The organism is Kaistella jeonii, assembly GCF_000812865.1.
GTDB classification, from domain to species: domain Bacteria; phylum Bacteroidota; class Bacteroidia; order Flavobacteriales; family Weeksellaceae; genus Kaistella; species Kaistella jeonii.
This window is the reverse complement of record NZ_JSYL01000002.1, coordinates 461,371-808,081: the sequence shown is the minus strand read 5'-3', so window position 1 is coordinate 808,081 and position 346,711 is coordinate 461,371. Positions and strand designations below refer to the sequence as shown.

The following is a 346,711-nucleotide window of genomic DNA, read 5'->3' as shown; positions in this document are numbered from 1 at the left end:
CGTTGTAGGATATGCTATGACAACTTTTCCCCGAAAGAAACATTAAAATAAAACCTGTCAAATTGTAACTTTTAAATTACCTTTGTGAAATGAAAGTAAGAAAAGTTATTGCTTTTAAAAATTATTTCCAGGATTTTATTTCGAGCCAAGAAATTAAGGTTCAAAATAAGATTTATAAAATTATTGAGGCAATTGAAACTTTAGAACGTGTTCCATCAAATTACTTAAAACACATTGTTGGAACTGATGGACTTTATGAAGCAAGAATACAACTCGGCTCAAATATTTGGCGGGTTTTTTGTTTTTTTGACGGCGAAAAATTAGTTGTTTTAATGAATGCATTTCAAAAGAAAACTCAAAAAACGCCAAAAAATGAAATTTTAAAAGCCTTAAAAATTATGGCTCAATATTATGAAGATAAATCTAAAAAAAATGGAAACTAAAAGTTGGACAAAAATAAAAGATGAAGTTTACGGAAAAACTGGAACAGAAAGACGTGATGAATTGGACAGAGATTTCGCATCCTTTAAAATCGGTCTGCAATTAAGAAAAGCACGCGAAGAAAAACGACTTACTCAAACTGAATTAGGAAATTTGGTTGACAAAAAGCGTGAATATATTTCAAAAATTGAAAACAATGGAAGTAATTTGACGCTTAAAACTTTGTTTGATATCGTTGAAAAAGGACTTGGTGGAAAGGTTAATATTTCAATCGAGATTTAAAAAAGCACATCCTACAACATGGTATTTGCAAAAAAAGCCCCGAATTTACTTGATGAACAGGGGCTTTCTTCGCAAATACCCAACCGTTATCGGCTATAACTAAAAAACGGTGCCAAAAATTAAATGATGGAATATTATACGTATTGGTCAATATTAGACACACCAAGTAATTCAACTTCTCCGACTTCAATTTGTCTTATACTTTTAATTTTATCTCTAATTACTCTAATTGCCATAATTAAATTTAAAGAGTCAGGTTTTGAAAAAAAACTCTATATAGTTTTAACAACACTGTTTTTGACCCTTTCAGTTCCTGCATACTTTTATTTAAAATTTTTTGTCAAAGACGATACTGAAAAAAGAATAAACAAAATTTTATCTTCTACAAAAGTTGGAAAAGTTGAAGGTGTAATTAAAAAATTCAATAGAAGAATTGAATATAAAAGACAGGCAACTGTAACATTTGAAAGTTTTGAAGTCGATTCTATGAAATTTGCATATGCTGATTATTTACTTGGTAAATTCAATCGATTTAGTGAAACCAATAATGGTGTTTTACAAAATGGAATAAATGTCAGAATAACTTACAGAAAAGGAGATTATGCTATTCAGAAAATTGAAATCGAAAAATAAATAATCGTTACAGCCGATAACAAGATATTTATACAAGCGGGTAGGAAGTTTTCATTGAAGATTTTAGCGATTAATTTAGTTTTTAGCAAGTAGAAAGTTTTCGTATTTTTATCCCGCCTGCATAAATACCCAACCGTTAGCGGTAATGCTATAAAAACAATTATTCAAAATATGAAAAAACAAATTTTATTTTTATTATTATTAATTAATTCAGTAATAATATCTGGACAAACTGAAGTAAGAAAGGAATCTATCGATTATTACTTCACATACAATGATTTTGTTAACAACAAACCAAATATTCCTGAGAAGGCTTATATAACAATTAAAGAAGAAAATCCAAATTCGATTATTTATAAAGAAATTCTTGCAGAATCAACAAATAAAAAAATAAAAAAAGGTTACACAATTTGGGGAATAAAATACAAAGATCAGTTATTTCATAATTTACTATTAACAAATTATGAAATAGCCCAAGATCACGCTTTTGGAAAATTTACTGTTACTGGAAAGAAATTCAATGTAATCATTCTTGATACAAAAAAAGATAAAAAAGCAATTGGACGTAATGGAAATCCATATGGTGGTGGATTGGTTGCCTCTGCTCTATATAAACCTAATAATACTGAATGGAAAGATAGGGATGGAAATAATTATAAAATACTTGTTTATAATGCTGAATTTCCAACTATGAGTCCTAGTTATAAAGAAAACGCTTTAGTTATGTTATTAACTGCAAAAGATGTTGCGAATTTCAATAATAATGATCCTGCTATTATTAAAAAACTAAGTAAAGGTGAATATTATTTAGAAGAATTTTTGGAGTTTGCAAGAAAAGAAAATGAATAATCACTACCGCTAACAGCGGTTTTGCAATAGTGCGGAATTTTCGCAAGTTTAAAGATTTTAGATATTCCGAAATTTAGTGTATAATAGAAAGATCTGGCATTTTTAGCCGCACCATCGCAAAGCCGCAAAACGTTGTCTGCGATTGCTCCTGCGAACGAATTCAAAAGCTCAATTCAAAGAGATTTATCGGAAAATCAGAATTTTATTCGGACAATATTTTGCGGAAAAGTGACAGTTTTTAAACTTAAGGAAAAGCAAACTTTAATCACTTTATGAAAAACCAAACTAAATGTGCTTATCGACCTTTTTTAAAAACGTTTTAGAATCGGAAAAAACTAAAAGTAAAAAAAGAAATTTTAATTAAAGAGGAAAATTTTTGGTCTATAAACTTGGGGAAAAGCAAACTTAATTCACTTTATGAAAAGCCAAACTAACTGTGCTTATCGACCTTTTAAAAAACGTTTTAGAATCGGAAAAACTAAACGGAAAAGCAGAAATTTGAATCAATACGGAAAATAGAAAACGGAAAAGTTTTTCGCAATAGCAGTAGAAAATTATTGTAGATAAACATTCGTTCTTAACTTACGTGTCGCAACCTCATACAACAGCGGTTTGCATAAATGGCGAAATATGTAGTAAATTCACGTTTATCTTTCGCAAGAAATTTTATCTTAGCCGAAAATAATCGGTCACGAAGTTCGCCACTTCTGCAAGCCGCGAAACGTTGTATGCGATTGCTCCTGCGAACTAATTCAAAACCTCAATTCAAAGAGATTTATCACAAAAACCAGAATTTTATCTAAACATATTTGCGGAAAAATTGCTGTTTATAAACTTGTGGAAAAGCAAACTTGAATCACTTTATGAAAAGCCAAACTAACTGTGCTTATCGACTTTTTTTAAAACATTTTAGAATCGGAAAAAACTAAACGGAAAAGAAGAAATTTTAATTAAAGAGTAAAAATTTTGGTCTATAAACTTGCGGAAAAGCAAACTTGATTCACTTTATGAAAAGCCAAACTAACTGTGCTTATCGACTTTTTAAAAAACGTTTTAGAATCAGAAAAACTAAACGGAAAAGCAGAAATTTGAATCAAACCGGAAAAGGAAAAACGGAAAAGTTTTTCGCAATAGCAGTAGAAAATTATTGTAGATAAACATTCGTTCTTAACTTACGTGTCGCAACCTCATACAACAGCGGTTTGCATAAATGGCCAAATATGTGGTAAATTCACTTTCATTTTCCGCAAGATATTTTATCTTAGCCGAAAAAACTCGGTCACGAAGTTCGCCACTTCTGCAAGCCGCGAAACGTTAGCAGAAACACTTTACCAACTATGCGCATAATAAGAATTTTATCAATTTTGCTCGCAATATTTAGTTGCTCAAAAGTGGAAAATTCTAAATTTGAAATAAAGAACACTTTCATAAAAGATTGGAAAGTTGTCAGATATCCATATTCAAATGCAACATTAACTTTATTAAATAATAACGAATTTAAATATCAAGAAGCCGGGCATATTAGTAAATTATACTCTGAAGGAATTTGGAGTCAAAAAAATGATACCATAACTTTAAATTCTTTGAGACCAAATAAGTGTTTATACATTGACGACTTTTCTTTAAATACAAAAGAAACATTTGAATCAATGGTAACAACAATTACAAATTGCCTGCCTGAATCAAGTTCAATAACTTTTACAGAATTTAGTAATTCACAATTTATAATTAAAAAAGATTCATTAATTTATCTGAATTTAAACAAAGATTACAAGAAAAAATATGGCAACTATAAAATTTACTGAAAAAAAGTGCATCTGCTAACATGGTATTTCTACAAGCGGGGTTGAATTTATAAGTTGAAGATTTCAGATATTTTCACTATTTTGGCAAGTAGAAAGAGTTTGCATTTTAAGCCCCGCCTGCAGAAATACCCAACCGTTAGCGGTAATACGACCCACCGACAACGCCATTCGATAGTTAAGATACAATGATGAAAAATATTTTATTTTACACAATACTATTTTTAAGCATATCCCTAATTCTAACGATTGGCTTAAAATATAATTTTGATTTTATATATTGGATTTGTTGCATTGGCGCACTAATGTTTTACACTTGGAACAAAGATGTTATGACAGGAACTGATTTATTTGGAAATACTGAAAAAAATGAAGTTTTGAATTATGACGATGATGAAGAAGCAGATAACTTATATAATGGATATTTTCACGAAGATTATCCCGCAATTTCAGAAGAAGAAAAGGATGGTTTTATAACACTAACAAAACTCTGTGTAGCAACACGATTACAACCAAAACTTATCGATTTTTTTAATCAATTAAGAGATTATTCGGAAGAGGAATTCTCTGTAACACTTTATCGGGTTGCAGAATATTTGTATGCAAATGAAATCAGCTTCATCATTTCTTCTGATATGCAAATGAAATCAGGCTTTGAAAATTCTGAAGTGAAATTGAAAAATTCTTCAAAAGAAAATTTTAATCTATCGATAGAGTTTCAAAAACACGAAAAATGTGATGGAACAACAGCAAATTCTGATGATGAGATTTTTGAATATTTTGACAAGCCATTAAGAGAAAACGGGTTACAAATAGGATTTATAGATACTAAATACATTGAAGAACCTGTAGAATATACATTTTTTATTCACAAAATATCTGACAAAGAAACTGTTAAAAATGCTCTAAATAAAATAGGTTACAACTATTACGAGAAAACGTACTACCGCTAACATCGGTTTGGCAATATGGCGGGTTTAGTGCTAAATCAAAGATTTTTGCATCCTTTGAAGTTCAGTGCTAATAGAAGGTTTCGGCTTCTTTATCCGCCACATCGCCAAGCCGAGAAACGTTAGCTGTCATTGTAAAAACAAAACTAAAAATGAAAACCGACCCAAATATTAGAATTGAAACATTTTTTGAGAAAGACTTTAATACATTGATTTCTTGGGTTAAAGATGAAAAGGAACTTATTCAATTTGCAGGTCCAATTTTCAGCTTCCCATTGACAAAGGAACAATTGAGTAAATATCTTTCTGACAGCAAACGACACGCTTTTAAAATTATTCACAGTGACACAAATACAACAATTGGACATTGTGAAGCGTATAAGACGGATGAACTAAACAGCAGACTTTGCAGAATACTTATTGGCGACAAAAATTTTCGTGGTAAAGGTTATGGAACTATTTTAACAAAAATACTGACCGAGTGGAGTTTTGACAATTTGAATACAAAATCTGTTGACTTGAATGTTTATGACTTTAATACTTCAGCAATTAAATCATATGAAAACGTCGGTTTCAAAATAACATCTATCAACGAAACGACAACACAAGTGAATAACGAAAACTGGAAATCATATAAAATGACTGTTACAAGAGAAAAGTTTAACGAAAAAACAAGACAGAAAACAACGAACAGCTAACATCGTATTGGCAATAGGCGGGGTTTCGTCTTCTAAAGAAGATTTTCGCGAGTCTGAATTTTATTTCTTCGTTTGAAGTTTATCGCCAAAAAGCCCGCCCATCGCCAATACGCAAAACGTTGTGCAACATTTTAAAAAGACCGTCCCCAAAAAAAATTAATTTTTAAATTCAATAATTTTGATTAGTTTTGTATCCAAATGAATACACTTTAATATGTACTTTATTGAAAAAACAGAAGAGTTTGACAAATGGTTTAGAAAATTGAATGATTTAAGAGCAAAAGCAAAAATTTTGTTTCGAATTCAGAAATTAGAAACTGACGAACATTTCGGCGATTTTAAACCAGTTGGAAATGGAATTAATGAGTTGAAGATTAATTACGCAAAAGGTTATAGAATTTACTTTAAGGAGACTGAGGGAAAAATCATTATTCTTCTAATTGGCGGAGATAAATCAACTCAACAAAAGGACATTGAAAAAGCGTTTCAAATCTGGAATAAATTAAAGAAATAATGAAAATGAATACAACAAAATTTGACATTGCAGATTACTTGGACAATAACGAAATGATTGCAGAATATCTTAATACTGTTCTGGAAGAAGGAAATGACTCAGATATAATTGTCGCAATTGGAACTGTTGCTAAAGCGATTGGAATGACTAAAATTGCAGAAGAAACAGGACTTAGTAGACCGAGTTTATACAAAGCGTTATCAGACGGTGCTAAACCACAATTCGCAACAATAATGAAAGTTCTTAAAGCCGTTGGTGGACAATTACATGTGAATCCTACTACAGCGTAAAAAAAACGATTGCACAACACGGCATTTCTATTAGCGGGTCGGAAGTTCCTAACATAAAGATTTTTGCTAGTTGTTCAATTTATTATATTTACAAAGACCTTTTATAAAAAATCCCCGTCAACAGAAATACCCAACCGTTAGCGGTAATTTAAAAACGTCCGTAACCAAACCAAATTTAAGACTAAATGAAATATATTTTTTATTTAACAGTTTTGATGCAAATATCTTGCATTCAAACAAACAACTTTTATCAAGGTCGAGTTATAGATGAAAATAATAATCCGCTTGAAAATGTTTTGGTTTTGGAACTTTATCGCGAAAATCAAACTAAAACGGATAAAACCGGATATTTCAGCTTTGATAGACATAGTTCGAATTTTTTAGAAGATTTAGTTTTTGTTAAGAAAGGATACAAAACGGACACTATTCCTACTGTTTGGCACCAAGCAGGAGAAACAACTTAATATAATTTTATTAAAAAAGATAATACATTCATAAGATTAACACCTGTTGAAACAAAAGAAAATTTAGATCTAACAATTATTCAACCCAAGTCTGAAGATAGAGAAATTCCGACGAAGTTCAGTAATTATTGAAAGTTCCGGGCCTTTTTTAAGCCTAAAAATCGCCAAGTTGAGAACCTTTAGCGGTAATTTTACTGACCAACAAACATTGACAAAATTTTGAAAAATCCAAAAACATTTATATTTTTTTTATGTCTACTTTCTCTATTATCTTGCAATTCAGACCTTTCAACAGAAAAAGTGGAAAAAATTGAATTGATAGGTGCAACTATTGATATCACACAAAGCCCGACGGACAAAAAGGACAATGGAATTTCTGTCGATTTATTCGATAAAAAAGGTAGAATCATTAGAAATGATTCCATAACAATAATTGTAAATGGTGTTGAGGGAGAATTGTATCATAAACAAGGTTTATATTACACGGATGAATCAAAATATCACTTATCAGATATTCCGGTAAATGATACCTATACCGTCGAAATTAAATTGACAGATGGGCAAAAATATATATTGGGCACTATTAAGGCTTTAAGCGAAGAAAAAATTGAAAACATAGAATGCGATGAACGAGGCGACTTAACTAAAAATACAGTGATCAAATGGAAAGATTTAAAAAGTATTGATGAACTGTCGATATACACATCCATTTTACTGAAAACACCACCTAAAAGGGAGGATGGAAGCGATAATAGTAAAGATAAATACTATGAGTACAAAGATGAGATCGTGAAAAAAATTCGCAGTAGTGGAGAATTGACCTTCCTAAAATCTAAATATGTTGACGCAACATCAATTACAACGGGTTTTGAACTGGAATTTAGAACCACAAAATCTGGTAAAATGAACCCTAAACTTTTGAAAAATAGCGGCATTACTATTTCAACATCAATTAAAAAAAATATTAACCTTGAAAAAGAAGAATAAAAATTATCGCTAACATCGGTTTGGCAATATGGCGCGGTTAGCGCTAAATTCAAGTTCAGTTTTTTCAAGAAAGCTTTAGTGCAAAATTGAAGATTCGTGCTTAGATTTCCGCCGCATCTTGAAGCCGAGAACCGTAGTGGAAATTTTCCGAAAGACACAAAACCAAATGAAGAACACAATCGGCAAAAAAATATCTTTAGCAATTATTTTAACCAATCTGACTATCGGAAATGGAATTTTATTTTTTGGTGGAAAAAGTTCATTTGGAGAAAGTGTAAATTATCCATTAATGGCAGGAATGTCAATTGCTTGCATTGTTTTTTATATCGTGTTTTTTAAATATTCAAATTTTGAAATTTACGGAAGGCTAAAATTAATTTTGTTATCTGTTTTAAGTTGTATGATAATTATATTTATTGGAAATTTTTTTGCGCTCTTAATTAAAGAACCAATAAATGAAGTGTTATCAAATATTCCTGCTACAATATTTATGGGAATAATGGGGAATATTTTGATGTTTCCAATTTCATTAATTTTAGGATTAACAAACTTTGGAATCATAACTTATTTTACTCAACAATGAAAAAACTTTTATTATTAATTGTTTTGACTTTAATGGTTGCTACTTGCTGAATAGAAGACAAAACCAAAAATTCCCACATTGCTGCGGGAATTTCTCTTTCTTCTTACTTTTCTAATTTCTTACTCAACTAACTTTTTAGCCTCTTTTTTCTCCATTCTTGCCTTTTGTTTCGTGTCAGCAGGCATTTCCTTTTTCACTTCAGCTTCCTCCATTTTCATGGTTTCTACTTTCGTTGCTTCTGCGGCAGGATTTACAACAGTGGTGTCTGCTTTCACTTCAGCAACTACTGCTGCTTCCGTCTTGACTTTACTTTTTGTATCAGTAGTTTGTGCCTTTGCAAATGAAACACTTAAACCTACTAATACGATTGCGATTGATAACTTTTTCATAATAATACTTTTTATTTTTAATACTACTCTAACGCCGAAAAAGCAAGACCTGTATTTTTTAAACAAAAGTTTAACGTTAATTATAAGACTTTGTGAGGTTTTTGGAAAATTACTTCTTCTCAATTTTTTTTTGAATTCTTTCTACAAACTCAAAGGCAGCGGGACAAATTAAGGTATTCTTGATGGTCAAATGATTGATCTGATAGATTTTCTTCCGATCGGTATGCGGAAATTCGCGACAGGCTTTCGGACGAACTTCGTAGATAGAACATGTATTTTCTTCATTTAGAAACCAGCAAGGTAAGTTCTGAAGCACTTTATCCTCATCTTCATCGGTCTGCAAATATTTTTTTTCAAAATCTGCGGGTTTCATTCGCAAATGTTTAGAAATCCTTTCGATGTCCTTTTCTGTAAAAAGCGGACCAGTTGTTTTGCAGCAATTTGCACAGGAAAGACAGTCGATCTTCGCGAAAACTTCGTCATGTGTTTCCTGCACGACAAAATCTAAATTTTTAGGCGGCTTTTTCTTGAGGTTTGCCAGAAATTTCTGGTGTTCCTTTTGTTTTTTTAAAGCCTGAACTTTATAATTTTCCACATCCATTACGAAAGATTTACTTTTTCAATATCATCAATTTTATCCAGTTCTAATATTGTAGTTTGTCGGTTTGCAGATGGCCGAAACATCGGCAGAAACCTGGCGCCGATCACGAGCTCCTCAGATGTATAAGACGTTCTCTGTACCACCGTATTTGCAAATCCTTCATCAAATGCACGGATCTGAGCAAAAATTTCTATCTCCGACGATTTTATGAAGTCGTGTATGTCACCAAAAAATGGGGAGTTTTCATCTATTTTGTGCACAACGGTCCAGTTTAATGTTAAAGAGTTTATTCTTGCGAGTTCCGTCGACAATGTGAAAAATTCAGTTGCAGAATCAGGAGTCGTTATTCCCGCTATTAAAGTAACCTGAGCTTCGGTGAGCGAATTATTTTTGTAAGATGCTAATCTGAACATTAAAGCAGAGCCCTCTTTATAAGGCGATATTAAAGCATTTTTACTAAATTTAAGAAATGCCCGTGGTCGGGAAAATCTTCCGTAAAATAAACCGGTCGCAATCGCAAAACCCAGTAATCCTAAAAAAGCTTCAAAAGTGGCGACCAAACTGGCCAAAAATCCGACAGGAGCAATCCGACCATATCCTACGGTGGTGAAAGTTTGGGAACTGAAAAAGAAAACGTCGGTGAATTCATTTAGTGGCGTGCTTTTATCGATTCCTGTGAGATGCTCAATGCCTATCATATAATAAACCAATGCAAAAAATATATTGGCTAAAATATAGGCTAAAACTAAAAGAAGGATAAATTTCCAGGAGGGTAAATCGAGCAAAGTATGATACCAACTGTATTTTTCGAGCGGATTTGATAATCCCGTCCGTTTGATATTGGGACTGCCATTTTTGTTTACAAATCTTCCTGTAGCAGTAGAACTGAAGCCACTGTCTTCGCGAGGTTTTAAACGAGAAAATTTGTTTGGTATTTTCGCCATTGTGCAAAATTAATTTAATTTCGGGGAACATGGTTTTGTTTTTCACAGAATCTGCGGCCGCGATAGGAACGGTTACCCCCGAAAGAATCGGCGGAACGAAGTGGAGCCGATGATTGAGGTGTAGGAGTGGATAGCGCGAATTGTCCGCCCAAAAAAAATAACGCTGTCTGCGATCATAAACGAATGCTTTAAAATTTCTTAATTTTGGGGTATGAAAAAATTGGAAACTCGAGAGGATATCGAAACTTTGGTCAATAAATTTTATGATAAAGTGCAGACCGATGAAACCATAGGATTTTTCTTCAATGACGTCGCAAAAGTAGATTGGGATCATCACCTGCCGAAAATGTATTCTTTTTGGGAAACGCTTTTGTTTGGGCAAATTTCTTATAAAGGAAATCCAATGGCGGTTCATTTCCCGATCAATTCACAAGTGCCGATGGAAAAATTTCATTTTGCACACTGGGTACAATTATGGACGCAAACTATTGAACAAAATTTCACGGGAGAAATGGCGGAAATGGCGATTTATAAAGCCACCAACATTGCAAATCTAATGGGTCATAAAATGGAGGTAGCGAGAAGATAATTAAGTTTAGATGATAATCGGCTGTCTTAATGCAATTTATTTCTTTAAATTCTGCCTTTTAGAAAATCCTGTCTTATGTCTTCATCAAGTCTTTCAATCGCATAACGCAAAGTTGTTCGTGGCATTTTTCGGTAATGAAGATTTAGAAAGTCAAGAAGCTCTTTTTGATCTTTTTTACCCATTTCTCGCAAAAGCCAACCATTTGCTTTGTGCATTAAATCGTGTTCGTGATGAAGATTTTTTAAAGCCAATTCTTTCAGCAAATCAAAAGATCCTTTTTTGACATGAAACATTGTTGCAACAACGGCGATTCTTTTGCTCCATAAATTATCTTCCTCGGAAAGGTCTTCTAAAATAGTATCATCTTGATTTTCAAAACAATATCTTCCTAAAATCTTATAGCACGAAGTATCGACCAAATCCCAATTATTGATGAATTCCCGGTTCTTTAAATAGAACTCGACGATTTCTTTTTTCTCTTTTAAATCTTTTGATTTCTCGAATTTTGAAACCAAAATAAATAATGCACAATGTCGATGTTCGTGAATTGGTGAGGATAAAAGTTTCTCTAATTCTTGTAAAGAGATCTTGTTTTCAAAATTTTTGGCGATCTTCCTTTGATCGGGAACAGTAACGCCGATGAATTGGTCACCATCTGCATACTCCCCTTTTCCAGTCTTGAAAAAACGGCCCAAAATTTCTTTCTTTTCCAGGATAGAAAGCTCTTGAAGCGCAGATTTTATTTGATCAACCATTTTAAAAAATATTTTCGCCGGTTTGCGTTGTAAATTCTTCCAGAAATTTCATTCCGCGGTAGGAATTTCCTTTTTCGTTGAGTTTCGGACTCCAAACGGTGATGCAGTAATGTTGAGGATAAATGGCGACAATTCCGCCACCAACGCCACTTTTTCCAGGTAAACCGACGAGGAAAGAGAACTCGCCTGATTCATCGTAAAATCCGCAAGTCAATAAAATCGCATTGATCCTTTTGGCTTTGCTGAAAGACAAAATCTGATCATTTTTTGAAGGTATTTTTCCTTCATTTGCCAGATATAAAAAACTCCTGCTCAATTGTTTACAAGTCATTTCGATAGCACAAAGGTGACAATACAATTCAATGACGGCATCGGGTTTATTTTTAATATTCCCAAAAGATTTCATGTAATTGCACATCGCAGCATTTCTGAAACTGTTCTGCATCTCACTCGCCGCAACTATTTCATTGAAAAAGATCTGATGATCGGCTGTCAAATCGCGAATAAACTGGAGTAATTCCTGTTTTGGATCATTACAGATTTCTAATAAAATATCGCAAATAACCAAAGCTCCTGCGTTGATAAAGGGATTTCTGGGAATGCCATGATCGGCTTCTAATTGCACTAAAGAATTAAACGCATTGCCAGAAGGTTCTACATCAACTCTACTCCACAATTTTTCACCCAATTTCTCGTAGACATAAGAAAGTGCGAAAACTTTAGAAATACTCTGAATTGAAAATTTCTCCTCAAAATCACCAATTCCAAAACTGTTGTGTTTCAAATCTGTGAAGTTGATGCCAAATTTATTTTCATGAATACAGGCGAGTTCAGGAATATAGTTAGGAACTTTCCCAAAATTTTCTTTGGCAATAATATCGGTGTAAACCTTTGAAATAATTTTTTGATAATCTACTTTCATTCGATAAAAATGGTGTGTTTACAAATTAGCTTTAAAAAAAATGCTTAAAATTAATCAAGCATTTTTTTAAGTGCGCTATCGCATTGTATTTTAATCTTCTGATTCTAACTCTTCCGCTTCATCGTCATGATATTCAAACAAGAAATCATTGTATGGGAATCTTGCGATATGAATTTTCAGAACTTCATCGTAAATCATTTTCTTCATCTCCGGGAAATTTTCCTTCGTTAAAGCAGAGATAAATACGGTAGGATATTTTGAATTAGACATCCAGGTTTTTTTCCATTCGTCTAGAGAAATATTTTTACGCGTTTCCGGAGTCAAATCGTCTTCGTCTTTCTGCTCATAGGCAAAAGCATCAATTTTGTTGAAAATTATGATCATCGGTTTTTGATGCGCATTGATTTCCATTAAAGTTTGATTGACAGAATTGATCTGATCTTCGAAACTTTCATGCGCAATATCGACAACATGAATCAGCAGATCTGCTTCCCGAACTTCGTCTAAAGTTGATTTAAAACTTTCAACCAATTGCGTCGGTAGTTTTCTGATAAACCCAACAGTATCGGTTAAAAGGAAAGGTAAATTTCCGATCACAACTTTTCGAACCGTCGTATCTAAAGTGGCAAATAATTTATTTTCAGCGAAAACATCTGACTTCGAAATGGCGTTCATTAAAGTTGATTTCCCAACATTGGTATAACCAACCAAAGCGACACGAACCATTTTTCCACGGTTTTGTCTCTGCGTTGCCATTTGCCTGTCGATGGTTTTCAATTTATCTTTCAGCAAAGCAATTCGGTCGCGAATAATCCTTCTATCGGTTTCAATTTCGGTTTCTCCAGGTCCACGCATTCCGATCCCTCCTTTTTGCTTATCAAGGTGAGACCACATTTTGCTTAACCTCGGTAATAAATACTGATACTGAGCCAATTCCACCTGCGTTCTTGCATAAGAGGTTTGAGCTCTTTGGGCAAAAATATCAAGAATTAAATTGGTCCTGTCCAGGATTTTAACATCCTCCATTTCTTTCCCAAGATTCTTCAGTTGTGAAGGCGAAAGTTCGTCATCGAAAATTACGGTTCCGATTCCGTTTGATTTTACGTAATCTCTTATTTCTTGGGCTTTCCCACTTCCAATAAAAGTTTTGGGGTCGGGTTGCGTCAGTTTCTGAATAAATCTTTTGTCTACTGTTGCACCGGCTGTTAAAACCAGAAACTCAAGCTCATCCATATATTCGATGAGTTTCGTTTCGTCTTGATTTTGAGTAACTAAGCCGACTAAAACAGCTTTTTCGTATTGATGGTCTTTTTTTTCTAACATAAATTTCCTCTCGGCATTTGTACAAAGATAATAATTTGATTTTCACCATTAAAAAATCTCAGATAAATTTATCTGAGATCTTCTATTTATTCTTAAAATTTTTAATCCCAATCTGAAGCTACAAACTTCAATGATTTTCCAGAATTATTTGAAAGCGTTAAATAATGTCCTTCAATTTTATAATTCGTCATTGTGGGCAAAGCTTTACCAAGTGCAGATTCCAGATCCATTGCTTTATCACAAAACATCATCGTGCTTCCGATTTGAGAAAATTTCACCATTCCTTTTCCACTAAAAGTCGCTGTTCCAAACATATTGTTGCAACCCATGTAGGCTGAAAATTTTCCGGCATCTTTAATATTGGTAAAATTAATGTTGGCTTTATTGGCGACCATAACGTCTTTGCTGAAATCTTGGAATTCAACCAACATCCATTCTTTTTTTACATTGTCAGAATTGGTCATTTGCGAAGAACAGTTTACTAAAAAAAGCAATGCGAATACGGCTAGAAAGCTTGTTAAAATATGTTTCATTTTTAAATTTCCCTTGCCTATCCTATTTCCGTGCCATGATTTATTTATATTTGAGCAGAAAAAATTTTTTTAATAATCTTATCCATGAAGGAAATCAAAAATTTAGAAACCGAAAGACTATTTCTGAAACCCATTTCAAAACCTGATGCGTCTTTTATTTTGGAACTGTATAATTCTGCAACGTTCATCAAATTTATTGGAGACAAAAAGATTCGATCTCTTGAAGATGCTGAAAATTATATTACAGAAAAATTTCTGCCTCAATTGGAAAGATTAGGTTACGGAAATTATTTAGTCGTGCGGAAATCTGATGAAAAGAAGATCGGAGCAGTCGGCATTTTCGAGCGCAAAGGTTTAGACGTTCAGGATATCGGCTTTTCTTTTTTGGACGAATTTCAAGGGAAAGGTTATGGTTTCGAATCGGCTTCCAAACTTTTGGAAATAGCTTTTTCCGAATTTAATTTAAATGGAATTTCAGCGATTACTTCAAAAGAAAATATTGCCTCTCAAAATCTGATCAAAAAGTTAGGTTTAAAATATTTAAAAACAGTTCAACTTCCCAATGAGGATGTAGAATTGCTGTATTTTGAACTCTCAAAAACAAACACATAAAAAAAGAACGCCTCCAAGGAAACGTTCTTTATTATTTTTAAAACTATACTTTTAGTTTGGCTTCCAGTCTACAACCGCTCTAATAAATGCTTCAGCATTTTCCAGCGGAATATTTGGTAAAATCCCGTGTCCAAGATTGGCGATGTAGCGGTCTTTCCCAAAACGGTTGATCATTTCTGTTACCATTTTTGTGATGGTTTCCGGTGAAGAATTTAATCTGTTCGGATCAAAATTACCCTGTAAAGTCATGGTATGATTCGTCAATTTTCTCGCTGATTCCGGTGTGATCGTCCAGTCAACACCAAGTGCAGAAACTTTAGACATAGTCATTTCTTCTAAGGCGAACCAACATCCTTTACCAAAAACCACAACGTGTGTTAATGGGCTTAATGCTTCTACAATTTGGTTGATATACTGGTAAGAAAAAATCTGGTAATCTTCCGGCGACAAACAACCTCCCCAAGAATCAAATACCTGTACCGCAGAAACGCCTTTTTCTACTTTTCTTTTCAAATAAGCGATGGTTGTATCTGTGATTTTCTGCAATAATATATGAGCCGCTTCCGGATTTCTGAAACAAAAACTTTTCGCAACATCCCAGGCTTTCGAACCTTTTCCTTCTACGCAGTAACATAAAATAGTCCAGGGCGAACCGGCAAAACCGATGAGTGGAATATCATTATCTAATTTATGCAAAGTCATTTCTATAGCGTCAAAAACATATCCTAAAGTTTCATCAACATCAGGAACTTCGATATTTTGCACATCTTCTAAAGTACGAATTGGCTTTTCTAACCAAGGTCCAATTCCATCGCGCATCTCGAAATCCATTCCCATTGCTTGAGGAACAACTAAGATATCTGAGAATAAAATCGCAGCATCTAAAGGAAATCTGCGAATCGGCATCATGGTAATTTCCGACGCCAATTCCGGGGTACTACATCTTGTGAAGAAATCATATTCATCACGCATCGCACGGAATTCAGGTAAAAATCTTCCAGCTTGTCTCATCATCCAAACCGGTGGTCTTTCAACGGTTTCTCCTCTTAATGCTTTTAAATATAAATCGTTTTTAATCATATTCTTTGATTTTCCCTGCGCAGATCTATTTGTTCTGGGCAGAAATTAATTTCAGCAAATCGTCAAGATTGCTTTCTTTACTTGTTATAATTGGATTATTTGTAAATTTTTTGATCTCATTCGCGGTCGTGTCACCGATAGAAAATATTTTCATGTGATCGAGAGAATTAAACTGGGCAAAACTACGAACTCCGCTTGGACTAAAAAAACACACTGCATCGTAATTTCCCGAAACTTTTGGGTAGAGTAATTTGGTTTCATAAACAACGATTTTCTTGTAAGAGATATTTTGCAGGGGCAAAGCTTTATCCAGAACATCTAAGGCAAGATCTCCGCAAAAATGCAGGAATTTTTCTTTTGTACTGTTGTCGATAATGAATTCTGAAAGTTCTTTAGCATTTTTAGCTACTTTAAAAGTACCAAAACCGTTTTTTCGCAGCGCTATTTTTGTCGTAAAACCAACGGCATAAATTTTATTGAAATTCTTATCGATGAAATTTTCGTTGGGGAAAAAATTGTTGGTGAAAAAAGCATCTACCGCATTGACACTGGTAAAAATAAGCGATCTATTTTTCAGTTCGAACGGTTGTATTTTTAATGGATTAATGTCAATAACTTTCACAAAATCCCAGGAAAACTGATCTCCTAATTTATTGGAAATCACTACTTCATTCAATTTTTTTGTGAAAAGAATCTTCATTTATTTTTTACTATAAATGCTTAAAGCAAAGTTTTACAATCTGTTTTTAATTTCCGTCATCAAAGCTTTTCCGCCATTGTTGAGGATTTTCTCCGCGAGTATCTTTCCGAAATTTTCCTTGTCATTCCATTGAAAAATTTCATCGGTTTCGATACAATTTTTTCCATCTAAAGAACATAATCTGCCGATGAAACGGACTTCATTTTGCTCGTTGATTTCGGCAAAAGCACCGATTGGAGCGGTACAACCACCTTCTAAAGTATGCAAGAAATTTCTTTCAATTTCTATACAGATCTGGGTTTGTATGTGATTGATGTCAGCAAACATTTCGCGAATTTCAGCATCATCAGTTCTTGCACAAACCGCGACAACACCTTGCGCCGGAGCTGAAATCATGATCGGAAGAAACTCATAATCAATATTTAAACCCATTCTTTCGATCGCTGCCAAAGAAAACATGGTCGCATCGAAATCATTTTCTTCGAGTTTTTTTAATCTCGTTTGAACATTGCCACGAATGTCTGAAAACTGGGTATCAGGAAACTCACTCAACCAGAACGCACGACGTCTCAAACTGCTCGTCGCAATTTTCAAGTCTTTCATTTCTATTGTTGCTGAATCAGTTTTTCGAACCAAAACATCTTCAGGATAATCGCGTTTTAGTACAGCAATAATTGAAATATTTTCGGGTAATTCGGTTGGAATATCTTTTAAGGAGTGAACTGCAATGTCAACTTCTTTATTAAGGAGCGCAATGTCTAAGTCTTTGGTAAAAATTCCTGTAATCCCTAAAGTGTAAAGAGGTTGCGTCAGGTTTTTATCTCCCGAAGAAAGAATCGGTGTGATATCGGTTTTATAATTTTTATTTTGAAGATTTCGGGCAACTTCTCTTGCCTGCCAAAGTGCAAGCGGAGAATTTCTGGTGCCTATCTTAATGCTTCTCATTGAATTCGTTGTTTGGCTGTTCGACTAAAATTTCGTGCATTAACTTGCTGATCTCCTCGGCTTTCCAAGGATTATCGATAATATATTTTGCAAAACGGTTTGTAATTTTCTGAATCATTTTATCAGAAAGCTTCATATCATCAACCTCCACATAACTGTGTTTTTTGTGTATGTTGTGCATTTCATTGCGTTCCATATTTTTCAAAACTGCTTTGAAATGGTGAATGTTGGGAGCCATTTTTCGTTTCTTTTCCCACTCCAGAAAATCCTTTGTCATTTCTTTGATGATCTCTTCAGCTTTCGGAATTTCTTTCTGACGCTGAATCATCGTTTCACTGATGTGAAGAGAGAGCTGATCAACATCGACCAAACTTACATTGGTGTTTTCGGTGATATTTTTCTCCACATTATTCGGGATCGAAAGATCGATGACCAAAGTTTCTTTTCCGTTCGGGAAGTGAGACTTGTTGATAATGGGATGTTGAGCTCCTGTTGCGACAATTAAAATATCGGTTTTGCTCAATTCTTCCTGAAAGTTATCAAACTCGATGTGTGGAATTTTATATTTTTCGGCTATTTTTTCGGCTTTAGCAAGACTCCGGTTCGCAATTTTTACTCTCGGTTTGTAAACATGTTTTACCAAATTTTCCACCGTATTTTGACCGATTTCCCCTACTCCCAGCAACAAAATATTTTTGTCAGAAATCTGAGTTTGATTTTTTAAAATATAGTGAACCGCAGCATAAGAAACGGAAGCTGCTCCATTAGAGATCCCGGTTTCATTCTTGATTCTTTTGGAAATTTGAATGGCAGAATTAATGGCTCTTTCTAAAAAAGGATTGGAGTTTTGTTTTTCTTTTTTGAAACGGTAATAGGCATTTTTGATCTGACCGATAATTTCAAAATCACCGATGATCTGACTTTCTAATCCTGCTGCTACACGGAAAAGATGATTTAATGCTTCTTCTCTTTTCAGAACATTCACGTATTTCATGAAATCGGTAAGACTTACGCCGATGATCTTGCAATACAGTTCTGCGATAAGCAGATAATTTTGGGTGGTCGTATAAATTTCGGTTCGGTTGCAGGTAGAAACTACGAATGCATCACCTAAACTTTGCCCGTGGATCTCGTTGACAAAGTTTTTAATATTTTCATCAAAAAAAGAAAATTTCCCACGAGTTTCCGCATCAGCTTTTTCGAAACTGATACTGAGAACGGCAAAATTAGCAGTTTTGTGAATGTTAAAATCCTGATTCATAAACACCCGCAAATTTAAGATTTTAAATTCAATATAAGATTACAATACAATATGAAGATTATCACGAAAGTCTATCGAAAATTCTCTTTCCATTCTATTTTCTGCTGATTATGAAATATTTCCAACATAAAAAAGTTATAAGATCAGGTAATAGAACTTTAATAAAACTTTAACCTAAATTAGTTGAAATGCAGTTTTTAGAACGGTTCTAAATTTATATCTTTGTACACTTAAAAAAATCACGAAAAATGGGCTTATTTGATATGTTCACGCAAGATATTGCGATTGATCTAGGAACAGCGAACACACTTATTATACATAACAATAAAATTGTAATTGATCAACCTTCTATTGTAGCGATTGAGCGTTCTACCGGAAAGCCCATTGCGGTTGGGGAAAAAGCCAAACACATGCAGGGGAAAACCCACGAAGACATCAAAACGATCCGACCTTTGAAAGATGGCGTAATTGCTGATTTTCACGCATCTGAACACATGATCAAGGAGTTCATCAAACAAATTCCGGGCATTAAAGGAAAACTTTTTCAGCCTTCATTAAAAATCGTGATCTGTATTCCTTCCGGAATTACAGAAGTTGAAAAAAGAGCGGTAAGAGATTCTGCACAAAAAGTAAACGCAAAAGAAGTACGTCTTATTTATGAACCAATGGCTGCAGCAATCGGTGTAGGAATTGATGTTCAAAAACCTGAAGGTAATATGATCATCGACATAGGCGGTGGTACGACTGAAATTGCAGTTGTTGCTTTGGGTGGAATTGTTTGTGATAAGTCTGTGAAAATTGCAGGTGATGTTTTCACCAATGACATTGCTTACTATTTAAGAACACACCATAATTTATACATCGGGGAAAGAACTGCGGAGAGAGTAAAGATCGAAGTAGGTTCCGCCGTGGAAGAACTTGATGTAGATATTGAAGATGTTCCGGTTCAAGGACGTGATTTGATTACCGGTAAACCAAAAGAAATTATGGTGAACTACAAAGAAATTGCACGTGCTTTAGATAAATCCATCATCAGAATTGAAGATGCGGTAATGGAAACGCTTTCTCTTACTCCGCCAGAATTGGCAGCAGATATCTACAAAACAGGAATTTATCTTGCAGGCGGTGGTGCTTTGTTAAGAGGACTTGCTGATCGACTTCACAAGAAAACGGGATTACCTGTTTTTGTAGCTGAAGATCCATTAAGAGCAGTAGTTCGTGGTACAGGGATCGCTTTGAAAAATATGGATAAATTCAATTTCCTTATTAAATAAATTTTTAACTTTTACGACATTAACCGATGGGATTTTTGCTGAGATTATTTTCGAAGAACGGCCTATTCGTCTTCTTTATATTTCTGCAACTCATAGCCTTGGTTTTGGTTTTCAGCAGAAATTCAATGCAACAGTCGTGGGTTGCAGGACAAACTGCGGCTTTTAATTCCTGGGTTTCTGGATATATTGACGAAGGTGCTTCTTACCTGAAACTGAAACAGATCAACGAACAGTTGGTTGCTCAGAACAAAAATTTGATGGAGCAGGTTTACGGTAATAACTCTACGGGAAAACCACAATTCAGAAAAGTTCACGACACCATTGGAGGTGGCCAGATTTATACGTTTGTTGACGGCGAAATCGTTTTCAACAGCATCAACCGAAAAGACAATTATTTCACCATCAACCGTGGAAAAAGAGATGGCGTCTTACCTAAAATGGGCGTTATGGCACCAAACGGAATCGCAGGAATTGTAATTAATGCAACAGATTCTTACGCGCTAGTTCAATCGATTTTAAGTTTAAATAAAATTAAAATTAATGCTGCGCTGAAGAAATCAGGTTATTTCGGAACTTTAACCTGGAGAGGTGAAGATTCCCGAACCATGCATTTATCTGATGTTCCAAAATATGTTCCCCTACAAATTGGAGATACGATCATAACCGATGGTAAGTCTGCTATTTTCCCGCAAGGAATTATGATCGGTAAAGTTGCTGGTTACGAGGTCGACAGCAAAACCGGTTTCTGGGATATTTCTGTAGAATTGAGCGAAAAGATGGGAAATCTGAGTAAGGTCTATGTGGTAAAAAATCTAAAAAAAGCAGAAGTTAAAAAAATTGCAGATACTTTGCAGGCGACGATAAATAAAGAAAAATGATAAGCAGAACACTATTTACAGATCTTCTGATGATTGTTTTGCTCATTGCATTACAAATTTTTGTGCTGAACCGCATTATGCTTTTCGGTAAATATACGCCGGTTTTGTATCCGGTTTTTGTGATGTTTTATCCGTTCTTTAGAAATAAATTTCAATTTTTAGCTTTGAGTTTTATTTTGGGATTAGGAATTGACGCTTTTATGTACACTTGGGGAATCAACACCTTTGCGACGGTTATGATCGCGTATTTCAGAACATTGATCTTTCGTACTTCTACAGATACTTCTACCGATTTCTTTTCTTTTCAAACATTACAGTGGTCGCAATACTTCTTTTTTATATTCTCCAGTATTTTTCTGCATCAATTTCTCGTGCAATCTATTGAGTTTTTTAAATTGAGCAGGTTATTCGAAATATTCATTAACATTTTAGCAACGAGCGCGATCTCATTTGTATTCATCGTTCTCTACGCTTTAGCATTTAAAATCAAACAAAAAGTTTGAAGTCACAATATCTTAAAATCACCGTCATCTTAGGGATAATTGCTTTAATATTCATAGCAAGACTTTCTTATTTACAGCTTTTCACAGACCGATATGCTTTAAATGCAGCGAATACGTCTATTAAAACTGAATACATCATTCCGCAAAGAGGCGTTATTTTCGACCGCAACGGGAAGATTATGGTGGGAAATCAACCTTCTTACGAAATTTCTTTTACGCAAGCATTGATGAAACCTGATTTTGATACTTTAGATTTTTGTAATCTGATGAAAATCAATAAGCCTAATTTTATCAAAATCATCAACTCCATTAAAAACGAAAGATATTACTCGAAATTGACGCCGATGACTTTTATGAAAAACTTAAGTCGGGAAGAAATTGCAAGAATTCAGGAAATCATTTTTAAATATCCGGCTTTTAATATTGTTTCTAGACCTCAGCGCCAATATGAAGTTTCTACTTCTGGAAATCTTTTGGGGTATACGAATGAAGTAAATGAGCGCGAACTTAAAAAAGATTCGGCGTATTATTTACCCGGAGATTTTATCGGCAAAACCGGTATTGAAAAGTCCTACGAAAATGATTTGCGCGGAACAAAAGGAGTGCAGTATATTCAGAAAGACATTCGCTTAAGAAGCATTGGTTCTTATAAAAATGGCACTTTAGATAAAGATGTTGTTACCGGCAAAGACATTACTTTAACCATCGATTACGATTTGCAGAAAATGGCAGAAGAAATGATGGTCAACAAACAAGGCGCCATCGTCGCACTTGATCCGAAGACGGGAGAAATTTTAGTAATGGCAACAGGTCCTGATATTGATCCAAATCTTTTCATCGGTCCGGAAAAAACTAAAAATCTCTACCGTTTGCAAATGGATACGGTTTATAACAGCCGACCTACTTTTGACCGGTCTGTTCAGGCGGCGTATCCACCAGGTTCTACCTTTAAATTGCTTACTGCAGCTGCAGGAATGCAGATGGGTGTGATGGATGAAAATACGATTTTCCCCTGTGGTGGTGGATTTAATTATCGGGGATTGCGCGTGAAAGGTCACGGTGGTGCAGTTCCATTAATTCCCTCTATCCAGGTTTCCAGCAACTGTTATTTTACCTACGCTTTTATCGCCATCATGAATAAATATCCCGGAGATCCTACGAAAGGAGTTGATGAATGGAAAAAAATCATGAGCAGTTTTGGGGTCGGAGAATTTTTAAACAATGATCTGGCGGTGGGTTCAAAGGGAAGAATTCCGAGTGGTGAATTTTACGAAAAAAGAAGTGGTGGCAAAAAAGACTGGAGCTCAGCATACACCATGAACGGTTCCATCTTTAATGGAATGGGACAAGGAGATGTGTTACTTACCCCAATGCAAATGGCAAATGCAACAGCTGCGATCGTAAATAAAGGATGGTATTATACGCCTCATATCGTAAAATCAATCGATGGAAAACCAAATCCAGATCCAAGGTTCAAAGTAAAGCATAAAACTTTGGTCGACCCTAAGTATTTTGTTCCGATTATGAAAGGGATGGAAGCTGTTGTTTTGGCAGGAACAGCCAGAAGTTTGAAATCCAATGATTTTACCATGCTTGCAAAAACGGGAACAGCACAGGTACCACAAGGAAAAGATAACTCGATTTTTGTCTTGGCAGCTCCCGCAGAAAATCCTAAAATTGTAATTGCAGCCGTAATGGAGCACGCCGGATTTGGTGCAACCTGGGCTGGACCCGCAGCAACTGCCATTGCAGAAAAATATTTAACGGGTGATCTGAAGCGGGAACAATTGTACAAAAAATTAGTGAACGCCAGTTTTATGCCTGAATATAAAAGACAATGGGTTGTTGAACTAAAAAGAAAAGGCTTGTACAAAGAACCTAACAAAGATTCTGCAATAATCCAAAATCTTAAAGACAGTTTGAAAGTTGTTAAAAATGAAGCCATAAAAACTAAACTTATTTACAAAATGGATTCTTTGCGGTCTAAATCAAAAATTAATACACCGACCAAATGAAGTGGACAGAAGGTTTAGATAAGCTCAGTATTTTTCTCTATCTCGCCATATCCCTTTTTGCCGTGGCAAATATCTATAGTGTTGACGAAACTTTAGGAAAAAAACAACTGATTTTTTTCTGTATATCTCTTGTGGTGGGACTCATGATCTTTATGATGAGAACGAAATTTTTCGAAAATTTCTCCAGTATCATCTATGTTGGCGGTGTTCTTTTGTTGATCGGATTATTCCCTTTTGGGACAGAAATTTTAGGACAACGAAACTGGTATAAATTTGGTGGAATTACGATGCAACCTGTAGAATTTGCAAAAATTGGGGTTTCATTGATGCTCGCCAATTATGTTTCCGGACCAGATTTTAATCTGAAAGTTAAAAAATCTTTATGGACTTCTCTAGCCATTATCGGAATTCCGGCAGTAGTGGTTTTAGCAATCCCCGATGTGGGTTCTTTGCTTGTATTTACCGCTTATTTTATCGCACTTTTCCGGGAAGGTTTAAGCGGCTGGTTTTTCGGAGTTGGTGGAATTTTAGCGGCTGTATTTTTGACAGCCTTGGCAATCGATCCTGTTTACATCATAATAGGTATCGCAGTTATCTACGGGATCATTATTTTATTTAATTACTACAAAATTCACTGGGATATTTATTCCGTTGTCTATTTTATAGGTTCATTTGTACTCCTTTGCGGATTGGCTTACGGTTCCCCAAAAATTCTGGAAAAGATGCCTAAACACCAACGGGAAAGAATTGAAGTTCTTTACAAAGGTGAAAAAGCATTTCGCGACACTTCGGGATATAATTTATTATACTCGAAAACGGCAATCGGATCAGGTGGTTTTTTTGGAAAAGGATATAAGGAAGGTTCAGTAACGCAAGGAAAATTTGTTCCGGAGCAGGAAACGGATTATATTTTCTGTACTGTCGGCGAAGAATGGGGCTTTTTCGGAGCTTCTGTCCTGGTCATTTTTTACACTCTTTTTATTGGGCGAATTTATTATCTATCTGAAAAGCAGAAATCAACTTTCAATCGTGTATTCGGTTATTGCTTTGCCTCCATTTTGTTAATGCACTTTGCCATCAATCTAGGAATGGTCATGGGACTTTTCCCTACTGTTGGAATCCCGTTGCCTTTTTTCAGTTATGGTGGATCTTCTTTTTTAGCATTTTCGATCATGACTTTTATTTTCTTCAAACTTAATTATACCGATCGAAATAGTTTGGTTTAATCTGGAAGCAACTTAAAATTTCTACTTCATTTTTAATGTAAATTCAGGACTTGAGTTTTAAAAATTTAAGCGATAGTTTCTCTAGTTGATTTAAGTCTGTAATAAAGGACTCAAACAAATTACACTTAACTCCACATCAAAATTGATTCCCTTCATCTTGAAGGATGAAACTTGTTGGAATATGTTTAAGGTCTTTTAAAAAGGAAAAATAAATGAGCTACCTGGAATTTAGAGTCTTGTTCCATTCCCTATTTATTTCTTATTAAATTATCCTTTAAACAGACCGATCTTTAGTAAGGATTAATGATGATAAACGACAAAAAAAGCTACCGTTTCTGGTAGCTTTAAATCAATTATCTAGAATATAACTTTTAATTGTTATTTGCAAAATTACTGTTAAAGGTATTTTGAGACATTACTCTTTTTGCAAATCTGAATTTCGGTCCCCAATACGAATCATCGAGCGAGGAAATCATTACTCCTTTCGAAGTTGCTGAGTGAATAAATGTGACTTCACCTTCTGCTGTAACGTTTTCTACGATCCCTACGTGAGATATTTTACCTCTACCGTGTGAAAAGAAAACTAAGTCTCCTTTTTGAAGGTCTTCCTTATTAATTTTTTCTCCTTCCTGAGCTTGTGATGCTGCTACTCTTGGTAAACTCATCCCGGTTACTGCGCCGAAAACTGACAGTACAAATGCAGAACAGTCGATCCCACTTCTTGTCATCCCGCCGTAACGATAAGGAGTTCCTAAATAAGTTTCTGCTTCTTTTAAAATATCGTCTAATTTCTGAGTAAATCTTACTGTTCTAGAAATCTCTTCATTTTTTAAAGATGCTTCTAAAGTCTTTGCTGCTGCGAACTTCTCATCTTTGAAACTGTTTAACAATTGCGCTTTTGCAGTTTCTAATCTTTTATTATCAAGTGATGCAAGTTTGGCATCTGATTTGTATTCGTTAACGTAAGTCTGTGGTGCTGATACCACATAGTTGGTTACACAAGATTGCAAAGATATAGTAGCAATCACTCCAACTAAATAAAACAGAACTCTTCTCTTCATATATATATTTATTTTCTGTGTTAAAAAGTAATATTTGTTTTTAAATGCAAAGCAAAAGTAAGTATTCAAGTTTTAGAATGGGTGAAAACACCTTTTTCACAAACTGTATTTAACACAATTTAACATTTTAAAGTGTAATGTTAATGGAAAAATAACCGCAATCCCTTTATTTAAGTGATTGCGGTTTTATTTTTTTTGTGATTTGTTAACATTTATTTAGTACATCTATAACATGCATATGAATTCTCTATGAGTCAAAAACAAAAATCCCGCTGTTAAGCGGGATTTTACAGTATTATTTAACTATCAGTTATCTTGTAAACAAGAGCTCCCTGTATTTTGTCATTGGCCAAAGTTCATCATCAACCATCATTTCCAACGCATCTGAAGAGTCTCTGATCTTCTCAAATAGAGGTTTCACATCATTACAGAAAATTTCTGCCATCTCTTGAGAATTATCAGCAGCTTTACCAGTGATAATTGCAGCTAGCAAACGATCAACCTCAACTTTTATAATAGACACATGTTCTGAAATTTCAGTGATCATATTCATTTGCTCACAAGCTAATTTCTTAAACTCTTTTTCTCCAAAGATTTCTTTCAGTCCTTTTACATTTTCGATCAGCCGGTTTTGATAATTCAAGGCACAAGGAATAATATGATTTCGTGCAATGTCTCCCAAAACAGTCGCCTCAATAGAAACTACAGTAGAATATTTTTCTAATTTAATTTCGTTTCTCGCTTCAATTTCTCGGTGTGTGTAAATTCCTAGATCTTCGTAGAGTGCAACAAACTTATCATCCATCTCTCTTTTTAAAGCTTCTGGCGTCGTTTTCAAATTGCTCAACCCGCGTTTCTCAGCTTCTACTGCCCAATCGTCTGAGTAACCATCTCCCTCAAACATAATATTTTTGGAGACCTTAATATATTCTCGTAAAATATTGAAGATCGCTTCGTCTTTTTTCAAGCCTTTGTCGATCAACGCATCCACTTCAATTTTAAACTCCTGCAACTGTTTCGCTACGATAGAATTCATTACCGTCATTACTTCCGCACAGTTTGCAGACGATCCAACGGCTCTAATTTCAAACTTATTTCCGGTAAAGGCAAACGGCGAAGTTCTGTTTCTATCGGTATTGTCTAATAAAATCATCGGTATTTTACCAACAACATTTAATTTAAGTTCTGTTTTTTCTTCTGGCGAAAGTTTTCCATCGGTTACTTTTTCCAACTCTTCTAAAACGCTGAACAACTGCGTTCCGATGAAAACAGAAATAATCGCAGGCGGCGCTTCATTGGCTCCTAATCGGTGATCATTACTTGCAGAGGCGATACTTGCGCGCAAAAGATCTGCGTAATCATGTACTGCTTTGATGGTGTTCACGAAAAACGTCAAAAACTGTAAATTCTTTTTTGGATTTTTTCCTGGACTCAATAAATTTTCTCCTGTATCTGTTGCCATACTCCAGTTATTGTGTTTCCCACTTCCATTTACTCCTGCAAAAGGTTTTTCGTGGAAAAGGATATGGAAATGATGCTTGTGAGCAACTCTCGCCATAATATCCATTAATAAGGAGTTATGATCAACCGCCACATTTACTTCTTCAAACATTGGCGCCAACTCAAACTGGTTGGGTGCAACTTCATTATGACGTGTCGTTACCGGAATTCCCAACTTCATACACTCGATCTCGAGTTCTTTCATAAAGTTCATTACTCTCGTTGGAATCGAGCCGAAATAATGATCATCTAACTGTTGCCCTTTTGCCGGAGAATGTCCCAGCAAAGTTTTCCCCGTAATGACTAAATCCGGTCTTGACTGATACAATGCTGAATCCACCAAAAAATATTCCTGTTCCCAACCTAAAGTCGGACTTACTTTGGTGACATTTTTATCAAAATAAGATTTACAAATATCAGTGGCCGCCATATCGACCGCATTTAATGCTCTTAATAATGGGGCTTTATAATCTAATGTTTCACCTGTGTATGAAATAAAAATCGACGGAATACAAAGCGTCGTTCCCACAATAAACGCAGGAGAAGTCGGATCCCATGCGGTGTAACCTCTCGCTTCAAATGTATTTCTGATTCCACCGTTCGGGAAAGAAGAAGCATCTGGTTCCTGTTGAATCAACATTCCACCAGAAAATCTTTCAATTGCACGGTCTGTTTCGAAAGGAGTAAAAAATGAATCATGCTTTTCCGCAGTTGACCCTGTTAAAGGTTGAAACCAGTGCGTATAATGAGTTGCTCCTTTGCTTAATGCCCAGTCTTTCATGGCAACCGCAATTTGATCCGCGACATCGCGCTGTATTTTGGTTCCTCTTTTAATTGCGTCCTGTATTGATTTAAAAGCTTCCTGAGTCAAATACGACCTCATCGTTTCTTCAGAAAATACATTCTGACAGAAAAGTTCAGATAATTTTGCAGGAACGACTACTGCATTATCTTTTCTGTAATCTTTAAAGGAAAGCATTTCTAATGCTTTAAATCTTAAGTATGCCATTTGAATTTGATTTTAATAACGCAAAATTACAACAAAAAGTAATTAAAAATTATTTTACCCCATGTTTTTTTGCTATAATTCTGCAAATTTATTAAAATTTTAACACTAACCCCCCAATTTTATACAGGTGTTTTTTTAAAGTTAAACTACTCTTCATTAAATCGATACTTCTTTTTATTCCGTTTGAATTGTTTATTTTTGAATTAAAGTTATTAGTATGATCCATAAATTTATTTTTCTCCTCACCTTCTTCCTTTTTCAACTCTCATTTGCCCAAAATTCAGAATCCATCTATTATGATAAAGAATGGAAAGTGACAAACAAAACGAACGCTTCATTTTATAGGGAAATGCCAATGAAAACTTTGGGTGAACTTAATTTACTCCGAGATTTTTATATGAATGGCACTCCGCAATTTGAAGGTTACATTTTAAAAAATGATGAGAATGCTTATGTTGGAGATATTACCTGGTATGATGAAAATGGAAATGACACCACTTTTCGGCAGTATGTAAACAAGTCTAAGAATCCTACGCTTACTTACTACCATGAAAATGGTAAAATTCGGAAAACAGTTCAGTACAAAAATGGGATTAAAGACGGCGAAACAATTATTTACGATAAAGACGGGGCTATTTTGATGAAAGGAATTTATTCCAAAGGAACACCAAAAAGTGGAGATTTTGAAATCATCACTGAGGATTACGAAAACAATAATTCCGATGAACCACAATTACAGAAAACAGTTGGAGTCGAACCACCAATGCCTTACTCTGCTGTTCCTGAAAAAACCAGGAAAGTCTATGAAAAAACTGTTTCTCAAAAAATATTCTGGAACAATTCAAATAAACTGGCTCAGGAGAAAGTTTATGCCATGCTTGCTGATGATTCGAAATTGATCAGTCAAAAAAATTATGATGTAACGGGAAAGCTAATTCAAACCCTGAATGAAAATAATTTAAAAAAGTACAGCAGCAAAATTAACGATGGAATCGAATATCAATATTTTCTCCAGAACAATTTTGCAACCGGTTTACAATCATCCACCAATTATGCAAAAGGCGAAAAATCCGGGAAATCGATTTCTTACACTCCACAAGGAAAAGTTTATTCTGAAAGCAATTACCGGGAAGGTTCAAAAGAAGGCGAGGAAATTACTTTTAACGAAAATGGAAGCCCAAAAAGTAAAAAAACGTACAAAGGAAATGACCCTTTCAATGGAAATTTCGATGAAAAAATAGCGGAATTTGAAATCAACTCTAATTATTTGAATGGACAGAAAGAGGGAGAATCAATCGCTAAAAATGAGCAAAACGAAATCGCAGCTAAAGGAATTTATAAAAATGGAAAACCCTTCAAAGGAACCTTTATTACTGATAAATCATCTGATCAACAAAATGAATTGATCAATGTCGAAAACTACAAACAAACTGGATTGCAAAAAGTTTTTAATTACAGACTCGATAATCCTGAAAAAACATACACCATTCAAAATGAAAAGCTCAACGGCTTGACGACCTTCTATAATGACGATGGAAAAGTAATTGCGACGCTGGAATATAAAAATGATGAACCTTACAACGGAACATTAATCGGAAAAAAAGAAACAACATTTTATAAAAATGGAAAAATAGAGGCTGAAACCGTTTATAAAGATGAATATTCAAAAGAAGAGAATAATATTTCAAAGAAAAAGTTTTACGAAAATGGAGTTCTCGTAAAAATATTGGATCAGTCTTTTGCAATTCAGGATCACCCACAACAAGTTTATGAAGGGATTTTTAAAAACGGCAAACCTTACTCCGGTTATTTTGTAACCGATGAAGACAGTGAATTTAAGGAAATTGACTATTTCGAAAATGGAAGTCCGAAATTTCAATACTCCAATAATTATTTGGAAAACATGGATAATTACCGCTACCAATCATACAATATTAAATCAACTTACAAAGACGGAAAAATTTTTGATGGTGTAGAATATGTGCTTAACAATCGGCAATTCATTTCAAGACACTTAAAAAACGGCATACTTCAAAGTTTCGACTGGGACTTATTTGCAGTTAACTATTTCAATAGGATCCATTTCGAATTAAAGGGAAACAGTATAGAAATCAGCGATCTGCAGGAGAAGAAAAAAGCCACCATCAAAATCGAAAATACAGACAAAGGATTTACCAAAAAATTGCTGATCGACGGCAAACTTCTCGAATCCAGAAACTATTCTTCCCCCGAAAATGCATCTAACAAATTTTATGAAAGAGTTACGCTCTACTTTATTAAAAATGACAAAATAAGTTCTGCTACGATCGACCTTCATGAAAAACCAAACGAAAATTACGGAGAATCGAAATTTATATACACCGTTTACAATTCGATCGATGACCAACTAAAAACCGCGACCGAAATTTTCAATCATTTATCCGAAAACGTAAGCGGCGGTCAATTTCTGGATCAATCAGAAGATGAGAGTACAATTACTGCGATAATTATGGACTCTACTGGAAAACCGAAAGAAGGAATTTTGATTACAGATCTTAAAAATGACATTTACAATCTGCAGTTATTCGACAAAGGAAAGATGATAAAAAGTGTTCAAAATATCCCTTTTAAAGACGTAGAAAAAGAAATCAGCAAACTAGGAAAGGATCATTAAGGTCCTTAGAATTTTTTTTATCGGATTAAATACATTTTTTAAAAACCTAAAATAATGCATATTAACGATTAATAATCTTTATAAAAAGCCAGATATTTTTTAAAACTGCTAATATGTATTATCTTTGCCAAAAGATACTCCTATGGTAAATTCACGTGCAAGAGAAACGACTGAAGCAATTGAGCGACTTTATGTTTCTATGCGACACTTATTCTATCGCGGTTTTTTCAAACCATCCGGGATCTCCGGAGAAAGCCTAAGATCACTACTAACAACCATTAATCCTGAAATTTACGGAACGATGGGCGTTCCAAATAAAATTGAATTAGACGGACTTCATTACGTTTTAGACCGACTTCCGGAAGGAATTGAGGAATGTTCATTCATTCACTTAACGTCTGACGAAGGTTTTGAAAAAGGAAGTTTTGAAGTAATTGTTCCGAAGAAAAGACGGAGAAACTGTTATAGAATCGACGAACACCAGATGAATATTGAAGTTCTTTTGGGTCGTTCTGAAATTTATGATATTCTTACTCACCTTACCTTCTTATATATAGAAGCTGACAAAATTCGCAACCTCGCATTTATTTCTGATGAAAATGACAAGCCAACACGCGCCTGGAAAATTATTGAAGAAGTTGCAAAAGGCGAGAAAAAATTCAGCAGAAAAGAAAAAGAAGTGGCTTTGATCCATCTTTCCTCTCTTCTGGGGAGAACGTTTGATGAAACACTCAATGCTTACAACAGTTTCGGTGATGATAAAAATCCAGATCGTCTTTTCAAAATTATTTATCATCTTGGCGACGAAAGTTTTAACGATTATAAAAAAATCAGAGAGCGCGAAATTCATTTCTCTGCAATTCTACGCGAAAGAGTAGGCCATCATTTCTTTGGAGAAAAATGGGCCAATAACGTAAAACGCGTTTTGGCAGAAAATGATTTGCACATGAGACCATTGCACATTATTTCCGCCAATATGCATTCTGTGAAAAATATGCTTTATGCCAATGATGCCGTTGGAAAAAAAGCCACAAAAGATGTAGATTATAAACTGTACGAAGAAATTTCTAACAAGAAATCTTTACAGGAAAAAGTGCTTCACCATTCTCAGAATGCTGGTTTAATTTATATTAATGATCATAGCGGAAGCAATATCGACGTGCAAATCATTGATCTAGCAAAAACTGATCTGAAAAACACGCCTTTCGCAGGACTAAAATTCTCTGGCGACGATGTTATTTTGGTTTTCGATTATGCTTTTGGTGAACAAGCCTATGAAATCATGGACGAATTGCTTCGACCTTACGATTACAACGGTGAGATTTATACCATGAAAGTGAAATCTATTTCCATAATGGGTAAAGCAGGAATTCTGATGGGTGGAAAAGGCGATATTATGATACCGACTTCTCACGTTTTCGAAGGAACTGCCGATAATTATGCTTTCGAAAATGCTTTACAGTTAGCAGATTTCGAAGATGAAGAATTGCAGGCATTCGAAGGTGGAATGGTTACCGTTTTGGGAACTTCACTTCAGAATAAAGACATTCTAAGATATTTTATGGATACTTCCTGGAAAGCGATCGGTCTGGAAATGGAAGGAGCGCACTACCAAAAAGCAATTCAGGTAGCCTCGAAAATCCGTCATCATATTTCCGAAGATCTATTTGTAATGTATGCTTATTACGCTTCAGATAATCCTTTGGAAACCGGTTCTACGCTATCTTCAGGTGGTTTAGGATTAACCGGTGTGAAACCAACTTATCTCATTACCCTTAGAATTCTGGAGAAAATTTTAGCATCTTCCGAAAGTAAAAAATAATTTTATTTGGGCGCCTTAATCCGCCCTCCGTTCCCGCTATTTTTTGCCAAAGCTTTGGCCGACGCAAAAAATATGAGCTCCACTCAGGTCGGGGCGCAGGTGGGATCCAATAATAAAAATATAATTTAATAGAAAGCTTTTCCCTTTGTGGAAGAGCTTTTCTTTTTTCAAAAATTCCTATCTTTCCATTTCAAAAAATTTTTAAGAAATGAATAAAGGACTTCTCGTAATTTTCGCTTTCGTTTTCGGAATGGTTTCAGCACAGCAAAAAGCTTATTACCAACAATACGCCAAATATAAAATGGATATCGATGTTGACGCCGAAAACTTCTCTTACCAGGGAAAACAAACTTTAACCTACACCAATAATTCACCCGACGAACTGAAGGTTGTTTACTTTCATCTCTATTGGAACGCGTTCAAAGCAGGATCGATGATGGATCAAAGAGTTGGCGGACAAGGAAAAAACGGTGATTCGAGATTGCAGAAAGACGGAATTTCCCGCTTAGCTTCTATTCCTAAAGACGAAGAAGGTGCACAAAACATTCATTGGATCAAACAAAATGGCAAAGACCTGAAATTTGAAATTCAGGAAACCATTATGAAAGTTCAGTTGGCAACACCCATAAAACCAAACACTTCAACCACTTTTACAATGGATTGGGACGCTGTAATTCCAATGCAGATTCGTCGCGCTGGAAGAAATAACCGCGAAGGAATCGATATGACCGTAACACAATGGTATCCGAAAATTGCTGAATACGATTACGATGGTTGGGCAACTTTCGATTATATCGGTAGAGAATTTCACGCCCCATTTGCCGATTTCGATGTCAACATTAAAATCGATAAAAATTACGTTGTCGGAGCCGGTGGAACTTTAGAAAATCCACTGGAAGTAAAAGGCTACGACGACAAAGCAAACATTAAAACAGACGATAAAAACAAAGCAACTTGGCACTGGACGGCAAAAAATATGCTCGATTTTGCCTGGGCTGCAGATCGCGATTATACGGTAGAAAATTTCACCGTTCTCGATGGACCAAAAGTGTATTACGTTTATCAAAAATCTGAGAAAACGAAACTTTGGGAAACATCTAAACCTTACGTTACCCAGTTCTTCCAATTGATGAATGCTACTTTCGGACGATATGTTTATCCATCTTATAGCTTTATTCAAGGCGGCGATGGCGGAATGGAATACGGAATGTGTACGATGATTCTGGGAGAAGGAACGAGCCTGGAAGGACTTCTTGGATTAATGGTTCACGAAGGTGGTCACTCCTGGAATCAGCAGATCATGGCGTATAACGAAAGTGTGCGACCCTGGATGGATGAAGGTTTCACGAGTTATTATGAAAGTTTGGTCATGCACCAACTTTTCCCGCCCAAAGAAGCAACCGCAAATCCATTTGTGGGTACTTTGAACGGTTATAGAAATTTTGTGAAAAGAGGAATTGAAGAACCTGCAGTTTGGTTGGGAGATCATCACGATAATGGAACAGCTTACACCTATTCGACTTACGTGAAAGGCGAACTTTTCCTTGTACAACTCGGTTACATTATGGGCGAGCAAAATTTATCTGCAACCATGAAAGAGTTTTACCAAACCTGGAAGCTAAAACATCCAACCGACAGAGATTTGATGCATATCGCGCAAAAAGTTTCCGGAATGGATCTGAAGTGGTTTCAAAATTATTGGATTAACACTACGAAAACAATCGATTACGGAATTAAAGACGTGAAATACGACGCCAATTCTACGACGATCACTTTGGTAAATAATGGTACTGTTCCCATGCCGATTGATTTTTCGATTATGACGAAAGATAAAAAAGTAGTGAATTACCAGATTCCTTTAAATATGACTCATGTGTGGAAAAGCAAAGATATTTATGGCGACTTCACTACTTTGAATTACTGGCCGTGGACGCAGAAAGAATACACTTTTACAATTCCTTATAACAAATCTCAAATCTCAGTTCTTGGAATCGATTTTTCTCAAAGATTGGCGGATGTGAATTTGGCAGATAACATGTTGGAAGTGAAATAAGAGATTCTTACCAATGAAGATTTTCAATTACTTTTTAATTTTTCTGCTCTTTTTTTCGTGTTCAAAATCTGAAGTTAGAACGAATGAAAATTTCTCCGCTCTGAATAATAAATCCATTGCTTTATTGATCGAAAATGTTGAAAAGGAAAATGACGTAAATATCTATTCCGGAAAAATTGTAGAAAAAAATTCAGATTACTTTTTCATAAGTGCAGATAAGAAAATAAATCTTACCCTGGATATTGACAAACTTAATCGCATAAAAAAAATTGATCCTGAAATGGAAATCAAAGTCCCTTCCTTAAAAGGCTACCAATATTTTTTATGGTTAACATTGGGAAATGTTCCAAAGGATAATAAAGAAAGTCTAAAAGACACAGGAATTAATTGGGAGAAGTGAAACTTTTTTCTAATAATACATTATATAAACGCAGTTAAAACCTTTACAATCTACTAGGTTTTGCAGGTATTAAGTTTTTGGTATTTTTATCTTAAAAAATATCCAATCTAAGATCATTCAATTATAATATCTGTGACCGAAAACACCACGGAAAATTTCAAAATCAATGAATTCAATCGTCATCAACATCGGAAATACCAATATCAGATTCGGCCTGTTCGATAATGACAACTGCGATATTTCGTGGATCATTAATACCAAACCGTACCGAACAAGTGATGAAATGCAGGCTCAGTTTATGATGATGTATCAAAATCACAAAATTGAAGCCTTGAACATTGACAAAGTAATTGTCGGCTCCGTAGTTCCACAACTCACGTATGATATTACGCGTGCTTTGAAAAAAATTCATGGTAAAAACCCCATTGTTGTTGATCGAAATACACCTTCTGATGTAGAGCCGAAATCGAAACAGATGGGAACTGATATTTACGCGAATTTAGTCGCTGCACATCATCTTTACCCTGCAGATAAAAAGAAAATTATTTTCGATTTCGGTACCGCCTTGACCGCAAGTTGTATTGATGAAAAGGGAGAAACTCTGGGTGTAATCATCGCTCCGGGAATCATCACTGCTCTTAATTCTCTAATTCATGACACCGCGCAACTCCCCGAAATAGAATTGATAAAACCCAAAACAGTCCTTGGTTTAGATACGGTTTCCTGCATGCAAAGCGGAATGGTTTATGGCTATTTGGGAATGGTTGAAGGGTTCGTTGACCGAATTAATGAAGAAGTTAACGCAGACTGTTTCGTAATCGCAACAGGTGGAGTTTCCCATGTTTACAAGCCACTAACGCAGAAAATTCATATTGCAGATCGATTGCATACCTTGAAAGGGTTGTATTATTTGGGGAAAGATCTCTAAACAAAACGTGATGGTTGAGTGAATGGTGAATTACTTTGCTGTGAATTTGGTGAATATTGAAATCATTTTAAGAAATACCAAAAGAATTCACTCATAGAAAATTGACCTGAAAGAATTCACCAGCAGGAATTGACCCTAAATCCTATCTTTTACTTTTAAAAAATTCTTTTACGATCACCGAACATTTATTTTCCATAACTCCTAAAACAATTTCGGTTTTGGGGTGAAGTTGTAAATTTTTATTGATGAAACCTCTTTGCTCATCTCTTGCACCGATCACAACTTTTGAAATCTGAGACCAGTTCAAAGCTCCGCAACACATTACACACGGTTCAAGGGTGACATAAAGGGTACAATTCTGCAAATATTTGCCGCCCAGAAAGTTCGCAGCTGACGTGATCGCCTGCATTTCTGCATGGGCTGTAACGTCATTTAAAGTTTCGGTAAGATTATGCGCTTTGGCTAAAATTCTGTTGTTAGAGACGATGATGCAACCGATGGGAACCTCATCTTTCTCCAGAGCAATTTGAGCTTCTTGTAAAGCCATTTTCATGAAATATTCGTCGGTAAACATAGATGGGATGTTTGGTGTTGGATGCGGGATGATGGAAGTTGGAAGTTGGAAGTTATTAAGTAAAAATTTTATTCAAAAGATAAACTTAAGGGAAGCCTCATTCTATATCTCACAGGAACTCCTTTAAATTTTGCTACTGAAAATTTATTTTCAACTAAATAAACAGCGAGTTCTGCCTGGGTATTGAAATCGTTGTTACTTCCGGCAGCTTTTACTTCGGTTATAGATCCGTCGCGTTCGATGACAAATGTAATCTCACATCTGAATATTCCATCTCCTGTGATTGCCTCAGTATCAAAATTATTACCGACTTCACTTCTGAACTGATTAAATCCACCCGGATATTCAGGAATTTCTTCTGTTTGTTTACTAAATTCTGAATCTTCGGTAGAACCAGCGATATTGTTTCCCGTACCTTCAGATTTTATACGTGCTAATTCCTGAAGATTTTCTTGGTTTCTTTTAGAATTGATGAGGGAAATCTCATTTCTGCATTGATCGGAAATCTTTCTTTTTTCCTCTGACAAATTGGTCTTCTTTAGATCTGCCTCACAGATCTTACTGTAATTTTCGACCTGTATATCGTACTTCTGTTTTATTATCTTCAACTGTTTAGTTTGCTGACTGAAGGCGAAACTTGTTGTTGCAAAAAAAGCAACTGCTATTATTTTATTAACCATTATTCAAAATTCATTGCTAAAGGAAGTCGGAATCTGTAGCGAACTGCGGTTCCGTTGATGATTGCGGGTGAAAACTTCTCTGGCAAAAGATACATGGCGATTTCTGCTTGACGGTTGAATGCGAAATGATCTCCCTCTGCGTGTACAGAACTGATCGTTCCATCTTTTTCGACTACGAATACGACATTGGTTTTGATGACTTTCTGATCGGGTAAAATGGCTTCTGTATAAAACAAATCCGCAACTTGCTTTCTTAAAGTATTAAATCCGCCCGGATATTGTGCCTGATCTTCCAAGATTGTCTTTTCAGGATTTTCGGAGGCGAATTGTGATGAACTTTTATGGGTTCGGCTTGCTAAGTCTTCGCGGTTTTTCACTTTGATCAAAGTTCCAATGAAAGCCGTGTTTTGTATGCTGTCAAGTTTCATCATGAATTCTGAAAAATCTTTTTTAATGCCAATCTTTTTTGGAACCTCTTTTTCTAAATCGAATTTCTTTTTAAATTCGTTATTGAGCATAAACCTCTGATAGTCAAAAAATTTCTTGGCGGAGACAAATTCTTCGTTTTGCTGGGCATGCAAAAAGTAACTGCTGCAAAGAAGGATGATATATAATAATTTTTTAGGCACAATCTGGTTTTCGAGTCTTGTAAAAATAAGGAAAAAATATGAATGCGATCTAAATTGATGAACGGAGTAGAATTCTTTCGGGAGAGAACCGGATCTTCTTTTTAGCCCCGATTGAAAGGTCTGTTTGAGCTCTCCCGATGCATTTGATCGGGAAGCGAGTAGTGAAAGCGGGAACACCTGAGGAAAATAGCGAAACCTTTGTTGCTCCTTAAAAAAAATTCCCGCCCAAATGAATGAGCGGGAATCTGTAAATTTTGAGAAAATTTTATGCTTCGAAAGATTTTTCTTCCGTTGTTGGAACAAGCGGAGATTGATCTTTAACTTCTTCAGCTTCTTCTTCGTCATGTTCTTCGCCCGCAGCACCTTTAAGTGCAGTTCTAGACATCTTAACAGCAACAACTACTGCGTTGTCTGGATGCATGAAACTGAAATTATTGGTTTTGATGTCGCCTACGTAAAGTTTACCTCCGATTTTCAAAGAAGTAACGTCAACAACGATTTCATCTGGTAAGTTACCAGGAAGTGCTTTCACTTTCAATTTTCTGAAAGATTGTCTTAGAGATCCCCCTGCAACAACACCTTTTGAACGACCTGTAAGTGCTACAGGAACTTCCATAACGACAGGTTTGTCATCTGACATCTGATAGAAATCAGCGTGTAAGATTTTGTCGGTTAATGGGTGAAACTGGATGTCTTGAAGGATTGCTGGAATTGTTTTTCCGTCAACCTCAATAGATACCGTGTGTGCTTCGGGAGTATAAACCAAACCTTTGAAAGATCTTTCTTCTGCAGAAAAATTTAGGGTTTCAGTACCTCCGTAAACAACACAAGGAACTAATTCAGCATCGCGCAAAGCTTTTGTAGATTTCTTACCTACGCTTTCTCTTTTTGTACCTTGAATTGTGATAGATTTCATAATATGTTTAAAAAAATTTTAAGGGTGCAAATGTACCAATTTTTTTTTAAATAATAAATTTCTCGCTGATGGATTTGTGTTCGTGAACCATTCGCATCACATCGGCAAAAAGTTCGGCACAGGAAAGTACTTTTATTTTGGAAGAAAGTTCGGTTTTAATTGGAATACTGTCGGTTACAATGACTTCCAAAAGGGCAGACTTTTCTATGTTTTCGTACGCTTTACCGGAGAGTACGCCATGAGATGCCATTGCACGAACGCTTTTTGCTCCATTTGCCATTAAAATATCTGCAGCTTTGCATAATGTTCCGGCGGTATCGATCATATCGTCGATGAGAATTACATTTCGATCTTTTACATCTCCAATCAGGAACATTTCATCAACTACATTGGCTTTTTTTCTTTCTTTATAACAAATTACAACTTCAGCTCCTAAATGACTTGCGTAATTTTTTGCTCTTTTTGCACCACCCATATCTGGAGAAGCGATGGTCAAATTTTCTAGATTTAAAGATAAGATGTGGTCAATGAATAAAGTAGAAGCATACAAATGATCCACTGGAATTTCGAAAAATCCTTGAATCTGATCGGCGTGCAGATCCATCGTCATCACTCTGGTTGCTCCGGCCGCAGTCAAAAGATTGGCCACTAATTTGGCTCCGATCGGTGCTCTTGGCTGATCTTTTCGGTCTTGTCTCGCCAAACCGTAATAAGGAAGAACTACAGTAATACTTTTTGCTGAAGCACGTTTTGCTGCATCAATCATCAGTAATAACTCCAGAAGATTGTCTGCTGGTGGAAAAGTGGACGCGATCAAGAAAACTCTCCCGCCTCGTACAGATTCATCGAGAACAGGTTCAAATTCGCCGTCACTGAATTCCTGTACTTTAATTTTTCCTAATTCCTGCCCATAGAAGTGGGCGATTTTTTCCGCTAAGACCTTGCTGGTCCTCGTGGAAAACAAATAACTTGCTTGCTCAGCCATTTTTACTTTTTTAGATTCACAAATTTAAAAAAATAAAACCACTCGAGGAATCTCAAGTGGTTTTAAAATATGATTATTTTCAATCTTAATTATGGAAACTTAACTCCACTATAAGAATTAATATCTACCATCGGTAATGTTGATTTATACTTTTGATTAATCACTCTTAGAAATTCGTTAGCTATTAAAGCATAACCTCTTCCCGTAAGATGAACTCCATCAAGAGAGAAAGTTCCTCCTGTTACAAATGTAGCAGTATACTTTACGCCGTCATATTGAATTCCTGACATGGAAGAAAGTTGTACCATTTTAGCATTTGCATCAACAAAAGCTAACCCTTTTGCATCAGCAATCGCTTTAATAGCCGTATTATACGCTGCAGTTGCTGTTAATACTTTTGCAGTTTCTGTTTTTGTTAATACATACTGATCCGCCAAAGGAATGGTTACTCCAGTAATTGTTTGAGAATTTGGCTGCGGTGGTAATCCTGTAAGAGGATCTTTACCGATAACAGAAGATGCAGTTAATAATACTAAATCTCCTGCTGTTGCATGCCTTGCTTGACCATACATTGCAAAAGCTGCAGGAAGATATGCAGCGATATTAACTAAACTTTTATCGATAATTAACACAGGATTGTTAGATGCTGCTGTCAATGTAGCAAATCTTGCTGGTTGACCCAGACCTACCAATGCAGAATTTAACATAGCGAAATTTGTATTGAGGTCTGCTGCTGCAGTCGAATTAAGAGGAATTGGGTTATAGGGAACTCTTGTAAAGTAAGGGATTGAAGTTACATTAGGAATATTTGCAATTACCCCTTTTGCCCCACCTGCAGTTAAAGCAGTTACGTAACCATTAATCACTGTTGCAACCAAACCTGGATCTGAAATATCGTTTCCGCCATAAGATGCTGGATTCGTGTTGCCTGTTTGATCCACTCCTAATCCACCACTTGTCGCATAAGAAAGAACATCGTTATTTCCAATCCAAAGAGAGAAGAATGTTGGCGCCTGAGCTACAGCATCCCCGATTACTGAAGCTGTTGTGCTAGAAGCAAATCTGATAAAGTAAGGATTAGCATTTGGTAAATAAGCAGCATTACCATAACCTGCAACACCTAAATGGAAAGATTTCGCACCTGGAACTCCCATATTTTGGTAAGGACCAGAACTAAATATATTTGCCAGCGTCGTAGTTCCCATTATTTTTGTTGGGTCCTCGTTTCTAACTGGTGCTAAAGATCCGTTAACAACTTTCAATTCAAGTTTGTCAAGAAATCCTACCGCTTTTATTCCGCCTAAATTATCACCCATTAAAGGTTGTTTGAAAGCTCCTCCTCCAGCTAATGCCATTTGTTTAGCCATCATTGATGGGAAAGATTCATTTTGCCCGTCAATATATAAAGCTCCATCTCTATAACCAGATGTTAACGAGTTACCAAGCGACACAAATTTTGTAAAATCAGCATCTCCTTTTGTAACTACGATGCTACTTACATCGGTATCAAAGTCTGTTTTACAGCTTACTGTAAATAACAATGCTGAAACAGCGATTGTTGAAATTAATATTTTTTTCATAATTAAATTTAAATCTTAAAATGCGTTGTAAGATAAGCCTAAACCAAAGTAATATGCTTTCGCTTTCGCCTGGCCATAGAAGTTGTTATAAGCGTTTTTCACGTCTCTGCTTTTTGGAAGCGCAAGTGCACCTGCAACATCAACTCCGAATCCTTTAGCAAATTTAAATCCTAAACCTGCTGTAATGACGTTGGAATCAAAAGATGGCGTTTCAGCCTGGAAGTTTTCGTCAGAATAAGGCGACTCATCATAATAATATCCGGCACGGGCAGCAATCATATCGCTCACCTGGTATTGAGTTCCAACTCTCCATGTTTGTGTACTTTGGAAATTCTTTGGACTTACTAAAACCGTAGGATCAGTGGGCTGATTTCCAATTGGTGCATTAGCAAAATCTAAAGTTAGACTGTTATAACGATCCCATCCACTGTAGTTGAAATCTCCGGAAACTAACCACTTCGGCGTTACTTTATAAGTTACCCCAATCGTATACTCATCAACCAAAGGTAATGTTGCTTTGAAAGAATCTTTACCGGCAGCATCAAGACCTAAAGCAGGATATAATGCAGGAGAGATATTAAAACTTACTACTCCATTTTTTGCTTCCATATCAATTGGAGAACGGTATGCGATACTTACGTCCAATTTTTCACTTGGTCGGAAATAAAATCCTAATCCGAAACCGCTTCCGGATGCTTTTTCATCTTTTAGATTAAGCGTTCCACCTAATTGAGTCGCTGCTTTGTCCCAGTTTACACTTCCTCTTGCATAGATGTAACTACCACCAAGAGATACCCACGGCGCCAGTTTGAAAGAAACCATTGGTTGGAAATAATAAGCTTTCAGCTCCAGTCTTTGTACGATTTCTCTTCCAGCCCAGTCATTTGGCCATTCGATCGTACTTCCAAATGGAGTCGAGAAATTAAAACCTACAGAAATATTATCCATAATTTTATATGCTACAGCAGCATAAACCGGAGTTCCAATCGGATTATTAGTTTCGTAAGATTGCAGTGTTGATAAATTCTGATAAGTGACGATCGATTTTGCGCCAAAACCACCGGCTGCTACACTTAACTTAGCGGGAATGAAAGACATTCCTGCCGGATTGAAGAAAGTAACACTTGCATCTTCTGCATGTGCGCTCGTGTGAGCCATTGCCAATTGTTTTACTCCTTGCAAAGAAACCCGAAAGCCACCTGCGTAAGATAAAACCCCTGCCAATAGTGCTGTTGTTACAACAATTTTTTTCATATAATCATTATTAATGTGCCAAATATAAAATTATTTTTTCAACAATTGTTAACAAATCATAATTCTTTTTAAACAAATTTCAATTCGTGTGCTCCGTTTAATATTGAGCAATAGCAAAATCATCAATTACACCAGTGTTTAAAGGCATTTTAAATATTATAAAATAAAGTGAAAAGTTTTAGTTTAATTTAAATAATCTCAGTAAAAACAAAAAAATTACCCTATTTTAAATTGTATGATTTGCATAATAATATCAAATTGTTTAATAATTTCGTAAGAAAACATATTTTATATTGAAATTTGAAAAACTATTGCTTAAAATATTTCTACATTGAATTAAACAAAATAAATTTATACTAAATTTGCAACAATTAGATATATAAAAATATGAGTTGTGGATGCAAAATATCCGGCGATTCTGGCCATTCCTGCGGAACAAAATCGGGGAGTGGATGTGAAAGTGTAAATACCTGCGGGAATAGCTATAAATTAAGCGTTTTCGATTGGCTCTCCAATATCAATAATCCTGCAATGTCTCAAACAGATTTTGTAGAAGTAAGATTCAAGAACGATCGTAAATTTTTTTATAAGAACGTAAACAATTTACCGCTCCACATGGGGAGCGTCATCACAGTAGAATCAAGTCCGGGTCACGATATAGGTGTAGTAAGCCTTACAGGAGAATTAGTTAAAATTCAGATGAAGAAGAAATTCGTCACTGAAGATAACCCTCTGAAAATTTACCGACTAGCCAATCAAAAAGATATTGAAGTTTGGCAGGAATCTCGAACAAAAGAAGAACCTGTAAAAATTCAGGCCCGTAAAATTGCGTACGGTTTAAACATCGATATGAAAATTACCGATGTTGAATATCAAGGTGATGGCGGAAAAGTAACCTTTTACTACACGTCTGATACCCGTGTGGATTTCAGACAGTTAATCAAAGAATTCGCTGGAACCTTCCGAACAAAGATCGATATGAAACAGATCGGTTACCGACAGGAAGCCGCAAAAATTGGTGGAATTGGTTCTTGTGGAAGAGAATTGTGCTGTTCAACTTGGTTGACTGATTTCCGTTCTGTGAATACGAATGCAGCGCGTTATCAGCAATTAAGCATTAATCCTCAGAAACTAGCAGGACAGTGTGGAAAGTTGAAATGTTGTTTAAACTACGAACTCGACAGTTATTTGGATGCTTTGAGTGATTTCCCACCTTCTTCTTCAACCATTGATACCGTAAATGGTAAAGCGTTCTGTATTAAAATCGACGTTTTCAAAAAGAAAATGTGGTTTGCTTACGTGGAACGTTCTATGGCTTGGTACGATTTAGACGTTGTGGATGTTAAAAAAATGATCGCCCAAAACAAAAATGGAGAGAAAAGTTCGCCATTAGAGGATATTAAGGTTCATGACATTCCGGTAAGATCTGTAGATTTAATTCAGGAGAACACGATTGACCGTTTCGAAAGAAAAAATAAAAATTCGGGGAAAAATTCAAACAGAAAAAAACCGAACAATAACAGTCAAAGACCGAATCAAAATCCTGATAATAAAGCGGCTGCGAATCAGCCTGAGAAAAAGCCTAATAATTCTGAGAGAAATCAGGAAAATCAGAATAAACCGTCTCAGAATCAGCAGAACCAAAATAAACCTGCGCAGAATCAGAAGCCACAGACTGACCAACCTCAGAATCAACAGCCGAAAAAATTTAAAAAGAAATTTCCGCCAAAACGTGATGACAATGCATAAGATATGGAGTGTATTTTTCGTTTTGCTATTTCTAATGAGTTGCAATAACTCCTCGGAAAAAGTGGATATGAAGAACCTCAACGGCAAATGGGATAAGAAAGTAGAGCAAAAATTTAACTTTAAAGTAAACGATGCCCAAAATCCAAAAAATATTATATTTGTTGTAAGAAACAATAATGATTATCCGTACAGCAACATCCGTTTTATCGTGAATTTCTCGGACGCAAAGACAAAATTGAAAAGTGTTGATACTTTAAATTATGTTTTGGCAAAACCAAATGGCGAGTGGATTGGTAAAGGATTTGGCGATACCAAGGAAACATTGTTTCAATATAAATTGAATTATAAATTCCCTCAAAATGGTAATTATTCCATCGGAATTATTCAGGCGATGAGAGCCGATCAATTGAAAGGAATTGAAGATATTGGTCTAAAAATAGAAACGGCAAAACCGTAATTTCATTTATGGAAAACAAACAAAATCCGGGAAGCAAACCGAAGCAAACGTTTCCGCTTCCTCCCAAGAAAGTAAAAAACACGGGTTGGAAAAAGTGGGTCAGATTAGTCTGGATCGGTCTAATCATTTTGATTTTAGGAATTTCGTCCATATTCTTCGGTGTTTCTCAAGGTTTTTTCGGAAGCATGCCCGATGTGAAGGAACTTGAAAATCCTGATATTTATGTAGCCTCCGAAATTTATTCTTCCGATGGAAAGCTGCTTGGGAAATTTGAAAAAGAAAAAACACAACCTGTCACTTACAAGCAGTTACCTCCTTATTTAATCTACGCTTTACAGGCCAAAGAAGATGAGCGTTTCAAAGAACACTCAGGAATCGATCTGCAATCTGTAGCAAGAGCAGTAGCATTTGGTGGAAAACGTGGTGGTGGTTCTACTATTACTCAACAGCTTGCCAAATTATTATTTACGGGATCAAGATCTCAGAATAAAGCAACGGCAGTTTTCCAAAAACTGAAAGAATGGGTTGTTGCAGTAAGTTTAGAAAAGAGATATACCAAAGAAGAAATCATTACGCTTTATTTCAACAAATTCGATTTCCTTTATAATGCGAACGGAATTGAAATGGCTTCCAGAGTTTATTTCAACAAAAGCACTTCGCAGTTAACACTTCCTGAAGCAGCAATGTTTGTCGCAATGCTGGAAAATCCGGTGAAAAATAATCCGATGCGGAACGAACAGAGAGCAAAAACACGAAGAGATGTCGTTTTGGAGCAGATGTTGAAAACAGGTTATTTAGATCAGCAAAATTATGATAAAGCTGTAGCAACTCCGATTGCGCTAGATTATCATCCCATAAAATCTATTGATGATGGTTATTCTGCTTATTACAAATTCTATTTAAGAAAAGAAATTGATGGTTATTTAAAGGATTATGAAAAGAAAACAGGTAAAACTTTAAACCTTTTCAAAGACGGTCTCAAAATTTATGTCACCCTTGATTCAAAGATGCAGGGTTACGCCGAAGAAGCCATGAAAGAGCATTTAACTGATCTTCAAAAAAGATTTGATGGTGAACAGAGAAGTAGAAAACAAAGACCTTTCTATTATTTAAATGATAAGGAAATCAACTCGGTGATGATGAGTGCGGTGAAAAGAACAGGAAGATACAAACAGCTGAAAAACGCAGGTGTTTCAGAGGATTCTATCATGCTTGATTTTAAAACGCCTATTAAAACTTCCCGATTTACTTGGGGCGGCGAAGAAGAAGTTGAGATGTCTCCTTGGGATTCTATCCGTTATCACAAGCAAATTGCACAGGCTGGATTAATGTCGATGGTTCCTGGAACTGGCGAAATAAAAGCTTGGGTCGGGGGAATTAACTGGCAACATTTCCAGTACGATCATATCAAACAGGGAAAAAGACAGGTAGGATCTACCTTTAAACCTTTCGTATATGCAACGGCAATTATGAAATTAGGAATGACGCCTTGTTCAACAGTTTCAAATGCGACTTATACCAAAGGAAGCTGGTCTGTACAAGGTTCAGGAGGAATGTTAACCTTAAGAGACGCACTTGCCCAGTCAAAAAACCCTGTAGCCGTTCGTCTTATTGAAATGGTAACGCCAAAAAGTGTTATACAAACAGCGAGGGATTTGGGAGTAACAGAGGAAATGCCGAACGAATACGCGATTGCTCTTGGTTCTTCCGATATTACAATTTTTGAAATGCTCGGAGCGTACAGTACTTTTGCGAACTACGGAAATTATATAAAACCGGAAATGATCTGGCGTATTGAAGACGCCAACGGACGAGTCATCAAAGAGGTAAAACCCGTCATGAAAGAAGTCATGAACGAATTGTATGCTTACACGATGATCGACTTGATGAAAGGCGTTGCTCAGTTCGGAACAGCTTCCGGAGAGCTAAGCAGAAGAGGAGTTCCGAAAACAACAGAAATCGCCGCTAAAACAGGAACCACTCAAAATAATTCCGACGGTTGGTTTATGGGAATGACCCCGAATCTCGCCACTGGAGTTTGGGTCGGCTGGGAAGATCGTGCAACCCATTTCTTTGGAACGGGTGAAGGTCAAGGTGCGAAAATGGCACTCCCAATCTGGGCGATCTATATGAAAAAAGTTTGGGCAGATAAGGAACTCGGTGTTTCACCAGATGATAAATTTGTAAAACCGTCCAACTGGACAGGAAATTGCTCTGATTTGCAAGGATTAGGGGGATATGGAGATGAAGGTGGATTACAAACCCTCGACCAATTAAAAAACCCTAAAGTTGCAGAACCTTCTGGTCCGAAAAAATCGTCTGGAACCAAAGAAGACAACGTAAATGAAAACATTAATACCGGAGACGATATCGATTTTAACAAGTAACTCCGATATAAAATATTAATCGAAAACATCCTTCCATTCTTTTGGAAGGATGTTTTTTTTCACGAACTTTGAAATATGAATTTGGACAAAATTACCCAGCCTTTTTTAGACCAGTTTCCCGGTGATTTCTCTGGAAATGCGAGACAGCGTCAAACGCCGAAAGTTCTTTTTTCTACTATTGAAATCATGGGTTTTGAAAAGCCGGAACTGATCACCTTTAATGAAAAGTTATCGCAAGAAATCGGTTTGGGAAAAATTGAAAATGAAAAAGATCTTGCCTTTCTTAACGCAGCTTCTCTTCCAGAATATATAAAAACTTACGCAACCGCTTATGCGGGACATCAGTTCGGAAACTGGGCAGGACAATTAGGAGACGGTAGAGCGATATATGCGGGAGAAATTCAAAATAAAGACGGCAAAAAAAACGAAATTCAATGGAAAGGAGCAGGTGCAACTCCATATTCTCGGCACGCAGATGGAAGAGCCGTTTTGCGTTCTTCCGTTCGAGAATATCTGATGAGTGAAGCAATGCATTATTTAGGAATTCCAACAACCAGAGCACTTTCTCTTTCGCTTACGGGCGAAAATGTGATGCGGGATATGATGTATGACGGAAATCCCGAATACGAAAAAGGCGCAGTAATGCTTCGAACAGCCGAAAGCTTTTTACGTTTCGGACATTTCGAACTGATTTCAGCCCAAAAAGAAATCGACACTTTACAAAAACTCACCGACTTTACCATCGAGAATTATTTCCCAGAAATTGATTCTCAAAGTCCAACTAAATACGCCGATTTATTTCAAACCATTTCTGAAAAAACCGCTGATTTAATGGTGGAATGGTATCGCGTCGGTTTTGTTCATGGCGTCATGAATACTGATAATATGTCCATTTTAGGTTTGACCATTGATTATGGCCCATTTTCTTTTCTCGATGAATACGACTTAAATTTTACCCCAAATACAACCGATTTACCAGGTCGAAGATATGCTTTCGGAAATCAGGGCAAAATTGCGCAATGGAATCTTTGGCAACTCGCAAATGCTTTATTTCCTTTAATTAAAGACGAAAAAGTCTTAGAAAAAATTCTAAATGATTTCACAGAATTGTTCTGGACGAAACATGACGTCATGATGGCGAAAAAATTTGGTTTCGATAGTGTTTTAGAAAGTGACGGTCCATTTTTTACCGATGCTCAAAAAGTCATGGAAGACTTAAATGCAGATTACACGCTTTTCTTTAATCAACTCGAAACCTTAGAGGAAAACTCAGATTTAAAAGCACATTTTGAAACAGTTTTTTATCATCGAATCACAGATGACCAATTTAAAATCCTGGAAAATTTTATAAAAACGTATCGCGAAAGATTAGAACAAAATATGATTTCTCGAGAAGAATCTTTAGCCTTAATGCAGAAAAATAATCCAAAATTTATTCTGCGGAATTATATTCTGTTTGAATGCATCAACGAATTAAATGAAGGCAAAAAAGATCTTTTCAATAAAATTCTCATCGCGTTAGAAAATCCTTATGAAGAAATTTATCCGGAATTTTCAAAAAAAAGACCGCCAATTTATAATGATCAAACCGGTTGCTCAACGCTGTCCTGCAGTTCCTAAATTTTCTTAATTTTGTCGAAATTTTCTACCTTGGTTTTCAAACAAAAATTCACCGATTTTATAAAGACTGTATTTCCCTCCACGAAATTCGAATTCTTGCTCTTTGCAATTTTTCTAACCGCTTACGGTATTTTGGGAACGACGATCGCACTCAACTATCGAATTATTTTTGATGACAGAATTCCGTGGGATGCGTATTTTAGTTTTGATAACCGCGCAATCGTCATGACCGGCGGCGGTTTTGAAAGACATCCGCTTTCCAACTATTTCTTTAACTGGATCCGGGAGTTTGCCTATTTATTTTCGGGTGGAAAAAAAGACGATACTTTTCGTTTGGTTTTGGCTTGGTGCAGCAATTTCGCCGTGAGTTTGAGTCTCATTCAGATCTATAAATATTTAAAAAATATCATTGATTTACCAACGAAGATCTCGTTGGTAATTCTTCTCTTTTTTGCTTTATTTACGACGAATATTTTGTTGTCTTTCACACCGGAAACTTATACTTATACTTTATTTTTCCTCGTACTTTTCAATTATTATGCAGCTTTAAAATTACGTAAGGAAGAAAAAATTCCCGCTGTAGCAGTGGCTTTAGCAGGAATTTCTGTGGGTGGTTTAACGATTACGAATATTGTTAAAATTTATATTCCCCTACTTTTTGAAAAAAATATTTTTAAGAACTGGAAAAAATTTGGGAATGCAGTCATTCGTGTTTTAATTTCAGTTTGTGTTTTTGTTCTCCTTTTTTTGTACCGGATCGATTTCAAATACCTCAACTTTCTAAATAAATCTGAACAGCAGTACGAAAAGTTTTCCACGGCGAAGAAAACGCCACTTTGGGATATGATCGCCTCCTGGTTTTTCGGTGGAAATGTACTGTTTTCAAGTTTCGAGATCAGAGATTATCACAACACAAAAGGCTTCTATTACAAAGCCCTTTTTATGGAAGTTTACCATTCCTGGATTCCTTATATTTTTGTGAGTGTTTTAATTCTTCTCGTATTCTGGAGTTATTTTAAAAATTTTAAAAATAAATTGGTGCAGGTTCTCATGATTTCCCTTTTCGTAGATATCATCATTCACTGCATCTTAAAATTTGGACTACACACCTCCTACATTTACGGCGGTCACTTTGTTTTCGTCTTCCCGCTCATGATCGGGTGGTTGTTTTATTCTTATAAAAATAATCCGAAAATACTTTCCCTGCTATTTTCTACAGTAGTAATTTTACTCTTTTATTTAGCACTCAATAATATTTTCAGAATGCAGGAATTTTTCCTTTTTTTAGAAAAATATTACATTTAAGCAGAATTATTTGATTTCTACACAGCCTACTCTTCCACCTGCGTTTCCTGTTGGCTGCGTATGAAAGTCGTCTTGACCTGCATGAATAATGATCGTTTTTCCAATAATATTTTTGCTTTCATCTTTACATCCGATGCACCATTTGTCAGTATTGAAGATCAATCTTGCAGTACCGTCTTTGCCTGCAACTAAATTTCCGATGTCGCCCATGTGAAAATGTTCAGAACCCCATTTCCCATGATCATTTTTCGAAGGATTCCAGTGTCCACCTGCCGAACTTCCGTCTGTCGCAGAACAATCTCCTTTTTCATGAATATGTACGGCATGAATTCCGGGAGTCAATTTATAGACATTCAGATCCATTTTCACGTTCTTGCCTTTCTGTATGAAATCAGCAGTTCCCTGGGTATTTGTGCCACTTTTGGAATTAATTTTATAGTTTTTTGTAGTGGTGCAGGAAACGGTAAAAATCGCGCCGCCAATAAGCATTGATAAAGTTGTAATTTTCATAATAAATTTTTTGATGTTACTAATTGATAAAGGTACGCCAATTCTGTTCTTTTTGAATTAAAAACAATTCAGCAGGATTTTCTGACGATTCAGTAGAAATTAATTTCAGCGAATCCCATTCCGTAATATATTTGCAGTATAAAAATTACAACCATGCAAACGTTCATCATTTCTAAACTGCTTCTTCTATTCTCTTTTTTAATGGGTCTTTTTCTGAACGCTCAAATTACCGTTTCCGGAAAAGTAAATTATAAAAACAAAGGAGTCAAAGATATTTCTGTGACATTGAAAGATACTTATGACGGTTCTACAACCGATGCCAATGGAAATTATTCTTTTCAAACTTCAGAAAAAGGAAATCACATCCTCGTTTTTTCTAATACAAAATTTGTGGAAATTGAAAAACCAGTCACCCTTGCGAATGAATCCATCGTTGTGAATTCTGATCTAAAAGAGCAGATCTCTGAAATTGATGCAGTTGTAATTACGGCGGGTTCTATTGAGGCGAGTGATCGAAAAAGAGCGACGGCGCTTTTAACTCCAATTGATATTTACACCACTGCAGGAGCCAACGGACAGGTTACGGCTGCCTTGGAAACACTTCCGGGCGTTCAGAAAATCGGGGAAACGGAAGGATTATTTGTTCGTGGCGGAACTGGCACAGAAACGAAATTTTTTATGGATGGAAATCTGGTCAATAATTTTTTCGGAAACTCTGTACCGGGAATTAAATCCATGGACCGTTTAAATACTTCTTTATTTAAAGGAAATGTATTTTCAAGTGGTGGTTATTCTGCAGTTTACGGACAAGCATTATCTTCAGTTTTAGCGCTGGAAAGTATCGATTTTCCGGAGCGGAATTCTATCGATTTAGGGATTTCACCAATTTTCGTCAATGCCGGATTTCAAAATGTAAACTCAGAGAAAACCCGATCTTTCGGGATTTCCGGGAGTTATTCAAATATTGCTTTGATGACGAAATTGATCAAATTTAATAATGATTTCACCAAAGCACCGGAGAGTTTTGGCACCAATTTTAACTTCAGAATAAAAAATAAAGGCGGCGGAATTCTAAAATATTACGGTAGTTTTGACACGAATAAAATAGGTTTACAGGCAGAAAGTTTAGAACCCAACATCGATTTTGACAACACCAGATTGAAGGGACAAAATACTTTTCACAACTTATCATTTAAACAGAAGTTTGGAGAATATCTTTTGAATTTAGGCGGATCTTACACGTATAATTCCAACCTGATCGATTTAAGCAACACCTACCAAAATGTAGAAATCAATCCAAACACGATTGATGTCAAAGGCAATTACTTCAATGCGAAAGCAATACTCGAAAGAAAGATCAATAAAATTTCTGCGTTAAGAGGCGGAATAGAATTCAACCAGACCCGCGAGACAACAGACGTTTCGCTTGCGCCAAATCCTTATCAGTTTAAGGATGGAATAATTTCAGTGTTTGCAGAGACAGATCTGGGATTCAGCAATAACTTTTCAGCGAAACTCGGTTTACGATCCGAATATTCTTCTGCTCTTGAAAAATGGAATCTCGCACCAAGGTTTGCAATGGCTTACCGAATTGCAAAAGGCTGGACAAGCTCTTTAGCCTATGGAATTTTTTATCAAAACCCTGAAAACAGATATTTTGGCGCTACTTCTTTAAATTATCAAAAAGCAGAACATTATATTCTTCAACTTCAAAGATCTTCTGAAGGAAGAAGTTTTCGCTTAGAAGCTTTCTATAAAAATTACAATGATCTCATTAAAACTAAAGTTTTAGGTTACCGCCCGGTTGCGATCAATAATAATGGCGATGGTTATGCAAAAGGCCTCGAAGTTTTCTGGCGCGATAAAAAATCAATAAAAGACATCGACTACTGGGTTTCCTACTCTTTCCTGGATTCCAAAAGAAATTTCGAGAATTATGATCAAAGTTTATTTCCGAGTTTTGCAGCGAAACATACGCTATCAATCGTTGCGAAAAAATTTGTCACCGCATGGAAAACGGGATTTAATGTTTCCTATACCTACACTTCCGGAAGACCTTATTACAATTTTCAAACAGACAGTAACGGCGACTACCACCTCAACAATTACGGAACATTAAAAGATTACAACGCTTTAAATTTCAGTTTGAATTACTTACCGTTTTTGGGTAAAAAAGATGCGAAAGCATTTACCGTTCTTGTTTTAGGAATCAATAATGTACTGGGACAAAAAAATATTTACGGCTATCAATTTTCAAATGATGGATTAAGAAACCGACCTGTTTTACCTTCTACCAATACCTTTATTTTCATCGGTGCCTTCATCAATTTCGGTATTGACAGAACGGAAGACGCCATCAATAATAATTTGTAATACGGGTCAGAAAACAAAATCAACCTTTCAGAAAAAAAATATTTCAACGGGGAAATTTTTAAAATACCTTTGATTCATCAAAACAGAACAAACACTCAAAAATTTAAAACAATGAAAAAATTATTTTTAACTACGCTTCTCGCAATTTCAGTAAGCACTTTCGCGCAAACAGCCTTTGATAAAGTAATGACTGAAAAGATCACCAAAATGGAGCAAGCTCAAACTCCCGAAGAATTAACTGCACTTTCCAACGATTTTGCCAGAATTGGGGACAAAGAAAAAACACAGTGGCTTCCTTATTATTACGCGGCACATTCTTCTATCGAGAAAGGCAGAAAATTAATGAGAACGGGTAAACTTACTGAGTTAGACGCCATCGCAGCAGAGGCACAAACTAATTTAGACAAAGCTTCCGCATTAAGCAAAGACAACGCAGAGAACATGATCTTACAGAAAATGATCCACAGTATGAAAATGATGGTCGATCCACAGGCAAGATTTATGAGCGAAGGAATGTTGGCGGCAGATGCGCTCTCCAAAGCGGCGAAATTAGACCCTGAAAATCCACGAATTTCTTTATTGCAAGCGGAAGACACTTATTTTACGCCGGAACAGTTTGGTGGAAGCAAAACAAAAGGACTCGAATTATTTCAAAAATCTTTGGATCAGTTCAAAGTTTACAAACCGAAAACTACTTTAGATCCTACTTGGGGAAAAGGGGAAGCTGAGTATTTTTTGGCGAGCAAACCGTAATCTAAACCTCAACAATTCATAAAAAATCTCCTGATATTCGGGAGATCTTTTTGTTTGTAAACAGTTTAGAAGTGGGAAGACTTCATCAGGCTCAGTATGAAATTGTATTATTTAAACATCATTGCTTTGTCAGGTTGAGCTTGTCGAAACCTTTTCGAATACATGATATTTGTAAATTTTTAATAGTAAGAATCTAAAGTCCAAATACGACTCCAACACTTGGAATAAATCCGCTGCCAAAAACCGACTGGTCTTTTTTGTACAACACATTATACATTCCGCCAATCTGCATGTAAGTGTGATCGCCAATTCTCTGCATATAACCGCCACCTAAATAAAGCGCGGCTTCGTTCCCGGAATATTTTGAGTTATCGTACTTGTTTTTCTGGTTAAAGAAATATTCCTGAAACATACCGCTTAGAAAGAAGCTTCTGGAAATGTAGTAGTTAACGAAAGGTCCAACGCCGATCGTTGTTGCCGAATAATAATCAGAATTTGACCAGGTGAAATTTGCCGCTAAACCGGTTTCCAAATCTTCCGTCAGTTTATAGCCAACTCTGGGAGAAAGATAAATGGAAGTTCCACCGCCGCCACTTCCAAACGATCCGCCTAAACCGGCAGAACCACCGAAAGTCCATTTTGATTCGGTATTTCCAAGGGGTGTCGAAGTTGCGATCTGCGCATTGAAGTGCAGTCCGAATCCTATAAGGGAAAGTAAAAGAATTTTTTTCATGATTGCTTGATTGTACTTTCAAAAATAGTTCTTTTTTTGAAATCGAAAATTTCTATTATTCTAAAACGAACTGGTTTTCTGCGATGAAAATATTTTGGAAGAGAAAAAAATCTATCTTCTAGCCCCGATTGGAGTGGAAATCCTTTTGTTTTTTGAATAAAAAACAAAAGATTGGAACGGAAAGCGGGTTGGGTTTTCGAAAGAAGCGAAACTCTTGTTGCTCCTTAAAAAAGTGCTTTTAATATCGTAAATTTGCGCCTCACAAAAGAGCATCCTTGAAATGCTTTATAAAATGAACATATGAAAATTGTAGTAGGACTTTCTGGAGGTGTAGATTCCAGTGTTGCAGCGTATTTACTGCAGAAACAAGGTCATGAAGTGGTAGCGCTTTTTATGCGAAACTGGAATGATGCGTCGGTCACTTTGGAGGATGAATGTCCCTGGATCGAGGACAGTAATGACGCTTTGATGGTGGCGCAAAAACTCGGAATTCCTTATCAGGTCATCGATATGAGCGAATTGTATAAGGAGAAAATCGTGGATTATATGTTCGAGGAATATAAAAAAGGCCGAACGCCAAATCCTGATGTTCTGTGTAACCGTGAAGTGAAGTTTGACGTGTTCATGAAAACAGCCTTATCGCTTGGTGCTGAGAAAGTTGCAACGGGACATTACGCACAGGTAAACTCCACTTTTGATGAGAATGGAAAAGAGATTTTTCATCTTTTGGCGGGAGCAGATAACAATAAAGATCAGTCGTATTTTTTGTGTCAGTTGAATCAGGATCAATTATCAAAATCTTTGTTTCCGATTGGGGAACTGACGAAACCTGAAGTTCGGGAAATCGCGAGAGAAATGGGTTTGGTGACTGCAGATAAAAAAGATTCGCAAGGCTTATGTTTCATCGGAAAAGTGAGTTTACCCACTTTTCTGCAACAACAGTTGGAACCAAAAGAAGGTGAAATTGTAGAAATATTTAAAGATTTCAGCGGTTTTCATCAAGAAAAACCTGAGTTTTCATCAAAATTAGAAGAATTGCAATTTCTTTCTCTGAAACTCAACTACGAAAAATCGGACGGAAAAGTAATTGGCAAACATCAGGGTGCGCATTATTTTACGGTCGGTCAAAGTAAAGGTTTGGGAATTGGCGGACATAAAGAATCTTGCTTTTTGATTTCCAGAGATATCGAAAAAAATATCGTTTTTGTTGGGGAAGGAAGAAGTTTCCCGGGACTTTTCAGAAGCGCTTTGAAAATTGAAAACTCAGAAGTTCATTGGGTTCGTGAAGATCTGCGTTTGCAAAATGGCGAATCGATGAAAGTAAAAGCCAGAATCCGGTACCGACAAACGTTGGAAGAAGCGACACTTTATCAATTTGAAGAAGGTTTCTATATCGAGTTTGAAAACCCACAATCTGCGATTGCAGAAGGACAGTTTGCTGCGTGGTATTTGGAAGATGAATTGGTGGGAAGTGGGGTGATTTCGTAAAATTGCTGGCTACTCAGGCTAGTTTTTTATCATTTCGCAACCAAGATCGATATATAAAAGAAAAAATTTTAGATGTTATTTTCTTGTGAAAAGTACAAAAAAGAAAATTTTATAGAACGCATTCGTAGTATTTGTAAAAGATTAAAATTGTTTTAAACAAATCATTTACATAAAAAAAGACTTTACGTGAATTACGTAAAGTCTTTAATTTTTAAGATAAGTGAAATTAGTTCTTTATAAATTTAGATGTATAAACTTCACTTTCAGAGTAAATTTTAATTACAAAGGTACCTCTCAGCAATTTATCGACCTTAAGACTTCTAATATCTAGAGCTGCTTTAGCAACTACTAATTTACCAGATAAGTCATAAATTTCAATTTTAGCAATTTTCTCACTACCCTCGAAATACAATTCATCATTTACCGGATTTGGGAACAACTGAAATTTAATTCTGTTCGGGTTTGAAACAGCTAATTGAGAAGTATTAAACTGAAAAAGGTCTGAATAATATTTTACTCCATCTTGCATCGCTGAAAACCTACAATAATATTGCGTTTGACTTTCTAATTGATTTAGGTTCGCGCTAACAGAGAATGTTGACGTTCCGTTTTTATAGGAAGGAGTACATAATTTTGAGGTTCCCAAATCAACTGTTTTGCCATATTCTATCGAAATATCTGATAGTGGACTATAGTTGTAAGACTTTATCAGACCCGTAATTTTAACCTCGCTATCGGTTACATATTCACTTTTATTTTTTGCAAAGACCAAAGATTTATCAATTCTAAACAGAACTGTATTACTGTATGCCGTTTTTCCATTCGTAAATCCTTTTAAACGAACTTTGTAATTTTTGACTGGGTTTAAAGATGATTTTAATACCTCAGCAGAAACGAAATCAGCTTGCTCACTAAGAACCTGGGAAGGATTTGCTGCTATAAAGTTATCATATTCTGAAGTGCCATACTCAAAAACTAAGTTGGTAATCTCTTTGTTATTTGCATAGACTGAGGCAGAGAAAGGGATCGAACTGTAATTAAGGTTAACCTCATCTAATATTAAAGAATATTCTTTGGCTGTAGTAAAAGTGACTACATTACTATAAACTTTTTCATTTTCATAATCTGCACAGATACGGGCGAAGTAAGTAGTTGCTGGTTCTAGATTTTGCAAAGATGAATTTAAATTTATATTGCTGCTGCCTTGCGCAATACTTGCGGGAACAGAATCTGAAGATTGATCAAAAGAGACATTATCTGTAGAATATTGAAATTTAATATTTGATAATTGACTTCCATTTGCACTTCCTTGTCCGGATAAATTTTTCTTAGTTGCTAAAGGAGTATAAGTATCATAAATCACCAAATTATAGGAAGATTTGGTCGTAAAATTAATAGTGTTTCCTGTGACTGTGTTTCCATTTACTTTACCAGTAACGCGCACATAATATTTCGTGTTTGGTTCTAAATTGTTGATGTCTGCAAAAAGACCATTTGAATCATTTGCATTAACAACTGGATTATTTACATCAACTATAACTGAATTAGTAAAACTGGCCGCTTTACTATACATAAATTTTAAGTCGGTGATCACCGAGAAATTGCTTGCAGCGCTTCCTGAAAATTTCGCAGTTTTTGATCCAAACTCTGTTACTTCATCTGTTTTGATAACATAATTTGGAATATTTTGAAATGATCCTTTAAAAATATTACCATATTGACCGGAAAGATAAATTTCTTCACCGGAATACAGGAGATCATATGCAGCATAACTTTGTGAGTCTGTTTCCCAACTTCTTCCTGCATTAAAAGTTCTGTAAATTACACCATATTCATTTGCAATCAGCCCAATGTTTTTAGTTTTAAATCTAACCAGATTGTACGATTGATTAGGAATTTCAACGGTAGTCCAATTACTTCCTCCATCTGTAGTTTTTTCTAATTTAAAAGACCCATTACCAATTACATAACCATTAGATTCATCAGTAAAATTAAAATCACTAATCTGTTGATTATCGTCATTTAAAATTAAATTCCAGGTTAGTCCACCATCTGTGGATTTGTATAAACTACTGTATGTAGAGGCAAAAACAAGGTTCTCATTAATCGCTGTGATCTTCCCAAATAATTGATCAGAAATTAACTGCGTCCAAGTCGTTCCTCCGTCAATAGTTTTAAAAATACCCTTAGTCATCGTACCCTGTCCACCGCAGACAAAACCAACATTTTCGTTGACGAAAGTTAAATCATTGAGACCAGCAACGTTGAATTGCTTTTTCACAGTCCATGTAGTTCCGCCATCTATTGTTTTAAATAGTCGAGAATCTGTATTATAAGTTCCTCCAATGATATATCCAATATCTTTTGTAATAAATTTGATTTTTCTGGAATACTGTAAAATTGTAAAGGGATTCGGTGTCAGAAATTCATTCGGTCTGTTCAGGATTGTCCAGTCGCCCCCATCATTAACCGACTTGTAAATATCGAGACCAACCTTTGCAAATAAAACTCCATCAACTTTATTTATTGTACTAACATCGTTGTAAAAAGGAGCATACTGGTTCCAGTCATCACCTGAATTTTGCGTTTTAATAATTCTACCTCTTTGGCCAACTGAAAACCCTACATTTTCCGAAATAAAATGAATACCAAACATTGAAGTTTGGTAGATTCTGCCATATTGAAAGAACTTGTCCGTCCACGTGTTGCCTCCATCTACTGTTTTAAAAATCACCCCATTGTCGCCTGCCGCAAAACCAATATTTTCTGACACAAAAGAAAAAGCATAAATTTTGTCGCCAAGAGTCGACGTTTTAATCCATGTGTCTCCAGCATCAGTAGTCTTCAGTAATTCCCCATGGCCGCGTTCTGCAAATCCTATACTAGCATTGAAGAAATACAATGTAAAAATATCTGAAGGAATAACATTGACACTGCTTTTAAGAACCCAGTTTACGCCGCCATCTATTGTTTTGTAAATTTTCCCATCATTTGTTCCTACAAATCCTGCGAGATCATCTAAAAATAAGACCGTCTTAACATTAACAAAAGGAATCGCTCTCTGACTCCAGGTACCTCCACCGTCTGCAGAAAAATAAAGTTTTTTAGAACTCGCTGCCAACAAATTATTATCCGAATTTATTTTGCAATAAATAAAATCTTCCTGACTATTAACGGTTAGTTTGTTCCAAATTTCACCAGTATCTGTAGATAAAAATATATTTCCGAAACTACCCACGACCAGTCCGATATTATTTTTTACATCTAGATCTTTAGCAGATGAAATTTGCTTTTTTATGGACCAAATTTCCCCACCATCTGTCGTTTTGATAATTTCTTTATCAGTGATATAAATGATTTGAGTTGGAGAAGACATTACGATATCGATACCGTTAGATTTGCTTGGTTTGGGATTCAAAAGTTGCCAATTGACGCTACCTTGTGCCGATAACCAACTAGTACAAAAAAATAATAATAATAAATAGAAGTGTTTCATATTCTTTTTTGACAAATATAGTGTTTTGGAAAATCATACATCATCTTTCAAAATTCAGTAAATGATTTATTTTTAGTAACTTAATTTTGTGATTATACCGACCATGGATTTAGAAATTAAACGCAAAGGCTTTAGACTCGGTGGACAAGTAGATGGTGTTTTTTGATTTCCACAGTATCAATAAGAAATATCGTTTTTGTTGGGGAAGGAAGAAATTTCCCGGGCCTTTTCAGAAGCGCTTTAAAAGTAGAAAATTCAGAAGTTCATTGGGTTCGTGAAGATCTGCGATTGCAAAATGGCGAATGGATGAAAGTAAAAGCCAGAATCAGGTACCGACAAACTTTGGAAGAATCGACGATTTACCAATTTGAAGAAGGTTTCTATATCGAGTTTGAAAACCCACAATCTGCGATTGCAGAAGGACAGTTTGCTGCTTGGTATCTGGAGGATGAGTTGGTGGGAAGTGGCGTGATTTCGTAGAATTCTCATTTTTAATTAATAATATAAATTCCTTTTGATTTTTCAAGAGGAATTTTTGGTATTTTTGATTATTGTTGCACTTTTCAGTTTTTTTTAAAATATTGTAAAAATATAATATATGATTGATATACTTTTAAATTTATTTAGTAAAATAACTTTTGGTGATTTGCTCCAGTTTATTAAATATATCCTTCCCATACTTTTATCTATTTGGGCTGTTTTTTACATAAGGCGCTCTTCTTTTTATTATATCGAAAGAAGTAACATTAAACTTTATGATGATGTAATAAAGAAGATTAACGGAATATCAATTAAATATAAGAATTCCAACATAAATGAAAACTTAATTCTTTTTAATGGGACAATAATTTTCAAAGGTCATAATGATGTTAAATCTGATGATATAGATAAGCAATTAACAATTTATTCAAAAGACATAAAAGCTGTTTGGAAACATTTTGAAATTACTAAAACTAGTGTGGATTTCCAACCGAAATTTATTATTGATAAGAATAAAATAATCATCGAAAAAAGTTTATTAAAATCTAACGACTTTATTTCATTTGCTGGCTTATTAGATTCAAAAAACACTAAATTAACTGTTGGTCATAGAATTTATAATATTATTCCCAGCAGTATCAATTTTAAAGAAAATGATTTATCTCTCTATAAATTAGCAGCCAGTTTTCTAACATTATTCTTCATTTTTATCGCTGCAGTTTCAGCGTATTCAAAATATAAATTTGCAAAAGAAATTGAAGAAACTAAATTTGAAATTAAACCAGTCGCAAATAAAATTAAGATTTCAAAAAAAGATTCAATTTTATACCGCAGTTTTGATTTTAAAACAGAATTTTATATAGAAAATAATAGAGTTCAAATCGATACCTTGGCAAAGCAATTTGGGCTAAAATTGAAAAATAAAACAGATAAAATTGAAAAAGCAAATGAACGTGAGTTTAATAGCTTAACCGAAATATATCGTAAGGATCGCTCTGATAAAAATGAAATAATTTTATTGAAAAAATTTATTGATAATTTTAGTTTTACATTTAAAAAAATTGATAATCCATACACCAAGGTCAAAGAGGAAGCCGATAAAAAATTAATTAAATTAATTTCAGATAATAAATTAGAAAATAAAAAATTTTATAAGCTTAATGATTCGTTAGGAATTAAATATTTTGATAAAAATCTACCAGCATCTGAAATTATTAAAACAAAAGAAAATTCTGCGGATCAACAAGGCTATTTAGACATTGCTTTTTCTATAATTGAATACGTATTTACCCTCTTTCTTCTAATTATTTCAAGTATACTATGGTATAAATATATTAGACTTTTAAAATTAAAGAAAAGGTATTCAAATATTTAGCATAATAATGAGCTCGTTATCAAAATTTCAAATTTCTCGAGATTTTCTATTTGAATTAAAAGTAGTTAAAACTTCAAATTAAATTTTCATTTAAGATTTTTTCCTATTTTTCCTTCACAAGAACTACCAATTTCACAAACAATCCGTAAATTACCTGATATGATAGCGTCACTTTATTTCTCCACTTATTTTTAATCTAATTTTATAACAGTCCATTTGTAATTTTACCGTATATAAAATTTACAAAAACAGGCTTGCTCTTTAACAAAAACCCAATGCCCAACAAAACAATAATCATCGCCAGCGAAACCGGAAATCGTGGTGGCAGAATCATCAAGGAATTACTGAAAAAAGATGTTGAAGTTCGCGTTCTCGTCCGTTCAAGCAGCAACAAAGAGAAAATTGCTGAATTGGAACAAAAATTCGCGACCTGCTTTCCAATTAATTAAAAAGTCATCAATAAAAATATAAGTGACCAACTCACGCGTTCGGCAGAAATGAAAATTAACCTATCAAAATGAAACAAAAAGAACCCGCCGAAATGACCGCCAAAGAATTGTTGATCGAATTACAAAAGATCAAATCCACCAACATCATCAATGCCGTATTGGTGGGCGTAATGATTGGAGTTGCCATATACAGCACGGTGGAAAATGGCTTCGGAATTCTTACCGCGTTTCCCTTGTTTTTCATCCCAATGTTTGCTAAAAAATGGTCTTATAAAAAAGCCCTTGAAAAAGAATTAAAGGAAAGGGATCTCGGTCGCAATTAATCAATATCAGCCATCGTGCAATCATATACTCGAGATATAGAAAATTCAATGAAAAAAGCAGTATTCAACTGGAGTGGCGGAAAAGATTCTGCTTTAGCACTTCAGAAAGTTTTGGAAGAAAAAGAATTTGAAGTCATTGCATTATTGACCACGATGAATGAAGAAAGTCAAAATCTTCCATGCATGCTGTTCCTTTGGCGATTTTAGAAAGACAGGCGGAAAGCATTGGTATTCCTCTTTACAAGGTCGGATCATCTACCGCATTAAAAAATTACGAGGAGAAAATGTCTGAAGCTGTTCAGCATTTTAAAGAACAAGGGGTAAAGCATTTCATTTTTGGCGATATCTTTTTATCCGACGTAAAAGCGTATCGGGAAAGCAAATTGAATCCGGTGGGAATTGAAGTTGTAGAACCACTTTGGGAAAAAACATCTCAGGAAGTTATCGACGATTTTTTAAGTTCAGGAATCAAGTCAAAAATCATTGTTACTCAAGCTGATTTATTAGATGAAACCTATATCGGAAAAGATTTAGATGCTAATGTGATCAAGTTATTTCCTAAGGGAATTGATTTATGCGGAGAAAACGGTGAGTATCATACTTTATCCTATGCCGGAGGTTTGTTTAATAAAGAAGTTGCGTTTTCAATTCCTGAAACCCTTAAAACCTCATTTGATTTTACTTTAGATACTGGTGAGAAAAAGACTTTTGAGTATTGGCAGGCCGAATTAGTTTCATAAAAAACAAAGAGACTGGCTAAAAAACAGCCTCATTTATTATCTCGTTTTTAAAATAAATTTTCCCACTCTTTCTTAAATTTATCCGTGTAGAAATAGTGAGAATTTTCTAATGTTTTCAGCAGTTTTTTCTCAGCTTTGTATTCTGTTTTCGCTGCAATTTCTTTTTTCATTTCTTCAGATCTCTTCTCATTTCCGTTCAGTTTGTATAAAACGGCCATTCCAACCAAAGTATCTATTTCGTTATTTTCCAGAGCATAGGCTTTTTCAAAATTCTCCAGAGATTTTTTATAATCTTTCATGTCAAACAGCGCATAAGCATAATTGCTGTACGCGGAAGGACTTTCTTTATTCTTAGTGAGGAAAATTTCAAAATTTTGTCTCGCTTTAGTATAATCATTCAACTGGAGATAAACATTTGCCAGATCTGCATAAATACCATTGTCACCACTTCCTAATGCCAAAGCTTTTAAATAATCCTTTCTTGAGTTCTCGAATTCCTTTTTCTCCTGATAAAGATTGGCGCGGTGAATATAACTTTGGGCGACCTTGGGATTCAGTTCAATCGATCTGTTCATATCGGCAAGCGCTTTTTCAGACTGCCCCAATTCTTGCAGAAACAGCGCACGGTTATTCAAATAAGGTTCTGCATCCGGGCTTAATTTTAAAGCTTGATCCAATAATTCAACGGCTTTTTTCGTGTTTTTTTGACGCTGATAAGCCAAAGAACTATAAAAATAAATCTCCGGAATTATTTCCTTTTCCTTAAAATCGTTTGCCTTTGTATCTTCCTTTAAAAAAGCGGAGAAAACGGAAATCATCTCGGTGTCTTTTCGCATCTCATTGAGGAGCTTCAGATAATTATTGTAGTAGCGTCCGTTTTTCTTATCATATTTAAACATTTCACGAAAATCGGAAAGCGCTTTTTCCGGCTGGAAATCGAAATAATACGTATTTCCCCGCATCTCATATAAAGAAGCATTTTGAGGAGAAATCGCAAGACCTTTTGTGGTCGTTTCGATGATTTCTTTTTTACGGTCCAGTTTGATAAGAATGTAGGCTTTCATCTCGTAATAAGCACTTTGCTGATCACAGGATTTTAAAACTTTATCAATTAAAGTCAAAGATTTTTTGTAATCCTCACTTTGATAAAGATCCCAAACTTCCGCATAATTTTCTTCGCACGATCTTTTACCTTCTCTCCGAACAGAACTATGCCTTGAATCTGGCGGCGGAGGCGGCATTTCGCTCGCGTGTGGTATTTTTTCCAGGTAAACGGTAGAATCTTTCTGAGCGTGCACCTGAAAAAGAAGGGAACATAAAGTGAGAACGAAAGCGGTAAAATATTTTTGCATCAAATAGAATTTTAAAGGTTGAATTAAAAGTACTCATTTTTGTTGAATGATGAAAGTCGGAGTTATTGACTTGAACTCAAAAAAGCTTTAAGTGTAAGAAACTTAAAGCACACGCCAAATCAACGTTATCATCTTCTCAATAAACTGAACATTTTTCTGGCGGTAAAGTCAGGATTCGATTTCAATATTAATTCTGCGATTATTTTTAAAAATTGAAAGATGATTTGTTTGAAAAGTAGTTATCAATTTAAAAAATTAAAATGCAATTCGTACCTGATTTTTTTTAATTACTCAACCAATCTTTAAAATCCTTAACACGATCACGACTTACCGTAATTTCTTCTTCTGGCTGAAATTCCATTTCTACTTTATAATAAGGCGAAGTATGAATATTTTTAATGAAGTTAGAATTGATCATAAACTGTCGGTTCACGCGGAAGAATTTCTTCTCGTCGAGAACTTCCTGAAGTTCATCTAAAGTAAAATCGGTCGGGTAATTTCTTTCTTTGGTTTGAAGATAAACGATCTTATTTTCACTGTAAAAACATGAAACCTCATTGGTCTGCACAATCTTTAAATTGTAGCCGATCTTCACTAAAATTCGGGATAATTTTTGTTTCTCTTCTTTAATTAAAGATTTGATTTCCAATGAATTATTAGACGATTCTGAAGGTAAGAAACTCTTGAACTTATTGATTGCTTTCTCCAGATCTTCTTCCATTATTGGCTTCAAAAGATAGTCGATAGAATTTAGTTTAAATGCTTTTAAAGTATATTGATCGAACGCCGTTGTATAGATCATAAAACTCTTCGTAGGAACCTTTTCGAAAATATCAAAAGACAATCCATCGCCTAAAACAATATCTGAAAATATCAAATCTGGATGTGAATTATTCTGAAACCACTCTAAACCATCTTCTACAGAATTTAGGGTTGCAACTAATTCTAAATCAGGAAACAAACCAATTAATCTTTCAAGTTTTCGTGCAGCAGGTTTTTCATCTTCGATGATGACGGTTTTTATCATGTTCTAAAATTAATAAATAAAAGGGATAAGTCTTTTGGTTTTTTTCATATAATCGGTATAATCTTTTCCAAACTGCTCTGTCAATACTTTTTCTTCAATGTTGATGCGGTAAAAAAACATTAGAAATACTGGAATAAATAGTAAAACTGCAGAAATGTAATTGTTTAAAACGAAAGTGAGCAAAGAAAAAAGGTAAGAAGGATGTCTTACATATTTGTAAAACCCATCGGTTTTTAATTGATGGTCTTTTTTAAAAGTCACATCAACGGTGAAGTATTTCCCTAAATTATAAACGACGATCATTCGCAAAACGACACTTAAAAAAAGAATAGCTAATCCTAAGATCTGTATTTTACTGCTGGCGTAAAAAGGAAACTGAGTCGCTTTGGAAATAAAAATTCCGAAGAGAATACTGAAGCCAATCACCATCCACAAATACGAAAGCGATTTTTTATCTTTTCCTTTCGCATCTGCATTTCCAGAGCGCATTTTTAAGAGGAGAAAAATTTCTGAAAATCCCCACAAGATCATAATGATATTGGTTGCAGCATTCATCTTATTTATTTTTATCCATTAACTCCCGAATTTTTCTCTCTTCCCAGTCTTTTCCCATCAACATATTCGGCAGGAAAACGCTGGTTGCATGACCGAGTAAACCAACTCCCCAGAAAATGGCAGTCCAGTAATTTTCCATATTGGAAAGGGAGGCACCGGATTCTACATTTTGTGCAATGATAAAAAGATTTACCAGAACATAAACTACGGCATGAATGTAAAATCCTTTCAACCTTTTTACTCTTTTTTGTGCTTCTAAATACTTGATATTGTTTCCGTTAAAATTTTCCATCATGTTCTTTATTAAGTTCTCTGTCGATCATTTTTCTTTCCCAACTGTGGTTAAAAAAGAATATTTTGAAAGCTTTTGTCGCTAAAACAATTCCCCAAATCCAGAAAATAACGGAGAAACCATTGTAGTCTAAAAATGTAATTTCACCCGTTTTATAATATCTGTGAAAACTATAGATTGCAAATAGCAGAATATAAATGAATACGCTTGCGTAAAACTTTTTCATTTGATTTACTCTTTCCTTTGCGATAGAATAATCAGTTTCATTGTCGGTTAAATTTTCCATATTATTTATTTTTTTGAATTTTCTCTATCTAAAATTTTCTGAATTTGTTTTTCTTCCCAGTTTTTACCGATGCCAAATGTTTTCAAGGCGTGTATCGATAATCCAAAACCCCATCCTAACATCGGCCAGTAAAACCATAAGTGTTTTGGCGATGTGTATAGATTAATAAACAGTAAAAATGGAATGACGAGACAGTAAGAAATCAAATTGCTGTAGAATCCTTTCAGTTCATCAACTCTTTTGGCTGCTCTTTGGTAGGATATTGATTCTTTAGTAGGTTGTGTGGTCATGGCGGTAATTTTTTTGGTTAACATTGGTATTTTCACTTTGAAAAAATCATCTGATTTTTCGATGAAAACATTTTGTTTCGTCAGTAATGAATAACGTTGAACGATATTTGAAAGGCCAATTCCTGCGCTTTCTTTGACCTGTTCTCTTTGCTGTAAATTATTTTCTATAAAAAGAAATCCGTTTTCTGAGTATATTTTAATGTGTAAAGGTTTGCTTGAAGTTGCAAAATTATGTTTGATACAGTTCTCTAAAAGCAGTTGTAAAGAAAGTGGAACTACGTAAGATTTCAAAGCCGTTTCGTTAACATTAAAATCAAAGCTCACACTATCTTCAAAACGCGTTTTCAAAAGATTGCAATAGGTTTTAGCAAATTCAATTTCCTCTTCCACGGTAACGAGTTCTTTGTCTTTCTGCTCCAAAACATAGCGGTAAATTTTAGACATCGAAGCCGTAAACCTTTGCGCCTGATTCGGGTTTTCATCAATTAAAGCACTTAAAACATTCAAAGAATTAAAAAGAAAATGTGGATCGAGTTGGTTCTTTAAACTTTCAAATTGTGCGTTGGCCGATTTCGCGATTAATTTCTGTTCTACAACTTCTTTTCTGGAGGATTTTTTCCATTCTTCCATAAAGCCTTTCGCATGTATGATCGCAGAAACCAAAAGTGCAATATTAATGATGACCCAATTGACAAATCCCATTTGACCGGTGAAAAAATGATCTGGACTGTTTTTCTGAAGAACAATGAAATTCAAGTAGTTGCAAAATAGGACTAAAATGATATTAACAAAAATGGTTGCCACAATTCCGAGGATGATTCGCGTTCTGGTATCATCGATCCAGGAATATTTTGAATTGAGATAGCAGTTGGTATAAAAATTCCCGAAAACAAAAACGAAGGAATAAATAGAAGAAACTAAAAAGCTGATCAACAAATTATTAACACTTTTTTCATCTGTAAAAAAAGTAAAAAAGAAAAGGCCTGTTCCGAAAGAGATCCAGAGAGAAATTGTTGCCTGCTTTCTAACGTCTTTAAAATCCATTCTGTAAATTTAATAATAAAAGAAAATTCTAAATTATTTATTTAATATTTTCTGAATTTCTTTTTCCTCCCAGTTTTTTCCCAGAATAAAGTCCTGTCCAAAAACTGACATTCCGTGTGCAGCCAAACCGATTCCCCAGAATAATGCGGTCATGTACGGATCAGAAGTTAATAAACTGCTTACGTTATCAACCGCACATCCTGCAATGATAATTACGTTTACGGCGAGATAAATCGTGGCGTGAACATAAAATCCTTTGATGCATTTCACTCTTCTTTGAGCTTGTGAAAATTTTGCTTCCTGATTAAAATTGTAAGTTTCCATTTTATAAAATTTTTGTAGTTGTTGTTATTTGATGGTGTAAAGGTATTTGCTCCAACATCACTTTTCAACTAATTATAACCGAAGGGTCAATTTTATACACCGAGTTGTAAAAAACAAAAAACCACCGGAATTCCGATGGTTTTAGTAGGTCTATTTTTGGAGGCTATTTCATTTCACCCACAACAGTTACTGCTTCCTGAAGATACAGATCGCGCTGTAGATTTTTCGTCCAGTTTTCTGTTTTCTTAGTGAAAGGTTCATCTGTTTTTTCGCGAATCGCTTCATCAGGATTCAGCGTAAATTTAAGTCCATTGTTAAATTTATCCAGACCTTTAAATTTTTTGATCTGGGCTTTTCTTGCCTGCATCACTTCATTAAATTTGCTTTGCTCTAAAGAAATGGTTTCTTCTTTGTCTAATTTTTCCTTCCATTGAGCAGATTCCTGAATCAACTGGTAGTTTTTATTATTAGCAAGACGCGCTTCAATCCCTTTTTGTAAAGCCTGAACTGAGAATGTATTTAGTGCTTGAAAGGGCACTGCCGGAATTTTATCCCAGGCTAAAGCGTAATCATCATACCGTTCCCCAATTTCAGCGTAAGTGAAGAAATCTTTCATTTTAATGTCGGATTCAATTCCTTTTCTTTGTGTCGATTCCCCTGTAATTCTATAGAATTTCTGAATGGTTAATTTCAAAGAACCAAAGTCATCGGTTGTGTTCAAAAATCTATTCAAATCAACAAAAGTTTGTACCGTTCCTTTCCCAAAAGACTGTGGCGAACCAAGAATTACAGCTCTACCATAATCCTGCATTGCTCCGGCTAAAATCTCTGAAGCCGATGCTGAAAGTTCGTTTTGCATGATCAACAAAGGACCAGTCCAGATTGGTGCGTTGGTTTTATTTTTCAAAGTCTGCACTTTTCCGTTGCCATCTTTCACCTGAACATAAGGACCGGCGTTTATAAATAAGCCCATAATATCGCCAACTTCCGTTAAACTTCCACCACCGTTATTTCGAAGATCAAGGATGATCCCGTCTACATTTTGAGGTTTTAACTTGAGTATCTCATTTTTAATATCATCAGAAGCATTTCTTCCTTTAGCATCTGCAAAGTCAGCATTAAAACTTGGCAAATTGATCAGTCCGTATTTTTTACCATCCGGAGCGTTTACGATAATACTTCTTGCAAAAGTATCTTCAATCGCAACTTCCTCCCGAGTCATGGTAACTTCCTTGATTGATTTGTCTTTTTTCTCAACGGTCAAAGTTACTTTAGTTCCCTTTTCGCCCCGGATCAATCGAACTGCTTCATCAGAAAGCATTCCAACCACATTCACAGCATCTAAACCAGGTTTTGATCTAACTTTTAATATTTTATCACCTTCCGACAGTTGTTTAGATTTCCAGGCGGGAGCACCGATCGTGAGTGCACCTAAATAAAGATATCCTCTTTTTTCCTGAATAATGGCTCCAATTCCGATTACCTTTCCAGTGAACTGAGTATCGAAATCTTCCTTATTTTTCGGCGAATAATAATTCGTGTGCGGATCGAAAACTTCGGTGTAAGCATTCATATAAACTGTAAACCAGTCCATTTTATTTCTTTTCTTAAATCTTCTGAATGTATCGGTAACCAGATCTTTCACCTCCGAAGTTGCTTTAATTCTCTTCGCTTCCGGCGTTAGAATTTCAAGTTTAATGGTATCTTTTAAATTAAATTTTTGTACAGAATCTTTTTTCTCTTTCTGCATTTCTTCTTTTGCTGTCAAAGATTCCATTTCCTGCAAAATATTATACTTGATGTATTTTTTCCATTCCTGAGAAAGTTCAGCTTGATTTTTCGCATTCTTTTTAATCTTCGGTTCTAAGATCAAAGTTTCATCTTCATTCAAATTGATAGGTTTACTCAAAATATCCTGAGTGATCTTATCGATTTCATCAACTCTTTGATACAAACGATCTACCGTCAGCTTATAGAAAGTAAGATCTCCCTGATTCAGATAGTCATCGAGTTTGGTTTCATGTTTTGCAAATTCATCCATATCAGACTGCAGAAAATATCTTTTTGAAGAATCTACCATTTCAAAATAATGCTTGTAAACATCCTTCGAATACGCATCATTTATGGTTTTGGGAGAATAATGTAAATAACTGAGTGTATTTTTTACACTCACCATTATTGTCGACATTTTTTCATCATCATTTTTCGGAGTATTAAAACAGAACACCAAACTTGTGAGTGGTATGAAAAGCAATAATGTATTGAGTTTTAGGTTTTTGAACATATAATTAATTAATATCTAATTTGTTAAGAATTTTCCCCATTTGTTACAGGATTTTACAAAGTATCAAAATTAATACCTTATTTATATTTGCACACTATTATTTTAAGTAAATTTGTGGAAACCCTAGAAATTATATGCAAAAACCTTTGATTTTAGTAACGAATGATGACGGAATTACAGCGCCTGGAATTAGACATCTTGTAGAATTTATGAATGAAATTGGGGAAGTTATCGTAGTAGCGCCGAACTCACCACAATCTGGAAAAGGTCACGCAATTACCATCAATCAAACTTTAACTTTCGAAGAAATTAGTTTAGAAGGACCGCAGAAAGATTATTCATTGAGCGGAACTCCGGTAGATTGTGTAAAATTTGCTTTAGATAAGATTTTGCCTAGAAAACCAGATCTCGTTGTTTCTGGAATTAATCACGGTGCGAATTCATCCATTAATGTTATTTATTCAGGCACGATGAGTGCTGCTGTAGAAGCAGGTGTTGAAGGTTTGCAGGCAATTGGATTTTCATTACTCGATTTTTCTTGGGATGCCGATTTTTCTCAGGCGAAAGAATACATTCAGAATATCGTAAAAAAAGTTTTAGAAAATCCTTTACCAAAGGGAATTGTTCTCAACGTGAATATCCCAAAATTGCTGAAAGATGAAATTAAAGGCGTAAAAGTTTGCCGACAAGCAAAAGCAAAATGGGAAGAAAATTTCGATGAAAGAATCAATCCACACGGTAAAAAATATTATTGGTTAACGGGTTATTTCAACAATATGGATTCGGGTGAAGATGCTGATGAAACTGCTTTGGCAAATGGTTATATTTCTATTGTTCCCGTTAAATTTGATCTTACTGCTCATGAAGAACTGGAAAACCTTCGGAAGATGATGGAATAATTTTCAGCTTCCTATTTTATTTTAATAAATTTTACTCTCAAAAGATGCGCATAGAAAACGAACTCAAATTAGGTTTCAAAGACGTTATGATCCGTCCAAAACGATCCACTTTAAAATCTCGTTCCCAAGTAAGTTTAGAACGAAATTTCACTTTTGTCAATTCTCAGAAAAAATGGAGCGGTGTTCCAATTATCGCCGCAAATATGGATACGGTGGGAACTTTTGAAATGGCTGAAGCGCTGTCAAAATATAAAATTATTACGGCGGTTCATAAACATTACACTTTAGAAGAGTGGAGTTCATTTTTAAATCAGCAACCTGATTCTATCTATGATTATATCGCGTTAAGCACTGGAATAGGAAAAAGTGATGAAGAAAAAATTCAGAAAATAGTTGAAGCACATCCAAAAATTAATTTTTTGTGTATTGATGTTGCCAATGGGTATTCTGAACATTTCGTGGGATTCGTAAAAAAAATGCGAACTATTTTTCCTGACAAAACGATCATCGCAGGGAACGTAGTATCAGGCGAGATGGTTGAAGAACTTATTTTAGCCGGAGCAGATGTTATCAAAGTAGGAATTGGTCCCGGATCAGTTTGTACAACAAGAATTAAAACAGGTGTTGGTTATCCACAGCTTTCTGCAATTATAGAATGTGCAGATGCTGCTCACGGACTTGGCGGACATATTATTTCTGATGGTGGTTGCAAAATTCCCGGTGATGTGGCAAAAGCTTTCGGAGGAGGCGCAGACTTCGTTATGTTAGGCGGAATGTTCGCGGGACATGACGAAAGCGGTGGTGAAATCGTAGAAGAAAATGGAAAAAAATACCGTCTTTTTTATGGCATGAGTTCTCAAACTGCTATGGATAAACATTCGGGAGGAATCGCAGAATATCGTGCTTCTGAAGGGAAAACGGTGAAAGTTTCGTATAAAGGTGCAGTTGCTGAAACGGTGAAAGATATTTTGGGCGGCGTTCGGTCTACCTGTACTTACGTCGGTGCTTCACAATTGCGGGAACTGTCAAAAAGAACCACTTTTATTCGAGTTTCTGAGCAGGAAAATCAGATTTTTGGCGGCTAAAGAACTATGGAAATCTCATTAATCTATTTATCTTAAAAACTCTTCAATTTGTAAATTAGCCATATCGATGCAGGAAGAATCGTTTTTTAAAGCAAAAAGCGAAAGTTCTGTACAAGCAATGATAACATTACTTTCGACGATATATTTCTTGATCAAATCTTGAAAAACTAATATTTCTGAGGGAGATTCTTCTTCGTTGTAGATTTTCTTTCTAAAATTATCAATCCATTTTTGGTCGGATGCTGCGGGTTTTAATAGAGAAATTCCTTCTTTCTGAAATTTAGCTTTTAAATATTCGGAGTTCATGGTATATAAAGTCCCCAAAAGCGTTGCTTCTGAAATTTCATTTTTCTTTAAATAATCTAAGGTGAGGTTTACGGGATGAAAAATATCAAACGGTAATTTCATCTGATCCAAAGTTTCATGAATGGTAATATTTGGAACTAATAGTTTTGAAATACCTAACTCTAAAATCTTCGAAAAGTAATTTTCCAGCTTAGGAATTAAGACTGAAAATTGATCGGGTAAATAAAGGTTTATTTCCTGAAAATCAATTTGGTACAAAAGCAATGGGCAGGTTGAAAATTCTTTGTTTTTTAACTTATATTTTTCGTGGATTCTCTTCAAGTAGTATTCGGTTGAAGCATTACCTAAACCTAAAACTCCCTTTAAAGTGGAGTCATTAATCATTTTTTAGTCAGAATGTAATCTGCAAAATATTTTTTTGAATCCAGAAATTTATGGGTGATTTCAAGCATTGAATCATCAATAAGATTTTGCAAAATTGTATCATTGTACTTCCTGGAAATCTCTGTATGAATCAGTTCATTTTCAGCAAACTCAAAAGATTTACCGAGTTCTTTAATATAAACTGATTGCTTTTTAGTGCTTTTCAAAAAACTTTTTGCAATACCTTCTTCTTCAGTATATTCTGGATCATGTTCGAAATTCTCTAAGTCAAAATCTGCACCTAATTCCCGATTGATCCTTTTCAATAAATTAAGGTTAAAATCTCGTGTTATTCCAGCTGCATCATTGTATGCAGGAAGAACAATATCTTTAGATTTAATTTGATCTACTCCTAAAAGCAACTTTTCATTGGGTTTTAAATGATCCGCAATTTTATGAAGAAAACTTCTTGCAACTTCGTCCTGCATATTACCAAGATTGGAGCCGATGAACAAAATTACTTTTGGTCTATCTGAAGTAAAGAGTTCATCTAAAACCTGAAAATAATCTCCTTGTTGAGGATCAATTTCTAGATCCGGAAATAAATCTTCCATGCGTTCCGTAATCACTGCAAGGCTGTTGTGAGAAATATCAACAGGAATAAATTTAAAGCGGTAACTTTTTTCGAGCAAAGTTTTTAACAGATGCAGTGTTTTCTTTCCATCGCCTGCTCCTAACTCTATCAATTCAAATTCCTCATCCGGATTTATCTGGAAAGATTCTATAATGGCTTCACTTTGCTGACTAAAAATCTCCAGTTCAGAATTGGTCAGATAATATTCTGGCATTTCCATGATCTGCTGGAAAAGTTCATCCCCAGCTTTGTCGTAAAAATAATGCGAAGAAATATATTTTGGATTTTGACTCAATCCTGCTTCAATATCTTTTAAAAAAGTGTCGTTTTTCGTCATTTTGCTAATCTTATTCCGGTGATTTGCCACCTGTATTTGGGTTGAAAAAAATTTCGATATGTTTTTCTTTCGTGACCTTTTGGAGTTGCAGTAGAACTTCCGCGCAATACCATTTGACCGATCATGAATTTACCGTTGTATTCGCCAACGGCTCCTTCAGCAATGTGGAAATTTGGATAAGGTAAATAAGCCGAATAGGTCCATTCCCAGCGTTTTCCCCAATCCAATTGGTCGGAGGCAATTTCCCATTCGAATTCGCTCGGTAATCTCATGCCTTTCCAATTAGCAAAAGCTTGGGCCTCGTAAAAAGAAATATGTGTTAAAATATGCTTGGGTTGAACTGGTTTTAGGCCTTCTAAAGTATAGGAATGCCAAGTCCCGTCAACTTTCTTCCAATAGAGAGGTGATTTTATCTGATTATCATTCACCCAACTCCAACCTTCATCGAGCCAGAGTTTGAAATTGTCGTAACCTCCAGCTTCCATAAATTCTATATATTCGCCGTTGGTTACTAAAGATTTTGAAATTTGAAAATCGTGTAGAAATACTTTGTGTCTGCCTTTTTCATTGTCAAAATGAAAGTCAGTTCCTTCATAACCGATTTCGTAAACTCCTTCTTTTATTTCTAACCAACCTTCGTCTGCGTTTTCTTGAGCAGTTAAATTAAAACCTTCTTTATAAACAGGGAAAATTGGATTGTAGGAGAAAGTATGTTTAAGATCGGTAATTAAAAGCTCCTGATGTTGCTGCTCGTGATTAATTCCTAGAATGATCAATTCTTCTAATTCCGGCGTCGAGTTTGTTTTTAATAAGTTTTCGATGTGTTCATCAACGTAATTGCGGTATTCATAGACTTCAGCAATCGTTGGACGGGTAATCGTTCCACGTTCTGTTCGGATGGCTCTTTCGCCTAAAGTCTGGTAATAACTGTTGAATAAAAACGCAAAATGAGGATTGAAAACTTGGTAATCAGGAACGAAGTTTTTAAGAATCATCTCCTCGAAAAACCAGGTTGAGTGACTTAGATGCCACTTCGGTGGACTTGCAAAATCCACAGGTTGTGGAATGTAGTCCTCGATTTCGAGAGGTTTACAGAGCGCAAATGAGTGCGATCTTGTGTTTTTAAATAGTTGAAATAGTTCGCTCATAATAATTAAAAATAATTATAGTAGAACTAAACTACAAAAAATATTCCGAATTGTCAGTTAACCAACTAATTTAAAAATATTAGTACAAAAACTTACTAACAATCCGGTTTCTCAAATTGTTAGTAAGAAGAAATATTTTTTATTTTAGCCCAGATTGTAGCGGCATCCTTTTTTGAGGAGGTACGACGAGGAAAAGATAGAGCGGAAAGCTGGTCTGATCTTCGAAATATGCTAAAATCTTGGGGCTTCTAAAAAGAAAATTTGAATTAGGTCAACATTCCGCCATCAACATTCAAAACCTGACCTGTGATATAAGTTGACATATCGCTTGCTAAGAAAACACACGCATTTGCGACATCTTCCGGTTGACCGCCACGTTTTAAAGGAATCGAATCTCTCCAACCCTGCACAGTTTTTTCGTCTAAAGCTGCCGTCATTTCAGTTTCGATAAATCCGGGAGCAATCGCGTTGCAACGGATATTTCTGGAACCTAGCTCCAACGCAATCGATTTTGAAAAACCAATCACGCCCGCTTTTGACGCAGCATAATTTGCTTGTCCCGCATTTCCTTTCACACCAACAACTGAAGTCATATTGATGATTGAACCTGCTCTCGCTTTCATCATCGGCTTGATCACCGCTTTTGTGAGATTAAAAACAGAATCTAAATTCACTTTGATGATCGTGTCCCAATCGTCTTTGGACATTCTGAGCATTAAATTATCACGCGTAATTCCGGCATTATTGATCAAAATATCGATTTTACCGAAATCAGCGATCACATCTGCCGCCAATTGTTGAGCAGCATCGTAATCTGAAGCATCCGATTGGTAAGATTTTACTTTTGTTATTTTTCCTAATTCTTCCTCCAAAGCTTTCGCCTTATCGACAGAACCGGCGTAGGTGAAAGCAACATGAGCGCCTTCTTTTGCAAAAACTTCTGCAATTCCTTTTCCGATTCCGCGTGTCGCTCCGGTAATGAGGGCAACTTTTCCTTCTAATAATCCCATATCGTTGTCGTTTATTTTTCTAAGTTTTTGTATTTGTTTTTGGACAAAGGTTTTTCTTCTTCGTCTTCTTTACTCACCACATTATTGATGATTAATACGATTTCTCCTTTTAAAGTTTTGCTTCTGGAGAAGTCAATTAACTCATTGATTGTTCCGCGTTTAGTTTCTTCAAATTTTTTGGATATTTCGCGGCTCAAACTCACTTTGGTTTCCTCGCCGAAAAATTCTTTGATCTGTTCTAATGTCGTGTTGATCTTGTGCGGACTTTCGTAAATGATGATTGTTTTTTTCTCTTCCGCCAACTGTTTCAGTTTGGTTTGGCGGCCTTTTTTCTGCGGTAAAAATCCGGCAAATAAAAATTCATTATTTGGCAATCCTGAAACAACCAAAGCCGGAACAAAAGCTGTTGCTCCAGGTAAACACTGCATTTCTAATTTTTCATCTGAAACTGCTTTTGATAAAAGATATCCGGGATCTGAAATTCCGGGAGTTCCCGCATCGGTTATAATTGCGATGGTTTGTCCGTTTTTCAAATCATCGATTACTTTCTGCGTAGTCTGATGTTCGTTGTGTAAATGATACGATTTCAACGGTTTAGATATCTCATAATGTTTCAAAAGAAAACCCGAAGTCCGGGTATCTTCACATAAAATATAATCGACTTCTTTCAGAATTTTTACAGCTCTGAAAGTCATGTCTTCTAAGTTTCCAACGGGTGTCGGAACAAAATATAGGATTCCGCTCATTTATAGATTTTCATATAAGTTTTTGCAAAAGGTTTCCAAACTCGGATCTCTTGCGCCCATTAAAAGCAAAACCGTTCCTTCCTTTAATTCCGGTTTTAAAACTTCTACCAAATTATTTCGATCTTCAACGAAATGGGCATTTTTCCCTTTTGCTTTAATGCCTTCAATTAAATCGTTGGCTGAAATATCTTTTACGGCAGTGCCGCCTGCATAGAAAATTTCGCTCATCCAGATTTCATCTTGAGGTCTTAATGAATCGGCAATTTCTTGAATAAAATCATCTTTCAGAAATCTCGTCGGTTTGTAACCATGTGGTTGAAACCAGGCAATTACTTTTTCTGCTAAAGGTTGACATGCTTTTATTGAAGCTGCGCATTTCGCTGGATTATGAGCATAATCGTCAATCACCCAAACGCCGTTTTTCTGTCCGAGGATCTGGTGCCGGCGATAAATTCCTTCGTAAGTTGCTAAACTTTCTGCGCAGGTTTTTAGATCAATTCCAATTTGATGTGCGACTGCAATTGCTGCTGTTGCATTTTCGACCGAATGTTTTCCTAAAGAGTTCATTTGAAATTTCTGATTCAAAACTTCAAATGTCAAGGAAAGTCCATCTTGATCAAAATTTTCGGCAGAATATCCAGCATTTCTATCTTCAAATCCGAAATCATTTTTAGAGTTTGCCGACAAAGATTTCGCCAATGTATTTGATTGATTTACAACAAATAAGCTTTTAGTATTATTTTTAAAAATGGTAAATAAATCGATCAAATCATCAATTTCCTGATGGTCTTTATCAATGTTTAAAAGCAAACCGATTTCCGGTTCATATTGAACAACGGAACCGTCGCTTTCATCAGCTTCAATGATTAGCCAATCTCCTTTTAAGACTGCTGCATTTCCGATTTTTCCCTGCTTAATAATGCTGGTTAAACCAGCTCCGGAAATAATACTCGGCTCCAGTTTCGCATCCAATAAGATTTGATAAAGCATTGCTGAAGTTGTGGACTTTCCGGAAGTTCCCGCAACAGCAATTGTCTTTTTGCTTTTAGCAATGATCGATAAAAGTTCGCTCCTTCTAATGATTGGAATTCCGAGCTCTTTGGCTTTCTGAACTTCAAAAACGGTGTCTTCAATTGCTGTAGAAACTACTATCAGATCCGTTTTGTCATTAATTCCGCTCCCGTCCTGCAGAAAACAGTGAATCCCTTCTGCTTCTAACTGCTCTTTGGTTTTATTATATTCATTAGGATGAAAATACCGGTCGCTGCCTGAAACTTCTTTACCAATTCCTTTTAAATATTGGGCGATCGCGCTCATTCCAACTCCTGCGACTCCAATGAAAAAGACATTTTGAAAATCTGAAATACTTTTTGTCATTTTAAATTTGTTGATTCTGACCTTTAATGAAAAACAAGTTTCATCAATATCACGAAAAAAAGGTACTATAAAAATTTACTTTCAACCAAATCCCACAGTCTTTGAGCGTATTCATCGGCTTTACTCCAGTCTTTTTGGTAATAAACTTCACTCAAATATTGTCGGGCATCTTCTAACTTTTGGTAAGAATTTAATCTGTCGATCGTATTCTTTAAATCAGTTTCATCTCCGTTGAAAAGCAATTTCGTAAATGCGATCTTATCGTTAAAATCTAATTTAAATTCGTGTTGCTTTTTCGGAGCTTCCATAAAATCTGTCGGAATGTTCGATTTTAATAGACTTCCGGGATCTACTGTTTTAGTGGTAATTTCGGGAGAATTTTCTTCGATATTTTCCAACGGGTCATCATCAAATAAATTTTGAACTGCTTTCAAACCTTTGATGTTGGCAAGTTTAAATTTCTTTTCAGGATTGCTATCTGTTATTTTTTCTTCTGAAAAGGCTTCCGTACTCACAGGATGAGGAGTTTCCACTTTGCCAAATTCTACAATTTTTCTCCGTCTTTCTTCAGAATCTAAAAAATCTTTTTCTTTCTGAGAAATACGTTCTGCATAGTCTGCTTCTTCCTGTTCGACTACTAAGGGAATTTCTTTATCAGAGGCAAAATTACCGTTGACCACAAAATCTTCTAAGTCATGACTGACCTCTTCAAAATCTGAATCTTCTTCCGTAGATAATTCAGGATTGTTATACTCAATAAATGGGTCTTCAATTTCGGGTCTTAGTTCATGAACGGGATGGTCGGGAGAATTGTCGATCTCGTTAATTTCGTTCGTGAAAATAACTTCCTCTTCAATCACATCTTCGGAAAGAGGTGAGTCGGATAAATAATCTTCATTACCGGATTCAATAATATTGTTGTTAATTTCTTGATTGTCAGATTCTTCAACAGTTTGTTGAAAACTCTCTTTATTTTTCTCTAAAATTCTTAGAAAGGCAATCCTGTCGGCTACTTCCGCAAATAGATCTTGCTTAGAGAGTAGTTCTTCTTTAGAATTAATTTTTGAAAGGGTATCGAGAATATTCTTTGATTCAAAAAAAATTTTTTCTTGTAGATCTTGAAGGTTTTGCATAATAAAGTCTTATTAAATTTCCTTATTTTTGAGCTTTAAATATTACGGCTAATTTAACAAATGTTTTTAGAAAATACAATTAATCACGCAAAACAAAGCGGCTGGATGGAAGTGATCTGCGGCTCAATGTTTTCCGGTAAAACGGAAGAATTGATACGGAGACTTCGGCGTGCAGAAATGGCAGGACAAAATGTGGAAATTTTTAAGCCAAAATTAGATGTGCGTTATGCTGCTGAAGAAGTGGTGTCTCACAATCAGAACAAAATTCGGAGCACTCCCGTTGACAGTCCGAACGAAATTTTACTATTAGGATCTAATTGTGATGTCGTAGGAATTGATGAAGCACAATTTTTCGATGAGAGCATTGTAGAAGTTGCTAATAAATTGGCGAACAGTGGAATACGTGTTGTAATTGCAGGGTTAGATATGGATTTTATGGGTCGCCCTTTTGGGCCTATTCCTAATTTAATGGCGACTGCAGAATATGTGACCAAGGTTCATGCAATTTGTAAAAGAACCGGAAATCTTGCTAATTATTCGATGAGAATTTCAACGAGTAAAGACTTAGTAGAGCTTGGAGAAACCGAAAGTTATGAAGCAGTAAGCAGAAGAGTTTTCAACGACGAATTTCTGAATAAATAAGAAATGAATTACACTACGCAGCAAATTGCAGAAATCACCGGTTCAAAACTCATTGGTAAAAAAGATCTTCTTGTCAAAACAATCGAATTTGACAGTCGGAATATTTTTTCCAGCTCAAACACTGCTTTTCTTGCAATTAATACTTCAAAAAATTCCGGGGAAAAATATATTCAGTCTGCAGTTGAGAAAGGCGTGAATATCATCATAAGCGAACACCAATTTCCTCAAAATCAAGATATTACCTGGATCATTGTTGAAAATTCAATTCAATTTATTCAGAAACTGGCAAAATTTCATCTTCATCAATTTTCTCTGAAAACCATAGGAATTACAGGCAGCAACGGAAAAACCATTGTTAAAGAATGGCTTTATCAGAGTATTTTTGATGAGTTCATTACCGTGAAGAGTCCTAAAAGTTTCAATTCACAAATTGGACTTCCGATCTCAATACTGGAAATTAACAAAACTCATGAACTCGGGATTTTCGAAGTAGGGATTTCCAGACCTGGAGAAATGAAAATTTTAGAAAGTATTTTCTCTCCAGAAATCGGTGTTCTTACTCATATTGGTGCTGCTCATTCTTCGAATTTTGAAACTGAAGAACAGCTCATTAAAGAAAAATTGATACTTTTTAAAGATTCCAAAACTATTATTTTTAATGGTGATAATGAATTGATTTACAATTTAATAAATGACATTTATTCAAGTAAAAATCTAATATCTTACGGTTTTAAAAATCATAATAATCTTCACCTAAAAAATGATTGGCAAGGAAATTCCGAAGAGCTTGTTCTTGAATATTTCAACGAGGAAATTAAAATACCAATTTCTCAAAGAGATGAAGCAACGCTAAGTAATGCGATGTGTGTTATTGCTGTATTAAAGGAATTCAAAATAGATAATGCAAAAATTATTGAAAAGATAAATGCATTAAAAGCGGTTGAAATGCGTCTGGAAAGCGTAAACGGACTGCGTAATAATTTGGTGATCAACGATTCCTATAATTTAGACATGGATTCTTTGAAAATCGCCTTTCAATTTATTCATCAATATAATAAGCCTAAAAAGACTTTGATTATAACTGATTTTGTGGAAGGGAAAGATTCCGAAAAATTATATCATGCCGTCGCCGAATTAACAAATCAACAAGATTTCAGTAAAATATTCCTCATCGGTGACGAAATTTCAAATTTTGAAATTCTTTTTAATAGTCAAACTTATACCTTTAGTAATACAAAAGAACTCATTGAAAGCACTCAACTTAACCAAATAGAAGATGAGTTGATTCTTTTAAAAGGAGCTCGTAAATTCGAAATTGACCGTTTAAAAACTTTTTTAGAATTACAGAAACATGACACTGTGTTAGAGGTTAATTTAAACGCAATTATTCATAACATCAACATCCATAAGTCTTTATTAAAACCTGAGACAAAAATGATGGCGATGGTTAAAGCTTATTCTTACGGTTTGGGAGGCTATGAAATCGCAGAATTTTTACAACATCATCATATTGATTATCTTGGAGTTGCGTATGCAGATGAAGGTATTGATCTGCGAAAAAACGGAATTACAACGCCAATAATGGTGATGAATCCGGAGCAGCATAGCTATAACAGTATCATCGATTACAATTTGGAACCCGAAATTTACAGTTTCAGGGTGCTTCAACTTTTTAATGAGCAGCTTTTACACAAAGGGATTCAGCGAAAATATCCGATCCATATCAAATTGGAAACTGGAATGCATCGTCTTGGTTTTAAAGGAGATGAGTTAGATGATCTGATTCAAAAGTTGAACAAAATGAATGTGAAAGTGGAATCGATTTTTAGTCATCTTTCTTCTGCTGATGATCCTGTGGGGAAGGAATATACCTTAGATCAAATTAAAATTTTTACAGTTAATTCTGAAAAATTAATTAAAGGTTTACAATATCATCCTATCCGCCATATTTTAAATTCTTCCGGAATCGTTAGTTATGCTGATTTTCAGTTTGATATGGTTAGAATTGGTATTGGAATGGTTGGCATTTCGTCAGATCCAAAAATCAAGAAGCAACTTCGAAATGCAGTAAGTTTTAAGACCGTGATTTCACAGATTTCAGAAGTTGAAAATGGTGATTCAGTTGGTTACAACAGAAAATTTCTAGTTCAAAATCGCACAAAAATCGCCACCATTCCCGTTGGTTATGCAGATGGAATTCCACGTATGATAGGAAATGAAGTCGGCAAAGTAGGAATACACCAAAAACTTTTCCCCATCATCGGAAACATTTGTATGGATATGATGATGATTAATATTGAAAACGAACCCGTAAACGAAGGTGAAGAAGTTATCATTTTTAACGACAAACCTTCACTGGAAGAATTTTCAATTTATTGTAATACAATACCTTATGAGGTTTTAACCTCTATTTCTCGTCGCGTAAAAAGAATTTATATTAAAGATTAAATGAAAATAAAACTTATTCTCATCATTACTGTTTTGTGTAGTTTTTTCCTGAAAGCTCAGGTGAAAGAAGGATTCAGAGTGCCTAAAAATGCCAAAATTGGACTATCACTTTCTGGTGGTGGTGCAAAAGGCTTCGCTCACATTGGTGTTTTAAAAGTTCTTGATTCCTTGGGAGTGAAGATCGATTATATTTCCGGGACAAGTATGGGTGCAATTGTAGGTGGACTTTACGCTTCAGGTTACACTGGTAAAGAAATTGAAAAAATAGTTATGGATACTGATTTCTATACCATTATCGCTAACGAAAAAACAAGGCAGGAAACCTCTTTTTTTAGTAAATCTGTTGATAAATATATTATTACAGTTCCAATGAAAGATGGTAAAATTAATGTTCTACCAAAAGCGATTTCTACTGGTCAAAAAAACATTTACCTGTTAAAGGAACTCTTCAAAAATGTTGCTACAATAAGTGATTTTTCCAAACTTCCGATTCCTTTTCTTTGCATTGGTACAAATTTAGAAAGCGGAAAAATAGAAGTTTTTGAAAAGGGAGATCTGGTTAGTTCAATCATGGCGAGTTCCGCATTTCCTTCTCTAATGGATCCTGTTAAAATTGGTGATTCATTATATATTGATGGAGCTATGACCATCAATTACCCATCTAAACCTCTGAAAGACAAAGGAATGGATATTGTAATCGGCGTAGATTTAAGTCAGGGTCTAGTCAGTGCAAAAAATCTAATAAGTGCAATTGACATTCTGAACCAAGTTATTGATTTCGGGATTCAGAACGAGACAAAAAATCAGTATCAATATACTGACATCAATATTCGTCCTAATTTAAAAGGAATGGGTGCAACCAGTTATGATTTTAAAAGAGCAATTTTAGATTCGGGTTACGTCGAAGCACAGAAATACATTGAGCCTCTCTCACTCCTTCCGAAAAAAGACCTTACTGCTCTTCATGCACCAATCAGTTCCATTTACTCCAACGTTTACAAAATCGACAGTTTGATTCTTGAAAACAATCACATTTTTGGCAAAAATTATGTGAAAGGTAAAATGAATCTCAGAATTCCGTCGCTACAAACCTACGGCGGAATCAATAAAATGATTGATGCTCTCTATGCAACGAACAATTACACCTTAATAAATTACGATATTATTCAGAAGAATAATGAAAATTACTTAAAACTAAATGTCACCGAGGATGACACCCGTTTTTTCCTAAAATTTGGTTTGCATTACGACGAAATCTTTAAAACAGGTTTACTTCTTAATATGACTGCCAAAAGATTATTGTTTAGAAATTCCATTGTTTCGTTAGATGTTGTGGTGGGAGATCAAACTAGATATTACTTAAATTATTTCATAGACAATGGTTATATTCCGGGATTTGGACTCTACGCATCGGGAATGTCTCTCAACTTGAATGACCGCGATTCCAATATTTATGAAAAATGGACCTGGTTCAGAAATGAAGCCTTCATACAATCTGTTTGGCGAGATAAATACGCAATTGGTGGTGGGATAAGTCACGACTACTTTGAAACTAAATTTACCGGCACACCAAATTATACAAACGCTACTAATTTTATCAATCCTTACCTTTTCATTAAAAGTGATACGCAGGATGAAAAAAGTTTTCCCACAAAAGGAATACTTCTAAATGTTGAAGGAAAAATTTTAGACCTCCTAAATAAAGACCAGGAAGGACGAACTTTGCAGGCAAAAATAACGGCTCAACTCAACTTTCCTATTACAAGTTGGTTCACTTATCGATTGGGGTTATTTGGAGGTTTTACTGTAGGAAAAACCCTTCCGAGCTATTATCAATATAGAATCGGCGGAATTTTCGCCCAGAATTTAGGTAACTTTACTAGTTTCCAAGGTTACGAATTTGGACAATTAAGTGCGAAAAATCTATTAACTAATATAAACAGCTTCCAGTTCAATGTTTACAAAAATTATTACGTAGAAGGAAGTTTGAGTATTGCTAATTTATTCACTGATATAAAAGTTGACGATGTGTTCCATATCAACGCGTCTTCTGCGGGAATTACTTTAGGTTACAAATCACCACTCGGTCAGATCAAAATTAATTATAGCCGTTCACTATCGATCAATAACAATATTTTCAGTGTTGTAATGGGACACTATTTTTAATATATGATACAATTTTTCTTCGAAAATTTAAATGAAATTCCTCTCCCAACAAATACAGAAATTTGGTTGGAGCAACTTATTATATCAGAACATAAGAAACCAGGTGAAATTAATTACATATTTTGTGATGACGAGCACCTTCTAAAGGTAAATCGTGATTTTCTCCAGCACGATTATTATACAGATGTGATTACATTTGATTATGTGAAGGGCAAAACCATTTCAGCAGATATTTTTGTATCTTTGCCCCGCATTTTAGAGAACGCTTCTTCGTTATCCAAAGCGTTTGATTCTGAATTACTTCGCGTTTTAGCTCATGGTATTTTACATCTCTGCGGTTATAAGGATAAAACGGAAGAAGAAATTTCCGAAATGCGCAGTAAAGAAGATTATTATTTGTCTATTTTTTAGGAGCTTTTTCCCGCTGTCCACTATATCTATTGTTCCGCTCCGCTGCACAATAGGATACCGTTCCCATCGGGGCTAAAAACACAACTAATTATGAACAAAAATTAATGTTTCACGTGAAACATTTCAAAAATTAACTCATTTATCAATAAACAAATGATAAGCGAAATATACGACGTTATCGTAGTAGGAGCAGGACACGCAGGATCTGAAGCAGCAGCAGCAGCCGCAAATTTGGGTTCCAAAACCTTACTAATTACAATGAACATGCAAACAATCGGACAAATGTCTTGCAACCCTGCGATGGGCGGAATTGCAAAAGGACAAATCGTTCGGGAAATTGATGCAATGGGAGGTTATTCCGGAATAATTGCAGACAAATCAGCGATCCAGTTCAAGATGTTAAATCTATCAAAAGGTCCTGCAATGTGGTCTCCAAGAACACAAAATGATAGAATGTTATTTGCTGAAGAATGGAGATACGCTTTGGAAAATACGAATAATCTCGACTTTTTTCAGGATATGGTTAAAAGCCTTATCATAGAAAATCACAAAGTAGTTGGAGTAATTACGAGTTTAGGAATAAAAATCAAAGCAAAATCCGTCGTTCTAACCAATGGAACCTTCTTAAACGGTTTAATTCACGTAGGTGATAAACAGCTAGGCGGGGGAAGAATGGGAGAACCAAAAGCTTCTGGGATCACAGAACAGCTCGTATCACTAGGTTTTGAATCTGGTCGAATGAAAACTGGAACTCCACCAAGAGTTGACGGCAGAAGTTTAGATTATTCAAAAATGGAAGAACAAAAAGGCGACGAAAAACCTCATAAATTCTCCTATTCAGATACCCCAAAACTCACAAAACAACTAAGTTGTCATATTGTATATACCAATGAAACGGTACACGATATTTTACGGGAAGGATTCGATAGAAGCCCCATGTTTAATGGAACAATACAAAGTACTGGTCCACGATATTGTCCTAGTATTGAGGATAAAATCAATCGTTTTGCAGAGAGGAATCGCCATCAATTATTTGTAGAACCAGAAGGTTGGAGAACCGTTGAGATCTACGTTAATGGATTTAGTTCTTCTCTTCCTGAAGATATTCAAATCAAAGCGATGAAATATATTCCGGGTTTCCAAAATGTGAAGGTGTTCAGACCAGGATATGCAATAGAATATGACTACTTCCCTCCTACTCAATTATATCATACTTTAGAGACGAAATTAATTCAAAATCTATACTTTGCCGGACAGATAAATGGTACAACTGGTTATGAAGAAGCGGCAGGACAAGGTTTAATGGCAGGAATTAATGCGCACAATAAGGTGCATGATAAAGGTGAATTTATATTAAACCGCGATGAAGCTTATATTGGAGTTTTAATTGACGATTTAATTACAAAAGGAACCGAAGAACCTTACAGAATGTTTACTTCCCGAGCAGAATATCGATTGCTTTTAAGACAGGATAATGCAGATATTCGCTTAACCGAAAAAGCATATCAATTAGGTTTAGCTGATGAAACGAGACTTAGAAATGTAGAAGAGAAAATTGCTAAAAGCAATCAGTTAGAAGATTATTTAAAAGAAACCTCTTTAAAACCTGGCATTATAAATCCTATCTTAGCAAGTATAGAATCCTCTCCTGTTGATCAGGCTTATCGTGCTTCACAGATTTTAACGAGACCAAATATGACCTTAGATAAATTAGAGGAAATTGATTTTATCAATGAAAAGATAGGTGATTTTTCGCAAGAAGTAAAAGAGCAGGCAGAAATAAATATTAAATACAGAGGTTACATCGAAAAAGAAAGGGAAAACGTTGCAAAACTAAACCGTTTAGAAACGATTAAGATTCCAGAGGGTTTTGATTACACCAACATCAATTCCTTATCATCTGAAGCCAAACAAAAACTAAATAAAGTGAAACCACAATCCATTGCACAGGCAGGAAGAATCAGTGGAGTTTCGCCGGCAGATATTAATGTTCTTCTTATCTTTTTAGGAAGATAAATTTAGAATGTTTCACGTGAAACATTCTAAATGCAATCACCGATTAAGATCAAACTTAAAGAAATCAATTCCAAAAACAGACGACTATTAAATGAAAATTAAAGATCATTTTTTAACCCAGGAAATATTCGAAATAAAGGAAACGGAAGCAAAAGGTGTTTACAAAACATTTCCAATTCCTACCAACCTGGATAAATATTATGATAGTGTAGATTACATTTCGCACCATCAGGATTCGGGAAGTCTAAAAGAAAAACTCTATAAGTTCTTACAAGGTTTTAATTTAAAATATAAAAAAGATATCTTAAAAAATGAGTTACCTTCAAACGCAAAAGTTCTGGACTATGGATGTGGTGCTGGTGAATTTCTAAAGTTCATTGAAAACGATTTTAAAACCTTAGGCTTAGAACCTAATAATTCAGCAAGAAATTTTGCCTCTGAGAAATTATCAAAAACAAAAATTTTAAGTGATTTAAATTCTATCGAAAACGGAAGTTTAGATGCAATCACTTTATGGCATGTATTTGAACATATTGATAATCAAGAAGATATCTTAAAAATATTTCATAATAAACTGAAAATCAACGGTTTATTAATTATTGCAATTCCTAATCCTACTTCATTCGATGCGCAACATTATAAAGAATTTTGGGCTGCTTATGATGTACCGCGACATATTTATCATTTCACAAAATTAGGAATGGAAAAATTAATGAATAATGAAAATTGGAAAATAAAAAAAATCAAACCTCTCCTACTCGATTCCTTTTATATTTCCATGCTCAGTGAAAAATACAAGAAGTCAAGCTTATTTTGGATTAAAGGAATGATTTTCGGAAGCATTTCTAATTTTAAAGCTTTAAAAACTGGCGAATATTCAAGTTTGATATACGTAATCGAAAAAAAATAGTTTTTTGATTTTAAAGCTATTTCTGAAGGCCAATTTCTCTTACTTTTCCGAAAATCGTAACTTTTCAAAAAAATATATCGAAAGTAACATTTAGTAAATATTAGATATACATTTTCTCAGAATATATTATTCTCAAACATTAAAAAATATAATACTAATTGTAAAAATATATTTTAGAAAAAATACTTCACAAAAAAATTAAATAAAAAAGGTTCCCGAAACTTGGAAACCTTTTTATCTACTAAACTAAAATTTTAGTTATTTAATGATTAATTGCTTTTACTCCCGGAAGTTCTTTTCCTTCTAAACTCTCAAGCATTGCTCCTCCACCGGTTGAAACATAACTTACTTTATCTTCATAACCGAATTGTTTTACAAACGCTACACTGTCTCCTCCCCCAACTAATGAGAAAGCTCCTTGTTCGGTTGCTTCGGCAATACTGTCACCCAACGCGATTGTACCAGAAGAAAAATTAGGCATTTCAAAAACGCCAATCGGTCCATTCCACAATATTGTTCTCGAATTCATAATCACGTCATGATTCAATAATCTTGTTTTCCTACCAGCATCTAATCCCATCCAACCATCAGGAATATCGTAAACATCAACTTCTTTAGTTTCTGCATCATTGCCAAATTCATCGGCAATAATAATATCTACAGGCAAATGAACTTTTACGTTCTGCACTTTTGCTTTTTCCAAAATTTCTAGCGCTAACTGTAATTTATCTGTTTCAACCAATGAGTTTCCAATTTGTCCACCCAGAGCTTTGACAAAGGTGAAAGCCATACCACCACCAATAATTAAATGATCAATTGCAGGCAAAATATTTTCAATAATAGTAATTTTTGTTGAAACTTTTGATCCTCCCAAAATCGCAAGAACAGGTTTCTCTCCACTTTTCAGTACTTTATCAATCGCATTTAATTCTTTTTCCATCAATAAACCGAAAAATTTAGTTGAAGGAAAAAATTGTGCAATTACAGCAGTAGAAGCATGTTCCCTGTGCGCAGTTCCAAAGGCATCATTCACATAGGCGTTTCCATATTTTGATAATTTTTCTGCAAACTGCACATCACCATTTTCCTCCTCATTATAAAAACGTAGGTTTTCTAACAAAAGAATTTCTCCTGGTTTTAAATTTCTCGTCATATTTTCAGCGTCTGCTCCAATGCAATCTGGACAAAACTGAACTTGTTTACCTAAAACTTTTTCAATTTCGGGGACAATATTTTTCAAAGAAAATTCTTCAGAAACTTTACCTTTTGGCCTACCCAAATGGGTCATCAAAATAACAGAACCTCCATCGTTCAAAATCTTATCAATAGTTGGTTTTACAGCCTGAATCCGGCTATTATCCGTAACTTTCAAGTCTGCACTTTGCGGAACGTTAAAATCGACCCTCACCAATGCTTTTTTATCTTTAAAATTAAAATCGTTAATTGTTTTCATAGTTTTTTCCTGCTTTTAAGTTTCACAAATTTAGGATTAATTTGCTCGAATAAAAATTTAATTTCCCTTAAAATTCCACAATCCCCATTAACTCATTTTATCTACATTATCTTCTTTTATTAAAAAAAGAAAATGAATAGTGTTGTTGTAGTTTGTGTATTTGGGGAGAAATAAATTGCAAATATTTTACCACAAGTAGTAGCAGTGTATTTCATATTTTACTAACAAGTTAATAAATTGGTTTATAAGTATTTACTTAGCTTTTACACTATTGTCAATAACACATGATTTTTTACTCTATTAATAATTTAAGTATTGAAAAGACCTTCATTTTAGTTCTTAAACTTTATCTAACTATTTTGGTCGTAATCTAAAAAGTAATTGCAGTATGAATTAAAAATGAATGCGAAAAGGATTTGTTTTATTTACTTATCCACATCAATTCGAGATTATGCTAACATTTTATAATGATTTTTTTTTGGCGTGAAGTTTCACTCTATTTACGGTCCTACGTCTAGATTTTTTAGTGAACTTTCCGAATATTTCTATTTTTAGCAACAAAAGTTTTAATTAAATTTCATTCAATAGCGAAATTTTTAAGATTCAATCAAACCCTATTTATATTAATAGTATTAAATTTGTAAGAATTGTAAATTGATAAAATTACATTTAAAAATGAAAAAAATTGCTATTGCTTGCGATCATGCAGGATTCGAATACAAGGAAATCATCAAAAAACATCTGAAAGGTCAATATGAAGTGCAGGATTTCGGGACTTTTTCTAAAGACTCTGTAGATTATCCAGATTTCGTCCATCCAACTGCAACCTCTGTAGAAAATAAAGAGAATGAACTGGGAATTCTTATCTGTGGAAGTGGCGAAGGAGTTGCGATTACAGCGAACAAGCACCAGGGAATTCGATGTGCTTTATGCTGGGAAACAGAACTGGCAGAATTAGCAAGACAACATAATAATGCAAATATGATCGCACTTCCTGCACGTTTTATATCAAGCGAGTTGGCAATTGATATCGTTGAAAAATTTCTTACGACCGATTTCGAAGGTGGAAGACATCAAAATAGAGTAGATAAAATTGCTTTTTGCTAACTCACTATTCAAAACACAACTTAATATATGGCTAAAAAAAGCAAATTCATATCATCAAAAAACAACAACAAACTCCAGGAAATTGGTAGTTTGATTTTTAATTTTATGAACAAAAATTCGGAGAAGATCTACAACTACAAGCAAATTGCAGATGGCATCGATTATAAAAATCCGAGACAAAGAGAACAGGTAATTCAGTCTTTGCACAAACTGCTCTCTGAGAAAAAAATCATTGAAACTGAAAAAGGAAAATATATCCTGAATCTTAATATAGAAGGAACTTTAACCGGAACAATCGATTTCAACCAAGCCGGAAATGCTTATGTAAGAATCGATGGAATTGAAGATGATGTATTCATTCATTCCAAAAATGTGAAGGATGCAATACAAGGTGATAAAGTATTGATTGTTACCTATAATTTCAAAGGTAAAAAAATGGAAGGTTCCGTTTTGGAAGTTTTGGAAAGAAAACGCGATCAATTTGTCGGAACTTTTCAGCTCATCAAACATAAGGAATTCGGTTTTGTAGTTTGTGATAAAAAGCACATCAATACTGATATTTTTGTACCACTTGGAAAAATAGGCGGTGCAAAAGACGGGGATAAAGTCGTTGTAAAAATGACAGAGTGGAGAGCGGGAGAAAAAAATCCGACAGGAGAAATCATCAAAGTTCTTGGAATTCCCGGAGATCACGAAACAGAAATTCACTCTATTTTAGCCGAATACGGTTTGCCTTATGCATTCCCCGAAGAGGTAGAAAATGAAGCTCAAAATATTGATAAATCAATTGGCGGAAAAGAAGTAGAAAAAAGGCGCGACATGCGAAATGTCTGCACTTTTACCATTGATCCAAAAGATGCCAAAGATTTTGATGATGCACTTTCCATACAAAAACTAGACAACGGAAACTGGGAAATCGGTGTTCATATTGCCGATGTTTCGCATTATGTTGTTCCCGGAACTTTGCTCGATGATGAAGCTTATGATCGCGCAACTTCCGTTTATTTGGTCGATCGCGTTGTTCCGATGCTTCCCGAAGTTCTGAGTAACGAGGTGTGTTCGCTTCGTCCTAATGAAGATAAATATACGTTCTCCGCAGTTTTTGAACTGAATGAAAATTCTGAAGTTCAAAACGAATGGTTTGGTAGAACAGTTACACACTCCGATCGCAGATTTTCTTACGAAGATGCACAGGAAAGGATTGAAACTCAAACCGGAGATCTGACGGAAGAAATTTTAGTTTTAGATCGTTTGGCAAAAATTCTCCGTAAAAGAAGAATTGATGAAGGCGCTATTACTTTTGACAGAAGCGAAGTTCGTTTTAATTTAGATGAAAACAGCCAACCAATCGGTGTTTACTTTAAAGTAAGCAAAGATTCCAATCATTTAATTGAGGAATTTATGTTGTTGGCAAACCGTAAAGTTTCCGAATTTGTTTCTCTTAAAAAAGGTGGTGCTCCAACAGATCTTACTTTTATTTATAGAATTCACGATGATCCAGATCCAACTAAATTAGAAGCTTTGCGCGATTTTGTAGGAACATTTGGTTATAAAATGGATCTCGCAAACACTAAGAAAGTAGCACAATCTTTAAATAAATTATTGAGCGAAGTAAAAGGAAAAGGGGAAGAAAACATGATCGAAACTTTAGCGATGAGATCTATGAGTAAAGCAATTTATTCTACAAATCCGATCGGACATTACGGTTTAGGATTCGATTATTATTCACACTTTACCTCACCAATTCGACGATATCCTGATTTAATTGCACACCGACTTTTACAACATTATTTAGATGGAGGAAAATCACCGAGCAAACAGGAATACGAAGAAAAATGCAAACATTGCAGTTCTATGGAACGTTTGGCTGCAGATGCAGAGCGAGATTCTATAAAGTTTATGCAGGTGAAATTTATGGAGAAACATTTGGGCGAAGATTTTACTGGCGTTATTTCGGGTGTTGCTGATTTTGGTTTCTGGGTGCAAATTCCAGAAAATGGAGCAGAAGGTTTGATTAAACTTCGTGATTTAATGGATGATTCTTATACTTATGATCAAAAAAATCATTTAGTTCAAGGAAGTCGAACAGGAAATCAATACCAATTAGGTGACAAAGTAACCATCAAAGTAATGAAAGCTAATTTAATTCAAAAACAATTAGATTTCAAAATTATCAATTCATAAATCCTTCTTCTATAAATAGTTAAAGGAATAACAAAAAAACGTTAAGATAATTTCTTTATGTTAGAACTCATTTTCTCCGCGATCGGTTTAGGAATTATGTTAAGTCTGGTTTTTATTGGACCCATATTTTTCCTGTTGATTGAAACAAGTTTTTCCAGAGGTCCTAAACATGCTTTAGCCTTAGATTTGGGTGTGATTTGTGCAGATATTTTATGTATCACTGCAGCATTTTTTGCGAGCGGTGATTTGGTTGAAATCATCGATAAACACCCCGGTTTTTATCGGATCACCGCTTTTATTATTCTGATTTATGCGGTTTATATGATTGTTTCCAAAACCAAAATGCACTTAGTAAGTGAAGAAAAAATGATCAACCAAAACTATATGAAAACTTTTTTCAATGGTTTTTTCTTTAATATTCTCAATATTGGAGTCGTTTTATTTTGGTTGGTTACTGTCATTTCGGTGCGAAATGCGTATCCGGGACTCGATGATTTTCTCTTGTATATGGCATTGGTAGTGGGAACTTATCTGGTCATTGATTTTTTCAAAATTTATCTGGCGAAACAATTCCATGATCGTCTTACCCAAAGATTGACCAATCAAATTCGGAAACTGGTGGGGTTTATTTTAATTGCATTCAGTATTTTTATATTCTTGCAGAGTTTCAAAAAATTCAACCAGTTCGACAGAAGGCTTGAAGATGCAGAAAAAACGGAGCAAAAAATGATGCACAAATGAAAAAAGTAATTTTCCCTACATCTTTAAAAAAAGGAGATAAAATTGCGATCATTTCTCCTGCAGGTGCAGTTGAAGAATCCCAATTGGAAAAAGGATTAAAACTGATTGAATCAAAAGGGTATGAACCCGTACTCGGAAAACATCTTTATACCAAATTTTCCAACGGTTACAATTATGCGGGAACTGAAAAGGAACGAATTCAGGAGGTGAACTGGGCGTTTAATAATGAAAAAATTGGAGCAATTTGGGCTTCAAGAGGTGGTTATGGTTGTCAACATTTATTGCGACATTTAAAACTTTCCAAATTCAAACAAAATCCGAAATGGTATATTGGATATTCTGATAACACCGTTGTTCAGAGTTTTTTATTAAAAAATAATTTCGTGTCAATTCATGGTCAAACCATCAAAACATCCAGTTTTGGAGTAACTGATGAAAGTTATAATTTAATCTTTGATGTTTTAGAAGGTAAAAGACCCAAATATGTAATTGATAAAACGCAATTTAATAGAGATGGATTTGCAGAAGGCACTTTGGTAGGCGGAAATCTAGCGTTAGTTTATGCACTTTTGGGCACGAATTATTCTTTTAATTTTAAAGATAAAATCCTTTTTATTGAAGATATCGGCGAGAATTTTTATGCTTTAGACCGAATGTTGATCAGTTTAGATCTGGCAGGAGTTTTTCGAAATATTAAAGGTTTAATTATAGGAGGAATGACCAATATGGGCGATGAAGAAGACAATAAAAGCTACGAAGAAAGTTTCGATAATTTTGCTTACAAAATCGTATCCGAGCGAATTTCAAAATATGATTTCCCCACTGCATTTGGTTTTCCGAACGGACATATTCGTGATAACCGCCCTTTAATTATCGGTGCAAGTATTAAAATGAAAGTCGCTGAAAAAACAACAATCGAATTCTAATGGAAATGCTGGAAATTTCAAAATATATCTTTGCGATATTGCTTATAATCGCAGGAATTTTGCATTTCCTAAAGCCAAATTTCTACATAAAAATAATGCCGGCTTATCTTCCGGCGCATCGTACTTTAATAATTTTAAGTGGCATTGCAGAAATAATTTGTGGTATTTTATTGCTTTTTCCAGCAACAACTAATCTCGGCGCTTATTTAACTATAGTTTTATTAATAGCGGTTTTTCCAGCCAATATTGAAATGTCCCGTAAATATTATGTTAAGAAAAAGAAAGGATTTTGGTTCACTTTATTGCGTTTACCACTTCAGTTTTTGATGATTTGGTGGGCTTATCAATTTATTAAATAATGGCAGAACACAATGATTTCGGAAACCTTGCAGAAGATTTAGCTGCTGATTATTTGACCAAAAAAAATTATAAAATTTTGGTCAGAAACTTTCGTTATCAGAGAGCAGAAATAGACATTGTAACAGAATTTGAAAATCTGATCGTGGTTGTAGAAGTAAAAGCAAGAAGTTATGATACGCTTATTGAACCTCAAGAAGCGGTGACTAAAAAGAAAATAAAAGCCATTTTACTTTGCTCAGACTTTTTCATGAACGAAAATTCTATTGACAAAGAAGTCCGTTTTGACATTATTACGGTTCTTCCGGATGCATCAGGAAAATTACAAATCAATCACATCGAAGACGCCTTTCAGAGTTTCGATGCGAATTAAAAATATCAATCAAAATGAAAACAGCATTAATAACTGGAGCAACTTCCGGAATAGGGAAAGCTACCGCAGAATTACTCGCAAAACAAAATTATAGACTCATTATATGTGGTCGAAATGTAGAAGTTTTGAATCAAATGAAAACTGACCTTTCTGCAAATACTGAAATATTCACATTAAATTTCGATATTCGGGAATTTTCACAAGTTGAAAAAGCCATTCATTCTCTCCCGGAAAACTGGAAAAAAATTGATGTTTTAGTCAATAATGCCGGAAACGCTCATGGAATGGATTCATTAGAAAACGGAAACATTGATGATTGGGATGCGATGTTAGATGGAAACGTAAAAGGAATTCTCTACATTTCTAAACTTTTTATTCCTAGAATGAAAAGCGAGAAATCCGGTCATATTGTAAATATTTCGTCAACCGCAGCAAGACAAACTTACGCAAATGGAGTAGTATACTGCGCCTCTAAAAAAGCCGTTGACGTAATTTCAGAAGGAATGCGCTTGGAACTTACAGAATTTGGTATCAAAGTCACTAATCTTCAACCGGGATTAACAGAAACCGATTTCTCAAAGGTTCGATTCAAAGGAGATGAAGAACGTGCAAAAATGGTTTATCAAGGTTTTCAAGCTTTAAAACCCACCGATATTGCCGATGCAATTTCCTATTGTGTCAATGCTCCGAAACACGTTTGTATTTCAGATTTAACCATTTATCCGAGCGCGCAAGCTGAATCACGCACCGTTTATAAAAACGCTGGCTTGTAATTAATTTATACCTTTAATTTGTTTTCAAAAATGAAAATACTTCATATCGAAACTTCCTCCAAAAACTGTTCTGTTGCTATTTCTGATGGCGATGAATTGTTATGTTTGTGCGAAGAAGTTTCCGAAAATTATAAGCAGTCTGAAAGTTTGCACACTTTTGTACAATGGGCTTTAGAAGGCGCAAAAATCACGTTGCAGGATTTAGATGCAATAAGTTTAGGAAAAGGACCGGGATCGTACACAGGATTGCGAATCGGCGCTTCTTCTGCGAAAGGTTTCTGCTTCGGTTTACAAATTCCGCTTCTTGCTGTAAATTCCTTAGAAACGATGATCGAACCTTTTTTAAATAAAGGGTACGATTTGATTATCCCGTTAATTGATGCCAGAAGAATGGAGGTTTACTGTGCTAATTTTGATGGAAAATCCGGCGAAATGGTCACAGTGACAGAAGCTAAAATTTTAGATGGATCTTCTTTTCAAAAATTTGAAGGGAAAAAAATAATCTTTGTTGGTGACGGAGCCAAAAAGGCAAAGGAAATTCTTGAAATTTCTACCGCCGAGTACGATGATACGATATTTCCCTCCGCGAAATATTTAATAAAAAAAACCTGCGATAAATTAAATAAAAAAGAATTTGAGGATGTTGCTTACTTTGAACCGTTTTACTTAAAGGATTTTCAAGGCGTTAAGAAAAAGAAATCAGAATAATTTAAACTGTGAAAGCATTTTGAAATGCTGTTCTCCATAAATTGAACGAATAAAAAAAGCGAAGATCATTCTTCGCTTTTTAAGTATTAGAGTTTCGTGTCAACTGTTTTTTCTATGGGTCTTCCCATGTCTAGCTGATTTGTTTTTGGAGATTGTATTTCATTTTTCCCATCATTCTGCGGGCGGCGTCGCGGAATTGGTTCTGCAACAGGTTCTCTTGGAACTGGTGCGCCGTTTTCCTGATCAGCTTTATTCTCCGGCGTTCCTGGACCACCATTATTCAATTTATTACCAGTTTCATCAGTGGTTTCAATAGCCAGGTCACTTTTCAAATATTTCAGCATTTCGATGGCTTTTTCACCTTCCCGAGTTCTGGCGTAATTGAGCGCGATCTGCTCCAGCTGAAGAATCATAATTTCTTTTCCGGCAATTTTTCCTGCATTAAAGGCATTTAACAAAGCAAATTTCGGAACAAGTGCATCTTTCGGATATTTTTCTAAAGATGATTCTATCAAAACTTTACTCTCCGCATATTTTTCTTTAGCATACAGATCAAAAGCTTCTGCATATACTTTCTCAACTTCTTCAGAGGACTTGGCGAAAGAATTATTTTTAGGGTTTTTCACAAATTCCGCATAAGAAGTGTACGGATATTCAGTAAGGATCATTTGTTTTGCGCGATCAGCAGCACTCGGACTTTTTTCATAATTAATGGCAAAAATCTGATAAAGCGCCTGAAGTTTTAAATCGTCTTCGGGTTTCGAATCTACTAGATTATAAAGTGTTTTGGTCGCAAGAGGCGCATCAGAAAAATACGATTCATACATTCTTCCTAAACCTAAGCTTGCGGTATCTCGTGCTTTTTTCAAGGCAAAAATATCTTTTTGATCTGTCGGAATTTTTTCAATGTAAAAAGAAGGTTCTAATCTTCTTGGGTCAGGTGCATTTGTAATTCCCATCGCCTGACTTTTCATATCTTCAATGGTGTTGCTTCTTGCAGAGGTGCGCCAGTTATCATTTAGGGAACGATTTCCCCACAACTGTTTAAAGCTGGATTCTCCCTTTGCAACGGTGCTCAGATTCGCAAAATAAAAGCCACCCTTACTTTCCCCAAAATCCTGAAATCCTCCGGTATTTCCCGCGAAAGGTGAATTAGCAGAATAATCTCCTGTATCAAATCCTTTACTGCGTTCGGCTCTTTTTTTCTCCAGTTCTTCTTTTGCTTCCTTTGATTTAATTCCCTCAATATATTTGGTGAAATAAGCGATTTTTTCAGTTTCCGGCATACTTGCTAACGCCAAAATGCTGTCATTTTTCTTGATTAAATAATAATTTTTAGAAACTTGTTTGATGTTTTTTGACTGTTCTGTCAACAATATTTTTGAAGGTTCATAATTCATTACGGCCAAAGCAGAATCGTAATAAGCACCGGCAGAAAGATAATCGCTGTCTTCAAAATAGGCTTTTCCAATTTCAAAATAATTCAGTCCACGAATTTGTGGATCGGAAATCTTTTCTTTTAACGATTGTGCAAAATAAGCTTTAGCTTCCTCTTTTTTTCCCGCTTTATTGGCCATTAAACCCAAAGCATAATAAAACTCATTTTTTCTGGAAGCATAAGTTCCTTTTTTACTGATTTTTGCCAAGTAATCTTTGGCTCCTTCATAATCATCACCTTTTCCATTAAAGGTTTTGGCGATTTCAATTTGCGATTTTACTTCGAACTCGAAATTGTTCGCATTTTTGTAAGCGGAAACAAAACTTTCTCTCGCTTCTTCGTTCTTTCCTAAATTGGCTAAAATCTGTCCGCGAAGGAAAGCAATTCTACTGCGAAGTTTTCTGTTTTTATTGATGGCATAAGCGTCGCTCAGTTCATCAACCGCATCTTCTTTTTTCCCAGCGTGAAGCAACATTTCTGAGTAATATATACTAAGTAATTTGCGTTGATCTTTTTTGAGTTTTTCTTTTTTCAGATCTGCAAAAACCTCTTCGGCTCTTGTGTAGTCTTCCATTTTTGAATAAGCGAGACCTTGGTAAATTTTCGCTAAACGAATTCTTTTATCTTTCGGCATATTCGAAAAAATATAATTCAATCCATCTAAAGCTTCTAGAGGTTTATTTTGATAAATTCTCGCTTGAGCCAATAATATATTTGCATTAAAAATTTCCTTGTTCTTTTCTACACCGCCTTTCATTACAGAATATTTCGCGATGGCTTGAAGTGCTTTTGCTTCGGAAATTTCTAAAATGGTGGCTCCCGTTTTTACTCCGGGATTATTAGAATTTTGTGATCTACCTGGAGTTCCAAAGTTGTTTGCACCCGGAGTTCCTGGTCCGCTATTGCCCATTTTTCCAGTCGGAGCGGGGTCATCGCTGAACATTTTTGCAGATCCAAGTTCCGTTCCAAGAGGTTGCTCATCGTAAGTCAATAATTGAATATATGGAGCGTAAAAATTATCTCTGTGTGCTTTATCACGATTTTTTAGTTCAGTTTCCAGAGCATCTTTACTGTTAAAAAGAGTATTGTAGTACGCGAAAAATCCCTTCATAAAGGTAGAACTATTCGTCTTTTTACGAGAAGAACAGGAACTGAGAACCGTGATTGCTAAAAGAAAGAGTATCGTTTTTTTCATTATTTCATAATAACTTTGAAATCGGCACTTTAGTATAGAAAATGCCAATTAATTTGTTGTAAAAATAATGATTTTTTATTTTTGAAAGCTACTTATTCAAAATCTTTTAAAACGGAGTAGACCAAATGCGTCGGAAAGCCCATTATCGTATAATAACTTCCCTCAATTTTTTTGATTTTTGCCATTCCAAGCCACTCCTGAACACCATAACTTCCTGCTTTGTCAAAAGGTTTGTAATTTTTGATATAGAAATCAATTTCGAAATCTGTTAATTCATCAATCTCTACAGAAGCTACATCTGTTTTTGAAATATTTTTTTCTAAACTTCTGATCGTAAAACCCGTGTAAACCTGATGCGTTTTCCCAGAAAGTTTTCGTAACATTTTTCTTGCTTCTGCCTCATCTTTAGGTTTTCCCAGGATTTCGTTTTCTAAAGCTACAATCGTATCTGCAGTTATTAAAATCTCGTCTTTTTCTAGACCGCGGAAAGCATTTGCTTTCAATTCCGAAAGATATTCCGCAATTTCTTCAACCTCTAGATTTTCTGGATAAATTTCTTCACAGTCGATGGAAACAACCTCAAAAGTAAATCCTAAATTTTGCAGTAATTCTTTTCGACGAGGGGAATTAGAGGCTAATAATAATTTCATGAATGATTTTTAGAATTGTAAAAGATTGTTACTTTAAACATTAAACACTTTGAGTATTATCTTCAATCCAGTTTCCCTGAATTTTCATAACCTGTTCGATAACGTCACGAACTGCGCCTTTTCCACCTTCAATCGGAGAAATATATTCTGAAATCTCTTTTACTTCTTGAACTGCATTTTTGGGACATGCTGAAATTCCCGACACTTTCATAATTCTCATATCCGAAAGATCATCACCCATTGTTAAGATCTCCTCGTTTTTTAAATTATATTTCGACTTAAAATCCTCAAAATCTATTTGTTTGTTGGACGATTTGGCGTAGTAATCTTTAATTCCTAAATAGTTGATTCTGTGTCGAACTTCTTCATCATTTCCGCCTGTAATTACCCCAATGATATAATTATTTTTAATTGCTTTTACCACTGCATAGCCGTCTAAAACATTCATGACTCTGCACATATTTCCACCAGGTAAAAGGTAAATGCTGCCATCGGTAAAAACGCCGTCAACATCGAATACAAAGGCTTTTATATTTTTAAGTTTCGTTTTATAACTCATACATTTTTTTTATTGATTCGTTCATTACTTTGTAGATTTTGAGATGTTCCTCGTCGTTAATTAAAGCTTCATGAAGTTGTAAGATTTTTTCATCATTTCTTATTGCTGGTCCAGTTTGCGCTAATTTAGGATCTATTGTATTGATCTTCGAAGTAGTTTCTTTGATTAAAGGCAAAAAGTATTGAAATGGAATTTGCTGAGAATCTGAAATTTCTTTCGCACGGGCAAAAAGATGATTCACAAAGTTGCAGGCAAAAACTGCAGTAAGATGAATATATTTTCTTTTTTCATAATCGCTTTTCATTACATTTTCAGAAATTTTCGAAGCCAGATTTTCGAGCGTTTTTAAATCATTTTCATTTTCAGCTTCTACAAAAAAAGGAATTTCTGAATATTTCAATTCTTTCGATTTGGAAAAAGTTTGTAAAGGATAAAAACTTGCTTTTCTAAATTTACCTTCCAAAATTTCTTTTGGTAAAGAACCGGAAGTATGGGCGACCACGCAATTTTCTTTCGTAATTTGTTTTGAAATTGTTGCGACTGCATCATCATTTACCGCAATCAGATAGAAATCTGCATCTAACAATTCAGTAGTAGAAAAAGGAATATTGAATTTTTCTGAAATTTCCTTCAAGTCATTTTCGTTCCTGCCGAAAATTTGGGAAACAGCAATATTTTTTTCCTTGAAAGCTTTAGCGAGATGATAAGCTACATTTCCGGAACCTAGAATAACGATCTTCATTAAATTAAATATAAACAAAGATAATTATTTTGGTTTGGACTCAATATTGAAATACTTATTTAACTTTTAATTAAATTTACCATCAAAACAACGAAAGCATCGCAATGAAGATTAATGAAACCGAAATTATCGAGTTGATGTCGAGCGAGAAAACCCGTGAAAAAGGAGTTCGTTCGATGATGGATGCTTATCAGAGTAGGTTATATTGGCATATCAGGAGATTAATTGTTGATCACGATCTGGCGCAAGACGTTTTACAAGACACGTTTATCAAAGCGTATCAGAATTTTCATCAGTTTAAGCAAGACAGTCAACTTTATACGTGGTTATATAGAATTGCTACCAATGAAGCTTTGCAACAGCTCAATAAGATGAAAAAAATGCAAAAAAGTGATGAAGGTTCAGAATATCACCTTCAGAATTTAGTTGCAGAAAATGTTACCGCAGATGCCGATGAAATTCAGATCTTGTTACAGAAAGCCATTCAATCATTACCGGAAAAGCAGAAACTGGTTTTTACTTTGAGATATTACGAAGATCTGCCGTATGAAGAAATTTCTAAAATTGTGGACATGTCCGTTGGAACTTTGAAAACCAATTACCATTACGCCAAACAGAAAGTGGAAGATTATATAAAATTAAATTACACCGAATAAAATATTTTTTCTCTAATAAAATTGCATGATTGCAGATGACCATTAAAGGAAATAAAAATTGACAGATGAAAAATTTAGATATAGAAAAATTAGAACGTCAAAACGTTTACAGAGTTCCTGATCGTTTTTTCGAGGAAATGCAGATGAAAGTTCTCGCAGAAACCGCTCCTAAAAAAGAGGCGAAAATTATTAAGATGAACTGGGCTTATTCTGCAGCTGCATCAATTGCTTTACTTTTTGGAGTGACCTTTTTCGTCAATCAGAAAAATACAGATACTGAAGTTATAGCTGCAACAAAACAAATTGTGAACGATGGAACCACTGTTGCAAATGTGTCATTACCAAGTGATAGCCCTCAAAAAGAAGCTGTTATTTCCGATCAAAATGTAGACCAAGATTTAACTAATGTTGTCGCAACGAATCAAAAAGAAAGTAAAGCTCCAAATGTAATTGTAGAGCAGAATAAAAATAAAATGGGAGATCAGGAAAAAATGGCAGTAGTTCAGAATCCTGATGTTCAGGTAGATCAGATTCTTGCTAATTTTTCCTCCGCAGATTTGGCAGATTTAGGAAAAAATGTTGAACAGGATGTTTATCTGGATTTGTACAATTAAAAATAAAACAAACATGAAAAAGATTTTATTTTTGCTGGTCACACTGTTTTTAACCTCACAAAACAGTTTTGCTCAAGCACAGAAATACGATTGGAAAAAGATGAAACCAGACCAAAGGAAGCAGATCATTCAGAAGATGAGTCCGCAGGAAAGAAAATCGGTTTTGCAGGAATTTCGCGAAAACATGATGGTTTCAACACTGGCTGTTCCGCAAAACACACAGGGTGATTTTAAAACTTTGTATTCTGAATATCAGGAAAAGCAAAATTTGATTAAAAGTAAATTCAAATCTGGTAGCGATTACGAAAATATGAGTGATGATGAGGCAAAGAAACAGCTCAACGAGAGTTTTGAAGTTGGTCAGCAACTTTTGGACAACCGGAAAATGTATTCTGAAAAGTTTTTGAAAGTAATAAAACCGCAGCAAGTTCTTCAAATGTATCACACAGAAGGAAAGATGCGAAACAAAATAATAGAAAAAAAAGAAGACGGACAAGGAAATCCGAGTTCGCAGCGTAGAAGACCATAATAGTTTATTTTTAATGTTTGAGCGACCTCTGCAAGTTTTTGTAGAGGTCGCTCTTTTAAAAAATTATAGTATATTCCTATCCAAAATTATAAAAATGAAAAACCTTTTATTATTTATATTTCTTTCAAATTTCATTGCAGCTCAGAATTCGAAAGTTATTGAACTAACCTCAAATATTAAAGACCGAAAAAACCAAGTAAAATCGCTTACTCTGATTGATATCAGGACTGATCGGAATATAGGAACTGTTATTTATCATAGCAAACCTGTGGAGATGATTTTCGAATCAGACAATGCTAAATCTGCTTTTGAAAATTGGTTTTCAAGCCATAACAAGAAAACGACTGGAAAAAAAGACATCAATATCATACTCGAAAATTTAAAAATTCAAAATTCTGATAAGGGTATTCCGATATTTACAATGAAAATTAGCAGTTTCATGAAGGCAAATGGTAAATTTTACTTCATCGATCGATACCAGAATTCCCAATCATTTATTCAAAGTTCTACGCCGAAGACTATTTCCGATCAGATCAGCCGAACTCTCGCAGATTTTATTAAAGAAACTTATGGCAAACTACCCATAAGTATAGGTATACCAGAAACGGAACTTTCTAATTACGATTTATACTTGTCTAAAACGCTACCAATCCTCAACACGAATCCACTAAGAGAAGGTGTTTATGACGATTATGAAAGCTTCCGGTCACAAAAACCTGTCGTTAATTATCATGTAGTGAAAAATAAAAAACAGGAAATTGTGAGAATAAAAAATAATGAAAACTTACAAGTACTAAATAATGACTTGTATGCTTTTGTCGATAATGGGATCCCTTACAAAGTAACTCCGGTGGGATATTTAGAGATTTTTAAAGATGAAAAAGGACTGTATTTAATTACCAATAAAGAAGAATTAATTCCAAAAAATAATGGTACGATGATTATAGGAGCAGGGCTTGTTGGTGGATTGGCAGGTGTTGCTATCAGTTTGATGATTGATTCGCAAAGCAGAAAAAATCGCAGTGACAGTGGTTTTTATAATGTATACGTAGATGCTCTGACAGGTGATTACGTCTTTGAAAAATAAAACGGAACACTTTATAAAGCATTCAAAATTAAATTTCTTCATTAATAAAATTAGGAGAAGGAATTGTTTCTCTTTTCATTATCTTTGCAAACTATCAAAATTTGAATGAAGAACATAAGAAATTTCTGCATTATTGCACATATAGACCACGGTAAATCTACTTTGGCCGACCGACTTTTAGAATATACGAATACGGTTACAGCCAGAGAACTTCAGTCTCAGACTTTAGATGATATGGATATTGAGAAAGAACGTGGCATCACCATTAAATCTCACGCCATTCAAATGGATTATGAATTGAATGGAGAAAAATATATTCTTAATTTAATTGATACTCCAGGACACGTAGATTTCTCTTATGAAGTTTCTCGTTCAATCGCGGCTTGCGAAGGTGCGCTTCTTATTGTAGATGCCGCACAAAGTATTCAGGCTCAAACGATAAGCAATTTATACTTGGCTTTAGAAAATGATCTGACCATCATTCCAATTCTTAATAAAATTGATCTTCCCTCTGCAAATCCGGAAGAAGTTACCGATGAAATTATGAATTTGATCGGCTGCGATTATGAAGACGTTTTGCGCGTTTCCGGAAAAACCGGAGAAGGTGTTCACGAATTGTTAGAACATATCGTGAACAGAATTCCAGCTCCTGTTGGAAATGAAGATGGTCCCCTTCAAGCCTTGATTTTTGACTCCGTTTACAATCCTTTTCGTGGAATTGAAGCTTATTTTAAAGTAGTCAACGGAAGCATTAAAAAAGGACAACGTATCAAATTCATGGCGACCAACAAAATGTACGAAGCCGATGAGGTTGGAACTTTAAAACTAAAACAAGTTGCTAAAAAAGAAATTAAAACCGGCGATGTTGGTTATATAATTTCGGGAATTAAAGATGCGCGCGAAGTAAAAGTAGGCGATACGATCACCACCTTTGAAAATGGCGCAACAGAAGCGATCGACGGTTTTGAAGAAGTAAAACCAATGGTTTTTGCCGGAATTTATCCGATCGAATCAGAGGATTTCGAAGAATTAAGATTCTCTTTAGAAAAACTTCGCTTAAATGACGCTTCTTTGGTTTTCGAACCGGAGAGTTCTGCAGCACTTGGTTTCGGATTTCGTTGTGGATTCCTCGGAATGCTACACATGGAGATTGTTCAGGAAAGACTCGACCGCGAATTCAATATGGACGTGATCACCACCGTTCCCAACGTTTCCTACCACGGTTACACCAAAAAAGATCCGGACACGATGATCTTAATCAACAACCCGTCCGAAATGACCGACCCAATGACCATGGATCGTGTTGAAGAACCTTTTATCAAAGCATCCATCATTACCAAATCCGATTATGTTGGTCCCGTAATGACTTTGTGTATCGAAAAACGCGGCGAAATTGTTAACCAAAGTTATCTGACTTCCGATAGAGTAGAGCTCGTTTTCAATATGCCTTTAGCAGAAGTTGTTTTCGATTTTTATGACCGTTTGAAATCCGTTTCCAAAGGTTATGCTTCTTTTGATTATCATCCGATCGGTTTCCGCGCTTCTAAATTAGTGAAGATGGATATTCTCATCAATGGCGACATGGTCGATGCACTTTCTTCCCTAATTCACGACAGCAATGCATTTTATATTGGAAAAAGAATGTGTGAGAAATTGCGCGAACTCATCCCGAGACAACAGTTTGATATTGCAATTCAGGCCGCTTTAGGAGCGAAAGTTATTGCTCGTGAAACCATCAAAGCTTTAAGAAAAGACGTTACCGCAAAATGTTACGGTGGAGATATTTCCCGTAAACGTAAATTGCTGGAAAAGCAGAAAGAAGGTAAGAAAAAGATGAAACAAATCGGTAGAGTAGAGGTTCCACAATCCGCATTTATGGCGGTGTTGAAGTTGAATGATTAGAATGATTTGGGCGCCTTTTTCCGCCTTCCACTCCCGCTTTTTTGTTCCGCTTTGCTGCACAAAAAGAGCTCCGTTCAAGTCGGGGCGTAGATTTTCGCTTCTTCCACGAGCATTTATATATTACAAATTCCTGAATTCGTTCAGGAATTTTTTATTTTTTACAGTTTAATCATACCAGCATTCATCAACCACTCTCCCTGCGATTTTGCAGAAATATTTACGGCAGATTTTGCGGCGATTTTTTCCTGCGCTTTCAGAATCGAATTACTGATCATCTCGTGTTCAATCATCTCATCTTCTTTCATTCCCATGCTTTTCAACAGATCGATAATTCGTGCGCTGCCAAATAACTCGAAAATAGGTTCTGCCAACGAGGATAAAACGGTAATTTCTTTTTTTCCAAAACGCGTCGCCAGCCGCTCTTCTTCTGCTTGCAAAGGATGATGTTCCACAAAAATAAAGTTTTTATCCTCTTGCATCAAGCCTAAGCGATCTGCTAAATAAATCTCTTTTTCGAGATTATTTTCTTGGAAATACAGTTGAAGACTATTTCTGGTTTCCTCAAACCAAGCCACGAATAAGATATTTGGATCAGATTTACCCCATTCCAGACAAGCCTCGAATTTGGCTTTATCTGTTGTCCAAATTTTATCATGAACAATTAATTGCTTCTTTTTTTTACTAAATAAACCAAACATAATGAGATGTTATTAAATTTAAAAAAAATAAATACTTTAAAAATTATTTAATTGAATTTCCTTTTAGAAAGTTTAAAACTTAATTTACTTAATTTTTTTAAAGATAATGTTTTTTGTACTTTCGAATAAATTTAAGAAATGAAATTCATAACCAGCCTCTTCCTTTTATCATCAATATTTATTTTCTCCCAAACCAAACCGCAAACCCCTTTCGAAAAAGGCAACGGAAACCAAACCACCACTTACGCAGAAATGGTGAAATTTTACGACGATCTCGCCAAAGATTATCCCAGTATTACCAATGTGACTTTTGGTTTCGATGATAATGGTGAACCTATAAAAGTGGTTATTTATAATGCCACGGTCAACAAAAGTAATCCAACGATCCTCATTAATAACGGGATTCATCCTGGCGAACCAGACGGAATTGATGCAACCATGATGTTGATGCGAGATTTAGCAACGGGGAAAGTGGTGGTCAATAATTTGAGAATTGTGGCAATTCAGGCTTACAATATTTCCGGAATGTTGCGAAGAGGAAAATACAGCCGCGCTAATCAAAATGGTCCGGAAGAATATGGTTTCCGTGGCAACATTCGCAATTATGACCTTAACCGCGACTTTATAAAAAATGATACAGAAAATTCGGTTGCTTTTCAAAAGATTTTTCAGCAGTTCAAACCCATCTATTTTATTGATAACCATGTAAGCAATGGCGCAGATTATCAATATTTATTCACCTATATTTCCACAAACAAAGAACGATTGGGAAAAAATTTAGGACAATATTTCAATGAAAAAATGCAACCTGAGATTGTACAGAATTTAGAAAAGAAAGGCATTCTAACCACACCTTATGTAAATATTCACGGCGATTCTCCCGAGGAAGGTTTTCCAACTTTTATGGATTCTCCGCGGTATGCAACCGGTTACACCACATTGTTTAACACCATGGGAACGGTGGCGGAAACACACATGCTGAAACCCTACAAAGACCGCGTTCGGACGACTTACGAAAACATGTTGATCTCTATTAATTATACTGCAAAAAATGCCACAGAGATCAAAGATAAAATGGCAGCAACACTTGCGGATTATCAACCAAAAATGAAATATCCGGTCCAGTGGAAAGTGGATAGTACTCAATTTAAAATGATCGATTTTAAAGGATACGAAGCCGAGAAAAAAACAAGTGAAGTTTCCGGAAAGCCGAGACTTTTCTATGACAAAACGAAGCCATTCACCCGAAAAATAAAATATTACAACACTTACATTCCCACCAAAGAAATTGTAATTCCGTCCTATTACATTATTCCAAAATCGGAACATAAAGTTCTGGAGTATTTAAAACGGAACAATATTGCAGGTAAAATTATTCGGAAGGATTCTACAATTTTGGTACAGCAGTATAAAATTTCAGATTATAAAACGGTTAAAAATCCGTACGAAGGTCATTACCTGCATTACGACACAAAAACAGTTTCAGAATCGAAAAATATCAAATTCAGCGCAGGAGATCTTTTGGTTCCCACCAAACAATACGGCGTAAAATATTTACTCGAAACTTTAGAACCCGAAGCGGTCGACTCCTTCTTTAACTGGAATTTCTTTGACGGAATTTTGGGACAAAAAGAATATTACTCCGATTACGTTTTCGAAGATACTGCCGCAAATTTATTGAAAAAAAATCAGGTTTTAAGAACCGCTTTTGAAATGGAAAAAGTTATAAATCCCGATTTTGCAAAAGATGGAAAAGCACAATTGGACTGGGTTTATAAACATTCAGAATATTCGGAAGGCAGTGTCGGAACGTATCCGATTTTCAGGATTTTGTAAATTAAAATGTTCTTCTAAATAAAAAATATCTAACGATGATCAAAACTCTTTTAAGAATAGCTTTGGGTGCATTCATGCTTTTGGCAGGAATCGGTCACCTTACTTACGCACGTGAAACTTTTCAGGCACAGGTTCCCGACTGGATTCCACTTTCGAAAGATTTCGTGGTTTTAGCTTCTGGAGCTGTAGAAATTGCACTTGGATTGGCCATGATTTTTCTGACAAAACAAAAGAAAATGGTAGGATTAATTCTTGCCTTATTTTTCGTTTTGGTTTTCCCGGGAAACATTGCTCAATACATCGATCACCGCGACGGATTTGGTTTAGATACCGATACCAAAAGATTGATTCGCTTATTGTTTCAACCCGTGCTGATTTTTGTTGCGCTTTATTCTACCGACGCTTTAAAGAAGTTAAAGAAATAGGCAAGAAAAACGCTTTTAGAATAAATATCTAAAAGCGTTTTTTTTATTTTGGTAAACCTTTTTTCAAAGCATAATTGGCGCGTTCGACTGCTTTCCTCTCCTTCCAGTCCATATATTTACTTTTGAATTTCCCTTTCATGAAATTGTCGAAATTTCTTTGAACGACGAGATTCCAGAGAGAGTGTGCTTTTACAGCCAAAGATTCATCCCAAGCTCTTTGCGATATCGAAAAACTACCGTCTAAATATCTCATATAATGCCACCAACCGGTCGGCATAAATAAAGTGTCACCGTGTTCCAAAATACATTCAATTCCTTCAACACCATCTAAAGCCGGAAACTTTTCGAAATCAGGATTCGAAATATCATAATCTTCCAAAGCATACGTCGCAAAAGGAAGTTTATAAAGACGCTCTTTCCATTTATAATCAAATAAAAGCACGTGTTTGTGACCACTAAAATGAGTGTGGAAAATATGCGGCATATCAATATCAAAATGGATGAAGGTTTGAGAACCTTTTCCACCGAAAAACATTGCAGGATATTTATCTAAAAAACCGCCCATCAATTCTTTCGGAGAAATATAATCTTCTAAAAGCTTTGGTGCAGATTTAATGGGATCGAAAAGAAATATACGCAAATCTGTAGGCGTACTTTTAATTAAATCGATATAATCGCTGAATTTCATTTTTGCAGCAGAAGAGTTGATCGGTGCGGAAGGATCAGCTTTCGAAGAATCATAAAGCGGAACTTCGACGTCTCCCACGACTTCCTTCATGTAATCCATGGTCCATTTCTGGTAAGCAGGCCAATTTTTTGCCATATTTCGAAGGATGACAGGTTTGCGAGGCAGCAAATATTTTTCCCGAAAATCTTCTTTCGAAATGTCTTCTATAACCTCGATCGGTGATAAGTGAAGTCCCATGTTACGTAAATGTTAAGTCGCAAAATTAAGTAAAAGTATTTTTAACGGCTAAAAAAATAATAGTTTTTATCAATTCCTTTCTGTGTTTTAACGTAAAAGCTTTTAGACCATCTTAAGTAAACCTGTAACAATAATTCTAAATAGAATACTAATTTTAAAAAGACTTCATGAAACATCTTTCTACTTTGATCGTCACCTTCTTGTTTGCATTTATTTCTCATGCCCAAACGGTGGTCACCGGAAAAATCACCGATGCCGATGGACACGGAATTCCCAGTGCAAGTGTAACGATTGAAGAACAGGGAAAAGATGCGATTATGGCATTTTCTATTTCGAATTCGAAAGGAGAATATAAAGTCACTTTTACGTCAGCTGATTCAAACGTTGATCTGAAGATAAAAGCCTTTAATCAAAAACCACTTTTCCAATCGATTAAAAATCAGACCCAAACATTGAATTTTAATATGGAATCTGACGCGACTGAAATTAAAGAAGTTAAGCTGAAAACCAAAATGATCACCAAAAAAGGCGATACCATTTCTTATGATTTAAAAGCTTTTGAAAGTAAAGCCGACCGAACTTTAGCTGATGTTTTAAAGAAAATTCCGGGTATCGATGTTAACGCAGATGGAAGTATTCTTTATCAGGGAGAACCCATCAATAAATTTTATGTCAACGGAAAAGATTTGATGGAAGGTGGTTATGGAACCATCAATAATTCGTTGCCGAAAGATGCGGTACAAAAAGTGGAAGTGATGGAAAATCATCAACCCGTAAAAATTCTTCAGGATAAAGTTCCATCGGAAAATGCCGCCATTAATGTAAAATTGAAAAATAGCGTAACCATGACCGGTCGTGGCGAAGTAGGAACTGGTTTTGGAGAACCGTGGCTTTGGAATGTCAAATTGACTCCGATGTTTTTCGGACAGAAAAATCAGTGGGTCATTAATTATAAAACCAATAATAACGGCGACACCGTAGAAAAAGAAGGAAATATTCTCTCCTTTGGAAATAGATTTGAAGGACGACGAGGGAATGTTTCCCAAAACGACTGGCTCAATGTTGAAAATGCGACCACGCCAAATCTTCCCGAAAAAAGATATCTGATGAACAATGTGCATTATTTTTCTGCAAATCTTTTAACCAATCCTTTTAAAAGTAAAGAGTGGGAACTGAAAGCCAATGCGAGTTTCACGAACAATGCGGTTTCGCGGGAATCTTACTCCCAAACGACGAGTTTCCTGAATAACGGCGCACAATATTTAACCAATATCGCCAATAAATTCTACACCGATAAAGCAAAAGGTGAAGTCATTTTTACCAAAAATGCGAAGAAAGGATTTTTCAAAAACGTAACAACTTTCTCCCAATTCTGGAATGCTGATCGCGCAGACGTAATCAGAAATGATATTTATGGAAACAGAAACGGAGCAGAAGCGATAGAATCTCCGACTTCATCGTTTCAGAATTCCCTGAGTACCATTATTCCCTGGAAAGAAAAACTGGTGAATTTAATGTCTTACGTGAGTTATCAAAACGACAAACAAACTTTGCAGATTTCCCCTTCTTCTTATTTGAAGTTTAATGATTTGACGAATTCCGGACATTTCCTTTTTGAAAATACCGATGCGGTGACTCAGAATCTCAGAATTAAATCTTTAGAAATTAATCATTCAGCAAGCGTAGGATTTTCTGCAAAAAAATGGACTTTCACGCCGGAAGTGGGATTTAATTTTTCAACCGATCAGTTAAACAGCCAGTTTTCAACCATTACAAATAATGTTATTTCTGCTTATGGAAAGGATTATGAAAATGATTTGAAATTTACGAATGCCGTTCCTTACGCTTCATTGGGGATCAATTACAAAGGAGATGCCTGGTTATTGTATTCTCAGTTGCCTTTTAATTTCAATAACATTAAAGCAGATGATCCGGAAAGAAATGTTTCCAAAAAAATAAATAAGCTTACCTTCGAACCTACACTTTATACGCAGTATTCTTTTGCTTCTTTCTGGAAAGCGAGTGCAAGTGCAAATCTGAATTATAATTTTGGTGATACGAAAGACACTTACGCAGGTTACATATTTTCCTCACCAACTTCTCCTTCTGCAATGTCAGCGAATAATCCAATTCCGGAAACGCTGTCTAAATCGGTAGGCTCAAAATTAGAATATAGAAATCCGCTGAATAATTTATTTTTCAATGTGACTTACCGCTACAGTAAAACGAATAGAAATATCATCGGAAATTCCATCAATAATGGAGCAGGTTTTATTCTGACAAATTTTATCGAGAAGGATAATCAAAGTAATTCGAATTCAATGGGCGCAGAAATTGGTAAATATTTCCCATCCTTTAAAACAAATGCTTCACTGAGTTTTAATAATACGATTTCAAAAGCAGATGCTTTGACGACTGATCAGAATAATGTGCAGTATTTCTTTTTGAACAAAGTAAATTCTCAAACCGCCGGATTTAAGTTTAACAATACTTTTTTCTCCTGGATGAGCATTGATTATAATTTATCCTTTAACTGGAGTCACCAAACGAGTAAACTGAATGATTCTAAAAACTCAGGCTTCAATCATAATTTAAGTACTTATTTTTATCCTTTGGCGAATCATACGATCGGTTTTAACTGGGATCAAATTAACTCCGGAAGTAATTTAACGAGTTACCGCAACGCTTTCTACGATTTGTCTTACCAATACACCTGGTCAAAAAAGAAAATCGATTTCGAACTGAAATGGCTGAATATTGCAAACCGAAAAGTGTTTGAAAGATTTGCAACCAGCGCAACTTCGACGGATTTTACGAGAATGCAATTGCGTCCGAGCCAAGTGATGTTCACGGTTAAATTTAATTTCAAATAATTTCAAAATAATCCAAAAAATCCCGTGGTATAAATGCAGGTAAATTTTGCGCTAAAAATTTACAGCGTCTGCACTTGGGCCGTAACTTCCAGGAAGTGGAATGTCATTTAAACGATAATAAACTCCCAGTTGAACTCTGTGATGGGTAATTTGATTCAGCGCATGACGAAGTGCTTCATATTTATTAAAATCCATCAAGACAGTTTCGCCCATGTTCATGGTCCATCTTCCATAAAGATCTTTCTCTGTAGTTTTTTCCAGCGTTTCTTTATTTTTTTGGTAGTCATCTTCCAGCTTCCGTTGAAGTTCAGCTTTGGTGTTAAGAATTGTGGGCATATAATCTCCTGCTGCAAAATCGAGTTTTTCAGTTTCTAACATAATTGCTGCCCAACCGAAAATCTCTGCAATGTGAGTGGCGAGAAGCATCATTTTCATGCTTTTTTCGTGCGGTGCATATTCATTTTTCCTTCAGGATAAACTTCGAAAAACTTCTTGGTTGCTCTGTATTCGTCACTAAATTCTTTTTTTAGATTTTGTAAACTTTCCATACTATTTGTTTTTATAAAGATAAGAACACAAATGTATTTAATCTGAAAAAAAATGTAAAATATTGTAACAAACATTTTAATTCGATTACTAATAAGAAAATATTAAACAATGAAAAAGATTTTCACCCTCTTTTTATTCACGGCTTTTTTTGCTTTAAATGCACAGGAAACCGCTAATAGATTCTTTTATGAATTAACCTTTAAACCGAAAAAAGATTCGGTAAAAGTGGACAAAGTGATGATGATTTTAGACATCACCAAAGACAAATCTCTTTACCGCGATTATACCTTGGTTGCACAGGATTCTACCTTAAAAATTCAGGTTGAGCAAATGCAGAAAGCCGGAGTTTTCAAAGATCTTTCGAAAAGCATTACGATGCCGAAATTTTCGGAGAAAATATATAAATCGTACCCAGACATGAAAGTTCAGTATGTAGAAAGAATTTCTAGCGGATTCACTCCCTTGAATATTGGCTACAACGATGACACTAAATTTGACTGGAAAATTACGAACGAAAAAGCAAAAATCGGAACCTACAATACCCAGAAAGCAACTACCGAATTTGGTGGTAGAAAATGGAATGCATGGTTTACTTCAGATATTCCTTTTCAGGATGGACCGTACAAATTTCACGGACTTCCTGGTTTAATCGTTAAAATCGAGGACGAAGGTAAAAATTACTCCTGGGAGCTGAAAGGAAATAAAAAAGTGCCTAATTACAGCGAAACAACTTATATCGAAACAGTTTCTCCAGGTGGAAGTGGCGGAAAAGTTCAGGAGGTAAGTCGGGAGAAATTCAATAAAACCTTTACTGAATATAAAAAAGATCCATTTGCTTCAGTGAGACCTATGTTAAAACCCGAAATGATGACCCAAAAAATGCCGGGAAGCGAAACTACGATTGGTGACATGGTGAAACAACAGGAAAAAATGCTCAAAGATTTTTACGGTTCGAATAATAATCCTATCGAATTAACACCGGTTGTTACAAAAACTGGGAAATAGACTTTCAATACCCTATTTTATATTGTTTAAAACCTTGATTCAGCATTTGTTTCAGGGTTTTTTATGAATTAAATCATTTTGCGTGGCATTCCTTATTTAGATTAGATTTAAATAACTTATATTTGCATCACAAATTTTAAAGAATTGAAGAGCGATATATCTAATAAATTATGCTGTTTCCCGAAAGACAAACCGGGAATAATTGTGGGTTATGAAAACGATGACCTCAGAATGCCTAATAAAATTATCGAAATGGGACTTTTACCAGAAACAGCATTTAGAATTCTTTATCAGGCTCCCTTCAAAGGACCTCTTTATATCGAATTTGGCGATGAAAAAAGTAGAATTGCACTTCGTGAAGAAGAAGCTCGCTTCATCATTGTGGAAAAATTAATTTAAATAATCCCAAAAAAGTTGCTCTCTGTTGGAGAGGGATTTAGGGAGAGGACAAAATGCCAGAAACTTCTATCAATAAACAAATTCTTCTTGTCGGAAATCCCAATGTGGGAAAATCTACGGTTTTTAATTTGTTGTGTAACAAGAAACAAAAAACCGGAAATTACGCCGGAGTTACTGTCGCGAGTTATTCTGGGACCTACGATTATAAAGGCGAATCTGTTGAAGTAGTCGATTTGCCCGGTTCTTACAGTGTTTATCCAACTTCCGAGGATGAAGCTATTTTCTCTAAATTTTTGATCGACGAACAAAAAAATTATTCTGGAGTTGTTTATATTTTAGAAGCATTGAGTATTAAAAGAGGATTGCTTCTTTTTCAACAGATTCAAGATCTAGGAATACCGATTTTATTGGTGGTCAACCAAATTGACCAGGCTGAAAGACGTGGGATAAACATTAATTTGGAAGAGCTTTCAAAAGAATTGAAGGTTACCGTTTTGAAATCAAACGCCAAACAAAATCAGGGAATCGAGGAACTTCGGGAAGAGATCTTTAAAAATACTTTCACAAAATCCGAGACGGTTTCTTTTGAAATTCCTTTAGAACAGAAAGGGTTGGTTTTCAAAATTTTGGCAGAAACTAAAGAAGAAAATCAGTACAAAGTCTGGACTTTACTTTCCTCAGAAACGTACATCGGAAAATTAGAAACTGTAAAAGATCAGATGAATGCTGATCAGGTTAAATGCCTTGTTCCCAAAAGATTACAGACGCAGGAAACTATTCGGCGATATCAAAATATCGATAAAATAATTTCTAAAGTTTTATCAAAAAAACCACAGTTTAAAGAATTGGTGACTGAGAAATTAGACAGAGTTCTCGTACATCAGTTTTGGGGATATATTATTTTTGGAGCGATTTTACTGTTTATTTTCCAGAGTGTTTTCTTTCTGGCAGAATATCCGATGAACTGGATCTCTGATTTTTTCTTGTGGTTATCAACTTCAGCAAATAGTTATCTTCCGGAAGGTCCAATAAACTCTTTGATCTCAAATGGAATTATTCCTGGTTTGGGTGGAATAATGGTTTTCGCGCCTCAAATTGGAATTTTGCTTTACTTTCTTTATTTACTGGAAGATTCCGGATACATGTCGAGAGTAATCTTTTTGATGGACCGTTTCTTAAAACCTTTTGGACTCAACGGAAAAAGTATCGTTCCTTTGGTTTCGGGAACAGCCTGTGCAATTCCGGCAATTATGTCCACCAGAAATATTGAGAATGTAAAAGAGAGATTAATTACAATTCTTGTAACGCCTTTTATGACGTGTTCTGCGCGACTCCCGGTTTACAGTATTATTATTGGTTTAGTTATTCCTGATAAATATTTCGTTGGCATCAGTTATAAAGCACTGGCTTTAATGGCGATGTATTTTCTGGGATTTTTCACTGCTTTAATGGCCTCACTGATCCTCAAAAAAGTGATCAAAAGCAAAGGAACTTCTTTCCTGGTGATGGATTTGCCTTCTTATAAAATGCCTCTTTTTGGATATGATTTCAAAATTATGCTGGGTAAAGTTTGGGAATTTGTGACGGGTGCAGGAAAAATTATTTTCTTTTTCAGTATCGTGATCTGGTTCTTCAGTTATATTGGTCCGAAACAAAAAAAAGACGAATTTGTGGCAACAGATGTGAAATTAGACCATTCATATCTCGCAAAAATGGGAAGATCCATCGAACCTGCAATTGCTCCTTTAGGTTACGACTGGAAAATGGGTGTCGGGATTTTAACAAGTTTTGTCGCGAGAGAAGTATTCGTGGGAACCATGTCAACATTGTACAGCTTAGATGATAAAGCTCCTGAGGGAAAGATTATCGATAAAATGCGGAACGATGTTAAACCAAATGGAGAGAAAGTGTACAGTTTTGCGACGGGAATTTCAATCTTATTCTTTTACGCTTTTGCAATGCAATGTGTTTCCACTTTAGCCGTTGTATATAAAGAAACCAAATCCTGGAAATGGACGATGGCGCAGCTTTTCGGCATGTCGGGACTGGCTTATATTGCGTCTTTAATTGTTTATCAAATTTTAAAATAATGGATAACGCTCTTATTTTTCAATACCTCATTATCGCTGTGATCGTTCTGTTTGCAGGCTATTCCTTATTTAAAATTGTCGCTAAAAATTTCTCTTCCAAAAAATTCAAAAAGAAAGGAAAACCTGGTTGTGACAGAGATTGTTGTGGATAAACAAAATCCTCAAAAAATAAGTTAAAAGAGTAATAATCAGTACTATGAATTGTTTTTAACTTGTTCTTTTTAAAGTTCCATTTTTTAATCTTCTCTTTAATTTATTCGTATTTTTGCAGATTGAAACACCAGATGTTTCGGGAACGAATTTGTTCTTGAAAATCATTTAAAAAATATCAGTTTATGCCTTTAATAAAATCCATTTCAGGAATTCGCGGAACCATCGGTGGTAAAGTTGATGAGAATCTAACGCCACTTGATATTGTAAAATTTACCTCCGCTTTTGGAACCTGGCTTCAGAATAATAAAAATAAAAAAGATTTAACCCTAGTTGTTGGTCGTGACGCAAGAATTTCCGGTTTGATGGTGAATTCTTTGGTAACTGCAACTTTGCAGGGATTAGGAATTCATGTCGTTGATTTGGGACTTTCTACAACTCCAACGGTAGAAATAATGGTTCCGGAATTGAATGCTGATGGTGGAATTATCTTAACGGCTTCTCACAATCCGAAACAGTGGAATGCCTTGAAATTATTGAATGATAAAGGGGAATTTATTACCGGTGAAAATGGTGCCGAAGTTTTGGCTTTAGCAGAAAGCGAAGATTTCGATTATGCTCAAGTTGACGATTTGGGGAAATATGAAACGCGGGACGATGCTTTTGATATTCATATTCAACAGATTCTGGATTTGCCAATGGTCGATGCAGAAGCGATTAAAGCTAAGAAATTTAAAGTCGTTGTTGATGCCGTAAATTCTACAGGAGGCATTGCGATTCCTCAGTTATTAGAAGAATTAGGTTGTGAAGTTGTGAAATTATATTGCGAACCGAATGGTCAGTTTCCACACAATCCAGAACCATTGAAGGAACATCTTGGAGATATTTGCGAACTCATGAAAACTGAGAAAGCAGACGTCGGAATCGTGGTAGATCCAGATGTTGACCGTTTGGCTTTGGTCGATGAAAATGGAGATCTTTTTGGGGAAGAATATACTTTGGTTGCAGTTGCAGATTATTTATTGAAAAATAAAAAAGGTGTTGCAGTTTCTAATCTTTCTTCTAGTCGTGCTTTAAGGGATGTTGCGAAAAATCACGGGTCTGAATATTTTGCAAGTGCAGTTGGAGAAGTGAACGTGGTAACTTTAATGAAGGAAAAAAATGCCGTTATCGGTGGTGAAGGAAATGGTGGGATTATCTATCCGGATCTTCATTATGGAAGAGATTCCTTAGTTGGTGTGGCGCTATTTTTGACGCATTTAGCAAAAGAAAATAAAACGGTTTCTGAACTTCGCGCAACTTACCCGAGTTATTTTATGGGGAAAAAGAAAATTGAACTCACTCCGGATATTAATGTTGATTCTCTTTTAACTAAAATGCAAATAGAGTATCAAAATGAAGAGGTTTCGACCGTTGATGGTGTAAAAATTGATTTTGAAAACAATTGGGTTCACTTACGAAAATCGAACACAGAACCGATCATCAGAATTTACACCGAAGCTTTTTCACAGGAAGAAGCCGACCAGTTGGGAGATCAAATGATCGCGAAAATAAAAAGTTTGATTTAATATCTTCCAGCAAATATGAAAAACTGGAAAGCAATAATTTTAAAGAATATAAATATGATAAAAAATTACTTTTTCCTGTTGGCGATCTTATTAATGTCTTCATGTACTGCTATTAAAGGCATTGATATGTCGAACATCAATTTGGGAATGACGAAATCTGAAGTTCAGATGAAAACAAAATCATTTCAAACGAAGACAATTGGTGCCAAACAATTTAAAACAGGTTCAATGGAAGTGTTTCAGATTTCTGAAATCTATCGTAAGGACAATGCTATTAATGATTATTGGCTCTATTTTTTCAATGATAAACTAGTGTCCTCAGAACCTATTAATTCTGTTCATTGGCAAGCGCAAGACTGGGATTATAAAATTGATAAAGTTTATTTTGATTTAGAAAAGTAAATGTTTATTTTAGTAAAGTTTAATTAAAATAGTTTTTTACGAAGTTTGCAAGATAATTTCATACTTTGTAAAGAACAGTGAGAAAATATATTGGAAGAATTTTTTGAAAATGAACTTGTAACAAAGTTCGAAGAAATGATAGAAAATAATGAAGAACTCTACTTCGATACCGAAGAATATGAGGACATCATTATATATTATCTAGAAATGGGAGACATCTCTTTTGCAGAGACGGCAGTAAAATATGCGCTAAAACTACATCCCACCTCTTTAGAAATAAAAATAAAGAAATTCGAGGTTCTTTTGGAGCTCGAAAATTATACGTTTGCAAAAGAACTCATGGATGATTTGAAAGAATCTTCCATGGAAAATACCGATTTTTTGGTATGTTGTGCAAAATATTATTCAAATCTTGGCAATCCGAGAAGAGCAATTGAGTATTGCGAAACCGCTTTAGAATTGGAAGAAGAAGAAAATTTTCTGCACAATTTTATGGCAGATGAATATGTAAATTTAGAAGATCCATTTAAAGCTTTGAAACATTATAAGCTTGCTTTAACTTTTGATCAGAATGATGATTACGCTTTAGAGAACACCATGTTTTGTTACAACTTGCTGAACAGAGGTGAAGATGGCATTGATTTTTTAAATAATTACCTCGATAAATTTGCCTTCTCAGAAACGGGCTGGTTTGAATATGGTCAATTTTATTTCAACCGCAAAAATTACGAGGAAGCCATCAAAGGATTTGATTATCTTTTAGCAATCAATTCGCAGTCTGTTGGAGTTTATGCCAATAAAGCAGCGTGTTTTGAAGCGATGGGAGAATGGTTGAAAGCAGTTGATGTTTACGAAGAAATGCTCGCGTTAGAATATACAAAGTCTTATACTTTCTATAAAATCGGTTTGTGTTACAAAGAAAATAAGCAACCCGTTTTGGCTCTCAATGCCTTTCAAAAATCGTTGCGAGATGATCCTCAATTTTATCTTTCAATGATGGAGCAATCCTACATCTACGAAGAAATGGGTGGAATGAAAGAGGCACTTCATTTTGCAAAAGAAGCGGTTTCGCTGAACGATAGTAATTTGGATTACCAAAAAAGATTGGCTTTTCTATATATAGATTCGGGTAAATTGGAAGAAAGTTTGGCCTGCATGAAAACGCTGATTGATTTTGAACCTACAAGATTTTACAATTGGTATGCTTATTCTGAAGTGTTAATGTTGATAGGTGATTATGAAGATGCGGTTGCGATTTTAAAGAAGGCGACGAAAATGCATAATCGGGCAGAATTATTCTATCAGTTAAGCAATTGTTACTTTCATCTTAACAATCAAAAAGACGGAAGAAAATCACTTTCCGTAGCACTAGAACTCGATCAAGATCTATTGGAAGGGATGAAACAAAAATATCCTTTCATCAGAGAAGAAGCAGAAAAAGTAAAAACGAAAAAAAAATAAAATTCTTTGAATATAGTAAAGGACGCATCTTTTTAGGTGCGTTTTTTAGTGAAGTTTTATTCAGTAAAGGATGATTTCCCTGATTCTTTAAAACAAAAAACCTTGCCATATTATTGACAAGGTTTGCTATTATTAATTCGCAATTTTATTTTGCTTTCAATTTCTCTTTTGAAGTTGTACCTTCTAATCCGTCTTTCGCTTCGTTCAATTTTAAGACTACAGTTTCGCCTTCTACCAATTGTTTATTGACAAGCATTTCTGCCAATAAATCCTCAATATACTTCTGGATGGCCCGTTTCAGAGGTCTCGCACCGAAGTCTTTGTCCCAACCTTTTTCAGCAATGAATTCTTTGGCGTCATCTGTCATTTCAACTTTAAAGTTCAGTTTCTCTAATCGGCTGTATAATTTCGCTAATTCCAAATCGATAATTTTTGCAATAGAATCTTTTTCTAAATTATTAAAGATAACGATATCATCAATTCTATTTAGAAATTCTGGTGCGAAAGCTTTTTTCAAAGCATTTTCAATCGTACTTCTCGCTCTTGCATCGGTATTTGTTTTCTTCGCTGTTGTTCCAAAACCAACTCCATCTCCGAAATCTTTTAAATCTCGCGTACCTATATTAGAAGTTAGAATAATGATGGTATTTCGAAAATCAATTTTTCTTCCTAAAGAATCGGTAACAAAGCCTTCATCCAAAATCTGTAATAAAATATTGAAAACATCAGGATGTGCTTTTTCAATTTCATCTAAAAGCACAACAGCATAAGGTTTTCTACGAACGGCTTCTGTCAATTGACCACCTTCTTCATATCCAACATATCCTGGAGGAGCACCGACTAATCGCGAAATCGCAAATTTTTCCATGTACTCACTCATATCAATTCTGATCAGTGCGTCGTCGGAATCGAACAATTCTCTCGCCATCACTTTTGCCAGTTCTGTTTTCCCAACACCAGTTGTACCTAAGAAAATAAAGGTTCCAATTGGTCGGTTAGGATCTTTCAGACCAGCGCGATTTCTTTGAATGGCTTTTACTACTTTTTTTACTGCTTCTTCCTGTCCGATCACTTTTCCGTTCAGCATTGCGTCCATCTTCGCTAGTTTATCAAGCTCATTTTTACCAACTTTGGTAACTGGAATTCCGCTCATCATAGAAACGACTTCTGCGACACTTTCTTCAGAAACTTCTTCTTTCTTTTCCTTTATATCTTTATCCCAGATTTCTTGAGCCAAATTTAATTCGATCTGCAATCTTTCTTCTTCGTCTTTCAGCTTTCGCGCTTCCAAATAATCCTGCGCTTTAACAGCTTTCTGTTTTGCCTCCTTAACTTCTTCTATGTTTTTTTCGTACTCGATGATTTCACTAGGAACCTTCATGGTTTTGATATACACTCTTGAACCAGCTTCATCCATCGCATCAATTGCCTTATCCGGTAAAAATCGGTCTGTAATATATCTCGCCGTCAAATTTACACAAGCCAAAATGGCTTCGTCGGTATAAGTTACGTTGTGATGATCTTCGTATTTGTCTTTGATCTGATTTAAAATCTGCACCGTTTCCTCCACAGAAGTCGGTTCAACCATTACCTTTTGAAAACGTCTTTCTAAAGCACCATCTTTCTCAATATACTGTCTGTATTCATCTAAAGTTGTAGCACCAATACATTGTATTTCGCCTCTTGCTAATGCAGGTTTAAACATATTGGAAGCATCTAAACTTCCGGTTGAACTTCCTGCTCCTACAATCGTATGCAACTCATCAATAAATAAAATCACATCCCGACTTTTTTCAAGTTCCGTCATTATTGCTTTCATTCTTTCTTCGAATTGACCGCGATATTTTGTTCCGGCAACCAAACTCGCTAAATCTAAAGTGATTACTCGTTTTCCGAAAAGAACTCGTGACACTTTTTTCTGTTGAATTCTTAGAGCCAAACCTTCTGCAATAGCTGATTTACCAACTCCCGGTTCACCGATTAGCAAAGGGTTATTCTTTTTCCTTCTTGATAAAATCTGAGAAACCCTTTCAATTTCTTTTTCACGACCAATTACAGGGTCGAGTTTGCCGTCTCTTGCGAGAGAAGTTAAATCTCTACCAAAATTATCCAAAGTTGGAGTTTTACTTTTTCCAGTTCCGAGATTTCCGGTTGGTTTTCGCATCTGTCCGAATTCTTCCCTTTCCTCATCGTCATCGTACGCACTCATTTTAGGATTTTGTCCTGAATTTTTTAGCATCGTTTGATAAGATTTTGTAACACTTTCGTAATCAATGTCATATGAACTTAAAATGTTAGTAGTAGGATCTTCAGATTTATATAAAATGCCTAATAAAAGATGCACCGTATTAATTTCAGAACTTTGATACTGTCTGCATTCAAGTTCAGAACGTTTTATGGCTTGATCTGCCATTTTAGTAAATGAAATCTTTTCGCTTTCTACTGCGAAAGGATTTAAACTCGTTACCGCTAAGGTTTCGATTTTTCTTTTTATTTGCGTTAAATCTACTCCCAGATTATTCAAGATCTCCTTTGCAGAACTTTCTGATTTTATGATACCCAAAAGAAAATGTTCGGTATTCAGAAATTCACTCTGCAAACGTCTTGCTTCGTTTTTGCTGTGTTTGAAAACTTGGTCCAAACCGTTTGAAAATTTATGATCCATATATTTTGTCTCAATCTTAAATTAAAAATCTTTAATGATATTATCAAAGTTACAAATACTTTACCAAAATCAATTAATGACTTTATGGCAGATAATAATTTGAGTATCTCGTTCAAAATGATTAGGTTTGTCTCCCAAAAAAAATACTATGAGTCCTGCAATTACAGACTTTATCGGCTACGGCGCTTCCTTCTTCGTCGTGTTGAGTTTTATAATGAAAGACATTAAAAGATTGAGAATTGTAAACTTAATTGGATGTATTCTATTTGTACTTTACGGTATATTCAGTAACTATCTTTGGCCAATTATTATTCCAAATGGTATTTTATGCTTTATTCAAATTTACAATTTGGCAAAAAAGAAGTAAATTTCGGGAATGAAAGTTTTAGTTAGTGTTTTCAATAATTTAGTAACAGACCAACGCGTAGAAAAGGTTTGTCAAACATTATCGGAAAACGGTTACGAAATAGAACTCATCGGAAATAATTGGGGCGGTTTACCCGAAATGAAAAGGAATTATCCTTTCTCCCGCATTATTTTAAAATCCAAAATTCTTCGTTACGCTTATGTAGAATTTCAAAGGAAGCTTTACAAAGAATTGCTGAAAAAAGCTGATAAGAATACTATTCTGCTTTCAAATGATCTCGATACCCTTTTGCCCAACTATTTAATCTCCAGAAAATTAAATATTCCACTCGTTTTCGATAGCCACGAAATTTTTACTGAAATGCCTTCAGTGAATGGAAGATTTACACAAAAAATTTGGCGAAGTCTGGAACGAAAAATTGTTCCTAAACTTAAATATATGATGACGGCAAGTGAAAGCTACGCCGATTGGTTTCATAAAACATACAAAATTGAAAGACCTGTAGTTGTACAGAATTTTCCGAAGAAAACTGAAAACCCACAAAACTACACGGAAACGAATTCAAAAAAAATTATTCTATATCAAGGGGTGATCAATCCTTCCCGAGGATTAGATAAAATGATTCCCGCCATGAAAAATATTGAAAATGCAGAATTTTGGATTGCTGGCGACGGACCAAGAAAAGAAGAATATTTAGAATTAACTAGAACTTTAGGTTTAGAAAATAATGTTAAATTTTTAGGAAAATTATTTCCCGATGTATTGAGAACCATTACGCAGAAAGCCGATATTGGTTTAAGTATCGAAGAAAATAACGGACTCAGCTACTATTTTTCAATGCCTAATAAAATTTCAGATTATATTCAATGTCGTGTTCCTGTAGTAGTTTCAGATTTCCCAGAAATGCGGAAAGTGGTTGATTTTTTTGGAGCCGGAGAAAAAATTGCTGATTATTCTGAACTTGCCGAAAAAGTAAGTACAGTCCTGCAAAATGGAAAACATTTTTACGAAGATTCTTTAAATAAAGCTGCGAAAGAACTTTGCTGGGAAAAGGAAGAGCCGAAAATAGTTTCACTCTTTCAAAAAGTTCAGGAATCTAAATCCTAAGATCGAATTTCTTATCTTTGTACAAAGATTTTTTACAATGACCCTCAAAGAAAAACAGCAGGAAATCGTGGAAGAGTTCGCCTTTCTTGAAGATTGGGAACAGAAATACGAATACATTATCGATTTAGGAAAGGAATTAAAAGGTCTTTCCGAAGAAAAAAAAATTGATGCGAACTTGATCAAAGGTTGCCAATCAAAAGTTTGGATCGATGCTGGATTTAAAGACGGTAAATTATTTTTCCAAGCAGATTCCGATGGGATTTTGCCGAAAGGGATTGTCTCGCTTTTGGTTTCTATTTACAGTGGTCATTCAACCCAAGAAATTCTTGATTCCGATTTCGAATTTATTTCTCAGATCGGTTTACAGGAATTTTTATCACCTTCCAGAGCAAATGGATTAATGGCGATGACCAAACAAATTAAGTTTTACGCCGTAGCATTTCAGCTAAAAAAATGAGTCGTATTCTAGCATATCGTTTTTCTGCTTTTGGTGATGTTGCCATGACTGCGCCGGTTTTTCGGGAGGTTCTGGAACAAAATCCTGACCTCGAAATTATTTTGGTTTCCCGAAATAACTTTCGTGATCTATTTGAAGGAATTCCCAATCTTATTTTCAAAGGAATTGATATCGACGACTATAAGGGCTTTTTTGGCATGCGAAAATTGACCAATGAACTCATCAAAGAATTTAGTCCAGATTTAATTGCAGATCTGCATAATGTGATTCGCACCAAAATATTAGATACCATTTTTAAAAAAAGAGGATTTAAAGTTTCTGTGCTCGATAAAGGAAAAGAAGGAAAAGAACACCTAACCGACATCTGGAATCTGGAAAAAAAACCACTTCGACACACGACAGAAAGATATGCAGATGTTTTTCGGGAACTGGGATTTCCGGTTACTCTTTCGCATCAATACCGAGCGAAAAGTACTTTGAAATCAGGGATTGGTTTTGCTCCCTTTGCACAACACCGCGGAAAAATGTTGCCGCTGGAAAAATCTTTTGAGGTCGCAAAACTTCTTTCAAAAAATCATAAGATCTATTTCTTCGGCGGTGGGATTTCTGAAGTGGAAACTTTAGACAATTGGGTCAGTCAAATCCCAAATTCTGAAAATTATGCGGGAAAACTTACTTTGAAAGAAGAGCTACAAAAAATTTCAGAGCTCGAAACCATGATATCTATGGACTCTGCCAATATGCATTTGGCGAGTTTAGTCGGAACCCGATGCGTTTCTGTTTGGGGATCAACGCATCATTTTGCAGGATTTTTAGGATATGGTCAAAGTCAAAAAGACATCGTTCAAGTGAAAGATCTTACCTGTAGACCTTGCTCCGTTTTTGGCGACAAAGAATGTTATCGTGGCGATTGGGCATGTCTGGAAGAAATTGATATTCAAAGAATTATCGATATTATTTAAAAACAACAAATCCTTTCATTTTTTCATGAAAGGATTTGTTGTTATCTTCTTTTATGTTGATTACATAAATTTATCTCCATTTTTAAGTGCTTTCAAATCATGCACATATTCTTTGAGCAGTTGATCATTTTCTCTTGGACAAATTAAAAGTGCTTTGTCCGTATCTACGATGATATAATTTTCCAAACCATCGATTACTACTGCTTTATTTTGATTTTTAAGTTTGATTAAATTTCCTTTTGCGTTGTAAGTTACGGTGTGTTTAGATTTACCAGCATTGTCATTTTTATCTTTCTCTGCATTTTCATAAATAGAATTCCAGGTTCCTAAATCGCTCCAGCCTAAATCTGCCGGAATCACGTGAACGTTTTTAGCCCTCTCTAAAATTCCGTTATCGATAGAAATTTTATTTACTTTTGGATAAATAAGATCAATACATCGCTCTTCATCTTCTGAATTGTATTCGCAGCCTTCAAAATTTTGGGACATTTCTGGTAAATAATTCTCAAAAGCAGACAGAATCGATTTTACATTCCAGATAAAAATCCCAGCGTTCCAAAGGAAATCACCGCTTTCAAGAAAAGTTTTTGCGATTTCTAAATCTGGCTTTTCGGTAAAAGTTTTTACTTTAAAATATTCAGAATTCTTTTTTTCTACGAACTGAATATAACCATAACCTGTATCGGGACGGGTTGGCTTAATTCCCAAAGTAATCAGATAATCATTTTTTTCAGCTAAATTAAAAGCTAATTCTGCTTTCTTTAAAAAAATATTTTCCTTTAAAATCAAATGATCTGCGGGAAGCACGATCATATTTGCGTCACTGTTTTTTGCACCGATCTTCTTTGCCATGTAAATATTGCAGGCCGCAGTATTTTTCATCATCGGCTCTCCAACAATGTTTTCTGTATTTATATCGGGTAATTGCTCTGCAGTAAGCGAAATATATTCTTTGTTGGTGATGACGTAGATATTTTCTGCAGGTACGATTTTTCGAATTCGATCATAGGTTTGCTGAATCATGGTTCTTCCAGTTCCTAAAATATCTTGAAATTGCTTCGGATATTTCTGAGTGCTCATTGGCCAGAATCTACTTCCGATTCCTCCTGCCATGATAACGCAGTAATTATTTGATTTTGACATTATTAACTTAATTTTTCGACTCTTGCCAAAGGTTTAAATAGATATTTTTTGGCCGTGTCTAGATTTAAACAAAGATAGTTTTTTTTTCGCTTTTCCTCAATGATATAAGTCTGTTTCCGATAAACAAACTTTTCTCCCAAATCTAAATCTTCGATGTAAGAACTTTCGTCTTCATAATTTTCGATGTGGAAATATCGCACCAGATCCGGACTTGCCATAAAGTTGGCTTTCGGTGATCTTGAAAATTTCAGAATGATCGGTTTTAAATCGTCCGGGTAAATGGCGATGCTTTCTAAAAGCATTATTTTAAAAGTATTTTTCCATTCAGCTCCATGCGGAGAAATTCGACCACCAAAATTTTCGAAAGCCAAGAGATGCGCTAGTTCATGCGTTAAAACGAAAAAGAAAAGGGGTGGTTGAAGCGTAGAATTAATAGTGATTTGATGTGATTTATCCGGCATTTTCCGGTAATCGCCTAGTTTGGAATTTCTGCCTTTTGTAATTTTAATATGAATGGAATGATCGCCGAACCAGACTTTAAGATAAGGAAGCGTATTTTCCGGTAAATATTTTTCTAATAGCGAAATCGACATTTTTTACATCTATCCTTTAAAATGATTGTTGAAAAGAATTTTTTATAAAGATAAAGGAATTCCCGCATAGAAATTCAGCAATTTCATACTAAACAGATAGTTATATTTTGCCTGTGCAACCGAACCTTGAGCATTCGCTAAATTGTTTCTCGCAGCATTTAAATCATAAATTGTTGCTCTTCCTGCAGCAAAGCTTTTCTCGGCAAAATCGTTTGCTAACTTTGAACTTTTCTCTGCTTCAGTTGCGGCAATGTATGCTTGATAGTTACTTTCTGCATCAAACTGTGCTTTCTGAACATTCTGCAGAACATCCTGTTTAGATTGTTCCAAGGCGTTTTTAGCCAGATCTTCATTTATTTTTGACTGTTGAACCTGTAATCTCGTGATGCCTTTATTAAAAATCGGAATATTTGCAGTGACTCCAACTTGCTGCCCAAAATTATCTCCAAACTGATTGAAAAAATTTCTTTGTTGTATTACATTTCCGCCAATATTGATTGGTTGAAGTCGATAAAAATAGGAAGTTCCAATTCCCGCATTTGCAGAAATTGTGGGCCAGAAAGCCGTTCGAGTGATTTCCGTTTGTGCCTCGTTAGATTTTATTCTACTTTCCGCAGCTTTCAGTTGAGGCTGATTTTCGTAAGCTTTGTTGATAATCTGATCAGCAGAATAAAGGGGCGCATCTAACATATTTTCGAGAGGAACATTTTGAATATCGAAGTTTTTGTATTCCTTAAGTTGCAGCAACATGGCAAGAGAAAACAGACTTCGGTCCGTATTGATCTCTGCTGTTTTTACATTTTGTTTTTCCCGGGCAAAAGCAGCTTCAGCTTCCGCTAAAATAGTTCGTGCAGTTGTACCAACTTCTGTTGTGATTTTTGCTCTTTTATAAAGGTTTTCTGCGTTCTGTAAAGCACTTTCAGAAATTTTGGTAATCTCTCTGTTCAGTAAAATTGATAAATATTGCTGTGCAATTTGTAAGGAAATATCATCTTTAACTTTTTGTAAATCAAAACTTCCCGCTTCCACATCGTATTGGGATTTACGAATGTTTTTTTCCAAACGACCGTAGTTGAAGAGCAAAATATCAGCACCTACATTTGCACCATTATTAAAATTATCATTCCTATTTGTCGTTCCGAAAGTGTCTCGTCCCTGTCCAAAATTGGCGCCTATATTTGCGGTGGCAGAAACTCCAGGTAGATATTGTCTTTTTGCGATTTGTAGAATATTATCCTGTATTTTTTTGTTGAAATTTCCCTGGATTACCTGCAGATTATTTTCTACAGCATAACTCACGCATTCCTGAAGAGTCCATTTCTTCTGAGAAAAAGCAAAAACTGAAAAGAGACTCAGCAAAAAAAGGGCAGATTTCTTCATGATTTATTTTAAAGAATAAGACGATAAATTTGTCGAATTGTTACAAATGGCACTGTGATTTAATGATTAAGCATCAATGATCCCAAACTTTCTCATCAGATAAATGGCATTCATACTTTTTGTGACGCCATTTTGAAGTTTATAATCAGTCTCCAGTTCACCATCAATGTTTTGAAGTTCGAAGCAATAATTCCTTATTTTCATCGGGAATTTATCTTCTATTTTGGTTAAATCTAAATCATGTGTTGCAATCAGACAGGAGAACAATGCTTTGCTCTTCATTAATTTTTCCAGGAATAATTCAGAACCTGTAAGTTTATCCTGAGAATTGGTTCCTTTTAAAATCTCATCTAAAATAATAAATTGAGGTTCGCCTTTTTCTAAATTCTCGACTAATTTTCGTAGGCGAAGGATTTCAGCATTAAAATAAGAAGTTCCGTCGCTAAGAGAATCGCTCGTTCGCATCGAGGTAAAAAGTTTCATCGGAATAAAACTAAATTTTTTCGCGGCAATTGGACAACCCGCCATTGCCAGAACCAAATTTATTCCTACAGTGCGGAGAAATGTACTTTTTCCAGTCATATTCGCACCGGTAATAATTGAAATCTCCGTACTCTGATCGATTGTAAAATTATTTGAAACCACTTCCGTTTGAAATAATAAAGGATGGATCAAATCTTCTGTTTTAAATTTCACACCATTTTCATTGATTTCGGGCAAAATATAATCTGGATTTTTAAATTTAAAAATTCCCAACGAAATTAAAGCTTCAAATTCTGCAAAAGCTTCGAACCATCTTGGTAGATCCTCATCGATATTATTAAATTGATTTTCAATTTTAATAGTGAAATTAAGATTCCATAGGAAAAAATTATTTAGAATGACGCCAATATTACTTTGTCCACTTTCATAATTTCTGAGTAAACGAGCTAGCTTTTCTATTTCCTTTCGGGAAGATTTGGTCTTTCCGGATCTGAGTTTATCCTGAAGCGATTGGTTGAGTTCTTCCTTAAAATCTTCTTTTTCAATATGGGAGAACACATTTAGAAATTGCTCATACTGATTCGAATCAAAGGAAATCATTTCTCCTAAAGCCTGCATTTTTTCTCGATAAAGATACAGGACAATTCTCGAAATAATCAAAATGCCAACGAACAATCCACCGATCAACGCTCCGGATATTGAGGTAAATATTGCTAAGAGTAAAGTAATTAAAGTCAAGATAGGAACTCCAATTGTAGCGACTTTCGCCAAACCTGCATCATTAAAAACTGAATTTGATTTTTGTGGGTGTTTGATTTCTCCTTTAATTTCCATCGACTTTGCCAAAGTCAGAAAATGAATATTCCATTCCGTCTTTTCAGACAATTCTGCTACCGATTTTTGACGCAGAATTATTTGCTCTTTTTCAACACTTAGATTTAAAAGAAAATCTTTCAGTTTGTCTTTGCCTAAAGCTGTTTCCCCGTAATTGAGAAAACTGAAGAGAGAGTTTTTACCCAGAATATCCAGGTCTTTTGCAAAAGGATGCTGATCGATATCTTCCTCAAAATCTAAACCTGTTTCAAATTCTGTTTTGTTGATAATTTCATCTCCAATATGAAGGTAATTTTTATAAAACTGTAATTCCTGTTTTATATTTAAAAGGAAATATCCTAAAATGAAAAAGATAATGGTGAAGAAAAGGGCTAAATACAAATGACTTTTCAAACCACTTTCAAAAATAAAATATTTTAACAAGAAGTACGCAATAGAAAGGAATACGACAACGCGGATCCAACCTAAAATGGTTAGTTTTTTTTGTAATTTTTGAAGAGTCTCTTTTTTTTGAGACAGTAACAGATGTAATTCGTCCATTCAATTTAAACCTTATTCAATTCACCAATTCTTGAAACGATCGGCAAGGAGAAAATTCCACTTTTTTGAAGATATTGTTCGTAGAATGTTTTGGCTTTTTCCGCAAGATCAGCGTTGGGATTTTCCTTATTTTTAAAGTAAAATAAATGTCCCAACAACTCGAAATACGGAATTTGGTGACCGCTCTCTTTGTCATTGATCAGCTGAACAATTTCTTCCGTAGGTTTTGCAGCTAAAGTTTCAAAATCCATTTTGAAGGTATCGTTCATATTGGTATCAAAAACCCTTTGAAGTTCAATAAGGTCGTCCTCATTTTTTCCGCCTAAGATCATTTTAGAAAGAAATTCTGAAAATTGTTTTACTATTCTGATGATGTAGTCTTTATCGTGTATCATTTTTAGTTATTTGGTGCAAGTATCAAGTTGCATGGTTACAAGGTTATGCTCGGCAATTATTTTTGACATATTCTATATAATTATGAAGTTTTCCTCCTAAAAGTTTATATTTTTGAAGTATATCATTAAATTCTGTAATATCAGGATGCAGAAGAATAATTTTTAATATATGATTGGAGGTTTCATCGCAACTGCTATGTGAAAAAACTAAAAACCTGATATAATCTGCTTTATACATTCTTCTGCCGTAACCTTCAACAATATTAGAATTAACGGAATCTGATGAACGTCGTAACTGACTTCCCAATTCATATAATTCATATTTAGGAAGGCGAAAGGAAAGTCGGTGAGTTTCGATGAACAAATCAAAGGAGATGTTATAAATGTCAAGTTTAGTATAACTCATAATTTAAATTTTAAAAATCATATTTGTTTCCTGCATCTTGAACCTCGCATCTTGCAACTATTTACGCAAAGAAAATATACGCCAAAATAACCGAAGTAATTATTCCAACCAAATCGGCTAAAAGCATTGCGGTGACTGTATATCTGGTATTTTTAATTCCAACTGCGCCGAAATAAATCGCAATTACGTAGAAAGTCGTATCCGAACTTCCCTGTAAAACTGCAGCTAATCTTCCCTGGAAACTGTCTGCTCCGAATGTTTGCATCGTATCAACCATCATTCCTCTTGCTCCTGAACCGGAAAGTGGTTTGATGAGAGCAGTTGGTAAACCATCAACAAATCGGGTGTCAAAACCGACAACGGTTGCAACCCATTTCATTCCATCGATCAAAACATCGAAAACACCCGAAGTTCTTAATAATGAAATTGCGATTAACATTCCAACCAAATATGGAATAATTTTCACACACGTCCAGAAACCTTCTTTAGCACCATCAATAAAAGCATCGAAGACATTTATTTTTTTGTAAAGTGCTCCCAAAACGATGGCGAAGAAAATCAGTAGGATAATTCCGTTGCTCAATAACATGCTGAAATTATCAAGACCTTCTTTGCTCAGACTCACTAAATAAACCACCAGTAAAGCAATAATCGCAGAAATCCCGCCTACATAAGCAATGACAACAGGTTGTAATAAATTAATTTTCTGATAAAGCGAAACTACGATCATTGCGGATAATGTTGCAGCAAAAGTCGCGATCATACATGGAAGAAAAATATCCGTGGGAGTTGTAGATCCCATTGAAGCACGAATAGCAATAATTGAAACCGGAATCAAAGTTAAACCTCCTGCATGCAGACACAGAAACATAATTTGAGAATTACTCGCTCGTTCTTTATCCGGATTTAGGGTTTGTAAACTTTCCATCGCCTTTAATCCAAATGGAGTTGCAGCGTTATCTAAACCCAATAAATTTGCAGAAAAATTGAGTAACATATGTCCGAAAGAAGGATGGTTTTTCGGAATTTCCGGAAAGAGTTTAGAGAAAAAAGGCTGAATCATTCTTGATAACAAATTGATTCCGCCCGCTTTTTCTGCAATGCTCATAAAACCCATAAATAAAGTCATAATTCCGATCAAGCCCAAACATATTTTTACAGCAGTTTCAGAGGTTCCAATAACGCCATCGGTTTGTTGAACGCGATAAACGGCAACTTTCGACTGTGCAGAATCGCTTTTGTAATGAATTCTATTCTCGATAAAATCTTTTTTACCAGCCAGATTCCCAAGGATAACAGGCGAGATTTGAGAAGTGCTCTTAGAAGCGATTTGCACCGTATCGCCACTTTTTCCTACAACCATATCATTGTAGATCGCTTTGTAATTATCGGACACCAAATATTTAATACTCGCTACCAAAATCGCTACGATAATAAAGCCACTCCAAATTCTACTGAGAACCATTTTTGAAAATTTTGTTAAAAATAACTAAAAAGTTTATTTAATAGCCTTTACAACAGAAATTTTATTGCTTTCCTTATTTACTGATAGGTAAAATTTAAGATTTTAGTTAAGGTTTTATGTCTCATTCAAATTACAAAACAAAAAAAATCCTGCTCTTCGAAGAGACAGGATTGTTAATTTAAATTTAAAAAAATATTTATTGCATCGCAAGGAACTCAACACCATCGGGATTCTCCTCCTGATGTTTTTTGTCAAAATGGCGGTGAAAATCGGAGTAGTAATCATTGTACTCTTTACTTTTCTTTAGTAAAAATTTTCGCACTCCAAAAATCCCTAAACCTATAAGTAAGCCTAAACTTCCTGCTAACAATATTCCGGTCTCTTTTCTCATATTAAAGATTTTGAATGGTAAACTTAGCAAATTGTATTCCCTTAACCAACAAATCAATTTTAAAGTTTGTTAAAGTTGAGGTTGTAAATATTAATTTTTATTAAAATTGAAGGTTGCATTGTGAATTTTTTAAGCAATTTTCTGCTTTCACTAAATAATGCTATTTTTGAACAAACCCTTACATATGAATTTTAAAACCTTTGCAGTTGGTGCAACCGGATTATTGTTTGCAACTTGTACCGCACAGAAAATGACTACGAATTTGAAATATCCTGAAACAAAAAAAATCGATCATTTCGATGACTATTTTGGAACAAAAGTTAATGATACTTACCGATGGTTAGAAGATGACCGCGCAGAAGATACAAAAGATTGGGTGCAGCGGGAAGTTGCTTTTACCATAGATTATCTTTCTAAAGTTCCTTTCCGGGAAGAAATTCGATCTCAGTTAAAAGAGATCTGGAATTACGAAAAAATCAGCGCACCTTTTAAAGAAGGAGATTTTACTTATTTCTATAAAAATGACGGACTTCAGGCGCAATCGGTTTTGTATCGAACAGATAAAAGTGGGAAGACTGAAGTTTTTCTGGATCCCAATAAGTTTTCAGAGAAGGGCACGACTTCTTTAGCCGGAGTTTCTTTCAATAAAAAAGGAAATTTAGTCGCTTATTCTATTTCAGAAGGTGGAAGCGACTGGAATAAAATAATCATCATCGATGCAATTACGAAGAAAGTGATTGATGAAACCATCATTGATGTTAAATTTTCTGGCGCTTCCTGGTTAGGAGATGAAGGTTTTTTCTATTCTAGTTATGACAAACCAAAAGGATCTGAACTCTCCGCAAAAACCGATACGCACAAGGTGTATTTTCACCAGTTAAGAACGAAACAAAGTGCTGATAAAATGATTATTGGTGGCGAAAATTTCAAAAGAAGATACATGGGAATCGGTGTTTCTGAAGATCAGCGTTACGAAATTTTGAGTGCCTCAGAAGCGACCAATGGTAATGAACTTTATATTAAAGATCTACAAAACAAAACAGATTTTATTCCTATTCAAAAAGGATATGATTTCAATACCAGTGTTGTGGATTCTAAAGGAGATTTTATTTATGCAATGACCGACAAAAACGCACCGAATATGCGTTTGATCAAATTCAATATCAACAAACCTGATGTTTGGATCGATGTTATTCCTGAAACCGAAAATGTGCTCGATGTTTCTACAGGAGGAGGTTTTATCTTCGCGAAATATATGAAAGATGCCGTAACTTCTGTAAAACAATTTGATTATGACGGTAAATTAATCCGCACCATCGATTTACCTGGAATTGGTACTGCAGGTGGTTTTAGTGGAAAGGAAAAAGAAAAAGATCTTTATTTCTCGTTTACCAATTACATCACGCCCGGAACCATTTATAAATTCAATGCAGATTCTGGAAAGTCTGAAGTTTATCAAAAACCAAAAGTGAAATTCAATCCCGAAAATTATGTTTCCGAGCAGGTTTTCTACACTTCAAAAGACGGAACGAAAATTCCGATGATGATCAATTACAAAAAAGGTTTGAAACTCGATGGTAAAAATCCAACGATCCTTTATTCTTACGGCGGTTTTAACATCAGTTTGCAACCGGCCTTTTCTGTCGTCAATGCGATCTGGATGGAAAACGGTGGAATTTATGCCGTTCCAAATATTCGTGGTGGCGGTGAATACGGAAAGAAATGGCATGATGCCGGAACGAAAATGAAAAAGAAAAATGTCTTCGATGATTTCATCGCAGCCGGAGAATATTTGCAAAATAAAGGATATACTTCCAAAGATTATATGGCACTTTCCGGCCGTTCAAATGGCGGACTTTTAGTTGGAGCAACCATGACCATGCGTCCAGATTTGGCAAAAGTTGCTTTCCCTGGAGTTGGAGTTTTGGATATGTTGCGTTACAATAAATTCACCGCAGGAGCAGGTTGGAGTTACGATTACGGAACTGCAGAAGACAGCAAAGAAATGTTTGATTATCTGAAATCTTATTCCCCGGTTCACAATGTGAAAAAAGGTGTTTGTTATCCTTCAACCATGATCATTACAAGTGATCACGATGATAGAGTAGTTCCAGCGCACTCTTTCAAATTTGGTGCAGAATTGCAGGAAAAACAATCTTGCAGCAATCCGGTTTTGGTAAGAATTGAAACCAATGCAGGTCATGGAGCGGGAAGAAGTACGGATCAGGTGATTGGTGAAAATGCAGATATTTTGAGTTTCGCACTTTTTGAAATGGGTTTTAAAACTTTGAAGAAATAATTTACTTCTCAATAGCTAAAAAAACTTTCTGAATTTTCTCAGAAAGTTTTTTTGTTTTGGGCAGCTTTTTGACTTTGTCGAATGTCAATTTATTAAGGTTTTTTGGCAGACATTTCCGCCCTCCGTTCCCTCCCGATTTTATATCGGGATCCACTCAGGTCGGGCTGCAAAGTGTCGCTATTTTCCAAAGTTACTTTATAGTTTAAAAAAAATATCTTCAAAATATCAGAAAAAAAAACGGAAATCTAAAAACACTGCAATAACCCACTACGACTGGTCAAATTTCACTTCAAAGAGTCCACTAAGTAAATCAAAGAGCTCACTAAGTGAATCAAAGAGCTCACTAAGTTCTTCAACAAACCCACTAAGTTCTTCAATGATGCTTCGAAGTTCTTCAATGACTTCTTATAGTTCTTCAAACTGAAAATAAAGATCTTCACCAATCCAACGAAGATCTTCTAATAGAAAACGTCTTATTTCTATGGGGAATTGAAAAAAAAGTTTCAAATATTTACGAGCTCAAAGTCGGGAGACTTTGCGCAGCGGCGCATATTCTAGTTTCGTTTTACAATTTTTATTAAGGAAAGTGTATCACTTAAAATTGAACTAACTATTCGAATATTCGTTTCGAAGTTTATTCAACAGTTCACTCTTTACGTAATCTTTAATTTTTGTCCCATTTATAAAATAAAAAAAGCTGCCATTAGATTTCCTATTAATAATTAAAATATCATCTTTAATATTAACGATATTAAATAATTCTGTAATATTATTTTCATCGGTAATTAACAAACTATTATTGTCAGTTATAAATTCAAACTTATTTTTATGTACCAAACCATTTTTTGAAATCACCAAATCATCGTTGCTACGAAAAATATATAAAGTTTCGTTGCTTTCGTCGTCATTTAGCAATAACCAATTTGCTCCAAAAAGATTTGTCCTGGCTATTCTAATATCAGTATTTTTCTTAATGTTAGAATAATTAGTTGAAATTAAACTTTCTGTTTTATCAAAAATTTCTTTTCCGCGATTTTTGATAACATCTATATTATCAGGAGATATTGGTTGATCTTTAAAATCTTCCATGGTACGACCTTTCGGATCTTTGCCATATTTATTATCTCCGATACTACCATCGACAAAGCCGATAAGTATGAATAGAAAATTTAAGTAAGGAATTAGTAATAAAATAGATAACCATCCAGAGACATTTATGTCATGAAGTCTCTTAGCTACAAGAATAAATAGTAGAGGACTTGTAGCAATAAGTATGAATCTACAAAAATCGCCGTAATTTTCATCATCTGCATAGTGGCTATCGAATGATAACATAATAGAAATTATTATAGTATACCATGTCAATAAAATACCAAGATGTATAAAAAAATTTGTCCTTCTGATTCTGCTAAATACTTCCATGTTTAATTTTAAATTTTTTCAGATGATATTGTCAAATATACAAATATATGATAGAGTTTGTAGTTGGTTATTTCCTTCTTCCCAAATTTTTTGATTGTGAGTTTGAAAACTTTGAAAGTGGTAAAGTTTACATAATTTACCATAACTTAAAAGCTTATTTCTATCAATATTAAGATCATAATTACTAGTGTTTTCACTGAGATTAGTTATTTTACTCATAAGTTTTCTTAATAGAAAATCCTTATTTTTACCGCATGAAACAAAAGGAAATCTCGGACTTTTATGACGAATTCGTACAGCGACAATTAAAAATCGGGGCGAACGAAAGACTCGTTTCTTTGTATAAAAGACTTCTCAATTTAGGATTAAAAGAAGATTCCAACGTTTTGGAGCTAGGTTGTGGTGTGGGAATTTTTACCAAGCTATTAAGCAAAAAAATTTCAACCGGGATTTTAGAAGCTGTTGATTTAAGTGAAAAAAGTGTCGCTGTGGCAAAGGAAGAACTGAAAGGGAAGAAGAATATTTTTTTAGAGGTCGCCGATGTTGTAAAATACCACCCACAAAATTCAGATTATGATTTCATCACCTTAATGGATGTTATCGAGCATATTCCATTGGATCAGCATGAAGAACTATTCGGAAATTTATCCAAAATCTGTACAGATAAAGCCCAAATCGCCATCAATATTCCCAGTCCGCAATATATTGGTTACGTGAAAATTCATAATCCCGAAACGTTGCAGGTCATCGATCAGGAAGTTCATCTGTTTCCGTTGATGCAGCATCTCGAAAAGCACAGTTTAGAAATGACTTATTTTGAAAAATACGGGATCTGGGAAGAAGAAGATTATCATTTTATGGTGATCAGAAAAAAGAGAGATTTTGTCCTCAAACATCTTTCTGACCATAGAAATATTTCAGAAAAAATATCCAAAAAAGTATCGGATAAAATCGACGAAATCAAATACAAGTAATGGGCGCAACTACATTAATTCAATTTTTAACCGCAAAAGTCAAAAAAGTTTTATTTCTGCGAAAGGGAAAATTATGCTGTTGTCAAGTTCAAAAAAGTGATATGAACAACGACCGCTCACCTTTTTTAAGCTATTGAATAACTGAATTTTCCAAAGCATTTCTTTTCTAACTTTTGTGGTCAAATTAAAAATTTGTACAGTTACGAAATCACGGAGAAAACTATTTCGAAAAATTACTCAATAAACCCCTTTTGAATCACTATTTTTGTGGCGATTATAAATAGATGTCAGATATTATCAAACTTTTACCCGATCATGTTGCCAACCAAATCGCTGCCGGTGAAGTGGTTCAAAGACCTGCCTCGATTGTAAAAGAATTGATGGAAAATGCCGTAGATGCAGGTGCTACCAAAATAGAACTCATCATTCGCGACGCCGGCAAAAACCTTATTCAGGTTGTAGATAACGGCAGCGGAATGAGCGATACGGATGCGCGACTCGCTTTCGAAAGACATGCCACTTCTAAAATAAGTACGACCGAAGATATTTTCAGAATTGCTACGAAAGGTTTTCGTGGTGAAGCTTTGGCTTCTATTGCTGCGGTTTCTCAGGTAGAATTGAAAACGAAAACGAAAGATGCAAAAGCCGGAACCAATATTTATATTGAAGGTGGCGGATTTCAATTTCAGGAACCGATCCAAACAACGGAAGGTTCAAACTTTTTGGTCAAAAATCTTTTCTACAATGTTCCTGCAAGACGAAAATTTCTGAAAAATAATAATGTAGAATTTCGTCATATTATTGATGAATTTCAAAGAGTTGCTTTGGCGCATGAAAACGTTGATTTTGAACTTTTTCATAATGACGATATTATTTTCAGACTCAGAAAATCGAGTATTCTTCAAAGAATTATCGAAATTTTTGGGCGGAAATTACAGCCACTTTTAGTTCCCATCAATGAAAATCTGGGATGGGTTAAACTTGGTGGATTTGCGGCGAAACCGGAAGGTGCTAAGAAAGTTCGAGGCGAACAGTTTTTGTTTGTGAATGGACGATATTTTAGAAGCGCTTATTTTAATAAAGCTGTTCAGGAAGCTTTTGATGGTTTGCTTTTACCAGGATATATTCCGACTTTTTTTCTATTTTTAGAATTAGATCCTGAGAAGGTTGATGTCAATATTCATCCGCAAAAAATAGAAGTCAAATTTGAAGATGAAAATCTAATTTTCGCTTTGATCCGTTCTACCATTAAAAGATCACTGGGAATTTATAATGTTGCACCGAGTTTAGATTTTGACAGAGACACTTCGATTGATGCTTTTACCCATCAAACCAATAAAATTGGCAGTTATAAAAGTCCAGAAATTACAGTTGACCGAAATTATAATCCTTTCCTGGAAGAAAAAGTCTCGGCCACCGAAAGTGTTGCAATGGGCGAAATGTATCAGCAGACTAATTCCGCTGAACCTTCGAAAATTAATCTTTTTGAAGACGAGGATTTCGATGAAGATCTGATGCGCCTTCCAAACGGGTACTGGCTTTTTAATAAGAGCGGAAAAACACTTATGCTCGATTTAGGCAGAATGCACCGATTGGTTGTTAGCGAGAGAAATGGCAAGAAAAAACGCGGTAACGAAAAGCAAACTTTGCTTTTTTCTCTGGAATATCACATGAATGAAACGGAGAAAAATAAGTTTCGTTCCATCAAGAAATTTTTACCCGATCTGGGTTTCGATATGGTGATCGCCAATGATAATGTTTTAAGGATTGATGCAGTTCCGGAAGGATTAAAAGAAATGCAGGTCATGAAATTCATGGAGCAGCTTTTCGAAATTTTAGAGTATAGAACAGAGGAGGAATTTCTCCATTTCTACCAAAATCAATGGAATAAGATTCAAAGTAAATCCAGATTTGATTTCCTTTATAAAATAGATGCTGAACAGGTGATTCGTGACTTTACGGCTTTAGGTTTTCCCGATTACTTACCTTCAGGAAAGCGTTGTTTTATAGAAGTTCCGCTGGATGAATTAAAAAATAAATTTTAAAAAATATGTTTCCAAGACTTACCCCAATTACCAAAAATATAATCATTATTAATGTTCTGGTTTACCTGATTTCCAACTTTTGGAATCCGCTGTTCATGTACACCGAATTTTCTGTTTACTATATTGGATCGCCTTATTTCAGAGTTTGGCAAATTATTACCCACATGTTTATGCATGCGCCATTAGGACAAGGAATTGGCTTAACTCACATTTTATTTAACATGTTAACTTTGATGAGTTTTGGACCAATTTTAGAACAGGTGTTAAGTCAGAAAAAATACCTCATTCTATATTTCGCAAGTGGAATTGGAGCTTATGCTTTAAATTGTGTCTGGAACTATTTTCAAATTGCACAATTGGGAGCGAATCCAGAGGAGATTTTTCGTTCGCCAATGTTAGGAGCTTCAGGGGCGATTTTCGGTGTGGTTGCTGCTTTTTCTACACTTTTTCCAGATTCTAAAATGTCGATTATGTTTATTCCTTATGGTATTAAAGCGAAATATTTATTGCCAGGAATCATCATCATTTCGCTTTATTTAGGATTCAGCGGTTCGATGGGTGGTATTGCGCATTTTGCACATATTGGTGGAGCGATCGTAGGTTTTGTATTGGCGAGATACTGGAAAAACAACCAATTTAGAATTAATTAAAAAGGTGTTGTGAAGATTCTTAGATTCTTTTTAGTTTTGATGCATCTTTTGATCATTGTTCTTCTTTTGGGAACTTTGCTCAATGATTATGTTTCACCGAAAACATTTCCCTGGTTTAATTTGCTTTCTCTCACTTTCCCGGTTTTGATGATTTTCAATGTGCTATTTTGCATTATCTGGGTCGTATTGTGGAAAAAAAGAGCGATTTTCTTTCTTTTGGTTTCACTACTATTTATAAATCCCGTTAGAAGATGGGTGAATTTTACGGAGAAAGTTTCGGAAAAACCCAATTTGAAGATCGTTACCATGAATATGAAAAGTGGTTCGATGGGCAGAGAAGAAATTTATAATTACTTAAAGAATACGAACGCAGATATTATTATCAATCAGGAGAAAGGCACAGAAATAGATATTCCCGGATATCCGCATAACGTGAATGATTACGAAATCGTAGCAATAAATTCTAAAACTGAAATTCTAAAGCACGAAAAATTGGCCACTTTTGGAAACGGAAATGCTTTTTATGCAGATATTAAATTTAATGGAAAGATCATTCGGGTCGTAGATGTTTACCTAAATCCTTTTTCATTCGACAAAGCAAAAGTAAAACCGACTGAAGATTTAGAAACCAATAAAGTTAAAGTTCTCTATATATTAAAAAGATTAATTCCTACTTTCAAAATTCATCAGGATGAAGTTCTAGATATTCGAAAAGCAATCGATGATTCGCCTTATCCCGTGATTTTGGCGGGAGATTTTAATTCGGTACCCAATTCTTATGAGTATTATACTATGGGAAAAGGCTTAACCGACGCTTTTGTAGCGGTCGGAAGAGGAAGCTCAACCAGTTTCCATGATTATAAATTCCCCATCAGAATTGATTATATTTTTACGTCAAAAGAAATTAAGCCTGTAAGTTACAGGGTTGATCGCAGTGTGAAGTTGTCGGATCATTTTCCAGTTATCGCTGAATTTAAAATAGATTAAAAATGAAAAATTTTATAGCATTTTCTTTTTTTTTACTAATGATGTCGTGCGGTAAAAAAGAGGTGAAAAAAGAAGCAGTCGTTCAAGAAAACGCTACCGTTCCGCCGTATGATACGATTGCTGTCGATTCTTTTTCAACTGGCGCGGTCTCTGTCGATATTGCACGTAAAATTAAGATGTCTTCTCTTGCTTACCAGGATTCTTTAAAGGAAGTTCGTAAGAAAATGGAGGCTGAAAAACTGATTCAAAAAGAAAAAGAGGAACAAGGTAAGGCAACAAAGAAAGTGGAAGAGGACGTGAAAAAAGCAGAAGCTTTAAAATTGAAAAAAGAGAAAGAAAAATCTAATCCTGAAATTTCAACTCCTGATAATGCGACGAAGCCTTAAAAGCCCTATATTTGAAAGTAACAAAACAATTAGCTATGAAAAAATATTTTTTAACTGCGACGGTGATCTCTCTATTTCTTTTTAGTTGCAAACAATCAGAAACGAAAGTAGAAACTGCAGAAAATCCGGATGGGACAGTAACCACAACAACGGTTGAATCGAATAAAACGACAGGTTTTGATTCTACGAAAGTTAATGCGACCATTGATAAAACAAAAGAGAATCTTGATGCTGCCGGAAAAAAAATTGATGATGCTGCAGATAAAGCGGGAGAACAATTAAAAAAAGCCGGTGAGGATGTGAAAGCTGCGGCTGCAAAAGGCGCAGAGAAAGTGGAGCAAGGTGCTGCAAAAGCCAAAGAAGATCTGCAAAAAAAATAAGAAACTAATCCGTTGAAATTCAGCGGATTTTTTATTGATTCATGATCAACAAAGGATCGATATATTCCCGGTCATTGCTTAATCTCGGCACTTTATTCTGACCACCCAGTTTTCCGCGGAGTGACATCCATTCGTAAAAAAGATGAGGTTTTGCTGCGTGAACGATTGGTTTTTTCAAAGTGATGTTATTGTATCTTTTCGCTTCGTAATCGGAGTTGACAGATTTTAAATGACCATCGAAAATTTCTGTAAAATGGGCCAGATCTTTTGGAGCTTTTGTAAATTCAAAGATCCATTCGTGAGCGCCACTTTCTCCATCTTTCATAAAAACAGGAGCTCCCGTAAAATCTGAAATACAGGAATCGGTGATCTCACAAGCTTTAGAAAGTGCGGTTTCTACATTGTCGATCATCAATTCTTCGCCGAATGCATTAATGAAATGTTTCGTTCTACCAGAAATTTTTATCCGGAAAGGTTTCAAAGAAGTAAATCGCACCGTGTCCCCAATCAAATAGCGCCAAAGTCCGCTGTTCGTCGTAATGACCATGGCATAATTTTTTCCGATCTCTACTTTTTCTAATGGAATAGCTTCTAAATTTTTGGGATCAAAAGTTTCCATAGGAATAAATTCATAGAAAATTCCGTAGTCCAGCATGAGGAGCATTTCGTCGCTTCCGGCTTGATCTTGAATTCCGAAAAAACCTTCTGAAGCATTGTAAATCTCGTAATAATTAATGTCTTTTCCTATTATTTTTCGGTATTGCTCTTTGTAAGGTTTAAAGCTTATCCCGCCATGGAAAAATACTTCCAAATTTGGCCACAGTTCAGAGATGTTTTTATTTCCTGTTTCGGCTAAGACTCTTTGCAGCAAAACCATCATCCAACTCGGAACACCTGTAAGACTTCCGACATCTTCATTCTTAACTTCCGAAATAATTGCTTTTAATTTGCTTTCCCATTCCGACATGAGGGAAACTTTTTTGCTTGGCGTTGTTGTAATTTCTACCCAAAAAGGGAGATTTTCAATCATAATTGCAGACAGATCTCCAAATTTTGTGTTGTAATCTTTATATAATTCTGAACTTCCACCTAAACGCAAATTTTTATTAAGAAATAGACAATTATCAGGATGATTATTCGCGTAAATAGAAACCAGATCTTTTCCTGCTTTAAAATGACAATCTGCCAAGCTCTCTTCTGAAATGGGTATAAATTTACTTTTAGCATTGGTCGTTCCAGAGGATTTTGCAAATTTTCGAATGTAACCAGGCCAAATAACATCGGGTTTTCCCTGTCTTGCCTGCTCGATAAAAGGTTCGAAATCCTCGTAGGTAACAATGGGAATATTCCTGCTAAAATCTTCATACGAAGAAATCGAATTAAAACCGTGAATTTTGCCGTAATCGGTATTTTCTGCGAGAAAAAGCTGAGAAAGCAAAACGCCATTCTGTGTTTCAAGCGGTCGACTCATAAAATTCTGGATCTGATCAATCCGTTGTCGAATAAAATAATTAACTACCGTATTGAAAAGCGCTTTCGTTGCCATATAGACAAATATAATATTTTTCGGGGTAAGAGTTGTTAAGTTTTAGGTACAAAAAAATTCCGCTCTTTTCAGAACGGAATTTCTATTTTAACTAAAGCTTTAGTTTTAGCAATATTCGTCGTAAGCAGCTTGCAGATTTGCAGCGATTGCTCCGGCTGGATTTCCTTCGATATGGTGTCTTTCTAACATGTGAACCAATTCTCCGTCTTTGAAAAGAGCGATACAAGGTGAACTTGGAGGAAATGGAGCTAAAAATTTACGCGCTTCATCAACAGCATCTTTATCATAACCTGCAAAAACAGTTACTAAATTTGCTGGTTTTTTGTCTCCTGTTAAGGAGAAAACAGCGCCTGGTCTTGCTGCTCCTGCTGCACAACCACATACGGAGTTGATCATTAAAAGGGTTGTTCCTTCTTTTTTAATAGCATTATCTACAGCTTCAGGTGTTGTTAAATCCTGGAAACCTTTATCGGTAAGTTCTGCCTTCATCGGCATTACTAAATCTTCTGGATACATATTTATATAATTTAGGGTTTAAAAAAATATTCGTTTGCAAATTTAAAGCTTTTTCAATTATTAAATTCATCTAAATAAATGATGAAAATCATTCCAAATTTCAATAATGGTCTTTTTGGCAGAAAAAACCCGAAGACAACAAATGCTTCGGATTTCAATCAGATCGATATGCAAAGGTTGAATATCCTTAATAACAGACTAAGAAAGTAATTTTTTCGCCATGTCGGAAATGCTTTTTCCGTCACTTTTACCGGCAAGTGCTTTGCCTGCCATTCCCATTACTTTTCCTATATCTTTGGCACTTTCGGCACCGGTTTGGGAAATAATTTTCTTCATTTCCGCTTCTAATTCTTCCGCTGAAAGTTGCTGCGGAAGATACTTCTCAATAACTTTTGACTGGGCGTCTTCAACTTCAGCTAAGTCGCTTCTGTTTTGGGCCGTAAACTGGTCAAAAGAATCTTTACGCTGCTTGATCATTCGTTGCAAGATTGCAATTTCCTGCTCAGCAGAAACATCGGCACCTTTTGCTTCTGTTTTTAGTAGTAAGATCTGTGATTTCACTGCACGCAATGCGTCCAATGCCACTTTATCTTTTGCGCGCATTGCATCTTTTATTGCGTCGCTGATGATTATTTCTAAGCTCATAATTTTTAATTTGAAAATTTGAAAATTCGTTAATTTGATGATGCAACTTTATTCGCACATTTTCAACTTAACAAATTATCAGAATAATTTTAATCTACATCTTTGTTCAAAAATCTGTTTTCGCGAACCTGCATTTTTCCATCGGTTTCAGTAAGGAAATTACTGATGGTTTGTGATGATGCATTGTGTCCTTCCAACATGATGTTTTTTCTTTTGAATGCGGGAATTGTATCGAAATCATTTTCAGAATCAGTCACCTGATATCTGGAGTTGAATTCTTTCAGTTTATTTCTTCTCTCCAAAACTTTTTCATTAGGAGTTGTTTTGGTGATAAATGTAAAATCATTTTCGGTTTCGAATTTCGCCAATTCATCATTGGTTTCAATTTCCATTTCCATCTTGATCTCTTCCACCTTTGGTGCTAACTTTTGAACCGGTTCAGGTTTGATTTCTGCTTTTGGTTGCGATGTTTCAACTTTCGGCTCCTCAATCGGTTCGTTTACGAAAAAACTGAATTCCATGGCACTTTCTTCCGAAAAAGTATTTGTGATTTGCGATGGTTTCTTTTCAATTGTTTCTTCAGTCTCAAAGGTAAAAGACTCTCTCTCGAGCGATTCTGAAGAATCATTGTCAAAAGAAAATAAATTCATTCCGTTATCTTCGGAGGAGATATTAAAAGTCTGATCCGGTTCTTCTTCATCTTCCAGATCAAAGTATTTCACTTCTGCAGGTTGCTCTTTCTGTAATGTAGAAGGTCTTTCAACGGAAGTCGTTTTGAATTCCGGTGTGTTGAAATCATCTTCATCATCTAAGATAAAAAGACTTTTTCTATTGAAATTTTCTCTTTTAATTTCTTCCTTCTCCATCTTTTGTTTGAAAGGAGAGTTTCTCGTTGGTTCCATTGAATCTTCCAGAGCAAATTTGATTTTCTCTGTAGATCCAGCGTGTTTTCTGTCTTCATTAGAAAAACCTGTAGCAATCACTAAAACGCTTACAGAATCTCCTAATTCTTCGTCAGTTCCAACTCCAAAAATAATATCTGCAGTGTTACCAGCTTCTTTTTGAATATGATCCATAATTACTCCGATCTCATCCATGGTAACTTCTTCGGAACCACTTCTGATCAATAGCAAAACGTTTTTCGCACCTGTAATTTTGTTGTCATTTAACAACGGAGAATCAAGCGCTTTTTTTACTGCATCTTCTGCTTTGTTTTCCCCTGAAGCAACACCATTTGACATTAATGCTGTTCCAGAATTTGCTAAAACAGATTTTGCATCACGGAAGTCGATGTTTACATCAAAATATCCCGTAATAACTTCTGCCATTCCTTTTGCAGCGTTGGTTAAAACTTCATCGGCTTTAGAGAAACCAGATTTAAATCCAAGATTTCCAAATTGCTGACGTAATTTATCATTGTTAATGACGATCAAAGAATCGACATTATTTCTTAATTTTTCAAGACCAATATCTGCCTGTTCCAATCTTCTTTTCCCTTCAAAACTGAAAGGAATTGTTACGATACCGATCGTTAAGATGCCCATATCTTTTGCCACTTTTGCAATAATTGGAGCGGCACCAGTTCCGGTTCCACCACCCATCCCTGCAGTGATAAAAACCATTTTGGTATTTTGTCCAAGAGCAGCTTTAATTTCTTCGATGCTTTCTATTGCAGCTTTTTCGCCAACTTCAGGATCAGCTCCAGCGCCAAGTCCTTCAGTAATTGACATTCCGAGTTGTACTTTATTGGAGACCGGATTATTGTCAAGAGTTTGTGCATCGGTGTTACAGATCACGAAATCTACACCGTGAATTCCACGTTCGTACATGTGCTTCAATGCGTTGTTTCCGCCACCTCCAACTCCGATAACCTTTATAATTGAGGAATTTCCTTTTGGTAAATCAAATGAAAATCCTGGGGTATTAATATTTTCCATAGTATTTGTTTTTTTAATTATTCAACTTCTTCGAAGAATTTTTTTACGCTTTCCATAATTTTTTGACCGATGGTGAGTTTGTCTCTTCTGCGATTTGCAGCTCCAGAAACCACTTTTTCTTCGGTTCGAAATTCAGGAGATTCTGCGGCAACATTTTGATTTTGTACAACTTCCTCTACTTTTTCTACGATTTCTTCTGGTTGCTCAACGCCGTTTTTCTTATCACGAATTTTTAAACTTTCCATCAATAATCCGATTGAAGTAGCATATTCCGGACCTTTTAACTGCTGGTTTTTATCATTCGCAACATATTCGTTCGCAAAACCAATTCTGCTGTCGAAACCAGTGGTATAATTAGCCAACTGACGAAGATGACGAAGGTTTGAACCACCACCGGTTAAAACAATTCCTGCGATTAGTTTTTTCTTCTGTTCAAAAGCGCCATAAGCTTTTAATTCAGTATTCACCATTTCCAGAATTTCTTCAACTCTTGCATTTACAACTTGAGCTAAAGTTTTTAAGGAGATTTCTTTATCCGGTCTTCCGTGTAAACCTGGAATGGTAACGAAAGTAGAATCTTTCTCCAATTCCGGAACAGCTGAACCGAATTTTACTTTTAATTGTTCTGCATGTTTTTCAATGATAGAACAACCTTCTTTGATATCATCTGTAATAATTCCGCCACCATAAGGAATGACGCAGGTATGACGAATAATATTATCTTTGAAAATAGCAATATCTGTTGTACCACCACCAATATCTACGATGGCAACTCCAGCTTCTTTTTCTTCTTTGGTCAAAACCGATTCAGAAGAAGCAAGCGGTTCTAATGTTAAAGCTTCCATCTCTAAACCAGCTTCACGAACGCATCTTGCAATGTTTCTAATGCTTCCCATTTGTCCAACTACAACGTGGAAGTTTGCTTCCAAACGTTTTCCGTGCATACCAATTGGTTCCTGAATTTCACCTTCAGAATCCACTTTATATTCCTGTGGAAGAACATGAATAATTTCTTCACCTGGAAGCATCACGAGTTTTTTGACCTGATCTTTTAATCTTTCAATATCGTCTTCAGTAATATACTGGTCGGGATTGTCCCTCATAATATAATCTGAATGTTGCAGAGATCGAATGTGTTTGCCAGCAATTCCTACTGTAACTTTGTGAATAGGAACGCCGGAACTACTTTGCGCTTCTGCTACTGCGGCTTTGATGGATTGAATGGTTTGGGAGATATTGTTAACAATACCTTTGTGAACGCCCAGACTTTTTGCTTTTCCAACGCCGAGAATCTCAATTTTTCCGTGGGCATTTCTTCTCCCGACGATCGTCACAATCTTTGTTGTGCCAATGTCGAGGCCTACTGAATACTCGTGTTTTTCCATTTGTATGTTCGATTTGATTTTTAATAATTCTTAATGCTTAGGATTTTCTCCGCCGCTTTACTAATTCGCCACTAGGTGACTTTTTATATTATTCAACTTTAACCTTTCCTTTCAGTTTTGAAGGGGAAGATGAGGTTTTCTTGTGATCTGAAGTTTTTGGCTTCACTGTTTCTTTTTTTACGGTTTTCGTTTCTTTCTTTACCGTAGTTTTCACTTTTTCAGGTGTTGGTTTTGCTTTTACAGATGTTGCCTTTACCTTTTCTGCCTTTTTGATTGCTGGTTTTTTCACAACAGGTTTTAGTGTTTCTGCCGTGGTAGATTTTGAAGAACTATGTTTGATGGCTTCTTCTTTTTTCTGAGCAAGCAAGGGTAATTTTGCCAATTCCTTATTTCCTACATTGATGATACTGTCGTTTTCTTTGAAATTTGGATTGAGTGTCGTAACAATTTGATTATCATATTTTACAGAAATTTTACTGTATTTTTCGCCTTGCTGAAACACCAGGTATTTTTCAACAAATGTTTTAAAACCTTTCACTTTCAAGTGAATGCGGTCTAAATCACCAATCTCTACTTTATAATTTCCCTGACTCGTCAATAAATTGTAGCCGCCTTTTTCTTTTGAAACGCCAATGAAATATTTTTTACTGAATTCATCTCCGTCTATTTTATCTATTAATTCTGCTAACTTCTGATATTCAGATTTTTGAACATCACCTGTAACCAACATACAAGGGAAAGAATAGTTTTTTGAAATCGGGAACTCATTGCCTTTTTCATCTACATAAAAATCTTTTCCATCTTTATTTAATCTAAAAGCCGGAACGCGTTGTTTGATGTCTAAATTCAAATTTCCATTTAAATTGAGATATACGTTTGCGCTGTCGACTCCTGGAAGTTGATTTAATTTTTTCTCTAATGCCGGAATATCAATATCGCCAACTCTTTTTGTCGGATTTGAGGTTTTTACCAAATCTTTTACATCTTTCTCATCAATAAAATAAACCGGATTTTTAGTTTTGGTCATGTTTACCGAAACTTTTTCCATGGGTTTATTATTGAATCTTTTCAACGAAAAACTCAGCAGAAATCCAAAGATGATCACTGTAATTAAAATTTTTAATATTCTGAATTTGTTTTTCATTTACTTTTTTTGACTTAATTTCTTATCAAAGTTTTTTACTGTTTTTAACATATAACTGAAGTTTTCTTTGAGCTCCAGTTCATAATCCCAATCGTCACGTTCTGTTTTTCCGTGACCCAGAGAAGTCATATTTATTACGCGATCATCTTTGATCCAAAATTTGCAGTTCCATCCGCCAATATCTGTAGCGTCTGATTTATTTTTATAAGTGATGCTTTGCAATGCTAAAACTTTCGCTTCATTTTTTAACAAAAAATAATCGGAATAAGTATCTGTGTATTTTTCATTATTTTCGTCCCATTTTCTGGTCATTTTTACGATGTCATTCCCTTCCTTTTCATATTCGTACCTGATCACTTTGCCTTTTGCAGGAATTTCAAAAGTATATTTCGCTCTGCTCGAATCCTTGTCGATTCGGTCAGCGTACTGATTGATTTTATCTGCTGCTGCCAAATCTACTTTAGATTGAGAAAATGAAATTCCAAAAATTAACAGCAGTAGTAACAATGAAAATTTTAGTTTCATAGCTTCAACCATTCTACAATCCCATCAGACAAAGTATCGATATTTCCGGCACCTACTGTTAACAGAACATCGAAGTCTTTTTCTTTTATTTTATTAAAGGCTTCGTCTAAATTTGAAACCTCTTTTTTCTCTAATTTAATTTTCTCTAAAAGCCATTTTGAAGTTATTCCTTCAAAATTTTCCTGTAATTCACGAGCTGGATAAATATCAAGCAAGATCAATTCATCTGCTTTATCTAAACTTTCTGCAAAACCATCGGCAAAATCTCGTGTTCTGCTAAATAGATGCGGCTGAAAAACCACCAGTAATTTTTGATGGGGGTAAAATGTTTTTATCGATCCAATTACTGCATTCAATTCTGTTGGATGATGCGCATAATCGTCGATATAAATTTTTCCGCTGTCGAAATTATGTTTTGTATATCTTCTTTTAATCCCTTTAAAGTTGGAGATTCCATTTTTCAAAGTTTCAAAATGAACACCTAAATTATTTAGGATTGCAATTGCAACGGTCGCATTTTCAACATTATGAATTCCCGGAATTTCCCAAACGAAATTATCAACTTCTTCATTTGGTGTATGGAAATCAAAATAAATTTTGTCGCCTATTTCCCGAATGTTATCAGAGTAAAAATCGGCTTCCTCATTAACTGCGTAGGTTTTCGCTTCTCTTCCAATTTGAATTCCTTTTCGTACAAAAAGTTGAACACTTTCCGGAACCAGATCTGCAAAATCACGGAAGCCTTGTTCAATCGTTTCTTTATCGCCGTAAATATCTAAATGATCTGCATCAATCGAAGTTATTGCCGCCCAATTTGGAGAAAGGTTTAGGAAACTTCTGTCGTATTCATCTGCTTCAACCACCGAAATTTCATTTCCATTAAATAGAAAATTGGATTTAAAATTCTCAGCAATTCCACCTAAAAAGCAAGAGAAAGGAAGATTGGCTTCTTTACACAAATGCGCTACCAAAGAAGAAGTTGTCGTTTTTCCGTGCGTTCCTGCAATCGCAATACAATTGGTGTTTTCGGTGATCATACCAAGAACTTTTGCTCTTTTTAAAACCGTGAAACCGTTATCATTAAAATAATTAAGAATGTCTAAATTTTTAATAGCCGGCGTATAAATGACAAGTGTATTTTCTTTGTCTAAATTTTGAATTTTATCATTAATAACATCTTCAAAAACAATATCAATTCCTTCTGAAACCAAAATATTGGTCAGCTTGGTTACGGTTTTATCGTACCCCAAAACATTGTTGTTCGAAGCCTCGAAATAACGCGCCAAAGCACTCATTCCGATGCCGCCGATTCCTACGAAGTAGAAGTTTTGATAGCTTGTTAAAGGTTTCATTTTCGTGTTATTGATTGCGCCCTTTCATGGCTTTCTATTGCTGTTTTTGTTTTGTTTTTTCAAATTCAAAGGGCTTCACCCTTTGCTCTTGATTGCGCCACTTCGTGGCTTGTTTATAAAGTGCTTCATCTTTTTTGATGATTTTGTCACTTTTTGGCTGGTTTTCGTTTTAAGAACTTATTTTTAATGTTTTTAAAATCTCAGTTACAATTTCCTCTGTCGCTTTTGGTTTTGCAAAAAATTCGAGATTTGCGGACATTTCTTTTCTCAAATTTTCATTCTCGCATATTTCTAATAAAGTCGGCAGAAATTTTTCTTTCATTTCTATGTCTTTTACCATTTTTGCTGCATTTTTTTCTACTAAAGTCATCGCGTTTTTAGTTTGATGATCTTCTGAGGCAAAAGGAAACGGAACTAAAAGCACTGGTTTTTTTGCCATCGCCAATTCTGAAATCGCAATCGCTCCAGCTCTGGAAACAATTATATCTGCTGCAGAATACGCTAAAGCCATATCGGAAATAAATTCCTTAATTTGGATTGACTCTGAATGTTGGATGCTTGATGATAAATCTTTAAAATCCGTTTTTCCAGTTTGCCAGATTAATTGATAACCTTTATGGTTTATTTCCTCTAAATTTTCTTTCCAACCGTTATTTAAGGTTCTTGATCCTAATGAACCGCCAACAGAAAGAATGGTTAGTTTGTCAGGATTTAAGCCTAATTTTTCTTTCGCCTGTTTTGAATCTGTTAGATCTGTAATAATATTCTTACGAATAGGATTTCCCAGGAAAAAGGTTTTCGTGCCGTGGAAAAATTTTTCCATATTCGGATAAGCTGTGAAGACTGCTTTTGCTTTTTTCGATAAAAAGATATTCGTTTTTCCGGCTAAAGAATTCTGTTCCTGTACAAAAATTGGAACTCCTAATCTCGAAGCGGTGAATAAAGCCGGTCCGCTCGCGAATCCTCCTGTTCCGACTGCGAAGTCTGGCTTGAATTCTTTAATGGCTTTTTTAGCTTTCATCAAACTTGACATTACTTTAAAAGGAAGATTTATATTTTTCAATAAATTTCCTCTGTCAAATCCAGCGATATTTAATCCCACAATCTTGTAACCTGATTGTGGAACTTTTTCCATCTCCATTTTTCCGTTCGCACCAATGAATAAAAATTCGGCCGTCGGAAATCTTTTTTTGATCTCGTCGGCAATAGCGATTGCAGGAAAGATGTGTCCACCTGTTCCGCCGCCGCTCATTACTATTTTTAAATTTTTGTTCATATTTTTTTTTGTGACTCGGGATCAATCGCGTCTCTACGGTTTATGCGATATCATTTATTTCTTCAATATTCTGCGTTTTACCCATTCCTTCTTCATCATAAACCTGAATTCTGGAACTTACATTTAAAATAATTCCTAACTGAATATAGGTTACCAACATCGAGGTTCCACCGTAACTTATTAATGGCAAAGGCTGTCCTGTAACAGGAATAAGATTAATGGCGACCGCAATATTCACGGAAAGTTGCACGAAAATCATTATTCCCAAACTCAGCACGAGTAAACTCCCAAAAAATGCGGGCATTTTACTGGCAATCATTACAATTCTGATGATCATGATGAGGTAAAGGACTATTAAAAATACTGCACCAAAAAATCCGTATTCTTCAACGATAATGGCAAAAATAAAATCAGAAGCAGATTGGGGAAGCATTTGTTTTAAAGCGCTTTTTCCGGGACCCATTCCGGTGATTCCGCCGTGAACGATCGCAGCTTTTGCCTGCATAACCTGGTAATTTTTTGCTTTTAGAGTTTCATCTTCAACATCGGTTGTTTTTTTGGTATTGCTAAAAGTTTCAACACGACTCATCCAGGTATGAACACGGTTACTTCCTATTAAATCGGTCTTTAAGGCCAAAAACATAAATAATCCGATTGCTAAAGTTGAGATTCCCATGAAACCCAAAATGTATTTTTTGTTCAGCTGTCCAATAATCATTACGGCTAAAGAAACTAATAAAATCATCAGAGCTGTAGAACCATTATCTTTAGCAACGAGTCCAAAAACCAACATTACAGGTCCAAAAATATAGAGCACGTTTTCAATTGGAAGACGATCTCTTTTAATCCTTTTGGTTAAATATCTGCAGAGGTAAATCACGAGCAATAAATAGGCGAAAGACGATGGTTGAAAGGAAATTGGTGTTCCTGGGATTTTTAACCAACGAGAAGCTGAAGCACCATCGATTTTCTGCCCTGTAAACATTGTTAGACATAATAAAAGAACCATAACTCCCAATAAAATACTGCTGAGTTTCCCAATATGTTCGTATTTGAAAAAACCAACTCCACGCATAATCGCCAAACCAAGAACCACGAAAAACATGTGCTTCATTAAGTGAGTTGTCGTTGTGCCATTATTGACGATATATTCCAAATTTGAACTGGCGGAATACACGGGAAATACGGAGAAGAACGAAATCAGCAAGATAACGCTCCAAAGTACTTTGTCGCCTTTTAATAGTTCGAATTTGTTTTCTGTTTCCTGCATTTTGTTTGAATCGTTTCCGATTTTATTTTAAAACTTCGTTTTTAAACTGATTTCCACGGTCTTCGTAATTATTGAATAAATCGAAACTTGCACAACATGGTGAAAGTAAAACCGTATTGCCTTTTTCAGCTAAAGATTTAGAAACTTTTACGGCTTCTTCCATACTTGATGTGCTGTAAATCAATTCTGTCTTGTCCTGAAAGAAATCAATAATTTTTTGGTTATCAAGTCCTAAGCAAACAATTGCTTTTACTTTTTTCTTTACTAATTCTTCGATTTCTGTATAGTCATTTCCTTTATCTACACCACCAACAATCCAGACTGCGGGTTGTTTCATGCTTTCTAAAGCGTAGTAAGTTGCATTTACGTTGGTCGCTTTGCTATCATTGATAAATTTCACGCCATCTATTTCTGCCACCTGTTCTAAACGATGTTCAACTGCCTGGAAAGTCATCAAAGAATTGCGAATACTTTCATTATTGATCTGTAGTATTTTCCCCGCAATCGAAGCTGCTAAACTATTGGCAATGTTGTGATTACCGACCAAAGAAAGTTCCTCGATCTTCATCGAAAACTCATCTGCTAATTTTACAACCATTTTATTATCATTAAGATAACCGCCTTCTTTCAGTTTTTCTTTCGTAGAAAAAGGGATCATTTTCGCCTTGATTTCTAATTTTTCTAAAAGGTTCTGACTCATCACATCATCTTTATTATAGATAAAAAAGTTGTCGTTTTCCTGATTTTCTGTAATTCTAAATTTCGCTAATGCGTATTCTTCGTAGTTGTAATTGTATTGATCTAAATGATCCTGACTCAAATTCAATAACAAAGAAATATAAGGTCTAAAGTTTTGAATATCATCCAATTGAAAAGAACTTACCTCTAAAACATAGTAGTCGAAATCTTCATCTGCAACCTGTTTCGCAAAGCTTTTCCCAATGTTTCCACCGAGACCAACTTTCAAATCATCATTTTTTAAAATGTGATAGATGAGCGAAGTCGTTGTCGTTTTACCGTTGCTTCCTGTGATGGCAATTATTTTAGCATCTGTAAACTGTGAAGCGAACTCGATCTCAGAAGATAATCTGATTCCTTTCTGATTGATTTTGAAAATTATATCAGCTTTCTTCGGAATTCCAGGTGATTTTATGATCCAGTCTGCAGCAAGAATTCTTTCTTCTGAATGTTGTCCTTCTTCAAACTCGATATCAGCGTCGATCAAAAGCTTTTTGAAGTCCTCTTTGATCAAGCCTTTATCAGACAAGAATACTTCCATGCCTTTTTTCTTCGCCAAATAAGCTGCGCCAAATCCGCTTTCTCCGCCTCCTAAAACAACTATTTTCATATAATTTTTATCTGACTTTTAAAGTAATTAAACAAATAATCGCAAACAGAACGCCCATGATCACCATTCGGTTTACGATTTTACTTTCGTGATAACCTTCTTTCTGGTAATGATGATGAAGAGGAGACATTTTAAAAAGTCTATTATTTTGAGCGTATTCTAACCCAAATTTTCTCTTTCTGTATTTAAAAACTCCGACCTGCAGCATGACGGAAATGTTTTCTATCAAGAAAATTCCGCACAAAACAGGAATCAGTAATTCTTTTCTTAAAATAATCGCTAAAACTGCGATCACACCTCCCAACATCAAACTTCCCGTATCGCCCATAAAAACCTGCGCTGGATAAGTATTGTACCAGAAAAATCCGATAACTGCACCAACCAACGCGAGCGCAAAAATGGTTGTTTCCCCCATATTGGGCAGAAACATTATATTGAGATAATCCGCAAAAATGATATTCCCAGAAACGTACGCGAAAAAGGAGAGCGTCAACAATATGACGACACTGGTTCCTGCGGCGAGACCATCGATCCCATCTGAAATGTTAGCGCCATTGGAAACTGCAGTTACAATAAAAATAACGAAAGGGATAAAAACGATCCATGCCCATTCGTGAGCTTTTTCAGGTGTCATCCAAAATAAAATTCCGCTGTAGTCAAACTCATTATTTTTTACGAAAGGAACGGTTGAAACCGTTGCTTTTTCCGTCGGCATAAAGTTCGTTTCAACATTGTTTCTATTGATTTCTTTAGCATCTGCATATTTTCTTTTTACCGTAATATCGGGATGAAAATACATGGTAATTCCCACAATTAAGCCTAAACCAACCTGACCGATTACTTTGAATTTTCCGCTAAGACCGTCCTTGTTTTTCTTTACTTTCTTTAAATAATCGTCTATAAATCCGATTGCTCCCATCCAAACGACAGAAGTGATCAGCAAAACGATGTAAACATTAAATATTCTGGTGAATAATAAAACTGGAATTAAGGTTGCCAAAATAATGATCAAACCTCCCATTGTCGGAGTTCCTTCTTTTTGTTTTTGACCATCTAAACCTAAATCACGAACCAATTCGCCCATTTGTTTTTTGCGCAAATAATTGATGATCTTCTTCCCAAAAACCAAAGCGATTATTAATGACAATAAAACCGCCATTCCTGCTCGGAAAGAGATGAATTTAAACATACCAATTCCCGGAAGATGAATTCCGTGGGCGATACAATATTCGTAGAGGTAGTATAACATAATTGATCGTTTATTTGCTCATTAATTTTGCTAATTCTATAACTGTTTCTTTATCATCAAAATGGTGTTTTATTCCATCGATTTCCTGATAATTTTCGTGTCCTTTTCCGGCAATGAGGATAATATCTTTAGGTTCTGAAAATTTAATGGCCATTTTAATTGCTTCTCTTCGGTCAGGAATTGAAGTGTATTTGCTGAAATATTGAGGTTCAACACCGGATTCGATTTCCTGAATGATTGTTGCAGGATTTTCTGTTCGTGGATTATCAGAAGTGATGATGGCTAAAGTCGATTTTCTTGATGCGATTTTTCCCATTTCAGGACGTTTCGCGTGATCTCTGTCGCCGCCGCAACCAAATACAGTGATTAATCTTTCGTTTTTTGTACGGATCTCGTTGATGGAATCTAAAATGTTTTCCAAAGCATCCGGAGTATGTGCATAATCGATGATGAAGAAAATTCCGCCTTCAGATTTTAAAGTTTCAAATCTGCCTTTTACTGTTTTTAATTGTGACATTGCTTTTAATATATCTTCTTCATGAAATCCCGATTCTACAGTAATTGCATAAGCTAAAAGCAAATTATAAACATTGAATTTTCCGGATAAAGTCGTCCAGAATTCTTTTCCATTAAAGTTGAGAAGCATTCCGTTGAAATCGGTTTCCAACATTTTACCGTGGAAATCTGCCATCGTTTTCAAAGCGTAGGTTTTCTTCTTCGCTTTGGTGTTTTGAAGCATTACGTTTCCATTTTTGTCGTCAATGTTGGTGATGGCAATTGCTTCTGAATTCAGTTCGTCAAAAAATCTCTTTTTGGTTTTTAAATATTCCTCAAAAGTTTTGTGATAATCTAAATGATCGTGCGTAATATTTGTGAATCCGGCGATTTTGAAATGTAAACCTTCCGTTCTGTTTTGATGAATTCCGTGGGAAGAAACTTCCATAAAAGCATATTCGCAATCCAATTTAACTGCTTTTGCTAACATTTGATTGATTCGAATAACATCGGGAGTCGTATGAGTTGACGGAATAATTTCGTCCCTAATTCTATATTCTACGGTCGAAATTAATAATGATTGAAATCCTAAGATTTTAAAAATATCAAATAAAAGAGTTGCAACAGAAGTTTTTCCGTTAGTCCCTGTAACTCCGATTAAGTTTAACTTTTCTGAAGGATTCCCATAAAAATTGGAAGCTAGTTGACCTAAAGTTTTTGATGCATCTTTTACTTGAATGTAAGTCACATTATCCTTTAAGTCTTCAGGTAAAACTTCACAAAGAATAACTTTCGCACCTTTTTCAATAGAAGAATCGATGAAAGAATGACCATCGGAAACAGTTCCTTTGATGGCTACATACAGAGAATCCGCAACAGCTTTTCGGCTGTCGAAAACAATTTCTGAAACGTCGGTATTTTGATTTCCGATCATTTCTAAAACTGGGATTCTTTTTAATAATTCTTCTAACTTCATTTTGTTATTTTATAGTTGACAAGTTGATACTTATCCCTACATTTTTTTTAATTCTGCAATTGCAGATATATTCTTTGGGTTTTATTGATAATAGTTCCTTCTAATGGAAACTGTTCTTTAATTCGACCAACGCCTTTGTAATCAACTCTGTATCCTTGATTTTCCAATTGTGGAATGATGTTTTTTCCAATAAGTCCTGTAACGTTTGGCATTTGATTACCGGTTACCGCAATTTTTACGGTAGGCTCGATCATTTTGCTCAGATCTACTTTTCGGTCAACCAATAATTCCTGTTCGATATTCTGTGGAGTTTTTAGGAAAGTTTTTCCTGCAATCTCTTTAAATACAGGCGCCGAAACTGTCGCACCATAAAATCCTTTCGAATTATCCGGTTGATTTACCATCACAATGCACGTATATTTCGGATTATCTGCCGGATAAAATCCTGCGAAACTCGCCTGATATTTTGCCGGTCCGGGTTTCCAGTATTCAAATCTTGCAGTTCCTGTCTTTCCGGCCATTTTTAAATTGGGCGTAAAAATACTTTTCGCGGTTCCTTTTTCTACGGCTTTAGTTAATGCACTGGTCATCATTTTGATCGCTTTTTCCGAAGCCATCTTTTTGACCATTATTTCTGGTTTAGCAGTGAAAAGAACTTGACCGTCTTTCATGATCTTATCGATAAAAAGAGGTTTGAGCATCACTCCTTTATTGGCAACCCCATTATAAAATGTGGTGAGTTGTAACAGATTAAAACGGGACGAATATCCATAAGCCAAAGAAGCTAAAGTTGCGGCATTCCATCTTTTACTTTCTGGCGTAACAATATAGGGTCTCGTAACTCCAGGAAGTTCAATATCCATTTTATCAAACATTTTCCACCTTCTTAAATGATCTAAAAACACCTGAGGTTTGTCTGCATAAAATTTAGTGATCAATTTCGCGGAACCTACGTTGCTCGATTTCGCTAAAACATCTGAAATATCATAAGTTCCACCACCGTGACCATCTGAAATTTTCTGTTTTGCATAAACCCAAACTCCGTTTCCAACATTTACTGTTGTGTTTTCATCAATAAAACCGTCATCCATTGCGGCTAAAAGGGAAACTGTTTTGAAAGTTGATCCTGGTTCAGAGGCATCTTTCATGGCATAATTGTAGGCATCTACATAAATTCCAGGTTCAGTTCTTCGCAGATTAACCATTGCTTTTACTTTTCCAGTTGCCACTTCCATCACCAAAACGCAACCGTGATCAGCATCGAATTTGATCAATTGTTTTTCTAAAGCTGAACTTGCAATGTCCTGAATTCTTAAATCAATTGTAGTGTAAACATCCTGTCCATCAACAGGTTCGTTCACTTTCCAGTAATCGATGGGTTTCCATTGGCTGGAATTGACTCTTTGTTCGAGACGTGTTCCATCTTTTCCGGTCAAATATTTTGAAAAGGCACCTTCTAAACCTGATTGTGCAGCACCATTATCCATTCCGATTGTTCCTGCGCCGATCTGAGTCGTTGCCAATTCTCTTTTAAAATTTCTGTCGATGATAAAACCGCCTTTGTTTTTCCCTTTAATAAAAATTGGAAACTTTCTGATCCGGTCATAACCATCGAAATCTAGTCCTTTTGCCAGAGCATAATACTGATTTTTTGCTTTTTTCTGTTGATCAAGCCGATCTCTGAAATAGCTTCTCGGTTTGCCAAACATTTGTGACAATGAATCAGATAATGCGGCGATATTATTAGAGTAAACAGAATCTTTTATGGTTTTGAAATCAAGATATACATCATAACGCATCACAGTCGTTGCTAGAATAGAACCATCTGCAGCATATAAATTTCCGCGTGCAGCTTTTAAGGTTGCTTCCCGATAATTTTTGTTGATGTAATCATCTTTAATCTCCTGAACATTAGTGTTTTGTAAGACAATAATTCTAGCAAGAAAAACCATAAATAAGACAAAAGCGGAGCCTGCGAAGAAGTAACCCCATCGTAATGTTTGTTTGCGCTTATTTTCGAATTCATTTTGAACCGCCATCTGTACTGTCTAATTTTATCAATAATTTGTGAGGATGATTTTCTAATGATAGTAGTGAATCCTGCACCATTTCTTTTCCTAATTCTGATTCTAATTTTACTTTGATCAATCTGCTTTGAGCATACGCATTTCGGGATTTATATTCCTCTGTTTGCTCTTTCAGATCATTTACCAATTCTATTTTTTTGCTGACTAAATGATTGCTGTAGATGATAATCATCATTAAGACAAAAACCAAAAGAAAATACTTGTAATGAATTTTCACTTCATCGCGATTGAGGAAATTCCCTTTTACAATATCTATAAAAGTGAGTTTTTTCTGGGGGCGATTTGTAGGTCTTTTTGCCATCTTTTTTATCTGTAACTAGTAATGATGTTGCTAATTACTTATATCTTTATTCCGACACGCATTTTTGCGCTTCTTGCCCGGGAGTTTTCTGCTATTTCTGCTTCATCTGGAATGATTGCTTTGGTCTGAAGAAGGTCAAATGTTTTTGAGAAATTTCCGTAAATATCTCTCGCTGGTTCGCCTTCGAACATTCCATTTTTTAAAAATCTTTTGACCAAACGATCTTCCAGGGAATGATAAGAAATTACCACTAATCTTCCCTGAGGTTTTAAAATTTTATAGGACTGAACGAGCATTTCTTTCAAAGCTTCTAATTCCTGGTTCACTTCAATTCTTACGGCTTGAAAAACCTGTGCAAAAAATTTATTTTGCTTGAACTGCGGAATGTAACTGAAGAGTTTTTTTAAATCCTCTGTCGTTTCAATCTTTTTTGTTTGGCGATGTTTGACAATTTCTCTTGCTAATCTTCGTGACTCCCGCAATTCACCGTAATAATAAAAGATAGAAGCTAACTGCTCTTCTTCATATTCATTAATAATTTTTTTCGCATCTAAAACCTGCATCACATTCATTCTCATATCTAAAGGAGCGTTCATTCTTGTAGAAAATCCGCGCTCAGCTTCATCGAACTGATGAGAAGAAACTCCTAGATCGGCCAAGATTCCATCAACCTTTGAAATTCCGAAAGCCATCAACATATTTTCTAAAAACCTGAAATTTTGATTGATGAGCGTAAATCTTTCATCATCGATTGTATTTTTCAAGGCATCTAAATCTTGGTCGAAGCTGTATAATTTACCTTTAGGCGAAAGTTTTTTTAAAATTTCTCGGGAATGACCACCGCCACCGAAAGTTACGTCCACATAAATTCCGTCGGGATTTGTCACCAAATCATCTACACTTTTCTTTAGCAAAACGGGATTATGATACATATTTTAATTATTATCCGGATTAATTTTCGTCGTCATCAAAACTGATTTCGCCCATCACTTCTTCTGCAAGTTGTGCAAAATCCTCCGCAGAAGTTGCAATAACTTCTTCGTAAACATCTTTGTCCCAAATCTCAAAAAGTTCACCTGCACTTGTGATCACGATTTCTTTTTTTAGATCTGCAAAAAGCGTTAGATCTTTAGAAATCTGAAGTCTTCCAGCATTATCAGGCTCTACTATTTTTAAACCAGCCGTAAACTGACGAATGAAATCGGCGTTTTTCTTTTGGAAGCGATTGAGCTTATTTATTTTCTCCATCAGCTTTTCCCACCCGTTCATTGGATAAACTTCCAGACAGGATTGAAACACAGAACGCTTTACCACAAAGGAATCACCACCAAAATTCTCCATCTGTTTTACCAGAGATGAAGGAAGTTTGATGCGACCTTTGTCGTCCATTTTGCATTCGTATGTACCGATGAAATTCTTCATTTGGGACAAATTTATATAAAAATTTCTAAAACCTCCCACTTTTTCCCACTTTTTGACTTAATGTTAATAAGTTTTGGATTTAAGTACTAAATAATTGATTAAAAACGAGTTATGGTCCTGAATTCTTTTTTTTAATTTTTAGAAAAAAAACATTTAGGGTATTGTGAAAAATATTACTTTTATTAAAAATATAAGGACCTAAATTAAAGTTGGTGTTAAATTTGTATTTTTGCAGCGCTGATAAAGCATTTTTTATGAGATTTATTACGAAAAAAGAAAAGAAATTCTCTTTCATTGAAGCTGGAGAAGGACATCCGTTGATTTTATTACACGGATTGATGGGTGGTTTAAGCAATTTTGAGAAAACAGTAAACTTTTTTTCTGAAAGAGGTTACAAAGTTTTCGTACCTGTATTACCAATTTACGATCTGCCTGTTTTAAATACAAACCTTACGACTATTGCAAAATATGTTGCAAAATTTATAGAAGCAAAAGCAACGGAACCTGTGACTATTGTTGGAAATTCCATGGGTGGTCATGTTGGTTTGATTTTAACTTTGGCAAGACCTGAGTTGGTTAAAAATTTGGTGCTTACAGGAAGTTCCGGGCTTTATGAAAGAACATTTGGCGATAGTTTTCCGAGAAAATCTGATAAAGAATATATTAAAAAGAAAACACAGGAAGTTTTCTTTAATCCCAGTATTGCAACGGATGAACTGGTAGATGAGGTTTTTTCTGTAGTGAACGATCGCATGAAAGGACTGAAGACCGTGATGCTTGCAAGAAGTGCCATCAAGCATAATATGTTGAATGATTTACCGAAAATTACAGCACCAGTTTGCCTGATCTGGGGAAAACAAGATAATGTTACTCCACCTGAAGTCGCAATAGATATGAATAAATTTCTGCCGAATTCTTCCCTGCACTGGATCGAGAATTGTGGTCATGCTGCAATGATGGAAAAACCAGATGAATTCAATCAGATATTATACGATTGGTTGCAATCATTAAAAAAATAATAGGGTGGAAGTTTAAGCTTCCATTTTTTATTTAATTAAATTTGAAAAAAAATAACAAATGGTTATCAAAACAACTGAATTTGTAAAAAGCAGTGGCAAATGGCAGGAATGTCCGGAACCCAACTTGCCGGAATATGCATTTATTGGTAGGTCTAATGTTGGTAAATCTTCATTGATCAACGCGATGATGAATCATAAGGATCTGGCGAAAACTTCCCAGACTCCTGGAAAAACACAGCTAATTAATCATTTTTTAATCAATGAAAACTGGTATCTAACCGATCTTCCTGGTTATGGTTATGCGCGAGTTTCAAAAAGTATGAGGAAAGATTTTGAGAAAATAAATACCAATTATATATTGAACCGACAAAATTTGGTTAATCTTTTCGTTTTGGTAGATTCCCGACATACGCCGCAGCAAATTGATATCGAATTTATAGAATGGTGTGGTGAAAGTGGTATTCCTTTTTCCATTGTTTTTACGAAAGCTGATAAATTAAAACCTAATACTGTAAATGCTAACGTTGAAGTTTATAGAAATGAACTTTTGAAAACCTGGGATGAATTGCCCGACATGTACGTAACATCTGCAGAAAAGAAAATTGGAGGTGATGAAATCCTGAAATTTATTACGAAAACCAATGAGTTTCTAATCAAAAACAAAGTTAAGTTTGAAGGGTGATCAATATTGTTTGGAAAATAAAATCTTTTGAAGAGCTTTCTACAAAAGAACTATATGAAATTCTAAAAATCCGGCAAGAAGTTTTTGTTGTAGAACAAACATGCTATTATCTCGATGCAGATGGATACGACACAAAAGCAGCACACATTTGGGCAGAAAAAGGCGATCAGATTTTAGCGTATTGCAGAATCTTCAAACCTGGAATAAAATATACCGAAGCGTCTATTGGAAGAGTCCTTACAAATCCATCTTACAGAAATTTAAAATTAGGAAAGATTTTAATAAAAATCGCAATTAATACGATTGAAGGAAAATTCCGAACCCATAATATAAGAATATCTGCGCAGGATTATCTGCTAAAATTTTATTCAGATTTTGGTTTCAGAGTTACAGAAAATAATTATTTTGAGGATGATATTCCTCATACGGAAATGGTCAAATATTCTGAGTAACCACCGAACGATATTTGGTGAAAAATTTAGTTATTTGAAAATTCTCTCCGAATATGATTTATATTCAAATGATTAGGTGTTATATTTGTACGTAATTTCGCAATTATTTAAAAAAGCAACAATATAATTTGTTTAATAATTAGGAATTATATACTTTTACCAAAATCATTTAATTTCAAGATTATGAAAAAAATTTTACTTACTGGCTTTGCGCTAGTTTCAATGGCGACTCAAGCTCAAACTTGGATCCCACAAGCGACTAAACTTCCTACTTCATTTGCTCCTAGAGAAATTGCTATAGTTGATGCGAATGTTGTTTGGGCATCTGTTTCAGATGGTTCAGGTGGAGGAACTTATCCTAAAACCTTCATTAAAACAATTAACGGTGGAACAACATGGACTCCTGGTAATATTACAGGTCCTCCAACTGCCGCACTTGTTGGTGATATTGCAGCTTTAGATGCAAATACTGCATGGGTAGTAACTGCTCCTTCAACTGGTACTGCTGGAAATGGAGTTTACAAAACAATTAATGGTGGTACGTCTTGGGTTAAACAAAACGTTTATACGACTGCTTCTTTTGGTAATGTCGTTTATTTCTGGGATGCCAACGTTGGGATCACTGCTGGAGATCCAGTTGGTGGAAAATTCGAAATTTTTAGAACTGTAAATGGTGGTACTACATGGACTGCGGTATCTACAGCTCCAGCTCCAAATCCAGGTACAGAATACGGTTTAACAGGAGTAAGATATACAATTGGAGATAATTTCTGGTTTGGAACCACAAATGGTAGAGTTGTACGTACACAAGATAAAGGTCTTACATGGGGTATTTATTATACACCAGCTTTAGATTTCGGTGGTGGTGTTGCAGGCGGTGGTGTTGATGGTTCATCTGCATCTATGGCTTTCAGAGATTCCAACAACGGTCTTTTAATTGCTGTTGATGGCGCTGTTACAGGCGGAACTGCTGTTGCGTCACTTTATTCTACAACGAATGGTGGAACAACTTGGAGCACAAGTCCAATTATTCCTAATGGTCCTTGGTACTACGGAGATATTACTTATGTTCCTGGAACCGCTAATACTTATGTTTCTACAGGAATTACAAACGCTGATGCTACTATGACAGGTAGTTCATATTCTACAGATGGTGGATTAAACTGGACAGCTATCGATAATGGGCAACAAAGAGGAACAGTTAAATTCCTTAATTCTACTACAGGATGGTGTGGTTATTTCGCTGATGCTGCTCAAACAGCAGGAATCTTTAAATTCAGTGGTGATTTAGCTTTAGCGACTAACGAAAGTGCAGTAAAATCTAGTTTAAAAGTATATCCTAACCCAGCAAGTGATGTTGTGACTGTTTCTTCAAAACAAGAAATTAAAGCAGTAAGCATCATTGATCTTTCTGGAAAAAGAGTTAAAGCTGTAGAAACTAAAGGAGAAGTGAATGTATCTTCTTTAACAAAAGGAACTTACATTTTACAAGTATCTTATACTAATGGTTCTGTAGAAAATACGAAACTGATCAAAAAATAATTTTTAATATCATTTAAATAGAATGGATGAGTTTTTCTCATCCATTTTTTTTTGTACTAAAGTCTTATATGAAATGATTTTCTTAAATTAGCCCTATTAAAAATTTTATAAATGAAAAGAATATTATTGTTGCTCACATTCATGTTGAGCTTTGTACAATTTAAAGCCGACGAAGGAATGTGGCTTTTGATGATGATTAAGAGACTGAATGGCGTTGATATGCAGAAAGACGGTCTTAGACTCACACCAGAGGAAATCTACTCTGTAAACAAATCCAGCTTAAAAGATGCGATTGTTCAGTTTGGTGGTGGTTGTACGGCAGAAATGGTTTCAAAAGAAGGCTTGCTTTTAACGAACCATCATTGTGGTTACGGTTCTATTGCTGCACTTTCTACTCCAGAAAAAGATCATTTGACCAACGGATTCTGGGCAATGAAAAAAAGTGAGGAACTTCCATCAAAAGGTCTTTCAGTAAGATTTTTGGTGAGAATGGATGATGTTTCCAAACGAATCAATGCGAAGTTAAATAACAACATGACTGCTGACGAAAGAAAAGCGATCATCGATGCAGAATATAAAGCGATTCAAACGGAAAATTCTGAGAACGGAAAATATGTGGTAACGGTAAGAGATTTCTTTAATGGAAATGAATTTTACTATTTCGTTTATCAAGATTTCAAAGATGTAAGATTGGTGGGAACTCCTCCTGCATCCCTTGGGAAATTTGGTGGTGATACCGATAACTGGGAATGGCCAAGACATACTGTAGATTTTTCTGTATTCCGAGTGTATGCAGACTCGAACGGAAATCCGGCAGAATATTCTCCGAACAATGTTCCAATGACGCCAAAACATTCTCTTCCGATTTCTTTGAAAGGATACAAACCTGGTGATTTCGCAATGATCGTTGGTTTCCCAGGAAGAACAAATAGATTTTTGACTTCTTACGGAATTGAGCAAATGGTTAATAAAGATTACCCGGCATGGGTTGAAGCTTCTAAAGTTGCAATGGATGTGATGAAAAAATTCATGGACAAAGATCAGGCGACAAAACTTGATTATGCTTCCCAATACGCTTCAGTGGCAAATTACTGGAAAAACAGACAGGGAACAATCGATGCTGTGGAGAAAAACGGAACGATCTCCGAGAAAAAATCTTTGGAGGAAAAATATATGAAATGGGCATTGTTGCCAGAAAATCAAGCGATGTATAGCGGTGTTTTAGATGATATTAAAGCAAATTATGCGCAGATCTCAGACAGAAATGTGGAGAGAAATTATTCTGGTCAACTTCAGCGGAATGCTAAATATATTCCTATTTCCTATCAGTTAGGAACTTTATTAAAAACTTATGCAGACCAAGATGTAGCAGGTAAAGCTGCCATGAAGCAGAAAGTTACCGATGCAATTGATAAAGCGTACGATAAGCTTAATACAAAGTTAGAAGGTGAAATGCTGAATTCTATGGTAAACCTTTATCAGCAGAGAGTAAATAAAGATGTTGCTTCCCCAACTTTGATGAGTGCAGATGCGAAAAATCTCTCACTACAAGCATTTTCTTCTATATTTGCGAACAAAGAGTCAGCGATGAATTTTGTAAACAATCCGGACCGATTGAAAATTGATGCAGATCCAATGTTTAAATTTGCAAACGGATACGTTACCGATCAAAAATTAGAAAACGAGAAATATGCTAAAGTTGACGAAGCTTTTGCTAAAAACAGCAGAATATTCTTAGATGGATTAAGAAAATCTCAGCCTGAGAAAGAATTCTATCCAGACGCAAATTCTACAATGAGACTTACTTATGGTACCGTTACAACTTTACCAGAGAGAACAGATCGAAAATATTTTGGCATCAGTGAAAAAGATAATTATTACACCGATGTTACTGGAATGGTTGCCAAATATAAAAAAGGCGATGAAGAATTTGATTTACCTCAAAGATTCCTTGATTTGGTGAAGAAAAAAGACTTCGGTCGTTATAAAGACAAAAAAGGATTTATGCCTGTAAATTTCCTGACAAATAATGATATCACAGGAGGAAATTCTGGTTCACCAGTTATGGATGGATACGGAAGATTACTAGGTTTAGCTTTCGATGGTAACAGCGAAGCGCTAAGTGGAGATATTATTTTCGATCAGAAATGGCAGAAAACAATTAACGTAGATATCAGAATGGTTCTTTGGACTATCGAAAAATACGGTAATGCGGGTCACTTGATCAGCGAAATGGTTTTGGTAAAATAAACCAGAAGATAATTTTAAAAAAAGACTGTCGAATTTTCGGCAGTCTTTTTTTTGTAATAAGTTGAGAAGAAATCTTTTCTTGCAATCGTTCAAATTTAATGAGGAAAAGCTTTTCAACTTTTCGTTAAAATGAATTATAGTTTACATTAAATCAAAGAGAGATCAATATCAATTTTAAAATGCAAAAGAATTAGAAGCCTTTTCTTCTTTGGTCATCTTTCGCCAAATCCACGGTGCAATCGGATTTTTTTCTTTCCATAATCCTACTTTTCTATTTCTAGCTTCGATTTCTAATTGCGCATAAGAATTATCTTTGGAATATTTTTTAAAATGCCAAGCTAAACCATTTTTTACCAAAGTTTTATTAATGTTAACTCCATTTGGAAGAATGAGTTCTGCGATCATTCTCCCATTCCTGTCCGATTTTTCATCGCCTTGCAAACTCACCATTTTTCCAAAACAAAGATCAGAAACCATCTCCTTCGCCTTCGTACCATAATCTTGCTTCTTCTCCGGACAATCAATATTTGCCAAACGAACGATTTGTTCTTTTCCGTCCATTAATAAAGAAACCGTGTCGCCATCTTTTACGCCGATGACTTTGTATGTTTGACAAAAAGCTAACGAGCAAAAAATTAAAAGGAAGAGGAGAAAGAATTTTTTCATCGTTAAATAATATTTGATTTTTAATTTTAAAGGCGGAAGATAGAATTAAAATTTGGGCAAAAAAAAGCGAAGATTTTTTCTTCGCTTTCATTTTAATAACGTGCATCTTCGCGAAGCATTCCTAATTCGCCGAAATGCTTTTTAAATTTCACAATCTTTGGTCCAACTACAGCACTGCAGTAGGGTTGATTGGGATTTATCTCATAATAACCTTGATGATACTGTTCCGCCGGATAGAATTCTTCCAGTTTAGTAATTTCAGTTACGTATTTTCCGCTGTATTTTCCTGTGGCTTCTGACGTTTTGATTGCTGATTCAGCGTTTGCTTTTTCGGTATCATCTTTATAGAAAATCACTGATCGGTATTGTGTTCCGATATCATTTCCCTGTCTGTTTAGTTGCGTAGGATCGTGTAGGAAAAAGAAAACATCCATTAACTGTTCGTAAGAGATAATTTTGGGATCGTAAGTAAGTTTTACTACTTCTGCATGACCGGTTTCTCCCGTACAAACTTCCTCGTAAGTAGGATTTGCTTTGTGTCCTCCTGCATATCCTGATGTTGTAGATTCTACACCTTTTAATAAATCGAGTACGCTGTCAACGCACCAAAAACAACCGCCACCAAAAGTGATCGTTTCTAAATTCTGTTTGTCCATTTTTATAAATATATTTATTGATGATCTTCGACTCGCCCGTAAATTTTCAGGAAATCAAAAGATAATGATGAAAAAAAGGATGATTTTTTCGATGTAACTCATCGAGTGAGATCGGATATGTCCTTAATTTTTAAGAAAACCAAGACAGTCACTTTTCCCATACAAGTGCACTTGCTCCTAGAATTGCGGCATCAGCTTCATCGAGTTCACTGAAAACCAGTTTTACTTTATTTCGGAAGATGGGTAGCAAATTTCGCTCCATGTGAAGTTTGGTAGGTTTCAAAATAAAATCACCTGCGTGAATGACGCCACCAAAAAGCAAGATCGCTTCGGGGGAAGAGAACATGACAAAATTCGCCAAAGCTTCTCCTAATTTCTGTCCCGTATATCGGAAAACTTCAATCGCAGTAGCGTCACCTTTTTTGGCACATTCATAGACAACTTTTGAATTGATTTCTGCTTCAGGATATTGATTCAACATAGAATCGGGAAATTCTGCGCGCATCTTTTTTGCTGTGATCGTAATGCCGGTTGCAGAAGCGTACGCTTCTAATGAACCTTCAGATCCTGTGCTCCAGTGTTTTCTGCCGCCTGGTTTTACGATGGTATGTCCGAGTTCTCCTGCAAATCCATCGTGTCCATAAATTAATTGTCCGTTTGCTACAATTCCGCTGCCAACTCCAGTTCCGAGAGTAATCATGATAAAATCTTTCATTCCACGCGCTGCACCAAACATCATTTCTCCCAAAGCCGCTGCATTTGCATCGTTCGTCATTTTGCAGGGTACTTCAAATCTTTTTGTCATTAATTCTGCAAAAGGAACTACGCCTTTCCAGCGAAGATTTGGAGCCTGCTCGATTGTTCCGCGATAATAATTGGCATTTGGCGCGCCAACTCCAATTCCATCGAAATGTTTCTGGCCGCAATGTTTCATAATTAAGGGGGAAACTTTTTCATATAAAGCATCAATGAAATCTTCTACTTTTGGATAATCTTCTGTCTTGAGACTTCCCTTTTCCAGAATGTCTCCACGATGGTTGACTAATCCGTACTTGGTGTTTGTTCCGCCTACATCAACTCCCAGTGCAACTTGTTTGGATAAATCTATTAACGACATTTAATATTATTTAGTCATTAAAAGTACAAAAATTAATATATCGCCACAAAAAAACTTCCTCAATAAAATTGAAGAAGCTTTAAATATAAATGGTGAATTCTTACGCTGGAATCTCTCCTTTGTATAAGAATGAAATAATTTCTTTGTTGACTCTCTCAACCATTTCGCTGAAAAGATAAAAAGATTCCTGTTTGTAAATGACCAAAGGATCTTTTTGCTCGTAAACCGCACCTTGAGATGAACGTCTTAAATCATCCATTTCCCGTAAGTGTAATTTCCAGTTTTCATCGATGATAGACAATGAAATATTTTTCTCGAAATCAGTGATCAATGAATCACATTTTGTATCGTGAGCTTCTTTCAGATCGGTAACAATGGTCATTGTTTTAATACCATCTGTGAACGGAACCTGAATCATTTTGAACATCGAACCTTGGTTTTTGAACACGTTTTCGATGATCGGGAATGATTTTTCTTTCAACAAATTCAGCTTCATTTGATAATCTTCTGAGGCTGCTTTGAAAAGTAAATTCGTTAATTCCGGAACTTGCTTGGTTTTAAATTCGTCTGAAGTCACAGGCGATTCCATGGTAAAGTTTTTGATAATTTCGTATTCAAATTCTTTAAAGTCACCTTGTAATTTTCCCTGCGTAACGATTGATTGCGATACATCGAAAATCATGTTTGAAATATCATATTTCAAGTGATCACCGAACAGTGCATTCTTTCTTCTTTTGTAGATTACGTCACGCTGTTTGTTCATCACGTCATCATACTCCAGCAATCTTTTTCGGATACCGAAGTTATTTTCCTCCACTTTTTTCTGCGCTCTTTCGATCGATTTGGAAATCATGCCGTGTTGAATTACTTCGCCTTCTTTATGACCCATTTTATCCATCATTTTCGCGATTCGTTCAGAACCGAAAAGACGCATCAAATTATCTTCCAAAGAAACGTAGAACTGGGAACTTCCTGGATCTCCCTGTCTTCCGGCACGACCACGCAACTGTCTGTCAACACGTCTTGAATCATGTCTTTCCGTACCAATAATTGCCAAACCTCCGTTTTTCTTGACGTCACCCTGCAATTTAATATCGGTTCCACGTCCTGCCATGTTCGTTGCAATCGTTACAACTCCAGGTCCACCTGCCATTGCTACAATCTCTGCTTCTCTTGCGTGAAGTTTTGCATTCAAAACATTATGTTGAATTTTTCTTAATGAAAGTGCTCTTGATAATAATTGAGAGATTTCAACTGAAGTTGTACCAACCAATACTGGTCTTCCGTCTGCAGTTAATCTTTCGATCTCTTCGATTACCGCATTATATTTTTCACGATTGGTTTTGTACACCAAATCTTGTCTGTCATCTCTAACAATTGGTCGGTTAGTAGGAATTACTACTACATCCAATTTGTAAATTTCCCAAAGTTCGCCAGCTTCAGTTTCCGCAGTACCTGTCATTCCTGCGAGTTTGTTGTACATCCGGAAATAATTTTGAAGCGTTATCGTTGCAAAAGTCTGAGTTGCCGCTTCAATTTTTACATTTTCCTTTGCTTCAATCGCTTGGTGAAGTCCGTCTGAATAACGTCTTCCTTCCATGATACGGCCGGTTTGCTCATCTACGATTTTTACTTCGCCATCGATAACAACATATTCATCATCTTTCTCAAATAAAGTATATGCTTTTAACAATTGACTTAAAGTATGAACTCTTTCAGATTTCACTGCAAAATCTCCAAATACTTTCTCTTTCGCTTCAAATTCTTCTTCTTTAGTTAAATTTTTAGCTTCAATTTCTGCGATTTCGGTACCGATATCATTCAAAACGAAGAAATCTTTATCTTCATTTCCAGCAGACATATATTCAACACCTTTATCGGTTAAATCAATCTGATTATTTTTCTCGTCAATTACAAAATACAGGTCTTTGTCAACAATCGGCATGTCGCGGTTGTTATCTGCCATGTACTGACCTTCTACTTTTTGAAGAAGCGCTTTGTGGCCACTTTCAGAAAGATATTTAATTAAAGGTCGGGATTTAGGTAAACCTCTATAAGCTTGTAAAAGTTTGAATCCTCCTTCTTTATTATTTCCGTTGGCGATTAATTTTTTAGCTTCATTGAAAAGACCTGAAACAGTTTTTTTCTGAATTTCAACAATTCGGTCAATTGAAGGTTTTAATACATCAAATTCCTGACGGTCACCTTGAGGAACTGGTCCTGAAATAATTAATGGCGTTCTTGCATCATCAACTAAAACTGAATCTACCTCATCGACGATCGCAAAATTTAATTCGCCCTGAACAAGTTCAGTTGGAGAAGTCACCATGTTGTCTCTTAAATAATCGAAACCAAATTCGTTGTTTGTTCCGTAAGTAATACTGGAGTTGTAAGCTTTTCTTCTTGCGTCAGAATTCGGTTGGTGCAAATCTATACAGTCGATCGTTAAACCATGGAATTGGTATAAAGGTCCCATCCAAGCCGAGTCACGTTTTGCCAGGTAATCATTTACAGTAACAACGTGAACTCCTCTTCCTGGAAGTGCATTTAAATAAATAGGTAAAGTTCCTACTAAAGTTTTTCCTTCACCAGTCGCCATTTCGGCAATTTTACCATTGTGAAGTTCTACACCACCAATAAACTGAACATCGTAGTGAATCATATCCCATTTGATCGCAGTTCCTGCAGCATCCCAATGATTAACCCAAACTGCGGTATCTCCCTCGATTTTAACGAAATCTTTAGTTGAAGCAAGTTCGCAATCAAGTTCAGTCGCTGTAACCCGAATTTCTCCGTTTTCAGCAAGTCTTCTGGAAGTTTCTTTGATCAATGCAAAAGCTTCCGGAAGAATTTCCAAAAGAACTTTTTCTTCAACAATGTAGGAGTCTTTTTTTAATTCTTCAATTTTGGTAAAGAGGTTTTCCTTCTCATCAACATCGGTAGAATTTTTGATCTGTTCTTTAGTTTCTTCAATCTGAGCAGTGATATTTGCGGTTGCAGCTTTTAATTTTTCTTTAAATTCTGCGGTCTTATCTCTCAAGCCATCATCAGAAAGTTCTTTAATAGCTGGTTCAACAACTTTTATTTTACTTACTACTTTTTTTACTTCCTTCAGGTCGGTCACACTTTTATCACCCAAGAACCCTTTAAGAACTTTGTCTATAAAACCCATATTATTTACTTTCGGCTCTTTGCGCAAGCATTAAGCCATTAAAATTTTAAAATTTTTCTAAAATATAAAAGCCAATCGTCTTTTGAGACAACCGGCAGTTTTTTCTAATATTCATCCTCATTCCAGAGGAAATCATCGTCGGTTGGATAATCGCTCCAAACTTCTTCGATAGACTCATAAATCTCTCCTTCATCTTCGATTGCCTGAAGATTTTCAACAACTTCCATTGGTGCACCTGTTCTAATTGCATAATCAATAAGTTCTGCCTTCGTCATCGGCCAAGGTGCGTCACTTAAATAAGAAGCTAATTCTAATGTCCAATACATATAATATAATTTTTTGCAAAAGTATAAAATTAGGCGACATAAAAAAGGTTTTTATCGCTGATTTTCAATAAACTTTGATTTTTGTCACTAATTTTTTCAAGAACCATTTTTCAAAAACCATTCCACAAACTTTTTTATGCCATTTTTGAAGTGAGTCGTTGGATGATAGCCGATTAATGACCTTGCTTTTGTGATGTCAGCATTGGTTTTTTGAACATCTCCCGGTTGTAATGGCAGTGATTTTTTGTCAGATTTTTTATCTAAATTTTCTTCGATGGTTGAAACCATTTGCTCTAAACTAATGACTTCGCCACCTCCAAGATTAATGATTTCGTAAACGTTTTGATGGGTTTCTAAATAATTGATAGATTTTAAGATTCCATCGATAATATCATCAATATAAGTATAATCTCTCGCCGTAGAACCGTCGCCATAAAAAGGAATTTCTTTGGTGGAATTAATCAATTTGGTGAACTTGTAAATCGCCAGATCGGGTCTTTGTCTAGGTCCGTAAACCGTGAAAAACCGCAGATGAATCATATCAATCCTATATAAGTGATGGTAAACGTGACCTAAAACCTCCGTACATTTTTTTGTTGCCGCATAGGGTGAAATTGGTTCATCAACTGAATCTTCTTCAGAGAAAGGACTTTTCTTATTATTCCCGTAAACACTTGAACTTGATGCATTTACAAATTTATTTATGCTAAATTCTCTGCACAATTCCCAAAGATTCATGGTTCCTTTAATATTGACTTCCTGATAATCCATCGGTCGTTCGATGGAAGGACGAACTCCGGCCAAAGCTGCCAAGTGAATAATAACGTCAACTTTATGTTTGGTGAATATTTTTTCTAAACCTTCTTTATCCCGAATATCCTGATAATAAAGCTGATAATTTTTAGAAGAAGTTTCGAAAATTAGTTTCTGAATGTCTAGCTCTTTGTCATGGAAAGAAAATTCCAGCGTTTTGCTGATGGACTCTAAAGTATTTTTAATCTTAATCTTGTAATCATAGAAATCATCAAAACTGTCAATGTTAATGACAGAATGTCCATTTTTTAATAAATGTTCTACCAAATGAGACCCGATAAATCCGCTTCCTCCCGTAATTAAATAGTTCATCATTGTTTTTTCTAAAGACAAATTTATTAATAATAGTTGAATGGTGTTTTCTTACTTTTGTTTAAAATAAAATTAATGATAGATTTCCGTAAACTTTTTGTTTTACCAAAAGAGGAAGACGAAGAAACTACTTTTACAGAAATACAGGAAGGGATTTTTTTCCGGGGTCATAATTTGTGGCTTCTGGTAATTTCAATGGGTATTGCCTGCGTTGGTCTAAATACGAATAGTTCAGCAGCGGTGATTGGTGCAATGCTCATTTCGCCTTTGATGGGACCAATTGTAGGCGCTGCTTTTGGTTTATCTATCGGAAACCGACATTTGATACGATTAGGAATTGTTAATTGGATTTTAATGATTGTTGTAGCAATATTCTCTTCTACGATGTACTTTCTTATTTCTCCTTTTCACTCAGAAACTGCGCAACTGGAAAGTTTTAAAACAGCAACGATTTTTGATTGCTTTCTCGCTATTTTAGGAGGATTTGCTTGGTTTCTTGGGATTGTGAGAAAAGAAGCGATTAAAGTAATTGCAGGTGTTGCAGTTTCCACAGCATGTATTCCGCCACTTTGTACCGCTGGTTTTGGGATTGCAAATGGCAATTGGGAGTATTTTTGGGGAGGTTTCTATTACTATCTTATTAATTGTTTTTTTATTGGAGTAGGAACTTTTATTCTCAGTATTATTCTTGGATATCAGAAATATTATCTTAAAAAAAATAAAGTCAGAAACCTAAAAACCTATCTGTTGATCAGTTTAATTTCTGCAGTTATCCTGTTCCCAAGTATCTTGCTTACAAAGAAGAAATGGGATCTGGAAAAACTTAAAGAAAGATCAGATAATTATATTAAAAGTATTAAAACAAACCATCCTGAACTTGCAATTATCAAATACGAAACATTTGAAGATAAAGGACAAAATTTTTTAAAAGTAACAGTGCTAAATGACAGCATTACGTTAAGCAAAAAAACATTAAATGATCATGATAATATGGTGAAAGATATTCATTTGATATGGCAATATGCACCACGACAAGAAAATAATCAAAATCCGGAGGTGAAAAATCTTCAGACACAGATTTCGGCGTTGCAAGAAGCGATAGAACAATTAAAATCTCAAAATAATATAAACTGATCTTAAAATTTTATATTTACGAAAAAGTACCATTATGCAGTTTCAAGGACAAATTTTAAAAATGATCACGCAAAACGCGAAACCTATTCAATATTATCTCAATTTATCCCATGATTTGATCAATATGAATCAATTAATTGAAAAAAAGATTAGATTAAAACATATTGGTTATGAATGTGTTAGCTGTGGTAATGACGAGAAAATTTACCGTATGGGCTTTTGTAAAAAATGTTTTTTCGAAAGTCCGTACGCGAGCGAAACCATTATTCGTCCGGAACTTTCTACTGCGCATCTGGGAATCGGCGAGCGAAATTTAGAGGTTGAAGAATCAATTCAACTTGCGCCACATATTGTATATCTTGCTTATACAGGAGATGTGAAAGTGGGCGTTACGCGCGAATCTCAAATTCCGACACGTTGGATTGATCAGGGAGCAACTTTCGCACTTCCGATCGCAAAAACACAGAATAGATATGAAGCGGGAATGATAGAAGTTGCCATGAAAGAGCATCTCGCCGATAAAACCAACTGGCGAAAAATGTTGGAAGACGATTACGAGGACGATTTAGATCTGGCTGATTTTCGGGAGAAAGTGAAAGATTATTTCCCAGAAGATTTTAAAAACTTTTATTCCATGGAGGAAGAAATGTGCAGATTAGATTATCCTTACGAAGCGCCGGAAAAAATCAATTCTTTTACGTTAGATAAAAAACCAGAATTTGAAGGAGTTTTGAGAGGAATAAAGGGACAGTATCTTTCTTTCGAAGGTGGTGATTTTATCAATGTTCGCGGACATGAGGGTTATGTGATTGAGATGGAAATAGATTAAAATTTCTTTTTCTTTAATTTGATTTAATATTATAAGTAGTTCATTATCTATGATTTAAAGCATAAAATTTTGAGAAATTATTTTGTAATATTGTAACAATAAATAAAAAAATTATGAAAACAAAGTTAATTCAGTATTCGTTAGTGATTGCAGCTGCTTTTTTTGTTGCGAATTCATGTAATAAAAAAGAGACCGAAACTACAAAAAATGATAATGCCGAACTTGTTATTGCACCCTCAGATTCATTAATTGTAAATGATTCTACCATTCTGAGCGATGATTCTGCAACAGTGAAAACTGCAGTTGGTGTTCAGGATGAAGAACAGAATGCCATAAAGAAAGAAAAATCTGAAGCTGAGAAATTAAAAGAAGACAAAGAAGCGAAGAAGTAATTTTTTTTTCTTTACCAATTGATAAACATCCTTTAGTGGGATGTTTTTTTTATATTTGATCTTATTGAAAAAAGAATTAAGATTTAAAAGCGCCACCATTTTTATGGCACAAAATTTTTATAGTTTCTAAAATGAAAAAAAAATACTTTAAAATTTTTTCGATTATCGCAGGAATTATATTCCTTCTTTTCCTTCTTGCAAATTTTGGTTTAAATTTTTGGGTCAAAAATAACCTTCCAAATTACATCAAGAACAATTCTGAATATTTGGTTACTTATAAAACGCTCGACGTCGATTTAGCAACCGGAAATATTTTTTCTACCGGAATCACCATCAATAATAAAAACCCAGACCGTACTGATAAGCTTGGTTTGCAGGGAACTGTTGATACGCTTTCGATTGCCCGATTAGGGATTTTTGATATTATTTTCAATAAAAGAATTAATACTTCTGATTTAAAACTTTCAAATCCACATCTCAATATTATTCTTCCAAAACCAATGGATAAAAAAGTTGGAAAGAAAAAAAATGATATTACTGTCGAAAATATCACTATCAATAAAGGAAATTTTCAGGTGTTTAAATCGACGAAACAAAAAGTTTTTTCGGTGAATGATTTAAATTTAAAGGTTGAGAATCTGCAGATGAATGAAGAGTCTCTGGAGAATAAACTTCCTTTTGCTTTTGATCATTACAAGATCAACGGTAAAAATTTATATTTCCGTTCCGATAATGTGTATGCTTTTACCGCAAAATATATTACGACGAAAGAAGGGCAGATCAGCGTTAAAGATCTGGCGGTGATTCCTTTGCTTTCTTATCAAAATTTCAGAAGATTTTATCCTAAAAAAAGAAATTTGTTCGACTTTAAATCTTCCGAACTGGAATTTAAGGATATTCAACTTAAAAATAATAAAATCACGCTGACCAAAGTTCGTTTCGAAAATCCGGAGTTGAAAATGTTCACAACCAATGTAAAGCCTGCAGAAAAGGAAAAAAGTTTTACTTACGATGTGAATTTAGATGATGTTACTTTTAATAATGCCAAAATTAATATTGTAAACCCCAATGGATCGCCTTTATTTTCAGCTGGAAATCTTACCATGAATCTCAATAAATTTAAGATGAATGAAGAAACTGCAAAAGGAAATATTCCTTTTCAGTACAATGATTTTAAAATTGACGGACAAAATATTAATTATATTTCTAATACTGAAAAAGTAAATGTTGCAGCGCTTTCAATCTCTCCGAAATTGGCAGATTTGAAGAATATTTCCGTAAAGCCAACCGTTTCTGCTTCTGATAAAACGTTGCTCGATCTTACTGCTCAAAATATTAATTTAAAAATAAATGATTGGACATTTTTAAATAATAAACTGAAATTAAATATTCAAAATATTTTAGTCAGCGAACTGAATGGAAAAATTGTAGGTGGCGAAAATCCAAAGAAAAGGAAACTGGCTTTTGAGGGAATTGCATTTCCTTTAATTGTTAAAAATGTGAGTTTAAAAAATTCTAATCTGGTTTATGAAAAAGGAAAGCAACCTTTAATTTTAAAAGATCTGAATGCAAATATTCAGAATATCGAAATGAATGAAACTACCATAAAGGAGGCAATTCCTTTTAAAATTGGTTTTTATAGTTTAACAACACGCAATTTTACGTATGAAACAAAATTCTACAATTTATCTGCTTCTTTATTAAAATTTAATAAAAACACGATACAGATTTCAAAATTTGCAATGATCCCAAAATTTTCCAGAACTCAATTTATTCGGATGATTCCGACTGAAAAAGATCTCTATGATATTAAGGTCAATCAAATAGCAGTAAATGGAAACTGGGATTTTATTTCTGCAAATAAGTTTGTAGAAGCTTCACAAGTGACTTTATCTGGTGCAAATGCAAATATCTTTCGAAGTAAAATACCAAAAGATGATCTCACCGAAAAACTCTTGTATTCAAAATTACTAAGAACTATAAAATTTCCAATGTTCATCCGTAATTTAGATTTAAAAAATTCAGTTCTAGTTTATGAAGAAGACACCAAAAAAAGTGATGGTCCCGGAAAACTCACTTTCAATAATTTTGATATGAATGTGAAAAACCTGAATTCCGGGAAGATGAAAGGAAAGCCAACGTTAGTTCCTATTACTATAAAATGTCTTTTCATGAATGCTTCTCCGATGAATGTGAAATGGAGTTTTGATACCGCTAATTTGAATGATGCATTTTCTATTTCGGGAAATGTTGCTGATTTGCCAGCTGCGAGGATTAATCCGTTTATTGAACCTTATCTGAAAATTACTGCAACAGGTTTGATTTCTGATCTGATTTTCAATTTCAAAGGAACGCAACAGGGAATTAATGGAACTTTAAAAATAGCGCACCAAAATTTAAAAATTTCCATACTGAAACAAACTGGTGAAAAAAATAAATTTCTGTCTGCGGTCGCGAATGTTTTTGTGAAAACTAACTCTGGGAATTATCCGGAATCTGTACAGGTGGAAAATGTAGAGCGCGATAAAACCAGATCTTTCTTCAATATGTTCTGGCGTGGAATTGAGCAAGGATTAAAGAAAACTTTGATCGGAATTAATGCTCCTAAAGTTGGAGAAACAATTAAGAAAACGATTGATAATACAAAATCTGCATTAAAAGAGAATAGTAAAGATTTGAAACAAACAGAAGTTGAAGTAAAAGAAAAAGTTCAAGAAACCAAAGAGAAAGTTAAGGAAAAAGGAATTTTCAAAAATATATTTAAAAAGAAATCCGACTCGTAATTAAACGAGCCGGATTACATGTTTAGTCAAAGTCATATTCTGGATTGTCTTCAACCGGGATTTCCCGAAGGAAATTATCGAATTCTTCGCCACTGTGATTACTTTCGGCACCGTAAGAATCTAAAATTGTTGAAAGTTCGCCGTCTTTATCTTCTAATAAATAAAGCACAGCATTATCATCAGGATTGCTGTCACCCTCAAATCGGTACGATTTTACAATACAAAGATCTTCGGGTTGATAAATTTTTTCGTCTTTATCCAAAACCATTTGATTTTGATCGTTCATGCAGATCTCTTTGGTAATTCCCCGTTTCACTAAAATATTGAGGACTTGGGAAAGCGTTTTTAAATTGTGGTTTGCCATGATATTTTATTTAATGATCTAAAGCATCAAATAAAGTACCACTAACAGAAGTGAAAATGTAAAGTAGCGCATTTCGAGGTCTTATTAGACTCCTTAAACATCTATTTATCATCACTATTAAATTGAATTGATCGAGACTAATAAATAAAAAAAACGCTGCTAATCAAATGATTAACAGCGTTTAAAGTACCTCGGACGGGACTTGAACCCGTACATCCTTACGGACACAGGATTTTAAGTCCTGCGTGTCTACCAATTCCACCACCAAGGCAAAGTGGAGAGCGAAAAACGGGATTCGAACCCGCGACCCCGACCTTGGCAAGGTCGTGCTCTACCAGCTGAGCTATTTTCGCATAGCTAATTTTCTAAAAATTTAATAAAAAATTCTAAAAAATATTTCAAAAAATCGTGCGGATGAAGGGACTCGAACCCCCACGCCGTGAAGCACCAGATCCTAAGTCTGGCATGGCTACCAATTACATCACATCCGCAAATGAACTCCTTTCTTTTTTTTGTGAGTGCAAATATAAATACTTTTTCCTTTTTAACCCAATAAATTTCAACATTTTTTATTTTTTTCAAAATTTTAAATCTCTGGCTTCTTTATCTCTTCTTAATTTCTTACTTTTACAACTTTATATAATCAATTATGGAATTACAAGGAATAGTAAAAAAATTAGGTGAAGTTCAGACTTTTCCGAGCGGTTTTCAGAAAAGAGAAATGGTTGTAGTGACCGAAGAACAATATCCACAACCGATTAGTATTGAGTTTCTTAAAGAGAAAGGAGATCTACTAAATCAATTGAAGGAAGGTGATAAAGTAAAAGTTTCCATCAATATTGGAGGTAGAGAATGGACTTCTCCTCAAGGTGATGTGAAATATTTTAATTCGATCACAGGTTGGAAAGTAGAGAAAGTAGATTCAAATAATTTCAACGAGCCTACTTCTGCAAAACCGGTAGAATCACAAACTTCTGCTTCTAAAACAGATGTTTTTGCTGAGGAAGATGACGATTTACCGTTCTAGTCTTTTAAATTAAAAATAAATAAGAATCCTGCTTTCCAAAGAGCAGGATTTCATTTTAAAAATGGTTTTACTCGACCCTCAGATCATTTCTTTTCCAGACCCGGAGTCAACTGATTCGGAAAATGGTTTATTGGCGATTGGAGGCGATTTATCGTCAGAGAGAATTCATTTCGCCTATCAATTAGGACTTTTTCCCTGGTTTAATCCCGGTGAAGAAATTTTATGGTGGTGTCCGGATCCTCGGTTTGTTCTTTTTCCTGATGATTTGAAAGTTTCTAAATCAATGAAAAAGATTTTGCGAGATGAGGTTTTTACTTTTACTGAAAATAAATGTTTTCGGGAAGTGATGCAGGAATGTCAAAACACCTTCAGAAAAGACCAGGACGGAACCTGGATTTCCGAGGAACTCATCAATTCTTATGTTGAGCTTCATGAATTAGGTATCGCAAAAAGTATTGAAGTTTGGCAAAATGAAGAATTAGTTGGTGGATTTTACGGCATTCAGATCGGGAAAGTTTTTTGTGGCGAAAGTATGTTTGCAAAAGTAAGCAATGCTTCCAAAGCCGGATTTATCAATTTTATTCAAAAAAATAGAGGAAATTTAGAGTTAATTGACTGTCAAATTCATTCCGAACATTTGGAAAGTCTGGGCGCGATCATGATTTCTAAAAAAGACTACTTAACAATATTAAAAAGAAATAATGAATCCTGAAAAAGAAAGATGGATTTTGCTGGTGGTGCTGTCCATCATTTGGGGTTCGTCATTTATACTGATTAAAAAATCTCTTGAACATTTCAATCCTTATGAAGTCGGTGCGTTGCGCGTCTTAATTGCTGGAATTCTTCTGCTTCCAATCGCAATTTTAAATATTAAAAAATTCCCTCGCAAACATTTGAAATGGTTAATTATAGCTGCTTTAACCGGAAATTTCATTCCAATGTTTCTTTTTCCGATTGCTGAAACTCAGATCAGCAGTAGTATTGCGGGTATTGTAAATTCAATGATGCCTATTTTCGTAATTATCGTCGGTTCGCTTTTCTGGAAATTTTCAACCACCAAGAGACAATTGGTGGGAGTTGCAATTAGTTTTTCGGGTGCCTGTATTTTAGCGCTTTCTGGAGCTGAAAGTGGCAAACTGAAAATGATTCCTATCGTTTTATTATTGGTAGCGACTTTGTGTTATGCGATTTCTACCACCACGGTAAAATCAAAACTTCATGAGATTCCTGCAAAAATTCTTTCAGCCTTTGTTTTTTCCTTTGTACTTATTTTGCCATCCTTAATTTCTTTGGTCTTTTCTGGATTTTTTGCGAAGCTCGAACCTAGCAAAGATTTATTTATCGGTTTAGGTTTCGTGAGTTTGCTTTCGATTTTTGGTACTGGCTTGGCGATGATGCTTAATTATCGTCTTCTAAATATTTCCACGCCATTATTTGCTTCTACAGTAACCTTATTAATGCCTGTTGTTGCAGTGATCTGGGGAATTTTAGATGGTGAGAAATTAACGATGATGCAAGGTTTTGGAGGTTTAGTTATTTTGGCTGGATTGATATTCCTTCGCGCGAAACCATTATTTACAAAATAAAAAACTGCAACGCCCGAAAGCATCGCAGTTTGAAATAAATCTAATAAAAAGTAAAAATGAAAGGCGACAAAGATATATTTTGTTTCATTACGATGCAAATTATCTTTTAATAATTTTAAAATATTTTAAAAAATGCTCAACCTTTTTAATATTTCCCTAAATTAGCGTCATGTTTATCAAAGATTATATCTCAAAAGACTATCCAGCTTTTAATTCCAGTGACCGAATTGAGGATGCTAATGAAATAGCGAAAGAGTTTGGTTATTCCCATGTTTTTGTAAAAAAGAAGGGGATTTTTCAGGGTGCGATCAGCCAGTCTTTTTTAGAAGAAAGTCCGGAAGGTAATCTAGGAAGTTTGGCAGTTCATTTTGACAAATTTGCGATCTTAGATGATGGTAATTTATTGGATTCCATCAATCTTTTCCATTCTTTTAATGCGAACGTAATCCCGGTGATTTCCCGACGCGAAAAATATATGGGTTATCTTTCCTGCGATGATATTTTTAATGAGTTTTCGAAATACCCTCTTTTTTCCGAAAATGGGGCGGTAATGATTATTCAGACCAATGATATGCGGTACTCCTTTACCGAAGTCTGTAAAATTGTTGAGTCTAATAATGGTAAGATTTACGGATGTTTTGTAAATCAGATCGGCGAAGATTTCATTCAGATCACGCTGAAAATCAGCAGTGAGAATCTCAGTTCTATTGATGAAACTTTTGAAAGATATGGTTACAACGTCGTTCATAAATATTACGATGACGAAAAAGAAGAATTGATGAAAGACCGTTTCGGATTTTTTCAAAAATATCTGGAGTTTTAAATAATGAAACACGATAACACTTTGTTGAAAATACTTAAAAAATTGTTGGTGTCACATCTGACCAATCAAAAAATACGAATAGCCGGATGAAAGCAGCGATATATTCTCAAAAAAATGATTTAGATACTTTTCTGTATCTAAGCAAATTTGTATCTGAACTTGAAAAACGCGGTGTTCAGGCTATTCTGTACGGAGAAATGGCAAGTTCGATGCAGTTTTCAAAAGATTTCAAGACTTTTTCAGGCAAAGAAGATCTGAAAGAAATGAAGGTAGATTTCTTTTTTACGTTTGGTGGCGATGGAACGATCGTTAATTCACTTCTTTTTGTACAGGACCTGGAAATACCAGTTGTAGGGGTAAATACGGGTCGTCTTGGGTTTTTGGCAAGTTTTACAAAAGATGGAATTTTTCTGGAACTCAATGATATCATTAAAGGAGAAGTTAAAATCAGCAGAAGATCGGTGATTGAAATTGTATCGCCGAAAAATCCAGATTTTTTTCCTTATGCGTTGAATGATATTACGATTTCCCGCAAGGAAACTACGGCAATGATTACCGTAGAATCTTATATCAACGACGAATTTCTAAATATTTTCTGGGGAGATGGTGTAATTATTTCTACGCCAACTGGTTCTACTGCTTATTCTTTAAGTTGTGGTGGACCAATTATCACGCCCGCTAATCATAATTTTGTGATCACACCAATCGCACCACACAACTTGAATGTTCGACCGCTTATCGTAAATGATGATGTTGAGATTCGTTTAAAAGTCGAAAGTCGTGTTCCCCAATATTCTTTATCGCTTGATTCAAGACTCATTAATATGGAAACCGATGTGGAAATTGTTTTGCGAAAAGCGAGCTTTCAAATCTTGCTTATTCATCCTAATAATCTGAGTTTTTACGAAACAATCCGTCAAAAACTACTGTGGGGAAAAGACAAAAGAAACTAATGTTTATTGCATAAAATTCTTAACTTTACATTTCTAAAATTCTTGTTAAAAATCTATTAAAAAATAAATTATGAGCAGACTTTTTCCGGCAGGTGTTGCCACTGGTAAATTGGTTACCGACATTTTTAATCATGCGAAAGAAAACAATTTTGCACTTCCTGCAGTTAATGTAATTGGATCAAGCAATGTAAATGCAGTGCTGGAAACGGCAGCAAAATTAAATTCTCCGGTGATCATTCAATTTTCTAACGGAGGCGCAGCTTTCAACGCAGGAAAAGGTTTGAGTAATGACGACCAAAAAGCCGCAATCTTAGGCGCAGTTGCAGGAGCTAAGCATATTCACACTTTGGCAGAAGCTTATGGCGCGACGGTAATTTTACATACCGATCACTGTGCTAAAAAATTATTGCCATGGATCGATGGTTTGATAGATGCTAATGAAGAATTTTTTGCACAAACCGGCAAATCTCTTTATTCCTCTCACATGCTCGATTTATCCGAAGAACCGATCGAAGAAAATCTGGATATTTCTTGCAAATATTTCGAAAGAATGGCGAAAATGGGCATGACTTTAGAAATCGAATTGGGTGTTACAGGTGGTGAAGAAGATGGTGTTGATAATTCAGATGTTGATTCTTCCAAATTATATACTCAACCAGACGAAGTTGCTTACGCTTATGAAAGATTAAACGCTATTTCTCCGAACTTCACTATTGCTGCAGCTTTCGGAAATGTACATGGTGTTTACAAACCTGGAAACGTAAAATTGACACCGAAAATTTTAGATAACTCTCAGAAATATGTTCAGGAAAAATTCGGAACTGGCGACAAACCTGTAAATTTTGTATTCCACGGTGGATCTGGTTCTTCTGTTGAAGAAATTAGAGAAGCGGTAAGTTACGGAGCGATCAAAATGAATATTGATACTGATCTTCAATTTGCTTATACAGAAGGAATTAGAGATTATATGGTCAGTAAATTAGACTATCTAAAAACTCAGGTTGGAAATCCTGATGGTGACGATAAGCCAAATAAAAAATTCTATGATCCAAGAGTTTGGGTTAGAAAAGGCGAAGAGACATTCTCTGCAAGATTAGAGGAAGCTTTCAAAAACCTTAATAATATCAATACTCTTTAATTATAAATTTTAGATTATAAATTCTAAATTAATAGAACGTTTTTAATCTAAAATCTAAAATCTAAAATTTAGAAAAACATGGCATTCGACTGGTTTAAAAGAAAAACACAGAATATAACTACTTCTACGGAGAATAAAAAAGATGTACCAAAAGGACTTTGGCATCAAACTCCGACGGGAAAAGTTATTGAGCATGAAGAACTGAAAGCCAATAATTACGTTTCTCCGGAAGACGGTTTTCATGTGAGAATCGGTAGTCGTGAATTCTTTTCGATTCTTTTCGATGAAAATAAATATACCGAACTTGACGCTGATGTAGAAAGTGTGGATATGTTGAATTTCAAAGATACCAAGTCTTATACAGACCGTTTGAAAGAAGTGAAAGCTAAAACAAAATTGACCGATTCGATCAGAAATGCAGTAGGAACCGTTAACGGAACCGAAATGGTAATTTCTTGTATGGATTTTAGTTTTATCGGTGGATCTTTAGGATCTGTGATGGGCGAAAAAATTCGTAGAGCAGTTGATTATTGTATCAAACATAAACTTCCTTACATGATTATTTGTCAATCGGGTGGAGCGAGAATGCAGGAAGCAACTTATTCATTGATGCAGTTGGCAAAAGTTCAGTCAAAATTAGCGCAACTTTCAGAAGCTGGACTTCTCTATATCGCTTATTTGTGTGATCCAACTTTTGGTGGAATTACCGCCTCATTTGCAATGACTGCAGATATTATCGTGGCTGAACCGGGAGCTTTGATCGGTTTTGCTGGTCCAAGAGTTATTCGTGAGACGATCGGTAAAGATTTACCGGAAGGTTTTCAAACGTCAGAGTTCTTGCAGGAGAAAGGTTTTGTAGATTTTATTGTAAAACGAACTGAAATTAAAGACAAGATTTCTAAAACAGTGAATCTTTTGGTTCATTCTTAGAAAAATATAACTAACTGAAAAATCTCACCTCAATTGAGGTGGGATTTCTTTTTTATGAGGAATATTCAAATAATATTTAATGCTTTACAATCCTTAAGTTTCGAGAAAATACTAAAACTTTTGCGATTAGTATTTTCGCATCCCTTATTTTCGATAATGGGATTTTATGCGACTCTCAAAAGTTTTTCCCTGGCTCAAAAGCACTTTTCAAAAACCCATTCTAACAATGGAATTGGCAATGCTTTTCGTCATTCGCTTTGGACCTGTTTGATTACCATGTATTGCAGCAAAATTTCTTCACCCCAAAAAGCTTTGGATTATTCCAAGAAAATGACTGATCTTCACGAGCAACTTTTCCCTAATCAACCGCTTGAAACCAAGATGGATCTGCACAATAATCAAGTAGGAATGAATCTTTTTAAAGAACTTCTTCCCGGGATTCACCGGCAATTTTTTGAGACGAGCTTCTTCGTAGAAAAGTTGAAGCAGAAAACCAAAACCGCGAAAATTTTAGAAAAGGTAGATGATGATTTTGGCGATGAATTGGTCTACTTAAAGGATTAATTTTCTACTAATCGATTTCCACTGTTCAAATTTCTTATTTTTTGGAAATTTTATAAAGTTTTCCAGTATCTGTAATTCCGTATAAATTTCCATCCTGTCCATTTAAAACATCGCGGAATCTTTCTTTCTGATCTTCCAAAAGCCATTCTTCACCAACCACTTTATCGTTTTCAATCACCAAACGGATGATTTTCTCTCCGCTTAAACAACCTAGAAATAAATTGTTTTTCCATTCATTGATGTTTCCTGTATAGAATGTAATTCCGCTCATAGATATTGAGGGATCCCAATAATAAACAGGTTGCTCCGTTCCTTCTTTTTGCTGAATTCCTGCTCCGACTTTTTTACCGCTGTATTCGATTCCGTAGGTTACTTCGGCCCATCCGTAATTTTTTCCGGGATTGATGAGGTTAACTTCATCGCCACCTTTCGGACCCATTTCTGCTTCCCAAAGCTGCCCTTTTTCATCCATCGCCAAACCTTGTGGATTTCGGTGACCGAACGAATAAATTTCGGGTTTATATTTAGAATTCCCGATGAACGGATTTCCTGGCGCAGGTTTTCCGTCCTTCGTTATTTTTAAAACTTTACCCAAATAAGCCATTGTATTTTGTGCTAAAGGTCTCGTTTCCAAATCTGAACGTTCTCCTGTACTTACAAAAAGATTTCCGTCTTTGTCAAAAATCAAGCGACTTCCATAATGCAGCTTACCATCATAACTTGGTGTTGCGTGAAATATGGTCACAGGATCTTCAATTTTTTTCTCGTCATTTGAAAGTCTGCCTTTTCCAACCGCTGTATTATTTCCGTTGGCAACAGGTTCAGAAAAACTAAAATAGATCATTCTGTTATTTTTAAAATCCGGATCAAGAGCAACATCCAGTAAACCGCCTTGTCCTTTGTCATCCACTTTAGGGGAACCTTCTACTTTTGAGATTGTTTTACCGTCCGCTGAAACAATATTCATATAACCTGATTTCGACGTAATTAAAAATCGACCATCCGGAAGATTTACAATTCCCCAGGGTTTTTCTAAATCTTTATTAATGATCTTAACTATATACGCGGTTTTAGTTTTAACTCCCTGAATTCTGGTTTGACCAGCAAACGCAGATTTATATTCCGGGGAATTTTTATCAGCCGTCTCGGGATTTGGAAGTTTTCCATTTTCAAGAATGATATTATTTTGAGCTTCAGCTTTTGCAGAATTTCCGGTGCAGGAAATAATGCTTATTAAACTGATCAATAAAAAAGAAGTTTTGATTATATTTTTCATAGTAATATTCATTTTTCGCAATAGTATTAATATCAAAAAACATTCCTTCATGTCAAATAAAAATAAAATTAGAAAAACGTTTGTCATTTTAAATTTTAATTCTACATTTGTAGAATAAACTTTTAATTTGTAGATATGAAAACTAAATTAACGGAAGCAGAAAAAGAAATAATGGAAATTTTATGGGAGCATAAATCTGCTTTTATGAAAGATATTCTGGAGGTTTTCCCAGATCCAAAACCGGCTTCAACTACGGTTGCAACATTGCTTAAGAGAATGCAAAACAAAAATTCAGTAGGATATAAAACTTTCGGGAATTCCCGGCAGTATTTTCCAAAAGTGGAAAAAGAAGACTATTTCAATCACGAAATGACTTCTATGATTGATCGTTTTTTCAACAGTTCTGTCTCACAGTTTGCTTCCTTTTTTACGGCAAATTCTAAGTTGAGTCAGAAAGAACTTAAGGAACTTCGGGATATTATTGATAATCAAATAAAAGACTAAAAAATGATACTTCTAATTTTCAAAATCGTCATTTGCTCCGGTTTACTCCTTGGATTTTACTATTTGTTTTTGGAGAAACAGCGCACCTTTAAATTCAACAGAGTTTTCCTCTTATCGTCTTTGATTTTTGCATACTGTATTCCATTCATTAAATTGAATGTTGCTACCAATCAAACAAAAGCCGGAAATTTAATTTTTGGCAATTCGACACAGGAATTTCAAAATCAAACAATCTTATCCGCCCAAACTTTAGATTTGACTCAAATCGTAGTCTGGACTTATATTTTAATAACACTCTTTTTTCTGCTCAAATTTTTATTTAGCCTTCTCAAACTTAGTTTATTAAAAGGAAATAAAATAGAATATAAAGGGCATCAAATATTTTTAGTAGATCATAGGATTTCACCTTTCAGTTTTTTAGGAACTATTTATTTGAGTAAAAATCATGTGGCTGAAAACGGAATTGATGAAAGAATATTCTTGCACGAAAAATTCCATGTCGACGAAAAACATAGTTTTGATATTTTGTTTGTTGAAATCCTTAAAATATTTTCCTGGTTTAATCCTGCTTTATTTCCCATAAAAAAAGCTATGATCACCAATCATGAATTTCAGGCAGATGAATATGTTCTGGAAAATGATTTCGATGTAAAAAATTATCAAAACTTGATCTTAAATGAGATCGCTTTTACTCAAAAATTTCAATTTACTCACCAATTTAATTTTAATAACACCAAAAAAAGATTTATTATGATGACCACTAAAAATTCGAGATTTTCTTTAGCAAAGAAATTAAGCGTACTTCCTTTGATCGCGATTTTATTTCTATTATTCTCCAGAAAAGTGGAGGCGCAAAATTCTAAAGAAAAAACTTTAAAAGTAAAACAAGATGTTGCCATTCCATTAAGTATCGAGAATGCAACTATAGAAGAAAAGGAGATTTTAAAAGCTTTTAAAAATTCCGGCAAAGCAATCCACATAAAATTAGATACCATTAAACCAAAATTTGTAGGCAAAAATGAAAATGACGGGCCGCCGCCGCCACCGCCACCGCCAAGTAAAGTTGGACAAACCATTGCTGAATTTCCAGGAGGGATCAATAAATTGAGAAGTAGTTTAAACAATAATTTTGACACTTCCGTTTTAACAGGCAATGAAGGATTACTAAAATCGTCGCTCAATTTAACGATCAATGCGGAAGGAAAAGTAATTAATATTGTAGCAAAAGGAGATAATGAGGTATTTAATAAAGAAGCTGAACGCGCGATGAAAATTGCAAATGAAGATAAAGTTTGGATTCCCGCCACAGAAAAAGGAATTCCGAAGGAAACTGTTTTTTATATTCCACTGACCATGCAATTTGCAGCGCCCGAAATTAAAAAGTAATTTTTTAAGCTATTCATACGCTCGTAGATGCTGCTGTAGAAGTGCAACGAAAAAATACAATAAAGCCAATCTTAATCGAATAGAGATTGGCTTTATTGTATTTTTATATTTCTTGGTTTAATCATTTTTTTAAATTTAATAGAACGTTTCTATTAAAGCGTACTATAAACAAATAGAATTCAGTGTTTTAATTTCCTTATTTTTGCACCATGCAATTTGAACTTCAATCAGAATATAAACCAACCGGTGATCAACCTCAAGCGATCGAAAAATTAACAGCAGGCTTGAACATTGGTGAAAAATATCAGACTTTACTCGGTGTCACAGGTTCCGGGAAGACTTTTACTGTGGCAAATGTGGTTCAGAATTCTCAGAAACCAACGATTGTTTTGGCGCACAATAAAACTTTGGCGGCTCAACTTTTTGTAGAATTCAAAGAATTTTTCCCTAATAATGCTGTAGAATATTTCGTTTCCTATTACGATTATTATCAACCGGAAGCTTTCATCGCTTCCACGAATACTTATATAGAAAAAGATTTATCCATTAATGAAGAAGTAGAGAAGCTGCGTTTGTCAGCGACGGCGAGTTTACTTTCAGGACGTAGAGATGTAATTATTGTCGCGTCAGTCTCCTGTATTTATGGGGTTGGAAATCCCGCAGAATTTCAGAAGTCTCTTATTTCCGTTGAAAAAAATCAGAAGATAACACGAACCACTTTGCTTCATTCTTTAGTTAATGCTCTTTACGCTAGAACTTTAAATGAATTTACTCGCGGCACATTCCGGGTGAAAGGCGATGTTGTTGATGTTTTTCCAGCGTATGCTGATAACGCGATCCGTTTTCAATTTTTTGGCGATGAGATTGAAACCATTCAAAGTTTTAATCCACTTTCGGGAAATGTAATGGATAATTTTGACGAGATTCAAATTTATCCGGCGAACCTTTTTGTAACCTCCAAAGAAACGCAGGTCAGTGCGATTCGAGAGATTCAGGATGACATGGTAAAACAGGTTGATTTTTTTACGGAAATCGAAAAACCTTTTGAAGCAAAACGACTGCAGGAAAGAACAGAACTCGATCTGGAAATGATGAAGGAACTCGGTTATTGCAGCGGAATTGAAAATTATTCCCGATACTTTGATGGAAGATTACCTGGTTCCCGACCTTTCTGTTTGCTGGATTATTTTCCGAAAGATTTTTTGATGGTGATTGATGAAAGTCACGTTACCATTCCGCAGGTTCACGCGATGTATGGAGGCGACCGAAGCCGAAAAGAAGTTTTGGTGGAACATGGTTTCCGACTTCCAGCTGCGATGGATAACCGACCGCTCAAATTTGAGGAATTCGAAGCCATTCAAAATCAGGTGATTTATGTTTCTGCAACTCCCGCGGATTATGAACTCGAAAAAAGTGGTGGCGAATATATCGAACAGCTTATTCGTCCGACGGGATTATTGGATCCGGTTATCGAAGTTCGTCCTTCTATCAACCAGATTGATGATTTAATAGAAGAAATTCATAAAAGAACAGAAGTTGATGAAAGGGTTTTGGTGACGACTTTGACCAAAAAAATGGCAGAAGAACTCACTAAATATTTTACAAAATTTGGGATTAGAACACGATATATTCACTCCGATGTAGAAACTTTGGACCGGATTCAGATCATGCAGGATCTGCGTCTTGGGATTTTTGATGTTCTCGTTGGTGTCAATTTATTGCGGGAAGGACTTGATTTACCGGAAGTTTCTTTGGTGGCAATTTTAGATGCTGATAAAGAAGGAATGTTGCGCTCAAGAAGATCGATGACTCAAACTGTTGGTCGAGCTGCAAGAAATCTGAATGGAAAAGCAATCATGTATGCCGATAAAATGACAAAATCAATGCAGGCAACGATTGATGAAACGATTTACCGTAGACAAAAACAGATAGAATATAACGAGAAGCATGGTCAGGTTCCAATGGCTTTAAATAAAAAAATATCAGAAGTTTTAGTGGGTAGAAGCAAAGATTTCCCAGACGAAAAATATACCCAAAAAGAAATTTTGAAACAGGTTGCTGAACAAAAAAGCACTTATGCAACGGAAGATATTGTAAAACTGATTGCCGAAAAGCAAAAATCGATGGAATCTGCGGCAAAAAATTTAGATTTCATTAAAGCGGCAAAATTGCGGGATGAAATAGCTGTTCTTAAAGCATAACACAATTTTCATTATTATTAAATTTATAAAAAATTATCTTTATGATTCGTATTAAAAAAATAACAGGATTAGTATTATTTTTAATTTTCACTTCTTTCTTATCCGCTCAGACGGTTTCAAAATCTTTTGATTTAACACAGGAAGGTGCCATGCAATTGGTAAAACAAGCTAATTTGGAAGCACAGAAATTAAATAAAAATGTTTCGATAGCAGTTTTAAATTCTTCTGGAGTTACCTTGTTATTACTGAAAGGTGATAATGTTGGTCCCCATAATACAGAAGCTTCGCGCAGAAAAGCATACACTTCATTATCTACAAAAACGCCAAGTTATATTTTGATGCAAAATGCTGAGAAAAGCACAGACGCAAAAAATTTAAATACGTTACCTGAACTTCTTTTGTTAGGAGGAGGAACGCCTATTTTTAAAGATGGAATTCTTGTTGGTGGAATCGGTATTTCCGGTGGTGGCGGCGGAGAAAATGACCACAATATTGCTGTAAAAGCCGCTGAAAACTCAGGATTTAAAATTACTCCTTAAAAAAGCTATATTTATTTTTAAAATATGTTAGAATTTTGGTGCAACTCATTAAAGATAAAAATGCGATAAAGAAGGAGTTACAAATAATTAAGAAAATAGAAATATTTAAATTAATCCAAATATATTTTTCTAACAAATCAACATTTGCTCTAATTTCTTTTATATAACTGAATCCACGGAACAGTTCAAAAATATACCAAAAATTAAAAATCAATATTAATCCTGATAAAATAGGAATAAAATATTTTTTTAACTTTTGCACTTTTAAAATTTGTAAATTTTATTTTTAGGTTTTTCTTGTTGAACTTTCCCACGAATTGGAGTTAAAAGATCCATTAAACCATTCATTTTTATTTCATAAATAGTAGAAAGCTGCATTCCCAATTTTCCTGGCGGCATTCCCTGTCGTTGAAACCATTCGAGGTAACTGATGGGTAAATTCGCTAAAACAGTTCCCTTATGTTTTCCAAAAGGCATTTCAACTTTACAGATTTCCTGTAATATTTCTGGATTTAAACCTTCTGTCATTTTAAAATTTTTCTCTTAAATTGATAAATCTATTCTCTCTTCGATTTCATTTGACTCTGGTAAAATCAGTTCGTGGTCATCATCAGCAAATTCGTCTCGGTAAACCTGGATCAACATTGCGGTAATCGAAATTAGGATTGGCCCGAAAATCAGACCCATAAACCCAAAAATATTTAGACCTAAAATAATTCCGAAAACAGTATTTAAAGGATGAATATTTTCTAATTTTTTCAAAAGAGTAAAGCGCATTAAATTATCGGTAAGACCAACTATAATTAGACAATAAGCTGCTAAACCTAAACCGGCACCGACGTTTCCTTCTGCAATCATGAAAATACAAACTGGAATATAAATAATTCCTGCCCCTACAATAGGAATCATAGCGGTTATAGCAGTTAATGCAAATAATAAAATGGCACTTGGTGCGCCAAAAATAAAATAGCCGATCAGTGCGACAATTCCTTGTCCTAAAGCAACTACTGGAATTCCGATCGCATTTGCAATGACCATTCTATGAATTTTTTGACCTAGTAAAGTTACGTTTGCTCTTTTTAAAGGTGCTGAACTTTTAAGAAGTCTTTCAAAAAGACGAGGTCTTTCCAACATAAAATAAAGAATAAAATACATAGAAGCGACTACGGTCAAAGTATTAAATGTAGAACTCAAGGCGGTCGTAGAATATTTCCCCGCAGTAGATTTCAATTTGTCAATATTTTCTTTACTTAAAATATCAATTTTGACTTTTTGGTAAATGAAATCATGAATTTTATCCACAAAAACATTAAACTTTGTCATATAAGCATTTGCATTTCCTAGTTTTTCTACGAGTAAATCAGCTATGAAATAAATAGGTAAAATCAAGACGATCAGCGTTCCCAAAATAATAACTAAAGAAGCGATCCAAGGTTTCCAGTTCCTAACTTCCTGCAAATAAAGATTGTATTTTCTCGTAATAATATATAGGGTAATCGCTCCTAAAACTGCAGGAATAAACATGGATAGATTAAAGAAAATTAATCCTCCAAGAACGATAATGAGCAGCAAAAGAAAAATCTGCTTTATTTTTACTTCACTAATCTGATCTTTTAAATTGGACATACTCTAGGTTTTAAAAAAAACAACAGAAATTCCTATTGTTTTCAAAAGTACAATAAAATTGCTTTATTTTTTATATAAATTTAATCTGGAATATGAAGGGGTCTCGGTCTTCCGCAAAACGCACAATAAATAGAATACATAACAATTAATATGAACGGCATCGTTGCAATAAGGCCAATTATACACAAAAATACTCCCGCGAAACTGATAAGAAATCCTAGGAAAGCAGCACCAAGAAATACTCCATAATTTTCTTTAGCAATTGTAAAAGATTTGCTCAATGCTTCCGAAAAACTTGCGTTTTCAAATAAAAGAATAGGATAACCCAATAAAAAAAAAGGCAAAACAAAGAATCCTGGGATAACGCACATTGCAAATGAAATCCCAACAATAATATTTGATATCAAAGTGTAAATCAAAATGTTAACAAAGTTCTGTCTGTAGCCAATAAATAAATCGGAGATCTGCAACTGTTGTTTGAAATTATATTTATTCGCCATGTAAATAATTCCTACAAAAAGAGGAGTTACAAGAATTCCTAACAATCCTGAAAGTCCAGAATAAATTCCTAGTCTTGGGATCGCCCAGAAATTCATTGCTGAAAAATTGCCACGAGAAGATCGCATTTCCTCCGAGAAACTCATTGAATCAAAACCGGTAACAGCACGTATCACAATGGAAGCAAGGATATAAATGACCATTGCCAAAAGAGCGTAGAGAAAAACGCCTTTATACATTTCGAAAGCGTGGGAAATAATATCTCCGGAGGATTTCTGAGGTCCGATCGGTTGCTCAAATTCTTGAAAGTTATCCATAGTTCTAGTTTTTAAAGTTTCTCAAATTTAAAATTTAAATCTGAAATTATTGCAAATTAGAATAAAAATTTAGCCTATTTCTTTGTAAATGTGTTGATAAAGAGCATAGATCATGGCATTCCAAAAAGGAAATGTAAGTAGGAAACCGACACCGAAAAGTAAAAATCCACTTAAACTGAATAATAATGCGATCAACATCCCGATCAATATCATTCCGAAATTTTTTCGCAAACCTTTTACGGTCAAGATAATTCCTTCAAAAGTCTTAACATCCATAAAAAACATCAACGGAATTGAAAATAAAGTAATAAAAACCCACACTAATCCGAGAACTAAAAGGGCGTTTGCATACGTGAAAATAATGATCCAGAAGAGGTAAAACCCAAAAAATTTGAAGAAGTCGAAACCGAGATAACCTGCAAAAAGATCCTTCATAGAAACGGGTTCTTTTAGATCGATCTTTCTAAATATTTTGTAAAGTCCTACATTCAAAGGATTGATGAGAGCCAGAAGAAAAAAGAAAGCAAGACCAAAATTCCTCGCTTGTGGTAACCTGGCAATTTCCTCCATTTTTTTGTTAAAGGCAGGAATGTCGGTTTTTACCAGATCACTGTATTTTGCAAATTCGTCCCAAAGTCCAAAATATCTGAAGAGATAAAAATAACCCAGAAAAAACATAGAAAAATAAAGCAAGCTGTACAACAGTTGATAAATTAAAGTTTTATTCCAATACCAAAATGCGGTTTTCAGAATCTGTTGAATGCCAGATTTTCTTGGATCGTTGTTTTCCATGGCGCAAAAATAATCTTTTAAGTTTAAAAGCCCTTCTTTTTCTATTTTACTTAGCGCTTTTCCTTATTTTTGTCCTCATGTTTCCGCCTTACCACCAAAATTTCGATCTCATGGATGAACTTTCGCAGCAGAAAGTTCCCTTCTTTTTTATGGTCGATTTTTTAATGGAAAATGTAGAAGTTTTTCAGGAAAATGAAATTAATAAAAATAGTTTATTAATTGATTTTCAAAACTTTAAAAACATAAAAGAGGTAGAAGCAGGAAATCAGGAGATCGACTTAAAAGTATTTTCAGAAAGTGAAGGAAACTATCGGAAGGGATTTGATTTCGTGAAGGAAAATTTAAGATTAGGAAATTCGTATCTTACCAATTATACCGTAAAGAGCGAAATAGAAATTAATCTGACTTTAAAAGAAATTTTCTACCGATCGAGAGCGAAATATAAAGTGTGGTACAAAGATCAGTTTGTTTTCTTCTCGCCGGAAACTTTTGTAGAAATCATCGGTGATCAAATTTATACGCATCCGATGAAAGGTACAATTGATGCCTCCATAGAAAATGCGGCCGAAATTCTGAAAAATGATGTGAAAGAAAAAGCCGAACATTACACGGTCGTCGATTTGCTGAGGAATGATCTGAGCATGGTTGCAGATGACGTTCAACTGGATGAATTTCAGAGAATTGACTTTATTAAGACGCAACAAAAGAATCTCTATGCAATGAGTTCGAAAATTTCAGGGAAACTGAAACCTGCATTTCAAAATAAAATAGGAAGTATCATGAAAACTTTACTTCCCGCAGGATCAATTCTCGGTGCGCCAAAACCGAAAACTTTGGAAATAATTTTGGAAGCTGAAAATTATGAAAGAGGTTTCTACACAGGTGTTTGCGGTTGGTTCGATGGTGAGAATCTGGATTCCTGTGTGATGATAAGATTTATAGAAAAAGAAAACGGAAAATTATTTTTCAAAAGTGGTGGTGGAATCACGCATTTGAGTAAATTTGCCGACGAATACAAAGAAATGAAAAACAAAATTTATGTCCCAATTCATTGAAAGCATTAAGATAGAAGACCAGAAAATATTCCTTCTGGACCTTCATCAAAGCAGGGTCAACAAGACTTTCGAGCATTTTGGAGAAGAGGGCTCTATCAATATAGATGAGATTTACAAAAATCTACAGCATGACGAAGATGGTCTCTATAAACTAAGAATTATTTACGATCTGGATAAAAAATTCCGCACACAGATGATTCCTTATGCCATCTCTGAGATCGATAATTTTAAGCTGGTGGAGAATAATAGCTACGACTATTCCTTCAAATTCGAAGACCGAAAAGAGCTGGAAAAAATGAAGATCTTGTCGAAAGCTGATGAAATTATTATTGTAAAAAATAATCATATCACCTGTACTTCTTTTTCTAATCTTTTATTCAAAAAAGGAAAGGATTGGTTTACGCCGACAACTTATTTGTTAAATGGTGTGCAGCGCCAACATTTGCTTAAAAATAAGAAAATTAAAGAAGCGGAGATCACGCCACAAAACTTAAAAGAGTATTCTCATTTTCAAATCATTAACTCGATGAATAATTTTGATGATATGTTCATTTATCCAATTTCTAAAATTAAAAACTTACCTGAAGATTCAGAATATTTAAAAGTTTAAATTAGATATTTCCTCGATAATCACTTGATCTGCTTTCTCTGTTGAAATCCCCGGATCTTGTAATTACTCACAAGCCTGTAATGAAAAAAAATATATTCTCCTTTCCGATCATACGCCATTTGAAAATTCTATTTTTTCTGTTATTTGGAACCCTGATATTTTCTCAAAATAAAATTTCGGGAACGATTATCGATGCCAAAACGCTGAAACCTCTGAATGGTGTGGAGATTTTCATTAATAACCATCAGAAATCTGAAGTGATCGCGAAAGACAATCATTTTTTAATTCAATTTGATTCGGGAATTACGACAGCCAGTTTTTTCAAAAGAAATTATAAAACCGAAGTTCTCAATTTTAGCGATCTCAATTTTCAAAATTTAGTGGTTAAAATGCAATCTGAAAGAACCGAGCATATTCAGGAAGTTATGCTTACGGGAAAGTCTAAGAAGAAGTATAAAAACAGAAAGGAAAATCCGGCGTATGCGATAATGCAGGAGGTCTGGAAAAGAAAAAGAACAAACGGTCTTGCTAACTACGACGATTATCAGTACAAAGAATACGAGAAAATTGAGATCGGTCTAAATAATATCGACAGTACTTTCAAGCAAAGAAAAATATTCAATAAGCTGGAATTCATATTTGATTATGCCGATTCTGCAAATTTTGATAAAAAACTCAGTCTGCCTGTTTTCTTTAATGAAACGATCTTCAAAACCTATGGTAGAAATAAACCGGACAAGCAGGAAAATAAAATTATTGTTGCCAATAAGTTTTCGGGCTTTAACAATAATGAGCGAATGGCTGCCTCCGCAAAAAATCAGTTCAAAGACGTAAATCTTTACGATAATACATTAAACTTTTTCAATATTGGTTTTCCGAGTCCTGTTGGTACAGATGGTTTTGCCAGTTATGACTACGAACTCACCGATTCGCTTTCGGTAAACGGAAACGATTGCTTTAAGATTAAATATTTTCCGCGAAGAAAAGAATTGATCGCTTTTCAGGGAGATCTTTTTATATCGAGAGACACTTATAATATTGTAAGAGCCACGCTGAAATCTCCGAATAAAATCAACGTTAATTTTGTCAATGGAATTTATATGGAAATCGAATACGATTCTCCAAACGAGACCATTTTCCTTCCGAAAAAAACCTACACAGAACTCGAGATGTCCATTTTTACAAAGAAAAAAGATTCGAAAAGTATTCTTTTTAAAAGAACAGACCAGTACAGCGACTATCTTTTTAATCAGAATTTCGCAGAAAATTTATTGAAAGACAAGCGCCAGACATTAAGCGATGAAGATCTAACCAAATCCGATGAATACTGGGAAAAGAACAGAGATGAGCCGCTGCAGGAATCTGAAAAAAATGTGTACAAAATGGTTGATGAACTTCACAAAGTACCCAAATTTGAAAGGATCATTAACTTGGTAGAAATTGTGCAGTCTGGCTATTTTAATGCCTGGAACGCCATCGATTTTGGAAGTATTTATTCCGCTTACGGCTATAATGAAGTGGAAGGTGATCGGGTAAGAGTTGGAGCCAGAACTTATTTTTCTGCGAACGACATGTGGCGAATTGCAGGTTACACTGCTTACGGATTCAAAGACCGAAAATTCAAATATGGTTTAGAAGGAAAGTACATGTTCAATCGTGACAACCGTGCCACTCTGGGTTTTGGGAGCAAAAATGATGTAATGCAACTCGGAGCAAGTTTAATGTATGATGAGGGAATTATGACGCCATCTTATGGTTCTTCGGGTATTTTAACTTCGGGGACCAACGCATCTTTGAGTTTTGTAAAGCAAAATAACCTCTTCTTTTCTTTGGAGCCGGTGAGAAATTTTGTCCTGCGAATGGATGCTTCTTTACAGAATATAAGTACCGCTAATCCAGAGAAATTTAATCTCGATTTTTATAAGAATGGTGCATTGAAATCGGGACTGACTGATTTTCATACCACCTTCAGTTTTGTGTTGCAACCTGGCGCAAAATATGTGCAGTATGGTGTTGACAGAACAACGCTTAGAACGCTTGCACCTACTTTTATTCTGAAATATACGCACGGTTTTGCGAATGTTTTAGATGGTGATTTTGATTATAATAAATTGCAGTTTCTCTATGCACAGAAGATTTTACTAGGTAATTTAGGGAAAACAAATGTGAATTTCGAGGCGGGAAAAAATTTCGATGCTGTTCCGCTTGCGATTCAAAATATCATTCCGGGAAACCAGTCGTACTTTCTATCCTTTAATACTTTTTCTTTATTAAAGTACTATGAATTCGTTGCAGACACTTATTCTACGGTAAATGTTGAGCATCATTTTAATGGGAAACTGATTTCTTATCTTCCTTTGATTAAAAAACTAAAACTTCGCGAACTCATTTTTTTCCGGGGTGCATATGGAACTTTAAGCGATGCCTCAAAAAATATAAATTTTGATAACAAAAGGTATTCGGCGCCCGATCAGCATGTTTATTACGAATATGGTTTCGGACTGGAAAATATTGGGTTGGGTAATTTCAAAATTCTACGCGTCGATTTCAACTGGCGTGGAAATTATCTGGACCGACCGGAAGTTAAAAGATTCGCCGTGAAATTTGGTATTCAGGTCGTTTTCTAGATTACTTTATAAATTCAAAATAACCTTTTAAAACATCCGCATTTTCGATTGCTGAAGTATCGATCTCTAAGATTTTTGCTTTCGCATCTGGTTTAAAGAAATTATCCAGAACTCTGGAAAGCGTGTCTTCATCCTCAACTTTCGTATAAGCAAAGCCAAAATGTTTCGCAAGATATTCAGCGTTTTTATGATGTTTGGTCAGGATAAATTCATCTAGAGCATTCGTAGAGCTTGGTCCCGGAATAATTTTAAAAATATCGCCGCCGCCGTTATTAAATACAATAATTCTGGTGTATGGCGGAATATAATTATTCCACAAACCATTGATGTCATAGAAAAAGCTCAGATCTCCCGTAACCAAGACGGTTTGCTTTACGTCTTTCATCGCAAAACCCATCGCGGTAGAAGTTGAACCATCAATTCCGCTCGTTCCGCGGTTACAGTAAATATTATTTTTTTGAAAATCAAAAAGTTGAGCGTAACGAATTGCAGATGAATTACTAAAATGCAAATTAATGTTTTCAGGCAATTTATAAGAAAGTATTTCGAAAAATTTAAAATCTGAAAAATTCGTTCCCAGACAATATTCTTCATGTTTCAGATCTCTTTTGTCCCGCAAAACATCCCACAAATTATAATAAGGACTTGGCTCTAACGAAACGAAATTTAATAATTTAGAGAAGAACTTTTCCGGCGCAGTTTTAATTTTTTCGGTGAGGCTGAAGAACGTGTCAGGATACCAAAATTCATCAACATGCCAGTGATTTTTAGGCTTTGCTTTGCGCAGAAATTGTTTTACTTTTTTTGAAACTATATTTTGTCCGATCGTGATCAATAAATCCGGTGCATAAGTTTTGAAATCCTCTTCATTAAAATTAAAAATATACCGATCGATGTGGGCGAAAAACTTATCGTGCCTTAAATTTGAATTTGCTTCTTTCAAAACAACCACACTATGGTTTTTAACGAGCTGTGACAACTGCATTTCCAGCTCTTCACTATAATCACGTGTTCCGACTAAGATCATAATTCTTTTGGAAGTATTCCATTCTGCAGCAAGATTGGGAGAGAATTCCTCGGACTTTTTCTGAATGGTTTTCTCTACAGGCGGGAAATTTGGAATTTCCGAAACCAATTGATATAAAGGTTCTTCGAGAGGAATATTGATATGAACCGGGCCTTGTTTTTCAAAGCAAAGTTCGATTGCTTTTTTTATCAACGCAAAATTTTCGTCCTCCGCATTTTCTTCGTGATCTTCCAACAGTTGAAAATCTCCGTAAGAATGTTGCTTATACAGATCTTTCTGACGAATGGTTTGTCCATCGAAAATATCTACAAAATCGACAGGACGATCGGCTGTTAAAATCAAAAGCGGTGTGTTTGAATAAAAAGCTTCGGTAACTGCAGGATAATAATTGGCAGATGCAGAACCGCTTGTACAAGTTATTGCGACAGGTTTCTGTATGCTTTTTGCCATTCCCATTGCAACAAACGCAGCGCTTCTTTCATCCACAATACTGTAACAATTCAACTCATCCATTTCTGAAAAGTGAATCGCTAACGGCGCATTTCTGGATCCAGGAGAAATCACGATGTCGAAAATTCCGTATTCTTTTAAAAGGTGTGCTAAAATTTGAATGCTTCGTTTTGAAGAGAATTGTTTCATGTAGTAAATTGATTGGGGCAAATTTACAGATAATTAAAATTTAAAAAAAAATTCTCTTGCACATGATTTCTTTCTTTAAGAGCAATAAGATTTTCGGACTTTAGAAATTTCGAACGCGCTTTCCACTATACCTGTCTGCCGACAAGCAGGTCTTTTCCTCGTCGTTCCTCCTCAAAAAAGGATGTTGTTTTAATTGGGGCTAAATAATAAGATTATTTCTTCTCATCAAAGTTTTTTAGTTCACAAAATGATTGCGGCTATTTCTGTGAAGATTTGTTCAAATTTACCCCAAATTTGACGTTCCGAACCCCATGAATGACGTTCCGAACCCCATAAATAAGGTTCCGAACCGCAAAAATGACGTTCGGAATCTCAAAAATGACGTTCCGGAACCCCAAATTTGAGGTTGTGAACGTCATCGATGCTTCAAACAACGTCATCGATGGATCTTTTAACCCCATTTGCTGCTTTCTGAATTGATGTTGTATCGTAAAACTAAGTAATTGAAAGCGTTTCTTCGCAATACTTTATACATGGTTAAAATTAAAAATGTCAAAAATCATCTTTTGAAATACTTATTTATTTTAGTCTTGATTTAAATCTTTCGTAACTTTAAACTTCTAAAAATCAAATGACTGTCATTTCCTTTTTAGCATTTCCATTCAATTAATTAAAACTAAATACGATGAGTGCTAATACCAAAGATTTACGAAATGTAGTTTTATTAGGTCATTCCGACAGCGGAAAAACTACATTGATTGAGACCATGTTGTACGAAGGCGGGGCGATCAAGCGCCGTGGAAGTGTTCAAGGACAAAACACGGTGAGCGACAATACCGATCTGGAACATGAAAAAGGCAAAACGATTTTCTCCCACCAAATGTTCGTCAACTGGCGAAATAACAAACTTAATATTATTGATACTCCCGGATTCGATGATTTCGTGGGCGAAGTCATTTCTTCTTTGAAAGTTGCGGATACTGCGATCATCGTTTTGAATGCTGCAAATGGAGTAGAAGTCGGTACAGAATTGGTTTGGGAATATGTCGAAGAATATGAAACTCCGGCGATTTTTGTCATCAATCAAATGGATCATCCAAAAGCTGATTTTGAGAAAACTTTAGAACAGGCAAAAGAGAGGTTCGGTTCAAAAGTAGTTCCGGTACAATATCCTTATAATTCCGGTACAAATTTCAATGCGATCATCGATGCTTTGAGAATGGTGATGTATGAATTTCCTCCTAATGGTGGGAAACCTGAAAAGAAAGCGATTCCTGAAAGTGAAATGGCAAAAGCCAATAAAATGCACAATGCTTTGGTGGAAATCGCAGCGGAAAATGAAGAAGGATTGATGGAGAAATATTTTGCAGAAGGCAATCTTTCTGAAGACGATCTTGCAAAAGGAATTACGATCGCTTTAGCGAAACAGCAGTTTTTTCCGGTATTTGTAACGAGTGGTTTAAAAGATATGGGAAGCGGAAGATTAATGGGATTCATTGATGATATCGCGCCTTCACCAGAAGAAAGACCTGCAAGAAAACTCGAAAATGGCGGTGAAATTTCTTACGATCCAAATGATAAAACAACGATTTTTATTTATAAAACCACTTCTGAACCGCAAGTCGGAATGGTCTCTTATTTTAAAGTGTTAAGTGGAAAACTGAAACCTGGAGACGAACTCATTAATGCAAATAATGGCGAAACAGAAAGAATTTCTCAAATATTTATCGCAGAAGGAAAAGAAAGAATTCCAGTGACCGAATTGGTTGCAGGAGATTTAGGCGTTACCGTTAAATTAAAATATGGTCACTCTAACGATACTTTAAATACGAAAGGTCTGGATCGAAAAGTTCGTCCCATGAAATTTCCCGAAAGTAGAATTCGAAAAGCAATTTCGACTGATTCTATTTCCGACATGGAAAAATTGGTGACTGCTCTGCATAAAATTGAAAAAGAAGATCCAACTTTAAAAGTGGAACAATCTGCCGAATTGAGACAAACCATTCTTCACGGTCAAGGTCAGCTTCATTTAGATTTAGTCAAACAAAGATTGCTGAAAGAATTTAATGTCAATATGAATTTCGATAATCCGAGGATTTCTTACAGAGAAACGATTACCGGAAAAGCCGATGCTGATTACCGACATAAAAAACAATCTGGTGGTAGCGGACAGTTTGGGGAAATTCACATGCGCGTAGAAAATTTCTATGAAGGAATGGAAGATCCGACCGGCGTGAATATTCGCCAAGAAGATATTGAAGATTTACCGTGGGGCGGAAAACTGGCTTTTTATTGGTGCATCGTCGGTGGAGCGATTGATAACCGTTATATTGGCGCCATCAAAAAAGGAATTATGCAACAGATGAAAGAAGGACCTTTAACTGGATCTCACTGTCAAAATATTCGCGTTACCGTTTATGATGGAAAAATGCACAGCGTAGATTCCAATGATATTTCTTTCCAATTGGCAGCTTCCGGCGCTTTTAAAGAAGCTTTTCATGATGCAAAACCACAACTTTTAGAACCGATTTATTCTGTGGAGATTTTATGTCCTGATGAAGATACAGGAGACGTCATGGGGGATTTACAAACCCGACGAGCAATTATTTCCGGAATGGATTCTGAAGGTCATTATCAGAAAATTCTGGCGGAAGTTCCATTAGGAGAATTACATGATTACGGATCGACTTTGCGTTCCATTACAGGAGGAAGAGCTAAGTTTAGCATGAAGTTTTCGGAATATCAATTGGTTCCAGGAAATGTTCAGCAAGAATTGGTGAAAAATCATTCTCAGTTGGAAGAGGCTTAGGAAATAGTCAAGGGAAAAGTGAAAAGAGCCAAGTATAGTTGTGAATAGTCAATTGTGAATGGTGAATTTTTGAGTAATAAAAGCAAAAACCTCGACGAAAGCCGAGGTTTCTTTATATTTTAAAATAGGTGAAATTATTTTAAGCTTCTTCTAATTGTACGGTAAAATGACGTAAAATTTCAGATTCCCACGTAATATTGTAACCTTTTTGAATTTCTTCTTTACGGTCAAAAACATTTTTAATCGCAACTGCAATATAATCCATGTGATTGTTCGTATAAGTTCTACGTGGAATCGCCAAACGAACCAGTTCTAATTTTGGATAGCGGTTTTCCCGGCTTTCTGGATCTCTGTCGGCCAATAAAGTCCCGATTTCAACGGTTCTGATTCCGGCTTCTTTATAAATTTCGTTGGCTAAAGTTTGTGCAGGATATTGATCTCTCGGAATATTCGGTAAAAATTTTAAAGAGTCGATAAATACAGCATGACCGCCAATCGGTTTCTGTACGGGAATTCCAAACTCGATCAATCGGTTTCCTAAATATTCAACCTGAGAAATTCGGCTTTCTAAATAGGCAAATTCTGTCGCTTCGTTCAAGCCAACTGCTAAAGCTGCCATATCTCTTCCTGCCATTCCACCATAAGTGATGAAACCTTCGTAAATAATTGTAAAGTTTGATGCTGCTCTGAAAATCTTTTCATCATTCAAAGCAATAAATCCACCGATATTCACCAAGCCATCTTTTTTAGAACTCATCGTCATTCCGACGCCGTAAGAAAAAACCTCTTTAGCAATTTCTTTGATGGTTCTGTTTTCCTGACCTTTTTCCCTCATTTTGATGAAGTAAGCATTTTCAGCAAACCGTGCAGAATCAAAATAAATCGGAATTCCATATCGGTCTGAAAGTTCTTTCACTGCTTTTATATTTTCCAGAGAAACGGGTTGTCCACCGGAAGAATTACAGGTAATCGTAATTAAACAAAACGGGATTTTTTCTTTCGGATGACTTTTATAAACTTCTTCTAATTTATCTAAATTAATGTTTCCTTTAAAAGGGAAAAGATCATCAACATCAAACGCTGCATCAATCGTACAATCAACTGCATGCGCTTTTCGAATTTCAATATGTCCTTTTGTCGTATCGAAATGGGAGTTTCCGGGAATAATATCGCCGTCTTTTACCAAAACAGAAAATAACACATTTTCTGCAGCGCGACCTTGATGCGTAGGAAGTAAATATTGATAACCCGTCAATTTTTTTACGGTTTCGTGTAAGGCATCAAAACTTCGTGATCCCGCGTAACTTTCGTCTCCTGTCATCAAAGCGCCCCATTGTTGATCGCTCATTGCGCCAGTTCCGGAATCGGTTAACAAATCTATAAAAACTTGGGAGGACTTTAAATTAAATAAATTGTAGTGGGCATTTTTCAGCCATTCTTCTCTATTTTCTCTTGTTGATTGGTGAATTTCTTCCACCATTTTTATTCTGAAAGGTTCAGCGTAAGGTAACTTCATAAAATGAGTAATAAGTGATAGGTAATAAGTAATTAAAAACATAAAAAATGCGAGCGATAAGTATAAATTACTTACCGCTCATTACTGATTACTCCTCATTCCGGTGCTTTGAAAACGTTGTCATCCGAGTGAAAACCTGCAACACCGCCACTTACTGCAAATTTCATTGCTTGTGCCGCACTTACATTTTCTAAAACGGTAATATTAGTCGCTAAAACAAATACGACCCAGCCTGAAACTGCGTAAGAATGCGGCAGATAAACGGAAACATGATCCGGAAAACCTACGGACGAAAGGTCACTTTGCGTCAGAAAACCGATGCGCCAAATAGCAGGATTTTCCGTAGTTCTAATGAGTACGGGCTTATTGAATTTTTTTTTGTCACCTACGAAAGAAGTCATGACATCTTTTAAAGAAGTATAGATAAATTTTATTCCGGGTGTATGTTCCAACAAATAATCGAAACTGTCGACAACAACTCGTCCGATAATAAATTTGCTACCTACAAATCCTATTAAAGTCGTTGAGAAAATAACAATAAAGAAGGTAATTCCGGGATACAATCTTTCTGAAACGGTAGGAATAATATTGTCAATACTGGAAACGATGTACCAAATGATCCAAATCGTAATCGCAAAAGGTCCAATAATCAGCAAACCCTGGAAAAAGGATTTTGCCAAGGTGTTCAGTATGCGGTCATGTTGCTTTTTATTCATCTATTGAACTTCCAGAATGGATAAATTTGGATTTGGTAAAAATAGGAAAATTCCAAAAGAAATTGCAGAAAAATTATCCGTGGATCGATTCTTTTTTTCCGTAGGATTTTATGATCTCTGCCTCGTAATCGAGCCACTCTTCCCAGCGTTGATTTACCTTTTCCGGATCGCCCAACTGTCGTGCAAATTTGATGAAAGTAGCGTAATGACCAGCTTCAGAGATCATGAGTTCTTTATAAAAAACCTTTAGTTCTTCATCTTTTATATTTTCGGTCAAAACTTTGAAACGCTCGCAACTTCTTGCTTCGATCATGGCGGCGAAAAGCATTCTGTCGATAATATAATTTTCACGGGTACCCTGAACGATAAATTTGAAAAGCTGACCAACATAATCATCTTTTCTTTCTCTGCCAAAGGTATAGCCACGTTTTTTAATGATCTCATGAACCATTTGAAAATGCTCTAATTCTTCTTTCGCAATAAATAAAAGTTCGGTGATAATTTCCGGATGTTCGGGAATCATCGTGATAATGGTGATCGCATTTGTTGTTGCTTTCTGTTCGCACCATGCATGGTCAGTGAGGATTTCTTCTAAATTACCTTCTGCAATATTCGCCCATCTAGGATCCGTTAAAAGTCTGAGTTTAAACATAGTTTTCTATTTTTCCGCAGTAAATTTAAGGATTATAAACGTTGTGGTAAAAGTTTAATGAAAATTCAGGAAAATTGAATTAGGATAATTGTGGCACAAAACTTGAATAAAAGCCAATACATTAAAAATTAAATTATGAATACGACATTACTATCCAAAAAAATCGAGAGTTTCGGTATTTTATTACTAACTTTCTTTTTCAGCGCTTTAGCTTTTGCACAGGAAAAAACTGCTCCAACAGTTAACGTTACAACTACATCTACAAAAACAACTACGACTGAAGAATGGTACACCAATCCTATTTACTGGGTAATTGGTGCATTGCTTCTAATCATTATTATTGCAGTTGTTGCAAGAGGTAACGGAAAAAGAGACTAATTTTATTGTACTTCGGTATAATTAATAAAACTGCTTCAAGAAATTGAGGCAGTTTTTTTGCGTGAAATTTCTAAAATTCTCCAGCCGAAAGCGTCTACTTTCATTAAAAATTTTGCAATTGCAATCGCAAGAAGAATGTTGATGAGGTAAATAAAAATCATTAAGATCCACCACTCAAAACGATCTTTTAATCCGACAACTAAGAAATAAACGAGAGAAGAACTCATTCCCTGCGCAAAATAAAAGAAGATCGCATTTTGTCCGATATAGGTGATAAAATTGGGCTTGCTTATTTTCAACCGATTATATAAAACAAAAAGAGTCAGTAAGGAAAATGAGGACCAGAAAATGTATAATAATTTAGGTGGGAACTTCGCTTTATTCATCTTTAAAAATAAATCTTTACCTAAATCCCAATAGAGAAAAATAAGCAGTACTCCCAAAATCCCAAACAATATCGGAACCCACTTTGTCGGAATTTTCCTACCTTTTAATTGATGAGCTACCAAAAATAATCCTAGATAAAAAGCAACGTAACCAACTTGTCCGTTCGGATAGAATTGCGGTAAAATGTTAAAAATCAAAGATAACCCAAAGCATAAACCAATAAACCAATTGATGTGTTTTGGAAAAAATTTTAAAATCAAAACTCCAAAAACAGTTAATATAAAATAAACTTTCAAATACCAAAAGCTTCCCATCACGACAGGGAAAGTATCAGCGTTCGTATATTGATGAAGATACCAGTTTCCCAGATTTTGCCATTGCGGAACATCAGAAATATTTACGGGAACATATTTGCTTCCAAAAGTAGAGTAGAAGCTTTTCATCCATTCCATACCGAAAAAATTCAGACCAAAAACTTTGAAAAAATAATCCAGGAAGAAAAGAAAAGTCACGAAGATCATAAACGTGATTTGCAGTTTCAGTAATCGATACAAAGTCTTCTCAATATTATTCCCGGAAGTCAAACCACTCAAAGCAAAAAAGAGTGGAACATCGACGAGTAAAGATAAAACCCGCAGTTCTGTCGGAACATAATATTGTCCGGACCAAAAAACGGTGTGGATGAAAATAATGGCAAGGGTCGCAAAACCTTTCGCAAAATCAATGTATAGATCTCTTTTCATAAAGTAGGTTAACTGCTTCAAAATTAGATAAATTACTCATTATAAAAAATCCATCATTTATAATTCAGAATTTAAAATTAAATCATATCTTTGCACCTCGAATTAACTAACAAAATTTATAAACAATGTTTGCAATTGTAGAAATAGCAGGGCTTCAATATAAAGTTGAGCAAGACCAGAAGTTGTTTGTAAACCGTTTGAAAGGAGATGTTGGAGCGAAAGTTTCCTTCGATAAAATTCTTCTTACTGTAAACGGTTCTACAACAATCGGCGCCCCAGCTGTAAGCGGTATCACTGTTGATGCTGAAATCATCAATCACCTGAAAGCTGATAAAGTAATCATCTTCAAAAAGAAAAGAAGAAAAGGATACGAAAAGAAAAACGGTCACAGACAGTCTCTAACTCAAATTCAAATCACCGGTATCACTGGTTTTGATAAGAAAGAAGCTAAAAAAGCTGAGCCGAAAGCAAAAAAAGAAGCAGCAGTTTCAGAAGAAGCTCCAGTTGCTAAAAAAACAACAAAAAAATCAGACAGCGAAACCGCTGAATAATTTTAACCAAAAAACCTTAAAATAAAATGGCACATAAGAAAGGAGTTGGTAGTTCCAAAAATGGTAGAGAATCGCATTCCAAGAGATTGGGAGTTAAGATTTTCGGTGGACAAGAAGCTATCGCAGGTAACATCATCGTGAGACAAAGAGGTACAACTCATCACCCGGGATTAAACGTGGGAATGGGGAAAGACCATACTTTACACGCTTTAGTTGACGGAAAAGTAGTTTTCAGAAAAAAAGCAAACGACAGATCTTTCGTATCTATCGAACCGAACGCATAATTCAAAAAGCGTTTTATACATATAAAATCCCAGTCTTCTGATTGGGATTTTTTTTTGGGCGGACAATTCGCGCTATACGCTCATACTCCTCGCGCCAAAGCTTTTCCCAACGCTTGCTGTGGGGTAACCGCTCCTATCGCAGCCGCAGATTCCGCTTCTAAAAAAAGGTTCGTTTCATATCGGTTTTTGCAGACAAACATAATTTATTATCTTTAGCATAAATCTAATTTAAACATGAAGAGAAATACCATCTTATCAATTTCTGCTTTGCTTCTAACCGCACAGCTTTCTTTCACCAACGCTCAAACCAAACAAACAGAGCAACTCAATCCCATCGTTCAGAATTTCGTCAACGAAGCCCACAATAATTCTCAACTGGAATCGATGGCACACGATCTTTTAGACGGTATCGGTCCAAGATTGATCGGAACACCGGAAATGTTAGCAGCCAATAACTGGACTGCCGATAAAATGAAATCCTGGGGAATCGAAGCAGAGTTGCAACAATTCGGCACCTGGAAAGGTTGGCAACGTGGAATTACGCACGTCGATATGGTTTATCCAAGAGTTAAAAGTCTGGTTGCAACCCAATTAGCCTGGAGTCCTGCAACAAAAAAAGCAGTCGAAGCAGAAGTGGTCATCATGCCGAAAGTTTCTTCGAAAGCAGAATTTGATAAATGGCTTCCATCCGCAAAAGGGAAAGTAATTTTGATGGCGCAGTATCAAAAAATTGGTCGTTCCGAGGAACAGATCAAGGAATTTGCAACTCCGGAATTATATGAAAAATTAAAAGCTGAAAAGGATCAAGCCACCAAGGATTTTAGAGAATATGTAAAGAAAATCGGTTACGATAATAATTCCCTTCCCGAAGCTTTAGAAAATGCCGGTGTTGCCGGAATTGCGATCTCCAACTGGACCGGAATTATGGGCGCCAACAGAATTTTCGGCGCAAAAACAAAGAAAATTCCAATGTTCGATATTGAGCTTGAAGATTATGGAATGCTGTACAGAATGGCAGAAAGCGGAATGAAACCACGCATCAAACTGGAAACTCAATCCAAAATTTTACCAGATGCGCCGTCTTTTAATACAGTAGGAATTATTAAAGGAAAAGAAAAACCGAACGAATACGTTATTCTTTCTGCGCATTTAGATTCCTGGGATGGTGCTCAAGGTGCAACAGATAACGGAACCGGAGTTTTAACCATGTTAGAAACCATCCGCATTCTGAAAAAATATTATCCAAATAACAAACGTACGATCATTGTCGGACTTTGGGGAAGTGAAGAACAGGGACTAAACGGTTCCCGTGCATTTGTCGCAGATCATCCGGAAATTATGAAAGGAACTCAAGCCGTTTTTAATCAGGATAATGGAACGGGTAGAGTCATTGATATCAGCGGACAGGGATTTGTGAATTCCTACGATTATATTGGAAAATGGCTCAATGCAGCTCCAAAAAATATTAAAGACCAAATTAAATCTACATTCCCGGGAATGCCTGGAGGAGGCGGATCTGATCATGCATCATTCGTCGCAGCAGGAGTTCCGGGATTTTCTTTGAGTTCTCTGAACTGGGGATATTTCGGTTATACATGGCATACGACAAAAGACACGTACGATAAAATTATTTTTGATGAGGTTAAAAATAACGTCATTCTTACCGCAACTTTAGCCTACATGGCGTCAGAAGATCCAGAATTTACAAACCGGGAAAAACGGGAAATGCCTGTAAATGAAAAAGGAGAAGTTGCAAAATGGCCTGAATTCAAAGAGCCACTGAGAAGCAGTAAAGACTATAAATAAATTAATTTTTTCAGAGAACAAGTTTGAAATCAAAATAAAAAGCGACTCCAATTGGAGTCGCTTTTATGATATAATTCTGCAAATGTTATGAACTTTTAACAGCGAGATTGTCACTTTAAAAGTAAAAAACTTTTGTGCCTTTTGTGGTTAAAAAATTATTTATTCAGAAAAGCATCCCAACCTTGCGCATTCAAAGGAATCAATTCATTGCTTCCTCTTGCTACCAAGAAATTTCCCTGCTCTAAATCAACCGCATGACCGACAATCGTAAAATCGGGGTGGTTTTTAATTTTATCAAAATCTTCAGGAGCTATCGTAAATAATAGTTCGTAATCTTCACCACCGCTCAAAGCACACATTACTGGATTCAAATTCAATTCTTCCGCTGTTGCAATCGTCAAGGAATCCATAGGAATTTTTTCTTCATACAAATGGAAACCTACTTTACTTTGATCACTCAAATGTAAAATTTCAGAAGATAAACCATCAGAAACATCAATCATAGAAGTTGGTTTAATGTCCAACTCTTTTAAAGTTTTCTTGATGTCGGTTCTAGCTTCAGGTTTTAATTGTCGTTCCAGAATATAATCATAACCTTCCATTTCAGGCTGCATATTGGGATCTGCAAGAAATACAGAATGTTCTCTTTCCAGAATTTGCAAACCCATATAAGCACCGCCTAAATCTCCTGTCACGACTAACAGATCATTCGCTTTTGCACCACTTCTTTTCACTATGTTTTCAGCGTTTTCCAAACCAACCGCAGTAATACTCATGACCAAACCAGATGTTGAACTCGTGGTATCACCTCCAACCAAATCAACTTTGTAATGTTTACAAGCTAAAGCAATTCCAGCATAAATCTCCTCTAAAGCTTCAACCGGGAAACGATTAGAGATCGCCAAAGAAACTAAAATTTGAGTCGGTGTTGCATTCATCGCAGCGATATCACTCAAATTCACAACAACTGCTTTATATCCCAAATGTTTTAAAGGAACATAGCCTAAATTAAAATGAACGCCTTCCGCTAAAACATCAGTTGTTAAAACCACCTGTTGACCATTCGGATCAATCACCGCAGCGTCGTCACCAATTGAAATTTCCGTAGAAGGATTTTCAAAACTAAAGTTTTCGGTTAAATGTTTGATCAAACCAAATTCGCCATAAGCAGAAATCGGGGTCATTTGTGGACTTTTATCTTCGAGCATATTTTTTCTATAAAATAAATTAATAATTAAGCATCAAAACGATTTGAAAATTTAAATTAATCTTCCGTTTTTTCGTCCTTATCTTTTTTCCAGGTGAAGGTATTTCGCTTATGGAAAGCTTCTACATTTTCAGGTTTAAAAGGCAAATCTTTCAAATCCTGTCGGGTCAAAACTTTTACATGTTCGCCTTTAAATTCATTCATCACCTCCAAAACATCATCGGGTGGAGTTGTCGATTTACGTAGCATGGTATCGATCCAAACTCCAGTCGCTTCAGCCGTTGCACAATGCGTTCCGTCGGGTAAATAAAATTTATGAACAAACTGATAAATACTCGCATCTTCCGATACTCCAGCAATTTCCAGTGAAACAAAAACCGTTTGATCAGCATATATTTCTTTGAAAAACGAATATCTTTCGTGCAAAATCACGGGACCAATTCCCCAATAACTTAATTCTTTAAGTCCCATTTTATGGGTATTCATAAACGCCATTCTGGTTTGCGCGCAATACATCACGTAAGACGAATTCGCCAGGTGTTTGTTTGCATCAATATCGCTCCATCGAACATCGAATTTATAATGATAATCTGACATATTTTTTATTTCTTTTTTGCGCCTTTATCCATCTTCCACTCCCACTTTTTTGCTCCTCATTCCTCGTCACAAAAAGAGCTTCGTTCAAGCTGGGGCGTAATTTACGCTTCGATAAAAGCGTTATTTATAATTTACAAAATTAAGCATTAATCATGGGTTAGAAAAATCGTATTTTTGCAATTCATCAAGTGTAAAAATCGCTAAAATTTTGTCTAATACTTTGCGTGTTCTTTGCGTAAAACGTTGCGACTTTGCGTGAAAAAATATCAATTTGAAAAAGAAAAAAATAATCATTATCGGCGGTGGTGCAGCAGGATTTTTCTGTGCAGCGAACCTCGACGAAAATAAATTCTACGTCACTATTCTGGAACAAAATACCGATGTGTTACAAAAAGTAAAAATTTCTGGTGGTGGAAGATGTAATGTTTCCCACGCTTGTTTCGATCCAAAAGAATTGGTGCAGTTTTATCCGCGCGGAAATAAGGAATTATTAAGTGTTTTTCATCAGTTTCAATCCGGCGATACAATGGGTTGGTTCGAAGAACGTGGCGTTTCTTTAAAAATCGAAAATGATAACCGAATTTTTCCCGAAAGCAATTCTTCCAAAACAATCATTGATACAATGGTTAATGAAGTTCGAAGAAAAAAATTCGACGTAAAAACGCAAGCTGTTGTTTTAGAAATTGAGAAAATTAATGAATCTTATATTGTAAAAACTTCCACAGGAGAATATTCTGCAGATTATATTGTTTATGCGACCGGAAGTTCACCGAAATCTTTAAAACTAGTTAAAAATTTAGGACATCAAATCGTTGAAGCAGTTCCTTCTCTTTTTACTTTTAATATTAAAAATGAAACGCTGAAAGATTTAATGGGAACGAGTTTTCCGTACGCGAAAGTTTCAATTCCAAAGTTAAAAATGGATGAATCTGGACCAATGTTAATTACGCATTGGGGACTTTCCGGACCAGCAATTTTAAAAATTTCTGCCTGGAAAGCCCGCGAATTGGCAGATTTAAAATATCAATTCGATATTAACGTTAATTTTCTGGGAATCGATTTCGAAGATGCCGAAGAAATATTTAAAAAATTCCGTCAGGAAAATCCAAAGAAATCTATTGGAACTTCGAAAATCTTTGATATTACTACTAGATTCTGGCATCGTATTCTGTGGCTTTCAAAAGTTGATTTAGAAAAAAACATCTCATCAATTTCTTCAAAAGAACTGCAAAGTATTTTACAGCATTTATGTAATAACGTAATGAAGGTTTCTGGTAAATCTACCTTCAAAGACGAATTTGTAACTGCTGGTGGCGTTGAATTAAAGGAAATCAATTTTAAAAATATGTCGTCTAAGATTTTAGAAAATTTTTATTTGGCAGGAGAAGTTTTAAATATTGATGCGGTTACTGGGGGTTTCAACTTTCAGGCTTGTTGGAGTGAAGCTTGGATTATTGCTCAGAATCTCAATTTGAAATTACCATAGATCTCATTGGAGATTATTCTATCAATATTTATTTTATTACATTTGGCAAAATATATTTTAAAAATGAAAAAGCTCTTTTCGATATTCGTCTTACTATTAATTCTCAGCGCAACCTCTTGCCAAACGAGGGTAGTAAGCCAGCATAAACCTTTGCAGCCAAACTCTTTGGAACTTTATCAAAAATATACCATTCTGACCAATGACGCGAAAGAGTACAAAGGTGAGATTTTGAAGCAGGATGAGACTCAAATTTATATGAAGAATAAAAAAGGAGAAGAGGTAATAATTGATAAAAGTAACATTCGCGAAGTTAAAAAAGTAGATTTATTTTCTACCATTGCGATTGGTCTTGCAGCAATTGCAGCGGTTATTTTTGTACCTATTTAATTTTACTCATTAAACATTTATGGAGGGATTGACAAAATTGTTGATTCCTTTTTTATTGAAATTAACCGAACTATTTTTGAATAGAAAAAGCCAGGATTATTTGATCCTAGCTTTATATTTTGTATCAAATGTGCGAATTAATCTCTCATTTTTGCGATAACATCGATTCCACCTTTTGTTTTGTCCCCAATCTTGCAGATGATTTCGGTGTCTAAAGGCAAGAAAACATCCATTCTGGAGCCGAATTTTATAAAACCGAATTCATGTCCGGCTTTTGCGGCATCACCTTCATTACAATTAAATACGATCCTGCGTGCAACGTAACCTGCGATCTGGCGGAACAAAACTTTGTGATTTGTTAAACTTTCTACGGCAACCGTTGTTCTTTCATTTTCGGTGGATGATTTTTCGTGCCAAGCAACCAAATATTTCCCCGGATGATATTTTTTATAAATTACTTGTCCTGATACCGGAAAACGGCAGATATGAACATTCAAAGGTGACATGAAAATTGAAACCTGAATGACTTTTGTCTGCAGCAATTCATCTTCGAATACTTCTTTGATCATCACCACTTTACCATCAACAGGAGCAATCACATTTTCGGTATGATCCTGAATGTTTCTTTTTGGAACACGAAAAAACCAAAACACCAATCCGTAAATTACGAGTAAAGGAATAATGATCAAAAGCGACAAGTTCTTCAGAAAATAAATGGAAAGGACTGCAACTAAGGCGAAAGCAATACTTGCGACGATGATGGTTCCTTTTGATTCTTTATGTAATTTCATGAGTTTTTCTAAATGAATTTTTCTAAGATAAAGTACAAATATACGACAGGAGCACAGATAATAAAACTATCGAGACGATCTAATATCCCACCGTGACCCGGAATGATGTTTCCCGAATCTTTCACACCAAAGGTTCTCTTCAGCTGGCTTTCTACCAAATCACCAAGTGGCCCAAATACAGCAACCAAAACTCCTACAACCATCCAGTTGCCACGAAGTTCAGGGAAGTATTTTTCAACAAAAAAACCGAGGATTAAAGTTAAGACAACACCACCTGCAAATCCTTCCCAAGTTTTTTTAGGAGAAATTTTAGGTGCCATTTTATGTTTCCCGAAAAATTTCCCGGTGAAGTAAGCAAAAGTATCACTGCTCCAGATCAAAATAAACAGGAAGAAAACTTCCAAAGTGAATGTATTGTCAACTGTAGAAAATTTAGGTAATCCTAAAGCAAATCCAAATGGAAGTGCGGTGTATATTACGGTAAAGATCAATTTGCCATTATCGTAATAGAGTTCTTTTGAAAATTTGAAAAGTGTGATCACCGCAATGACGATGAGTGAAAGTGCTAATATTTCAGACAGGTTAAAATCGAAAAAGAAACCGTGTTGAAAAAATCTTTTAGAAAAACGGTAAAACACCAGAATAATCAAAGGAAAAATGGCCCACTTCTCCCAGCTTTTAGGATCAAACTTCATCATCTTCATGCATTCCCATGCTCCTACGAAAAGAAAGAAAGTGATCAATCCATAAAAAAGATCCTGTTGCGTGACAAGCTTGGGCGAAATTTTATCGAGGAGTTGTGAGCCAAGCGGTGTGGTGCAAAAAATCACAAGAAAACCATATAGAAATCCTCCGAAAATTCGCTGTACTAAATTTTTATCCAAGATGGTGTGATTGTAAGTTAAATAGTTTTTTCTTTTCCATAAGTCGAAGAACTAATCTTCGAGCAAAAGTAAGAAAAGTTTTGTATTATCCTTATTTGGCGTATCCAATTTGGAGTTGCTTCCACTGATTGAGGTGAGATTTCGAATGTTCCCGTTGCGTTTAATTTTACTCATCGCATCGTTCAGATTGGTTACGATCTGAGAAACATTGGCCATCAAAATAATTTTCTGCGGAAGTCTTGAAGAATGGTAATGTTGAATATTATTGTAGGAAAGCATAATTCTGCCGTCATAAGCGATTAAATATTCGCAGGTGATAAAGGCACAATCGTTGAAAAGTTCGAGTTCTTTGGTATAAGGAACTTTTACAACATCTAAAAAGTTCTTCAAATCGGCATCCCAACAAAAAACAGATTTTATATCTTCTATTTTCAGAATATGATTAAGTGTTTGAAGCGCTTCTGCTTCATCTGCACAATAGTTGAAAAATCCACCGGAATGCGTAAAAAGCTGCGCAAACTTGTAATCAAGGTCAGCATTTTTCAGCTGATCCCCAAGTTTTATCAAATCCTGATTATCATCTTCTTCAGGTTGGTTTAATATTTTTCCGACAATTTTTTTGAAAAGACTCAATTTCTATTGATTATGCGATTGTTATTGCAAAAATAGAAAATATTTACGTAAACAATCAATTAAATACAAAAATCCTGATTATTTACGATAATTTAAATAATCAGGACTATTTTTATTAAAGCTGAGTTCCAGAATCTGGTGCTACAATTACCGCTTCTTCTTCCGGAGTTTCACCTTTATGAGTATTAGACACAGGATGTTCTGTTAATTCAGGATCCCAAGCTCTTTCTCCAAAAACTTCTTCTAAATCTTCCCGGAAGATAACTTCTTTTTCTAAAAGTTTTGCCGCAAGCGCATCCAATTTGTCTTTATTTTCAGCTAAAATTTGTAACGCTCTTGCATATTGAGTCTCAATAATCTTAGAAATTTCTTCATCAATCATTTTAGCGGTGTTCTCAGAATATGGTTTCCCGAAGCTATATTCAGATTGTCCGGTGCTGTCGTAATAAGAAATATTTCCTACTTTGTCATTTAAACCGTAAATCGTCACCATTGCTTGAGCCTGCTTTGTCACTCTTTCTAAATCTGAAAGTGCACCTGTTGAGATATTTCCGAAAATAGTTTGTTCTGCAGCTCTTCCTCCTAAAGTCGCGCAAAGTTCATCATACATCTGTTCAGTTGTTGTCAACTGTCTTTCTTCCGGAAGATACCAAGCTGCTCCTAAAGAACGTCCTCTTGGTACAATCGTAACCTTTAATAGAGGTGCTGCATGTTCTACCAACCAGGAGATTGTAGCGTGACCTGCTTCATGATAGGCAACTCTTCTTTTTTCCGAAGGTTTGATCGCTTTATTTTTCTTTTCAAGTCCGCCGATAATTCTATCAACAGCATCTAAAAAATCTTGAGTCGATACTGCTTCGTGGGAGTTTCTTGCTGCAATTAATGCTGCTTCATTACAAAGATTCGCAATATCTGCTCCACTAAACCCTGGAGTTTGTTTGGCCAAAAATTCTCGGTCAATATTAGGCTCCATTTTAATTTTCGCCAAATGCACATCGAAAATTTCTCTTCTTTCGTGCAATTCTGGTAAGTCAACATAAATCGAACGGTCAAATCGACCAGCTCTCATTAAAGCTTTATCTAAAATATCGGCTCTGTTGGTTGCCGCCATAATGATTACATTCGTGTCGGTTCCGAAACCGTCCATTTCTGTAAGCAATTGATTCAGTGTATTTTCTCTTTCGTCATTCCCACCGGTCATATTTCCTTTTCCTCTGGCTCTACCAATGGCATCAATTTCATCAATAAAAATAATTGCTGGAGATTTAAGTTTTGCCTGTGCAAACAAATCACGTACTCGTGAAGCACCAACTCCTACAAACATTTCAACGAAATCTGATCCAGAAAGAGAGAAGAAAGGTACTTTTGCTTCACCTGCAACGGCTTTTGCTAAAAGGGTTTTCCCAGTTCCGGGAGGACCAACCAATAATACTCCTTTCGGGATTTTTCCACCGAGTTTAGTGTATTTTTCTGAATTCTTCAAGAAATCTACAACTTCCTGTACTTCTTCTTTTGCACCTTCTAAACCGGCAACATCTTTAAATGAAACCTGAACTTTATCTTTTTCGTCAAAAAGTTTCGCTTTGGATTTACCAATGGAAAATATTTGTCCACCGGCTCCACCGCCACCGCCGCCCATCATTTTGCGGAAGATCACAAAATAAAATAAAGCCATAATTGCAATCCAGAAGATCGCAGTAAAGAGCAATTCTGTCATCGGGTTTTTGCCCACACCGTAATCTTTCTTCGTTACAATGGTTGGGTTTTCCTGTTTGATCTTGTCGAATTTCTCCAGAAACAACTGCAAATCACCGAAACTCAAATTATAATCTGCTTTTGGTGCAAAATCGAAAGCATCAAAAGGGCTTTTTTCTTTAGCCTTTTGTTTGCTTGCCAATTCTGTTTTTGCTGCTTTTGTGAGGAAAACGTCCGCCTTTTCGGTGTCTTTATAAACTAAAACATCCTGTACTTTTCCCTGTTGCATTAAGGCGTAGAATGCATCTTCATCGATATTATTTGAGTCAGCATTGCTGTTCATATTCGAAAAGAAAAAGAGTAGAATGGCTCCAATTGCTATTGGAAAAAACCAGTTAAATCCTTTATTATTATTCATATTTTTTCTATAAAAATTTTGACGAAAATATAATTCCGTCAAATATCATTAATTTTAATTTTCTATTTTGGTGATTTTCGCATCTCCCCAGAGTTCCTCAATATCGTAATATTCACGGGTTTCTCTTTGGAAAACATGCACAACGACCGAGACGTAATCAAGAAGAACCCACAAAGCATTTTCATTCCCCTCCACATGCCAAGGACGATCCTGTAAGTCATTTCTTACCTTTTTCTCGATATTTCCTGCGATTGCAGAAACCTGGGTGTTAGAGTTTCCGCTACAGATGATAAATGTTTCTGCTACTGAGTTTTCAATCTTCGTTAAATCAAAAATTAGGATGTCTTCTCCCTTTGTATCTTGCATTGCTTCTACTATTTTGTCGATAAGTAGTTGCTTTTCTGTAATCTTATTCATTAAAAATTTTGTATAATCTGCAAATTTATTGTTTTTTTATTTAATTAGTCTCAAATTTACCCATTCTAACTCTTAAAGTTTTCTTAATGGCTTCAATTATTTATTTGAATGAATGTGGATCAACTAATGATGAAATCCTCCATTTCCTCCCTGCGGAACCTAATGAGTTACTCTCTGTTTATACTTTCAAGCAAACAAAAGGAAAAGGACAGTATGGAAATTCCTGGCAATCATCAGAAAATTTGAATCTAGCTTTCACAATTGCTGTTCCTTCTTCTCTTATTAAATTACAGGATCATTTATTCAATTTCTATACCGCTCTAATATTGGCGGACTTTCTAGCCATTATGACAAAATCAGTTGTTGAAATAAAGTGGCCAAATGATTTGATCATTAAGAATAAAAAAATTGCCGGACTGTTGATCGAGAAAAAAAACGTTGGTGGAATACCTTATTTCATCATTGGCATTGGTATAAATATTCTGCAGGAAAAATTTGAGAATCTTACAAGAGCAGGATCATTGCTTACTCAGACTGGTTTAAAATTTAATTTGAATGAGTTCACAGAAGCGCTCAATGAATATTTTTTAAGTCATTTAATGAAAGAAGTTTCTGAACTTGAGATTTTAACAAGATTAAATAGCCAATTATTTCGAAAAAATCAGATTTCAGTTTTCGATATTGAAGGTTTAAGACAAAATGGCATTATAAAAGAAGTCGATAAAAACGGTATCCTTTGGGTAGAATTAGAAAATAAAGGTCTTCAAAAGTTTTACCACAAAGAAATCGAACTGCTTTATTGATTAGCTCTTTTGAAATATAAATAGACGGCAACTGGTCCGAAAACCAGGTTTGGTAACCACATTGCTAAAAGTGGCGTTAATGTTTTATTGGCAGACACCACCTTCAAGGCTTCAAAGGAGAATACAAAAACAAAAGCCAGGGCAATTCCGATCGCAAGATTTACTCCTAAACCACCGCGTTTTTTCTGTGATGACAAAGATAATCCGAGGAAAGTTAAGATGATCACCGAAACTGGCATCGAAGTTCTTTGGTACAATTCATTGAGATAATTGTTGAGATTTCCGTTTCCTTTTTCTTTTTCTCTGTCGATGAATTTGATCAGGTCGGGCGTTGTTTTATTTTGACCGAGCAAGACATCGGGAAATAATTCTTCCGGCGGATGAATGAAACTTTTCTCCATTACCGTTCCGTTTCCTAATTTTTCGGTTTCATCTTTATTGATGGTCTTTGTAAAAAAATTATTGAGAATAAAAAGCTTTTTACTATTGTCCCAATTGAAATCGGTCGCATTAAGCTGGTAAATTAACTTTCTGTTTTTGTCGAATTTTTGATAAATGAATCCAGATCCGCGTTTTTCTTTCTTATTATAACTTTTAACGAAAATATATTCGGTCTTGGAAAGTTGCGTTGAAACCTCAGAGCTTCCTGTAAATTCTTCCCGAGCCATTGTGGTGTAGGTGTAAGGTTCCAATTCATTCTTCTTGATATTTGCAAGGGGCAAAACATAGTGATTGAGCAAAAGCGCAAAAATAGCGATCAAGCCAGAAGTCATTAAATAAGGTCTTGCAAAACGATGAAAACTTGCGCCAGAACTTATTATCGCTACGATCTCAGTGTCATTTGCAATTCTTGAAGTAAAGAAAATAACGGAGATAAAAACCAAAATCGACATGAAGGTGATGATCAGATTTACTATCCAGTATGGATAAAAGTTGATAAGGAATTCGGTTACCGTAAATCCATTAGATTCAATTCGGGGTGCTTTTGCCTGAACATCGATTACCAATACGATAATAGTTAATAATCCCAACATAAACCCGAAAGTTCCAAGATATTTTTTGATGATATATAAATCTATTATTTTCATGTGATCTTAAAAATTTTACAATCTTTGTCTCAAAACTGGAATAATCGAATCTTTCCATTCGTAGAAATCTCCTGCAACGATATGTTCGCGCGCAACCTTTACCAAATCCAAATAAAATGCAAGATTATGAATGGAAGCGATCTGTTTTGCTAAATATTCTTTCGCCACAAATAAATGGCGAACATACGCTTTGGAATATTCTGTATCTACATAACTGGTTCCGAATTCATCTAAAGGAGAAAAATCACTTTCCCACTTTTTATTTTTCATATTCATAACACCTTGCCATGTAAAAAGCATTGCATTTCTGGCATTTCTTGTCGGCATCACACAATCCATCATATCAATTCCGAGTCCAATGGTTTCGATGATATTCCACGGCGTTCCAACTCCCATTAAATATCGGGGTTTATCTTTTGGTAAAATATCGGTTACTTCGTCAGTAATTCTGTACATTTCTTCTTCAGGTTCTCCGACAGAAAGTCCGCCAATTGCATTTCCAACCGCGTTTTGTTCTGAAATAAATTCTGCAGATTTTTTTCTTAAATCCGAATAACAAGAACCTTGAACGATCGGAAAAAAAGCTTGTTTATGTCCGTATAATTCAGGGTTTTCTGCGTTCCATTTTATACATCTTTTTAACCATCGATGCGTAAGATCCATTGATTTTTTTACTTGATTGTATTCAGCGGGATAAGCAACACATTCGTCAAACGCCATAAAAATATCGGCGCCGATCTGTCTCTGGATTTCCATGGAAATTTCAGGGGAAATAAAATGCGTACTTCCATCGATGTGAGATTTAAATTTTACTCCTGCTTCATTAAGTTTCCTAGATTTTGACAAAGAAAAAACCTGGTAACCACCGGAATCTGTTAGAATCGGTAAATCCCAATTCATGAATTTGTGCAATCCACCTGCAGCTTGCATAATATCCATTTTCGGACGCAGATTAAGATGATAGGTGTTTCCTAAAATAATTTGCGCTTTGATATCATCTTTTAATTCTCTTTGATGAACAGTTTTTACAGAAGCTACTGTTCCTACCGGCATAAAAATGGGTGTTTGAATGGTTCCGTGATCTGTTGTGATGGTTCCGGCTCTGGCTTTACCGGTTGAAGTTTTATTAATTTCGAAGAATGGGGATATCATATTATTTGACAAGAAGAGGTGTATTTTTATTTTCTTTTAATTTTTTATCGATATAATCTCTCGCAGAAGGGTCTTTCGTTAGAATAATTTCCTGCGCATCATTCATAATTTTTTCTAACTCGCCTGTTGCGATGTAATATTTATAACTCTGTATAAAGTCTGCTGATTTTATATTTCTTTGTTTTAAAGCCATTCTTGTAGCATTTTCCAAGTTGCTTCCGGGAACGTAGGTGTTGATTTGGTCGTTCATCGCAAATTCTGCAACGATTTCCGATATTTTATCTTTAGGAATTAAATTTTTGGGTGGATCAATCAACTGTGTGCAACTCATTAATAAAGAAAAAATAATTAAAAGGTACTTTTTCATAATCTGCCAATAATTGATTTCCACTTTAAATTTAAAACACCGAAAACGGCTTCGTGAATAATTCCGCCATTCATTTTGCTTGTTCCCAATTCGCGGTTGGTAAAAATAATAGGAACTTCTACCACTTTAAATCCTTTTTTCAAGGCACGGAATTTCATTTCTATTTGAAAACCGTATCCTTTTAATTTAATGTCCTTTAAATTGATAGTTTCCAAAACTTTTCTACTGAAACAAACAAATCCAGCCGTAGTATCGTGAATTGGAATTCCTAAAATTGTTCGTACATATATAGATGCAAAGTAGGAAAGCAAAACTCTTCCCATTGGCCAATTCACCACATTTACTCCTTTGGAATATCGGGAACCGATGCTCATATCAGCATTTTTGCAGGCTTCAAATAATTTATTAAGGTCCTTTGGATTGTGAGAAAAATCGGCATCCATCTCGAAAATGTAATCGTAATTGTTTTGCAAAGCCCATGCAAATCCATGCAAGTACGCTTTTCCTAAACCATCCTTAGTTTTTCTTACACTTAAATGAAGATAATTTGGATAAGTGTTTTGTAGTTTTTTTACAATTTCGCCGGTTCCGTCGGGTGAAGAATCATCAACGATAAGAATATGATAATCCTCTTCCAGCCGAAAAACTGCGGAAATAATATTTTCTACATTTTCTTTTTCGTTGTAGGTCGGTATAATGACCAGTTTCTTCATCTTCGTAATTAATTGGCAAATATAAACTTTTCCCGCTTTATTTTTTGTCGTTTTATAGAAGGTTGTTTTTGTTTTCGATTTAAATATGACTTTAATTATAAATTAAATTCCTTTTATATTCTTACTTTTGCAAAAAGTTTAGAATTGGTAAGAATTACGCAGCAAAATGATTGGGTGGTTTTCATTATAATCGGTTGTATTTCCCTTTACGTTTTCATGTTTCGATCCTTGCAGCGGGATTCTACTGTGAAGGAATTTTTGATGCAAAAATTTCCCGATGCCAGTAATAATCTCTTAAGTTGGATCATTATCAGTTTTGTTTTTTGTCTGGTTTTCGCAGCATTTATTTCCCAGTATATTCCTGTGGTTCCCAAGAAAGTAGGTAATATACACGTTTTAGGTTATGAACTGAATAAATTCGGATTTACTTTTTTAGTAATTCTGGGATTTTATTTTATCAGAAATATGCTGACTTATATTTTCTTTGCGGGAACTGGTACGATTAAAAAATGGGATCTATTTTATTTTACTGTCTCCAAATTTTATTTTTGTATCTCGGTCATCATTATTATATTATGTGTGATCAGCTACTTTTACCCTGATGGTGATCTGCAAAGGCTTCCTTTTTATTTTGGCGGATTTTTGGGGATATTTTTATTCAAATTGTTGTTTTATTTCTTCCATAAAAGTGACATTATGCCACAAAAATGGTATTATAAATTTTTGTATATTTGCACCCTTCAAATTGTACCTGTTTTGGTACTCTGGAAAGTATTATTTTTTTAAAAATTAATGATGAAAATTAAATCTATATTAGTTTCGCAACCTGCCCCAAACGAGTCTTCCCCGTATTTGGAAATGGCGAAAAAGGAGAAAATCAAAATTGATTTTAGACCTTTTATCCATGTTGAAGGTGTTGATGCAAAAGAACTTAGAACTCAAAAAATTGATCTTTCTCAGTTTACAGGAATTATTTTTACAAGCAAGAATGCGGTAGATCACTATTTCCGTCTTGCAGAAGAAATGCGTTTTGCGGTGCCTGATTCTATGCGTTATATTTGTCAGTCCGAAGCGATTGCGAATTATCTTCAGAAACATATTGTTTATAGAAAGCGGAAAATCTCTTTCGGAGAAAAAACATTTAGCGATTTACTTCCACTTTTCAAAAAATTTCCTTCGGAAAAATATTTGCTTCCTGCATCTGATTTCCTAAGTCCTGATGTTCAGAAAGTGTTGGAAACTGCACCGATTGACTGGACCAGAGCAACGATGTACAAAACAGTTTGCAGCGATTTGACTGATGTTTCGATAAAAGATTACGACATGTTAGTATTTTTCAGTCCACAAGGAGTTCGATCTTTGGGAATAAATTTCCCAGATTTTAAGCAAGAGAACACAAAGATCGGGGTTTTCGGTGCAACAACAGAACAGGCTGCGAAAGATGAGGGCTTAAGAGTTGATGTGATGGCACCAAGTAAAGAGTCTCCTTCAATGACTATGGCTATTGAGAAATATCTTCGTAATATGGAAAAATAGGTCAATATAAAATTATATTTGAAGCCGTCTTTTTCCTGGATTAAGATGGCTTTGTTTTTTTGAAATTCTAAATTTTTAGAATTTGCAACCACAAGAATTTACAACATACAGCTAATTATTCAAAAGCATGAACGCTCCCAAAGCAAAAAAAATACGAAGCATTCTAGAATTTCATGGCGACAAAAGAGTTGATGATTATTTCTGGATGAAAGAAAGAGAAAATCCAGAAGTCACCTCTTATTTGGAGGAAGAAAATGCATATTGTGATTTCGTGATGAAAGATACTCTCGATTTTCAGCAGGAACTTTTCGATGAAATGAAAGCAAGATATAAGGAAGACGACGAAAGTTTACCTTATTTTTTTAATAAATATTGGTATATCGTACGGTTTGAAATTGGCAAAGAATATCCCATTTTCAGTAGAAAATTTCAGACTTTAGAAAATGTAGAAGAAATTCTTCTTGATGTAAATGTTCTGGCAGAAAATCAAAAATTTTTCGAGGTTGGAAGTGTTGCAGTTTCGCCGAATAATAAAATGATGAGTTTTTCTTCTGATACGATGGGTAGAAGAATTTATAAGATCAATTTTAAAAATTTAGAAACCGGCGAAATTCTTCAGGATCAAATTCCCAACACAACTGGTAAAGCAGTTTGGGCAAATGATAATGAACATGTTTTTTATACGAGAAAAGACGACAGTCTTCGTGCTTATCAGGTTTTTCTGCATCAATTGGGAACCGATTCTTCTCAAGATGTTTTAATTTTTCATGAAAAAGATGAGACTTTTGACGTTAATGTGTTTAAAACAAAGTCTTTAGAATATATTTTTATTGCAAGTTCCAGTACGATTTCCGATGAGCATCGCTTTATTCCGGCAGACAATGTTTTGGCAGAATGGAAAATTATTCAGCCCAGAATTGATGATTTGGAATATGCTGTAGAACATTACAAAGATGAATTTTATATCATCACCAATGCAGATGAAGCGACCAATTTTAAAATTGTAAAAACAAAAGTTGCAACTCCAGAGATGGCAAATTGGGTAGAAGTTATTCCACATCGTCAGGAAACATTATTGGAAGGTTTTGAAATTTTCAATAATTATTTAGTTTTAGAGGAAAGGACAGAAGGTTTGCTCTACATCATGGTGATCGATCATCAAAGCAATACTTCACATTATTTAGAATTTTTAGATCCAACTTATACCGCATACATTGGTTTGAATTTAGAATTTAATACCGAGAAATTACGTTTCGGTTATACTTCATTGACAAAACCTAATTCAACTTTGGAATATGATATGAAGGAAAAAACCACTAAAGTTTTAAAAGAACACGAAGTTTTAGGTGGAAAATTCTTCGCCGAAAATTATATATCAGAAAGAATATGGGCGCCTTCAAGAGATGGTAAAAATTCCATTCCAATTTCTTTGGTTTATCATAAAGACACGCCAAAATCTCCCGAAACGCCTTTATTGATTTATGGTTACGGAAGTTACGGACATACAGTTGATGCGAGCTTTTCTAATGTCCGACTTTCAATTTTGGATCGAGGTTTTGTTTATGCAATTGCGCATATTCGAGGCGGAGAATATTTAGGAAGAGAATGGTATGAAGACGGAAAAATGCTTCAGAAAAAAAATACCTTCTACGATTTTATCGATGCGGGAAAACATTTAGTCTCAGAAAGTTACACGTCGGAAAAGCATCTTTACGCGATGGGCGGAAGTGCAGGAGGACTTTTAATGGGAGCGGTCATCAATATGGAACCCGAACTTTTCAACGGAATTGTCGCGCAAGTTCCTTTCGTAGATGTTGTTACAACTATGCTGGATGAGACAATTCCTTTAACAATGGGCGAATTTGACGAATGGGGAAACCCGAAAAACAAGAAATTCTACGATTACATGAAATCTTACTCTCCTTATGATAATGTAGAAGCTAAAAAATATCCGAATATTTTGATCACGACTGGATTACACGATTCTCAGGTTCAATATTGGGAACCTGCAAAATGGACGGCAAAATTAAGAGAATTGAAAACGGATAATAACCTTCTCTTATTTAAAACCGATATGACTTCGGGTCACGGCGGCGCAAGTGGAAGATTTGAATCTCTGAAAGAAGACTCTTTGGAATATGCTTTTTTAATGAAATTAGAAAATAAGATTGATGGAAAATAAGACAGACAACGAACTTTGGGAAGAAGTTGAAGCCTTTTTTGTTAAAAATTTCGATACCGAGAAACATCCGCAGATTGATACACTTTTATTCTTAATTGGCGTTCAGGAATTGGGGAGTGGGAAACAGAAATATACGAAAGACGATAAGTTGAACATTCTGCATATCGCAGTTTGTCGATTGTTAGAACCTTTCGGATATTACAAATTTTCGCATTACGATGATGATGGATATCCACATTTTGAGGAAGTCGAAAAATTACCTGATCTGAAACCGAATGAACAGCAAATTTTAATGAAAAAAGCGATCATTCAATACTTTATCGATGAAGAACTTTTGTAAAAGACAAAAAGACTGATTTTTATAATCAGTCTTTTTTATGAAGTAATTCTTCTAATTGATTGAGAACTTCTGTAAAACCACTTTCAAATTCCATGTCTAAAATGGTTTGTAATTCTTCAGCTGAATTATACTGAATATTGATGGTTAATTTTGTGCCTTCTTCAACTCCTGTTACACCAACCAACCAATTCCCGGAAGGTACTTCTTCTATTTTTTCTCCTTTATCATCGGTGAAATATTCTGTAAAATCGAAACTTCTGTGCAAATTGATCTCGTGGTATTTTAACGCGCCGTAATGTTTTTCACCTTCAGGACTGATCAAATTATATTTCCAAATTCCATCAGGAGCAAATTTCATTTCTACTGTTTCACATTTCCAAGGTTTTGGAGCCCACCATTTTTCTAATAGATTAGATTGCGTGAAGTGATTCCAGATTAGTGCAGGTTTTGCAGAAAAAACTTGCATGATATACAGACTTCCCGCATTCTCATCGGTATTAAAAACTATTTTAGTATCCATCTTTTTATTTTAAACAAATTTAGATAATATTTTTAAAGTTTTACCGTTAAAATATTTCCGAATGGAATTCACAATAATTTGTTAAAAAAAAGTATTTTAAGAAATTAAACATAATATTTGTCTAACTATTTTGTTTTTATAATCTTAAAATGAGTAATTTTAACAATTCAAATTTAAAATCATTAAATGAATAATAAGTTCATTCCGTTTATTTCAATACTGATGACAATTTCGATGGTTGTTTTTGTAACCCTTCAGTTATATTGGATCAAAGAATTGTATTCTGCTCTTAATCAGGATTTTTCAAATAAGGTGTATTCTGCATTAGAATCTTCTTCGATGAAAACGCAGCAGCTGGAAGTTGATAAATATCTGAATCAATATTATAAGAATTTTGCTAAAAATGTGGTCGATAGTAGCAATCAACCGACGCAAACTTATATTCAGCAAAATTCGGAAGTTGGTAATAAGTCAACGATCACCTTTCAAAAAAGCATCGTTGAAAATCAAAATATTCCTATTTCACAAAAAGGCGACAGTCTTACATTGACCAAATTGTATACAGATGAAGGCATTCTGAAAATTAAAAAACCGCAGATTACGTCAGAACCTTTAACAGCTCAATTAAGCAAAGACATTAATAACAACACTTATGCTTTGCGGGAATTTGCGAAACTAAGTGCTTCGAGTTTGCCAGTTGAAAAGCGAGTCAATGAGAAAACTTTAGATTCCATTTTGACCAAGGAGTTGAGGTTGAATGGTTTAGATACGAAATTTGGTTTTGCCATAATGGATAAAAAAAATGAAGCAACCAAAGTCATTAATAGTATTTATAAGGATCAAAAAGATAAAAATAATTATACGTATCCGCTCTTTACCGACAGCAAAGACCGAACACTTTATACATTAGCGCTCGTTTTTCCGCGGAAGGATTATTCCTTGGCAAAGACAAATTTGCCCATGCTTCTGGGAACTTTTATGTCCTTGCTGACCATTTTGGGGATTTATATTATTTCCATTAATTATATGATGAAGCAGAAAAAAATTGCAGAGGTGAAAACCGATTTCATCAATAATATGTCCCACGAATTTAAGACGCCTCTCGCAACGATTTCTGTCGCAACAGATTCTTTAGCCAACGATAAAATAGCGACCAATCCGGAGAAAGTGAAATATTATTCGGCGTTGATCAAGCAGGAAAATCTGCGAATGAAACATCAGGTGGAGAATATTTTGAATATGTCGAAACTGGAAAGGAATGAGGTGAAATTATTTTTAAAGGAAACCGATGTAAGAGCCTTAATTAAAAAGATCACCGAATCTTTCGGCTTAATCGTGGCTCAACGAAAAGGAACTTTGACTCAGGAATTTAATACAGAAAAGTATAATTTTAAAATTGATGAGTTTCACTTTTCGAATGCTTTGGTTAATTTACTGGATAATGCCAATAAATATTCGACTGAACCTCCGGAAATTACGGTGAGAACTAGAAATGAAGGAAATTGGTACGTCATCGAAATTTCTGATAAAGGAATGGGAATGGAAACGGATAACAAAGTGCGGATTTTCGAAAAATTCTTTAGAGAAGAAACTGGGAATATTCACAATGTAAAGGGGCAGGGATTAGGATTGTCGTATGTGAAGAAGATTATAGAATTGCATAAAGGTCTCATTATTGTTGATTCTCAAAAAAATATAGGAAGTACATTTACTATAAAATTACCTATGAATCCTACTCAGCATAAAGCCTAAAAAGAAATATTTAATAAAAAAGAAGAAGGTAAGAAGAAATCTTTAGCCTAAACAAATAAATTTAATCAATTGTATTATGAGTAACAGAATCTTATTAGTGGAAGACGACCAAAGTTTTGGGGCTGTTTTGAAAGATTATTTAACGATAAATAATTTTGAAGTGAACCTAGCCACAGATGGGGAAATGGGTTTAAAAGAATTTACAGAAAACGAATTCGACATCTGTATTTTTGATGTAATGATGCCGAAAAAAGACGGTTTCAGTTTGGCAGAAGATGTAAAAAGAATCGACAAAAATATACCGATCATTTTTCTTACCGCCAGAAATATGCGCGAAGATATCTTAAAAGGATATCAGTTAGGTGCCGATGACTATATTACAAAACCTTTTGATACTGAGCTTTTGCTTTATAAGATCAAAGCAATTTTACAAAGAAGCGCAGTTTTGGAAGATGACGAACAGGAACAGTTCAAGATCAGTAATATTTTCTTCGACTCAATGCTGCGTCAACTGAGAGTTAATGATAATGAATACAAGCTTTCACCAAAAGAAAACGAATTGCTGAAATTGCTTTGTATGCACAGAAATGACTTCATGCCGAGAGATCTGGCTTTAAGAAAGATCTGGAAAAAAGAGAATTATTTTACAGCCAGAAGTATGGATGTTTACATCGCGAAGTTGAGAAAATTGCTCAGAGAAGATGATGGTTTAGAGATCATCAACGTTCACGGGGAAGGTTTCCGCTTGTTAGTAAAAAATTAGATAAGGGACAAGTCGAGGCTTGTCCTAATAAAAAGTATAAAAACCAAGTCTTTCGAATTACGAAAGAGTAAAATTGGTCTAAAAATAAGCCGCTTTCAAAAGAGAGCGGCTTATTTTATTTTCGAATGCTTACAATTATTTTGCTTCAACACAGAAAACGCGATAAGGAATCAAACGTGCTTCTTTAAATGTTTTTTGAACACTGCTGAAGTCTGAGCTCGCAGTCTGTTTAGAAAGATAACTTCCTGCCATTACTTTATAATTGGGTCTTAGCGAGGCATCGATCTCCACTTTCATATTCGGAAATCTTCTTCGGAAATACATTCCTACTTCTCTGGCTTCTTCATTACTTTTCACCACTGCCAACTGAATTTTGTAACCCATAATCCTTGGATTTCTTCTGCATATTTCGGCTTGTGAAAGCTCTTTTTCAGGTACATTTATTTTAGGAATATTCGAATTTGAAGAAGAATCTGATCCGGCACTCCAAGATTTCCCGGAATTATTAGTGATTGTGGTGGCACATTTTTCTTCAATATTTACAAGTAGATCACCTATTTTTTTATCCATAGTCATAGATAACGGAGTTCCTGACAACGTATCGTTTTTCACAACTAACTGTGCATCAAAGGTATTAATTGTGAGAATAGATAAGACGGTGAATATTTTAAGAATGTATTTCATTAAAGTTTATTTTTGGCAAATTTATAACAAATAAAAATTATACCAACATTTGCAATTTAGAACTATTACAAATTACCGTAAATGATAAATTGCATCGTGCTTCTACTCTTAATTTTCTGTTAAAAGTACTATTTTTGCCAAGTTAAAAGTAAACATAATACAATTTACTAACCCAAGATTTTATAAATGATTAGTTGGAGAAAGCATTACAAAACAGGTCTCATCGCAATATGTTTGTTGCTGTCGACCAGTGCTTCTATTTACGCTCAGGGAGATGCAAAAAACGGTGAAAAGCTTTTTAAAGCAAACTGTACAGCATGTCACGCTTTAGACAAGCAACTTGTTGGTCCTGCTCTGGGAGGCATAGTAGATAAAGTAAAAAAAGAGCAAAATCTAGACACAGATTGGCTTCACAAATGGATTAAAGATAACAAAGCACTAAGAGCTTCAGGCGACAAGTATGCGAATGAAATCTTTGAAAAATTTAACAAAACTGAAATGCTTGCGTTTCCTAATCTTACTGATAAGGATATCGACGATATTTTAGAGTACACCACTAACCCACCTGCTCCTGAACCTGCTGCAACTGCTGCTACTGGAACAGATACAAACTCAGTAGCTGCACTAGAAATGGCGCAAAAACAATCGATGAATTCAAAAGTTATTTTGATTTCACTTTTTGCGATTGGAGGTCTATTACTATGGTTACTTCTAAAATTAAGACAACTTGTTAAACTTCAGCAAACTGAGGAATTAGCAGGACTTAATGCAACTAGAGCAACTTCGTTCGCCGATTTGTATAGAAAATACAGCTATATTGGAAAAGGAGTCTTGGTAATTTTAGGAATTTTTGCCGCTTATGGAATCTGGAACTGGATGATGTGGATTGGTGTTTATAAAGGTTATAAACCTGAACAACCAATTTACTTCTCTCATAAAATCCATGCAGGCGAAAATAAAATCGACTGTCAACTTTGCCACTCTTCAGCGAAATATGGTAAAGTTTCTGAAGTTCCTTCAATGAATGTTTGTATGAACTGTCACCGAAATATTTCAGAATACAAAGGAAAATATATGGAACCGGGGAAGGACAAAGCTTTCTATGATGGGGAGATTCAAAAAGTATATTCTGCTACAGGTTGGGATCCAGCGTCACAACAATATACAGGAAAAACACATCCTGTAGAATGGACGAGAATTCATAATATGCCAGATTTTGTTTATTTCAACCACGCACAACACGTTGTGGCAGGTGAACAAGCGATCATAACATCATTCAATAAGAAAAACCCTGAAGCGAAAATCGACGTTGTTTGTAAAGCATGTCACGGGCAAGTTGATACTATGAATGTGGTGCAAATGGCAAATGATTTCACGATGGGATGGTGTATTGAATGTCACAGAACGACTGAAGTTGATATGACCAATGGTTATAATAAAGAGTACTTCAAAAATCTACACGAAAAGTTAAAAAAACAATATGGTTCAGGAACCAAAATTACGGTAGATGCGATTGGAGGTCTTGAGTGTGGTAAATGTCATTATTAATAACAAAAAATTAGAAGTATCAATGGCTTCAAATAAAATAAAATTCAGAAGTATTCACGAACTGCAAGATCCAAGCTTAAACGGCAAGTTGGCTCAAAAAGAATTTCTCAATGAAATTCCGGTGGGTGAATTACTAGGTAGCGACAAATCGAATAAATCAGGAGCTTCAAGAAGAGATTTCCTGAAACTTTTGGGATTCTCTACAGCGGCAGTAACTTTGGCTGCTTGTGAAGCACCGGTAATTAAGACCATTCCTTATGTTGTAAAACCGCACGAAATTATTCCAGGAATTCCAAATTATTACGCGACTACTTATTTTGATGGGCATGATTTTGCCAGCGTTTTAGTAAAAACCAGAGAAGGAAGACCCATTAAAATTGAGCCGAATCCTTTAGCAAATGAATTGGGTAAAACCAATGCTCGTGCGCAAGCTGCTGTACTTTCTCTTTATGATAACGATAAAGTAAAACAGCCTAAGCTCAACGGAAAAGATGAAACTTTTGATAAAGTAGATGATTTCGTTTTGAAAGGTTTATCGGAAGCACAATCAGGAGGTAAAAAGATTGTTGTGTTATCACATTCTTTCCCTTCACCAACATTTAAAAAATTATTTGGAGATTTCAAAACCAAATATCCTACAGCAGAACTCGTAATATACGATGCAATTCCTCACACTGCAGCTTTAGATGCTGCTCAGGAAGTTTTTGGACAAAGAACTTTGCCGGTTTATGATTTATCGAAGACACAACTAGTAGTTTCTTTCCAAGCAGATTTCTTAGGTGATTATAATGGAGGTTCTTTAGATACTTCTTATGCTGCGGCAAGAAAGCCAGGTCCGGAAATGATGAGACACATTCAGATTGAATCGAATATGTCTTTAACTGGAGCAAATGCCGATACGAGAGTTCAATTAAAACCAAGTGCAGTAAACAAAGTCTTAGTTGAAGTTTACAATGGATTAAATGGTGGAACAACGAGTAAAGAAGCAGGAGAAATCGTAAAAGAATTACAGGCAAAAGGAAGCAACGCTGTTGTTTTTGCTGATGGTTCAAAAGGTGCTTATGTTTTGGCCCATTTAATCAATCAGAAATTAGCATCAACTGCTTTAACGGGAAAAGCAAGTTTTCTAAAAGAGTTTGATGCTGTAAGATATAAGGAGTTTTTAGGATGGTTAGATACTGGTGAAATTGGTGTCTTTATTACTAATAATGTAAACCCGATTTATTCTAGTAATAAAGGAGAGGATTTCAAAAAAGCTTTAGGAAGAATACCCTACGTTATTGCGATTGCAGATAAGAAAAACGAAATGTACAAAGCAGCGAAAGCTGTAATTCCGGTAGCAAACTGGTTAGAATCTTGGGGTGATTTTGCACCGCAAACAGGAGTTTATACTTTGATGCAACCAACCATTCAAAAAATCTTTAAATCAAGACAGATAGAGGAGTCATTATTGGTTTGGATGAACGGAAAAGGAAATCCTGCTAATAATTACTATGATTATTTAAAAGCAAATGCAACCACGCTTATTGGTGGTGTAAGTTTCAATAAAGCACTTTATAATGGCGTATTGGAAGGCGGAAATCTCGCTAGACTATCTTACGCCGGTGGAAATGCTCAACAGGCGATTACAGAATTGGGTGCTTTCAAAGCTTCTGATCTAGAATTATCACTTTATACCACAACTGCCATCGGAGACGGAACTCAAGCAAACAATCCTTGGTTGCAAGAACTTCCAGATCCAATTACTCGATTAACGTGGGACAATTATTTAACGGTTTCTCCAGGCGATGCAGAAAGATTAGGTCTTGAAAATAGCTTGAATGCTAGAATGCAGCTAGATGGTTCTGTTGTAAATTTAACAGTTAACGGTGTTACTTTAAAAGACGTTCCGGTATTTATTCAGCCGGGTCAAGCCGATGGTTCATTCGGACTTGCTCTTGGTTATGGTAAAAAACTTTCTGGTAAAGTTGCCGAAACCGGTGTTAATGCTTACCCTTTATTTGATGGCTCAAATTCAGTTTTGTCGAATGTAAAAATTGAGAAAACTGGTGGAGATTATGAATTTGCAGGAATGCAGCTTCAAAATACTTTGATGGGCCGTTATGAAATTGCTAGAGAAGTTCCTTTGGATACTTTCTTAAATGTAAAATTTGATGACGAAAAATTAGGTTGGAACAAACCTTTGGAATATCACACTATTGGAGGTGCAATGCCAGCCGGAAAAATTGATCTTTGGGATGCCTTCGATGATGTCGATGGGCCTCACTTTAATTTATCAGTAGATTTAAATTCTTGTACAGGATGTGGCGCTTGTGTCATCGCCTGTCAAGCTGAAAATAACGTTCCTGTCGTTGGTAGAGAAGAAGTTAGAATGTCTAGAGATATGTTCTGGTTGAGAATCGACCGTTACTACTCAACTGATATTCCCGCCAATATTGATTTAAATAAAGACGGAAAACTATCTCAGGAAGAAGCTATCACAGCCGACCTGAATGTTCCGGGAATGTATGGTCATTTCTTAGATAAGAAAGCGGGTATATTAAACCATCCTGGTAATAATCCAGATGTAATTTTCCAACCGGTAATGTGTCAACATTGTAACCATGCTCCTTGTGAAACAGTTTGTCCGGTTGCGGCAACGTCTCATGGTAAGCAAGGTCAAAATCAAATGGCTTATAACAGATGTATCGGTACAAGATATTGTGCAAACAACTGTCCGTATAAAGTAAGAAGATTCAACTGGTTCACTTATAACCTAAATGATAAATTCGACTTTAATCAAAATAATGATTTAGGAAGAATGGTACTGAACCCAGATGTTGTTGTAAGAACAAGAGGGGTTATGGAAAAATGTTCAATGTGTATTCAAATGACACAAAACACCATCTTGGAAGCTAAAAAAGAGGGTAGGGTCATCAAAGACGGTGAATTCTCCACAGCTTGTGTGAATGCATGTTCTACTGGCGCAATGAAATTCGGTGATATGAATGATAAAAGTTCGGAAGTGCGAGCATTATTCAGCACGAATAGAAGATATACTTTGCTAGAGGAGATTGGTACCAAACCAAATGTCTTCTATCATACCAAAGTAAGAAACAGAAAAGAAAATAACGTTTAAATAATAAATAGGTAAAAAATGTCAGGACATTACGAAGCTCCGATAAGGGAACCTTTAATTATTGGTCATAAGACTTATCACGATATCTCCGAAGATATTGCAAGACCTATCGAGGAACGCGCAGGTAAACTGTGGTGGGTTTCCTTTTGGGTAGCATTAGCATTATTCCTTTACGGATTTGGCTGTATTGCTTACACCATTGGTACCGGGATCGGTGCGTGGGGACTTAACAGAACCAATAACTGGGGATGGGATATTACCAACTTCGTGTGGTGGGTAGGGATCGGTCACGCCGGAACCTTGATCTCTGCAGTATTGTTATTATTTAGACAAAGATGGAGAATGTCTGTTAACCGTTCTGCGGAAGCGATGACCATCTTTGCTGTTGTACAGGCAGCGATCTTTCCAGTAATTCACATGGGTAGAGTTTGGGTTGGATATTGGGTTTTCCCTTTGCCAAATCAGTTCGGTTCACTTTGGACGAATTTTAACTCGCCGTTACTTTGGGATGTATTTGCAATTTCGACTTATTTCTCCGTATCAACCGTATTCTGGTTTATGGGATTAATTCCTGACTTTGCAATGATCAGAGATAGAGCAAAAACTCCCTGGACAAAAAGAATTTATACTTTCCTTTCCTTTGGATGGGGTGGAAAAGCAAAACACTGGCAACGTTTCGAAGAATTATCTTTGGTGTTAGCAGGTTTAGCAACACCACTTGTATTCTCCGTACATACCACGGTATCCTTTGACTTTGCTACGTCGGTAATTAAAGGATGGCACTCAACGATCTATCCACCGTACTTCGTTGCAGGAGCAGTTTTCTCCGGGTTTGCAATGGTACAGACACTTTTGTTAGTGGCTAGAAAAGTTTGTCATTTGGAAGATTATATCACGATGTACCACATCGAAATTATGAATATCGTAATCATTATTACAGGTGGTATGGTTACTGTAGCTTATGGTACAGAATATTTTATCGGATGGTATTCTGGTTCAAGATATGAAGACTTTACATACCTTTCTCCAGGTGCAGCAACCGGTCCTTACTGGTGGGCGTTCTGGGCATTAATTACTTGTAACTTAATAATTCCGGCATTATTCTGGTTCAAAAAAGTGAGAACAAATATTACTGCAACATTCATTATTGCTTTAATTATTAACATCGGTATGTGGTTCGAAAGATTTGATATTATCGTTATTAACATTTCGAGAGATTATTTACCAAGTTCATGGACGATGTTTAAACCATCAATTATTGATGTTGGAGTGTTCTTAGGAACAATAGGATTTTTTGGAGTATTATTTTTATTATACGCAAGATCGTTCCCTGTAATTGCACAGGCTGAACTGAAAACTATTCTGAAAATATCAGGTGAAACTTATAAAGCAAAAGAAGAAGAAGATGAGCACCACTAAAATAGTATTTGGTATTTATGCCGACGATGATGATTTGTTAAACGGCGTACAAGCTTGTAATGACAAAGGAATTGCTATTAACGAGGTTTACACTCCGTTTCCGGTTCACGGTCTTGACAAAGCTTTAGGTTTAAGAAAAACAAGAATTTCAGATGCTGCTTTTATTTATGCGGTGTATGGATTAACAGTAGGAAGTTTGGTTACTTGGTACACCATGAATCATGATTGGCCAATGAATATCGGAGGTAAACCTTCATTTGATTGGGGACATAATATGCCTGCATTTGTAGTGCCAATGTTTGAATTAATGGTTTTCTGTGCAGCACACATGATGTCGCTTACGTTTTTGGTAAGAAACAAAATGTATCCAGGTTGTCCGCCGCAGAATCCAGATCCTAGAACTACTGATGATAAATTTATGATGGAATTTTTAACCGATGATGTTGAGGCAGTAAAACAGATTCTGATCGATACCGGAGTTGAAGAAATAACTGTAAAAGATGCGTAAAATGATGACAAATAATATTATTAAAGTTACAGCAATCTTAGGCTTTGCAGCATTTTCATTAAGTTCTTGTAGTAAAGAAAATCCGCCTTTGGTCTATTTTCCAGATATGTACTTTCCAGTTGCTTACGATCCTTTGATGAAAGCCGATATTGCTTATTCGAAACACGAAAATGAAATCCCTGCCTTTGTAAAACATAATGGTGCAACCGGTTTATATCCTGTAAATGGAACAGTTGCTCAAAATAAAGATGGTGTTGCTGACGAAGCATTTTATGGAGCAATGACTCCAGATATGTATAACGGCGGTTATGATGCCTCAAAATTAATTACAGCATCTCCTCTGAATTCTGCAAATCAGGCAAAAGATATTGAGAGAGGAAAAGGATTATACGACAAAACCTGTTCAGCTTGCCACGGAATTGCCGGTGACGGTCAAGGTCCGATTGTAGTTAGTGGCGCTTACTCAGGAGTACCAAAATATGCAGATAGAGAAATCACGGTTGGTTCTGTTCATTACGTATTAACGAACGGAAGAAACTCAATGGGTTCTTATGCAGGTATGTTAACTCCTGGTGACAGATGGAGAGTTGCTCTATATATTATGAGCGCTTTCAAAGGTGGAGTAAATTCAGCACCAGCTGCAACTCCAGCAATGCCTATGGCAACAGCTACAGCAGTTGACGCAAAAACAGCAGACGCAACAACGAGTGCAGCAGCACCAAATGTAACGACTAGTCCTAAAAAATAAAAAGAAATAAAACATGTATAGTTTTTCACCTAAATTAAGATTATATTCAATCATATTTATCGTTCTGGGATTAGTACTCTTTGGCGCAGGCTATTTTATGAATCACGGAATGGATGATGCGAAAATTGAGCATATGATGGAAGCCGCTCATCCGGGTGGAGTTCAAGCTCCTACAAATTCCAGCGAATTGGTTGGACCGCAAGATCATGCAGCGCATTTAGAACATGCTAAACATCAAATTCACAATCAACCTTTGGCCGCTATTCATACCGTTTCGGTATTTTTATTCGCGCTGAGCTGTTGTGCATTATTTTTCTACTGTATCCAAAACGCTGCACATGCAGGTTGGTCTATTATTATTTTAAGAGTGATGGAAGCTATTGCTTCTTTTATTCCTTATGCAGGAGTATTGGTTATAATCATAATGCTTTTAAATGTAACACACGTTGGTCATATTTTCCATTGGATGGATCCTGAATTGACAACTCCTGGCGACAAAAATTTTGATCCAATTCTTTTCGAAAAGAAAAAGTTTTTAAATATTCCTTTCTATGTTTTCAGAACTTTATTCTATGTAATTGGAGCTTCTTTCTTCGTTTGGAAATTGAAATCTCTTTCTAAGAAAGTAGATGAAACAAAAAGCAGAAAAGTATATGCAAGTTACTACAGCTGGAGTATTGGTTATATTGCTTTCTTCGGGTTTTGTTCTGCAGCTTGGGCATGGGATTGGTTGATGTCGATTGACCCTCACTGGTATTCTACCATGTATATTTGGTATGCAATGGTAAGTGCTTGGGCTTCAGCATTAGCTGTTATCATCCTGATCAGTGTTTATTTAAAGAAAACTGGGGTATTACCACAATTTAATGATAATCACTTGCACGATTTAGGAGTTTTCTTATTTGCATTGAGTATGCTTTGGACTTATACGTGGTTTGCTCAGTTCATGTTATACTGGTATGCAAACGTTCCTGAAGAGGTTAACTATTTCTTTGGCCGTTTCGAATATTATAAAAGTGTATTTTGGATTATCTTAATACTGAATTTCTTCATTCCATTATCAGTGTTGGTAAGTTCAAGCATTAAGAGAAATTATAAAGTTGTTTCCACCATAGCAGTAATTGTTATCTGCGGTCAATGGTTGGTTTATTTCAATATGGTGATGCCAGGAACAGTTGGTCCTTTTTGGAAAACTCCGGAAGTATTATTGTTAAACCTTGGATCTATATTATTTGGTTTAGGATTGTTCATCTTCGTTGTAATGACTGCACTTTCCAAATTGCAATTAATGCCAGTAGGAAATCCATTCCTCAAAGAATCAAAAATATATGAATATCCGTTCTAAACAGAACAAAATATTCTTTCAAATTATTATCCCGGCATTATGTCGGGATTTTTTTTAAATTTGTATAAATCACTTATTATGAAACAAATTTTGGTGTTATTGCTTTTTAGCTTTCTTCTTATCGGATGCAGAAAAGATAAAGTTGATGCGACCACTACGCAGACGCTGCAGTCCAGTATTAATGATATGACGGCGAGTTTGAACACTCTGAAGCAGGTTAAATTCAACGAAGCTCTTTATATTATCAAGACTTTTGGGGTTGAAGCTGATGGTGATATCAACGAACTGAAAGCATTAGGAAAATTAATTAATGGTAATAAAGTTCCCGAAATTTTTAGTCTTGCCGATCAAGTTGCTCAAAAAAATGGTATCGATTGGTCAAGTACAGGTCCACCTTCTTTGGGTGAAATGAATATTTTCGGAAATGTTTTAGCAAAAGAAGCTGATCCAAACGATATTTCAGCGAGTTCTTTAAATGTAGTTACAACTCCGATTGCTGTTGACAGTGTTTTGGGTCCGAAATCGTTGCAGATCGTTCCTCGGCTGCTAGATGCGACGGGTAAACCGATTGCTTTTACAGGTGCTGGTTTAGAAGCCATTCTCGAAGTGTTCAGCAATGGAACTAAAATTTTGAACGCTAAAAATTTAATGCAGGATAATAACTTCAAAGGTTTTAATTTGAAATTTTCCGCTTTACCTTCGCAGAAAATTATAGATAACAAAATCGACATTACCGTTTCAGTAAAAACTACGAAAAAAACATTTAAAATGTCGAAAATTGGCGTGACTGTTAATCCGAAAGCACTTTTAATGCCCGTAGGAAACCCAGCAGATAATCCTGCAAATCAAAATCCGACTACAACGGTTACTCCAACGGAAAACCCAACCGATCCGCAGGCAACTACTCCAGCTGTTGCTCCTCCCGCTGATCCGAAAGCCAGTGTTTCTAAATTTCTGAATAATCTGAACGCTCAGAATTTAAAAGGAGCGTACGAAACTTCAGATAATCCAAACTGGGGTTCATTTGATAATTTCTCCAATCCGACTTCAGGTTTCGGCGGAGTTAAAAATATTACTGTTAAAAATATCTCCGCACCAAAGACGACCTCTAATTCTTCCAGTGTAAATGCAACGTATGATGTTACCGATAAAAATGGTAAAACAACGGCACTTTTGGTAACCTTTGGATTAAAGAATGTTAATGGCGAGTGGAAAATTTCCAGCTACAAAATAAACTAAAATGACAAAATCTGAATTGATTCATCAATTAGAAAATACCATAGAAAATATCCCGGATTTTCCGAAACCCGGAATTCAGTTCAAAGATATTACGCCGATTTTTCTTAATCCAAAGTTGTACGAAGAAGTCATTGCAGATCTCGCTGATTTCAGTCGTGGAAAAGTTGATGCAGTTTGCGGAATTGAAAGTCGCGGCTATCTTTTTGGGATTGCAATCGCTGTAGCGCTAGAAGTTCCTTTTGTATTAATAAGAAAAAAAGGAAAATTACCGCCACCATTTGTTGGGGAAAAATACGATTTAGAATATGGTTCCGCAGAGATAGAAATGCGAACCGGACAAATAAAACCCGGACAAAGAATTTTAGTTCACGACGATTTATTAGCGACGGGCGGAACTACAGAAGCTGCTGCGAAACTGGTTGAGAAACAAGGTGCAAAAGTTGTACAGTTCAGTTTTTTAATTGGATTAAAAGACCTGCACGGTGAAGAAAGATTAAAACAATTCAACGCAACCGTACATTCAATTTTAGAATATTAAATCAATTATTTACTGTTTTTATCGAAGAATAATTGGGGATTTAGGTCCTGATTTTTAAAAAAAATGTTTTTTCAGACATAATTTTGTAAATCGTTCAAAAACAGTTAAATTTGCACTTCAATTTTTACAATAATTATGGCAAAACAGCATACACCGCACACGAGCAAAAAAGAAATGGAAGGAAAGGAAACTGTTGAAGTTTTCAAAGACTTAGACCGAGGTGCATTAGATACCGAAAGATTCGTTGAGAAGCACGCGAAAACATTAATCACTATTTTTGGAGCGATGGTTTTGGCAGTTTTAGGATATTTTGCTTACCAACAGTTTTACGTTGCTCCTCGAAATGAAGAAGCGATTTTAAGCTATCTTTCTGCTCAGAAAAATTTAGCCGACGGTAAAGATGAATTGGCTTTAGGTGGTAAAACTGCCGCAAATCCTGGTTTCTTAGGAACTTACAATGATTATTCAGGAACTAAAGTTGGAAAACTTTCTGCTTACAACGCAGGTCTTTTGAAATTCAAAGAAGGAAAATATCAGGAATCTTATGATTTATTAGATAAATTTTCTTCTGATAATAAAGTTTTAATGGCATTGAAATATGGTGCGATGGCTGATTGTCAAAGTAATCTTAATAAGAATGATGACGCGTTGTCACTTTTAGATAAGGCTACTTCTGCTTCCAACGATCCTTATACTTCTTATTATTTTACAAGAAAAGCCGGATTGGTTGCATTGGCATTGAAGAAAAATGCAGATGCTAAAAAATATTTCTCTACGATTGACGAAAAATATCAAGATTACGATAACGGAATGTCTGATTCTTATATCGAAATGGTAAAATATTACTAAATAAAATAAACGATGGCAACTGTAAATCTTTCAGATTACAAACCATTACAGATTAATGATGCCGGTTCTTTTAGAATTGGCATTGTTGTTTCAGAATGGAATGATTTTGTAACTTATAACCTTCGCGATGGCGCTTTAGAAGTCCTTAAAAAAGAAGGCGTAAAAGAAGATAATATAAAAGTTTTCAAAGTTCCGGGAGCTTTTGAGTTAAATTACGCGTCGATGCAATTGTGCAAAGAAGGGATTTTTGATGCTGTTATTGCAATTGGTTGTGTGATTCGCGGTGAAACTCCACATTTTGATTATGTTTGCTCTGCGGTTGCGCAAGGAATCAAAGACTGTAATATTTTGACCGATGTACCCACAATTTTCTGTCTTTTAACTGATGATAACAAGGAACAATCTATCGCAAGAAGTGGTGGCGACCTAGGAAACAAAGGCATTGAAGCTGCTGTTACGGCGTTACAAATGATCGATTTTAAGAAGAAATTAAATGCTAAACTGGGTCAGATCGGATTTTAATTTTAGCTGAAATTTAAACCATTCCTTTTGCTGCAATTTCCTAATTTGAATGATGTTTGAGTTTTATTTATTAATTCCGAACACAATGTAGATATAATGAATTTTAAAAAGTAAATCTGTAAAACAAGAAGCGTAATGAACACCACCGTTATTAATAATTACTCGAAGCTCAAGCTTTCCTTATTTATTTTACCTCTGGTTTTGTTGATTGCAATTGTCTTATTTCTTTACAGTCAAAATTCTTTAAATGCCTATCAATACACGAAAATTCAAAAGAATTGCTTCTTTTTTCTCAACCATCATTTAGGCCAATTTCCCAATCTTGAGTATAATCTAACGCAAGTTGGAGATGCTTCCATTTTTTTGTCGTTCTTAATTATTTTCCTGGTGTATGCTCCCAAAATTTGGGAGGCTTTAATATCTGCGTCTTTGGTTTCTCTCGTATTTTCGAATGGACTGAAGAATTTATTTGATGTCCCGAGACCCGCAGTTGTTTATGATAATGATCTTTTCATCATCGTCGGAAAAACTGCTGTTGGATATTCCAGTTTACCTTCTGGTCATTCTATCACCATATTTACGACACTTACGGTTTTGCTTTATTCATTTATGCCCAAAGATTTCAAGTTTAAATTTTTATGGATCTTTTTCATTATCGCTTTAGGATTATTTATTGCATCTTCAAGAGTGGGAGTTGGAGCCCATCATCCGCTTGATGTTATTATCGGCAGTATCATCGGATATATTTCTGGACTGATCGGTATTTTTATCTGCAGAAAATATAAAATTTTAAGTTGGGTCGGGAACAAAAAATACTTCCCCATTTTCATGGTATTAATCCTGGTTATTTGTGGTTCTCTGATCAATAAAATAATTACTGAAAATGTGTTCGTCTTTTATATGGCCTTAGTTATTTTATGCGTTTCACTCTATAAAATTGTTTATGTATATGTTAAAAAATGATATCAAAATAACTCATTTTGTGCTAATAATGAGTGCGCTTCTTTTTCTGTTGTTTCATTATCCTTTTTTCAAATTTGTTTTTAATAACGTAGATTATAAAAGCTTTACCGGTGTTTCGATAATTATTAGTCTAGTGATTGCAATGTTGGTCGCCAATGCTTTTGCGCTTTTCCTCTTTTTCTTTCTTTCACGTTTTGTGGGTAAATTTTTGCTGGTCGTATTTTTTATTATTAATGCGGTTGCAGTTTACTTTATAAATACTTACAGCGTTATTATCGACGAAAGCATGATCGGAAACGTGCTCAATACCAACTATTCTGAGTCCAGCAGTTTCTTCTCTATTAAATTAGTTTTATACGTTGTTCTGTTAGGTATTATTCCCAGTATTTTTATCGTTAAAGCCAAAATAATAAATGTAACGGTAAAGAAGTTTTTTGTCTCCATTTCGCTTACTTTATTATTTCTTGTAACCTTAGCATTTGCCAATGCAAGCAATTGGTTATGGATTGATAAAAATTCAAAAACATTGGGTGGACTTGCAATGCCATGGTCTTATGCGGTCAATATTCCTCTGTTTTACATTCATGAATTCAAGAAGAATGAGAAAGAGATTTTACTACCAAATGCGACTATAAAAGACAATCAGAAATCGGTCGTTATCTTAGTGATCGGAGAATCTGCAAGAAGCGAAAACTTTTCTTTGTACGGCTATCCAAAAAATACGAATCCACTACTTTCAAAAATTCCAAATGTTTCTCATTTTAATGCAACTTCCGATGCCACTTACACAACTGCTGGTGTAAAAAGTATTTTAGAACATCAAAATACAGATGAGCTGTATGAAATTTTGCCCAATTATCTATATAGAAATAATGTCGACGTTGTCTGGAGAACTACAAATTGGGGTGAACCGCCCGTTCATATCAAAAATTACGAAAATAGAGAAGCCTTAATGCCGAACTGCAAAGGCGATGGCTGCAATTATGATGGCATTCTTTTGTCTGGATTAAAAGAGGAAATTTTAGCCAGCAAAAAAAATAAAATTCTGATCGTTTTGCATACAAGCACAAGTCACGGCCCAACTTACTCTAAGAAATATCCAGCACAGTTTGAGACTTTCAAACCGGTATGCAACAGTGTTGAATTAGGAAATTGTTCTCACACAGAACTCGTCAATGCTTATGACAACACGATCGTTTATACCGACTATCTTTTAGCGAATGTGATTGAAGATTTAAAACAACTAAAAGATTATAAAAGTGCTATGATTTTTGTTTCTGACCACGGTGAATCTTTAGGAGAAAATAATTTATATATGCACGGTTTACCCATCAGTATCGCACCCAAACAACAATATGAGATCCCTTTTATCGTTTGGACTTCGGATAACAGCGCGAGACAATTGAAACCAAATAAAGTGCTCACTCAAAATTACGTCTTCCACAGTGTTTTAAATTTTTTAAACATTGGAAGTCCTATTTATAATGAGCAAATGAATATTTTTAAATAATTAAACTTTAAATTTATTTATAGAAATATCTAAAAATATCGCAACTTTCGTTTTTAGTAATTTGCCAATCTTTATGTTATTGGTTGAAAGAAAATAACCTCAATAAATAAAATTTTTGTAATTTTAATTCAATTAATATTTTAAAATATACCTTATGAAATGGACCAATGATAGAAGTGGTAATGTTGATGACAGACGCGGTTCGGGCGGCGGTGGTGGAATGATGGTCGGCGGCGGTCTGGGAACGCTTATTATCGCAGCCATTATATTTTTTCTGGGTGGTGATCCTTCCGCAATTCTTTCTTCAGGAGGCGGTTCTCCCCAACAAACTGAACAGCGTAATTTAACGCCGGATGAATTAAAGGTTAAAGATTTTGTTTCAATGGTTACTGTAGAAACAGAGAAAACCTGGGGTAAATTTTTTCAGGATAACGGAATGCAGTACAAAGCGCCGAAAGTAGTTATGTTTGAAAGTGTAACGCAGTCTGGTTGTGGAACAGCACAAGCTGCGATGGGACCTTTTTATTGTCCTGCAGATGAAACGGTTTATATGGACATGAGCTTTTTCAAAGAACTCGAACAAAGGTTTGGCGCAAAGGTTACCGAGTTTTCAATTGCTTATGTGATGGCGCACGAAATTGGGCATCACGTACAAACACTTTTAGGAACTACTCAAAAAGTAGATCAGTTAAGATCAAGCGGAAGATATTCTGAAGCTGAAATGAATAGAGTTTCTGTAGCCACAGAACTTCAGGCAGATTTTTATGCTGGAGTCTGGGCAAAACAAACCGATAACAGAGAACATATCTTAGAACCGGGAGATATCGAATCTGCCATTTCTGCAGCTGAAGCGGTCGGCGATGATAATATTCAGAAACGTTCCCAAGGTTATGTTAATCAGGAAGGTTTCACGCACGGAAGTTCTGCACAAAGAAAAGAGTGGTTTATGAAAGGCTATAACACCGGAGATATTCGACAGGGAGATACTTTCAATGAATTATTGAAATAGATTTCACTTTACTATAAAATAAAAATTCCCGAAATCTTCGGGAATTTTTTTGCGCAAAAAACCGCAATGTAAAATACACTACGGTCTGCTAAAATATATTAAAGATAATTTTTAGTTTTGATTTGCAGTTTCTTCCATTGAAGTTTTTGCCTGATCAACTTTGTTTTGAACCTGAGAAGCAACATCATTTGCTTTTGATTTCAAATCACTTCCAAATTTGCTGAAGTTATCTTTTGCAGTATTGATCGTATCTTTCACCGCTTGTTTTTCTTCAGGTGTAGAATTTTTATATTTCCACCATGCCAATGCTCCAAGTCCTAGTAATGCTAATAAGCCATTTTTTTTAGTGCTCATAATTTTAAGTTTTAAGTTGTTTTGAAAAAATTTAATTTAATACTTCTTTAATTGTAAAAAGCGTGCCATCAAATTATTTTAAACCTTAAAATTTTGTTAAAATATTTGATTTCAGTTATTTAGAGGAGTTGTAACATTGTATTTTAGAATTAAGTTCTATTTTATATCTAATTCCCTCAAATAAAAACTCTGTCAGAAAGACAGAGTTCATTTTTATAACTAAAGGTTTTTAATTATCCCAAATAAGGATATTTGTAATCTTTCGGTGAAACAAAAGTTTCTTTGATGCTTCGTACAGAAACCCATCTCATTAAGTTCATTTTAGATCCTGCTTTATCATTGGTTCCAGAAGCTCTCGCTCCTCCAAAAGGTTGTTGTCCTACAACTGCTCCTGTTGGCTTATCATTGATGTAGAAATTTCCTGAGGCATTTTCCAAAGCTTTGTAAGCTTCAGCAATTGCGTAACGGTCTTGTGCGAAAACTGCTCCTGTTAATGAATAAGGTGAAGTTTCGTCTACCAGTTTCAAAGTTTCTGCCCAGTCCTTATCTTCATAAACATAAATGGAAAGAATTGGTCCAAAGATTTCTTCACAAACCGATTCGTATTTTGGATTGGTGGTCAAAATTACGGTAGGTTCTACAAACCATCCTTTTGAATCATCGCATTTACCACCAATAATTACTTCAGCATCTACAGATTTCGCTGCTCTTTCAATATAACCTTCACATTTCTCGAAAGAATTTTTATCGATCACTGCATTCACGAAGTTAGAAGGATCTTCCGGACTTCCCATTTTTACAGTTTTTAATTGAGATTCCATCACTGCTTTCACATCATTCCAAATTGATTTTGGAATATAAGCTCTGGAAGCAGCTGAACATTTTTGACCTTGATATTCGAAAGCGCCACGAACAAGACCTGTTGCAACCGCTTCTACATTTGCAGAAGAATGCGCTACAACGAAATCTTTTCCGCCTGTTTCTCCAACAATTCTTGGGTAAGTTTTAAACAAATCGATACTGTTTCCGATCATTTTCCACATTCCCTGGAAAACTTTCGTAGAACCTGTAAAATGCAATCCTGCGAAATCTGGGTGTGACATAATTTTTTCAGCAGTACTTTTTCCATCTGTAAAGATCATGTTGATTACTCCTGCAGGTAAACCCGCTTCCATAAATACATCCATCAAAACTTTAGCAGAAAGAATCTGTTTGTCTGAAGGTTTCCAAACCACAACATTTCCCATCATTGCCATACAAGTTGGCAGATTTCCAGCGATCGCTGTAAAATTAAACGGCGTCACCGCAAAACAGAAACCTTCCAGAGGTCTGTATTCAGATCTGTTCCAAATTCCGGTGTCAGAAACTGGTTGTTCGCTGTACATTTCGGTCATAAATTCTACATTGAAACGCAAAAAATCGATAAATTCGCAAGCAGCATCAATTTCTGCCTGATGAACATTTTTGCTCTGTCCGATCATCGTCGCAGCATTCAGACGATCTCTGTATGGTCCTGCAATTAGATCTGCAGCTTTCAGAAAAATCGCAGCGCGCTGTTCCCAACCTAGATTATTCCATTTTTCTTTCGCAGCAAGAGCGGTATTGATGGCTTCGTCAACATTTTCCATCGTTCCTTTATAGTAGAAACCTAGATCGTGTTGATGATCTTGTGGTGAACTGATGTTCACTTTATTCTCACTCGTAACTTCTTTTCCATTGATGATCATTGGAATTGCAGATTTCTCTTTCCACATTTTTTTATAAGTGGCGATCAATGATTTTACTTCATCAGAACCTGGTTCATAAGTTCTTACCGGCTCGTTGATTGCGAATGGAACTTGCGAAATTGCTTTTGACATATTTTTATTTTTTATTAAATTTATTGTGAATGTTACAAAGTTAAGGGAATTCGGGCAATGTTCCAAAAACACTTGATCTCTAAAATCTATTCTTTCACCAATATTTTTTCGCTTACGAGTTTACTTAAAATGACAGTTTTTCCCTCAATTTTTACGTTCATTGATCCGTCGTATTTTTCGATTTCCAGTATTTCGATTTTCGTTCCTAGTTCAAGATTTTTCGCATTTAGAAAACTAAGAAAATCATCATCGGTAATAATAACTGCGGTGAAAATAACATTATTTCCTTCTTTGCAACTGCTCAATTTTTTTAAATGTTGCGCGATAATGTTTCCGTCTTTATCTGGAATAGGTTCTCCGTGTGGATCAAATTTAGGATGATGTAGCAATTCATCCATTTTATCAAAAAACATTTCTGATTGAATGTGTTCTACCTGCTCTGCAATTTCATGTACATTTTCCCACCCGAAATTCATTTTTTCTACCAAAAACATTTCGGTTAATCGATGTTTTCTCACGACCAAAGCAGCTTGCATTTTCCCCGAATCTGTTATCTTTAAAGGTTTGTAACTTTCATAGATCACCCACTTTTTATCTGCAAATTTCTTCATCATGTTATTCACACTCGGCATTTTCACATTCAGAAACTTGCTCATTTCATTAATGGTTACGGTGTTTTCATCATTGATTAGATGGAAAATAGCTTTCAGATAATTTTCTTCGGTAAGGGAAATCATAGTAGTTAGATTAACAATAGTGCAAATCTAACAATAATATTAGACAAAGAAAACTCACCATAAAGATGAGTTTCAGTTTAACAAGAAGAAATAACCTATAAAAAATTAAAAGTAATCACAGGATAAGAAAATAGTTATTAGTTTTTTCTGTGTTTATTTCTGTTAATCAAAGGTGCTCTTATTATTAATAAAAATCGCGGGTTTATTTACGGTATTTCGTACCGTGTTTTCACGTATTTTGTTTATTTTTATTTTATGAAATTTTCCTTTAAAAATGATTATTCAGAAGGTTGCCATCCGAGAATTTTAGAAGTGCTTGCTAAGACCAACTTAGTGCAGCAAAACGGATATGGACTTGATGATTGCTGTCTGAATGCTGAATATTTAATCCAGCAAAAGATTAAAAATCCACAAGCAAAAGTATATTTTGTTTCGGGTGGAACGCAAGCAAATTTAATTATCATCTCTGCATTCTTGAAACCTCACGAAAGTGTAGTCTCAGCAGCTACTGGACATATTTTTACCAACGAAAGTGGTGCAATTGAAGCAACCGGTCATAAGGTTCATGCGATCGAAACTCAGAATGGTAAAATTCGACCGGAAGATATTCAGAAAATTATTGATGTTCACCAAAATAAACCACATCAGGTTAAACAGAAATTGGTTTATATTTCAAATTCTACGGAGGTTGGAACCATTTATTCTAAAAAAGAATTGGTTGGTCTATACCAGTTCTGTCAGGAAAAAGACCTGTATTTATTTGTTGATGGCGCTCGACTTGGCAATGCTCTAACTGCGGAAACGAATGATTTGTCTTTAGAAGATTTTAGTAAGTATACCGATGCTTTTTATTTGGGTGGAACAAAAAACGGTGCTTTGATCGGTGAAGCGATTATCATTAATAATGAAAATCTACAAAAAGAATTTGGCTTTCATTTGAAACAAAAAGGAGCAATGCTCGCAAAAGGCCGTTTGCTGGGAATTCAGTTTCAGGAGTTATTAAAAGATGATCTCTATTTTGACTTGGCAAAACATGCGAATCAACAAGCTATGAAAATAAAGAAAGCTTTCCAGGAAATTGGTTGTGATTTTCTTAGCGAAACCTTTACGAATCAGATTTTTCCAATTTTAAGCAACTCACAGATTGAAAAACTTTCGCGGAATTTCGATTTCTATGTTTGGAAAAAAATTGATGAAGTAAAATCTGCTGTTCGGTTAATTACTTCCTGGACAACGACTGATGAAATTGTTGAAAAATTCATTTATGAAATTAAAAATTTAAGAATTCAATAAAAAATTCCGTCTCATTAATCTGAGACGAAATTTATATTCTAATTAAAGATGAACTTATTGTAAATCTTCAAATTTATCTACAATTTTCTGGGAAACGCCAGTTTTACTGAATCCACCGTCGTGGAAAAGATTCTGCATCGTTACTTTTCTTGTAAGATCTGAGAAAAGACTCACGCAATAGTTTGCACAATCAAGCGCATCAGCATTTCCAAGCGGAGACATGCTATCTGCAAAATTGAAAAAGCCACTTATTCCTTTTACACCTGCACCTGCTTTTGTCATCACTGGAGATTGAGAAATGGTATTTACACGAACTTTACGGTCGCCCCAATAATATCCGAAACTTCTTGCAATACTTTCAAGATAAGATTTGTTATCTGCCATATCGCCATAATTCGGGAATGTTCTTTGAGCAGCGATATAAGTTAAAGCCAAAATTGATCCCCATTCGTTCATAATATTTTTATCCCAAGCAGTTTTCATGACTTTATGAAAAGATACTGAAGAAACATCCCACCCTTTTTCTAAAAAATCATAGTTAAGATCAGTGTAAGTTTTTCCTTTTCTAATGTTTACGGACATTCCAATTGAGTGCATGATAAAATCGATTTTGCCATATTTTTGCTCAGCATGGGCAAAAAGTTTTTCCAAATCCTCCATCGAAGTTGCATCTGCAGCAATAACATCAGAACCAGTTTTCTTCGCTAATTCGTCAATTTCTCCCATTCTCATTGCGATTGGTGCGTTCGAAAGAATAAATTCTGCGCCTTCTTCATGACATCTCTCCGCAACTTTCCAGGCGATAGACTGATCGTTTAAAGCTCCAAAAATAATTCCTTTCTTACCTTTTAGTAATCCGTATGACATATTCTTAATTTTAGACAAATTTAAATAATTTTTACTGTTAAACGCATAAAAAAAGAACCGTAGTCAATACGGTTCTTAATATTATGAAAAAACGAGTTTAGTTTGTCGCCTTTTTTATTTCTGCCTGTGCATCTACAGATGCATCTTTGGTTTTTTCCCAAACGTTAGAAACAGCATCTTTGGTGGATTCCCAAGCGTCAGAAACATTTTCTTTTGCTCTTTCCATCCAGCCTTCATGCGTAGGTTCTGTATTTTTTTCCTTTTGTTCGCGGATATAATCTTGTGCTCTGTCAGCATAATCATTTACTTTCCATTTTGCTTTTTCTACCGCGTCATCTGCTTTGTTGTAATCTTGTCTGTCCATGATAATAATGTTTAATGTTAATATTTATTAATCGCAATAACTAAGCTGCAAGTTCTATTCCTATATATGCCAAAATAATGTTAAATATTTGATAAAGTTTTCTTAAAATTTTCAATTTATACTCCTTTTGATAATATATTTTATAATTATGTTTTTATTTTTGAGCTAAAGTCGAACAAATGAAAATAGTACGTTGCGGTTGGTCCGAGAAAGATGATTTATATAAAAAATATCATGATGATGAATGGGGAAAACCCGTATATGATGATGAAACGATCTTTGAATTTTTAGTATTAGAAAGTTTTCAGGCCGGACTTTCCTGGTATACGATTTTAAAGAAAAGAGAAAATTTCAAGAAAGCATTTGAAGACTTTAATTATAAAAAAATTGCAAACTATTCTGAGGATAAAGTGGAGGAGTTGATGAATAATGCCGGGATTATAAGAAATAGATTAAAGATTCTGGCAACCATCAATAATGCTCAAAGATTTCAGGAAGTTCAAAAAGAATTTGGCAATTTCTCAAAATATATTTGGAATTTCGTAGATGGAAAACCGATTATAAATCATCCGAAAACTTTACAAGAAGTTCCCGCGACGACAGTAATTTCAGATGATTTGTCAAAAGATTTAAAGAAGAGGAGATTTAAATTTCTGGGATCAACTGTTATATATGCACACATGCAAGCTACGGGAATGGTGAATGATCATTTGGTCTATTGCCATTGTAAATAAAAAATGCGGTTCAAGAAATGAACCGCATTTTTTTATATTAAAGAATCTTTTACTTAATAATCCGATCCAAAACCCACTCGATCATATTTTTTTCTGAAGCGTGATGATCAGCAGAAAATTCGCCTCTTCTTCTATTTGCAATAACAGAATTTACCGTAATCGCTTTATGGCCTAACAATTTTGAAAGTCCATAAATTGCAGAAGTTTCCATCTCGAAATTCGTTACTCCCAGATCATTTAAGGTTTCCAAAAACTGATCGTCAATCGCTTTCAAACGAAGCTGTCTTCCTTGTGGTGCATAAAAACCTGGGAAAGTTGCTGTGTTACCGTGGTATTTCGCATCCTTGTAATATTCTCCCATTTCTTTTGACCAGTCAGAAAAGTACAACATCGGTTTAATTTTCTCGTACGGAAATTTCGCCATAAAATTTCTAGAAAATTCATTTTCAAACTCATAATCTTGGTAAAAATGCAGCAATCCATCCAGACCAACCACGTTTTCTGTCACCAACATATTATCAACTTCAACATCCGGATTTACAGAACCGCAAGTTCCCATTCTGAATAATTCCAACGCAGTATGATCGCTTTTAAATTCCTTGTTTTTTAAATCAATATTCACCAAAGCATCGAGTTCATTCATCACGATATCGATATTTTCAGTCCCAATTCCGGTGGACATTACCGTGATTCTTTCGCCACGTAAAGTTCCGGTATGTGTATGAAATTCTCTTTTATTTTTTTTGACTTCAATCTTGTCAAAATATTTTGAAACTTTTGGAACCCGGTCTGGATCTCCCACCAACATTATTTTTCCGGCAATATCTTCTGGCAATAAATTTAAGTGATAAACACTTCCGTCGTCATTGAGCACCAATTCTGATGCAGCTAGTTTATTAATCATACTTTTATTATTTAAATTAAAAAGTCCTTAAAAAAGGATCTTAAAGGTAGTAAAATTTCTGAAGTAATGTTAATATTAATTAATTTCCTGTTAAAAAAATGGTAACCTTAGATCGATATTTTTGCAAATAAAAATGGAATGAAATTTTATCTTTTATTCTCTATTTCTATATTTTTTAGGATTGGCTCTAATGTCATTTAATCCTTTAGATAGAGGTTTTAAAAATGAATGTACCATGATTAGCAAAGGACTGCTCAATTTCAAAAATAATATTGACGTTTTAAAATCAGATGTTTATCTTTTTTCTGAAGATAAAATATCTCTTGAAAAGTTAAAAAAGACCTTAAAATTAACATATAATTCTTACAAAGAAATAGAATTTTATATTGCCTATCATTATCCCGAATATGCAAAAACAAATCTCAATGCTGCGCCATTATTTCGTTTAGAAGCAGCATATTAATGACGTGAAGTTTGCAAAAGATATAAAATATCTGGAGTTCCAAGAAAACGGCATCGCAAAGTTACCCGAAATTTATTCCGATTAAAAAATTTAGAATTTTAAACAGCAGTCAAAATAATATTAAAGAAATTTCGTGCAAAGTAAAAGGATTAAAAAATATCGTAAGTATGAATCTTGCGAATAATCAATTGAAAGATCTTCCGGAAGAATTTAAAAATTTAAAAAAGCTAAAAACTCTTATTCTCACAGGAAATTCCATAGAAAAATCAACCACCTTCAGGTTGCAAAAAATGATGCCTAAGACAAAGATCTATTTCTTATTTATCCACCAACTCGTTTTGTTTTATAACCCATTTCTTTTAGAATAGTCATTATTTTGTCACGGTTATCACCTTGAATGATGATCATTCCATCCTTTTCCGAACCACCAATTCCTAAAGTTGTTTTGATCTTTTTTGAAATCTTTTTCAACTCTTCATCGCTTCCTTCAAAACCTTCAACTAAAGTTACGGGTTTACCGTGTCTGCCTTTTTTTTCGAATTTACAAACAAGTGGTTCTTGCTGCACAAATTTTTCTGCGGGCATTTCAAAATCCTGTTCTTTGTGGTCAGGAAAAATATTTTTGAGTTGATCTCTTAAATCCATCTAACAAAACTAATAAATTAAAGTAGAATTCTCTTAATGATCTTTGACTAGACTTATCTCTTATTCTGGTAAAATGTAATTCTGAATAGTAAGGATGATTTATTATGTATATCATAAAAAAGTCTTAAAATTTAGTTTTGGTTCGTTTTGTTCAGAACTAAATTGTAGTTTTGCTCTTTAATTTTAAAATTAATAATGAAAATAGACAAAGAAATCTTTAGAGAAATGGTTAATTTTTATGGAGAAGCCTTCCATTTACCGCCACTTGCTGCGAAGATTTATGCTTATCTTATTTTTGATTTTGAAAGGAAGGGCATTTCTTTTGATGAGTTTGTAGAAATTTTTTCTGCGAGTAAAAGTTCAGTTTCATCTAGTCTTAATCTGCTTTTAAATCTTAATATTATTAAAGATTTTAATAAAATTGATGAAAGAAAACGTTTTTTCGTAATGAATGAAAAATATATGAAAATACGCTTCGAAGAAATTATCGAAAAAATGGAGCGCGAATTATTACTTTTAGAGAATCTCAAAAAATTTAGGGATACCGATTGTGAAGTTGCTCTTCAAAAATTTGAAACTTACACCAACCTCTTTAAGAAAAATATTACCAATATAAAGGACACACTTGATCAACTTTAAATAATAGCAAATACTAACTTCATTTATAGGAAATTGGATGAAGTTCAATTAGAAAATTAAATTCATGAAAAATAAAATCATTCTATTATCCTTCTTTGTTTTGTCGGTTTTATCCTGCAAAAAGAAAGACCAAAAACCACCTCAAGGTCCAAAAGTTGTTTCTACAGTTGCAGTAGAAAATAGAAATGTCACGGGTTATTCTACATTTCCGGCGAGTATCGAAGGTCGGGTAAATAATGATGTTCGTGCAAAAATACAAGGTTATATTACCCAAGTCTTGGTAGATGAAGGACAATTTGTTACGAAAGGTCAACCGATGTTCCGCTTAGAAACTAATACTCTAAATCAATCTGCATATGCTGCTAAAGCTGGTGTTGGAGCAGCACAATCAAGTGTCGCAGCTTCTGAAGCAAATGTGAAAGCTGCACAATCTGCAGTAAACGCTGCACAAGTAGAAGTGAATAAGCTGAAACCTTTGGTTGAAAAAAATATTATCAGCAATGTTCAGTTGCAGACTGCTCAAGCAAATCTCGCACGTGCTCAAGCGCAGGTCTCTCAGGCAATTGCGGGCAAACAGGAAGCTAGCGCAGGAGTTGCACAAGCACGAGCCAATTTTCAGGGTGTTCAGGCAAATATCGATTATTCGATTATTCGGGCACCGATTTCTGGAGTAATTGGTAAAATTAATTTCCGAAACGGGAGTCTTGTTGGTCCAGGAGATCAAACACCTATTTCTACAGTTTCTGATACAAGCGAATTGTATGCTTATTTTTCTATGAATGAAAAAGAATATTTAGATTTTCTGAAAAATTCAAAAGGAGCTACCGTTCCGGAAAAATTAAAAAATATGCCACCCGTAGAATTATTATTGGCGAACAATGATGTTTATGCAGAGAAAGGATATGTGAAAGCGGTTACTGGTCAAATTGACCCCAATACAGGAAGTATTCAGTTTAGAGTTTCTTTCCCGAATCCGAATAAATTATTGAGCAACGGAAATAGTGGAACGGTGAGAATTCCTCTTCAATATGATAATGCTTTGGTAATACCAGAAAGCGCAACGTATGAGCAACAAGGTTTGGTTTACGTATATAAAGTAAAACAGGATACCGCAAAAAGTACCGTCATTAATATAATTGATCGCGTAAATAATATGGTGATTATTAAAGATGGCGCAGAAAAAGGAGAGGTCGTTGTTGCAGAAGGAGTTGGAACTTTAAAATCCGGAACTGCTGTAAAACCACAACCGAAAAAATTTGACGATATAATTAATGCTATAAAGCCGATTTTCTAAAGTAAGATGATTAAAAAATTTATAAACAGACCGGTTTTATCAACAGTAATTTCCATCTTAATTGTTATTTTGGGAATACTTGGATTGATTGCTTTACCGGTAACTCAGTATCCTGATATCGCGCCACCAACGGTTCGAATTTCAGCAAATTATACGGGAGCAAACGCGCAAACCGTTATGAATAGTGTGATTATTCCGATTGAAGAACAAGTAAACGGAGTGGAAGGAATGGATTATATTTCTTCCTCTGCTGGAAATAATGGTTCCGCTTCAATCCAAATTTTCTTTAAACAAGGAATAAATGCAGATATCGCTGCGGTGAATGTTCAGAATCAAGTTCAGCGTGCGATTCCACTTTTGCCTTCCGAAGTTACCCGCTCCGGAGTGCAAGTGAATAAACAGCAAACGAGTGCGTTGATGTATCTCACTTTTTACACCGCAAATCCGAAGTTGGATGAAGTTTGGCTGCAGAATTTTATGAATATCAATATTATTCCGGCTCTGAAAAGGGTAAACGGCGTTGGAGATGCTCAAGCTTTTGGTGGGAAAAATTATGCCATGAGAGTTTGGCTTGATCCAGCAAAAATGGCTGCTTATGGTTTAGAACCTTCTGAGGTTTCTGCTGCGATTAATGACCAATCAAGGGAAGCTGCAGCGGGAGCATTAGGCGAAAATAGCGGAAGTTCTTTTCAATACGTAATCACTTATAAAGGAAAATTTAACGACGTTAGTCAATTCGAAAATATTATTATTCGTGCTTTAGGAAACGGCGAATATTTAAAATTAAAAGATGTCGCGGAAATAAAATTAGATGCGCAAACTTACGCCGGTGTTGGGGAAAATAATGGTAGACGTGCAATTAGTATGGGGATTTTTCAAACTCCAGGTTCTAATGCACAGGAAATTATTAAAAACATTAAAGTTCTCCTTGCTGAAACTGAAAAAACTTTGCCACAAGGAGTTGGTTACAGCGTTAACTTCGACACCAATGAATTTCTAGATGCCTCAATTGAGAAAGTAGTTACTACTTTGTTAGAGGCGTTTGTATTGGTATTTTTAGTAGTATTTTTATTCTTACAGGATTTCAGATCGACTTTAATTCCAGCAATTGCAGTTCCAGTTTCGATTATTGGAACCTTCTTTTTCTTGAATTTACTTGGATATTCCATCAATTTATTAACGCTTTTTGCCTTAGTTCTTGCTATTGGTATTGTCGTCGATGATGCAATTGTCGTCGTTGAAGCCGTTCACGCCAAGATGGAAAACGGAATTACCGATGCTAAAAGAGCCACCGTAGAAGCGATGGATGAAATTACAGGTGCCATTATTTCAATCACTTTAGTAATGGCTGCAGTATTTATTCCTGTAACATTTCTTAAAGGACCAACCGGCGTTTTCTATCAGCAGTTTGGTATTACTTTAATTATTGCGATTTTAATTTCAGCAGTAAATGCTTTGACTTTGAGTCCTGTATTGTGTTCTCTGTTTTTGAAAGCACCGGAACATCACAGCAAAGAATATTCACAGATGAATTTTATGCAGAAATTCTTCAGTAAATTTAATGCAGGATTTACTGCTGCAACTAGAAAATATGGTAATTCATTCGCCTTTTTATTAAGACATAAATGGGTGACTTTAATTATTTTCGCTGCAGGTGGATTAACTTTTTGGTGGGCAAATTCTACGATGCCGACAGGATTTATTCCTAAAGAAGATCGGGGGATTTTATTTACAGATATTCAACTTCCGCCAGGAGCTTCTATGGAAAGAACCTATAATGTTTTGCAGGATCTTCAGAAGGAAGCAAGAAAAATACCGGGTGTTCAGAACGTCACATTTACGGCAAGTCGTGGTTTTATGTCCGGTCAAGGTCCTAATATTGGGCAGGCTTTTGTGAAACTGAAACCTTTCAAAGAACGTGGTAAAGAAGAGGGGCAAAGTTTAGATGATATCACTAAAAAACTTTTTGGTTTGACGGGAAAATATCCGGATGCTAAAATTATATTCTTCTCTCCTCCAAGTGTACCAGGATTTGGTTCGAGTGATGGTTTCTCTGCAGTTTTGCTCGATAAATCTGGGGGAGATATTACCGAATTGAACAAAGTTACTCAAGGTTTCGTTGGTGCTTTGATGAAGAGACCTGAAATTCAGTTTGCCAATACTTCTTTTAATACCAATTATCCGCAGTTTCAGATGGTAATTAATGTTCCGCGAGCGAAAGAAAGTGGCGTAACGATTAATAGTATTCTAAGTACGATGCAAGGATATATCGGTGGAATTTATTCCTCAGATTTCACCAAGTACGGAAAACAGTTTCGGGTGATGATTCAAGCTTTACCTAATGATAGAAAATCTCCAGAAAATTTAAATTCTATGTTCGTGAAAACAGCTTCCGGAGCGATGGCTCCAATTTCACAATTCGTTACTTTAGAAAAAACTTTTGGGCCACAATCTTTAGAACGGTATAATCTTTTTACTTCTGTAGGAATAAGCGGTTCAAGCAATCCAGGGTTTTCCACGGGTGATGCGATCAAGGCTGTACAAGAAGTTGCCGCTGAAAATCTGCCGGCGAATTACAATGTAGAATTTACAGGTTTATCAAAAGAAGAAATGAAGGCAGGTTCTCAAACTTACGTCGTGTTTTTATTGAGTTTCCTTTTTGTTTACTTTATTTTGGCTGCACAATATGAAAGTTATATTCTGCCATTTTCAGTACTTCTTTCCTTGCCTTTAGGAGTTGTAGGAGCCTTTTTTGGACAAAGAATTTTCGGGTTAGAGAATAATATTTATTTCCAGATCGCGATTATTATGTTGATTGGATTATTAGCAAAAAATGCAATTTTGATTGTAGAATTTGCAGTTCAGCGGCGACATCACGGCGAATCGATTGCTATGTCTGCAATTAATGCAGCGAAAGCCAGAGTACGTCCGATTTTGATGACTTCTTTTGCCTTTATATTTGGAATGATGCCTTTGGTATTTGCAACAGGAATTGGCTCTGTAGGAAATAGATCAATTGGAACCGGTGCAGCTGCAGGATTATTGATCGGTACTTTTTTCGGCTTAATTGCGATTCCGGTCTTGTATGTAATTTTCCAGTTTTTACAGGAAAAAATATCACCTTTAAAAGAAAAAGAAATCAATCTTTCCGAATAATTGAAAGTCAAAATCTTTATGAAAATTAAAAAAATGAATAAATACTTCAATATAAAAATACTTTCAGTTCTTTTTTCAGCTTTCCTTCTGTCGTCCTGTATGACGCGGGAAAAGTATGAAAGACCGAAAGAAGTTGTTAATGAAAATCTTTTTCGCACCGATTTATTGCCGAAAGATTCTACAAGCATGGCAACTGTTTCGTGGAAAGAAATTTTTACCGATCCGGTTTTGCAAAAACATATCGACAAAGCTTTAGCAAATAATTTAGATGTTAGAGTTGCCCTGCAAAATATCAGTGCAGCAGATTCTTATTTAAAACAAAGTAAGGCTGCTTATTTTCCGACACTTTCGGCAGGTCCAAATTATACCTTTCAAACTCAGTCGTTAAATACGCAGTCGGGGCAGCTTTTAAACCAAAGAAAATACGGAAATCAATTTGATATTACGGCAAATGTTGGTTGGGAAGCAGATATTTGGGGGAAATTAAAATCTCAGCAAAAAGCAGAATTTGCGAATTATTTAGGAACTGTTTCTGCGCATCAAGCCGTAAAAAGTGATTTGGTTGCTGCGGTTGCATCTGCTTATTATCAATTGTTAACTTTTGATGATCAGAAAAGAATAATCAACGAAACCATTAGTTTAAGAAATAAAAACCTCGAAACGACTAAAGCTTTGAAAGATGCCGGAACTGTAACGGAAGTTGCAGTGCAGCAAAGTGCAGCCTTAGTTTTCAATGCAGAATCTTTAATAATTAATATTGATGTTCAGATTTCTCAACTCGAAAATACGATGAGTCTGTTGATGGCTGAACCTTCGCATGCGATTGAAAGAACAACGATTGATGCTCAGAAAATGCCGGTAAGTTTAGCTCTGGGTTATCCCGCTAATTTATTGGAAAACCGTCCTGATGTGAAGGCAGCAGAATACCGTTTAATAAACGCGTTTGAAATGACCAATTTTGCAAAGTCACAGTTTTATCCAAGTTTGAGATTGACTGGAAGTGCAGGGATTGTTTCCGGAGATATCGATCAACTTTTTAGTGCAAGTTCACTTTTTGCGAATGTAGTCACAGGTTTAGCGCAACCAATTTTGAATAAAAGACAGATCAGAACGCAGTACGAAGTGAGTTTAGCCAACAAAGAAATTGCTTATTTAAATTTTAGGAGAGCCGTTCTCACTGCAGGAAAAGAAGTATCTGATGCCTTGAAAATTTATCAATCCCAAGATGGTTTTATCAATTTGAAACAAAAGGAAATGATAGCATATAAAAATTCCGTCAACTATTCTCAGGAATTGGTAAATTATGGAATGGCAAATTATCTGGAAGTTCTCAACGCAAGTGTGAATCAACTGAATGCTGAACTCAATATTTCCAATGCAGAATATTCGAAGTTAGATGCTGGGATTGAATTGTATCGCGCATTAGGCGGTGGTTGGAGATAATTTCTTCAGGTGAAAGAGGATTGAAAATTTTCAAATGAGTTTATATTTTATTGCAGTTGTTCCTCATAAGGAACTTCGTCAGAAAACCAAAGTTTTCAGTAAAGATTTTGCTAAACGGTTTAATTCTATAAAGTCATTTGAAAATTTCCCTCATATCACGATCATCCAACCTTTTCATTTCGATGAAAATCAGGAAGAAATATTGGTGGGAAATTTTTCTGTAATGAATTTGATATCCTCTTCTTTTGAGGTGTTTCTAAAAAACTTCGGATGTTTTCCAAACAAAGACAAACCGGTTGTTTTTATAAAGCCCGAAAGTTCAACCGAACTTCAACTCTTATACGATGAGGTTCAGCCGATGATGAAATTTCATTCTTATGCGAAAATTCATCCTCATCTTACTGTTGCATACAAAGATTTAAGTCCCGAAAATTTTCAAAAAGCTTGGCAAGAATACCAAACAAAAAGTTTTGAAGATTCTTTTTTAGTAGACAAAATCTGTCTCTTCAAACATGAAAATAAAAAGTGGAATCTTCTTAAAATCAAATATCTAAAGTAGTTAATTTAGTTGCCACGAATGCACGAATATTTTAAAACTTATTCCTGCATTCGTGGCATTTTTTTATTTCAAATATTTAAAGAATTCCCACATCACAATTCCACCACAAACAGAAACATTCAAAGAGTGTTTTGTTCCCAATTGCGGAATTTCCAGGCAAGTGTCGTAATACGAAAGTGCTTCATCACTCAATCCATCAACTTCATTTCCTAAAACCAAAGCGTATTTTTTCTCTTTATTAATGGGATAATCAGTGATGATTTCGGAGCTGGTAGTTTGCTCTATTCCTATAATTTTAAAATCTTCCTTTTTTAAATTTTGTAACGCTTCAACAATATCTTTTTCGTAAACCCAATCCACACTTTCTGTTGCGCCCAAAGCAGCTTTGTGAATCTCCCGATGCGGCGGTTGCGGCGTGATCCCACACAAGACCACTTTTTCAATTAAGAAAGCATCTGCCGTTCTGAAAATCGCACCAACATTATGCATGCTTCGAACATTATCTAAAACCACAACAAGCGGAGTTTTTTTGGTTTCTTTAAAGGTTTCGATATCTATTCTTCCTAATTCTTCGAGTTTGAGTTTTTTTGTGGATGACATTTTCGTATTTTGATACAAAAATAATTCTTAAACACGAAGAACACTAATGATTTATCTGAATTGATAAAAAAGACTTTCATTTGATATTTCGAAATCTAATTTAATAATGTTATTTTGATGCTGTATCTTTCTATTTTCCTTTGTTTATATATATTTGTGTTTAACTTAAATTCCTGCTATGAAAAAAATATTTCTACTTTTCACCTTGATTTCATCTTTTCTGACTATTGCACAAACCGCACCTTCAATCCAGTGGCAAAAATCGCTTGGTGGAAGTTTTGTTGATCAAGCCAATTGTGTTCGACAGACAATAGACGGTGGTTATATCATTGCTGGATATTCTAATTCGACAAATGGTGATGTAACCGGAAATCACGGCGGTTTTGATTATTGGATTGTGAAAATCAACAGCAGTGGTATTATCCAATGGCAAAAATCGTTGGGAGGGAGTGGATCAGATTTTGCCACATCTATTGATCAAACAATAGATGGTGGTTATATCGTTGCAGGGGATTCCTCATCAATAGATGGCAATGTAAGTGGTCATCATGGAGCATCTACTTCTTCTGAAGATTGTTGGATTGTGAAGCTTGATAGTGAAGGTAATATTCAATGGGAGAAATCTCTGGGAGGAAATAGTAGTGATTATGCCAAATCTATTAAGCAAACCACAGACGGCGGTTATATTTTTGCCGGACATTCTGTTTCAACCGACGGTGACGTGAGTGGAAATCATGGTGGTTACGACTATTGGATTGTAAAGCTCGATGATAGGGGTAATATTCAATGGCAGAAATCTCTCGGCGGAACTAAAGATGATTATGCCAGGTCTGTTCAACAAACGGCTGATAGTGGTTATGTCATAGCCGGATCTTCTTTTTCAAATGACGGTGATGTGAGTGGACATCACGGCTCCACAAATCGTGAAGATTATTGGGTCATTAAGCTTGATAACAGTGGAAGTATTCAATGGCAAAAATCCCTCGGCGGTAGTGGTATAGAACAAGCATGGTCTGTTCAGCAAACTACAGATGTTGGTTATATTGTGGCCGGATCATCTAGTTCGACAGACGGTGATTTAAATGAGAATGAAGGTATTACTGATTATTGGATTGTGAAGCTCAATAGTAACGGTAGTATCAAGTGGCAGAAATCATTCGGCGGAAGCGATTATGATAATGCTGCATCCGTTCAGCAGACTACAGATGGTGGCTATATTGTTGCTGGATATTCTTCTTCAAATGACGGCGATGTGATTGGAAATCATGGTGCGACTGACTCGTGGATATTGAAGTTAGACGGCAGCGGAAATATTGCGTGGCAGAAATCTCTCGGCGGCAGTGGTGATGACGGCGGTGTATCTATTCAGCAATCCATCGACGGAGGATATATTATTGCTGGTGGCTCTACATCAAGCAATGGGGATGTTACTGTAAATCATGGCTATTATGACTATTGGATTGTAAAACTCTCTGCGGAAGGTTTGGCAACACAGGAAGCCGACTTTACCAAAATCAATATTTACCCAAATCCTATAAAAGATATTCTCAATTTTTCAGAAGAAGTTTCTAACGTAAAAATTACGGATGTTTCCGGAACAATGGTAAAACAAATTTCCGCAAAAGGAAAATCGATAGATGTTTCTGCGCTTACAAAAGGCGTTTACATTATCTCTGCAACTACAAGAGCTGGAGAAACCGTAAACAGAAAAATTGTGAAAGAGTAGAGCAATCCCAAATATGAATTTATAAAAAAGTTTCAGAAATTTAAAACTTCTGAGGTTTTTTACGGCAAAGACAAAATTTTTCTTTTTCCACAAGATGAATCATTACTCTTTAAAAACAGTATTTTTGTAAAAATTTTATTCAATTTATCTGGGTATGACAAAAAAAGAAACTCCTTTAATGACGCAATACAACACCATCAAGGCGAAATATCCTGATGCACTTTTGCTGTTTCGGGTTGGAGATTTCTATGAAACTTTTGGAACCGATGCGATCAGAACTTCCCAAATTTTAGGAATTGTTTTAACGAAAAGAGCCAACGGTGACGGCCATATCGAATTGGCGGGTTTTCCCCATCATTCCATTGATTCTTATTTACCAAAACTCGTAAGAGCCGGACTTCGTGTGGCGATTTGTGATCAATTAGAAGATCCAAAAGGAGTGAAAGGAATCGTAAAGCGCGGCGTTACAGAATTGGTTACGCCTGGAGTTACTTTTAACGAACAGGTTTTAACTTCAAAGAAAAATAACTTCCTGCTTTCTATTCATAAACAAAAAGAAAAATATGGTCTCGCTTTAGTAGATGTTTCGACGGGAGAGTTTCTAACTTCAGAAGGAAATCTGGAACAATTATTACATATTGTCGGAACTTTTGATCCAAGTGAAATTATTTATCAACGAACAACTGAACTTCCTGCTCAATTGAAAAACCGCAATTCTTTTAAATTAGAAGACTGGGCTTTTCAATACAATTATGGGTATGAAAAACTGACGAATCATTTCAAAACCAATTCATTAAAAGGTTTTGGGATTGAAGATCTGAAATTAGGAATTGTAGCAGCCGGAGCGATCTTTGCTTATTTGGTTGAAGATACGCATCATACACTTTTACAGCATATTACCAAAATAAAACTGATTCCGAAAGATGATTATCTGATGATGGATCATTTTACTTTGCGGAATTTAGAGATCGTTTATTCGAGTCATCCGCAAGGAAAATCATTGCTTGATATTATTGATAAAACTTCTACTCCGATGGGTGGAAGATTATTGCGAAGACGATTAATTCTTCCTTTAAAATCTGTCAATGAGATCAACAGAAGATTAGATTTAGTCGAGTTTTTCAATAAAGAAGAAAATCTGAAATATGACATTTTACAATTACTAAAATCGATATCTGATCTTGATCGTTTGATGGGGAAGTTGGCTTCGGAAAAAATTTATCCAAAAGAGGTCGGTTATCTTCGTCAGAGTTTAATTAATATTCAAAAAATTAAAGAACTTCTTCATTGTCACGATGAGGTTTTAACGTGGTTATCGCCTTTAATTAATTTGGATGAACTCATTAATTATCTGACTGATTATTTGAATGAAGAACTTCCTGTTAATATCTCCAAAGGGAATGTGATTAAAACGGGAATTTCAGAAGAACTCGATCATCTGCGAGGACTTCAAACCAAAGGGAAGGGCTTTCTTGATGAAATGTGTGACCGTGAAGTTAAGCGAACCGGAATAACAAGTTTGAAAATCAGTTTCAATAATGTATTCGGTTATTTTATTGAAGTAAGGAATTCTCATAAAGATAAAGTTCCTGAAGATTGGATTCGCAAGCAAACTTTGGTGAATGCTGAAAGATACATCACCGAAGAACTGAAAGAATACGAAGAACAAATTCTGGGTGCTGAAGAAAAAATTTCAAAAATTGAACATCAACTTTATCGAAAAGTTTGCGAAAATGTGATGATTTACATCGATCAAATTCAGGAGAATTCTAAAATTATTGCTGAGTTGGATTGTGGCGTTGGATTATCAGAACTCGCTGTTTCTGAATCTTACACAAAACCGGTTTTAAACGAAGGTTTTGAAATTGATCTGAAAGAAGCACGACATCCAATTATTGAAAACGCTTTGCCTTTAGGTGAGAAATATATTCCAAATGATTTGTTTCTGTCCAAAGATTCTCAGCAGATAATAATGGTTACCGGTCCGAATATGGCGGGAAAATCGGCAATATTAAGACAAACTGCAATCATTTGTTTAATGGCACAAATCGGAAGTTTTGTTCCCGCGAAACATGCGGAGATCGGAATTTTAGATAAAATATTTACGAGAGTTGGCGCAACCGATAATATCTCTTCTGGAGAATCGACTTTCATGGTCGAGATGAATGAAGCTGCAAATATTCTCAATAATATTTCTGAACGAAGTTTAATCCTGTTAGACGAAATTGGTCGCGGAACTTCTACTTATGATGGAGTTTCGATTGCTTGGGCGATTGCGGAATATCTGCATCAACATCCGACGCAAGCGAAAACTTTATTTGCCACGCATTATCACGAACTCAATGAAATGACGGTGAATTTTGAAAGAATAAAAAACTTCCACGTTTCCATTCAGGAACATAAAGGAAGCATTATTTTTCTACGGAAATTGTTGTCAGGTGGAAGCGAACACAGTTTCGGTATTCATGTGGCAAAGTTGGCTGGAATGCCGGCAAAAGTGGTGAATCGTGCGAATGAAGTTTTGAAAACTTTAGAAAAAAGCCGTTCCCACAGTGGTTCCAAAGATTCTGCAAAATCGATAACTGAAGAAAGTCTGCAACTTTCTTTCTTCCAATTAGATGATCCTGTTTTGGAAAATATTCGGGAAGAATTATTGAAGATTGATATTAATACCTTAACGCCGATTGAAGCTTTGATGAAGTTGAATTCGATTAAGAAAATGATCGGAAGATAATAACGTTGCTAATTTGATAATGAGCTGATTTGATGGTGAAATTCAATTTAAAATATTTGCTTCTTTCTACTGTAATTTTCCTTATAGAAGTTCTGATAGCCACCGTTTTCAAAGATATTGTTTTCGTTCGGTCGTATCTTGGCGATGTGATTGTAGTGATGTTAATTTATACTTTAGTTCTTACTTTTTTTAAAGTTGAAAACCGCACAAAATTAATTACAGGAATCTTTATTTTTTCCGTGATCGTTGAAGTTTTACAGTATTTTAAGATTGCAGATGTTTTTGGTTTAAAACCGGGAAGTATCGCCGCAATCGTGGTTGGAAACAGTTTTAGCTGGATCGATATTTTGTGTTATGCAGCAGGTTGTTTGTTTTTATATATCATTATAAAAATTGGAAATCTTACTAAATGATAATTTTAAAAGACTGCTTATATTTCAGCTCTCTCTTTATTATTTTCAAAGTACTATCTAAATTCTTTACGATTATATGGATTTTAATATTACTCAATCAACATCGTTATTGGCATTTTGTATCTAAACCTTACTTTTTCTCCCATTTTTTCTGCAGGATTCCAGTTCTCCTTTATTAAGGAGATTGCGTGCTTAACTTCATTGTTAAAATCTGCGTTGGGACCATTTACAATTATATTAGTCAACGCACCATCTCTTTCTACAAAAAATGTAATCTCCGTTTTAAGCATACCATCGCCAATAAAATTTTTTTTCTTGAAATTCTTATGAATCATATTTCTAAAAGCAGGGAGGCCACCAGCAGAAAATTCTGGTAGTTGATCGACTTCAGTATATACCAAATTAGAATCGATTTTTGATATGGTTTTAATGTTGCGAGGACCCTGACTTGGAGGTTGCGAAAACAGTAAATTGCTGAAGGATATTATAATAAGAATGATAAATTTCTGCATAAAATGTAATTTTTGTAAATTTAAATAAAATATGCAAGTCAATCTCAAATATTTTCTCATCTCAAAAGCAATCTTTTATTTGAGTTTTTAAATGCAAATACTTTGACGGAAATGTTTTTTGTATGCTCTTAAATTGGCGGCATTATCAATGAGGGATTATTCTACACTTTCTCTTTCACCTTTTTAAAATATAGAGGAACTCAGAAATAATTCATGGCTTGTTGTCCTGTATAAATTTGCTAAATACACACTTCAAAATTGCAGTTATTTTAAGTGTAAAAAAAAGGAAGTATCGCCGCAATCGTGGTTGGAAACAGTTTTAGCTGGATTGATATTATGTATTATGAAGCAGGTTGCGCTCTTATATATCTATTAAAAATGATGCCGCCACTTATTGGCAGACCAAACTAAATGGCTGCGTGTATTTTGATCTCACGTTTTCACCATTTAAAGTAGCGGGAGTCCATTTTTGTACAATGGATTTTATCGTTCTTACTGCTTCTTTGTTAAGACTTTCATTGCTTCCAAAAGTTTTAATGGCATTTATTGATCCATCTTTTTCCACAACAAATTCAATCAATGTTTTTTGAATTCCTGTTACGCTGCAATCGATATTTGTAACGGTAAATTTTGAGCTTAAAAGGGTCGCGAAAACTTTATTTCCTTCCGGAAACTTTGCTGGAATAAGTTCATCAGGTGATTTTCGTCCTTGACCATTTACTGTTGGCGAAGTCGTATTTTGACCAAAAATAAAGGAGGTGAAAATCAAAGCAAAAAAAATCATGTGTTTTTTCATAATTTTTTTTTACCCAAAATTCTGCAGATCAACCAGTTTTCTATAAATCCCATTTTTACCAAATAAATCCTGATGTGTTCCCTGTTCAACGATAATTCCACGTTCCATTACTACGATCCAGTCGGCTTTTTGAATGGTTGAAAGTCGGTGCGCGATCACCAATGAAGTTCGGTTTTCCATCATTTTTTCTAAAGCATCCTGAACAAATCTTTCAGACTCTGTATCTAAAGCAGAAGTCGCCTCATCCAAAATCATTATTGGAGGATTTTTCAGAACGGCTCTCGCAATAGAAACTCTTTGTTTTTGTCCGCCCGATAATTTATTTCCATCATCACCGATATTGGTATAATATTGATCGGGTAAATTCTGAATAAACTCGTGAGCATTGGCAATTTTCGCCGCCGCCATCACTTCCTCTTCCGTTGCGTCGGGTTTTCCCATCAAGATATTGTTGAAGATGGAATCATTAAACAAAACAGATTCCTGCGTAACCATTCCCAAAAGATGACGGTATTCCTGAACTTTTAAATTCTTAATATTTTCACCATCAATCAGAATTTCACCTTCAGAAACATCATAAAAACGCGCCAGTAAATTGGCGATCGTTGTTTTTCCAGAACCGGATTGGCCGACCAAAGCGATGGTTTTTCCCTTCGGAATGGTAAGATCGAAATTTTTTAAGATCACATTATCCTTATCGTAAAAGAAACCGATATTTTTAAATTCAATTTGATTTTTTAGAGTAGAAATAGGAGTTGGATTTGGAATTTCATCAATTTTTAAATCATAATCTAAAACTTCAGAAACTCGATCTAAACTTGCCATTCCACCCTGAATAGAAGAAAAAGCATTAGACAATTTTTTCGCCGGATCTAAAATCTGGAAGAAAACTCCGATAAAAGCTAAGAATGTCACAGGATCTTTATTGGTTCCATTAATGATTTCTGTTCCTGCAAACCAGGTGATTATTAATAAAGTGACGGAACCCAAAAATTCACTCATTGGTGAAGCAAGTTCTCTTCTGCGGCTCATTCCGATCGCGTATTTCTGCCAGTTATCTGTCGTGAGATTAAATCTGTTTTTTAGGATTTTATCAGCGTTAAAGATTTTGATAACTTTTGAAGATTTCAAGGTTTCATCTACTAAAGAAAATAAATTCCCCAATTCTTCCTGTGCTGCAGTGGCGTGTCTTTTCAAGCTTTTTCCAACCCACGCAATGATCAAACCCATTATTGGAAATACCAAAAGCGAAAATAAAGTTAATTGCGGTGAAAGAATGAATAACGTAATTAAAGACGCGATGATCATAAAAGGAGCGTTCAAAACATCAACCAAGCTTCCCATGATTCCACCTTCTACGGCGCCGATATCATTTGAGATTCTAGACATCATATCGCCTTTTCTCTGTTCTGTAAAAAATGAAACGGGTAATTTCAGGAATTTATCATACATGGCGGTGCGCAGATCTTTCGTAATTCCAACGCGGTAATTCACCAAAAGATAAGATCCTAAATATCTGAAAAGATTTCGAAGCAAAAATGCTACAGCCGTAATACTACAAAGCACTGCTAAAACCTGAATCGCGCCGTATTCATTGATATTGAGCTGGATTTTATAATAAGCCATATCTTTCATATACCCAAAATAATCTGCGAATCTACCGCTATAAACAGGAACGATGTTCGTGTCAACTTCTTTATCCAGCTTAAATAAAATCCGCAGGATCGGAAGCATTGTCACGATGGAAAAGATCTGGAGTAAAGAATAGAGTAGATTAAAAATAATACTTCCGTAAAGGTATCTTTGATGAGGTTTTGCAATAGAAAGAATGCGTTTTAATGGTTTCATTTAAGGGAATTTCGGGAGCAAAATTAAGGAATTTAGAATTGTGACGCTGATTAATTAAAATCGACCTTATTATTATAGGTCGGTTTAAAATTTTCCGGTGTTAATTTCTCGAATGTTTTTCCCATGTTGTTGATAATTTGAGTCAGATTATCAAAGTTTACAATTTCTAAATTATCATTCAGTTGATGGTAATGTCGCGCAGTATTCATATCTACTGTCGAAAAAGAATGTGCAACGATTTTCTTTTTCACAAAACTCACGTTGTCGGAACGGTAAAAAAGATTTTGCCCTAAATAAGGGTCGGGAAATATTTGAAGACCATTTACCGCTCTGCCATTAAACAGTTCGTCCAAATCTGAAAATTCGTCACCCGTCATATATAAGGCGTTAGGACCAAATTTGGAAACTGTCGCTACCATTTCGAAATTGAATAAAGCTGTAATATTTTGGTATTTGGACTGTAAACTTTCAAGGTCGGAAATGGCTTTTGATCCTTTCATTCCTTTTTCCTCGCCATTAAAAGCGATGAACATCATAGAGAAATCAGGCTTTTCAGTTTTGAAAAAATCTGCTAAACCAATGACGGTTGTTACGCCACTTGCATTATCATCTGCGCCATTAAACACTTTATCTTCGGTGTTTTCGCTTGTGCCAATATGATCGAAATGCGCCGTAAACGCTAAGATTTTATCGGACTTTCCTTTCTTAATTCCGCAAACATTATAAACTGTTTTTCCTTTATACTCAAAAGGAACTAAATAAGAGTCACCGATACAATATCTTAGTTTATTGTCTGCAAATTGTTTTGCGATATAGATTGCAGCAGAATCATTTTCGGGAGTTCCAATTTCGCGGCCTTTCATTTCATCGGAAGCCAGTTTTGAAAGAACGGTTATTACTCTTTCTTTTGAAACTTCCTGAGCGTAATTTAGCGTAGAATACATCAATATTAAAAGGAAAGAAATTCTGTACATAGATAATTTTTGCTAAAGATAAATATTTTTAAGTTTTGGTCATAAAAAAAACAGCTCCTAAAAAAGGAACTGTTTCACTCAAAAAAAATCGTTGTGAGTTTAGCGGAGTCTGTCTACAGATTTTACGAGCCTGTCGTCTTTTCGAATATAAACGTTTGCAATAAGCAAACAGATGATAGAAAGAAACGGAAAAAACGGCTCAATACCTTTCTCAGGAAAATGAATTCCTCCAGATAAAGTGAGTAACCAATACGCCAATAAACCGAGCAACAAAACGTTTATAAAAATGCTGATGTTATTCAGCAGAATCTGTCTTTTGCGGTCTTTGTAACTTAAAATACTAATGAATCCCAAAAAAATCATAACTACACAAATAATAGATATAAAAGGAGTGGGTCCGAAAAGGGAAAAATCCTGTCCGGTTACGAATAAAAATATAGCGCCTAAAATGGCCAGAAATATCCAAACGGTCTGTATTCTTTGCAACATTATGATGAAGTTGAGGTGCAAAAATAGCGATAATTTTTTGCATTATTCGAAAATTAGTGTAGATTTGCATTACAAACGATCCGAAAAAAGGCAAGTCGCCCGACTTAACTTTCTTACTTACATATACTTATAATTTATTTCTTACATAACAATTTATGTTCAATATCGAAACGTTAAAGTCGAAATCCGATACGGATTTGGCTAAAATCACCCAAGATTTAGGCGTTAAAGTTGCTAAAAATAGCACAGAAAATGATAAAGTTTTTGCAATCCTGGATTTTCAGGCTTCGAACTCGAAAGTTGCAAAAGATTATTATAACGCCACTCAAACTCCTATGATTACAGAAGAAAATTCAACTCCTGCGCCAAAAAAACCGGTTGCAAAAAAACCAGCACCTAAAAAGAAAGTCGAGAAACCGGCTGAAGTTGTTGCTGTTGCAGACGAGATTACAGAAAATGCGGTTGCAATGGTTGAGGAATCTAATTCTGAGGATTTAAAGAAGGAAAATGTTCAACCTACAACGGAAGAACCGAAAAAACAAAATTCTGAACAGAAGAAAAAAAGACAGCGAACGCCACAAGCACAGGAGCAAATGTCTGCTGATAATTCCGTAGATGAGGTTGTGACAGAGAAGGAATCTGAGGTAAAACAGCTGAAGGCGAAAAACCCAAATCAGAATCCTAATCAGAACCAAAACCCGAATCAGAATAAAAACCCGAATCCGAATCAAAATCCCAATCAGGAACAGAACGGAAACGGTAATGTAAATCAAAGCGGAAACGGTAATCAGAACGGAAGTGGTAATGTAAATCAAAATGGAAACGGGAATCAAAACCCCAATCCTAATCAGAATCCCAATCAGAATAAACCGCATCATCCTAATCAAAACAGGAATCCGAACCAAAATAAAAACCCTAACCAAAACAAAAATCAGCAAAACGCAGATTCTCACGAGGAGCCGGCGAAAAAAGAATTTAATTTCGATGGTTTAGTAACGATTGAAGGTGTTTTGGAAATCCTTCCAGACAACTACGGTTTCTTACGTTCTTCAGATTTCTCTTACATTTCTTCTCCCGACGATGTTTACGTTTCTACGAATCAGATTCGTAATTATGCTTTGAAAACGGGAGATACTGTAAAAGGAATCGTGCGTTTACCAAAAGAAGGCGAGAAATATTTCTCTTTATTAAAGCCTACAGAAGTGAATGGTCGCGATATGGAATTCATTAAAGACCGAGTTTCTTTTGAATTCTTAACGCCATTATTTCCGGAAGAGAAATTTAATTTAACTGGAAAAAATTCAACGCTTTCTACAAGAATTGTTGATCTGTTTACGCCAATAGGAAAAGGACAAAGAGCAATGATTGTGGCGCAACCGAAAACCGGTAAAACCATGTTGTTGAAGGATATTGCGAATTCAATTTCTGCCAATCATCCAGAAGCTTATATGATGATCTTACTCATTGATGAAAGACCAGAAGAGGTAACCGATATGGAAAGAAGCGTAAATGCAGAAGTAATTGCTTCTACATTTGATGAACCTGCAGACAAACACGTAAAAGTGGCAAATCTGGTTCTGTCGAAAGCACAAAGAATGGTAGAATGTGGTCATGATGTTGTGATCTTATTAGATTCAATAACGCGTTTGGCAAGAGCTTATAACACCGTAACTCCGGCTTCAGGAAAAATTCTTTCCGGTGGTGTTGATGCAAATGCATTGCACAAACCAAAACGTTTTTTCGGAGCGGCAAGAAATATTGAAGGCGGTGGTTCATTGACTATTATTGCAACAGCATTGATCGATACAGGTTCGAAAATGGATGAAGTGATTTTCGAGGAATTTAAAGGAACCGGAAATATGGAACTTCAGTTAGACCGAAAAATCGCGAATAAAAGAACGTATCCTGCGATCGACCTGGTTTCTTCGAGTACAAGAAGAGATGATCTTTTGATGGATGAAACAACGCAGCAGAGAATGTGGATCCTAAGAAAATATTTAGCAGATATGAATCCAGTCGAAGCAATGGAATTTGTAAACAAAAGCATGAAAAATACTTTGAACAACGAAGAGTTTTTGATGTCGATGAATCGATAAAATATTTTTAAATATTAAAATTAAAACCGTTCTTTTGAGCGGTTTTTCTTTTTTAGCAATGTTAAAGATTTACTAAAACAATCTGTGGTTTTTGGAATTGGTCTAATTAATGATTAAATTTGGGTAATAACATTAAAACCAAAAAATTATGTTCACACTACCAGAATTAGGATATGCGTACGACGCATTAGAACCAACAATTGATGCAAAAACAATGGAAATCCATTATACTAAACACCATCAAGGTTATGTAGATAATTTGAATAAAGCAATTGCAGGAACAGATTTAGAAGGTAAAACCATCGAAGAAGTTTGCAAAACAGGAACTGATAAGCCTGCGGTTAGAAATAATGGTGGTGGTCATTTTAACCACTCTCTTTTCTGGGAAATCTTAACTCCAGGAGGAAGTAAGGAGCCAGTTGGAAATGTAAAAGCAGCAATTGAAACATATGGAGGTTTTGAAAAATTTAAAACTGATTTTACTGAAGCTGCAAAAACAAGATTCGGTTCAGGTTGGGCTTGGTTGTGCAAAAAAGCAGATGGATCTGTTGCGGTTTGTTCTTCACCGAATCAAGATAATCCTTTGATGCCTGTTGCAGATTGCCAGGGAACTCCACTTTTGGGTCTTGATGTTTGGGAACATGCGTATTACTTGAAATATCAAAATAAAAGACCAGATTACGTTACCGCATTTTTTGAGGTGATCAATTGGGATAAAGTTGAAGAGAAATTCAATAAATAATCGAATTTTCTTATAATAATTAAAGGTTCAGAAATTTCTGAACCTTTTTTTATATATTTTGAAAACCTTTAGTGGAAATTTGAATTATCGAATATCCGACTGACTTAAGCCATTCATTTTTAGACCATATTTCCATTGAACATAAGCGAAAACTTGGTATAAGCGATACTCAAATTTAATCCCATAATTCTCATTGGAATTGTAATCTATTGAAGATTCAATAACATTTCTATATCTTCCAGAAAAATAATAGGAATTCCATTCGGTGACCAGAAAAGTGTTTCGGCTTTTTAAATAACTTTCAGAATACATGCTCATAGGTTTCGCAATTGCGGTAAGAAAATAGTCATACTGCGTATCCAGAACATCCAGTTCCCATTCTCCATCATCGTTTTTGGTTGGTTTGATCTCGTGGTTTTCTTTCGTGTCCGCTATTTTATTTTGAGGAGCACAACTGATGACGAAGAGCGAAATCATTATTAAATAAAACATTTTTTTCATTGCGTAATTTTAAGTTAAAGATATAAAATAAAAAAGACCGAAGTTGAATCAACTCCGGTCTTTATATCATTTTTTTAATGATCTATTTTGAAGACTTAAATTCTCTCTGGATAATAGATACTGCTGGAAAGTGATCACTATAACCACCTGTAAAACGGTCGCCATCCCAAGATCTCAAAGGATAACCTTTCCATTGTCCTGAATCATTGATCAAATATGAAGGTGCAAAAATTTCCGCTTTGAAAATACTGTAAGTCGGAGTTAATTTCTCTGTAGAATACAAGTTTTTGGAAACAATGATCTGGTCGAAAAGATTTGGAGCGTCGCGGTAAGCTAAGGAGGCAACACCTCCTTTATACAATTTATACATTAAGTTATAATACGGCGATGTCTCCGATAATTGTGCAGGTTCGCCAACAGCTCCCAAAAGTTTTTTCACACTTGGACTTACCGGATCATCATTGAAATCACCCATTGCAAATAATTTTCTGTCTGGATCTTCGGCTCTGGCTTTATCCATTTCACCTTTCAGTACTTTTGCAGCAGCAGCACGTCTTGGTAAAGATTTTGCTTCACCACCACTTCTTGATGGCCAGTGATTCATAAAGATTCCTACTTTTTCACCGTCTAAAAGACCTCTTATTACCAAAACGCCTCTGGTGTAAGATCTTTTCCCTTCATCATTATAGATTTTGATGTCTTTTGCATAAGAATCGGTAACTTTGAATCTGCTTTTTTGATAGATGATTGCAATATCAATTCCTCTTGCATCATAAGAATTGTAATGTACGATACCATAGTTGCTTTTTGCCAAAGCTGGTTTTTTGATGAGGTCTTCGATAACTTGTCTGTTTTCAACTTCGAGTAATCCTACAATTACAGGATTGTCATTGGTATATTGTCTTCCGAGTTCAGAAATAACTTTCGCTTCGTTATCTAGTTTTTGATTGTATTTTTCTTTGTTCCAGTTTTTAGAGCTGTTTTCAGTGAAGTCATCCGCTAGAATTTGGTGACGAATAACTTTTTTCCCGATAAGCAGTGAATCGCTCCATTCTCCTTTATAATCTTCGGTTGTTTCAAGGTATTTTAAAGAATCGATTGGTACGCTTCTATGAAATGCAGGATTGTGAACGTCTTTGGTTCCATCAATATAATCTGCTGATGGCACCGTGTCCCAAAGATTTTCTACATTTAGAAAACCTATCGCAGCTCTCTGCACTTGTTTTTGCTGCGAAAAAATAAATCCGAAACTAAAAACGAAAATTAAAATATAAAACTTTTTCATTGTGAAAATTATAGTAAAAAAATTAAGGAGGTAAATTTACTAATAATTTTCTAATGAAAACACTTAAATAAAATCATAAATATGATGTTAATCATAAATTCATCATGAACAAATAATATTAATAACTGTTATGGTGTATTTATGAGAATAAAGTGTTAAAAATGTTTAACTTAACAAAAATTAAGTTTAAATTTGTTGCCCCTTAATAAATTGATATCTAAAAAGGGAAATTAAATAATTTGTTATGATTAAAAAATTATCCTTAATCTCATTGTTTACTTTGCTTCCTGCATCATTTTATTTCGCACAAACCACGGTTTATGCTTATGTAAAAGATGGGGAGGGAAAACCAATTGAGAATGCAACGATTGGTCTTGGACAATCTGCAGATGATGTAAAAGCCGACAAAATTGGTTACTTTCAGTTTGTAGATGTAAAACCAGGACACTACCAAATTACAGTTTCAAGACAAAGTTTCGAAACGAAATTAATCGAATTTGATGTAGCTGCCGATGAAAAAAGAAAAGATTTGGGAGTCATCAGTTTAGGTGTAACCGCAAATCCAAATGCTGGAGTAATGGTCATCGATGATTCTGCTAACGACAGTTCTGAAGGAGGTTCTTCTATGCAACCTACGGTAGGACTTCTAAGTTCAGGTAGAGATACTTTCCAAAATGTTACCGCGTTCGAATTGGGAGCGTATTGGTTCCGACCAAGAGGAGTAGAAAATAGATATGAAGATGTGCTTTTCAACGGAATTTCAATGTCTAAAGGTGATGATGGAAAAGTTGATTTTAGCAACTGGGGAGGTTTGAATGATGTTACAAGATATCCTTACGAATCTGTAGATAATATTACGCCTTCTGAATATTCTTTTGGAAACTTGGGTGGAGTAGTTTATTACAATACAAGAGCTTCTAGCTACAGAAAACAAACTTCTTTGGCATATTCATTTACGAACAGAAGTTATTTTCATCGTGCGATGGCAACTTATTCCAGTGGTTTATCTAAAAAAGGATGGGCTTTCACTTTTTCTGCAAGTAGAAGATGGGCAGATGAAGGAGTTATCAAGGGAACTTACCAAGATGCTTATGGATACTTCGGTGCGATTGAAAAACAATTCAGCAGCAGACACGCTATTAATATTACCGCTTTTGGTGCTCCAACTTATAGAGCGAGCAATTCACCAAATACGCAGGAGGTTTATGACTTAATGGGTAAAGATTACAACTCTTATTGGGGATGGCAAGATGGGGAAAAAAGAAATTCCCGTATCCGGAAAGTTTTCGAACCAGTATTCATGATCACCGATTATTTAAAAATTGGTAAAAGCAGTAACTGGAACAACACCCTTTCTTACCAGTTTGGTAGAGATGGAAGAAGCCGTTTGGATTGGTTCCACGCTGCGGATCCGAACCCAACCTATTATAGAAATTTACCAAGTTACTTAATGTCTGTAGGAGCTTCACAATCAGATATTGATGCAAATACAAACGCTTGGCAAAATGACCAGAATGTAAGCCAAATTAACTGGAATAACCTTTATAATGCGAATTATGTCAATCGTTATGATATGGCAGGAAAAGAACAAGCTGCTATTTATACCATTGTTGAAGATGTAAACAAAGATAAAACCATCAATTTTGTATCGCATTTTGATACCAAATTAGCCTCTAACTGGAAATTGAATCTTAACTTTAGCTATCAGAATTTAAAATCAGATAATTTTAGAGAGATGAAAGATCTTTTAGGAGGTTTGTATGGAACAAATCTTAATGCTTTCGGAAACGATCAGCCTTACGATTTAGATAACCCGAATGCAAAAATTAAAGTAGGAGACAGAACGCAGTATTCTTACGATTTATTGAGAAATCAGTATAGTTTCAATGCTTCTACAGAAATAGATTTACCGAAATGGAATGTAGTAGGATCAATATTTACCTCGTTCGCAGATTCACAGAGAGATGGTAAATTCAGACACCATTATTACCCAGGAAGTAAAGGTAAAAGTGATATTTACAATTCATTTGATGCCGGAATCAAAGGAAAAGTGACCTATAAAATAAACGGTAAAAACTTTATTGTTTATAACGGAGCATTCTTCAGTTTGGCACCAACTCTTAATGAAATCTTCATTAATCCGCGGGTAAGTAATATGATTACGCCTAATGTAGAAAACCAGATCATCAATTCTAATGATTTGAGTTATGTTTTAAGAGGACAAACTTTGAAAATTCGATTGAGTGGTTACTACACTACCATTAATAATGCGACAGAAATCTCCCGTTATTATGCAGATATATCTTCTTCCGTTGTAGATCAAGGTAATGCTTTGGTAGCTGAAATCCTTAGTGGAGTTAACAAGAGCTACAAAGGTTTGGAATTAGGTGCAGAAGTAAAAATTACGCCAACATTGAGCGCAACAGCTGTAGGAAGTTACGGTGATTATAGAATTACCAATAATCCTAGAGTACTCACTGCTGATGATACAACTGTGAAAAATTATGGTAATCCGATCAGAGATTTTGGTATTGCGAATATTAAAGATTACAAAATTGCTGGAACTCCACAAAAAGCCTATTCGGTAGGATTGAGATACAACTCTCCAAAATATTGGTGGATTGGTGCAACTGCAAATTATTTGCAAGATCAGTATTTAGATTTTTCTGCACTGAACAAAACTCCAACGCTATATACAGATCCAACAGGACATCTTTATCCTGGCGTAACACCAGAAAATTTAGCGCTTATTACGGATCAGAAAAAGTTTGATGATCAGTTTATGTTAAATGCAAATGCTGGAAAATCATTCATGTTCGGAAAATACAGAATGGGTCTTAGTTTAAGTGTAAACAACATTTTGAACAACAGAAATTACGTAACAGGAGGATTTGAGCAAGGTAGATCAGTTAACTTCCCGGAAGCTTTTGCTGATGCACAAAGAGACAAACCTTTGTTCGGACCAAAATTATGGTATGATAGAGGAACTACTTTCTTCGCAAACGTTTATTTAAGGTTTTAATTAATAATAATATATCCAAATGAAAAAATATAATTCATTTTTTAAGGTTTTATTAATCGCTTTCACTGCGCTGTTTCTTACAGGTTGTGTACACGATGATAAATATGATGCACCGAATTTAGACGGTTATCAATGTCAGGATCTTGTCGCAACATTAACAATTGCTCAGGTGAAAGCTTTGCACGGCAGTGCACGATATGATTTCCCTGATACTTCAACTGCCATCATGGAAGGTTACGTATCATCCACAGATGAAACAGGAAATATTTACAAAACTATTTATATTCAGGACGCACCAGTAAATCCTACCCAAGGTTTTACCATCAGTGTTGATGCGGTGAGTACGTACACTAAATTTCCACAAGGGAGCAAGATCTATATCAAATTAGCAGGTCTTTCTTTGGGAACGTATGGTAGTTTAGTACAACTCGGAGTTAGAGATGCAAAATCAGATGCTGCCGGTTTACCAGATGGAGTTTCAAGAATTCCTGAAAAATTGCTTCCATCCCGCATGTTCAGATCTTGTACGATAAGAGAAAATATTGTTCCTAAAGTTTTGAAAATTTCAGAATTTAATTCGAATAATAATATTTTAGGTGCATTGATTCAGGTGAATGATGTTGAGTTTACCAAGAATTCACTTTGTGCAAATTACGCTCCAGACGGATTTACAGTAGACAGACAAATTGGTGAAGGTTGGAGTACTGCTGCTAACAATTATACAGGAACTGCAACCGTAAGAAATAGTGGTTTTGCTTCATTTGCAAATCAACTTGTACCTGCCGGAAACGGAGCATTTATTGGTGTATTCAGTAAATTCAACAGTACTTTCCAATTGTATATTAATAAAGCGGCTGATTTAGCGGCAATGAAAAACTTCCCTAGAAAAGACGGTATTGCAACCAATCCTTGTATATTAGATCAAACAGGATTAACGACCAAAACGGTAGCAGAAACCAAGCAACTTTTATCAGGAGCTTCAAGTCAAATTACGGGTGATTTCTTACTTAAAGTAAAAGTAACTGCAAACGACGAAGCGGCTAATCTTACCCAATCTATTTATGCGGAAGATGAAACTGGTGGAATTCGTATCAATGTCAATAAGGCAAATCTTTATCAGGATGCTCGTTTTAGAGTAGGTAAAGCAATTTATATAAAATTAAAAGGACTTGCTGTTTCTAATGTAAATGGGGAGATTCAACTAGGTCGACTTAGCGGAACAATATTTGCGCCCATATTAGAAGCTAGTGTTTACAATACTTTCTTTGATAGCAATGCGAACGTTTCGGCTCCGGTACCTACAGAAAGAACAATCCCTCAGCTAACAACTGCTGATGTTGGTCGATGGATCAAAATTAAAGATGTTGAGGTTATTGCTGATGATTTATACAAATCTTACGCACCAGCAGCTATAACATTAGAAGATTGTAGCGGCAACAAAATCATTTTGAAAACCAATACTTCAGCGACTTTTGCAGGGGCTGAAACCGATGGAGGGAAAGGTGATGTTTACGCAATCGTAACTTATGCTAATGGAAAATACCAGTTACTGGTTCCAAAACAAATCAATGCCAATTTTGGTAATGCACGCTGCGATGGAACGGTTCCTCAAATTTTCACTACTATTTATGAAGACGGTTTCGATACTTTATTAGCAAAGTGGGATACCAAAAATGTTTTAGGTACACAAGTTTGGTCAACTACCACTTATGGTAATCCAAGACCAAGTGCTTACATCGATGGTTATCGCCAACCAAATTTAGACTGGCTTATTACGAAGAATAAAATCTCTCTTTCAGGATATAAGGATGCTTTTGTATCTTTTGAATCCGACGGAAGATATAGTAGTAATGGTCTTGTATCACTGGAACTTTATGTTACCGAAAATTACACAGGTGATGCTACGACTACAAACTGGACGAAACTTAATGCAGCTTTTGATACTGATATAGATAATTTCAACGGATTTGTAAGTTCAGGTCGGGTAAATTTAAAAAACTACGTTAACAAAGATGTTTGGTTTGCATTTAAATATACTTCGACGTCAGGATTCTCTACAACTTGGGAACTTGATAACTTTAAAGTAAAAGGTACTAAATAATAATAGTTTCCTATTTCTATAAAAGAAGCCGCCTCATTTTTTGAGGCGGTTTTTTTTGCATAATGTTTTTCCCATTAATATTTTCATCATAATGTTATCTAAATAAAAATCTATAATTATTCCTAATCCTAATTAAGACAAATTAGTCCGATTTAAAAATATTTTATATCTTTGTAATATAGAAATCGAATTTATGTTATCAAAAACCTGTGAATATGCTTTAAGAGCTATGATTTATATCGCACAGCAATCGGGCGATGGAAGTACGATCAACATCAAAGAAATTTCAGGAAAAATAAATTCGCCCGAACTTTTTATTGGAAAAATTCTTCAAGGTTTGAGCAAACAGGGATTTCTACAATCCTCAAAAGGAAGATACGGCGGTTTTTATATTTCCGATGAAGAAGCAAAACATTCTCTCGCAGATATTATCACTGCGATCGATGGTAATAAAATGTTCGAAGGGTGCGGTCTCGGTTTGGCTTTTTGTTCAGAAACCAATCCTTGTCCCATTCATAATACCTACAAAGAAGCAAGAGATCAATTGCATGAAATTTATGGCAAAACAACCTTGAACCAATTTAGGAAAGAAAATTCCGTCGAAAAATTACAATTGAGAAGAGGATAATTGATGCACTAAAAAAACTTTTATTAAAATTTAACAATACTTATTTAACTAAAAAAATTATAAGAAATGGCAACAGTAGAAACTTTAGATGTAACCAAATTAGAACCTCGGTTGAAACATCCTACTATTTTTAAATATTTTGACGCCTTGCAACCTGGCGAAGAATTCGTCATCGAAAATGACCACGATCCAAAACCACTTTATTATGAACTGATCGGTGAAAGAGGAAATATTTTTACCTGGGAATACCTCGAAAAAGGGCCAGAATTATTTGTCGTAAGAATTTGTAAAAATCCTTTAGAAGAGCAAAAAGAGGTAGAAAGATTAAATGTAACTGCCATCGAACCCAAGTTTAAACATCCAACTATTTTTAAATATTTTGATGCTTTGAAAGCTGGTGAAAGTTTCATTATCGAAAATGATCATGATCCAAAACCACTTTATTACGAATTGATTGCAGAACGTGGTGATATTTTTACCTGGGAATATTTACAAAAAGGGCCAGAATTATATGAAGTTCAAATCGCCAAAAATACAGTGAACGAAACAGCCGGAACCATCTCTGAAAAAGACATTCAAAAAGCTGAAATGCTAAAAGCTAAAGGAGTTCAGTTTGCCTGCAGCAGTGATAAAAAGGTGGAAGCCGGTAAAGCCCCAATTTATGATTATGACAAGTGGGAACTCGATTTTCTAACCGATTATATTGTAAATACACATCACCGTTACATCAAAGATAACGCCGAAAATCTAAATGATTTAGCTATAAAAGTCGCAGAACATCACGGCGATAATCATCCGGAATTGAACCGAGTTTCAACCATAATGTATCATTTTTTGCAGGATTTATTAGACAATACCGTAAGAGAAGAAGAGGTTTTATTTCCTGTAATTAAGCAAATTGTGGCTAAAACTAGAAATACAGAAACGGAAACTACCTATAAAATTGGTTCAATCGAAGAACCTATTAAAGTGCTGTTAAAAGACCACGAAATCGCAGGTGTAGATTTGTCATTCTTCAGAAAATTGACCAACGATTATACACTTCCAGCCGATGCGTGCAGTTCGTACGAATTTCTTTTTAAAAAAATGCAGGAATTCGAAAGCGATTTACAAACCCATATTGATTTGGAAAATAATATTCTTTTTCCGAAAGCAATTCAGTTAGATGCAGAATTGGCAAAATTAAATTAATGGAAATTACTGCAGAACTCACCGGTTTTATGAGGTCTGCAGTTTTTTTAGTAAAAGTAAATATTTTTTTGGGCAGCTTTTTCCGTCTTCCGTTCCCGCTATTTTTTGCCAAAGCTTTAGCCAACGCAAAAAAAATGAGCTTCACTCAAGCCGGGCTGCAGATTTCGCTCCTCAGCAAATTTGCCAATAATAAAACGATTTACTTCTAAAATATAGAACACAACCTATTATGGAAAACATAACTGCCAAAACAAAAATTTCAGAACTGATCAAATTCAATTCGAAAAGTGTAGATGCAATCGCTTCTTTGGCAAAACCTTTAGAAAAACTCAAAAATCCAATCCTAAGAAAAATGATGGCGTCTCGAGTTACAATTGGTGAGGCTGCAAAAATGGGTGGAACAACCGTTGAAGAATTTAAACGCGTTCTTCTTCCCCTTGGATTTACTTTTGAACAAGAAACTTCCGCAAAAGAGGAAACAATTGCAGAACCGAAACCGACTTGGCTACAAAAGGCAAATCAATCAGATATTGACTTTTATGATGTTCGACCAATTATTGATAACGGAGCAGATCCTTTGAAGGAAATCTTGGGACGCTTTAAAACAACTGAACCGGGAAAAATTCTGTGTATTATCAATAATTTTATACCGACGCCTTTAATTCACCTTTTGAAACAGGAAAAAGCGGAAGCAACTTTCGTTGAAACCATTAATGATAAAGAGTTTCAAACCTATTTCTTGAAAAAAGAAAAAGAAGCAACGCATTCTTCAGTAACAGCAGAGGAAAAATTGAATATGGATGACGCAGAAAGTTTCGTGGCGATTTGCAATCAATTTGCCAAAGAACAAACCAAAGAAATCGATGTACGCGAACTTGAAATGCCTGGACCAATGGAAATGATTCTATCCGAATTAGAAGAACTTCCGGATGGAAATGCTTTATTCATTAATCATAAAAGAGTTCCTGTTTATTTATTAGAAGAACTTGCCGATAAAAATTACGAAGTTCACATCAATAATAGAGAAGAAGGCAATGTAAAAATGTTGATCTTCAAAAAATAAATGGCAAAAATTAGTATAGGAAAAGCCCCAGGAAATAGCGCAGTACTTCCGTTTTATGCAACAGGAGCGATTATGTTTTTTGTTCTCTGCGCATTAATGGTTTTCAGTCCGGAAACTTTTACAAGACATTATTTTACACCCCATTTATTGACGATGGTTCATATTGCTGCTTTAGGATGGGGAACAATGATTATTTTTGGTGCGGCTCATCAATTATTGCCTGTGATTTGCGAACAGGATTTGTACAGCGAAAAAATGGCAGCTTTTGTTTGGTACACTTTGACTTTAGGAATGATTTTGCTGACCGCAAATTTTTGGAATTTAACGGTTGGTTGGGTAATGATTTCCGGAGGTTCCTTGATTGTTATTTCGGCAAGTCTTTATTTGTTTAATGTTTTGAAAACGAGTAGAATATGCAAAAAATATTCGATTCAAAAACTTTTTCTAACAAGTTCTGCGATTTGGCTGCTTTTTACCGTGGTTGTCGGTTTGTTATTGGCTGTTAATCTGAAATTTTCATTCTTTAAACAAAGTCATTTAGAAATCTTAAAACTTCATGCTCATGCAGGATTTGCCGGGTGGTTTTTGCAATTGATAACTGGAGTAAGCACAAAATTAGTTCCGATGTTTTTATTGGGAAAATCGAAGAAAGAATATTTGTTGAAATGGGCTTTTATTTTTCAAAATCTTGGACTGATTCTTTTCCTTACCGATGGTTATTTTATTGGAGTAAGTGTTAGAGTTTTGATTTATGCAGCATTGGTTTTGATTGGCGTTATCTTCTGGTTATTATATTTATACGATACTTTTAAAAACCGTTTAAGAAAAAGAATAGAGTTGTTGATGAAGCATGCTTTTCTTTCCTTTTTAGCTTTAGTACTTTCAATATTGCTTTTACCTGCCATCTATTTTTCTACGGGTTATCGCTGGACAATACTTTACGGAACGCTACTATTCATGGGTTGGATCACCAGTATTATTTTAGGAAAGACATTTAAAACACTTCCATTTATTATTTGGAATAATCATTATAAAAATTTATCGGGAAAAGTAAAAGTTCCTTTACCGAAAGATTTGTATAGTGAAAAACTCACTGTTTGGCAATTTAGAATTTTCATTGCTGCATTTCTGGTTTTTGCTTTGGGAATAATTATTCAGGAAGTCATCGTCATTAGAATTGGCGCTATTTTGTGGATGATTGTTGCCATTTTATACAATATCAATGTCTTTAAATTAATGTTTCATAAAAGAAAAAAAATCTCATGATACTCGATTCAACAGATAAAAATTACGACAAAATAAGTCGTGCAGAAATGGCTCTTTACGAAGTTATTGATCCGGAATTGATGGTCAATATTGTCGATTTGGGTTTGGTTTATGATGTAGAAATAAAGGAAGAAAATATTGTTAAAGTGACGATGACTTTAACTACACCACATTGTCCCATGGGTGAAGCGATTCAAACCGGAGTTAAAAATGCCTTGGAAAAAGAATTTCCTGGTTTTGATGTAGAAATCGATCTTACTTTTGAGCCTGCCTGGAATTATGATATGGTTTCATCTGAAGGAATGCAGCAACTGAATGATAGATAGCGACTTTCTTTTATAATTGTCAAGCGAAATACTCCGCAGTATTTCAAAATAAAAATCCGTCTCAATTGAATTGAAACGGATTTTGTATTTATGGTTTTTCTTCTAAAAACTAACTTCATTCACTTCTTTTCCTCTCTGGAAATTCATGGTTTTCTGATTTCCCTTGTAAGCAATATTAACTAAGTTAAACTGTTTTGGGAAGGTACTCAACATGATGGTATTTTTGATTTTCAAAGTGCTAATGTCAGCAATCCCACTGGCTTCAAAATAAACCCACACCGATTCACCATTGATTTGACTTCCTGTGAAAGTGAGAGATTTTGCACTTCCATTAACGTATAAGTCAAAATTATTATTAACATATTTTTTTACCTCTGCTTCAAAACCTGCTGTACTTGGATTTATTTTAATGGCATCAGAAATATGTTCTTTATTCATTTTTGTAGTAAATTTTAAGGTCTTGCTTCCTTCCACATAATCTACTTTGGTCATCGAAGAATAAAAATCTGCTTCTGCAAAACTCATCATCAATATCAAAGCTAGAAATCCCGTAATCTGTAAAAACTTTTTCATCTTTTTCTTTTGTATTATTAAAGGCTCAAATATAATGCCACTAAAAGTTAACGTTCACCGTATATTTATCGTAAAACGCTTTAATATGGGCAACTGCGTCTTCCGCAGTATCTACAACCCGGTAAAGATTTAGATCCTCTTCAGCGATCATACCGTTTACCAAAAGTGTGTTTTTGAACCAGTCGATCAAGCCACTCCAATATTTCGAACCGACCAACACAATCGGAAATCTCCCAATTTTATTGGTTTGAATTAAAGTGATTGCTTCCATCAATTCATCTAAAGTTCCAAATCCTCCTGGCATCACGATAAAACCTTGAGAATATTTAATGAACATTACTTTTCTTACGAAGAAGTAGTCAAAATCCATGCTATACCCTTTATCGATAAAAGGATTAAAATGTTGTTCAAAAGGCAGTTCTATGTTTAATCCGATTGATTTTCCACCACCTTGATGTGCACCCTTGTTTCCCGCTTCCATAATTCCGGGGCCACCTCCTGTGATGACACCGAAACCGATTTCTGTAATTTTTTCTGCAATATCTACGGCCATGTTATAATGTTCACTGCCTGGTTTTAATCGTGCAGATCCAAATATAGAAACGCAGGGACCAATTTTTGCCAATTTTTCGTAGCCATCTACAAATTCCGCCATTATTTTAAAAACCATCCAGCTGTCTTTGGTGATCGTTTCGTCCCAGGTTTTTTCCTTGAAAGAACTTTGTACTTTTTGATCGATCTCAAATGCGGGTCCGGTAATGTCTTTTGTTGTTCCTTTCCCTCTTTTTATTTTACTCATTCTTTTATTTAAAAATTTTTTCTGCAGCCAGAATAGATTCCGGTCTTCCTACATCAATTAAATGGGCTTGATGTTCATAGCCATGAATTTCTTCAGTGTGCATTAAATCAAGATACTCTTCCATAATGGAAAATTTGCCTTTTCTTTTTATTTTATTAAAAATTCGGGGATTAATGCAGTGTATTCCGCTAAAAGCTAAGGGTTTAAATCCTTTGTTGAATTCGGCCAATCGCTGTTCGCCGGTTTGTACATTCAACCAACCCCGCAGGATCATATTTTCATTAAATAGTAATTTCCGAGAACTTATACGGTCAGATACTGCTAATGTAGCGAAATCTTTCTTTTCCTGATGAAATTTCACAAAACCATTCAAATCTAAATCTGTCAAGATATCTGCATTCATGATAAGAAAATCTTCCTCAAAATCTAGAAATGGTCTTGCAAAAACCAGTCCACCACCAGTTTCGAGCAGTTCTGCTTTTTCATCGGAGATCTCAATTTTCGCGCCGAAATTATCATTCTTCTTCAGAAACTCAGTAATCTGTTCTCCGAAATGATAAACATTGATCACAAAATCATTGATGCCAAAACTTTGCAAATATTTAATATTTCTTTCCAGCAAAGGAATTTCATTCACTACAGCAAGAGCTTTTGGATGATGATCAGTAAAGGGTTTTAAGCGGGTGCCTTTTCCGGCTGCGAAGATAAGTGCTTTCATAAATTTTGATGAATAATTGGTAATGAGCAATCAGTAATATTACTATCATTTATTGCTTATTATTTATCAATTATTATTGATGATTAAGTTGTGGCTGTTCGTCGTGTTGAATCGTAACAGATGTTTCAGGATATTTTCCTTTGATGAATACTGCAATTTTTTCAGCGCAATAAACCGAGCGATGTTGTCCACCAGTACACCCAAAATTAATTTGAAGATGTTCAAACCCTCTCGAAAGATAATTATCAATGTTGATGGAAACCATATTTTTCACGAGTTCTAAAAAATTAGGCATTTCGGTAACGGTTTCCAGATAATTTTGAACGCCGATATCACAACCGGTTTGTTGCTTGTATTCGTCAACTCTTCCTGGATTTAAAATACCACGACAATCGAAGGCAAAACCGCCACCATTCCCGGTGTTATCTTTCGGTATTCCTCCTTTTTTGTAGGAAAAACTGTGTATTTCTACCTTTAATTTATTGCTCATATTTTTAAACCATTAAGGTATTTTAGTTTTTAAGAATGATTAAAATTCAGATAAATCTGAATTAAGGTTTGAAAAAAATTGCTATTCGGGTAAATCTTTAAAATACTCATTTATTATTGGTTTTAATGAATTTGTGATGTTGGTCGTGAAAAAGTTAATTAATAAACCTTGAGGCTTTTTTAATAATTTCATGTAAGTCATTAGTTGTGCATTCACGAGAAGATCAACTTTTAAATCTGCATCAATTACAATATCATCATATATTATTGGCACTCTTATCTGTTCTGCACCGTGTATCCATTCTTTTGAAGCTCATGAACTAAACATTTTTCATAAATACTTTCTAAAAGACCGGGCCCAAGAATTTTATGAACCTTGATTGCAAAGCCGGTGATTTCATATGATAATTGGGTAACTTCTTTTTTTGTCATTATTTGAAAATTTAAAATAATTAAACTCCTTAAAAATATAAACTTCTTTTTTCAAAAATTCAAAAGTGGTCGTATTGCACTCTGTACAGCAACTTATTAAATCTTTAGATTTTCCTTAATAAAACTTAAAAACTAAAATATCTTAATGTTTAAAAATAATGCGGTCAATCTTATTCTTCACCTCATCCGTCTTCAATTGCAAAATAATCTTCTTCAATTCAGGATATTCATTCATTTCCTGCCAGTTTTCAGAAAAGTTGTAAAGGTTTTCAATTCCCTGATCGATGCTCGAAATAAAATGTTTTTTCCTTTGAATCAATCCACGGAAACCATACGCTCCCAAAACCTGCAGAAATCGAATAAGCTGAATCGGTTTCAAAGAATTTTTCAACTGCCCAACTTTTTCCCCGTCCTTCCACAATGAAAAATAATAGTTGAGCATTTTCTCTTTGAAATCATTAGGAAAATTTGCTTTTGCCTGAAATAAAAATGAAATAACATCGTAAATGAGCGGTCCTTTCATCGCAGACTGGTAATCGATAAAATACAGTTTATCATTTTCATCGACCATAATATTGCGAGCCTGAAAATCTCGGATCATAATTCCTTTTGGCTCCAGGTTTTCAATTCGGGAAACTAATTTCTTAAATTCAAGAAGCAAACTTGTTTTATGATAGGGAAGTTCTAAAACATCGGCGATGAAACTTTTGAAATAAAATAAATCATTCAAAACCGGAAGTTCATTGTAGCTTTCATATTCAAAGGTTTCTGAATAATCAATTGAGTCGGCGGTCTTCGTTTGAAGATCATAAAGTTTTTGAAGTGTTTCTTTAACTAAAGATTTCGTTCTTTCGGAAAGCCCTTCCTCTTCTATAACTTCTGATAATGTATTCTCGCCTAAAAATTCCTGAATATAGATTTTTCTATCTTCCGAAATCTTATAAATTTTTGGAGTGTTTAATTGAAGTTCAGAAAAAACCTGGGAAAAATAATAGAAACTTTCGTTTTCTGCCAAATTATCATTAAACGTGATGATGTATTTTCGGTCTGAACTTTTGCCTACAAAATTTATTCTTGCAGATCCGCTTTGTGCTAAACTAAAAAAATCGGACGCTTTCTCGCCGATAAATTCTTCAAAAAAAACTTGTGCCTTTTCCCTGGTCATACTTTTACAAATATAGGGAAATTACAATTTTATAAATCATTATATTTGCAGGAATGTTCACTGATTTCAAGCCTGTTCTGAAAATTCTGCTGCGATTTATCATTTTATATGTGGTAATGGTTTTGGCGTATCAGTTTTACCTGAATGAATTCAAAAATGCAGGTTTAGATCCTTTTTCAACCTGGGTCATGAGACAAACCACTTTCGTACAGGAGTTTATGGGTTATCCTTCGCAAATGATACCAGGAAAACCGCAAGATGAAACAACATGGTTTTTTGTCAGTGGAAAATATACGTCTAGAATGGTCGAAGGTTGTAACGCAATTTCGATTATGATTTTGTTTTTGTCTTTTATTTTTGCTTTTTACAAAGGCGCAAAAACTTTTCTTTTTGTAGTTTTCGGGTTGCTATTCCTCCATCTTATGAATATTCTTCGAATTGCCGGACTCAATATTATTATTTTAGAATTACCGCAATATTCCAAAATTGGTCATGATTATTTTTTCCCAGCGATTATTTATGGAAGCGTTGTACTTCTTTGGCTGATCTGGGTTAAATTTTTTGCTTTAAAGGAAACAGAAAATGAAAATACTTAGTTGGCTTTTTGTAATTCTGGGAGTTTTCGGTCTCATCAGCATTCGCATGCTGGAAGATGAGATTTTTTACGATCCTTTTCTCTACTATTTTCATGAAGCTAATAAACATGCAGCTTTCCCTGATTTTGAATGGACGAAGCTCATCTTTAGTTATATATTTCGCTTTTTGCTGAATCTCTTTTTTTCTGCAGTGGTTGTTTATTTTATTTTCAAAAATAAAGAATGGACCATTCAGGCGATCATTTTAATGCTTATTGTTTTCGCGATCACCTTGCCGATCTATTTGTACTGCATTCACACCAAATTTGAGATCGGATATCTCTTTTCTTTTTATATGAGAAGATTTGTCATTCAACCTTTGATCCTCTTACTGATCATTCCGCTGTTTTATTATCGAAAAAAGATGATAATTAACCGCCTTTAATTATTGACATCATGTTTGCTCACCTGAGAAATATTCTTGTAATTCCACTCGATTTTTTTTACAAAAGGTCTTTCCCGAACCGGACAATCAAAAATTTGACAGATTTCGCAGGAAGCCGGTTTGCAATCATCTAAATGAAAATTGAATTCGATCGTTCGGTCTGTATTTTCTCCGATCAAGCGGTACATTTCTTCCATTTCTTCGTGTGCTTTCCGCAATTCAAAATACCAGGGAATTGTTAAATGAGCATCGATGTGAAGTCCGCTTCCGTGCTGTTGAATTCGCATATTGTGGAGGTCGATCCATTCCGGTTTTCGGTTTTCATTCAGAAAAGCAGCGAGGCGGGAAAGCATTCCAAGATCTGCTTCATCCATGATTCCGCTCAATGATTTACGAATAATTTTGTAGCCCACAAACATAATATAACCACCGAAAAGTAAGGCGACAACAGCATCGATCCAGTAGAGTTTTGTGAAATAAACCAAGATCAAACTCACGACTACTCCAAGTGTCGTTAAAGTATCGCTCTGCAGATGCTTCCCCGAACTTTGTAAAACAAGGGAGTTTTCTTTGATGCCTTTTTGAGTAGAAATGTAACCCAGCAAGTAATTAATTACGGCGGTCACGGCAACGATAAGGATTCCCCAATCTAATTGTTTAGGCGTATTTCCGTGTAATAAAGAATCGACAGACTGTACGATAATAATAACTCCGGCAAAAATTATTAGCGCTCCTTCGATTCCTGAAGTCACGAATTCTACTTTTCCATGCCCATAAGGATGTTCGCGATCTTTCGGTTTTGCGGCGAGATAAAGCGAATATAATCCCATAAAACCGGCGATGATATTCACGATACTTTCCATAGCATCAGAAAAAACCGCATCGGAATTGGTCAAATGCCAAGCGATTAGTTTTCCAATGAAAAGTACAATTCCGATAATGGCGACCCATCTTTGAAAGGCAAAATTATTATTGGGGGAATTGCTGTTTTCTGTCATTACAGTTATATTGTATTAATTAAAATTGTTTCAATCATCTAATTAAAAATGCTCACTTTCTGGTGAGCATTTTCTTTAGACTAATTTGTTTTCGAGCAGATATTCTGCGATCTGCACAGCGTTTGTTGCGGCACCTTTTCGGAGATTATCTGCGACGATCCACATATTCAACGTTTTGGGTTGGGAGAAATCTTTCCGGATTCTACCGACAAAAACCTCATCTTTTCCTTCTGCATAAAGTGGCATGGGATAAATGTTATTTTTTACGTCATCTAAAACAGTGACTCCAGGCGTATTTGAAAGAATATTTCGAACCTCATCCAAATCAAAATCATTTTCGAATTCGATATTTACGCTTTCGGAATGACCACCTTGAACGGGAACACGAACTGCTGTCGCGGTAATGTTAAAGGTGTGATCGCCCAAAATTTTCTTCGGTTCGGTCATTAATTTTATTTCCTCCTTCGTGTAATCATCGTCTGAAAAAACATCACATTGCGGCAATGCATTTTTGAAAATTTCATAAGGATAAACTTTTGCGACATCATTAGTGCCTTCGATCTCAGCATTGAGCTGATCAACTGCATTTTTCCCTGTCCCCGTAACAGATTGATACGTGGAAACAATAACTCGTTTCAAGTTGTATTTCAGATTTAAAGGATGCAAAACCATTACCAGCTGAATCGTCGAACAGTTTGGATTTGCGATGATCTTATCTTCTTTGGTAAGTTCTGTAGCGTTGATTTCAGGAACGATCAACTTTTTATCAGCTTCCATTCTCCATGCGGAAGAATTGTCGATCACCGTAGTTCCTGCGGCGGCAAATTGCGGTGCAAATTCCAGAGAAGTTGTTCCACCTGCAGAAAAAAGCGCGATCTCCGGTTTCATATCAATCGCGGTTTGCATGGATACGACTTTGCATTCCTTTCCTTTAAAAATAATAACCTTACCAACCGATTTCTCGGAGGCTACAGGAATTAATTCAGTAAGTGGAAAATTTCTTTCCTCTAAAACTTTTAACATTACTTGACCCACCATTCCGGTTGCGCCAATAAGTGCTACTTTCATTTATTTAAGATAAAAATTAGAATGACTGCTTAATTACGATCCGAAAACTCTCATCCAAGGGAAAGCGTACGCAAATAATATAACTGCAACAACGCCCATAATTACGATTCCGAAATTGAGTTTATCGTTTGTTTTTAATTTTTTATTGATGATGGTCATTAAAACCGCTCCAACAACCATTGAAAAAGGATGCTCTACAAAGGTGTGTCTGGTTGCAGAGTCACTCATTAATGTTCCGCCGTCTAAAGCCTGTTTAAAACCGGGTGAAAAGATAAATAGTAAGGCAATTCCTACCAATGCCTGAATATGAAACATAATCATGGTAATTAAAGTAGACTTTTTCAATAATTTAGAAATTTTTCCGGAGTACCCAAACATACAAACGAGTAAAGAAATTAGGAATACTGCTACGAGTAATAAAACCAAGTAACCAAATCCTTTGTGTGCCTGAAGAAAAATGTTGTAAAAATCCATTTTATTTTTTTTAATGTTAACGGCAAAGATAAAAAAAATCCCGGCGAAAAGCCGGGATTTAGATATTATAAAATCTAAGTGATTAGAAGTTGAAAGCTAAACTCGCTGACCAAGTTCTTCCGAATCCGAAATAAGCTTGATTTTGCTGGCTTACTCCATTGTAAGTTCCTGCTGCAACGTAATTATTATAATTAGTTGTTAAAGTAGTCCCTGTAAATGCTGGATTCAAAGCTGCATATTGATCTTTGGACAAACCTGAAAAAATATTGGTATTTGATTCTGAGATATACACTTTATCAAATACGTTGTAAACATTTCCTCTGATTGTGAAAGACTGTTTCGCGTTGATGTAATATTTGTAAGAAGCTCCCAGATCAAACAATCCGAATGAAGGTAATTTCAAAGCTCCTGCATCTTGTGCAGCTGTAGTGCTAAAACTGGTAACATTTAAATTTGCATATAACCGGTCAACATATCTGTAAGAAGCATCAAGTTTAAGATCTTTTACCGGCTCTAAAATGAAACCAGCTGCATAAGTACTTTGTGCTGCACTACCCACTTTTACTTTATCTAAATATAAAGTTTGAGAAGATTGTCCTGGAACTGGTACGTTTGTTTCGTCGAATACATCTCCGGTTGCTTGTCCTTTATAGTACCAATCTCCGATTGATGCCATTGCTGTTAATGATAAATATTTTGTTAATCTAGCATTTCCGTCAAATTCTACACCTTGGTGAATTTCGGTAATTCCACTAATGTTTGCATAAGTATTTAAATAAACAGAAGTGTCTGGTAAAGTAATATTACCGTTAGATTTTCTTAACAATCGATCTGCCCAAGAAGTTCTGTACACATTAAGGTTACCATTAAAGACTGCAGAACGGAAACCATATCCTAATTCTACACCAAATATTTTTTCATTGGTAAGATTTGGGTTCAGGTAATTTTTATTGTTTGGATAAACTGCGTTTAGGAAAGGCTGTTTAGAATAATAACCAATATTTCCAAAAACATTGTGATGTTCATCGATATTATAATTTAAACCTGCTTTAACATTATATCCTAAAATATTTTTGAAGCCTGTTTTTGTATTTAGAGCAGGATTCGCTGCTGTAGCTTGAATTAACGCTGGGTTTGTTGCAGAAGTTGCATAACCTGCGACAAGACCATTTAGTAATGATCTTCCATCAACTAAGAAATTATCAATTCTTTGGAAGCCCTGTTGAGAAACTGCACCTTGTAAGAAGGCAGATAGTTTGTCATTAGAATATTCTAATTGTCCGAAACCACCATACCAAAGAGCTTCACCATCGTTGTTGAAACCAATTCGGTCGCTAATATTATTAATTTTTCCTCCGAAAGGATTCCAGTCTGGTTTAGGAGCAAAAGCGTTTGATACGTAATTGTAACCTGGTACCAAAACATTTTGTGCATTTGGAACCCAAAGGTTTTTATTACCTTGATCTCTGTATGCAGAACCTCCTAAAAGATCTGTTGCAATTTGATAATGATATCCGTAGTAATATCTTCCATCAAAACCAACTGTGAAGTTAATGTTTTGATTTATTTTATGATTAAAGCTGGAGATAACACCATACCAGTTGTGAGAGTTAATAGAAGCATTTCTAATTAAGATCCCTTTGTCTGGAGTAGATGCTGCGTTGCTTGCGACAATACCGTCAATATCTAGAATTCCTTGTGGTGTAACGAAATTTGTAAGATCTTTTCCGTTAGATTTTCCAACAGGAGCAGTTCCTGCACCTCTACCAAAAGAAGCATAAGCTACCGTGTTTAATTTAGAGTTTGGAGAAATATTCCAGTCCCAGTTCAAAGATAAAACCGGTTTGTGGTAATAATTTACTCTCATAGAATATTCTTCCCCTTTCAAATTACCCCAATCTGGATTGTATCTGATGTTTGGTTCACCGTCAGATCCGTATTTGATATAATTTTGAAGTGTTACGTAAGAAAATCTTTGGTTGTGAGTTTGTGGTGCACCAGTAATAGTAAACTGAAAATCGTGATTACCCTTTTTGTATCCTAAAGCCCAGTAATAGTTATAGCCTTCAAATTTAGTTCCGTCTGCATAAGTAGAACCTGCAGTTCTGCTTAATAAGAATGAAGTAGAAAGACCATTTGCCATTTTCCCACTATTGTAAGCGGCAAGTGTTTTCAAATAACCATTGTTTCCCATTCCTACTGAAACGGTTCCACCTTCTTTTTTGTCTGCTGCTCTTGTTAAGATATTTACGGTACCTCCAACAGAAGCAATTGCTAATTTAGAAGAACCTAATCCTCTCTGTACCTGCATTGCAGAAGTTACATCAGATAAACCAGCCCAGTTAGACCAGTAAACAGCTCCGGTTTCCATGTCATTCACAGGAACACCATTTACCATTACGGCGATATTTTTTTGATCAAAACCTCGAATATTCAATTTTGAATCTCCGAAACCTCCACCTCCTTTCGTTGCATAAACTGATGGAGTGGTGTTTAGAATCTCTGGGAACTCTTGGTTACCCAATTTCTCTACGATTTGTGCTTCTTTAATAGTAGAAACAGCTACCGGAGTTTTGCGGTCCTTTGCAATATCAGCAACACCCGTAAGTACAACTTGCTCGATATCAGCTTCTCTGCTTATGGTATCTTTCACAGACTGTGCGTAATATACACTTGCTGTAGAAAGTGTGATAACCACAGTTAACATCGACTTTTTTAACAAATTACTTTTCATAAATTTTAAACTTAGGTTTAATTCTAATTAATTGGTGCAAAAATATTCAAAAAATTCGGAACATTTATTAATAAATTGTTAAATTTTAAAGTTTTGTTAAAAAATTAATTAATCAGCTGACTAAAAGTCCATTAGACCATTTTTTATGCACTGAATAAATTTATGTTAAATGTGTTATATATAAAATTAACCTTACTTAGGTGTTTTTACTGTAAATCATTCACAGCCTTCAAACTTAGATCAATATTGGCTGCAGAGTGCGTTAAGGCCCCTGCTGAAATAAAATCTACACCTGTATTCGCAATATCTTTTAACTGATCTCTCGTAATTCCGCCCGAAGCTTCACTTTCGCATTTACCATTGATGAGATGAACTGCTTTTTTCATGGTCTGAGTATCCATATTATCGAGCATAATTCGATCCGCACCAGATTTTATTGCTTCTACAACTTCAGCAAGATCTCGGGTTTCTACTTCAATTTTCAATTTCTTTTTAGTTTTTTTTACGTAATCTTTTGCCATTTTTACGGCGTTTGTGATGCTCCCGTTGTAATCGATATGATTGTCTTTGAGCATTATCATATCATATAATCCGTATCGGTGATTGGTCCCGCCACCAATTACAACTGCCCATTTTTCACACATCCTGAAATTTGGAGTCGTTTTTCTGGTGTCTAAAAGTTTAGTTTTGGTACCCAATAATCTTGAATCCCAATCATGAGTCAAAGTTGCAATGCCGCTCATTCTTTGCATGCAGTTTAAAACAAATCGTTCTGTGGAAAGAATCGAACGCGCACTTCCAGTAACATAAAAAGCAATGTCGCCTACTTTTGCCGTGTCACCATCTTTTAACAAACGTTCTACTACCAGATTTTTGTCGAACTGTTTAAAAATAATTTCTGCCAGTTCAACTCCGGCGAGAATACAGTCTTCTTTAACCAGAAGTTTAGCTTTTTGCTGTAAATCTTTCGGAATAGTCGCCAAAGTAGAGTGGTCACCATCGTGAATATCTTCCTCTAAAGCATTGGTGATAAAAGTTTTCAACGCCTCTTTTGTGACGTATGCAGGTTTTTTCATTTCTTATATTTTTGTAGATCTTCAGGAGTTTTTATAACCTGACGGTTTAAATTTTATTTAAATATTTGTTGCAATTTCTTTATCATTTCTGGACCATTCACTCCAAGAACCAACATAAAGATTTGGGATTTCAAATCCTGCGTAATCTAAAGCCAGTAAAGTGTGGCAAGCTGTGACGCCTGATCCACAATGAATTGCTATTTTTTCTGAAGGAATATTTTTTAATAGCTTCACATATTTTTCGCGTAGCATTTCAGGATTTTTAAAGGTTCCGTCTTCGTTGAGGTTTTCTTTGAAAGTAACATTAATGGCGCCGGGAATATGTCCCGCAATTTCGTCAATAGGTTCAGACTTTCCATCATAACGGTCTTTTTCCCGAACATCAATCACTAGAAATTCGGCATTTTCAGAATTTTTTTCGATGAAATCGAGATCTACTTTTGGTAGTTTCCACTTTTTTAAAGAAATTTTCTCTACTTTTTTAGCTTCAATGATTTCTGAATTGGTGGATAATCCTTTTTCTTTTGCCATTTGCAAACCACCATTTAAAACCTGAATTTTTTCTATTCCGGCAGATCGCAACATCCACCAAAATCTTGCAGCAGCGTTGGAAGCATTTTTATCATCATAAACAATGACATGAGAATTCTCATCAATTCCTAATCGATATAACACTTCAGCAAATTTCTCCAAACTTGGTAAAGGATGTCTTCCTCCGTTTTTTGCATGCTGTGGAATTTCGGCTAGATCTTTATTCAGATCTACATATAAAGCACCTTCAAGATGTTCTTTCAAATAATTCTCGTACGCTGAATCGCCACTTCCGGCATCAACAATGACGAGGTCTTCTCTATTTAAATTCTGAAATTCTTTAGCGGAAATTATTGGAGGAAGTTTCATTTTTCTATTTTTAAGTTTATAAAGTTCTAAGAAACGCCTTTTCGGTCTTTTTTTCAGCTAAAAACGTCGTTTCTATTGACAATAATCTTTCATATAAATCTTTTAAACAGACGATCTTTCTAATCGAAGTTTTGTTTTTATGCCAACTTTCACAGCCCGACCTGAGTGGAGCTCTTTTTTATTAATGGCTGAGCGAAGTCGAAGACAGTAATAAAAAAAGCGGGAACGGAGGGCGGAAAATGCTGCCCCATAAAATTAAATTTTAAAATTATACCAGATCTTTATTAAAGAATGCACCTTTATTCTCCTTCATTAATAAGGAATGTTTGATGATCAGATAGGAAATATTGGTCAAGTTTCTGAGTTCCGAAAGTTTCGGCGACAAAATGGAATAACTATACAGTTCATTCACTGCTTCGAAAATTTCCTGCTGTTTTTTCTTTGCCAATGCTAATCGGTCATTGCTTCGAACAATACTTACCAAATCGCTCATCATTTCCTGCAATTGTCGGCGAAGATAAGAAACCATGACCATTTCATCCATCATTTTCATGCCTTCTTCGTTCCATTCGGGAATTGCTTTTAAGTCATCAAAATTGAAATCATTAATTTCTAAAAGTTCGACGGTTTTCAAAGCTGCATTATGACCGAAAACCATTCCTTCCAATAGAGAGTTGGATGCCAGTCGATTAGCACCGTGCAATCCGGAATTGGTGCATTCTCCGACCGCGAATAAGTTTTTGATGGAACTTTGTCCGTCTCGGTCAATGTCGATTCCGCCCATTAAATAGTGACAAGCCGGAACTACCGGAATGAGTTGTTTGAAAGGATCAATTCCTTCATCCAGGCATTTTTGATAAATATTTGGAAAGTGTTCGACAAATTTTTCGTGGTCCATATCGCGACAATCGAGTCCAACATATTCGTCGCCGGAAATCTTTAATTCGCTGTCAATCGCTCTTGCGACAATATCTCGGGATGCTAATTCTTCGCGCTCATCATACTTGTGCATGAATTTTTTACCGTCTTTGGTTCTTAGTTTGGCACCATCACCACGAACTGCTTCGGAAATCAAAAACAGCATTCCGTCCAATTTAGAATATAAAGCGGTCGGATGAAACTGATAATACTGCATGTTTGAAATTTTACCACGTGCTCGGTGTACGAAAGCAATTCCGTCGCCTGTTGCAATGATCGGATTGGTCGTGTTTTTATAAACATGCCCAGCTCCTCCTGTAGCTACTAAAGTTATTTTCGCTGTAATTTTTTTGATGCTTTTATTTTTTTCGTCCAAAATATAAGCACCATAACAGTCGATTTTATCAAAATCGAAAATTTTTCCCGGAACATGATGTTGCGTGATCAAATCGATGACGTAATGATGCGCCATCATTTCTATATTCGGAGATTTATTAATAGTGGCCAATAAAGCGCGCTCAATCTCTTTTCCGGTAATATCTTTGTGGTGAACAATTCGGTTTTCCGTGTGTCCGCCTTCTCTTCCAAGCATGAGATGACCATCTTTCTGATCGAAATTGGTTCCCCATTCAACGAGTTCTCTGAATCTTTCGGGACCTTCTTCGATGACCATTTTCACGACTTCCAGATTATTTTCACCGTCGCCGGCTCTCATCGTATCGTCGATATGTTTTTGAAAACCATCTTTGTCGAAGTCTGTTACGACGGCTAATCCGCCTTGAGCATATTTGGTATTGCTTTCATCTTCATCGGCTTTGGTGACGATGATGATTTTCGCTTCGGGCATTCTTTCAGAAATTTTGATGGCGTAAGAAAGTCCGGAGATTCCTGATCCGATAACGAGTACGTCTGCTTTTATCATTAATAAGTTGGTATTTGAAGTTTTTTATTGCTGAGTTTTAAGTTATATTATTCTTTTTATAATTTTCAATGATAATTTATATTCAATTACGGTTGTTATAAATTGAATTAAAATTAATATTAAAATAATTGAAATATCTCCGTTAAAATTGTTTTTAAAAATTACAAGCCCTAAAAAAACTAATAAAATTATATATAAAAATAGAAAATATATTCCCGAAATTATACTGAAACGGATTTTAATATTGTGGAAATTATTTTTGTCAATTTTTAAAATTAGTCTTGGTAAAATATTTTCAAAAGGATACTTGATCCTTGTTGCTTCAAAATACCTATCATTTTCATTAGCAAAAAAGAATTTGTCAGCAATTTTTTGATAACCTGAATTACTTGCAAACTCTATCATTTTTCCTTTTCTAATTGAATATTTTCTAAAAGAATTTTCAATTGATTGATGATCTGAGTTTTCTAAATTTATTTCTTTTATTGTAACCATGTTTTAAATAAATTTAAACAATTTATCATTGGGTTTCCGGACTTTTTTAAAATTCTGAAACTCATCTTCTTCTGAGCGATAACCGAGTGCTAAAGTCACGGCGACTTTTTCAATCTGCGAATCCAGCCCCAAAATTCCATCAATAATTTCCTGTTTAAATCCTTCCATCGGACAAGTATCTACATTTTCTAAAGCGGCAGCAAACATGAGATTTCCCAGAACAATGTAGCTTTGTTTATCGGCCCAGGTCATGACTTCATCACTACTTAATTTTTGGATGTGCTTGCTGATGCTTTCCCGAAATGGATCGAGGGTTTCTAAAGGAATTTCTCTCGTAGTAGAGATCTGCGTGAAGTATTCGCCAATATAATCCGGACTAATATTGTTTTTAGATGTAATAACGATCAGATGGGAACACGTAGAAATTTGAGACGGATTATAAAAAGCGGGTATTAATTTCTCCTTCATTTCACTACTTTCTGCAATAATGATCTCGTATGGTTGAAGTCCCAACGAACTTGCGGAAAGTTTTGCAGCTTCTAAAATATTAGTGATCAATTCACTGGAAACAACTTTATTTTTATCAAATTTTTTCACAGAATAGCGGTTGCGCAGAGATTCTAGGTAATTCATAAAACAAAGATAAATAAATGGTGGTGAAGATTTGGTAGAGAATTTCTATGATTGAGTTTCTTCGGGTGAATGACTGAATTGTGAATTTCTCGAGTCAATTTGGTCAATAGTGAGTTTCTAAAATGGAATATTCAATTTTTTCAATTGAATTTAAAAATCGGACATTGACAGCAACGCTCATTTACGCGAAGCAATTCACTATTCACTGCGAAGCAATTGATCCTTAGAAAAGTCCGCCGTTCTGTTGGTTTTCAAAAAACTCATCAATTTGCAATGGTTCTGTTTGAGCAGCTTTTACAGCAAGTTGATCGCAGATTTCATTTTCTAAATGTCCGGCGTGACCTTTGATCCAGTGAAAAGTAGTTTTAAAGTCTTTGAGCAAAGGGATCATTCTCTTCCAGAGATCAGGATTTTTTTTATTTTTAAATCCAATTTTCACCCAGGATTGCAGCCATTTTTTTTGAATAGCATCTACAACATATTTGCTGTCGGTATAAATATGAATATCGTTTTCCGTAGATTTTATTTTTTCTAAAGCCGTAATTACCGCCAATAATTCCATGCGGTTGTTGGTGGTGAGGCGAAATCCCTGGGAATATCTTTTTTCGTAATTTTTCTCGGGAACTTTCATGACGATACCGTAACCTCCTGGTCCCGGATTTCCGCTGCAGGCACCGTCGGTAAAAATTTCTATTTTAAGGCTCATTCCTAAAATTGAAAATCGTCATCATCATCTGCATCATTCATCGAAGAACCGGAAAGATTTTGCTTGCTCGGTAAATCAAAAGCAGCACCGGGATCGATGGTCGTTTTTATTTTCTCAAATCCGCTCGGAGCATCAAGTTGCCCGAAATTAGAAGGTTGATAACCGCCGGTTCCATATTGATTTCCAAATAGATCGAGGTCGGCAAATTTTGCGATATTTTTATAGAAAGACATTCTCACATCAGCTGTTGCACCATTTCTGTGTTTTGCGATAATAAGTTCTGCCTGATTTTCAGTAGAAGTTTCACCACCATCTTCGTCATTATCCCAGGTCGCGATCTTATAATATTCCGGGCGGAAAATAAAGGAAACAATATCGGCATCCTGTTCAATAGCTCCAGATTCCCGAAGGTCAGAAAGCATTGGTCTTTTTCCGGGGCGCGTTTCTACACTTCTGGAAAGTTGGGAAAGTGCAACTACAGGAACATTCAGTTCTTTTGCAATCGCTTTTAAAGATCGGGAGATCATTGCAATTTCCTGCTCCCGATTTCCAACACCCCCTTTTCCGGAGTTTGCGGTCATTAATTGAAGATAATCGACCATGATGATCTTCACGCCGTGCTGCATGACCAATCTTCGGCATTTTGCACGGAAATCGAATACAGAAAGCGACGGCGTTTCATCAATATATAAAGGAGCGTTTTCTAAAGCAGAAACATTGGAAAATAATCGCTGCCATTCTTCATCGCTCATTTGTCCTTTTCGCAATTTCTCTGAAGAAATGCCGGTTTCCGATGCGATCATTCTGGTGATCAACTGCACAGACGCCATTTCCAGAGAGAATAAAGCTAAAGGGATTTTATGTTCTACGGCAATATTTCTCGCCATAGAAAGCAAGAATGCCGTTTTTCCCATGGCGGGACGCGCTGCAATAATAATTAAATCTGAATTTTGCCAACCACCAGTTTCTTTGTCGATATCTTTAAATCCAGAGGGGATTCCGGAGATTCCTTCTTTGTCTTTTAACGCTTTGATGGTTTCGATGGCTTGTTTTACCAAAGTATTTGCGGTATCGAAACCTTTTTTAATGGTTCCGTTGGTGATCTCAAAGAAAGATTGTTCTGCTTTATCCAGCAATTCAAAAACATCGGTGGATTCTTTGTAAGAACTGTCGATGACGTTTGCAGAGACATTAATTAAACTTCGAAGGATAAATTTTTCCAGGATGACACGAACATGATATTCGATGTGAGCACTTGAAGAAACTCCCATTGTTAAGTCAATGATATAATGATCACCACCAGCAAAACTAAGTTTTTCAGTTTTTTTGAGTTGCTGAATCACGGTCATTAAATCGACAGGATGATTTCCTTCGTATAATTTTAAAATTGCCGTAAATATTTCCTGATGACGGGGATCGTAAAACACTTCAGCCGTTAATAAATCAATAGAATAATCGAGTCCTTTTTTATCGATCAAAAAAGTTCCGATCACCAATTTCTCGAATTCTATTGCATTTGGCGGCATTTTGCCGTCGGAAATAGAAAGTTCTTTCGCGAAATTACCATGAATGAGTGAAGATAAAGTTTCCTTTTGTGTCATGAGACAAAGATAGTTTTTTAAAGTTTTTATTCAAATTATTTAATCAACATTGAATCTGAATTGTGACTTAAATCACTAGCAGTCAATTCGGTTTGATGTTGATAAGTTGGCAGAAGCTGTTGTTTTATTCTAGCCCGGATCGAAGTGGAAATCCTTTTTTTTTAGCGTTGGATAAAGCTTTGGCAAAAAAGATTGCAACGTAGAGCCGGTTTATATTTATTAAGAAGCGAAACTCTTGTTGCTCCTTAAAAATTAATAATTCATTTTGCGAAGTTTAGGGACTTTCTTCGCGACCAAAAGTGCAATTAAAACCGTCATGGTACCGCCGAAAACGACGGAGCGCACGACGCCCAAAAGTTTTGCTGCGACGCCGCTCTCAAATTGTCCCATCTCATTGCTCGACATGATGAAAATTGAATTTACGCTCAGAACGCGGCCACGAATATAATTGGGCGTTTTCAACTGTACAATTGTTCCCCGAATAACGACGGAAATTCCATCGAGCATTCCACTGAAAACGAGCAGTATAAAGGAAAGCCAGTAGAGTTTTGACAATCCGAAACCGATGATACACAATCCAAATCCCGCAACAGCGATCAATAATATTTTTCCTTGATTTTTGGTTAAAGGGAAAAAGGCCAGCGTTAAAATTATACACATGGAGCCGATGTCTGAAGCTGCATTGAGCAACCCAAAACCTTCTGCGCCCACTTTTAAAATATCGGTTGCAAAAACGGGGATCATAGCGACTGCGCCGCCGAAAAGTACGGCAAACATATCGAGACTGAGCGCGCCTAAAATTTCTTTTGTTTTGTAAATGAAGGCAATACCTTCCCGCATACTTTGTACTACACCAATGCTTTTATCACTGTTTTCGGAGGGATGTTGGTTCAGGAGCCAAAAGAAAATGGAGGAGAAAATCATTAAGCCAACCACAACTAAAATGGTCCCGGAAACATCGATCCAATGAATCAAAAATCCTCCTAAAGCATGTCCGAAAACAGAGGCTGTAAGAAATGTCGCCTGATTGAGCGTGATCGCGTTCGGAAGTTCTTCTTTCGATACAATTTTTGGAATCATCGAGGGAATAATGGGTCCGATAAATGCACGACAAAATCCAGTAAGAAAGATGACGGCGTAAATGTAATAGGAAATCTCTACATTGCTGAAATGTAATAATTGATGTCCGAAAAATGCGGGAATCGATAATAAACTGATGAGGAAAACATAGGCGTAATTGCAAATTAACAAGAGTCTTTTCTTTTCGGAGTTGTCGATAACATGTCCTGCGTAAAGCGCGGTCGAAACTGCCGGAATTACTTCAGATAAACCGATCAAACCAATCGCAAAAGGATCTTTGGTGAGTTGATAAATCCACCATCCCATTAAGGTTGCTAACATTCTGAAACTTAAAATCAGAAAAAATCTTCCGGTCATTAAATTTCGAAATTCGGGAATTTTTAAGGTTTGAATGGGTTGCAGAGAAATCATTTTGCAAAAGTAAATTTTCGAAACGAAAAATCATTTATTAATTTGCCACGAATGCGCGAATTTTCTCTTAGAAATAATTTTATTTAAATAACGTTACTGCTTTTAATCAGAATTTTTTTGCGCGTCATATTAACTTTCGTGGACATTAATTTTAATTTAAAAATTTATCTTTGAAAAATGAACTGGATTTTACTCATTATCGGTGGTTTATTTGAAACCGGATTTGCCACATGTCTTGGAAAAGCGCAGGAAACGACAGGAAGAGAAAGTTATTTCTGGTGGGCTGGATTCGTGATTTCCCTGTTTTTGAGCATGTTTTTATTGTATAAAGCAATTTCTGTCGGATCAAATGCGATTCCGATCGGGACTGCTTACGCCGTATGGACTGGAATTGGAGCAGTTGGAGCGGTTTTTATGGGGATTTTTGTTTTCAATGAACCGGCAACTTTCTGGCGAATGTTTTTTGTTTTTACATTAATTGCTTCTGTGGTTGGGTTGAAAGTGGTTTCAAATTAACCTCCTAAAACCTTTCCAAATGCATGATTGAGATCTTTTAAGATATTGGTAACGATCCAGATTCCACCTATAATTGCTACTGAACCGCCAATAAGCGCGACCGTTGCTCCAGTTTTATTTTTCTTAATTTCTTTGATATCTTTTTTTGCAAGTGCAATTCTCTGATTTTTGTGGCTTCCAATTATGCTGTCATTTGTTACGGAATTTACATCAATAAAAAATTTGTGATTTTTCAAATTATAAATGGTGTATTTGTTTCCGACCTGAATATTGGTGAAATTATTCGGCGTTTCATAAACATTATATTTCGTTGATACGCACGACATCGTCATTAGAAGAATTAGAACAGCTAAAGATTTTTTCATGGTGGTAGAATTGCAATAAAGATAATAATTATCGTTTTAAAGTTTCCAAAAAATCACCAATTTTCCGGTCATTTGCCAAACGTGGGATCTTATTTTGTCCACCCAATTTTCCTTCCGATTTTGCATAATCCTGAAACGCATTTTTCTTTAAACTGGTAATGATTAAAGGTTGCAAAATTTTCCCGGAAATTAAATCATCATAATAAGAATTTCTCTTCCGCATTTCTTCATCGAGATTTTTCCCAAAATTTTCTAAATTTTCCGGTTCTCTTTCAAACTCGATAAACCATTCATGATAAGGCAAACCTTGTATAGGATTCACCTGTGGCGCGAGATGAAATTCGGTGATCTGCGCGGGAAATTTCTCTACCGTTGCTTTCATGGCTTCTTCGACTTCAAAAGCAATCACATGTTCTCCAAAAGCTGAAGTGAAATGTTTCGTTCTTCCGGAAACTAAAATTCGGTAAGGATCTTTAGAAATAAATCGTACGACATCTCCGATTGAATATGCCCAAAGTCCAGAATTGGTGGTTAAAATTAAAGCATAATCTTTGTTGAGTTCGATGTCTTTTAAAGTTAATCTTTTAGCTTCCTGTTTTCCGTAGTCTTCGAGTGGAATAAATTCATAAAAGATTCCATGATTCGTTAATAGCAATAATCCTTCTTTTTCGAAATCATCCTGGAACGCAAAAAAACCTTCGCTCGCTGGAAAAGTCTGAATGATATCTACTTTTCCACCCAGAAGTTCTTCCATCTTTTCGCGGTAAGGTTCGTAATTAACGCCGCCTGTAATGATGAGCTGTAAATTTGGAAATAAGGTTTTAATTTTCTTACCGTTTCTTTCAATCAGTTTTTCAAAATACATAATTAACCACGGTGGAATTCCCGAAATTAAAGTCATATTTTCTTTCTCAGTTTCTTTTACGATCTCATCAACTTTGGTTTCCCAGTCTTCGATGAGGTTCGTTTTCAAACTTGGTAGTCGATTTTTCTGCAGATAGTTTGGAATATGATGCGCTACAATTCCGGAAAGTCGGCCAGTTTGAATTCCATTAATTTCCTCCAGTTCCGGACTTCCCTGCAGAAAGATCATTTTCCCGGAAACGAAATCTGAATTATTTTTCTGAGCGATATAATGAAATAGAGCACTTCGGGCCGCATTAAGTTGAAAAGGCATTCCTTCTTTAGATATCGGGATATATTTGGAACCGGAAGTGGTGCCGGAAGTTTTTGCAAAATATTCCGGCGTTTCTGTCCAGAGAATATTTCGCTGACCTTTTTTTACTCTCTCAATATAAGGTTTAAGATCTTCGTAATCAGCGATTGGTACATTTTTTTGAAAGTCGGAAATGGTATGGATGTTTTCAAACTGATGCTCTCTTCCAAACAAAGTTTTCTCTGCAATTTTTACCAAAGACAACAGCAGTTTCTCCTGATCTTCGACCGCATTTTTTTTGAAAGTTTGCGTTTCCTTCACATGATTTTTTGCCCAGATTAAAGCAATTTTCTTCTTAATAAAATTTAGCATAGCACAAATTTAACAGATTTTAGCGATAAGATTAATAAGAATGATTTTTAAAAGTTGAAGCGATAACCAAAACTTAAACTCAGAAAGACAGAATGGTTATAATATTTTTGAATTTCCGCGTTTTCATTATAAACATTGGTGGAATAATAATTTAATCTTCCGGTCAAAAAAACAGCTTGATAACCTTCCGGATCTAAAATATAGATGACTTTTCCACCTAAATTAAAACCAATTCCATTATTTTTTAATTTTTCATTGTTAAAATCTAAATAGGTGCTGGAATGATTATAATAGCTGAAACCCGCCATTTCTTCGACCAAAAATTCTTCAGAAATATTATCACGGTGCGTGATAAAAACATCGATAATGGTCAAAGTCGGCGATGCGATGTTCCCATAAACATTTTTGCGGTCGTAAATTACATTGGAGAAAAGCATACTGTAATCTACGCCGATCCCAAAATTGATTGGAGTCATCAAATTTCCGCTAAATCCAAATCCGTAAAACGGCTGTACATCTTTGGCGAGCGAATTATTGCCAATTGGTTTTAGGATGGTAACTTTTGTTTCGATATTAGAAACTACATCGAGTATTTTTTTCTTTTTCTGACTAAAAATTAAAGTGCTGCAACAGAAAAAAAAGAGGATCAGGATTCTCATTACTTTAGTTTTATTTCGTTAAAAGTAATATAGTTTGTTCCTGCAGGAATGAGTATTTGCAGGGAATCAGTCGAGATCGACGATCCAGATTTTGACGCTTTAAAAGATTTTATTTTTGCATTAAAAACCAAAGAAAAAGAATCAGAAAGAAGCGGACCCGATAATGTGAAATCTCCCGAACCGTTAGGAATTGTTTCGGCCACGATCGCATTATCGCTTTTTATGAGCACTTTGATTTTTGCAAATTCTAATTTGGTTTCTGTGATCTTACCTTCCACGTAGGCGCGGGGATTTTCCCGGGTTTCCGATTGACAACCCAGAATCACAGCAAAAATAAATAGGGTAGAGAGAAGTCTCATTAATTTTTTTTTAAAGGTAACAAAAAAGCCCTGGAATAAATTCTCAAGGCTTTCTAAATTAGAAATTACAAAATTATTTTGTTTTGTATCTTTTATCCGGAGTACCATCTTTTTTCAGATGTTCGTTGGCTTTGTATCGTTTGTCGGGTGTTCCGTCTTTTTTCATTTTAACGGCGGAATTAGTGGTTGCGGGTTTTGCTGCCATTTTATCTTTCGAAGCGGTTTGCTTCGCACTCTGCATTCTCGCTTCTTTTGGCGGTGGTGGAGGTGGAGTTGTTGATTTTTTCGGTGCAGTTTGCTGTGCACTTGCTAATCCTAATCCTAGAGCCAAAGACAATACGGTGAATAATTTTTTCATTTTTTAAAAAGGGTTAAATTAATATTGTGTTGTTTTTTAACAAAGTAAAATTATACAAATAACATTCTCGATAATTTTTAGAAGATAACTTTAACCAAACTTTAACACGTTTCATAATTTTGGTTAATGAAGTTCAATTTTTGAAGAATTTTCAAGTCGCTTTCCTCTCTTTTTTAATAAAAAAAAGCTGCTTCAATTTAATGAAACAGCTTTAGATTGATCGCACGTGTAAATTATCTCTTACCGTTTGCCGTCCATGTTTTACCATCAGCAACATAAAGAATTTTCAAATCATTGCTGTCGATTCTAATATAAGAAGTTGCCGTTGATCCTACACTCACTAAAATGTGATCGCCTTCTTTTTTAAATTCAACGCCGTTCAAATCTGGAATTCCATCCGAGAATCTGAAATTATATTTTGTTCCACTTGCAATTTTAGTTACAAAGACACTTCCGTTATCTTTTGAAATGGTTGTTGAACCATCGTTATAGGAAATGCTTCCATTGTAAGTTCCTGCGAAGAAATCGTTGTCTGCCGGGTCATCATCATTTCGACATGAGGTTAAAGAGATGAATGAGAAAAGCAAGATAAACAGTCCTAAAAATTTCAATGTTGACTTTTTGCTATTTTTTAAATTCTGTAATTTCATAATATTTTTATTTTTAATTAGGTGGTCCTATTCCAAACGTTATGCCATCAAATCGAGACTTTATAGTGTTTTAGGAGTAATTAGCAGAATTTAAGAACTTTTATAAGGGCTTTGCATAGGGCTTTTCTGCTATTTTTATTGCTTTTACTTCTGAATACTACTCAAAAATAAATCATTAAATTTGTACTTTCAAACGATTTCGGAATAGTCCCGAAATCGCTTTTGTCGTTTTTATTGAAATCGATTTTAACTCTCTTTATAGAATGCAATTAAAACCTATCCACGAAACTTTTCTGCCGGATTTACTGAAAAACGAATTTGGAGGAGAAATTTTCAAAAATTTAGAAAATCATCAACATCTTTCTGTGAAAGGTTTTGCCGGTTCGTCGCCTTCAGTTTTTACCGCAGAACTTTTTTTGACTTATAAAAAGACCATCCTCTTTTTAATTGAAGATCGCGAAGAAGCGCTTTACGTCACGGCCGAAATGGAAGATCTTTTGGGCAAAGAAAACGTTCTTTATTTCCCTGCAACGCATGTTGAACCTTATCAAATTGAAAAAACGCAAAATGCTAATCTGGTTTTAAGAACGGAAGTTTTAAATAAGCTGAATTCCAGCGCAAAACCAAAAGTGATTGTGGCGAGTTTTTCCGCTTTGTCGGAAAAGGTTTTGAAGAAGGAAGATTTCAAAGCCATTTCTCATCAGATCAAAACAGGCGAAAGTTTAGATTTTGATTTTACCGAAGAACTTTTGCATCAGTTCAATTTTAATCTGACCGATTTTGTTTCAGAACCTGGAGAGTTTTCGGTGCGTGGCGGAATTATGGATGTTTTCTCCTATTCGAATGAACAGCCTTATCGAATAACTTTTTTTGGAAATGAAATTGAAAGCATCAAAACCTTTAATATAGAAACCCAGTTAACCAACGGAAATGTAAATGGTTTTCAATTGGTTTCTAATATGAATTATGCAGTTTCCGGAAAGAAAGTTTCACTCTTGGAATTGTTACCAAAAGAAAGTTTTGTTGTTTCAAAAAATGCTTTTCTGGGCGTAAAGAAAATTAAAGATTTTTACGAAAAAGGAGAAGAGAAATTTGAGACCTTAAATAAAGACATCAAACATCAATCGCCAGAAGATTTATTTCTGTCTTTTGAGGGTTTAATGATCGATTTTCAGAAATTTAAGAGTATTGATTTTACTTTAGATGCACTCAAATTAAAAGAGATTTCCTCAGTTGAAATACAACTTTCTCAAACACCGCAACCCACATTTCACAAGAATTTCGAATTGCTGATAGAAGATTTGCAGGAAAAGCAAAAAGACAATTTCGACCTTTGGATTTCCTTTTCCACGGAAAAACAGAAAGAAAGACTCGAAAGTATTTTCGAAGATTTATCCTCAACTAAAAATGATAATTTTTTAGAGGAAGATTCTATTGATAGAAAATCAAAAATTGCTTTTAAATCCTTTAATTCTGAACTTCATGAAGGGTTTGTCGATTTTGATCATAAAATTTCGGTTTATACGGATCATCAGATTTTTGACCGTTACCAAAGATTCAAAGCTAAAAATGCTTTTGCAAAATCGGAGCAGATCACGCTGAAAGATCTGATGCAGATGAAAGTCGGCGATTATATCACACACATCGATCATGGAATCGGAAAGTTTATGGGCTTGGTGAAAGTGAATAATAATGGAAAAGTTCAGGAATGTTTCAAACTCACTTATAAAAATGGGGATTTACTCTATGTAAGTATTCATTCCTTACATAAAATTTCGAAATACAACGGTCCGGACGGAAGAGAGATCGTTTTATCCAAACTCGGTTCTCCCGCGTGGAAATCTTTAAAACAGAAAACAAAAGCGAAAGTAAAACAGATCGCTTTTGACCTCATTAGACTTTACGCAGAAAGGAAGACTGCGAAAGGCTTTGCATTTGCACCAGATTCTTATTTGCAGAATGAACTTGAAGCGAGCTTTATTTATGAAGATACACCGGATCAGGAAAAAGCCACGCTTGATGTGAAAAATGATATGGAAAACGATAACGTGATGGATCGTTTAATTTGCGGTGATGTAGGATTTGGAAAAACAGAAATTGCAATTCGGGCCGCCTTTAAAGCAGCAACTGATGGAAAACAAGTTGCGATCTTAGTTCCAACAACGATTCTGGCGTTCCAGCATTACCGAAGTTTTACAGAAAGGCTTAAAGATTTTCCGGTGACCATTTCTTATATGAACAGATTCCGGTCCGCGAAACAGAAAGCAGAAACTTTGGAAGGTTTGAAATCTGGAAAAATAGATATTGTGATAGGAACGCATCAACTGGTAGGAAGTTCAGTAAAATTTAAAGATCTTGGTCTATTAATTATCGATGAGGAACACAAATTCGGTGTTTCGGTAAAAGACAAGTTGAAGACTTTGAAAAATAATATTGATACGTTGACTTTAACGGCAACTCCGATTCCGAGGACTTTGCAGTTTTCTTTAATGGCTGCACGAGATTTATCGGTCATTAAAACGCCGCCGCCAAATAGACAGCCCGTAGAAACAAATATTGTTGGCTTCAGTGAAGAAATTATTAGAGATGCGATTTCCTATGAAATTCAGCGCGACGGACAAGTTTATTTCATTAATAACAGAATCGAAAATCTGAAAGATATCGCAGGATTGATTCAAAGGTTGGTTCCTGATGCGAAGATCATCACAGGTCACGGACAAATGGAAGGAAAACAGCTGGAAAAAAATGTCCTGGATTTTATGGAAGGAAAATATGATGTTCTGGTTTCGACTACCATTATTGAAAGTGGAGTAGATGTACCGAATGCGAATACCATTTTCATCAATGATGCGCAACGGTTTGGAATGGCAGATCTGCATCAAATGCGCGGAAGAGTTGGTCGAAGTAATAGAAAAGCTTTTTGTTTTATGATCACGCCACCTTTTGATATGATGTCCTCTTTGGCGAGAAAAAGACTCGAAGCCATTGAGCAGTTTTCAGATTTGGGAAGCGGTTTTCAGATTGCAATGAAGGATTTAGAAATTCGTGGAGCAGGAGATTTATTAGGTGGTGAACAAAGTGGTTTCATCAATGAAATGGGATTTGAGACTTACCAGAAAATCATGCAGGAAGCTTTAGAAGAATTACAGAATGATGAGGAATTTGAAGACTTATTTGACAATGAAGAAGACCGTAAAAAACTCTTTAAATCAGTAAAAGAAGTAAATATTGATACCGATCTGGAATTGATGCTGCCCGATTTTTATGTTCAGAGTATTGAAGAACGGTTGTCATTGTATCAAAAATTAGCAGAAATCCAAAGCAAAGAAGAACTTCAAAAATTAGAAAGTGAATTGGTCGACCGATTCGGAGATTTACCTTCAGAAGCGATTAACCTTTTAAAATCCGTTGAACTAAAATGGATCGCTGCCGAAATTGGTTTTGATAAGATCGTAGTGAAGAACGGAGTTTTCTTAGGTTATTTTCCTTCAAATCCGCAGGATAAATTTTATCAGAGCGATAAGTTCAGAAACATTATTTCTTATTTGAATCGTAATCCGAAAGAAGCAACTTTAAAGGAGAAAAGCAGTAAAGAAGGAAACCAATTGATGATGAGAAAAGAAAATGTGCAGAATGTAGATGAGGTGAATGCAGTTTTGGAAAGGATTCTGGGGAAATAGATCCTTTTTCGAAATTTCTAAAAAAAGACTACTTTTGCTAAAATTAATTTAAAGATGAATAAAGTTCTAAGTATATTAACGTTTTTCTTCAGTATCGTTATTTTATTTTCTTGCGAACCCAATCGCGATACCAATGGTGATTACCTTATCGGTGTGAATCAACCTGGTGGAAATGGTGGTGGAAGTGGCGGCGGACCATCAACTGGTCGGCTTTTAAAGAAAATGCTTTCCCACTCTTTAGACGATAACGGACAATTTGAAGACAGCGAAGTCACTTACAATTACGAGGGTAATAAATTGGTTTCCTATGTTGATGAGTCAGGGGAATCAACTCTTTTTACTTATAATTCTAACAACAAGATTTCCAAATTGTCAGGTTCTGGTCAAGATGCTGTTTTTACTTATTCGGGTGCTGATTTATCTAAAATTAATGTAACTGTCGCCGGAGTTTATACCGTAAATACAGATTTTACTTATGTGGGAACACAGCTAAAAAAAGCGGTCTCTATTCAGGAATTTACTTTGCCAATTCCAAGCAAAGTATATATTGAAACAGACTATGAATACAGTGGAGAAAATATGGTAAAAGCCTCTATTAAAGGTGGGTTTTATTTACCCAACGGTGATTTGCAAATGAATCCCGAAGTGCAGACGTTTAGTTTCCAATATGATACGAAGAAAAATCCTTATCAACTTTTGCCAAAGGAATTTTTTATTTATTTAAGCGGGATCGCACCACAAGGAGCTGCGTTTTTATCTGCGAATAATATGATAAAAGTGACGCAGGTTCTCGATGTTGTTACCGAAGTTACGGAGTATAGCTATACCTATGATTCTGAAAATTATCCGATCAAAATGAGTGGAGCGGATGACGAATATACCATTTATCAATACCAATAATATTTCGATATGAAATACCTCATCGTAGGTCTGGGAAATAAAGGCGAAGAATATACTGAAACCCGGCATAATGTCGGGTTTAAAGTTGCGGAGAAAATTGCCGAAACCATTGAAGCGCCCTTTAAATCCTCCAATTTTGGACTCTTAGCAGAAGGGAAATACAAAGGCAGAAAAGTTTTTATTTTGAAACCTGATACCTACATGAATCTTTCTGGAAATGCGGTGAAATTCTGGATGCAGAAAGAAAATATACCATTGGAAAATTTGATGATCGTTACCGATGATCTGTCTTTACCATTCGGAACTTTACGAATGAAAATGAAAGGTTCTGATGCAGGACACAATGGCTTGAAAAGTATTCAGGAGCAATTGCAAACCCAAAATTATCCAAGGTTAAGATTTGGGATTTCTGCCGAATTTTCAGAAGGAAAACAAGTTGATTACGTTCTCGGAAAATGGGAAGGTGAAGAAAAAGAAAAACTTCCCGAAAGAATCGAGAAGTCTTCTAAAGCTTGTCTGTCATTTGTTTTCGCGGGAATTCAAAATGCAATGACTTCTTTTAATGGTAAATAAAATTTCTTTTTTATTTTTAAATTAAAGCATATTTTTATTATTCTTTTTGCCCATTACCCAGTTAGAATCGGTCAAATTGTAGATTTTCTGAATGTCTTTTAAGATTTTTTCGAAGTCGATATCGAGATCGATAATTTTTCCTGTTTTCATATCGAAAACCCAACCGTGTACGATCGGATATTCATCAATTAAATATTCTTCCTGAACACAAGCCATTTTTATCACATTAATGCATTGTTCCTGAACATTCAGTTCTACCAATCGGTCATAGCGTTTTTGTTCATCCTCGATCGTATCTAATTCAGCTTGATGCAAACGATAAACATCACGAATGGTTCGCAACCAAGGATTTAAAAGACCAAGATCTTCGGGCGTCATCGCAGCTTTAATTCCACCACAACCGTAATGGCCGCAAACAATAATATGTTTCACCTGAAGATGTTCTACAGCATACTGAATCACCGCAGTCGCACTCATATCCAAAGTATTCACGACATTCGCAATATTCCGGTGCACAAAAAGTTCGCCAGGTTTCATACCCATCATTTCCTCTGCAGAAACGCGGCTGTCTGAACAACCGATATAAAGAAAATCTGGAGTTTGGGTAAGCGACAAATTTTTAAAAAACTCTGGGTCTTCCGCAACTTGTGATTCTACCCATTTTCGGTTATTTTCAAAAATAGCGTCGTAAGATTTTTTCATATTAAGAGGTTTCGTATTAAATTTCCCATTAAATTACTGATTGGAATGGGGTGAAAATAAAGGGATAAAATTAAAAAAAATATTTTTTAAAATTAATCAATTTTATTATTAATATAGTCTGAAGTCGCATTTTCTTTAAGGGAGAAAGTTGCCGGATTTCCCATTACAATAGCGTTCGAAGGTATATCAGTATGAACGTAAGCGTTCGGAGCGATCAAAACATTATTGCCAATTTTTATATTTCCCACGATCACTGCATTCGGTCCGATCCAAACTTCATTTCCAATTTCTGGGACACCTTTATTTTGTCCACGATTTGCCTGTGCAATCGTAACTCCCTGCGCGATATTGCAGTTTTTACCTATTTTAGTTTTCGGATTAACGACCAAAGCTCCCCAATGTCCGAGATACAAACCTTCGCCAATTTGGGTTTCGGGATAAATTTGAAAGCCGTATTTAATCTGATAATGCCGTAAAATAAGTCGCCAAAATTTCCCTAAAAAAGTATTTTTAGGATGTTTTTGGGTAATTCTAAAAAGATAAATAAAATGCAAATTCGGACTAAAGCATTTTTTCCAAATTTGAATTTGTGAAAGCCATTGTCCGCTTTCTCGGTAGAAATCTTTTTGAATGGTAGAATGTTGCGACATAAACACAAAGATAAAATAAAACGGTCTTATAAATCATCAATAATTTTGATGATAGAATTTACTGAATTTACGAGATTAAAAGGCATTTTGTATTCCATTAATTGATTTTCGTACTGTTCAAAACTTGCAGGATCTTGAAGGGCTCTTTTCATTCCTTCATAAATTCCTTCTTCTGAGTTTTCTACGATTAATCCCAGTTTACCGTCTTCTAACATTTCGCGTACACCGGAAACATCAGTCGCAATGATTTTCTTTTTTAAAGTAATCGCCTCAAATAAAACAGTCGGAAATCCTTCGTATCTTGAACTTAAAATATAAAAATCTGCTTTTTTAAAATCTGGATATGGATTATCGATGAACCCAAAAAGATTGGATGTTTCGGAAACACCTAAATCTTTTTGTAATTTTTTAATGTTTTCAAAATCGTAACCGTCGCCAAGAATGAGAACTTTATGTTTGAAGCCTTCATCTAAAAGTCGTTTGTGAACTCTTAATAATCTGTCAAATCCTTTTTGAGGAAAAACCGTCCCAACTGAGATAAAAAGAGGAACTTCATCTTCCAGCTTCTGACCTTCAACTTCTGACTTTCTCAATATTTCTTCGGTATCTAAGGGATTATAAATCCTGGCAATTTTCTGTTTTTCTTCTTCGTTTTGAGCTAAATCTTCAAAATCCTGATGAATTTTATCCGAAATCACTATGCTTTTATCAAAGCCAAAAAATTTTCTGAACTCGTCGTCGGTGTATTTATGGAATTCAGTTTTCTTTAAATCATTATGAATCCAAATTAATTTTTTAGATGATCTCTGCGGAGAATTTAATATTTCGTCTCGAAAACCATGGATTGCAGCAAATTCTATATCGTATTTTTTTCCTTTTAAAATAAATTGATAAAGGAGTTTGGGAAAAGTTTTTAAAACCCTCTGATAAATAACCCGGAAAGCTTTGATGGGAAAATCCTGGAGGCGATTCGTCGTTATCATTTCGCCTTTATTCAAGTAGAAAACATTAATCCAACTCGGAACTTCGCCCAAATATTTCCCCGAATATAAATTTAATAGAAGATCGATTTCATATTTATCTTTCGGTAGGTTTTTCAGAAAAGTCACCAAAACCTTTTCCGCGCCGCCGTGACGAAGAGAACCAATTCTGATGAGGATTTTCTTTTTATTTGACACCGTTTTATTTTATAGATTTGTAAGTATGAGGAAGGTTTTTGGAAATGAAATCTTCTAATTTTGCCCGGTCTTTTTCTAGTTCTCGAGGATAATCTACGTTATTCGCTAAAAGCTTTTCACCATATTCTTCTACCGTGCAAATGAATTTTGATGGAACACCTGCGTAGACAGCGTTGTCTGGAATTGAAGTAGTGACAATACTCATCGATCCTACAATGCAGTTACTTCCTATGGAAACTCCAGGCATCAATATCGTCGCTTTACCAATAAAGGTATTATTTCCTATTTTAATTCTGCCAAAATTTCTTCCGTCTTTATATTTTTCTAATTTTTTTGTTACTCGAGCATCACCTCCATGATTGATAAAAGATACGCCTTCTGCAAGAGTTACGTCGTTTCCAATTTCGACCAGAAAGGGTTCTGAACCAAAATTCGGAATGCCTTCAACATAAAGGTTTTCTCCGATTTGCATGCCCTTTTGCTCAGCTATCTTTATGCTGGCAACTTTAACAAAATTCTGGTAAGTGGTATGAATTTTTAAAATTAAGCGGTATAAAAAAATCATATTTTAGTTTTTGCTAAATTAATAATGATTTCTTCAATCGCACTAAATATTTTTTGATTGTCAAAATCTTTTTCGACATCTTTTATATTTTCTTTAATTTGTAAAATCAGTTTTTGATTGGTCAGAAATTCTTTCATAGCACTATAAATCTCATCCGTTTTATAATCAATTAAATAGCCGGTTTTTCGGTCATCGATCATCATTTCTACATCGCCAACTTTGGTTGCAATAATTGGTTTTTGCAAAATAAGTGCTTCAGCAATTACCAGTGGCCAAGCTTCAGATTCGGAAGGCATGATGAAAAAATCTGCATTTTTAAGATACGGATATGGATTCATTTTATTTCCCGCGAAAATAAAAGTTTTTTCTACGCCCAATTTCTTTTGCTGAGCCAACAAATTTGACAATTCTTCTCCATCACCAATAATCATTATCGAATGCTGAAATCCTTCTTTTAAAAGTTGCGAATGTGCATCCATCAAATTGTGATATCCTTTTCTGGTGTGCAATCTTCCTACAGAAACGAAAACAGGACTTTTCGGTAGATCCGTAATTTTTTCTTCAGCTTTCTTTTTAATTTCTTCAATTGGAATTGCGTTGATAATCACACTTTCTTTTGGGTATTGAAGTTTCGGATAAACTTCGTGCATGATTTTCTGAATTTTTTCAGAACAGTAGATGATATGATCGAATTGTGGAAAATGCTCTAAAATCGCTGGAACTAAAGGTTGAAGTTTGGGTAAATTAATTTCTGAATGAAACCAACCAATTTTCTTTGATTTTTTATTGGAAGAATTTAAAACGCTCTCGAAATCATTATAAGTCATCGCGATTTCGATATCGTATTCTTTTTTTAAATACTCTTTATCAATGATTTCAGGATTTTTGCGAAGTTTTTTTAATTGACTTTTACGTTGAAAAAGTTGAAGTTTTTTAAATACAATATTTTTAGAAAAATCTTCTTTACCATGAGTCAAATATACTTTTCTCACATGCGACGGAAATTCATTTCTCAACTCTCCTTGATTAAGGTTTAAAAGAACGGTCATTTCAAATTTTTCTTGATCTAAATTATTTAGAACGTTTAACATCACTTTTTCTACGCCGCCCATTTCCATAGAACGGTGGCGAAAAAGCAATTTAATTTTACTAGAATCTGTCATGAATTTAAAATTTTATTCAGCAAATTTTTTACGGATCCATAAATTTAATGGTTCTTCCAAATATTTAAACATTAATATTGATAAAATATTAAGTAAGACAAAGATGAGCAATACATTCTCAGCGATGTAATCATAAATAAACATCGGGATAAATCCTTTGTGAATTAGATAAAAAATGTAGGAACTTTTCCCTAATAAAACCATGTATTTGGTAGATAAGAAACGCTTTATAAAAGTGTCTTCGAAAATTAAACCCCAAAGTAGAGGAGCAATACCAAAAGTGCAGAGTATTAATGCCATGACGGCCTTCATCCAATCTGATTCAGAATAATTTGTAGGAAGTGTTAATAGAAATAATACGATAAAAGAGATTCCAAAATAGGTAATACCCCTTAGTTTTAGATTTAATTTTGATCTGTTCTGAACCAGTAAAGCCAGACCAATACCGATGAAAAATTCAAAAATATAATAGGAAATATTTTTCTGCATAAACCCCCAAGTGTTTTGTGGCACTTGGGAAATTTCTTTCAAAGCCAGACCGAAAAGAAAAATGCTAATTGGTAAAATAAAGAACCAAATTGATTTTTTGCGCAACAAAATGAAATAAAATGGTGCGGTGAAGTAAAAAAGCTCCTCTAATGTTAACGTCCAACCTTGAGAAATACCGGCTGCAAAGAAATATTTTTGAAACAAAGCTTTCGTCATGGTGAAACTCAGAATAGCTTCGATTGTTTTTTCTGAATTCCAGATTCCACTTTGGAGATAGAATGCAGCGAAAACTCCGATTGTGACCAAGAAGTACATCGGGTAAATTCGTGCAAGTCTGTTCACCATATATTTTTTAAAATTGATAGGATGCTGATCAAAATATCGAAAGGTAATAAGAAACCCACTCAGCACGAAAAACATATCAACTCCGATATGCCATTGTCTTATAAAAGATTTTAAATACTCTGGTGCCAATGGATTATTAAACGGAAAAAAATGAAGGACAAAAATCATCCAGGCAGCAATTGCGCGATATCCTGTGAGTGCTGGAATGAATTTAATAGTAGTTTTTTCGTTCATTTATAGTTTTAAGAAGATGTCTTTTCTGTAACTTTTTGAGGATTTCTTTGTAATTTTCAGTTTATATTTTGTTACAATTTGCTACATGAACATCAAAGGTTTTACGCTTATTAAAAGACCGATTGATAAAAGACTTTTAATTTCTTTTTGATCCGGTAAGGAATTGAATTTTGATAAGAAAGTAAATCAAAAATTTCCTGAGATGATGTAAAGTGATCTGGAATTTTCTCTCCATTGATAACGCATAAATTTCTTCTTTTCATGGCCGTCCAAATTACTTTTCCCCAATAATCGTAAGACTTCTGTTTGTTGGCGTTCTGTGAGATTCCACCTTCATGGGCGCGATAAAAATAATCTGTCTGATCTATGAAAATAACTTTGCCTTTCTCATACATTTTGTAATATAAATCTTGGTCTTCCGCAATTCGGAATGCAGCGTCCATTTTTTCGCACTGCATATAAACTGACTTTTTAAAACCTACAAAAGGAGCTATTTGTATAGGACAGTTGAAAAAATAAGGATCTCCGTTGGGAACTTGCATTGCAGATTTAAATTCTTCCTTTGGATTAAGGTTTTCATCGCATTTTACAAGTCTCGAATAGGTAAGAACAGCGTCTTTATTTTTAAAAAAAATATTGATTGATGCCTGTAGTGCATCTTTTCCTAGCGCATCATCTGGATCCAGGTAGCCACAAACCTCACCGACAGAAAGGTCGATTAATTTGCTTTTAGTATAACCAACCCCTTTATTTTCTTCATTTTCATATAATCGAAATCTAGAATCTTTCTGGATAAGCTCATTAATGAGTTTTACAGAATCATCTTCAGAAGAATCGTCCAAAATTACGACCTCCCAATTTTCATAAGTTTGATTAATGATGGACTGATAACAATCTGAAAAGAAATGTCCATTATTATAATTCGCAATGAGGAGTGAAAACTTCATTTCTGATTGTTATTTTGTTTTTTTGAAAGATTTTCAAAGATACTGAGTTTTTTAAACATTGTAGAATTTTCCCTATTTTTACGCACAAATTAAAACACAGTGAGCGAATTAAAAAGAGTGGCTAAAACCCTCATAGCGTATTTAAAAAGGCCAGATTTATATCCAGAACTTGGTCGGAAAATAATAAAGAATACACTACACAGAGGAAATGCAGGGAAAGGAAAAGATAAAACTAATTCCTGGGCAATTTCTATAGCAATTTCTCAAAAAGATGCAGTTGCAAAACTGTTTGGAATAAATGATCTAAAATTTCGCAATGAAAATAAGCTGATCTTAGACGAATCTTCTGGAAAAGAAAAAACTTGTCCCGTGAAGATGGGTGGAGCGGGAGCTTTGGAACTCATTTATTATGCTTCCGAATTTACAAAGGCTACAAATGTTTTGGAAACTGGCGTTGCGTATGGATGGTCTTCTTTAGCCGCATTACTTTCTCTGGAAAAAAGAAACGGCACTTTATACAGTTCAGATATGCCTTATTTAGGTCAGAATGGCGACCAGTATGTTGGTGTGGTTGTCCCGGAAAAATTGAAAAATAACTGGAAACTTTTTCGTTTTGCAGACAAAGAATCTTTACCTAAAATCTTTTCGGAGAATAAAATTTTTGATGTGATTCATTACGATTCCGATAAAAGTTACGATGGTAGAATTTGGGCTTATGATGAATTGTACAAACATTTGCGAAAGGGAGGTGTTTTTTTAAGCGATGATATAGGAGATAATTCTGCGTACCAAGACTTTTGCGAAGAAAATAATATAGAATCTACTGTTATTGAATTCGAAGGGAAATATGTAGGCGCTTTTATTAAGTAGAAAGTCATACCGAAAACAAGTATATCTATAATTCAATATCTGCTTATATTTTTCAGAGATTTGCTCTTCAATTAAAAAAAATGGTTAAAAATATTATTCTTAACGCCGATGATCTTGGATTCTCTTTGGGGGTGAATAATGCCATTCTACAAGCTCATACAATGGGTTTCCTTTCCCACGCAAGCTTGATGGCGAATACAGAATATTTCGATCATGCAGTAGAAAAAATTCTTCCTGTGTGCAAAGATTTAAAAATTGGCGTACATCTGAATTTAACTTGTGGTACTGCACTGTTTTCAAAGAATATTTTAGCTGAAAATAGAAAGCTAAACAATACATTTGTCAGTTTACTCTTTAAAAGAAAAAGTAAAAAAACGTTGCATTCCATAGAATTTGAACTGGAGCAGCAAATTATAAAAATTAAAGAAAAAGGAATTGAAATTTCCCACATAGATGGGCATGAACATATTCATATCATACCTTCCATCAATAAGATCGTAAGAAAATTAGGGAAGAAATACAGGATAGAAAGAGTGAGAGAAATCAATGAAAGTTTTTTTGAAAGCTGGAGGTTTAACGGAAGAACTGCTTCTTTGGCTAATTTTACTAAATTATTACTTTTAAAATTTCTATCTATCCTTAATAAAAACGACAAGCAAATCGGATTTTACTCCATGTTGAATACCTGTGAGATCAACGCAGAAAATCTCTTTCCATTTCTAAAACAAAGTTGTAGTTATAATACTGTTGAAGTAATGGTGCATCCAGCTTTAGCAGAATTTGATAGTGCAGCATATTATGAAACTTTAAATCCAAGGTTTGTGGAGTTTTTTAAAAATCCACATCGTAAATTTGAGTTTGATCTATGTTTTGATAAGAATTTTACAGATTACAAAATCTTATAAAAACACATTGGAGAGTAGAATAATGATTAAAACATTTAGCCAGTTAAAGAAAAACGCTAAAAAAAATGCGGAAAACTCTAAAAAGATTAGAGTGGCAATTTTGGGAGACACTGCTACACAATTTTTAAATGTTGCATTGAAAGGAACTGCTTTTGAGCAATCTTATAATTTTGAAATATACGAAGCTGATTTTGGACAAATCTCTCGCCAAATAATTGATCCCGCATCGGAATACTATGATTTTGACCCGGAATATACGCTGATCTTCGAATCATCTCACAAGTTGCTTTCCTACTATTACAAATCTTATAGTGATCAGCTCAATTTTGCTCAAAATAAAATTAATTATATAGAAGAACTATATCACTATATCACAAACAGAACAAAAAGCGAAGTGATTTATTGTAATTTTCCAGAAATTGATCCGCAAATTTTTGGTAATTTCTCGCAAAAAGTAGAATCTTCTTTTGTTTTTCAACAACGGAAACTCAATTATCTTTTAGGGGAATTGGCTTTAGATAAAAGCAATCTATTTATTGCAGATCTTTGCGCTGTTCAAAATAAATTTGGCAGAGACTTTATGTTTTCTCCAAATATATATATCAACACAGAAATGGTTCTTTCATTAGATATATTGCCTATCGTAGCTCAGAATGTTGTCAGCATTATTTCATCCCTTGAGGGAAAATTTAAAAAATGTTTAATTCTCGATTTAGATAATACAACCTGGGGCGGGATTATCGGTGATGATGGTTTAGAAAATATACAGATCGGAAGTTTAGGAATAGGTAAAGCTTTTACAGAATTTCAGCAGTGGGCAAAAGCACTACAAAAAAGAGGTATTATTCTCGCTGTTTGTAGTAAAAATGATGAGGATAAAGCAAAGGAACCTTTTGAAAGTCATCCTGATATGGTTTTAAAACTGGATGATATTTCAGTTTTTGTAGCAAATTGGGAAAATAAAGCGGATAACATTAGAAAAATTCAGAATATTTTAAATATCGGTTTTGACTCTATGGTTTTTTTGGATGATAATCCTTTTGAAAGAAATTTAGTTCGGGAAAATCTCCCGGAAGTCTGCGTGCCGGAATTACCCGAAGATCCTGCATATTATTTAGAATATCTTTATGAATTAAATCTATTTGAAACGGCAAGTTACTCAGAAAACGATGCAGAACGAACGAAGCAATACCAAGTGGAAGCAGAAAGAGCGACAGCCTTGGAAAGTTTCACAAACGTTGATGAATTTCTGAAAAGTTTAAATATGATTTCTGATGTCCAGGGATTTAATAATTTTTCTAAACCGAGAGTTTCACAACTTTCTCAGCGCAGCAACCAGTTTAATTTAAGAACTGTGCGATATACGGAACAAGAGGTTGAGGATTTAATGCAATCAGATAAACATAAAACTTTATCATTCACATTAGAAGATAAATACGGAGATAACGGTTTAATTTGCGTTGTAGTTTTAGAAGGTTTGGATAGCGAGAACCTTTTTATAGAATCCTGGTTAATGAGCTGCCGAGTATTGAAGAGAGGAATGGAAGAATTTACTTTAAATAAAATAGTAGAAACTGCAAAAGCCCATGGTTTTAAAAATATTATTGGCGAGTATATTTCAACATCCAAAAACCAAATGGTAGAAAATCATTATGAAAAATTAGGCTTTTCCAAAACAGAAGGAGAATGGATCTTAACAATAGAAGATTATCAGGAAAGAGAAATTAATATTAAAACTAAATAAAATGACCAACGAAGAAATTTTAGAAAAATTAACAGGTATTTTTCACGACGAATTAGATAACGAAGATATTATTTTGAGTAGAGAAACCGCTGCAGACGATATCGAAGAATGGGATTCTTTATCTCATATTCAGTTGATCGTGGCGGTAGAAAAAGCTTTTAAAGTACGTTTTACTTCTTCAGAAATCCAGAGCTGGAATAATGTGGGAGAAATGATCGATTGTATTTTATCTAAATAATGATTCTTTCCCTCAATCAGAATTTTCAGCATCAATTTACGGTTGATTCTGCCGTTTATGAAGGTTTCAAAGAAATTTTTCAGGATAAAAATGCACTTCATACCAATGAAGAATTTGCGAAAGAAAAGGGATTTGCAGGAAAAGTAATGCACGGAAATATTTTAAACGGTTTTATTTCTTTTTTCATTGGAGAACTTCTACCATCCGAAGAAGTGATGATTTTATCTCAAAATATCAATTTTAAAAATCCGGTTTATTTGAATGATATTTTAAATTTCGAAGCAATTGTAATTGAACAGTCAGAAGCAGTAAAAGTGGATGTGATAAAATTTAATTTTAAAAATTCATCTTTGAAAATAGTAGCTTCAGGAAAAATTCAGATTAAAGAATTGATATGAAAAAAGTAGTTTTAACAGGCGGTTCGGCAGGAATTGGAAAAGAGATCAATTTATTTTTACTTCGTGAAGATTATGAAGTTTTATTTACCTACCGAAATTCTGAGGAATCAACCAAAGAAATTACTGGTGAATTTCCGAACGCAAAAGCATTTCAGATTGACTTCGCAGATCCATTACAAATCGATGATTTTTTAAAGAAAATTCAAGATTTTAAACCTAATATTCTTATTAATAATTTTTACAGCGGTACTTTCATCGATACTTATTTCCATAAAACTGATTCCGATAAATTTCTCACCGATTTTCAGACCAATGTAATTCCTACGCTACAAATAACGCAGGAATGTATCAGGATTTTCCGGAAAGAAAAATTTGGCAGGATCATTAATATTTTGTCATCGTCTCTGAAATTTCCGGCAATGGGAACCTCTGTTTATAATTCAAATAAGGCTTATTTATTACAGATGAGTAAACACTGGGCTATGGAAAATGTGAAATTTGGTGTCACTTCCAATTCAGTTTCGCCCGCATTTACGGTGACCGATTTTCATAAAAATATGGATGAAAGGCAAATGGAAGCAATTGTTGCATCTTATCCGTTAAAAAATAATTTAGAAGGAAAAGATATCGCCAAATTTATTGGATTATGCATTAATGGTGGGCCGCATTTCAACGGAAACCATATTTTTTTAGATGCTTCAAATTCTTAAAGAAATATTCATTTTATGCTGCTGAACTCTTACTTTTTTATCTTTTTCTTCATTATTCTATTCCTTATTTATTGGCGATTAGGAAAAAACGCTACGATACAAAATGGGGTGTTGCTTTTAGGAAGCTGCATTTTTTATTTTTCCTGGAGTCCGCAATTTTTAATCTTACTTCTCGTCACAATTGCAGCTACCTTTTATATCAGTAAAAAAATATTTGCGGCGGATGATTCTTCCAGAAAATGGTGGAGCAGGTTGGGTATCTTGGTCGTATTGCTGCAGTTGCTTTATTTCAAATACTTTAATTTCTTCATCGAAAACATTCATGATTTTCTTCAACACATCGGTTTTGATACGCAGAAGAATATTTTATCCATTATTTTACCTATTGGAATCAGTTTTTATTCGTTTCGAATGATTGGTTATTTACTGGATGTAAGAAATAAAAAGATCAAAGAAATTCCGTCTTTACTGGAATATTCTGTATTTGTCTCTTACTTCCCAACCATGATTTCCGGGCCAATTGACAGGGCTTTACCTTTCGTAAAGCAGATTAAATTAAAGCGGGATTTTTCTTCTGAAAATTTTACAAATGGTTTGCGACAGTTATTGTGGGGTTTATTTAAAAAATTGGTTGTTGCAGATAGTATCGCGACGATAACGAGCCCGATCTTTGAAACCTATTCCACTTTAAATGGCAGTGCTTTGCTAATTGGTTCTATGTTGTATTTTGTGCAACTTTATGCAGATTTCTCCGGATATTCTGATATGGCGATAGGAATTTCAAAACTTTTGGGAATTAAAGTTCATGTAAATTTTAAATTTCCCTTATTTGCGCAGAACGCTGCAGATTTTTGGAGAAAATGGCATATTTCTTTAACGTCATGGTTAACTGATTTTGTGTTTACCCCTTTATCAATTCAATTTCGGGACTTTGGAAAATGGGGTTTAATTTTAGCCATTATCATTAATTTTTTTCTCATCGGATTGTGGCACGGTGCAGAATGGCATTATGTAGTGTTCGGACTGGTAAATGGATTAATGTATGTTCCTTTAATTCTTGGAGGGAAATTGGGGAAGAAATTAAAAACAACGGCGGGCTTATTTCCAACCTTTTTGGAAGCTCGAAATATTGCGATCACTTTTTTAAGTTTCACTTTAATTATGATTTTGTTTTCTGTAAAAGATCTCGCCATGGCAGGCGAATTTTATAAAAAAATATTCTCATCGAGTCTTTTTCAAATCCCGAATTTTCCCTTTCAAAAAGAAGTTGCAGTTCTCATTTTTTTTATGCTTGCTTTGGAATGGATCACAAGACATCAAGAATTTGCGTTAGAAAATTTTCTTAATAGTAAGCCTCGTTTTGTGAGATGGGGATTTTATTATGTTTTGATTTTTCTTGTTTTTCTGTTTTATATTGCACCTAAAGGTTACATTTATGCACAGTTTTAGAAAATCGATTTTAAAATTATCACTATTTTCGATAGTGCCGTTATTGGTGATCGGTTATGCAATTTTTCTCACAGGAGAACATACGGATGATTTTTATAAAAGATTCACCTCTTCGCCACAGCATTCACTGATATTGGGAAGTTCTCGTGGGTCCGGGATCAATCCTGCTATTTTAGATAAAATAATTCAGCCCAAATATCCAAAAGTTAAATTTTATAATTACGCTTTTACGTGGGGACACTCTCCATACGGGCCAAAATATTTAGAATCGATCCGAAAAAAACTTGATCCAAAAACTAAAGACGGTATTTTTGTAGTGATTGTAGAGCCTACTGCATTGATGGTCACTTGTTCAAAACCAGATTCGCCTGAATATTATTTTGAAAATGATAAAGCAGTTGCCAAAACCACTTTTGTAAATGTGAATCCTAATTTGGAATATTTGATTGAAAGTTATGATTATTCTCTTACACGAGCTTTAAATTTAAAAATACTTCCACCAAAAAATCCAATGGCAGATGTGGAGGTTTTAGATAATGGAAAGATGGAGGTGAAAATGATTAAAGATTATTCTCCGGAAAAGCGCGCTGAAGAAAATACACGAAAAATGGGCGAATTTCAAAAGAGAATTGATGATTTAAAGTGGTCAGAAAAAAGATTGAAATATTTGGAAGAAACCATCAGATTTTTACAAAAACATGGGAAAGTTCTGCTTCTTAGAATGCCTGTTAATTCTGTACCGTATCAAATAGAAGACAATGCAGTTCCATTTTTTGACGCTAAAATTCAAGAGCTGTCTATTAAATATAAGGTGAATTATACAAATTATAATCTCACTCCAAATGATTATAAATGTATTGATGAGGTACATCTCAGCAATCAGTCAATGACTGAATTTTCTAAAAAATTAGGACAAAAAATTATTTCAGAATAAATCCCCTCTGAAATTAATGTTATACAAACCTGATCGAATACTTCTATAGTCGATTACCAAATATTTTGAAATCATTCCCCATTTTTTTAGGAAAGGAGCATTTGCGATCTTGAAACTGCGGTGCATTCTTTGAATGTGAAGAAGAATATCATTTGGGAAATTTTCTTCCTTTTCTGCCCAGTTTTTTACCTCTTTCCAAAGCAAAACTTTAGAAATTGAGGGTTTTACCTTGCCAGAATCAACTTTTGTAATTCTATTATTCTCATGAACGCCACGATTCGCCACAGCTTCGTCTAAAATTCCCGGATACAGATCTAAATAATAGGAAAGCCGAAATAAAAATTCGGTATCCTGATGAAGTCGTAAATGAGTTTTCATCATCGGAGAAAGTTTTTTGTCCAAAGCAGATTTTCTGATCGTTAATCCATCAATACTGAAAAGTCCGAAACTTCCGTTCATGCCCAATTGTCCACGGAAAACATCTTTTGGGGAATGTTTTTTATAAACGGTCGTTAATCGATCGCCAAAAATTTTATAGTTTTGTTCCTTGGCTTTTTCAGAATAATAATGAACGCCAATTGCGCCGTAAACTCCTTCAACTACAGGGTTTTTAAAAAGTTTTTTTTCCGCGTCAAAACGGTTTGGTAAGTAATAATCATCTGCATCCAGAAATGCAATAAAGTCACCGCTTGCTTTTTCCAAAGCTAAATTCCTACTCGCTCCGGCTCCGTGATTTCCTTTGTCTGGATGTTGAAATAATTTTACACGCTCATGTTTTTTTGCTAAATTTTCGCATATTTTCAATGCATTATCGGGAGATTGATCCTCCACCAAAATTATTTCAAAAACTTCGTCGAACTGCAAGGCAGATTCTACGGCTTGAGTAATATATTTTTCGGCGTTGTAAACCGGTGTGATGACAGAAATTTTCATAATTAATATTGAGGTAAAATTGTCCTTTTTAAAAATGCGGTCAACCGTTTTTCGATCAATTCATAAAGAATCTTGGAAATCAAAATTACAACTGCTAATTTTAATACAAAAACAAGAATCAATAAAGGAACAGATTCCGTCTGAAACCGCCTAAAAAGAAATCGCTGAAATGCCGCGTAATATTTAAAGATTATTGAGCTTCATAAATTATCTTTTCAAAAACGTAAAGCGATATCTTGTTTTCAAAATTTTTGGATTTTGAAGAATAAAATAAGCCAAATTTAAATATTTGGAGAGTCCTTTTTTAATTGATAATTCAAATGATTTCTTACTCAACTGAATGTGTTCGAGATATTTTTTCTCAATGTTTTTATTTTTCGCCCAATTGTAAATCGAATTCCAAAGTAAAAACTGGCGTTGATTGTATTTTTCTGAATATATTTTTATTTTTGTAATTCGGTTGTCATCATGAACTCCGCGTATTGAAACCGCTTCAGTAATTGAGCCCGTTTTCAAAAAGCAATGGAAAGACAGTTTAATAATAAAGTCACTGTCTTGATGGATTCTTAAGTTTTCATTAAATTTCAAATTGTTTTTGTGCAAACTTTCGTTTCTTACTGTTAAGGAGATTAAGGAAAAAAACGTTCCGAAATCTTGCTCCAAACCAAGCAATCCATAAAAAATTTCTTTGCCTTCTGCAGTTTTTTTTACCGTCGTTAATTCGGTGTTTTTAAATTTTTCAATAAATTCTTCTTTCCCTTTTTCAGAAAGAAATTCTGTTCCAATAGCTCCAAAAACACCTTCTATTTTTTTATTTTTAAAGATTTCTTTTTCAGAATCAAAACGGTTTGGTAAGTAGTAATCATCGGCATCTAAAAATGCAATAAATTCTTGCGAAGCTTTTTCTAAGCCTAAATTCCGACTTGCTCCAGCTCCATGATTTCCTTTATCAACATGTTGAAAGAGATGAACTCGCGAATATTCTGAAGTTAATTCTTGGCAAACTTTCAAAGAATCATCTGTAGAACAATCGTCAATCAAAATAATTTCTTTTACTTCTTCGAACTGTAACGCAGATTCTACGGCTTTCTTTAGAAAAGCTGCTGCATTATAAACCGGAATAATAACCGAAATATTGAGCATTTCTTTTATATAAAATTTTTGTGATTTTCTGCCCAAAGAGCTAACTGAAGAAGATTCCAGTGTTTTTTATCTTTATTTAAAAACTGCTGTGAGGCATTGTAATCAATCAATTTAAAAACTGTACTGTCTTTATTTTTTAGTAAATCATCAGATAAGTGGATTAAATTTTCTTCCTCGAACCAGTTTGTAACAGAGGAGCCAAATCCTTGCTTTGTACGATTTCTAATGCTTTCTGTCCAATATTGCTGCATGGTTTTCCGCAAGATAATTTTGTCATTTTGTGAGTCTAATTTTAAATTTTCAGGAAGTTGAATACAAAATTCCGCAAAATTTTTATCTAAAAATGGTGTTCTGACTTCCAAAGAATTTGCCATAGCCATTCGGTCGCTTTTTACCAACATATTTCCCGGCACATATTTCTCTAAATCTACGCGCATGATATCATTTAAAGAATTTGGATTGATATCAAAACTATATTCCTGATGAAATTTTGATGCAATTCCTAAACGTGCCATTTCTTGAGGCGTAAAATAATTTCGCACCCTGTTTTGATGGAAGTCCAGGATGTTTTTATACTTGATATTCTGTTGCGTTAAAAAGGTAGTTTCTCTAAATTTTCCAAATTGTTTCAAACCGAATTTCAGAAGAATATTGTTATAACTAAAATGATTTCGAAGTTGTTGTTCAATAGTATAAAAATTATATCCGCCAAAAAGTTCATCTCCTACATCACCGCTCAATACTACTTTTAAATGTCTTGCGGCAGCCTGACAAATTTTAAATTGGGGTGTATAACTCATATCCGAAAAGGGTTCATCAAAGTAGGGCGATATTTTTAAAAGATCTGCCGCGATATCTCCTCTGTTCTCATGAATTTCGATGTGATTTGTTTGATATTTTTGAGCGATTTCTTCTGCAAATTTCAGTTCGCTATGTTCATTAGAGTATCCGAAACTGATGGTAGTTTGTTTTGGTTTAAATTCATTTACCATTGCTACAATTGTAGAAGAATCCAGACCGCCACTTAGAAAACTCCCAACTTCAACATCCGCAACGAGTTGTTTCTGAACTGCATTTTTTAATAAGTGAGTAAACTCTTCTTTAGCCTCTGAAAGAGTAATTTGTATATCATTTTTGGGAAGACTGTAATATCTTTTAATTTCGATTTTTTCTTCCGAATATTTTAAATAGTGAGCGGGTGGAAGCGTATAAACATTAGAATAAATACTTTGATAATTGCTTACGTAGCCATATTGGAGAAAATGATAAAGCGCTTCTTTATTGATTTTGGGTTCAATTAATCCACTGCTTAGAATCGCCTTAATTTCTGACCCAAAAATAAATTCTCCCTTATTTCCAATTGCATAATAGAATGGTTTTTCTCCGAAACGATCTCTTGCACAAAACAGTTCCTGTTTTTGATCGTCCCAAATTGCAAAAGCAAACATCCCGGGAAGTTCTGCAAGTAATTCTTCACCATTTGCTTCATGCATTGCCAAAATGACTTCCGTATCTGAACTTCCATTATAGGTGTAATCGCTGTACTTTTTCTTTAAATCTAAATAGCCATAAATTTCTCCATTAAGGACAATACATTCATTTCTAGTATTAGAAAACATAGGTTGTTTCCCAGTTTCAGATAAATCGACTATCGATAATCTACGATGACCAAGCGCAGCATTTTCAAAAAATTCGTGGTGTTCAGCATCAGGACCACGATGGGCGATTGCATCGGTCATTTGTTGTAAAGCTACTTTGTATTGCTGAGCATTGGGAGTAATTATTCCGGCTATTCCACACATATATTTTATAAATTTAAAAAAGTTGAACCCGGTTGAGTTACTCTTTGTTGAATTGCCACAAGATCAGAAGATTCCGATTTTATTTTGTTGTACTTTATTTTCAGTTCTTTGGCTCTAGAAAAATTGCCGGTCAGAACATTCTTTGCCCTGCTTAAATTGAGTGATTTTAGCTCTTTTTGTAAACCGTTTTTATATGCAGGATTTAAGATTTTAGTTTCTAAGGATAAATCTGAATATTTTTTATAATCTACTTTCCCTAACTCTTGCTTTCCATCATGCACGACTTTACTTTCGGGGCAGAGAAGTATTTTTTTTCCATGAAAATGAAGACGATTCACATATTCATTGTCTTCTCCATAATGAAAAAAGTAGGGATTAAAACCACCCACTTTTTCGATGGTTTCTTTAGGAATAAACCAATGAGCAGCGTTGATAAAACTGATTTCGTAGTAAGGTTTCACCGACTTGAAATAGAAATCGGAAATGATCCTGGTTTCAAAATTCTGAGAAATATATTTGTCTAAGAAAATATCTAATTTTTTTCCAGATCCATCTAAATGCATCGGACTGAGAATTCCTATTTGAATTTTTTGTGGATAATTTTCAAAAACTTTTAATAATTGCTCTACAGAATCTTCATAGATCCAGGCATCCTGATTCATCAAATAGAAGAAATCAGCTCCATTTTTATAAGCGGTTTCAATTCCGATATTATTGGCTTTACCAAAACCTAGATTTTGCGGTGATTGAATAAATTCAACTTCTGGAAATTGAGTTGTAATAAAATCCTGTGTTCCATCATTTGAACCATTATCTACAACAATCGTTTGCACCGGAACTGATGATTTTCGCAAACTCGAAAAACATTTTTCTGCCCAATTCATGGCGTTGTAGGTAACGATGATCATGTAGATTTTTGGTTTCTCCATTTATTTTTTAACTAAAAGCTTTTTCAAAATTCTCCATTTTCTTTTGATATTAAAAATAGCTGCTTCAGATTTCGATATTTTAAAATGATTTTCTTTCGCAATTCCGTAGTCTGAAAAGTCCAAATCACTTAACCTTTCTGCTTCACTCTCTGTATTATTCACAAGATTATTAGAATGAATATACTGAATAAATCTTGGTTCCGAATCAAAGGAAGTATAATTTGGATAATTTCGGAATTTCAAATGTTCCTCTTTCATTACCATACCGACTTTTTTTATTTCTTCTACCAAACTGATGAAGGGATTTGCAACCATATAAAAAACAGTAATGATTGCTGTGTTTTCTGAAGTTTTGGTGAGTTGTAAGCCTCTTTTCAAATCAATTACAAGATCATGTTTCGGAATATATTTTTCCTGAACGGTTGCCACAAAATCTCGATGCAACAAATCGTCATTATCAATGTCGGTCGAAATTACAAATTGGGTTTCAGATGTAAAAAAGCTTGGAATGATTTCAAGTGCTTTTTGGTGCATCTCCTCAAAATTCTGCACAAATATAGGATGAAATAAAGAAAACTCTTTTTGAATTTTTTCTATTTCCTTTTGATATTCGATTGGCGTATTCACGTCAAAGAAAACGAGCCAAATAAAATTTTTATTTGACTGATTTTTAAAAGAGGGTAAACAATATTTCCGAAAAATTTGGAAACGATCTTTCATCCATTCCTCGCTCAATGGTTTTGCGCCATCCCGAGTAACGGTCCAAACTGAAGTAGGAACATTAAAACGGGTTGTTATGAGGTGAATGAAATTCATTCTGCAGGGGGTTTAGGTGCAGACAATTTACGATATTTAAGAATTTTGAGATAAGTTTTTAGAAATGAAAATATGTTAAATCTATTAAAATTCTCTACCGGAAAAAATTCTAAAGTCGTCAGGATATTTTTGAACGAAACAGGATTATATTTGAAATAAAAATTTAAGAAATTGTTGAATGCTATTTTTTCTAAATCCGCATCTCTCTTTTTTTGAAAGTTGGAGCCAAGTTCTTTTCTGATTTGGATATTATTATCGATGAACGCTTTTTCTATTTTTCCAGAAGATAAATGCTCCAGCTGAATATCTTTAACAATATAATTCTGATATTTTTCCGCCATTCTCAAACTGAACTCGAGATCGTAACCGTGAAAACCTTTTACGTTTTCGTTAAATAAAACTTCTTCAAAATGATTTCCGGATACTGCCATAAAAACACCATCTAAAGCGATGGCTTTATCCATATTTTCTGAATCTTGTGGAACTAAGTTTTGTTTTTTTATAAACCAACCGCTCGGAGCGATGGGAATATAATTGGAACCCGCAATACCAATGATTCCAGTTGTGTTGTCTTCTAAATAATTTTTTATAATCTGTCCCCAATTCTTGGTGGAAAAGATAACATCATCATGAAGAAAAAGAAGGTTTTTAAAAATAGCTTTTTTGGCTCCCAGATTATAGGCTTCGCACAAACTCATTAGGTTCGGATTGTCAATTTTGATAATTTCGAATTCTACACCCACCGTTTCAGCAATATTTTTTTCACTTGCTAAAAAAAGGTCTGGTTTATAGGTTGAAATAATGATCGAAAGCATTTTCTTATTTAATTTTATAATAATGTTTCATTTTCACCTTAATAAAAGGTCTTTTCCAAATTGGAAATTGAGTAAGATATTCAGAAAGATAAGCTTTGAAATTTGCAATATATTGTTCAACCAGCGATTGATCCAGATCAAATTCTTCTGTTAAATCTGTAATATATTGTATGCTATTATGTCTCGTATAAATGTGGTTTGCAGTGATTTTTTTATCTAAAATACGGGTATCAAAGCCGATATTTTGTTCTTCGTGCAGTCGATAATCTCCTAAAATCTCATCTAACGTATAAAAAGAATTGTCTTTGCAAGCTCGAAGAATTAATTCAAAATCATGAATTATCAATTGATTTATTTTTCTCAGAGGGAGATATTTTTCCTTTGCTTCTTTAGTAATTACCATTGCCATTCCTGGAAATATATTTCCGGAGAGAAAAACCATTTCCAAAATTTCGGAGTTCGATTTATTAGTGGTGAAATTTCTTAAATGCCAGTAATTTTTCTCGGTCTTAAATTCATCTCCTAAAAGATTCACATTATGACAAAGAACATTGATGTTTTTATTCTCCAAAAAAGATTTCTCCACTTTCTCTACTTTATTTTCATACCATACATCATCTTGATCGCTGAGAAAAATTAGATCTCCAGAACACAGTGAGATGGCTTTCTCGAAATTTTTTACATAACCCAGATTTTTTTTATTCATAAATATTTTGAATAATCCGGGATGGTTTTCTCGATATTTTTCAATAATCGTGAAGGTTTGATCTGTAGAATGATCATCGCAAATAATGATTTCCTGAACTGAAATTGTTTGTTTCAAAATGCTGTCGAGTTGTTCTCGAATATATGTTTCCCCATTATAGGTACAAAGTGCTACAGATTTTTGCATTTATAAATTGAATTATTTGCGATAACAGAGTATATTCAGTTGCTGATTGTAAACACGTGGCTCTTCACCCAGAAAAGGAAATCTTAGCGTTTCACCTGCAAGTCGAATATAATATTCAAAACCTTCTTCTTTTAGTAAATTTAGAATGTCGCCCAAGTTTTGTTTGGTATCTTTAATTCCATGATATTCCAGAAATAGATTTTTTACCGTTCCCAAATGACTCTTCAAATCAAATATCACTTCATTTTCAGCTCCTTCTATATCTATTTTTAAAAAATCAACGGTTCTGTTCAAATATTTTTTCAAGTCAACGGTTTGAATTTTATTGCTCACCTTGGTGTTGGCAAAATCTGCAACCATGGAACCAGATAAGCCTCCATCTGAAAAAAATTCTAAAATGGTTTCTTTCGTCCAGATGGCTTTATCGTGAACACGTATGGACTGATCTCCAAATATAGTATCCACATTTTTCTGAAGAATTTCGCAAATATTTTTGTCCGGCTCGAAAGCATCGATTTCTGCATTGGGATAAAGGTGTTTAAAATACAAAACACTCAATCCCATGTTAGCTCCACAATCGATAATGTATGGAGATTCGCTTTCGCTTTTAAATTTATAAATTTCATCTAAAAAAAGCTCATCCAAAGAATGCAGTAGTGCTGTAGCGCTGGAATAATGGAACGGTTTACCAAATAATTGAACAGAATTGTTCGTTATAAATTCCGGTTTTAAGATTCTATTTCGATCAAACTCTGAGATGCCACATTTATGGTGGGGAATTTTCTCCTGAAATTTATTTTTAAGAAGATGGTAGTTGCTGCTAACCAAATCATTAATTAATTTTCTCATTTTGTGTTTCTAATATTTAATGGATGTTGGTATAAAACAGTTTTTTAAAATATACATATACTATTAATATCTTTTTGCCTTGCAGTTGTTTGATATAAATTTACTTTTTGCAATTCTAGATTTTGATGGTTTATTCGTTGGAGAATTTGTCTTTTTGTATCATAGTCATACAAACATTCTCAGTCCGCAAAAGTTTATTTGCAAACAAACCCAATAGTTTCATCCAGAACAAATTCTTCCTTGTAGGAGGGAATAATGATCATAACTTCAGACATTTTTATTTTTGATTTCAATTATTGGTGTGACCTCAGGATTTTAATTTGTAATAGAAGTTAGTAAGCTTTTCTATAAATTTATATTTTTTGCTATTTGTAATTTTCAGAAGGTTTTTATTTTCTTCTTTCAAAGACCGAATCGTTCTCAATAAGTCGAAATAATTCCCAAATTTTTCTAAATATATTTTTTCATGTTTTTCATAAATTTTCTTTTTCATCAACAAAGATTTTTCTCCTTCTAATTTGGAGAGCATGGAAGATTCTTTGATACGATAATAAAAACAAGTTTTAGGAATTTTAAAAATGTTAGTTTTTCCTATTTCTGCAAGTGATATCCAAAACTCCCAATCTTCAAAACCATAAATTAATGTTTCATCATAACCTCCAACTTCTTTCCATGAATCTTTCTTATAAAATGCTGTGCAAAAAATCACGTTTTCTTGAAGAAGAGAGTTAATGCTGTATAATTTTTGATACATCTTGCCATTTTTTGCACCAAAATGTTCTCCTTCACCATAGATAATATCGTAATTATTTTCAAACTGATCATGTGCTAATTGCAGATAATAATTTGCTATTTTGTCATCACTGTCCAAAGGTAAGATCCATTCTCCTTTCGCAATTTCGATTCCCGCATTTCTGGCGGAAGACAGGCCGCCGTTTTCTTTTAGCACATATTTAAAGCGAGGGTCTTTTTCTATCCACTTTTTTGCAACTTCTTCTGTATTATCTGGTGAACCGTCATTTACAATAATACATTCCCAATTTGTATAACTTTGTTCAAGAACGGATTGCAAACATTCATCTAAATATTGAGCTTGATTATAGCACGGAACGATAATGGAGATTTGGGAATAACTCATATCCGCAATTTAGATAACGTTTTAAGAATTTGATAGCCAATGATCGCACTGTATTTTTTTTTGGATATATTTAGAGTCAATGCTGACATTCTTTGAAATGCATAGTTTGTCTTGCTATTTTTAATCAATCCCCCCAAATAATTTACTCTCCAAAATGCATTAGTTTTAGTAACATGTTCAAACAAATCAAAATTGCGGGCGTAATCTATTTTTTTTTGTTTGTGTATCTCATCATGAGTTTTTCCATCAAGTTGTCTGTAGTGATTTTGATGCAAGACAATTTGCGAATCCACAATTTTTGAAGTCATGCCTTTTAACTTTATCCTATAAATCAATTCTATGTCATCACCCCCGATTCCTAATGCATATCGTTCATCAAATCCACCTAAATCATAAAGATCTTCTTTTGTGATTGCAGCACAAAAGTGATAAAAAACAGGTCTGTATTGGGAATGATTATACCATCCCATCTCACCGTCCATTGTAAAATGAGGATTTCTCTCCATTGCTTTTTTCAAAGTTTCCGTGTTTAGTAGATTGTCGATATTATCACTATGTGGTTTATCTAAAGAGTAACAGGCAAAACTTAAAAACTCATTAGATTTTAAGTTATTTTTTGTGTACTCTAAAATATTGGTGTAATGAATGCACTCTGGGTTTTGCAAGATGATCTGTTCTCCCTTGGCTGCCTTAAAACCGATGTTAAATGGAATGCATGAATTACAATACCATTTTTTGTTCTTCTCTAAGCGGATTACTTTCAGAAAAGGAAATTCCTCAACTAAATCTTCTAATCTTTCACTCTCCTCACTACCATCGTCTACCGCAATAACTTCAAGCAATGATGATGAGTTTTGTTGTTTTATACTATTTAATGTTTTAATAAATAGCTGTTTTCGATTATAGTATGCGGTAACAATTGAAATCATGATCGTATTTTGCTTTCCCAATTACTTTCTATTCCAACTTTTCCAGGTCTTACAATTCCGAATTTTTGTAAAAAAGCACCTTCATCTTCTTCAATTTCAAAAGAAATTTTATACTCTGGTTGATGATGAAAAACTTTATTAGAGGAAGGAGAATAAATTGCGAACGTTAAATAGTAAAATCCACTTGTTAATAAATACTGAGGAAAAGTACAATTTACCACAAATGTTCCCTCTTCATTTTTAATAAACCGGTCGGTAGTATAATCAGAAGTCCAGTAGATTAATTCATCATTTTTATCTTTCACATCAATAGTGATATAAGAATTTGGAACCGGTGTTCTTACCTCAATTGTAAATTCAAAATTTAATGAATCATTTGTAAATAATCGATTATGGCTATAAGGTTTATGCAGTTCCGCATTTAATAATTGCATATCTAAATTTGGCTGAACCGGATAATCAATTCTAAAATTTTTATCTTTAGAAATAAACTCTAAATCATAAGTGTTGATCACTTTTTCGATTGCTCCCTGTGTAATTAAATTTCCGTCTTTAAGAAGTATTCCTTTTTGACAGAGGTTTTTCACTGCTGCAATATTGTGACTTACAAACAAAACTGTTCTTCCTTCACCCTTACTAACATCGCCCATTTTGCCGAGACATTTTTTCTGAAATTCGGCATCACCTACTGCTAAAACTTCATCAACGATCAATATTTCAGATTCTAAATGTGCTGCGACTGCAAAAGCCAAACGAACATACATTCCAGAGGAATATCTTTTTACCGGCGTATCAATATATCTTTCAACCCCAGAAAAATCAACGATTTCATCAAATTTTCTTTTGATTTCTTTTCTGGTCATCCCCAAAATCGCTCCATTCAAATAAATGTTTTCCCGACCCGTCATTTCTGGGTGAAATCCTGTACCGACTTCCAATAGAGAAGCAATTCGTCCTTTGGTATAAATTTTCCCGGTGGTTGGCTTGGTAACTTTACTTAATAATTTTAAAAGGGTAGATTTTCCAGCGCCATTTCTACCAATAATTCCTACCGCATCACCTTGTTCTATTTCAAAATTAATATCGCGCAAAGACCAAACATATTCACTTTCGCCTTTTGAAGCGCGGTCATTGGCTTCACCGATTTTTAAATAAGGATCTTCTCTTCCCCGAACCTGATGCCAAAAACGGTTCAGATCGTGGGAAATAGTTCCTGTTCCGACCTGTCCGAGACGATATTGTTTTGATATGTTTTCTGCCTTTAATGCAAGCATTTTTTTAATTTAATAAATTTTTTAAAACTATTTGTATGTCTTTTTATAGAGTAACTCTTACGTGGTCTTTTAAATTGTAATTTAATTCTTTTAAACAGTATCCATAAAACTTTTCTCCACTTTATTGAAAGTTACCGTTCCTATAACCAAAAGTAGGAGAATTATTCCGGTACTGAAGAGCAACATTTCTACGGTAAACTCTCCAGATCCCATCCAACCATATTTAAAACATTCGAAAATTCCTGTTAACGGATTATAATAAGCCAGTTTTTTCCAAACTCCCGAAATCGAGGAAACAGGATAAATAACTGGTGTAGCATACATCATTAAGCTTACTCCAAAAGCCAGAAGCATTTGCAGATCACGATATTTGGTAGTTAAGGCAGAGAAAATCATTCCAACACCTAAAGCGAAAATAGCCATCAAAATGATTAAAAATGGAGTGGCAAGAATCCAGATATTGGGTTGAATGCTTCCTTTGCTCAGGTAAAAAATCCAGACGCCGAGAAAAAGTATAAATTGAACCCCAAATTTCATGAGGTTTGATATTACGATCGTTATTGGCATTACCAAACGTGGGAAATATACTTTACCAAAAATAGAAGCATTTGCTGTGAATATATTGGAAGTTCCTGTTAAACAAGATGAAAAATAGTTCCAAAGCGTGATTCCTGCAAGATAAAATAAAACCTGCGGAATGCCATCTGTAGAAAGCTTTGCAATACTTCCAAAAACAAAAACAAAAACAATTGTTGTGAAAATAGGATTGATGAAGAACCAAAGTGGTCCTAAAATAGTTTGTTTAAAAGAAGATACAAAATCCCGTTTTACAAACATATAAACCAAATCTTTGTACCGCCAAACTTCTTTTAGTTTAAGATCGAAAATGGAATTGTTAGATTCAATGGTTTCGGTCCATTGTTGTTGAGGTTCGATCATTGGTTTTTAATAATTTTTTTGCAAAATTAAGGTAAATTAATGAATTCTTGAGAGTTCCGTTCTGCCAAGCAATATTGAGGTCAGAAAAAGCGGAATATAAAGGCGAATCTCATAAATGATACCGGTGTAAAAACACATCATTATATAAGGAAGAGATAAGAGATGAAAAATCAAAATATATCGCTTTGTTTGCAGGTCTTTGGCAATGATTAGGGTGAAAATAAAAAAGGTTATCCAAAATAGCAATCCCAAGATATTTTTTGGTTCGGTAAAATTTTGAGCTAAAAGGTTTCCATCGTTTGTGGAAAAACTTTGGTTCAGAAACCTCATTCCAAAATAAACTGCAATGAAGGTTATCGCGAGAAAGAAAATGGGCTGAATCATTTCTTTTTTTAAACCAAATTTCGAATTTAAAAGCGTTGCTGCCAAAGAAAGGGAAAGTGCTGAGGATTCTCTGTTTAAAGTAGAAATCAAAATTAAGATCATTAAAAAAGCTAATGGTAAAGTAGATCTTTTCTGCAAATATTGAAGTAAGAAATAAAAGAACAACAATAGGAAAAAATAACTTGAAACGTCATAAGGTACAATTACAAACTGGGAGAAAGCTATCGCAAAAATCGCAACTGATGAAATTAAAATTTTCTCAGCATTTGTCGCTACAAAATTTTTGGTTTCAGTAATGAAAACTAATATTGCAGCACTCAAAACCATAAAAAAAGTATTTAAAATATAGAATGATAAATACATTTGAGGCTCAGAATTGGGATCTAGAAATTTTAATTTAAAAATTTTATAATCAATATTTAATGTTGATAAAAAATCATAAATCCAGATCAGAAAGTATCCACTTAAAATTCGGTATTGATAAATTCCTGAATGAAACTGTTGAGAGAAATCGGTGTAATTTAGAATTTTTGAAGAGTAAATATTTCCAAAAGAAAAATAGATAAAACTGTTGACCGTAAAGGCCAAAAGCATTACAAATAAAAGTTTAGATAGTAAATTTAATTTCAAAATTGCGTGTTTGTGTTTCGTGAAATTTTCAGAGAATTTTTATCTCAAAGTTTTCCGGCCAATTGATTTATAAAAGAATCCTGAGTCTTCAATCTGTTCTAAAGGAAACATATTTCTGCCATCGAAAATCGCTTTATTCTTCATCTTTTTCGCCATCAATTCGAAGTTTGGATTTTTAAATTCACTCCATTCGGTCGCGATTAAAAGACAGTCTGCATCTTCTAAGGCCGCGTACATTTCACTGGCGTAAGAAATTTGATCCCCCAAAATTTTCTTTACATTTTCTTCCGCGATCGCATCGTAAGCAATAATTTCAGCGCCTTTTTCTAATAAAATTTTAATATTATCCAAAGAAGAAGCTTCCCGAACATCATCGGTATTTGCTTTAAACGCTAAACCCCACAAAGCTATTTTTTTACCTTTAAAATTTCCACCAAAATATTTTTCGATCTCTGAAACCAATATTACTTTTTGAATCTGATTCACTTTTTCAGTGGCTTCTAAAATTTGAAAATCAAAATTTTCCTGCTTTCCAGATCTGATCAATGCTTTCACATCTTTCGGAAAACAGCTTCCGCCATAACCAATTCCGGGGAAAAGAAAACGGTGCCCGATTCTGTCGTCAGAACCCATTCCTAAACGAACTTTATCAACATCAGCACCAACTTTTTCGCAGTAATTGGCAATTTCATTCATGAAAGTAATTTTCACGGCAAGAAAAGAATTCGCTGCGTATTTGGTTAATTCCGAGGATTTCTCATCCATGAAAATGATAGGAATTCCGATATTTGTAAAGGGTTGATAAATTTTCCCCATCACTTCTTTCGCCCGTTCAGATTCGCTGCCAACAATAACTCTGGCTGGATTCATGGAATCTTCAACGGCGAAACCTTCGCGCAAAAATTCCGGATTTGAAACAACATCAAAAGGAACTTTAGTTTTAGATGAAATTGCTGCGGTAACTCGATCCGCTGTTCCAACAGGAACCGTAGATTTATTAACGATGACCTTATAATCGGTGAGCAAAGTTCCAATTTGATCAGCCACAGAAAGCACATACGAAAGATCTGCAGATCCATCTTCTCCTGGCGGAGTTGGGAGCGCCAAATAAATGACTTCGCTTTTTTCGAGTGCCTCCTCTAATTCGGTGGTGAAAAATAATCGTTGCGCTTGAATATTTCGCAGAAACATTTCTTCCAAACCAGGTTCATATATAGGAACAGTTCCCTGTTTCATTGCTTCCACTTTTTTCGCGTCAATATCAACGCAGTAAACCGTGTTGCCTAATTCTGCCAAAGTAGTTCCTGTAACTAATCCTACATAACCTGTCCCAACAATCGTAATATTCAAAATTTATGTTTTTAAAGTAGCTACAAATATAAATAATTTATTGCTTTGAGTTTGTGAAGTGCTAAATCACTTTTAAAGGTATTTTGCCAATATATCAAAAAGTTGTATATTTGCATCGGAATTACGGAAAAAATGAAAAGGCCTTCGCAAGAATGCCTTTTTTCGTAAAGCAAATTAAGGATATGGAATTTAGACAGCAAATAGAAGAATTACTCAATACTTTTCTTGTAGAAAGAGAAGATTTATATCTGATTGATCTTAAGATTTCTACAGCCGACGCAATTACTGTGATCCTCGATGGAGACAACGGAGTTTCATTGCAGGATTGCTTAGATGCAAGTCGTGCTATCGAAAATAATATGGATCGTGAGGAGCATGATTTCTCCCTTCAGGTAATGAGCGCCGGTCTGAGCGAGCCTTTGGTTACGCCGAGACAATTTAGAAAAAACATCGGTCGCGAACTGGAGATTATATTGACAGATTCTAAAGAAATTGAAGGAGAATTGATCAAAGTTGAAGACGACAAGATCACTCTGATTATGAAATACCGGAAACCCAAAGAAGTGGGCAAAGGTAAAGTAGATGTAGTGGAAGAAAGAGAACTTCCGTACACCGAGATCAAGAAAGCACTTGTTGCTGTAAAATTTTAATTAAAAACGATGACGTGGTACCCGAATCACGCATTATTCATCACTTACAAAAAAGAAGATAAATGGACGGATTAGCATTGATTGAAGCATTTGGCGATTTCAAAGAAGATAAAAACATCAGCAAAATTGATCTGATGGCGATTATTGAGGATTCATTGAAAACTTTATTAAGAAAAAGATTTGATTCTGATGATCATTTTGATGTCATTGTAAATCCAGATAAAGGAGATTTTCAGATATTTTTAAATAAAACCATCGTAGCAGACGATATGTCTGAAGATGATGATCTGGAAATCGAAATTTCAGAAGCGAAAAAAATAGATCCAACTTTTGAAGTCGGAGAAGATTTTACGGTAGAAATTCCAATTGCTCAGTTAGGAAGAAGAAGTATTCTTACTTTGAAGCAAATTTTGGCGACCAAACTTCAGGAGCATAACAATGCTTACTTGTACGAACAGTTCAAGGATAAAATTGGCGAGATTGTTGTAGGAGAAGTTCATCAT

Annotated in this window: 332 protein-coding genes, 3 tRNA genes and 1 pseudogene (1 of these 336 cut by a window edge); 169 read left to right on the top strand and 167 right to left on the bottom strand. The window is 35.0% G+C overall.

What is annotated here, in order from left to right; all coding sequences use genetic code 11:
• Positions 1-89 precede the first annotated feature (89 nt).
• From OA86_RS06405 to OA86_RS06345, 12 genes are all read left to right on the top strand, one after another.
• Complete coding sequence (locus OA86_RS06405; protein WP_039350373.1) at positions 90-443, top strand: type II toxin-antitoxin system RelE/ParE family toxin; 354 nt, start codon at positions 90-92, stop codon at positions 441-443.
• Complete coding sequence (locus tag OA86_RS06400; RefSeq protein ID WP_039350585.1) at positions 433-723, top strand: helix-turn-helix domain-containing protein; 291 nt, start codon at positions 433-435, stop codon at positions 721-723. The genes OA86_RS06405 and OA86_RS06400 overlap by 11 nt, the downstream gene beginning before the upstream one ends.
• Before the next feature lie 123 nt (positions 724-846).
• Complete coding sequence (locus OA86_RS06395; RefSeq protein WP_126340470.1) at positions 847-1,356, top strand: hypothetical protein; 510 nt, start codon at positions 847-849, stop codon at positions 1,354-1,356.
• 171 nt (positions 1,357-1,527) lie between these two features.
• The gene (locus OA86_RS06390; RefSeq protein ID WP_039350367.1) at positions 1,528-2,205 is read left to right on the top strand and encodes a hypothetical protein; all 678 of its coding nucleotides are present in this window, start codon (positions 1,528-1,530) and stop codon (positions 2,203-2,205) included.
• A 1,391-nt stretch (positions 2,206-3,596) separates the two neighbouring features.
• Positions 3,597-4,010: a hypothetical protein gene (locus OA86_RS06380; protein ID WP_039350360.1), complete on the top strand. Its 414-nt coding sequence runs from the start codon at positions 3,597-3,599 to the stop codon at positions 4,008-4,010.
• A 302-nt stretch (positions 4,011-4,312) separates the two neighbouring features.
• Positions 4,313-4,960 (top strand): hypothetical protein, encoded by a 648-nt coding sequence (locus OA86_RS06375; RefSeq protein ID WP_052257410.1) that lies wholly within the window; start codon positions 4,313-4,315, stop codon positions 4,958-4,960.
• 149 nt (positions 4,961-5,109) lie between these two features.
• Positions 5,110-5,655 (top strand): GNAT family N-acetyltransferase, encoded by a 546-nt coding sequence (locus OA86_RS06370; RefSeq protein ID WP_039350356.1) that lies wholly within the window; start codon positions 5,110-5,112, stop codon positions 5,653-5,655.
• Between the two features lie 214 nt (positions 5,656-5,869).
• Positions 5,870-6,169: a type II toxin-antitoxin system RelE/ParE family toxin gene (locus tag OA86_RS06365; RefSeq protein ID WP_039350354.1), complete on the top strand. Its 300-nt coding sequence runs from the start codon at positions 5,870-5,872 to the stop codon at positions 6,167-6,169.
• Positions 6,169-6,459 (top strand): addiction module antidote protein, encoded by a 291-nt coding sequence (locus OA86_RS06360; protein WP_311316318.1) that lies wholly within the window; start codon positions 6,169-6,171, stop codon positions 6,457-6,459. The genes OA86_RS06365 and OA86_RS06360 overlap by 1 nt, the downstream gene beginning before the upstream one ends.
• Before the next feature lie 185 nt (positions 6,460-6,644).
• Positions 6,645-6,923, top strand: a complete 279-nt coding sequence (locus tag OA86_RS06355; RefSeq protein WP_039350351.1) for a carboxypeptidase-like regulatory domain-containing protein — start codon at positions 6,645-6,647, stop codon at positions 6,921-6,923.
• A 219-nt stretch (positions 6,924-7,142) separates the two neighbouring features.
• Complete coding sequence (locus OA86_RS06350) at positions 7,143-7,910, top strand: DUF4249 family protein (protein WP_169743943.1); 768 nt, start codon at positions 7,143-7,145, stop codon at positions 7,908-7,910.
• 166 nt (positions 7,911-8,076) lie between these two features.
• Entirely contained in the window at positions 8,077-8,493 is a 417-nt protein-coding gene (locus OA86_RS06345; protein ID WP_039350346.1) for a hypothetical protein, read from the top strand.
• A 119-nt stretch (positions 8,494-8,612) separates the two neighbouring features.
• Here OA86_RS06345 and OA86_RS06340 read toward each other — a convergent pair whose 3' ends face one another.
• The 3 genes from OA86_RS06340 to OA86_RS06330 form a co-directional block, all read right to left on the bottom strand.
• Entirely contained in the window at positions 8,613-8,882 is a 270-nt protein-coding gene (locus OA86_RS06340) for a hypothetical protein (protein ID WP_126340468.1), read from the bottom strand.
• A 109-nt stretch (positions 8,883-8,991) separates the two neighbouring features.
• Entirely contained in the window at positions 8,992-9,483 is a 492-nt protein-coding gene (locus tag OA86_RS06335) for a YkgJ family cysteine cluster protein (RefSeq protein ID WP_039350342.1), read from the bottom strand.
• Entirely contained in the window at positions 9,483-10,427 is a 945-nt protein-coding gene (locus OA86_RS06330) for an ion channel (RefSeq protein WP_039350339.1), read from the bottom strand. Before OA86_RS06330 ends, OA86_RS06335 begins: the two co-directional genes overlap by 1 nt.
• Positions 10,428-10,638: 211 nt before the next feature.
• On the opposite strand from OA86_RS06330, the gene OA86_RS06325 reads away from it, so the two are divergent.
• Positions 10,639-11,016 carry a group III truncated hemoglobin gene (locus OA86_RS06325; protein WP_039350335.1) on the top strand — a complete coding sequence of 126 codons (378 nt, stop codon included), beginning with the start codon at positions 10,639-10,641 and terminating at the stop codon, positions 11,014-11,016.
• Positions 11,017-11,060: 44 nt separating this feature from the next.
• Here OA86_RS06325 and OA86_RS06320 read toward each other — a convergent pair whose 3' ends face one another.
• The 4 genes from OA86_RS06320 to OA86_RS06305 form a co-directional block, all read right to left on the bottom strand.
• Complete coding sequence (locus OA86_RS06320) at positions 11,061-11,771, bottom strand: DNA alkylation repair protein (protein WP_039350332.1); 711 nt, start codon at positions 11,769-11,771, stop codon at positions 11,061-11,063.
• Between the two features lies 1 nt (position 11,772).
• Entirely contained in the window at positions 11,773-12,693 is a 921-nt protein-coding gene (locus OA86_RS06315; protein ID WP_039350329.1) for a glutaminase, read from the bottom strand.
• A gap of 90 nt (positions 12,694-12,783) precedes the next feature.
• A complete protein-coding gene (gene hflX / locus OA86_RS06310) occupies positions 12,784-14,016 on the bottom strand; it encodes a GTPase HflX (protein WP_039350326.1) in 1,233 nt (410 codons plus the stop codon).
• 101 nt (positions 14,017-14,117) lie between these two features.
• Positions 14,118-14,549, bottom strand: coding sequence for an META domain-containing protein (locus OA86_RS06305; RefSeq protein ID WP_052257409.1), 432 nt, complete (start codon positions 14,547-14,549; stop codon positions 14,118-14,120).
• Between the two features lie 84 nt (positions 14,550-14,633).
• Here OA86_RS06305 and OA86_RS06300 point away from each other — a divergent pair, with 84 nt between their 5' ends.
• Complete coding sequence (locus tag OA86_RS06300) at positions 14,634-15,161, top strand: GNAT family N-acetyltransferase (protein WP_177187107.1); 528 nt, start codon at positions 14,634-14,636, stop codon at positions 15,159-15,161.
• 51 nt (positions 15,162-15,212) lie between these two features.
• Here the strand turns inward: OA86_RS06300 and hemE are convergent, their stop codons facing one another.
• Genes hemE through hemA form a run of 4 tightly spaced genes read right to left on the bottom strand, consistent with a single transcriptional unit; the run spans position 15,213 to position 19,147 of the window.
• On the bottom strand, positions 15,213-16,241 hold the full coding sequence (hemE, locus tag OA86_RS06295; RefSeq protein WP_039350323.1) for a uroporphyrinogen decarboxylase: 1,029 nt from the start codon (positions 16,239-16,241) through the stop codon (positions 15,213-15,215).
• 25 nt (positions 16,242-16,266) lie between these two features.
• Positions 16,267-16,941, bottom strand: coding sequence for a uroporphyrinogen-III synthase (locus OA86_RS06290; RefSeq protein WP_039350321.1), 675 nt, complete (start codon positions 16,939-16,941; stop codon positions 16,267-16,269).
• Between the two features lie 33 nt (positions 16,942-16,974).
• Positions 16,975-17,886, bottom strand: a complete 912-nt coding sequence (gene hemC, locus OA86_RS06285; RefSeq protein WP_039350318.1) for a hydroxymethylbilane synthase — start codon at positions 17,884-17,886, stop codon at positions 16,975-16,977.
• Positions 17,873-19,147, bottom strand: coding sequence for a glutamyl-tRNA reductase (hemA, locus tag OA86_RS06280; RefSeq protein WP_039350315.1), 1,275 nt, complete (start codon positions 19,145-19,147; stop codon positions 17,873-17,875). The genes hemC and hemA overlap by 14 nt, the downstream gene beginning before the upstream one ends.
• A 248-nt stretch (positions 19,148-19,395) precedes the next feature.
• On the opposite strand from hemA, the gene OA86_RS06275 reads away from it, so the two are divergent.
• From OA86_RS06275 to rodA, 5 genes are read left to right on the top strand one after another with little or no spacing between them, the layout of a single operon-like run.
• Positions 19,396-20,421, top strand: coding sequence for a rod shape-determining protein (locus OA86_RS06275; RefSeq protein ID WP_039350310.1), 1,026 nt, complete (start codon positions 19,396-19,398; stop codon positions 20,419-20,421).
• A gap of 26 nt (positions 20,422-20,447) precedes the next feature.
• Positions 20,448-21,299, top strand: coding sequence for a rod shape-determining protein MreC (gene mreC, locus OA86_RS06270; RefSeq protein WP_039350309.1), 852 nt, complete (start codon positions 20,448-20,450; stop codon positions 21,297-21,299).
• Positions 21,296-21,802 carry a hypothetical protein gene (locus OA86_RS06265; protein ID WP_039350307.1) on the top strand — a complete coding sequence of 169 codons (507 nt, stop codon included), beginning with the start codon at positions 21,296-21,298 and terminating at the stop codon, positions 21,800-21,802. The genes mreC and OA86_RS06265 overlap by 4 nt, the downstream gene beginning before the upstream one ends.
• Complete coding sequence (locus OA86_RS06260) at positions 21,799-23,817, top strand: penicillin-binding transpeptidase domain-containing protein (RefSeq protein ID WP_039350305.1); 2,019 nt, start codon at positions 21,799-21,801, stop codon at positions 23,815-23,817. Before OA86_RS06265 ends, OA86_RS06260 begins: the two co-directional genes overlap by 4 nt.
• Positions 23,814-25,043 carry a rod shape-determining protein RodA gene (gene rodA, locus OA86_RS06255; RefSeq protein ID WP_039350303.1) on the top strand — a complete coding sequence of 410 codons (1,230 nt, stop codon included), beginning with the start codon at positions 23,814-23,816 and terminating at the stop codon, positions 25,041-25,043. The genes OA86_RS06260 and rodA overlap by 4 nt, the downstream gene beginning before the upstream one ends.
• 371 nt (positions 25,044-25,414) lie before the next feature.
• On the opposite strand, the gene OA86_RS06250 is transcribed toward rodA, so the two are convergent.
• Positions 25,415-26,104 carry a C40 family peptidase gene (locus OA86_RS06250; RefSeq protein ID WP_039350295.1) on the bottom strand — a complete coding sequence of 230 codons (690 nt, stop codon included), beginning with the start codon at positions 26,102-26,104 and terminating at the stop codon, positions 25,415-25,417.
• Between the two features lie 310 nt (positions 26,105-26,414).
• Positions 26,415-28,613, bottom strand: coding sequence for a glutamine synthetase III family protein (locus tag OA86_RS06245; RefSeq protein ID WP_039350293.1), 2,199 nt, complete (start codon positions 28,611-28,613; stop codon positions 26,415-26,417).
• Between the two features lie 217 nt (positions 28,614-28,830).
• On the opposite strand from OA86_RS06245, the gene OA86_RS06240 reads away from it, so the two are divergent.
• The 5 genes from OA86_RS06240 (at position 28,831) to OA86_RS06220 (ending at position 36,469) form a co-directional block, all read left to right on the top strand.
• A complete protein-coding gene (locus OA86_RS06240; RefSeq protein ID WP_039350291.1) occupies positions 28,831-31,266 on the top strand; it encodes a toxin-antitoxin system YwqK family antitoxin in 2,436 nt (811 codons plus the stop codon).
• Between the two features lie 142 nt (positions 31,267-31,408).
• Complete coding sequence (locus tag OA86_RS06235; protein WP_039350289.1) at positions 31,409-33,088, top strand: DUF6909 family protein; 1,680 nt, start codon at positions 31,409-31,411, stop codon at positions 33,086-33,088.
• A 208-nt stretch (positions 33,089-33,296) separates the two neighbouring features.
• Positions 33,297-35,141 (top strand): M1 family metallopeptidase, encoded by a 1,845-nt coding sequence (locus tag OA86_RS06230; protein ID WP_039350287.1) that lies wholly within the window; start codon positions 33,297-33,299, stop codon positions 35,139-35,141.
• A 13-nt stretch (positions 35,142-35,154) separates the two neighbouring features.
• On the top strand, positions 35,155-35,541 hold the full coding sequence (locus tag OA86_RS06225; protein ID WP_039350285.1) for a hypothetical protein: 387 nt from the start codon (positions 35,155-35,157) through the stop codon (positions 35,539-35,541).
• Between the two features lie 166 nt (positions 35,542-35,707).
• Positions 35,708-36,469, top strand: a complete 762-nt coding sequence (locus OA86_RS06220) for a type III pantothenate kinase (protein WP_039350283.1) — start codon at positions 35,708-35,710, stop codon at positions 36,467-36,469.
• 142 nt (positions 36,470-36,611) lie between these two features.
• Here OA86_RS06220 and OA86_RS06215 read toward each other — a convergent pair whose 3' ends face one another.
• The 7 genes from OA86_RS06215 to OA86_RS06185 form a co-directional block, all read right to left on the bottom strand.
• Entirely contained in the window at positions 36,612-37,043 is a 432-nt protein-coding gene (locus tag OA86_RS06215; protein WP_039350281.1) for a nucleoside deaminase, read from the bottom strand.
• Between the two features lie 68 nt (positions 37,044-37,111).
• Positions 37,112-37,723 carry a hypothetical protein gene (locus OA86_RS15265; protein WP_052257408.1) on the bottom strand — a complete coding sequence of 204 codons (612 nt, stop codon included), beginning with the start codon at positions 37,721-37,723 and terminating at the stop codon, positions 37,112-37,114.
• The gene (locus OA86_RS06205) at positions 37,723-38,241 is read right to left on the bottom strand and encodes an energy transducer TonB (RefSeq protein WP_039350567.1); all 519 of its coding nucleotides are present in this window, start codon (positions 38,239-38,241) and stop codon (positions 37,723-37,725) included. Before OA86_RS06205 ends, OA86_RS15265 begins: the two co-directional genes overlap by 1 nt.
• 376 nt (positions 38,242-38,617) lie before the next feature.
• Positions 38,618-39,268 carry a 50S ribosomal protein L25/general stress protein Ctc gene (locus OA86_RS06200; RefSeq protein WP_039350279.1) on the bottom strand — a complete coding sequence of 217 codons (651 nt, stop codon included), beginning with the start codon at positions 39,266-39,268 and terminating at the stop codon, positions 38,618-38,620.
• 46 nt (positions 39,269-39,314) lie between these two features.
• Complete coding sequence (locus OA86_RS06195) at positions 39,315-40,253, bottom strand: ribose-phosphate pyrophosphokinase (RefSeq protein ID WP_039350277.1); 939 nt, start codon at positions 40,251-40,253, stop codon at positions 39,315-39,317.
• A gap of 89 nt (positions 40,254-40,342) precedes the next feature.
• Entirely contained in the window at positions 40,343-41,833 is a 1,491-nt protein-coding gene (locus tag OA86_RS06190; protein WP_039350275.1) for an SGNH/GDSL hydrolase family protein, read from the bottom strand.
• Between the two features lie 15 nt (positions 41,834-41,848).
• On the bottom strand, positions 41,849-43,087 hold the full coding sequence (locus tag OA86_RS06185; RefSeq protein WP_039350273.1) for an OmpP1/FadL family transporter: 1,239 nt from the start codon (positions 43,085-43,087) through the stop codon (positions 41,849-41,851).
• Between the two features lie 387 nt (positions 43,088-43,474).
• Here OA86_RS06185 and OA86_RS06180 point away from each other — a divergent pair, with 387 nt between their 5' ends.
• The 5 genes from OA86_RS06180 to OA86_RS06160 all read left to right on the top strand — a co-directional run bounded on the left by OA86_RS06180 (position 43,475) and on the right by OA86_RS06160 (position 50,605).
• Positions 43,475-44,836 carry a PSP1 domain-containing protein gene (locus OA86_RS06180; protein WP_039350269.1) on the top strand — a complete coding sequence of 454 codons (1,362 nt, stop codon included), beginning with the start codon at positions 43,475-43,477 and terminating at the stop codon, positions 44,834-44,836.
• Positions 44,829-45,293 carry a gliding motility lipoprotein GldH gene (locus OA86_RS06175; RefSeq protein ID WP_126340466.1) on the top strand — a complete coding sequence of 155 codons (465 nt, stop codon included), beginning with the start codon at positions 44,829-44,831 and terminating at the stop codon, positions 45,291-45,293. Before OA86_RS06180 ends, OA86_RS06175 begins: the two co-directional genes overlap by 8 nt.
• Positions 45,294-45,301: 8 nt before the next feature.
• Complete coding sequence (locus OA86_RS06170; protein ID WP_039350266.1) at positions 45,302-47,680, top strand: penicillin-binding protein 1A; 2,379 nt, start codon at positions 45,302-45,304, stop codon at positions 47,678-47,680.
• Positions 47,681-47,755: 75 nt separating this feature from the next.
• Positions 47,756-49,300, top strand: coding sequence for a protein adenylyltransferase SelO (locus OA86_RS06165; RefSeq protein ID WP_039350264.1), 1,545 nt, complete (start codon positions 47,756-47,758; stop codon positions 49,298-49,300).
• Between the two features lie 12 nt (positions 49,301-49,312).
• Complete coding sequence (locus OA86_RS06160; protein ID WP_375600433.1) at positions 49,313-50,605, top strand: DUF6080 domain-containing protein; 1,293 nt, start codon at positions 49,313-49,315, stop codon at positions 50,603-50,605.
• 6 nt (positions 50,606-50,611) lie between these two features.
• On the opposite strand, the gene OA86_RS06155 is transcribed toward OA86_RS06160, so the two are convergent.
• On the bottom strand, positions 50,612-51,115 hold the full coding sequence (locus OA86_RS06155; protein ID WP_039350262.1) for a superoxide dismutase family protein: 504 nt from the start codon (positions 51,113-51,115) through the stop codon (positions 50,612-50,614).
• A 153-nt stretch (positions 51,116-51,268) separates the two neighbouring features.
• Between OA86_RS06155 and OA86_RS06150 the strand changes: the two genes are divergently transcribed.
• Both OA86_RS06150 and OA86_RS06145 read left to right on the top strand, forming a co-directional pair.
• Positions 51,269-53,488 (top strand): TonB-dependent receptor, encoded by a 2,220-nt coding sequence (locus tag OA86_RS06150; protein ID WP_039350260.1) that lies wholly within the window; start codon positions 51,269-51,271, stop codon positions 53,486-53,488.
• Between the two features lie 111 nt (positions 53,489-53,599).
• Complete coding sequence (locus OA86_RS06145; protein WP_039350258.1) at positions 53,600-54,241, top strand: hypothetical protein; 642 nt, start codon at positions 53,600-53,602, stop codon at positions 54,239-54,241.
• 193 nt (positions 54,242-54,434) lie between these two features.
• Here OA86_RS06145 and OA86_RS06140 read toward each other — a convergent pair whose 3' ends face one another.
• Entirely contained in the window at positions 54,435-54,974 is a 540-nt protein-coding gene (locus OA86_RS06140; RefSeq protein WP_039350256.1) for a hypothetical protein, read from the bottom strand.
• Positions 54,975-55,274: 300 nt separating this feature from the next.
• Here OA86_RS06140 and mnmA point away from each other — a divergent pair, with 300 nt between their 5' ends.
• Complete coding sequence (mnmA, locus tag OA86_RS06135) at positions 55,275-56,462, top strand: tRNA 2-thiouridine(34) synthase MnmA (protein WP_039350249.1); 1,188 nt, start codon at positions 55,275-55,277, stop codon at positions 56,460-56,462.
• 226 nt (positions 56,463-56,688) lie between these two features.
• On the opposite strand, the gene OA86_RS06130 is transcribed toward mnmA, so the two are convergent.
• A complete protein-coding gene (locus tag OA86_RS06130) occupies positions 56,689-59,880 on the bottom strand; it encodes a YCF48-related protein (protein ID WP_169743942.1) in 3,192 nt (1,063 codons plus the stop codon).
• A 196-nt stretch (positions 59,881-60,076) separates the two neighbouring features.
• On the opposite strand from OA86_RS06130, the pseudogene OA86_RS06125 reads away from it, so the two are divergent.
• The 6 genes and pseudogenes from OA86_RS06125 to OA86_RS06110 all read left to right on the top strand — a co-directional run.
• A pseudogene (locus tag OA86_RS06125) lies at positions 60,077-60,438 on the top strand (aminomethyltransferase beta-barrel domain-containing protein); the annotation flags it as partial.
• 118 nt (positions 60,439-60,556) lie between these two features.
• Positions 60,557-61,813, top strand: coding sequence for a hypothetical protein (locus OA86_RS06120; protein ID WP_039350241.1), 1,257 nt, complete (start codon positions 60,557-60,559; stop codon positions 61,811-61,813).
• Between the two features lie 275 nt (positions 61,814-62,088).
• Positions 62,089-62,262: an NmrA family NAD(P)-binding protein gene (locus OA86_RS15655; RefSeq protein WP_143071370.1), complete on the top strand. Its 174-nt coding sequence runs from the start codon at positions 62,089-62,091 to the stop codon at positions 62,260-62,262.
• Positions 62,263-62,330: 68 nt separating this feature from the next.
• Positions 62,331-62,585, top strand: coding sequence for a hypothetical protein (locus tag OA86_RS06115; RefSeq protein WP_039350237.1), 255 nt, complete (start codon positions 62,331-62,333; stop codon positions 62,583-62,585).
• A 48-nt stretch (positions 62,586-62,633) separates the two neighbouring features.
• Positions 62,634-62,792 (top strand): Dph6-related ATP pyrophosphatase, encoded by a 159-nt coding sequence (locus OA86_RS15855; RefSeq protein ID WP_198410761.1) that lies wholly within the window; start codon positions 62,634-62,636, stop codon positions 62,790-62,792.
• Positions 62,765-63,325 (top strand): Dph6-related ATP pyrophosphatase, encoded by a 561-nt coding sequence (locus OA86_RS06110; protein WP_198410760.1) that lies wholly within the window; start codon positions 62,765-62,767, stop codon positions 63,323-63,325. Before OA86_RS15855 ends, OA86_RS06110 begins: the two co-directional genes overlap by 28 nt.
• Before the next feature lie 47 nt (positions 63,326-63,372).
• Here the strand turns inward: OA86_RS06110 and OA86_RS06105 are convergent, their stop codons facing one another.
• The 8 genes from OA86_RS06105 to OA86_RS06070 all read right to left on the bottom strand — a co-directional run bounded on the left by OA86_RS06105 (position 63,373) and on the right by OA86_RS06070 (position 70,779).
• Positions 63,373-64,677: a tetratricopeptide repeat protein gene (locus OA86_RS06105; RefSeq protein ID WP_039350235.1), complete on the bottom strand. Its 1,305-nt coding sequence runs from the start codon at positions 64,675-64,677 to the stop codon at positions 63,373-63,375.
• Between the two features lie 283 nt (positions 64,678-64,960).
• A complete protein-coding gene (locus OA86_RS06100) occupies positions 64,961-65,704 on the bottom strand; it encodes a LytR/AlgR family response regulator transcription factor (RefSeq protein WP_082017294.1) in 744 nt (247 codons plus the stop codon).
• A 9-nt stretch (positions 65,705-65,713) separates the two neighbouring features.
• Entirely contained in the window at positions 65,714-66,259 is a 546-nt protein-coding gene (locus tag OA86_RS06095) for a methyltransferase family protein (RefSeq protein ID WP_052257406.1), read from the bottom strand.
• Position 66,260: 1 nt separating this feature from the next.
• Positions 66,261-66,554, bottom strand: coding sequence for a 2TM domain-containing protein (locus OA86_RS06090; RefSeq protein ID WP_039350226.1), 294 nt, complete (start codon positions 66,552-66,554; stop codon positions 66,261-66,263).
• On the bottom strand, positions 66,538-66,837 hold the full coding sequence (locus OA86_RS06085) for a 2TM domain-containing protein (RefSeq protein WP_039350224.1): 300 nt from the start codon (positions 66,835-66,837) through the stop codon (positions 66,538-66,540). The genes OA86_RS06090 and OA86_RS06085 overlap by 17 nt, the downstream gene beginning before the upstream one ends.
• A 5-nt stretch (positions 66,838-66,842) precedes the next feature.
• Positions 66,843-68,171 (bottom strand): 2TM domain-containing protein, encoded by a 1,329-nt coding sequence (locus tag OA86_RS06080; protein ID WP_126340465.1) that lies wholly within the window; start codon positions 68,169-68,171, stop codon positions 66,843-66,845.
• A 33-nt stretch (positions 68,172-68,204) separates the two neighbouring features.
• Positions 68,205-68,495 (bottom strand): 2TM domain-containing protein, encoded by a 291-nt coding sequence (locus OA86_RS06075; protein WP_039350219.1) that lies wholly within the window; start codon positions 68,493-68,495, stop codon positions 68,205-68,207.
• A 163-nt stretch (positions 68,496-68,658) separates the two neighbouring features.
• The gene (locus OA86_RS06070; protein ID WP_039350216.1) at positions 68,659-70,779 is read right to left on the bottom strand and encodes a carboxy terminal-processing peptidase; all 2,121 of its coding nucleotides are present in this window, start codon (positions 70,777-70,779) and stop codon (positions 68,659-68,661) included.
• 134 nt (positions 70,780-70,913) lie between these two features.
• On the opposite strand from OA86_RS06070, the gene surE reads away from it, so the two are divergent.
• Both surE and OA86_RS06060 read left to right on the top strand, forming a co-directional pair.
• A complete protein-coding gene (gene surE, locus OA86_RS06065) occupies positions 70,914-71,678 on the top strand; it encodes a 5'/3'-nucleotidase SurE (protein WP_039350205.1) in 765 nt (254 codons plus the stop codon).
• Between the two features lie 44 nt (positions 71,679-71,722).
• Positions 71,723-72,763: a GMP reductase gene (locus OA86_RS06060; RefSeq protein ID WP_039350203.1), complete on the top strand. Its 1,041-nt coding sequence runs from the start codon at positions 71,723-71,725 to the stop codon at positions 72,761-72,763.
• A gap of 27 nt (positions 72,764-72,790) precedes the next feature.
• On the opposite strand, the gene OA86_RS06055 is transcribed toward OA86_RS06060, so the two are convergent.
• The 7 genes from OA86_RS06055 to OA86_RS06025 all read right to left on the bottom strand — a co-directional run bounded on the left by OA86_RS06055 (position 72,791) and on the right by OA86_RS06025 (position 79,817).
• Entirely contained in the window at positions 72,791-73,453 is a 663-nt protein-coding gene (locus tag OA86_RS06055; RefSeq protein WP_039350201.1) for an aspartate/glutamate racemase family protein, read from the bottom strand.
• The gene (locus OA86_RS06050) at positions 73,450-74,403 is read right to left on the bottom strand and encodes an L-histidine N(alpha)-methyltransferase (RefSeq protein ID WP_039350199.1); all 954 of its coding nucleotides are present in this window, start codon (positions 74,401-74,403) and stop codon (positions 73,450-73,452) included. The genes OA86_RS06055 and OA86_RS06050 overlap by 4 nt, the downstream gene beginning before the upstream one ends.
• Positions 74,400-75,551 carry an ergothioneine biosynthesis protein EgtB gene (gene egtB / locus OA86_RS06045; RefSeq protein ID WP_039350198.1) on the bottom strand — a complete coding sequence of 384 codons (1,152 nt, stop codon included), beginning with the start codon at positions 75,549-75,551 and terminating at the stop codon, positions 74,400-74,402. Before egtB ends, OA86_RS06050 begins: the two co-directional genes overlap by 4 nt.
• Positions 75,552-75,817: 266 nt before the next feature.
• Positions 75,818-76,561, bottom strand: coding sequence for a 3-oxoacyl-[acyl-carrier-protein] reductase (gene fabG / locus OA86_RS06040; protein ID WP_039350197.1), 744 nt, complete (start codon positions 76,559-76,561; stop codon positions 75,818-75,820).
• 11 nt (positions 76,562-76,572) lie between these two features.
• Positions 76,573-77,307 carry a 16S rRNA (cytidine(1402)-2'-O)-methyltransferase gene (gene rsmI, locus OA86_RS06035; RefSeq protein ID WP_039350195.1) on the bottom strand — a complete coding sequence of 245 codons (735 nt, stop codon included), beginning with the start codon at positions 77,305-77,307 and terminating at the stop codon, positions 76,573-76,575.
• Positions 77,308-78,684 (bottom strand): UDP-N-acetylmuramate--L-alanine ligase, encoded by a 1,377-nt coding sequence (locus tag OA86_RS06030; RefSeq protein WP_039350193.1) that lies wholly within the window; start codon positions 78,682-78,684, stop codon positions 77,308-77,310.
• Between the two features lie 65 nt (positions 78,685-78,749).
• The gene (locus tag OA86_RS06025; RefSeq protein WP_039350190.1) at positions 78,750-79,817 is read right to left on the bottom strand and encodes a DUF8457 domain-containing protein; all 1,068 of its coding nucleotides are present in this window, start codon (positions 79,815-79,817) and stop codon (positions 78,750-78,752) included.
• A gap of 60 nt (positions 79,818-79,877) precedes the next feature.
• On the opposite strand from OA86_RS06025, the gene OA86_RS06020 reads away from it, so the two are divergent.
• The 6 genes from OA86_RS06020 (at position 79,878) to OA86_RS05995 (ending at position 88,410) form a co-directional block, all read left to right on the top strand.
• Positions 79,878-80,459 carry a thymidine kinase gene (locus OA86_RS06020; RefSeq protein ID WP_039350187.1) on the top strand — a complete coding sequence of 194 codons (582 nt, stop codon included), beginning with the start codon at positions 79,878-79,880 and terminating at the stop codon, positions 80,457-80,459.
• A gap of 3 nt (positions 80,460-80,462) precedes the next feature.
• Positions 80,463-82,907, top strand: a complete 2,445-nt coding sequence (locus tag OA86_RS06015) for a bifunctional UDP-N-acetylmuramoyl-tripeptide:D-alanyl-D-alanine ligase/alanine racemase (RefSeq protein ID WP_039350184.1) — start codon at positions 80,463-80,465, stop codon at positions 82,905-82,907.
• Entirely contained in the window at positions 82,908-85,073 is a 2,166-nt protein-coding gene (locus OA86_RS06010) for a patatin-like phospholipase family protein (protein WP_039350182.1), read from the top strand.
• Between the two features lie 3 nt (positions 85,074-85,076).
• Positions 85,077-85,484: an rRNA maturation RNase YbeY gene (ybeY, locus tag OA86_RS06005; RefSeq protein WP_039350179.1), complete on the top strand. Its 408-nt coding sequence runs from the start codon at positions 85,077-85,079 to the stop codon at positions 85,482-85,484.
• A 153-nt stretch (positions 85,485-85,637) separates the two neighbouring features.
• Positions 85,638-87,500, top strand: a complete 1,863-nt coding sequence (gene mnmG, locus OA86_RS06000) for a tRNA uridine-5-carboxymethylaminomethyl(34) synthesis enzyme MnmG (RefSeq protein WP_039350176.1) — start codon at positions 85,638-85,640, stop codon at positions 87,498-87,500.
• 91 nt (positions 87,501-87,591) lie between these two features.
• Entirely contained in the window at positions 87,592-88,410 is an 819-nt protein-coding gene (locus OA86_RS05995) for a class I SAM-dependent methyltransferase (RefSeq protein WP_039350174.1), read from the top strand.
• A gap of 262 nt (positions 88,411-88,672) precedes the next feature.
• Here OA86_RS05995 and OA86_RS05990 read toward each other — a convergent pair whose 3' ends face one another.
• Positions 88,673-89,863 carry a phosphoglycerate kinase gene (locus OA86_RS05990; RefSeq protein ID WP_039350171.1) on the bottom strand — a complete coding sequence of 397 codons (1,191 nt, stop codon included), beginning with the start codon at positions 89,861-89,863 and terminating at the stop codon, positions 88,673-88,675.
• A 675-nt stretch (positions 89,864-90,538) separates the two neighbouring features.
• On the opposite strand from OA86_RS05990, the gene rpiB reads away from it, so the two are divergent.
• The 8 genes from rpiB to tsaB are packed head-to-tail and all read left to right on the top strand — an operon-like array spanning position 90,539 to position 97,032.
• Positions 90,539-90,970: a ribose 5-phosphate isomerase B gene (rpiB, locus tag OA86_RS05985; RefSeq protein ID WP_039350169.1), complete on the top strand. Its 432-nt coding sequence runs from the start codon at positions 90,539-90,541 to the stop codon at positions 90,968-90,970.
• Positions 90,971-90,997: 27 nt separating this feature from the next.
• Entirely contained in the window at positions 90,998-93,154 is a 2,157-nt protein-coding gene (rnr, locus tag OA86_RS05980; protein ID WP_039350165.1) for a ribonuclease R, read from the top strand.
• Between the two features lie 57 nt (positions 93,155-93,211).
• Positions 93,212-93,895: a LysE family translocator gene (locus OA86_RS05975; RefSeq protein WP_039350161.1), complete on the top strand. Its 684-nt coding sequence runs from the start codon at positions 93,212-93,214 to the stop codon at positions 93,893-93,895.
• Complete coding sequence (locus OA86_RS05970) at positions 93,892-94,821, top strand: S66 peptidase family protein (protein ID WP_039350158.1); 930 nt, start codon at positions 93,892-93,894, stop codon at positions 94,819-94,821. The genes OA86_RS05975 and OA86_RS05970 overlap by 4 nt, the downstream gene beginning before the upstream one ends.
• A complete protein-coding gene (locus OA86_RS05965; protein WP_039350154.1) occupies positions 94,821-95,180 on the top strand; it encodes a DoxX family protein in 360 nt (119 codons plus the stop codon). Before OA86_RS05970 ends, OA86_RS05965 begins: the two co-directional genes overlap by 1 nt.
• Positions 95,180-95,551 (top strand): YraN family protein, encoded by a 372-nt coding sequence (locus tag OA86_RS05960; RefSeq protein ID WP_039350149.1) that lies wholly within the window; start codon positions 95,180-95,182, stop codon positions 95,549-95,551. The genes OA86_RS05965 and OA86_RS05960 overlap by 1 nt, the downstream gene beginning before the upstream one ends.
• A gap of 14 nt (positions 95,552-95,565) precedes the next feature.
• A complete protein-coding gene (locus OA86_RS05955) occupies positions 95,566-96,324 on the top strand; it encodes an SDR family NAD(P)-dependent oxidoreductase (protein WP_039350145.1) in 759 nt (252 codons plus the stop codon).
• A gap of 30 nt (positions 96,325-96,354) precedes the next feature.
• Positions 96,355-97,032, top strand: coding sequence for a tRNA (adenosine(37)-N6)-threonylcarbamoyltransferase complex dimerization subunit type 1 TsaB (tsaB, locus tag OA86_RS05950; RefSeq protein ID WP_039350142.1), 678 nt, complete (start codon positions 96,355-96,357; stop codon positions 97,030-97,032).
• Between the two features lie 86 nt (positions 97,033-97,118).
• Here tsaB and porW read toward each other — a convergent pair whose 3' ends face one another.
• The 4 genes from porW to OA86_RS05930 all read right to left on the bottom strand — a co-directional run bounded on the left by porW (position 97,119) and on the right by OA86_RS05930 (position 101,616).
• Positions 97,119-99,665, bottom strand: a complete 2,547-nt coding sequence (gene porW, locus OA86_RS05945; protein ID WP_177187108.1) for a type IX secretion system periplasmic lipoprotein PorW/SprE — start codon at positions 99,663-99,665, stop codon at positions 97,119-97,121.
• Between the two features lie 92 nt (positions 99,666-99,757).
• On the bottom strand, positions 99,758-100,315 hold the full coding sequence (locus tag OA86_RS05940; protein ID WP_039350141.1) for a Maf family protein: 558 nt from the start codon (positions 100,313-100,315) through the stop codon (positions 99,758-99,760).
• A 40-nt stretch (positions 100,316-100,355) separates the two neighbouring features.
• Positions 100,356-100,874 (bottom strand): KdsC family phosphatase, encoded by a 519-nt coding sequence (locus OA86_RS05935; protein ID WP_039350139.1) that lies wholly within the window; start codon positions 100,872-100,874, stop codon positions 100,356-100,358.
• On the bottom strand, positions 100,864-101,616 hold the full coding sequence (locus tag OA86_RS05930; RefSeq protein WP_039350137.1) for a Rossmann-like and DUF2520 domain-containing protein: 753 nt from the start codon (positions 101,614-101,616) through the stop codon (positions 100,864-100,866). Before OA86_RS05930 ends, OA86_RS05935 begins: the two co-directional genes overlap by 11 nt.
• 104 nt (positions 101,617-101,720) lie before the next feature.
• On the opposite strand from OA86_RS05930, the gene OA86_RS05925 reads away from it, so the two are divergent.
• The 5 genes from OA86_RS05925 (at position 101,721) to lepA (ending at position 106,404) form a co-directional block, all read left to right on the top strand.
• Positions 101,721-102,272, top strand: coding sequence for an RNA polymerase sigma factor (locus OA86_RS05925; protein WP_039350134.1), 552 nt, complete (start codon positions 101,721-101,723; stop codon positions 102,270-102,272).
• Positions 102,273-102,337: 65 nt separating this feature from the next.
• Positions 102,338-102,886: a hypothetical protein gene (locus tag OA86_RS05920; RefSeq protein ID WP_039350131.1), complete on the top strand. Its 549-nt coding sequence runs from the start codon at positions 102,338-102,340 to the stop codon at positions 102,884-102,886.
• 13 nt (positions 102,887-102,899) lie between these two features.
• The gene (locus OA86_RS05915) at positions 102,900-103,415 is read left to right on the top strand and encodes a hypothetical protein (RefSeq protein ID WP_039350553.1); all 516 of its coding nucleotides are present in this window, start codon (positions 102,900-102,902) and stop codon (positions 103,413-103,415) included.
• Positions 103,416-103,509: 94 nt separating this feature from the next.
• A complete protein-coding gene (locus OA86_RS05910; protein ID WP_039350129.1) occupies positions 103,510-104,502 on the top strand; it encodes a hypothetical protein in 993 nt (330 codons plus the stop codon).
• A gap of 105 nt (positions 104,503-104,607) precedes the next feature.
• Positions 104,608-106,404: a translation elongation factor 4 gene (gene lepA / locus OA86_RS05905; RefSeq protein ID WP_039350126.1), complete on the top strand. Its 1,797-nt coding sequence runs from the start codon at positions 104,608-104,610 to the stop codon at positions 106,402-106,404.
• 158 nt (positions 106,405-106,562) lie between these two features.
• On the opposite strand, the gene OA86_RS05900 is transcribed toward lepA, so the two are convergent.
• Positions 106,563-107,102: a hypothetical protein gene (locus OA86_RS05900; RefSeq protein ID WP_039350124.1), complete on the bottom strand. Its 540-nt coding sequence runs from the start codon at positions 107,100-107,102 to the stop codon at positions 106,563-106,565.
• 138 nt (positions 107,103-107,240) lie between these two features.
• Between OA86_RS05900 and OA86_RS05895 the strand changes: the two genes are divergently transcribed.
• Together OA86_RS05895 and OA86_RS05890 are read left to right on the top strand one after the other, a co-directional pair.
• The gene (locus tag OA86_RS05895) at positions 107,241-108,938 is read left to right on the top strand and encodes a M14 family metallopeptidase (protein ID WP_039350121.1); all 1,698 of its coding nucleotides are present in this window, start codon (positions 107,241-107,243) and stop codon (positions 108,936-108,938) included.
• Between the two features lie 35 nt (positions 108,939-108,973).
• Positions 108,974-109,363, top strand: a complete 390-nt coding sequence (locus OA86_RS05890) for a DoxX family protein (protein WP_039350119.1) — start codon at positions 108,974-108,976, stop codon at positions 109,361-109,363.
• Positions 109,364-109,406: 43 nt separating this feature from the next.
• Here OA86_RS05890 and OA86_RS05885 read toward each other — a convergent pair whose 3' ends face one another.
• On the bottom strand, positions 109,407-110,288 hold the full coding sequence (locus tag OA86_RS05885; protein ID WP_039350116.1) for a cupin-like domain-containing protein: 882 nt from the start codon (positions 110,286-110,288) through the stop codon (positions 109,407-109,409).
• Positions 110,289-110,455: 167 nt separating this feature from the next.
• Here OA86_RS05885 and OA86_RS05880 point away from each other — a divergent pair, with 167 nt between their 5' ends.
• On the top strand, positions 110,456-113,161 hold the full coding sequence (locus tag OA86_RS05880; RefSeq protein ID WP_039350113.1) for a Plug and carboxypeptidase regulatory-like domain-containing protein: 2,706 nt from the start codon (positions 110,456-110,458) through the stop codon (positions 113,159-113,161).
• Between the two features lie 51 nt (positions 113,162-113,212).
• Here the strand turns inward: OA86_RS05880 and OA86_RS05875 are convergent, their stop codons facing one another.
• Complete coding sequence (locus OA86_RS05875) at positions 113,213-113,590, bottom strand: DinB family protein (protein WP_246008027.1); 378 nt, start codon at positions 113,588-113,590, stop codon at positions 113,213-113,215.
• Positions 113,591-113,818: 228 nt separating this feature from the next.
• On the opposite strand from OA86_RS05875, the gene OA86_RS05870 reads away from it, so the two are divergent.
• The 7 genes from OA86_RS05870 to OA86_RS05845 all read left to right on the top strand — a co-directional run bounded on the left by OA86_RS05870 (position 113,819) and on the right by OA86_RS05845 (position 120,785).
• Entirely contained in the window at positions 113,819-114,715 is an 897-nt protein-coding gene (locus OA86_RS05870; protein ID WP_039350110.1) for a GLPGLI family protein, read from the top strand.
• Between the two features lie 144 nt (positions 114,716-114,859).
• Positions 114,860-115,114, top strand: coding sequence for a FeoA family protein (locus OA86_RS05865; protein ID WP_039350107.1), 255 nt, complete (start codon positions 114,860-114,862; stop codon positions 115,112-115,114).
• Positions 115,115-115,167: 53 nt separating this feature from the next.
• Entirely contained in the window at positions 115,168-117,204 is a 2,037-nt protein-coding gene (gene feoB / locus OA86_RS05860) for a ferrous iron transport protein B (protein WP_039350103.1), read from the top strand.
• Entirely contained in the window at positions 117,204-117,356 is a 153-nt protein-coding gene (locus OA86_RS15785) for a hypothetical protein (RefSeq protein ID WP_169743941.1), read from the top strand. The genes feoB and OA86_RS15785 overlap by 1 nt, the downstream gene beginning before the upstream one ends.
• Before the next feature lie 183 nt (positions 117,357-117,539).
• Positions 117,540-118,922 (top strand): phosphoglucosamine mutase, encoded by a 1,383-nt coding sequence (glmM, locus tag OA86_RS05855; RefSeq protein WP_039350100.1) that lies wholly within the window; start codon positions 117,540-117,542, stop codon positions 118,920-118,922.
• A 54-nt stretch (positions 118,923-118,976) separates the two neighbouring features.
• Positions 118,977-119,324, top strand: a complete 348-nt coding sequence (locus OA86_RS05850; protein WP_126340464.1) for a hypothetical protein — start codon at positions 118,977-118,979, stop codon at positions 119,322-119,324.
• A 90-nt stretch (positions 119,325-119,414) separates the two neighbouring features.
• Complete coding sequence (locus OA86_RS05845; RefSeq protein ID WP_039350094.1) at positions 119,415-120,785, top strand: tetratricopeptide repeat protein; 1,371 nt, start codon at positions 119,415-119,417, stop codon at positions 120,783-120,785.
• A 145-nt stretch (positions 120,786-120,930) separates the two neighbouring features.
• Here the strand turns inward: OA86_RS05845 and OA86_RS05840 are convergent, their stop codons facing one another.
• Positions 120,931-123,450, bottom strand: coding sequence for an ATP-dependent Clp protease ATP-binding subunit (locus tag OA86_RS05840; RefSeq protein ID WP_039350091.1), 2,520 nt, complete (start codon positions 123,448-123,450; stop codon positions 120,931-120,933).
• Between the two features lie 148 nt (positions 123,451-123,598).
• Between OA86_RS05840 and OA86_RS15515 the strand changes: the two genes are divergently transcribed.
• The 4 genes from OA86_RS15515 to OA86_RS05825 are packed head-to-tail and all read left to right on the top strand — an operon-like array spanning position 123,599 to position 126,343.
• Complete coding sequence (locus tag OA86_RS15515; RefSeq protein WP_074781367.1) at positions 123,599-123,817, top strand: uroporphyrinogen decarboxylase; 219 nt, start codon at positions 123,599-123,601, stop codon at positions 123,815-123,817.
• Between the two features lie 9 nt (positions 123,818-123,826).
• Positions 123,827-124,924, top strand: coding sequence for a glycosyltransferase (locus OA86_RS05835; RefSeq protein ID WP_039350087.1), 1,098 nt, complete (start codon positions 123,827-123,829; stop codon positions 124,922-124,924).
• Positions 124,925-124,961: 37 nt separating this feature from the next.
• Positions 124,962-125,381, top strand: coding sequence for a SufE family protein (locus OA86_RS05830; RefSeq protein WP_039350086.1), 420 nt, complete (start codon positions 124,962-124,964; stop codon positions 125,379-125,381).
• Entirely contained in the window at positions 125,378-126,343 is a 966-nt protein-coding gene (locus tag OA86_RS05825; protein WP_039350084.1) for a glycosyltransferase family 9 protein, read from the top strand. The genes OA86_RS05830 and OA86_RS05825 overlap by 4 nt, the downstream gene beginning before the upstream one ends.
• Positions 126,344-126,403: 60 nt before the next feature.
• Here OA86_RS05825 and OA86_RS05820 read toward each other — a convergent pair whose 3' ends face one another.
• From OA86_RS05820 to OA86_RS05785, 8 genes are all read right to left on the bottom strand, one after another.
• The gene (locus OA86_RS05820; RefSeq protein WP_039350082.1) at positions 126,404-127,486 is read right to left on the bottom strand and encodes a mannose-1-phosphate guanylyltransferase; all 1,083 of its coding nucleotides are present in this window, start codon (positions 127,484-127,486) and stop codon (positions 126,404-126,406) included.
• Positions 127,487-127,488: 2 nt separating this feature from the next.
• Positions 127,489-128,079 (bottom strand): SprT-like domain-containing protein, encoded by a 591-nt coding sequence (locus tag OA86_RS05815; RefSeq protein WP_039350080.1) that lies wholly within the window; start codon positions 128,077-128,079, stop codon positions 127,489-127,491.
• Between the two features lie 42 nt (positions 128,080-128,121).
• On the bottom strand, positions 128,122-129,459 hold the full coding sequence (locus OA86_RS05810) for a TolC family protein (protein ID WP_039350077.1): 1,338 nt from the start codon (positions 129,457-129,459) through the stop codon (positions 128,122-128,124).
• Positions 129,460-129,525: 66 nt separating this feature from the next.
• The gene (locus tag OA86_RS05805; protein WP_039350075.1) at positions 129,526-131,316 is read right to left on the bottom strand and encodes a MutS-related protein; all 1,791 of its coding nucleotides are present in this window, start codon (positions 131,314-131,316) and stop codon (positions 129,526-129,528) included.
• Between the two features lie 5 nt (positions 131,317-131,321).
• Entirely contained in the window at positions 131,322-131,711 is a 390-nt protein-coding gene (locus tag OA86_RS05800; protein ID WP_039350072.1) for a hypothetical protein, read from the bottom strand.
• A gap of 43 nt (positions 131,712-131,754) precedes the next feature.
• A complete protein-coding gene (locus OA86_RS05795) occupies positions 131,755-132,117 on the bottom strand; it encodes a four helix bundle protein (protein ID WP_052257403.1) in 363 nt (120 codons plus the stop codon).
• Between the two features lie 61 nt (positions 132,118-132,178).
• Positions 132,179-133,582, bottom strand: coding sequence for a spore maturation protein (locus OA86_RS05790; protein WP_039350068.1), 1,404 nt, complete (start codon positions 133,580-133,582; stop codon positions 132,179-132,181).
• 196 nt (positions 133,583-133,778) lie between these two features.
• Positions 133,779-133,973, bottom strand: a complete 195-nt coding sequence (locus OA86_RS05785) for a hypothetical protein (RefSeq protein WP_039350066.1) — start codon at positions 133,971-133,973, stop codon at positions 133,779-133,781.
• Positions 133,974-134,223: 250 nt separating this feature from the next.
• On the opposite strand from OA86_RS05785, the gene OA86_RS05780 reads away from it, so the two are divergent.
• Entirely contained in the window at positions 134,224-136,272 is a 2,049-nt protein-coding gene (locus OA86_RS05780) for a prolyl oligopeptidase family serine peptidase (protein WP_246008079.1), read from the top strand.
• 606 nt (positions 136,273-136,878) lie between these two features.
• On the opposite strand, the gene OA86_RS15260 is transcribed toward OA86_RS05780, so the two are convergent.
• Complete coding sequence (locus OA86_RS15260; protein WP_052257402.1) at positions 136,879-137,694, bottom strand: DUF805 domain-containing protein; 816 nt, start codon at positions 137,692-137,694, stop codon at positions 136,879-136,881.
• Between the two features lie 254 nt (positions 137,695-137,948).
• On the opposite strand from OA86_RS15260, the gene OA86_RS05765 reads away from it, so the two are divergent.
• From OA86_RS05765 to OA86_RS05740, 6 genes are all read left to right on the top strand, one after another.
• Positions 137,949-138,668: a class I SAM-dependent DNA methyltransferase gene (locus OA86_RS05765; protein WP_039350060.1), complete on the top strand. Its 720-nt coding sequence runs from the start codon at positions 137,949-137,951 to the stop codon at positions 138,666-138,668.
• A gap of 284 nt (positions 138,669-138,952) precedes the next feature.
• Entirely contained in the window at positions 138,953-140,713 is a 1,761-nt protein-coding gene (gene mutL / locus OA86_RS05760; protein WP_039350058.1) for a DNA mismatch repair endonuclease MutL, read from the top strand.
• Positions 140,714-140,718: 5 nt separating this feature from the next.
• Positions 140,719-141,363, top strand: coding sequence for a rhomboid family intramembrane serine protease (locus OA86_RS05755; RefSeq protein WP_039350056.1), 645 nt, complete (start codon positions 140,719-140,721; stop codon positions 141,361-141,363).
• Positions 141,364-141,372: 9 nt separating this feature from the next.
• Positions 141,373-142,350 (top strand): endonuclease/exonuclease/phosphatase family protein, encoded by a 978-nt coding sequence (locus OA86_RS05750; RefSeq protein ID WP_039350054.1) that lies wholly within the window; start codon positions 141,373-141,375, stop codon positions 142,348-142,350.
• Between the two features lie 2 nt (positions 142,351-142,352).
• A complete protein-coding gene (locus tag OA86_RS05745; protein ID WP_052257401.1) occupies positions 142,353-142,736 on the top strand; it encodes a hypothetical protein in 384 nt (127 codons plus the stop codon).
• 35 nt (positions 142,737-142,771) lie between these two features.
• Positions 142,772-143,116 (top strand): hypothetical protein, encoded by a 345-nt coding sequence (locus OA86_RS05740; RefSeq protein ID WP_039350052.1) that lies wholly within the window; start codon positions 142,772-142,774, stop codon positions 143,114-143,116.
• 31 nt (positions 143,117-143,147) lie between these two features.
• Here the strand turns inward: OA86_RS05740 and OA86_RS05735 are convergent, their stop codons facing one another.
• From OA86_RS05735 to mraZ, 17 genes are all read right to left on the bottom strand, one after another.
• Complete coding sequence (locus OA86_RS05735; RefSeq protein WP_039350050.1) at positions 143,148-144,662, bottom strand: GH3 auxin-responsive promoter family protein; 1,515 nt, start codon at positions 144,660-144,662, stop codon at positions 143,148-143,150.
• Between the two features lie 105 nt (positions 144,663-144,767).
• The gene (locus tag OA86_RS05730) at positions 144,768-145,178 is read right to left on the bottom strand and encodes a BrxA/BrxB family bacilliredoxin (protein ID WP_039350047.1); all 411 of its coding nucleotides are present in this window, start codon (positions 145,176-145,178) and stop codon (positions 144,768-144,770) included.
• A gap of 198 nt (positions 145,179-145,376) precedes the next feature.
• Complete coding sequence (locus OA86_RS05725) at positions 145,377-145,823, bottom strand: GatB/YqeY domain-containing protein (RefSeq protein ID WP_039350044.1); 447 nt, start codon at positions 145,821-145,823, stop codon at positions 145,377-145,379.
• A gap of 89 nt (positions 145,824-145,912) precedes the next feature.
• Complete coding sequence (ftsZ, locus tag OA86_RS05720; protein WP_039350040.1) at positions 145,913-147,760, bottom strand: cell division protein FtsZ; 1,848 nt, start codon at positions 147,758-147,760, stop codon at positions 145,913-145,915.
• 17 nt (positions 147,761-147,777) lie between these two features.
• Positions 147,778-149,145: a cell division protein FtsA gene (gene ftsA, locus OA86_RS05715; protein WP_039350037.1), complete on the bottom strand. Its 1,368-nt coding sequence runs from the start codon at positions 149,143-149,145 to the stop codon at positions 147,778-147,780.
• Positions 149,146-149,233: 88 nt separating this feature from the next.
• A complete protein-coding gene (locus OA86_RS15970) occupies positions 149,234-150,289 on the bottom strand; it encodes a cell division protein FtsQ/DivIB (RefSeq protein WP_246008026.1) in 1,056 nt (351 codons plus the stop codon).
• A complete protein-coding gene (locus OA86_RS05705) occupies positions 150,290-150,814 on the bottom strand; it encodes a hypothetical protein (RefSeq protein ID WP_126340463.1) in 525 nt (174 codons plus the stop codon).
• Positions 150,811-152,166, bottom strand: coding sequence for a UDP-N-acetylmuramate--L-alanine ligase (murC, locus tag OA86_RS05700; RefSeq protein WP_039350031.1), 1,356 nt, complete (start codon positions 152,164-152,166; stop codon positions 150,811-150,813). Before murC ends, OA86_RS05705 begins: the two co-directional genes overlap by 4 nt.
• 169 nt (positions 152,167-152,335) lie before the next feature.
• Positions 152,336-153,442: an undecaprenyldiphospho-muramoylpentapeptide beta-N-acetylglucosaminyltransferase gene (gene murG, locus OA86_RS05695; protein WP_039350028.1), complete on the bottom strand. Its 1,107-nt coding sequence runs from the start codon at positions 153,440-153,442 to the stop codon at positions 152,336-152,338.
• Positions 153,443-153,482: 40 nt separating this feature from the next.
• Entirely contained in the window at positions 153,483-154,712 is a 1,230-nt protein-coding gene (locus OA86_RS05690; RefSeq protein WP_039350026.1) for an FtsW/RodA/SpoVE family cell cycle protein, read from the bottom strand.
• Between the two features lie 22 nt (positions 154,713-154,734).
• Positions 154,735-156,060, bottom strand: a complete 1,326-nt coding sequence (murD, locus tag OA86_RS05685; RefSeq protein ID WP_039350023.1) for a UDP-N-acetylmuramoyl-L-alanine--D-glutamate ligase — start codon at positions 156,058-156,060, stop codon at positions 154,735-154,737.
• A 7-nt stretch (positions 156,061-156,067) separates the two neighbouring features.
• Positions 156,068-157,309 carry a phospho-N-acetylmuramoyl-pentapeptide-transferase gene (gene mraY / locus OA86_RS05680; RefSeq protein ID WP_039350020.1) on the bottom strand — a complete coding sequence of 414 codons (1,242 nt, stop codon included), beginning with the start codon at positions 157,307-157,309 and terminating at the stop codon, positions 156,068-156,070.
• A gap of 10 nt (positions 157,310-157,319) precedes the next feature.
• Entirely contained in the window at positions 157,320-158,780 is a 1,461-nt protein-coding gene (locus OA86_RS05675) for a UDP-N-acetylmuramoyl-L-alanyl-D-glutamate--2,6-diaminopimelate ligase (protein WP_039350018.1), read from the bottom strand.
• A gap of 47 nt (positions 158,781-158,827) precedes the next feature.
• On the bottom strand, positions 158,828-160,819 hold the full coding sequence (locus OA86_RS05670; RefSeq protein ID WP_039350015.1) for a penicillin-binding transpeptidase domain-containing protein: 1,992 nt from the start codon (positions 160,817-160,819) through the stop codon (positions 158,828-158,830).
• Complete coding sequence (locus OA86_RS05665) at positions 160,803-161,168, bottom strand: FtsL-like putative cell division protein (RefSeq protein WP_039350012.1); 366 nt, start codon at positions 161,166-161,168, stop codon at positions 160,803-160,805. Before OA86_RS05665 ends, OA86_RS05670 begins: the two co-directional genes overlap by 17 nt.
• 38 nt (positions 161,169-161,206) lie before the next feature.
• Entirely contained in the window at positions 161,207-162,100 is an 894-nt protein-coding gene (gene rsmH, locus OA86_RS05660) for a 16S rRNA (cytosine(1402)-N(4))-methyltransferase RsmH (protein WP_039350009.1), read from the bottom strand.
• A 19-nt stretch (positions 162,101-162,119) separates the two neighbouring features.
• Positions 162,120-162,590, bottom strand: coding sequence for a division/cell wall cluster transcriptional repressor MraZ (mraZ, locus tag OA86_RS05655; protein ID WP_039350006.1), 471 nt, complete (start codon positions 162,588-162,590; stop codon positions 162,120-162,122).
• A gap of 254 nt (positions 162,591-162,844) precedes the next feature.
• On the opposite strand from mraZ, the gene OA86_RS05650 reads away from it, so the two are divergent.
• The 5 genes from OA86_RS05650 to OA86_RS05630 all read left to right on the top strand — a co-directional run bounded on the left by OA86_RS05650 (position 162,845) and on the right by OA86_RS05630 (position 168,535).
• Entirely contained in the window at positions 162,845-163,609 is a 765-nt protein-coding gene (locus tag OA86_RS05650) for an alpha/beta fold hydrolase (protein WP_039350003.1), read from the top strand.
• Between the two features lie 58 nt (positions 163,610-163,667).
• Complete coding sequence (gene yihA, locus OA86_RS05645) at positions 163,668-164,291, top strand: ribosome biogenesis GTP-binding protein YihA/YsxC (RefSeq protein ID WP_039350000.1); 624 nt, start codon at positions 163,668-163,670, stop codon at positions 164,289-164,291.
• A complete protein-coding gene (locus tag OA86_RS05640; RefSeq protein ID WP_039349997.1) occupies positions 164,288-164,743 on the top strand; it encodes a GNAT family N-acetyltransferase in 456 nt (151 codons plus the stop codon). The genes yihA and OA86_RS05640 overlap by 4 nt, the downstream gene beginning before the upstream one ends.
• Before the next feature lie 183 nt (positions 164,744-164,926).
• Positions 164,927-166,285 carry a T9SS type A sorting domain-containing protein gene (locus OA86_RS05635; RefSeq protein WP_039349994.1) on the top strand — a complete coding sequence of 453 codons (1,359 nt, stop codon included), beginning with the start codon at positions 164,927-164,929 and terminating at the stop codon, positions 166,283-166,285.
• 111 nt (positions 166,286-166,396) lie between these two features.
• On the top strand, positions 166,397-168,535 hold the full coding sequence (locus OA86_RS05630; RefSeq protein WP_039349990.1) for a S46 family peptidase: 2,139 nt from the start codon (positions 166,397-166,399) through the stop codon (positions 168,533-168,535).
• 174 nt (positions 168,536-168,709) lie between these two features.
• Here the strand turns inward: OA86_RS05630 and OA86_RS05625 are convergent, their stop codons facing one another.
• The 6 genes from OA86_RS05625 to OA86_RS05600 form a co-directional block, all read right to left on the bottom strand.
• Positions 168,710-169,201: a thermonuclease family protein gene (locus OA86_RS05625; protein ID WP_039349987.1), complete on the bottom strand. Its 492-nt coding sequence runs from the start codon at positions 169,199-169,201 to the stop codon at positions 168,710-168,712.
• A 92-nt stretch (positions 169,202-169,293) separates the two neighbouring features.
• Positions 169,294-169,857, bottom strand: coding sequence for a peptide-methionine (S)-S-oxide reductase MsrA (msrA, locus tag OA86_RS05620; protein WP_039349984.1), 564 nt, complete (start codon positions 169,855-169,857; stop codon positions 169,294-169,296).
• Between the two features lie 148 nt (positions 169,858-170,005).
• On the bottom strand, positions 170,006-170,974 hold the full coding sequence (locus OA86_RS05615; protein ID WP_039349980.1) for an ROK family protein: 969 nt from the start codon (positions 170,972-170,974) through the stop codon (positions 170,006-170,008).
• A gap of 100 nt (positions 170,975-171,074) precedes the next feature.
• On the bottom strand, positions 171,075-174,146 hold the full coding sequence (gene secA, locus OA86_RS05610; RefSeq protein ID WP_039350543.1) for a preprotein translocase subunit SecA: 3,072 nt from the start codon (positions 174,144-174,146) through the stop codon (positions 171,075-171,077).
• Between the two features lie 104 nt (positions 174,147-174,250).
• Positions 174,251-174,472 (bottom strand): DUF2795 domain-containing protein, encoded by a 222-nt coding sequence (locus OA86_RS05605; RefSeq protein WP_015807225.1) that lies wholly within the window; start codon positions 174,470-174,472, stop codon positions 174,251-174,253.
• Positions 174,473-174,568: 96 nt separating this feature from the next.
• A complete protein-coding gene (locus tag OA86_RS05600) occupies positions 174,569-175,597 on the bottom strand; it encodes a GDP-mannose 4,6-dehydratase (RefSeq protein WP_039349977.1) in 1,029 nt (342 codons plus the stop codon).
• Positions 175,598-175,672: 75 nt separating this feature from the next.
• Between OA86_RS05600 and OA86_RS05595 the strand changes: the two genes are divergently transcribed.
• The 4 genes from OA86_RS05595 (at position 175,673) to OA86_RS05580 (ending at position 180,735) form a co-directional block, all read left to right on the top strand.
• On the top strand, positions 175,673-176,731 hold the full coding sequence (locus OA86_RS05595; RefSeq protein ID WP_052257400.1) for a DUF389 domain-containing protein: 1,059 nt from the start codon (positions 175,673-175,675) through the stop codon (positions 176,729-176,731).
• A 34-nt stretch (positions 176,732-176,765) separates the two neighbouring features.
• The gene (locus OA86_RS05590; RefSeq protein WP_039349974.1) at positions 176,766-177,560 is read left to right on the top strand and encodes a DUF2797 domain-containing protein; all 795 of its coding nucleotides are present in this window, start codon (positions 176,766-176,768) and stop codon (positions 177,558-177,560) included.
• Positions 177,561-177,673: 113 nt separating this feature from the next.
• Positions 177,674-177,952 carry a hypothetical protein gene (locus OA86_RS05585; protein WP_039349964.1) on the top strand — a complete coding sequence of 93 codons (279 nt, stop codon included), beginning with the start codon at positions 177,674-177,676 and terminating at the stop codon, positions 177,950-177,952.
• A 131-nt stretch (positions 177,953-178,083) separates the two neighbouring features.
• Positions 178,084-180,735, top strand: coding sequence for a hypothetical protein (locus OA86_RS05580; RefSeq protein WP_039349962.1), 2,652 nt, complete (start codon positions 178,084-178,086; stop codon positions 180,733-180,735).
• A gap of 22 nt (positions 180,736-180,757) precedes the next feature.
• Here OA86_RS05580 and OA86_RS05575 read toward each other — a convergent pair whose 3' ends face one another.
• The 4 genes from OA86_RS05575 to OA86_RS05560 form a co-directional block, all read right to left on the bottom strand.
• Positions 180,758-181,099, bottom strand: coding sequence for a hypothetical protein (locus tag OA86_RS05575; RefSeq protein ID WP_039349960.1), 342 nt, complete (start codon positions 181,097-181,099; stop codon positions 180,758-180,760).
• A gap of 187 nt (positions 181,100-181,286) precedes the next feature.
• A tRNA-Leu gene (locus OA86_RS05570) sits at positions 181,287-181,370 on the bottom strand.
• 9 nt (positions 181,371-181,379) lie between these two features.
• Positions 181,380-181,452 (bottom strand) — tRNA-Gly (locus tag OA86_RS05565).
• A 56-nt stretch (positions 181,453-181,508) separates the two neighbouring features.
• Positions 181,509-181,590: transfer RNA gene (locus OA86_RS05560), tRNA-Leu, on the bottom strand.
• A gap of 158 nt (positions 181,591-181,748) precedes the next feature.
• Here OA86_RS05560 and OA86_RS05555 point away from each other — a divergent pair.
• From OA86_RS05555 to OA86_RS05520, 8 genes are all read left to right on the top strand, one after another.
• Entirely contained in the window at positions 181,749-182,126 is a 378-nt protein-coding gene (locus OA86_RS05555; protein WP_039349958.1) for a DUF3127 domain-containing protein, read from the top strand.
• Positions 182,127-182,187: 61 nt separating this feature from the next.
• Positions 182,188-182,838, top strand: coding sequence for a leucyl/phenylalanyl-tRNA--protein transferase (gene aat / locus OA86_RS05550; protein ID WP_039349955.1), 651 nt, complete (start codon positions 182,188-182,190; stop codon positions 182,836-182,838).
• Entirely contained in the window at positions 182,828-183,712 is an 885-nt protein-coding gene (locus OA86_RS05545) for a DMT family transporter (protein ID WP_039349952.1), read from the top strand. The genes aat and OA86_RS05545 overlap by 11 nt, the downstream gene beginning before the upstream one ends.
• Positions 183,713-183,881: 169 nt before the next feature.
• The gene (locus tag OA86_RS05540) at positions 183,882-184,535 is read left to right on the top strand and encodes a CBS domain-containing protein (protein WP_039349949.1); all 654 of its coding nucleotides are present in this window, start codon (positions 183,882-183,884) and stop codon (positions 184,533-184,535) included.
• Between the two features lie 86 nt (positions 184,536-184,621).
• Positions 184,622-185,488, top strand: a complete 867-nt coding sequence (locus OA86_RS05535; protein WP_039349946.1) for an NAD kinase — start codon at positions 184,622-184,624, stop codon at positions 185,486-185,488.
• Between the two features lie 70 nt (positions 185,489-185,558).
• Positions 185,559-186,626 (top strand): class II fructose-bisphosphate aldolase, encoded by a 1,068-nt coding sequence (gene fbaA, locus OA86_RS05530; RefSeq protein WP_039349943.1) that lies wholly within the window; start codon positions 185,559-185,561, stop codon positions 186,624-186,626.
• Positions 186,627-186,704: 78 nt separating this feature from the next.
• Positions 186,705-187,556, top strand: coding sequence for an acetyl-CoA carboxylase, carboxyltransferase subunit beta (gene accD, locus OA86_RS05525; protein WP_039349940.1), 852 nt, complete (start codon positions 186,705-186,707; stop codon positions 187,554-187,556).
• A 120-nt stretch (positions 187,557-187,676) separates the two neighbouring features.
• A complete protein-coding gene (locus OA86_RS05520; RefSeq protein ID WP_311316317.1) occupies positions 187,677-188,120 on the top strand; it encodes a DUF6973 domain-containing protein in 444 nt (147 codons plus the stop codon).
• Positions 188,121-188,154: 34 nt separating this feature from the next.
• On the opposite strand, the gene OA86_RS05515 is transcribed toward OA86_RS05520, so the two are convergent.
• A complete protein-coding gene (locus tag OA86_RS05515) occupies positions 188,155-189,396 on the bottom strand; it encodes a PQQ-dependent sugar dehydrogenase (RefSeq protein ID WP_039350539.1) in 1,242 nt (413 codons plus the stop codon).
• Positions 189,397-189,531: 135 nt separating this feature from the next.
• Here OA86_RS05515 and OA86_RS05510 point away from each other — a divergent pair, with 135 nt between their 5' ends.
• The 4 genes from OA86_RS05510 (at position 189,532) to OA86_RS05495 (ending at position 194,026) form a co-directional block, all read left to right on the top strand.
• Entirely contained in the window at positions 189,532-189,900 is a 369-nt protein-coding gene (locus tag OA86_RS05510) for a BlaI/MecI/CopY family transcriptional regulator (protein ID WP_039349934.1), read from the top strand.
• Positions 189,901-189,903: 3 nt separating this feature from the next.
• On the top strand, positions 189,904-191,286 hold the full coding sequence (locus OA86_RS05505) for a M56 family metallopeptidase (RefSeq protein ID WP_082017293.1): 1,383 nt from the start codon (positions 189,904-189,906) through the stop codon (positions 191,284-191,286).
• Positions 191,287-191,495: 209 nt separating this feature from the next.
• Positions 191,496-193,487 (top strand): excinuclease ABC subunit UvrB, encoded by a 1,992-nt coding sequence (gene uvrB, locus OA86_RS05500; RefSeq protein ID WP_039349928.1) that lies wholly within the window; start codon positions 191,496-191,498, stop codon positions 193,485-193,487.
• A gap of 41 nt (positions 193,488-193,528) precedes the next feature.
• Positions 193,529-194,026: a heme-binding protein gene (locus OA86_RS05495; RefSeq protein WP_052257399.1), complete on the top strand. Its 498-nt coding sequence runs from the start codon at positions 193,529-193,531 to the stop codon at positions 194,024-194,026.
• Positions 194,027-194,290: 264 nt separating this feature from the next.
• On the opposite strand, the gene OA86_RS05485 is transcribed toward OA86_RS05495, so the two are convergent.
• From OA86_RS05485 to OA86_RS05470, 4 genes are all read right to left on the bottom strand, one after another.
• Positions 194,291-194,554 (bottom strand): DUF3820 family protein, encoded by a 264-nt coding sequence (locus tag OA86_RS05485; protein ID WP_039349922.1) that lies wholly within the window; start codon positions 194,552-194,554, stop codon positions 194,291-194,293.
• A gap of 15 nt (positions 194,555-194,569) precedes the next feature.
• A complete protein-coding gene (locus OA86_RS05480; protein ID WP_039349920.1) occupies positions 194,570-195,652 on the bottom strand; it encodes an AI-2E family transporter in 1,083 nt (360 codons plus the stop codon).
• A gap of 80 nt (positions 195,653-195,732) precedes the next feature.
• Positions 195,733-196,467 carry a hypothetical protein gene (locus OA86_RS05475; protein WP_039349918.1) on the bottom strand — a complete coding sequence of 245 codons (735 nt, stop codon included), beginning with the start codon at positions 196,465-196,467 and terminating at the stop codon, positions 195,733-195,735.
• A 69-nt stretch (positions 196,468-196,536) separates the two neighbouring features.
• Positions 196,537-197,259, bottom strand: coding sequence for a hypothetical protein (locus tag OA86_RS05470; protein WP_039349912.1), 723 nt, complete (start codon positions 197,257-197,259; stop codon positions 196,537-196,539).
• A gap of 77 nt (positions 197,260-197,336) precedes the next feature.
• Here OA86_RS05470 and OA86_RS05465 point away from each other — a divergent pair, with 77 nt between their 5' ends.
• The 3 genes from OA86_RS05465 to OA86_RS05455 all read left to right on the top strand — a co-directional run bounded on the left by OA86_RS05465 (position 197,337) and on the right by OA86_RS05455 (position 201,551).
• Positions 197,337-198,314: an aminodeoxychorismate synthase component I gene (locus tag OA86_RS05465; RefSeq protein ID WP_039349910.1), complete on the top strand. Its 978-nt coding sequence runs from the start codon at positions 197,337-197,339 to the stop codon at positions 198,312-198,314.
• The gene (locus OA86_RS05460; protein ID WP_039349907.1) at positions 198,298-198,924 is read left to right on the top strand and encodes an aminotransferase class IV; all 627 of its coding nucleotides are present in this window, start codon (positions 198,298-198,300) and stop codon (positions 198,922-198,924) included. The genes OA86_RS05465 and OA86_RS05460 overlap by 17 nt, the downstream gene beginning before the upstream one ends.
• 80 nt (positions 198,925-199,004) lie before the next feature.
• A complete protein-coding gene (locus OA86_RS05455; RefSeq protein WP_052257398.1) occupies positions 199,005-201,551 on the top strand; it encodes a DUF5686 family protein in 2,547 nt (848 codons plus the stop codon).
• Between the two features lies 1 nt (position 201,552).
• Here the strand turns inward: OA86_RS05455 and menD are convergent, their stop codons facing one another.
• Positions 201,553-203,217, bottom strand: a complete 1,665-nt coding sequence (gene menD / locus OA86_RS05450; protein WP_039349904.1) for a 2-succinyl-5-enolpyruvyl-6-hydroxy-3-cyclohexene-1-carboxylic-acid synthase — start codon at positions 203,215-203,217, stop codon at positions 201,553-201,555.
• A gap of 685 nt (positions 203,218-203,902) precedes the next feature.
• Here menD and OA86_RS05445 point away from each other — a divergent pair.
• Positions 203,903-206,026: an elongation factor G gene (locus tag OA86_RS05445; RefSeq protein WP_039349902.1), complete on the top strand. Its 2,124-nt coding sequence runs from the start codon at positions 203,903-203,905 to the stop codon at positions 206,024-206,026.
• Between the two features lie 139 nt (positions 206,027-206,165).
• On the opposite strand, the gene tnaA is transcribed toward OA86_RS05445, so the two are convergent.
• The 3 genes from tnaA to OA86_RS05430 form a co-directional block, all read right to left on the bottom strand.
• The gene (tnaA, locus tag OA86_RS05440; RefSeq protein WP_039349899.1) at positions 206,166-207,542 is read right to left on the bottom strand and encodes a tryptophanase TnaA; all 1,377 of its coding nucleotides are present in this window, start codon (positions 207,540-207,542) and stop codon (positions 206,166-206,168) included.
• 95 nt (positions 207,543-207,637) lie between these two features.
• Positions 207,638-208,258 carry a DUF502 domain-containing protein gene (locus tag OA86_RS05435; protein ID WP_039349896.1) on the bottom strand — a complete coding sequence of 207 codons (621 nt, stop codon included), beginning with the start codon at positions 208,256-208,258 and terminating at the stop codon, positions 207,638-207,640.
• Positions 208,259-208,331: 73 nt separating this feature from the next.
• Positions 208,332-208,910 (bottom strand): MiaE family protein, encoded by a 579-nt coding sequence (locus OA86_RS05430; protein WP_039349893.1) that lies wholly within the window; start codon positions 208,908-208,910, stop codon positions 208,332-208,334.
• 135 nt (positions 208,911-209,045) lie between these two features.
• Between OA86_RS05430 and OA86_RS05425 the strand changes: the two genes are divergently transcribed.
• Positions 209,046-209,288 (top strand): hypothetical protein, encoded by a 243-nt coding sequence (locus OA86_RS05425; RefSeq protein WP_039349891.1) that lies wholly within the window; start codon positions 209,046-209,048, stop codon positions 209,286-209,288.
• Between the two features lie 35 nt (positions 209,289-209,323).
• Here the strand turns inward: OA86_RS05425 and OA86_RS05420 are convergent, their stop codons facing one another.
• Positions 209,324-210,418, bottom strand: coding sequence for an acyltransferase family protein (locus OA86_RS05420; RefSeq protein WP_039349888.1), 1,095 nt, complete (start codon positions 210,416-210,418; stop codon positions 209,324-209,326).
• Between the two features lie 125 nt (positions 210,419-210,543).
• Between OA86_RS05420 and rplU the strand changes: the two genes are divergently transcribed.
• The 3 genes from rplU to OA86_RS05405 all read left to right on the top strand — a co-directional run bounded on the left by rplU (position 210,544) and on the right by OA86_RS05405 (position 213,059).
• A complete protein-coding gene (gene rplU, locus OA86_RS05415; protein WP_039349885.1) occupies positions 210,544-210,969 on the top strand; it encodes a 50S ribosomal protein L21 in 426 nt (141 codons plus the stop codon).
• Between the two features lie 26 nt (positions 210,970-210,995).
• Positions 210,996-211,253, top strand: a complete 258-nt coding sequence (gene rpmA, locus OA86_RS05410) for a 50S ribosomal protein L27 (protein WP_039349882.1) — start codon at positions 210,996-210,998, stop codon at positions 211,251-211,253.
• Positions 211,254-211,487: 234 nt separating this feature from the next.
• Positions 211,488-213,059 (top strand): M20/M25/M40 family metallo-hydrolase, encoded by a 1,572-nt coding sequence (locus OA86_RS05405; RefSeq protein ID WP_039349876.1) that lies wholly within the window; start codon positions 211,488-211,490, stop codon positions 213,057-213,059.
• Positions 213,060-213,214: 155 nt separating this feature from the next.
• Here the strand turns inward: OA86_RS05405 and thiL are convergent, their stop codons facing one another.
• Positions 213,215-214,267: a thiamine-phosphate kinase gene (thiL, locus tag OA86_RS05400; RefSeq protein WP_039349875.1), complete on the bottom strand. Its 1,053-nt coding sequence runs from the start codon at positions 214,265-214,267 to the stop codon at positions 213,215-213,217.
• A gap of 56 nt (positions 214,268-214,323) precedes the next feature.
• Positions 214,324-214,863, bottom strand: coding sequence for an acyl-CoA thioesterase (locus tag OA86_RS05395; RefSeq protein ID WP_039349873.1), 540 nt, complete (start codon positions 214,861-214,863; stop codon positions 214,324-214,326).
• Between the two features lie 271 nt (positions 214,864-215,134).
• Here OA86_RS05395 and OA86_RS05390 point away from each other — a divergent pair, with 271 nt between their 5' ends.
• Positions 215,135-216,349: a BaiN/RdsA family NAD(P)/FAD-dependent oxidoreductase gene (locus tag OA86_RS05390; RefSeq protein ID WP_039349871.1), complete on the top strand. Its 1,215-nt coding sequence runs from the start codon at positions 215,135-215,137 to the stop codon at positions 216,347-216,349.
• 63 nt (positions 216,350-216,412) lie between these two features.
• Positions 216,413-216,736 (top strand): bacteriophage spanin2 family protein, encoded by a 324-nt coding sequence (locus tag OA86_RS05385; protein WP_126340462.1) that lies wholly within the window; start codon positions 216,413-216,415, stop codon positions 216,734-216,736.
• Between the two features lie 137 nt (positions 216,737-216,873).
• Here the strand turns inward: OA86_RS05385 and OA86_RS05380 are convergent, their stop codons facing one another.
• The 5 genes from OA86_RS05380 to rsfS form a co-directional block, all read right to left on the bottom strand.
• Positions 216,874-217,527, bottom strand: coding sequence for a phosphatidylserine decarboxylase family protein (locus OA86_RS05380; RefSeq protein WP_039349865.1), 654 nt, complete (start codon positions 217,525-217,527; stop codon positions 216,874-216,876).
• An 8-nt stretch (positions 217,528-217,535) separates the two neighbouring features.
• Positions 217,536-218,411 carry a phosphatidate cytidylyltransferase gene (locus OA86_RS05375; protein ID WP_039349862.1) on the bottom strand — a complete coding sequence of 292 codons (876 nt, stop codon included), beginning with the start codon at positions 218,409-218,411 and terminating at the stop codon, positions 217,536-217,538.
• A 51-nt stretch (positions 218,412-218,462) separates the two neighbouring features.
• A complete protein-coding gene (locus tag OA86_RS05370; protein WP_039349859.1) occupies positions 218,463-219,044 on the bottom strand; it encodes an LUD domain-containing protein in 582 nt (193 codons plus the stop codon).
• A gap of 115 nt (positions 219,045-219,159) precedes the next feature.
• Positions 219,160-221,157 carry an ATP-dependent zinc metalloprotease FtsH gene (gene ftsH, locus OA86_RS05365; RefSeq protein WP_039349858.1) on the bottom strand — a complete coding sequence of 666 codons (1,998 nt, stop codon included), beginning with the start codon at positions 221,155-221,157 and terminating at the stop codon, positions 219,160-219,162.
• Positions 221,158-221,211: 54 nt separating this feature from the next.
• On the bottom strand, positions 221,212-221,574 hold the full coding sequence (rsfS, locus tag OA86_RS05360) for a ribosome silencing factor (RefSeq protein WP_039349857.1): 363 nt from the start codon (positions 221,572-221,574) through the stop codon (positions 221,212-221,214).
• A gap of 86 nt (positions 221,575-221,660) precedes the next feature.
• Here rsfS and OA86_RS05355 point away from each other — a divergent pair, with 86 nt between their 5' ends.
• Positions 221,661-222,377 (top strand): biotin--[acetyl-CoA-carboxylase] ligase, encoded by a 717-nt coding sequence (locus OA86_RS05355; RefSeq protein WP_039349856.1) that lies wholly within the window; start codon positions 221,661-221,663, stop codon positions 222,375-222,377.
• On the opposite strand, the gene OA86_RS05350 is transcribed toward OA86_RS05355, so the two are convergent.
• Genes OA86_RS05350 through OA86_RS05335 form a run of 4 tightly spaced genes read right to left on the bottom strand, consistent with a single transcriptional unit; the run spans position 222,371 to position 225,697 of the window.
• Positions 222,371-223,465: an LptF/LptG family permease gene (locus OA86_RS05350; RefSeq protein WP_039349851.1), complete on the bottom strand. Its 1,095-nt coding sequence runs from the start codon at positions 223,463-223,465 to the stop codon at positions 222,371-222,373. The genes OA86_RS05355 and OA86_RS05350 overlap by 7 nt on opposite strands.
• 15 nt (positions 223,466-223,480) lie before the next feature.
• The gene (gene tgt / locus OA86_RS05345) at positions 223,481-224,617 is read right to left on the bottom strand and encodes a tRNA guanosine(34) transglycosylase Tgt (protein WP_039349849.1); all 1,137 of its coding nucleotides are present in this window, start codon (positions 224,615-224,617) and stop codon (positions 223,481-223,483) included.
• A gap of 1 nt (position 224,618) precedes the next feature.
• Entirely contained in the window at positions 224,619-224,984 is a 366-nt protein-coding gene (locus OA86_RS05340; protein WP_039349848.1) for a DUF4296 domain-containing protein, read from the bottom strand.
• The gene (locus OA86_RS05335; RefSeq protein ID WP_039349846.1) at positions 224,981-225,697 is read right to left on the bottom strand and encodes a polyprenol monophosphomannose synthase; all 717 of its coding nucleotides are present in this window, start codon (positions 225,695-225,697) and stop codon (positions 224,981-224,983) included. The genes OA86_RS05340 and OA86_RS05335 overlap by 4 nt, the downstream gene beginning before the upstream one ends.
• A 144-nt stretch (positions 225,698-225,841) precedes the next feature.
• Between OA86_RS05335 and OA86_RS05330 the strand changes: the two genes are divergently transcribed.
• The 4 genes from OA86_RS05330 to OA86_RS05315 all read left to right on the top strand — a co-directional run bounded on the left by OA86_RS05330 (position 225,842) and on the right by OA86_RS05315 (position 229,755).
• Positions 225,842-226,483 (top strand): DUF4271 domain-containing protein, encoded by a 642-nt coding sequence (locus tag OA86_RS05330; protein WP_246008025.1) that lies wholly within the window; start codon positions 225,842-225,844, stop codon positions 226,481-226,483.
• 9 nt (positions 226,484-226,492) lie between these two features.
• Positions 226,493-227,233 carry a uroporphyrinogen-III synthase gene (locus tag OA86_RS05325; protein ID WP_039349842.1) on the top strand — a complete coding sequence of 247 codons (741 nt, stop codon included), beginning with the start codon at positions 226,493-226,495 and terminating at the stop codon, positions 227,231-227,233.
• Positions 227,234-227,360: 127 nt separating this feature from the next.
• Positions 227,361-229,415, top strand: a complete 2,055-nt coding sequence (locus OA86_RS05320; RefSeq protein WP_039349840.1) for a S9 family peptidase — start codon at positions 227,361-227,363, stop codon at positions 229,413-229,415.
• Positions 229,405-229,755 (top strand): hypothetical protein, encoded by a 351-nt coding sequence (locus OA86_RS05315; protein ID WP_039349837.1) that lies wholly within the window; start codon positions 229,405-229,407, stop codon positions 229,753-229,755. The genes OA86_RS05320 and OA86_RS05315 overlap by 11 nt, the downstream gene beginning before the upstream one ends.
• A gap of 25 nt (positions 229,756-229,780) precedes the next feature.
• On the opposite strand, the gene OA86_RS05310 is transcribed toward OA86_RS05315, so the two are convergent.
• The gene (locus OA86_RS05310) at positions 229,781-230,275 is read right to left on the bottom strand and encodes an SRPBCC family protein (RefSeq protein ID WP_039349835.1); all 495 of its coding nucleotides are present in this window, start codon (positions 230,273-230,275) and stop codon (positions 229,781-229,783) included.
• 186 nt (positions 230,276-230,461) lie between these two features.
• On the opposite strand from OA86_RS05310, the gene OA86_RS05305 reads away from it, so the two are divergent.
• Both OA86_RS05305 and OA86_RS05300 read left to right on the top strand, forming a co-directional pair.
• Positions 230,462-232,027, top strand: coding sequence for a sensor histidine kinase (locus OA86_RS05305; protein WP_039349833.1), 1,566 nt, complete (start codon positions 230,462-230,464; stop codon positions 232,025-232,027).
• Positions 232,028-232,103: 76 nt separating this feature from the next.
• Positions 232,104-232,790 carry a response regulator transcription factor gene (locus OA86_RS05300; protein WP_039349832.1) on the top strand — a complete coding sequence of 229 codons (687 nt, stop codon included), beginning with the start codon at positions 232,104-232,106 and terminating at the stop codon, positions 232,788-232,790.
• Between the two features lie 135 nt (positions 232,791-232,925).
• On the opposite strand, the gene OA86_RS05295 is transcribed toward OA86_RS05300, so the two are convergent.
• A complete protein-coding gene (locus OA86_RS05295; protein WP_052257397.1) occupies positions 232,926-233,474 on the bottom strand; it encodes a hypothetical protein in 549 nt (182 codons plus the stop codon).
• A 186-nt stretch (positions 233,475-233,660) separates the two neighbouring features.
• Between OA86_RS05295 and OA86_RS05290 the strand changes: the two genes are divergently transcribed.
• The 13 genes from OA86_RS05290 (at position 233,661) to ypfJ (ending at position 248,790) form a co-directional block, all read left to right on the top strand.
• Positions 233,661-235,022 (top strand): c-type cytochrome, encoded by a 1,362-nt coding sequence (locus OA86_RS05290; protein WP_039349830.1) that lies wholly within the window; start codon positions 233,661-233,663, stop codon positions 235,020-235,022.
• Positions 235,023-235,044: 22 nt separating this feature from the next.
• The gene (locus OA86_RS05285; protein ID WP_039350528.1) at positions 235,045-238,140 is read left to right on the top strand and encodes a TAT-variant-translocated molybdopterin oxidoreductase; all 3,096 of its coding nucleotides are present in this window, start codon (positions 235,045-235,047) and stop codon (positions 238,138-238,140) included.
• A gap of 18 nt (positions 238,141-238,158) precedes the next feature.
• A complete protein-coding gene (nrfD, locus tag OA86_RS05280; protein WP_039349829.1) occupies positions 238,159-239,559 on the top strand; it encodes an NrfD/PsrC family molybdoenzyme membrane anchor subunit in 1,401 nt (466 codons plus the stop codon).
• The gene (locus OA86_RS05275) at positions 239,546-240,067 is read left to right on the top strand and encodes a DUF3341 domain-containing protein (RefSeq protein WP_039349827.1); all 522 of its coding nucleotides are present in this window, start codon (positions 239,546-239,548) and stop codon (positions 240,065-240,067) included. Before nrfD ends, OA86_RS05275 begins: the two co-directional genes overlap by 14 nt.
• 4 nt (positions 240,068-240,071) lie before the next feature.
• Complete coding sequence (locus OA86_RS05270) at positions 240,072-240,815, top strand: c-type cytochrome (RefSeq protein ID WP_039350526.1); 744 nt, start codon at positions 240,072-240,074, stop codon at positions 240,813-240,815.
• A gap of 13 nt (positions 240,816-240,828) precedes the next feature.
• Positions 240,829-242,160 carry a quinol:cytochrome C oxidoreductase gene (locus OA86_RS05265; protein WP_039349825.1) on the top strand — a complete coding sequence of 444 codons (1,332 nt, stop codon included), beginning with the start codon at positions 240,829-240,831 and terminating at the stop codon, positions 242,158-242,160.
• A gap of 78 nt (positions 242,161-242,238) precedes the next feature.
• Positions 242,239-243,399 (top strand): DUF6694 family lipoprotein, encoded by a 1,161-nt coding sequence (locus tag OA86_RS05260; protein WP_039349823.1) that lies wholly within the window; start codon positions 242,239-242,241, stop codon positions 243,397-243,399.
• 1 nt (position 243,400) lies between these two features.
• Positions 243,401-243,937: an adenine phosphoribosyltransferase gene (locus OA86_RS05255; protein ID WP_039349820.1), complete on the top strand. Its 537-nt coding sequence runs from the start codon at positions 243,401-243,403 to the stop codon at positions 243,935-243,937.
• A 135-nt stretch (positions 243,938-244,072) separates the two neighbouring features.
• A complete protein-coding gene (locus tag OA86_RS05250; RefSeq protein WP_039349819.1) occupies positions 244,073-244,786 on the top strand; it encodes a YfgM family protein in 714 nt (237 codons plus the stop codon).
• A 12-nt stretch (positions 244,787-244,798) separates the two neighbouring features.
• Positions 244,799-245,308, top strand: a complete 510-nt coding sequence (ribH, locus tag OA86_RS05245) for a 6,7-dimethyl-8-ribityllumazine synthase (RefSeq protein ID WP_039349817.1) — start codon at positions 244,799-244,801, stop codon at positions 245,306-245,308.
• A gap of 135 nt (positions 245,309-245,443) precedes the next feature.
• The gene (locus tag OA86_RS05240; protein ID WP_039349814.1) at positions 245,444-246,271 is read left to right on the top strand and encodes a phosphatase PAP2 family protein; all 828 of its coding nucleotides are present in this window, start codon (positions 245,444-245,446) and stop codon (positions 246,269-246,271) included.
• Positions 246,258-247,781 (top strand): phosphoethanolamine--lipid A transferase EptA, encoded by a 1,524-nt coding sequence (eptA, locus tag OA86_RS05235; protein ID WP_039349812.1) that lies wholly within the window; start codon positions 246,258-246,260, stop codon positions 247,779-247,781. Before OA86_RS05240 ends, eptA begins: the two co-directional genes overlap by 14 nt.
• A gap of 154 nt (positions 247,782-247,935) precedes the next feature.
• Positions 247,936-248,790 carry a KPN_02809 family neutral zinc metallopeptidase gene (gene ypfJ / locus OA86_RS05230; RefSeq protein WP_039349810.1) on the top strand — a complete coding sequence of 285 codons (855 nt, stop codon included), beginning with the start codon at positions 247,936-247,938 and terminating at the stop codon, positions 248,788-248,790.
• A 111-nt stretch (positions 248,791-248,901) separates the two neighbouring features.
• Here ypfJ and OA86_RS05225 read toward each other — a convergent pair whose 3' ends face one another.
• From OA86_RS05225 to OA86_RS05215, 3 genes are all read right to left on the bottom strand, one after another.
• Positions 248,902-249,144 carry a YtxH domain-containing protein gene (locus OA86_RS05225; RefSeq protein ID WP_039349808.1) on the bottom strand — a complete coding sequence of 81 codons (243 nt, stop codon included), beginning with the start codon at positions 249,142-249,144 and terminating at the stop codon, positions 248,902-248,904.
• Between the two features lie 233 nt (positions 249,145-249,377).
• Positions 249,378-251,003 carry an L-glutamate gamma-semialdehyde dehydrogenase gene (gene pruA / locus OA86_RS05220; protein WP_039349806.1) on the bottom strand — a complete coding sequence of 542 codons (1,626 nt, stop codon included), beginning with the start codon at positions 251,001-251,003 and terminating at the stop codon, positions 249,378-249,380.
• A gap of 86 nt (positions 251,004-251,089) precedes the next feature.
• Positions 251,090-251,740: a metal-dependent transcriptional regulator gene (locus OA86_RS05215; protein ID WP_039349804.1), complete on the bottom strand. Its 651-nt coding sequence runs from the start codon at positions 251,738-251,740 to the stop codon at positions 251,090-251,092.
• Between the two features lie 255 nt (positions 251,741-251,995).
• On the opposite strand from OA86_RS05215, the gene OA86_RS05210 reads away from it, so the two are divergent.
• Positions 251,996-253,033, top strand: a complete 1,038-nt coding sequence (locus OA86_RS05210; protein WP_039349801.1) for a threonine aldolase family protein — start codon at positions 251,996-251,998, stop codon at positions 253,031-253,033.
• Between the two features lie 54 nt (positions 253,034-253,087).
• On the opposite strand, the gene OA86_RS05205 is transcribed toward OA86_RS05210, so the two are convergent.
• On the bottom strand, positions 253,088-253,900 hold the full coding sequence (locus OA86_RS05205; RefSeq protein WP_039349798.1) for an enoyl-ACP reductase FabI: 813 nt from the start codon (positions 253,898-253,900) through the stop codon (positions 253,088-253,090).
• Between the two features lie 97 nt (positions 253,901-253,997).
• Positions 253,998-254,264 carry a hypothetical protein gene (locus OA86_RS05200; protein WP_039349795.1) on the bottom strand — a complete coding sequence of 89 codons (267 nt, stop codon included), beginning with the start codon at positions 254,262-254,264 and terminating at the stop codon, positions 253,998-254,000.
• A 179-nt stretch (positions 254,265-254,443) separates the two neighbouring features.
• On the opposite strand from OA86_RS05200, the gene OA86_RS05195 reads away from it, so the two are divergent.
• Complete coding sequence (locus tag OA86_RS05195; RefSeq protein ID WP_039349793.1) at positions 254,444-254,998, top strand: DNA-3-methyladenine glycosylase I; 555 nt, start codon at positions 254,444-254,446, stop codon at positions 254,996-254,998.
• Between the two features lie 49 nt (positions 254,999-255,047).
• On the opposite strand, the gene OA86_RS05190 is transcribed toward OA86_RS05195, so the two are convergent.
• Positions 255,048-255,902 (bottom strand): nucleoside phosphorylase, encoded by an 855-nt coding sequence (locus OA86_RS05190; protein WP_039349789.1) that lies wholly within the window; start codon positions 255,900-255,902, stop codon positions 255,048-255,050.
• A gap of 235 nt (positions 255,903-256,137) precedes the next feature.
• Here OA86_RS05190 and OA86_RS05185 point away from each other — a divergent pair, with 235 nt between their 5' ends.
• Positions 256,138-256,365 carry a hypothetical protein gene (locus tag OA86_RS05185; RefSeq protein ID WP_126340460.1) on the top strand — a complete coding sequence of 76 codons (228 nt, stop codon included), beginning with the start codon at positions 256,138-256,140 and terminating at the stop codon, positions 256,363-256,365.
• A 167-nt stretch (positions 256,366-256,532) separates the two neighbouring features.
• Positions 256,533-256,733, top strand: coding sequence for a leucine-rich repeat domain-containing protein (locus OA86_RS16170; protein ID WP_074781373.1), 201 nt, complete (start codon positions 256,533-256,535; stop codon positions 256,731-256,733).
• On the opposite strand, the gene OA86_RS05180 is transcribed toward OA86_RS16170, so the two are convergent.
• Complete coding sequence (locus OA86_RS05180) at positions 256,687-257,010, bottom strand: translation initiation factor (RefSeq protein WP_039349785.1); 324 nt, start codon at positions 257,008-257,010, stop codon at positions 256,687-256,689. The two genes, OA86_RS16170 and OA86_RS05180, sit on opposite strands and share 47 nt — an antisense overlap.
• Positions 257,011-257,205: 195 nt before the next feature.
• Here OA86_RS05180 and OA86_RS05175 point away from each other — a divergent pair, with 195 nt between their 5' ends.
• The 5 genes from OA86_RS05175 (at position 257,206) to OA86_RS05155 (ending at position 264,101) form a co-directional block, all read left to right on the top strand.
• Positions 257,206-257,649 (top strand): hypothetical protein, encoded by a 444-nt coding sequence (locus OA86_RS05175; RefSeq protein WP_039349783.1) that lies wholly within the window; start codon positions 257,206-257,208, stop codon positions 257,647-257,649.
• 64 nt (positions 257,650-257,713) lie between these two features.
• Entirely contained in the window at positions 257,714-258,943 is a 1,230-nt protein-coding gene (locus tag OA86_RS05170; RefSeq protein ID WP_039349781.1) for an efflux RND transporter periplasmic adaptor subunit, read from the top strand.
• 6 nt (positions 258,944-258,949) lie between these two features.
• A complete protein-coding gene (locus OA86_RS05165) occupies positions 258,950-262,099 on the top strand; it encodes an efflux RND transporter permease subunit (RefSeq protein ID WP_039349779.1) in 3,150 nt (1,049 codons plus the stop codon).
• 33 nt (positions 262,100-262,132) lie between these two features.
• The gene (locus tag OA86_RS05160) at positions 262,133-263,542 is read left to right on the top strand and encodes an efflux transporter outer membrane subunit (protein ID WP_039350518.1); all 1,410 of its coding nucleotides are present in this window, start codon (positions 262,133-262,135) and stop codon (positions 263,540-263,542) included.
• A gap of 34 nt (positions 263,543-263,576) precedes the next feature.
• Complete coding sequence (locus OA86_RS05155; RefSeq protein ID WP_039349777.1) at positions 263,577-264,101, top strand: 2'-5' RNA ligase family protein; 525 nt, start codon at positions 263,577-263,579, stop codon at positions 264,099-264,101.
• 63 nt (positions 264,102-264,164) lie between these two features.
• On the opposite strand, the gene OA86_RS05150 is transcribed toward OA86_RS05155, so the two are convergent.
• Positions 264,165-264,701, bottom strand: coding sequence for an RNA methyltransferase (locus OA86_RS05150; RefSeq protein WP_039349775.1), 537 nt, complete (start codon positions 264,699-264,701; stop codon positions 264,165-264,167).
• Between the two features lie 178 nt (positions 264,702-264,879).
• Between OA86_RS05150 and OA86_RS05145 the strand changes: the two genes are divergently transcribed.
• The 3 genes from OA86_RS05145 (at position 264,880) to OA86_RS05135 (ending at position 269,574) form a co-directional block, all read left to right on the top strand.
• Positions 264,880-266,427: a T9SS type A sorting domain-containing protein gene (locus tag OA86_RS05145; protein ID WP_052257396.1), complete on the top strand. Its 1,548-nt coding sequence runs from the start codon at positions 264,880-264,882 to the stop codon at positions 266,425-266,427.
• A gap of 148 nt (positions 266,428-266,575) precedes the next feature.
• Entirely contained in the window at positions 266,576-269,161 is a 2,586-nt protein-coding gene (mutS, locus tag OA86_RS05140) for a DNA mismatch repair protein MutS (RefSeq protein ID WP_126340459.1), read from the top strand.
• Between the two features lie 32 nt (positions 269,162-269,193).
• Complete coding sequence (locus OA86_RS05135; protein ID WP_039349770.1) at positions 269,194-269,574, top strand: ribosomal maturation YjgA family protein; 381 nt, start codon at positions 269,194-269,196, stop codon at positions 269,572-269,574.
• 89 nt (positions 269,575-269,663) lie between these two features.
• Here OA86_RS05135 and OA86_RS05130 read toward each other — a convergent pair whose 3' ends face one another.
• The 5 genes from OA86_RS05130 to OA86_RS05110 all read right to left on the bottom strand — a co-directional run bounded on the left by OA86_RS05130 (position 269,664) and on the right by OA86_RS05110 (position 274,193).
• Complete coding sequence (locus OA86_RS05130) at positions 269,664-270,086, bottom strand: hypothetical protein (protein WP_126340458.1); 423 nt, start codon at positions 270,084-270,086, stop codon at positions 269,664-269,666.
• Between the two features lie 391 nt (positions 270,087-270,477).
• Entirely contained in the window at positions 270,478-270,882 is a 405-nt protein-coding gene (locus OA86_RS05125) for an energy transducer TonB (RefSeq protein ID WP_039349768.1), read from the bottom strand.
• A 9-nt stretch (positions 270,883-270,891) separates the two neighbouring features.
• Positions 270,892-272,730: an ABC transporter ATP-binding protein gene (locus tag OA86_RS05120; RefSeq protein WP_039349765.1), complete on the bottom strand. Its 1,839-nt coding sequence runs from the start codon at positions 272,728-272,730 to the stop codon at positions 270,892-270,894.
• 50 nt (positions 272,731-272,780) lie between these two features.
• Positions 272,781-273,704 (bottom strand): M28 family metallopeptidase, encoded by a 924-nt coding sequence (locus OA86_RS05115; RefSeq protein WP_039349762.1) that lies wholly within the window; start codon positions 273,702-273,704, stop codon positions 272,781-272,783.
• Between the two features lie 99 nt (positions 273,705-273,803).
• The gene (locus OA86_RS05110) at positions 273,804-274,193 is read right to left on the bottom strand and encodes a DUF4293 family protein (RefSeq protein WP_039349759.1); all 390 of its coding nucleotides are present in this window, start codon (positions 274,191-274,193) and stop codon (positions 273,804-273,806) included.
• A gap of 155 nt (positions 274,194-274,348) precedes the next feature.
• Here OA86_RS05110 and rho point away from each other — a divergent pair, with 155 nt between their 5' ends.
• Together rho and OA86_RS05100 are read left to right on the top strand one after the other, a co-directional pair.
• Positions 274,349-276,289: a transcription termination factor Rho gene (gene rho, locus OA86_RS05105; protein ID WP_039349755.1), complete on the top strand. Its 1,941-nt coding sequence runs from the start codon at positions 274,349-274,351 to the stop codon at positions 276,287-276,289.
• A 145-nt stretch (positions 276,290-276,434) separates the two neighbouring features.
• Positions 276,435-277,031 (top strand): superoxide dismutase, encoded by a 597-nt coding sequence (locus tag OA86_RS05100; protein ID WP_039349753.1) that lies wholly within the window; start codon positions 276,435-276,437, stop codon positions 277,029-277,031.
• A gap of 84 nt (positions 277,032-277,115) precedes the next feature.
• Here OA86_RS05100 and OA86_RS05095 read toward each other — a convergent pair whose 3' ends face one another.
• Together OA86_RS05095 and OA86_RS05090 are read right to left on the bottom strand one after the other, a co-directional pair.
• Complete coding sequence (locus OA86_RS05095; protein WP_246008024.1) at positions 277,116-277,523, bottom strand: DUF6146 family protein; 408 nt, start codon at positions 277,521-277,523, stop codon at positions 277,116-277,118.
• 91 nt (positions 277,524-277,614) lie between these two features.
• Positions 277,615-278,817: an endonuclease/exonuclease/phosphatase family protein gene (locus tag OA86_RS05090; protein ID WP_039349748.1), complete on the bottom strand. Its 1,203-nt coding sequence runs from the start codon at positions 278,815-278,817 to the stop codon at positions 277,615-277,617.
• Positions 278,818-279,061: 244 nt separating this feature from the next.
• Here OA86_RS05090 and OA86_RS05085 point away from each other — a divergent pair, with 244 nt between their 5' ends.
• From OA86_RS05085 to OA86_RS05050, 8 genes are all read left to right on the top strand, one after another.
• A complete protein-coding gene (locus OA86_RS05085) occupies positions 279,062-281,839 on the top strand; it encodes a TonB-dependent receptor (RefSeq protein ID WP_039349745.1) in 2,778 nt (925 codons plus the stop codon).
• Positions 281,840-281,858: 19 nt separating this feature from the next.
• Complete coding sequence (locus OA86_RS05080; RefSeq protein WP_039349742.1) at positions 281,859-283,940, top strand: DUF5689 domain-containing protein; 2,082 nt, start codon at positions 281,859-281,861, stop codon at positions 283,938-283,940.
• Positions 283,941-284,133: 193 nt separating this feature from the next.
• Positions 284,134-284,568 (top strand): RrF2 family transcriptional regulator, encoded by a 435-nt coding sequence (locus tag OA86_RS05075; protein ID WP_039349738.1) that lies wholly within the window; start codon positions 284,134-284,136, stop codon positions 284,566-284,568.
• A 66-nt stretch (positions 284,569-284,634) separates the two neighbouring features.
• Positions 284,635-285,759, top strand: a complete 1,125-nt coding sequence (locus OA86_RS05070; protein WP_052257394.1) for a DUF2249 domain-containing protein — start codon at positions 284,635-284,637, stop codon at positions 285,757-285,759.
• On the top strand, positions 285,759-285,968 hold the full coding sequence (locus OA86_RS05065; RefSeq protein ID WP_039349735.1) for a hypothetical protein: 210 nt from the start codon (positions 285,759-285,761) through the stop codon (positions 285,966-285,968). The genes OA86_RS05070 and OA86_RS05065 overlap by 1 nt, the downstream gene beginning before the upstream one ends.
• 20 nt (positions 285,969-285,988) lie before the next feature.
• Positions 285,989-286,822 carry a DUF2249 domain-containing protein gene (locus OA86_RS05060; RefSeq protein ID WP_039349733.1) on the top strand — a complete coding sequence of 278 codons (834 nt, stop codon included), beginning with the start codon at positions 285,989-285,991 and terminating at the stop codon, positions 286,820-286,822.
• On the top strand, positions 286,823-288,088 hold the full coding sequence (locus OA86_RS05055; RefSeq protein ID WP_039349730.1) for a hypothetical protein: 1,266 nt from the start codon (positions 286,823-286,825) through the stop codon (positions 288,086-288,088).
• The gene (locus OA86_RS05050) at positions 288,085-288,414 is read left to right on the top strand and encodes a metal-sulfur cluster assembly factor (protein WP_039349729.1); all 330 of its coding nucleotides are present in this window, start codon (positions 288,085-288,087) and stop codon (positions 288,412-288,414) included. Before OA86_RS05055 ends, OA86_RS05050 begins: the two co-directional genes overlap by 4 nt.
• Positions 288,415-288,516: 102 nt before the next feature.
• Here OA86_RS05050 and OA86_RS05045 read toward each other — a convergent pair whose 3' ends face one another.
• From OA86_RS05045 to OA86_RS05020, 7 genes are all read right to left on the bottom strand, one after another.
• Entirely contained in the window at positions 288,517-288,987 is a 471-nt protein-coding gene (locus OA86_RS05045; RefSeq protein WP_039349727.1) for a DUF6702 family protein, read from the bottom strand.
• A 40-nt stretch (positions 288,988-289,027) separates the two neighbouring features.
• On the bottom strand, positions 289,028-289,786 hold the full coding sequence (locus tag OA86_RS05040; RefSeq protein ID WP_082017292.1) for an LOG family protein: 759 nt from the start codon (positions 289,784-289,786) through the stop codon (positions 289,028-289,030).
• A gap of 4 nt (positions 289,787-289,790) precedes the next feature.
• Complete coding sequence (locus OA86_RS05035) at positions 289,791-290,504, bottom strand: nucleotidyltransferase family protein (protein WP_039349723.1); 714 nt, start codon at positions 290,502-290,504, stop codon at positions 289,791-289,793.
• Positions 290,505-290,577: 73 nt separating this feature from the next.
• Positions 290,578-290,994, bottom strand: a complete 417-nt coding sequence (locus OA86_RS05030; RefSeq protein WP_039349720.1) for a RapZ C-terminal domain-containing protein — start codon at positions 290,992-290,994, stop codon at positions 290,578-290,580.
• Between the two features lie 81 nt (positions 290,995-291,075).
• Complete coding sequence (locus OA86_RS15965) at positions 291,076-291,267, bottom strand: GxxExxY protein (RefSeq protein WP_260241637.1); 192 nt, start codon at positions 291,265-291,267, stop codon at positions 291,076-291,078.
• A gap of 2 nt (positions 291,268-291,269) precedes the next feature.
• Positions 291,270-291,425 carry a GxxExxY protein gene (locus OA86_RS15960; protein WP_260241636.1) on the bottom strand — a complete coding sequence of 52 codons (156 nt, stop codon included), beginning with the start codon at positions 291,423-291,425 and terminating at the stop codon, positions 291,270-291,272.
• 142 nt (positions 291,426-291,567) lie between these two features.
• Positions 291,568-292,590, bottom strand: a complete 1,023-nt coding sequence (locus OA86_RS05020) for an aminoglycoside phosphotransferase family protein (RefSeq protein ID WP_039349713.1) — start codon at positions 292,588-292,590, stop codon at positions 291,568-291,570.
• A 53-nt stretch (positions 292,591-292,643) separates the two neighbouring features.
• On the opposite strand from OA86_RS05020, the gene xrtF reads away from it, so the two are divergent.
• Together xrtF and OA86_RS05010 are read left to right on the top strand one after the other, a co-directional pair.
• Entirely contained in the window at positions 292,644-293,186 is a 543-nt protein-coding gene (gene xrtF / locus OA86_RS05015) for an exosortase family protein XrtF (protein WP_039349708.1), read from the top strand.
• Positions 293,173-293,610, top strand: coding sequence for an exosortase F system-associated membrane protein (locus OA86_RS05010; protein WP_039349702.1), 438 nt, complete (start codon positions 293,173-293,175; stop codon positions 293,608-293,610). Before xrtF ends, OA86_RS05010 begins: the two co-directional genes overlap by 14 nt.
• Here OA86_RS05010 and OA86_RS05005 read toward each other — a convergent pair.
• From OA86_RS05005 to OA86_RS04950, 12 genes are all read right to left on the bottom strand, one after another.
• Positions 293,607-294,608: a cation diffusion facilitator family transporter gene (locus tag OA86_RS05005; protein ID WP_039349701.1), complete on the bottom strand. Its 1,002-nt coding sequence runs from the start codon at positions 294,606-294,608 to the stop codon at positions 293,607-293,609. The two genes, OA86_RS05010 and OA86_RS05005, sit on opposite strands and share 4 nt — an antisense overlap.
• A gap of 75 nt (positions 294,609-294,683) precedes the next feature.
• Positions 294,684-295,676: an aspartate-semialdehyde dehydrogenase gene (locus OA86_RS05000; protein ID WP_039349699.1), complete on the bottom strand. Its 993-nt coding sequence runs from the start codon at positions 295,674-295,676 to the stop codon at positions 294,684-294,686.
• 33 nt (positions 295,677-295,709) lie between these two features.
• Positions 295,710-296,150, bottom strand: a complete 441-nt coding sequence (locus OA86_RS04995) for a hypothetical protein (protein ID WP_039349698.1) — start codon at positions 296,148-296,150, stop codon at positions 295,710-295,712.
• An 82-nt stretch (positions 296,151-296,232) separates the two neighbouring features.
• On the bottom strand, positions 296,233-298,884 hold the full coding sequence (locus OA86_RS04990; protein WP_039349696.1) for a TonB-dependent receptor: 2,652 nt from the start codon (positions 298,882-298,884) through the stop codon (positions 296,233-296,235).
• A gap of 206 nt (positions 298,885-299,090) precedes the next feature.
• Positions 299,091-299,960 (bottom strand): carboxylating nicotinate-nucleotide diphosphorylase, encoded by an 870-nt coding sequence (gene nadC, locus OA86_RS04985; RefSeq protein ID WP_039349693.1) that lies wholly within the window; start codon positions 299,958-299,960, stop codon positions 299,091-299,093.
• 57 nt (positions 299,961-300,017) lie between these two features.
• Positions 300,018-300,860 (bottom strand): sulfurtransferase, encoded by an 843-nt coding sequence (locus tag OA86_RS04980; protein ID WP_039349690.1) that lies wholly within the window; start codon positions 300,858-300,860, stop codon positions 300,018-300,020.
• A 268-nt stretch (positions 300,861-301,128) separates the two neighbouring features.
• Positions 301,129-302,700, bottom strand: a complete 1,572-nt coding sequence (gene nadB, locus OA86_RS04975; RefSeq protein WP_039349689.1) for an L-aspartate oxidase — start codon at positions 302,698-302,700, stop codon at positions 301,129-301,131.
• Positions 302,701-302,742: 42 nt separating this feature from the next.
• On the bottom strand, positions 302,743-303,195 hold the full coding sequence (locus tag OA86_RS04970; RefSeq protein ID WP_039349688.1) for a hypothetical protein: 453 nt from the start codon (positions 303,193-303,195) through the stop codon (positions 302,743-302,745).
• Between the two features lie 3 nt (positions 303,196-303,198).
• The gene (locus OA86_RS04965) at positions 303,199-303,828 is read right to left on the bottom strand and encodes an NAD(P)H-dependent oxidoreductase (RefSeq protein ID WP_039349687.1); all 630 of its coding nucleotides are present in this window, start codon (positions 303,826-303,828) and stop codon (positions 303,199-303,201) included.
• Positions 303,829-304,051: 223 nt separating this feature from the next.
• Complete coding sequence (gene rnhA / locus OA86_RS04960; protein ID WP_039349684.1) at positions 304,052-304,534, bottom strand: ribonuclease HI; 483 nt, start codon at positions 304,532-304,534, stop codon at positions 304,052-304,054.
• Between the two features lie 2 nt (positions 304,535-304,536).
• Positions 304,537-306,135, bottom strand: a complete 1,599-nt coding sequence (gene dnaB / locus OA86_RS04955; RefSeq protein ID WP_039349681.1) for a replicative DNA helicase — start codon at positions 306,133-306,135, stop codon at positions 304,537-304,539.
• Between the two features lie 252 nt (positions 306,136-306,387).
• Positions 306,388-307,626, bottom strand: coding sequence for an MFS transporter (locus tag OA86_RS04950; RefSeq protein ID WP_039349678.1), 1,239 nt, complete (start codon positions 307,624-307,626; stop codon positions 306,388-306,390).
• A 177-nt stretch (positions 307,627-307,803) separates the two neighbouring features.
• On the opposite strand from OA86_RS04950, the gene OA86_RS04945 reads away from it, so the two are divergent.
• On the top strand, positions 307,804-308,142 hold the full coding sequence (locus tag OA86_RS04945) for a DMT family transporter (RefSeq protein ID WP_039349674.1): 339 nt from the start codon (positions 307,804-307,806) through the stop codon (positions 308,140-308,142).
• On the opposite strand, the gene OA86_RS04940 is transcribed toward OA86_RS04945, so the two are convergent.
• From OA86_RS04940 to OA86_RS04915, 6 genes are all read right to left on the bottom strand, one after another.
• A complete protein-coding gene (locus OA86_RS04940) occupies positions 308,139-308,507 on the bottom strand; it encodes a hypothetical protein (protein ID WP_039349672.1) in 369 nt (122 codons plus the stop codon). The genes OA86_RS04945 and OA86_RS04940 overlap by 4 nt on opposite strands.
• 28 nt (positions 308,508-308,535) lie before the next feature.
• Positions 308,536-310,035 (bottom strand): GH3 auxin-responsive promoter family protein, encoded by a 1,500-nt coding sequence (locus OA86_RS04935; protein ID WP_039349670.1) that lies wholly within the window; start codon positions 310,033-310,035, stop codon positions 308,536-308,538.
• A 47-nt stretch (positions 310,036-310,082) separates the two neighbouring features.
• The gene (locus OA86_RS04930) at positions 310,083-310,694 is read right to left on the bottom strand and encodes a hypothetical protein (protein ID WP_039349666.1); all 612 of its coding nucleotides are present in this window, start codon (positions 310,692-310,694) and stop codon (positions 310,083-310,085) included.
• The gene (locus OA86_RS04925; RefSeq protein WP_126340457.1) at positions 310,694-311,053 is read right to left on the bottom strand and encodes a hypothetical protein; all 360 of its coding nucleotides are present in this window, start codon (positions 311,051-311,053) and stop codon (positions 310,694-310,696) included. Before OA86_RS04925 ends, OA86_RS04930 begins: the two co-directional genes overlap by 1 nt.
• A gap of 73 nt (positions 311,054-311,126) precedes the next feature.
• The gene (locus OA86_RS04920) at positions 311,127-311,411 is read right to left on the bottom strand and encodes a hypothetical protein (protein WP_039349659.1); all 285 of its coding nucleotides are present in this window, start codon (positions 311,409-311,411) and stop codon (positions 311,127-311,129) included.
• Between the two features lie 233 nt (positions 311,412-311,644).
• Entirely contained in the window at positions 311,645-312,061 is a 417-nt protein-coding gene (locus tag OA86_RS04915) for a hypothetical protein (RefSeq protein ID WP_052257393.1), read from the bottom strand.
• A gap of 263 nt (positions 312,062-312,324) precedes the next feature.
• On the opposite strand from OA86_RS04915, the gene mfd reads away from it, so the two are divergent.
• From mfd to pth, 3 genes are read left to right on the top strand one after another with little or no spacing between them, the layout of a single operon-like run.
• On the top strand, positions 312,325-315,741 hold the full coding sequence (mfd, locus tag OA86_RS04910) for a transcription-repair coupling factor (protein ID WP_039349653.1): 3,417 nt from the start codon (positions 312,325-312,327) through the stop codon (positions 315,739-315,741).
• A 54-nt stretch (positions 315,742-315,795) separates the two neighbouring features.
• Positions 315,796-316,641: a hypothetical protein gene (locus tag OA86_RS04905; protein ID WP_039349651.1), complete on the top strand. Its 846-nt coding sequence runs from the start codon at positions 315,796-315,798 to the stop codon at positions 316,639-316,641.
• 9 nt (positions 316,642-316,650) lie between these two features.
• A complete protein-coding gene (pth, locus tag OA86_RS04900; protein WP_039349648.1) occupies positions 316,651-317,214 on the top strand; it encodes an aminoacyl-tRNA hydrolase in 564 nt (187 codons plus the stop codon).
• Between the two features lie 21 nt (positions 317,215-317,235).
• Here pth and OA86_RS04895 read toward each other — a convergent pair whose 3' ends face one another.
• From OA86_RS04895 to OA86_RS04865, 7 genes are all read right to left on the bottom strand, one after another.
• Positions 317,236-317,916, bottom strand: coding sequence for a carbonic anhydrase (locus OA86_RS04895; RefSeq protein ID WP_039349646.1), 681 nt, complete (start codon positions 317,914-317,916; stop codon positions 317,236-317,238).
• Between the two features lie 92 nt (positions 317,917-318,008).
• Entirely contained in the window at positions 318,009-318,566 is a 558-nt protein-coding gene (locus OA86_RS04890) for a serine acetyltransferase (protein ID WP_039349644.1), read from the bottom strand.
• A 26-nt stretch (positions 318,567-318,592) separates the two neighbouring features.
• The gene (locus OA86_RS04885) at positions 318,593-319,744 is read right to left on the bottom strand and encodes a glycosyltransferase (RefSeq protein WP_039349642.1); all 1,152 of its coding nucleotides are present in this window, start codon (positions 319,742-319,744) and stop codon (positions 318,593-318,595) included.
• Positions 319,745-319,748: 4 nt separating this feature from the next.
• Entirely contained in the window at positions 319,749-320,216 is a 468-nt protein-coding gene (locus OA86_RS04880; protein ID WP_246008023.1) for an acyltransferase, read from the bottom strand.
• Between the two features lie 89 nt (positions 320,217-320,305).
• Complete coding sequence (locus OA86_RS04875; RefSeq protein WP_039349638.1) at positions 320,306-321,472, bottom strand: glycosyltransferase; 1,167 nt, start codon at positions 321,470-321,472, stop codon at positions 320,306-320,308.
• A gap of 12 nt (positions 321,473-321,484) precedes the next feature.
• Positions 321,485-322,540: an acyltransferase family protein gene (locus tag OA86_RS04870; RefSeq protein ID WP_039349636.1), complete on the bottom strand. Its 1,056-nt coding sequence runs from the start codon at positions 322,538-322,540 to the stop codon at positions 321,485-321,487.
• A gap of 110 nt (positions 322,541-322,650) precedes the next feature.
• A complete protein-coding gene (locus tag OA86_RS04865; RefSeq protein ID WP_039349634.1) occupies positions 322,651-323,487 on the bottom strand; it encodes a glycosyltransferase family 2 protein in 837 nt (278 codons plus the stop codon).
• Between the two features lie 99 nt (positions 323,488-323,586).
• Here OA86_RS04865 and OA86_RS04860 point away from each other — a divergent pair, with 99 nt between their 5' ends.
• The 8 genes from OA86_RS04860 (at position 323,587) to OA86_RS04825 (ending at position 330,735) form a co-directional block, all read left to right on the top strand.
• Positions 323,587-324,357, top strand: a complete 771-nt coding sequence (locus OA86_RS04860; RefSeq protein ID WP_039349631.1) for a class I SAM-dependent methyltransferase — start codon at positions 323,587-323,589, stop codon at positions 324,355-324,357.
• An 80-nt stretch (positions 324,358-324,437) separates the two neighbouring features.
• Entirely contained in the window at positions 324,438-325,262 is an 825-nt protein-coding gene (locus tag OA86_RS04855; protein ID WP_039349628.1) for a carbohydrate deacetylase, read from the top strand.
• Positions 325,263-325,284: 22 nt separating this feature from the next.
• A complete protein-coding gene (locus tag OA86_RS04850; RefSeq protein WP_198410759.1) occupies positions 325,285-327,006 on the top strand; it encodes an HAD-IIIC family phosphatase in 1,722 nt (573 codons plus the stop codon).
• A 1-nt stretch (position 327,007) separates the two neighbouring features.
• A complete protein-coding gene (locus OA86_RS04845; RefSeq protein ID WP_039349625.1) occupies positions 327,008-327,244 on the top strand; it encodes an acyl carrier protein in 237 nt (78 codons plus the stop codon).
• Positions 327,244-327,642 carry a MaoC/PaaZ C-terminal domain-containing protein gene (locus OA86_RS04840; protein WP_052257392.1) on the top strand — a complete coding sequence of 133 codons (399 nt, stop codon included), beginning with the start codon at positions 327,244-327,246 and terminating at the stop codon, positions 327,640-327,642. The genes OA86_RS04845 and OA86_RS04840 overlap by 1 nt, the downstream gene beginning before the upstream one ends.
• Positions 327,639-328,352: an SDR family NAD(P)-dependent oxidoreductase gene (locus OA86_RS04835; RefSeq protein ID WP_039349621.1), complete on the top strand. Its 714-nt coding sequence runs from the start codon at positions 327,639-327,641 to the stop codon at positions 328,350-328,352. The genes OA86_RS04840 and OA86_RS04835 overlap by 4 nt, the downstream gene beginning before the upstream one ends.
• Positions 328,353-328,367: 15 nt before the next feature.
• Positions 328,368-329,801, top strand: coding sequence for an MBOAT family O-acyltransferase (locus OA86_RS04830; protein WP_039349619.1), 1,434 nt, complete (start codon positions 328,368-328,370; stop codon positions 329,799-329,801).
• Positions 329,788-330,735, top strand: coding sequence for a hypothetical protein (locus OA86_RS04825; RefSeq protein ID WP_039349616.1), 948 nt, complete (start codon positions 329,788-329,790; stop codon positions 330,733-330,735). The genes OA86_RS04830 and OA86_RS04825 overlap by 14 nt, the downstream gene beginning before the upstream one ends.
• Here OA86_RS04825 and OA86_RS04820 read toward each other — a convergent pair.
• The 14 genes from OA86_RS04820 to OA86_RS04755 all read right to left on the bottom strand — a co-directional run bounded on the left by OA86_RS04820 (position 330,727) and on the right by OA86_RS04755 (position 345,558).
• Complete coding sequence (locus tag OA86_RS04820) at positions 330,727-331,668, bottom strand: glycosyltransferase family 2 protein (RefSeq protein WP_039349615.1); 942 nt, start codon at positions 331,666-331,668, stop codon at positions 330,727-330,729. The two genes, OA86_RS04825 and OA86_RS04820, sit on opposite strands and share 9 nt — an antisense overlap.
• Before the next feature lie 207 nt (positions 331,669-331,875).
• Entirely contained in the window at positions 331,876-332,811 is a 936-nt protein-coding gene (locus OA86_RS04815) for a glycosyltransferase family 2 protein (RefSeq protein WP_039350498.1), read from the bottom strand.
• 5 nt (positions 332,812-332,816) lie between these two features.
• Positions 332,817-334,613: an asparagine synthase (glutamine-hydrolyzing) gene (asnB, locus tag OA86_RS04810; protein WP_039349613.1), complete on the bottom strand. Its 1,797-nt coding sequence runs from the start codon at positions 334,611-334,613 to the stop codon at positions 332,817-332,819.
• Between the two features lie 5 nt (positions 334,614-334,618).
• Positions 334,619-335,542, bottom strand: coding sequence for a glycosyltransferase family 2 protein (locus tag OA86_RS04805; protein WP_039349612.1), 924 nt, complete (start codon positions 335,540-335,542; stop codon positions 334,619-334,621).
• Positions 335,543-336,358 carry a glycosyltransferase gene (locus tag OA86_RS04800; protein WP_039349608.1) on the bottom strand — a complete coding sequence of 272 codons (816 nt, stop codon included), beginning with the start codon at positions 336,356-336,358 and terminating at the stop codon, positions 335,543-335,545.
• Positions 336,355-337,173 (bottom strand): glycosyltransferase, encoded by an 819-nt coding sequence (locus OA86_RS04795; RefSeq protein ID WP_052257391.1) that lies wholly within the window; start codon positions 337,171-337,173, stop codon positions 336,355-336,357. Before OA86_RS04795 ends, OA86_RS04800 begins: the two co-directional genes overlap by 4 nt.
• A gap of 4 nt (positions 337,174-337,177) precedes the next feature.
• Positions 337,178-338,065: a glycosyltransferase gene (locus OA86_RS15255; protein ID WP_052257390.1), complete on the bottom strand. Its 888-nt coding sequence runs from the start codon at positions 338,063-338,065 to the stop codon at positions 337,178-337,180.
• Between the two features lie 12 nt (positions 338,066-338,077).
• Positions 338,078-338,914, bottom strand: a complete 837-nt coding sequence (locus OA86_RS04785; RefSeq protein WP_052257389.1) for an FkbM family methyltransferase — start codon at positions 338,912-338,914, stop codon at positions 338,078-338,080.
• A gap of 307 nt (positions 338,915-339,221) precedes the next feature.
• Positions 339,222-340,052, bottom strand: a complete 831-nt coding sequence (locus tag OA86_RS04780) for a glycosyltransferase family 2 protein (protein WP_039349605.1) — start codon at positions 340,050-340,052, stop codon at positions 339,222-339,224.
• On the bottom strand, positions 340,049-340,981 hold the full coding sequence (locus OA86_RS04775) for a glycosyltransferase family 2 protein (protein ID WP_039349601.1): 933 nt from the start codon (positions 340,979-340,981) through the stop codon (positions 340,049-340,051). Before OA86_RS04775 ends, OA86_RS04780 begins: the two co-directional genes overlap by 4 nt.
• The gene (locus tag OA86_RS04770) at positions 340,978-342,255 is read right to left on the bottom strand and encodes an ABC transporter ATP-binding protein (RefSeq protein ID WP_052257388.1); all 1,278 of its coding nucleotides are present in this window, start codon (positions 342,253-342,255) and stop codon (positions 340,978-340,980) included. The genes OA86_RS04775 and OA86_RS04770 overlap by 4 nt, the downstream gene beginning before the upstream one ends.
• A 90-nt stretch (positions 342,256-342,345) precedes the next feature.
• Complete coding sequence (locus OA86_RS04765; protein WP_039349597.1) at positions 342,346-343,194, bottom strand: ABC transporter permease; 849 nt, start codon at positions 343,192-343,194, stop codon at positions 342,346-342,348.
• Between the two features lie 36 nt (positions 343,195-343,230).
• On the bottom strand, positions 343,231-344,208 hold the full coding sequence (locus OA86_RS04760) for a hypothetical protein (protein WP_126340456.1): 978 nt from the start codon (positions 344,206-344,208) through the stop codon (positions 343,231-343,233).
• A 39-nt stretch (positions 344,209-344,247) separates the two neighbouring features.
• A complete protein-coding gene (locus OA86_RS04755; RefSeq protein WP_039349591.1) occupies positions 344,248-345,558 on the bottom strand; it encodes a UDP-glucose dehydrogenase family protein in 1,311 nt (436 codons plus the stop codon).
• A gap of 182 nt (positions 345,559-345,740) precedes the next feature.
• Between OA86_RS04755 and rimP the strand changes: the two genes are divergently transcribed.
• Positions 345,741-346,208 carry a ribosome assembly cofactor RimP gene (rimP, locus tag OA86_RS04750; RefSeq protein WP_039350484.1) on the top strand — a complete coding sequence of 156 codons (468 nt, stop codon included), beginning with the start codon at positions 345,741-345,743 and terminating at the stop codon, positions 346,206-346,208.
• Positions 346,209-346,270: 62 nt separating this feature from the next.
• Positions 346,271-346,711: the 5' portion of a transcription termination factor NusA gene (gene nusA / locus OA86_RS04745; protein ID WP_039349589.1), read on the top strand. The gene runs 807 nt beyond the window's last position; only the first 441 of its 1,248 coding nucleotides appear in the window; its start codon is at positions 346,271-346,273; its stop codon lies off the right edge, out of view.

Bases quoted from the DNA above. Each gene is read 5' to 3' on its own strand.
- OA86_RS06405 (WP_039350373.1), top strand. From the start codon at position 90: ATGAAAGTAAGAAAAGTTATTGCTTTTAAAAATTATTTCCAGGATTTT.
- OA86_RS06400 (WP_039350585.1), top strand. From the start codon at position 433: ATGGAAACTAAAAGTTGGACAAAAATAAAAGATGAAGTTTACGGAAAA.
- OA86_RS06395 (WP_126340470.1), top strand. From the start codon at position 847: ATGATGGAATATTATACGTATTGGTCAATATTAGACACACCAAGTAAT.
- OA86_RS06390 (WP_039350367.1), top strand. From the start codon at position 1,528: ATGAAAAAACAAATTTTATTTTTATTATTATTAATTAATTCAGTAATA.
- OA86_RS06375 (WP_052257410.1), top strand. From the start codon at position 4,313: ATGTTTTACACTTGGAACAAAGATGTTATGACAGGAACTGATTTATTT.
- OA86_RS06370 (WP_039350356.1), top strand. From the start codon at position 5,110: ATGAAAACCGACCCAAATATTAGAATTGAAACATTTTTTGAGAAAGAC.
- OA86_RS06365 (WP_039350354.1), top strand. From the start codon at position 5,870: ATGTACTTTATTGAAAAAACAGAAGAGTTTGACAAATGGTTTAGAAAA.
- OA86_RS06360 (WP_311316318.1), top strand. From the start codon at position 6,169: ATGAAAATGAATACAACAAAATTTGACATTGCAGATTACTTGGACAAT.
- OA86_RS06355 (WP_039350351.1), top strand. From the start codon at position 6,645: ATGAAATATATTTTTTATTTAACAGTTTTGATGCAAATATCTTGCATT.
- OA86_RS06345 (WP_039350346.1), top strand. From the start codon at position 8,077: ATGAAGAACACAATCGGCAAAAAAATATCTTTAGCAATTATTTTAACC.
- OA86_RS06340 (WP_126340468.1), bottom strand. From the start codon at position 8,882: ATGAAAAAGTTATCAATCGCAATCGTATTAGTAGGTTTAAGTGTTTCA.
- OA86_RS06335 (WP_039350342.1), bottom strand. From the start codon at position 9,483: ATGGATGTGGAAAATTATAAAGTTCAGGCTTTAAAAAAACAAAAGGAA.
- OA86_RS06330 (WP_039350339.1), bottom strand. From the start codon at position 10,427: ATGGCGAAAATACCAAACAAATTTTCTCGTTTAAAACCTCGCGAAGAC.
- OA86_RS06325 (WP_039350335.1), top strand. From the start codon at position 10,639: ATGAAAAAATTGGAAACTCGAGAGGATATCGAAACTTTGGTCAATAAA.
- OA86_RS06320 (WP_039350332.1), bottom strand. From the start codon at position 11,771: ATGGTTGATCAAATAAAATCTGCGCTTCAAGAGCTTTCTATCCTGGAA.
- OA86_RS06315 (WP_039350329.1), bottom strand. From the start codon at position 12,693: ATGAAAGTAGATTATCAAAAAATTATTTCAAAGGTTTACACCGATATT.
- hflX (WP_039350326.1), bottom strand. From the start codon at position 14,016: ATGTTAGAAAAAAAAGACCATCAATACGAAAAAGCTGTTTTAGTCGGC.
- OA86_RS06305 (WP_052257409.1), bottom strand. From the start codon at position 14,549: ATGAAACATATTTTAACAAGCTTTCTAGCCGTATTCGCATTGCTTTTT.
- OA86_RS06300 (WP_177187107.1), top strand. From the start codon at position 14,634: ATGAAGGAAATCAAAAATTTAGAAACCGAAAGACTATTTCTGAAACCC.
- hemE (WP_039350323.1), bottom strand. From the start codon at position 16,241: ATGATTAAAAACGATTTATATTTAAAAGCATTAAGAGGAGAAACCGTT.
- OA86_RS06290 (WP_039350321.1), bottom strand. From the start codon at position 16,941: ATGAAGATTCTTTTCACAAAAAAATTGAATGAAGTAGTGATTTCCAAT.
- hemC (WP_039350318.1), bottom strand. From the start codon at position 17,886: ATGAGAAGCATTAAGATAGGCACCAGAAATTCTCCGCTTGCACTTTGG.
- hemA (WP_039350315.1), bottom strand. From the start codon at position 19,147: ATGAATCAGGATTTTAACATTCACAAAACTGCTAATTTTGCCGTTCTC.
- OA86_RS06275 (WP_039350310.1), top strand. From the start codon at position 19,396: ATGGGCTTATTTGATATGTTCACGCAAGATATTGCGATTGATCTAGGA.
- mreC (WP_039350309.1), top strand. From the start codon at position 20,448: ATGGGATTTTTGCTGAGATTATTTTCGAAGAACGGCCTATTCGTCTTC.
- OA86_RS06265 (WP_039350307.1), top strand. From the start codon at position 21,296: ATGATAAGCAGAACACTATTTACAGATCTTCTGATGATTGTTTTGCTC.
- rodA (WP_039350303.1), top strand. From the start codon at position 23,814: ATGAAGTGGACAGAAGGTTTAGATAAGCTCAGTATTTTTCTCTATCTC.
- OA86_RS06250 (WP_039350295.1), bottom strand. From the start codon at position 26,104: ATGAAGAGAAGAGTTCTGTTTTATTTAGTTGGAGTGATTGCTACTATA.
- OA86_RS06245 (WP_039350293.1), bottom strand. From the start codon at position 28,613: ATGGCATACTTAAGATTTAAAGCATTAGAAATGCTTTCCTTTAAAGAT.
- OA86_RS06240 (WP_039350291.1), top strand. From the start codon at position 28,831: ATGATCCATAAATTTATTTTTCTCCTCACCTTCTTCCTTTTTCAACTC.
- OA86_RS06235 (WP_039350289.1), top strand. From the start codon at position 31,409: ATGGTAAATTCACGTGCAAGAGAAACGACTGAAGCAATTGAGCGACTT.
- OA86_RS06230 (WP_039350287.1), top strand. From the start codon at position 33,297: ATGAATAAAGGACTTCTCGTAATTTTCGCTTTCGTTTTCGGAATGGTT.
- OA86_RS06225 (WP_039350285.1), top strand. From the start codon at position 35,155: ATGAAGATTTTCAATTACTTTTTAATTTTTCTGCTCTTTTTTTCGTGT.
- OA86_RS06220 (WP_039350283.1), top strand. From the start codon at position 35,708: ATGAATTCAATCGTCATCAACATCGGAAATACCAATATCAGATTCGGC.
- OA86_RS06215 (WP_039350281.1), bottom strand. From the start codon at position 37,043: ATGTTTACCGACGAATATTTCATGAAAATGGCTTTACAAGAAGCTCAA.
- OA86_RS15265 (WP_052257408.1), bottom strand. From the start codon at position 37,723: ATGGTTAATAAAATAATAGCAGTTGCTTTTTTTGCAACAACAAGTTTC.
- OA86_RS06205 (WP_039350567.1), bottom strand. From the start codon at position 38,241: ATGCTCAATAACGAATTTAAAAAGAAATTCGATTTAGAAAAAGAGGTT.
- OA86_RS06200 (WP_039350279.1), bottom strand. From the start codon at position 39,268: ATGAAATCTATCACAATTCAAGGTACAAAAAGAGAAAGCGTAGGTAAG.
- OA86_RS06195 (WP_039350277.1), bottom strand. From the start codon at position 40,253: ATGGCTGAGCAAGCAAGTTATTTGTTTTCCACGAGGACCAGCAAGGTC.
- OA86_RS06190 (WP_039350275.1), bottom strand. From the start codon at position 41,833: ATGAAAAAAATATTAATTTCAACAATCGCTGTTTCAGCATTGTTATTT.
- OA86_RS06185 (WP_039350273.1), bottom strand. From the start codon at position 43,087: ATGAAAAAAATTGTTGTAACAACAGCACTATTGGCAGGGGTTTTATCT.
- OA86_RS06180 (WP_039350269.1), top strand. From the start codon at position 43,475: ATGAGTTGTGGATGCAAAATATCCGGCGATTCTGGCCATTCCTGCGGA.
- OA86_RS06175 (WP_126340466.1), top strand. From the start codon at position 44,829: ATGCATAAGATATGGAGTGTATTTTTCGTTTTGCTATTTCTAATGAGT.
- OA86_RS06170 (WP_039350266.1), top strand. From the start codon at position 45,302: ATGGAAAACAAACAAAATCCGGGAAGCAAACCGAAGCAAACGTTTCCG.
- OA86_RS06165 (WP_039350264.1), top strand. From the start codon at position 47,756: ATGAATTTGGACAAAATTACCCAGCCTTTTTTAGACCAGTTTCCCGGT.
- OA86_RS06155 (WP_039350262.1), bottom strand. From the start codon at position 51,115: ATGAAAATTACAACTTTATCAATGCTTATTGGCGGCGCGATTTTTACC.
- OA86_RS06150 (WP_039350260.1), top strand. From the start codon at position 51,269: ATGCAAACGTTCATCATTTCTAAACTGCTTCTTCTATTCTCTTTTTTA.
- OA86_RS06145 (WP_039350258.1), top strand. From the start codon at position 53,600: ATGAAAAAATTATTTTTAACTACGCTTCTCGCAATTTCAGTAAGCACT.
- OA86_RS06140 (WP_039350256.1), bottom strand. From the start codon at position 54,974: ATGAAAAAAATTCTTTTACTTTCCCTTATAGGATTCGGACTGCACTTC.
- mnmA (WP_039350249.1), top strand. From the start codon at position 55,275: ATGAAAATTGTAGTAGGACTTTCTGGAGGTGTAGATTCCAGTGTTGCA.
- OA86_RS06120 (WP_039350241.1), top strand. From the start codon at position 60,557: ATGATTGATATACTTTTAAATTTATTTAGTAAAATAACTTTTGGTGAT.
- OA86_RS15655 (WP_143071370.1), top strand. From the start codon at position 62,089: ATGCCCAACAAAACAATAATCATCGCCAGCGAAACCGGAAATCGTGGT.
- OA86_RS06115 (WP_039350237.1), top strand. From the start codon at position 62,331: ATGAAACAAAAAGAACCCGCCGAAATGACCGCCAAAGAATTGTTGATC.
- OA86_RS15855 (WP_198410761.1), top strand. From the start codon at position 62,634: ATGAAAAAAGCAGTATTCAACTGGAGTGGCGGAAAAGATTCTGCTTTA.
- OA86_RS06110 (WP_198410760.1), top strand. From the start codon at position 62,765: ATGCATGCTGTTCCTTTGGCGATTTTAGAAAGACAGGCGGAAAGCATT.
- OA86_RS06105 (WP_039350235.1), bottom strand. From the start codon at position 64,677: ATGCAAAAATATTTTACCGCTTTCGTTCTCACTTTATGTTCCCTTCTT.
- OA86_RS06100 (WP_082017294.1), bottom strand. From the start codon at position 65,704: ATGATAAAAACCGTCATCATCGAAGATGAAAAACCTGCTGCACGAAAA.
- OA86_RS06095 (WP_052257406.1), bottom strand. From the start codon at position 66,259: ATGAATGCTGCAACCAATATCATTATGATCTTGTGGGGATTTTCAGAA.
- OA86_RS06090 (WP_039350226.1), bottom strand. From the start codon at position 66,554: ATGATGGAAAATTTTAACGGAAACAATATCAAGTATTTAGAAGCACAA.
- OA86_RS06085 (WP_039350224.1), bottom strand. From the start codon at position 66,837: ATGGAAAATTTAACCGACAATGAAACTGATTATTCTATCGCAAAGGAA.
- OA86_RS06080 (WP_126340465.1), bottom strand. From the start codon at position 68,171: ATGGATTTTAAAGACGTTAGAAAGCAGGCAACAATTTCTCTCTGGATC.
- OA86_RS06075 (WP_039350219.1), bottom strand. From the start codon at position 68,495: ATGGAAACTTACAATTTTAATCAGGAAGCAAAATTTTCACAAGCTCAA.
- OA86_RS06070 (WP_039350216.1), bottom strand. From the start codon at position 70,779: ATGTTCAAAAACCTAAAACTCAATACATTATTGCTTTTCATACCACTC.
- surE (WP_039350205.1), top strand. From the start codon at position 70,914: ATGCAAAAACCTTTGATTTTAGTAACGAATGATGACGGAATTACAGCG.
- OA86_RS06060 (WP_039350203.1), top strand. From the start codon at position 71,723: ATGCGCATAGAAAACGAACTCAAATTAGGTTTCAAAGACGTTATGATC.
- OA86_RS06055 (WP_039350201.1), bottom strand. From the start codon at position 73,453: ATGATTAATGACTCCACTTTAAAGGGAGTTTTAGGTTTAGGTAATGCT.
- OA86_RS06050 (WP_039350199.1), bottom strand. From the start codon at position 74,403: ATGACGAAAAACGACACTTTTTTAAAAGATATTGAAGCAGGATTGAGT.
- egtB (WP_039350198.1), bottom strand. From the start codon at position 75,551: ATGAGCGAACTATTTCAACTATTTAAAAACACAAGATCGCACTCATTT.
- fabG (WP_039350197.1), bottom strand. From the start codon at position 76,561: ATGGGATTATTAGAAGGAAAAGTTGCCCTCATTACCGGAGCGACACGC.
- rsmI (WP_039350195.1), bottom strand. From the start codon at position 77,307: ATGAGCGGAATCCTATATTTTGTTCCGACACCCGTTGGAAACTTAGAA.
- OA86_RS06030 (WP_039350193.1), bottom strand. From the start codon at position 78,684: ATGACAAAAAGTATTTCAGATTTTCAAAATGTCTTTTTCATTGGAGTC.
- OA86_RS06025 (WP_039350190.1), bottom strand. From the start codon at position 79,817: ATGCAAAACCTTCAAGATCTACAAGAAAAAATTTTTTTTGAATCAAAG.
- OA86_RS06020 (WP_039350187.1), top strand. From the start codon at position 79,878: ATGTTTTTAGAAAATACAATTAATCACGCAAAACAAAGCGGCTGGATG.
- OA86_RS06015 (WP_039350184.1), top strand. From the start codon at position 80,463: ATGAATTACACTACGCAGCAAATTGCAGAAATCACCGGTTCAAAACTC.
- OA86_RS06010 (WP_039350182.1), top strand. From the start codon at position 82,908: ATGAAAATAAAACTTATTCTCATCATTACTGTTTTGTGTAGTTTTTTC.
- ybeY (WP_039350179.1), top strand. From the start codon at position 85,077: ATGATACAATTTTTCTTCGAAAATTTAAATGAAATTCCTCTCCCAACA.
- mnmG (WP_039350176.1), top strand. From the start codon at position 85,638: ATGATAAGCGAAATATACGACGTTATCGTAGTAGGAGCAGGACACGCA.
- OA86_RS05995 (WP_039350174.1), top strand. From the start codon at position 87,592: ATGAAAATTAAAGATCATTTTTTAACCCAGGAAATATTCGAAATAAAG.
- OA86_RS05990 (WP_039350171.1), bottom strand. From the start codon at position 89,863: ATGAAAACAATTAACGATTTTAATTTTAAAGATAAAAAAGCATTGGTG.
- rpiB (WP_039350169.1), top strand. From the start codon at position 90,539: ATGAAAAAAATTGCTATTGCTTGCGATCATGCAGGATTCGAATACAAG.
- rnr (WP_039350165.1), top strand. From the start codon at position 90,998: ATGGCTAAAAAAAGCAAATTCATATCATCAAAAAACAACAACAAACTC.
- OA86_RS05975 (WP_039350161.1), top strand. From the start codon at position 93,212: ATGTTAGAACTCATTTTCTCCGCGATCGGTTTAGGAATTATGTTAAGT.
- OA86_RS05970 (WP_039350158.1), top strand. From the start codon at position 93,892: ATGAAAAAAGTAATTTTCCCTACATCTTTAAAAAAAGGAGATAAAATT.
- OA86_RS05965 (WP_039350154.1), top strand. From the start codon at position 94,821: ATGGAAATGCTGGAAATTTCAAAATATATCTTTGCGATATTGCTTATA.
- OA86_RS05960 (WP_039350149.1), top strand. From the start codon at position 95,180: ATGGCAGAACACAATGATTTCGGAAACCTTGCAGAAGATTTAGCTGCT.
- OA86_RS05955 (WP_039350145.1), top strand. From the start codon at position 95,566: ATGAAAACAGCATTAATAACTGGAGCAACTTCCGGAATAGGGAAAGCT.
- tsaB (WP_039350142.1), top strand. From the start codon at position 96,355: ATGAAAATACTTCATATCGAAACTTCCTCCAAAAACTGTTCTGTTGCT.
- porW (WP_177187108.1), bottom strand. From the start codon at position 99,665: ATGAAAAAAACGATACTCTTTCTTTTAGCAATCACGGTTCTCAGTTCC.
- OA86_RS05940 (WP_039350141.1), bottom strand. From the start codon at position 100,315: ATGAAATTATTATTAGCCTCTAATTCCCCTCGTCGAAAAGAATTACTG.
- OA86_RS05935 (WP_039350139.1), bottom strand. From the start codon at position 100,874: ATGAGTTATAAAACGAAACTTAAAAATATAAAAGCCTTTGTATTCGAT.
- OA86_RS05930 (WP_039350137.1), bottom strand. From the start codon at position 101,616: ATGAAGATCGTTATTCTAGGTTCCGGAAATGTAGCTTATCATCTCGCT.
- OA86_RS05925 (WP_039350134.1), top strand. From the start codon at position 101,721: ATGAAGATTAATGAAACCGAAATTATCGAGTTGATGTCGAGCGAGAAA.
- OA86_RS05920 (WP_039350131.1), top strand. From the start codon at position 102,338: ATGAAAAATTTAGATATAGAAAAATTAGAACGTCAAAACGTTTACAGA.
- OA86_RS05915 (WP_039350553.1), top strand. From the start codon at position 102,900: ATGAAAAAGATTTTATTTTTGCTGGTCACACTGTTTTTAACCTCACAA.
- OA86_RS05910 (WP_039350129.1), top strand. From the start codon at position 103,510: ATGAAAAACCTTTTATTATTTATATTTCTTTCAAATTTCATTGCAGCT.
- lepA (WP_039350126.1), top strand. From the start codon at position 104,608: ATGAAGAACATAAGAAATTTCTGCATTATTGCACATATAGACCACGGT.
- OA86_RS05900 (WP_039350124.1), bottom strand. From the start codon at position 107,102: ATGTTTGGTTTATTTAGTAAAAAAAAGAAGCAATTAATTGTTCATGAT.
- OA86_RS05895 (WP_039350121.1), top strand. From the start codon at position 107,241: ATGAAATTCATAACCAGCCTCTTCCTTTTATCATCAATATTTATTTTC.
- OA86_RS05890 (WP_039350119.1), top strand. From the start codon at position 108,974: ATGATCAAAACTCTTTTAAGAATAGCTTTGGGTGCATTCATGCTTTTG.
- OA86_RS05885 (WP_039350116.1), bottom strand. From the start codon at position 110,288: ATGGGACTTCACTTATCACCGATCGAGGTTATAGAAGACATTTCGAAA.
- OA86_RS05880 (WP_039350113.1), top strand. From the start codon at position 110,456: ATGAAACATCTTTCTACTTTGATCGTCACCTTCTTGTTTGCATTTATT.
- OA86_RS05875 (WP_246008027.1), bottom strand. From the start codon at position 113,590: ATGATGCTTCTCGCCACTCACATTGCAGAGATTTTCGGTTGGGCAGCA.
- OA86_RS05870 (WP_039350110.1), top strand. From the start codon at position 113,819: ATGAAAAAGATTTTCACCCTCTTTTTATTCACGGCTTTTTTTGCTTTA.
- feoB (WP_039350103.1), top strand. From the start codon at position 115,168: ATGCCAGAAACTTCTATCAATAAACAAATTCTTCTTGTCGGAAATCCC.
- OA86_RS15785 (WP_169743941.1), top strand. From the start codon at position 117,204: ATGGATAACGCTCTTATTTTTCAATACCTCATTATCGCTGTGATCGTT.
- glmM (WP_039350100.1), top strand. From the start codon at position 117,540: ATGCCTTTAATAAAATCCATTTCAGGAATTCGCGGAACCATCGGTGGT.
- OA86_RS05850 (WP_126340464.1), top strand. From the start codon at position 118,977: ATGATAAAAAATTACTTTTTCCTGTTGGCGATCTTATTAATGTCTTCA.
- OA86_RS05840 (WP_039350091.1), bottom strand. From the start codon at position 123,450: ATGGATCATAAATTTTCAAACGGTTTGGACCAAGTTTTCAAACACAGC.
- OA86_RS15515 (WP_074781367.1), top strand. From the start codon at position 123,599: ATGAGTCCTGCAATTACAGACTTTATCGGCTACGGCGCTTCCTTCTTC.
- OA86_RS05835 (WP_039350087.1), top strand. From the start codon at position 123,827: ATGAAAGTTTTAGTTAGTGTTTTCAATAATTTAGTAACAGACCAACGC.
- OA86_RS05830 (WP_039350086.1), top strand. From the start codon at position 124,962: ATGACCCTCAAAGAAAAACAGCAGGAAATCGTGGAAGAGTTCGCCTTT.
- OA86_RS05825 (WP_039350084.1), top strand. From the start codon at position 125,378: ATGAGTCGTATTCTAGCATATCGTTTTTCTGCTTTTGGTGATGTTGCC.
- OA86_RS05820 (WP_039350082.1), bottom strand. From the start codon at position 127,486: ATGTCAAAATCAAATAATTACTGCGTTATCATGGCAGGAGGAATCGGA.
- OA86_RS05815 (WP_039350080.1), bottom strand. From the start codon at position 128,079: ATGTCGATTTCGCTATTAGAAAAATATTTACCGGAAAATACGCTTCCT.
- OA86_RS05810 (WP_039350077.1), bottom strand. From the start codon at position 129,459: ATGAAGAAATCTGCCCTTTTTTTGCTGAGTCTCTTTTCAGTTTTTGCT.
- OA86_RS05805 (WP_039350075.1), bottom strand. From the start codon at position 131,316: ATGGACGAATTACATCTGTTACTGTCTCAAAAAAAAGAGACTCTTCAA.
- OA86_RS05800 (WP_039350072.1), bottom strand. From the start codon at position 131,711: ATGATACACGATAAAGACTACATCATCAGAATAGTAAAACAATTTTCA.
- OA86_RS05795 (WP_052257403.1), bottom strand. From the start codon at position 132,117: ATGAGTTATACTAAACTTGACATTTATAACATCTCCTTTGATTTGTTC.
- OA86_RS05790 (WP_039350068.1), bottom strand. From the start codon at position 133,582: ATGGTTCTCAGTAGAATTTGGAGTGGCTTTATTATCGTAGCGATTTTG.
- OA86_RS05785 (WP_039350066.1), bottom strand. From the start codon at position 133,973: ATGAGAAAAGAGACCGGAATATTGTTAGCAGGAAGTTTAGGCTTACTT.
- OA86_RS05780 (WP_246008079.1), top strand. From the start codon at position 134,224: ATGACTACGAATTTGAAATATCCTGAAACAAAAAAAATCGATCATTTC.
- OA86_RS15260 (WP_052257402.1), bottom strand. From the start codon at position 137,694: ATGGAAGTATTTAGCAGAATCAGAAGGACAAATTTTTTTATACATCTT.
- OA86_RS05765 (WP_039350060.1), top strand. From the start codon at position 137,949: ATGAAACAAAAGGAAATCTCGGACTTTTATGACGAATTCGTACAGCGA.
- mutL (WP_039350058.1), top strand. From the start codon at position 138,953: ATGTCAGATATTATCAAACTTTTACCCGATCATGTTGCCAACCAAATC.
- OA86_RS05755 (WP_039350056.1), top strand. From the start codon at position 140,719: ATGTTTCCAAGACTTACCCCAATTACCAAAAATATAATCATTATTAAT.
- OA86_RS05745 (WP_052257401.1), top strand. From the start codon at position 142,353: ATGAAAAATTTTATAGCATTTTCTTTTTTTTTACTAATGATGTCGTGC.
- OA86_RS05740 (WP_039350052.1), top strand. From the start codon at position 142,772: ATGAAAAAATATTTTTTAACTGCGACGGTGATCTCTCTATTTCTTTTT.
- OA86_RS05735 (WP_039350050.1), bottom strand. From the start codon at position 144,662: ATGGCAACGAAAGCGCTTTTCAATACGGTAGTTAATTATTTTATTCGA.
- OA86_RS05730 (WP_039350047.1), bottom strand. From the start codon at position 145,178: ATGTATCCAGAAGATTTAGTAATGCCGATGAAGGCAGAACTTACCGAT.
- OA86_RS05725 (WP_039350044.1), bottom strand. From the start codon at position 145,823: ATGAGCTTAGAAATAATCATCAGCGACGCAATAAAAGATGCAATGCGC.
- ftsZ (WP_039350040.1), bottom strand. From the start codon at position 147,760: ATGGAAAATATTAATACCCCAGGATTTTCATTTGATTTACCAAAAGGA.
- ftsA (WP_039350037.1), bottom strand. From the start codon at position 149,145: ATGGAAAAACACGAGTATTCAGTAGGCCTCGACATTGGCACAACAAAG.
- OA86_RS15970 (WP_246008026.1), bottom strand. From the start codon at position 150,289: ATGAAAAACAAATTCAGAATATTAAAAATTTTAATTACAGTGATCATC.
- OA86_RS05705 (WP_126340463.1), bottom strand. From the start codon at position 150,814: ATGAAACTAAAATTTTCATTGTTACTACTGCTGTTAATTTTTGGAATT.
- murC (WP_039350031.1), bottom strand. From the start codon at position 152,166: ATGAAACCTTTAACAAGCTATCAAAACTTCTACTTCGTAGGAATCGGC.
- murG (WP_039350028.1), bottom strand. From the start codon at position 153,442: ATGAACAAAAATTTAAAAATAGTAATGAGCGGCGGCGGAACAGGTGGA.
- OA86_RS05690 (WP_039350026.1), bottom strand. From the start codon at position 154,712: ATGCAGGAAACAGAAAACAAATTCGAACTATTAAAAGGCGACAAAGTA.
- murD (WP_039350023.1), bottom strand. From the start codon at position 156,060: ATGAAAATAGTTGTTTTAGGAGGCGGAGAAAGCGGATTTGGCGCAGCT.
- mraY (WP_039350020.1), bottom strand. From the start codon at position 157,309: ATGTTATACTACCTCTACGAATATTGTATCGCCCACGGAATTCATCTT.
- OA86_RS05675 (WP_039350018.1), bottom strand. From the start codon at position 158,780: ATGAAGTTAGAAGAATTATTAAAAAGAATCCCAGTTTTAGAAATGATC.
- OA86_RS05670 (WP_039350015.1), bottom strand. From the start codon at position 160,819: ATGGCGGTTCAAAATGAATTCGAAAATAAGCGCAAACAAACATTACGA.
- OA86_RS05665 (WP_039350012.1), bottom strand. From the start codon at position 161,168: ATGGCAAAAAGACCTACAAATCGCCCCCAGAAAAAACTCACTTTTATA.
- rsmH (WP_039350009.1), bottom strand. From the start codon at position 162,100: ATGTATCATAATCCCGTTTTGCTAAAGAAAAGTGTAGATGATTTGGTG.
- mraZ (WP_039350006.1), bottom strand. From the start codon at position 162,590: ATGAAGAATTTCATCGGTACATACGAATGCAAAATGGACGACAAAGGT.
- OA86_RS05650 (WP_039350003.1), top strand. From the start codon at position 162,845: ATGAGATTTATTACGAAAAAAGAAAAGAAATTCTCTTTCATTGAAGCT.
- yihA (WP_039350000.1), top strand. From the start codon at position 163,668: ATGGTTATCAAAACAACTGAATTTGTAAAAAGCAGTGGCAAATGGCAG.
- OA86_RS05635 (WP_039349994.1), top strand. From the start codon at position 164,927: ATGAAAAAAATTTTACTTACTGGCTTTGCGCTAGTTTCAATGGCGACT.
- OA86_RS05630 (WP_039349990.1), top strand. From the start codon at position 166,397: ATGAAAAGAATATTATTGTTGCTCACATTCATGTTGAGCTTTGTACAA.
- OA86_RS05625 (WP_039349987.1), bottom strand. From the start codon at position 169,201: ATGAAAAAATTCTTTCTCCTCTTCCTTTTAATTTTTTGCTCGTTAGCT.
- msrA (WP_039349984.1), bottom strand. From the start codon at position 169,857: ATGGACAAACAGAATTTAGAAACGATCACTTTTGGTGGCGGTTGTTTT.
- OA86_RS05615 (WP_039349980.1), bottom strand. From the start codon at position 170,974: ATGTCGTTAATAGATTTATCCAAACAAGTTGCACTGGGAGTTGATGTA.
- secA (WP_039350543.1), bottom strand. From the start codon at position 174,146: ATGGGTTTTATAGACAAAGTTCTTAAAGGGTTCTTGGGTGATAAAAGT.
- OA86_RS05605 (WP_015807225.1), bottom strand. From the start codon at position 174,472: ATGTATTGGACATTAGAATTAGCTTCTTATTTAAGTGACGCACCTTGG.
- OA86_RS05600 (WP_039349977.1), bottom strand. From the start codon at position 175,597: ATGAACTATTTAATTACGGGAGGAAGCGGATTTATCGGGTCTCATTTG.
- OA86_RS05595 (WP_052257400.1), top strand. From the start codon at position 175,673: ATGATAGATTTCCGTAAACTTTTTGTTTTACCAAAAGAGGAAGACGAA.
- OA86_RS05590 (WP_039349974.1), top strand. From the start codon at position 176,766: ATGCAGTTTCAAGGACAAATTTTAAAAATGATCACGCAAAACGCGAAA.
- OA86_RS05585 (WP_039349964.1), top strand. From the start codon at position 177,674: ATGAAAACAAAGTTAATTCAGTATTCGTTAGTGATTGCAGCTGCTTTT.
- OA86_RS05580 (WP_039349962.1), top strand. From the start codon at position 178,084: ATGAAAAAAAAATACTTTAAAATTTTTTCGATTATCGCAGGAATTATA.
- OA86_RS05575 (WP_039349960.1), bottom strand. From the start codon at position 181,099: ATGGCAAACCACAATTTAAAAACGCTTTCCCAAGTCCTCAATATTTTA.
- OA86_RS05555 (WP_039349958.1), top strand. From the start codon at position 181,749: ATGGAATTACAAGGAATAGTAAAAAAATTAGGTGAAGTTCAGACTTTT.
- aat (WP_039349955.1), top strand. From the start codon at position 182,188: ATGGTTTTACTCGACCCTCAGATCATTTCTTTTCCAGACCCGGAGTCA.
- OA86_RS05545 (WP_039349952.1), top strand. From the start codon at position 182,828: ATGAATCCTGAAAAAGAAAGATGGATTTTGCTGGTGGTGCTGTCCATC.
- OA86_RS05540 (WP_039349949.1), top strand. From the start codon at position 183,882: ATGTTTATCAAAGATTATATCTCAAAAGACTATCCAGCTTTTAATTCC.
- OA86_RS05535 (WP_039349946.1), top strand. From the start codon at position 184,622: ATGAAAGCAGCGATATATTCTCAAAAAAATGATTTAGATACTTTTCTG.
- fbaA (WP_039349943.1), top strand. From the start codon at position 185,559: ATGAGCAGACTTTTTCCGGCAGGTGTTGCCACTGGTAAATTGGTTACC.
- accD (WP_039349940.1), top strand. From the start codon at position 186,705: ATGGCATTCGACTGGTTTAAAAGAAAAACACAGAATATAACTACTTCT.
- OA86_RS05515 (WP_039350539.1), bottom strand. From the start codon at position 189,396: ATGAAAAATATAATCAAAACTTCTTTTTTATTGATCAGTTTAATAAGC.
- OA86_RS05510 (WP_039349934.1), top strand. From the start codon at position 189,532: ATGAAAACTAAATTAACGGAAGCAGAAAAAGAAATAATGGAAATTTTA.
- OA86_RS05505 (WP_082017293.1), top strand. From the start codon at position 189,904: ATGATACTTCTAATTTTCAAAATCGTCATTTGCTCCGGTTTACTCCTT.
- uvrB (WP_039349928.1), top strand. From the start codon at position 191,496: ATGCAATTTGAACTTCAATCAGAATATAAACCAACCGGTGATCAACCT.
- OA86_RS05495 (WP_052257399.1), top strand. From the start codon at position 193,529: ATGATTCGTATTAAAAAAATAACAGGATTAGTATTATTTTTAATTTTC.
- OA86_RS05485 (WP_039349922.1), bottom strand. From the start codon at position 194,554: ATGACAGAAGGTTTAAATCCAGAAATATTACAGGAAATCTGTAAAGTT.
- OA86_RS05480 (WP_039349920.1), bottom strand. From the start codon at position 195,652: ATGTCCAATTTAAAAGATCAGATTAGTGAAGTAAAAATAAAGCAGATT.
- OA86_RS05475 (WP_039349918.1), bottom strand. From the start codon at position 196,467: ATGGATAACTTTCAAGAATTTGAGCAACCGATCGGACCTCAGAAATCC.
- OA86_RS05470 (WP_039349912.1), bottom strand. From the start codon at position 197,259: ATGGAAAACAACGATCCAAGAAAATCTGGCATTCAACAGATTCTGAAA.
- OA86_RS05465 (WP_039349910.1), top strand. From the start codon at position 197,337: ATGTTTCCGCCTTACCACCAAAATTTCGATCTCATGGATGAACTTTCG.
- OA86_RS05460 (WP_039349907.1), top strand. From the start codon at position 198,298: ATGTCCCAATTCATTGAAAGCATTAAGATAGAAGACCAGAAAATATTC.
- OA86_RS05455 (WP_052257398.1), top strand. From the start codon at position 199,005: ATGAAAAAAAATATATTCTCCTTTCCGATCATACGCCATTTGAAAATT.
- menD (WP_039349904.1), bottom strand. From the start codon at position 203,217: ATGAAACAATTCTCTTCAAAACGAAGCATTCAAATTTTAGCACACCTT.
- OA86_RS05445 (WP_039349902.1), top strand. From the start codon at position 203,903: ATGAGTGCTAATACCAAAGATTTACGAAATGTAGTTTTATTAGGTCAT.
- tnaA (WP_039349899.1), bottom strand. From the start codon at position 207,542: ATGAAGTTACCTTACGCTGAACCTTTCAGAATAAAAATGGTGGAAGAA.
- OA86_RS05435 (WP_039349896.1), bottom strand. From the start codon at position 208,258: ATGAATAAAAAGCAACATGACCGCATACTGAACACCTTGGCAAAATCC.
- OA86_RS05430 (WP_039349893.1), bottom strand. From the start codon at position 208,910: ATGTTTAAACTCAGACTTTTAACGGATCCTAGATGGGCGAATATTGCA.
- OA86_RS05425 (WP_039349891.1), top strand. From the start codon at position 209,046: ATGAATACGACATTACTATCCAAAAAAATCGAGAGTTTCGGTATTTTA.
- OA86_RS05420 (WP_039349888.1), bottom strand. From the start codon at position 210,418: ATGAAAAGAGATCTATACATTGATTTTGCGAAAGGTTTTGCGACCCTT.
- rplU (WP_039349885.1), top strand. From the start codon at position 210,544: ATGTTTGCAATTGTAGAAATAGCAGGGCTTCAATATAAAGTTGAGCAA.
- rpmA (WP_039349882.1), top strand. From the start codon at position 210,996: ATGGCACATAAGAAAGGAGTTGGTAGTTCCAAAAATGGTAGAGAATCG.
- OA86_RS05405 (WP_039349876.1), top strand. From the start codon at position 211,488: ATGAAGAGAAATACCATCTTATCAATTTCTGCTTTGCTTCTAACCGCA.
- thiL (WP_039349875.1), bottom strand. From the start codon at position 214,267: ATGCTCGAAGATAAAAGTCCACAAATGACCCCGATTTCTGCTTATGGC.
- OA86_RS05395 (WP_039349873.1), bottom strand. From the start codon at position 214,863: ATGTCAGATTATCATTATAAATTCGATGTTCGATGGAGCGATATTGAT.
- OA86_RS05385 (WP_126340462.1), top strand. From the start codon at position 216,413: ATGAAAAAGCTCTTTTCGATATTCGTCTTACTATTAATTCTCAGCGCA.
- OA86_RS05380 (WP_039349865.1), bottom strand. From the start codon at position 217,527: ATGAAATTACATAAAGAATCAAAAGGAACCATCATCGTCGCAAGTATT.
- ftsH (WP_039349858.1), bottom strand. From the start codon at position 221,157: ATGAATAATAATAAAGGATTTAACTGGTTTTTTCCAATAGCAATTGGA.
- rsfS (WP_039349857.1), bottom strand. From the start codon at position 221,574: ATGAATAAGATTACAGAAAAGCAACTACTTATCGACAAAATAGTAGAA.
- OA86_RS05355 (WP_039349856.1), top strand. From the start codon at position 221,661: ATGGCTTCAATTATTTATTTGAATGAATGTGGATCAACTAATGATGAA.
- OA86_RS05350 (WP_039349851.1), bottom strand. From the start codon at position 223,465: ATGAAAATAATAGATTTATATATCATCAAAAAATATCTTGGAACTTTC.
- tgt (WP_039349849.1), bottom strand. From the start codon at position 224,617: ATGATATCCCCATTCTTCGAAATTAATAAAACTTCAACCGGTAAAGCC.
- OA86_RS05340 (WP_039349848.1), bottom strand. From the start codon at position 224,984: ATGAAAAAGTACCTTTTAATTATTTTTTCTTTATTAATGAGTTGCACA.
- OA86_RS05335 (WP_039349846.1), bottom strand. From the start codon at position 225,697: ATGAAGAAACTGGTCATTATACCGACCTACAACGAAAAAGAAAATGTA.
- OA86_RS05325 (WP_039349842.1), top strand. From the start codon at position 226,493: ATGAAAATTAAATCTATATTAGTTTCGCAACCTGCCCCAAACGAGTCT.
- OA86_RS05320 (WP_039349840.1), top strand. From the start codon at position 227,361: ATGAACGCTCCCAAAGCAAAAAAAATACGAAGCATTCTAGAATTTCAT.
- OA86_RS05315 (WP_039349837.1), top strand. From the start codon at position 229,405: ATGGAAAATAAGACAGACAACGAACTTTGGGAAGAAGTTGAAGCCTTT.
- OA86_RS05310 (WP_039349835.1), bottom strand. From the start codon at position 230,275: ATGGATACTAAAATAGTTTTTAATACCGATGAGAATGCGGGAAGTCTG.
- OA86_RS05305 (WP_039349833.1), top strand. From the start codon at position 230,462: ATGAATAATAAGTTCATTCCGTTTATTTCAATACTGATGACAATTTCG.
- OA86_RS05300 (WP_039349832.1), top strand. From the start codon at position 232,104: ATGAGTAACAGAATCTTATTAGTGGAAGACGACCAAAGTTTTGGGGCT.
- OA86_RS05295 (WP_052257397.1), bottom strand. From the start codon at position 233,474: ATGAAATACATTCTTAAAATATTCACCGTCTTATCTATTCTCACAATT.
- OA86_RS05290 (WP_039349830.1), top strand. From the start codon at position 233,661: ATGATTAGTTGGAGAAAGCATTACAAAACAGGTCTCATCGCAATATGT.
- OA86_RS05285 (WP_039350528.1), top strand. From the start codon at position 235,045: ATGGCTTCAAATAAAATAAAATTCAGAAGTATTCACGAACTGCAAGAT.
- nrfD (WP_039349829.1), top strand. From the start codon at position 238,159: ATGTCAGGACATTACGAAGCTCCGATAAGGGAACCTTTAATTATTGGT.
- OA86_RS05275 (WP_039349827.1), top strand. From the start codon at position 239,546: ATGAGCACCACTAAAATAGTATTTGGTATTTATGCCGACGATGATGAT.
- OA86_RS05270 (WP_039350526.1), top strand. From the start codon at position 240,072: ATGACAAATAATATTATTAAAGTTACAGCAATCTTAGGCTTTGCAGCA.
- OA86_RS05265 (WP_039349825.1), top strand. From the start codon at position 240,829: ATGTATAGTTTTTCACCTAAATTAAGATTATATTCAATCATATTTATC.
- OA86_RS05260 (WP_039349823.1), top strand. From the start codon at position 242,239: ATGAAACAAATTTTGGTGTTATTGCTTTTTAGCTTTCTTCTTATCGGA.
- OA86_RS05255 (WP_039349820.1), top strand. From the start codon at position 243,401: ATGACAAAATCTGAATTGATTCATCAATTAGAAAATACCATAGAAAAT.
- OA86_RS05250 (WP_039349819.1), top strand. From the start codon at position 244,073: ATGGCAAAACAGCATACACCGCACACGAGCAAAAAAGAAATGGAAGGA.
- ribH (WP_039349817.1), top strand. From the start codon at position 244,799: ATGGCAACTGTAAATCTTTCAGATTACAAACCATTACAGATTAATGAT.
- OA86_RS05240 (WP_039349814.1), top strand. From the start codon at position 245,444: ATGAACACCACCGTTATTAATAATTACTCGAAGCTCAAGCTTTCCTTA.
- eptA (WP_039349812.1), top strand. From the start codon at position 246,258: ATGTTAAAAAATGATATCAAAATAACTCATTTTGTGCTAATAATGAGT.
- ypfJ (WP_039349810.1), top strand. From the start codon at position 247,936: ATGAAATGGACCAATGATAGAAGTGGTAATGTTGATGACAGACGCGGT.
- OA86_RS05225 (WP_039349808.1), bottom strand. From the start codon at position 249,144: ATGAGCACTAAAAAAAATGGCTTATTAGCATTACTAGGACTTGGAGCA.
- pruA (WP_039349806.1), bottom strand. From the start codon at position 251,003: ATGTCAAAAGCAATTTCGCAAGTTCCATTCGCAATCAACGAGCCGGTA.
- OA86_RS05215 (WP_039349804.1), bottom strand. From the start codon at position 251,740: ATGATTTCCCTTACCGAAGAAAATTATCTGAAAGCTATTTTCCATCTA.
- OA86_RS05210 (WP_039349801.1), top strand. From the start codon at position 251,996: ATGAAATTTTCCTTTAAAAATGATTATTCAGAAGGTTGCCATCCGAGA.
- OA86_RS05205 (WP_039349798.1), bottom strand. From the start codon at position 253,900: ATGTCATACGGATTACTAAAAGGTAAGAAAGGAATTATTTTTGGAGCT.
- OA86_RS05200 (WP_039349795.1), bottom strand. From the start codon at position 254,264: ATGGACAGACAAGATTACAACAAAGCAGATGACGCGGTAGAAAAAGCA.
- OA86_RS05195 (WP_039349793.1), top strand. From the start codon at position 254,444: ATGAAAATAGTACGTTGCGGTTGGTCCGAGAAAGATGATTTATATAAA.
- OA86_RS05190 (WP_039349789.1), bottom strand. From the start codon at position 255,902: ATGATTAATAAACTAGCTGCATCAGAATTGGTGCTCAATGACGACGGA.
- OA86_RS05185 (WP_126340460.1), top strand. From the start codon at position 256,138: ATGATTAGCAAAGGACTGCTCAATTTCAAAAATAATATTGACGTTTTA.
- OA86_RS16170 (WP_074781373.1), top strand. From the start codon at position 256,533: ATGAATCTTGCGAATAATCAATTGAAAGATCTTCCGGAAGAATTTAAA.
- OA86_RS05180 (WP_039349785.1), bottom strand. From the start codon at position 257,010: ATGGATTTAAGAGATCAACTCAAAAATATTTTTCCTGACCACAAAGAA.
- OA86_RS05175 (WP_039349783.1), top strand. From the start codon at position 257,206: ATGAAAATAGACAAAGAAATCTTTAGAGAAATGGTTAATTTTTATGGA.
- OA86_RS05170 (WP_039349781.1), top strand. From the start codon at position 257,714: ATGAAAAATAAAATCATTCTATTATCCTTCTTTGTTTTGTCGGTTTTA.
- OA86_RS05165 (WP_039349779.1), top strand. From the start codon at position 258,950: ATGATTAAAAAATTTATAAACAGACCGGTTTTATCAACAGTAATTTCC.
- OA86_RS05160 (WP_039350518.1), top strand. From the start codon at position 262,133: ATGAATAAATACTTCAATATAAAAATACTTTCAGTTCTTTTTTCAGCT.
- OA86_RS05155 (WP_039349777.1), top strand. From the start codon at position 263,577: ATGAGTTTATATTTTATTGCAGTTGTTCCTCATAAGGAACTTCGTCAG.
- OA86_RS05150 (WP_039349775.1), bottom strand. From the start codon at position 264,701: ATGTCATCCACAAAAAAACTCAAACTCGAAGAATTAGGAAGAATAGAT.
- OA86_RS05145 (WP_052257396.1), top strand. From the start codon at position 264,880: ATGAAAAAAATATTTCTACTTTTCACCTTGATTTCATCTTTTCTGACT.
- OA86_RS05135 (WP_039349770.1), top strand. From the start codon at position 269,194: ATGGTGAAATTCAATTTAAAATATTTGCTTCTTTCTACTGTAATTTTC.
- OA86_RS05130 (WP_126340458.1), bottom strand. From the start codon at position 270,086: ATGCAGAAATTTATCATTCTTATTATAATATCCTTCAGCAATTTACTG.
- OA86_RS05125 (WP_039349768.1), bottom strand. From the start codon at position 270,882: ATGAAAAAACACATGATTTTTTTTGCTTTGATTTTCACCTCCTTTATT.
- OA86_RS05120 (WP_039349765.1), bottom strand. From the start codon at position 272,730: ATGAAACCATTAAAACGCATTCTTTCTATTGCAAAACCTCATCAAAGA.
- OA86_RS05115 (WP_039349762.1), bottom strand. From the start codon at position 273,704: ATGTACAGAATTTCTTTCCTTTTAATATTGATGTATTCTACGCTAAAT.
- OA86_RS05110 (WP_039349759.1), bottom strand. From the start codon at position 274,193: ATGTTGCAAAGAATACAGACCGTTTGGATATTTCTGGCCATTTTAGGC.
- rho (WP_039349755.1), top strand. From the start codon at position 274,349: ATGTTCAATATCGAAACGTTAAAGTCGAAATCCGATACGGATTTGGCT.
- OA86_RS05095 (WP_246008024.1), bottom strand. From the start codon at position 277,523: ATGTTTTATTTAATAATGATTTCGCTCTTCGTCATCAGTTGTGCTCCT.
- OA86_RS05090 (WP_039349748.1), bottom strand. From the start codon at position 278,817: ATGAAAAAGTTTTATATTTTAATTTTCGTTTTTAGTTTCGGATTTATT.
- OA86_RS05085 (WP_039349745.1), top strand. From the start codon at position 279,062: ATGATTAAAAAATTATCCTTAATCTCATTGTTTACTTTGCTTCCTGCA.
- OA86_RS05080 (WP_039349742.1), top strand. From the start codon at position 281,859: ATGAAAAAATATAATTCATTTTTTAAGGTTTTATTAATCGCTTTCACT.
- OA86_RS05075 (WP_039349738.1), top strand. From the start codon at position 284,134: ATGTTATCAAAAACCTGTGAATATGCTTTAAGAGCTATGATTTATATC.
- OA86_RS05070 (WP_052257394.1), top strand. From the start codon at position 284,635: ATGGCAACAGTAGAAACTTTAGATGTAACCAAATTAGAACCTCGGTTG.
- OA86_RS05065 (WP_039349735.1), top strand. From the start codon at position 285,759: ATGGAAATTACTGCAGAACTCACCGGTTTTATGAGGTCTGCAGTTTTT.
- OA86_RS05060 (WP_039349733.1), top strand. From the start codon at position 285,989: ATGGAAAACATAACTGCCAAAACAAAAATTTCAGAACTGATCAAATTC.
- OA86_RS05055 (WP_039349730.1), top strand. From the start codon at position 286,823: ATGGCAAAAATTAGTATAGGAAAAGCCCCAGGAAATAGCGCAGTACTT.
- OA86_RS05050 (WP_039349729.1), top strand. From the start codon at position 288,085: ATGATACTCGATTCAACAGATAAAAATTACGACAAAATAAGTCGTGCA.
- OA86_RS05045 (WP_039349727.1), bottom strand. From the start codon at position 288,987: ATGAAAAAGTTTTTACAGATTACGGGATTTCTAGCTTTGATATTGATG.
- OA86_RS05040 (WP_082017292.1), bottom strand. From the start codon at position 289,786: ATGAGTAAAATAAAAAGAGGGAAAGGAACAACAAAAGACATTACCGGA.
- OA86_RS05035 (WP_039349723.1), bottom strand. From the start codon at position 290,504: ATGAAAGCACTTATCTTCGCAGCCGGAAAAGGCACCCGCTTAAAACCC.
- OA86_RS05030 (WP_039349720.1), bottom strand. From the start codon at position 290,994: ATGAGCAATAAATTAAAGGTAGAAATACACAGTTTTTCCTACAAAAAA.
- OA86_RS15960 (WP_260241636.1), bottom strand. From the start codon at position 291,425: ATGACAAAAAAAGAAGTTACCCAATTATCATATGAAATCACCGGCTTT.
- OA86_RS05020 (WP_039349713.1), bottom strand. From the start codon at position 292,590: ATGACCAGGGAAAAGGCACAAGTTTTTTTTGAAGAATTTATCGGCGAG.
- xrtF (WP_039349708.1), top strand. From the start codon at position 292,644: ATGTTCACTGATTTCAAGCCTGTTCTGAAAATTCTGCTGCGATTTATC.
- OA86_RS05010 (WP_039349702.1), top strand. From the start codon at position 293,173: ATGAAAATACTTAGTTGGCTTTTTGTAATTCTGGGAGTTTTCGGTCTC.
- OA86_RS05005 (WP_039349701.1), bottom strand. From the start codon at position 294,608: ATGACAGAAAACAGCAATTCCCCCAATAATAATTTTGCCTTTCAAAGA.
- OA86_RS05000 (WP_039349699.1), bottom strand. From the start codon at position 295,676: ATGAAAGTAGCACTTATTGGCGCAACCGGAATGGTGGGTCAAGTAATG.
- OA86_RS04995 (WP_039349698.1), bottom strand. From the start codon at position 296,150: ATGGATTTTTACAACATTTTTCTTCAGGCACACAAAGGATTTGGTTAC.
- OA86_RS04990 (WP_039349696.1), bottom strand. From the start codon at position 298,884: ATGAAAAGTAATTTGTTAAAAAAGTCGATGTTAACTGTGGTTATCACA.
- nadC (WP_039349693.1), bottom strand. From the start codon at position 299,960: ATGAAAAAACCTGCATACGTCACAAAAGAGGCGTTGAAAACTTTTATC.
- OA86_RS04980 (WP_039349690.1), bottom strand. From the start codon at position 300,860: ATGAAACTTCCTCCAATAATTTCCGCTAAAGAATTTCAGAATTTAAAT.
- nadB (WP_039349689.1), bottom strand. From the start codon at position 302,700: ATGATAAAAGCAGACGTACTCGTTATCGGATCAGGAATCTCCGGACTT.
- OA86_RS04970 (WP_039349688.1), bottom strand. From the start codon at position 303,195: ATGGTTACAATAAAAGAAATAAATTTAGAAAACTCAGATCATCAATCA.
- OA86_RS04965 (WP_039349687.1), bottom strand. From the start codon at position 303,828: ATGAATTACCTAGAATCTCTGCGCAACCGCTATTCTGTGAAAAAATTT.
- rnhA (WP_039349684.1), bottom strand. From the start codon at position 304,534: ATGAGCCTTAAAATAGAAATTTTTACCGACGGTGCCTGCAGCGGAAAT.
- dnaB (WP_039349681.1), bottom strand. From the start codon at position 306,135: ATGACACAAAAGGAAACTTTATCTTCACTCATTCATGGTAATTTCGCG.
- OA86_RS04950 (WP_039349678.1), bottom strand. From the start codon at position 307,626: ATGATTTCTCTGCAACCCATTCAAACCTTAAAAATTCCCGAATTTCGA.
- OA86_RS04945 (WP_039349674.1), top strand. From the start codon at position 307,804: ATGAACTGGATTTTACTCATTATCGGTGGTTTATTTGAAACCGGATTT.
- OA86_RS04940 (WP_039349672.1), bottom strand. From the start codon at position 308,507: ATGAAAAAATCTTTAGCTGTTCTAATTCTTCTAATGACGATGTCGTGC.
- OA86_RS04935 (WP_039349670.1), bottom strand. From the start codon at position 310,035: ATGCTAAATTTTATTAAGAAGAAAATTGCTTTAATCTGGGCAAAAAAT.
- OA86_RS04930 (WP_039349666.1), bottom strand. From the start codon at position 310,694: ATGAGAATCCTGATCCTCTTTTTTTTCTGTTGCAGCACTTTAATTTTT.
- OA86_RS04925 (WP_126340457.1), bottom strand. From the start codon at position 311,053: ATGAGACTTCTCTCTACCCTATTTATTTTTGCTGTGATTCTGGGTTGT.
- OA86_RS04920 (WP_039349659.1), bottom strand. From the start codon at position 311,411: ATGAAAAAATTATTCACCGTATTGTCTTTGGCTCTAGGATTAGGATTA.
- OA86_RS04915 (WP_052257393.1), bottom strand. From the start codon at position 312,061: ATGAAATTACAGAATTTAAAAAATAGCAAAAAGTCAACATTGAAATTT.
- mfd (WP_039349653.1), top strand. From the start codon at position 312,325: ATGCAATTAAAACCTATCCACGAAACTTTTCTGCCGGATTTACTGAAA.
- OA86_RS04905 (WP_039349651.1), top strand. From the start codon at position 315,796: ATGAATAAAGTTCTAAGTATATTAACGTTTTTCTTCAGTATCGTTATT.
- pth (WP_039349648.1), top strand. From the start codon at position 316,651: ATGAAATACCTCATCGTAGGTCTGGGAAATAAAGGCGAAGAATATACT.
- OA86_RS04895 (WP_039349646.1), bottom strand. From the start codon at position 317,916: ATGAAAAAATCTTACGACGCTATTTTTGAAAATAACCGAAAATGGGTA.
- OA86_RS04890 (WP_039349644.1), bottom strand. From the start codon at position 318,566: ATGTCGCAACATTCTACCATTCAAAAAGATTTCTACCGAGAAAGCGGA.
- OA86_RS04880 (WP_246008023.1), bottom strand. From the start codon at position 320,216: ATGCAAATCGGAGAAAACCTTTATGTTGAAGGCATTCCGAATTTTGGT.
- OA86_RS04875 (WP_039349638.1), bottom strand. From the start codon at position 321,472: ATGACAGATTCTAGTAAAATTAAATTGCTTTTTCGCCACCGTTCTATG.
- OA86_RS04870 (WP_039349636.1), bottom strand. From the start codon at position 322,540: ATGAACGAAAAAACTACTATTAAATTCATTCCAGCACTCACAGGATAT.
- OA86_RS04865 (WP_039349634.1), bottom strand. From the start codon at position 323,487: ATGAAGTTTTCACTCCTCATTGCGAATTATAATAATGGACATTTCTTT.
- OA86_RS04855 (WP_039349628.1), top strand. From the start codon at position 324,438: ATGGTTAAAAATATTATTCTTAACGCCGATGATCTTGGATTCTCTTTG.
- OA86_RS04850 (WP_198410759.1), top strand. From the start codon at position 325,285: ATGATTAAAACATTTAGCCAGTTAAAGAAAAACGCTAAAAAAAATGCG.
- OA86_RS04845 (WP_039349625.1), top strand. From the start codon at position 327,008: ATGACCAACGAAGAAATTTTAGAAAAATTAACAGGTATTTTTCACGAC.
- OA86_RS04840 (WP_052257392.1), top strand. From the start codon at position 327,244: ATGATTCTTTCCCTCAATCAGAATTTTCAGCATCAATTTACGGTTGAT.
- OA86_RS04835 (WP_039349621.1), top strand. From the start codon at position 327,639: ATGAAAAAAGTAGTTTTAACAGGCGGTTCGGCAGGAATTGGAAAAGAG.
- OA86_RS04830 (WP_039349619.1), top strand. From the start codon at position 328,368: ATGCTGCTGAACTCTTACTTTTTTATCTTTTTCTTCATTATTCTATTC.
- OA86_RS04825 (WP_039349616.1), top strand. From the start codon at position 329,788: ATGCACAGTTTTAGAAAATCGATTTTAAAATTATCACTATTTTCGATA.
- OA86_RS04820 (WP_039349615.1), bottom strand. From the start codon at position 331,668: ATGAAAATTTCTGTCATCACACCGGTTTACAACGCCGAAAAATATATT.
- OA86_RS04815 (WP_039350498.1), bottom strand. From the start codon at position 332,811: ATGCTCAATATTTCGGTTATTATTCCGGTTTATAATGCAGCAGCTTTT.
- asnB (WP_039349613.1), bottom strand. From the start codon at position 334,613: ATGTGTGGAATAGCCGGAATAATTACTCCCAATGCTCAGCAATACAAA.
- OA86_RS04805 (WP_039349612.1), bottom strand. From the start codon at position 335,542: ATGGAGAAACCAAAAATCTACATGATCATCGTTACCTACAACGCCATG.
- OA86_RS04800 (WP_039349608.1), bottom strand. From the start codon at position 336,358: ATGAATTTCATTCACCTCATAACAACCCGTTTTAATGTTCCTACTTCA.
- OA86_RS04795 (WP_052257391.1), bottom strand. From the start codon at position 337,173: ATGCTTTCGATCATTATTTCAACCTATAAACCAGACCTTTTTTTAGCA.
- OA86_RS15255 (WP_052257390.1), bottom strand. From the start codon at position 338,065: ATGCAAAAATCTGTAGCACTTTGTACCTATAATGGGGAAACATATATT.
- OA86_RS04785 (WP_052257389.1), bottom strand. From the start codon at position 338,914: ATGAGAAAATTAATTAATGATTTGGTTAGCAGCAACTACCATCTTCTT.
- OA86_RS04780 (WP_039349605.1), bottom strand. From the start codon at position 340,052: ATGAGTTATTCCCAAATCTCCATTATCGTTCCGTGCTATAATCAAGCT.
- OA86_RS04775 (WP_039349601.1), bottom strand. From the start codon at position 340,981: ATGATTTCAATTGTTACCGCATACTATAATCGAAAACAGCTATTTATT.
- OA86_RS04770 (WP_052257388.1), bottom strand. From the start codon at position 342,255: ATGCTTGCATTAAAGGCAGAAAACATATCAAAACAATATCGTCTCGGA.
- OA86_RS04765 (WP_039349597.1), bottom strand. From the start codon at position 343,194: ATGATCGAACCTCAACAACAATGGACCGAAACCATTGAATCTAACAAT.
- rimP (WP_039350484.1), top strand. From the start codon at position 345,741: ATGGAATTTAGACAGCAAATAGAAGAATTACTCAATACTTTTCTTGTA.